Here is a 459,799-nt window from a genome sequence, read left to right as displayed (position 1 = left end):
CGAGACCCGCAGCGAGGAGGCCGGCTCCTGGTCCGGCGGCCCGGTCTACGTCACCGCCGGCTCGACCGAGGTCGACGGGCACGGCCGGCCCACCGCCGTGGTCGACGCGTTGGGCCGCCGCAGCAAGACCGCGTACACGCCGGCACTGGGCGGGCCGACCACCCAGGTCAGCACCACCAACGCCCTGGGCCACACCACCACGAGCACCCTGGACCCGCTGCTGGGTAGCCCGGTCAGCACCGTGGATGCCAACGGGCGACGGACCGACCTGACGTACGACGCCCTGGGCCGGTTGCGCCAGGTGTGGCTGCCCGGCCGGGCCAAGGACACCCAGAGCCCCAACAGTCGCTTCGAGTACGTCGTCCGCGCCGACGGGACCAGCGCCACCCGCGCCGAGACCCTGACCGGGGACGCCGGCGGCGGTTACCGATCCGCGTACACCCTCTACGACGGCTTCCTGCGTCCCCGGCAGACCCAGACGGCCTCCCCCGCCGGCGGCCGGATCATCACCGACACGTTCCACGACGGCCACGGCCGTGTCGACCGCACCTACGACGACTACTGGGAGGCCAGTCGCGACCCGGTCCCGGAACTGTTCCGGCCGACCGGCAGCGTGCCCGGCGAGACCCGGTACGGCTACGACGGAGCGGACCGGGAGACGGTGGAGATCTTCCTGTCCCACGGCGTCGAGCAGTGGCGCACCGGCACCGCGTACGGCGGCAACTGGACGTCGGTGGACCCGCCCGACGGCGGCACCGCCACGACGACGGTCGTCGACGCCGACGACCGGGTCACCGCCCTGCGGCAGTACACCGGCGGGTCACCCACCGGCGCCTACGACGAGACCCGGTACACGTACACCAGGGGCGGTGAGCTGGCCACCGTCACCGACCCGGCCGGCAACGTCTGGCGTTACTCCTACGACCTGCGCGGCCGCCGGATCCACACCGAGGACCCGGATACCGGTACCTCGACCTCCCGCTTCGACGACGAGGACCAGCTGACCAGCGCCACCGACGCCCGCGGGCACACCGTCGCCAGCACCTACGACCCGCTCGGCCGCCCCACCGGCCGGTACGACGGTTCCCCGGACGGCACGAAGCTGGCCGACTGGACCTACGACACGCTGCCCGGCGGTATCGGGCTGCCCACCGCGGCCACCCGGTACGCGGGCGGCGACACGTACCGGTCGGAGACGCTGGGCTACGACCCGGCGGGTCGGCCGACCGGAACCGCCGTCACGGTCCCGGCCGCCACGGCCGGGCAGACCGAGCGGTACGCCAGCACGTTCAGTTACAACGCGGCGGGGGCGGTCACCTCCGCCAGCCTGCCGGCCGTCGGCAGCCTCGGTGGCGAGACGGTCACCTACACCTACAACTCCCTCGGTCTGCCGGCCACGATGACCTCGCGGACCGCGTCCGGCGGCAGCGTCACCTACGTCAACGACACCGCGTACGACCCGCTGGGTGACGTCGAGTCGTACCAGCTCGGCGGCCCGGAGGCGGTGCTGCTGCGGACCTTCGGCTACGAGACCGGCAGCCGCCGGCTGAGCACCGCGCAGGCAATCGGCGTGGGCACCGAGGACGCCACCATGGTCAGCGACGTCAGCTACCGCTACGACGACGCCGGCAACGTCACCTCCATCGCCGATGCCGCGGTCGGCGACACCCAGTGCTTCCGCACCGACTACCTGCGCCGGCTCACCGAGGCGTGGACCGCCACCGACGAGTGCGCCGCCAACCCCAGCCTCTCCGTCCTCGGCGGGCCGGCCGCCTACTGGCAGTCGTACCGGTTCGACAAGGTCGGCAACCGTACCGAGGAGGTCCGGCACGACGCCGCCGGCGACACCCGTCGGACGTACGACTATCCGGCCGCCGGCACCGCCCAGCCGCACACCCTGCGGTCGGTCATCACCACCGGGCCGGCCGGCAACCGGACCGACACCTTCGGCTACGACCCGGACGGCAACACCACCACCCGGGCGGTGGCCGGCAAGGACCAGACCCTGACCTGGGACACCGAGGGCAACCTGACGGCGATCACCGAGGGCGGCCGGACAACCTCCTTCGGGTACGACGCCGACGGCAACCGGGTGCTGCGCCGCGACGCCACCGGCACCACGTACTTCCTGGGCAGCGCCGAGCTGTTCCGCCCGGCGGCCGGTGGCGGCGCCCTCGGCACCCGCTACTACGGCCAGGACGGCGACGTGATCGCCGTACGGACCGCGGACAACCGGCTCAGCTGGTTGGTGGACGACCACAACGGCACCGCCGGGGTGGCGGTGGACGCGGTCACCCTGACCCCGACCCGGCGCTACAGCCTGCCGTACGGCGGGAGCCGTGGCGCCGCGGCGAGCACCTGGCCCGGTCAGCGGGGCTTCGTCGGCGGCACCGTGGACGCCGGGGTCGGCCTGGTGCGGATCGGCGCCCGCGAGTACGACCAGGAGACCGGCCGGTTCCTCTCCGTCGATCCGGTGATCGACGAGTCCGACCCGCAGCAGATGCAGGGCTACGCGTACGCGAACAACAGCCCGGTCACCTACTCCGACCCGGATGGGCTGCGTCCCGACTGCGGCACCGGTAAGGGCTGCACCCAGTTCAACAAGACGCACCGCTACAACGGCAAGAAGTACGTCAAGAAGCCCAAGCCCAAGCCGAAGCCCAAGGCCAAGGCCGTGCGCCGGCCGGCGGCCGGGCCGAAGTCGGCGCGGGACCGACTGCTGGCCAAGGACAAGCAACTCGACGATCGCGACAAGCGCGGCAAGGTCAAGCCGAAGACGGCTAAGAAGAAGGAGAAATCCGACGACGGTCGCCCTTGTGCGTGTCTCACCGGGGGCCAACGTGGAAAACGCGACGGTAAACACTCCTTCCTCCAAGGCAAGAATGCTGCGGAGCTGGATGAGATGTACAAGCAGGCGCGGAAAGACCGGAACTTCGACCTAGCGAAAAAGATCAAGGAACATCAGAAAAACACGGGCTCCCGCAATTACGGAAACTCCAATAATTCGCGAACGGCCAAACCCAAGGCATCGCCGACACCTGCGCCGACGGCAACACCCCAGACCAAGTTCGAGCCGCCACGTGTTCGACCGGACGAGGGCGTGATAAAGACGGTCGTCATCTCATTGCTGGGAATCGGACTGGGAATTCTCGCTGGGATCGGCTGCGCCGGAACCGGTGGGGCCGCCTGCAGCTGATCGGCATCGCGTTCCTATTCGAATGACGACCAGATGTCCCGGGAGGTCCTGGTGCGCGTACGAAATTGTTGGTTGTTGGTTGTGGCGGTGGTTGTCGCGACGGTGGTGGCCTCGGCGCCGCCAGGGCTGGCTGCTCCGGCCGCTGGGTCGGCGGAGGGCAAGGGTTGGTCGGGGAAGCCGGCGCAGCGGGTGCTGGCCCAGCCGCGCGGGGCGGACCCGGAGGCGAAGGTCGCCCTGCGTAAGGCACCCGAGGTGGTCTGGCCTGCAGCCGGCATCGCCGAGGTGCCGGTGCCGCGTGAGGTCGGCGGGCTGGCGCGCGACGACGCGTCGGCGTTGGTGCGGGCCGGCGCGCTGCCGGTGAAGGTGGGCGCGTCGACGGTGGTCGCCGGGGCGGCCACCGACCCGGGCACGGCGCGGGTGGAGGTCTTCGACCGCGCCACCACCGCCCGGGTCGGCGCGCGGGGGATGGTGCTGCGGATCGGCCACACCGACAAGGTGGCCCGGCAGACCACGGTCGAGGTCGACTACTCGGGCTTTCGGCAGGCGTACGGCGGTGACTACGCCAGCCGCCTCGGGCTGGTCCGGCTGCCCGACTGCGCCTTGACGACCCCGGCCGCGAAGGGGTGCCGGACCGGCACGGCGGTGCCGAGCCGCAACGAGGTCGACAGCGGCCTGCTGCGCGCCGAGGTCGGCGACGGACTCTACGCCGTGACCGCCGCCCCCGAAGGCAGCGCCGGCAGTTTCCGCCCCACCTCGCTGGCCCCGTCCGCCACCTGGCAGGTAGGCCTGCAGAGCGGCGACTTCAGCTGGTCCTATCCGGTGAGCACGCCGAACGTGCCCGGCCCGACGCCGGAAATCGCGTTGCGTTACTCGTCGGGTTCGGTCGACGGGCGGGTCGCGTCCACCAACAACCAGCCGTCCTGGCTCGGTGAGGGGTTCGACTACCAGCCCGGCTTCATCGAACGGTCGTACGTCCGGTGCGGCGACGACGGCGGGCCCACGACCAGCGGCGACCTGTGCTGGGCGACGGACAACGCCACGGTGGTGCTGCCGGGCCTCACCAGTGAGCTGGTCTACGACGCGGGCAAAGATCTGTGGCGGGCTGAGCAGGACGACGGCTGGCGGGTCGACCGACTCGGCGGAGCGCCGAACGGCGCCCGCGACGGCGAGTACTGGCGGCTGGCCTCACCCGAGGGCACCCTGTACTACTTCGGTCGGGAGCGGCTTCCAGAGGGCAGCGCGAGCAGCCCGACCACCGGGTCCACCTGGACCGTCCCCGTCTTTGGCAACGGCACCGGCGAGCCCTGTCACGGCGCCACCTTCGAGGCGTCCTGGTGCCAGCAGGCGTACCGGTGGAACCTGGACTTCGTCGTGGACCGCCACAACGACGTGATGTCGTACTGGTACGCCCCGGAGACCAACCACTACGGCCGCGCGGGGCGGACGGACCTGCCCACCCCGTACGTGCGGGGCGGGCAACCGACCCGGATCGACTACGGGCAGCGGATTGGTTCCGTCTACACCGCGCAGCCCGCGGCCCGGGTGGTGTTCACTCCGGCCGACCGGTGCGTTCCGGGCACCAGTTGCGTCCGTTCCCAGCCGCAGAATTGGCCGGACACGCCGTGGGACCAGTGGTGCGACACGACCGGGTGCCTGGTGCTGTCACCGACGTTCTGGTCCACCAGGCGACTCTCGAAGATCACGACTCAGGTGGTCACCGGTGGCGCGGCCCGGGACGTGGACTCCTGGACCTTCGGCCAGTCGTACCCGGTGCCCGCGGACCGGCAGCCGGCGGCGCTGTGGCTCGACTCGATCACCCGGGCGGGCCTGGTCGGCGGGACCGCCACCCTGCCGGCGGTGACCTTCGACGGGCAGCCGGCGGAGAACCGGGTGGACCGGGCCGACACCCGACCGGCCATGTACAAGCGGCGGATCAGTTCCATCTACACCGAGACCGGCGGGCTGATCCAGGTCGCGTACCAGCCGACCGAGTGTCGGGCCGGGACCGTGCCCGCCGTCGACAGCAATGAGAAGCGGTGCTTCCCGGCGATCTGGGGGACCACGCCGACCGAGGACTGGTTCCACAAGTACGTCGTGAGTCAGGTGACCGAGTCCGACCTGGTCGGCGGCAACCCACCGAAGACCACCTCCTACGAGTACGTGTTCGGCGGGTCCGGCTGGCATCACGACGACGCCGAACTGGTGCCGGCCGGACGCAAGAGCTGGGGACAGTGGCGCGGCTACCAGCGGGTGAAGGTCCGCACCGGCGCGGCGGGCGGTCGGCGCACGCTGACCGAGCACCTGTTCATGCGGGGCATGGACGGGGACGTCAACCGCACCGGCCAGCCCGATCAGGTGGGTGTCGATGGTGAGCCGGACCTACCGATGTGGCGGGGCTTCAACCGGTCCGTCACCGTCTTCGATGGCGACGGTGGTGCGCTCGTCAGCCGTACCGTCGCCGAGCCCCGCGACCTCGGGATCACCGCCCAGCGTCCCCGCGTCGGCGGGACCGGCGGAACGCTGGAGGCCCACCTGACCGACCTGGAATGGGAACGCGTCGAGACGGCACTGGCCGGCGGCGGTGTCCGAACCACCGAGCGGGCCTACACGTACGACGCCCGGGGCCGCCTAATCGAGACGCACGACCGGGGTGACGTGGCGGAGCCGGGTGACGACACCTGCTCCCGGGTCGAGTACGCCGAGAACACCACCGACTGGGTCGTCAGCGCGGTCAAGCGGGAGCTGACCCTCGGCGTGGCCTGCGACGCGGCCGGGGCGTACCCGACCGACCTGGTCGCCGAGAAGCGCTACTACCACGACGGCAACACGACGTGGGGCGCCCCACCGACCGCGGGTGACGTCACCCGGGTCGAGGAGGCGCAGACCGGGACCGGGGGTCCCACGTACGTCACCACCAGCCGGCGCACGCTCGACCAGCATGGCCGGCCCAAGCTGGTGTACGACGCGCTCGACGAACCCACCCGCACGACGTACACCCCGTCCGAAGGCGGACCGTTGACCCGTACGGTGGTCACCGACGCCCTCGGCTTCACGACCACGACGGAGTACGAGCCGCTGCGCGGTGTGCAGGCCAGCACGACCGACACCAACGGGGGCACCACCACCCGGGCGTACGACCCCCTGGGCCGGATCACACGGGTGTGGCGGCCGGGACGGCCGCTGAGCGCGCCGGCGAACGTCGAGTTCAGCTACACGGTGCGCAGCGACGGGCCGAGCGCCGTGCTGACCCGTACCCTGCTCGGCGGGTCGAGCTACCAGAACAGCTACGAGATCTTCGACGGGCTCCTGCGGCAACGCCAGACGCAGCGGGACTCGCCCCGGGGCGGGCGGATCGTCACCGACACCCAGTACGACCCGCACGGTCGGGTCGCCGTGGTCGTCGGACCCCGGCACGACCCCGGCCCCGTCAACGGAGCGCTGGCACCCGATCCGCAACTGGTGACGGCGCAGACGGTGTACGGCTACGACGGCGCGGACCGGCCGACCTCCACAGCGCTCCAGGTCCTCGGCGAGGACCCGGACCGGTGGCGCACCACGACGGCGTACGGCGGAGACCGGATCTCCACCACACCGCCGGCCGGTGGTACCGCCACCACCGAGGTCCTCGACGCCCACGGCCGGCGGTCGGCACTGCGGCAGTACGCCGGACCGACCCCGACCGGCGGTTTCGACGAGACCCTCTACCAGTACGCCAAGGGCGGCCAACTGGCGACGGTCACCGACCCGGCCGGCAACGTGTGGCGCTACGGCTACGACCTGAGCGGCCGGCGGGTGCGCGAGGAAGCCCCGGACACCGGTACGACGCTCACCGGTTACGACGCGCGGGGTCAGGTGACCAGCGTCCGCGACGGTCGGGGCCAGACGGTGGCGTACCGCTACGACCCGTTGGGTCGCCGCACCGGCGCGTACACCGGTTCGACCGACGGCCCCCAACTGGCCGAGTGGACGTACGACACCGCGACGCTCGGCAAGGGACTGCCGGCCTCGGCGGTCCGCTACGTGGCCGGTCAGCGGTACGAAACCCGGGTTGTCGAGTACGACCTGCGGGGCCGACGGACCGCGACCGCGGTGGTGATCCCCGCCACGGAGACCGGGCTGGCCGGCACCTACCCCACCACCTACACCTACAACGAGGGCGACCAGGTCACCTCCACCGGGTTGCCGGCCGCCGGGGACCTGCCGGCTGAGACCCTGCGCCAGGGCTACGACAACCTGGGCTTCCCGACGAGTCTGACCTCGCCGCTGGACAGCTACGTGGCCGGCACCAGCTACACCAACCTCGGCGAGCCCGAGGAGTCGACGCTCGGCCCGGCGGGTCAGCAGGTGGTGCGCGGCTTCGGCTACCAGGACGGCACCCGGGCCCTCACCCAGTCCACTGTGGTGCTGGGCGAGGACCTGCTGGCCGCCACGGTGCACGAGTACGACCCGGCGGGCGACCTGACCCGGGCAGCGGATCTGGCCACCGGCGATGACCAGTGCTTCCGCTACGACCGGTTGCGCCGGTTGACCGAGGCGTGGGCGGGTTCCGGCGACTGCACCGCCGACCCGGCGACCGGTGACCTGGCCGGCCCGGCGCCCTACTGGCAGTCCTACGCCTACGACCCGACCGGCAACCGGACCAGGGACGTGCGGCACGCCGCGGGGGGCGACGTCACCCGCACCTACACCTACCCCGCGCCGGGTGGGGCGCAGCCGCACACCCTACGGACCGTCGATACGACCGGCCCGACGGGCAACCGCTCCGACGGGTACGGCTACGACGCCGCCGGCAACGCCACCGGCCGGCCCGGTCAGTCGCTGACCTGGGACGTGGAGGGTCGCGTCGCGTCGGTGACCACGAACGGGCAGACCACCTCGTACATCTACGACGCGGACGGCAACCGGCTGATCCGCCGGGATGCGGGCGGTAGCACCCTCTATCTCGGCGACACCGAGTTGCGCCGCTCCGGCGCGGCGACGACCGGGAACCGGTACTACCGGCACGACGGGGAGACCATCGCGCTGCGGGTCAAGGGCGGCGTCACGCGGCTGATACCGGATCAGCGCGGCACCGCCGTACTCGCGGTCGACGCGGCGACGCAGCAGGTGACCCGCCGTCACACGCTGCCGTTCGGCGACCCGCGCGGTGGCCCGGTGAACTGGCCGGGCGGCCGGGGCTTCCTCGACGGCGGCGTCGACCCGCTCACCGGCCTGACCCACCTCGGCGCACGCGACTACGACCCCGGGACCGGTCGGTTCGACGCCGCCGACCCGGTGGTCGACCACCAGGACTCACAGCAGGTCAACGGGTACGCGTACGCGAACAACAATCCGACCACCTTCACCGACCCGGACGGTCGCCGGGTCCGGATCCCGGAACCGTACGACAGCCTGTTCAAGCGACTGGGCGTCGCTGACCCGGTCCGGGTGGCATCGCAGTCGAGCACCGGCAAGCCCGTACCGAGGCCACAGTGCCATGGCGGCACCTGCTCCGTCACCGGGGTGATCAACGGGCCCGCACCGGTGCGGGAGTCCGACTCGTGGGTGATCGACCTGCCGATCTTCGAGGTCTATCCCCGCAACTACGGCCGGGACATCCGGGAGAGCCGGTGGAGCGCCTGCGACAGCGGTGATCCGGCGCCGGCGATCGCCTGCGCTCAACGGCCGGACCCGGCGCCCCGGGTGGTCTACCAGTGGCAGGAGCGCGACTGCGTGGGCTGGAACGACTGCCTCAGCCCACGGCCCTACGAGAACGTACGGACCGAGATCTACGACGACGAACCGGACGGTGGCCCGCCGCGCAACAGCATCGACATACAGCGTTTCCTGCACGGTGGCACGGGCGGCGGCACGGTCGGAGGCACGGGGCGCTCCGCCGGTGGCTGGCCGTCGAGCGGCGGCGTCTACTACCTCGGCTGACCACCCCGCACGCTCCGACCGGGAACCGCAGAACGGGAGAACACGATGGGACGACTGGCGTACGCCGCGGCTGCGGCCCTGATGGGGGCGGCGCTGCTGGTGGGACCGTCGGGTTCGACCACGACGCGGTCCCGGCCACCGGAGCCGCCCGGTGTCGGGCAGGACCTCTCGGCCATGGCCCGGGCCCGGCAGACCGGGCGGCCGGTCGAGGACACGGCGTCGGGATCGGCGAACCGGGAGGTCTTCGCCCACCCCGACGGCACCTACTCGGCCCGCCTCCACGCCCGCCCGGTGCGCGCCCGCACCGGAGCGGGGTGGGTGCCGATCGACACCACCCTGGGCCGGCGGCCCGACGGACGGGTGGCGCCCCGGGCCACCACCGTCGACCTGGCCCTGTCCGGCGGGGGTACCGGGGACCTCGCCGTGCTGCGCACCGCCACCGGGGCGGAGTTGGCGCTGAGCTGGCCCCAGCCGCTGCCCCCTCCGGTGCTCACCGCCGACACCGCCCGCTACCCGGACGTCATCCCCGGCGTGGACCTGCTGATGCACGCCACCGCCGCCGGCTTCTCCGAGGTACTCGTGGTCCGTACGGCGGAGGCGGCCCGGCGACCGGAGTTGGCGCGGATCCGGTTCGGGCTGCGGACCGCCGGCCTCACCGTCCGCACCGATCCGGCCGGCACGGCCGTGGCGGTGACCGCCGACGGTACGCCCGCGGTCACCTTCGGAACCGCCTGGATGTGGGACTCCTCCGGTGCCCGGCGGCGAGCCGCCACGACCGGGGTGTCCGGGCGGGCCGGGCGGGCCGAACCGGTGGTGTCCCGCGAGCGGGAGCCGGCACTCGGTGACCGGCGGGCCCGGATGGGTCTGCGCGTCGAGCGGGACTCCCTCACCATCGTGCCCGACCGACGCCTGCTGACCGACCCACGGACCACCTTCCCGGTGTATCTCGACCCGCCGCAGTCGGCCGACCGGCAGCACTGGCTCATGGTGGAGCAGGACCTCTCGTACTACGGCTGGTGGGACTCCGCCTACGACGCCCGGGTCGGCCGTGATCCGGAGGACTCGACGACGGACCGGTTCCGGTCGTACTTCCAACTGGACACCGGCTACCTGGCCGACAAGCAGATCAAGAAGGCGATCTTCACGCTCAAGGAGAAGTGGCGCTACTCGTGCAGCCCGGAGCCGGTGTTCCTCTGGACCAGCGCACCAATCGCGGCGACCGGGAGCTGGGACGCCAAGCCGGCGTTGCTGCGCAACCTCGGTTCCGTCAAGACACCCTCCGGGGACTGCGAGACGCTGGAGACGGTCGAGTTCGATCTCCATCCGTTGGTCACCGAGGCGGCTGCCGCACACCTGCCACAGGTCACCCTCGCCATCGCGTCGGACGAGTCGAGCGGTGGGAACGGCGGCAAGGTGTTCGACAACGACCCGTTCGTCGACGTCTGGTACAACAGTCTGCCGGCGGCGCCCACCCAGGTCAGCACCGCCCGCGTCGCCGGCTGCTCGGCCACCACCCCGGTCTACGTGGACACCCCCCGACCGGAGTTCCGGGTCCGGCTCTTCGACGCCGACGCCGGTCAGTCGATCTTCACCCGGTTCGAATGGCGCGAGGCCGGCTCGTCCTCGATCTCCTCTGCCGACTCGGACGCCCACGCCTCCGGACAGGAGGTGGCCGTACCCGTGTCGACCGCGCTCGAACAGGATCGTGTCTACGAGTGGCGGGCGTCGGCCTACAACAACGAGTTCGAAGGGGTGGTGGACGTCGGTCCGGCCAGCCCGTGGTGCCGGTTCGTCGTGGACACCACCGCACCGACCGGCAAGCCGACCGTGACCCGGGTCTGCGTCGGTGCCTGCCCCACGACGTTCAAGGTCGACCAGCCCGCACAGTTCCGCCTCGACGCCCGGGCCATGCCGGACGTCGTCGCCCTCGCCTACGCCCTCAAGGACAGGTCGGCCACCACCGTGCCCGCCGTCGACGGCCAGGCGACGATCACCGTCACCCCGGTCAAGACCCTGGACACCCTGCGGGTCTACGGGGTGGACCGGGCCGGCAACCGGAGTCAGTACACCGACTTCTCGGTGCTCGCGACCGGCCTGCCCGTCGAGGCGGCGGGCTGGCCGGTCGACCGCACCGACACCGGCGTCCTGGCCGACACCCGTACCGCCAACCCCATCACCCTGCGCGGCGGCTACTCCTGGCGGGAGGGCCAGTCCGGCGGCGACGCCATCGCGCTGGACGGTGCCGACGGCACCGGCGGACAGACGCCGGGGCCCGTCGTGCACACCAACACGAGCTTCACCGTCACCGCCTGGGTCCGGCTCGACGCTTCCGCCGACTGGCGGGTCGCGGTCAGCCAGTCCGGGATGAATTTCGCCGGCATGGAACTGCGCTACGACGTGACCAACCGGTGGGCCTTCGTCATGCGTACCAGCGACACCGAGGCCGGCACCGAGGACGTCGCGCTGTCCAACACGCTGGCACAGGTCGCCGTCTGGACCCACCTCGCCGGCGTCTACGACCACGAGGCCGGCGAACTGCGCATCTACGTCGATGGACGGCTCGCCGGGCAGGCGCCCCACCGCAGCACCTGGGACGCCGCCGGTCCGTTCGTCGTCGGCTACCGCAACTGGTACGGATTCACGCCGTCGCGCTGGCAGGGCCTCCTCGACGACCTGCACGTCTATCCGTACGCCGCGTCCAGCCGTCGGGTCGCCGAGATCACTGGCGCCTTCGGCCGGTGGGGTCCGACCGCCTGGTGGCCGCTGGACGGCACCGACAGCGACGCCACCAGCGGCCAGCACACCCTCGCCCGGATCGGCGCCACCGGCTGGACCACCCGGAGGCAGGGCACCGACGCGCTGACCCTCGACGGCGTCGCCGCGCAGGCGTACACGGCGAACCCGGTCGTGCACACCGACGCCAGCTTCAGCGTCGCCGCCTGGGTGCGCCTGGACCGGGACGCCACCGCCGTAGCGGTCAGCCAGGACGGTCAGGTCGACAGCGGATTCGTCCTCGGCTACCGGGCCGGCGTGGGTTGGATCTTCGGCAGGAAACGCGCCGACAGCGCGGCCGACACGGTCCCGTCCGACGTCGCCGCGTACCGGGTGCCCCCGCAACTCGGCGTGTGGCTTCACCTCGCCGGGGTGTACGACCACGACCGGCGCCAACTGTCCCTCTACGTCAACGGCCGACTGGCGGCCACGGCCGGGCACGAAGCCACCTGGGACGCCCGTGGATCCTTCGCCCTGGGTCGGGGTCGGCTCGGCGGCCGGGACGTGTACTGGCCGGGCGCCCTCGACGAGGTGCACGCCGTCGGCGTCGCCACCGGCGCCGACCAGGTTCGGGAGTGGATGGCCAGTGACGTCCCGTACGGTGCGCGGGCAACGTGGGATCTGGACGATATCGCGGCGGGTGCCACCCGCAGGGACGCCACCGGCAACGGGCACACCCTCTTCGTCGCGTCCGGCGTGAGCACCAAGGCCGGCAAACGGGGCAGCGCCCTGGCGTTCCCCGGTACCGCCGGCGCGGCCGCCTGGACCGCCGGACCGGTCGCCCGAACCAACACCGGCTTCACCGTCGCGGCCTGGGTCAAGCTCGACCGCCTGGATCGTCCGGCCACCGCCGTCAGCCAGGACGGCGAGGCAGCAAGCGGGTTCAGCCTGGGCTATGACGCCACCTCGCAACGCTGGGAATTCGCCATGAGCAAGGAGGACGGTCCGACCCGGCCCGGCGGCAGCACCGTCGTCCGGTCGACCCAGTCACCGGTGGCGCAGACCTGGACCCACCTGGCTGCCACCTACGACGGCCTCAAACACGAGATCAAGCTGTACGTCAACGGCGAACTCGTCGGCACCGTCACACACACCAGCACCTGGACCGCCACCGGACCGGCCGTCATCGGCCGCGCCATGGCTGGCGGTGGGCCGGTCAACTGGTTGCCGGGCGCGGTCGACGAGGCCCGCATCATCGACCGGACCTCGGCGCCCGAGGAGATTCGGGACCTGTTGGACGCCACCATCCTGGGGCCCGGCGCCTGGTGGTCGCTGAACGCCGGCACCGGCGTCAACGCCTCCGACGACTCCGGCAACGGTTTCCCACTCGCTCTCGTCGGCGGTGCGAGCTGGACGACCGGGCGGTGCGCCAACGCGCTCCAGTTGGACGGACACACCGGTGGGGCCACCGCGCCCGGTCCGGTCCTGCGCACCGACCAGAGCTTCACCGTGGCAGCCTGGGTCCGCCTCGACGGCGCGGGTGGTGACTTCGCCGCCATGAGTCAGGACGGCCTGCTCGCCAGCAGCTTCTACCTCGGTTACAACGTGAGGCTCAACAAGTGGTGGTTCATCCTGCCCACCGCCGACTCGGCGAACCCCGAGGACGTCGTCGCGTTCTCGACCGGTCCGGCCCGCTCGGGAGTCTGGACCCATCTGGCCGGCGTCTACGACGCGACCGCACACGTGATGCGGCTCTACGTCAACGGCGTGCCGTCGACGGCGACGGCGGTCAGCGCCAGCTGGGACGCCGTCGGCATGACCAGGATCGGCGCGGCCCAGTGGAACGGGAACCTGGTGGACCACTGGCCGGGGCTGATCGACGACGCACGGGCGCTCGCACGGGCGTCCAGCCAGGCAGACGTCCAGGCCATAATGGCCGGCTGCCCGGGTGGCTGATCCCCGCGGGCGGCCGATCCGCAGCGACCTCGGCCACGGGATTGTGCCGTGCCCCATGGTCGCGGGTGCGATACTCGCGGCCGTGAGTTCGCCGCTGGAAGCCTTCGCCGGGCTGCTCGACCGCTCCATCCGCGAGATGACCGCCCTGGCCACGGACGCCCGGGGCTTCGACGCGGCTCGGATCGGCCGCATCGCCGATATCTGGGACAACAACGCCGTACCTCTGGTGGGCGCGGCATGCGCGCCGAGGCCACTTCGATCCAGACGAGCGCGCGCCGGCCTACGGTGGATGGCTGACCTCGGTGCCGACCGACGCAGGCTGATGGTCGACCTGGACCCGAGCCTGGACAGGGTGCTCCCCATCGCGCAGCCGGACCGTTCCGTCCGTCGGGACTACCTGGGGCGCGTCTTCCCGGGCGTCTTCCGGCTGACCGAGGAAATCGTCGACGCGCTCGCCCGCGACTACGACCTCGCCGCCGGCAGCGTGCGCTCACTCACGGCCCGACCTTCGGATGCGGGAATGCAGGTACAGCTCACCCTGGCCACTCCACGACGGTTCACCCCCGCTACCGGACGCGTCTCGCGGGACGGGTCCCAGAAGCCCTGGCCGGCCGCGCCGCTGAGGTTCACCTTCGACGGGGTCACCGATCTGCGGTTCGACGCCGAGGACCGGGTCGGGATTGCCGTGAGCCACACCGACGCCGGGCCGGGGGTGACGATCGGGCGCACCGGTCGCCTGCGGGCGACCGAGGCTTCCGTCTGGCCCGACGACCGACGATGGTACGAGTCAACGGCCGGCCGGGCGGCCGACCTCGTCACCCCGCACACACGGCCGCACCGACGAAAGCCGGTACCGACGACGACCCTCACAGCACCGCAACAGGCCGCCGCCCAAGCGCTCGTCATGTTGCTGAACCACGCTCGGCTCGTCCACCACTATCCGAAGCGGGCCGCCGGCGTGCCGATCCTCGACATCTGCCGCATCGCGGCCGACGCGGGCAGCGCCATTCTCGCCGCGAGCACGCGTCGGGGCGCCGACCGGCAGGCCGCCTTCGCGGAGCTTGCTCGACGGTGGCGTCACGTACCCCCCGGGGTGCCGCCTGAGACGATCCGCTCCGGCCCGGTCGTGCTGCGTCACGCACGGTACGACGAGCCCCACGCCGACCACGACGTCCCTCAGCACGGCGGCGTCGTCCTCCTCGCCGCGGTGCCGGGCGCAGACCCCGAAGGACCGTGGGCTCTCGCCGGTGCGGAGATCGCCGAGCCGTCACGATTCCGGATAGCCAGCACCGCGTTCGACGACGGTCAGCACATCGACCGCGCCGAAGGAGCGTTACGCATGGGCGAAGCGCTCGTCGTCCGGTGAAGCGTCAACGACCACGGGGGCGCGCGGCATCACGTGATCGGCGGCGTACTGACCTGGCTTAGCTGGCGGCAGTCGCGGACGGTGAGTAGCTGTACACGACATAGCCCCGGTAGACCGCGATCTTGTCGTACAGAGCTCGGGCCTCGGCATCGACCTCGGTGTTCCAGTACAGGCGTGGGGATCCGTGCTGGTCGGCATCCTGCGCCACCCATTCGATCATTGCGGTGGCAATGCCTCGCCGTCGTACTTCGGGCGTAACGAACAGTTCGGCCAGATAGCACCTCCCGGCGCCCCAGACGCTTGCGTGGAACAGGTAATGCGCGATGCCGACCATCGTGCCGTCGAGCCGTGCGCAGATGCCCCGGATCTGCCCACCGTCCACCAGGCGTTGCCAGGTCCGTTCGTAGCCATCGTCGTCGACCTCGGTCGCGGGCCGACCCGGCCGGCCAGCCCAGTGCGCGTGGAAACTCCGGGTCAACGCTTCCCACTCGCCGCGGTCGAGGTGTGTCAACGGGCCGATACTCAGCACCTCGCCATCCTCACATCAACCCCAGCACCCGGCGCACTCAGGACGAGGCCGTGTGTGGGAGCCCTCGATCGAGCCGAGAGGGAGTACAGGTCGCGGTCCGGCAAAGGGCTACCGTGGCGAGAATGTCGATCAAGCCCCGTACGGTGCGGTGGCTCATGCCCCTGGCCGCGCTGCTGTTCCTGGGCCTCGCACTGCTGATTCGCGCTGTCGACGACGGGGCGCTGCGGCAGTACTCCGGCACCGCGCTGTACGCGTCGATGGTCTGGGCCGCAGTGCTGTTCCTGTGGCCACGGATGGCGCCGATGCCCGCCGGGACCGTCGCCACGGCCTTCTGCTGGGTGGTGGAGCTCGCACAGCTGACCGGGGTGCCAGCCGAACTGTCGGCGCGGAGCCTCGCCGCGAGGCTCGCGCTGGGTGTGCAGTTCGACCCGGTCGACCTGGCCTGGTATCCGGTGGGCGTGGCTCCCCTGGTGGCGCTCCACCACCTGGTGCGCGCCCGCCACCGCACAACCGACGCGTGACATCGTGTCCCAGCGCCTCCGAAGTGCCCCATGGAGGTGGCTTAATGGTCGCGTGCTCACCTACGTCCGTTGGTACTCGGCGGATGACGACCGTTGGAACTACGAGGAGCTGGACGCTGATGGGTGGGCGCTGCGCCACGTTGAGGTGCGCGTATCGGACGGGGTCGTCGTTGCGGCAGCGTCGCTCGCAGAGGTGCTCATCGCTCGCGACTCAGGGATAGTGGGCGCGGTGGGCGCGTACGAACAGCGGTACGGGGTTGTGCCGGAGGCCCCGTTCCCGCTGCCCGCCGCCACGTTGGATCCCGCCTTGGAAAATGTGTCCCCCGGAAAATTCGAGCACCTGTGGCGAAATGCTCGTCGGCAACTGGAACGGCAGACCGGCATCTGACCCGCTCGTCCCGAGGTCATGTACGGCTGGAGGCCACCGCCGCTGTGGTCTACCGGCCGGCTCGCAGCTCACCCAGGACCTGTACGACCTCGGCGCGGACCTGCGTTGGGCAACCCCAGTAGTCGTAGATGCCACCGCGGTCGCCGTTGTGACCACAGATGACGAACACCCCGGTACCCAGCCGGCGCTTCAACTCGGTGGCCAGCCACCCGACGAACCCGCTGTTGTCCAGTTCCGGCGGGAAGTGGAACGAGAACACCGTGAAGCGTTCACCGTCGGCCGCCCCGCCTGGCGCCAGCCAGGACCACCGATCCTCGTCGCGCACCACGGCCAGCAGGTCAACCGTCAAGGCCGGTGGCTGAGTGAGCGGCGCCTCGAAAAACGACCACTCGCCGTCGAATATGACCAGTTCGGCGGCCGCTATGACGCGTCGCAGCCGCTGCGCGGTTTCGTCACGGGATTCCTGACTGATGCTGACCACGCAACGATCCTGCCCCAGGACGGCAGCCAACGCAGTCGCCCTCGACACACCGCTGCTGGCGAGGCGTGAATCAGGGTCGGGGCTCGCCGTCGATGGTGCCGCTCGTCTGCGGCCGGAGCGCGGTCAACAGGCTGTCGAGTTGACCCCACGCCCGCGCGCTGGCGACGTGGTCGATGTAATCCCGGGACTCGATAATGAGCCCATCGCGGATACGCATCACGAAGACGCACGGCACCGTGAAGGCCTCACCCGTCTCGGCGACCCGCCCCTGATAGGCAAACTCGGCGACAATCACCTCCGGGTCCGCGGTTTCATGAATCCTCACGTCGACCGGCTTACGGTTCAACGTCCGGCCCACCGGAGGCGCCGCGGTGAAATGCTCGTGCAGCTCGCTGCGGCTGCGCAGCGGTGGCGGATTGAGCGGGTGAAACGGATGCGTGACATGGGTCTGTTCGCCGTACAGGTCGGCCAGGTCTTCGTACGGACCGTCGCAGACACCGTTCACCAGTCGGAGGAACGTTTCGCGTGGACCAGTCATGCCGAGCTTCCTTCGAATCAGATAGATGTCACGCGTGTCATGCCGAGGACGAGATGCGGAGACGGCCGAGACCGCCGTCCAGCTACGAGACAGCCCTAGTCACCAGAGGAACCCCAGAAGTAGATTTCGCTGGGATTGCCGTCAGCGTCATGCAAAACCGCACACCGGCCGAACCAGCTTCGGTTAGCGAGAGGTTCGATCGCCTCCACGTGCGACCGAGTCAGCTTGCGGGTACCCAGGTACTCGATCACCGGCTGAATCGTCCCGTAGCCAGGCTCTTCACCGTCGGCCAAGATTCGCGACATATCCAGTATCGAGTGGGTACCGGACTCCTGGACGGATTCGTCCGCCCACAGCTCGGCCTCCGTCATCGGCCGATTCGGAAAATCCGCCGCCGACTTGCCGTACTCATACGGCACAGCCCACCAGTAGTCGCCGGTCTCGAAAACCTGCCGCCGCAGTCCGTCCAGCGCGACTTGGAGATCCGGCTGATATGCGACGTAGTAGCTCCACCCGGACGCACCCACGTTGACCCCCCTTGATCTTGAAGCAAGATAGCCGGAAGGCAGGCTTGCGTCCATCCTCCGCAATGGCACCAAAAATTGGTCAAATCGCCGCGTGGTGCGCGGTGCCCGGATTGCTTCGGCAACGAGAGGCCCGGAGCGAATAGGCGGAAGCGGGTCAGCGGCGATCTTGATCATGCGGCCCATGTTCCGGATCTTGCGCGCCTCTCGTGGCTGAGCGAGGAAGCCCCGCCAGGGCGGCAGCAAGATAGATGTTGCGGCGTGCGATGAGGCGTTGCAGGTAGGGCCGTAGGATGAGGCTGGCAACGAGGGCGCCAACGGGTCCCATCGGCGCGGTGAACTCGATGACGTCGCGCATGAGGGTTGTCGAGGAGTCATCCGGGATCGGCGTGAAGCTGTGCTCGTGGCGCCATCGGCCGAATGGGCCGCTGATCTGCTCGTCCGCGAAGCCGTGCGGCCGCCGGTAGTCAACGATCCGAACCGTCATCCGCCAAGGAAGGCCGAGATGCCGGGCCTCCCACGTGACGGCATCGCCGGCCGTCAACCGGCCGGTCGTCATGCCGCCGACCGCCCGCTCGGCACTACTTCCCATGGATTCGGTGTGCATATCAACATCGAGGCAGGCGTCGAAGACAGCTTCCGGGACGGCCTGAACGTGCGTAGTCAGCTCGATGCGCGGCATACCGCCACCGTAAGGTTCCCGTGGGCTCGGCGACCATGGCGTGGCTGGCGGCGCCTTGTCAGCGGCTTGAGCGTGCAGCCGATCGAGTTGTCAGGCGGCGTTGTCCCCACGGTGCCGGTCGGGTTCGGGTCATTCGTACGTGACGAGTCCGGCGCGCTGGGCGAGCAGGGCCGCCTCGGTCCGGTTGGTGCAGCCGAGCCGGGTCAGGACCCGCGAGACGTAGCCCTTGATGGTGGCCTCGGTGAGGTGCAGGTGGGCCGCCAGTTGAGCGTTGGTCAGGCCGCGGCCCAGGCCGGTCAGGATTTCGCGGTCCCGTGCGGACAGTCCGTTCGGCAGCGTCACCGCCGGGTCGGCGGGCAGCAGGACCTGGGCCGCACCGGGCGGCAGGATCGTGTGGCCGGCGGCGGCGGTGCGGATGAGGTCGGCGAACTCACGCGGCGGCGTGGTCTTGAGTACGTACCCGCTGGCTCCGGCGCGCAGCGCGGCGGCCACATACCGATCGGCGGTGAACGTGGTCAGCGCCACCACGACCGGGGCCGGGTTCAGGGCGGCGATCTGCTCGGTGGCGACCAGTCCGTCGACGCCGGGCATGCGAAGGTCCATCAGGACCAGGTCCGGACGGTGCCGGATGGCGGCCTCGACCGCTGCGGCCCCGTCTGTCGCGGTGTCCACGACCTCGATGTCGCCGGCGCTCGCCAGGATTGTCCGCAGGTGAGCGCCGACAAACGGATCGTCGTCGGCCACCACGACCCGGATCATGACGGCCTGTCGGGTTGCGCACCGGGCAGCAGAGCCCGCAGCGTAAAGCCGCCCCCGGGCTCGGGTCCGGCCGCGAACGTGCCGCCGAGCAGTTCGACCCGACGCCGCAACCCGTGCAGCCCGGTCCCCGCTCCGGAAGCGGCCAGCCGCGCGTCCGCCGCCGACCGAACTACTCCGTTGCGGACAAGGACTCGCACGCCGCCGCCCTCGTACTGCACCCCGACCTCGACACGGGCACCAGGCGCGTGTTTGCGCACATTGGTCAGCGCTTCCTGGATGACCCGGACCACCGCCTGACCGACCGCCGGGGACACCGGCACCGGGGTACCGATCACCGCCAGGGCCGCCGCACCCACCAGTGGTCGCAGATCTGGCAGCGGCTCCGGCGCCGGCTCGCGGGCAGGCGGCTGCTCGGGCAGGACTCGGACCAGGTCGCGAAGGTCGTCGAGCGCGGCGCAGCCGGCCTCTCGGATCCGTTCGGCGGCAACCCGAGTCGCCTCATCGGCTGCGGTGAGCCCGAGCGCACCGGCCTCCAGCACGATGAGGCTGACCTGATGTGTCACCACATCGTGCATCTCGGCGGTAAGCCGGGCACGTTCACCTGCGGCGGCCCGCTCGGCCTCCGCGTACCGGTCGGCCTCGGCCCGCCGGGCCCGCTCGCGCAGCATGTTGATCATGCGGCGCCGCGCCGCCAGGTACAGGCCGGCAAGGACCGGCACACCGAGCAACACCAGGCTGGAACGGAGCCGCACCCACGAGAGCGGCCACGGTGCCGTGGCCGCAACCAAGAGAGCGACCACGGCCGCCCAACCCGACACGCGACGCCTCGCGTACACCGCGACCGCATAGGCCGCGAACGGGGCAGCCGAAGTGAGGAACACAACCGTGTCCTCACCCGGCCGGATCGAGCCGCCCGAGCCGATGGTCTCGACGGCGGCCAGGACGGCACTGCCAGCGAAAACAACCCAGGCCACGGTGACCGGTGCGCTCCGGCGCCACCACAGCGCGCCGGCCGCCGCCGCGAAGACCACCGCGGTGAGGCCACCACCGCCCCGAAGATCGGCGGTCGTCCCGGCCAACAACACCAGACCGGAGAGCAACGCAACCGCTACCACCACAGCGTCGACCAACCGCTGCCTCGGCGGGTCATCCCGCTCGGCGACCGCATCCGACCCACTCAAGCTGGCTACCACCACGCGACAACCGTAGGTCGGAACCGGGAACCCGTCCCTCCCGTACCGACGAAAGTAGGTTCGGAACCCGCCATCGGCCCCATACCGACCGACGGGTGCCGCTACCAAGATCAGGTTCAGGCACGCCCAATAGAGCGATGAAGAAAGACATCACCACCCGGCGGCTCCTCGCATGCGGCGCCGCCGCCGGTCCTCTGTTCGGCATCGTGATCATCGTTGGTGGCGCGCTGCAGCCCGGATACCGCCCGATCCGCCAGTCCGTCAGCGAACTGGCCACCGGATCGACCGGCTGGATCCAGACCACCAACTTCCTCGTGTGCGGTTCGCTGTTCGTGGTATTCGCCCTCGGTGTCCGCCGGGCCCTGCGCCCCCGCTCAGCCGCCCGGAGCGCGGCGGCCCTGACCGGCCTGTCCGGCGTAGCCCTCATCGCCTCCGGGCTGTTCACCACCGATGTCGCCGGGCAGCCTCAGCACACCTGGAACGGCACCGCGCACAACGCCGCCGGCGGCATCGCGTTTCTGTCCCTACCGCTTTTGACCTTCACCTGGGCCATCTGCTCGGCCCGACGTCGCTCCTGGGTCTGGACGGTAACCAGCGCGGCGGCCGGCGTGACCATGCTCCTGCTCATCCAAGGCCTGGCCGTACCCGAACACCGCGGCCTGTATCAGCGCCTCACCATCGGAGTCGGCTGGACCTGGATCACCGCCTTCGCCCTGCACCTACGCCGCAATACGTCCACGCACAAAGGCGAAGCAACTCATCAGAAGCACCCGATCACTCGCCCGTTTCGCCAAGGCTGAGCGCGTCTCGCCAAGATCAGATGCGCGCTCAGTGGCATGGGCGGACTCCCGCCCTACCGACTCCCCGGGGCGCCGACGCTGACGCCTTCGCGGTCGGCGAGGAGAATCCGCCGGTCGCGGCGCTGTCTATGCCGGCTCGCGCACGCCGCCGGCGTTGCCACCATCGTCTGGCGACGGTTCGTGCGGGGCTTCGGGCAGCTCGTCCGGTCCGCCGGGCAGAAGGACGCCCGCGTCGTCGGGCACCGGTTCACGTGGGTCGATGGGAGGATACTGTTCGGGGTCGAGATCCGGTCCAGTCATCAGGCGAGTATCCGTCGTCTTCGGCACTGCCGCTCGTCGGGCCCGCGAGCCGGACGGTCTCCCCCTCCGGCCGGCCCGCCCGGCCCGGAGGCCGCCGCCGGCCGTCAGGCCAGACCGGCGCAGACCGCCCGGACCGCGGTGACCAGGCCGGGGTCGCCGCAGTCGGTGGATGCCGAGGTACGTCCGACGACCCGCCAGCCCTTGGTGTCCTTGCGCAGGAATACCTGGTCGCCACCGGGGATGGAGGCCGACTGCGGGGCGATCGCCATCAGCCGGGCGAAGCCGTTGCGGCAGCCGAGCACCTGCACGTCGGTGACGCTCTGCCCGTTGAGCGCGGCGCCGGTGGCCTCGAGCAGGACCGGCGGCCGGCAGGACGGGTCGGTGTCGGTGCTCGGCAGGGCGGCGAGCCGGGCGGGCCCGGTGGCGGCGGAGGCGGGGTCGACCGTTCGGCCGGATTCCGTACCGGGGCGGGCCGGGTCCGGGGCGGAAGCCGGTGGCGCGGGGACGCCGAGGGTGGTGGGCGTCGCCTGCGGTCCGACGGCGGTGCCCGCCGGGTCCGGCGCGGCGGTCGGCCCGGACAAGGCCGGTGCCGGGCCACCGGCCGCGGCACCGGCGCGGTCGGCGTGCGCGCATCCGGCCGCCGGGAGGGCCAGGGCCACCGCCACCACCAGGTACGCGCTGCTGCGTCGGATCGTCATGAAACGTCTCTCCATCTCGTCGAAGCTGCTGCCCGGGTGGGCGCCCGGTGCTGCTCCGACGCTAGGGAGCCGGCCTGCCGGCGATCTGGACGAAACCTGGAAGCGCAGGCCAGGGTGGGTTCAGGCCGGGTGGGCAACCGACACGGCCACGCCCACCGGCGCGGTCGCCTCGCAACCGCATGCCCACCGCTCGTGCCAGCCGGACGCCTCGTCGGCCTCGCGGGTGCCGAGCCGGCGGAACGTCGCCGCGGCGGTCTCCCATGCCTGGTGGGCGGACGCGACGTCGCCCAGCGCCGCATGAGCCGCACCCAGGTCGCGCAGCGTCCGTGCGGCACCGAGATCGTGGTGCAGCTCGACCCATCCGTCGTACGCGAGCCGAAGGTTCTCCAGGGCGACGTCCGGCCGGCCGGCCGCCAGGTGCAGTTCGCCGACGGTCCGCTGGACCAGCGCCACCCCGAACCGGTCGTGCAGCCGCCGGCACGTCCCGAGGGCGCGCTCCAACGGCTCCTGCGCCCGGCTCAACCTGCCCTGCCGGATCCACACCTTCGCCAGCGCCTGCTCCGTGTAGCAGGCGAGCAACTCGTCGCCGCTCGCCAGGATCAGGTCGTGGCTGCGGAGGCACCAGCGCTCCGCCTCGGCCAGCTCACCCCGGGCCCGATGTACCAGGCCGATCCCCCGGGCGGCGATGGCCTCGCCGCGAGCGTGGCCCAGCGAACGGTAGGTGTCCACGGTACGACCCATCCAGCTCAGTGCCGCCTCGTCGTCGCCGAGCTCCCGCAGGCAGTAGCCGATGCCGTAGGTCGCGTGCGCGGCGGCGGTCTCGCCCCCCAAGCGGCCCAGCACCTCGGCGGCTGTGGTCAGCAGCGGGACCGCCTCGCGATGCCGGCCCACCTCACGCAGTACGGTGCCGAGACCGTTGCGCGCCGCAGCCGACCCGTGCTCGTGGCCGGCGGCTTCGAACAGGTCGATGGCGGTCCGGAAGTTCCGTTCGGCCTCGGCGAACCGGTCCTCCTTGTAGCGCAGCAGCGCGATGCCGCACTCGATCACCGCCTCGCCGACCACGTTGCCGGCCGCCCAGGCGGCGGCCGACGCCGCCGCGTGGGTGCGTCCCCAGCCGACGAAGTCGTTGCGGACCGCGAAAGAGGCATAGACCAACGCGTCCGCCAGCGCGCACGCCGCCACGTCCATGCCGAGTTCCGCGGCCCGTTCCACCGCGACGATCAGCGTCGGCGCCTCGACCTCCAGCCAACCGGGTAGCTGGTGATCCGCCGGAAGCGGGACGGCCGGTACGTCCACCGGCAGCGGCGCCTGCCGGTACAGCGGCGGAATGGCGTACGGCAGCCGCTGGTTGAGCCGCTCACCCAGCTCGGTGGCCGTGACCAGCACTCTGGCCACCGCGGCGCGCAGCGCGTCGTCGCTGTCCTCCTCGACGGCGCGTTCCCTGGCGAACAGCCGGACCAGGTCGTGCATGTGGTACCGGAGCAGTCGGTGCGTCGGGTCCGCAACGGCGGTCACCAGGCGGGCGTCGGCGAGCTGTTCCAGCAGTTCCTCGGCGTCGTCCATCGAGCCGCCGACGAGTGCCGCCACCAGCCACTCCGCGAAGCTCGACACCCCGAGAAAGCCGAGCAACCGGAACGCAAGACGGGCCGGTGGGTCGAGCGCCTGGTAGCCGACCGCGACGCTGACCCGGACGGCCAGCCCGTCCGCCGTCATCTCGTCGAGCCTCGCGCGTTCGTCGCGCATCCGCTCGGCCAGGCGGGCGATCCGGCGGTGCGGTCGGGCCGCGATCCGGGCGCCGACGATCCGCAGGGCGAGCGGCAGGCCGGCGCACATCTCGACAAGCGCGGCGGTCGCCTCCGGCTCGGCGGCCACCCGGCCTGGCCCGACGATGCGCTCCAACAGGACGACCGAGTCGGCCCGGTCGAGCAACGGCACCTCGATCTGCTCGGCGCCCGGGATGGTGGTCAGCAGGGCCCGGCTGGACACGATCAGGGCGCTGCCCGGCCCACCGGGCGCGAGCGGGCGAACCTCCTCGGCGCTGACCGCCGAGTCGAGCACGATGAGGAATCGGCGTCCGCTCAGCATGGCGCGGTACTGTCCGAGCTTGTCCTCCAAAGTGGGCAACTGCTGGATATTCGTGGCGCCCAGGGCCCGCAGCACCCGGTCCAGGGCCTCCCCGGAGTCGCCGCCTCGGCCGGCGAGGGTGACGAAGATCTGCCCGTCGGGGTACGAGTGGCGCAGGAGGTATGCGAGCCGGATGCTGAGCGCCGTCTTACCCACGCCGCCCGGGCCGGAAAGGATCACCACGGGCGCGGCGTTGTCCTTGAGGCGCCCATCGCCGGGTTGCAGCACGCTCAACGCGCAGGAGATCTCCGGTTCACAGCCGACGTGGTCGGGCAGGTCGGCCGGAAGCTGACAGCCGGGTCCCGGCGGAGCATGGTGTGCCGGCTCCGGTTTCGCCTCGACACGCGTGGGCACGGCGGCAGCGGGCTGCGCCACTCCGGGCATCTCGACAGGGGCCGCGGCCACCCTCGGCGCACGCAGCGTGCCCCGCAGGATCTCCCGCTGCAGGTCCTGCAGGTCGGTGCCCGGGTCGATGCCCAACTCGTCGGCGAGCTTGACGCGGGTCCGGGCGTACAGGTCGAGTGCCTCGGCTCGGCGACCGTCGAAGTACAGGGCGCGCATCAATGTCACGGCCAGCGGCTCGACGAGCGGGCTGCGCTCCAGGGCCACCGTGAGTCGGTCGACGACCTGCCCCGGCCGGCCCTGGCCGATCTCGCTGTCGGCCCAGTCGAGCAGGACCCGGACGAGCTGCTGGGACAGGCCCTCCCGAACCCGGGCCGCCCAGGCGCCGGGCAGCCCGTCGAGCGGGTCGCCCCGCCACAGCTCGACCGCCTCCCGCAGCAGCGCCGCCCGGTCGGGGTCGGCCGCCGCGAGGCCCTGGGCCTGCTCGGCGAAGCGGCGCAGGCGGTGCAGGTCGACGCGGTCCGGGTCGATGTCGAGCAGATAGCCGGTCTGACTGCGGCCGACCGTGATCGGGACCGTCTCGGCGGATTGGGCCGCGACCAGGATCCGCCGGATTCGGGTGAGGTACGTGTACAGGACGCCCCGGGCGTCAGCCGGCGGGGCGTCGTCCCAGACCCGGTCGACCAGCGCCTCGATCGGCACGCTGCGGCCCACGTCCACGGCGAGCGCGGCGAACACCAGCCGTTGCTTCGGTGGTCCCAACTCGAGCGGCCGGCCGGCCGCGACCACGCGGAGATCACCCAGTATGCATAGTTCCACGGCTTCGCCCCCGCGTCCGTAGCGCCGCTGGACGGCCCGCGAGCGGGGCGTCCGAAGTTGTCAAGGATCCATCCAGGTTCGCTACCTGATGTGGCTGCGAGGGTTCTGCCAGCCACCGCACCGGCAGCTCGCGGACCACTCACCGGAGTGGACGGCCCTCATCCCACCTCCGACGAAAGGGTCGCGAACACACAACCGCACAGCAGGACCAAGCGGGACCAGCCATCGAGGGCAGGCCCCACGGTGGCTTGTGCGCTGCGACTTTACCTGTCGCATTGGGTCCAGCCAATGGCTGTCGTGCACCTCGATCCACGTTCGCGACCACTCCGTTCATCCCCACCACGAAGGGAAGACCCATGCGTCGCTTCCGAGCCCGCAGACCGGCCGCGATCCTCGGCACCATCACGATGGCCGCCGCTGGCCTGGTCAGCGTGTCGTCCGCGCCGGCCCAGGCCTCCACCATCGAGGGCCCGATCAGCCGCAGCGAGGTCCTGTCCCGTGCACAGAACTGGGTGGACCGGGACCTCACCTACACCCAGACCGGCTCCTGGGCGAGCGACATGGACGGCGACAAGACCTACCGGCGCGACTGCTCCGGTCTCGTGTCGATGGCCTGGCACCTGAACACCAGCTACATCACCGACGACTTCCAGGGGAACAACTCGCGCTGGGACACCCTCGGCAGCATCGACAGCTTCCAGGCCGGCGACGCGATGGTCCGCAGCGGCCACATCGAACTCTTCTCGCACTGGGCCGACCGGAACGACCACAGCAAGGGCGCCTACGTCTACTCCTTCAACGACGACGGCCAGACGGTCCAGAACCCGTACAAGGACAACAACGTCGGCAGTCGTGGGTTCAACAGCGCCAGCGACCTGAGGACGTACAAGCCGATCCGGCGCACCGGCCTGATCGCGGGGGCGACGGCGCGCAAGGGGCCGGCGTTGGGGCACGACGACGGCGACGGCACCCTGACCATCCACCGCTGGAATTCGACCGGTACGGCGTTCGACCACACGACCGATTACAAGGGTGAGAGTTCCTTCGACCTCGCGAACGTCGGCGATCGGATGGCCTCGGGTGACGTCGATGGTGACGGCACCGACGACATCGTCATGGCGTACCAGATCAGCGATGGCACCTTCGGCTTCTACGTCTTCGACGCCGGCCTGACCAGCCGCGGCCGCTTCTACACCTCCAGCCAATACAACCTCGACCCCGTCGCCGGACGCCTCGTCGTGGCCGACTTCACCGGCGACGGCAAAGCCGAACCCGCCCTCATCCACGACGACGGCGACGGCACCACCACCATCCACCGCTGGACCAGCACCGGCACCACCTTCAACCGCACCACCGACTACGTCGGCACCGGCAGCTTCGACCTCGCCAACGTCGGCGACCGCGTCGCCGCCGGCGACGTCACCGGCGACGGCAAAGCCGACATCGTCATGGCCTACCAAATCAGCGACGGCACCTTCGGCTACTACGTCTACAGCCAAGGCCTGACCAGCCTCGGCCGCTTCTACACCTCCAGCCAATACAACCTCGACCCCGTCGCCGGACGCCTCGTCGTCGCCGACTTCACCGGCGACGGCAAAGCCGAACCCGCCCTCATCCACGACGACGGCGACGGCACCACCACCATCCACCGCTGGACCAGCACCGGCACCACCTTCAACCGCACCACCGACTACGTCGGCACCGGCAACTTCGACCTCGCCAACGTCGGCAACCGCGTCGCCGCCGGCGACGTCACCGGCGACGGCAAAGCCGACATCGTCATGGCCTACGACCTCGGCAACAACACCTTCGGCTACTACACCTTCAACCAAGGCCTCACCAGCCTCGGCCGCTGGTACACCTCCGGCCCCTACAACATCACCCCCGTCAACGGACGCCTCGTCCTCGGCAACTGGTGACCTGACCTCGTCTCACACGAACAGGAATCGGGGGTCACCGGCTGCGCCGGTGACCCCCGATTCGCGTCCGGTCAGGTCGCGCAGGTCACCTCGGCCTCGACCTGGCGATTCATCTTATGTAGGTGGGGAGACGCCGCTGGCGGTGTCCGGCATGCTGTGGGCATGACCGAGGAACCGAAGAATCGTTCCGCCTCATCCAGCGATACGGTGCTCGCCGCATCGCCAGTGATCTCGGTGATGTTGATCGTCTCCGATGCAGAGGCCGCAGTCGCCTGGTACAGGACTGCGCTTGGCGCGACGGAGCTGTGGAACCTTGGTGGCGTGGCCGGCCTCGCGATCAGCGGCGCCCCCTTCTTCCTCCACCAGGTCAATCCCGAGAACCCGACAGAGACGAGTCCTGGCCAGGTCGGAATCACGAGCACCCGCATCGAGGTGTTCGTCGATGACCCCGACACCTTCATCGAGCGCGCCGTCGCGGCCGGCGCAGTCGCCGGAGCGGCAATCGAGGATCACCGCGTGCCCTGGGGGACGCACCGTCAAGGTGGCTTCACGGACCCGTTCGGTCACAACTGGTCCGTGGGCGACACGTCGCCCCTGCGCCCGTTCCCACGTTGATCGGGCGAGCCTGCTCATGACGCCGCGTCTGGCCCGGCTCGAACGCGAAGAAGGCCCTGGCCGAAAGTCGGAACCGAGGACCGTGACCACGCCCGCCGTGCCGTCGCCGCGTTCAAGCTCGTCTACGGCGCCACGTTCGCCAACGCCGTCGCGATAACCACCGGCGATCTCGGCGAACGGCTCTCCTCCTACGAGTACCCGAGCCCGCTGGCGGGCGGCCAACGCACCCCACCTCGTCGCGCTCGTGCGTGTGGACGCCCGCTTCGAACACGGCAAACTCGTCGGACGCCCCGCGGCCACCCCGGCCACCAAGGCCCCCGCCGCCACCCAACCAAGATCACCCAATCACACGTTGGCATCGCAGAGGAGGCACACGTGGGCGATCCGGTGAAGGATGCCTCGCTCGAAGGTCCCATTCCAGAGGCTTGGCGGCCGACGCTCAAGGCGGTCGTGGACTCGCTGGTGGGACGAGACGCCGCCATCGGCGCAGGCCTGCCGCCGGTAGACCCAGTTCCTACCGAAATCTCGCAGAAATGCCGCCAGGCGATTGACAACTACGGTGACGTCACGCTGATCACCCCACCAGACCAATCCTGGAACACATCAGTCGCATTGTGGTTCGGCGATCACTGGCGCTGCCTGGTCGACCTCTGGACCGAAGAGGAAGGCAGGAGCGACCTGGTGCTCGATGTCGACGTCTTCGAGAACGGACCTGGATACCGCTACCGCGTGAACCTCGTCTACGTCCCCTGAACCACCGATCCACAGGTGGTGACAATCGCTCACGCGGCGTCTTGACTGTCATCGATGGTGGCCGGTTGACGACGTCTTGCGCCCGCCTGCGTCCCCACCCGCCGGTACGGCGTGATTAGCTGCCGCCCTGGCATCGGATAGCGAACGGATCGACGTGGCGTTGGCCAAGAAGGGCTCTCGGCTCATCCCGGTCGACAGCGTGGTCTACCGGTGGCGGGTGCGCGGAAGGCCAACCTACGCCCAAACGCTCGGTGATCGACCACTCACCCTCGCCGTCGAGCAAGCCGACTGCAAGGGCGGCGTACTGCTGGTCGACCTGCCCCAGGACCACCCGAGGACCGTGCGTCACCACCGGCAATGAACGCCAGCCCACCTGGAGCGGCAGATCCGGTTGTTGCGGTGATCGCTACTGTGGGGGTTCGTGGCTGTTTCGCGGGCAGGTTTCGATGCGCCGAGCGTTGTCGGGATGCACTGTCGGCCGCTTGGCTCCGGCGTTTCTCGCGGTTCGGATGGCGTGAGGTGGGAGGCGTCATGCGGGTAGCGGTGGCCGGCGCCGGTCTTGGCGGATTGTGTCTGGCTCAGGGGCTGGTGCGGGACGGCGTCGATGTGCACGTTTACGAGCGGGACAGTGGCCTTGACGTCCGCCGGCAGGGCTACCGGCTGCACTTGGACGCGCGGGCCGGGCTGGCGCTGCAGAGGTGTCTGCCGCCCGAGTTGTTCCGGCTCTTCCTCGCCACGACGGGCCGGCGCAGCACCGTGGTCACGGTACTGACCGCACAGCTGCGCGTCCTGCGCCGCATGGCAGTTGACCCGAACCTGGACCCGGGCGATCCGGCGACGCTGTCTACCTCGGTCGACCGGGGCACGCTGCGGGAAATCCTCGCCGCGGGGCTCGACGCTCGGATCCACTTCGGCCGTGAGCTCGTCGGGTACGCGCAGGAGGCCGACGGTGTGACCCTGCGCTTCGCGGACGGGTCGACCGAGGCCGCGGACGTGCTTGTCGGCGCGGACGGGGTGAATTCCGTCGTGCGCCGCACACTGTTGCCGGACGCACCGGTCGTGGACACCGGCTCGAGGGTCATCTACGGCAAGGTCCCATTGGACGACGCTGCGCGGCGGCTGATCCCGCCGGCCATGTACGAAGGGTTCACCGCCATCATCGGTGGCGATGTCGGTTTGGCCGCTGGGCTGGTCGAGTTTCAGCGGGCACCCGAGGACGCGGCGGCCGAGATCGCGCCTGGAATACGCGTCACGCCGACCGGGGACTATCTGATGTGGGGTCTGTCCGCCGGACGCGATCGGCTTGGCGCGCCGGACACCGAACTGGCCGTGGCCGACCCTGCGGCCTTACATGCCGTCGCGTGCCGGGCGATCCGTTCGTGGCACCCCGACCTGCGTGCACTGCTGGCCCGGACGGCCGTTGATGAGACCTTCTTCATCCGGGTCCGCAGCAGCGAACGCGTCGCCGCCTGGGCGCCAAGCCGGGTGACACTGCTCGGCGACGGGATCCACGCGATGAGCCCGGCCCGCGGCTCAGGCGCGAACACCGCGCTGATGGACGCGGCGAACCTGTGCGCTGCCCTCACCACCGGCAGCGACATCATCGCGGCGATAGCCCAATACGAGGAAGGCATGCGCGACTACGGCTTCGCCGCGGTGGAGGCCTCCCGGAAAGCGGATGCGGCGTACGCCGGCCGGGGAAACCCTGTGTGGCTCTGGATCGTCAACCACCTGCCCAAACCGCGCGGCGCCCGCCGCTCGGTGCGCTGATCTCGCATATCCGCGAGCTGGCGCAGTGAGCCAGCCTGTGCCGCAGCTGCCCACTGGGCACCCAAAGCGGCAGATCCGGATGCAGTGTAGGAGCTGAACCGGCTTGTACGACGTATCGTGCCTCCCGTGGACGTCGAGGTGGAACTCGTCGAGGCTCTCGACGCGGAGAGCATCGAAGCGTTTTGCCGAGATGTGCCAAAGTTGTCGAGCCGGCCGAGTCGTCTGAGCCCGCAAGCTTTGGCCCGCATGATCGCGTTGCCTGAGTACCAGCTATTCGTCGCCCGGCAGAACGGGAGCATCTGCGGCACACTCACGCTCGCGGTTTACCAGGCGCCCGGCGGAGTGAAGGCCCGTATCGATGATGTCGTCGCCGAACAGACTGAAGGCGGGAAAGCGGTTGCCCTAAGGCTGATCCGAGAGGCCATACGGCGTGCCGTGGCGGCCGGCGCTGCTGGCGTCCAGGTCGTGTCCAAACCGGCATTGTCGGTGGCAAACAGTACCTTCGAACAGATCGGCTTCAGGCAGCAAGGCCCAGGGATCTACGTCCGGGTGTTCCATACCTAACCCCCGACTCCCGCTTCCGCAGGGCACGGCGGCGGTACCTCCAGGACGAGGCGCACTGTCATCGGCCAGTCCCGACGCCGCCTGCCCTTCTTCGCATGACGCCCCGTAGCGCACGGATCGTGGCGAGTCCGTGACCTAGGCGTCTAGCGACGGCTACCGTTCCGGCTGTTCGTGGAGGACGTCGCGAACTTGCATGAGCGCGAACCCGAGCAGGTTGAGGCCCCGCCAGCGAGCCGGTTCGGAGGCGACGGGGTCCTCTCGGGTTAGCCCGATACCCCAGATCCGGTCCACCGGGCTGGCCTCGACGAGAACCCGTCTTCCGGTACCGACCAGGAATTCGCGCAGCGCGGCGTGCTGTCCGAACTTAGCCAGGTTGCCGGTCACCACGATCTCGAAGCGGTGATCGTCCCAGGTCCGTTGATCGAAGCCGACGACCCGGCCGCCGAGCGCCTTGGCCGCGTGTGGGTGCGGCGCGGCGAGAACCCGCTCGGCCATCGCGTCGTCACCGAACACGGTGGCCTTGCGCCACATCATGTAGTGCTCGGCGGTCGCGAAGACGAGCCCGTCGATCATGAACGGCGTTGGCCACCACTGACTCAAGCATCCGGCGCCGACCCGGCCGTCGCGCTCCGGCTGGTGCCCCCAGAAGAACAGAAACTTGATCCGTTCCCCGCGCGCCTGCGCGGCGACCAGATCCGTGACGCTACGACATGAGGCCAGCATGATCGCGAGTGTCCTCGACCCGGACCCCGACGCGCCACAGTATTGTCCGAGGCAGAGCCGAGAGGGCGCTTGCCGGTAAGCGCCTCACCGACACCGCGCTCAGTCGGCGGCAGATCAGTATGCGGAAGCGGGCATGCGGACACGCACTGGGGCCACGCCGGTCGCGGGCGGTTGTCGAGGCCGTAGAACCCGACACGTCGGTTGCTCAGCTGCATCCGCAAGATGGTTCGGGAGTAGCCAGCGGACTCCAACTGCCTGTACGCGCGCTCGACCGTCCGTGCACTCAGCCGCGACGCCCGGGCCTGGCCCACGTATGGGTAGCGAGCGGACCAGGCCCGCGTCTGTCCGGATCGGTAGCTCGTGTCCCACCGTGATTGGGTCGCGGCCGACTCGGGCGCACAAAGCGTGCCCCCGAGTCGGCGCGACAATCGGCAGACCGTTACCGGCGGCCGAACTTGACACTCACCTCTGCTACTGGTCAGGCGGGTACGAACTGCCACTGCTGGTTGGTCCCGCCGTTGGCGGTCCACTGCACGACCTGCGCCCCGTCGCTGGTCGAGGCGGCGGAGACGTCGGCCACGAGCCCGCTGCTGCGGCTGACGATGGTGTAGTAGCCGTCGCCGGTGGGCCGCAGGTACCACGACTGGTTGGTGCCGCCGTTGGCCGACCACTGTTGCAGTTGCAGGCCCTGCGTGGTGCTGCCGGCGTTGACGTCGAGCATCTTTCCGGACGCGGTGTAGCGCAGGGTGTACGCGTCCTGGGTGGTGCTGATCGTCCAGGTGGGGGTGCCGCTCTGCTGGACCGCCTTGGCGCCGTCGGCGGTGGAGTTCCCGGCGATGGCGAGGGGCTTGCCGCTGTTGCGGTTGACGATGCGGTAGGTGCCTGCTGCCGGCCCGGTTCCACCGCTTCCACTGAGGTTGAGGTACTCGACCGCATCGGTGAAGACGGTGCTGCCGGACTTGGCGGTCGACAGCTGGAGGTACACGCGGCTGCCGGTGGCGGGGGCGGTGAAGGACACCGGTTGGGTGACCCGCGAGCCGAGTGGGACGGTCAGGGTGCTGTTGCCGGACGCGACGACCGTACCGGTCGGGCTGTCGAGCCGGGCGGTCCAGGTGAAGCCCACCGAGGTGTTGGTGAGGTCGTCGTTGAACACGGTGATGTTGCGGGTCACCGTGGCGTTGCGGGCGTAGCTGGGTACGGCCTGCGCCAGCGGGAAGTTGCCGTTGGAGTCCGAGTTACCGGAGGCGGACCAGTACGGGAGGTCGATCGCGGCCACCGGGTTGAACGCCGCCTGCACACGCTGGATCTGCGCGTTGCTCCACGGATCGGGCAGGTTGTCCACGCCGTAGATGGGGTGACCGCCCTCCTCCGGGGTGAAGTCGGTGGACCGCACGCCCGGCACGACGCTGGCCCAGGCGGACAGCAGCGTGTACGGGCGCAGGTCGGTGGCGCCCTTGCCGCGCTTGGCAGCAGTCGCGGTGGCGAACCACTCGAAGCCCTGCTTGTTGTTGCATGCCGGCCAGATGAACTCGCCCTCGCCGTCGGGCCGCCCGTTCACGCTGACCAGGCCCTCCCCGTACCTGCCGAAGCCGTCGACGTAGTGCGGGATCACCGCGAAGTTGGCGTACGTCATCCCGGGATACAGGCTGACATTGTTGCCGACGCCCACCTCGACAATGATCGGCCGGGTGCCGTCGGCGCCGTTCATCGCCGCGTACAGGTCCTTCTCGAACTGCTCGGAATCCTGGCCGCTCTGGTTCGGCTCGTTGTTCTGACTCCAGCGGATGATCGCGGGGTGGTTGCGGTCGCGCAGGACCAGCGCACGGGCGTGGTTGATCATGTTGTCGCGCCCGACGGAGTTCTGCCACTCCTGCGAGGACTGAGAGCCGCGAATCGCGACCTCGTCGATGATCATCAGGCCCATCTCGTCGGCGACATCCAGCATGTACGGGCTTCCGGGCTCCTGGTGGATGCGCACCACGTTGTAGTTCAGCCGCTGGTAGTTGTCCACCGCCTGCGGCCAGCCGCCGTTGCCGGACGACGGGGGCAGGAAACCGGGCAGGGTGTGGTACGCGTCGCCCTTGCCGCCGTTGTTGATCCGGTCGTAGTCGCCACCCTGGAGGTTGTCGCCACGGAAGTTCACGCGCACGCCGTTGAGGTAGTAGTAGTCACCGTTCTGGGTGGCCTCCCGGAACCCGAACCGGGACGTGGCGTCGCTCGTCCGGCCGTCGTCGGTGACCGCATGCACCGTCAGCCCGTGCAGCTGCGCCCGGTACCCCGACCGGTACGGCACATTGGGCCACCAGTACGAGGTGCTGTCGAGGTTCCACGCGACCGGCCCCACAGTCACGGTCACGGTTGAGCGGGCCGCCACGGTGACCGTACGGCTGGGCAGTGCCGGGTAGCTGAAAGCCGTTCCGTTGCTGGACGACAGCGACCCGGTCAACGTCACCGACCGGGAACTGTCCGACGTGTTACGCACCGACACGTCGTAGGTCAGCGTCTTGTTCGCCACCGACGTACGCACGAATGTGTCGCTGACGTACACCGCCGGGTACACCCGCAGGAACGCGGACCCGAAGATCCCCTGCGGTATCGCCTCGGACCACGTGGCGGCGTCGGGCACCAGGTACCGGCCGTTGGATGCCTTCAACGCGCCGCGGCCCTTCACGTTCACGTTGATCGTGTGGGTGGTGCCGGGCGCCGCGTATGCGCTGATGTCGAAGTTCGACGGGGTGAACGCCGTCGTCTGGGTCGCCACCACCCGGCCGTCGACCGACAGTGTCGCCTGGTGGTTGACGGCGCCGAACTCGATCCAGGTCGACTGCGGCTGCCCCGAGTCCGGCACGGTGATGCTGCGCGAGTACACCGCCTCGTTCACGGTGGTGAAGCCCTGCTTGTACCAGCCGCCACCGGGCACCGCGATCGTGGTCGCCCCCCGACCCGAGGGCGTGAAGTTCCACGTCCCGCTCAGATCGACCGAGGTGATCGCAGCGCTACCGGCCGCCACACCGTCAACTCCGGCGGCCGCGACACTCTGCGTCGCGACCGGCACGGCCAGGGCCGACCCGGGAGTCGCCAGGGTCAGACCACCCAGCGTCAGGGGCAGGGCGAGCGCCACGGCCGCGGCCAGCCCTCTGGCCAACGCCGACAATCGGCCACCCCAGTGGACGTTCGTACGATGCACGGTAACCCTCCTGTGACTCACCCGACAGCTCCGCAACACCGGTTCAGGGCACAGCCGCAAGGCCGATACTCGAATCGATTCGACAAATCTGCCGGCGTCGCCGACCACCCGGGAAGGGTGGTTACGGCCCAGATACATAGATATGTATTAATGGGTGTCTGGAGCGTGAAGTCAAGGTTTCAAGACGGTTACTTCCTGCTCCTGATGCCTCACAAGCCTCGAGTGGCTGCCGATGAGTACGACCCCTTTGGAGTGCCAGGGCATCGCGCTCAGGCACTCCGTGTCGCCGACCCACCGCCGCAGCGTCGATCGAATAGCGAACCGATTCGCCTCTGCGGCACCCGACCGCGTGACATATGGACAGCACTGTGGTCCTCGGCGAAGTCGGCGGGCGACGCGGCCTGACTTGTTCGGTTCGAAACTGAAGTTAGGCTGCTGGCAAGGAACGTGCTTCGCCAGCGTCACGGGCGGGTTACGGGAACTTAACGGTGAGTGTCTGACTGCGTAGACATGACTACGCAAACATACAGGACTATGGCCGGCGATGGGAGATGCCGTGACGCGATTGGCGGGGCCGGGTGGAAGCCCTCCGACGCCGCGCAGCGTGGACGTCGCGCGGCTGGCCGGCGTCTCCCAGAAGACGGTGTCCAGGGTCCTCAACGACGAGCCGTATGTCTCGGCCGACGTGCGCCGGCGGGTCCTGGACGCCGCCGAGGAGCTCGGCTACCGGCGCAACCAGGCGGCCCGGGCGCTGGCCTCCGGGCGGACCCGGTCGATCGGCGTGGTGACGCTCGGCAGCGCCTTGTACGGGCCGGCGTCGTGGCTCATGGGCATCGAGCGGGCGGTCCGGGAGGTGGGCTACACGCTGCGGGTGGCCACCACGATGGAGGGCGACCCGGGCGGCATCGCGAGCGCCCTGGCGTCGCTGCTGGACCAGGGCGTGGACGGCGTCATCATCTCCGAGCCGATCGACGAGGGCGTCGGCCCCATCAGCGTCGACGTGCCGGTCCTGGTCCTCGGCGCGCCGCCCACCTTCACCGCGCGGCAGGTCGTGACCGCCAGGGTCGGCGCGGGCCGGCTCGCGCGGGCCGCGACCGAGCACCTGCTGGAGCTGGGGCACGCGACCGTCCATCACCTGGCCGGCCCGCAGCGGTGGTATTCGGCACGGGACCGTCTCGCCGGCTGGCGCGAGGCGCTGCGAGCCCACGGCGCGGACGAGCCGCCGGTCGTCGAGGGCGACTGGTCGGCCGCGTCCGGCTACGCGGCGGGCCGGCAACTGGCCGGCGACAGCACCGTGACCGCGGTGTTCGCCGCGAACGACGACATGGCAATCGGTCTCATCCGCGCGCAGCTCGAGGCCGGGCGCCGCGTGCCCGAGGACATCAGCGTCGTCGGGTTCGACGACATCCCGGTCGCCGCCTACGTCACTCCCCCGCTCACCACCCTGCGGCAGCCGTTCGACGAGGTCACGCGGCAGGGCCTCGCGCTGCTGGTTCAGGTCATCGAGAAGCCGGACGTCGAGCTTGCACCGGCGGCCGACCAACCGGTCGAGCTCGTCGTCCGCGCCTCGACGGCACCACCGCCGCCCCGGCCGATCCCGGGACGTGGCCGCCGAGCGATCCCCCAGCCCACGGTGGCCCGCACGGTCAGCCCGCCGGCAGCGAAGTCGCATCCGCCGCGCCCGTGATCAGCGTCGATTTGTCCACCTACGGCGGCACGTCACCCGAGGCCCGCACGGCCGTCGCCGACCAGCGGCGGTAGCACCCGCGCGGACGCACACCTCTCGATACCCCCTGTCCCCAACACGCCGTTGCCCGACGCGCCGGTCCCGCTACCCTTGCGACGGGAGTTGACCATGGCCACATCGTCCCCAACAGTCCCCGGTAAGCCGCCGAACCTTGCTTGCCTCGGCCGCAGCGGTGTCGTCGAGTGCGGCGCTGGCCGCGTGCGGCGGCGGCGGTACCTCCGCCACCGCGGCGGTGAGCCAGGCCGACATCGACAAGGCGATGTCGACCGCGACCGAGCTGACGTTCTGGGCCTGGGTTCCGGACATCACGCAAGAGGTGGCGCTGTTCGAGCAGAAGTACCCGGCTGTCAAGGTGGCCAACGCCGGTCAGGGCGCCCCGGAGTACACCAAGCTGCGCACGGCGTTGCAGGCCGGCACGGGTGCTCGCGACGTGGGGCCTCGCCTCCTGCGCCTCCCGGATCGCAGGGGGCGGACCCACGAACAGCGACACGGTCGTACTCGTGGTGACCGGGTCCATGCTCTCGATCGTCCCGTTCGTCGTGGCCGTCCTGCTCCTGCGGCGGTACTGGCAGAGCGAGCTGGCCACCGGCAGCGTCAAGCAATGACCGACCGCTCCACCTCGGAGGTTCCCCCCATGGCAGTGCTCCCCGCCCGCGTCCTCTTCGGCGCCGCGTACTACGTCGAGTACCAGCCCTATGAACGACTCAAGACCGACCTCGACCTGATGGTCGACGCCCGCTTCACCGTCATCCGGGTCGGCGAGTCGGTCTGGTCGACCTGGGAACCGGAGAACGGGCGGTTCAACCTCGAGTGGCTCCAGCCGGTGCTCGACGGCGCACACGAACGCGGCATCTCCGTCATCCTCGGCACGCCCACCTACGCCGTGCCGCCGTGGCTCGCCCGGCAGTACCCGGAGATCGCCGGCGAGCGGGCCACCGGGCAGCGCATCGGATGGGGCGCGCGGCAGGAGGTCGACTTCACCCACCCGGGCTTCCGATTCCACGCCGAGCGGGTCATCCGGCAGATCGTCGGCCGGTACGCCGGCCACCCCGCAGTCATCGGGTTCCAGGTGGACAACGAACCCGGCAACGAACTGCTGCACAACCACGGCGTCTTCCAGAGATTCGTGGACCACCTGCGCACCACCTACGGCGACGTCGAGACCCTCAACCGCGAATGGGGCCTGGTCTACTGGTCGCACCGCCTCTCCACCTGGGCGGACCTGTGGACCCCGGACGGCAACGCCCAGCCCCAGTACGACGTCGCCTGGCGGGCGTTCCAGGCCCGCCAGACGACCGAGTTCATCGGCTGGCAGGCCGGCATCGTCCGGGAGTACGCGCGCGGCGACCAGTTCGTCACCACGTGCATCGCCTACGGCCGACCCGCGGTGCACGACGACGAGCTGACCGAAGGCCTCGACGTCGCCGCCGGCAACCCGTACTACGTCATGCAGGATGCCCTGGCGCTGCCGGACCGCGACCACGACGACGTCGAACAGCACGGGAAGACCACCGGGGTATGGGCGCTGTACCAGAGCGCAGACCGCATGTTCTCGTCGCGCCAGGCGCCGTTCCTGGTCACCGAGACCAACGCCATGTCCATCGGCATGCCGTGGGACAACCGGCCGGCGTACGACGGCCAGTGGCGGCAGGCGGCCTGGGCGCTCGTCGCGCGCGGGGCGCAGATGATCGAGTACTGGCACTGGCACACGCTGCACTTCGGCGCGGAGACCTACTGGGGCGGGATCCTTCCGCACAGCGGCCGGCCGGGCCGCACGTACGCGGAGCTGTCCCGCCTCGGCGCGGAACTGGACGCCGCCGGCCCCCTCGTCGCCGCCCTCGAACCCGACGCCGACATCCCGATGGTCTACTCGATGCCGAGCAACTGGCTCATGCAGAAGTACCCGCCGCTGTCTGCCGCGGACGGTGGACCGGACGCCGCGGCGTACCACGGCATCTTCGACCCCTTCTATCGCGGCGCATTCGACGCCGGCCGGCAGGTGCGCATCGTCCACGCCGGGCAGTTGCACGACCCGAGCGGTGAGCGGACCGGCCCAACGCCGGAGTCGGCCGCGCGACGGCATCCGGTCCTGGTCGTCGCGGCGCTGTATGTCGCCGACGACGCGACGCTCGACTGGCTCGCCGCCTACGCGGCCGCCGGCGGCCACCTCGTACTCGGCCCGCGGACCGGCTACGCCGACCACGAGGCCCGCGCGCGACACGAGCCGGCGCCCGGACGGCTCGTCGAGGCCACCGGAGTCCGCTACGAGGAGTTCAGCAACCTGGTGCGCGATGTCCCGGTCCGTGCCGCCTCGGGCGGGCCGCTCGACCTGCCGGAGCGGGCGGCGGCGACGCGCTGGGCCGACGGCCTCACCGTCGTGGACGCCGATGTGCTCGTCGAGTACCACCATCCGCACTTCGGCCGCTGGCCGGCGGTCACTACCCGCCGCCACGGCGCGGGCCGGGTCACCTGCGTCGGCACGGTACCCGGACGCGACCTCGCCCAGGCCCTCGCCGCATGGCTCGCGCCGGTGCCGACCGGCGGATGGCGCCGCCTCCCGGCCTCCGTCACGGCCACCACCGCCACCTCCCCGGACGGGCGCCGGGTCCACGTCGTGCACAACTGGAGCTGGGAACCCGTCGCGGTCGAGGCGCCGGTGCCGCTGACCGACGCCCTGAGCGGTGCCGCGGTCGCGCCGGGCACGGCGGTGCACCTCGGCGCGTGGGACGTGCGCGTCTTCGCGGCGGCCGGAACTGAAGCTTCTGGCTGACCCGCCGCGGGTGAATCGCGGATCAACGAAGTCGATCGTCGCGTTGCCGAGGGTCCGCGCTAGATCAGGACCTTTGGCGCGACGTCGGCGAAGAGCCCTGGTGGCGTCGAAGTGTTCGCGTCGGCCGTGGTAGCGGGCCTTCGGGATCACGCGCAGCTTTCCGAGGTCTCTGGATTGTCGCGTGCGGGCGACTACCCTGCTCGTGTGACTCTGCTACTCGAGACGCGTCCGTCCGACTCGCCGTGGGTCGAGTCCGTTTGGACCTCGACGAGCGAGCAGGTCTTCGAGATGACCTCCGTCGCGGCGGTGCGCTGGGGTCTGGTGTTCTGGCAGCGCGAGGGCAGGTCCTACGCGAGCGTCACGGGTCCGGAGAGCAGGTCCAGCATCGCGCCCGTGCCCGACGGCGCGACGTTTCTCGGCATCGACTTCGCCTTGGGCACGTCGCTGCGGACCATGCCTACCCGGGCGCTGCTCGACGGCGGCATCGAGCTGCCCGACACCACACACCGGACCTTCCGGCTGGACGGCGCCCGGTGGGAGATCCCATGCCCCGACGATGCCGAGGCGCTCGTCACGCGTCTGGTCCGCGCGGGAGCCGTAGTCCGTGATCCGGTCGTCACCGAGGTCCGGCGGGGGCACGTTCCCAAGGTCTCGGAACGCACCGTCGAACGCCGGTTCCGCGCGGCAACCGGGCTGACCCAGGGCACTGTGCGGCAGATCGAGCGTGCCAGGAAGGCATCGATCCTGCTGACCGCCGGTATGCCGGTCGCCGATGTCGTCGCCAGACTCGAATACTTCGACGAGCCGCACCTGGCCCGTGCCCTGCGCCAATACATCGGGCACACGGCACGGCAGCTGCGGGAAGGCGTCCGTGGCGCGATCTCGCTGGACCTCAATCAGCGAACGACGTCGTAGATCAGCTTGACCACACCGTTCGGATAGGCCTCAGACTCGCGTAGACGAAGCATCTGCTTGTCGTTGTCTGCCCGGCTGAACAGACTCTTTCCGGCACCGAGTAGCACCGGGAAGAGCAGTAAGTTGTACCTGTCGATCAGTCCCGCGTCCGCGAGGCGGCGAGCAAGCGCAGCGCTCCCGTGTATGAAGATCGCGCCGCCGCCGCTCTTCTTGAGTTCCGCGACGTCATGAGTTGAGCGCAGGATCGTCGTCGGGCCCCAGCCGTCGAGGAGCGCGTCGTCGGCCAGGGTGGTCGACAGAACGTACTTCGGCAGTTCCTTGTAGGCGGCATGGTCCGGCGAGTCGCGCCAGACCGGCGCGAACAGCTCGTAGCTGTGCCGGCCGAACAACAGGGCGGTCGTGTCCTGCAACTCCTCATCTTTGAGCGAGAAGACCTCGGGCAGGACCTCAATGTCCTTGATCACCCAGCCGCCGCTGCGGTGCTCCTCACCCGGGCCGCCACCCGGGGAATCCAGCACGCCGTCGAGCGACATGAAGCCGGTGTAGACAAGATCGCGCATGGCGACACCCCCTGGTAGATCAAACACAAGCTGGTCCGCCCAGGGTAAGAAACGCCACCGCCCATCGTCTTGGACGGAAACGACACCCGCGGAGCCGTCAGCACGAAAGAGCGTCACCAACAGGGCCATGGACCGGCAAGATTAGTTGCCACGCACTCACATCGGCACGTCCGGATGCCTCACCCGGGCGTTATCTGGCTGCGCTCCGTGACGCGCAGGACACGGCAGATCCGTACCCGCACGGACCCCGCTGGCCAGGCGTGTCAGAGCGGATCCAAGAGCAGCACGCCATCCGGTGAGTAGACGAGCACCGCCCTGCAGAAGCCACGTAGCGGCGCACCCGTCGCAGCCCCACCCGCGCGAGGTTGACCAGGAGGATCACGTTGCCGTGCGACCTGGCATGACGAAGATGTTTCATTGACGTGAACCAATGCTGACCCTACTGTTGTCGAATCGATTCGAACACGCGGACCCGCGGCCTGTAGGCAGACCCGACCGGGCTGCAGCAGCGCCGGGGCCATGTCGCACACAACGCTTGAGCCTCGGTGTCGAGAGGAACTTCTGATGACGGACCTGCCCGTGAGCCGTAGGCGCCTGCTCGCCACCGCCGCGCTGAGCGCCGGCTCGGCGGCCGTAATCCCGGCCGTGGGTGCCGGACGGGCCGCCGCCGCTGCGCCTCAGGTCACGCTGCCCGAGCGGGGGATCTACGACGCGACGGCGGCGACAACCTGGACGGACGGGTTTCTCACCGGCAACGGCGAGTACGGCGCCGTCCTGTACGGAACGCCGACCCTCGAGAAGGTGATCTTCAATCACCACCGCTTCGTACTGCCCAACAGCAGCCGGGGTGTGACCCCGCCAGTAATCTCAGGGCGGCTGGCCGGCGTGCGCGACAAGGCGCTGGCCGGGAACTACGGCGGAGCCAACACGGACTTCGCGGCTGGCTGGAACCTGCGCTGGACCCAGACCTACCACCCCGGCTTCGAGTTGCAGATCAGCACGCCAGGCATGACAACGGTCAACGGATACGCCCGCACCACCGACTTCCGGACCGGGGAGGTCAACTCCACCTGGATCGACAGCTACGGCACCTGGACTCGCCGCGCCTTCGCCTCCCGAGCCGACCACGTCGTCGTACACGAACTGACCCCGGCATCCGGACGATCCATCGACGCGACGCTGAGCGCCAACACATCCCTCGCGGGCGTCCCCGGCTCGGTCCGTTTCACCACCCTGGCCAGCGTCATTGACGGCTCCGGCTACCTGAACCTGCGAGGCGCCTACCCGTCCGGACAGGGCGCGTTCGGCTTCGAGGGCGTCACCCGGGTCGTCGCCAGCGGTGGCACGGTAGCCGCGAACGGGTCGACCATCGTCGTGACCGCGGCAACCAGGCTCCTCCTGCTGACCAAACTCGACCGTTACGAGTCCCCCACGGCCTGGGACAGCAAACCGTTGCACGCGGCGCTGGCCGCGGTGCGCGCCGACTATGCCGAGCTACGGACCCGGCACGTCACCCTGCACGCGGCGATGTACGACCGCTCCCGCCTGGACTTGAACGTCTCCGCCGCCGACCGGCAGCTGTCGACCACCGAGCTGATCGCCCGGCAGAACGCCAATCGCAACACCATCGATGTGGCCCTGCTGGAGCGCCTCTACGACAGCGGCCGTTACCTGTTCATCAGCTCCAGCGGCGTCCTGCCGCCGCGGTTGACCGGAATCTGGGCCGGCACCTGGAACGGCGCCTGGGCCGACGATTTCACCACCGATGCCAACATCAACCTGCAGGTCGCCGGCGGCAACATTCTCGACCTCACCGATGCCATGCAGGGCTACTTCAACCTGATCCTCGGCCAGCTCGCGCACTGGCGTACCAACGCTCGCAACCTGTACGGCGCCCGCGGCTTCCTGGCCCCATCGCGAACCGATGGCGAGTACGGACACATGCTGCACTTCGACGCCGGCTTCCCCGGCCAGTGCTGGACCGGTGGCGCGGACTGGCTGCTCTACCCGCTGCTGGAGTATTACCAGGTCACCGGGGACCGGACGTTTCTGGCTGAGAAGCTGGGACCGGCACTGATGGAGCTAGCACTGTTCTACGAGGACTTCCTGACCCGCACCGATTCGGCCGGCCGTGTGGTCTTCGTGCCGTCGTTCTCGATGGAGAATTCGCCGGCCAGCACGAACGTCCTGCTGGCGATCAACGCCACCGGCGACATCCAGGCCGGCAGACACGCCCTGCGGGCGGCTGTCGAGGCCGCCAACGCGCTCGGTGTCGAGCAGGGCGCCGGTCAAGGTGTCGCACGCTGGACGGCCCTGCTGGCGAGGATCCCGCCCTACACGGTCAACGGCAGCGGCGCCCTCGCCGAATGGTCCTGGCCGGGACTCACGGACCGCTACAACCATCGGCACGTCCATCACCTGTACGGCGCGTGGCCCCTGCACGAGATCAATCCCGAGGAGGCGCCCGGTCTGGTCACCGCCGCGCTCAGGGCCCTGGCGCTGCGCGGTGACGAGAACACCTCAGCGCACGGCAGCCTGCATCGAGCCCTTGCCTCCGCTCGGCTGAAGGACGCCGCCGGCGTCTACAACAACCTCCGGAAGATCATCGGCAACAACATGATCTTCCGGTCGCTGATGACAGCACACAACCCGAACCTGGAGACCTACAACGCCGATGCGGCAAACACGCTGCCGGCCGTGCTCAGCGAAGCGCTCGTGTACACCAGGACCGGTGTCATCGAGCTGCTGCCCGCCGTGCCCGGCCAGCTCGCCAAGGGCACCATCACCGGGGTCCGCGGACGCAACCAGGTCCGCATTCACAGCCTCTCCTGGGATCTGCCTGGTCGCTCAGTAACCGTGGCACTCACCTCGACGATCACCCAGGCGATTACCCTCATCAGCCGGCGCGGGATGGCGTCCATCACCACTTCCGCGACGGTCACCCCCTCGCCGCTCGGCCCGCATGCCCGGGTGATCTCGATGACGGCCGGACAACAGATACAGGTCGTCGTAGGTCTACCAGCCGCCGCCGGCGGCGGCGTCGTTCGACTGCTCAACCGGCGCAGCGCAAAGGTGCTGGACGTCAACGGCGGCTCCACCACGGACGGGGCAACTGTCATCCAGTGGCCGTGGACTGGCGCGGCCAACCAGCAGTGGCGACTGCTACCCAACAGCGATGGCTCATTCCGTCTGTCCGGTGTCAAGAGCGGGAAAGTCCTCGACAGCCCAGGCGGCTCCGGCCAGGGCGCGGCACTCGTTCAGTGGGCCGACAACGGCGGACGTAACCAGTGGTGGAACCTCGTCCCGGCAGCGACCAGCGGATACTACCGGCTCGCCAACGTGAGCAACGGCTGGTGTGTCGGGATCGAGGGCGGCTCCACCGCAGACGGCGCCAGGGCGGTCCAGCAACCCGTCAGCGGCGAGATCAGCCAGGAATGGCAGATCCTTGATGCCTGAGGCGGATGGTCAGAGGCACTGGTCGCAGCGGCTCCGGGCGATGGGCCGCCAGCACCTCAACAGCCACCGACGATCGTGCAAGCGGTGAGCGCACACCCCCAATGGCTTCGCCGAGCGCCCGTACAACACCTCACCCAACGGTCGATGACCGTCGATCGCCGCGGTGTCGTGCCGGGAGACATGGTTGTCGCGGAGTGAGCGGCTCAGCCCGCCGCAGGCTGCTTGTGTCTGATCTCTTCGAGCTCCCACAAGCCACGGATGTGGGCTCGGTTACGAGCCGTGCTGGTCGGGACGACAGCATCGCCGCGGTCCGGAGGGCAACACCTTGACCTTCGGTTGTTTCGGTTTTCGCGGCAGATGAGCATGCGTCTCGTCGGGGGGAAGCGGGACAGCGAGCAGGCCATCCCGCCTCGTCTTGAGATTTCGTCTACACCGTAGATAGAATCTACGACGTAGACGAGGCGTACGGTGGTCGCGAACTGACAGGGGCGGCGAGCATGACTTCGGAATATGTGACAGTTCCCGGGGCTCGGCTCTACACAGAGCGGGCAGGCTCCGGCGCTCCGCTGCTGCTCATTTCGGGCGGCGGGGGCGATGCAGGAATGTACGAGGAGGTCGTCCCGCTTCTCGCGCGCCGGTACACGGTGTTCACCTACGACCGGCGGGGCAATTCGCGCAGCCGGTTCACCGACCCGCAGGCACCGATCGGAGTCGCTGCGCAGGCGAGCGACGCCGTCGCGGTCCTGGACCATTACGGGGTGAAGAAGGCGTACGTCTTCGGCGGCAGCGGCGGCGCGATCATCGCACTCGAGGTGCTGGCCAACCACACCGACCGGCTATCCGGTGTGGTGGCGCACGAACCACCGCTAGTCTCGCTCCTCCCGGACGACAGCGCGGAGCGGCGGGCGCTCGCCGAGATCGCCCGGATCGCCCGAGAGAAGAGCCCTTTGCGGGCGTACGCGGCCTTCGGTGCCATGACCATGGACGACCCGCCCTGGCTGTTCCGCTCGACTGTGGGACAGGCCCTGGTCGCAGCCGCCTCCCGGGCCGCTCTACCGGTCGGCGCGGCCGTGCGCCGGGTCACCGGCCGCGAGCCCAGCTCGATGACGCGCCAGTTGGGCAATGCCGACCTGCTGCTGCGGCGGGAACTGCCGCTCATCGGCCTCGACTACCACCCGGACCTGCCCGCGCTGCGCGAGGTCGCCGTGCCCTGGCGGCTGGCCACCGGCCGGGACAGCGTCGGCAAGCCGTACTACCGGCCGGCGCACATGCTCGCCGAGCGGCTCGGCGTGCCGTGCGAGGAGTTTCCGGGTGGACACACCGTCTACCTCGAACAGCCAGACAGGTTCAGCGAAACCCTCGAGAGGATCCTCGAAGGATTCCCCAGGTGAGCACACCCGCCGTGCCGCCGCCCCCGACGCGTCCGACACTCAACCGCGAGTACCTGGCCACAGCCGCGCTCGCGCTGATCGACGCCGAAGGGCTGCGCAAGTTCTCCATGCGTCGCCTCGGTGCGGTCCTTGGCGTTGACCCGATGGCCGCTTACCGCCACTTCGCGGATCAGGAGGCGTTGTTCGACGGCATCGCCGAGGTGCTGTTCGTCGAGATGGACACCGACTCACTGCCATGGCAGGCGCCGTGGCCGGAACTGGCCGCGCAGTACTGCCGCCGCCTGCGCGACGTGCTACTACAGCACCCGAACGCCGTTCCGGTGTTCGCCACCCGACCCGTGCGGTCGTCTGCGTCCATCGATATGGGTGTCCGCGCGGTGGAAAAGCTGCAGAACGCCGGCCTGCCGCCCGCCACCGCCTTGCGGATCCTCCGATGCCTGCGGGAATTCACCATCGGGCACGCGCTCAGCGTGGCCATCCTTCAAGCGGGCGCACAGTCACGAAGCAGGAAACCTGACAAGGGCAGCTCGCAATACAACCTGTTGGCTCAGGCAGCCGACGAGACCACACCGGACGACCATTTCGAACCAGGCCTGCAAGCTATGCTCTGCGGCTTTCAACACTCCTGACCTCACCACCTGGACCGAAGCTCAACCGTGACCGATCAACGCCCTGGGCTCAGCAGATCGTCCACCCGCTCCCGGCAACGGCGTCGCCTATCTCGGTGACACCCCAGGCACATACTTCGAGAACCCGGACGCGGCGCGCGGCACCGATGACGCCGCTGCGGTGATGGCGCGCCCTCGTGACACGGGCCATCGAGCCGTCGCACAATCCGTGGCATGAGTGCCGACGAAGTGCAGCCGCCGGTAATCCTGCGGGTACAGCAGCCCACCGACCCAGTCGGCGCGGTCACCGAGGAGGACGCGGCACGGCGAGCGGCGGCCTACCCAATGACACGCATCGGCGCCCCCCTGTTCGGCCACGCAGTGCAGGTAGATGACGGGCGGTGGCAGGTGTACGCCGTCGTGTCGGATACGCCACAGGCCGCCCGGGACGAGCTTGCGCACCACCTCATGGAGCAGCTCGACGAAACCACTGACCCCCCGCGGGCTGCGGAGTTGACCACCGCGCTCGACGTCCTGGACCGGGAGAAGGTAGACGAGGTGGTGATCAACGGCCGCGTGCACCGCGTCGTGCGGGTGGACACGTTCGCGCGGTTCGGCCCGGACGGGCCCGAACCGCCCCGACCCACCGACCGCGACCCCCGCAACGCCGAGGACCACGACAGCTTCCTCACCCCAGAGATCGTCATCGACCCAGACGCGGCGACCGGGCCGAGTGAGGCGATGCTGCGGGCAGAGCTGACGACCGCGCACTACCCCCGGGCCCAGGTGCCCGCCACCGTATATGCCGAGAGCGTCGCCGCCATCGCCTCTCACCCAGTCGGCGTCATCCTGCCGACCCGCTACGCCGCAGCCGAATCTGTAGCAGGGTCGTGGCGGCCCTACAGTCGCGCGGTCGCCACACCGCAGCTGGCCCGCGACGAGATCACCTTCGGCCTGCGTCACATCGAACCGCGTCTGCTGAGGCTGACCGACGACCAGACAGCCGCCTACCAGCAGACCGCCGACGACCTCGATACCAATCCCGTCGACGACGTCACCGCGCTGGGACGCCATTTCCGGGTCACCCGCATCGAGACGCTGCTGCGCATGAGCGCCAGCGGCCCGGAGATGCCCCGACCATCGGACCCCGATCCAGACCAGCCTCCGGGCGCGGGCCGCCAGCGCTAAGACCAGCAACGGCAACACTTCAGGCCCTGGACATCGTTCAACCGGCCGCCGAGAGCCGCTTCGCCCCCCTCGACGTCGACCGGTCTGGCACCACCAACTCCCGGACAATGAGCTGCGGCTGCTGACACGACCAGCGGTGCGACTGACGACACGGCGCCGAACTGGTGTAGGCATGATCCGAGAGCGCATGGCTGGGGAGGTGGCATGCCGATGGAACCCGAGATCGTCGGGTTGCCCGTCAGGTCTGGGGCCTGGCGGCCGCGGACCGAGACGGGCCGATCTATCTGACCAGTTATGCGGGCCGCAGCCCGAGCACCCGCAACCTGTACACCACCGTCCTCACCGCGGTCGATTTGAGCGGAGCCACGCTCTGGCAACGCACATTCGCAGGCCATCCGTTCCCACCCCGCGTCGACGCGGGTGGGACCGTGTGGGTAACCCACCACGACGGTGCCAGCCCACCCGTGTTCACACTCACCAGCGTCGGCGCCGAGGGCTCGGTGCTGCATGAAGTCACCCCGCAGCAGGAGCCGGGCGAGCACCTGGGAGCTGCCGTTCGGATGCCGGACGGCTTCTGCGTCCTGTGGCTACCGACCGCGCCACGCCAGCGGCTTCCCCAAGGCCGCACTGCGCGCCTGGCTCGCCTCAGCGACACCGGCAGCACCATGTGGTCCACGCCCCTGCCCCTCGAGACGGTCTCCTTCTCCGGCGTCGTCGAAGCCGGCGTAGCGACCGGATGGCACGTCCAGCCCAAGAAAGAGTGGAGACCATCAACCCTGGAGGCGGATCACTGGCAACCGCTGCTCGTGGCCGGCGATCGCATTCTCGCTGGGATCAGTGACGGAGGCAGCGGCATCGGGAGGTGCACCATCCTCGACACCGAGACCGGAAACATCATCTCCACCACAGAGCCCGGCCCCTACCATCACAAGGCCATCGCCGGCCACGGCCGTTTCCTCGTCGGCGCCCAGGGCTACGGGGCGTTCTCCAGCACCCTCTACGGCCCTGACGGCCAGCCAATCCACACGTGGCCCAGCCACGGCCAGATGCTCATCGACCAGCACGGCACGATCCGTGGCCCGGAATCGGAGAACAGGCTGCCGTCCCGGTCGCAGTTCCGGGTTCTCAACCCCGACGGATCAATGGACGACGGCCCGCCTCTGTCCGGCTACTACACCAGCTATCCCGCGCTCGACGCCAACGGCGCCGCAGTGTTCTGGCGCGACGGCAAGCTCCTGGCCGTCGACGCGAACCTGGACCAGCACGAACTGTTCCGGCGCACCGATGACGACCGAACCGTCATGAGCAGAACCCTCCTCCTCCAGGACGCAACCGTCGCTTTCGCACTCGGCAACGAGCTGCTCATCTTCGGCGACACCGGCCTGGCACCGCTCGCCGCCGGCCCATGGCCCTGCGCCGACGGCAACATCCACGGAAACCCCGTCATCCCAACGCTGGCACCTCCCACCATCTGAACACCCACTCGACGAACCGCTCCCGACACCTACTCGTTCGGGCCCGCTGGAGATGTCAGCCTGCCTGTTCCCGGTCGTCGATAAGGCCGCCATGTCGACCTGCGGGTGTTCCTGGTAAATGCGGTAATCAAAGATGTTGGCCATGAGCCACGAGCACCACACCTTTCACAACCCTCCATCGGCAACGCCCGACGATGTGCGGAAGGCTCTCGACCGCAACGACATCGCCGGGGCCACGGATGCCATGGTCGGATCGGCGTTGTACGGCGACGGCGATTGGAGAGCCTCGCAGGAGCTCTACCTAACCCTGCTCGATCACCCCGACCACCAGGTGCAGGCGCTCGCGGCCACCTGCCTCGGGCACCTCGCGAGGGTCTACGGTCAACTCGACCAAGATCGTGTAGTGCCCGCACTCCGCCACGTACGCGCCAGACCTCACGTCAGGGGGACCGCCGGTAACGCGTTGGAGGACATAGAGACCTTCTTGCATCCTCGGCGTGCGCGCTGGCGTGGGCGCCTCTGGCGACTTGTACGACCGGGAACCTGGTTCTGACGCAGTCCGGCGCAGCGGTCTTCAGCAGTCGCGAGCCGGGTGCAGGCAGGACGTGCACGCTCAGTGGTTTGCCGCCGATCGGTCGGCCGCGCGTCGATCTCTATCCGCAGTGAATGGCAGTCGAGGCCGTGCGGGGAATCGAACCCCGGTGCGCGGTTTTGCAGACCGCTCCCTGACCACTCGGGCACACGACCAGGATGCCCACGGAAGGATTCGAACCTCCGCCAACCCGGCTCCGGAAGCCGGTGCTCTATCCGCTGAGCTACGTGGGCATGCGTGGGAGTCGAGAGATTCGAACTGCGCCCGTGTGGGCGCAGGGGACCGGCTGCGCGATGACGGCCGGGCCGGTTTCACGGCTGCGGCGAACGGAGGCCCAGAACAGGCATGTGGCCAAGGATCCGTGTGCATGCGGTGCACCCAAGTCCCATAAGGCCAAGCTGCGTCGATCCGGGACGTACGAGAGCAAGCCGATCGTGAGCGTGCCCGACCTGGCGCGACTGGCCTGGATCGCCGGGCTCATCGAGGGTGAGGGCGCCTTCGTTCGAAGGCGGTCCGGAGGAGGGGTGGTTCGCGTTCAGATGACCGACCTTGACGTGATCGAGACGCTGACCGAGCACCTTCCGTTCGCTCCGCGGGTCTGGTCGTACTCGCCCACGGTGGCTCACCACAAGCCGTCATGGATCCCCAGTGTCCAGCGGCGGCGCAGCAGCGCAATTGGCCGCCTGATCTCTGTGCGCGCCCCTGGACTTGAACCAGGCGTGCCGTAAGGCGCCCGTTTTACAGACGGGGGAGCGACCAGCCGCTCACGACGCGCTTGGGGTGACTGAGCGGAATCGAACCGCCATCACCGGGACCACAACCCGGCGCTCTACCGTTGAGCTACAGCCACAACTGCGGCCCGGAGGCCAGTGCCCGTACCTGGACTCGAACCAGGGCGACCCGGTGTGTGGGACCGGTGCTCTGCCGCTGAGCTACACGGGCGTGGCTCCCCCGCCTGGACTCGAACCAAGATCAGCCGGTTAACAGCCGGCCGCTCTACCTTTGAGCTACAGGGGAATGGCAGCGCGGACGGGACTCGAACCCGCAACGTGTCCCGGGTGAAAGCCGGGCGACTCTTCCATTCGTCCACCGCGCCAGGTGGGTTGCGTGCCGCGAGCTGGAATCGAACCAGCGACCTACGCCTTGTCGAGGCGCTGCTCTCCCGCTGAGCTACCGCGGCGGGAGCGGGGGCGGGATTCGAACCCGCGTTACTCCGGCTTATGAGGCCGGCGAGGACAACCGAACTCCTCCACCCCGCAGTGCCGCCCGAGGGAATCGAACCCCCGCAGTCCGGAGTAAAAGTCCGGAGCCCGGCCATCAGGCGCGAGCGGCTTGTGTACGTGCCCCGGGCAGGATTCGAACCTGCGACGACCCGGCTTAGGAAGCCAGCGCTCTATCCGCTGAGCTACTGGGGCAAATACGTGCGCCGGGAGGGAATCGAACCCCCGTCTTCGGATTAAGAGTCCGTAGCTAAACCAACTCAGCTACCGGCGCATGGCGGTGAGGGGGAGGACCCCACGCCTAAGATATTATGTATGGGTGACAAGTCAGCCCAGATGCGTTACCTGCGGCAAGCCTTACTGGTCAGCCGACCGGCGGCGTGAATGCGAGCCGTGCCGCTACCAGCGTCTGAAGCTGAGGTGGCGGTGCGCGTGTGGCGCACCGATGGACCGCAAGTCAGTGCGGTGCGCGACCTGCACACGCGAGCGGCCAGCCCCGCAGGAGCTACGCGCAGATCAGCGAGCATGGCTAGCCGGGCTCTTGGAAGGCGAAGGGACCTTCTTGGTGAAGGAAGGTGCACCCCGCGTACGGGTCCAAATGACGGACCGAGACGTAATCAGCGACGCCCACCAGATGACCGGGGTCGGCACGGTCAATGCGTACACGCCGAGGAACCGCGCGCATAAGCCTTCGTGGTACTGGACCGTCAACGCGCATCACCACACGGCTTGGCTCGTCGCGGAACTTGCACCGCTACTCGGTCACCGCCGCCGTTCGGCTGCCATCGGCCTCTGGTCGGCCGGAGGGCAGCCGGTTGACACCTTCCCCGCCCGGCGGGAGTTGACGCTCGCCGAAGGCATCCCGTGGGTCGCCGGCATCGTGGAAGGGGAGGGCTGCATCAGCGTCTCCGCCCGAGCTGGCGAGACGGTGATCTACATCGCCAACGACTCCGCCGTGCCGATCGTGGACATCACCTTTCACGCCTTCTACCAGGAAGCTTTCTGGTCGAGCAGGATCTCTGGCGGAATGAGATGGTCCGCGATCGGCTGGCTCGCCAGAGGACCGGCCATAGTGCACCCTTCTCAAACGTTGGCGCTGAAGCTGAAGCACCTGAGGATGCACGGGGTGGAGGAGCCAATCAAAGGGCTACCCGAACTTACGCTCCTACACATGCGCTACGAGGCGCGGGCGGAGGCGCGGAGGGTGGCAAGCTTCCGTCGCGTCAAAAAGGCCCCGACGAAACTCCGCATGATCGGTGTTGGTGGGCTAGAGCGATGCGATGGGCAGTACCTGAAGTCGGGATAGCCGGATTCAAACCGACGGCCCCCTGACCCCCAGTCAGGCGCGCTATCAAACTGCGCCATATCCCGTAAGTGCCCCCGAGACGATTCGAACGTCCGGCCTCCTGATCCGTAAACAGGCGCTCTATCCGCTGAGCTACGGGGGCGAGCCTTACTGCGTGCCGACGCCCGGATTTGAACCGGGGGCCCCCGACTTATCAGGTCGGTGCTCTCACCAGGCTGAGCTACGACGGCTTGGCGAAGGGTGAGAGATTCGAACTCCCGGCGGTGTGACCCGCTCCGCGCTAGCAACGCGGCGCCATCGACCAGACTCGGCCAACCCTTCATGCGCGCCAACGACGGGGATCGAACCCGCGGCCCCCCGATCGACAGTCGGGTGCTCTCACCACTGAGCTACGTCGGCATGGTGGACCCGACAGGACTCGAACCTGCCACCTCCGCTGTGCGAAAGCGGCGCTCTACCAGATGAGCTACGAGCCCATGCGTACCCGGGGCGGGAGTCGAACCCGCAGAATCTCCGCAGTCTGAGTGCGGCGGCTTTGCCAGTTTGCCCACCCGGGCAGGTGGTGTTGCGTGCCGACGCCCGGTGTCGAACCGGGGCCACAATTGGTAGGATCAGGTGTGGCACATTCCAATCCCGAGGACCGAAAGCGATACGCGCAGGCCCACTACGCTGCCAACAAGTCAGCCTACAAGGCCCGCGCTGTTGCGTTCAATAAGAAGAACCGCGAGAAGTTAGCGGCTCTCGTCAGGCGGGCCAAAAGCAAGCCATGCGCCGACTGCAATGTGCAGTACCCCCCTTATGTGATGCAGTTCGATCACGTGCGCGGCGAAAAGAGCTTCAATATCGGCGAGTTCGCCGGTCGCAACATCTCCATCGCTCGGATGCTGGCTGAGATGGACTTGTGCGAGGTGGTGTGCGCGAACTGCCACGCCGAGCGCACTCACCGGCGCGGACGACCTCCCCAGCAGGAGTTGCCGCAGAGGAGTCCGATCAACGAAGCCCTCACGCTGTTCTGAGAGTGCCGACGGCGGGAGTCGAGCCCGCGGCCTTCCGGTTATGAGCCGGATGCTCTGACCACCTGAGCTACGTCGGCGAGAGAGCCACCGCCCGGACTTGAACCGGGTGCCTACGTCTTACGAGGACGTCGCTCTGCCAGGTGAGCTACGGCGGCAAGGTGTGGAGCCGGCGACCGGGATCGAACCGGCGCGCGTCGCCTTACAAGGGCGCTGCTCTGGCCTCTGAGCTACGCCGGCATGGTGCCCTCGACAGGATTCGAACCTGCCCTTTACGGCCCCTCAGACCGTCGCCTCTACCGCTGGGCTACGAGGGCATCGAGCTGGGAGCAGAGGATTCGAACCTCTACGCGCTGGGTCAGAGCCAGCGATGCTGCCGGTTACATCAGCTCCCATCGCGGCCGGCGGGGTGATGGCCCGCCGGCCGGGTCAGCGCTGCGCCAGCGACCCCCACGCGGGCACGAGCGGGCTGATGCGAAGCACCATGCCGGCCTCGGCCGGGGTCCGGTCGCCCTTGGCCTGGTTGCAGGGCGCGCACGCGCTGACGGTGTTCCGCCAGGTGTTCTGCCCACCCCGCGAGCGGGGCAGGATGTGGTCGACCGTGGCGGCCGGACCGGAGCAGTAGCCGCACTGCCGGTTGTCGCGGGCCAGGACACCACCCTTGGACCAGGCGGGGCCCTTCGTATACCGCCACCGGGTGACGACGTACCGCACCAGGCGGACGACCTTCGGCATGGGGAACACGCCGAGGGTCCGGTCGGGTTCGGCTTCGTGGATCTCGGCGACCCGCCGGCACAGCATCCGGATCGCGTGGGCGACCGTGACCCGGTGAAGGGGCCCAAGGTCGGCGTTGATGACGAGTACGGCGTCCACCAGGTCCCTCCTTCGGGTCGTGGGTGGTTGGACGGATTTGACAGATGATCTGTCGATTGAGAGCGGCTGGCCGGATTCGAACCGGCGATCTTCTCCTTGGCAAGGAGACGCGCTACCGACTGCGCTACAACCGCGTGGAGCCACCGGCGCGAATTGAACGCGCGGCCTTCCCCGTACCAGGGGGACGCTCTCCCAATCTGAGCTACGGCGGCATGGGTGCCTCTCCCACAATGGGCGGGAACGTACCTGTCGCCCCGGAGGCGATTGAGCCCGCTGTGCCGGGTCAGCCGGCCGTACGGTTTCACCGTGGTCACAACGAGGCGTTGCGTGCCCTGCGGCGGACTCGAACCGCCACCAACACCGGGTTTGAGCCGGCGACCTTCCACGCTGACTCGGGGAGCTGCCCCGCGTCGGCCGTCAGCCAGGCTGCGCAACCCGGCCTCCGGATTCGCGGCGTCCGCCGCCCCACTCCCTGCCCCGTCGAGCGGTACCGGGGACTCGAACCCCGCCAACCTGCTTGGAAGGCAGGCGCTCTACCAGATGAGCTAGTACCGCGAGATCGTGCGTAGGCCGTGTCGGGCTCGAACCGACGATCTCCTGGCTGAGAACCAGGTGAGCTTTGCCATCAGCTCCAACGGCCCATCCAGCCGGCGGGGGCCGGGAGCCTCGCCCCGGGAGGTCCCCCACCAACGTGCCCACCCCCCGACTTGAATGGGGTCCTCGGGGGCTTCACGCCCGTGCGCTGCCAGTCACGCCAGGTGGGCAAGTTCTTGCGGGTGTGCCCACGTATTCGCGGCACACCGTGTGCGTGGAGTCGGAGGGGTTCGAACCCCCGGCCTTCGGTCTGCCAGACCGATGCTCTACCGGCTGAGCTACAACCCCATGGTCCGGGACCGGGGTGTCGAACCCCGTGTCTCTCGCTCCCAAAGCGAGCGGGTCAGCCGTCTCCCTCGTCCCGGATGTAATGCCCCCGGCCGGCCCGTGCAGGCGCCGGCCGGGGTCTTGCTCATGCCATTCACTGTGGAATTAAGAATCAACAACGCCGCCGACCGAAGCCGGGACGAAAGCAGGGGCGACAGGACTCGAACCTGCGACCTTCGGTTTTGGAGACCGGTGCTCTACCAGTTGAGCTACGCCCCTATGAAGTTGTTCCGGTAACGAAAAAGCCGCCCTGTCCCGGTCGGGGTGGGCGGCTTCGCAGCTTGCGCTGACGCTATTCGCGCCGCCACCCCGGCTTCCAGTTCTGCTCACTCGCGCACAGATCGTGAGCCCGCCCGATCGGGAGCAGCACGACACCGCCGCGCGGCATGAGCCGCGTGGTTTCGGTGTAGGCGTACTGCGACACGGGGAACTCCTCTGGTGGATCGGTTTGACCTTGCTCATTCAAGGTAGGCGCGCTGCCCGTGGTTGGCAACGGATATTCCGAAGCCACATTCACGTACCCCACAGCCGGCAGTGATCAGTCGTTCGGGTGAGCATCCAATGAGGACGACGTGTACGCGACCGGCAACGCCGGCTGACACCGATCGCAGCGGCGGTAGTTCAGGACGCAGGCAGGGGTGGGTGCCACTGGCCGCCGATCGGTGCCGTTGAACCTTGGTCAGCCCTTGACGGAGGGCCGAGGCGCTAACGGATGGTGAAGGTCAGCGGGTTTGAGATGCCGAGGCCGCCGTGGGAATCGTGGACCCGCACGGTGAAGGTGGACGACGTGCCGGCCGCCAGGGCCGTCTGGAACTGGTAGCGCTGTCCGCTGTTGGTCGGCGTCACGGCCAGCCGGGTTGCGCCGAGGTAGAGCTCCACCCGGCTGACGAGGTCCCCGGGATCGGTGTCGGCGACGTCGGCGACCAGCGTGACGGTCGTCGGCTCGAGGAAGTAGGTCTGCCCGCCGGGGGTGCTCATCGCCACCGCCGGCGGGTGGTTGGTGCCGGTGGACGGCGGCGTCACGACCGTGACCAGCAACGGCGGCGCAGCGCCAGACAGCGACTGGTCGGTGCCGGCCGAGACGTACAGCACGAAGGTGGTGCTGGTGCCGGGCTCCCCGATCGGTGGTGTCCACAGCGCCTCGTACCGGTCACCGGTCGTCCTCACCCCCTGGGCCACCGTGACGCCGTCCACCCGGAACGACACCGAGGTGATGCCGTGTCCGCCTCCCACGGTCGCGGTCGCCGCCAGCGGGACGGTTCCCGGTGTGGTGTACACCGCGCCGGCGGTCGGGCTGAGCCAGGTGACGATCGCTGGGTAGTCAGCGACCGGCGGTGGGGTCGTCCGGGTCGGCGTCATGCTGGGCAGGACGCCGCCGGTGCACGTGACGCCGTTGAGCGTGAACGACTCCGGTATGCGGTTGCTGCCCGACCAGGCGCCAACGAAACCGATGTTCGCGGAGCCATTGGTGCCCAGGGTCGCGTTCCAGCTCAGATTGGTCGCGCTGACCTGCTGGCCCGCCTGGGCCCAGGTGGCGCTCCAGGTTTGCGTGAGCCGCTGGTCGACTGCAGGGAACGCGAACCGCAGCGTCCACCCGTTGACTGGGTCACCCAAGTTGGTGACCGCGATGTCGGCGTGAAAGCCTCCGGTCCACTGGCTGGTGACGACGTAGTTCACCCGACACCCGGCCGCCGCGTTCGCCGCACTGGCGTGTGAGATCGCGGCCATCATCGCGACCACGGCAACAGCGATGGCGGCCACAGCAGTCAGCGACTTCCGCATGGCACACCTCGCCGCAGATAGTTGAACGTAAATGAATATGTCGACTGTCCTGCTGCTCCACCTTCCTGTCAAGGCACGCACGGCAGTCCTGCCGCCGGCAGGACAGGTCGTAGTCCGGGGTCCGACGGGATCCACTTGTGCGAGCCGTCGCTGTGGTCGAACTTCCCGTCGCCGGGCCGCAGGCTGCTCACCGCAGCCAGCCGAGGAAGCGTCTGTGCAGCGCACCCGCCGGCACCCAGCTCAGGTCCTGGGAGGCCCGCACCAGCTGGGCACCGAGGTAGATTGCCAGGGAGATCGGAGCGTCGTCGAACTCGGCGCGCAGCTCGCGCTGCCGTGTGCGGCAGGGCCAGGGCGCAGCGCAGCCGCCGCAACTCCAGATCGGCAGCACCGGGCCGTGCGTGGTCATGCGCGGCCTGCGAGCAGCGCCGCCGCCAGGGACCGCGCCCGCCGACTGGTCCCCGAGGCCATCTGCCAGCATGGGTACGTGGTCACGGTCGCTGCCCTGCAACGGCGGCGGCCAGGACGTCGACGCTGACCAACACCTCGAAGCACCACGGGACGGCGCAGTCGGCCGTGGACCAGCTGCAGTCCGGGCCGTGGCCGTACACCCACGCGAACCGCGGGTCGTGGGACTCGTGGACCTTGACGATGACGATGGTGTGGTGCGTCTGGCCCTCGATGCCGGGGCTGGACTGCCACTCGCCGGGCCGCACCGACACCCGCGCGCCGGGCTCGGGCATCTGCCGGCCGCTCACCGGACCGACCCGTCGGGGCGGCTGGCGCGGTGGTGCGCCTGCGTCACGGTCCGGGCGCTGGCCAGGAGTTGCCGCTTGGCCGCTTCCTGCTCGACGGCCTGAATACGCTGGCCGGTGCCGGGCGGAACGGGCGGCGCGGCGGGCGTGAGCAGCCGCCGCAGCCTCTGGACGATGTGCACGGTGTCGCCTCCCCAGGTCAGGGGCGCGACGATCTTCGCGACGACGCTACAGTTGATCCGCGCCCGACTTAGTAATCAGGGACGCTATGTACGACCACGCAACGCGATGGGGACAGACCGTCCCCCTGGCACGGCTACCCCTCGACGCCGATGGCGAGTGCCAGCTCGCGCGCGTCCTCTCCGACAGTCCCGGGACGCGAGGACAGCTCGAATGCCGCGCTCCGCGAATACGGGTTGTGCCGCACCGTGTCGACGCTCTCGCGCAGCGCGCGGCCGAGCAGGTGCACAGCGGCTACTTCCTCGCGGCGCAGCAGGTGCGCGCGAGCCGCGTCGATCAGGTGACCAGCGCGGCGGGTACGCGAGGGAAGCGCGCTGTAGTTCGTCGAGTCGGCTCGCCGAACAGCCTCCCCCGCGTGGCACAGGTCCGTCTCCAACGTCACCGCGTACGCAGCGCAGGCGGCCGAACCGAACATGAGCCACGGGTGGGCGTAGCCGGCTCCAAGGCGTCCAGCGGCAGCGTCAGCGGCATCCCACGCGCGCCACGCCTGCCCGGCGCGGCCGGCCTTCGCGTGACCGAGCGCGCGCCCCAGTTGAAGCTGGGCCCAGCGCGCGTACGGCTCTGCTCCCGCTTCCCTGTCAACGAACCGCTCGGCATCGACGAGCACCAGCTCGGCCGCGTCGACTTGGTTCGCCGACCGGTAGACGTGCGCGTAGTACCACGCCGCCGCCGCGATCGCGTTCGGGTCGTCGGCGTCCTGCGCGGCGCCCATGGCGCGGTCAGCGGCCAGCCACACCAGTTCTGGGTAAGGCTGGTGAGCGACGTACAACTGCGCCAGGTGGTAGACGCGTGCCAGCTCGGCCAGCGCCGCCCGCCGGTCGGTGCCTTCGAGTCGTCTGACCGAGCGGCGGGCGTCGTCGAGCAGGCCGGGCAACACCACGGCCACGGCGGTCCGTTCGGTGCTGGACTGGTGCCACAGCGTCCACGCCTGGTTGACCAGACCGCGCAGGACGCCTACGGGCGTCGGCTCCCCGGCAGGCACCGTGGTGCGCTGCATGGCGGCGGCGACGTTGTCGACCCCCGGGTGCCCGGCCCGGGTCACCGACGCGACCGGCAGGGACTGGTCGCCGGTCAGCTCGGCCAGGTCCGAGACGTCGAGGACCTCGGCCAGGCGCAGCAGCATGGGCAGGCGCGGCGTGAGCAGCCGCCCGGACTCCAACGCCTTGACCCAGTCGGCGCTTCGACCGACCAGGCCACCGAGAACAACGCGCGTTTTGCCCGCTCGTTCGCGGTGGGCGCGTAGGCGGGCACCGAATGACGTTGGCTCGGTCATGGCCGCTCCCAGGTAGAGGACTGGGCGGCGGCACCGCCGGCCTCTACACCAGCGGGGCCGCCATGTCCGACCGTACCGCAGCAGTGGCAGCCTGAGGTTGCCTGCGGTATTCAGGGCACCGGGGTACCCCCCACTGTGGGTGGCCGCTTAACTGCGGCCTCGGGCGGCTCTCCGCGCTCGGCAGCCGGCCGCTGCCCTCGTCCTGGCCGGTTGCTGTCAGCCTTGCTGGCGGCGCTATCGATGCGCAGGGCTTGGGAGCCCCGACATCGCCGGGGCTCCCCGGACTCGGCCCGGCTCGAACGGGCTGCCACCCTCTCCACCTTGCGGGCGTGGTCATCCGGAGCCACCACGCCTTGAGCGAGGACAGCCGGATTCAACCAGGTGACCAGGCGACGTGCTCGGACAGCAACGCTTAACTGGGCGGACGCTTCGTTTTCCCTCCAACGGCGGCCCGCAATTAGTCGTGACCGACTCATGGGTGACTCATGATCTCTGCTACGGGACAGCGAAAAGCCGGCTGGACTGTGTCCAACCGGCTTCTGACCTGCAGAAACTGAGAGTGGGCGATGCTGGTATCGAACCAGCGACCTCTTCGGTGTGAACGAAGCGCTCTCCCACTGAGCTAATCGCCCTCAGCGCCGTTGACTCTACCCGATCGTGGAACCAGACCAAAAATCCGGGGTCAGCGCGCCGCGAGGTACTGCCTCGCCTCGGCCACCACGTCGATGCCGAGGCTGAGCTTGAGGGAGAGCCAGACCACCGCCGCGACGAAGACCAGGCCGACGGCACCGAGGACGAAGCGCAGCGGCAGTGACTGCCGTCTCACCCAGCGTGTCCAGCCGTGAACGTGTCGGCGGGTGAAGCCGAGCAGTCGGCGGGCCCAGTGGAATTCGACGGCCCAGATGCCGAGGCCGGCGATGACCAGCAGCCAGCCGGGGCCGGGCAGCGGGATGAGGGCGATGCCGATGGTGACCACCAGCGCGCCGGCGATCGCGATGAAGATCTTGAGGGCGATCCGGCCGGTGGGGTTGGCCCGGATCAGGTCGAGCGTGGTGGAGATCCGCTGTCGCCAGTGCGGGCGGCGCGGCGGCTCGCCGACGACGAGGACGCCACCGGGGCGGCCCGGCTCGGGCGTCGACCGTCCGGGTCGCTCGGGCTGCTCCATCGGCACGTCGTACCCCCGCTTTTCGGCTGCTCGGACCGCGACGTTCGGCGGGCCCGGCGCGGTCACCGGATCCACTGAGGATCGGTTCGTGACCATTTCACCCCCCAGTGTCGCTCGGGCCCGTCACTGCAACGGCCGACTGGACGTTACCGGAGTAAGTCGACGACTGAGCCACCCGACGCCGGGCGGCATCACGCACTGGGCAGAACCGGAAATCCTACATGAATGTTCACATTCACGAGGCGCTTCCGTCCCCCTTCCCACCACTGGGTGAAGTCAGCGTATGGCGGAGCGTAGCCAGGAGTAGCACCTGAGTATGGGAAAAGCGGGACACGCGCGTTCCGCAGCGGTGCCGGGGGGAGAACGTCCATGAGTGTCATCCGACCGACGACCGTAGAGGTCGAGACGTCGCTAAGGCTCGTCGCGCCTGACGCCACCGCCTTGCCGGTGCGTGCCAGTCTGCGTTACGACCCTGCTGACCCGTATGCGGTCCATGTCCTGTTCCACGCCGAATCGGCCGGTGGGGAGGCGGTGAGCTGGTCGTTCGCTCGCGAACTGCTGGTCACCGGCCTGGACGAGCCGGCCGGCATCGGGGATGTGCGGGTCTGGCCCTGGGCCACACCGCGCGGCGACTTCGTCGCGCTGGCCCTCTCGTCACCGGATGGCAACGCCCTCTTCGAGGTGCCGCGCAGCGTCCTGGTGCGATTCCTTCGACGCACGTACGTGGTCGTCCCGCGCGGTCGTGAGGCCGAGCACCTGGACGTCGACACTGCGGTGAACCGGCTGCTCGCCGGCCGCTGACGCACGAGCAACACCGGGGCCGCGCGGATCTGCCGAGTCCGCGCGGCCCCGGCACACCCACCCCCAGGGGGTACGACCACAGCCCGACCCGGGTCGGCCCGTGCTCAGCCGTGCGTGGTGATGCCGCCGTCGACGGGGATGACCGCGCCGGTCAGGTACGCGCCGGCCCGCGACGACAGGTAGATGGCGGTGCCGGCCATGTCCTCGGGGCGGCCGATGCGGCCTAGCGGCACCTGCTGCTCGATGGCGGACCGGCTGGCCGGGTCGTCGAGGGCGAACGCCATCATCTTGCTCTCGAACGGGCCGGGCGCGATCGCGTTGACGGTGATCTGCTCACCGGCGAGCTGGTGGGCGAGGCTGCGGGTGAGCATGTGCACGGCGGCCTTGGTGGCCGAGTAGGCGTACACCTCCATGAACGGCACCCGGATGCCGTCGATGGACCCGATGTTGATCACGCGGGCCGGGTCGTCGGCGCTGGCGGCGGCGCGCAGCGCCGGCAGCAGCGCAGTGGTGAGCCGGAAGACGGCCTTGACGTTGACCGCCCAGAGCTTGTCGAACGCGGCCTCCGGGTAGCTCTCCAGCGGCGCGCCCCAGGTGGCGCCGGCGTTGTTGACCAGCACGTCGAGGCGGTCGACGTGCTCGCGGACGGCGGCGGCGAGGGCCTGCGCGCCGTCGTCGGCGCTCAGGTCGGCGGGGATGGCCTCGCACCGGCCCTCGGCGGAGAGTTCGTTGGCGACCTGCTCGCAGACGTCCGCCTTGCGGGACGAGATGATCACGCGGGCGCCGGCGCGGACGAAGCCCTGGGCGATCATCAGCCCGATTCCCCGGGACCCGCCGGTGACCAGGACCGTCTTGTCTTCGACCGAGAACAGCTCCGTCATAGGAATCCCATCGCGAGTCGGCGTCTTGCGTCGTCCGGCGAGCGGCCGGTGGGGCGCCGGGCGGACCGGGACCGGACGGCGCTACCGCCGGGTAACGTAGCCCGGCCGTGGGGACCACGACAAGCCACGACGTCGCCGCGTACCCCGGTCGGGATGCGGTGACCTGCGGTTCGGGCTACCGTCGCAGGCGATGGTCTCCACCGATCCCTCCCCCGCGCCATCGATCGGAACGGCATCACCCGTACCCGACGAGATCTCCACGTTCGCGCTGGCCGACCTGGCCGGTGACCCCGGCTGGCGGCGGCCGGTGTTCGTCGAACAGGAGCTGCTGATCCTCACCACCCGCGGCCACGGCGACGCCGAGCTGGATTTCCACCTCCTGCCGTGCCGACCCGGCACGCTGCTGCGGGTCCACGCCGGTCAGGTGCTGCGCTGCGCCGGCCCCCAGTTCGACGCGTCGGTGGTCGGCTGGACCGCCGACGCCCTGCACGGCCTGGCCGTCGACGTGGACGCGGCGTCGACCTGGCGGCAGTTGGCCGGCGAGGACGAGGACGCGGTGATCAACGAGGTGAGCCAGTTGGCGGTGGACTGCCAGCGGCACGGCGACGGCCCGGCCGGCCGCGCGCTGCTGCGGCACCAGCTCGCCGTGCTGCTGCTGCGGTTGGCGCTGCCCGACGCGGACCCGGCCGGGCAGCGTAACGAGGCCGAGACGTTCCAGCGGTTCGCCCGGGAGGTGGAGCACGGCTACCAGGTGTCCCGGCGGGTCGAGGACTACGCCGCCGCGCTCGGCTGCTCGGTGCGTACCCTGACCCGGGCCTGCCTGGCCGTCACCGGCCGCAGCGCCAAGCAGGTCATCGACGAGCGGGTGGCGTTGCAGGCCGCCCGGCTGCTCGCGGCGAGCGACGAACCGATCGCGCAGATCGGCCGGGGGCTCGGCTTCTCCGAGCCGACCAACTTCGGCCGGTTCTTCACCCGGGAGATCGGGGTCAGCCCTGGGGCGTTCCGGGCCGCCCGCGACCAGCCGGCCGGCGGCCGGGTCGTCCGACCCCGACCACCGGTCGAGCCGACCGGCGCCAACAGCGGACGGTTCCGCTCCGGCGCACCCGGTAACTCGGGCCGGCCCGGTGGCCCGGGTATCCCGAGCGGGCGGGCATGATGACGGGGTGCAGATCTCCGCGCGCGGCGACTACGCGGTACGTGCGGCGCTGAGCCTCGCGACCGCGTACCCCTCGCTGCTGTCCACCCAGGCCATCGCGGCGGAGCAGGACATGCCCCGCAAGTTCCTGGAGGCGGTCCTGGCGGATCTGCGCCGGGCCGGGATCGTCCGCGCCCAACGCGGCGCGGAGGGCGGTTACACCCTGGCCCGTCCGCCTCGCGAGGTGACCGTCGGCGCGGTGTTGCGCGCGGTGGAGGGCCCGCTCGCGGGCGTACGCGGCCTGCGCCCGGAGGAGACCCGCTACGAGGGCTCGGCGGAGAACCTGCCCGGCCTGTGGGTGGCGGTGCGCGCCGCGGTGCGGCGGGTGGTCGACGAGGTGAGCCTCGCCGAGATCGTCAGTGGTCGACTGCCCGCGCACGTTCGCAAGCTCACCGCGCTGCCCGACGCGTGGGAGCCACGCTGACGCCTCACAGGGCACGCACCACCTCGTCGGTGTCGAGTCGGGGCAGCCGGTCGCCCCAGGCGTCCGGACCCGGGTGCGGGCCGCCCGGAACAGCAGGTCCTAAGCGGCCCGATCCAACACGAGCGGGTCGGCCGTGACGGGCCTGCTCACCCGCCGGCCGGCGTGGTGTAGCCGCCCCGGTGGTGCACCAGCGGCGGACCGTCGTCGCCGTCGCCCAGGGCGAGCGGTTCGGCGATGACCAGGGTGTGGTCGCCGACCGGGACGCGGTGCACCACCCGGCAGAACAGTCGGGCCAGCACCCCGGTCAGCAGTGGCACCCCGAACGGCCCGGCCGTCCAGTCCGGATAGGCGGCGAACCGGTCGATGCCGCTGGTGGCGAAGACGGCGGCCGCCTCCCGCTGCCCGGCGGCGAGCAGGTGGACCGCGACGTGTTCGGCACGGGCCAGCACCGGCCAGCTCGACGACTCGGTGCCGAGGCAGAACGAGACGAGCGGCGGTTCCAGTGAGACCGAGGTGAACGAGGTGGCGGTGAACCCGGCCCGGATCGGTTGGCCGATCCCGCCCAGGCAGGCCGGGTCGGTGGACCGGGCCACGGCGGTGACCACGGTGACGCTGGTGGCCTGCCGGCGCAGCAGCGCGCGGAACAGGTCCCGGTCCACCGGTCGCAGGTCGGTCGCGTCCGTCGTCGGACGCTCCATGGTGGTCACGTCGGCACCGGGGCCGGCGCGGCGTGGGCGATGAGGGGAAGCTCAGTCCGCGACAACATGAAACCCATGCTGCCGACGGCGCGAACGCCCGGTCAACGGTCTTCCACAAGATGAGACTTGCATCGCTGACGATGTTACGGAGCGCCTTTAGCAGCGTTTACCGCAGCGCAACACCCATCTAGTGGATAGGAATTCCCGTGTCGTGGCGGCGCACGGTCCACCCGGGACGACGAGGGGGTTTCGGAATTCGCCCGTCCGGGAATATTCGATCCCAACACGGCAGGGAACGATTGACGAGGGGAGTGCTCCGATGGGCCTCATGTTTCGCAAGCGCAAGAAGATCGGTCCGCTGATCCTGAACTTCACCGAGAACGGTTTCTCCTCGTGGAGCATCAAGATCGGGCGTTGGTCCTGGAACTCGAAGGCCCGGGCACACCGCGTCGACCTGCCGGGACCACTGTCCTGGAAGCAGGACAAGGCCCGGTCGTAACGACCGGGAGTCGAGCGGGGCGCCGGTGATTCACCGGCGCCCCGCTCGGCGTCTCCGCCCCGACCCCGCGCCCTCCATCTCGTCGATCTTGCACTTTCGGTCGACGTTCTGCGCGGGAACGTCCCTTGTGCCGCCGCAGCAAGTGCAAGATCGCGGGGGTCTCAGGGGGTTGGAGTGATGAGTTCGTCGCCGGCCAGGCGACCGGACTCGCGGTCTCGGGCTACCTTGCCCTCGGCGAGGAGGGTGGTGAGGGCCTGGTTGGCGTCGGTGGCGCGGTAGACCGTCGCGGTGAGGGTGTGCCGGCGCAGCTCGGTGACCGGGCGCGGTCCGTTGCGGCGCAGTTCGGCCAGCAACTCCCGGGCCAACGGTTCCCGGTCCGGGTCTTCGGTCACGTCGACGGGTGTGCCCGTCGGGTCGGCCGGATCGCGGTAGCGCACCCCGAGGCCGGCGCCGACCGTCCAGAGCGCGTCGCGGACCGCCTCCAGGCTCCGGTCCGACCGGCTCCCGAACGCGATCACGCCGGCCGCCTCGTCGTCCCCGTCGGCGGAAGCGTCGCCCACTCCCCCGTCCGCCTCCACCACCGGTGCCACCTCGGCGACCAGCGGAAAGCCGGCGAGGCCGAGGGCCGGGCGGGCGCTGGTGGTGGCGTGCAGCAGCACTTCGCCGTTGCGGCCGTTGGCGCAGGCGCGCAACACCTCGGCGTGCGCCGGGCCGGACAGGTCGACGAAGCAGAACAGCGGCGCCCCGGCCGCAGCGGCCGCCTTCAGCGCCACCGGAAGCCGGGCGGGGCCGCCGGGCAGCAGGTGCACGGTCACCTCGGGAGGCAACTCCGCCTCGACCGGTCCGAGCCGGGCCGGCAGGTCGCTGGCCTCGTCGGCCAGCGCCAAAATGGTCACCTGCCGGCCGCGTACCTGCGTGGCGTGACCGACGACCGCCCGTAGCGCCGCCTCCGCGCCACCGCCGTCGGCGCCGGCCCAGGCCAGCGCGACGGTCACGCGGCGGGAGCGGTGCAGGGCGACGGGCAACCAGGTCGCCAGGTGGCGGACCAGGAGTTCGCGGAGGACGTCGGCGGTCCGGTTGGTTGGCACCGGTCCGTTCTACCCCATGGCCGTTCAAGCCGGGACGGAGATCCCCACGCCGCCGCGCGTCTGCCCGCCGTAGCGCTGCCGCTCGGCGGCCAGGTCGAGCCGGCCGATCCGCTTGCGGGCGGCCAACGTGGCGTCGTCGAGCAGGTCGGCCGGGACCAGCCAGACCACCTCGAACTCCAGCCCGTCCGGGTCCTGCCCGTAGAGGCTCTTGGTGGTGCCGTGGTCGGACGTGCCGGCCAGCGCCCCGGCGGCGGCGAGCCGCTCGGCGGTGGCGGCCAGTTCGTCGAGGGTGTCGACCTCCCACGCCAGGTGGTAGAGCCCGACGGTGGCCCGGCCGGCGGTCGAGCGCCCGGCGCCCGCGCCGATCTCGAACAGGCCGAGGTCGTGGTCGTTGGTGGAGTCGGGAGCCTGGAGGAACGTCGCGCCCCGGAAACCGTCCGGGGTCATCGCGACCGGGGTGAAGCCCAGCACGTCGCGGTAGAAGGCGACGCTGCGGGCGAGGTCACTGACGTAGAGAACCGCGTGGTTGAGCCGGTGGATACCCATGACCCCACTCTAGCGCCGTTTGGTTGAGCGTTCAACCATCGGGAGTATGATGGCCGTCATGACCCGCTGGCTTAACCCCGACGAGCAGCGCACCTGGCGGGCGTTCCTCGCCTCCTCCCGAGCGTTGATGGACACGCTCGACCGTGAGCTGCAACGCGATGCCGGAATGCCGCACGCCTACTACGAGATCCTGGTCCGGCTCTCCGAGGCGCCCGGTCGGCAACTGCGGATGAGCGAGCTGGCCGAGGCGGCCGGGTCGTCGCGCAGCCGCCTCTCGCACGCGGTGGCCCGCCTGGAGGAGGCCGGCTGGGTGCGCCGCGAGGACTGCCCCACCGACCGGCGCGGGCAGATCGCGGTGCTCACCGACGACGGTTTCGCCACCCTCGCCGCCGCCGCGCCCGGCCACGTCGACGGCGTACGCCGGCACCTCTTCGACGCGCTGAGCCCCGCCCAGGTCGACCAGTTACGCCGAATCAGCGAGACGTTGGCCGAGCACCTGAGCAGATCCTGACCGATCGACACCGGCGCGGGTCTTGTACTTACCGTCGTCGGATGAGCACGATGGGGCGTGTCCTCCGGCTTCGACGAGTTGACTGACCAGGCGCACCACCTCGTGTCCGCTGGCGACATCGCCGGTGCCCAACGGCTGCTCTCCGACGCGCTCACCGACGCCGACCCCCGCCCGGCCAACGCCACGCCGGAGCTGGCCGAGGCGGCCAGCCTGCAGGCGCGGGTGCTCGTCGCCCTCGGCGAGCCCCACTCCGCCCGTGGCTGGGCCGCCTTCGCGTACGCGGCCACGACCCGGTTGCACGGCCGCTCCGACCCCCGCACGGTGGCCGCCGCCGCGACCCTGGCCGCCGTGCTGCACCGGGTGGGCAGTCACTCCCGGGCCGCCCGGCTGTACCAGGACGTGATCATCGAGCTGACCGCGCAGGACGGTCCCGAGTCACTGCGGGTGCTGGCCGCACACGCCGACCTGGCCACCGTCGAGTACGCCCGGGGCCAGTGCACGGTCGCCCGCGACCGTCTCCAGGACGCCTGGGAGCTGCACCGCGAGGTGTACGGCGACGGCCACCCCAGCGGCATCAAGATGTTGGCCCGGCTCGGCTCGATGCAGCGCGACTGCGGGCAGTTCGCCGAGGCGCACGACAACCTCGCGCTGGCCCGCGAGCTGTGCCGGCAGCATCTGAGCACCGACGATCCGCTGGCCCTGCAGGTGGCGGCGCTGGCCCGGGCAGCCGCCAACCCCGACCACGTCTGCGCCGACGACACGTCCGCCGTCCGGGACGCACCGGTGGTGCCGGCCGCGCGCACGCCGCCGCCGCAGCCCGATCCGCCGCTCGATGCCGCCTACTACCCGCCGGCCCCGCAGGCCGCTGCTCCCGCCGGCCGTACCGACGAGGGCCTGGCTGGTTCCGGAGTCTCCAGCGGCGGCCCGGTACCGAACCCACGGGTACCGGCCGACGAGCCGGACGGCTCCCCCGACTTCCGCTGGCCGCCGGCCGACGAGCCGGAGGGATCGTCGGAGGTCCGCTGGCCGCCAACCGACGAACCGAACTTCCGCTGGCCGCCGGACCCGGCGGACGATCCCGTCCCGCAGCCCACCGCCGCGCCGGTGCCCCCGTCGGTGGCCGGGTTCACGGGCGGCACCGAAGAGTCGTCCGGCGTGTACCGGCTGTACCGACCCGGCGCGTCGGCCGAACCGGACCGACCGTCGGCGTCGCTGACGCCGTACACGCCGTCGCGGCTGCTGCCGGTGCCCGTGCACCGGGCGCCGGCAGCGGCACGCAACAAACTGGTGCCGGTGCTGGTGGCCGGCGTGGTCGTGGTGCTGCTGGGCACGGCGGCGGTGATCGCCGGCGTGGCCCGCGTCGGCGACGACCCGAAGTCCGGGCCGGCACCGAGCGCCGGCCCGAGCGGCACGGCCGCGCCCCCGACCACCGGCGCCCCGACCACCGGCACGACCGCGCCGGCCGCCGTGCCGGGCACCCCGCCCGGCACGGTGTCGCTGCGCGACAACCGGGACAACATCGCCCTGCGCTGGACGTACCCGGCCGGCGGTGAGGGACCGGTCATCGTCTCCGCCGGCCGGGCCGGGCAGGAGAAGACCGCGATCGCCACGCTGCCCGCCGGCACCGACAGCTACATCGTGTACGCGCTGAACCGCGCCAACGACTACTGCTTCACCGTCGCGGTCGTCTGGTCCACCGACACCGTGGCGAGCGCCAACCAGGTCTGCACCCGCCGCCGCTGACGTCCGCCGTACTCAGGGTCGGGCAACGGTCGGTGCCGGCGTCGCCGGGAGCAGCAGGCGTACCCGTAGGCCGTGCGGGCCGTCGGCGTCGGCCAGGGTGATGGTGCCGCCCGCGCGGCGGACCAGCTCCCACACGATGGCGAGGCCGAGGCCGGCGCCGCCGTGGTCGCGGCCCCGGCCGTCGTCCAACCTCGTGAACCGGTCGAAGACGCGGCCGCGGTCGGCCGCCGCGATCCCCGGGCCGTCGTCGGTCACCGTCACCAGGTGGTACGCGGTCTCGTGCGGCTCGACCGCGAGGACGACGCTGCTCCGCGCGTGCCGGACCGCGTTGTCGACGAGGTTGGCCAGCACCCGCCGTAGCTCGGCCTCGTTCCCGGCCGTCCACAGCGGGCCCGGCGACGGCTCCACCCGCACCGGCGGCGACGGATACCGGGCGGCGACCTCGCCCACCAGCGCCGCCAGATCGACCGGGCCGGTGCCCCGCGACGCCGGCATCTCGTCCAGGCGGGCCAGCAGCAGCAGGTCGTCGACCAGCCGGCTCAACCGCTCGGTGTCGGCGAGCAGGTTGGCGGTCACCGCCGTCCAGTCCGTCCGGTCGGCGAGCCGCTGGGCCACCTCCAACTCGGTCCGGATGTTGGCCAGCGGGCTCCGCAGCTCGTGCGCGGCATCGGAGACGAAGGCCCGCTGCCGGGCTCGGGCCGACTCCAACCGGCCCAGCATCCCGTTCAGGGTCACCGCCAGCCGGTGGATCTCGTCGGCGGAGGCGGGCACCGGAAGTCGACCGGCGCCGGCCCGACCGGTGATCTCCTCGGCGCCGCGTCGCAGGGCCTCCACCGGACGCAACGTCGCGCCGACCACCCGCCACGCCACCCCGGCCAGGACCACCACCAGCAGCGGGAACGCCACCAGCAGGATGGTCCGCACCACGTGCGTGCTCTGCCGCACATCGGCCATCGAGCGGGCGACCAGCACGGTGAGCGGATCGGCCGACGTGCCGGCGGGTACGGCGACCACCCGGACCGGTCCGCGAAGCCCGACCCGCTCGGCGGGAACGTCCAGGCGTTGACGGTGGCCGGCGTCCAACCACTCGGGGCGGGCCATCGGGACCAGCCGGTCCGCGTCGATCGAGGCCGCCCGGACCCGCCCCTGCGCGTCGATCACCTGGACCCGGACCTGCCCGCCAGCCACCGGCAGCGGGTCGGGCAGCGCGTTCTCGGCGGCGAGCAGGGCGACCGCGTCGGCGGTCCGGAACGCCTCGGTGTCCACGTTGCGTTGGAGCACGAAACGGAGCGCGCCGAGCAGCACCACCCCGCCGAGGGCGAGACCGATGGTGAGGCCGAACACGCCGAGCGCCAGGAGGCGGCCCCGCAGCCCCAGGCCGTGCAGGCCCCGACGGGGCGACCAGCCGCGCGGCGGGCCGGCGGAGGTCACGTCGCCAGCCGGTAGCCGGCGCCCCGGATGGTCTCCAGCCGATCCCGGCCGAGCTTGCGACGCAGGTAGCCGACGTACACCTCGACCACGTTGGGCGCCGTCTCCAGGCTGGCGTCCCACACGTGGTCCAGTAGCTCGATCTTGGAAATGACCTGGCCGGGACGGCGCATCAGATAGTCCAGCAGGGCGTACTCGCGCGCCGTCAACGTCACCTCGGCGTCGGCCCGGGTCACCCGCCGACGGGCCGGATCGAGCCGCAGGTCGCCGACCGCCAGCACGGCGGGGCGCTCCGGCGCTCCCCGGCGCAGCAGCGCCCGCAGGCGGGCCAGCAGCACCACGTACGAGAAGGGCTTGGTCAGGTAGTCGTCGGCGCCGCAGTCCAGGCCGTCGGCCTGGTCGTACTCGCCGTCCTTGGCGGACAGCATCAGCACCGGCAACCAGTGCTGCTCGGCGCGCAGCCGGCGCACCACCTCGTAGCCGGAGAGGCCGGGCAGCATGACGTCGAGGATCATCGCGTCGTACCCACCGTGGCGTGCCGCGTCCAGGCCTTCGGGGCCGGTCGCCGCCACGTCGACCGCGAACCCCTCGGCCTGCAGGCCGCGTTGCAGGGCAGCCGCCAGCCGGGCCTCGTCCTCCACCACCAACAACCGCACACCTCAAGGGTGCCACCCGGGTCACAACTCGCGGTTCGGCGTCCTCAGCGCGTTCACAGCGCCGACCGGGCAGGATGTCGGGCAGGAGGTGTGCACCATGTCGATCCTGAGAAGTCGTCCCGTCCTGCGGTGGCTGGTCCCGGTGGCCGCCGGCGTCGCCGTCATCGGTGGCGGCGCCGCCGTCGGCACGTTCGCCGCCGAGGCCGAGCCGAGCCTGCCGCCGCGTACCGCCGCCCAGCTCCTGGTGGACCTCCAGACCTCCTCCCTGGAGGGGTTGTCCGGCACGGTCGTGCAACGCGCCGACCTCGGCCTGCCGCCGCTCGTCGGGCTGGTGCCCGGCAACGACCTGACTGCCCTGCTCAGCGGCACACACACCCTGCGGGTGTGGTACTCCGGCCCGGATCGGCAGCGCGTCGCGCTGGTGGACACGCTCGGCCAGCGGGACATCATCCGCAACGGTCGGGACGTGTGGACCTGGGAGAGCCGCGGCAACACCGCCCGCCACCGCGCCCTGGGCGACTCGAAGGGCGCCGCGAAGCCCGAGGTGACGCCGAGCCTGCCGGCCACTCCCCGGGAGGCCGCCGACCTGGCGTTGAGCGCGATCGATCCGAGCACCGAGGTCAGCGTCGGCCGCTCGGCCACCGTCGCCGGGCGGGACGCCTACGAGCTGGTGCTCGCGCCGCGTGACCGTGACTCGCTGGTGCACCAGCTCCGGATCGCCATCGACGCGAAGCAGCACGTGCCGCTGCGCTTCGAGGTGCTCGCCTCCGGCAGCGACCAGCCGGCCTTCGAGATGGCGTTCACCCAGGTCGACTACCGCCGCCCCGACGCCGACCAGTTCGCCTTCAACCCGCCTCCCGGGGTGAGCGTCACCGAGGAGACCGCCGAGCGGCCGACCGCCGGCCGGCCGGCACACGTCGCGCCGGGTAAGGACCCCCAGGTGCGCACGGTCGGCGACGGCTGGACCACCGTCCTGGTCGCCCGCCTCGACGCCGCCGCGGGCCAGAAGCCGGCCAACGCCGCCCCGGGCCAGAAGCCGGCCGACGCCGCGCCGGACGCCGACCTGTCGAAGCTGCTCGGTGGCCTGCCGGCGGTCAGCGGCGACTGGGGCAGCGGGCGGCTGCTCACCGGCAAGCTGTTCAGCGTGCTGCTCACCGACGACGGGCGGGTGCTCGCCGGAGCGGTCACCCCCCAGCGGCTCTACCAGGTGGCGCGCGGCTGATCTCCGCACACTCCCTACGCCGGGTCGACCACACGGTCGGCCCGGCGTACCTGTGTGACCCGCATCGGCCCCGTCGGCTTGGTGACAGCGGGCCCGCCGCGCTATCTTCGACAATTCGAGGGCACAAAAAAGAACGGCATTAAATGCCGTTCTAGCATTGGATTCTAACGTTTAGGGAGACGGCTTGTCAAGGCACTCCGGCGGTACCGGTGAATTGCCGCTCGACGACGAGATCGGCCGCGAGCAGGAGTACGTCTCGATGCTCTACGACCGTCTGGACGGGTTGCGTGAGCAGGCCGCCCACCGGCTCACCGCCGAGCTGCGCAACACCGGCGGCACCCTGCAGGACCGCTCCCAGCGCGACAGCTCCGTGGCCATGTACGCCGACCAGGTCGAGCAGTTCTCCGCCGTGGAGAATGGCCTCTGCTTCGGGCGGCTCGACGGCGACGACGACTCCCGCCGCTACATCGGCCGGATCGGGATCTTCGACACCAGTGGCGACTACGACCCGCTGTTGATGGACTGGCGGGCCCCGGCCGCGCGGCCGTTCTACCTCGCCACCGCCGCCAACCCCCAGGGCGTACGCCGTCGCCGACACCTGCGTACCCGCCAGCGCAAGGTGACCGGGCTCAACGACGAGGTCCTCGACATCGACAGCGCCTCCCCCGGCGGGCACGAGGAGCTGACCGGCGAGGCGTCCCTGCTGGCCGCGCTCAACGCCGGTCGGACGGGCCGGATGCGCGACATCGTGGAGACCATCCAGGCCGAGCAGGACCGGATCATCCGCGCCGACCTGCCCGGCGTGCTGGTGGTCCAGGGCGGCCCCGGCACCGGCAAGACCGCGGTCGCGCTGCACCGGGCGGCGTACCTGCTCTACACACACCGACGCGAGCTGTCCAGCCGTGGCGTGCTGCTGGTCGGGCCGAACGCGACGTTCCTGCGCTACATCTCCCAGGTGCTTCCCACGCTGGCCGAGACGGGCGTGCTGCTGCGTACCCAGGGCGACCTGTTCCCCGGAGTGAGCGCCCAGCGCGCCGAGCCGGCCCAGGCCGCAGCGCTCAAGGGCCGCGCCGTACTCGCCGAGGTGCTGGCCCTCGCCGTGCGGGACCGGCAGTGGGTGCCGGACGAGCCGCTGGAGATCGAGGTGGAGCGCGAGGTGCTGACCCTCGATCCGGAGACCGTGCGCGTCGCGCGGGATCGGGTACGCCGCACCGACCGTCCGCACAACCTGGCGCGGGCGCTGTTCGACGTGGAGATCGTGCACGCGCTCGCCGACCAGGTGGCCGAGCGGATCGGCGCCGACCCGCTGGGCGGCGACAACCTGCTCGACGAGGCCGACCGCGCCGAGATCCGTCGGGAGCTGCGCGAGGAGACGGAGATCCAGGCCGTACTCGACCGGTTGTGGCCGGTGCTCACCCCGCAGCGACTGCTCGCGGACCTGTACGCGGACCCGGACCGGATCGCCGCCGCCGCGCCGATGCTCACCGACGACGAGCGGGCGCTGCTGCGCCGCGACCCGGGCGGCTGGACGCCCGCCGACGTGCCGCTGCTGGACGAGGCGGCCGAGCTGCTCGGCGAGGACGAGCGGGCCGCCGCCGCCCGGCGCGAGCGCATCCGCCTGATGGAGCGGGAGTACGCCGAGGGTGTGCTGGAGATCGCCCGGGGCTCCCGGTCGATCGACGTGGAGGACGAGGCCGAGGGCGGTGAGATCCTCGGCGTCACCGACCTCATCGACGCGGATCGGCTGCTGGAACGGCAGGAGGAGGCCGACCGGCTGACCACCGCGCAGCGCGCCGCCGCCGACCGCACGTGGGCGTTCGGCCACATCATCGTGGACGAGGCACAGGAGTTGTCGCCGATGGCGTGGCGGCTGCTGATGCGCCGCTGCCCGAGCCGGTCCATGACGATCGTCGGAGACGTGGCGCAGACCGGCGCGCTCGCCGGAACGCCCTCCTGGGCCGACGCCCTCGCCCCGTACGTGGCGCAGCGGTGGCGACTGACCGAACTGACGGTCAGCTACCGCACGCCGGCCGAGATCATGGCGGTCGCCGCCGAGGTGCTCACCGAGATCGACCCGGCGCTGCGGCCACCCCGCTCGGTGCGGGAGAGCGGCGTACCCCCGTGGGACCGGGCGGTGCCCGACGGGCAGCTACCCGCCGAGTTGGTGTCGGCGGTGACCCGCGAGGCCGCCTGGCTGGCCGAGGGCCGGGTCGGCGTCATCGTGCCGGCCAGCCGGGTCGACGCGCTCGGCGCGGCGCTGACCGCCGCGCTGCCTGAGGCCACGGTGGGCGAAAACCCGGAGCTGGAGAGCCGGGTGGTCGTGCTGACCGTCGCCCAGGCGAAGGGGTTGGAGTTCGACTCGGTGCTGGTCGTCGACCCGGACCGGATGGTGGCCGAGTCGCCGCGCGGGCGCAGTGACCTGTATGTGGCGCTCACCCGGGCCACCCAGCGTCTGGGCGTCCTGCGCCCCTGCGGCTGACCCGACACCCGACGTGCCCCCGCTGACCGGCTGGTCGGCGGGGGCACGGGTGGGATCACCGCCGGTCGGTCGAGCGGTCCCGGATGGACTTGCCCGGACCGGTCGCCGAGGTGGACTGGTCGCTGGTGCTGCCGCCGGTCGGCGTGCTCAGGCCGCCGGTGGTGGCGTCGCCGGTGGTCGTCGGCGCCACCTTGCCGGGGTGTCGCTCCGGCTGGCGGGCCACCCGGCGCACGCTCGCCGGCCCGGCGGTGCCACCGGTGGTCGTCACCGCGCCCTGCCCGCCGACCGGGCCGCCGTCGTGCAGCACCCGCGGGTCGACCCGTTCCTGCGCCGGGTCGAGCGGGTCGTCACGTTGGAGTTGGGACTCCACGTCGGTGGGGGGCACCGTCACCTCATCGAGGGCGCCCTCGCCGTACACGCCGCCGGCGATCCGGTTCTCGGCCTGGCGGGCGGCCTCCTGCCGCATGTCGTCCTCACGCACGTCCATCACCTCACAGAAGCTGTGGAACCGACTGCGTGCCCGACCTCCCGTGGACGAAACCCGCAGCACTCGTACGCCTTGGAAACGGACACTTCTCGCGACCGGGCGTGATGCGGGCGCGGCAGCGCGTCGTCGATTCTTTTCCGGGCCAGGGAGTGTTACCTGGTCGGCGGCCTCGGGTAGTCGGTGGGCGTCCCCGCCGTGCAAGCGAACCGTGCCGTGGCCGAAACGCGGTAGCGGGGCGAGGGTAGGCAGGTACGACTCATCGCATCCTGAGGAGGACCAGATGAGCACGCAGGCTGCTTCCACCAGGCCGATGAACCGGCCCATGAACGACCCGCAGAACCCCGCCATGATGCGGGACACGCAGCAGATGCCGGCAATGCGTGACGGGCACCGAGACCCGATGCCGTCGCCGGGTACGGAGACCAAGCAGGCGTTCCTGACGACGGAATTCTGGGTCTACGCCGCCGCCGTCGCGCTCCTCGTGATCGCCGCGTTCTGGAAGGGCAGCACCGCCAACGGGTTGAACATCAACAACCCGAGCCAGACGTGGCTGTTCCTGAGCATCCTGACCGGTGGTTACCTGGTCAGCCGGGGCCTGTCGAAGGCCGGCTCCGAGCGCCGGTCCGGCCGGGAGCGGAGCATGCGCGGGCGCTGACCCGTCGTACGTGAAACGGTGGCCTCCGGGAGAGTTCTCCCGGAGGCCACCGTCGTCCGCGGAACGCGTTACTCGTCGCCGCCGAAGTCGCCGAAGTCGCCCTCGAAGGCGTCCTCGATCATCTCGCCGGCGATCATGCCGCCGGCGACGCCGAGCGCCGCGCCGGCGACCATGCCGCCCACGCCCATGCCGCCCCGGCCGTGACCGTGGCCGTGACCCGGACCGTAGCCGTGGCCGTACTGGGAGCGCAGGCTCCCGTAGCGGGACGTGGTCTCGCGCAGCCAGCCGTCGACGACCTGCGCCCAGTCGACCCGGTCGACGTCGGCGTGGGACACCTGGTAGCGGCCGAACGCGTCGTGCCCGGCGCTGAGGAAGCCGCCGCGCTTGTCGCACTCCAGGATCACCTCGACACCACGCTGACTGGTCACGAAGGTCAGCTCGACCTCGTTGATCGTGCCCGCGTACTGCGGCGAGGCGAAGAACTCGATCTCCTGGTAGAACGGCAGCGTCTGCTGCACGCCCCGGATGTGGCCGCGCTCCAGGTCAGCGGTCTTGAACCGGAAACCCAGCCGCTGGAACGCCTCCAGGATCCGCTCGTGCACCGGCAACGGGTGCACCGCAACGTGATCCAGGTCGGTCTTGTCGACCGCGCGGGCCACCGACAACTCGGTCCGCAGGCCCATCGTCATGCCGTGCAGGCGCTGGCCGTACACGTCGGTGATCGGGGTCTCCCACGGCACCGGGAGCTGGAACGGGATCGACAGCTCCTGCTTGGGCGCGAGCTGGAACGCCCCGCTGACGGCCATCCGGTGGAACTCCATGGTGCCGGCGTACTCCGTGTCGTGGCCCTCGACCTCGACCCGGGTGACCAGGCCGATCACCACCTGCTCGATGGCCGCCGGGTTGTCACCACCGACGATTCTGACCTCCCCGTCGAGGGTCAGGCCGGGCCGGGTGTTGGGGTTGGCCAGCACAGTGTCCACGCTGGGACCACCCACACCGAACGCGCTCAACATCTTCTTGAAGACCATCGGAACTCCTGTGCGACAGCCGACCGCTCCACCATGGAGTCGGACGTTGACTCACCGCGCACCCTATCCAGACCCCCTGTGAGGTGGCTGTGAGCGCATCGACCGCTTGCGCGTGATCGACCCCGACATCGCCGAAGTCGGGCTATCGACCCGACCCGGACACCCCGTTATCGGCGATGTGGAGTTGATCAGCGCTCCGCCGCGGCTCGGGCCGGGGTCAGGTCCGCGATCGCCAGCTCGGCCGCGCGCTCGGGATCGTCGCCGGCCCGCCGGAGCAACCCGTCGACACACCAGTACGCCGAGCGGTCGGCACCATCGGCGATGTCGAGCTGAAGGTCGAGGTCGCACCGCTCGCCCGCGACGGTGACCGCCCAGTCGGGCCGACGCGAGTGCACGGCGAGCAGTAGCCGCCAGGCCAGGTCGTTGCGCCGGTCGCGTCGCTGCGGATCGCACTCACGCAGGGCCTCGGCGACGTGGTCGGCGTCCGGGTCGAAGCCGGCCAGCAGTGGCAACAGTGACGGGTCGCCGAGGTAGGCGGCAGCCTTGATGGTGAAGTTGTGGACCTCGTCCTGGGCGAGCAGCTCGCGTACCAGTGGAAGTGCCCGTGCGTCCCGCCGCCGGGCCAGTCCGCGGGCGCCTTCCGCGCGTACCTCCGGGTCGACGTCGCGCGTGCGGTCCCACAGTGCCCGCCGGACGGCGTTACCGTCCGCGGTGCTCAGCCAGCCGAGCCCGAAGGTGGCCCACTCCCGCACCCTCGCGTCGGGGTCGGCGCAGAGGTCGATCAACACCGCCTCGCCGGCCTCGGCCGGCGGGTCGTCGAGCACCATCGGCACCGCGGCGGCGACCTGGAACCGTACGTCGCTGTCGGGACTTTGCGCGAGGGTGACCAGGGTCGGCAGGGCGCGAGGATCGCAGGTCGCACCCAACGCGCGGGCGATCGACCAGTGCACCTCGGGATCGGTCTCGGTGGCGGCCAGCGTGATCAGGGCCGTCGCGGCGTCCGCGCGCAGGTCGTCCCCGTGCACGGCGCTCGCGAAGCCGAGCAGGTCGCACGCCGCCGCGCGCACCACGCGATCCGGATCGGCGAGCCGGCCAACGGCCAGCCGAACGGCGGCCCCACCTGAGCCGCTCCACCCTGCCCCCGCCCGCCCCGCATCGTCGATCATGGAGTTGTGGTGGGGAGCCAAACGCCGGTTCGTCACCGAATCGGGCACCACAAGTCCATGATCGACGACCAACTGCCGGAGCAGGTCCGACCCGTCGTCGGATTCGCCGTTCTCGACGGTGCGCCGCAGCCTCTGCACCGCCTGGTCGAACAGCTCCGCCACCTCGCGCGCTTCCACGGCCACGATGGTGCCCGCCGGCCACCGGATGCCGCCACCGACTTCCGACCGGGACACCCCGACATCGGCGAAGTCGGGCTATCAACCCGACCGGGACACCCCGACATCGGCGATGTCGGGGTCGATCACCGACCGGTGCGCGGGAAAGTGCCGTCCTTGACCCCGTTGACGAAGGCGGTCCAGCCGCTGACGCCGTAGACGAGGGTCGCCGCCGTGCGGTCCTTGCTGTCGCGCACCGCCACCCGCCCGGAGCCATCGAGAACAGGCCCCGCCTCGACGCAGCTCCCGCCGTTACTGTTGCTCCGCGTGCTGATGTGCCAGGCCACGGCCGGTAGGGCTTCGTTCATGGCAGTTCCTCCGTGATCTTCGCGATCAGCTCGGCCGCCTCGCGCTGATCGAGCGCGACATCCTGAAGGCGATGGTACGCAAGCGCGTAGCGTCTCGACTTCGGAGATTCCATGAATCGGCGCCCACCCAGAGTCTCGGCGTAGGCCACCTCGGGATAGGGCTTGGGCATTCCGAAGAGGACGAATGAGCCGTCGAGCCCGGCGTGCAGGCCGACCCGTGATGGCAGCACGCGGACGTCGATGTTCTGCCGCCGCATCAGCTCGACGAGGTGTTGTAGTTGGCCGCGCATCACGGCAGGGCTACCGACCGGTCGGCGAAGAACGCTTTCGTCGATGACGGCCGCCACCTGGAGGGCGGGATCGCGCCTGAGCACACGCTGACGGTCGACTCTCAATTGCAGCCACTTGCGCACCGAGAAATCCGATGCCTGCTCCCCCTCGGCGTTACGGATCACCGCTTCCGCGTAGGCCGCCGTCTGCATGAGCCCCGGCATGAGAAAGGCGTCCCACGAGCAGATGCGCTCCGCTCTGCTCTCCAACCAGGGAAAGTCGATGAATGAGGCGTCGACCAACTCGTCGTAGTCGTCGTCCCAACGGTTGGTCCGCCAGGCATCCTCGGCTAGTTGGAGGAAGCGGTTGCGCTCGCGCCCGTCGTGCTCGCCGTAGAGATCGAGAAGCGTTTCGACGACTCCCCGTCGAAACGGCCACTCGGCGCGTTCCCAGCGGGCGATGGACGAGAAGTCTCGTTCCAGGAACTCGGCCGCCTGCTTCAGAGTGATGCCGCGTTGCTCCCGCAACTGTCGCATCTGCTGGCCGAGCCACTGGGCACGCAACGTCTGGACGAACGATTCACGCCTGGCGGGCATGGGTCCCCTCTCTTGACGTCCCTCATGACGAAATTCGTTGGTGTCGTTGCACCAAGACCGAGGCCACTGGAAACGTGGCCTGCGGGTGAGGGTGATCGCCGGCCCCCGGGGAAGCCCGGTGCAAACACGGCAACCGCGGCTGTGCCAACAGCCGAGAAGGTGACGAGAGACGGCCTCGCGAGTGGCAGTCGCATACCGGCTCTCGTCGGGTCTCAACTAGAGCGTCGGGATGACGTGATCCCGGCTCCGAACCGACTTGCACGAATACCTACCACGAAGAAGGACGCTCCCGCGACCCCGACGCGTCCATGGACCGACGACAGCAGAGGTGACCGATGACCAGAGGCTCGCTCTACGACGGTGGCCGGCTGCATCCGCGGCACGTGCGCGACCATCAGTTCGCCACCGTGGGCTTCGGCCGGCGAGGGCTCGACCCTCGGGAGGTACGTCGGTTCCTGCACCGCGTCGCGCTCGACCTGACCGCGCTGCACCACGATCTGGCGCTGCTCAGCGAGGAGAACGCGCGGGTCAAGCGGGCGCTGCGGGCCCGGCAGGGCGCCTGGCCCGAGGGGCGGCAGTGGTGATCCCACCGGACCGGATCTTCGTACCGCTCCCTCGGGACGCCGTGCTGGCGTTCACCGAGGCGGCCGAACCGCCGCCCGGCCACGTGATCCACCTGCCGGTGGCGGTCGCCGAACTGGCCGAGGCGCTGGAGTTGGCCCGGAGGCTCGCTCGGTCGCTGGCCTCGATTCCGCAGGTCGACGTCGCCGGGACCACGGTGTCGGCCGAGGACGCTCAAGACGTACGACACTGGGTCTTCTGTGACCGGATCCTGCCGGATCGCCGCCGCTGTGCGCGGCGGGCCGATCACCACAGGGCCTGCCTACCTACCGACGATCCCTAGGGTGTCGGTCGGGCTCGGGACCGCTGCACCTCACGGTCCTGGGCGGCGTTGTCCAGGACCGTGACCACCACGTGGTCGGGCAGATCGATCAGGGGACGCAGGTCACCGTCGAGCACCGTACCGACCACGAGCCGCCGCAGACCGGACGCGGCGGCGAGGGGCGACGCCGACGCGATCGCGCCGAGACGCAGGGTGTGCAGGTTCGGAAGACCAGCCACCGGATCGAGCCGCAGCGGCTCGACCGGCGCCGACCTCGCGTTGGGTCGGACCACAACCTCCTGCAGTTCGACCAGGCGGGCCAACGGCTCCAGGGAATCCACGGCGGCATCGACCACTTCGAGCTGCCGTAGCTGGTGCGCTTCTTCGACACCGTGCAGGGACAGGGCAGCCTTGCGCCCTTCGATCCTCAGGTACACCAGCTCGGACTTGGCCCCCAGCAGGGTCAGGTCCGAGCCGGCGTACCGGTCGATCGTCAGGTGTTGCAGGGCCGACAGCGCGCCGATCGTCTCCAGGCCCGGCCGCTCCGACAGCACGAGCGTGTCCAGCTTCGGCGTCAGATCAAGCCGGGCCGCCTTCTTGGACCGCGTCAGCAACGACAGACCGAGAAGATCCTCCAGTTCGAATACCAGCGTGTCATCACGTAACGGACCCTCGATCGCGACCCGGCGCAGATTGGGCAGGTCGCGCAGGAAACTCAGGTCGAGCGTCCGACCGGTGTCACTGTCGAAGGCGAGGAAGACGGCATCGCAACCACCCTCGACGTACCGGCGGGTGTCACCCTCTCGCCAGGCGCTGTCCGAGAGCAGATATTCGCCGGGATTCACCGTCTGACTGCCGAGCATGGTGCCGGCTCCTCCGCCCGTTGGCCCGATAGTTGACGATCAGGACTGGACGCCCACCCCACCGCACGGCCCCGCGCCAACCTGGTGAACACACTCGCGCTAGCCGGGCTCCACGACGACGAGTTCGCCGACCTGCTCGCCGATGGTGGTGCGCGCCTCCGCGGGCAGGCCAGGATCGGTGATCAGGACGTCGGCGGCCTCCAGCGGGGCGATGGTGGCGATGCCGATCGTCTCCCACTTGGTGTGGTCGGCGAGCACCACCAGCCGGCGGGCGGCCCCGATGAGGCACCGGTTGACGCCGGCCTCCAGCAGGTTCGGGGTGGTGAAGCCGGTGCGCGGGCTGAGGCCGTGCACCCCCAGGAAGAGCAGGTCGACGTTGAGCGCGCTGATCGCCGCCTCGGCGACCGGGCCGGTCAGCGCGTCGGACGGGGTACGGATGCCGCCGGTCAGGACGACGGTCTGGTCGGCGCGCGGATTCTGGTAGAGCGCGTCGGCCACCGGGATCGAGTTGGTCACCACGGTCAGCCCATGCACGTCGGACAGCAGGGTGGCCAGCGCGGCGGTGGTCGTACCGGCGGACAGCGCGATGGCCATCCCCGGCTCCACCATCGTGGCCGCCCGCTCGGCGATGGCCCGCTTCTCCGCCTGCTGGCGGATGGACTTCGCGGCGAAGCCGGGCTCGTCGGCCGAGCCGGGCCCGGCGAGCGTCGCGCCACCGTGGACCTTGTCCACCAGACCGCGCTCGGCCAGCACCTCCAGGTCGCGCCGGATCGTCATGTCGGACACGCCGAAGCGGCTGACCAGGTGGCTCACCCGCACCCCACCGCGCTGGCGGATCAGGTCGAGGATGGCGCTCTGCCGCTGCTGGGCCAGCATCTGGGGAACCTCCTTCGCACCGTGGCCGTCGACCACGCTACGACCGGTCCTCACGGACCACGGCCACCTCGCCGGCCGGCACGGTCAACTCACCCGCACACCGCGTGCCGGTCAACAGCTCGTCACCGGTCGCCGAGATCCGTACGTCCGACGACGTGTGGTTGATCGCGAACAGCCAGGTCCGCTCGCCGTCGCGGCGTCGTACCACCTCCACGCCGGTCGGCGCCTGCGCCGCCGGACGGACGCCGGCCTCGTCGAGCAGCCGGGAGACCAGCCGGTCGGTGGCCGGCTCGTCGAGCCGGGCGCCGACGTACCACGCGACGCCCGCGCCGACCGGCCGCCGCGTGAGCGCCGGCACGCCCGGCAGGGGCCCATCGGTGTACGACGCCAGCACCTCGGCGTCGTCGGCGTGCAGCCACTCGGTCCACACGTCGGCAGCGCCGCCGTCGTCGAGTTCGACGTGCTCGTCCTCGCGCAGGGGGAAGAACTCCTCGGTGTGGACGCCGAGCAGGTCGCGGAACGCGCCGGGGTAACCGCCGAGACGGATGTGGTCGTTCTCGTCGACGATGCCGCTGAAGTAGGTGACCGCAACCGTGCCGCCGGCCTCGGCGAATCGGCGCAGCGCCTCGACGTCGGCGTCCCGGACGAGGTAGAGGGTGGGCGCCAGGACCAGTCGGTAACCGCTGAGGTCGCTCGACGGGTGGACGATGTCGGCGGTCACGCCGGCCCGCCAGAGCGCGCCGTACAACGCGTTGAGGCGGTCGGCGTACGTGACGTCGACGCTCGGGTGGGAGTCCAACTCGACCGCCCACCACGCTTCGAAGTCGAACAGGATCGCCACCTCGGCGTCGACCCGGCTGCCGCGTACCTCGGCGAGGGCCTTGAGGTCCGCGCCGAGCTGGCAGACCTCGCGGAACACCTTGGTGTCCGGGCCGGCGTGCGGCACCAGCGCGGAGTGGAACTTCTCGGCGCCGGCCCGGGACGCACGCCACTGGAAGAACAGCACCCCGTCGGCGCCCCGGGCGACGTGGGCCAGGCTGTTGCGGCGAAGCTGGCCGGGGAGCTTCGCGACGTTGCGCGGCTGCCAGTTGACCGCGCTGGTGGAGTGCTCCATGAGCAGCCAGGGCTCGCCACCGGCGACGCCCCGGGTGTGGTCGGCGGCGAGCGCCAACCCGAGGTGGGCCCGGGGGTCGGCGGCGTTCAGGTAGTGGTCGTTGGAGACGAGGTCCACGTCGCCGGCCCAGGAGTGGTAGTCCATGTGCTTGGCCATGCCGATCATGAAATTGGTGGTGACCGGTTGGCGGACCAGCGTCCTGAGCGTCTCGCGTTCGGCGCGGAGTTGGGCGCGCTGCTCGTCGGAGGAGAAGCGCAGGAAGTCGAGCTGCTGCGTCGGATTGGCGAACGTCGGCGCGGTGCGCGGCGGATTGATCTCGGCCCAGTCGCCGTAGCGCTGGCTCCAGAACGCGGTGCCCCACGCGTCGTTGAGCCGGTCCAGGTCGCCGTAGCGCTCGCGCAGCCACCCCCGGAACGCCTCGGCGCTGACGTCGCAGTAGCAATGCACGTTGTGGCAGCCCAGCTCGTTGGAGACGTGCCACATGACGACGGCGGGGTGCTCGGCGTACCGGCCGGCGACCGCGCGCACCAGCTCCAGGGAGCGCTCGCGGAACACCGGGGAGCTGGGGCAGTACGCCTGTCGTCCGCCCGGCCAGAGGATCGCGCCGTCGGCCCGTCGGGGCAGCGTCTCCGGGTGCGCGCGGGACAGCCAGGGCGGTGGACTGGCGGTGGCGGTGGCCAGGTCGACCTGGATGCCGCCGTCGTGCAGCAGGTCGAGCACCCGGTCCAGCCAGCCGAACTCGAACCGTCCGGGGTGGGGTTCCAGGCGTGCCCAGGAGAAGATGCCGACGGAGACCAGGTTGACCCCGGCCCGTCGCATCAGCTCGACGTCCTCCGACCAGGTCTGCTCGGGCCACTGCTCGGGGTTGTAGTCGCCGCCGAAGTAGATGCCCTCGCCCTGCCATCGCCGCATGACAGGTGAGGGTGCACCCGCCATCCACCGAAGTCAACAGGTTCCAACATCGACTTCTTTTCCAACGTTTACCTCGTAACAGCCGGATCACGACTGGGTTATCAGAGGCGAAAGTACCTCTTGACAGCGGCCTATGGAGAGGTAGCTTGAGGCCCCAACTGGCCGATCGTGTTCACCAATGTGGATTCTCGGTGGATCACGATGCGTCTTTGCCAGGCTGCACCGCTCCTCACCACACCCGACCCGTTGGACGTAGCACCTCTTCATCCGCAGGAGGCACCGATGTCCCGTCCCCGATCGCAAGCCGAATACCTGGCCCGGCTCGTACCGCCCTCCGTGGCCGGCATCAACCGACGGTCACTGCTGGCCGGTGCGGCCGGCACGGGCGCGCTGCTCAGCACCGGTCTGCTCGCCGGCTGCGGCGACGACTCCGGCTCCGGCGGGTCCAGTAAGGACGTCTCACTCGGCTCCAACCAGTCCGACCCGAAGCCCAAGGACGTCCTCGCCAAGATCACCGACGGGTTCAAGACCTCGTCCGGCGTCCAGGTCGCGACCAACACGGTCGACCACAACACGTTCCAGGAGAACATCAACAACTACCTGCAGGGCAAGCCGGACGACGTCTTCACCTGGTTCGCCGGCTACCGGATGCGCTTCTTCGCCGCCAAGGGCCTGGCCAGCGACATCAGCGACGTGTGGGGCAAGATCTCCGGCTACTCCGACGCGTTCAAGAAGGCGTCCACCGGGGACGACGGCAAGCAGTACTTCGTGCCGGGGACGTACTACCCGTGGGCGGTCTTCTACCGCAAGTCGGTCTGGCAGCAGCACGGCTACCAGGTGCCCACCACGCTGGACCAGTTCACCGCGCTCGGCGCGCAGATGAAGAAGGACGGCCTCACCCCGATCGCCTTCGCCGACAAGGACGGCTGGCCGGCGATGGGCACCTTCGACATCCTCAACCTGCGCATCAACGGCTACCAGTTCCACGTCGACCTGATGGCCGGCAAGGAGGCCTGGACCTCCGACAAGGTCAAGAAGGTCTTCGACACCTGGGCCGGTCTGCTCCCCCTGCACCAGCCGGACAGCCTCGGCCGCACCTGGCAGGAGGCCGCGCAGTCGTTGCAGCAGAAGAAGAGCGGCATGTACCTGCTGGGCCTCTTCGTCGGTCAGCAGTTCAGCAACGACGAGCAGGACGACCTCGACTTCTTCACCTTCCCGGAGATCGACCCGGCCATCGGCGCGAAGGCGCTGGACGCCCCGATCGACGGCTACATGATGGCCCGCAAGCCCAAGAACGAGGACAACGCCCGCAAGCTGCTCGAGTACTTCGGTGGCAAGGCCGCTGCGGACATCAACCTCAAGAACGACCCGGCCGTCCTCGTCGCCAACAGCGGCGCGGACGTCGGCGGCTACACGGCGCTGCAGAAGAAGGCCGCGGAGCTGGTCGGGTCGGCCACCGAGATCGCCCAGTTCCTCGACCGGGACACCCGGCCGGACTTCGCCTCCACGGTGATGATCCCGGCGATCCAGCAGTTCATCAAGAACCCGAAGGACATCGACGGGCTGACGTCGTCCATCGAGAACCAGAAGAAGTCGATCTTCACTGACTGACGGCGGAAGGGGAAGGACATCGTGTCCGACCTACCCCTGATCCAAGCGGATCGCGCCGTGCCGCCGCCGCCGGCGACCACCTCCACGGGTGGTCGTCGCCGGCGGCTACGGCTCCTGTCCCCCACCGACCGCGTGGTCATCACGCTGATGGTGCTCGTCCCACTGCTGCTCGTCACCGCGCTCGTCTGGCTGCCGGCCCTGGCGACCGTGGTGCTGTCCGGCACCGACTGGGACGGCATCGGTCCACTCAACGAGATCGAGTTCGTCGGCGGGCGCAACTACAGCGACGTGGTGAACATCTACCCGCCGTTCGTGCCAGCGGTCCAGCACAACCTGCTGTGGCTGGCCGTGCTGTTCGTGGTCGCCACGCCGTTCGGCATGTTCCTGGCGGTGCTGCTCGACAAGGAGCTGCGCGGCAGCCGCTTCTACCAGACGGCGCTGTACCTGCCGGTGGTGCTCTCGCTGGCGCTGATCGGCTTCGTCTGGCAGCTGCTCTACTCCCGTGACCAGGGTCTGATCAACGCGGTCCTCGGCACCGGCACCGACTGGTACGGCGACTCGAACGTCAACATCTGGGCGGTCATGGTCGCCTCCGGTTGGCGACACGTCGGCTACATCATGCTGCTCTACCTGGCCGGGCTGAAGGGCGTCGACCCGTCGCTGCGCGAGGCCGCCGCGGTCGACGGCGCGTCCGAGGTCCGGACGTTCTTCCGGGTCGTCTTCCCGGTCATGCGACCGATCAACATCATCGTGCTGGTGGTGACCGTGATCGAGTCGCTGCGGGCGTTCGACCTGGTCTGGGTCGTCAACAAGGGCCGCAACGGCCTGGAGTTGATCTCCGCGCTGGTCACCCAGAACGTGGTGGGTGAGGCGAGCCGGATCGGCTTCGGCTCGGCGCTGGCGACGATCATGCTGGTCGTCTCGCTGGTCTTCATCACCATCTACCTGGCGACCGTGATGAGGGAGAACCGGAAATGAGCGTCGACACCCCGATCCGCCGACGCCGGCTGACCCCGCTGCGGATGCTGCTGCACGGCTTCCTCATCGCCGTGGCGCTGATCTGGCTCTTCCCGATCGCCTGGGCGGTCCTCACGTCGTTCCGCTCGTACCAGTACACCGCCGCCCACGGTTACGTCTCGTTCGGCGGCTGGACCATCGACAACTACGTCACGGCCTGGGATCAGGCGGAGTTCGGCAAGCACTTCCTCAACTCGGTCTACATCACGGTGCCGGCGGTGCTGCTGACGCTCCTCCTCGCCTCCTGCGTGGCGTTCGTCATCGCCCGGTTCAGCTGGAAGATCAACCTCCTCCTGCTCGGGGTGTTCACCGCCGCCAACCTGCTACCCCAACAGGCGCTGCTCATCCCGCTGTTCCGACTGTTCACCGAGGTGCCGTTGCCGGAGTTCATGAGCGACTCCGAGCTGCTCTACGACAGCTACTGGGGCCTGATCCTGATCAACGTCGCCTTCCAGTGCGGGTTCTGCGTCTTCGTGCTCAGCAACTACATGAAGGCGCTCCCCCACGACCTGTACGAGGCGGCGATGGTCGACGGCGCGAGTGTCTGGCGGCAGTACTGGCAGATCACCATGCCGCTGTGCCGGCCGGCCCTGGCCGCACTGGCCACCCTGGAGGTGACCTGGATCTACAACGAGTTCTTCTGGGCCACCGTCCTCATGCGTACCGGTGACAAGTTCCCGGTGACCAGCTCACTCAACAACCTGCGCGGCCAGTTCTTCACCGACAACAACCTGGTCTCGGCGGGCAGCGTGCTCGTCGCGATCCCCACCCTCGTGATCTTCTTTATGCTCCAGCGGCACTTCGTCCGGGGCCTGACCTTGGGAGCCTCCAAAGGATGACGATCCTGCACCTGCGCCGCGGGCGGACCAGCCTGGTGCTCGACGCGCGCGGCCCGGGGCTGCCCCGCGTGGCGCACTGGGGTGGCGACGTCGGCGACCTGGACGACGACGGCCTGCGCCACCTCGTGGACGCGACCGTGCCACCGGTGGTGCCGAGCAGCTTCGACGAGCCACCCGTGCTGTCGCTGCTGCCGGAGGCGAGCGCCGGGTGGAGCGGCCGACCGGGGTTGGCCGGGCACCGCGACGGGCGGGACTGGTCCACCGCGTTCCGGCTCGACGGTCTCGCCGTCGACGATCCGGCCGACGCCCCGGCCCGGGTCACCGTACGGGCGTCCGACGCGGCCGCCGGGCTGTCCCTGACCATCGAGATCACGCTCGACCCGTACGGCCTGCTGACCATCCGGCACCGGCTCCGCAACGACGGCGACGGCACGTACGAGGTGCGGGAGCTGACCCCGGTGCTCCCGGTGCCGGCGGTCGCCACCGAACTGCTCGACCTGACCGGCCGCTGGTGCCGCGAACGCTCCCCGCAGCGGCACCCGTGGCAGCACGGCGCGTGGGTCCGCGAGGGGCGGCACGGTCGCACCGGACACGACGCCACCCTGCTGCTGGTGGCCGGCACCGCCGGGTTCGACTTCGGCCACGGCGAGATCTGGGCGGTGCACACCGCGTGGAGCGGCGACCACCTCACCGTCGCCGAACGCCGGCCCACCGGCGACTCCACCCTCGGAGGCGGGGAACTGCTGGCCCCCGGCGAGATCCGACTCGCCCCCGGCGAGGCGTACGAGACTCCACTGCTCTACGCCGTCTGGTCCGACGAGGGGCTGGACGGACTCAGCGACGTACTCCACTCGCACGTGCGGGCGCGGCCCGGACACCCGCGATCCCCGCGCCCGGTCACCCTCAACGTCTGGGAGGCGGTCTACTTCGACCACGACCTGGACCGGCTGCGGGCCCTCGCCGACCGCGCCGCGCAGATCGGCGTGGAACGGTTCGTGCTCGACGACGGCTGGTTCCGCGGCCGGCGCGACGACACGGCCGGGCTGGGCGACTGGTACGTCGACGAGGACATCTGGCCCGACGGCCTGCAACCGCTCATCGACCACGTGACCGGCCACGGCCTTCAGTTCGGCCTGTGGGTGGAGCCGGAGATGGTCAACCCCGACTCGGACCTGTTCCGCGCGCACGCCGACTGGCTGCTAACCCTGCCGGGACGACTGCCGCCCGCCTGGCGCCGGCAGCAGGTGCTCGACCTGGGCCGCCCCGAGGCGTACGACTACGTGCTGGAACGCCTCGACGCGCTGCTCACCGAGCATCCCGGGATCAGCTACCTCAAGTGGGACCACAACCGGGACCTCACCGAGGCGGGGCACCACGGCCGGCCCGGGGTGCACGGGCAGACCCTCGCGGTCTACCGCCTCCTCGACGAGCTGCGCCGACGCCACCCCGGCGTGGAGATCGAAAGCTGCTCCTCCGGGGGCGCCCGGGTGGACCTGGCCATCCTGGCCCGCACCGACCGGGTCTGGGCCAGCGACTGCAACGACGCCCTGGAACGGCTCGGCATCCAGCGCTGGACCGGGCTGCTGCTGCCACCGGAGCTCGTCGGCACGCACATCGGGCCGCAGCGTTCGCACACCACCCACCGCGTACACGACCTGGGTTTCCGGGCGGCCACGGCGCTGTTCGGTCACCACGGCATCGAGTGGGACATCGCCTCGATCAGCGCCGCCGAACAGGCCGAGCTGACCGACTGGGTGGCACTGCACAAGCGGCTGCGCCCGCTGCTGCACTCCGGGCGGGTGGTCCGGGTCGACCACCCGGACCCGGCCGTCTGGGCGCACGGCGTGGTCGAGAAGGACAAGACCCGAGCGGTGTACGCGGTGGCCCGGCTCGCCACCTCGGTGGCGCAGACCCCGGGCGCGGTACGGCTGCCCGGTCTCGACCCGGCGCGGCGTTACCGGGTGCGCCCGGTCCCGGACGTGCCACCTCCGGCGACGATCGACCTGTCCGGGCCGCCCTGGCTGGCGTCCGGCGTCACGCTCAGCGGAGCGGCGCTGGCCCGGGTGGGCGTGCAGCTACCCGCGCTGCACCCCGAACAGAGCCTGCTGTTCGAGGTCGACGAGGTCGGCTAGAAATTTCTTTGTCCGGGGTGTCGAGAACGGTGTCGTCGGCTTCTACCTCAGGGTGAGAGCACCGACCACGGTGCGCGGGCGTGAGGAGCGAGACGATGAAGTACATGCTGTTGATGCAGTTCAGCGCCACCGGGACCGACTTCCCCGGCATCGACACCTGGACGCAGGACGAGGTCCGGGCGCACGTCGCGTTCATGGGTGAGGTCAACGAGAAGCTGGCTGCCGATGGCGAGTGGGTCGACGCGCAGGGCCTCGGCGGCCCGCAGCAGGCGCGGATCGTACGTGCCGGCGAGGGCGGCGCGCCGGTCGTGACCGAGGGGCCGTTCGCCGAGACGAAGGAGTTCCTCGCGGGCTTCTGGATCGTCGACGTCGACAGCCCGCAGCGGGCGGTGGGGCTGGCCGCGCACATCTCCACCGCGCCCGGCCCCGGCGGTCGGCCGCTGAACATGCCGATCGAGGTGCACCCGGTGATGTCCGCTCCGTCGCAGGAGCTGTGAGCGCTGACCACCGACCTTCGCATCGAGGACCTGCTGCGCGAACTGGCGCCGCAGGTCCTCGGCGTGCTCACCCGCCGGTTCGGTGACTTCGCCACCGCCGAGGACGCCGTCCAGGAGGCGCTGCTCGCCGCCGCCAGCCAGTGGCCGGCCGACGGGCTGCCGACGAACCCCCGGGGCTGGCTGATCCAGGTCGGCTACCGCCGGATGATCGAGCTGATCCGCGGCGAGCAGGCCCGGCGTCGCCGTGAGGACCTGGTCACCCGTCAGGACCCGGACGACCGGCGGTACGCGCCGGCCCCGGACGAGGAGCTGACCGCCGAGCGGGACGACACCCTGGTCCTGCTCTTCCTCTGCTGCCACCCGGCCCTCGCCGCGGCGTCGGCCGTCGCGTTGACCCTGCGCGCGGTCGGCGGTCTGAGCACCGCCGAGATAGCCCGCGCGTTCCTGGTGCCCGAGGCGACCATGGCGCAGCGGATCAGCCGGGCAAAGCAGCGGATCCGCGCGTCCGGGCTGCCGTTCCGGATGCCCGAGGAGGCGGAGCGGGCCGATCGGCTGGCCGCCGTCCGACAGGTGCTCTACCTGATCTTCACCGAGGGGCACACCAGTACCGCCGGCCCGGACCTGCGCCGGGTCGACCTCGCGGCCGAGGCGATCCGGCTGACCCGGGCGCTGCAGGTACGCCTGCCCGACGACAGTGAGACCGCCGGGCTGCTCGCGTTGCTGCTGCTCACCGAGGCGCGCAGCCCGGCACGAACCGGGCCCTCCGGAGAGCTGATCCCACTGGCCGAGCAGGATCGCAGCCGCTGGGACGCGGCGGCCATCGCCGAAGGCGTCGCACTGGTCACGGCGGCGCTGCCGCGCGGCCCGGTCGGCCCCTACCAGGTGCAGGCCGCCATCGCCGCCCTGCACGACGAGGCTCCCGGCACCGACGCGACCGACTGGCCCCAGATCCTGGCGCTGTACGACGTGCTGGATCGGTTGGCCGGCACCCCGGTGGTGGCGCTCAACCGGGCCGTCGCGACCGCCATGGTGCACGGGCCCGCTGCCGGCCTCCGCGCTCTCGACGCGCTGACCGACGATCCCCGGCTGGCCGGACACCACCGGCTGCCCGCCGCCCGCGCGCACCTGCACGAGATGGCCGGCGACCGGGAACGGGCCATCGCGGACTACCGGGATGCCGCCGCCCGCACGAGCAGCCTCCCCGAACAGCGCTACCTCACTATGCGCGCCGCCCGCCTGGCCGATGCCGGGGTGGAACACTCGATGGCTCGACCGGGAACCGAGGACTGAGGGGCCGTATGGCGTACGTGCTGCTGGGAATCGCGATCCTCGCCGAGGTGGTGGCGACCAGCCTGATCAAGAGCACCGCCGGGTTCACCCGGGTCTGGCCGACACTGGGCTGCCTCGCCGGGTACGCGCTGGCGTTCCTCCTGCTCGCCCAGGCCGTCAAGGAGATACCGGTCGGTGTCGCGTACGCCCTCTGGTCGGGCCTCGGCACCGCGGCCATCGTGGCGATCGGCGCGGTGTTCCTGGGCGAGTCGGTCGGGCCGGTCAAGCTCGTGGGCATCGCGCTGATCATCGCGGGCGTGGTCATCGTGAACCTCACCGGCGAGCAGCACTGACCGCTCTCGGTCACCCGAACGACGCGATGGCCGGGCCCGGTGCGGGCCCGGCCACCTGGCGTCGGTCGCCGCCGGTCGCTCAGCTGGCGGTGCAGCTCACCTGTGGTGTGGGGTTGGCGCCGCTCCAGCCGCCGAGAAAGCCGAAGGTAGCGCTGGCACCGGCGGCCAGTCGGCCGTTGTAGTCCGCGTTCCGCGCGGTCACCGTGGAACCGCTGCTGGTCACCGTTGCGTTCCAGGCCTGCGTGACGCTCTGGCCGTTGGCGTAGGTCCACCGGGTGGTCCAGCCGGTGATCGCGGACGCGCCGGCAGTCACCCGCACCTCACCCTGGAAGCCACCCTGCCACTGGTTGGTGATGGTGTACGTCGCCGAGCAGCCACCGGCGGGCGGCGGCGTGGTCGGCGGGGGCGTGGTCGGCGGGGGCGTGGTCGGCGGGGGCGTGGTGGGTGGCGGGGGGCCGCCGAAGACGGTGGCCTCGCGGGAGGTCTGCCGGATGCCGTTGACGCCGTTGAAGACCCGCTGCCCCCAGGTGGTCAGGCTGGCCGGGTTGAACGCGGTGGCCATGTCGAGATACTCGACGCCACCCCCGTTGCCGCTCCACGACCAGCCGAGCCAGCCGATCCCGTTGGCCTGGCTGTACGCGAGGATGGTGTCCTCGTCCGGGTCGCCGTCGGAGTGGTTGAAGCCGAACTCACCGACCACGATGGGCAGCCCCGCCGCACGGAAGCGGCCCAGATAGTCGGTGATCTCGGCAGCGGTGTCGAAGACGCCGTACATGTGGATGGAGAAGAGCGTGTTGCGGGCCGGGTCGGCGGCGAAGACCGACGCGGCGTTGTCGCGCATCGTGAACGACCAGTCCTGACCCCAGTTCGGGGCGTCCACCATGATGGTGTGGGTCAGGCCCCCGGCCCGCAGCCGCTTGATCGCGTTGGCGCTGTCGGCGGCCCACGAGGCGTAGTTCTGGTTGCCGTACGGCTCGTTGCCGATGTTGACGAGAACGTACCGCTCCTGGCCGACCAGCACGTCCTTCAGGCTGAGCCAGTAGTCGACGGCACGGTCCAGGGTGATCGCGCCGCTCTGCTCGCCGTACCCGGTCGTGTCGTGGACCTCCAGCACGCAGATCAGCCGGTTGGCCCTGCACAGCGAGATGACGTAGGCGACGTCGGCGTTGGTGTTCCGGGTCCAGCGGTCGCCGCTGGCGAGCACCACCCGCACGGTGTTCGCGCCGAGCGCCTTGACGTCGGCGAACGAGTTGGTCTGCTGCGGGTACCAGGTGTGCGCGTGGTTGACGCCGCGCATGACGAATTCGGCGCCGTTGGCGTCGTACAGCTTGCCGCCCGCGACGGAGAAGCCGGCCGCGGCGTGCGCCGGTTGACCGAACGCCAGCACGGCGAGCAGCAGCGCGAGCAGGGCGGCGCCGACGGCGGAGAGTCGAGTCTTCATGGCCTTCCTCAGGGAGGACCCCCGATGCCCGGCGAGGGTGGGGTACGACAGGGGAAGGCGGCTGCAGCCCGACAGCCGCCGTCCGACTCCCGGCGGCGCGCATCAGCCTAGGGCGATGGATCAGCCCTCGCAACCGGTTCAGTAGAACGCTCGAAGGGGCGGACGGCCGTGACGGCCCGCGCGGACGCGGGCCGTCACGGGGCGGTCATCCCCACCACAGGATGTGCGCCACACCGAGGGTCTTAACCGGTTAAGAGGACCGTAGGCGGGTCCACGACATCCGTCAAGCATCGCCCGGCCGAACCGGACGGGAGGGTTGACCGTTGCTGACCTGGGTATCCCGGGACGAACCGTCGGCGAGAAGGAGATAACGGGATGGTGAGCGTCGGCTACACCCTGATGTGCGAGCAGGCCGGACCGAAGCAACTGGTGGACCACGCGGTGCGGGCCGAGGCGGCCGGCTTCGACCAACTGGTGATGTCCGACCACTACTACCCGTGGCTGGACTCGCAGGGCCACTCCCCGTACGCCTGGTCGGTGCTCGGCGCGGTCGCGCACGCCACCTCCCGCGCGGAGCTGATGTCCTTCGTGACCTGCCCGATCCGCCGCTACCACCCGGCCGTGGTCGCCCAGAAGGCCAGCACCATCGGCGCGCTCTCGGACGGGCGGTTCACCCTCGGCCTGGGCGCCGGGGAGAACCTCAACGAGCACGTGGTCGGCGGCTGGCCGCACGTGCAGCAGCGCCACGAGATGTTCGAGGAGGCGTTGCAGATCATCCGTCCGCTGCTCAACGGCGAGACGTTGACCTTCTCCGGTAACCACTTCGACGTACCCGACGCCTACGTCTGGGACCGCCCCGCGCGGCCCGTTCCGATGGCGATCGCCGCCTCCGGCCGGCAGTCCGCCACGCTCGCCGCCGAGTACGGCAACGGCCTCGTCTCCACCGAGCCCGACCGGCACATCATCGAGATGTACGACGACGCGGGCGGCGCGGGCCAGCCCCGCTACGGGCAGGTGGCGATCTGCTACGGCCCGGACGAGGCCGAGTGCCGCAAGATCGTGCACGACCAGTTCCGCTGGTTCGGCATGGGCTGGAAGGTCAACGCCGACCTGCCGGGGCCGGAGTCCTTCGCCGCCGCCACCCAGTTCGTCCGCGAGGAGGACGTCGCCGAGGGCATCTCCTGCGGCCCGGACGTGGAAGCGCACGTCGACGCGTTCCGCAAGTTCGTCGACGCCGGATTCACGCACGTGGCGATCATCCAGGTCGGCGGAGAGACGCAGCCGATGTTCCTGGACTGGGCGCAGGATCAGCTACTGCCCCGGCTCCGGGAGCTGTGAGCCACCCGACGGGCCGCGAGCGGATCCGGCCGGCCGGGCACACGCCCGCCGGCCGGGTCGGGTTGACCGAGCTGCGGCTGACGGTCCTGCTCAAGCTGGTGCGCTGAGGCGTCGTCAGCGGCGCAGACCCAGTGCGCTCAACACCTCGCGGGACGCCACCCGGGCCGGGTCGAGCACCGCACGCCGGGTCCACCGGGCCGCCGGCGTGACGGTGGCCCGCCAAACCGCGCGCAGGCCACGCGCCGCCGGCACGACCGTCACCGACCAGACCCAGCGGATGCCCGACAGCAGCGGACGTACGGTGTGCCGCCACAGCCAGCGCAGCCCCAGCCCGACCGGGCGCAGCAGCAGTCGGTAGACCCACCGCAGCAGCCAGCCGGCGGTCCGCCACGCCCCCACCAGCGCGGCCACGACCAGCCGGCCGAACCCGACGACGAGCCACCAGACTCCCCGCGCCAGGCCGACCACGACCCACCGGACCGCCCGCGCCAGCGCGACGAGCACGGCGCCCACCGCCCCGGCGAGCACGGCGACGCCGCGCCACAGCAGCCGTCCGGCGGGGGCGAGGGCCACGCCCAGCCAGCGCAGCGGCCGCACGACCAGGTGCTCGGCCAGCCAGACCAGCGCCCGGCCCAGGGCCACCAGAGGTGGGCGCAGCCCGTGGCGGGCCAACCACACCAGCGGCGTCCAGAGGATCGTGCGGACCGCCCCGGCGAAGGCGTACGCCAGCCACACCAGCGGCAGCCAGACAAGCGTGCGGGCCACCCACGCCACACCCCGTCCCAGCCACACCAACGGCACCCAGACGAGATTGCGGGCCACCCAGCGCAGGGGACGCCACAGCAGATGGTCGGCGCACCAGAGCAGCGGACGCCACACCAGCCGGTCCAGGGCCCAGACCAACGGGGCCACCAGCCAGTCGCGCAGGAACCGTCCGACCGGGGTGAGCAGGTACCGGCCCAGCAGCCGGCCGGCAGCCGCGATCAGCTCCCAGAGCAGGCGTACCGGCAGCACGAAGACCAGCGCGACACCGCGCGCGACGGCCGCGACGAGCGGCAGCGCGACGGTGTCCGGCTCGGTCGTGGGCACGGCCGGCGGCACCCGGTCCACGACCGTCACCGTCGGCGCGGCCGGCCGGTCGATCGACCGCGCGGCCGGCGGCGGACAAAGGGTGGGGCGGTCGGTCACGGTGGGCACGGTAGCCCGGCAACGCCATCCGCCGGGGCCCCGGCGCGGTCACAGGCCGATGGTGGCCAGCAGCGGATAGTGGTCGGAGGCCGTGTCCGTCGTCGCGTCGCGGATCACCCGGCAGCTCCGCACCCGCTCGGCCACCGCTCGGCTACCCAACAGGTAGTCCAGGCGCATCCCGGCGAACTCCGCGCCGCCGAACCGGGTGGGGACGGTCAGACCCGCGGCCTCCGGCGCGTCGGCGTTGGCGGACGGCCACAGGTCGACCAGGTCGGCGGCGAGCAGCCGGGCGACCGCGCGGGTGTCCACGGCGCCGCCACGCCGACGTAGGTGCCGTCGCTTGTAGAGAGCGGGCAGTCCGTCCAGACGGGCGGTGTGGTCAACCGTCGGATCGAGCGAGTTGAGATCACCCGCGAGCAGGGTCAACGGCCCGGGGGCGCGGCGCAGGGCAGCGACCAGCCAGTCGACCTCCATCCGTCGGCGGCCTCCGGAGTACGGGTACAGGTGGGTGCCGAGCACGGTGAGCGGCCCGGCCGGGGTGGCCACCTCGACGCGGGCGGCGGCGTGGTGGAACGGCCGACGCAGGGACCCCGCAGCGAGCACCCGGTACGGCGGCCGGACCAGCACCGCCACCGGCTGCCCGAAGCAGGACCGGGCCAGGTGGGGCGTCATCCCGACCCGGTCCGCGATGGCGGCCATCAGTCCCGCCCGGTCGAAGCCGCGCAGCTCCTGCAACGCCAGCACGTCCGGCGCCTGCTGGTCGACGACCTGGACCACCCGGTCCAGCCGGTCGGAGCCGCCACCCCGGCCGCCGGTACGGATGTTCCAGGTCATCACCCGCAGCATCGCGGTGCTCAGTCGGGTCGGCCGGCCCGCGCCAGCTCGTCGTCGAGGGTGTCCACGTCCTCCGACTCGATGGCCGGCTGGTTGCCCTCCGCCAGGTCGGCGTTGGGGCGGATCACGAGGTACAGCAGGCCGATCCAGAGCGCCGAGAGCAGGATCGCGCCCATGAAGTCGGTCGGGTGGTGCATCCCCCGGTACATCCGGGAGATCGCGACCCCGGCCGGCATGATCACGGCCAGCGCCACGAAGATCCACCGCCACCAGCGGTCGGTACGCGGGAACACGATCAGCGTGATCGCCAGCCAGACGCAGATCGTGGCCGCGATGTGCCCGGACGGGAACGAGGAGGTGGGCATCTGCCCGTCCAGGTTCTCCACCGGCGGACGCGGCCGGCCGACCACGTGCGCCGAGGCGAGGAAGAGGGTCAGCTCACCGACCATCGCCAGCACCACGAACAGCACGGGCCGCCACCGCCGCCACACCGCGAGCACCAGCGGGCAGAACACCAGCGAGATGAGCAGGATGGCGTGGGTGTCCCCGAACTTGCTCCACCACCAGCTCACATCGGTCAGCACGTCGGTGTGCCGGTCGGCGAACCAGCGCGGGACCTCGGTATCCAGGGTCGCGAAGAAGGTGCCCTTGGCGTGGTAGCTGACGAACATGCCGAAGCCGTACAGCGCGCCGAACACCAGCACCCAGCCGACCAGCAGCTCGGCCACCGCCGAGCGGGGATGCGCCAGCACGCGCTCCTCGGCCGGGGCGATGGCGATGTCGTGCCCCGCCTCCGGCTCCAGGCCCTCGGTCAGCGGCGGCACCGGCTTGCCGCGCTCGCGCCGCCACAGCCGGAAGGCGTACGCGGTGACGCCCAGCCAGGCGGCACCGAGCAGCCAGGCGCCCAGCACGTCGGAGACGAAGTGCACGCCCAGCGCGATCCGGGTCAACCCGATCAGCGCCACCAGCACGCCGACGCCGACGATCGCGGGCTTGCGCCAACGGGGCGCCATCGCCGGCAGGAACACCAGCAGCAGCGCCCCGTACGCGACGATGGAGCCGAGCGCGTGCCCGCTCGGGAAGCTGTTGCCGGGCGCGCTGGCCACCGGGACGTCTACCACCGGGCGGAGTCGACCGACGAGCGCCTTGAGCGACGGGTCGAGGATCAGCCCGCCGACCCCCGTGACGATCAGGTAGACGGCCAGCCGGGGCTGCCGCCGGATCAGCAGACCGATCGCGGGGATCGCGACCAGCCAGATGAGGATCGGCCGGCCACCCAGGTCGGTCACCGCCTGGAGCACGGTCACCAGCGGGTGGTGTGGGGCGACGAGCGAGTTGAACCACTCGGCGAGCTCGTGGTCGGCGTCCTGCAACGGGCTCCACCGGAAGCGGACGAGCAACAGCAACAGTCCGAACGCCGCACCGGCGCCGATGACGGCGACCAGACCGGCGATGCTCCGTTCGGCGAAGTGACCGATCGGACGCCGAGTCACATCTTTGACCGCGGTCACCCCGCACCTCCCTTGTCGTACCTGGCGAGGCGAGGTACCCGATCCGCGTCCGGCGTACACCCGGACGCGCTCAGAGCGCGGTCATGTCACCGGTGTCGAACAACTCGGCGCGGTCGGCCTCCGGCTCCCACAGGTCGGGCTGCGCCGGCTCCTGCACGCCGATCCGTAGCGCCTCCAACTGGGCGGCGAAGGCCAGCCCGCCGAAGAGCGCCATGCCGGTCAGGTTGGCCCACAGCAGCAGCGCCATCATGCCGGTCAACGCGCCGTACGTCTGCCCGAAGCCCTCGCTGAACTTGACGTACGCGGCCAGCAGCAGGCTGGCCAGCCACCACAGGGCGGTGGCTATGCCGGCGCCGAAGAACAGCCACGACAGGCCGGGCTGGTTGCGGCGCGGCGCGTGCCGGAACAGCACCGCCACGGCGAGCACGGTCAGGCCGAGGCTCAACGGAAACCGGATCACGTTCCAGATGATGTTGGCGGTCTCGCCCCACTCGTAGTGCTCGCGCACCGAGTCGCCCATCGCCCCGCCGCCGACGAGGATCAGGAAGCCGGCCAGCGCGGGCAGACCGGCGGTGACCGCCAGGACGGCCGCCCGCAGGTACTTCCACAACGCCGGGCGGTCCCGCTCGACACCGTAGATGCGGTTGGCGCCCCGCTCGATCTGGGCCATCGTGGTGGTCAGCGCGACCAGACCGGTGAGCAGACCCAGGGTGAGCGCCAACTCCCCCGCGTCCTCGACGCGTTCACCCTCGCCGAGCAGTTCGCCGACCACCTCGGCGCTCTGGCCGGGGGTGAGCGCCAGCACGGTGTCGGCGACGACCCGGCCGCCCTCCTCGACGCCCAGCTCGCTGATCAGACCGGTGAGCGCGATGAGGAACGGCACCACGGCCAGGCAGAGCTGCAACGCGAACGCGCGGGAGTGGCTGAACCCGTCGCCGTAGCGGAACCGGATGAACGCGTCCCGCAGCAGGTGCCAGCCGCCCTTGCGGCGCAGTGTGCGCCAGGCGTCGTCGGCCGACAGCTCCTCGTCGGCCATCAGCCGGGTCTCCGGCACGATCCGGGTGCTACTCACGGCGCGCTTCCTCGATCAGCTGCTCGCCCCGCTCCCCGGCGCCCTGTGCGTCGACGGACAGGTCGGGAGCGTCCTCGGGCTGCGGAACGCAGAGCCACAACGCCTGCGGCCGGATCTCGGCGCGGAGCCGCCGTCCGGGGGCGATGAGGTCGCCGTCCAGCTCCCGTGGCTGCGGGCGGTTGCTGCTGACCACCACCGTCCGGCCGCGGAAGACCTCCATCTGCGGCACCTGGCCGCTGCGGCGGACCACGGCCCAGCCGAGCGCGAGCCAGTGCCGCAGGTTACGCGGGGTGAGCACGGCGACGTCGAGCCAACCGTCGTCCGGCTCGGCCTCGGTCAGCAGGGTCACGCCGCCCTGGAGCCGGCCGACGTTGGCGATCAGCACCGAGCGGGCCCGGCGGCGCACCGCCGGCCGGTCGTCGATGCGGATCTGCACCCGCATCGGCCGGTCCCGCAGGTGCTTCACGGCACCCATCACGTACGCCGGCCAGCCGATGCGGGCCTTGGTGGTCTCGTTCGTGGCGTCGAGCATCTGGGCGTCGAAACCCATGCCGGCCATCACGGTGAAGTACTGGTCCTCCACCGCGCCGACGTCGAGCAGCCGCCGACCGCGTTCGACGGCGACCTGGAGGCCCGCCGGGAGGTCGGTGGAGAGGCCGAGGTTGGCGGCGAGCAGGTTGCCGGTGCCCTGCGGCAGAACGGCGAGGGCCACGTCGGTGCCGACAAGCGCGCTGACGCAGGACATCACGGTGCCGTCGCCGCCGCAGGCGAAGACCAGGTCGACGCCGTCCTTGACGGCCTGTTCGGTCTGGCCCCGGCCCGGGTCGTCGACGGTCGTCTCGAACCACCGCGGCTCGGGCCACCCGGCGGCGGCGAGCGCGTCGTTCACGGTGCGGCGCAGCTCGTCGAGATCGGTGACCTTCGCCGGGTTGACCACCACGGCGGAGCGCAGCCCGCCGTCGCCACCTGAGGGGCGCCTGTCCTGTCCAGCATCCACGGCGTCAGTGTGCAGCACCGGGCCGCTGTCAGCGACCCGGCGAACCGCAGGCGTCGGAAGTGCCACAGACAGGTTTCAACGCGCGGGTGCCCGTCACGCCGCCGCGCGCAGCGCCGCCTCCACCCGGCGGCGCAGATCGTCGAGGTCGACCCCGGCCTCGGTGAGCACCAGCGCGCCCAGTCCCTGGCCCTCACGCAGCACCCCGAGCAGGATGTGCTCGGTGCCGATGTGCTTGTGTCGCAGCCGCAGCGCCTCCCGCAACGACAGCTCCAGCGCCTTCTTCGAGCGGGGTGAGAACGGGCCGCCCAGGTAGCGGCGACGCCCCCAGCGGCGACGCGGGGCCGGCACCGCCTCGCGCAGCGCGTCGGGGCCGAAGGACTGTTCGATGCGGGCCACGATCGCGGCGAGGTCGATGCCGATCTCGCGCAGCGCCGCCGCGTCCGCGTCGCCGAGGCCGGCGCCCCCGCCCGTGGTGTGCCGCCGGACCCGCTCGCGCAGGTCGTCGGCGCGGACCCCGGCGTCGGCCAGCACCCGGCCGGCCAGGCCGTCCTCGTCGGCGAGCAGGGCGAGCAGCAGGTGTTCGGTGCCGACCGGCCGCCGGCCCTCGGCCCGGGCCTCCTCGAGCGCCCGCCGCACCACGCCTCGCGCCCGATCGGTGAACCGTTCGAACATCACGCCTCCCAGGATGAGTTGACCGCCGGTCGCCCGGCGTGCTTCTTGTGCACCGCCTGCCGGCTGACCTCGAGCGCGTCGGCGATCTCCTGCCAGGACCAGCCCTGTCGCCGGGCGTTGTCCACCTGGACCACCTCGAGTCGCTCGAGCAGCCGGCGCAGCGCGCGGACGGCGCGGAGCCCGACCCGGGGGTCGGTGCTGCCGGCTGCCGCCGCGAGTTCCGTTGCCTGACTCATGGGTGTCAACATACGTTGACAGACGGCGTTCGTCAACATTCGTTGACACCGCGAGCCCTGGTTCGCGTACCCCATGGGTCGATCCCACCCACACGCCGCAGTCATCCGACTACCCTCGGTACGGGGACAGCGTGGTCGTGCCGGGCGCGACGCCCGGGAGGTGGTATCGGATGGCGGCATCGGCCGACGCGGAGGTGCTGGTCGGCCTCGGCTCGGACGGTGACCTACCGGTCGTGGAGCAGGCCGCCCACGAGGCCGCCGGCCACGGGCGGCCCCTGCACCTGGTGCACACCTTCGACTGGCACGCCGCCTTCGCGGCGGACACCGTGGCCGCGCCCCGCGACGCCGCCGAGAGTCTGATCACCCGGGCCGCCCAGCTCGCCCACCAGGTCGAACCAGGCCTGACCGTGCGCGCCGAGATCGTCGAGAGCGCCATGCTGCCCACCCTCATCCGCCGGTCCGAGACGGCCTTCCTGCTGGCCGTCGGGGACAGCGGAATGGCCGGCAGCGGTCAGTGCGTACCGGCCGACACGCCCGCCGTGCAGTTGGCGGCGCGGGCCAACTGCCCACTGCTGGTGGTCCGCCGCGAACCGCCGCCGCAGGGACCGGTCCTGGCCGGAGTGGACGGCTCGCCCAGCTCGCACCTCGCCCTGCGGTGGGCCGTGGAGTGCGCCGCCCGACGCGGCGCACGCCTCGTGGCCCTGCGGGTGGTGGAGAGCGACGAGGACACCGACGCGGTCACCGAGCAGCTCGGCGAGGCGCTGGCCCGGCACGCCGGCCGGCACACCGCAGTGCCCACCGAGTGCCGGGTCGTCCGCGGCGACCCCGCGCAGGTGCTCATCGACACGTCCCGGTCGGCCCAGATGGCGCTGGTCGCCGCCCGGGGTGACGAACCGGGACGCGCCATGCTGGGCGCGGTCGCCCAGTCCCTGCTCTACCACTCCCCCGCCCCGGTCGTCGTCGTACGCGGCCTCGCCGAGGTGCCGCTGACCGGGCCCGACGCCCACCCGACCCGGGACCAACGACCCTGACCAACCACGTCCGCAGCGGCGAGGCTGGACGGCGAACACCCACCCCCTACCCGCGAGAGGCAGCATCATGGACACCGCTCTCGACGCGCAGCGCGCACTCACCGACGACGAGCTGCGCCGGCTGGACGCCTACTGGCGGGCCGCGAACTACCTCACCGTCGGGCAGATCTACCTGCTGGGCAACCCCCTGCTGCGCGAGCCGCTGACCCCCGACGACATCAAGCCCCGGCTGCTCGGGCACTGGGGCACCAGCCCCGGGCTCAACCTGATCTACGCCCACCTCAACCGGGTGATCGTCGCCCGCGACCTGAACGCCATGCTGGTCACCGGCCCCGGGCACGGCGGCCCGGCGATCGTGGCCAACACGTGGCTGGAGGGCACCTGGTCGGAGCGCTACCACGACGTCGCACGCGACGAGACCGGCATGGCCCGGCTGTTCCGCCAGTTCTCCTTCCCCGGCGGCATCCCCAGCCACGTCGCGGCGGACGTGCCAGGTTCGATCCACGAGGGCGGCGAGCTGGGGTACGCCCTGAGCCACGCCTACGGCGCCGCGTTCGACCACCCGGATCTCGTGGTCGCCTGCGTGGTGGGCGACGGTGAGGCGGAGACCGGCCCACTGGCCGGCAGTTGGCTCTCCAACGTCTTCCTCAACCCGGCGCGCGACGGCGCGGTGCTGCCCATCCTGCACCTCAACGGCTACAAGATCGCCAACCCGACCGTGCTGGCCCGGATACCCGAGGCGGACCTGCTCGACCTCATGCGGGGCTCGGGTTACGAGCCGTACGTGGTGGCCGGCGACGACCCGAGCATGGTGCACCGCACTCTCGCCGCCACCATGGACCGGGCGCTGGACGAGATCGCCACGATCCAACGCCGGGCCCGCTCCGGCGGCGTCGTCGAGCGTCCCCGCTGGCCGATGATCATCTTGCGGACGCCGAAGGGCTGGACGGGACCGCGCGAGGTCGACGGTACGGAGGTGGAGGGCACCTACCGCGCGCACCAGGTGCCGCTGTCCGGCGTACGTGACAACCCGGCGCACCTGGCCGAGCTGGAGCGCTGGCTACGCAGCTACCGACCGGAGGAGCTGTTCGACGCCACCGGAGCGCCGGTCGACGAGCTGCGGACCCTGCCGCCGCGCGGTGACCGGCGGATGAGCGCCAACCCGGTCACCAACGGCGGAGTGGTCCTGCGCGACCTGGCCCTGCCCGACTTCGGCGCGTACGGCGTGGACGTACCCGAGCCGGGTCAGCCGATGGCCGGCGCGACCGGGGTGCTCGGTCCGTGGATCCGCGACGTGATCGCCGCCAACCCGCAGACGTTCCGGCTGTTCGGCCCGGACGAGGTCGCGTCCAACCGGTTGGGCGCCGCCTTCGAGGTGACCGACCGCGCCTGGATGGCCGCCACGGTCCCCGGCGACGACCACCTCTCCCCGGACGGCCGGGTCATGGAGGTGCTGTCCGAGCACCTGTGCCAGGGCTGGCTGGAGGGTTACCTGCTGACCGGCCGGCACGGGGTGTTCACGAGCTACGAGGCGTTCATCCACATCGTCGACTCGATGCTCAACCAGCACGCCAAATGGCTGAAGGTGACCCGGGCCATCCCCTGGCGACAGCCGATCGCCTCGCTGAACTACCTGCTGTCCAGCCACGTCTGGCGGCAGGACCACAACGGCTTCTCCCACCAGGACCCGGGCTTCATCGACCACGTGGTCAACAAGAAGGCCGAGGTGGTCCGCGTCTACCTGCCGCCGGACGCCAACACCCTGCTCGCCACCATGGACCACTGCCTGCGCAGCCGGCACTACATCAACGTGGTCGTGGCCGGCAAGCAGCCGGCGCCCAGCTGGCTCACCGTCGACGAGGCGATCCAGCACACCCGCCGCGGCCTCGGCATCTGGGAGTGGGCCAGCACCGACGACGACAGCGAGCCGGACGTCGTCCTCGCCTGCTGCGGCGACGTGCCCACCCTGGAGACGCTGGCCGCCGCCGACCTGCTGCGCCAGCACCTGCCGGAGCTGAAGGTCCGCCTGGTCAACGTCGTCGACCTGATGCGCCTGCAACCGGACACCGAACACCCGCACGGCCTGCCCGACAAGGAGTTCGACACCATCTTCACCCCGGACCGACCGGTCATCTTCGCCTACCACGGCTACCCCTGGCTCATCCACCGCCTGACCTACCGCCGGTCCAACCACGAGAACCTGCACGTACGCGGCTACAAGGAGGAGGGCACCACCACCACCCCGTTCGACATGGTGATGCTCAACGACCTGGACCGGTTCCACCTGGTCATCGACGTCATCGACCGGGTGCCGGGGCTGGGCGCGCGCGCCGCGCACCTACGCCAGCGGATGGTCGACGCCCGACAGGCGGCCCGCGACTACACCCGCCGGTACGGCGAGGACGACCCACAGGTCGCCGAGTGGCGGTGGGTCCGCGAGACCGACCCGACCAACCCCTGAAGGAGGACGACGTGCGGGACGCGGAGATTCTGGTCGGCTACGACGGCTCGACCGACGCGTCGGTGGCCCTTGACTGGGCGTTGGCCGAGGCCGAGCGCAGCGGTCAGCCGGTGCGGCTGGCGTACATCTTCGAATGGCTGACCGTGGCCAGTTGGGTCGGTCCGGGTGTGGCGCCCGGCATCTGGCCGGACGACACCGCCCGGCGGCAGGTGGACGACCTGGTCCGCAAGGCCGCCGCGGACGCCGCCACCGCGCATCCCGGCCTGACGGTCACCGGCGAGGTGTACGACGGACCGCCCGCCCTCGTGTTGCAGGAACGCTCCACCGACGCGGGGATGCTGGTGCTCGGCAGCCGGGGCCACGGCGGGTTCGGCGGGCTGCTGGCCGGCTCGACGGCGGTGGCGGTCGCCGCGCACGCCCACTGTCCCGTCGTCATCGTCCGCGACGGCGCGGCCCACGGCCCGGCCGACCCCGTGACGGTCGGGGTGGACGCCTCCGAGCCGTCGCTGGTGGCACTCGGCTTCGCGGCCGAGCGGGCAACCCAACGACGGGTACCGCTGCGCGTGCTGCACGCCTGGACACCGGGCCCGGGTGGGGCGGCCGGGACGCCCGACGAGCGGGCGGCCGTCGAGGAGGCGGTCGAACCCTGGCGGCGGACGTTCCCCGAGCTGGAGGTCACGGTCGACCTCGTCGGGGGCAGTCCGGCGGCGACGCTGATCGAGGCGAGCCGGTCGGCCCAGTTGGTGGTCGTCGGCAGCCGGGGACGGGGCGGGCTGGCCGGGATGCTGCTCGGCTCGGTCAGCCAGCAGGTCATCCAGCACGCCGGCTGCCCGGTCGCCGTCGTCCGGGAGCGTTGACGCCCGACCCTCCGGCACACCGCCCAGCAAAGCGCACGATGAAACGGCAACACACCGCGCTAAGGAAGGGCCCCTTTCTAACGCCTGGTGTATAGGAAGGGCACCCTCCTTACAAGTCGAAGGTTGGGCACGATGGTCGAGACGGAAAGGTCGTGACGATGAGTCAGGAAAGTTCGCTGACCACCGCGCTGGCGGAGGCCGCTGCCACCGCCGGCCACGCCCCCTCGGTGCACAACACGCAGCCCTGGCGTTGGCGGGTACTCCCCGACTCGCTGGAACTGCACACGGTCGCCGACCGGCAGCTCGCGGCCGGCGACCCGGAAGGGCGACTGCTGGCGGTCAGCTGCGGCGCCGCCCTGCACCACGCCCGGGTGGCGCTGGCCGCCGAGGGCTGGCGCGCGGTGGTGCGCCGCCTGCCCGACCCGGGCGAGGAGAGCCTGGTGGCCCGTCTGACCGACCTGACCCGGACCGAGGCCGATCCGGACGCCATGCGCCTCGTGCAGTGCATGTCGGTGCGGCACACCGACCGACGGCCGGTCAGCGACGAGCCGGTGCCCACCGACGCGATGGGGGAGATCACCCGGGCGGTCACCGCCGAGGGCAGCCGCCTGCAGATCCTCGACCGCGACCAGGTGCTGGAGCTGGCCGCCACGGCCGGGCACGCCGGCGCGGTCGAGGCCGAGGACCCGGAGCTGCGCGCCGAGATGGCGTACTGGACGAGCCGCGCCGAGACCGGCACCGGCCTGCCCGCCGACGTGCTCCCCGCGGAGCCGCCACAGACCACCGTGCCGGGCCGCGACTTCGGCCGCCCCGGCAGCCTGCCGATCGGTCCCGGCCACGACCGGATGGCGGTGTACGCGCTGCTGCACGGCGACGAGGACGACCGGGACAGCTGGCTCCGTGCCGGTGAAGCCCTCTCCGCCGCCTGGCTGACCGCGACCCGGCTCGGCGTGTCGGTGGTACCCCTCAGCGCGGTCGTCGAGGTCCCGGGCACCCGGCAGACACTGCGTCAGGTGCTCGCCGGCATCGGCTTCCCGTACCTCGTGCTGCGCCTGGGGATCGCGGACCCGGCGCACGCGGGGCCGCCGCACACCCCGCGACTGGCCAGCGAGCAGGTGGTCGACACCTCGGCGGTGCGCGGCGACCAGGCCTGACGGGTCGATCGTCGCCGCCGGTCGACGCTACGATCGCGCGGTGACCAGCAGCGTCCCGCAGCCTCGCCCGGAAACCCCGGTGACGCCGTCGCTCGGGCTGAGCCCGCTGTCCCGGGTTCGCCTCGACGAACTGCTCCAGGAGATGCTGGACCGGGTCGGCGAGGTGATGACCAGCCGGGAGCGGCTGCGGGCGCTGCTCGACGCGGTCGTCGGCATCGGCACCAACCTGGATCTGCGCACCACCCTGCGGCGCATCGTGCAGGCGGCCTGCGAGCTGGTCGGCGCCCGGTACGGCGCGCTGGGCGTGGTCGGCCCGGACCGGTTGCTGCACGACTTCATCGTGCACGGCATCACGCCCGAGCAGCACGCGCAGATCGGCGACCTGCCGCACGGGCGGGGCGTGCTCGGCCTGCTCATCGACGATCCGCGCCCGCTGCGCATGCCGGACATCACCCAGCACCCGCGCTCCTACGGCTTCCCGGCCAACCACCCGCCCATGCACAGCTTCCTGGGCGTGCCGGTACTCATCCGGGAACAGGTGTTCGGCAACCTCTACCTGGCCGAGAAGCAGGGCGGCGCGCAGTTCACCGAGGACGACGAGGAGATCGTCGTCGCGCTCGCCGCCGCCGCCGGCGTGGCCATCGAGAACGCCCGCCTGTACGCCCTGGCCCACCGGCGGGAACGCTGGCTCGCCGCGACCGCCGAGATCACCACTGTGCTGCTCGGCGAGGTACGCCGCACCGACGCGTTGGCGCTGGTCGCCCGACGGGCCCGGGAGGTCGCCGAGGCGGAGCTGGCGCTGGTGCTGCTGCACGACAGCGAGTCCGCGCAGTTCACCGTGGAGGTCGTCGACGGCGTCGACGAGCAGGCCCGCGCGCTGGTCGGCGCGGTCCTGCCGGCCGCCGACACCAGCTTCGGGGCGGCCGTCGCCGAGGGCCGGCACGACCAGGTGGACGACCTGGCCCACGCCGCGCCGTGGCCGGCGCTGCTGCACACCGGGCCCGCGATCGTCTCGCCGCTGGCCACCGCCGACACTCTGCACGGCGTGCTGATCGTGGCGCACCGGCCCGAACGCGGCGGCGGCGCCAGCGAAGAGGACGTGGCGCTGCTGGGCAGCTTCGCCGGTCAGGCGGCGCTGGCCATGGAACGGGCGCGCGGTCAGGAGGAGCGCGAGCTGTTGGTGGTCCTGGAGGACCGCGAGCGGATCGCCCGGGACCTGCACGACGTGGTGATCCAGCGGCTCTTCGCCACCGGCCTGCAGTTGCAGAGCGCCGCGCCGATGATGGCCCGCCCCGAGGTCGCCAAACGGATCAACGCGGCCGTCGACGACCTCGACGACACCATCCGCGACATCCGGCGGACCATCTTCGAGCTGCGGACACCGATGACCGCCGCGCTGCGTACCGAGATCCGCGAGGCGGTCGAGCTGGCCGCCGAATCCCTGGGTTTCAAGCCGCACCTGAAGCTGACCGGCCCGGTGGACAGTGCCGTCCCCGACGCCATCCGCCCGGAGCTGGCCGCCGTGCTGCGCGAGGCGCTGTCCAACACGGTCCGCCACGCGCGGGCCACCCGCGTCGACGTGGCCGTACGCGTCGAGGGCGAGCAGGTAAGCGTGACGGTCACCGACGACGGGGTGGGCTGCGACCCGAGTGCGGCCCGAGGTGGCCTGGTCAACCTACGCGAACGCGCCGACCGCCGCAACGGCGCCTTCACGATCCGCCCCGCCGACCCCCACGGAACCGAGCTGCACTGGTCAGTGCCCCTGCGCGACTGACCGACGCCAGTCCTCCGACCGCGCCGATCTTGCACTTTCGGTGGACGATATGAGGAGCAAGGTCGGGTTTGTCGGCGCAGAAAGTGCAAGATCGCGGGAATGGGGGCGGCTCAGGGGGTCTTGCCGAGCAGGCGGGTGGCCAGGACCGCCGCTTGGGTGCGGCGCTCCAGTCCCAGCTTGGCCAGCACGCTGGACACGTAGTTCTTCACCGTCTTCTCGGCGAGGAACATCCTTCCCGCGATCTCCCGGTTGGTCAGCCCCTCGGCCACGTACTCCAGGATCCGCCGCTCCTGCTCGGTGAGCGACTTCAACTCGCGCGGCTGCTCGACGCCGTTGCGGATGCGGTCCAGCACGCGCGTGGTGATCGCCGGATCGAGCAGGGACTGCCCGGCCGCCACCCGGCGCACCGCGTCGACCAGATCGGTGCCGCGGATCTGCTTGAGCACGTACCCGGCGGCACCCGCCATGATCGCGGCGAACAGCGCCTCGTCGTCCTCGTACGAGGTCAGGATCAGGCCCTTGATGGACGAGTCGACGGCCCGGACGTCGCGGCACACGTCGATGCCGTTGCCGTCGGGCAGCCGGGCGTCGAGGATCGCCACGTCCGGCCGCAGCGCCGGGATGCGACGCGACGCCTCCTGCGCGGAGCCGGACTCACCGACCACCTCGATGTCGCCGCTGCTCTGCAGCAGGTCGGCCAGGCCACGGCGGACGACCTCGTGGTCGTCGAGGAGGAAGACGCGGATCATCCCTCGTTTCTACCCGCGCCGCACGACGGGTGCACGGGCCGAAGGTCCCGAACGGAGGGACCGACCGTCGATGGGGCGGTCGGGCCCGGTGGGTCGGGACGTCCGGCCCTGCTCGCCGCCGCCCGATCGGCGGACCGTGAGGGTGTGCCAGCCGTCGCGGCTCGACGACCGGCCCAGGGAAAGGAGCACCGCCATGGACATCGGCTACACCGCGAACCACCTGCGGACCGCCGCCGACAGCGCGGTCCGGGCGCCGTCGCTGCACAACACGCAGCCGTGGCGGTTCCGGCTGCGTGCCGGCGGGATCGAGGTGCTGGCCGACCCGTCACGTCGGCTGCCGGAGACCGACCCCAGCGGCTGGGGCGTACGGGTCGCCTGCGGCGCGGCCCTGTTCAACCTGCGGATCGCGTTGGCCGTGGCCGGCGTCCCCGCCCGGGTGCGACTGCGTCCGGACCCGGCCGAGCCGGATCTGCTGGCCCGACTGGTGCCGGACCTCCCGCGCCGGCCCAGCCCCACCGAGCAGAGCCTGCACACGGCCATCCCCCGCCGGTTCAGCAACCGGCTGCCGTTCTGGCCGGACCCGGTGCCGTCCGACGCCCGCTGGCGGCTCGGCGACGCGGCCCGCGCCGAGGGGTGCTGGCTGGAGCTACTGGTCGGGGTGAGCGCCGTGAACGCGTTCGGCGAGATCGCCCGTGGCGCGCACCGGGTGCTGGAACGCGACCCAGCGTACCGCGCCGAGCGGGAACAGTGGCTGCGTCACGAGTCCGCGCCGGACGGCGTACCCACCTCGGCCGGCGGCCCGCAGCACGAGCCACAGGATGTGCTGCCGACGCGCGGCTTCGGCGGTCGCGACCGCGCGCCGGGGCGGGACTTCGAACCCGAGCCGCTGGTCGGGGTGCTCGGCTCGGTCGGTAACACCGCCATCGACCAGGTGGTCGCCGGTCAGGCCCTGCAACGGGTGCTGCTCACCGCCGTCGACGCCGGGTTGGGCGTGTCGATGTTGTCCCAGCCGATCGAGGTCCCGACGGCGCGGGAGCAGCTACGCGTGTCGCTGGGGCGGTTCGGCACCCCGCAGATGGTGCTGCGCGTCGGGTACGGCCAGCCGGGCCGACCCACCCCGCGCCGGGAGGTCGACGAGGTGTTGGACCTGCCGGTCGTGCCGGCCTGAGACTCAGTCGGCGAGCAGCCGGTCCAGCGGGCGCGGCACCCGATCCGGGTCGAGCGCCCGCACGAGCGCCTCGGCGTAGCGCGCCTTGCGCCCGCTCATGGTGCCCAGAAAACGACGCAGTTGCCGCTCGATCGACCGGCCACGTTGGGCGGGCTGGTTCTGGAAGACCCGGAACCGGGCCAGATCCCGCTGGTCCGCGATGACCCGCCGCACGCCGTCGCTGCCCAGGGCGCGGATCAGCTCGTCCTCCAGGTCGGTAACGCAGACCCCGAACCCGAGCGCCTCCATCGCCGACCGGTCCAGGGCGGCACCGAAGCCCGCCTGCTCCAGGCCACGGCGGAAGAAGCCCTCCTCGGCCTCGTCGCACAGCCCCCGTACCGCGACGGCGAGGCCCTGCGACCCGAACAGCCGCAGGTACCGGCCGACGCTCATCGCGCCGCCGAGCGGCACCACGCAGACACCCTCACCGGCGAGGTCACGGTGCCGTCGCTCCGCCAGGGCCTCCACCGCGCGCTGGTCGCTGACCCCCTCGACGAGGACGACCGTACGCAGGCCGGCCGCCGACTCCCGGGCGGCTGCGGCGGCCGTCGCGGCATCGGGGCCGCCGGCCGCCCACAGGTGTACGGCGGCTCGGAAGCGGTCCGGCTCAGGCACGGCACCGAGTCTCGCAACGGTTGGTCCACCCCGCCACCGGATTCATGCCGGATTGGCCGGCGTCGAGTGACCCGGGCAGCCCGACCGGGCGGCGTCTGCCGGCTGGTGGCCAGGTCCACGGCCGTACGTTCCGCGACGTCCGGGACGCCGAAGGCCAGGTGACCATCACGTGTCGGCCGAGTCCGGGACCGTGGCGCGGCGCAGGACCGCCACGGCGCGCGGCGCCAGGACGTCGTTCCCGGAACCGAGCCGTTCACCGTCGACGGCGGAGATGTCGAGGGGCTGCCCAGTACGGTTGATCAGGAACCAGTACGGTCCGCGTACGGCCAGTTCGACGCGACCGCGCAGGCCCGGCGGGAGTTCGCTGTCGAGACCGGCCCGCTTCGCCAGGTCGGCCAAGACGACGGTGAGCCCGGCGGGCCGCAGGCGGGTGGAGACGTAGGCGGCGGATCCGGAACCGACGGCCCGACGGGTGATGGCCGGCCGGCCGGTCTGGCCGCCCTGGCCGTACCGGGCCAGGACCTCGGTCGCGGGGTCCGTGAGGTCGATGCGGTCGGTCCACAGGGTGCCCACCGTGCCGTTGTCGAGCTCGACGCTCTGCTCGTCGGGCAGGGGGGCGAACTCCTCGATCCTGATGCCGAGCAGATCGCGCAGGGCTCCCGGGTATCCGCCGAGCCAGACGTGGTCGTGCTCGTCGACGATGCCGGAGAAGTAGGTGGTAACGAGGTGGCCGCCGTCGGCGACGTAGCCGCGTAGCCGGTCGGCGAGCGCTCCGGGCACGACATGCAGCATCGGGGCGACGAGCAGACCGTAGCGATGCAGCGGCGCGTCGACGGGGACCACGTCGGCGCGGATACCGAGTTCGAGAAAGGCCGTGTACCAATCGAGGGCCTCCTGCCGGTAGCGGAGCCGGTCACTGGGGTGCGCGTCGTGCTCGGCCGTCCACCAGGACTCCCAGTCGAAGACGATGGCCGCGTCGGCCGGCCGGCGCGTGGTGCCGGCCACCTCGGCGAGATCGCGCAGCGTGGCACCGAGATCGGTGACGGCGCGGAAGATGGTGCTGTCGACGCCGGCGTGGGGCAGCATCGCCGAGTGGTACTTCTCCGCGCCCGCCGCGGACTGACGCCATTGGAAGAAGCAGACCGCGTCCGCGCCGTGGGCGACGTGCGTGAGCGAGTCGCGGGCCATCTCGCCGGGCCCCTTGGCGACGTTGATCGGCTGCCAGTTGAGCGCGCTGGTGGAGTGCTCCATGAGATACCACGGCCGTCCGCCGGCCAGGTTCGAGGTGAGGTTGGCGGAGAACGACAGTTCGTCGTGCGCCTGCGGGCCCGGCGTCGTGTAGTGGTCGTTGGCGACGAAGTCGACCTCGGCGGCCCAGTCGGCGTAGTTGAGCGCCTTGGACCAGCCCATGACCATGAAGTTGGTGGTGACGGGTACGTCCGGGGTCACTTCGTACAGCACGGACCGTTCGGCGCGCAGGTGGTCCTTGAGCGCGTCGGAGGAGAACCGTTTGAAGTCCAGTTGCTGCGTCGGGTTGAGGTGCGTGGTCGCCCGCCGTGGTGGCAGGATCTGCGCCCAGTCGCCGTACTGCTGCGACCAGAACGTGGTCGCCCAGGCCCGGTTGAGGGCGTCCAGGCTGCCGTACCGGCGGCGCAGCCAGTCCCGGAACGCGGTCGCGGCGTCGTCGGAGTAGTCGTAGGCGTTGTCACCGCCCAGTTCGTTGTTGACATGCCAAGCGGTCAGCGCCGGGTGGTCGCGGTACCGCTCGGCGAGTGCGCGGGTCAGGCGGAGCGCATGCAGTCGGAAGATCGGCGAGGTCGGCCGCCAGTGCTGCCGGGCGCCGGGCCAGATGGTGCGGCCGTCTCCGTCGACGGGCAGGATCTCCGGGTGCGTCGTGGTCAGCCAGGGCGGCGGGGACGCGGTCGCGGTGGCCAGGTCGACGGCGATGCCGTGGGCGTGCAGCAGGTCCATGACGTCGTCGAGCCACCCGAAGTCCCACACGTCCACCTGCGGCTGGATCCGGGCCCAGGAGAAGATCCCCAAGGAGACGATGTTCACGCCGGCCACCTGCATGGCCCGGACGTCCGCGTCCCAGATGTGGCGTGGCCACTGCTCGGGGTTGTAGTCGGCGCCGAACGCGAGGCGGCTCCGGGACGGGTCCGATGGCCAGCGCAACCATCGATGATTGTGCTGCGGCTGCATGCCGGCTCCTCTTCCGCGGTGCTGTTGTTGATGGTGACGTGGGTCCGGTCGCCGCCGGGTCGGCTGTGCCCCGCTCACCCGGTGAGCGGCTTGGCGGCGAACCTCAGCTTTTCGACCTCGTGGAAGGCCTGGCCCCCTTCGTGCCCGTTGAACGGGTAGACGCGGATCTCCTTCGGTCCGGCGTAGTGGTTGTACGAGGCGTACACGGTCGACGGCGGGCAGGCCGCGTCCATCAGCCCGACGGAGTACAGCGCCGAGGCGCTGGCCCGCTTGGCGTGGTTGACCGTGTCGAAGTACGAGAGCGTCCGCATCACCTGGTCGCGTTGGTCCCGGCGGACCTTGAGATAGCCGGTGATCTCGGCGTACGGCGAGGCGTCGGTGATGGTCAGCGCACGGGGGAAGTCGGCCAGGAACGGGACGTCGGGCATGGCGGCCACCAGACCCGGGACGAGGCCGGCCACGGCGGTGGCGATTCCACCGCCCTGGCTGGTCCCGGCGACGGCCACTCTGCTCGGATCCACCTCGGACAGTTCCCGTACGGCGTCGATGGCCCGGACCCCGTCGGTGAAGACCCGGCGGTAGTAGTAGGTCTCCGGACTGGCGATGCCTCGGGTGGTGAAGCCCGCGATCGCGGGGTCACCAACGGGGTCCGGATCGGGTGTGTCCCCCCTGGGGCCCTTGGCGCCCTGACCTCGGGTGTCCATGATGAAGTGCGCATATCCGGCCATGGCCCACAGCGGTCGTTCGTGTGGCAGGCCGCGGCCACCGCCGTATCCGACGTACTCCACCACGACGGGCAGTGCACCGGTGCGGGTGACGGGCAGGTGCAGCCATGCCTTGACCGGGTTGCCGTCGTAGCCGGCGAAGGTGACGTCAAGGGTGTCGATCAGCGCGAGGCCGTTGTCGACCGGCGTAGCGGTGAGATCGAGAGAATGGGCGCGTGCGTCCTGGAGCGTCGCGGTCCAGAAGCCGTCGAAGTCTTCCGGCTCCGCGATCGCGGGCCGGTAGCTGCGTAGACGGTCTTCGGGCATGTCGAACTGTGCCATGGCATCTCCACGGTTGCTGGGTGGTCGGAAGTCGAGTGGGTCGTCACCACTCGGTGAACGCGCCGTCCGGGCCGCGCCAGACGGGGGAACGGAAGCGGTGGCCTCGTGCCGCCGCCGCGCGCACCGCCTTCTCGTCGACGTCGATGCCGAGGCCGGGCGCGCCGAGACGCTCCACGTGCCCGTCCCGCAACCGCAGGACGTCGGCGTCGACGAGATAGTTCAGGCCGTCCTGGCCGTTGTTGTAGTGGATGCCCAGGGCCTGTTCCTGGATGAGGAAGTTGGGGATGGCCAGGTCGATCTGCAGGCAGGCGGCCAGGGCGATGGGGCCGAGCGGACAGTGCGGGGCCAGGACGGCGTCGTACATCTCGGCGACCGCGGCGATGCGCCGGACCTCGGAGATGCCTCCGGCGTGCGAGAGGTCGGGTTGGACGACGGCCACGCCGGCGTCCAGGACGTCCCGGAACTCGCGCCGGGTGTAGAGCCGCTCGCCGGTGGCGATCGGCAGTGCGGTCGCCGTGACGATCCGGGCGATGTCGCTGGAGTACTCGGGCCGCAGCGGTTCCTCGACGAACAGCGGCACGTACGGCTCCAGCAGTGGCAGGAGGCGACGGCTGGCGGCGATCGAGGCCCGGCCGTGCAGGTCGATCGCCACGTCGTGGTCGGAGCCGATCGCGTCGCGGACCTTGGCCAGGAGATCGACGACCGATCTCAGGCCCGCGGGTGTGTCCAGGAACGCCATCGGGCCCGGCGGTGCGATCTTGACGGCGGTGTATCCGGTCGCGATCGCCGCCGCGGCGTTCTCCGCGACCTGTTCGGCGGTCTCGCCGTACGCCCAGCCGTACATCCGGACGCGGTCGCGTACCGGCCCGCCGAGCAGTTCGTGGACCGGTGCCCCGCGAACCTTGCCGGCGATGTCCCACAGCGCCTGGTCGATGCCGGCGACGGCGCTGGACAGTACGGGGCCGCCGCGGTAGAAGCCACCGCGGGTGAGGACCTGCCAGTGGTCTTCGATGCGCATCGGATCGCTGCCGATGAGCAGGTCGGACAGCTCACCGATGGCGGCCTGGACGGTCTCGGCGCGGCCTTCCACGACCGGTTCGCCCCAGCCGACGACACCGTCATCGGTGGTGATCTTCAGAAAGAGCCAGCGGGGCGCGACGAGGAAGGTCTCCAGACGGTCGATTTTCACGGGGCCACGATCCCGCCGTCGAGGTGCCGTACCTGGGCCGACCACCGTTCGTGGAGGTGCTCCACGGGCGGGTACTTGGCCGCCTCCGCCTCGTCGAGGTCGATTCCCCAGCCGGGTGCGTCCGACGGATAGAGGAAACCGTTGCGGGGTGCGAGCGTGCCCGGGAACACCGCGTGGACGTCGGGTGCGTACTCGTGGCCCTCCTGGACGACGAACGCGGCGCTGGTCACGTCGAGCGCGACGTTCGCCGCCGCGCCGATCGGGGACACGTCGGCCGGCGCGTGCCAGGCGGTGCCGACGCCGTGGAGTTCGCACAGGGCGACGAGTTTGCGCGCCGGGCTCAGGCCGCCGATCGAGGAGAGGTGCAGGCGCAGCAGATCGACGCCGCCACCCGTCACGAGCCGGGCCGCGTCGGCCACCGACGCCACCTGTTCCCCGACCGCGATGGGCATGGGCGCGGCCGCGCGGACCTCGCCCAGCCGGTCGTAGAACTCCGGCGCGATCGGATCCTCCAGGAAGAACAACCGGTACTCCTCGAGCTGGCGGGCAAGTCCGACAGCCTGCTTGACGGTCAGCCGGGAGTGGACGTCGTGCATCAGGTGCGGCTCGGGCCCGAGGGCCGCGCGGGCCTGCGCGAACAGGTCCGGTGTGTCGCGCAGGTAGCGGTGCACGTCCCACCCGCCGGGGTGCGGTGTCCCGGGGTACTCGCCGGGCGTGGCCGGGGCGCCGTAGGTGCCGACACCGGGGCTGCCGACCTGGAGCCGGACGTGCCGGTAGCCCCGGTCGAGCAGGGCGCGGGCCTGCTCCAGGGTGGCGTCGACGGTGGCCCCGCCGGCGTGCAGGTACGTGTCGGCCGCCGCGCGGACCCGCCCGCCGAGCAACTCGTAGACGGGCATGCCGGCCCGTTTGCCGGCGATGTCCCACAGCGCCTGGTCGACGCCGGACAGGGCGTTGTTGGTGACCGGGCCGCTGCGCCAGTACGACGAGAAGTGGACCATGCGGAAGATGTCCTCGATGTCGGCCGGATGGCGGCCGACGAGCAGCGGCGCGACATGACGGTCGACGGTGGCGGCGACCGCGTGGAACCGCTGGGTGAACGTCGCGCAGCCGAGCCCGTACAGGCCGGGATCGTTGGTGTCGACCCGGACGACGACGAGCGGCACGCCCTCCGGGGCGGTGACGATCGACCGGACGCCGGTGATGCGTAGCCGGTCTCGGCCGGGCCAGGGTGCCTGCGTCTCCGGCATGGGGTTGAGGGGCACGAACGTGGTCTCCTGTTCGAGGATCGTTGCGTGGATGGACGGCGACGGCGGACCGTCAGGCGTAGGCCCGCACGGCGATCAGCTGGGCCGAACCGGTGCCGTTGGTGGCGGTGACGACAACCCTGATCCGGTCGGTCACGATCGGGGCCGCGAGACTGTGCGTGCGGCGCCGCTGCCGGTTGTCGGCCACCGACACGAGCGGCTGCCAACCGGTCCCGGCGGCGCGGGCCTCGATCCGGTAGTCGCGCACGAGCGTCGGCATGAGCGTGAACGGCATCCGGTGGTGGGGCAGGTTGATCAGGTCCTCGTTGACGTCGTCGTTGGCGATGACCTCGACCCGGCTCACCGTCACCGGCTCCGCCCAGGTCAGTTGCAACCACGGCGCACCGTCCGTGGCGAGGGGCCGCGACATCCACAGGTGCGGTCCCGCGAAGGGGCGCAGGTACCCGTCGACCACCTTGTCGGCGGAGTAGGCCGCCGTCGGACCGGTGCGCAGGCAGAAGGTCCGCCGGCGCAGGGCCGCGCTCTTCCACTCGAGCACCGGCTGCCGCTCGTCCCGGTCCGTCTTCGGCGGTACGTGGGACAGGGACAGGACGCCGGGGACGGTCGTGTCCGCGACGTGCAGGGTCACGGCGGGGTTGGCCCGTACCCGCAGGAAGGCGTTGCGCGCGGTGGGCGGCGTCCACTGCAGCGGGAGGCGGACCCATTGCCGGACGCCCGCGGCGACCGGGACCCGCGCGGTGTCGACAAGCGTTCCCGGTACGTAGTTCTGGCCGGGGCCGGGATCGTAGAGGTCCACCACGAGCGTCGTGGCCTCGGCCGCGTCGACGAGGAGTTCCGGCCCTACCAGGGCGGGATCGACCGGCAGCACGATGCCGGCGTCGGCGGTCAGCGGCCACTGGGCACCCGGTCCGGCCACGTCGATCCGGTCCAGCGTCGAGGACGCCGTCACCAGCGCCGTGCGGGCCTGATCGGTGGGGTCGGCCGCGGCCACGCCGATGAGCGACGCGTCGGAGCGCAACAGGGTCTGCTGGAGGTGACCCGCGTCGAGTTCGCGTGGGACCACCTTTCCGTCGAGACACAGGGCGGCGGCGGTTCCCGCCGCCTGGCCCAGCGTCGCGCAGGTGGCCATCACCCGGGTCGACCCGAACGCGATGTGGCTGGCCGACACGTTGCGTCCGGCGAACAGCAGGTTGGTGGTGTTCACCGAGTACAGGCACCGGTAGGGGATGGGGTAGACGCCGTCCGGGTGCAGGTGTTTGGAGGCGGCCTCCGTCGCGTACATGCCCTGCGGGGGATGCATGTCGATGGACCAACCGCCGAAGGCGATCTGGTCGGGGAACTCCTTCTGGCCCATGATGTCGTGCTGGGTCAGCACGTAGTCGCCGATGAACCTGCGGTACTCCCGCTTGCCGGGGACGGCCCCGACCCATTCCAGGGTCATCGTGTCCGCGTCGAACCGGCCCGAGTTCTTGATGTGGTCCCAGATGCCGTAGATGACCGACCACAGTTCGTCCCGGATGACGTCGTTGTCGTGGACGGTGTCCAGCTCCCCGCCGTACTCGATCCACCAGTACGCGGTGCCGTTGTCACCGGCCCGGATGATGCGTCGCTGCGGGATGCTGGTCTGCGTGATGTCCTTGGCGAACGACGGCGCCACGTAGGTGACCGGCTCACCGGCGTCCTTGGTGTAGAAGAGCAGGGTGCTGCCGAGGGTGATGTCGTCGGCCTCGGCGGGCGCCCAGGGTTCGCCGTACTCGCCGCTGGCCTCGCGGCCGATGCGGTACTCGGCGCCGGCCAGGTGTCCGACCAGTCCGTCGCCGGTGCAGTCGAGGAAGATCGGCGACGAGAAGTGGATGAGCCGTTCCGAGCCCATCATCCATCCGGTGACGGTGTGGATCTGCCGCGCCTCGGGCGGCCCGTCCGCCTCGACGTCGCGGACGTCGGTGTTGAGATACAGCGAGATGTTCGGTTCCGCCCGTACGGCGTCGAGCACGACCGTGTCCCACAGGTACGGGTTGCCCTGCGGGTTGCGGTACTGGTTCTCCACGAACAGCTCACCCATGATCCCGCCTTCGCGGGCGTAGTGGTTGTCGCCGTGGCTCGTGGCCCCGACCACCCAGACCCGCACCTCGCTGCTGGAGTTGCCGCCCAGCACCGGCCGGTTGTTGATCAGCGCGACCGTCCGGCCGAGGCGGGCGGCGGCGATGGCCGCGCACACACCCGCCAGACCACCGCCCACCACGGTGATGTCGTGTCCGGCGTGTTCAACACGCATGGTGATGAGCCTCCGTCGGTGTCACTTGAGCCCCGTGCGGCTCAGTGCGGACAGGAACTGGCGCTGGAACACGAGGAACACGATGATCATCGGTACGACCGAGGAGGTGGCCGCGGCCATCGACAGCCCACCGGCGAGGCCGCCGTCGCCGTCGACGAAACGGGTCAGGCCGACGGGGAGCGTGTAGTTCTCGTCGGTGGAGAGCATGATCAGCGGCGTCTCGTAGCTGTTCCACGACCAGACGAAGCCGAGAATCGCCAGTGCGGCGAGGACGGGCTTCGCCATCGGCAGGTAGATGCGCCAGTAGATCGACCACTCGCCGGCGCCGTCGATGCGTGCGGCCTCGGCCAGTTCCCCGGGTACGGCGGAGAAGTGCTGGCGCATCAGGAAGGTGCCGAAGACGGTGAACATGCTCGGCAGGATCAGCGCCCACAGGGTGTCGTACAGGCCGACGGCCTGGAAGAACATGAACCGGGGCACGAGCAGCAACTGGGTCGGCACGATCGAGGTCGCGATGTAGAGCAGGAAGAGGCGGTCGCGACCTTTGAACCGCATGCGGGCGAAGGCGTACCCGGCCAGGGAGGACGTGAACAGCTCGCCGGCGACGGCGACGGTCGCCACGATCAGGGAGTTGGCGAAGTAACGCAGCAGGGGTGGGTCGCCGGCCCACACGTCCGCGTAGTTGACCCACCGAACCGGGTCGGGAATCCACGTCACCGGAAGCGTGAACACGTCGATGTTGCGTTTGAGCGAAGCCGAGATCATCCACAACAGCGGGAGGGCGAAGAGCACGGCGATCGCCCACATGACGACGCTCAGCAACCAGGTGCGCAGGGTCCGGTCAGTACGGCTGCGGGTCATGTGTAGAGCCCCCGTCCCTTCTGGAACCGCCACAGCACCAGCGTCAGCAGCAGTACCGCGGCGAACGTGACGACGCCGATCGCTGCGGCGTAGCCGAACTTGTAGGCCTGGAATCCGGACTGGTACATGTAGTAGGCGAGCACGGTGGTGGACTCCCCCGGGCCGCCGCCGGTCAGGAAGGCGATCAACCCGAACCCCTGTGACGTGCCGATGAACGACGTGATCGCCAGGAAGACGGTGGTCGGCATGAGGCTCGGCCACGTGATGGTGCGGAACCGACGCCACGCGCCGGCGCCGTCGATCATCGCCGCCTCGTGCAGGTCCTGGGGCAGCTCCTGGAGAGCGGCCAGGTAGATCACCGCTTGGTAGCCCATGCCGGCCCACACCTGGATGAGCACGAGCGCCGGCAGAGCCCAGTCCTCGGACACCAGCCAGGTCGGCGGCTCGGACAGACCCAGGAACCGCAGGGCCTGGTTGAGCAGCCCGGCGCTGGGGTTGAGCACGAGCAGCCAGACCATACCGATGGCGACCGTGTTGACCATGCTGGGTACGAAGAACACGACCCGCAGCGCGGCCCGGCCGACCAGCGGTCGGTTGAGGGCCAGCGCGAGCAGCAGGCCGAACGCGATCGACAGCGGAACGCCGAGGCCGGCGAAGAACACCGTGCGGCCCAGGGCTTTCCAGAACTTGGGGTCGGCGAACAGCTCCGTGAAGTTGTCCAGGCCCACCCACTCGATCCCGCCCAGGCCGGACAGCACGTTCCAACGCGTGAACGCGATGCCCAGCCCGGCCAGCATCGGACCGAGGGTGAAGGCGATCAGTCCGATGAGATTGGGAGCGATGAACAACCACGGCAACCAGGAACGGACCCCGGCGGGCCGGCGCTTCTTCTCCCGTACGACGGGCGGTACCGGTGACCGGGCCGACCCAACCAGAGTCTGCATGTGTCTCTAGGCCGCCTTTTTGATCGCGGCGTCGCACTGTTCCCTGGCGGTCCGGGCCCACTGGTCGATGCTGATGTTCCCGAGCAGGACCCGCTGGTTGAGCCCGTTCATGATCGTGGAGATCTCCGCGTGCGCCGTCTGGATGGCGTCCACGGGAATCCGCGCGTCCGAGGTCAGCAGGTTGGTGACCAGCGACTGCTCGTCGAACAGCTTCGCGGCGTCGGGTCCGCCCAGATCGGCGGCCAGTTTGGCGGTGTCGCCCCCGGGCAGCGACGGGAGCCGGCCGCCGGGCACCATGTGTGCCGCGCCTTCGCCGAGCCAGAACTGCAGGAGCGTGAAGGCGGCGTCCTGGTGCTTGGACTTCTTGGTGATGGCCACGTTGTCGCCGTAGGCACCGGTGTTCCAGAACTGCGCGCCCTTCTGCGGCGCCGGCATCGGCAGCAGAACGGTCTTGAAGTCGTGCGGATACTCCTTGGTGTCCTTGATATAGCGCAGGACGAACGGCTGGGAGATCCACATCGCGACCTTCCCCGTGAGGAACGGGGTCTGGGCGAACGCGTCCCACTTCTGCGCGACGATCTCGGTCATCGGGACGGCGGACTTCTCGGCCATCATGTCCAGCCGGAGCTGGAAGTTCTCCCGGAACGCCGGGTGGTCGAAGTTGGACTCGCGGCCGCCGGGCTTGTAGGTGAAGTCCGGGCCGAGCTGCTGGCGGGCAAGGTCCGGCGGGATGAGACACCCGTACACGCCGTTGCCGGAGAGCTGCTTCGCGATCGCCCGGAAGTCGGCGGTCGTCCAGTCCGCCGGGATGGTGACGCCGGCCCTGTCGAGCAGGCTCTTGTTCGCCAGCACCGTCTCCACGCTGCGGCTGGCCGGAGCGGAGTACGCCTTACCGTCGAAGAAGTAGTTGCTGGCCGGATTCGCGCCGGGGGCGAAGGCCTTCAACACCGGGTCACCGGAGAGCCGGTCGGTGAGGTCGGTGAGCAGACCCGCCTCGACGCGCTTGGCCAGGGCCGAGCGCGCGTACGACACGACCACGTCGATGTCGAGACCGCCCTGCAGCGCGGTGTCGAGCTTGAGGTTGCCCTGATCGTCGTTGACGAAACGGGTGTACTTGACCTTGATGTTCGGGTGCTTCGCGGTGAACGCGGCGAACAGGGCGTCGGGGCCGTTCTCCGCAGGCACTCCGCCCCAGACGTTGAGGGTCACCGTGCCGGCGTCACCGGAGTCGTCCTTGCCGCAGGCCGCGAGGAGGGCGGCGGAACCCAGTCCGGCCGCGCCGGCGAGCAGGCGCCGGCGGCTGATCGTACGTGTCATGGCGTCACTTCCTGAGCTGAGAATGGTGGCTGTCCGGGTGGGGACAGTGGATAGCGGTGCTCGGGGGTGAAGCCGAGCAGCCGCGCGGCTCGGCCGGTGTCGATGGCGACGCTCCGGCCGGTCAGTCGCGTCCGCCGGGGCACCCCCGGTAGGTGTTCGTCCAGCAGCGCCTCCGTATCGGTGGCGCTCAGGGTGTCCGGCGCGGCGACGAACACCGCGTGGAATCCGGTCACGGGGGCGGTGAGGGCCAACAGGCCGGCGCGGGCGGCGTCGCGGGTGTCCAGGTACGCCCACAGTTCGTTGGCCCCCCACGACGGGTGTTCGACGTAGTTGCGGGCGTACTTCTCGAACTGATCGCCGGGACCGCCGAGCAGCGGCAGGCGCAGGGCGACGACGGCCATCCCGTGCCGGCGGGCCATCATGGCGCCGATCGCCTCGTCGGTCTGCTTCGACAGCGCGTACGGGTCGGCCACCTGCAGCGGCAGATCCTCGTCGATGGGCAGGTAGGCCGGTGTCTGCGGGTGCGGCGACCAGGGCAGACCGGTCACCGACAGGCTGCTGGCGATGACGGCCCGGCGGACGCCCCGCTGAGCCGCCTCCTCCAGCACGGTGAACGTCGCCTGGGTGTTGGTGGTGAACACCTCGTGCGGTGTGCCCAGGGTGGGCGCGGGGATGGCCGCGCAGTGGAAGACGGCGTCGACCTCCGCGAGGGCGTCGCGTACCACGATCGGGTCCCCGGCGGATCCGGTCACCATCCGGCCCGCCCGGGTGTCGCCCGGGTCGTGCAGGTCGAGACCGGTGGTGGGGATGAGTCGGTCGGCGAGCAGCGTCAGGGCCGCCCGGCCCAACCGTCCGGCCGCACCGGTGACCAGGACCCGCCGGGGCCCGCTCACGGCGCCATCACCTGCACCGGCCGGAACTCCGCGGTGTTCTTGGCCAGGACGATGCCGCCGCCCCACTGGATCCAGCCGGCCCGGCCGATGCCGTCGTCGTCATCGTTGACCACGAAGGACAGGGCGACCGGTGCGGTGGGCGGACCGCTGAGCCCGAGTGCGGACCAGGGCACCGACACGCGGTAGGAGGTGGTGGTCCCGTTCCGGACGATCGCCGCCGTCGCGCCCGGCGTCGCCCCGGCCACGCCGCCGGCTGGCGGCGTGAAGGTGTACACGGCCGGACCGGTGCCCAGCAGCGCCGCGCCGATCTCGACGCGGGCGGTCGACCGCCCCGGAAGGTCGGGGCTGACCGCCAGTTGGATGGAGTCGCCGTCCCACATGCTGCCGGCCGTCTTCGTCTGGGCGTGGACGTTGTCGGTCACTTCGGCCGTCAACCAGAGGGCGTCCGCGGTGCGGGTGAGCTTGACCGTGCCCGACAGGTCCGACGTGCCGCCGTAGGGAACCCGCCGGTAGTCGACCGCGCCGTCGGCCGCCAGATTCACGGGTACGACCGTGTTCTGTCCGTCGGCCTCGATCGGGTTGAAGCCGACGGTCCCACCGGCACGGAACGCGCCCAACTGTGTCGTGTCGACGCGCACCGACATGTCGTAGGACTTCCACGGGACGATCCCCGCGACCGGTATGTCGACCGAGGTGACCGAGTTCGGCGGTACCGGGGCGACGCCGGTGACCGTGCCGCTCTGCGTCCCCACCGTCCACGCGATCTGTGCGACGTCCAGGGCCGTGGCCGACTTGTTGTTGGTGATCTTCACCCGCAGCGACCCGCCGAGCGGCCCGACCGACGTCACGATCGGATCGACGGTCGCCACGACCGGATCGGTGATCATCGCGTCGTCGCGCAGCACCATCGACGCCGATCCGCCGGACCCGGCCCGCACGTGTACCGTTCGCGGACCCTTCACCGTGCTGCCGGGAACGGTGACGGTCTTCGTCCCCACCTGCCCGGCCGGCGCGTACACCGGGTAGGTGCTGTCCTCGATCTGGAAGTTGGTCCACGTGCCTCCACCACCGTGGGTCCGGTCCACCTTCAGCGTCACCGGGATGTCGTCGCCGACCGCGACCGTGTCCGGAACCGAGACGGAGTAGACCTTCGGGTTGCTCACCGCGAGGGCCGTCGGCTTGCCCCTGGTGAAGACCGGGTGCTCGGTCAGGTCCAGCGTCACCTTGCCCTGTAGGGGTTCCAGGGTGTTCGACCGGCCGTAGGCGTTGGTGACCGTGACGGGGGTGGTGGTGCTCAGCTCCACCTGCGTCGGTGTGGTCGCCCACATCACCCGGACCGGCGTCTTGCCGGCCCCGCCGGCGAACTCGTACGAGTAGACACCCGAGCCCAGGTTGTCGGCGGCACGGAAATCAAGACCGGCGAGCTGGCGGATCAGCACCGACTGCGTGACCAGCGCCGGCTTCGGGGCGTAGGCGTTCATCCCGAGGTACCCGGGACGGCGCATCACGCCGAAGTTGTACTCCTGGTTCGACGCGGTCGTGCCGTCGTTGAGGAAGTCGTACCAGTAGTAGCGGCTGGCCCCGTTCGCCACGGCCAGGCTCGCCGTGCGGACCAGGTAGTCGCCCTGCTGCAGTTCGGTGACGCCACCGTTGGTGTGGGTCGGGTATCCGTTCTCGGTGATGTCGATCGGCATGTCGCGACCGTTGTTGTAACGGCGGATCAGGTCCTTGAACGTCGGGATCAGGGTCACGCCGCGGACCTCCGGCGGGGCCGGGAAGCCGTAGAGGTGCGCGCTGAAGCGGTCCATGTACTGCAGGCCGCCGATCTGGAACAGCTCCTCCCACCACGTGGGTCCGCCGCCGGCCGGCGCGACGACCTCGGCCTGCGGGTGGTCGGCCTTCACCTTGGCGTAGGTCGCCTGCAACAGAGGCAGGTAGCACTGCGGGGTACGACCGCACAGGCCGTTGTTGAAGCCCCCGTCGAACTCGTTGTACACCTCGACCTTGTTGGTACCGGAGAGGGTGAGCATCGCCGAGGCGTAGGCGGCTAAGGCGGCGTGGCCCTCCGGCGTGCTCGGCGTCTTCCCGCCGTCGTAGAGCGGATTGGCGAACGCCGCGACCAGCAGCGGCTCCATGCCGTTGGCGGCCAGCCCGTTGAGGAACGGTGCGCCGTAGGTGGGCATGGTGTAGGTGCCGGCGGTCTTCTCCACGTGCTGCCAGGACAGGGCGTCGCGGACGTGGGTGTAACCGACCTTCGCCATCGTGGGAATGAGACTGGCCGGGTCGCTCTGCGAGAAGTGGGTCCCGACTCCCCATGGCGCCCCGGGCCTGCGGGCGTCGGCGGGAAGCGCGTCCAGCAGCGCCACCGGTGTGTACCGGGTGACCGGGAGTCCGCCCACCTCGGCCGTGACGCCGAGGGTGTAGTAGCCGGGCTTGACCGTGGCGAGGTTGACCGTCGCGGCGCCACCGGACACCGCGGCCGTGCCGCTGGCCGCCGGCACCCCCTGCTCGTCGGCGACCGACCAGCTCACGCTGGCCGCGCTGGAGGTCACCGGGATGGTCCGCGGCTCGGATCCGCTGAAGACCAGGTTCGTCGCGGTGATGCGCACCGCCTCGGCGGTGCTGAAGCTGACCGAGACGTCGGAGACGCACAGGTCGGTGGCCGACCGCCCGAGCCGGCTGTCCCACGAGGCGATGCGGAAGTCGGCGCCGGACGGCAGATCGCCCTTGAACTCGGCGTCGGGCAACTGGAAGACGTAGGAACGCCAGACGTTCCCGCCGGTCAGCGGGACGGCGTCGCCGGCCCGGTTCTGCCCCGTGCCGTCGTACTGGATCGTGAAGTGTCCGGGGCCGGCGTCGAAGTAGCTGACCTTGACGAACGCGTACCCGGTGGTGGCCGGCTGTCGGGCGGCGTCGACCCGGAAGTACAGGAAGTCATTGGTGATCGGCGTCTGCGTGGTGGTCCAGCAGGGGCGACCGCCCCGCTCGGTGGCCGCCGCGGAGATCTGGCCGGAGGCGTCGCCGGGATTGCCGGCCATGCCGTTCCACTGTGGAGGCGCCGAGAGCACCGCGGAGGCCGCGGCGGCGTCGGCGAACGCTGGCGGCGCGACGCCGATCATGGGTAGACCGATGAGAACGGCCAGTCCGGCCGCGACGTGCGTGCGCCACCTGTGGCGGCGCACGTTCGAGGGTCGTGTCAAGTTCGTCACCTCTCGGCTCAGCCACGGTCCGCTCGTTGGCGAATCGTCGTCCCGTGACTTGGGCGCGTGGCGAGCCGACCGGCTCGCCACGGTTCGCAGCATGTGGCGCCTTTCCGTCCATGGCGGCAACCCGCCGGGACCCACCCCGTGATGTGAGAAACCGACCCGGGCAGCACTCATCGCGCCTGCTCTAGCAGGGTCGACTGCGGCGACCAGGCGGGATCGTTGGTCAAGTGCGGCGAGCGTAATGGTGCAGTAATAGCACCGTCAAGACACTCCGTCGAAACTTACGCGACACGATCCCGTAGCGTCGGCGCTCAGAGTGATGCTATAAATGCAACATGCTGCCGTCTCAGCCGAACAAGTCGCTCCAGGATGGGCTCGACTGCCTGCAGTTGCTGGCCAGCTCCGCTGAGGCCCTCGGCTCACGCGAGGTCGCACGACGACTCGGGCTGGAGCCGTCACGGGCGAACCGGCTGCTCAAGACCCTCGCGCACATCCGGCTGATCGAACAGGACGAGCGGCGCCGCTATCGTCCCGGCCCGGGAATCCATGCCCTGGCCGCGCAGAGCCTCTTCGGGTCCGGCCTGATCCGCCGGGCGCTCGGGCCCCTCGGCGAGCTGCACGTCCACGGTCACACCGTGGCCATGGGTGTGCTCTGGCGCGACCAGATGTCGTACCTCTACCACGCCGACCCGGGCATGGACACCAGCACGGCCCTCGGCCGGATCGGCCTGTTCCCGGTCGCCCGGTCCGGGCTCGGGATGGCCCTCCTGGCCGACCAGGACGACGAGAACGTCCGCGCCATGTGGGCGACCAGCGCGAACGAGATACCGGTCGAGCAGGTCCTCGCCGATCTTGCGGAGATCCGCGAAGCCGGTTTCGCCCTGCGCTCCGGCAAGACCGAACGCACCGTCGCCGTCACCGTCGGCTCGGCACCGTACGCCGCGATCGGCATGTCCGGCCGTTTTCCCGACGCGCACCTACCTGAACTCGTCAGCGCGCTGCGCCACGCGGCGGAGAAGATAGACAAGAAGGGCTGAGGCGCAGCAGAAGCAAGACGCCCGTTACCGGAGATCCGATAACGGGCGAGCTGACGTGCTCAAAGAGATGGTGGGCGATACTGGGTTTGAACCAGTGACCTCTTCCGTGTCAGGGAAGCGCGCTCCCACTGCGCCAATCGCCCATGGTGCCCGCTCAACCCGGCGGTCAGGCCCGTCGAGACGGATCGCGAGCGGACGACGGGATTCGAACCCGCGACCCTCACCTTGGCAAGGTGATGCGCTACCAGCTGCGCTACGTCCGCACGTCCCCGGCTACCGCCGGCAACGGAGCGAACTCTACCCGATGCCAAGATCGGCCGGCGCGGGGCCCTCGGGCGACCGCGATTGCGCTGCTCGACGGCGGGGTACTGATGAACCTCGACAGCACACCACACCCCCTAAGGAGGCTGTCGTGGGTATCGGCACCAGCATCTTCCTGATCGCGCTCGGCGCGATTCTCACCTTCGCCCTCGACGCGAGCGTCGGCGGCATCAACCTCGACGTGGTCGGCTGGATCCTGATGGGCGCCGGCGTCCTCGGTCTGATCATGACGGCGTTGATCTTCCAGCGCCGCCGTGGCGCGGTCGTGACCACCACCGAGCAGCCGGTCGAGTACCGCCGGGTCGAGGAGCGGCGGGACATCGCCCCGCCGCTGTGAAGGGCTCGGATGAAACGGGCCGGCGACCTCCTCGCGAGGGTGCCGGCCCGTTTCCGTTTCCGCTGGCCAGGCCCGGCACGCGCCCGCGTTACGATCGCGCTCATGGAGTCCCTCGACACGGTGCTGGCCGCCCACCGGTCGTACCTGCTCGGTTGGAACATCGGCGCGGGCGGTGGCCCGGACCTGCCGACCTACCGCAGTGACGTGCCGCACGCCACCCTCAACGGGGTGCTGCGGGTGGCCGGGCCGACGCCCGGCGAGGCGCTCGTCGAGGCCCGGCGACGCCTGCGGGGCGTACCCCGAATCTGGTGGGTCGGGCCGGACAGCGACGTCGGCACCGCCGACGGTCTGGTCGCCCTCGGCGCGACCGAGGTCGCCCGCATGCCGATCATGACGAGGGCGCTCACCACGGCGGCCGGGGCCCCGACGGCCACCGGCGTGCACATCACCGAGACCGACGACCTCGACGCCTTCGTCACGGCCTACGCCCGGGTGTCCGGCATCCCGGCCGAGGGTGTCCCGGCGACGATCGAACGGGAGAAGGCGTTCAGTGGCGACGGCACGGTGATCCGGCTGGCAGGTCGCCTCCCCGACGGCCGAATCGTCGGCACGGCTGTCGCCTGGCTCAGCCACGGTCTGGTCACCCTCTACTTCGTGGGCACCCAGCCCGAGCAGCGCCGGCAGGGCATCGGCACCGCCATGACCCGGGCCGCGCTCGACCTGGCCCGGGAGCGGGGCGCCCACACGGCGGCCCTCACCTCGTCCCCCGTCGGCGAGGGAATCTACCGCCGCCTCGGCTTCCGGCCGGTGGGCGAGTTCCGGCTGTTGACCTTCTGACCGGTCGACGGCGGCTCCTCGTGCCAAACCCGAAATAACCGCACGAGGGGCATGGTCAACGAGGCCGCCGGTTGCGAGACTGCTGGGAATGTCCACCACACCGCTGTCCCTGCCGCAGCCGTCCGCGCGGGCACCCGAGTTCGGTCGGGACGCGCTCATCGTCTGCGAGAACCTGGTACGGATCTACCAGACCGGTTCGGTCGAGGTGCAGGCACTCCAGGGCCTGGACCTGGCCGTGGAGAGCGGTGAGCTGGTCGCCGTGGTCGGCGCCTCCGGATCGGGCAAGTCGACGCTGCTGTCGATCCTGGCCGGCATCGACGCCCCCACCGCCGGACGGGTCCGGGTCGACACGTGGAACCTGCTGGCGATGTCCCGCGCGGACCGGGTGGAGTACCGGCGGCACACCGTCGGGTTCGTCCGGCAACAGACGGCGAGCAACCTCATCCCGTACCTGACCGCGCGGGAGATGGTGGACCTGCCGATGACGGCGGCCCGCACCGCGAAGAAGGAGCGGCAGGAGCGCGCGGCCGAACTGCTGGACAGCCTCGGCGTCGCCGACTGCGCCGACCGCCGCCCCGGCCAACTCTCCGGTGGGCAGCAGATGCGGGTGGCGATCGCGGTGGCCCTGGCCAACCAGCCACGGGTCCTGCTCGCCGACGAGCCGACCGGCGAGTTGGACGCCGCCACGTCCGCCGAGGTCTTCGGCGTACTACGCGATGTCAACCGGCGCTACGGCGTCACCGTCGTCGTGGTCACCCATGACCCGGAGGTCAGCGGCCAGGTCGAACGGACCGTCGCGATCCGCGACGGTCGCACCAGCAGCGAGGTGCTGCGCCGCACCACCACCAACGCGGAGGGCGACACCCACATGACCGCCGAGGAGTACGCCGTGATGGACCGGGCCGGGCGGGTCCAGGTGCCCCGCGAATTCCGCCAGGCGCTGGCGCTGACCCGACGGGTCCGGCTGGCCCTGGAACCCGACCACATCACGATCCGCTCCGACTCGCGTAGCGGCGAATGAGCGAGCCGCTGCTGCGGGTTCGGGACGTGCACCGAAGCTTCCGCGCCGGACCGACCGTCGTGCACGCCCTGCGCGGCGTGTCGTTCGAGGTCGCCGCCGGTTCCATGGTGGCGCTCGTCGGCCGGTCCGGCTCGGGCAAGACCACCCTGCTCAACGTCATCGGCGGCCTGGACCGCCCGGACGCCGGCACCGTGCACGTCGACGGCACCGACGTCACCACGCTGGACGAGGACGGCCTGTCCCGGCTGCGGCGCGAGAAGGTGTCGTACGTCTTCCAGAACTTCGGGTTGATCCCCGTGCTGTCGGCCGTGGAGAACGTCGCCGCGCCGCTACGGCTGGCCCGCGTCGCCCCGGCCGAGCGCGAGCGGCGGGTCGAGTTGCTGCTGGAACTGGTCGGCCTGGCCGACCACGCCCAGCAACGGCCGGCCGAGATGTCCGGCGGCCAGCAGCAACGGGTGGCGATCGCCCGCGCGCTGGCCGCCTCGCCCCGGCTCCTGCTCGCCGACGAGCCCACCGGCCAACTGGACGCCGAGACGGGCCTGTCGGTGATGGCCCTGCTGCGCGGGGTGGCGGAGTCCGAGGGCGTCACCGTGCTCGTGTCGACCCACGACGCGGTGATGATGGCCCTGGCCGACCGGGTGATCCGGATCCACGACGGGCACCTCGACGAACAGGCGGCCGAGCAGGCGTACGAGCCCGTGTCGGACGGCCGGTGACACGACGATGCTGAGGCTCGTCCGCCGACGCGCCCGCGCGCAGTGGCCGTTACTCGCGGCCCTCCTCGGGGTCGTCACGATCGGCGCGACCCTGCTGGGCACCTGCGCGCTGCTGGTCACCCGCACCGCCGAGCGGGCCCTGGAGGTCGCCCTGGCCCGCGCCGAACCCGCCGCCGTCGACGCGACCGTCTACACCGGTTCCGTCGATGGCCCCGACGCGTCGTCCGTCCTCGCCGACACCCGCGCCGGGGTGACCTCCGCGCTGGCGCCGTTCCCGCTGACCACCACCGCGCGGGCGTCGACGGTGCTGCGGGCACTACCGCCCGCGCTCGCCCCGGGCACCACCGTCGGCCCACAGGCGTACCTGTCGGGGCTCGACGACCTGCCGACCCGGGCCGAGCTGGTCACCGGACACTGGCCACAGCGCCCCGGCGACGCGGTGCTCCTGGAGTCCACCGCCCACCTGCTCGGCCTCGCTCCCGGTAGCCGGGTGCACCTCGGCGCCGAGCTGGCCCACCCGCCCGTCCCGGCCATCGACGTGACCGTCGTCGGTGTCGTACGCCCGCTGTCCGGGCGCGGTTGGGACCGCGACCCGCTGGCCGCGGCCGGGTCCGCCACCGGCTACCGGGACGGTCGCTTCCTGCAACCGGTAAACGCCTACGGCCCGTTCCTCGTCGACCTCGCCGACCTGGTCACCACCGGCGCCACCGTCGACCGCCTGGAGGTCACCGCCCATCCGGACCTGAGCCACGCCAACCGCCGGGACCTGGAGACCTTGGCCGGGGCCGTCGACAGTGCCGACCGACGGCTGGCCGGCGCCCTCGGCGACCGCGTCCAGCTGGCCCGCGTCGCCACCGACCTGTCGCTGACCCTGCGGTCGGCCGACGACCAACGGCACGTGACCGCCGCCGTCGTGCTCGCGATCGCCGTCCTCGGCGGTGTCCTGGCCGCGACGGCGCTCGTGCTCGCCGGCCGCCTGACCGCCGGCATCCGCGCCGACGAGACCGCCCTGCGCTCCGCCCTGGGCGCCAGCCGTCGTCAACTCGCCGCCACCGCGACCCTCGAGGGCGGGCTCGTCGCGGCCGTCGCCATCGCGCTCGCGATACCGGCCTCGTCGGCCCTGCACGCCGGCCTGACCCACCTGCCGCCACTGGACGACGCCGGCCTGACCGTCCGGCCGGCCATCACCGGCGTCCAGGTGCTCGCGGTCGCCGGGGGCACGCTGATGCTCGCCGCCGTCCTCACCGTCCTGGCGATCCGTCCCGTCCCGGCGGCCGGCGAGCGGCGCACCCGCCGCGAGCTGCTGGCCCGCTCCGGCGCCGACCTGCTGCTCGCGGTGTTCGCCGCCGTCGGATGGTGGCAGCTGTACGCGCAGCCCACCGCCGCCAGCCCGCGCGCCGACGCGGTCCGGGTGCTCGCTCCGGCGCTGCTGCTCACCGCTGGCGCCGCCCTGGCGCTCCGGGTGGTGCTGCCCGCCCTGCGCGGCGCCGACCGCCTGGCCTACCGCGCCCGCGGGCTGGCGCTTCCGCTGGCGGTAGCCGAGAGCGCCCGCCGGCCCCAGGCGGTCGCCGCCGGCCTGCTCGTCGGGCTGGCCTGCGCGGCCGGAACCTTCGGCCTGGCCTTCGACGCCACCTGGCACCAGTCGCAGCGCGACCAGGCCGCGCTCTCGGTCGGCACCGACCTGGCGCTCACCCTCAGCACGTCGCCCTCGGCCGGCGATGGCGCGCTCGTCAGCGCGGCCACCGCGGGGGCGGTGAGTCCGGTCCTCGACCGTGGTATCGCCGTCGGTCAGTGGCTCGGGACCTCCGGCGAAGCGCCACGCCTGGTCGCCGTGGACACCACCCGCGCCGACGCGCTGCTGCGCGGGCCGCTGGACAGCGACCGCGAATGGGCGCACGTGGGTGCCGCGCTGGCACCACCAACCCGGGTCACCGGTCTCGCCGTCCCGGCCGGCGCACCGCTCGTACTCAGCGGAACGGCGGCCGGCGACGCCCCGCTCGTCGTGGCACCCCGGCTGCTGCTGCAGGACGTCACCGGTCTGCGCACGTCCTGCACCGGTCCCGCCGTACCGCTCGACGGCCGCGAGGTGCGGCTACCCGCCTGCGCGACGGCCGACGGGCTGCGCCTCGTCGCGGTCGCCCTACCGGTCGCCGTCGACTTCGGCGACGAACCCGTGGCCGCCGGAGGAGTGGCCGTAGCCGTCACGCTGACCGTGCCGGAGGCGGCGTCCACCGACGGATCGGACTGGACCGCCACGTCCGCCCCACCGGTACCGAGCAAGCTGAGCGACCTGAACGTCCGGCTGTCCCCCACCCCGACCGGAACCGCGCTGCGGATGGCCGCGACCGTCGAGCTCGACGGCGCCGACGACGCCGCCCGGACCCTCGTCGCCAGCGCCTTCCCGGACCCCGGCGAGGTGCCGGTCGCCGTCTCCGCCCGCTTCGCCAGCGAGGTCGGCGTCCACCCCGGCAGCAAGCTCAGCGTCACGGTCGGCACCACGCCCGTCCCGGTCGTCGTCTCCGAGGTCGTACCGGCCGTACCGTCCGCCCCCGGGGCCGTCGCCGTCCTGGCCGACCTGGACGCGCTGTCCCGCGCGCGCGTGCTCGCCGGTGACCTCACGTTCCCGGTCGACGCCTGGTGGGTCGGTCACCCGGCCGGCCCCGGCGCCGCCGAGCGGGCCACCGCCCTGCACCTGGGCACCGTCACGACCCGCGAGGTGGAGACCGCCCGACTCCTCGGCGGCCCGCTGCGCGCCGGGCTGCCGGGCGCGCTCCGGCTCGTCGTACCGGCCGCGGCCCTGCTGCTGCTCGCCGGCGTCGTCCTGCACGTGACCTGCGACCTGCAGCTCCGGGCCGTCGAGGTGGCGCGGTTGCGCGGCCTGGGGATGTCCCGGCGCGGCATCCGGGCCGTGCTGCTCGGCCAGCACGCCGGCGTTCTGCTGCCGCTGCTCGCGGCGGGCGCGGCCGTCGGCGCGCTCGCCACCCGCCTCGTCGCTCCCCTGCTCGTACGCTCCGACACCGGCGCCGCGCCCGTCCCGGCCGCCCAGCCACACTGGCCGTGGCCGGCCGAGGCCACGCTGCTCGCGGTACTGCTGGCCGGATGTCTGCTGGCCGTCGCCATCGTGGTCGGCATCCAGGTACGCCGGGCCGACGCCGCGCACCTGCGGGTGGCGCCGTGAAGCGGTTGACCCGCCGGTTCCCGGCGCCGCACTGGCCCAGCGTCCGCGGCCGGAGCCGGGCCGACGCCGGCCCGCTGCTGCTCTCCGCAGCCGTCATCGCGGCTGTCGCGCTGCTCGCCGGGGCCGTGCCGGCGCTGCTCGGCGCGGCCGCCGACGACACCGTCCAGGACAGCGTCCGCCGCGGCAGTGACGACGCGAACGTCCTCGCACACGCCGACTGGGAACGCGACGACGGTCCGACGGGTGGGCGGGTGCGGATGGAAGGCCTCGCCAAGGAGGTCGACGACCTCCGCGTCCGGGCGACGTACGCGCTCGGGCCCGACCTGGACGCCGCGCTGCTCCCGCCCATCGCCGTCGTCGACGGCCCGGTCCTGAGCATCACCGACGGCACCGCGCCACGTACCTTCCAGTTCACCTACCTGGCCGGTGACGCCGGCGGCCCGCAGGTGACCTGGATCGCCGGAAACGCGCCCGCCGGGGCCGTCCCCGACGGGTTCGTCGAAGTCCCCTACCAGGGACCGCCCTGGCCGGTGCAGGTCGGCATCTCCGAGGCGGACGCCGCCGCACTCGATGTCGGCCCCGGCGACCGGATCCCGGCCAAGGACAGCCGGGGGCGCGACAAGGACCTGCGGATCAGCGGGATCTACCGACCCACGGACACCGCCGACCCCGCCTGGCGACTCGCCCCGGCGCTCCTGCGCCCCGTGCCCGGCGCGGACGGCGTGGGGATCACCCGGTTCGCCGGTCTGCTGTCGCGCGACTCGCTGCCGGACGCCCGGCTCGCCGTCGACCAGGACCAACTGCGGCGCGCCGTCCACTTCGCCCCCGACCCCGACGCGCTCACCTGGGCCACCAGCGCGACCCTGGTCAACCAGGTGGTCACGCTCAAGGCGGCTTCCGGCTCGTCAGGCGCCCGCGACGACTCCCTGAAGTGGGAGTCGCAGCTCGACGCCACCCTGCGCGCGACCCGCGCCCGGGTCAGCGCCGTACGGGCGCAGGCGGCCGTGCTGCTCACCGGCGTGCTGACCGCCACGGTCCTGGTCCTGCTGCTCGCCGCCGACCTGCTGGTCCGCCGCCGAACCCTGGCGCTGAGCACCGCCCGGCAGCGTGGGGCGGCGTTACCCGACCTCGGCGCGGAACTGGCCCTCGAGTCCACAGTGGTGTCCCTGTCGGCCGCCGCGGTCGGGCTCGCGCTCGCCCGCGTGGTGGCGCCGGGCGTCTCGTGGAGTTGGGCCATTCCCGTGGTCCTGGCCGGCGCCGTCGCCGGGCCGGCGTTCGGCACCCTCGCCGCCGGCCGCGCCAGCCGGGACCGGCGTCAGCCCGCCAACCCGTCCGCTCGGCGCTGGTTGCGGGCGACCGGGCAGCTGCGCCGCGCCGTCGTGGAGGCCGCTGTCCTGATCGCCGCGGTCGCCGCCCTCGTCACACTGCACCAGCGCGGGCTCCTGCCGGTCACCTCCGACGGCGACACCGGCGAGGTGACCGGGGACGTGATCCTGCCGGTCAGCGCCGTCGCACTGGGCGCGCTCGTCGGCGCGCTCGTCCTGATCCGACTGCTCCCGCTGGGCGCGCGGTTCGCGCTCCGCCAGGCCCTGCGCTCGCGCCGCCCGCTGGCCGTCTTCGGTGCCGCCCGGGCGGTCACGACGGCAGGGCGCACGCTGCCGCTACTGGTGCTGGTGAGCGCCACGGCGCTCGCGTCGTTCGCGCTCATCCTCGGCTCCACCGTCACCCGGGGCCTCGCCGACGGCGCGTGGAGCATTGTCGGCGCCGACGCCCGCCTCGACGTCGCCGCGGACGCCAAGGCCGGCACGCCCGCCATCGCCGAACGGATCGCCGCCGCTCCGGGGGTCGGCCAGGTCGTCGTCGCGCAGGTCACCGACTCGGCGCGCGTCTTCACGGACTCGACACCGTTCGCCCCGCGCCTGGTCATCGTGGACGCCGAAGCGTTCCAGCGCCTGTTGGCCACCACCCCGCTGCCCGACGCGCCCGCGCTGGCCCGGCTCACGACGCCCGGTCCCGGCCCCGGAGAGGTCCCCGCGCTGGTCCGATCGAGCGACGGCGAACTGCCGGCCGGCACGCGGTTGCAGCTACCCCGGGCCGACGCCCCGGCCATCCACCTCACCGTGGTCGGTACCGCGCCCTCGGTCGGCGGCGCCGACGACGTCGTGCTCGTGGACGCCGCGGCTCTCGCCGACGCCGGCCTGCCCGCCGTTCCAAACACGGTCTGGGTGACCGGTCCCGGCGCGGCGCGGGCGGTGTCGAACAGCGGCGTCGCCGGCGATGTCGTGTCGCGCGCCGACGTCCTGCGGACGCAGCGAGCGGCTCCGCTGACCGCGGGGCTCCTACGGCTGGCGTGGGCCGCCGCCGCGGTGCTGCTGGCGCTGGGGCTCCTCGGCCTGGCGCTCGCCGCCGCCGCGGGGGCGTCCGAACGATGGCAGACCCTGACCCGGCTGCGGACCCTCGGGCTGCGGCCACGCGACGCCCGCTGGGTGGCCGCCGGAGAGCTGCTGCCCCCGGTCGCCGTCGTCGCGGTGTGCGGCCCGCTCCTCGGGGCCCTGCTCGCACGCGCGACGCTCGGCCCTCTCGACCTGCGGCTGCTCACCGGCCAGGCCGACGACCCGGCGGCGATCCTGCCGTGGTGGCTGCTCGCCCTGCTGGGCACGGCGCTGCTGGCGGCGGCCGCCACCGTCGTACCCGTCGAGTCGGCGCTGCGACGGCGCGACCGGTTGAGCGAGGTGCTCCGCGCCGGCGAGTAGGTCTGTTTCGTGACGGCGGGCGGCCAGTTCTCTTGGAACAGCGTTGAGGCCCGTCACCGGATCCGGTGACGGGCCTCAACGATCACGTCGTACAACTGGTGGGCGATACTGGGTTTGAACCAGTGACCTCTTCCGTGTCAAGGAAGCGCGCTCCCACTGCGCCAATCGCCCGTGCTCCTTGCCGAGGTGGGGACGGGATTTGAACCCGCGTACACGGCTTTGCAGGCCGTTGCCTCGCCTCTCGGCCACCCCACCGAGGTTGCCCCCGTCATGCGTGGCGGCAGCTCCGAGCGGACGACGGGATTCGAACCCGCGACCCTCACCTTGGCAAGGTGATGCGCTACCAGCTGCGCTACGTCCGCACGCCCCCGGCTTTCCCGGGTGACGGATGAGAACTTTAGCCGAGCCGGCGAACGACTGCCAAATCGGGGTCCGTGTCGGCGCGTCCCATCCCGCCCGGTCCGACGCCGAACGGGGAGATGGCCACCACTGCAGGCGGGCTTCCTAGTCAGCTGACCTGATGTCTCAATTGACCCTCGACCGTCACACTCCGGCATCATCCGACGGCGGGTGCCGGCGCGGCGAACAGCCAGCGGAGCACTCCGACGGCACGCCGCCCACCTCGCCGAACTCGATCAGGAGAACGAGCCACGGCACCCCTCGGCAAGTGTCCAACTTCCGACTCTTACCCCACGAATCGGACGGTAGCGGTAACTGTTCGTGTTCGGGTCGATGGGCTACGGTAACGGTCGTGACGAGACGTGCGGCCGAGATCCGCCTGGATGCCCTGCTGCGCACGGCCTGCGACGTGATCGTGGAGCGGGGTCTGTCCAACACACGAACCGCCGACGTGGCGCAGGCCGCCGGGGTGAGCCAGGCACTGGTGTTCTACCACTTTGCCACCAAGGAGCGGCTGCTCGCGCAGGCCTTCGCGTACGCCGTCGAGCAGGATCTGGCCCGCCTGGACGCGGTCACCCGCTCCTCCGCGCCACCGCTGACGAAGCTCCGCCGGATCCTCAAGCTGTACACCCCCGCCGGCCGGGCGACCTCCTGGTCGATGTGGATCGACGGCTGGTCCGAGTCGCTGCGCACCCCCGAGCTGGAGAAGGTGTCCCGCCGGCTCGACCTACGGTGGCGACAGGATCTCGCCGCCGTGATCTCCACCGGAGTCGCCGACGGCACCTTCCAGTGCGCCGATCCGGACGGGGCGGCCTGGCGGATCAGCGCGGTGATGGACGGCCTCGCCGTGCAGCTCGCGGTGCACGACCGGGTCATCTCCCGGCGACAGTTCGGGGAGTGGGTGCGCCTGGTCACCGCCCGCGAGCTGGGTCTGGACCCGACCGACCTGGACTGAGCGGCCGACCGCGCCATACGCCAGGCCGGGCAAAACGGCTCGGGCCGGCGTGCCGAACGGAACAATCGACGGCATGGATCTGCTGGAGGCGTACCGCCGGAGCCTGGCCGAGTTTGTCGAGCGGGTGGACCAGATCGGGCCCGATCAGTGGTCGGAGGAGACACCCTGCTCCGACTGGGACGTCCGGACCCTGGTCAACCACGTGGTCGGCGAGGACCGGTGGAGCGTCCCCCTGCTCGCCGGTCGCACCATCGACGAGGTCGGCGACCGCTTCGACGGGGACCAGCTCGGCGCCGACCCGCTCCGGACAGCCCGGGAGGCGGCCGCGCAGGCCGAGATCGCCGTCACCCACCCCGGCACGATCGACCGCACCGTGCACCTGTCGGCCGGCCCGACCCCGGCCGCCGAGTACGTCCAACAGCTCCTCGCCGAACACCTGATCCACGGCTGGGACCTGGCGGTGGCGATCGGCGCCGACCCACGGTTCGACCCGGACGCGGTGCACGTGTGCGCCCAGTGGTTCGCCGGCCGGGTCGACGACTACCGACGCGACAAGCTGGTCCGGGACGCGGCGCGGGTGCCCGCCGACGCCGACGAGCAGGATCACCTGCTGGCCGCCTTCGGCCGCGACCCCGACTGGGCGCCCGGCGACTGAGCCGTCACCGCCGGGCGGCTGAGCCGTCACCGCCGGGCGGCTGAGCCGTCACCGCCGGGGTCCGGCGACTGAGCCGTCACCATCGGGGTCCGGTGTTGGCCAGCGCCCGGTTGCGGCGCGCTGCCGGGCCGGCCCGTAGTGCTCCAGGTAGTTGACAACCTCCAGCAGGGAGCAGCCGACCACCGCCTGCAGCGCCAGGAACGGCAGCACCGCCGGGCCGTAGAGCACGGCGTACTGCGCCGAAAGGTAGAGGTAGGTCAGCCAGCGGTAGTAGCCGTCGGCGGCCAGCCGGGGCTCCGCCTCCTCGGGAGGGTTGCGCCGGTCGTCGCCGATGAGCAGGTCGATCACCGGGATCAGACCGAACACGACGACCGGGGTGAGCCGGCACGCCCCGGCGCCGCCGGCGCTCCCCCACAGCGCCAGAGGGGTTTGCGCCGGTCCCGCCAGGCGATCATTCGGCGCGCCGACCATCCCGGGACCCTTGCCGCTTCCTCGGCCGACTGATATCCACAGATGCGCATGCGTCACCGCGCATCGTCGGTCGGCGGCCGCCGGCCATCCCGCTCCCACAAGGAGGTCCCGTGCCACAACCGGAGTGGTCACCCCCGATGAGCCGGCGTCGACGCCGGCTCATCGCCGTCCTGGCGACGACGGCGACCCTCGCCGCGCTGCTACCCACCGGCACGAGCAACGCCGCACCCGCCGCCGCTCCCGCCGAGCGCACGTCCGGGCCGTTCGCCGAGGGGCACCAGCCCGCCGACCTCGACAACCGCACCGGTACGGCGGCACCCGACGCTCGGCAGCGCGGGCTGGCCCGCGCGGCGGACCCCGACGCGCGGTGGAACCGGCTCGGCACCCCCCAGGCGCTCGGCCCCGGTCGTACCCCCCTCGCCACCGGACTGCCCGCGGACCCGGAGGCCGCCGCGCGCGCCTACCTGACCGCCAACCGCGACCTGTACGGCATGGACGCCGCGACGGTCGCCGACCTGGACCGGGTGCTGGTCCGGCCGATCGGCAGCGGTGCGGTGGTGACCCTGCGGCAACGCTTCGGTGACCTGCCGGCCGGTCACGACGGTCTGGTCACGCTCGCGGTCAGCGGCGGCTCGGTGCTCGCCGTCAACTCCTCGCTGGCCCGGGACACCCGCGCGCCCGCGCCCGCGACCCGCACCGCCGAGCAGGCGTACGCCGACGCGCTCGCCGACGCCGGGTTGAGCCCGACGGCCGTGGCCGACCACACCGTTCGGGCCGTGGCCGTGCCCACCCCGCTGGACGGACCCCGGGCCGCCTACGAGGTGACCATGATCGGCGCGGACGCCGACCACCCGGCGGCGTTCACCAGCTACGTGGACGGCAGCACGGGCAAGGTGCTGATCCGCGAGGACCTTGTCGACTTCGACTCGGAGAACCCGAGCTGGGCGGTCTTCCCGGCCACCCCGCCCCGCGACCTCGCCGCCGGCCAGGACCCCCGGGTCCGCTGGTGCGGCGACCCGGCCCCCGACTGCCAGGCGGCGTTCCGCGACCCGGCCACCGGGCAGCCGTGGGACGTCGACGCGGCGACCGGCACACCCACCTTCACCTCGCGCGGCAACTCGGCGAACACCGTGCTCTCCTGGGGCAACAACACCCCGGTCGGGCCGGCCACACCCAGCCCGGACCGCCGCTACGAGTACCCGTTCACGGACCAGTGGCACCAGGCGAGGTGCAACCCGGAGGTGTTCACGTCCACCCAGCGCAACGACGCGGACGCGGCGATCGCGAACCTGTTCGTCATGCACAACCGCATGCACGACTGGGCGTACCAGCTCGGCTTCACCGAGTCGGCGTGGAACCTCCAGGCGGTCAACCTCACCCCGTCCGGACTCGGCGGCGACGCCGAGCAGGGCCGCGCCCAGCAGGGCGCGCTGACCGGCAACCGCAACAACGCCAACCAGGGCACCCCGCGCGACGGTCTGCCGCCGACCACCAACATGTACCTGTGGCAGCCGCAGGCCGGTGGCCCGTACCCGCCGTGCGTGGACGGCGACTACGACATGACGGTGATCGGCCACGAGTACACCCACGCCATCACCAACCGGATGATCGCCGGCCCGGACAGCGGGATCAGCGGCCACCAGGGCGGCGCGATGGGCGAGTCGTGGGGCGACCTGATGGCCGCGGAGTACCTCTACCAGAACGGCCTGCGCGCTCCCGGCGAAACGCCCTTCGTCACCGGCGGCTACGTCACCGGCAACCTGGTCAGCGGCATCCGCAACTACGACCTGAGCCGCAGCCCGCTGAACTACTCCGACATCGGCTACAACACCGCCGGCCCGGCCGTGCACGCCGACGGGGAGATCTGGGGCGCGACCAACTATCGGGTACGTGCCGCGCTGGTCAAGCGGTACGGCCTGGGCACCCCGCAGCGGCAGCGGGAGTGCGCGCAGGGCACCGTTCCGGCCGACCGGTGCCCGGGCAACCGGCGCTGGTCGCAACTGGTCTTCGACTCGTTCCTGCTCCAGGCGGCCAGCCAGGTCAGCATGCTGGACATGCGGGACAACATGCTCACCGCCGACCTGCTGCGCTTCGGTGGCGCGAACCAGGACCTGATCTGGGCCGAGTTCGCCCGCTCCGGGATGGGCCGGGACGCCGCCACCAACGGCGCCGCGGACACCGACCCGACGCCGAGCTTCGCCTCGCCACGGGGCGGCAACGCGACGCTCACCCTGCGCCCCCGTGGGGACAGCGCCGACGCGCCGATCCGGGTGTACGTCGGGGCGTACGAGGCGCGGGCCGTACCGATCGCCGACACCGACCCGGCGACGCCGATCCCGGACACGGTGGAGATGGTCGCCGGCACGTACGACCTGCTGGCCGTCGCGCCCGGCTTCGGGCACCAGCGGCTCAGCGTGGTCGCCGACGCCGGCAAGGCTGGCTACGTGGACCTGCGGATGAGCCGCAACCTCGCGTCCACGGCGTCCGGCGCGACGATCAGCGGTGACGGGGTCAACCTGGACCGGGTCGCCGACGACACCGAGGCGACGAACTGGGCCTCGCTGGACGGGGTGGCCGGCAAGCAGCTCACCGTGGCGCTGGCCGGTGACGCCCCGCAGGTGGTCAAGCGCGTGAACGTCAGCGCGATGCTGCGGCCCGCGATCGTCGGGGACGCGGACACCGGCAGTCAGAACGCGCTCAGCGCGCTGCGCTCGTTCGCCGTGTCCGCCTGCGACGCGACCACCACCGACTGCGCCGACCCGGCGCGCTGGCGGCGCATCTACACCAGCGCGGCCGACGCGTTCCCCGGCGGGGCGTACCGGGCGTACAGCCGCGACATCAACCTGCGCACGTTCGCGGTGCCGACCACCGTCGCCACCCACCTGCGCCTGGAGGTGCTGGCCAGCCAGTGCACCGGCGGACCGCAGTACGCCGGTGAGCAGGACGACGACCCGGCCACGACGACGGACTGCGCCACGGCCAGCCCGTCCCGTGCCCAGGTCAGGATCGCCGAGTTCCAGGCGTTCGCGAAGTGACACCGTCGGGGCCGGCGGTTCCCCGCCGGCCCCGACAACCCCCGATCAGCGGCGTGCCGGGTGCCAGCGCCCGGTCGGCGCGGGCCGCTCCCAGAGCCGGTCCAGCGGCGGGTCCTCGGTCTCCTTGTTCGCGGCGCGGGTCAGGTGGCGCAGTCGCAGCAGCAGGCCCACCCCGAGCGAGAGCAGCAACCCGCCGAGCAGGAACGCCGCCTGCACCACACCGAACCCGCCGGTCTGCGCGACCGGCCGGCCGGCCGACGGTGGCGCCGCGTCGACCGGTTGCTCCGCGACCGGTTCCTCGGCCTGGGTGCTCTCCTCCTGCGCCGGTTCGCTCGGTGGGTCGCTCGGCCGCGCGGGGGTCGGGCTCGGCGTCGGCGTACGGGCGCCGGCGCCGCTCGCTCCCACCACCGATCGGGTGGCGGTCTGGCGGGCCAGCAGGCGCAGGTTGGCGTCGTACGCCTCGGCGGCGAGGGTGACCCGCCCCTGCGTGACGTCCTCGGCGAAGGCCACCCGGTAGCGGGCGGTCACCGTGCGTCCCGGGCAGAGGGTGCCCGGGTCGAGTTGCCGGTCGGTCAACCGGGCCACGTCACCCTCGGTCCGGATCTCCACCGGGAAGTCGCCGTTCTCCTCCACCCGGTCCATCTTCACCTGGTCGAGCCGGATGCCCTGCACCCGGAGCACCATCGACCAGCGCACCTTCGCGCAGCCGCCGCGCCGGTCCGTCTGCGAGACCACCGCGGAGATCGTGCGCACCTGGTCGCCGGCGGTGAACCGGGCCGGCAGGCCGCCCATCTCGGTGGCGAACGCCGCCTGCGCCGGCGCCGCCAGGGTGAGCACCACCCCGGCGCTGCCGGCAACCAACGCCCCGAGCCGCAGCGCGTACCGCCACACGATCACCACCACCTCGTTCCTTCTCGTCCCTGTAGGGAAACGCTAGGAGGAAACGGGCGGATCACACAGAGGGGTGTCTTCGCACCGGACGACAAGGATGAGGGGTCATTTCACCGACAGTGGTGAACCCGTCACCACTGCCCCGCGACACGCCGGGCGTCGGGTCGCTGGAACAATCGGGCGGGTGTCCGAGCTCTCCAGCACGTTCGTCCGGCTGCACGCCCGGCTGACCCCGGTCCCCTTCGTCCCCGAGGTGCGTCTGCATCAGGCGGATGAGCCGATCGGGCTCTGGGAGTTGACCGAGGGCCAGTTCTCCACCGACCGGCCGCCGCCGTTCTGGGCCTTCGCGTGGGCCGGCGGGCAGGCGCTGGCCCGCTACGTCACCGACCATCCGGAGCTGGTCGCCGGCCGGCGGGTGCTCGACCTCGCCTCCGGCTCCGGCCTGGTGGCCATCGCCGCCGCCCAGGCCGGCGCGGCGTCCGTGCGCGCCGTCGAGGTCGACGAACTGGCGGTCGCGGCCGTCGCGCTCAATGCCGAAGCCAACGGGGTACGCGTCGACGCCGAGTTCGCCGACATCCTCGACGGCGACGCGGGCGACGCCGAGGTGGTGCTGGCCGGGGACGTCTTCTACAGCGACGCGATGGCCCGCCGGGTGCTGCGGTTCCTGCTGCGCGCCACCCGGGCCGGGGCGCCGGCCCTGGTCGGTGACCCCGGCCGGGCGTTCCTGCCCCGGGACCGCTTCGACGAGCTGGCCAGCTACGACGTGCCGGTGCCGGAGGCCCTGGAGAGCGTACGGGTGAAGCGCACCACCGTCTGGCGGTTGCGCCCGGGCCTGCCCGGAGCCGCCGGCTAGCGTGTCGGCGTGCTCTTCTCCGGCTCGGCGTCCGCGGTCGAGGCACCCTGGCCGGACGTCGCCGAGGTGACCGACCACGTCGGCGTACGCCACCTCGTCGTCACCCGCCACGCGCTGGTCCGCCAGGTCCTCGCCGACCCGGAGCGCTACCGGCCGGACAACGCCCTGGATGCGGTGACCCCGATGCCGGTGACCGCGCTGCGGGTGCTCGCCGGGCACCGGTTCCGGCTGCCGCCGACCCTGGCGAACAACTCGGGAGCCAGCCATCCGCAGATCCGGGGCATCGTGGCGGACGCGCTGCACCCCGCGAAGGTCGCCGCGCAGCGCGCCTGGCTCACGGCCCTGGTCCGGGAGCGGGTGGCCCGGCTACGGGCCACCCTCGACGCCGGCGCGCCGGTCGACCTGTACGCGGACCTCGCGGCCGACCTGCCCCTGCTGGTGCTGGCCCGGCTGGTCGACCTGCCGGACGCGCCGGTCGGCGCGGTCAAGGAGTTCGCGCGGGCGGCGCTGGAGCTGTTCTGGGCGCCGCTGGACGACGACCGGCAGGTGGCGCTCGCCGCCGAGGTGGGCCGCTTCCACCACGTACTGCGGGAGTTCGCGGCCACCGGCGGCGGCCTGGCCGCCGAGCTGCGCGCCGCCGGGCATCCGCCCGACGTGGTGGTCGGCGCGCTCTTCTTCCTGCTGGTCGCCGGACAGGAGACCACCTCGCAGTTCCTCACCCTGCTGCTGCACCGGCTGGCCGGCGAACCGGCGGTACGCGCCGCGCTGCGCGCCGGTGACGTCGCGGTGGCCGACGTCGTCGAGGAGGGCCTGCGCCTCGAACCGCCCATCATCACCTGGCGGCGCGTGGCTGCGGCGGACGGCGTTCTCGGCGACACGGCCGTGCCGGCGGGCACCAGCATCGTGCTGTGGCTGGCCCGCGCCGGTCGCGACCCGGCGGTCGTCGACGCGCCGGACGATTTCGTTCCCGGGCAGCGCGGATCGCGGCGGCACCTGGCGTTCGGGGCGGGGGCGCACCGGTGCGTCGGCGACGTTCTGGCCCGCATGGAGGCGGCCGTCGTGGTGGCCGAGGCCGCGCCACTGCTGGACGGGGTGACGGTGATCCGTCCGCCGTGGTGCCCGGACAATCTCACCTTCCGGATGCCGGACGCCTTCGTGGTGCGGTCAGTCGAGCGGCCCGCTGACCAGTAGCACGATGCCCCCGATAACCGCGGCGGCGCCGAGGAGCAGGAGGGCGCCGCCGACGAGGAACCGCACGGCGGCGAAGCCGACGCCGTGCCGTAACTCAGCCGGATCACGGTCGGGAATCCCCCACTGGCGATTCCACAGGTTCCTCGACAACCGGCGGGCCTCGGCGTCGACAAACCCGAACAGGTTGCAGGTCATCGTCAGCCCGATGAACCCCAGCAGCGCGCCGAAGCCGACGACGGCGAGCACTTGCAGGATCCACCGCGCCATGGGCCGCCTCCGCAGGTCGAATCGACTCGATCCGAGGCTAGGCCGGCCGGGCAAGACCGTCCGGGAAGATCGCCACGGGACGCGGAACCCGACCGTGACCCGCTATGTTTCCGGGCGTGTCATCAGCCCACCCGCGCCGCATCTCCGCAGTGGTAACGCTTCTGGCCCTGCTGGCGCTGAGTGCCTGCGCAGCCGGACCCGCGTTCCACGCCCGGCAGATCGCGGCCCAGCCGAGCCCGTCGGCCGTACCGATCCTGTCCACCACGCCGTCCCCGTCGGCCTCGCCGTCGCCGACCGCCCCGCCGGCACGCGGGACCCTGGACTGGTACGTGTCGCAGGCGCCGACCTTCCCCGCAGCGCCACCTCCGGAACCGGTGCCGCTGCCGGTGACCGGTGCGATCCCGTTCTGGCACCGTCTGCCGACCGACCAGAAGGTCGCCTTCATCACCATCGACGACGGCGGGTTGGCCCGCCCGCCGGCGGTGCCCGACTTCATCGCCCGCGCGCACATCCCGGTCACCATGTTCCTGAACTCACCGGCGGCCCAGGAGCACGACGTCTACTTCCGCCAGATCCAGGTCGCCGGTGGGGTCGTCGAGAACCACACCATCCGGCACAACTCGCTGGCCGGCCGGTCGTACGACTACCAGAGGCAGGAGATCTGCGGAGCGGCGGACAAACTTGAGACGCTGTTCGGCCAGCGGGCGACCCTGTTCCGCCCACCGTTCGGCGAGTACGACAGCACCACGCTCCGGGCCGCGCGGGACTGCGGCGCGAAGGCGGTCCTGCACTGGTCCGAGACGGTCCACGAGGGCAAGGTGCGCTACCAGACCGCGGAGAAGGTGGTCCAGCCCGGCGACGTGCTGCTGATGCACTTCCGGCCGGCGCTGATGGACGACCTCCTGGCGGCGTTGAAGGCCATCCACCGGGCCGGACTCACCCCGGCGCTGCTGGAGGACTACCTCCGCTGACCCGGGGCGACCTGACGAAAGTCAGTGCTGGTGGGTGCCGTTCGGGCGCGGCGAGCCGGGGCGGCCGACGCCTAGCGTCAACTCATGATCACATTACGTGGGTTGACGAAACGGTTCGGGTCGGCCGTCGCGGTCGACGCCCTGACCGTCGACGTCGCGCCCGGCCGGGTCACCGGCTTTCTCGGCCCCAACGGCGCCGGCAAGTCCACCACCATGCGGATGATCCTCGGCCTGGACCGGCCCACCGCCGGGCAGGCGCTCGTCGCCGGGCGGTCGTACCGGGAACTGCGACGGCCGTTGCACGAGGTGGGGGCCCTGCTCGACGCCCGAGCCATCCACCCGACCCGGTCCGGACGGGCGCACCTGCTGGCCATGGCCCGCAGCAACGGCATCCCCGCCCGCCGCGTCGACGAGGTGCTCGACACCGTGGGGCTGGACGGGCGTGCCGCCGGCAAGCCGGGTCGCGCCCTCTCCCTCGGCATGGGACAGCGGCTCGGCATCGCCGGAGCGCTGCTCGGCGATCCGCCCGTGCTGATGTTCGACGAGCCGGTGAACGGTCTCGACCCGGACGGGGTGCGCTGGGTACGTCAGCTCACGCGCTCGCTCGCCGACGAGGGCCGGACGGTCTTCGTCTCCAGTCACCTGATGAGCGAGATGCAGCTCACCGCCGACCAACTCGTCGTGATCGGCCGGGGACGGCTGCTCGCCGACGCCCCGGTCGGCGACGTGATCGCGAGCAGCGCGGTCGTCGTACGGGTCCGCAGCCCGCACCGCGAAGGGCTCGCCACCCTCGCCGCCCGTCTCGCCGCGACCGGCGGCACCGTCGAGCGGGCCGGACCGGACGAGCTGAGCGTCACCGGCAGCACCGTGGACCGGATCGGCGACCTGGCGTACGAGCTGGGGGTGCGGTTGCACGAGCTGAGCCCGCACGGCGCGTCGCTGGAGCAGGCGTTCATGGAGCTGACCGCCGAGAGTGTCGAGTACGCCGGCGGGCCGACCGGAGGTGACGCCCGATGAGCACGCGGACCGCCACGCCTACCCGTCCCTTCCCCGGCGCGCTGGCCGCCGAGTGGACCAAGCTGTTCTCGGTACGCAGCACCTGGTGGACGATGGTGGCCGGGCTGCTCGTGATGGCCGCGAGCGCCGGACAGCTGGCCATCTACGCGGCCAACTCCAACACCAACGACGACCCCGCCGACGACGCCGGCATCGTCACCGTCGGCACCGTGTTGATCGACGCGATCGAGCTGACCCAGTACGCCGTACTGGCGGTGGGTCTGCTCGCCATCACCACCGAGTTCACCAGCGGCACCATCCGGACGGCCCTCCAGTGCACCCCGGCACGCGGTCGGGTGCTGCTGGCCAAGGCCGTCGTGACGGGCGCCGTCACCTTCGCCCTCGGGCTGCTGCTCGGCGGTGTCGGCGCCCTCGTCGCCCGCCCGGTGCTGGGCGACTGGGGCAGCGCGCCCACCGCCGACACGATCGGCGACATCGTGGCGGTCGCCACCTACCTGGCCCTGGTCGGCGTCCTCGCGCTCGGCCTCGGCGCGGCACTCCGCAGCGCGGTGCTCACGATCATCGTGCTCTTCGCCACCCTGACGATCGTGCCGCTGTCGCTCCAGGAGCCGGACATCACCGTCCTGAACCGGATCGCCGACGTGTTTCCCGGCGTGGCCGGCGGGCACTTCCTCGCCGGGGACACCGATCCGTACCCCGGTGTGATCGGGTTGCTGCTGCTCGCCGGGTGGGCGGGTGCCGCACTGCTGCTCGGTCGGGCCATGCTCCGCCGTCGCGACGCCTGAGGCGGTGAGCGGGGGCTCTCCCGGCCCCCGCTCACCGCTCGACCAGCCCCGCCTCGTACGCGAGGATCGCCGCCTGCACCCGGTTGCGCACCTCCAACCGGGTGAAGATGCTCGTCAGATAGCTCTTCACGGTGCCCTCCACCAGGTGCAGCCGGCGAGCGATCTCCGCGTTGGACAGCCCCGCGCCGACCAGCGCCAGTACCTCGCGTTCCCGTTCGGTCAGCCCGGCCGTCCGGTCCCGCGCGGCGGGCCGGCGCGCCAACCGCCCGGCGCCCAGCTCGATCACCCGACGTGCCACCCGCGGCGACAGGTACGCCCCGCCGTCGGCGACCGCGTGCACCCCGGCGATCAACTCCCGTGGATCGCCGGCCTTGAGCAGGAACCCGCTCGCGCCGTGCCCGAGCGCCCGAGCCACGTGGTCGTCCTCACCGAAGGTGGTCAGCATCACCGTCGCCGTGGCCGGCGCCAACCGGTGGATCTCGGCCGCCGCGGCCAGGCCGTCCAGGCGGGGCATCCGGATGTCCAGCAACGCCACCCGTGGCCGGTGCGCGCGGACCAGCTCCACCGCCGCCCGGCCGTCGGCGGCCTCGGCGACGACCTCGATACCCGGGTCGGCCGCGAGGATGGCCCGGACCCCGGCCCGGATCATCGCCTCGTCGTCGGCCAGGACCACCCGGACGGGCGCGGCCGGTGCCGTGTCGGTGTCCACTACGCGATGCGCTCCTTGCTGACCAGTCGGTCGTCGGTGAAGCAGAGCCGCCACGTCGCCTCGGCGAGGGGGAAGTTGCCGTCGGTGTAGTACTCGCAGCCCGGCGCCGCGACACCGAGTGGCGGGGCGAGCTGCCGGCGGGGCAGCCCGGGTAGGTCGGCCCGTGCCGTGCCGGGCCGCATCTGGTCGTACGTCGACTCGTCGAGCACCGTGCCGGCCGTGGCGAACGGGTAGTAGACCAGCGACAGGGCCAGCCCGAAGCCGACCGGAGCCGCGAGCGCAGTCAGCAGGCTCCGTCGAGCCCGGCGACGAGCCTCGCGCAGCCGGCGTTCGGCGTCGAGCGGCCGTTCCGAAACGCCCCCGGACGCGGGGACGTCCTCGAACGTCCCGCTGGCGGGGGCCACCGCTGACAGCCCCGGTTCGGCGGCGAGCGGCAGCCGGGCCCGCACCGCGAATCCGCCGTCCGGGGCCGGGCCGGCGTCCAGGACGCCGCCGGCCAGGCGTACCCGCTCGGCGAGCGCGACCAGACCACTACCCGAGGAGGCCGGTCGGGGCAGCGGACCGGCCGGCGGCGGGGCGTTGCGCACCCGCACCTCGACCCCGTCCAGGTCGGACGCCAGGCGCACTGTCACCGGGGCGCCCGGGGCGTACCGGGCCGCGTTGGTGAGCGCCTCCCGCACCACCTGGTGGGCGGCGGCCCCGGTCATGCCGGGCAGGCGCAGGGTGTCCGGCGGCGCGTCCAGTCGTACCGCCATCCCGGCCTCACGAGCCCCGGTGACGAGGTCGACGACGGTCTCCCCCACCGGCCGGACAGCGGCCGGGCCGCCCTCCTCCCGCAGCACCCCGATGATGTCGTGCAGGCGTTCGGTCGCCGCCGCCACGCTGGCCCGCAGCTCCCCGACCGCCGCCCGGTGCGCCGGAGCGAGGTCGTCGGCCAGCTCCAACGCGGCGGCCCGCACCGCGATGAGACTGAGATCGTGACCCAGCGAATCGTGCATCTCCTCGGCGATCCGCGCCCGCTCGCGGAGCCGGATCCGCTCCGCGACGCCACGCCGCTCGCGCGCCACCGCCTCGACGTGCCGGCGGCCGGCGTCGGTCAGCGCCTGCTGCTGCCGGCGGTACCGACCCACCAGCCACGGGAACACCCCGCCGAACAGCAGCACCGACGCCAACAGGAACCAGGTCGCCGCCCCGGTGCCGAGCAACCCGAGGTTCAGCACCGTGCCGCCGACGGCGATCACGCCGAAGAGCACGGCCGCCGGCGTCGCCGTCGCGCTGCGCCGGCCGCTCAGATAGCTGAACACCGGGATGGCGAAGACGAAGTTGCCGTCCACCAGCGAACCGAGCACCACCAGGAGCAACCCCACCAGCGGCCACCGTCGCGCCGACGCGACGGCGACCGCGAGCAGCGCCAGCGAGCCGAACAACAGCGCCACCCCGAAACGCGGGTACGGCGGAGTCACCCGCGCGGCCGCGATCGGCGCGGCCACCAGCGCCCAGAGCGACACGTCCCGCAGTGGACGCCGCCACCGGGGCGCCCCGCGCACCGACGGCTCCAGGATCCTCACGGCGGCCACGCTACCCACGCACGACCTGCCCGGACACCGACGAAAGTCAGGTGTTCAGCTGCTCTCCTCGGCCCAGACGCGCCAGTCGTCGAGCACCCCGTGCAGCGCCGGAGTGAGCCACCCCGGCGCCGACCGCCGGAACACCCCCGGATCGATCGCGCCCGCCCCGGCCGGCACCGCGCCCAGCAGGTTCGGCACCAGGTCGGTCAGGTTCGTCCAGTGCACCAGCTCCGGCGACGCCGGCCAGGCCCCGATCACCACTCCGGCCGGTACCGCCCGACGGTCCAGCGCCTCCAGGGTCAACGCCGTGTGGTTGAGCGTGCCCAGCCCGGCGCGGGCGACCACGACCGCGGGCGCGCCGAGGGACACCGCCAGGTCGGCCATCGTCCACGGCTCACCGGACGGGCGCAGCCCCATCGGCACCAGCAGACCGCCGGCCCCCTCGACGAGGACCAGGTCGTGCTTGTCCGCCTCCGCGCGGACGGCGTCCACCGCCGTGTACAGCTCCAACGGGGGCAGGTCCGCGACCCGGGCCGCGGCCAGCGGCGCGAGCGGGTCCGGAAAGCTCGCCAGGGTACGACCGGTCAGCGGGGCCGCCAACCGGTTGACCGCGTCCACGTCACCCGGCTCACCACTGGCCGTGCCGGTCTGGCCCGGTTTGACCACCGCCACCCGCAGGCCGGCGGCCTGCGCCGCCGCCGCGATCGCCGCCGTGACGACCGTCTTGCCCACCTCGGTGTCGGTGCCGGTGACCAGCACCGGCCCCTCCCACGCGCTCACGGCACCAGCTCTGTACGCGACTGCGGGGCTCGCAAAACCGGCTCACTCCTCGCGCTCATGGGGCACCGTCCACGATGACGTCCAGCGCCCGCTCGAAGTCCGCCCGCGGCACCCCCGCGCTGATGGTGAGGCGCAGCCGGGAGCGGGTGTCCGGGGTCGACGGGGGCCGGAAGCACCCCACCGCGACGCCCCGGTCCCGGCAGTCGGCCGCCCAGGCCGTCGCGGCCTCCGGACCGGGCGCCGTCACCGAGATCACCGCCGCGTCCGGCGCGGAGACGGTCAGCCCGGCCGCGCGCAGTCGACCGACCGCCAGCGTCACCCGGTCGGCGATCTCGGCGCGCAGGTCGTCACCGGCTCGGGCCAGCCCCAGCGCGGCGTGCACCCCGGCCGCCACGGCCGGCGGCAGCGCGGTGTCGAAGATGAACGTACGGCCGGTCTCGACCAGGTGCCGGACGAACTCGGCCGGACCGGCGACCACCCCGCCCGCCCCGCCGAGCGCCTTGGACAGGGTGGCGGTGACCACCACGTCCGGCTGACCGGCCAGACCGGCGGCGGCCACCGCGCCCGCTCCGGACGGACCGGTGACGCCGAGCGCGTGCGCGTCGTCGACCAGCAGTAGCGCGCCGTAGCGGCGGGCCACCGCGTGCAACTCGGCCAGCGGTGCGAGGTCGCCGTCGACCGAGAAGACCGACTCGGTGACCACCACCGCCGGGCGTCCCGGCGCCACGGCCAGCGCTGCGGCCACCGCCGTCACGTCGGCGTGCGCGCTGACCACCGTCTCGGCGCCCGAGATCCGGCAGCCGTCGATGAGCGACGCGTGGTTGTGCGCGTCGGAGACGAGCAGGGTCCGGGGCTGCACGAGAGCCCGCAACGCGCCCAGGTTCGCCAGGTAGCCGGAGGAGAAGACGAGAGCCCGGTCGGTGCCCAGCCACCGCGCCAGGTCGTCCTCCAGGGCGTGGTGCGCGTCGGTCGAGCCGCGCACCAGACGCGAACCGGTCGCGCCCAGCCCGTACGCGGACAGTGCCGCCGTGGCCGCGGCCGTGACCTCCGGGTGGGTGGCCAGGCCGAGGTAGTCGTTGCCGGCGAGGTCGGTCATCCGGTCGTCGGCGGGACGCGGGTGCAGCCGCCGGGTCAATCCGGCCTTCGCCCTCAACTGCGCGCGACGATCGAGCGCCGCCAGCCAGTCCGCCACCGTCACCCCTTCACCGCCGTCCGCGCCGGTCACGCCGACGTCCGCCGGGCGAAATTACCACCCGCGACCATCGAGCAGACGAATCCATTCGGTACGCGAGGCACGGCGGCGGCGAACGTAGCCGCAGCGAGACCGGCCACCACGGACCGTCGTAACGTCGTCACGGATGGTTGCCGCAGGCGCGGTGCGTCGCCCGACCCGCACGGCCGGCGATCGGGCCCGGCCCCGCCGGTTCGCGTCGACCCCGGCGGCAGGTCGTACCCGGCCGGACCGGGGCCTTGTAGGGTACGAGCCATGCCAGAGATCCTCGACCAGGCCCGCACCCAGGTCCTGGGTGACGGCGTCGGCCTCGACCAGGCCGGCGTCCTCGCCGTGCTCACCCTGCCCGACGAGCACCTGCCCGCCGCCCTGCAACTCGCCCACGAGGTGCGGATGCGGTGGTGCGGCCCCGAGGTCGAGGTCGAGGGCATCGTCTCGCTGAAGACCGGCGGCTGCCCGGAGGACTGCCACTTCTGCTCCCAGTCGGGCCTGTTCACCTCGCCGGTGCGCTCGGTCTGGCTGGACATCCCGTCGCTGGTCGAGGCCGCGAAGCAGACCGCGAAGACCGGGGCCACGGAGTTCTGCATCGTGGCCGCCGTGCGCGGACCGGACGCGCGGCTGATGAAGCAGATGCGCGAGGGCGTCGCCGCCATCAAGGCCGAGGTCGACATCCAGGTCGCCGCGTCGCTGGGCATGCTCAGCCAGGAGCAGGTCGACGACCTGGTCGACATGGGTGTGCACCGCTACAACCACAACCTGGAGACCTGCCAGTCGTACTTCCCCAACGTGGTCACCACCCACTCCTGGGAGGAGCGCTGGGAGACGCTGCGGATGGTCCGCGACTCGGGCATGGAGGTGTGCTGCGGCGGCATCCTCGGCCTGGGCGAGACCGTCGAGCAGCGGGCGGAGTTCGCCGCGCAGCTCGCCGAGCTCGACCCGCACGAGGTGCCGCTGAACTTCCTCAACCCGCGCCCCGGCACCCCGCTCGGCGACCGTCCGGTGGTCGAGGGCAAGGACGCGCTGCGGGCCATCGCCGCGTTCCGGCTGGCCATGCCGCGCACCATCCTGCGGTACGCGGGCGGCCGCGAGATCACCCTCGGTGACCTGGGCACCCGCGACGGTCTGCTCGGCGGCATCAACGCGGTGATCGTCGGCAACTACCTGACCACGTTGGGCCGGCCGGCGACCGCCGACCTCGACCTGCTGGACGAGCTGAAGATGCCGGTCAAGGCCCTCTCCGCCACGCTGTGACGACCATGACGACGACCTCCGACGCCGAGCCGACCCGCAGCGGCGTCCCGGCGTCGGCGGCCGTGCTCTGGTGCGACAGGTGCGGCGAGGCGGCGGCCGACGACGCCCACCCGGGTTGCGCGGCGGCCCGGCAGTTGGAGCCGCCGCGCTACTGCTCGCGCTGTCGACGCCGGATGAAGGTGCAGGTCCTGCCGGTCGGCTGGTCGGCGGTCTGCGTCGAGCACGGCGAGATCCGGGGCTGAGCCGATGCTGCGCGGGCGGGCGGTGACCCTGCGACCGGCGACGGTCGCGGACGTGCCGGCCCTCGCGGCCATCCGGGCACACCCCGAGGTACGCCGGTGGTGGCGCGGCGGTGACGACCTGGCCGGCGCGGTCCACGCCGACCTCGGTGACGACGACCTGACGCTGTACGCCATCGAGCATGACGGCCGGGTGATCGGCGCGATCCAGTGGTACGCCGAGTCCGACCCGGACTACCGACACGCCAGCCTGGACGTGTTCCTCGATCCGGCGTCCCGTGGCGAGGGCCTCGGCGGCGACGCCATCCGCACCCTGGCCCGGCACCTGATCGACGAGTACGGCCACCACCGGTTCACCATCGACCCGGCGGCGGCGAACACCGCCGCGATCCGGGCGTACGCGAAGGTGGGCTTCCGCCCGGTGGGCATCATGCGGCGGTACGAGCGCGGCGAGGACGGCCGCTGGCACGACGCCCTGCTGATGGACCTGCTCGCCGACGACCTGACGGACTGAACCCAAGGGCGTGCCCGGCACCGCACGGGTGCCGGGCACGCGTTCCTCGAACTGGCTGACGCCTAGCGCTGGAGGGTCAGTACACCCGGCCGCCACGGCAGCCGGTTGTAGTCGCCGCTCGCGTTGGGGTCCTTGCCCTGGTACAGCAACTGCAGGTTGCAGGCGTCGACGGTCTTGGTCTGGTCGGGGTTGGTGCGGACCAGGTCACCGTGGCTGATGTCGTTGGTCCACGTGGCGCCGCTGTTGGCCTTGCCGGCGAACGGGTTGCTCTCGGTGGCGGCCTGCGGGGTCCACGAGCCGCCCAGGCTGGTGGACGTGAACGACCGGAAGTAGCGCTGCCCCTGGCTTCCGATCGCCTCGACGAGCATCAGGTACTGGTTCTGGCCCGCCACCTTGTAGACCTCGACGCCCTCGAACAGGTTGTTGGACGAGTCGGTCATGATCGTCGTGTAGCTCGAGCCGAAGCTGCCCGGGAAGTTCCCCAGCGGCATGCTCGACCGGTAGATCTTGCCGTTGTCCCCGGCGAAGAACAGGTACATGTTCTGGTCGTCACCGATGAGGGTCTGGTCGATCACACCGTACGGCGCGTCCGAGAGGGTGGCCGTGGACAGCGTCTGCGCCGAGGACCAGCCGTTGGCGTTCGTCGGGTCGCTCGACGTCTTGTAGCTGAACGAGGTCGGTCCCCACTGGTACGCCAGCACCCAGATGTTCTTCGGGGCGAAGTACAGCAGGGTGGGCGCCACGGTGCCCTGGCTCATTCCGTTCTGGCTGGCCGAGGCCATGTCGGACCAGTTGGTGAACGTGCCGAAGTTCATCGAGCTGTACTGGCCGCTGCTGTTGACGTATGACCCGTAGACCAGGTGCTGGCCGTTGTAGACCACGTTGGTGAAGTCCTTGAGCGAGAGCCAGCCGTTCTTCGGGCTCGTCAGCGCGCCGGTCGACGACCACCGGTAGGTCGACGGGAGCGCGCAGCCGTTGTTCGGCGGCGGCGTGGTGGTTGGCGGCGGCGTGGTGGGGGCCGGCGTGGTGGGGGCCGGCGTGGTGCCGCCGCCGAAGTCGGTCCGCCACTGCTGGTTGGTCTGCCCGTGGCAGTCGTACAGCTGGACCTGCTGGCCGTTGCCGGTGCCCCAGACGTCCAGGCAGCGACCGGACTGCACGCCGGTGATGGTGCCGTTGGAGTTGATGTTCCACTGCTGGTTGGCCCCGCTGCCGCAGTCCCAGATGATGATTGCGGTGCCGTTGGCGGTGGCCGCGCCGTTCGCGTCCAGGCACTTGTTGCCGTAGACCCGCAACTGCTTGCCACTGGTGTACGTCCACTGCTGGTTCGACTGACTGTGGCAGTCGTAGAGCTGGACCCGGGTGCCGTTGGTCTGCGTGGAGTTGGGCACGTCGATGCACCGACCCGACTGCACTCCGACGATCCGGCCGGCGCCACCGCTCGGCGGCGGGCTCGTGGTCGGACTCACCGTCGGACTCACGGTCGGGCTCACCGTCGGGCTCGCGGTCGGGCTGGAGGTCGGCGGGGCCGCGTTGAGCGCGTTGAGGACGGAGTTGTAGGCGGCCTTCTTGTTGCCGTTGCCGTCGAAGAGCAGCGGGCTCTCGTTGGAGCGCCAGGAGTCGCTGTCGCGTACGCCCCAGACGGTGATGCCGATGCAGCGCGGCACGTTCAGGCACGCCTGGGTCAGCCCGGCGTACTGGGTGGTGGAGGCGTTGGTGACGTCGACCTCGGTCAGCGCCACGTCCACGCCGAGCGCGGCGAAGCTGGACAGCGTCGTCTGGAAGTTGCTCGGCAGCGAGCTGCCACCGGTGAAGTGGGTCTGCAACCCGACGCAGTCGATCGGCACGCCGCGGGACTTGAAGTCCTGGATCATGCGGTAGACGCCCTGCGTCTTGCCGTACGACCAGTTCTCGATGTTGTAGTCGTTGTAGCAGAGCTTGACCGACGGGTCGGCCGCCCGCGCGGTGCGGAACGCCACCTCGATCCAGTCGTTGCCGGTGCCCTGGAGGTTGGAGCTGCGGCGGCTGCCGTCCTCGTTGAACGCCTCGTTGACCACGTCCCACGCGGCGAGCTTGCCCCGGTAGTGGCCCATCACGCCGTTGATGTGGTCGATCATCGCCTGACGCAGGGCGCTGCCGCTCAGGCTCTGCATCCACCCCGGCTGTTGGGCGTGCCAGGCCAGGGTGTGCCCACGCACCTTCAGGCCGCGCTGGGTCGCCCAGTTGTAGATCTGGTCACCGGAGTTGAAGTTGAACTGGCCCCGCTGGGGCTGCGTCGACTCCGGCTTCATCTCGTTCTCGGCCGTGATCATGTTGAACTCTTGTGCCGCGATCGTGCTGTACTGCGAGTTGCTGAGCCGGCCCGCCGCGATGGCGGTGCCGAAGTACCGGCCCGACTGCGCGGCGGCCGCGCCGAGCGTGCTCGCGGCGGCGTTCGCCGAGGGCATCATGACCGCGACGGCGGCCACGGTCACGACGCTGAACGCGCCGGCGAGCAGCGCTCGGAAGACGGGCGATCGCCGTCGCCGAGTGCCGCCGCGATGAACGGATGGGCGCACTGCCATCTCGGCCTCCTTAAAGGGCCAACACCCGGGCCGCCGAGGGCGAGGACGACCGGATGTATCGATTGAGACATCTAACTCAGTCGATGCTAACCACGCACCGGTCCGGGCAATGGAGTTTTCGGAAATGTTTCGGAAATGTTTTGGCCCTGCGTGGCGTGGCCGGTCGCCAGAGTTCGGCGCCGGCCACGCCACGACCCGTCAACGAGTCAGGCGACGGCGCAGGTGGTGTTGTTCACGGTGAAGGCGGTCGGCTTCGGGTTGCTGCCGCTGTGCGTGCCGTTGAAGCCGAAGCTCACCGACGCGCCCGGCGCGATCGTGCCGTTGTAGGACAGGTTCGTCGCGGTGACCGCCGCGCCGGCCTGGCTGACGGTCGCCGACCAGCCCTGGCTGACGGTCTGCCCGCCCGGGAAGCTGAACCGCAGGGTCCAGCCGTTGATCGCGGCGGTGCCGGTGTTGGTGATCGTCACCGTCGCGGTGAAGCCGGTGTTCCAGTCCGTCGTGGCGTACCCGACCGAGCAGGTGCCGCCGACCGGCGGCGCCGCCGTGGTCACCGAGACCGGCGCGGACGCCGCGGAGGTGTTGCCGGCCGCGTCGACGGCCACCACGTAGAACTGGTACGCCGTGGAGGCGGTCAGCCCGGTCACCGCGAGGGTGCTGCCGGTCGGCGACCCGATGAGCGCGTCGGTCGCGCCGGCCTCGCGGTAGACCCGGTAGCCGGTGACGCCCACGTTGTCGGTCGACGGTGTCCAGGCCAGGGTGAGGCCGGTCGCGGTGACCGCCGAGGCGACCGGCGTGCCGGGCGTGCTCGGCACGGTCGTGTCGGTGGAGCCGGTCGGCGGCGTGGTCACGGTGAGCACCGGCGAGGCCGCCGAGGTGTTGCCCGCGCCGTCGCGGGCCACGACGGTGAACTCGTACGACGTCGCCGGCAGCAGCGTCGAGATGGTCAGCGTCGTGCCGGTGACCGGCCGGACGACGACCGTGTCGCTGTTGACCTGGACCTCGCGGACGTCGTAGCCGGCCAGCCCGCTACCGCCGCTGTCGGTGGACGCCGACCAGGTCAGGGTCACCGAGCGGGACGCGAGATTGGACGCCACCGGCTTGCCCGGGACGCTCGGCGCGGTGGTGTCCGGCACGACCGGCCCCGGCTCGTCACCCCAGACGCGGGTGCTGCCGGCGTAGAGCGGAACCTTGCGGTTCGGCCCGGCGGTGGCCTGGTACGACGGGTCGTTGGTCGGATCCCAGGTGCCCCCCTCCGGCACACCGATCTTGAACTGGACCTCCATCCGGTGTGCCGACTGTCCGGCCGGGGCGATGGTGTAGCCGGTGCAGTCCACCTCGACGTACCAGATGTCGCCGCTGTACTGCTTGGCGGTGGTCGGCGACGGGCAGCCCTGGGTGTAGCCGGAGGTGACCTGCACCGGGCCGCTGCCGTCGGGCCGGAAGTAGTACCGGAACTTGCCGTTGGTCAGCGCGCGGGCCGGGAACGCCGACTTGTTGTAGACGATCGCCTTGAGCCCGGTGGCCCGCGGCTCGGCCTGCATGACGGTGGTCTCCACGGTCATCTCGTCCATGTCCGGCGTCTCGGCGACCGGGAAGTTCGCCAGCGGGGTGCCGCCGTACTCGGAGGTCAGCCGGACCAGCGCGGACGTGAAGCCGGCGTTGTAGTCGGTGGCCACCTCGTTCATCACGTAGTCCGACCGACTGTCGGTGTACGCGTCGTTGGCCGAGGACGGGCCGCCGACCAGCGCGCCGTAGAGGGTGTGTCGGGTCTCGACGGGCACGGTCTGGCTGTCCCACCAGGACCCGTGCGCGGTGCGGTGGTGCGGGTTCTTCGGCGCGTTGGCGCCGAACCCGATGACGTAGCTGGAGTTGCGCGGGTTGTCGCCGAGCGCGTAGTTGATCTGCCGGACGGCGAAGTCGTGGTACCGCGCCTTGCGGGTGGTGTCGGTGGTCTTGTCGCTGTAGACCAGCGCGGCGAAGGAGGTGTTGGCCGCGTAGCGCAGTGCGCCCCAGGAGTCGAGCACCGCCATCCCACCGGGCGAGTACGGCACCCGCTGCCCGTTCACCCCGACCGTCCAGTAGTCCAGCCAGCGGTTGGCGTCGTCGACGTACTTCTGCTTGCCGGTCAGGTTCGCCAGCAGCACGTACGCGCCGAACTGCTTGTTGTCCCAGGCGATCGTCCACTTGTAGGAACGGGTCGTGGACTGCGGCTCGGTGCCGAGCTTGTCGTACTCACTCTCGGCCTTGGTCAGGTAGCTGGCGTCGCCGGTGGCCCGGTAGAGCCAGATGGCGGCCCACACCAGCTCGTCCTGGTAGCCGCTCCACGACTTGTAGAACGCGGCCGCGTCGGTGATGCACTCGCTGTAGGCCTTCCGCACGGTGTCGGCGAACGTGTAGAGCTGCCGGGCGTGGGTGAGCAGCTTGTCCGCGTAGGTCGCGTCGGTGGGCCGGAACACCATCGAGGACGCGGCCATCGCCGCCGCCGTCTCCCCCGCCAGGTCCGCGCCGCCACAGCTCGCATCAATCTTGTACGCGGGCCGCGCCATCGGCAGCACCTCGGCCGGGCCCCACCACTTGTGGTCGTCGTCGCCCTTGCCGACCTGTCCGTAGAGGACGTTCGCCGACGGGTGCGCCTTGATGAAGTAGTCGTTGACGAAGCGCAGGTTGTTCAGCAGGTGCGGCAACTGGCCGGAGGCGCTGTAGCCGCTGCGGTACTCCACCGCGCCCCAGGCGAGCATGGTGGCGCTGAACGCCATCGGGAAGCCGAACTTGACGTGGTCGCCGGCGTCGTACCAGCCGCCGGTCAGATCGACTCCCGTACCGGCGCCGTCGGTGAGCGCGCTGTCGCCGCGCCAGGAGACGCGGTTCCAGTCGGGCAGTTGGCCGGACTGCTGCGCCTCGTAGAACAGCAGCGACTTCTGCAACGCCTCGGCGTAGTTGAAGGCGGGCGCGGCGGACGCCGGTCCGGGCGTCGGCGCGGCGACCGCGAGGGCCGCGCCGGTGAGCAGGGCGACGCCGGCGGCCAGCAGCCGCCGGGGCCACGGTTGGTCGACGGGCGACCGGCCGGGGTGGCCGGTGGACGGCCGGGTCAGGTGGCGCATGAAGGGCTCCTGTTAGCCAGGCGCCGCCGGCGGTCGCACCGACGCGGGACGGCGTGGGGGCGGCACGGCCACCGGCGACAGCGGGGGTGGCGGTGTGGCCACGGGCATGGAAGCGCTCCCATGGATATCCGACAATGTAATGTGCGCCACGTCGAATGGGAAGCCCACGCCGCGCCACAGCGCCATCGCGCTCGCCGACGTTACGGCGACACGCGTGCCACCGCGCGGAAAGTCGACCCGGCCGCCAGGTCCGTCCGAGACGTCGTCCCAGCTCAGCCCGATCTACCGAGGCCGTCGGCCGGTCCCGGACATCCCCTGGTGGCCGGTTGTGGTCGTTTCGGACGGCATCGGAACCCCGAGCGGTACGGTCAGCGCGAGCAGACCGCCGTCCCGCTGCACCGAGCTGGGCCGGTCCAGTCGACGCAGCGTCCGCAGCATGGGCGCGTTGTCCGCCCGCACGTGCAACACCAACGCCGCGTAGGCGGCCCGGTCGGCGTGCGACACCAGCCGGCGCAGCAGGGCCGAGCCCAGCCCACGCCGCTGCCAGTCGTCGCGGACCAGAAGCGCCACCTCGGCCTCGTCGCCCTCGCCGAGCAGGTTCGCCATGGCGACCACCGCGCCGTCGGTGTCGGTGGTCGTCGCGACCAGGGTGAGCCCCCGAGCCGGCTCCAACAGTCGACGCAGTCGGGCCGGTCGCGGCAGCGCCGCCCCACTCAGGTAGCGCCGTTCCCGACTGCGCGGGGAGCACGACTCGTGCAGCTCCACCACACCCGCCAGGTCGTCCGCGCACGCCGGTCGCACCGCCACCTCGACGCCGTCCGGCAGCACCAGGGTCACCTGCTCGGCGGCCCGACGAGCCACGGTGGCGGCCAGCTCGACCAGGGCCTGTGCCCGGGCGTACTCCGCCGGAGTGAAGGCGGGCGCCGTCCGGCTCAGCGCGAACGTGCCGCCCGCCGGGTCGGCCAGCACCATGCTCGTGCCGGTGCTGCCCCGGTCCGTACCGGTCGCCGCCGGACGCCAGCTCACCGAGTCGGCGCCGAGCAGCGTACGCAACGCCTCACCCGTCGCGTCCGGGTCGCGCACCAGCCGGTTGGCCAGGCCGAGCACCCGGGTCGGTTGGTCGACCAGGCCGCGCGCCTCACTGCGCGCCACCCAGCAGTCCCGCCCGCGTCCCCGTTCGACGGCAGCGATCAGCTCGGCCTCGTCGAGCGTGTCCGGCGCGTCCACCAGAAAGTCGTCCACCGCGCCATGCTCGGTGGGCTGCACCTGCACCGTGAGGATGTTGACCCCCCGTAGCGCGAGGCTCGCCGTGAGGACCGACAGATAGCCGGGCCGGTCGTCCACTGTCGCTCGGATCCGCCACAACGTCATGGTTGGCTCCCTTCCCCACCCAGAGCCTCGTCCGCGGCTGTTGCCGCCCGGTTGCTCGCCGGTGTCGACCCGGGAACTCCTCGCGCTGGTCAGGGACCGGCGACCACCGGGGGCGCACCGACCAGGTCCAGTCGGTCGCCCAGGATGACCGCGCTGGCCCGGACGAGTTGGGTGAGCCGGTCGACCTCCGTGCTGTGGAAACCCGCGGCGCAGAGGGTCTCGTTGTGCTCGCGGGCCACGACCAGCACCAGACCGGCCCGCCCGAACGGGGCGATCCCGTAGTGGGTGCCGTCGGGCGCGGTCATCGACCGCCCGCGCAGCGGAGTCACCTCCGGCAACCGCGGCGGTACGGGAGCGCGCCAGCTCGCGTGACCGACGGTGGCTCCGCCACCCCCCGTACGTGACGCCCAGTCCGCCGGGACCACGGCCGCCACGGCCCAGTCGGCCGCCAGCAGGCCCGGTACGGCGTCCACCAGGGTCGCCAGTCCGTCAGCCGGGTTCGCCGCGACTTGGGCCAGCAGCTCCGCGTCCTGGCCGGTGGTGGTGGGCGCGCCGATCGCCCGCCACACACCGTCCACCCGTACGCCCGGGATCGCCGCGAGACCGGCCAGCAGACGCTCGACCCGTGCCGCGCCGGGCCACACCACCGTGAAGTCGTCCACCGCGCGCCCGCCGAGACGCTCCAGGACCACGACCTGCACGATGTCCGCGCCGGAGACACCCAGCGTGCGGGCGACCTGACCGAGGGTGCCCGGACGGTCCGGCAGGGTGACCCGAACTCGCAGCAACATGTCTGTCCCTCCGCTCGGCGGGCCGGCGACGGCCGGCGGGCTGCTCACAGCCTGCCGGGTGACCATTTCGTCCCTGTTGCAGAGGCATATCCCGAGCGGAAATTCCGGCGGCCGATTACGGGGCGAAACCGGACGCTGACGCTCAGGGTAGCCCGCCCAGGGGCAGGACCGGCGTGGAGGCGAGCTGTGCGTGGTAGTCGGCGGCGGACGTCTCCCGACCCCACTGGGGCATACCGGTGGGCAGGTCCAGTGGGTCGGTCTCCACCTCGATCAGGGTCAACTGGGCCGGAGGGCCGTCGATGCCGGCCAGGATGGCGGCCAGCTCGGCTTCGGTACGGGCGACGTGCGCGGTGAAGCCCCGGTCCCGTCCGAACACCGCCGGCAGATCCGTGTACCGCCAGTTGTCGATGTCGTTGTACGGCTGGTGCCGCCCGTCGACCGCCCGCTCGACGGTGTAGCCGCCGTTGTTGACCACGATGATGATCGGGCGTTGGTTCGTGGCGAGCATCCGGCTGATCTCCTGCACGGTCAGCTGCAGTGATCCGTCGCCGGTGACCAGCACCGTCCGTCGATCCGGTGCCGCCACCGCGGCTCCGAAGGCGGCCGGGGTGGCGTAGCCGATCGAGCCCCAGATGGGCGGCCACACGACGGTGACGTCGGCGGGCAGGCGCATCGTCGCCGCGCCGAAGGAAGGGGTGCCGGTCTCCGGGACGAAGATGTCCCCCTCGCGCAGCATCCGCTGGATCGCCGGCCAGAGCCGTGCCTGCCGGATCGGCTCGTTGCTCGACGGGTCGAGTGCGGGCGGGTCGGCCGCGAGCAACGGCGCGCGTGACCACTGCGCCGTACGGTTCGGGGCGATCTCGTGCAGGCACCGCAGCGCTGCCGGCAGGGCGACCGGGGCGAAGCGGGTGCCGCCGACGACGGCGGCGTCGCGGTGCAGGCTGATGACCCGGTCGACCTTGATGTCGGCGGTGAACAGGCCGTCCCAGTCGAAGAACGTGGCGCCCACACAGACGAGCGCGTCCGCGTCCTCCACGACCGCGCGGACCTCGTCGACGCTGTCACCGCCGTTGTAGGCGCCCACGTAGTGCGGGTCGGACTCGTCCAGCAGTCCCCGTCCCAGCGACTGCGCGGCGACCGGCCAGTTCCGTTCGGCGGCCAGGGCGGTGACGGCAGCGCCGAGGTGCAGGCGGATCGGCAGGTTTCCCACCAGCAGGGCGGGCCGCTCGGCGCCGGCGAGCAGCCGCCGGGCGGCGGTGGCGAAGGCGTCGAGTTGCCCGGGTGAGACGACCGGCTCGGGGCGGGTGAACGGTCGCCCCGGCTCGGCGACCTCGGCGTGGACCACGTCGCCGGGCATCCGGACGTAGACCGGACGCTGCTGCGACCAGCACTCGGTGAGCACCCGGTCGACCTCGTCCAGCGCGTTCTGCGGCGTCAGCGAGGTCTGGGCGACCGTCACCTCGCGTGCCACCCGTACCCAGTGGTCGAAGTCGCCGTCGGCGAGCGAGTGGTGCATGGAGGTGCGCTGCCGCATGATCTCCGCGGTCGGACCGCCGACGATCGAGACGATCGGCACCGACTCCGCCATGGCCCCGGCGAGGGCGTTGACCGCCGACAGTTCGCCGGGACCGAACGTCGTGAGGATCGCGGCCACACCGGCGAGGCGGGCGTATCCATCGGCGCTGTAGCCGGCGTTGAGCTCGTTGCAACTGCCGACCCACTCGATCCCGTCGAACGCCTCGATCTGATCGAGGAAGTCCATGTTGTAGTCGCCCGGCAGCCCGAAGACATGGCGTACTCCGAGGTCGTAGAGCCGGCTGAGCAACAGCTCGCCCACCGTCGTCGTACCCTCGCTCGCCTTCGCCACGATCGCCCCCCACCGCTCCGGAGACCACTGCCGCGGTCCGCCCGTCAAGACGATATCTGGGCAAATGTCGCAAGAAGGGGAGATCGCCCGTCGAATGGCTCGACCACCGGCGACGCCACCTCACCTGGCCGAAGCGCTGACCACGGCACGTCAGGCGTACCTGACCTTGACAACGTGAACGGGCTGCCATCAACTAGTCGGATGAGTGATCCGGCCGCCAGCGCGCTCCGGCCGGGCGCTGTTCCGGCCGCCCCCGCCGGGATCGACCTCGATCGCCTCGCGAGCTACCTGGCGACGCACCGACCCGAGCTGACCGCCGGGCCGCTGCGCGCCCACCTGATCGCGGGCGGCAAGTCCAACCTCACCTACCTGCTGCGCTTCGGCGAGCGGGAGGTCGTGCTGCGCCGCCCACCGCTGGGGCACGTGCTGGCCACCGCGCACGACATGGCCCGCGAGTTCCGGGTCATCTCGGCGCTGGCGCCCACCGAGGTGCCGGTCCCCGGCGCGCTGCTGCTCTGCACCGACACCGAGGTTCTCGGCGCACCGTTCTACCTGATGGAACGGATGCCCGGCGAGGTGTTCCGCACCCGCGCCCAGACCGACCCGCTGGGCGACGAACGACGCCGGGCCCTCGCCATGGCGATGATGGACACCCTCGCCGCGTTGCACACCGTCGAGCCGGCCGCCGTCGGGCTCGCCGACTTCGGCCGCCCCGAGGGCTACCTGGCCCGGCAGGTCCGCCGCTGGGCCGGGCAGCTCGACCGCTCGCGCAGCCGCGACCTGCCCGGCATCGACGAACTGCGCGACCTGCTCGCCGCGACCGCCCCCGAGGGCGCGAACGCCGGCCGCATCGTGCACGGCGACTACCGGCTGGACAACCTCCTCGCCTCGGCCGACCCGGTGGCCGTACACGCCGTCCTCGACTGGGAGATGGCCACCCTCGGCGATCCCCTCGCCGACCTGGGGCTGCTGCTGACGTACTGGGACGTGCTGGGCGACAGCGACACCGCCGCCGGCAATCCCGTCGCCGACGGCCTCGGCCCGCGCGCCGGCTTCCCCACCGGCGCGGAGCTGATCGACAGGTACGCCGGGCGCAGCGACGTCGACGTCGGGCCGCTGCACTGGCACGTGGCGCTGGGCTGCTTCAAGCTCGCCGTCATCTGCGAGGGCATCCACTACCGTCACACGCTCGGGCAGACGCTCGGCGAGGGCTTCGACCGGATCGGCGAGATGGTGGCACCGCTGGTCGCGCACGGGCTGACCGCCGCCAGGGAGCGGTGATGGAATTCGCGTACGACGCCCGGACCGAGGAGCTGCGCGACGAGCTGACCCGGTTCCTGACCGAGCACGTCTACCCGGCCGAGCCGGTGCACGCCGAGCAGGCGGCCACCGGCGAGGAGTGGTCGCGTACCCCGGTGCTGGCCGAGCTGAAGGCGGAGGCCCGCAAGCGCGGCCTGTGGAACCTGTTCCTGCCCGATCCGCGCTACGGCGCCGGCCTGACCAACCTCCAGTACGCGCCGCTCGCCGAGCTGACCGGGCGCAGCCCGCACCTGGCGCCCGAGGCGGTCAACTGCGCGGCGCCGGACACGGGCAACATGGAGCTGCTGGCCGAGTTCGGCTCGGACGCCCAGCGCGAGCGCTGGCTCGTGCCGCTGCTGGAGGGCGAGATCCGCTCGGCCTTCTGCATGACCGAGCCGGAGGTCGCCTCGTCCGACGCGACCAACATCGCCACCCGGATCACCCGCGACGGCGGCGAGTACGTCGTCAACGGCCGCAAGTGGTGGTCGTCCGGCGCCATGGACCCGCGCTGCGAGATCCTCATCGTGATGGGCAAGACCGACCCGGACGCCGACCGGCACCGCCAGCAGAGCATGGTGCTCGTCCCCCGGGACACGCCGGGCGTGACCGTCCGCCGGGGCATGCACGTCTTCGGCTACTCAGACGGTACGCACGGCGGGCACGCCGAGATCGACTTCACCGACGTACGAGTGCCGGCGGCCAATCTGATCGGCGCGGAGGGCACCGGCTTCGCCATCGCCCAGGCGCGACTCGGCCCGGGGCGCATCCACCACTGCATGCGATTGATCGGAATGGCCGAGCGGGCACTGGAGTTGCTGTGTCGCCGGGCCAACGAGCGGATCGCGTTCGGTCGCCCCCTCGCCGAGCAGGGCGTCGTGCGGGAGTGGATCGCCGAATCGCGGGTCCGCATCGAACAGGCCCGCCTGCTCGTGCTCAAGACGGCCTGGCTGATGGACACCGTCGGCAACAAGGGCGCGCACACCGAGATCCAGGCCATCAAGATCGCCACACCGGCGATGGCGGAGTGGGTGGTCGACAAGGCCATCCAGGGGTACGGCGGCGCGGGCGTCAGCCAGGACACCCCGCTGGCCGCCCTCTGGGCACAGACCCGCACCCTGCGCCTCGCCGACGGTCCCGACGAGGTCCACCGCAACTCCCTGGCCAAACGCGAACTCCGCCGCTGGCTCCCCTAAAACCCCCCACCCCGTCCCTGCCCCGCGCCCCGCGCCCGCCCCCCAGCACGCGATCTTGCACTTTCTGTCGACAGTTCACGCGGAAAATCCCGTATGTCGCCACAGCAAGTGCAAGATCGGCCGGGGAGAGGGGGCGGGGAGCGCGCGGGAGAGGTTACGCGCTGGCTCGGTGGACGAGTTGGGTGTCCAGGAGGATGTGCGGGGCGGGTAGGTCGTCGCCGCGGATGCGGGCGACCAGCAGCCGGGCCATCTGCCGGCCCATCTCCTCCACCGGCTGGAACACGCTCGTCAACGGTGGGTCCGCCTGGCGGGCGACCGGCGCGTCGTCGAAGCCGATCACGGCGACGTCCTCCGGGACACGCCGGCCGGCGTCGCGCAGGGTCCGCAACGCGCCGAACGCCATCAGGTCGGACGCGACGAAGACGGCGTCCAGGTCCGGGCAGGCGTTCAGCAGCCGGCGCATGGCGGTCGCCCCGCTGCTCTCGCTGAAGTCGCCGTACGCGATCAGGTCGGGGTTGACGCCGACGCCGGTGGCCTTGACGGCCTCGGTGTAGCCGGCCAGTCGGGCCAGGCCGGCGCCCATGTCCTGCGGTCCGGCGATGGTGGCGACGCGTCGCCGCCCCTGGCTGGTCAGGTACTCCACCGCCTGCCGTGCGCCGCCAACGTTGTCCACGTCGACGAACCACGCCGGCTGGGCCCCGGGTTGCAGCATCCGGGCCGGTCGGCCACCGAGCACCGCGGGCAGGCCGCGCTCCTCCAGCAGGGTGGGCAGCGGATCGGAGTCGTGCAACGACAGCAGCAGTACGCCGTCGACGTGCTGGTTGGTGAGGTGGTGCTCGACGCGCTCACGCTCGACCGGCGACTGGGCCATCGCCAGCCAGAGCTGCATGGGCGTCTCCAGCAGGCCGGAGCTGATCCCCCGCACGATCGCCGCGAAGAACGGCTCGGTGAAGACCCGCTCCCCGGATTCGGACACCACCAGGGCGACGGAGTCGGTCCGCTGGGTGACCAGCGCGCGGGCGGCGCGGTTCGGCACGTACCCCAACTCGGCGATCGCCTGTTGGACCGCGGCCCGGGCCTCCGGGCTGACCTGGGGCGAGCCGTTGACCACGCGCGAGACCGTGCCCCGACCCACGCCGGCGCGCGCCGCGACCGCATCGAGGGTCGGGCGCCCGAGCGAGCGGGTGCGCTGCGTTGTCATCGTCTGCTCCTCCGACGGCGGGCGGACCCGGCGCCACGCGAGAGTGGACGCCGGGACCGCCCTGATGGCTGGCCCGAGCCTATTGTGCGGCCAGACCGTTGCGTCGGATCACCGAGGCGTACCACCTGGCGCTGGACTTGGGGATGCGAAGCTGGCTGTCGTAGTCGACGTGGATCATGCCGAAGCGCTTGGTGTAACCCCAGGCCCACTCGAAATTATCCATCAATGACCAGGCGAAGTATCCCCGCAGGGGCACGCCGGCGTTGATCGCTTCGTGGCAGGCCCGCAGGTGCGCGTCGAAGTAGGCCAGCCGGTCGACGTCGTCGACCTGCCCGTCGACGACGGTGTCGACGAACGCGGAGCCGTTCTCGGTGACGTACAGCGGCAGGTCCGTGTACTCCTCGTGCACCCGCCGCAGCGTCTCCACCAGGCCCGGGGCGTCGATCTCCCAGTCCATGTCGGTCACCGGAACGCCCCGGGTGACGAACCGGACGTCCTCGCTGCCCGGCCAGCAGGAGGGTGCCCGCCAGTACGGCTCGGGCTCGGCGCCCTCGATCGGCGCGGCGACCACGTGCCGGCTGTAGTAGTTGATCCCGACCAGGTCCAGCGGCGTGGAGATGGTCGCCAGGTCACCCTCGCGGACGTGGTCGAAGTCGGTGACCTCGCGCAGGTCGGCCACCAGATCCTCCGGGTACGACCCGCGCAGCAGCGGGTCGAGGAAGAAGCGGTTGGCCAGCCCGTCGATCCGGCGGGCCGCGTCCACGTCGGCGGGAGCGTCGGTGGCCGCGTCGACCGGGTACAGGTTGACGGTCACGCCCACCTCGGCCGTGGGCCGGACGGCCCGCAGGGCCTGCACGGCCAGGCCGTGCCCGAGCATCAGGTGGTGGCCGGCGCGCACCGAGTCCGCGCCGTTGGACCGGCCCGGGGCGTGTACGCCGGAGCCGTACCCGAGGAACGCCGAGCACCACGGCTCGTTCAGGGTGGTCCAGTAGCGCACCCGGTCGCCGAGCGCGTCGGCGACGAGCGTCGTGTAGTCGGCGAAGCGGGCGGCGGTGTCCCGCGACGGCCAGCCACCGGCGTCCTCCAGCTCCTGGGGAAGGTCCCAGTGGTAGAGGGTGAGCCACGGCTCGATGTCGTGGGCCAGCAGCTCGTCCACGAGCCGCCGGTAGAAGTCCAGGCCCTTCGGGTTGGCCGCGCCCGTGCCACCGGGCTGCACCCGGGGCCAGGAGACCGAGAAACGGTACGACTTGAGGCCCAGCTCGGCCATCAACGCGACGTCGTCGCCGAGCCGGTGGTAGTGGTCGCAGGCCACGTCGCCGGTGTGCCCGTTGACCACCAGGCCCTCGGTGTGGCTGAAGGTGTCCCAGATCGACGGGGTGCGGCCGTCCTCGGCCGCCGCCCCCTCGATCTGGTATGCCGCGGTCGCGGCTCCCCAGAGGAAGCCGGGTGGAAAGGTCAGCCCGGAACGCTCGTCGAGGTCGACGGCGGATGGGCTGGCGGGGTTGCTCACGACTTGACGGCACCTTCCATGATCCCGCCGATGATCTGGCGGCCGAACAGAACGAAGACGATGAACAGCGGAAGGGTAGCGATGAGCGTACCCGCGAAAATCTGAGAATTGTCCGCGAAGTACGCGGTGTTCAGACTGCGCAGGGAGATCTGCACGGTCGGGTTGGCCGGGTCGGCGAGCACCACGAAGGGCCAGAAGAACTGGTTCCACTGCTCCATGAAGGTGAGCAGCCCGAGCACGGCCGCCGCGGGCCGCAGCGCCGGCACCACCACGTGCCAGTAGACACGCCAGGTGGAGCAGCCGTCGACGCGGGCCGCCTCGATCAGCTCGTTGGGCACCGCCTGCTCGGCGTACTGGCGCATCATGAAGATGCCGAAGCCGCCGATCAGGAACGGAACCGTCACCGACGGCATCGTGTTCAGCCATTCCAGCTTGGCCATGAGGATGTACAGCGGGAGCACACCGAGCTGGATGGGAATCATCATCGAGGCCAGGATGATGAGCAGCAGCGCGTTCTTGCCGCGGAAACGCAGTTTGGCGAACGCGAATCCGGCGAGCGAGCCGAAGAACACGGTCGCCACCGTGATCGTGCCCGACACCAGGAACGAGTTCATCAGGCCCTTGACGATGTTCGCGTCGCCGTTGTCGAGCACCCGCTGGATGTTCTCGCCCAGCTTGCCGCCCGGCAGGAACGGCGGGGGCCAGGAGTTCGCGGCGTCACTGGTCCGCGAGGCGATGACGATCATCCAGTAGAACGGGAAGAGCGACAGGATGACGCCGAGGACGAGCCCGAACCAGGTGAGCGGGCTGGCCGTCCAGAGCTTCTCCGCGCTGTGGCGGATGCCGTTGCGTTCGGCCGGTGGCCGGACCGACGGCGGTCGCAGAGTGGTACTGGTCATGGGTGGGCCACCCTCACTTGTCGGAGCTGATGCGGCGGGCCAGCAGGTAGTTGATGAACGAGACGGACGCGATCAGCAGGAACAGCACCAGGGCGACGGCGCCCGCGTACCCCCACCGGAACCGCTGGTTCATGACGTCCAGCAGGTACATCGTGATCGTCTGGAACTGCCCCTCCGTGCCGCCGGAGAGCGCGCCCGAGCCGCTGGTGAACATCAGCGGCTCGGTGAAGAGCTGCAGACCGCCGATGGTCGAGATGATCAGCGTGAAGATGATGGTGGGGCGCAGCTGCGGAATGGTGATCGACCAGAACTGGCGGCGTTGCGAGGCGCCGTCGAGGGCGGCCGCCTCGTACACGTCCTTGCTGATCGACTGCATCGCGGCGAGGTAGATGAGGGCGTTGTAGCCCACCCACCGCCAGTCGACCATGGTGGCGATGGCGACCCAGGAGGCGAAGCGGTTGGCCCGCCAGTCGATGGGGCCGAGACCGACCAGGTCGAGCAGCCAGTTCATCAGGCCGAAGTCCCGGGCGTAGATCATCGAGAAGATGAGCGCCACCACGGCGGTCGAGGTGATGATCGGCATCGCGATGGCCAGCCGGAAGAACATCTGGCCGCGGATGCGGCGGTTCAACGCGTTGGCCAGCATCAGCGCGATGAGCAGCTGCGGGATGGTGGAGAGCGCGAACATCCCGAAGGTGTTCACCACCGCGTTCCAGAACTGCGGGTCGTTCGTGAACAGCTCGACGAAGTTGTCCAGGCCGACGAAGCTGATCGTCGCGTTCATCGGTGACCGGTCGGTCATCGCGATCCAGAACGTGTAGACGATCGGGTAGACGCCGAAGATCGCGAAGAGCACGAAGAACGGCAGGACGAAGACGTACGGGGTGAAGCGCAGGTCCAGCCGGTTCAGCTGCCGGCGGCGCGCCGTTGAGTGCCGTGGCGCCGGGCGCGGCCCGCGGGCCGACGCGTCCGGTGGCGCGGGGGTCTTCAGGGAGCTCATGAGCGGTCCTTCACACTCGGCGGCGCCTCGTGGGGCGCCGCGGCAGGGCGTGTTGACGCGGGTTCACGGGTGGTGCCGGAGCGGCACCACCCGTGAGCGCGTCGCAGCCGTTACTTGCCTGCTGCCTGGCCGTTCTTCACCGCGTCCTGCCAAGCGGCGTCGGCGGCCTTACCCTGCTCGATGCTGCGCAGCGCGTTCTCGACCGCGTCCCGGACCGCCTGGTTCTTCGGGCCGAGGTAGACCGGCTTCAGCTCCTTGGCGCCAGCGGCGAAGATCTTGCCGATCGGCGCGCCGCTGAAGTACTCGTTGGTGGCGGCGAGCACGGCCGGGTCCTCGAGGGCCTGCGGCGACGACGGCAGGTTGCCGACCTTCTTGAACGCCTCGGTCTGGCTCTTGGCGCTGGTCAGGAACTTGGCCAGCTCAGCGGCTTCCTTCTGGTGCTTGCTGGACTTCGGCACGGCCAGCCAGGAACCGCCCCAGTTGCCGCCGTTGCCCGGCGCCTTGGCGACGTCCCACTTGCCGGCCGCCGCGTCACCGGCCTGGCCCTTGATGACACCCGTCATCCAGGCCGGGCAGCCGATGGTGGCGAAGCTGCCGTTCTTGAAGCCGGCGTTCCACTCGTTCGAGAAGCTCCGCAGGTTGTTCGACAGACCCGCGCTGATCATCTTGGTGGTCTGCTGGAACGCGGTCTGCACGTCCGGGTTCTCGCCGACGACGAGCTTGTTGCTCTTGTCGAAGTAGGTGTAGCCGTTGCCGGCGCCCGCCGTCTGCATCAGCACGATGTTGTAGAAGTTGGTGGCCGAGTCGACGAACTTGTGCTTCTTGTCGGCGGCGGTGAACTTCTGGCCCTGCTCGATGAACGCGTCCCACGTCGGCCAGAGGGCGCCGACCTGCTCGCGGTCGGTCGGCAGACCGGCGGCCTTGAAGAGGTCGCTGCGGTAGCAGACGGCCATGCCGCCGACGTCGGTGCCGAGACCGAGCACCTTGCCGTCCGGCGTGAGGCCACCCTCCCACTTCCACGGCAGGAAGTTGCCCTTGAGGTCGTTGGCGCCGTGGTCGGCCAGGTTCACGAACTTGTCGGCCTGCGCGAAGAACTGCACGATCGTGCCCTCTTCGAGGGCGACGACGTCACCGGCACCGGCGCCGGCGGTGATCTGCTGCGTCAGCCGGGTGTTGTAGTCACCGAGGCCGAGGCCCTTGCCGCGCTCCTGGATCGTGACGTTCGGGTGCTCCGTCTGGTACTGCTTGTAGAGATCTTCGTAGCCGAAGCCCTGGTCGCCGAAGACGTCGACGACCAGAGTGACCTTGCCGCCGTCCGAATCGGACGACGAGTCGCCGTCGCCGCAGGCGGTCGCCGCGGCAAGCACGGCGACGGACGCGAGCGCGATCGCCGCAAAGCGGCGACGTGAGGTGACGCTCATCCTGACCCCTCTCAAGTGGTGAGGCTTGGTGTGTCGTACGTGGTGGGGGGTGCTGTAGCGCCCCGCGCCGCTCAGCCGGTGGCCGTGGACGCCTGGGGAGAGCTGTGAAGGAGACTTCCGCCACTCCCCCGGGAGCGCTCCCATGAGATTGCCGGGGCGCTACCAGGGTGTCAATAGACCATTGGGAGCGTTCCCAGATCGTTACCGCCCTGTTTCAGGCCGGCACACGAGGCATCGACGCCAGCCTGACCAGCCCGTTCAGCAGAAGCGACGCAGCAGCGTGGTCGCGACGGCGGGATCGAAGAGCGCCGGGTCGAAGCCGCCGGTGACCCAGCCGGTCAGCAGAGCCCGCTCCGGATGAGCCGGATCGGCCAGGGCCGCCAGCAGCGTCTGGTAGCCCAGTGGACCACCGATTCCCTCCGGCGGGCAGGCGCCCTCCCCGTCCAGGCAGACCGGGTACCGCTCGTCCTGGTCGGCGGTGAGTGCGTCCTCGACGACCAGGTCGTGCTCCCACCAGTCGCCGAAGTCGTACGTGTAGGAGAACCTGCTGCCCTTGCCGAGCACCGCGTCCAGCCGGACGTCCAGCTCGTCGTGCAGCCCCAGGCCCTCGTCCGGGACGGGTTCGCCGTAGGTCACCGTGTCGATCTCGAACGAGTGCAGGTGGCAGTCCCGCCAGCCCATCGCGTGCTGCGCGACCCGGTGCAGTCGGTCCAGCGTGTAGCCGGCCGGGACGAGCACCCGACGCCAGATGATCGGGCGCACGCCGGCGAGGGACATCTTCAGCTGGAAGATCTGACGCGGCATGCTGTCCTGTCCTCCCGCGGCTTAGGCTGCGACCATGATCTGCCGAGCGTGCCGGGCCCGGCGGCACGACGACTGCCCGGGCCGGAACTGGTGCGACTGCCAGCACCGTACCGCTGAACCGACCCCTCCGGTCACCGGTCCGGCCGGCGAATGACGGTCGGAATTCCGATCCGGCGGCTGTGGCCCGAGCCGTCCGTCGAGCCCCTCGACGACGCGGCGTTGACCGCCCTCTACGGCCGCGCCGACCGGCCCCGACTGCGGGTCAACTTCGTCTCCAGCCTGGACGGCGCGGTCACCGTCGACGGCTTCTCCGCCGGGCTGTCGGGCGAGCCGGACAAGCGGGTGTTCGGCCTGCTGCGGATGGTCTGCGACGCCCTCGTGGTGGCCGCCGGCACCCTGCGGCACGAGGGGTACCGGGCCGTCCGCCTGGACGAGGGCCGCCGCGCCTGGCGCAGGGCGAACGGGCTGGCCGCGTACCCGACGTTGGTGGTCGTCTCCGGCGCCCTCGACCTGGACCCGGCGCAGGCCGCGTTCGCCGACGCGCCGGTCCGGCCGATCGTGCTCACCCGCTCCGACGCCGGGCCACCCCCCGGCCTCACCGACGTCGCCGAAGTGCTGCGCTGCGGTACCGGCCGGGTCGACCTCGCCGCCGCCCTGGCCGAGCTGCACGGACGCGGACTGACGCAGCTGCTCTGCGAGGGCGGCCCGCACCTGCTCGGCGCGCTCACCGCGGCCGACCTGGTGGACGAGCTGTGCCTCACGGTCGCGCCGCTGCTCGCCGGGCCGGGGCCGGGGCGGATCACCGCCGGCGACGCCACCGGGCCGACGCACCTGCCGCTGCGGCACGTGCTCGCCGCCGACGACGGCGTCCTGATGCTCCGGCACGCCCGCGACTGACGGCCGCGCCCCGGCGACGGCCCGCCACTCACCGACGCGTGACGGGCCGTCGCCCGGTCACCCACCCAGCGTCGCGGGTGTGACCGACCAGGGTGTCGTCCGCCGCGTCGCGTGGCGACCTGTCGTACTCCTCGGGCAGGATGCACCTCATGCTTCCCGACCGCGCTGCCCGCCCGACCCGAGTCGTCCGATGACCGACGCCGACCTCGACAGCCCGGGCGAGCTGGTCGGCCGGGTGCTGGGCACCGCCGACGCCACGCCGTTGCAGTTCTGGACGGCGGTGGCCCCCGGCAGCTACCTCCAGCTCGACGACGTGGTGGTCACCCGTCGTGAGCTGCCCAACCGCGAGCCGGTGACGATCGCCGGTGTGGTCACGCAGGTCCGGGCCCGGCACGAGGGCGCCCAGTTCGACTCGGACGTCTTCGCCATCGCCGACGGCACCCTGCCCGCCCAGGTCCAGGAGGCGGCCGAGGTCACCACCACGCGGGTCGACCCGGAGCTGTACGTGCCGCCGACCCCGGGGGCCGTGGTGCACCGGGCCGAGGGCGACGCGCGGGCCCGCGCGCTGCACTTCGACCGGATGGAGCGGCGCATCCCGATGGGGATGGGCCGCGACGGCGTGCCGGTCTACCTGAACGCCGACTTCCTCGACGGCAGCCGGGGCGCGCACGTCTCGATCTCCGGCATCTCCGGGGTCGCCACCAAGACGAGCTTCGCCACCTTCCTGCTCTACTCGGTGTTCCGCTCCGGCGTCCTGGGCGGCGACGCGGTCAACGGCAAGGCGCTCATCTTCAACGTCAAGGGCGAGGACCTGCTGTTCCTCGACCACCCCAACACGCGCCTCGACGAGCCGACCCGGGCGGCGTACGCGAAGCTGGGCCTCAGCGCCGGCGCCTTCCCCGACGTGCGGGTGTACGCCCCGCCCCGGGTCGGTGACGCGGCCGGCACGCCGGACGTGAGCAGCCGGCTGACCGGCGTCGACGCCTTCTACTGGACGTTGAGCGAGTTCTGCTCCGACCGCCTGCTGCCGTACGTCTTCGCGGACGCCGACGACGAGCGCCAGCAGTACACGATGGTGGTCCACTCGGTCGCGGCCCACCTGGCCCGGTACGCCCAGCCCGCCGACGGGGGCGTGAGCATCGACGGGGTGCGGCTCGGGTCCTACGGCGATCTGGTCGACCACATCGTCGAGGCGCTCAACAACGACGAGACCCGCTCCGACTGGGCGGGCAGCGCGGTCGGACTGGGCACCGTCAACGCGTTCGCCCGCCGGCTGATCGGCAGCAAGAAGGACCTGGCCCGGCTGATCCGCGGCGACCTGGCCGTCCGTCGCCCGCACTCGATCAACACCAGCGAGTCGGCGCAGGTGACCGTCGTCGACCTGCACAACCTCCCCGACCGGGCGCAGCGGTTCGTGGTGGGTGTGACGCTCAAGAGCGAGTTCGAGCGCAAGGAGAAGGCCGGTACGGCCAAGCCGCTGCTCTTCGTCGTCCTCGACGAGCTCAACAAGTACGCCCCCCGGGAGGGCTCCTCCCCCATCAAGGAGGTGCTGCTCGACATCGCCGAGCGCGGCCGCTCGCTCGGGGTCATCCTGATCGGGGCCCAGCAGACGGCGAGCGAGGTGGAGCGGCGCATCGTCACCAACTCGGCGATCCGGGTGGTCGGCCGGCTCGACCCGGCCGAGGCGTCCCGCCCCGAGTACGGCTTCCTGCCGCCGGCCCAGCGACAGCGGGCGCTGCTCGCCAAGCCGGGCACCATGTTCGTCAACCAGCCGGACATCCCGGTGCCGCTCTGCCTGGAGTTCCCGTTCCCGGCGTGGGCCACCCGGGTCTCCGAGGCGGGTCGGGCCCCCTCGGAGACGCTGCGCTCGATCACCCAGTCCGCCGACCCGTTCGCCGTGGTGGGCTCCGGCGGCGGCAGCGACGACGACATCCCGTTCTAGGGGGCCGGCACACCTATGAAGATCCTGCACACCTCCGACTGGCACGTGGGCAAGGTGCTCAAGGGGCAGTCCCGGGCCGAGGAGCACACGGCCGTGCTGGCCGGGGTGATCGACATCGCCCGCGCCGAACAGCCCGACCTGGTGATCGTCGCCGGTGACCTCTACGACACGGCCGCACCGACCTCGGAGGCGACCCGGCTGGTCACCCGGGCGTTGACCGCGCTGCGTCGTACCGGCGCGGACGTGGTCGCCATCGGCGGCAACCACGACAACGGGCCCGCGCTGGACGCGCTGCGCCCGTGGGCCGAGGCCGCGGGCATCACGCTGCGCGGCGGGGTGCGCGAGAATCCGGCCGAGCACGTCATCGACGGCACCACGGCCGGCGGTGAGCGGTGGCAGCTCGCCGCGCTGCCGTTCCTGTCCCAGCGGTACGCGATCCGCGCGCTGGAAATGTACGAGCTGACCGCCGCCGAGGCCAACCAGACGTACGCCGACCACCTGGGTCGGGTGCTGGGCCGGCTCACCGAGGGTTTCTCGGAGCCGGACCGGGTGCACCTGGTAACCGCCCACCTGACGGTGATCGGCGCGGCGGCCGGCGGCGGCGAGCGGGACGCGCACACGGTGCTCGGCTACGCGGTGCCGGCCACCGTCTTCCCGGCGACGGCGCACTACGTGGCGCTGGGCCACCTGCACCGGGCGCAGCGCGTCGAGGGCCCCTGCCCGGTGCGGTACAGCGGCAGCCCGCTCGCCGTCGACTTCGGCGAGCAGGAGAACGTGCCGTCGGTGACGGTCGTCGAGGTGACCGCCAGCACGGCGGCCCGGGTGCGGGAGGTGCCGGTGACCGCGGCGAGCGCGCTGCGGACGGTCCGCGGCACGCTGGCCCAGCTCGCCGAGATCGAGGCGCCGGACGCCTGGCTGCGGGTGTTCGTGCGGGAGCACCCCCGCGCGGGCCTGCGCGAGGAGGTCCAGGAGCTGCTCCCCCGCGCGTTGGAGATCCGGATCGACCCGGAGTTGCTGGCGACGCCGGGCAGCGGCACCCGGATCGCGCAGCGGTCGGGGCGTTCCCCCCGGGAGCTGTTCGGCGACTACCTGGACAGCCGGGGCCACGACGACGAGGGCGTTCGGGAACTCTTCGACGAGCTCTTCGAGGAGGTCGATCACTGATGCGACCGATGCGGCTCGACATGGCCGGGTTCACGGTCTTCCGGGACTCCACGACGGTCGACTTCACCGACGCCGACTTCTTCGCGTTGATCGGGCCGACCGGTTCGGGCAAGTCGACAGTGCTGGACGCCATCTGCTTCGCCCTCTACGGCACGGTCCCCCGTTGGGGTGGCGCGCGGGGGTTGGCGAACGCCCTCGCGCCGTCGGCGACCGAGGCCCGGGTGCGGCTGGTCTTCGAGTCCGGTGGCGCCCGGTACGTGGCGACCCGGGTGGTGCGCCGGGACGGCCGGGGCAACGTGAAGACCGCGAACGCCGGGTTGCAGGTGATGCCGGCCGGCTTCGACGTGACCAAGCTCGACACCGGGTTGAGCCCGGACGACCTGGGTGAGGTGGTCGCCGGTACGCCCGCCGAGATGGAGCAGGCGGTGCTGGAGGCGGTCGGGCTGCCGTACGAGCAGTTCACCAGCTGCGTGGTGCTGCCGCAGGGGCAGTTCGCCGACTTTCTGCACGCCAAGCCGGCCACCCGGCAGCAGATCCTGGTCAACCTGCTGGGCCTCGGCGTCTACGAGGACGTGCAGAAGAGGGCCACGGCCCGCGCGGCGCAGGCGGAGGCCAAGCTGGACGCGGTCGACCAGGTGCTCGCCGGCCTGACCGGGGTGGACGACGAGGCGGTGGCCGAGGCCGACGCCCTCGTCGAGGAGATGGTTGAGCTGGCCGGCGCGGTGACCGGGGCCATGCCGGAGTTGGCGGCGGCCCGGGACCGCGCGCGGGAGGCGGCGGTGGCCCTGACCGCGCTCGACGACGAGCTGAGCGTGCTGTCCGCCGTCCGCGCCCCGCGCGGGGTGGCCGAGGTGGCGCACGCGGTGGCCGCGGCGCGCGCCGAGGCCGACGCGGCTGTCGCGGCGGTGTCGCTGGCCGAGGAGCGGGAGGAGAAGCTGCGCGGTGAGTTGGCCGGCGCCGGTGACGAGAGCGCGCTGCGGCTGCAACTGCGGGCGTACGACGATCGGGATCGGCTGACCGGCGAGGCCGACACGGTCCGCGCGGCGGTGCGTACGGCGGACGAGGAGCACACGACGGCGGTGGCGGCGCTGGCCGCCGCCCGCGCCGAGGCCGAGCGGGCCGACGCCGAGTTGGAGGCGGCCTTCCGGGCGCACGAGGAGGCGAAGGCCACCGACCTGGCGGTCGGCCTGCGGGCGCACCTGCATCCGGGCAGGCCCTGCCCGGTGTGCGAGCAGCCGGTGACGCGGGTGCCGGCCGTCCCGGCGGATTCGGCGGTGGCCGCCGCGACGGCGGCCGGCAAGGCGGCGCGGGCCGCCACCAAGGCGGCGCAGGCGGCGGTGCAGCAGCGGGACGCCGCGGCGCGTGACCTGGAACGGCTGCTGGTGCAGGCCCGCGCCCGGCAGGAGCAGGTGGACGCCCGGCTGGCCGAACTGGACGGGCAGCTCGCGGGCGCGGCCGAGCCCGCGGTGCTGCGCCGGGAGCTGGCCGAGCACGCCCGGCTGCGACGGGTTCTGGACGAGGCGGCGACCGCCGTCCGGGCGGGCCGGGAAAGCGCCCGCCAGGCCCGCGCCGGGGTGGACGCGGCGCAGGAGCGGCTGCGGGCTACCTGGCGGGGCTTCGACACCGCCCGCGACGGGCTGGCCCGGTTCGGGCCGCCGGCCGCCGACCGGGACGACGTGGCGGCCTCCTGGGCGGCGTTGACCGACTGGGCGACGGCCGAGGCGGAGCGTCGTCGTGCTGACCGGGCCGGCCGGGTTACCGTCGTCGCCGAGGCCGAGGCGGCGGCCGACGAGGTGCAGCGGCGGATCGCCGACATCTTCGCCGCCGCCGACGTGCCGGTCGGCGATGATCCGGTACACGCCGCGACGATCGCAGTGGAGCGGGCCGAGGCCGACCGGCGTCGACTGCACGAGCGCCGCGAACAGGCCGGCACGTTGCGCGAGCAGCGGGCCGGGCACGAGCGCGAGGCGCAGGTCGCGCGGGCCCTCGCGGGCCACCTGCGGGCCAACAACTTCGAGCGGTGGCTGCTGGCGGAGGCGCTGGACCTGCTGGTCGACGGCGCGTCCGGGATCCTGCGGGAACTGTCCTCGGGTCAGTACGAGCTGGTGCACGACAAGGGCGAGTTCTTCGTGGTCGACCACCACGACGCCGGGCTGCGCCGGGGCGTACGGACGCTCTCCGGCGGCGAGACGTTCCAGGCGTCGCTGGCGTTGGCGTTGGCGCTCTCCGAGCAGTTGGCCGGCATGTCGACGACGGCGGCGAGTCTGGAGTCGATCGTCCTGGACGAGGGTTTCGGCACGCTGGACGCGGCCACCCTGGACACGGTGGCCGCCACGCTGGAGAACCTGGCCGCCCGGGGTGACCGGATGGTCGGCGTGGTCACCCACGTCGCGGCGCTGGCCGAGCGGATCCCGGTCCGCTTCGAGGTACGCAAGGACGCCCGCTCGGCGCGCGTCGAACGGACCGGCCGGTGAGCGCGAGGAGTGCAGCGCAGCGGAGCCCCGCTGTCGCGAACGAAAGGTCCGGCCGGTGAGCGCGAGGAGTGCAGCGCAGCGGAGCCCCGCAGTCGCGAACGAAAGGTCGGGTCGGTGAGCGTGGGCGACGCGGCGTTCTTCGTCGACTCGTGGGACCCGTCGTACGGGGCGTCGTTCGAGGCGTCCGCCTCCGGGCCGGCCACCCCGAGCAGCACCCAGGTCGAGGTCGACGTGGAGTTGCCGGCCGTCGACTGGCGGGCGATCGGCGTACGCGCCGACGTGCGGGCGCCGGACGTGGTGCTCCTGGTCGACGGGGTCCGCCGGGTCGACGCGAGCATCTGGACGGCGGAGGAGGACGGCGGGTCGTTTCCGGGGCTCGCGGCGTCGTACGCGGCCGGGGTGGTGCGCTGCGACCTGGGTCGGGGCGCGGCGCAGTTGGCCGGCACGCAGGTGGGCCGGGGTCTGTTCACGGCGAGCCCGTCGGCCCGGGACGTGGTGGCGGGCGCGATCCGCTATCCGGTGCACCGGGTGGGCGGCACCGGCGAGCTGGCGAAGCTGCCGGCGGCCGTGCAGGGCCCGTTGACCGCGTTGGAGGTGGCGGTGTCCGACGCCGCCCGGGTCGACGGCGATCTGTTGGTGGTGGACGGTCCGCTGCGCAGTCGGCACCATCTGCCGCGCACGCTCGGCTACATCAAGACCCAGCACAGCCAGTACCTGGACGCCCGGCTGACGGCGGTGGTGACGGGCCTGGCGCCGGGCGAGCGGTCGCCGGTGTTCCGGCTCCGCACGCCCTGGGGCGGCTGGTCGTGGTATCTGCGGCTGCCGGTGGCCGTGGGCGCGCCGTGGGCCGGCATCGTCCGGGTGGAGTGCTCCACCGAGTTGCCCGTCGAGGCGGCGATCGACCTGGCCGACCTGTCGCTGGTCACGCTGCCCCGGTTCGCGTCGACACCGTACAAGGACCCACGGGCGCCGCAGAACCTCATCCCGATCGCCGGCCTGGAGCGCCGCCTACGCGCGCTGCTCGGCGACTCCCGGCTGCTGCACCGCGCGTTGACCGCCGCGGCACGTGTCGGTCGCTGAGCGGGGGTCGCGGTGGGGCGTAAACGAGCGGGTGACCGGGTGGTCGAGCGGGTGGACACCGGTCTGGCCGAGCTGGTGCCGTCGGCGGACCGGCCCGGTTCGTGGACGCTGCTGTTGGACGGCGCGCCGCAGTCGCACGTCGACCTGAGCGACCCCACCCACCTGGAGTTCGAGTATGTCCGACGGCTGGCCGCCGCGCTGGACCTGATCGCGCCCCCGGGCGAGCCGCTGCGGGTGCTGCACCTGGGCGGTGGCGCGTTGACCCTGCCCCGGTACGTGTCGGCGACCCGGCCCGGCTCGACCCAGCGAGTGTCCGAGGTGGACGGCGCCCTGGTGGAGCTGGTGCGGCGCGTGCTGCCCTGGCCTGCGGACGCGCGGCTGCGGGTCCGCGTGCAGGACGCGCGGGCCGTGCTGACCTCGACGCGCGACGCCAGCTACGACGTGGTGGTCGCCGACGTCTTCGCCGGTGCCCGCACACCGGCGCACCTCACGTCGGTGGAGTACGCCGCCGAGGTCGCGCGGGTGCTCCGCCCGGCGGGTTGGTTGCTGGCGAACCTGGCCGACGGCCCGCCGCTGCGGTACGCCCGCAGTCAGGTCGCCACGGTGCGTTCGGTGCTGCCGCAGGCGTGCCTGGTCGGCGACGCGGGGGTGCTGCGCGGTCGCCGGTACGGCAATCTGGTGCTGGTCGCGGGGCGGACCACTCCCCCGGTGCCCGGCTTGACCCGGCGGGCGGCCGGCGACTGGTTTCCCGGCCGGGTGGTGGCCGATGACGAGTTGGACCGCTTCGCCGGCGGGGCGGCGGTGGTGCGCGACGCCGACGCCACCGGCTCGGATCCGCCACCGCCGGGGCTGTTCTCCGTCCGCCGTTGACCGGTCACCGGTGACGCCGCCGAAGTTTTTTTCGTTGTTCGTTGATCCGCTCGGGGCGTGGCTGCGTACCACCGGGCGGCCCGCCTTGTGGGGGCGGCGTTGGTCACGGACATCCCGGAGGTCTGCATGCATGCGGTGGCGGCCGGTTGGCATGGCGACGCGGTTGGCGCGGACTGGTTGTCCGCGCGGTCGTCGTCACGGTCGACCTCGTCTGCCCGGGGGGTCGACGCCCGAGCCACGTCTCGCCAAAATGGTCCGGTGACGCCCCGACCGGCGCCCGGGCGCCACCAGGCGACGACAACCGAGGCCAGCCACTCCGACCAGTTGATCCGGCTGCTCTACGCCGAGCACGCCGGCCCGTTGCTGATGTTCGTCATGCGGCTCACCGGGGGGGACCGGCAGCGCGCGGAGGACATCGTCCAAGAGACGCTGCTGCGGGCCTGGCGCAACGCGCACCGCCTCGGCGCACAGGGGCAGGGTTCCCTGCGGCCGTGGCTGGTCACCGTGGCGCGGCGGATCGCCATCGACGAGCACCGCAGTCAGGAGGCCCGGCCGCCGGAGACGTACGACCGGGACCTGACGGCGTTCGCCGAGGCGGACAGCACCGACCGGGTGCTGCGCACGATGACGGTGGCGGACGCGCTGCGTACGCTGAGTCAGTCGCACCGGGAGATCCTGATCGCGACGTACTTCCGGGGGCGGACGGTGCCGGAGGCGGCGGAGGAGCTGGGGCTTCCGTTGGGCACCGCCAAGTCGCGGGTCTACTACGCGCTGCGCGCCTTGCGCACGGCTCTGCAGGAGCGGGGGGTGACAGAATGAGCCGGCCGGACCACATGGACGTCGCCGCGTACGCGCTCGGCGTGCTTGACGAGCAGGACACCGAGCGGTTCGAGGAGCATCTCGCCGCTTGCTGGGCGTGCGCGGCCGAGCTGGAGACGATGGTGCCGGTGGTGGGCCTGCTCTCCGGCATCGACGGCGAGACGATGATGGCCCTGGAGCAAACCGCCACGGATCCGGCGCTGCTGGACCGGACACTGGTCGCGGTCCGGGCCGACCGGCGGCGCACCAGGTTTCGTCAGCTGCTCGCGACCGCCGCGGCGGTGGTGGTCTTCGGCGGGTTGACGGGTTACGGCTTCGTCAGCGTGGCCGGGGACGACGCGCCGGGAACTCTCGCGGAGCCGACGGCGAGCGCCGGCGTCAACGACCCGCCGACGAGCGCGCCGACCGCGCCGCCGAGCGGACCGGGCGTCGGCGGCACCGAGGAGGAGGGCGACCAGGTCGACGCCACCGACCCGACGACCGGCGTCCAGACGACCATGTTCCTGCTTGAGCGGGAGTACGGCACCCGCATCAACTTCAGCCTGCGCAAACTGCCCGGCCCGCGGACCTGCCGACTGGTGGTGGTGCGCGACAACGCCACCACGGAGGTGATTTCGACGTGGTCGGTGCCCGAGGGTGGTTACGGCACCAACAGCCGCCCGCAGGGTCTTGAGCTGAGCGCGTCGACGTCGGCGTTGACGAGCGACATCAAACAGCTCCAGGTGCAGTCGGTGGACCGTAACGGTGTGGCGAGCCCGCTGGTCACGGTGCCCATGTAGGGTCGCGTACCATCGTCGACGCCGGCCATTGTCCAATGGCCGGCGTCGATTTTTGTTTCCGTCGAAAGTTCCGCGTGGGGCCGTACGCATCATCGTTCGCTACGGTTCAATCAAAACCCGTGAAATTGACCACTGTTACTTCTTCAACCTTGACAGCCCGCTCGCCGTACCTATGGGTGAACTGCCAAGAATGAGGAGGGCACGTGGCACAGATGAAGCGGACCGTCATCGTCGCGAGCGCGATGGTCGCACTAACGGCCTGCGCTCCCGCGGGTTACGACGGGGCGAACTCGAGCGCGGCCGAGCCGGTCGCCGTCGCCGCGGCCGAGCCCAGCGCGTCGGCGGAGCCCGAGGCGTCGGCATCCGCGGAGGCGCCGGTCGCCGACGCGCCGCCGGCCGCGGACGTCGACCTGACCGAGCAGTTGATCGGCAAGAAGATCGCCCGGATGGGCAACGTCGTGACGGACCAGGACGGCTGGGTCCTGTACCGCTTCGACAAGGACACCGCCGACCCGCCCGCGTCGAACTGCGTGGACAAGTGCGCGCAGGTGTGGCCGCCCGCGCTGACCGACGGGAACCCCCAACTCACCGGCCTCTCCGACGACAAGGTCGGCAGCGTCACCCGCCAGGACGGCACCCGCCAGCTCACCATCGGCGGCTGGCCGGTCTACCGCTACATCGGCGACAAGAAGCCCGGCCAGTGGAAGGGTCAGGCCGTCGGCGGCACCTGGTTCGTGGTCGACCAGAACGGCAAGAAGAACCTGACCTGCCTGCCCACCTCGACGCCGAAGGCCGTCGCGCCGCCGGCGGACAGCGGGTCGAGCGACGCCGGAGGCTCGGGCTACTCGTACTGATCCCGGCACCACCGGGTACGACGGTGGCCGGTCGCAGCCGCAGCGGGCGCGACCGGCCACCGTCGTACCCGGTGGCACGTCGGCGGACGGCGGCGACCGGCACCGCCGCGTGACCTGGCAGAGTGGCAGGGTGACCGAGACCGAACCCGCCGCGACCCGGGTGCTGCACCCGCCGGTCGGATACCGGCTGGCCGCGTCGGTCCGCGCGCTGACCTTCAGCCCGTACGACCCGTGCGCGCGGATCGCCGCCGGCACCTTCTGGTGGGCGACCCGCACCCCGCAGGGACCGGCCACCCTCGCGCTGCGACCGACGGGCGGTGATCTGCTCGCCGAGGGGTACGGGCCGGGCGCCGAGCATGTGGTGGCACACGCCGACGGGATCGCCGGGCTGCGCGACGACCTCACCGGCTTCGCCGAGTTGGCGGCGGCGCACCCGCTCGTCGCCCGGCTGGCCCGGGAGCACCGGGGATTGCGCATGCCCACCACCGGGCAGGTCTTCCCCCGACTGCTGCGGGCGGTCTTCGAGCAGAAGGTCACCGGCAAGGAGGCGTACCGGGCGTACGCGGCGACCGTGCGGCACTTCCGCGAGCCGGCGCCCGGCCCGCTTCAGCCGCTGCTGCTGCCACCCGAGGCCGCCGCGGTGGCCGCCACCCCGTACTGGGTGTTCCACCCGTTCGGCGTGGAGCAGCGCCGGGCCGACACGCTGCGCCGGGCCGCCGCGCTGGCCGACCGTCTGGAGCGCTGCGTCGACGCGGCGGAGGCGACCCGCCGGCTGACCGCCATCGCGGGCATCGGGCCGTGGACCGCTGCCGAGGTGGTCCGGATCGCGTACGGCGACCCCGACGCGGTGAGCGTCGGCGACTACCACATCCCGAACACCGTGTCCTGGGCCCTGGCCGGCGAACCGAGGGGCGACGACGCGCGGATGCTGACCCTGCTGGAGCCGTTCCGGGGGCATCGGGGTCGGGTGTGTGTGCTGCTGGAGGCCGCCGGTATCCAGGCGCCGAAGTACGGCCCGCGCGCGCCGATCCGCTCGTTCGCCCGCTTCTGAGCGTTTCCCGGCTGCCGGGCAGCGGCCGGGCCGCCCGGGTTCGGCAACGCCGGCTGTGTTGTGCTGCCCCGATGAGCGTCGAGGTGAGCATCGTTGCGGCGGTTGTCGCGGACGCCGGCGAGATCCTGACCGTCCAGCGCGCCGCGTACCTGAGCGAGGCGCAACACTACGGCGAGCCCTTCCTGCCGCCGTTGACCGAGACCCTGGACGAGGTCGCGGCCGTGCTGGCCGGCCCGGATATCGTGCTCGTCGCCCGCTCGGGGCACCGGCTGGTCGGCTCGGTGCGCGCCCACCTGGCCGGCGACACCGCACAGGTCGGACGCCTCTCGGTCGCCCCCGACCAGCAGGGGCGGGGTCTCGGGGCGCGACTGCTGGTCGCGATCGAGGAGGCCTGCGCCGGCCGCGCGGCCCGGTTCACCCTCTTCACCGGCGCGGACAGCGCCCGCACCCTCGCGCTCTACCAGCGGTACGGCTACCGGGTCGTGGCGCACCGTCCGGACCCGAACGGCACCCCGCTGGCCGTGCTGGAGAAACCGGCCGTCAGCTCCGCTCACAGCGACGCCTGAGCCCGTCGGCCTCCAGCCCGACGTAGCGGCGCAGCAGGCCGCCGTACAGCCGGCCGATCAGACCGGCCAGCGGTCCGCTCTGGTCGATGGCCACGTCGACCCGGGTACGTCCGTCGGGCAACGGCACCAACCGGTGCTCGCCACGGGTGTGCACACCCGGGACGTCGGAGACCCAGGTGAATTCCCGCCCCTCGGTCAGCTCGACGACCCGCCACACCGCCGGGCGCAGTTTCGGCTGGGTCAGGCGGGCGGTCGCGCCGACCGCGAGGGGCCCCGGCTCACCCCGCTCGGCCCGGGTCACCGAGGCGGTCCACTCCGGCCACCGTTCCACGTCCACCAGCACCGCCCAGACCCGCTCGGCGTCGGCGCCGATCTCGGTGTTCGCTGCGAACCGCATCGCGTCCCCTCCCCCGGTGGCGCCGTCCGGCTCCGCCACCTGCTGCCGACGACGCTGCCCGGCGGACCGTCACCGCGGCATCCACCGGGCGGTCCGATCATCGATCGGGCCGTGGGTCCGCCGGCCGCGCGGGATCAGGCGGCTTCGCGCAGGTCGGCCAGGCTCAACGGGGTACGACGCCGCAGCAGCTCTTCCAGCTCGGACACCGTGGCGACCTCGCCGAGCACGTCCCGGCCGCCACCGAACCGCTGTGGATATCGACGGGTCAGCCGGTAGCGGTAGCGGCCCCGGACCAGCTCGACGCTGACCCGCCACCGCCCGCAGCAGTCACAGACCCACTCGGCCATCCCGCGAAACTAGCTCTGACCTGCGGTTATCTGATTCGCCCGCGGGGGACGAGGGGCGCGCGGGCGGACACGCCACCGCCGCACCAGCGGTGATCTGCCTCACGGCTGTCGGTGCCGTCTGATTGACTGGTCGCCGTGGACCTGCCGATCAACCCTCCGGTCGAGCCGATGCTGGCCAAGAGCGTCGCCAAGCTACCCACCACGCCCGGTGTGACGTACGAGCCCAAGTGGGACGGGTTCCGGTGCATCGTGTTCCGCGACGGCGACGAGGTCGAGCTGGCCAGCCGGGGCGGCAAGTCGATGACCCGCTACTTCCCCGAGGTGGTCGAGCAGGCCCGCCGGCAGCTGCCCGAGCGGTGCGCGGTCGACGGTGAGCTGATCGTGATCCGGCGGGACGGGCCGTCCGGTCAGCCGAGGCTGGACTTCGAGCTGCTGGCCCAGCGCATCCACCCGGCGGCGTCGCGGGTCAAGCTGCTGGCCGAGACCACGCCCGCCGACTTCGTCGCCTTCGACCTGCTGGCCGTCGGTGACGAGGCGTTGCTCGACCAGCCGTACCCGCGCCGCCGGGAGCGGCTGGTCCAGGCCCTGGCCGAGGTGCGCCCGCCGGTGCACGTCACCCAGGTCACCACCGACCCGGAGACCGCCCGCCGCTGGTTCGACGTCTTCGAGGGCGCGGGGCTGGACGGCCTGATCGTCAAGCCGGCCGACCTGACGTACGAGCCGGGCAAGCGGTTGATGTTCAAGGTCAAGCACGCCCGCACCGCCGACGCGGTGGTGGCCGGCTTCCGCTGGCACAAGTCCGGCCCGGTGGTCGGCTCGCTGCTGCTCGGCCTCTACGACGACGAGGGCGTCCTGCACCACGTCGGGGTGAGCGCGTCGTTCAGCATGGCCCGCCGGGCCGAGTTGCTCGACGAGTTGGCCCCCTACCGGGACACCGGCAGCGAGCACCCGTGGGTGCACGGCGACCACGAACGCGGTCAGCGCATCCCGGGCGGGGTGAGCCGGTGGACCGGCACCAAGAACCTGGAGTGGGAGCCGCTGCGCCCGGAACTGGTCGTCGAGGTGGGCTACGACGCGATGGAGGGCGACCGCTTCCGGCACACCGCCCAGTTCGTCCGGTGGCGACCCGACCGCGGTCCCCGCTCCTGCCGCTACGACCAGCTCGACCGTCCGATCCGCTTCGACGTGGACCAGGTGCTGCGCGGCGATCCGGCGGTCACCCTGGATCGGGCCGCCACCGGTCCGGCGTAGCCTGGCCGTCGACCCGACTCCGGAGGATCACGTGAGCCGCACCGCCGACCACCCTCGGATGGCACCCGGTCGCCGGGTCCGTCACCGTTTCGTCGCCTTCGCCGTGGCGGCCCTGCTCACCGCCGGCTGCACGCTACCGGCGTTCGCGCCGCGCACCGAGGTGCAGGGTGAGGCGGCCCCGGCCGGCTCGTCGGCCACCTGGCGGCCGTGCCCGGAGGTGGCCGACGATCTGGTGGGGCGGGGCGCACCGGACATGCGCTACGAGTGCGCGCGGATCGCCGTTCCCCGGGACTGGGGCACCGGCAGCGGGGCCACCGCCGGACCCGGCGCCGGGCAGACCTTCGAGATCGCTCTGCTGCGGGCCCGGTCCACCCGGCAGCGCGACCGCATCGGCTCACTGGTGGTCAACCCCGGCGGACCGGGCGGCTCCGGTGTGGACACCGCCGTCTACCTCTCGTTCGGCACCCAGTTCGGTGGGCTGCCCACCTCGGTCACCGAGCGCTTCGACATCGTCGGCTTCGACCCGCGCGGCGTTTCCCGCTCCAGTCCGGTCAAGTGCATCTCCGACGCCGACCTGGACACGAGCTTCGGCTACGACCCCGACCCGCAGAGCCAGGCGTCGTTCGACGGCTTCGCCGGGTTGAGCCAGCGGATCGGGCGTGGTTGCGGGGACCGTTACGGCGACCAGTTGCCCCTGTACGGCAGTGAGCAGGCCGCCCGGGACATGGATGCCGTCCGCGCCGCCGTCGGTGACGACAAGCTGACCTACCTGGGCTACTCCTACGGCACGCTGCTCGGCGCCATCTACGCCCAGCTCTACCCGCAGCGGGTACGCGCGTTGGTGCTCGACGGCGCCGTCGACCCGCAGCAGCGGTTGGTGGCCGGCTCGGAGAGCCAGGCCCGCGGGTTCGAGCGGGCGTTCGACAACTTCACCCGATGGTGCGCCGCCAACGCCCCGCGCTGCCCGATCGCTCCCGACGCCCGCGCCGCCGTGACCTCGGCCATCGACAAAGCCAAGGTCTCCCCCGTCCGGGGCGACGACGGGCGGGAGGCCACCGCGGGCTGGGTCTTCTACGCGGTCATCTCGTCCCTCTACACGGAGTCCGGCTGGCAGGAGCTGGCACGGGCCATCGACCGGCTGGCCGAGGGCGACCCGAAGGACGTGTTCCGGCTCGCCGACTCGTACGCCGGGCGGGAAAGCGACGGGCACTACTCGAACCTGTTCGACGCCAACCTCGCCATCAACTGCGCAGACGAGACCGAGAAGCCGAGCCGGGAGCAGATCCGCCAGTTGCAGTCGCAGTGGCGCGCGAAGTACCCGCTGTTCGGTCCGGCGCTCGCCGTCGGCATGCTGAGCTGCGTCGAGTGGCCGGGCGGCCGGGACCCGTACCCGACCGGGCGGGCCAACGGCGCGCCACCGATCGTGGTGGTCGGCACGACCGGCGACCCCGCGACGCCGTACGAGCAGACCGGCCGGCTCGCCTCGATGCTGGGCGTGGGCCGGGTGCTCACGTGGGAGGGCGAGGGGCACACCGCGTACCCGCAGACCTCCTGCATCACCCAGGCCGTCGACGCGTACCTGCTCGACCTGACCGTTCCCCGCGAGGGCCTGCGCTGCCCGGCCAAGTGACGTTGTGCCAGGCTGACCGGTATGAGCGACATGATCTTCCGGGAGGCTGTCCGCGCGGACCTGCCCGCCGTCATCGCCCTGCTCGCCGACGACGTCCTGGGCAAGGCTCGTGACTTCACCCAGGTCGACGAGGCGTACGAACGGGCGTTCGCCGACATCAGCGCCGACCCGCGCAACTTCCTGATCGTCGCCGAGCAGGACGGCGACCTGGTCGGATGCCTACAGATCACCTACATCCCGGGGCTGGGCCGGCACGGTGCCGAGCGCTCCCTCATCGAGTCGGTCCGGGTGCGCTCCGACCGGCGCGGGCAAGGGCTCGGCCGGCAGATGATGGCCTGGGTCATCGACCAGGCCCGGCGGCGGGGCTGCGCCCTGGTCCAGCTCACCACCGACAAGTCCCGTACCGACGCGCACCGCTTCTATCTGGGCCTCGGCTTCAGAGCCAGCCACGAAGGCATGAAGCTTCCGCTCTGACCCGCCCGAGACGCCGGGCCGCCCGCCTACGCCGGCCCGCCGGTAGCGCCGGCAGGGCGGGGGCCCCTGACAGGTGGTCGACGGCTCGGGCCCCAGGTTGCCACTGGACACCTGTCGAGCTGCCCCAGATGCGGGGCGCAGCGATCCACGCCGACGGCCTGGCCCGGCACCCACCTAGGCCAACCACATCAACCGCCTGGCACAACACCCGCTGACGCCAACGGCCTGGCACAGCACCGACCAACGCCAACCACATCAACCGCCGACACAGCACCCACCAACGCCAGCCACATCAACGGCCGACCCGGCACCCGCTGACGCCAACGGCCTGGCACAACAACCACCGACGCCAACCACATCAACCGCCGATACAACACCCGCTGACGCACACCGGCTGGCACAGGCACCCGCCGCACGCCAACCGCGCGCCCCATTTCTGGGGCAGCTCGACAGGGAGCGGACAGACCTAGTGGTCCGCCCTGACCGAGTCGACGGCCCAGCGCACCGGCGACCAGGCACCGGCCACCGGCTGCCAGCCACCGGCGGCCGGCGGCCGGCGGCCGGCTCAGACCGCCGCTCAGCAGGCCGTTGCGGGCGGCGGGCGTTGGTCAGCCGTCGACTAGCCGGCCGTCGCGCAGGACGAGGACCCGGTCGGCGAGGTCGATCAGGGCCGGGTCGTGCGTGGCGACCAGGGCTGTCATGCCTCGCGCGTGCACCACCGCGCGAAGCAGGTCCATGACGGACCGTCCCGTCTCCGAGTCGAGCTGACCGGTGGGCTCGTCGGCGATGAGCAGGTCCGGTTCGTTGGCGAGCGCACGGGCGAGGGCGACCCGCTGCTGCTGGCCGCCGGAGAGCTCGTACGGGCGCTGGGCGGCGTGCCCACCCAGGCCCACCAGTTCGAGCAGCACCGCGACGCGCTCTTCGCGCTCGGCGGCCGGCACCTGCGCCAGCCGCAACGGCACGCCGACGTTCTCGGCGGCGGAGAGGATCGGCACCAGCCCGAAGGTCTGGAAGACGAACCCGACCGTGCCCCGGCGCAGCCGCAACAACTCGGCCTCCCCGGCCGAGGTCACCTCGTGCCCGGCCACCACCACCTGGCCGCTGTCCGGCCGGTCCAGCCCGCCGATGAGGTTCAGCAACGTGGTCTTGCCGGCACCCGAGCGACCGCGGATGGCGATCAGCTCGCCGCGGTTGGCGGTGAACGAGACGTCCCGCACCGCGTGCACGGCGTGCTCACCACGGCCGAAGGTGCGGCTCACCCCGCTGACCCGGACCACCTCGGCGGGCGGCACACCCGGCCCGCCAGCAGTCGAGGCCGCTCCCGCGACCGCCATGTCCTGATAGTTCACGCCCGTGCCTCCCGCTCCTGAAAGACCCGGTCACCGGGCCGTACCTGCACATGGTCGGGCTCCAGATCGAGCCGGACCCGCTCCTTCAGCGACAGCGCGTCGACGAACGCGGCCGGCAGTTGCATCCGGCCGTTGCGGTCCAGCACCGCGTACTCCTCGCTGACCAGTTCGGTGTTGCCGTCCGCGTCGACGCGCGCGGTCCGGCGTACCTCGGAAGCGGTTCGACCGTCGCGGATCGCGACGGTCCGGCGGACCTGGGTGGCGACGGCGTGGTCGTGGGTGACGACCACGATGGTCACGCCCAGCTCGGCGTTGATCGTGCGCAGCGCCCCGAAGACCTCCGCGCCGGTGGCCTCGTCCAGCTCACCGGTCGGCTCGTCGGCGAAGAGCACCTCGGGGTCGTTGGCCACGGCCACCGCCACCGCCACCCGCTGCTGCTCGCCGCCGCTGAGCTGACCGGGCCGCCGCTGCGCGCCGTAGCCCACGCCGACCAGGTCGAGCAGTTCCCGGGCCCGTTCCCGGCGGGCCCGCGCCGAACGCTTGCCCGCCAACTGCATCGGCAGTTCGACGTTCTCCTGCGCGGTGAGGTACGGCAGCAGGTTGCGGCCGGTCTGCTGCCAGACGAACCCGACCAACTGCCGTCGGTAGCTCAACCGACGCTTCGCGGAGAGCGAGAGCAGGTCGTAGTCGGCCACCCGGGCGATGCCGGCGGTCGGCGTGTCGAGGCCGGAGAGGATGTTGAGCAGGGTCGACTTGCCCGAGCCGGACGCGCCGACGATCGCCACCAGCTCACCCCGGTCGATGACCAGGTCGAGCCCCTGTAGGGCGACCACCTCCACCCCCTCGGTCTTGAAGATGCGCACCAGACCGTCGCAGACGATGTGGCCACGCAGGCGGTCCTGCCCGCCGGCCCGCTCGGCGGCGCGTTGCGCGGCCCGCTGCTGCAGGGAAGCCAAATCGGGCACCAGGGCACTCTGGGCGGTAACGGTCATCTCAGCTCTCCTCTCCGAGCCGGAGCACCTCGCCGAGGCGCAACCGGCGGTTGTTCAGGGCCTCGACGGCGACCGCGAAGCCAAGGGCGATCGCGCCGAGCGCGACCACCGCGACGACCAGCCCGGGTTCGAACGCCACCCGGACCGGCACTCCGCCGGTGAACGCGGACAGGCCGAGCACCGGATTGAGCACCAGGGGGAGCACCGCGCCGACCAGCGCTCCGGTCAGCACCGACACCCCGACCAGCGGGGTCAGCTCGACCAGCAGCAGCCCCCGCCACTGCCGGCGGGACAGCCCGAGGGTGCGCAGCCGGGACAGCACCTGCCCCCGGGCCCGCGCCCCGGCCAGCACGGTGAACGCGATGGCCAGCAGGCCGAGGACCGTCCCGCCGGCGGCGCCGCCCACGAACCCGAAGGCCAGGACGCCGTTCGCGCCACCGTCCGCGAGCTGGTGTCGTACGCCCGCCCGGGTGTCGACGGTGACTCCCAGTGGCCGTGCCCGACCGGTGACCGCCCCCTGCTGCTGGAAGCGCAACTGACCCTCGTCACCGGCCTGCCGCAGCGCCTCCGCGTCGAGCCGGTCGCCGGCGACGAGCAGGCTGGTCGGCGCCGGTTGGGTGGCCCGCTGCGGCAGCGCCTGCCAGGGCAGGATCACGAACCGGCTGGTGCTCGCCGGCAGCAGGGGGAAACCGTCCTGCGCGCCGGCCACCCGGAACTCGTACCGCTGGCCCTGCACCGAGACGAACGCCGAGTCCCGCAGACCCGTCCGCGCCAGGTCGGCGGCGACGGCCGGTGACACGATCGCGGGCAGCGCCCCCGCTTCGGCGTGGGCGGTGCGCAACGGCTCCGGCACCCGGACGTCCACCCCGGACTCACCGGTCACCGTGGCCAGACCGGGACCGTCGACGAGCAGCACGGTGGTCTGGCCGATCCGCGCGTCGGTGCCGACCTCGTCGGCCGCCAGCCGCTGGTCCGGCTCGATGAGCACCGGTGTGGCGGCCTGGACGCCGGGCAGACCCTTCAGCGCGTCGACCGTGTCCGGGGCGAAGCGTTCCCCCCGGATCAGCGCGTCGGCGGGAACGACCTGTTCGGCGGCCCGGCCCCGGCTCGCGTCGACGCCGCCGGCGACGACCGCGCAGAAGGCCGCCGTGCCGATCGCCAGGACCACGACGACCAGCGGCGCGGCGACCGCCGACCGGCCGGCCCGTGCGGTGCCGAGGAAGGTCACGCTGCCGCGGGTACGCGCGGCGAGCCGACTGACCAGCAACAACGGCCACGGGTACGCACGCAGCGCGAGCACCGCCGCGGCGACCGCGAGCAGCACCGGCACCGACACGAGCAGCGGGTCGACCTCGCCGAGGGTGAGCCCGCGCCGGCGCAGCAGCACGGCGGCGAGCCCGGCCAGCACCAGCAGGAAGACCTCGACGGTCAGCCGGCGAGTCGACGGACGCATCCGGACCAGGTCCCGGCGGGCCGCGCCGACGCCCTGCACCGTCAGCGTCGCCAACGGCAGGGCCAGGGTGACCAGCAGGGTCACCACGGCGGCGTACGGCGCGGTCGGGTCGGGCGTACCGGGGAAGAGGGTGCCCAACCACCAGCCGACCGCCGCGGCGACCGGCACCACCAGCAGTGACTCGGCGAGGCTGCGGCGCGCGCCGGCGGTGGCCGCGCCGCCACGGGCCCGGATGAGGGCGAACTCCGAGCGGCGTCGGCGGGTGGACAGGGTCGCCGCGAGCAGGATCAGCCCGGCCAGGGTGGCCAGGACGCCCGCACCGACCACCGCGAGCAGGGTCCGGGCGGAGTTCACCTGGGCGGCGAACGCGCGCAGCGGGATGTCGACCGCCTGCGTCAACGTGAGACCGGGCGGAACGTGTCGCTGCAACTGTTGCAGGCCCTCGATCATCTGGTCGAGCTGGCGCGCGCTGATCCGATCCACGCCGAGCCGGTAACGCCACTGCGTACGCACCGGCCAGCCGGCCGCGGCCCCCTTGTCGAGGACCACCGGGGCGACCACGCCGACGCCGATGAAGGGCTGGCCGTCGCCCTCCGGTTCGACGACCTGGAGCACCTGCGGCAGACCGCCCCAGGCGCCACTCGCGCGGTCGACCGGTCGGAACAGCCCGGCCACCACCATGGGTGTCGGTTTGCCGCCGTCGTCGGGCTGACCCAGGTCGAGTCGGCTACCGACGCGCAGGTTGAGCTTGCGCGCCACGTCCGCGTCGAGAGCCAGCTCGATGGGTCGGCCGGCGACGTAGGTCTCGTTCGGCCAGGCGCCCTCGACGAGGGTGCTCTCCTGCTGGATGCCGGGCATGGCGCGCAGACCGAGGTGGACCAGCAGGTTGCGGGCCTTCAGGTCGGGACCGACCACCAGGTTCGGCGTGGTGTCCACGCTGAACCAGCGCTCGGTGACGGCGGACCGTAGCTGCGGTGGCATCTCCTCGACCAGGCTGTCGAACTGCTTGCGGGCTCCGGGCATGACCGGTGCCGCAGCGGTGTCGACCTCCCCGGTGGCGTAGTTGAGATCCCGGCGGTCAGCCGACTCGCTGTTGAGCTGCGCCCGCAGGCCCTCTTCGGCGAGCCGGTTGACCAGTCGGGGCACCCCGCTGACCAGCAGCGTGACCACCAGGGTCAGCACCGCCAGAAGCAGGAACTGCCCGCCGTACGCCCGGACCCGGCGGGCGGCCGCGCCGACGCTCATCGTTCTCCCCCGATTCGCAGCTGCACCGCCGCCACCCGCTGTCGGATGCCGGTGGCGATGAACGCGCTGAAGGCGAGCGCCGCCAGCAGCAGGCCGACCGCGGTCAGGCCGATGGGCACCCAGGGCAGCGCGAACGCCGCCGGGGGCACCGGCCGGCCGGCGGCCGGAGTGAGGATGACCAGCGGAGCCATGGTGGCCCCGACCACGGCGCCGAGCAGCAGCCCGACGCCGACGCCGATACCGGCCAGGAAGGTCTGCTCGGCCAGCAGCGCCCGGGCCAGCAGCCGGGGCGTCGCGCCGAGGGTGGTCAGCACGGCGAACTCGCTCAGCCGACGCCGTGCGGTGGCCCACACGTCGACCATGAGGCCCACCAGGGCGAGCAGTACCGCGCCGAGCGCGGCGGCGAGCATCCCGGTGCGTGAGCCCCGCCAGTACGGGTCGTCGGCGGCGGCCGCGATCTCGGCGCGCCGGTCGAGGACGGTGACGCCGGCCAGTTCACCGGCGGCGCGGGTGGCGGCCGCCGGGTCGTCGGCGCCGATCCACCACTCGGGTGTGTTCCGGACGGTTCCACCACCGCGGACCAGCGCCTCGACCGCTGCGGGCAGGTCGAGCAGTACGCCCTCCCCCGAGGTGGTCGGCACGGAGCTCAGCTCACCGATCAGCCGGGCCGGCACGGACGCGCCGGCAAGGGCCAGGGTGAAGGTGTCGCCGGTGTGCAGGCTCATCGCGTCGCGCACAGCGGGCGTCATGAGGACCGGAACGGGCGCGATCTGCCCGGCGGGCACGATGGCGAAACGGGTGGGCGGATGGAACGCGTACTGTCCATCGGGAATCGAGTCCACCGGATAGTCGGCGACGACGCCCCGCGCGCTGGACCGGGCCGGGATGGGCGGGTTACCGCCGGCGGTGGTGTTCCAGGCCCCGGTCAGCTCGGCGGGCCGCTTGGCGCCGTCCGCGCCGACCAACGTCAACCCGTCCACCTGGAGCCGGTACGAGTTTCCGGCGTCCGCTCCGCCGTCGGCCTCGAATCCGGCCAGTCGCAGTCGCGCGTCTCCCACGTCGGGTAGCCGCACGGTGAACGGCGTCTCCCGTCCGTCGCTGGTGGCGTCGACGGCCGGCAGCCGGTAGGCCGACCCGTCGCTGCTGGTGACCAGCAGCGACACGGTGACCTTCAGCGGGCGGGAGAGCCCGTTGACGGGCGTGCGAGCCGTACCGGTGATCGCTCGGGTGCCGGCGGGCAGTTCGGGGCCGCCGGGAGCGCCCCGGGCCGCGATCATCCGCTGGTACTGCGTCGACGCCGGATCGGCGCTCAGCCGGTCGGCGAGCCGGACGACGCCCCCCGCGCCGGCCGCGTCGAAGCCGATCACGGTGACGGGCAGGTCGCCGCGACCGACGCGCATCTCGTCGCGCCACACCGGCAGCGCCCGGCGCACGCCCGGCAGCGCGGCGAGTTCACCGGCCCGGGTCACCGGGGCGGCGCCGCCGCGCTCGGTCACCCGTAGGTCCGCGCCGACCGTGTGGCCGGCCTGCTCGACCTGGGACCGTTCCCCGGTGCTGACCAGGGACCAGGCGAGCGTGCTGCCGCCGACGGCGAGGGCGAGCAGCAGCACCGGCCCGGCGTGGGGACGCCGGCCGGCCTGCCACATGCCCAGCATGGTGGCGGTCCACGGTCGCCGGTCGACGAACCGTTCGGCGAACCGGGTGAGCGGCGGGAGCACCCGCAGTGCCAGCACCGCCCCGGCCAGCACGCCCAGGGTCGGGGCGGCGACCAGCAGCGGGTCCAGTCCGAGCCGGCCGTTCGAGCCGGCGAGCGGCGAGGCGTACCGGCGGAGCTGCACCCAGGCGAGCACGGCGAGTGCCACGAGCACCAGGTCGACGCTCGCGCGCTGGATGCTCGCCGACCGGTTCGGGCGGGATCGGGCGGCCATGTCGGCCACGTACGTGCCGGAGCCCCGCAGCGTCGGCGCGACCATGGCGACCAGGCAGCCGGCGGCCGTCGCGGCGGCCGCGGCCCAGATCAGGGTGGTGTTACCGCCGGCGGTGGAGAGTTCCGCCGCGCCGCCGGGCCGGACGAACCGCAGCGCCTCTCCGGCGATCACCGGCCCGAGCAGGGCGGCCGGGGCCACGACCAGGGTCGCCTCGCGGGCGGCCAGGCCGGCCAGTTGGCGGCGGGCGGCGCCACGGGCGCGCAGCAGCGCGGTCTGCGGACGACGGTCCTCGTGCAGGAGCGCGGCGACCAGCACCAGCGCGTAGCCGCCGAGCACCAGGATGAGCAGCAGCGGGGTAGCCAACGCGGAGCGGCCCACCAGGTCGGCTCGGGCGATCCGGTCCAGCAGTTGGTCGATCTTCGTGGTGACCTGCCCCGAGCTGCCCAGTTCGGCGGCCTCGGGCACCGTGACCGCGGCCGCGCTGACGGCGGCCCGTACGGCGGGCAGGTCGGCGGCGTCGACACCGCCGAGGTCCGGTTCGGCCAGCCAGGACGCCGTCACCGAGCCCGGAAAGAGGGTGGTGAAGTCGGCCGGGTCCAGCGCGAACGGCCCGTACGAGGTACCGGACCCGACGCTGCCCGTACCCACACCGGGAGCCAGCAGCCAGTACGCCTCGGTCGGGTCGCGGGGCCGCCAGGTGCCGGCGAGCACCACCGCGCTGGCCTTCTCGGTGGCGCGGTCCCGCAGCGGAATCCGCGCGCCGACGGTCAGGCCGAGTGTCGTGGCGACCCGCTCCGGCAGGCTCACCTGGGCCGGCTTCGCTCCGGCGCGGGGCCAGGCCCCGTTGGTCAGCTCGGCGTGCGCGGTCAGGCCCTCGAGAGTGGCCAGGTTCGCGAAGATGGGATCGGTGCCCTTGCGCGGCACCGAGCCGAGATCGCCGGTCAGTTCCCGGCCGGTGCCGTACCGCGCGGCGGAGACGGCGACCGGCACTCCGGCGAGCCCGTCGGCGAACTGTGCCCGCGCCGCCCCGTCACGCTTGGCGAACTCGGCGGCGTCGCGACCGCCGGACCCACTGACCAACAGGCCGCGTTCCTCGACCGGCGACGCCGCGACCAACGCGCGTTGTCCGGCGTCCACCGCGCGTCGGTTGTAGTCCGACAGGCCGGTGACCAACGCTACGGCGACCAAGGCGGCGAGCACCGCGGCAAACAGCAGTCCCCGCGCCTCGCGGGCCCGCCTCCACACCAGCTTCATCCGACGCCTCCCCTGGCCCTGGTGGGCCGACGACCTTCAAGACAGGTCACCTACGGGGAAAGGTTCGCGCCCGTTACATGATCGTTATTACGAGAACGGCCGGCGCGGTCACGCGCCGCGTCGGGCCGCCCGTACGGCGAAGGCGATCGCGCCCACGACGAGCAATGCGCCGATGAGCTGGAGGCCCGGCGAGTCGTCGGCCCCTCCGTACACGACGGCGGTGACGCCGAGGGCGACGGCCGCGATGGCGACGACGTACCTCATGCGGTCTCCTCCTCGACCCATTCGAGGAGGTCTCCGGGCTGGCATTCGAGCACCCGGCACATCGCTTCGAGGGTGCTGAAGCGGACGGCCTTGGCGCGGCCGTTCTTGAGCACCGCCACGTTCGCCGGGGTGAGCCCGACGCGCTCGGCGAACTCGCCGACGCTCATCTTGCGCTTGGCCAACTCGACGTCGATCCGGACGACGATGGGCATCAGATCACCGCTTCCATGTCGGTCCGTAGCGTGGTGGCCTGCCGCAGCAGGGCGCGCATGACCACCATGAGGAGGCCCAGCACGGTGACGCCCACCGTCAGCAGGAACAGCAGGAGCGGCAGTCCGGGGTCGTCGGCGTTGAACCCGACGTAGAGGAAGACGCCCACCAGCACCAGCCACGCGGCGGCGATGGCCCAGACGATGGCGTCCACCCACTTCAGCGACGCCTCGGTGAAGATGCGGTCGTTCTTGACCAGGCTGAGCAGCTGCCACGTCGCGACGATCACCACCTGGACGCAGAGCGCCCAGAAGACCGTCACGATCGTCGCCGGCCACCGGAGGTACGCGTCCTGCGGCGACTCCTGCGCCATGTGCGCGAACTGCCCCGGCAGCGAGAGGGTCTGGAAGAGGACCAGGACCCCGAACAGCACCAGGAGGAACACTCGGAGAGCGGACACCGCTCGACGTTCAACAAGCATGCATCGAGTTTCGCTCGCAACCTATCGAAAGTCAATCGGTGCGGCGATTGACGTACGGCGGTGCCACGCGGATCACATCGGGGTGAGGAGACAGAACTCGTTGCCCTCCGGATCGGCGAAGACCTTCCACGGGATGGTGCTGTCGCCCAGGTCGATCGGGGTCGCGCCGAGAGCCAGCAGTCGCGCCGCCTCGGCCTCCATCTCGTCGTTCGGGTACGGGCGCACGTCGAGGTGGACACGGTTCCACCCCGTTTTCACGTCGGGCGTCCGCAGAAACTGCAGGTACGGACCCACGCCCCGGGACGAGCGCAGGACCGCGCTGTCGTCGGTCACCTTGTGCACGGTCCAGTCCGTCGCCTCGCCCCAGAAACGGGCCATGGCTCTCGGGTCCGCGCAGTCGACCACCACGGAGGCGATCGGGCCGGTGTCCTGGTCCGGGTCGTGCCAGTCCAGCACGCAGAACTCGTTGCCCTCCGGGTCGGCCAGGACGATCCACGACACGTCCCCCTGACCCACGTCGACGGGCGTCGCGCCGAGATCCTTCAGGCGCGCGACGACCTCGGCCTGGTGCGCCGTCGAGGTCGTCGCCAGGTCCACGTGTACGCGGTTCTTTCCCGTCTTGGGCTCGTCGGAGACGACGATGTCGATAAAGACGGCGACGGGATCGGGATAGCCGATGCCCTTCGGTTCGAGGTTGGTCACACCGGGCCCCTCGCTGGACATCTCCCAGCCGAGCACCTCGGCCCAGAACTCGCCGAGCGCCACCTCGTCCCGAGCCTTCATGTTGATCTGCACAAGCCGCGTCGCCATGGCGGCGATGCTATCGATGCTCGCGCGCCCTATGCAGCCCTATTCAGGTCGACCGCCGGTCACGCGCCGGAGGCCCGACCCGGGTCGTTCATCTGGCGACGGAACGCGAGGTACGCGGTCAGGTTCGCCAGCAGCATCACCACTCCGATCGCCGAGGCCAGGAGCCCGACGTCGAGGCTCGGCAGCGCGACGAAAGTCAGGGCGGCGAGCACGATGGCGAAGATGTTCAGGAAGGTGAAGGCCAGCACCAGTTCGTTGAGGAGGCGGGACCGGCGGTCCTGGAGGCGGCCGACCAGTTGCTGGTGCAGCGTCCGGACGAAGTCGAGCCGCTCGTCCAGCGTGGTGAGGACGAGCCGGAACTTCCACTGCTGCTCCAGCGCGTTCCACACCGTGCCGCCGGCCGCGTCGAGGTGCGCCTCCACCGACGAATAGCCGAGCCGGAACAGGCGGATGCGGTGGTAGCCGCCGAGAATGCGCTTGGCCTGGTCTTCCAGAGCGCTCATGGACAGGCCGCCACGCCCGGGGTCAATCTGGGACAGCTCCGCCGAGAGCACCGCGTCGTAGCGCAGGGCCGCAGCCCAGCAGACGTGATGCACCCCGGTCAGCCGGGCCAACAGCAGGGCCGGGCGCGACCCGAAGTCACTGACCACGGCCGTGGTGTGCGAGCCGACCCGCAACACGCCATCGGAGATGCTGTCGGGCGTGCAGTCCACGCCGTCCGGGCTGAACCGCTCGGCGATGGCCCGTCGGCGTGCCGGATCGCAGTCCGGATCGACCCGGACGGCGAAGGTGGTGTTGGCCCAGAGGACGAACACCTCGTCGGTACCGGCCGGCGCCGGCAGGACGGCACGCAGGAGCCGCGTCACCGCGGGCAGCATCCGCTGCACCGGCGGGGCGACCTCGGCAACCACGTCGCCGACGCCGCTGACGATGCCGTCCGGCAGTTGGTAGGTGACGCAGACCAGGCCACAGTCGACGTTCCAGAGGCTGATCCGGGCCGAGACCACCTGCCACGCGCCGGATTCCGTGGTGGGCGACAGCGCGGGATCGATCTCCTGCCCGGCGGTCCGCAGGACCTCCGCGCCACCGCTGATCTCCATCGTGGGCCGGGGCATGCTGCCGAGCAGGTCGTCGAGGAGCCGTTGACCGTAGGGCTGCAACGCCAGGTCGTCGAGGCCGTCGGTGACGCTCCACCCCGTGGGCACGTCACCCTCGGCCGGGGCCGGCGCGGAGAGCTGACACGGGAAGTAGGCGAGCACCCGTACCGACGTGACGTCCTTGAACATCAGCCACCTCTCCCCCGACCAGCGCCTTGCAGGGTATCGACAATGTCAACTGGCTCGGCCGGTGCGGATGCCACCCTGCGGACTATGTGCGGCGGTGGAATTCGTTGCGGCGTGGGAGCTGGTCGGGGTCGAGCCAGGCCGGCGGCACGAACTCCGGGTGGCCGTCGTCGCCGAGTCGCACCACCCAGTCGGTCTGGTGGACGTGCCGGTGGTGGTGGCCGCAGAGCAGGACGGCGTTGTCGAGGCTGGTCGGCCCGCCGTCGGCCCAGTGGCGGATGTGGTGGGCGGCGCACCAGCGCGGCGGCCGGTCGCAGCCCGGGAACGCGCAGCCCCCGTCGCGCAGCACCAGTGCCCGGCGCAGCGGCCCGGTGACGAGTCGTCGTTGCCGGCCGACATCGAGGACCTGACCGCCGCGGCCGAGCACGGCCGGCAGGATGGCGGCGTCGCAGGCGAGCCGGCGCACCGTGTCGGGGGTGAGCCGCAGGCCAACGTCGAGCGTGCCCGCGCCCAACTGCCGGGTCAGCCCGTCGAAGCTGGTGGTGACGACGAGCTGCGCGGGGTCACCACCGGTCTCGGGCAGCTCACCGGTACGCAGCGCCAGCCGGCACACGTCCGCGAGGGCATCGTGGCGACGCTGACCAGCGCAGCGGTTGTCGTCCGGCCCGGCGGGCGCGCTCAGCGGGTCGATGGCGGCGCGGAGCAGCGCGGCGGCCTCGGCGTCGAGGATGCCGCTGAGCCGGAGCCGTCCGCCGGTCTGCTCGGAGACGGTGACGTGCCGGTCGAGGGCCGCCCGGGCGTCCTCGGCGGCCAGGGCTGCCGCGTCGGCGGCGTCGGCAAGACCGGGAGCGACGTGATCGAGGATCCGGGTGCCCATCCGCCGCAGCAGCGTCGGATCGAACTGCCCTGCCCACTCGACGAGCACCCCGACCGCCTTGTCGGCCACCTCCGCGCCCGCCACGGCTGACACCGTGGCGGCCGTGTCGGCGATGACCCGGGCCTGCTCCACGCTGACCGTGCCGTCCGCCAGTGCCTGGCGCACACCTGGCGGCGCGACGTCGACCGAGGCCGCGAGGGCGACCAGCCGGCGCGCGGCGCCGACGTCGAGTCGCAGCCGCTCACGCAGCCACACCGCCGTCGAGGACGCCCCTGCGCGACAGCCGTGCCCCGACCGTCCAACTCACGGATCGCCGCCAACTGCACCGCCGCCAGACGCTGCGTCAGCCGGTGGCTGGCGTCGAGCGCCGCGATCAGATCGTGGTCAGCGAGGGCCCAGACGGCGGTGTCGGCGCACGCCGCCACCGCCCGGTCCGCCTGTGCCAGCTCATCGAGCCCAGGCAAATTCTAGAACAGGTGTACGACAAGAATCGGCCACGCCGAGCACTGCGAACCAACCGTTCGGGCGCGGTCAGCCCTCGGCCAACTCCGGACGGTGCTCTCGAATCCAGGCCACCACGTCCGACTTGCGCCAGACCTTGCCCTGCACCAGATCAGCCACCGGCTCCGGGAAGTTCCGGTGGCTGGTGATCACGTAAACGCGCTGCTTGCTGATGCCGCCAAGCATCGCGCGAATCTCCGCAGCGCCCACCAGATCCATATGGCGGACGGTAATCAGTTGACCCGACTCCTTGACCCTGGTCAACTTACCGGTCACCGTAGGAGGTATGCCTTCGCCGAACGAGCCGCCGGTCCCGTACGCCCAGCGGAGAGCGATCCGCCCGCACACGCCGATGCGCCCGCTGTGGTTGTGCCGCGTCTGCGCGGCCGCCTGGCCGGCCCGCCGGCCCGACTGCTGCTGACGATGCAGTACCGGCGGGATCGGGTGGGGTTGTCGGTCTACCTGGCGAGCCAGTTGTTCGAGGCGACGGCCGACCTGCTCAAGCTGAACCCGGACGCGGTACCCGACCCTCGGGAGCTGTTCGACAGGTTTGTGGCGTGGACGGCTCGGCCGCCCGAGTGAGACGGCGCTATGGCGTGCGCTTGGCGCGGCTGGGCTGCACCCGCTTGGGTTCGCCGGGCATCTTCGGGTGGTCCGGCGGGTACGGCAGGTCGCCCTGGCCGGCGGCGGCGTCGCGGTCGGCCCACTCCAGCAGGGGCGTGATGTCCCACGGGGCGTCGTCGATGCCGGCGTGCGGGTCGCCGCGCTCGGCGAGCCGGGCCGGCACGGTCCGCAGGTCGAAGTCGTCCGGGTCGACGTCGGGCAGCTCGTCCCAGGTGACCGGAGTGGAGACGGTGGCCCGGGCGTTGGCGCGCAGCGAGTACGCGCAGGCGATCGTCCGGTCCCGGGCCATCTGGTTGTAGTCGACGAAGACCCGACTGCCGCGCTCCTCCTTCCACCAGGCGGTGGTCACCAGGTCGGGGTTGCGGCGTTCGACCTCACGGGCCAGGGCGATGGTGGCGCGACGGACCTCGGTGAACGTCCAGCGGGGTTGGATGCGCAGGTAGACGTGAACGCCGCGCCCGCCGGAGGTCTTCGGCCAGCCGATCGCGCCCAGCTCGTCGAGGACAGCGCGCACCTCGGCGGCGGCCCGGCCGGCGTCGGCGAAGTCGGTGCCGGGCTGCGGGTCGAGGTCGATGCGCAGTTCGTCGGGGCGGTCGGTGTCGGCGGCGCGCACCGGCCACGGGTGGAACACGATCGTGCCCATCTGCGCCGCCCAGGCCACGTGGGCCAGGTCGGCCGGGCACAGCTCGGCCGCGCCGCGACCGCTCGGAAAGGTGATGTCGGCGGTGGTGATCCAGGGCGGCACGCCCCGGGTGGGCACCCGCTTCTGGAAGAACGCCTCACCCTCGACGCCCTCGGGGAAGCGTTGCAGCGTGGTGGGCCGGTCCCGCAGGGCGCGCATGATCCCGTCGCCGACGGCGAGGTAGTAGTGGAAGACGTCCGCCTTGGTGAAGCCCCGCTGGGGGAAGATCACCCGGTCGGGGCTGCTGAGTCGTACGGTGTGCCCGGCCACCTCGACCTCGGCGACTGCCTTGGTGCCACCCATCCCGCGACCTTATGCCACGCCCCCGACGTTCGACGTACCGTTGACGGGTGAGTCTTGACGACAACAACCTGCCCAAGACCGAGGACGAGTGGCGCGTCCGCCTGACCCCGGAGGAGTTCCACGTCCTGCGGGAGCACGGAACGGAACGTCCGTGGACCGGCGAGTACGTGGACACCAAGACGTCGGGCGTCTACCACTGCCGGGCCTGCGGTCTGGAACTCTTCTCCAGTGACACGAAGTTCGACTCGCACTGCGGGTGGCCGAGCTTCGACGACGCCATCCCGGGCCGGGTCAAGGAGATCGAGGATCGCAGCCTCGGCATGGCCCGTACGGAGATCCGCTGCGCCCGCTGCGACAGTCACCTCGGGCACGTGTTCCACGGCGAGGGTTTCACGCCGAAGGACACCCGGCACTGCGTCAACTCGATCTCGGTGCGCCTGGAACCCCGCTGACCTGATCGTCGTACCCGCTGAGCAGCTGGACCTCGGCGGACCGGGACTGTTCGATCCGCCGGGCCAGGTCGCGGACCCGCTCGTCGCGGCCGACGCCGACCTGGGCCCGGGCCAGGTCGGCGGCGGCTCGCTGGTGGTCGGCGAGGACCTCGCGCAGCACCCGGTCGACGTCGGAGTCCGACGCGGCCCGCAGCCGGTCGAGCGCCGCGTCGTCGCCGTGCCCGGCGTGGTCGTGCCCGGCGGCGGCGCTGACGCCCGGTCCGGTTGTCGGCAGCCAGCCGCGCATGGTCGACAGCTCGTCGGCCTCGGTCACCTCGATGGCGGCGGCCAGTGTCTTCAGCGCGTCGTCGCGTAGCCGGTCCCGGGCGAGCCGGACGATCTGGAGGGTGCGCTCGCTGTGCCCGGCCATGGTGCTCAGGAACACCACGTCGATGCCGCTCAGCTCGGCGGCGGCCGGCGCGGAGTCGGCCACCACCGGGGACGCGGGAGCCGGCGGGCGCGGGGACGGCCCGGCGCAGCCGGCGAGCAGCGACGCGGCGACCAACCACGCCAGGTGGGTTGCGCGGGGCATGCCGGGGCTCCGATCGGGTGGGGGTGGCGACGCGGGTGCGGCCGGGACCGCACCCGCGCGGTCAGACCTGTTGCCAGAGCGCCGGTACGTTCGGCGGCTCCCAGCCGGCGATCGCGGTGTGCGCCTGCCGGCAGCGGTACGTCCGGCCGCCGTAGGTGACCTGGTCGCCGACCTGGTAAGCCCGGCCGGCCGTCCAACTGCCGCCCGCCGGGGGCGGGGTCGTCGGCGCGGCGGTGGGGCTGGTCGTCGGTCGCGGCGTGGGTGAGGTGGTCGGCGTCGGGGTGGGGGTCGACCCGCCGCCACCGATCTGCACGTCGATGCAGGAGTAGAAGGCGTTCGCGGTGTCGGAGATGTTCCACACGGCGAGGATCTTCTGCCGCCCGGAGAAACCGCCCAGGTTGACGGTGTGCGAGACCGTCGCGCCGGGCTGCTGCCCGTTGCCGTTGACCACGCCGACGCGGGTGTTGCCGATCCAGTACTCCCAGTTGCTGGTGGCGTGCCGGGCCGTGTTGAACCAGGTGAAGGTCAGCGAGCTACCGACCGACGTGGCCGGCCAGCCCCGGCTGTCGTCGTTGAGGACGGCGAACTGGGTGATGCCGGCGTTGCAGCTCTTGAGGCCCTTGGGCCCTTCGACGCTCTGCGGCTCGTACTTGATCTGCCCGCAGTCGGGCACCTTGCCCTGCGCGCAGAGCGCCTGCCGGCTGGGCGGGGCGGAGACGTAGCCGTGCGCCTGGGCTGGCGCGGCGACGGTGAGGGTGGCGGCGACAGCGCCCGCCGCCACCAGCGGGACGGTGATTCTTCGGCGCATGGGGGCAGCTCCTTCGGCAGGTGCGGTGAGGTGCCCCCAAGGTAATTTAAACTTTATTAACAGTAAAGAGCGTCATCGATAAATACATCGATGGTGACGAGTTGACCTCTCACAGTCGCAGCAGGCTGCCGTTGTCGTCGACGCCGTCGGCGCTCTCGTCGTCGAGCCAGACGCCGCCGGTGGCGAGGTAGCGGAAGCGGTACTCCCCCGGACCGAGCTTCACGGTCACCGTGCGGGTGCCGTCGCGCCGCGCCACCAGCTCGTGCCGACCGGGCTCCCAGCCGTTGAACGAGCCCACGACGCTCACCGGACCGGGTGGCGCGTCTCGCGGGAGGCAGAAGGTCACCCGGGTCTGGCTGCCGAAGAGCTTGTTGCGCTTGATCATGGTGATCCTCCGGGGGTCACGGCGGTTCACCTGGCCTAACGCAGGACACGCCGACGCCGACACGCCATCCGGCGAGGCCGGCTGGCGGTAATTCGCCCGTCGCCGCCCCACCCTGAGGCAGTGTGGTAACACATGTCCTGATACGGGGGGTTCCTGTGGCAACGTGCGAGGTCTGCGGCAACGACTACTGGATGGCGTTCGAGGTGCACACCGTCAGCGGTGACGTGCACACCTTCGACTCCTTCGAGTGCGCGATCCACCGCATGGCGCCCATCTGCGAACACTGCCAGGTCAAGATCGTCGGACACGGCGTCGAGGTCAACGGGCGATTCTTCTGCTGCGGGCACTGCGCCCGAGCGGTCGAGGGCGCCGAGGGCGCCGAGATCCGCGACGCCGTCGGCGCGCGCCCGGCCTGACCCGGGTCGGCCTGATCGGGTCGGCCCGGCCGTGGGCCAACCGGACCGCCAAGCTGGGGTACGGTCGTCGCCATGCGGCCATTCCTGGGCGTCCTGCCCCCGCCGCGCTCCTGAGCGGAGCGCCGCGCCTCTCGCCGACCGGGTGACCTGACCCCGCTCGGCCACTCTGTCGTACGCGCTCCGTCGACGTCGTCCCGTCAACGGCTCACCCTTCGGAGCGCTCCCGTGTCCACCACCCGCACCCTGTTGCCGGCCGCCTCGGCCGCCCGCAGCGGCCTGCTCCAGATCACCGTCACCGGCGTGCTGTGGGGCACCACCGGCGTGGCGGTGCAACTCCTGCGCGAGGGCACCGGGCTCAGCCCGGTGAGCATCGGCTTTCACCGCCTCGCCATCGCCGCGCTCGTGCTGCTGGCGTGCGCCGCCGGCCGGCTCCGCACGATCGCGGCCACCCTGCGCGTCGCACCCGTACCGCTGCTGCTCACCGGCGTCGGCCTCGGCGTCTACCAGGCGCTCTACTTCGCCGCCGTGGCGCTGGCCGGAGTCAGCGTGGCCACCATCGTCAGTCTGGGCCTGGCCCCGGTGCTCGCCGCGGCCTGGGAGTCGGCGCGCGCCCGTCGGCTCCCCGGGCCGCTGCGACTCGGCACGCTCGTCGCGGCGGTGGCCGGCCTCGTCCTGATCACCGCCGCCACCGAGCAGCCCGGCACGGCGGCGCCCGCCCCGCTGCTCGGCCTGCTCGCGGCGGCCGGCTCCGGCCTCGGGTACGCGGTGACCACCCTGATCAGCCGCCAGGTGTCGCAGCGCGCCGCGCCGATGACACTCACCACCATCTCCACCGTGGTCGGTGCGCTGACCCTGGCGCCGTTCGCCCTGGTCGCCGGGGTCAGCGTGCCGGTACGCCTCGACACCGTGGCACTGCTGCTGCACCTCGGCGTGGTCACCACCGCGGTTGCGTACGCGTTGTTCTACGCCGGGCTGCGCACCACGCCGGGCAGCGTCGCGGCCGTGCTGACCCTGCTCGAACCGCTCACCGCCGCCGCCCTGTCGGTGGCGCTGCTGCACGAACCGCTCCCCCGGCCGGTGATCGTCGGCGGTGTTCTGCTGCTCACCGCCGTGGCCGCCACCTACCTCGCACCCGAGCGCGCGAACATCGGGTGAACCAGCCCGACCTACCATCGGTGGATGCCCCAGCAGACCACCGAGATCCGAACCGCGCTCTTCGCCGACCTGGACGCCCGCACCCTTCACGACCTGCTCAAGCTGCGCATCGATGTGTTCGTGGTGGAGCAGAACTGCCCGTACCCGGAACTCGACGGGCGTGACGTCGAGCCGGGTACCCGACACGTCTGGCTGACCGACGGCGACGCTCTGATGGCGTACCTGCGGATCCTGGCCGACCCGGACGGCGTCGCCCGGATCGGCCGGGTGGTGGTGGCCCCGGCGGCCCGTGGTGGCGGGCACGCCGGCCGGCTGATGGCGGCGGCGCTCGACCTGGTCGGCGACCAGCCATGCGTGCTGGAGGCCCAGTCGCACCTGGTCGCGTTCTACGCCCGACACGGCTTCACGGTCAGCGGCCCGGAGTACGTCGAGGACGGCATCCCGCACACCCCGATGCGCCGAGACGCGCGACCGGCAGCCATTGACGTCTGACGATCAAACTGGCATCGTGCCGGATAGAGCCATCGCGGGAGCCAGCGAGTAGGCACGGGAGCGGGCAACTCCCGGCAGTCCGGGTGTCGTCGTCCGACCTCATCCCCCCGGGGGCTCCATGTCCACAATCGCCCGAACACCACGCGTGCTCCGGCCGCTCGCCATCGCGGCAGCCGCCACGCTCCTGCTGACCACGGCGCTGAGCGTCTCGCTGGTCCCATCCGCCTCCGCGCACGGCTCGGTCGTCGACCCACCCTCGCGTAACTACAGCTGCTGGCAGCGCTGGGGTGGTGACTTCCAGAACCCGCGCATGGCCACCGAGGACCCGATGTGCTGGCAGGCCTGGCAGGCCGACCCGCAGGCCATGTGGAACTGGAACGGCCTGTTCCGGGAGGGTGTGGCCGGCAACCACCAGGGCGCGATCCCGAACGGCCAACTGTGCAGCGGCGGACGGACCCAGAACGGCCGCTACAACGCCATGGACACGGTCGGCGCCTGGAAGACCACCTCGGTGGCGAACAACTTCCGGCTGCGCTTCTTCGATCAGGCCAGCCACGGCGCCGACTACATCCGGGTGTACGTGACGAAGCAGGGCTTCAACTCGGCCACCCAGCCGCTGGGCTGGAACGACCTGGAGTTGGCCGGTCAGATCGGCAACACCCCGGCGTCGCAGTGGGACAAGGACACCGGCGGCGTCTCCATCCAGATCCCGGTGAGCGCACCGGGACGGACCGGGCGGCACATCGTCTACACCATCTGGCAGGCGAGCCACCTGGACCAGTCGTACTACCTGTGCAGTGACGTGGACTTCGGTGGCGGCACCAGCACCCCGCCGCCCACCACACCGCCGCCGACGACTCCGCCGCCCACCACGCCCCCGCCGACGACTCCGCCGCCCACCACGCCCCCGCCGACGACTCCCCCGCCGAGCACCCCGCCGCCGGCCGGGGCCTGCACGGCGACGTACCAGATCACCGGGCAGTGGTCCGGCGGCTTCCAGGCCGAGGTGAAGGTCACCGCCGGTGGCTCACCCACCAAGGGCTGGTCGGTGAGCTGGAACTACAACAACGGCCAGCAGGTCGCCTCGTCGTGGAGCGCCACCGTCACCACGAACGGCACGCTGGTCACCGCGCGCAACGTCAACTACAACGGCACGCTGGCTGCCGGAGCGAGTACGACATTCGGTCTGCTCGGCTCGTGGAACGGCAGCAACCCGGTTCCGCTGGTCTCCTGCACGGCGACCAGTTGATCCCCGTCCGGTGCCGCACCCGGGCGGGGGCGCGGCGCCGGACGGCGGGAATGCGGTGGTGCCCGGCGATCCGTCCGGGCACCATCTCCGCATGATCGACATCTTGGTGCTCACCCCCGACGACTGGCCCACCTGGCGGGAGCTACGGCTGGCCGCCCTCGCCGAGGCGCCGGACGCGTTCGGCTCACGGCTCGCCGACTGGCAGGGTGACGGCGATCGCGAGCAGCGCTGGCGCGACCGGTTGAGCATCCCCGGCTCACTCAACCTGGTGGCCGCCCTGGCCGGGCGTCCGGTCGGGATGTCGAGCGGCGTACCCACGTCGGACCCGCTGACGCGGGACCTGATCTCGATGTGGGTGCATCCCGACGCTCGCGGCAGCGGTGTCGGCGACCGCCTGGTGAACGAGGTGGCGCACTGGGCCCAGAAGCGCGGCGCGGAGCGGCTACGGCTCTCCGTCCGGGTGGACAACGCGCGCGCCAAGTCCCTCTACCACCGCGCCGGCTTCCGCTTGACCGACGAGCCAGGTGACCTCATGCCCGACGGCGTACGCCGAGAACAGATCATGCTCCGCCCCCTCCGCCCCACCCCCTCGCACTAACCAACAACCCCCGTCACCCCGCGCCGCCCCGTCACCCCCCGTCCCGCCGCGTCGATCATGGAGTTGTGGTGGTCGACAAAGCACCCACTGACGGGCAAACCAGGCACCACGACTCCATGATCGACGAGACCCGGGCAGCCGGTGCGGCGATCTTGCACTTTCGGTTGCCAGATCGCGGCCTATGCCCCTTTCGTCGCGACAGAAAGTGCAAGATCGCGGGGCAGGGCGTGGGCGGGGCAGGGAAGGCCGGGCGGGGCAGGGCAGAAGGGGCAAGATCGCGAGGGCGGAGGGCGGGGGCTGGGCTGGGCGCGCGCCCGGGCGGGGGTGAGAGCTGCGGGCGGCGAGGGTCAGACCAGGCAGTTGACGATCTCGGCGACCGAGCGGCGGCGGCCCGTGTAGAACGGGACCTCCTCGCGGACGTGCCGGCGGGCCCCGGAGGCGCGCAGGTCCCGCATCAGGTCGACGATCCGGTGCAGCTCGTCGGCCTCGAACGCGAGCATCCACTCGTAGTCGCCAAGCGCGAACGAGGCGACCGTGTTGGCGCGTACGTCCGGGTAGCCGCGTGCCATCTTCCCGTGCTCGGCCAGCAGCTCACGCCGCTCGGCGTCGGGCAGCAGGTACCACTCGTACGAGCGCACGAACGGGTAGACGCACAGGTAGGGGCGGGCCTCCTCGCCGGCCAGGAACGCCGGGATGTGGCTCTTGTTGAACTCGGCCGGCCGGTGCAGCGCCATCTGCGACCACACCGGGGTCAGCGCCCGGCCCAGCGTCGTGCGCCGGAACCGCAGGTACGCGTCCTGGAGGGCGTCGCTCGACGCCGAGTGCCACCAGATCATCACGTCCGCGTCGGCGCGCAGGCCGGCCACGTCGTACACGCCCCGGATCACCACGTCCTTGCCGGCCAGCTCGTCGAAGAGGGACTCGACCTCACCGGTGACGTTGTCCCGCAGCGACGGCAGCGTTCCGCTGGCCCGGAACACCGACCACATCGTGTAGCGGATGCTGTCGTTCAGCTCGCGTAGCCGGGCCGCGTTGGTCTGCTCGCTCATCTCGCCGATCCTCCCAGTGCTGTGATGATCTCGTCGGCCGCCGTCTCGCCGGAGCGGACGCAGACCGGTATGCCGACACCGTCGTAGCCGGCGCCGGCGAGGACCAGGGTGGGGTGCGCGGCCCGCAGCGCCGTCCGCGCGGCGGCAACCCGGTCGGCGTGCCCCGGGGTGTACTGCGGCAGCGCGCCGCCCCACCGCTGCACGTGCCCGTCGACCGGGGCGGGCAGCGGGGTGTCGAGCACGGCCGACAGCTCCCGGTGCACCGTCGCGGCCAGGTCGGCGTCCGGGCGCTGGAGCTGCGCCTCCTCGCCGTAGCGGCCCACCGAGGCGCGCACCAGCGCCAGCCCGTCCGGCCGCCGCAGGTGCCCCCACTTCGTGGTGAAGAACGTCGCCGCCTTGATCAGCAGCCCCTCGGTGCTCGGCACCAGGAAGCCGGACAGCTCGGGCAGCGGCGGCTGCGGCAGCGCCAGGGTGACCAGCGCGACGCTCGCGTAGTCCAGCTCGCCGACGACCGACGCGGCCTGCGGGGCCGGGCCGGCGAGCAGGCGGGCCGCCGGCCGGGCCGGCACCGCCAGCACCACGGCGTCCACGTCGACGCTCTGCGGATCGCGGGTCGGGCCGACGGTGAGCCGCCAGCCACTGTCGGTCCGGGTCACCTCGCGCACGGCGGCGTCCCGTCGGATCGTCGCGCCGCTGGCCGTCACCGCCGCCTCGATGAGGGTGCCCAGCCCGCCGGCCAGGGTGCCGAAGACCGGGGCGCCGGGTGCGCGCGGGGCGGCGGCCTGCGCGGCCCGGACCGCGCCGACCAGGGTGTGCTCCACCCGCGCCGCGCGGGCCAGCGCCGGCATCGTGGTGACCAGGGACAGGTCGTCGGCGCGGCCCGCGTACACGCCGCCGAGCATCGGGTCGACCAGCCGGTCGACCACCTCGTCACCGAAGCGGGAGCGGACCAGCGCGCCCACCGAGACGTCCGCGTCGGGCCCGACCAGCGGCCGACCGCCGTCGAGGTCGGCGTCCGCCGCCGGCCGGGCGACCGCCGCCACCCGATCCAGATCCCCGGGTACGCCCACCAGCGTCCCGCCCGGGATGGGGCGCAGCCCCCCGTCGACCACCAACGCGGCCTGCCCGACGGTGGGGTGCACGATCTTCTCGGCCAGCCCGAGCCGGCGGGCCAGCGCCACCGCCGCGCTCTCGGCCCCGGTGGGGTCGCGCATCAGGAACGACTCGGCGCCGAACTCCACCGGTCCACCGGCCAGCGTGCCGGTGCGCAGCTTGCCACCGAGCGCGCCGGACTGCTCGTACACGGTGATCTCGGCGCCCTCCGGCGCGCGGTCGCGCAAGCGGACCGCGGCGGCCAACCCGGCGATCCCGCCGCCGACCACCGCCACCCGCCAGGGCTGCCGCATCGCCTTCTCAGCCCTGGTCGGCCCGGCGGCTGGACACCTCGTGCACCAGCGCGACCACCCGGGTCAACACGTCCGGGTCAACCTCCGGCAGCACACCGTGGCCGAGGTTGAACACGTGCCCGGGGGCGGCCCGGCCCTGCTCGACGATGCGGCGTACCTCGGCCTCGACCACCGGCCACGGCGCGAGCAGCACGGCCGGGTCCAGGTTGCCCTGCACCGCCCGGTCCGGCCCGATCCGGCCGGTGGCCACATCCAGTGGTGTACGCCAGTCGACGCCGACCACGTCCGCGCCGGCCTCACCCATCGCGCCCAGCAGCTCGGCGGTGCCCACCCCGAAGTGGATGCGCGGCACACCGGCGTCCGCCAACCCGCTGAGCACCTCCGTCGAGTGCGGCAGCACGTAACGGCGGTAGTCGGCCTCGGAGAGCGCGCCGGCCCACGAGTCGAAGAGCTGTACGGCGGACACCCCGGCCTCGATCTGCACCCGCAGGAAGGCCAGGGTCACCTCGGCCAGCCGGGCGCAGAGCGCGTGCCACAGCTCGGGGTCGCCGTACATCAGGGCCTTGGTCTTGGCGTGGGTCCGCGACGGGCCACCCTCGACGAGGTAGCTGGCCAGCGTGAACGGCGCCCCGGCGAAGCCGATCAGCGGGGTGTCGCCCAGCTCGACCACGAGCTGCCGGACGGCCTCGTCCACGTACGGGACGTCGTCGCGGCTGATCGGACGGATCCGCTCGACGTCGCCGGCGGTACGGATCGGCTCGGCGACCACCGGGCCGGTGCCCGGCACGATGTCCAGGTCGATCCCGGCCGCGGCGACGGGCACCACGATGTCGCTGAACAGGATGGCCGCGTCCACCCCGTGCCGGCGAACCGGCTGGAGGGTGATCTCGGTGACCAGCTCCGGGCGGCGGCACGACTCCAGCATCGGCACGTTGGCCCGGATCTCCCGGTACTCCGGAAGGGAGCGTCCCGCCTGGCGCATGAACCAGACCGGGGTGTGCGGGCCGGGCCGACGCCGGCACGCCCGGACGAAGGGCGAGTCGGCCGGGCCGCCGGGGCGCGGGTGTCCGTCTCGGGCGGCAGTGCCCGTGGTATCCGTGGTCATCGCCGCAATCGTGCCACGCCGCCCACCTCGGACCGGGTGGGGGTGAGAGGAAGGGCACGTTCCACACCCGGACGCCTCTCGCGAGTGTCGGCGCGCCGTCGAAGCGGGCGACCACACGGCGGCATAGGCTGCCGACATGGCCCCCCCGATCGCGCTCCCGGAGACCTTCGCCCGCGCGGTCGCCGGGCTCCGGTCGCCGGCGCCCCGGCCGGAGATCACCCTGGAGGAGGTCGGCGCGCCCCAACGACTCGCGCCGTACACGTTCGCGCTCTCCGCGACGGTGCTGCGCGACGGCGACGAGGTGGCCACCGGGCGGCTGATCCTGCTGCACGATCCCGCCGGGCACGAGGCGTGGCAGGGCACCCTGCGGTTAGTCACCTATGTGACGGCCGAGTTGGAGGTCGACCTCGCCGCCGACCCGCTGCTACCCGGGGTCGGCTGGACGTGGCTGACCGACGCCCTCGACACGCAGGACGCCCGTCACCGCGCGATCGGCGGAACGGTCACCCAGACCATGTCGACCCGGTTCGGTGACCTGGCCGGCCCACCGACGGCCGGCGACATCGAGATCCGCGCCTCCTGGACACCCGTCGACGACAACCTGGCCCCCCACCTGCTCGGGTGGTGCACCCTGCTCGCCTCGACGGCCGGTCTGCCCCCGCCCGGGGTCACCGCGCTCGCCGACCGCCGCCCGGCCGCCACCGCCTGAGGGCGGGGGTGGCGGCGGGCGGCGCGGCGGATCAGAGGTAGTTCTCCGCCTCGTCGCAGACCTTGTCGAGGCCCTTCATCGCCGCGTCGTACTTGCTCTTGTTGCCGGCGGCCGCCGCGCCCAGCGCCGTGGTCAGCTTGTCCAGGCAACTGGCGATGACCTTCTTCTGCCGGGTCTGCTCGTCACGGTCGTTCCGGGTACCGGTCAGATCCTGCTCGGTGTTGTCGAGCTTGTCCTGCATGACCTGCAGTTCGGTCTTGAGCCGACCGATCTCGGTGGTGTTGGCCGCGATGGTGCCGTCGCGCTGGCTGACCTGGACGTTGAGGCGCTTCTCGGTCCGGTTCAGCTCGTTGTTCTTGGTCACGAACAGCCCGGTCATCACCCCGCTTACGAGGAAGAGCAGCGTGGCCACCAGAGCCAGCACCAGCACGGCGCGGCTGCGCCGCGGGGCCGGCGCAGCGCCGTACGGCGCCATACCGGGCGGGCCCGACATGGGCTGCCCGTACGCGGGACCGGAGACCGGCGGGCCCGACATGGGCTGCCCGTACGCCGGGCCGGAGACCGGCGGGGCCGACATGGGCTGCCCGGCGTACGGCGGGGCGCTGGCCGGGTAGGCGGTCGTCTGGCCGGCGCCGTACTGCGGGGCGGCCTGGCCCGGCGCGTACTGCTGCGGCGGCATCGCCTGGCCCGGGGCGTACTGCTGCGGGGCGGGCTGACCGGTCGGGTACTGCGCGGTCGGTTCGGTGCCGGTCGGCTGGGGCACCGCCGCGTGCGGCACCGTCGCGTCGGCGTCGGGCGCACCGGCCGGCGGGGTGGCGGCCGGCGGCGTCGGCGCGGCGGGCGGGGTGCCCTCCGGGCCGGTCGGTGGCTGGGACATGTTTCTTCCTCCAGGTGAGCGGGTCCTCCGCTGGTGGGCGCGACGGACCGGATGCAGCGTCGGGATCGTCCGGGGCCGAGGACCCGGACGGGGTTGGGGACGGCCCGGAGGGCCGTGGGGTGGCGCGAGCGGCCGAGGCCGCGGGTCAGCAGATCTTGAAACCGTCGCAGGCGACCTTGATCGGTACGGCCAGCCCGATGCCCTCGGCGTCGCGAGCCTTGGCGGTGGCGATGCCGACCACCTGCTTGCTGCCGTTGATCACCGGGCCGCCGGAGTTGCCGGGGTTGATCGGCGCGTCGAACTGGATGGCCGGGCCGGAGCCACCCTGGGCGGCGCGCAACGCGCTCACCACACCGGTGGTGACACTGTCTTCCAGGCCGAGCGGAGCGCCGACGACGACGATCTGCTGGCCGGACTTCACGGCGGTGGGCGCGGTGACCAGGCCGGTGAACTTGCCGGTGGTACGCAGGTGCGCCACATCGTTGGTCTTGTCGACCTTGACGATGGTCGCCGGGAAGCGCTGGTCCGTGCGCTCCAGGAAGACCTCGCGTCCGCCGCCCTCCCACACCGACTCGACCACGTGGAAGTTGGTGAACAGGTTGGTGCCGCCGCCGGCCGCCGGCTTGCCCACCGCGAACGCGCTGCCGGTGAACTGGCCGGCGCGTACCCGGAACACGCTGGGCAGTACGGCGCTGGCCACCGCCTCCGGGTTGAACGCGGCGCCGGCCTGCTTCTCCAGGGCGTCGGCGCGCTTCTCAAGGCCGTCGAGGCGGGCGCCGTCGCCGTCCTGGGCCTGCGCCAGCCGGCCGTCGGTGGCGGCGAGCCGGTCACCGAGGCGGTCGAGCTGGTACGCCTGCACACCGACCACGGCGGCCAACGCGACGACGAGCACCGTGGCCAGCACGACCGGCCAGCGGCGTCGGGTGGGTCGCACCGGCGGCGGGGTGACACCCGGCCAACCGGGCTGGCCGGCGGGGTACGGCGGCGCGCTGGCCAGGTCTCCGGCCGGCGGGTAACCACCGCCGTACGACGCGGGAACGACCGGGGCGTACGGCGCGGGCCCCGCCGGGTAGGGCGCTTGTCCCGGCGGCGCGGCGGGCGGGCCGGCCGGAACCGGACCCTGACCCCACTGCCCGCTGTTGGGCGGCGCCGACCAACCGGTGCGGGGCGTCGGGACGGCCATGGGTTGCTCGGTGCCGCCTGGCGTGCCGGACCAGGTGGCGCCGACCGGTGGATGCGGTTCGATGCGCGGGGGCAGCGGACCGGGCCGTTCGGCGGCTGAACCGCTCATGCCGTCCGGGTCGGCGCCCATCGGTCGCCCGTCGCCCGCACCGAAACCAGCCGTCATGATCGTCTTGCCCTTCCCCGTGATCTCCCCGTGCGGCCGTCATCCCGGATGTCCACCCGATCGGGGCCGACGGCTCGATGGACCGTACCTGCGCGAACGGGCTTTGTCTCCCCCGATGTCCGGCATCCGAAAGGACGCCTTGCGGACACCTGGTCGACACACGCCGGACCGGCTGCGCACGCGGGATCGGTGCGCGCACTAGGGTTGGCAGGTGACCGACGAACCACCCCTGCGCCGTCGGCCCACCGCAGAACCTCCGGGACACGCACCCCAGCACCCGCCGTCGGCCCAGCCGCAGCCGGCGGGCGAGGGGCCCGACCCGACCGACGGTGGGCCCGTTCCGCTGACCGCACCGCGTGACGGCACCCCCGAACCGGTGGCCACCCCGGCCGAACTCGCCGAGGTCGTGGCCCGTTTCGCGGCGGGCACCGGCCCGGTTGCCCTCGATGCCGAACGCGCCTCGGGCTACCGCTACAGCCAACGCGCGTACCTCGTGCAGCTACGCCGCGCGGGCGCCGGCACGGCGCTGATCGACCCGCTGCCGCTGCCCGACCTCAGCACGCTGGACGCGGCGATCGGCGACGCCGAGTGGGTGCTCCACGCGGCCAGCCAGGATCTGCCGTGTCTGGCCGAGGTGGGGCTGCGCCCACGCCGGCTGTTCGACACGGAACTGGCCGCACGGCTGGCCGGGTTCGAGCGGGTCGGCCTGGCCGCGCTGACCGAGCAGCTACTCGGCTACACCCTGGAGAAGCACCACTCGGCGGCCGACTGGTCAAATCGCCCGCTGCCCGAGTCGTGGCTGACCTACGCCGCGCTCGACGTGGAGATGCTCACCGATCTGCGCGACGCGCTCGACGCCGAACTGGCACGGCAGGGCAAGTCGGCCTGGGCCGCCGAGGAGTTCGCCGCCCTGGTCCGTACCGGCGCACGCCCGCCCCGGGTGCGTGCCGAGCCCTGGCGGCGCACGTCCGGCATCCACCGCGTGCGAGGGGCGCGGGCTCAGGCCCGGGTCCGCTCCCTGTGGTACGCCCGGGACCAGATCGCCGCCCGACGGGACGCCGCGCCCGGTCGGGTGCTGCCCGACTCGGCCATCGTCGCGGCGGCCGAGCTGGACCCGAAGGACGAGAAGACGCTGCTGACACTGCCCGGTTTCGGCGGCCGATCAGTCCGCCGGCTGGCCCGTACCTGGCTGGCCGCGCTCGACGACGCCCGGGAGCTGCCGGACGACGCCCTGCCGGTCACCCCGACGGTGGAGGGGCCACCCCCACCGCACCGGTGGGCCGAGCGGGACCCGGTGGCGGCCGGTCGCCTGGCCCGCTGCCGGGAGGTGGTGGTCCGTCTCGCGGGCGAGCACAACCTGCCCCCGGAAAATCTGATCACCCCGGATTCGGTACGTCGGCTGGCCTGGACTCCTCCGGAGGAGATCACCGAGGCAACGGTGGCAGAGGCGCTCCGCGGCTTCAACGCCCGCGAGTGGCAGATCGGCCTGCTCAACGCACACCTGACCGAGGCCCTGGCCCCCAACCCCATCCCCTGACCCACCCCCTCCCCCCGCCGTTGATCATGAAGTTATCGCCATCGCCATCGGCGTGTCGTGACAACAACTTCATGAGCAGCGAGGTGGGACGGGGGTGTGGGGTGGGCCACAGTGGGGCGTGGGGACGGGGTTGGTTACTGGCGAGTAGCATTCCGGGTGACGTGCCCCGCCCGGCCGACGCTCGTTCGGTCCGGAGCGCCGCCCAGCGGTGCGGAGGCCGAATTGTGGTCGATTAGGAGGCTCAAGTGCCCCGTGAAGTTCGGGATGTCGTCTTCGTCGACGGCGTCCGTACCCCATTCGGCAAGGCGGGTGGCATGTACGCCAACACCCGCGCCGACGACCTGGTGATCCGCTGCATCCGGGAACTGCTGCGCCGCAACCCGCAGCTCCCGCCGGAGCGGGTCGAGGAGGTCGCCATCGCTGCCACCACCCAGATCGGCGACCAGGGCCTCACCATCGGCCGTACGGCCGCGCTGCTGGCCGGCCTGCCCAAGACCGTTCCCGGCTTCGCCATTGACCGGATGTGCGCCGGCGCGATGACCGCCGTGACCACCGTGGCCAGCGGCATCGCCATGGGCGCGTACGACGTCGCCATCGCCGGCGGCGTCGAGCACATGGGCCGCCACCCGATGGGTGAGGGCGTCGATCCCAACCCGCGCATCATCGCCGAGAAGCTGGTGGACCCGTCGGCGCTGGTCATGGGCGCCACCGCGGAGAACCTGCACGACCTGGTGCCGCACATCACCAAGGAGCGCACCGACGCGTTCGCGCTCGCCTCGCAGCAGAAGACCGCCAAGGCGTACGCCAACGGCAAGCTCCAGGACGACCTGGTGTCGATGTCCATCCGCGACGCCGAGGGCGGCTGGGGTCTGGCCGGAGTGGACGAGGCTCCCCGGGACACCTCGATGGAGAAGCTCGCCACCCTGAAGACCCCGTTCCGCCCGCACGGCAAGGTCACCGCCGGTAACGCGGCCGGCCTGAACGACGGCGCCACCGCGAGCCTGCTCGCCGACGAGGCGACCGCCCGCGAGCTGGGCCTGCCGGTCGCCATGCGGCTGGTGTCGTTCGGCTTCGTCGGGGTGGAGCCGGAGGTGATGGGCGTCGGCCCGATCCCGTCGACCGAGAAGGCCCTGCGCCTGGCCGGGCTCACCATCGACGACATCGGCCTGTTCGAGCTGAACGAGGCGTTCGCCGTACAGGTGCTCGCCTTCCTCGACCACTTCGGCATCGCCGACGACGACCCGCGGGTCAACCCGTGGGGCGGCGCGATCGCCATCGGCCACCCGCTCGCCTCGTCCGGCGTACGGCTGATGACGCAGCTGGCCCGCCAGTTCGCCGAGCACCCCGAGGTCCGCTACGGCGTGACCGCGATGTGCATCGGCATCGGCATGGGCGGCACGGTCATCTGGGAGAACCCGAACTGGGAAGGTGGCGACAAGTGAAGGCACCGAACGAGGTCGTCACCAGGGCGCTGCTGCGTCAGGTGAACGTGCCGGGGCTGGACCGTCCGGCCGCCCTGATCACCCTGGACAACGGCTTCGACCACACCAAGCCGAACACGTTCGGCCCTGGTGGGCTGGCGAGCCTGGACGAGGCGATCAGCGCCGCGCTCGCCGCCGACCCGGCGTTCATCGCGGTCACCGGCAAGCCGTACATCTTCTGCGTGGGCGCGGACATCGTCGGCCTGCCGCAGCTCGCCGACCGCGCGCAGGCGCTGGAGATCGGTCGGCTCGGTCACCGGGTCTTCGCCCGGCTCAAGGACAGCAGCGTGCCCACGTTCGCGTTCGTCAACGGCGCGGCCATGGGTGGCGGCCTGGAGTTGGCGCTGCACTGCCACTACCGGACGCTCTCCGGCGGCGCTGCCGCGCTGGCCCTGCCCGAGGTCTCCCTCGGTCTGGTGCCCGGCTGGGGCGGCACGCAACTGCTGCCGAACCTGATCGGCATCCCCGCCGCCACGCAGGTGATCATCCAGAACCCGCTCATGCAGAACAAGATGCTCAAGCCGAAGCAGGCCGCCGAGCTGGGCATCGCGGACGTGCTGCTGGAACCGGCCGACTTCCTGGAGCGCTCGCTCGAGTGGGCCGCCGGTGTGGTGCGCGGCCAGGTCACGGTGACCCGGCCCGAGGTCGACAAGGACATGTGGGCGGGCGTGCTCTACTTCGCCCGGGAGACGCTGAACCAGCGGCTGCACGGCGCGGTACCGGCCGCGTACAAGGCGTTGGACCTGCTGGAGATCGCGAAGGACGGCGACTTCGCCGCCGGCACCGCCGCCGAGGACGAGGCCCTCGCGGACCTGGTCTTCTCCGAGGAGCTGCGCAGCGGCCTGTACGCCTTCGACCTGGTGCAGCGGCGGGCCAAGCGCCCGGCCGGCGCACCGGACAAGGGCCTTGCTCGCACGATCACCAAGGTCGGCATCGTCGGGGCCGGCCTGATGGCCAGCCAGTTGGCGCTGCTGTTCGCCCGCCGCCTCCAGGTGCCGGTCGTCATGACCGACCTCGACCAGGCCCGGGTGGACAAGGGCGTCGGCTACGTGCACACCCAGATCGAGAAGGCCGTCACCAAGGGCCGGATGGACAAGGGCACGGCCGCCAAGCTGTACGGCCTGGTCAGCGGCACGGTCGACAAGAGCGCCTTCAGCGATGCTGACTTCGTCATCGAGGCGGTCTTCGAGGACCTGGGCGTCAAGAAGCAGGTGTGGGCCGAGCTGGAGAAGATCGTCTCCCCGGAGGCGGTGCTCGCCACCAACACCAGCTCGCTGTCGATCACCGAGATGGCGGCGGAGTTGGAGCACCCGGAGCGGGTGGTCGGCTTCCACTTCTTCAACCCGGTGGCGGTGCTGCCGCTGCTGGAGATCGTCCGGGGCGAGCGCACCGACGACGCCACCCTGGCCACCGCGTTCGCGGTCGGCAAGCAGCTCAAGAAGTCGAGCGTGCTCGTCAAGGACGCCCCGGCGTTCGTGGTGAACCGGCTGCTCACCCGCTTCCTGGGTACCGTCTTCGCCGCCGTGGACGCCGGCACCCCGCTGGACGTCGCGGACAGCGCCCTGGACCCGCTGGGCCTGCCGATGCGACCGCTCGCCCTGCTCCAGCTCGTCGGGCCGGCCGTGGCGTACCACGTGGGCGGCACCCTGCACGCCGCGTACCCGGACCGGTACGACGTCAGCGAGAACCTGAAGCGGATCGCCGACTCGGGTCAGCCGCTCGTCGTCGACGACCAGATCAACGCTGAGGTCGCGAAGCTGCTGGTGGTGGGCGATGAGCCGCTGACCGCCGAGCAGGTACGGCAGAACGCGCTCGACGCGCTCGCACAGGAGATCCGGCTCATGCTGGACGAGGGTGTGGTCGCCGAGGCACAGGACATCGACCTGTGCATGATCCTGGGCGCCGGCTGGCCGTTCCACCTGGGCGGTGTCACGCCGTACCTGGACCGCACCGGCACCTCCGAGCGGGTCACCGGCCGGCGGTTCCTGCCGCGCGGGGCGGCGAGCCTGCCCGCCTGACCGATCAGCTCCTCCGTCGCGGTGGCCGGACCGTCCCTCGTGGACCGGGCCGGTCACCGCGACCGTTTGCGGGCGGTCGTGGTGGCCCGCGGGACCCGGTCGGTACCGCACGGGTGCCCTGACCGGGTTACGATCACGCGTTTCGCACCCCATCCTGGAGCTGACTGATGTCCTAGCCACCGGCCAACCCCTTCGGGCCGCCGCCGCACGACTCCCCCCTCCCGCCGCAGCAGCCGGGCCAGCCGGCAGCGCCGTACCAACCGGGCCAGCCGGCAGCGCCGTACCAGCCGGGCCAGCCGGCAGCGCCGCAGCAGCCCGGCCCGCCGCAGCCCGGTTGGCCGCAGCAGCAGGGCTTCCCGCCCCCGCAGCAGCCCGGTGGCTGGCCGCAGCAGCAGGGCTTCCCGCCCCCGCAGCCGGGGCAGCCCTACGGGGGCCCGCACCTGGCCGGCCCGCCGCCGAAGAAGTCGAACGTCGGCAAGATCCTCCTGATCGTGCTGGCCGTCGTGCTCGTGCTCTGCCTCGGCGGCGCGGCGATCACCTGGTTCGCGGTCAAGGACGAGGTGGGCGACGTCGTCGACGCCACCAAGACCCGGGTCGTCGCACCGGCCGCCCTCGCCGGCCGGGCCAAGAACACCGACCCGCAGTTGCAGACGGTCGCCGACCAGATGGTCACCCAGATGAAGACCGAGGTGCAGAACGAGACCAGCACGGTCGGCGCGTTCTACGGCGATCCGACCAAGCAGGACCTCGTCCTGATCGCCGCGGTGTCCGGCGTGATGGCCGACCCGAAGAAGGAGCTGGACGAGGCGGTGACCGGGCTCGCCAGCCAGCTGTCGGTGACCAACATGGCGGCGGTCGAGGCGGGGCCGCTGGGTGGCGACGCGCGCTGCGGCGACGGCAAGGCCGAGAGCGTCCCCCTCGGCGTCTGCGTCTGGGCCGACCGGGGCAGCGTGGGCCTGGTGGTCATGTACTTCAAGACCGCCGCAGAGGCCAAGGCGGAGTTCGTCGGCGTCCGGGGTCAGATCGAGCAGCGATCCTGAACGAACGCACGACCGGGCCCCGGCCACCCGAGGGTGACCGGGGCCCCGCCGTACCGCCGTCAGGCGACCGGGAAGTACGCGTCGAGCTTGCCGCGTAGGTGAGCCGCGTAGATGAAGCCGAGCGTGGGGCTCCCTCGGAAGGCGGCGGCGACGCCGGTACGGGCGTCCACGGCCACCGGACGGGCCAGCGCGGCGAACTTCAGCCGCTGCTTCTCCTGGGCCCACGCCGCGGCTGCCGGCTCGACCTCAAGGCCGACCAGGGCGGGGAGCACCGCCACCCCGTTCTGGAAGCCCCGCAGTTGCCCCTTGCGCGCCAGCACGTAATCCATCGCCGAGGTGCTGAACGCCTCCAGGACGTCGGCCGTCACCCGCATCGTCGGCGCGGCGATCGTGAACAGGTGCAGCTTGGTGGCCATCCACCGCATCCTGAAGTCGCCCCGGTAGCCGATCAGCACCGGCGTGCCACCCCAGTCCTCGATCCGCACCTCGCAACCGTCGGCCCGCAGCCGGTCACCGGTCGCGGTGAGGTACGCCTGCACCGGCTCCATCGCCGTCGTGTCCATCCGCCACACACCCCTCACCCTGCTGTGGCCGCTCATCTAACAGCACCGGGCGCGCACCCCGCCACTGCCATGATCGCCGATCAAGTGGATGTCCATTACGGACCTTTAGCGTCTGTCGCGTCATTGATGCCTGCATAAGTATTGGAGTACGAGAGTGGGCTCAACCATCATCCGACGCGGTGTCGCCGCGGCGGCGGGCGTCCTGCTCGCGTCCGCGCTGCTGCCGATCAACGCGCAGGCCGCTCCCCCCGGCGGCAGGGTCGCCGAGGCGGCGAACTCGCTGCGGGCGAGTCTCGGCGCGGAGGGCATCGTCGAGATCGACCGCGACACCGCGACGCTGCGGCGGCTGGCCCGGCTCGACGGTTACCTGACCGGGCCGAGCGCTGCCGCTCCCGAGCGGATCGCCCGCGAGTATCTGGCGGCCCATCGCTCGGCCGTCGGCCTGACCGCCGCCGAGATCGCCGCCCTGCGGCTGCGCAAGGACTACGTCGACATCGAAGGCACCCACCATCTGAGCTTCGTACAGCGCGTGAACGGGGTCGACGTCGTCGGCAACGGCCTCAAGGCGCACGTCACCAGGGACGGCCGCCTGATCGCGGTCGACGGCGTGCCGCTGGCCGGGCTGCCCGCCACGCTCGGCGCGGCGCGCGTGGACGCCGTCGCCGCCCACCGAGCCGCGGTACGCACCGTGTCGGGCGTGCCGGCCGCGGCCGTGCGCTCCCGGACCACGTCGTCCGCGACCTTCTCCGACGGCGGTCGCGCCCGCCAGGTCGTCTTCAACACGAAGGCCGGCCCGAGACTGGCCTGGGAGGTGATCGACATGGCCGGGGGCTACCTCAGCGTGCTGGACGCGGCCGACGGCAGCGTCCTCTTCCAGCGGAGCATGGTCGCCAACCACCACGCGACGACGTGGCAGAACTACCCGGGCGCCCCGGTCGGCGGAAGCCAGCGCACGGTCGACCTGAACAGGTGGTTGCCGCCGAACGCGACCCGGCTGGAGGGCAACGTCGGGCACGTCTACTCCGACGTGAACGCCGACAACGTCGCCCAGGCGTCGGAAGAGGTCGCGCCGAACGCCGGGAGCAGCTTCGATTTCCCGTTCACGAACTTCTCCGACCAGGTCGGCGCCCCGTGTTCGGCGCAACGGCAGTGCTCGTGGAATCCGGCGGTGCCGTACTCCTGGCAGACCAACCGCGAGCAGAACGCCGCGCAGCTCTTCTCCTTCCTCGGCACCTGGCACGACCACCTCGCGGCCGCACCGATCGGCTTCACCCGGGCGGCCGGCAACTTCGAGGCGGTCGACGGCGATGCGGTCGTCGCCGAGGCGATGGACGGCGCGGACACCGCCAACGGCCTGCCGGACAGCAAGCACGCCAACAACGCCAACATGACGACCCCGCCGGACGGCATGGCGCCGCGCATGCAGATGTACCTGTTCGTCAAGTCGGCAAGCGTTCTCGCCGGCAACTCGGGAGACACCGCGGACATCCTCTACCACGAGTACACCCACGGACTGTCCGACCGGCTGGTGGTCGACGCCAACGGCAACTCGACCCTCATCAGCGCCCAGGCGCAGGCGATGTACGAGGCGTGGAGCGACTGGTACGGCCTGGACTACCTGGTCGACAGCGGTCTCGAGCGGGACGACGCCGTCGACGGTGACGTCCGCGAGGGCGACTACATCCTGGGCGGTCGTTCGGTGCGTAGCGAGGCGATGGACTGCCCGGTGCACAGCACCGAGCCGGTGTGTGCCGGCAACCCCGCCGCGGGCACGGGCGGCTACACGTACGGCGACTACGGCAAGATCCGCAACTCGTCGACCGTGCCGGGGACCACCGAGCCGGAGATCCACGCCGACGGTGAGATCTGGGCACAGACGCTCTGGGACCTGCGTGCCGCGATCGGCAGCCGCCTGGCCCGCTCGCTGATCACCCGGGCGATGGAGCTGTCGCCGTCGGACCCGTCCTACCTGGACATGCGCGACGCGATCCTGCTGGCGGACCGGGTGGTGAACCACGGTCGCGGGCAGCGGGAGATCTGGCGGGTCTTCGCCGCGCGTGGCATGGGCCTGCACGCGAGTACGGACGGCGCCAGCGACACCACTCCGACCGAGGACTTCTCGGTGCCCCGGCGCTGACGCGCCGGCATGGGTACGGCGGGGCGTCGCGACTGCGGCGTCCCGCCGTACGGCACCAGGCCGACGGCGTCTAGCCCGCCGGCCCCGCCGGGGTCGCCGCCCGCTCGGCGGCGCTGCGCAGCACGCAGAACTCGTTGCCCTCCGGGTCGGCGAGCACCACCCAGCCGGCGCCGTCCGGCCTGGTTTGATCGTCGACGAGGGTCGCGCCGATGCCGAGCAGCCGCTCAACCTCCTCGGCCCGGGTCCGGTCGGCGGGTTGCAGGTCCAGGTGCAGCCGGTTCTTCACCGCCTTGCCCTCGGGCACGGCGATGAACAGCACCTCCGGGCCGCCCGGCGGCAGCAGCATCGCCTCCGGGTCGCCGGGAAGGTCGTCCGGCTGCATCGGGCAGTCGAAGACCTTCGACCAGAAGCCGGCCAGGGCGTACGTGTCGGCACAGTCGATGCTGATGTTGTGGATCGTCGAACTCACAGTGGTCCTCCACGAGGGTGATGTCGCGCAATCGTCGCTCAGCCGCTGATGGCCACCGGGCCCGGTACCGCCGGGGCGTCCACCGCCGGCAGGGTGACGGTCACATCCAGGCCGCCACCGGGCTGGGCGACCACCCGGACCGTTCCACCGTGCGCCTGACAGACCGCGCGGACGATGGACAGCCCCAGGCCGGAGCCGCGCGCGCCGGTACGTTCCCGGCCGCCGCGCCGGAACGGCTCGAAGAGCCCCGGCACGTCGGCCTGGTCCACCTCGAAACCGGTGTTGCCCACCACCAGCCACGAGCGGTCGCCGTCGGTGCCCGTCCGTACCCACAGCCGGCCGTGCAGGTGGTTGTAGCGGACGGCGTTCTCGATCAGGTTGCCGGCCAACCGGTCCAGCAGCCCCGGGTCGCCGACCACCGGGGCGGACTCCAGTGACGTCTGCACCCGCAGGCCGATCCGGTCGACCTCGCGGCGCATCGCGGACAACGCGTTGGCGGTGCCCGTGGCCAGGTCGCACTCGCTGCGCCGGCCCAGCCGACCCCCGGCCTGGGCCTCGCTGCGGGCCAGCACCAGCAGCGCGTCCACCAGGCTGTTCGCGCGCTCCGAGGCGTCCCGCACCACGGTCGCCATCCGGCGGTACTCGGCGGCGTCCGCGTCGTCGTCGCTGAGCGTCACGTCGATCTCGGTCCGCATGACGGCGAGCGGGGTACGCAGCTCGTGCGAGGCGTTCGCCACGAATCGCTTCTGCGCCTCGAACGCGGACGCGATCCGGTCCAGCATCGCGTCGAACGTCTTCGCCAGCTCGGCCACCTCGTCGTCCGCGCCCGAGTAGCCGATGCGCTGGTCCAGGGTCGCCTCACCGAGCCGCTGGGCGGTCGCGGTGACCTGGTGCAGGGGTCGCAGCGCCCGGCCGGCCACCGCGTACGCGCCAGCGACCCCCACCACGCTGATCGCCAACAGCGCGACCAGGCCCTTGGCCAGCAACTCCCCGGAGGCGGAGTCGACGAGTTGACGCTGCCACTGGGCGGCGTCCAACTCGCCGCCGTCGGCAAGCAGCACGGTCGTGCCGGGCAGCAGTTCATCGGTGGGCCGCAGCGCGTCGCGCACCAGCAGCCAGGCCAGCAGCACCAGGATCGCGCCCGCGCCGACCAGCAGTACGCCGTTGAGCAGCGTCAACCGCAGCCGCAGGGTGGGCCGCAGCCGTGCCGGCCGGCTCACGGCAGCACCTCGGCGGTGCGGTAGCCCGCCCCCACCACCGTCTCGATCAACGGCGGATCGCCGAGCTTCTTGCGCAAGGTCATGACGGTCACCCGGACGATGGTGGTGAACGGGTCGGTGTTGGCGTCCCAGACCCGCTCCAGCAGCTCCTCGCTGGACACCACCGCGCCGCGGGCCTTGAGCAGCTCGCTGAGCACGCCGAACTCCTTGTTCGTCAGGTCCACCGGCACACCGGCGCGGGTGGCGACCCGGCGGGCCGGGTCGAGCACCAGGTCGGCCAGTTCGAGCACCGGCGGCGCGGCCGGGGTGGCCCGCCGACCCAGCGCCTGCACCCGGGCGACCAGCTCGTCGAACGCGAACGGCTTGGGCAGGTAGTCGTCCGCGCCGAGTTGCAGCCCCTCCACCCGGTCGGCCACGGTGCCGCTCGCCGTCAGCATGAGCACCCGGGTCAGCGCCCCGGAGGCGGCGAGGTCGGCGCAGATCTGGTCGCCGTGCACGCCGGGCAGGTCGCGGTCGAGGACCACCACGTCGTACCGGGTGACGAACGCCGCCTCGTGGCCGGCGTCACCGTCGTACGCCACGTCGACCGCCATGCCCCGCTTGCGTAACCCGCGCGCGATCGCGTCGGCGAGGTTGCGTTCGTCCTCGACCACCAGTACCCGCATCCCGGCCTCCTCGCTGCTGACCACCGACAACCTAGTGCCGGCGGGCAAGCAATCCTCCCTCGTGGGGCCGCCGGTGGTCAGCTTGGCAGCCGCCACAACCCGAAGTCGCCGTCCCGCCGCCGGCAGAGCAGTTGACCGGTGAGGGTCTGACACTCCCCGCCCGCCCCCGGCAGCACGTCCAACGTGCGCACGGTCCCGGCACGGACGTCCAGCCGGGCGACGAGCAGCCCGCCGCCCGGGTGTCGGCGTACACCGATCAGAGGACCGTCGGAGGCGTACTGCGCCACCTCCCACCGTCCCAGCTCCGCGAGCACCCGGCCGGTCGGCGCGTCGAGCACGACGAGATTCTCGACGCCCGGCGGGGAGCTGCCCACCGAACTGGCGAGCAGCCGACCGGCGGACGGCCAGACCCATCCCCAGCGGTCGTCGCTCCAGCGCGGCACACCGGTCGCGGCGTCGATCGTCCGTACGCCGCCGGAGCGGGTCTGCACGCAGATGACGACACCGCAGTCGCTGGCGAACATCGCCTCGCCGGACGGGACGCTCCAGCGCTGCCGCAGGTCGTCAAGGCCGTACGCGGTGATCATGGCGGTACGGCCACCGATGGTGACGAGCAGGTCGCCCAGCGGCTGCACGGACACGGCGCCCGAACCGCCGGGCGGGCGGACGTCGGCACGGGCCAGGACGACGCCGGTGGCCGCCTCGCGGATCTCGGTCGGCCCGTCGGGGTGGCGCAGCACCAGACGGTCCACCCCGTACCCACCCTCGTGGAACGACAGGTCGACGCCGGGATCGACGGACATCTGCCAGCGCACCGTGCCGCAGCACGGATCGACGGCGCGCAGCGCGCCACCGTTCTCGCCCGCCGACCACAGCAGCAGAGCGCCGTCGGAGAGCCCGGTGGCGTTGCCGGGCTGCTGCCACCGGTACGCCCCGGTCTGGCGGTCCAACGCGATGGTGAGCGTCCCCTGCCCGTCCGCGCCGACCTCGTGGCCGGTGACCAGCAGCGTCTCGCCCTGCTGCGCGACCCCCCAGTACCGGCCCTCGGTCGGTAGGGACGCCCGCCAGGCCAGCTCGCCGCCGGGCAGGCGGGTGGCCCGGACCTGCCGCTGTCCCGGCTCGGACAGCGGTTCCACGAGGACGAGCAGATCGTCAGTGACCAGCGCGTCGGCGCCCGGCCCGGCCGGCAGCGTCACCACCTCACGCGGGGCGGTCGGCGTCGACGCGGCGAGGCCGACGAGCACCAGCAGCGCGACGAGCGCGGTGCGGGTCCGACGCCCCCTCCTCCACGGTGGGCGGGGCAGCGGATCGGGGTCCGACCCGTCCCGCAGCTCCCCGAGGTCGATCACCGCATCGCTCACCGGGACAACCTCCAGAGTGCCGTCGAGCCGTCGAGCCGTCGGCAGAGCAGGACGGGCCGCGCCGACTGACACCCGCCCGCCACCTCCGGCAGGACGTCCAGAATCCGCGTCCGGCCGGCGGTGAGGTCCAGCTCGGCCACGACGAGCCGACCGTCGGACGTCGGGTGTACGCCGAGCAGCGCGTCCTCCCTGCGTACCTGGTTCACGAGCTGCCACCGGCCCAACTCGGCGCGTTCCCGTCCGGTCCGCGCGTCGCGCACCGCGTACTGCTGCTCGGACGTGGCCACCAGCAGCCTGTCCCGCCGGACGTCCACCAGCATGTCCGGCCCCGGGTCCGACCAGCGGACCGCGCCGGTGGCGGGCTCGATGGTCTGGATGCCGCCGGTCTGCTGGACCGCGCACAGCAGATCCGCGCACGGTACCGCCCAGGCCACCAGCGGCACCGGCGATGTCCAGGCCCGCTCCATCGCGGGCAGCCGGAAGGCGACCAGCTCGGTGCTGCCGGGTGGTACGAGCAGCACCAGGTCGTCCACGACCTGCACCCGCTGGAACGCCGAGCGATCACCGGGCAACGTGTCGACGCTGTGTCGCAGGTCCCCGGTGTCGGCGTCGTACACCTGCACCTCACCGGTCGGCTGGACGAACACGATCTGGTCGACCTGCCCGCCCTGCCGGTGGAATTCGGTGCCACCGAACGGAACCGGCACCGACCACAGGAGCCGGCCGGTGTCGGGCGTCACCCGACTCACCGTGCCCAGCGCGTCGCCCGTGTCGTTGGCGAGGAGCATGCCCCCGTCGGTCGCCCGCTGGGCGATCCCCGGGTGACGCCAGCGCCGCTGGCCGGTCTGCGCGTCGTAGGCGGTGGTCTCCAACACACCGCTGGCGACGCTGACACCCACCGCCAGCAGCATTTCGCGTTGGATCCACACGGTCACGTAGTCACCGCTGCGCTCCAGCGCCGCGCGCCACCGACGCCGTACGCCGTCTCCGCCCGCCGGCCCGGCCTGGTCGTAGACGCTTAGGTACCGGTCCCCGGTGGGCGTGGACGCGTCGACCACCACGACGCCATCCTCGGTGAGGTACGCCGAGGCGCCCGGCGCGGTCGGCACCGACGTGACGGCACGGTGCCGGACCGGTGTCGCGCCAGCGAGGGTGACCAGGGCAAGCAGCAGCACGGCCACGGTACGCAGGGGGCGGCCGGCGGCGCGCGGCGGGCGGACCGGCGGCAGCGACGGAGGCTCGTCCCGGATCTCGCCCAGCTCGATGATCGACAAGGACCGTCCCTCCATCGCCGGCGCAACCGACCGGGTGCGGCCCGGCAAACCGGCCGTGGGCGTACCGGCCCGGCAAAAGCGACGCATCCTCGCCTGTACGATGGCGCGTCGTGGCTGTGCCGGTGGTAGACCCCTCGCTGAATTCCGTGACCGACCCCACGTCGGCCGAGGTCGAGCCGACACGGCGGCCTCGACGTCGCCCGGCCCGAGCCGACCTGTTGGCCCTCGGAGCCTATGTGGTGCTGGGCGTCTTCGTCTGCCTCAACTACTGGGGGGACGTGACCGGTCGGGTCTCGTCGCACCTGCCCACCGACCACAGTTGGTTCGAGTGGCTGTTCGCGCACGGCGCGTACTCGCTGCGGCACCTGGAGAACCCGCTGTTCACGGCCCGGCAGAACGCCCCGGACGGGGTGAACATGATGGCCAACACCTCGCTGCTCGGGGTGACGCTGCCGCTGGCCCCGCTCACCATGCTGCTCGGCCCGCAGGTGATGTACGCCCTCTACCTGGGCGGGGCCCTGGCCGCCACCGCCGGCACCGCGTACTGGATGCTCTCGCGGCACCTGGTGCGCTCGCGGGCGGCGGCCTTCGTGGGCGGGGCCTTCCTCGGTTTCGCGCCGGGCATCATCCACCACGCCAACGGCCAACCCAACTTCGTCTCCAACTTCCTGCTCCCGCTGATCGTGGTGCGGGTGCTGCGCCTCGGCGAGCCGGGCCGGTGGCGGCGCAACGGGCTGGCGCTCGGCGCGCTGGTGGCGTACCAGATCTTCATCAACGAGGAGATGCTGCTCCTCACCGCGCTGGCCTGCCTCGTCGTCGTGCTGGCGTACGCGGTACAGCGGCCCCGGGCCACCCGCGCCATGGCCGGGACGTTCCTGGCCGGGATGGGGGTGGCCGGTGGGCTGGCCCTGACGCTCACGGCGTACCCGATCTGGTTCCAGTTCGACGGCCCCCAGTCCTACCGGGGCCTGCAGGGTGGCGTCTTCCACAACTGGGGCGAGGATCTGGTCGCCTTCGTCTCCTTCGCCAGGGACACCTGGGCGGGTGACCCGGCGATCGAGAAGACGATTGGGCTGACCGAGCAGAACACCTGGTTCGGCTGGCCGCTGGTACTGCTCTCGCTGGTGGCCCTGGCGCTGCTGGTACGCCGCTCGCTCGCCGCCCGGGTCGTCGCGGTGCTCGTCGTGGTGTTCACCGTGGCCTCGATCGGGCCGTGGGTGCGCTTCGACGGGGTGGAGACCGACATCCCCGGCCCGTGGTCGTACGTGTCGGACGATCTGCCGCTGGTCGAGATGATGATGCCGACCCGGCTGGCGCTGGTGGTCGCCGCCTCGGTGGGCGTACTGCTGGCGCTGTTCTGCGACGCGGCGGCCCGGCAGGCCCGCGCGGGCCTCGCGCCGGCCCCGCGCGCCGGGGAGCCGGCCGCCGCGCCGGTCGCGCCGCGCCGACGGTGGCTGCGACCCCTGGGGTACGCGGCGGTCGCCGTCGCCCTGCTGCCGCTGTTCCCCCGGCCGCTGCCCGCGCAGCAGATCGACCCGCCGCCGCACTTCATCACCGCGGGCGGCTGGCGACCGTACGTGCCGGCGGGCCGGACCCTCGTGCCGGTGCCGATCCCGAGCAACGTGCACGGTCTGCCGACGCTGCGCTGGAGTGCCCTGACCGAGCAGGAGTTCCCCATTCCGGGCGGCTACTTCATCGGCCCGAACGAGTTGGGCGAAGGTGTCTTCGGCGCGCCGAACCGACCGACCAGCAGCCTCATCTACTCCACCATGGACGCGGGGGTCCTGCCCCCGCTCACCGACGAGAACCGGCGGCAGGCCGTCGAGGACCTGCGGTTCTGGCGGGCGTCGGTGGTGGTGCTCGGCGCCCACCCACGCGAGGCGGTGCTGCGCGAGCTGGTCACCGCGCTGCTCGGGCCGCCGCAGCGGGTCGACGACGTCTGGGTCTGGGACGTCCGCGCCCTGGTGGGCTGATCAACCGACGAGGGGCCGCACGTCCCACATCCACCCGCCGTCGACCGGGCGGCCCGCGCCGAGCAGGTCATCGACCGTCCGCCGGACGGCGTCGCCGTTGGGCAGCCGGCCGAGTACCACGACCGCCGCTCGCCAGTGCCGCAGATCCTTGACGGCCTGGCGGCGGTCGGCCGCGCTCAGCACCGGTGTCAGGCCGGTCTCGGCGACCCGGCGCAGCAGCAGGGCGGTGGGCCGGTCCGGGGCGCCCCAGCGGGCCGCCGGGTCGTCCGGCCCGCTCGGCCCGATGAAGTACCCGCCGGGGGCGTCGAACGACAGCCCGGCGCGCGCCGACCAGAGCATGACCGGGCTCAGCGCGGCGCCGGTGACCGGAGGCAGGCCCACCACGGTCCGTCCGGGCGGCACCAGCGTTCGCCATCCGCCCTCGGCGACGAAGGCCGGCACCGGCGGGACCGGAACAACCCGGATCGGAGTCGGCGTCAGCGGCAGCAACGCGGCGGCCACCGCCGACGCCCACACCAGCCGTACCGGCAGGCCCGGCACGGCCGTCCGGCGGGCCCCGGCGACGCGGTCCACGAAGAGCGCCACCAGGACGCCGAGCACCGGCACGCAGACCAGCGCGAACCGGGCCGGCACCGCCAGGTCGAGCAGCGGCAGCCCGGCGACGAGCCGGTACGGGCCCGGGATGCCGGTGGCGCTGCCGTCCACCCGCAGGTCGGTGCCGAGCGACAGCAGGGCGAAGACCACACCGCAGCCGGCCAGGGCGCGGACCAGCGGTCGTCGCCACAGCCAGACCACAACCACGACGGCGAGGACCAGCAGCCCGGGTCCGAAGAACGAGTTCTCCTCCGTCGGGTTCGGTGAGAGCAGACCCGGCAGCCAGTCGTCCCCGAGCACCGTCTGCCGGGCCGAGGCGGTGAACGACGCCGCGTCGAGCTGGAAGCCGTGCGCGGCGAAGGCCATCCCGGTGTAGTGCTGCGGGCCGTGGAACTGGAACCACAGCGGGTACGCCAGCAGCACCGCGCCGACCACCGCCGCCACCGCGAGCCGGCCGAGGAGGGCCGGCACGAGACGACGGGCCGCGGCCCGATCGGCCAGGGCGTAGCCCAGCGCGAACACCCCGGCGGCGAGCGCCAGGAAGACCAGCACCTCCTCGCCGATGAAGACCTGCCAGACGAGCAGCAGCCCGAGGCCGACACCGGGCCGCCACACCGCCGACCGGCCGGTGCCCGCCCGGAACACCAGGGCGAGGATCGCCGGCAGCAGGAACTGGGCGGCCACGTGCAGGTGCGCGCCGGCCTGGGCGACCATGCCGGGGGCGAATCCACAGACCAGCCCGCCGAGCGCCGCCGCGGAACGGGCGGAGACGAGCCGACGGCGCAGCAGCGCGTACCAGGCCGTGGCGGTGCCGGCGAGGCAGCCGACCACCGCCACACAGAACGCCACCTGCGAGCCGAACAGCAGCGTGACCGGGGCCAGCGGCACGCCCAGGCCGAGCACCGACGTGTTCGCCATCAGGTTGACGCCGTACGGCGCGTTCAGGGCGGCGCTGAAGAGCGGGTTCTCCCCCGCGACCACGGCGTGCGCCGCGTGGGCCAGCATCCACTCGAAGAGCACCTGGTCACCGGCCTGGTGGAAGAGCCGCTGAGGATGGCCCCACTGCCGGCTGGTCAGCACCGCGGCCAGCGTCAGGTAGCCCGCGACCACCAGCGCGTCCGGCAGCCACGCCGCTCGTGGCGGGCGCGCGGTCGGGGAATCGGCCGGCGTCGTCGACGGCGCCGTTCCCGTGGTCATCAGACCGAGCGGTCGGTCAGCGTCCGGACATCCCACACCCAGACGTCCAACTCCTGGCGGCCGGGGCCGACCAGCTCTTCGACGGTACGCCGCAACGGCTCGGCGTTCTGCTGACGGACCGGGAGTACGAGGATCGCCGCCCGCCAGTGCCGCAGCTCGTCCGTGAAGCGCCGGCGCTGCCGGTCGTCCAGTTTGGAGGTACGACCGGTGGTCGCCACCTCCTCCAGCAGTTGGCCCACTCCGCTGGGTCGTCCGCCGAACCGGCCAGGGTCACCGGTGTTGCCGTTGCGGGGGGCGAGGAAGTAGCCACCCGGGATCTTGAAGTCGAGGTTGGTGGCCGCCGCCCAGCGCATGCCGTGCGTGTTGCCCATGCTGGGCACCGGGATCGGCACGAGCGTCTGGTCCGGACCGACGTACGCCCGCCACCGGTCGGCGGTGATGAACTCCGGCACCGGGGGCCGGGAGACCATCCGCAGCGGCATCGGAGCGATCGGCAGCAGCGCGAACGCCAGGCCGGCGGCGGTGAGCGTCCGGACGGTACGTCGGTCGGCCGGCCGCAGCGCCCAGGCCCGCTCGACGGCGATCGCGAGCAGCAGACCGATGACCACCGTGGTGATCAGACCGAACCGGGTGGGCACCACCGCGTCCAGCAGGGGCAGGTGCACCAGCAGCTCCCACGGCCCGGTGACCAGGTCCCGGTCCCACCAGGAGATCTGCTCACCGAGCGAGAGCAGGGCGAAGAACGCGCCGGTCACGGCGAGCGCCCGGACGAGCATCTCCCGACGCAGCCAGACCACGACGCCGACGGCGAGCATCGACAGGCTCCAGCCGAAGAAGGCGTTCTCCTCCGAGTAGTTGGGCGCCAGATTGACGTTGGCCCGCTGGTTGCCGCCGAGAGTGGCCGAGCCGGGCGCGAAGAAGGCGGCGATGTCGTTGCCGTAGTCCTGCACCGCGTCGCTGAGCCCGTGGTACGCCATCGGCCCGACGAACTGCACGTACAGGGGGTACGCCAGCAGGGCCCCGGCCAGCAGCGCGCAGGCGGCGAGACCGGCGGCCAGCGGTCGCCACGCCGCCCGCCAACGGTCCGGCTCCTGGACCACCACAGCGATCAGGAAGATCCCGCAGGCCAGCGCCGTGAAGAGCAGGATCTCCTCGTTGATGAACGCCTGCGCGGTGACGAGCAGAGCCAGCAGGGCGCCGTCGCGGACCGGCCGGCGCGAACGGGTCAACACCAGGACCCGCCAGACGATGAACGGCAGCAGGAACTGGCTGATGATGTTCGGGTGCCAACTCGCGTGCGAGAGCATCGCCGGGGAGAAGCCGCAGAACCAGCCACCGACGGCCGCCGCGAGCGGCGTACGCACGAGGTGGCGGCGGAGCACGAGATACCAGGCCATGGCGGTGCCGGCGAGGCCGAGCGTCACCAGCACCACGAAGGACACCGCCGGACCGAACAGCAGGGTCACCGGCACCATCGGGATGCCCAGCGCCAGCACCGCCGTGTTGGCCATCAGGTTGACGCCGTCGGGGTAGTTGAACTGCTCGGTGTAGAACGGGTACTCACCGTGCAGCACCACCCGTACCGAGTGGGCGAGGAAGAACTGCACCTGAGCCGGGTCACCGGTGTAGAGCGACGCCACCCGGCCGGCCGGGTCCAGCCAGAGCCGGCTGGTCACCCAGAGGGCGGCGAGCAGGAACAGCGCCCCGACCGCCAGGTGTTGCCGCCGTCGGGTCCAGCGGGCCCAACGGCTCCGCCTCGGCCCGGACGCCGGGACCGTCCCGTCCGGCGCGGTGGTCGCCGCCCCGGTCTCGTCCCGGTCGACCTCGTGCGGCACGACCTGGTCCAGCGCGACCTGGGCCGGCGCGGCCTGGGCCAGCGCGGCCTGGTCCACCGCGACCTCGTGCGGCACGGCCTGGGCCGGCGCGGTTGTTTCGGGCGCGGTCGAGGTCACCGGGGCCGGGGCGGTGTCGACCCGGTCGGTCAGGGCGGCGGAGTCGCCGGGCGCCCCGACGGACCTGGCCCGGGAAGCGAGGGCGCGGGACTCGGCAGGCGTCACAGTCGGCGGAGTCTACCCGAGTGGCGAAAAGGGCACTAAAGCCCCGGTGATGTCCATTGTGGCGGACGAGGAACCGGCCAGCGGCGGCGTCGCATCGGACATCTCGTACTATGGCGCTTTCCGACAGCGACGGCGAGGCGATCGGGGGCGGATCAGGTGACTCCGGGCCGCCGGCACGGCAGGATGCTCGCCGCCCTGCTGACGGCGTTGTTGGTCAGCACCGCGTGCGGTCCCGTCGCGGACCGCGCGCCTCGCGACCTGCGGGTGGGGTACGACAGCCTCGACGGCACGCTGGCCGTGTGGCCGCCCCGGGGCGATCTGTCCGGCGACGCCGCAGCGACGACGGCGGTCACCGAGGCGGTACGCGACTGGCGGTCACCGGACGACGACCGGGCGCACCTGCCATCGTCCGGCATCCTCTTCTCCGGACGCGTCGACGGGACCCCGGTTGCCCTGGTCGCGGCCGACGTGCCGGGCGAGAGCGCGTCCTGGCTGCTGCAACTCACCGGTGACGGCGGCCGGTACGCGATCAGCCGCGCCACCGAGTACACCGACCCCGGCTACCTGGTCTACTCCGACGTGCTGCCGGTCCAGACGGCCGGCGGTCGGCGCTACCTGGTCTCGGCCCGGGTGCAGCAGTTGCTCGGGCCGCAGGGTCGGGCGTTGGCCGTCACCGACGGCCTCAGCGCCCCGGTCGACGTGCCAGCCTGCACCGCTGTCGGCGTGACGGCGACCCTGCGCGCCACCGAGTCACTGCCCCGGGGGCGGGCCGCCGACCGGCTGCTCGACCTGGGCACCGGCACGACCGACCCGCGTTATCCGCTGGTACGGGACGAGTCCGGCGCCGGCCGCCGCGCGCTCACCGGCCTGGACACCTGTGTGCTGGCCGGCGAGCGGGGCCCCTTCGGCAGCATTCCGCGCCGGATCGGCGACCGGGACGCGCCGAAGTCGGTACCGACGTCCTGGCCGATGGCGAAGCTCTCGGTCCGGTCGCTCGGCGAGGTGGCGCTCGGCGGCGGCGAGCCGGCCGAGTTGCAGCAGCTCAGCTGGGACACCGACGCCGGCACGATGACCGCCGTCGTCTACCGGCCGGCGGACGGGAGCGCCCCGGTGGTGTCGCCGGCCGACCGGGCCACCCCGTTGCAGACGTACCAGCTTCCGATCCCCAACCAGCCGCTGCTGGTGCTCAGCTGGCGGGCCACCCGGGACAGCTCGCTCTCCGTGCCGCCGGGCACCCCGCTGCTGGTGGAACGCCCCGGCCTGGTGGTCGTGCCGGAGCCGTCCCACACCCAGACCTACAGCCTCGCCAACACCGACAAAACCCACTACCGCTCAGTAAGCCCCCACCGCTAACCCCCACCCCACCCCACCCCGCCCCACCCCGCCCGGCCCGCCCCGGCCCGCCCCGGCCCGCCCCGGCCCGCCCCGGCCTGCCCCGGCGATCTTGCACTTTCTGCTGCGACACAAGGCGCAAAAGGGTGCGCTTCGACAACCGAAAGTGCAAGATCGGCGCGCGGCGAGAGGGTGGGAGGGTGGCGGGAGGGCGGGAGGGTGGGAGGTCGCGCGGGGACGCGGCCGGGGTGGCGCGGACGCACGACGGCGGGCAGCCCCTGGGGGCGCCCGCCGTCGGTGGAGCCGGGGCTAGTTCTGGGCGGCCGTGTTGCTGGTGGGGGTCAGGTGGTCCGGGGTGGCGTCCAGGCGGGAGATCCAGCCGGTGACGTCACGGGCCACGTCCTGCGCGGTCAGGCCGAGGTCGGCGAGGATCTGCGCGCGGGTGCCGTGCGGGTGCCAGTCGGCCGGTACGCCCAGGTCCTTGAGCGGCACCCGGACGTCGGCGTCGCGCATCGCCTGGCCGATAGCGTCGCCGACACCGCCGACGCGGACGCCGTCCTCGACGGTGACCACCAGGCGGTGGCGGGCGGCCATGTCGACCAGCTCGGCCGGGACCGGACGCACCCAGCGGGGGTCGACCACGGTGACGCCGTAGCCGTGCTCGGCGACCCGGGCGGCGACCTCCATGCCCATCTGGCCGAAGGAACCGACGGCGACGAGAAGCACGTCGGTACGCGCCGACTCGGCCAGCACGTCGACGGTGCCGACCCGGCGCAGCGCCGGAAGGTCCGCGGCGACCGCGCCGGTCGGGAAGCGCAGGACCGTCGGGCCGTCGTCGGTGGCGACCGCCTCGCGCAGCTCCTCGCGGAGGGTGACGGCGTCACGGGGAGCGGCGATCCGCAGACCGGGCACCACCCCGAAGACCGACATGTCCCAGATGCCGTAGTGGCTGGGGCCGTCCGGGCCGGTGATGCCCGCCCGGTCCAGCACGAAGGTCACCGGCAGCTTGTGCATCGCCACGTCCAGCAGGACCTGGTCGAAGGCACGGTTGAGGAACGTGGCGTAGACGGCGACCACCGGGTGCAGGCCACCGAGCGCCAGGCCGGCCGCCGAGGTGGCGGCGTGCTGCTCGGCGATGCCCACGTCGTACACCCGCTCGGGGTACTTGCGGGCCAGCTTGGCGATGCCGGTCGGCTCGGCCATGGCGGCGGTGATGCCCACCACGTCGGGCCGATCGTCGGCGATGGCCAGCAGCTCGTCGGCGAAGACGTGGGTCCACTTCACCGAGGGTGCGGCCAGCAGCGTGCCGGTCTCCACGTCGAAGGCGCTGCTCGGGCCGTGCAGGCAGTCCGCCTCGTCCTCCTCGGCCGGACGGTAGCCGTACCCCTTGCGGGTCACGGCGTGCACGATCACCGGGCCGCCGAAGTTCTTCGCCGCGCGCAGGGCCGACTCGACGGCCGCCACGTCGTGCCCGTCCACCGGGCCGACGTACTTGATGCCCAGGTCCTCGAACATGGCCTGCGGGGCGACCGCGTCCTTGATGCCCTTCTTGACCGCGTGCAGCACCTCGTACATCGGCTTGCCGACCAACGGGGTGGAGCCGAGGGCGTCCTTGACCGTGTCGAGGACCTTCTCGTAGCCCGGGTTGAGTCGCAGCGAGGAGAGGTGGTCGGCCAGCCCGCCGATGGTGGGCGAGTAGGACCGGCCGTTGTCGTTGACCACGATGACCAGCGAGTTGCCGGCGGTGGCGATGTTGTTCAGCGCCTCCCAGCACATGCCGCCGGTGAGCGCGCCGTCGCCGACCACGGCCACGACGCTGCGCTGCTCACCGCGCAGGGCGTACGCCTTGGCCAGCCCGTCGGCGTAGGAGAGCGCGGTGGAGGCGTGCGAGTTCTCGATGAGGTCGTGCTCGCTCTCGGCCTGGCTGGGGTAGCCGGAGAGGCCACCGCGCTGGCGGAGCTTGTCGAAGCCGGCCTGCCGCCCGGTGAGGATCTTGTGCACGTACGCCTGGTGGCCCGTGTCGAACAGGAGCCGGTCCCGGGGGGAGTCGAAGACGCGGTGCATGGCCAGCGTCAGCTCGACCACGCCGAGGTTGGGCCCGACGTGCCCGCCGGTGCGGGAGACCTTGGCGATCAGGAAGTCCCGGATCTCGGCGGCGAGCACATCCAGCTCCTCGCCGGACATCCGCTTGACGTCCTGCGGACCTCGGACCGTCTCCAGCAGCCGACCGTGGTTGGCCGTGTCCTCTTCAACGCTCATGACCGGAGAGTCTATCGGCCGCCCGGTACTCCGCAGCCTGGCCCGAGCCGCTTGCCGCGGAGCAGCCCGCTGAGCACCTGGTCAGGCTGGCGGCAGCAGTAGTCCGACGCACTCGACGTGCTGGGTCATCGGGAACAGGTCGAAGCCGCGCAGCGCCGTCAGCCGCCAGCCCAGCTCGGCGAAGGTGCGGACGTCCCGGGCGAAGGCCGCCGGATCACACGCCACGTACGCGACCGCCCGTGGACCGGCGGCGGCCAGGGCGCGCACCACCGGGGCGCCGGCGCCGGAGCGCGGCGGGTCGAGCACCACCACGTCGACCGGGCCGGTGATCCGTCGGCGGGCCAGCGCGGTCTCCACCCGCGCCGACACGACCTCGACGCGGGGCAGGTCGGCCAGGTTCTCCCGGGCGGCGGCGACACCCTGCGCGGAGGCCTCCACCAACGTCACCCGACCGGACGCGCCGACGCGGGCGGCCAGCCCGGCGGCGAACAGCCCGGCGCCCCCGTAGAGGTCCCAGGCGACCTCGCCCGGTCGGGGGTCCAGAAGCTCCAGCACGGCCGTGTTCAGCGTGTCGGCCGCCGCCGGGTGCACCTGCCAGAACGCGGACGCGGGCAGCGCCCAGTCCCGCCCGGCGGCCACCTCACGGACCTCGGTGGGCCCGCTCACCGGGGTGACGGCCCCGTCGCGGACCTCGGCGACGCTCACGTCCCCGCCGCCGCTGACGACGGTCTCCACCGCCTCCGCTGCCGGCCAGCGCGCACCGGCCGGACTGAGCACCGCAAGCTGCTGGATGGCCGGGTGGGCGATGCGGCAACGGTCGATCGGCACGACCTCGTGCGAGCGGTGTTTGAGCAGGCCCGCCCGGTCGGCGGCGTCGACCGCGTAGCGGACCCGGGTACGCCAGCCGAGCGGTCCGCCCGGGAGCGCCTCCACCTGCACGCCGAGCCGATCCAGCTCGACGTCGGTGAGCCCGCCGAGACGGGCCAACTGCTCCCGCACCACGGCGGTCTTCCAGGCCAACTGCGCGGCCGGGGCGACGTGTTGCAGGTCGCACCCGCCGCAGGCGCCCGGCTTCGCGTACGGGCAGGGCGGCTGCACCCGGTCCGGCGAGGGGTCCAGCACGGTCACGGCGTCGGCCCGGACGAACCCCCGGTGCACCTCGGTGACCTCGGCGATCACCCGTTCTCCGGGCAGCGCGTGGCGGACGAACACCACCTGCCCGTCCACCCGGGCGACACAGTGCCCGCCGGGGGCCACCGCGTCGACGGTCAGTTCGACCCGCTCCGCCTCGCCGAGGCCCCGCTCGGCCGTCGAAACCGAGGCCGATGCCGATGCCGAGGCCGGGGCCGTGGCCGCAGCCGTACCCGCGGTCGTGCGCTCAGTCACGGCTCTCTCCCAGCGTCTCGCCGCCCGCCGGGGTGGCCTCGCCGGGCGGCGGCGCGGCCACCGCCGCCGGCACGGTGCCCCGGGGTCCACGCGCCGGAGTGTTGGAGAGCGTGGCGTCGAGCCGGTCCAGGTTCTTGCTGGCGGTCGAGGCGAGCTGCCACGGCACGCTGACCACCATGACCCCCGGTTCGAAGAGCAGCCGGCCCTTGAGGCGCAGCGCGCTCTGGTTGTGCAGCAGGTTCTCCCACCAGCGCCCCACCACGTACTCGGGGATGAAGACGGTGACCACGTCGCGCGGCGACGTACGGCGGGTGGAGGCGACGAAGTCCAGGATCGGTCGGGTGATCTCCCGGTACGGCGAGTCGACGACGGTGAGCGGGATCGCCATCTCCCGCCGTTCCCAGTCGGCCTGCAGGTCGCGGGTGTCCTTCTCGTCCACGTTGACGGTCACCGCGGTCAACGTGTCCGGGCGGGTGGCCCGGGCGTACGCGATGGCCCGCAACGTCGGCTGGTGCAGCTTGCTGACCAGCACGATCGCGTGGTTGCGGGCGGGCAGCACGCCCCGGCTCTCGTCCGGCGGGGTCAGTTCGGCGGCGACCCGGTCGTAGTGCCGGCGGATGGCCAGCATCAGCGCGTAGATCACCGCCATCGCGGCGATCGCGATCCACGCGCCGAGCAGGAACTTGGTGATCAGGACGATCACCAGCACCGTGCCGGTCAGGCCCATGCCGAACGTGTTGATGGCCCGGGAGCGGTGCATCCGCTTGCGGGCCTCCGGGTCCCGCTCGGTGCGCAGCCGCCGGTTCCAGTGCCGGATCATGCCGGCCTGGGAGACGGTGAACGAGACGAACACCCCGACGATGTAGAGCTGGATGAGCCGGGTCACCTCGGCCTGGAAGCCGACGATCAGGACGATCGCGAAGAGGGCGAGGAACGTGATGCCGTTGGAGAAGGCCAGCCGGTCGCCCCGGGTGTGGAACTGGCGGGGCAGGTAGCGGTCCTGGGCGAGGATCGAGCCGAGCACCGGAAAGCCGTTGAACGCGGTGTTCGCGGCCAGGAAGAGGATGAGCGCGGTCATCCCGGCCACCACGTAGAGCAGGATCGAGCCGGCGCCGAAGACCGTCTCGCCGAGCTGGGTGGTGACCGTCTTCTGCACGTACCCCTCGGGGCCCGAGACGATCTGCAGGGCGGGGTCCTCGACGAACTGCAGGTGGGTCAGCCGGGCCAGCCAGATGATCCCGACGAGCAGGCTCACCGCGATCGCGCCCAGCAGCAGCAGTGTGGTGGCGGCGTTGCGGCTCTTCGGCGCCTTGAACGCGGGGACGCCGTTGGAGATCGCCTCGACGCCGGTGAGCGCGGCCGCGCCCGAGCTGAACGTCCGCAGCAGCAGGAAGATCAGCGCGAAGCCGGTCACGCTGTGCTCGGCCTGGATGACCAGGTCGGCGCTGGGCGCGCGGAGGTCGTCGCCCAGGACGAAGACGCGGAACAGCCCGGTGAGCAGCATTCCGCCCATCACGATCACGAAGCCGTAGGTGGGGATGGCGAAGGCGGTACCCGACTCGCGCAGCCCGCGCAGGTTGACGGCGGTCAGCAGGATCACCGCGAGGACCGCGATCATGACCTTGTGGGTGGCCACGAACGGGACCACCGAGCCGAGGTTGGCCACCCCCGAGGAGACGGACACGGCCACCGTGAGCACGTAGTCGACCAGCAGGGCGCTGGCCACGCCGATGCCGAACTTGGGGCCGAGGTTGACCGTGGCCACCTCGTAGTCGCCGCCGCCGGAGGGGTAGGCGTGCACGTTCTGCCGGTAGCTGGCCACCACCGTGAGCATCACCACGACGACCGCGAAGGCGATCCACGGGGAGAACACGAACGCCGACGCCCCGGCGATCGACAGGGTCAGCAGGATCTCGTCAGGCGCGTACGCGACGCTGGACAGCGCGTCGGAGGCGAACACGGGCAGCGCGATGCGCTTCGGCAGGAGGGTGTGCTGCAGGCGGTCGGACCGGAACGGTCGACCGAGGAGCAGCCGCTTCAGCAGCGAGGTGGGACTGGCCACGAACGCCAAGAGTACGACCACCACGGTGCGAACGCGGGGGTGGGCGATCATCGCCGTGCACGGCGGCGGGGTACGGTCGGTCCCCGCTCTCGACCGGGACGTGGCAGGCTCGCACTCGAAGGCCACCGGTAGCGGGAACGGTACGCACCTTGGGAGGGACAGCGTGCACGTCGTGATCATGGGATGTGGGCGGGTCGGGTCGACCCTCGCCCACAGCCTGGAGTCCCGGGGACACTCGGTGGCGGTGATCGATCAGGACGCCGACGCCTTCCGCCGGCTCGGCCCCGACTTCGCCGGCATCACGGTGACCGGGGCGGGCTTCGACGGCGAGGTGCTGCGCCAGGCCGGCATCGAGCGGGCGGACGCCTTCGCGGCGGTCTCCAGCGGCGACAACTCCAACATCATCTCGGCCCGCCTGGCCCGCGAGACCTTCGGCGTGTCCCGGGTCGCGGCCCGGATCTACGACCAGCGCCGGGCGCAGGTGTACGAGCGCCTCGGCATCCCCACCGTGGCGACGGTGCGCTGGACGGCCGACCGGATGCTGCGGCACCTGGTGCCCGAGGGCAACGTGGAGATCTTCCGCGACCCGACCAGCACCGTGTCGATCGTCGAGGTCCCGGTGCACCGGGAGTGGATCGGTCACCCGGTGCACGTGCTGGAGCAGTCCTCGGGTGCGCGGGTCGCCTACCTGATCCGCTTCGGCATCGGAACGCTGCCCACCGCGTCCACCCTCGTGCAGGAGGGTGACCAGGTGTTCATGCTGGTCAGCGACGACATCGTGGCCGCGGTCACGGCGGTGGCGGCGACGCCGCCGGAAGGAGGGCACTGAGCCATGCGGATCGCCATCGCCGGCGCCGGCAACGTGGGCCGTTCGATCGCCCAGGAGCTGATCGAGAACGGCCACCAGGTGATGCTGATCGAGCGTCAACCGAAGATGCTCCGACCGGACCGGGTGCCCGCCGCCGAGTGGGTGCTCGCCGACGCGTGCGAGGTGGCCAGCCTGGAGGAGGCGAACGTCGCCGGCTGTGACGTGGTGGTCGCCGCCACCGGCGACGACAAGACCAACCTGGTGCTGTCGCTGCTGGCCAAGACCGAGTTCGCGGTGCCCCGCGTGGTCGCCCGGGTCAACCGGGCGGAGAACGAGTGGCTCTTCACCGAGCAGTGGGGCGTCGACGTCGCGGTGAGCAAGCCCCGGGTGATGGCCGCCCTGGTCGAGGAGGCGGTCACCGTCGGCGACCTGGTCCGGCTCATGACGTTCCGGCAGGGCGAGGCCAACCTGGTCGAGATCACCCTGCCGCCGACCGCCCCGTACGTCGGTCAGCCCCTGCACGCGGTGCCGCTGCCCCGCGACTCCGCCCTGGTGGCGATCCTGCGCGGCAAGCGTGTCCTGGTGCCCAGCCCGGACGACCCCATCGAGGCCGGCGACGAGTTGATCTTCGTTTGTACGGCCGAGGTGGAGGACGACGTGCGCGCGGTCATCCTCGGCCCGGACAGCGTCGAGCGGACCCGCGGGTCACGCTGAGCCGGCCCCGGCCCCGGCGCCGGCCCTGCTCAGGCGCCGGGCAGCGGGGTGGGCTGCGGCTCCCGGGTGACCCGGCGCACCGTCCAGACGGTGATGAGCAGCAACAGCGCGTACGGCGGATAGCCCAGCGCCAACCGGGCCACGCCCAGCGCGGTGTCCTGGTGGGCCAGGTAGAGCCCGGCCTGCACGCCCACCTTGGCGAGCCACACCACGCCCCAGAGCACGGTCAGCCGGGTGAAGATGCGCACCAACTTCGGGTCGGTCCGCCACTCGGAACGGCCCTTGGCGACCAGCACCGACCAGATCCAACCGACGAGGGGCTGTCGGACGGCCGCCGAGATCAGCAGGGCGATGCCGTAGCCGATGCCGTACAGGATGCCGGGCAGGTAGAAGTCGCGCTCATCGCCGGTACGCCACGCGATGGCGGCGCCGATGCCGACGCCGAACAGACCGTTGACCGCATGTCGGATCGGCCGGCGCTGAGCCAGCCGCAACCCGGCGATCAGCAGCGCGACGGCCACCGAGGCGATCACGGCGGGCCGCAGGTCACCGATGATGTTGGCGACCACGAAGACGACCACCGGGATGCTCGACTCGACCAGCCCACGCCAGCCGCCGAGCTGGTCGGCCATCTGCTCGGCGATCGTCGGCAGCGCCTCGTCGTCCTCGGCAGGAGTCTCCGGCTGTGCCGCCCGGTCCTGTCCCGTCGTCATGACCGGCCTTCCGTCCCCGGCGCCGTCACTTCGGCGAGTCCAGCTCGTAGTACGGGTTGTAGATGACCTTGCGGTCGTCGCGCATCGCCACCCGGCCACGAGCGGTCAGGTGCCGCCCCGGCTCGATCCCGGAGATGTGCCGCCGGCCCAGCCAGACCAGGGTGACGACGTCGCTGCCGTCGTACAGGTCGGCCTCCAGGGTGGGCAGGTTGGTGCGCGGCGTGTAGACCACGGTGCGCAGCCGACCGGCGACCGAGACCAGTTGGCCCCGGGAGCACTGCTGGGCCAGGACGCCACCGCACTCGGCGCTCTCCTGCCGCAGCTCCTGCGCGTCGATCTCGGCCTCGCTGGCGGTGAACCGTTGCAGGATGCGCCGCAGCGACACCTTGCTCTCGTCGGTCGTCATGACCTCCGCGTCACCCTCTCCACGCTCGCCGGGACCAGCCCGGCTCCGGCGACGCCGGAACCGTCCCGCCATCGTACGCCGACGGGGTCGGTTCCGGCGGGCCGGGACGCGGTCGTTCAGACCTGGCGGGGCTCGCTGGACGCGTCCTCGGCCTGGTCGGCCATCTCGCGGGGCAGTCGCAGCGGCAACGGCTCACGGACCGGCTTCGCCTCCTGGCCACGGTCGACCACCAGGCCTTCCAGGCACTCGGCGAGCGGGCCCGAGCTGGCCGAATCGGTGGCCGCCGGCCCCTGGAAGACGCCACGGACCATCCAGCGCGGCCCGTCGACGCCGACGAACCGCAGGTTGGTCGGGCCGTCCGGGGTCCGTACCTGGGCGTGCAACTCCGTGCCGTACTCGCCGTCGACCTCCTGCGCGGAGGCGCCGTCCCGCAGCAGCGACTGCCGGATCTCCTCGCGCACCTCGTCCCAGATCCCCTCGGACCGGGGGGCCGCGAAGACGCCGAGCTGCAACGCGTTGTCCCCGTGCACCAGCACGACCTGCTGGATCACGCCCTGCGGGTCGGCCTGCACCCGCACCTCCACCTCGGCGACCGCCGGAATGTGCAGGCTGCCCAGGTCGAGCCGCTGCACCTCGTCGTCAACCTCGGAGATGTCGTACGGCCCGCGCACCAGCGCCGCCGCCGCGCCGCCCTCGTCGAGGACCTCGGTGCCCCGCTCGTCGCGGGTGTGCCGCCCGGCGTCGGCCCGCTTTCGGGAGAAGATCACTGCGCCCACCCTCCGCTGTTCACGATCACCCTGCCACTTCTTCCGTCTGCCCGCCGGCCGGCGACGGCACCAGCTGAGCGTGCCCACCGGTCGAACCGTGCCCGCCGGTACCACGCGTGGACCCGGGCAGCTCGGCCACCGGCTCGAACCGCGCCCGTGCCACGCGCTGGATCACGAGCTGGGCGATCCGGTCCCCGCGAGAGATCTTCGCGGGCGTGTCCCGATCATGGTTGATCAGGTTGACCATGATCTCACCCCGATAGCCGGCGTCGACCGTACCGGGCGCGTTGAGCACCGTCACGCCGAGCCTGGCCGCCAGGCCGGACCGGGGATGGACCAGGCCCACGTAGCCGTCCGGCAGGGCGACGGCCACGCCGGTGGGCACCAGGGCGCGGCCGCCGGGCGGCAGCTCCACGTCCGCGGCGGCCACCAGGTCGGCCCCGGCATCGCCGGGATGGGCGTACGTGGGCATCGGCAGCTCGGCATCGAGCAGCCGTACGGGCACGGGTACGACGTCGGTCACGGGTCCCCTCTTCGGTCCGGTTGTCTCCGGTGACCCTGCCATCCTGCCGGTTGGCCGGCCCGCCGTGCGCCGTACCCTCGCAGGAGTGAGCATGTCGCCCTCCCCGTCCGCCGATCGGCCAGGGGTTCCGGCCCGCCCGGCGTACGCCGAACGGCTGGACCTGCCCTGGTGGCTGTGGCTGATCAGCCTGGTGGCCGCCGGACTGCTGGCGGTCGAGATCTGGATGGGTGGCTCCGGCGCCCGCGCCTGGGTGCCCTTCGCCGTGCTGCTGCCGGTCACCGCCGTCGGGCTGTGGTGGCTGGGCCGGATCGGGGTGGCGGTCGTCGACGGTGAGCTGCGGGTGGATGACGCCCGGCTGCCGGCGCGCTTCGTGGGCGACGTGGTCCCGTTGGACGCCTCCGGGCGTCGTGAGGTGCTGGGCGTGGGCGCGGACCCGCTCGCCTTCGTGGTGCAGCGGCCGTGGATCAGCGGCGCGGTGCAGGTGGTGCTCGACGACCCGGCCGACCCGACCCCGTTCTGGGTGGTGAGCAGCCGGCGTCCGGTCGAGTTGGCCGAGGCGCTGCTGGCCGCGCGGGACGCCGCCAGGCCCGCCGACACCAGGCCCGCCGACACCACGGCCGGCGAGCCGGGCTGAACGCCGCCCAGGGCCCGCTCAGGTGCCCGTGGGCGGGCCGGGCAGGGCCGGCGGTGACGCCGGCCGGGCGATGCCGCGACGACGCAGGTCCGCCTGGAGCTGGTCGGCCATCTGGCGGGTGGCCCGGCGGTTCAGGAAGCTGGCCACCGCCGCGCCCGTGAGGAACGGCCCGAGGGTGGTGAGGTTGCGGCCGAAGCGCCGCAGCAGCATGTCCCGCATCTCCTTGCGGGCGGCGGTGCCGAGCACCGCGCCGACCCCCACGCCGGGCACCATCGGGTTGACCCCGCGCTGAGTGGCCCAGGAGTGCACCAGGGCCACCGCCCGCTGACTGCCGGCGTCGGGCAACGACACGCCGTGGATCTCGTGCAGCTCACCGATCAGTTTCAGCTCCACCGCCACAACGGCGACGGTCTCGGCGGCGAGCAGCACAGGCGCGGAGAGCAGCGTGGGCGCCACCGTCCACTCGACGGCGGCGACTCCCCCGCCGGCCGCGCCGATCCCGGCCGTGGTGCGGGAGGCGTTACGGATCAGTCGCTCGGCCAAGGCGGCGTCGTCCAGGCCGGGGAAGTGTCGACGCAGGGTGGCCAGGTCCCGGACCGGCACGTGCGGGGCTATCTCGGCCACCGTGTCGACCATCCAGCGCACCGCGGCACGGGGCTTGAACAGGTCGGAGATGCCCCGGCTGCGGGCCTGGGACACCATCCGGGTGAGTAGTTGGCGTCGCCGGGCCGGCGCGATGTCGTCCTCGGTCAACGCCGCGACGGTGGCGCCGAGGTCGTCCGCGCCGCCGTCGGTGGTGTCGCCTCGATCGCTCATGGGTGGAACCTCCCGGTGCTGTGGCTACCCGCTACGAGTCAAGCAGGTACCCACCGGCGTCGCACGCCTACACCGGTAGCGGCGGCCCCGATCAGGAGGCCGCCGCCGGTGTCGTGCGTGTCAGACGCACTCTCGGCAGATCAGCTCGCCGTTGCGCTCGACCGCCAGCTGGCTGCGATGGTGGACCAGGAAGCAGCGGGCACAACGGAACTCGTCCTGCTGCATCGGTAGCACCTTGACAGTGAGCTCCTCGTCGGCCAGGTCGGCACCGGGCAGCTCGAAGCTCTCGGCGACCTCGGCCTCGTCGACGTCCACCGCGCCCGACTGTGAGTCGACGCGCCGGGCCTTGAGCTCTTCCAGGCTGTCCTCGCCGAGGTCGACCTCGTCGCGACGCGGGGCGTCGTAGTCGGTGGCCATCGGATGTCACTCTCCCATATCGATGTTGTCGCTTCCGGTTGTAACGCCGGACGACGCTGTTTCGGTTCCGCTGGCCGGCAACCACTTGTGTCGGGCACCCGACCCGCGGACCGTACGGGTCGGGACCGCTGGGGCCACTCCCCTGCGAGCGCGGAACCTTACCCCCCCTTGGGCGAGGCATGTATACCGCCCTTGCGGCTGAGATGTACGCCCCCGCACGCGAAGTTGTTCCCAATGTGATTCAGGCGACACGAAGATAGGGGTAGTAGTACCCGGTTCGCGGTCGGCGCGCCGGCATGTCGGACTGTTTCCACGCGACGGCCGGACAACCGTTAACCTCAGCGGCGTATTCGACGGCCGGCGGTCAGCGCGATCGTTGGCGGCCGCCACCACCCACCTCAGCTCCGGGGAGCGCCCAGATGAGTTTTGCGCGAGTGCGAGCACTCGTCGTCGTCGGCCTGCTGGGGGTCCTGGCGCTGGCGTTCGTGATCACCGCGATCGTCCGGGACAGCCAGGGCAAGGCCGGCGCGGCGGGCAGCTGCCCGGACGGCTGGCCGCTGGCCGACGTCACCCTGCACGAGACCAAGGACGTCAAGATCAACGTCCTGAACGCGACCGACGAGCCGGGCCGGGCGAGCGCCGTCGCCGACGACTTCCGGAACCGCAAGTTCCAGGTCAAGAAGGTCGGCAACGCGCCCAAGGGCATCGACGACGTGGCCGTGCTGAAGTTCGGCCCCAAGGGTGTCAGCTCCGCCCACCTGCTGAAGGCGTACTTCCTGGACAACGCCGATCCGGTCTACGACCCCAAGCGCACCGACGACACCGTGGACGTGGTGTTGGGCAACGGCTTCCAGCAGCTCGCCACCACCACCGAGGTCAACCAGTCCCTCGGCGACCTGGGCCCGCCGGTCGCGCCGCCGGGTTCCTGCCCGTCCCCCGGCCCCAAGAAGTGACGGCCTGACCGGCAGTCCCACCTTAGGGGCCGCCGGAGGCGTCCAGGGCGGCCAGCCGGTCGTGCAGCCCGGCGAAGAGGGCCGGCGGGGCCGCGATCACCAGGTCCGGGCCCGCCGGGCGACCGGCCAGGCCGGCCACCCGGGCGCCCGCCTCGGCGGCGACCAGGCCTCCGGCGGCCTGGTCCCAGGCCGACAACCCCTTCTCGAAGTACGCGTCCAGCCGCCCCTCCGCGACCATGCAGAGGTCCAGCGCGGCGGCGCCGAGGCGACGGATGTCACGTACCGAGGCGATCAGTCCGGCCACCACCGACGCCTGGTGCGCCCGACGGCCGGCGTCGTAGCCGAAACCGGTGCCGACCAGCGCCTGCCCCAGGTCGGTCTCACCCGAGCAGCGCAGCCGGACACCGTCGCGCCACGCCCCGCCGCCGGCCGTGGCGGTCCACTCCTCACCGGTGTGCACGTTGCGCACCACGCCGGCGACCACCGTCCCGTCCACCTCGGCGGCCAGCGACACCGCGCTGTACGGCAACCCGTAGAGGTAGTTCACGGTGCCGTCGATCGGGTCGACGATCCACCGCACCCCGCCCGGTGCCACCGGACCGGTGTCCGTCGTGCCGTACTCCTCGCCGAGGACCGCGTCCCCCGGTCGCAGCCGGCGCAGGGCGTCGAGGACCTGGCGCTCGACGGCCCGGTCGGCGGCCGTGACCACGTCGGTGACCGTGCTCTTGGTCGCCGCCACGGAAACTCCCTCGACCCGCATCCGGTACGCGGTCGACGCGGCGTCCCGCGCCACCTCGATCGCGATCGCCAACAATTCCCGCGTTAACGGTGCCGAACGGTCCATTCCAGGGTCCCCTTCCGGCACGACCGGGGCGTTGCGGGCCGTGCGCGAGTATCATCCTTACAAAGTCCACATCTGCGCCGAATCGGCGGTCCCGCCGCCGTTACGCCGTGCGGCGCAGGATGATCGCCGCAGACGGCGTTACAATTCACCCCTACCCACGCGCCGCGGGCCGCCGAGACCACCGGCCGGCCCGGGACACGGGGGTTCCTCAACCACATCGCCCGGCCCGGTTGACCCGCCGTGCCGGACGACCCGGCCGTGCCCGCTCTTCGCCTCCGGAAGGTCATTCGTGACAGAACCCCGCCAGCCCGGCGCCGACGTTCGCTCGCTCACCGACACCCTGATCGCCCATGCGCAGAGCGCTGGCGGTCAGCTCACGTCGGCTCAGCTCGCGCGCACCGTCGAGACCGCCGAGGTGACTCCGGCCCAGGCCAAGAAGATCCTGCGGGCGCTCTCCGAGGCGGGAGTGACCGTGGTGGTGGACGGCTCGGCCAGCACCCGCCGCCGGGTCGCCGCAGCTCGCTCGACGACCCCGGCGTCCCGAGCCACCACCGCCAAGACGACCAAGAAGGCCGCCGCGCCCGCCCCGAAGCAGGCGCCCGCCTCCGACGAGGCGGCGGCGACGCCCGCCCCGCGCAAGGTGGCCGCTCGCAAGACCGCCGGGGTCGCCGCCGCGGCAGCCACCCCGGCCAAGGCGACCAAGTCCACCCGCGCGACCAAGGCCACCGTGGCCGCGGCGGCCGGCGCCAAGCCGGTCAAGGCAGCCGGCAAGGGCGAGGGCGCCGAGGGTGAAATCGACCCGGAGGAGCTCGCCGCCACCATCGAGGACGTGGTGGTCGAGGAGCCGGCCGAGCTGGCCCAGGCCGCCGAGACCGACGCCGCCGCGTCGGCCACCGACAACGACTTCGAGTGGGACGACGAGGAGTCCGAGGCGCTCAAGCAGGCTCGGCGCGACGCCGAGCTGACCGCCTCCGCCGACTCCGTGCGGGCGTACCTGAAGCAGATCGGCAAGGTCCCGCTGCTCAACGCCGAGCAGGAGGTGGAGCTGGCCAAGCGGATCGAGGCCGGGCTCTACGCCGCCGAGCAGCTGCGCGCGGCCGACGAGGGCGAGGAGAAGCTCGCCCGGGAGATGGTCCGCGACCTGGGCTGGATCTCCCGCGACGGCGAGCGCGCCAAGAACCACCTGCTCGAGGCGAACCTCCGTCTGGTCGTGTCCCTGGCCAAGCGGTACACGGGACGCGGCATGGCCTTCCTCGACCTCATCCAGGAGGGCAACCTCGGTCTCATCCGGGCGGTCGAGAAGTTCGACTACACCAAGGGCTACAAGTTCTCCACGTACGCCACCTGGTGGATCCGGCAGGCCATCACCCGCGCCATGGCCGACCAGGCCCGCACCATCCGTATCCCGGTGCACATGGTCGAGGTCATCAACAAGCTCGGCCGCATACAGCGTGAGCTGCTCCAGGACCTGGGCCGCGAGCCCACTCCGGAGGAACTGGCCAAGGAGATGGACATCACACCCGAGAAGGTGCTGGAGATCCAGCAGTACGCTCGGGAGCCCATCTCGCTGGACCAGACCATCGGCGACGAGGGCGACAGTCAGCTCGGTGACTTCATCGAGGACTCCGAGGCCGTGGTCGCCGTCGACGCCGTCTCGTTCTCGCTCCTGCAGGACCAGCTCCAGCAGGTGCTGCAGACGCTCTCCGAGCGTGAGGCGGGCGTCGTACGGCTGCGCTTCGGCCTGACCGACGGTCAGCCGCGGACGCTGGACGAGATCGGGCAGGTCTACGGGGTGACCCGGGAGCGGATCCGCCAAATCGAGTCCAAGACGATGTCCAAGCTGCGACACCCGTCCCGGTCACAGGTTCTCCGGGATTACCTGGACTGAGCCTGTTTCGTCAACCGAACGTGTCGTTTTGACCACCTGGCGTGCAACGCCAGGTGGTGATCGTCCGGATACACGAATGTGATCGTTGACGTGGCACCCTGGGTTCACGGCACACTGTCCCTGCCATGTGTGACCTCGGTCCCCCGCGGGCACACAGGGAAGGCAAGGCCCAGCACGGGTGTTGCACGATAGGTGAGCAACGACCGAAGAGATTGTTCATCGGTGACGACCAGAGGAGGAAGGCGATGACCCCGACCCTCACGCCGCCGCCCGAGACGGTGGCTCCCCCAGCCGCCGATGAACGGTGCGACCGCTGCAATGCTGCCGGCAAGCTCCGTATCTCTCTCTCGGGTGGGAGCGAGTTGGTGTTCTGTGGGCACCACGCGAACAAGTACGCGGAGGATCTCGTGAAGATCACCGTTCGGTTCGCGACGGACCCCGAGTTCACCTGGCGTGGCGCCGATCTGATGGCGAATTAAGTCCGCGACCGACATAGCCGACCGGAGGTACCCCACACGGGGTGCCTCCGGTCGGCTTTTCCCTGCCCTGCCCTGCTAAGGCCAGGCCAGCGCGCCCTGCCCAGGCCAGGCCAGCGCCCGCCAAGATCCACGCAACTTCGGGGATATTGCTGGTTCCGACGCGCGAGAGGCAGCAACATCCCCGAAGTTGCACAGATCTTGGGCACCGGGCCCCTCCGCGCCCCGCCCCGCCCCCGCCCCCGCCGCGCCGCGCCGCGCCGGCCAAGATCGTGCTCGAACCAGGATGGAGTGGCCTTACAGACCCGTGACACCACTACATCAATGATCGAGCACGATCTTGGTGGGCACGCGACACGTGGGGGCCTGGGGTGCGGAGCACCTCGGGCGCGCCGGCACCTCGGACCCGCGGCACCTCGGACACGCGGCACCTCGGGTGCGCGGGGGCGCTTGGGGTGCGGGGGATGCCCGGGTTGCGGAGGGGCTGGATGCCCGCCGCGCGTTCGTGCTGGGGTCGTGGGGTGCGTGGGGTCAGAGGGTCTGCACGGTGGCGATGCGTTCCTCGAGCTGTTCGATGGTGGCCTGGGCGCTCGGCGGCCCACCGCAGAGCCGGCGCAGCTCGGCGTGGATCTTGCCGTGCGGCTGGCCGGTGCGGTGGTGCCGGGCGGCCACCAGAGCGTTGAGTTGGCGCCGGAGCGCCACACGACGCTGGGCGGCACTCAGGGGTACCGGAGGCGCCGCCGAGGGCGCAGCGGCCGGCTGAGCGGCCCGCTCGGCGGTACGGCGACGCTGGGCGGCCAGTTGGTCCGCCTGCCGCTTGGTCAGCAACAGGGAGACCTGGTCGGCGGTGAGCAGACCGGGCAGGCCCAGGTACTCCTCCTCCTCGGGCGTGCCGGCCTGCGCGGCGGTCCCGAACGACGCGCCGTCGAAGATCACCTGGTCCAGTTCGGCGGTGGCCGAGAGCGCGGCGAACCGCTTCTCCAGCTCCCCGCTGGCCTGGTCGTCGCGCTGCGCGCGTTCCAGCAGGTCGTCGTCGAGGCCGTCGGAATCCTTGGGCTTGCCCAGGACGTGGTCCCGCTCGTTCTCCATCTCGCTGGCCAGCCCGAGCAGGTGCGGCACGCTGGGCAGGAACACCGAGGCGGTCTCACCGGGGCGGCGGGCCCGCACGAACCGGCCGATCGCCTGGGCGAAGTACAGCGGGGTGCTGGCGCTGGTGGCGTAGACGCCGACGGCGAGCCGGGGGATGTCGACGCCCTCGGACACCATCCGTACCGCGACCAGCCACCGCTGGTCGGACGCCGCGAACGTCGCGATCCGCGCGGACGCGCCCTGGTCGTCGGAGAGGACCACGGCGGCCTTCTCACCGGTCACCTGCTCGATCAGCTTGGCGTACGAGCGCGCGGTCTGCTGGTCGGTGGCGATGATCAGGCCACCGGCGTCGGGCATCCCCGCGTTACGCAGCACGGTGAGCCGGGCGTCGGCGGCACGCAGCACCTGCGGCATCCAGTCCCCCGCCGGGTCCAGGGCGGTACGCCACGCCTGCGCCACCAGATCCTGGGTCATCGGCTCGCCGAGGCGGGCCGCCAGCTCGTCCCCGGCGTTGGTACGCCAGCGGGTCTCCCCCGAGTACGCGAGGAAGAGCACCGGCCGGACGACCCCGTCGCGCAGCGCGTCGGCGTAGCCGTACACCGAGTCGGCGCGGGAGCGCAGCAGCCCGTCACCGCCCCGCTCGTACTCGACGAACGGGATCGGGTTGTCGTCGGAGCGGAACGGCGTGCCGGTGAGCATGAGCCGGCGTACGGCCGGCTCGAAGGCGGCCTTGACACCGTCGCCCCAGGTGCGGGAGTCACCGGCGTGGTGGATCTCGTCGAGGATGACCAGGGTGCGACGGGTCATCGTGCGTCGCCGGTGCACCTGCGGGGCCATGCCGACCTGGGCGTAGGTGATCACCGCGCCGTGGAAGTCGGCGGCGGAGTGCACGTCGGCGTTACGGAACGCGGCGTCGAGCTGGATGCCCACCCGGGCCGCGGCCTCGGCCCACTGGGTCTTCAGGTGCTCGGTCGGGGCCACCACGGTGACCGCCTCGACGGTGCCGTCGGCGAGCAGTTCGGCGGCGATGCGCAGGGCGAAGGTGGTCTTGCCGGCGCCCGGGGTGGCGACCGCGGTGAAGTCGTCGGTACGCCGGCGCAGGTACTCCACCAGGGCCTTGCGCTGCCAGGCTCGCAGTGCCGGGAACGTCTCGAGCACCGGCGTCCGGGCTGCCACGCGAAGCTCCTCTCCGACCGCACCAGGGCGGACACCGGGCGAGGGCCACGAGTACCGCCGCCCATGAAAACGCCTCCGCGCAGTAGCTGCCGCGAAGGCCGACTCAGCATAACCAGCGCGCGCCCGCAGGCCCAGGCGACGCCACGCTGGTCACATTGGCAACGGCGGTGCGACGGGCCTCACCAGGGGTCGCCGGTGTGCGGTGGACGCAGGGTCGCCACCGGCGCGGACCAGCGTCGACGCAGCGCGACCAGGCGCAACCCGAACACGCCGACGGCGGCGGCGGTGAGCGGCACCGGGCCGGTCTGGCCGGTCAGGTGGAGCAGAGCGACCGCGACCGATCCGACCAGCGCGGCCACCGCGTAGATCTCCCGGCGCAGCACCACGGGGATCTCCGCGGTGAGCAGGTCGCGGCCGAGCCCGCCGCCGATGGCGGTCAGCATGCCGATCAGGCAGGCGCCGACGGCCGGCACCCGGGCGTCGAGCGCCTTGAGTGTGCCGGTCACGGTGAACAACGCGAGGCCCGCCGCGTCGAGCACCAGCACGGTGGTGCGCAGCCGGGCAAGTTGCGGGTGCAGCCAGAACACGGCGACCGCGGTGATCGCGGCGGTCGCGGCGTACCGCCAGTCGGCGAAGGCCAGCGGTGGCACCTCGTCGATGACGAGGTCGCGGAAGATGCCGCCGCCGAGCGCGGCCACGAAGCCGACGAACGCGACGCCGAAGAGGTCGAGCCGTTTGGCCACCGCGGCCGAGGCCCCGGAGGCGGCGAACACCGCGACCCCGGTCAGGTCGGCGAGGAGCAGGGCGGTGGAGGTGGTCACCGCCGCAGGCTACGTCGCCGGCCGAAGGACCGGCCGGGGTTCACTCGCGGTACGAGTCGTAGATCTCCTTGCACTTGGGGCAGACCGGGGAGCCCGGCTTGGCCGCCTTGGTGACCGGGAAGGTCTCTCCGCAGAGCGCGACGACGAAGGTGCCCATGACGGCACTCTCGGCGATCTTCTCCTTGCGGACGTAGTGGAACATTTCCGGACCGGTGTCGGCGTCCTTCAGCTCCGGACGCTCGAGAACCTCTGTGCTCACGTCTGCACCTCCAACCGACAAGTTTGGCAGGTCATCACGGCCGGGTCCACTTGAGGCCGGCCGACGTCCGACCCCGTACGGTGCCCGGGTGACTGACTTTCGCATCAGCTACGGCACCGAGGTCGCCGCAGCCCTGCGCGACGGCCGACCCGTCGTCGCCCTGGAGAGCACCATCGTCTCGCACGGCCTGCCCCGCCCGCAGAACCTGCGGGTGGCGCGGGAGATCGAGCAGGCGGTCCGGGACGCCGGGGCGGTGCCGGCGACGATCGGCATGATCCGTGGCGATCTGGTGGTCGGCCTGGACGACGCGCAGCTGACCCGACTGGCCACCGTCGATGGTGTGACGAAGCTCTCGGTGCGGGACCTGGCCGTGGCGGCGGCCGCCGGCGCGGACGGCGCCACCACCGTGGCCGCGACCAGCGCGGTGGCCGCGGCGGCCGGGATCGGGGTGTTCGCGACCGGTGGGTTGGGCGGGGTGCACCGGGAGGCGGAGCACACCTTCGACGAGTCGGCGGACCTCGTCACCCTGGCCCAGACGCCGATCACGGTGGTCTGCGCCGGAGTCAAGTCGATCCTCGACGTGGGCGCGACGTTGGAGCGCCTGGAGACCCTCGGGGTCGCCGTGCTCGGCTACCGCACCCGACGGTTCCCCGGCTTCTACCTCACCGACGCCGGCTTCGACCTGGACTGGTCGGTGGACTCGCCGGAGCAGGTCGCCGCCGTACTGGCCGCCAGGGACGAGCACGCCGTGCACACCGGCGCGCTGCTCGTCGCCAACCCGCTGCCGGTCGACGAGCAGCTCGACCCCGAGCTGCACGACCGGACTCTCGCCGACGGCCTGGCCCTGCTGGAGCGGGACGGGGTGACCGGCAAGGCCGTCACGCCGTACCTGCTGGCGCACTTCCACTCGGCCACCGAGGGCGCGAGCCTCGCGGTCAACATCCGGATCATCCTGCGCAACGCCGACCTGGCCGCGCGCATCGCGGTCGCCACGGTCGCCCGCGCCTCCGCCGTCCCGGCATGACCCCTGGGACCCGGGTGGTCGTCGTCGGAGACGTGATCACCGACGTGGTCGCGGTGCTCACCGGGCCGCTCGCGGCGGGCACGGACACCGAGGCCGGGATCAGCCTCGGCGGCGGCGGCCAGGCGGCCAACACCGCCGCCTGGGTGGCCGCCCAGGGGTTGGCCGTCACGCTGGTCGGCGCGGTCGGCGACGACGACGCGGGGCGCGACCGGGCGGCCGAGTTGGCCCGCGCGGGCGTGGACTGCGTCCTCGATCGGGTGCCGGGCGTACCCACCGGCACGGTGGTCGTGCTGACCGGCGACGGCGAGCGGACCATGATCACGTCGCGGGGCGCGAACCTGCGGTTGAGCGCCGAGCACGTCGACAAGGCCCTCGCGGCGGCGCCCGACGCGGGGCATCTGCACCTGTCCGCGTACACCCTGTTGGACGCCGCGTCGCGCGCAGCGGGGCTGCGGGCGTTGGCCGCCGCCCGCGAGCGCGGGCTCACCACCAGCGTCGACGCGGCCTCCGCGGGGCCGCTGCGGCGCGTCGGCGCGCGGGCCTTCCTGGGTTGGGTACGCGATGTCGACCTGCTCCTGGTCAACGCGGACGAGGCCACGGTGCTGGCCGGCGGTCTGGACCCGGCGGCGCAGGGGCGGGCGTTGTCGGCGACGGCCCGGCGGGTGGTGGTCAAACGTGGCGCGGCGGGGGCGGTGTGGGTCGAGGGCCGCCCGGCAGCGGTCAGCGTGGCAGCGGCCCGGCGGGTGGCGGTGGTGGACGTCACCGGGGCCGGCGACGCCTTCGCGGCCGGGCTGCTGACCGCCTGGCTCGGCGGGGCCACCGCGACCGCGGCCCTGGACCGCGCGACCGAACTGGGGGCGCTGGCCGTCTCCAGCGTCGGCGCCCGACCACCGGCCTGAGACGTCGGAGCCCTGGCCCGCGGGGCGGGTCAGGGCTCGACGTCGATGATCTTGTGAGGGCGCTCCTCGGCGGTGAGGCTCATGGGTGGGGTCTCGACCCGCCGCCGCGGGTGGAACCGGTTGGACAGCCGGTGCTCCTCCTTGGGCGGTCGGTCGTTCGCCAGGAGCACGGCTAGCCACGGGATGAGCACCATGCCGAGGGCGCACAGCGGCAGCCAGAGCCAGAGCAGGGGAGCGTTCGCGCCGACCAGGATCGCTCCGGCGACGATGCAGGCCACCCGGATGCCCATCATGAGGACATAGCGGCGCTGACGGCTCGTGAGCTGATCGTGCTGGCTGCGCGAGGCATCGGTGATCAGAATCGGCTCGTACGCCTGACGCTTCACCAGGGACCTCCTCGAGGGGATTACGCCCCATCCTGTCACCACGAAGCCGTGATCAGCGAATATCGAGTCATCCCGGTACGTGTTACGCGCGTGGTACGCTGCGCGACGTGGGCAGCAGGTTCAGCTTCACCGACGAGGCGTTGGCCAACCTGAGGGTCTACGACGTCACGCCCGGGGAAGTCTGGGAGGCGCTGCACAGCGCGCGACGGGTCATCCGCCACCTGGGCGACGACGTGATGGTGGTCTACGCCGCCGCCCGCCGGGGCCGTCGCCTGGCGGTGCTGCTCGCCGAGGCCGATGGCACCGACAACGACTGGGACATCCTCTCCGCCCGCGAGCTGAGCGACGCCGAGTCCAAGCGCTACGACGAGGCCGTGCGGAGAGATCGCCGATGAGGGGGGCCGTGACGATGCACCGCAACGACGCGACGAAGCAGTTCCACAGCGGCGACGACCGGCTCGCCGAGCTGATCGACGAGAGCCCCGCGGTGGACCTGCCCACACCCGACACCGACGTGCCGATGGTCAGCCGGTCGGTCCGGCTGCCGCTGGAGACCTACGAGCGGGTCCGCGCCGCCGCCGACGCCCGGGGCATCGGGGTCACCACGCTGATGCGGCAGTGGATCGAGGCCGGCCTCGCCGACCTCGACGACTCGGCCACCGTCTCGCTGGCCGACGTCCGGCGCGCGCTGGCCTCCCTGGCGCACCCCACCGCCGCCTGAACGTCAGCCCTGATCGGCCTTCGCCGCCGCCTTCATCTGCTGCTTGTACTCCCGCACCCGGCGCAGCGAGTCGGCGTCGGTGACGTCCGCCACCGACCGGTACGCGCCGGGGTCGCCGTACCCGCCGGCCGCCGTCCGCCAGTCCTGCGGGGTCACCCCGAACCGCTTGCCCAGCAGCGCCACGAAGATCTGCGCCTTCTGCCTGCCGAAGCCGGGCAGGTCGGCGACGCGCCGCAGCAGCTCCGGCCCGTCGGCGACGCCCGACCACAGCAGCGCCGCGTCGCCGTCGTAGCGCTCCACGAGCACCCGGCAGACCTCCTGCACCCGCGTCGCCATCGCCTTGGGGAACCGGTGCAGGGCGGGCGGAGTGGCGAAGAGCGCGATCAGCGCGTCCGTGTCGTAGCCGGCCAGCTCCGCCGCGTCCAGGTCGTGACCGAGCCGCTGCGCCAGCACGTACGGCGAGGAGAAGGCCTTCTCCATCGGCACCTGCTGGTCCAGGGTCATGCCGATGAGCAGGGCCAGCGGGCTGCGCTCCAGCAGTCGGTTGGCCTCGGGGCCGATGGGAAGCACGAGCGTCATGGCCACCATCGTGCCCCGCCCACCGACCCGGTCGGACACCGACGCTCCGACGTCCGTCGGCGGGTGCCGCCGACCCGGGACGCGACGCGGGGCAGGATGGCGACGTGGACGAACACGACATGCTGCTCTCCCCCGCCGGCGTCGACGCCCTGCGGACCGCGCTGACCCGGGCCGGGTTCACCAGCAACGGCATCGCCGAACGGCTCGGCCCGCAGGCCACCGCCTCGGTCGCGCGCAACGACTACCGGGCCGCGCTGCGCGCAACCGAGGACCGCGATCCGCTCGCCACGCTGATCCGGCTGTTCATCTGCGACCAGACCGAACCGGAGACTGCCGTCGCCGCCGCGCTGGCACCGTTGGGGCTCGCCGAGGCGCTGGCCGGCGGGATCGTCGAGCGGTACGACGAGGGCCTGCGCGCGGGCGTCGACCTGGAACCGTACGGCGACGACTGGTGGGTGCTCGCCGACGTGCCGGCCTCGGCCCGGCCCGGTCGACCCCTGCACGCCGAACACGTGCTCGGTATCGGCGGGGCCACCCACACCCTGATCGGGGCGACCGTACGCCGGCCGGTCGGCGCCGCGTTGGACCTGGGCACCGGCTCCGGCGTGCAGGCCCTGCACCTCGCGACCCACGCCGACACGGTGACTGCCACGGACCTCTCCGAGCGGGCCCTGCGCTTCGCGGCGACCAACGCCGCCCTCAACGGCCAGGACTGGGAGCTGCTGCGCGGCGACATGGTCGCGCCGGTGGCCGGCCGTCGATTCGACCTGGTGGTGAGCAACCCACCGTTCGTGGTGGGCCCGGGCACCACCACACACGTCTACCGCGACTCGGGTCGGGTGGGTGACGCCATCGCCGCCGAGCTCGCCGCCGCCGCCCCCGGCCTGCTCACCGAGGGCGGCACCATGCAGTACCTCGCGAACTGGGTGCACGTCGCCGGTGAGGAGTGGGACGAGCGGGTGGCCGGCTGGTTCGCGGGAACCGGCCTGGACGCCTGGGTGATCCAGCGCGAGGTCGCCGATCCGATGGCGTACGTCGACCTGTGGCTCACCGACGTCGGTGAGGGCGCCGACCCGCAACGGGCGGCCGTCTGGCTGGACTGGTTCGACCAGCACAAGATCGAGGCGATCGGCTTCGGGATCGTGTCCCTGCGCCGCGGCGGCCACGCCGATCCGGTGGTCCGCGTGGAGGACCTGCGCCAGCGGGTCCAGCCGCCGCTGGGCGACCAGATCGGCGCGTGGTTCGACCGCCAGGACTTCCTGCGGGTACGGGACACGGAGGCGTTGCTCGCCGAACGCTACCGGGCCGCCGACGGTCTCCAGCTCCGCCAGGAGGCCACCATGGGTGACGAGGGCTGGGCGGTCGACCGGCAGGTGCTCGCGATGCCGCACGGCCTGCGCTGGACCGAGGAGATCGACCCGTTGGTGCTGGCGCTGGTCGGCGGGGCGGACGGCCGCCTACCGCTCCGCGACCAGCTCGCCCTGCTCGCGGCCGCCCACGACGTCGAACCCGCCGAGATGGCCGAGGCCGCCGGCCCGATCGTCGCGCACCTGGTCGAGCGCGGCTTCATCCAGCCGGTGACCGAGTGATGCCGCGGACCGGCGCGGCGACGCTGCCGCCGATTCCTGCGGCGGCAGCGGTGCCCACGGTGGCGGCGCTGGTGCCGACACCCGCGGCGCTGGTGCCTCCGACGGCGGCGGCGCTGGTGCCGATGGCGGCGGCGCTGGTGCCGACGGCGGCGGCGCTGGTGCCGACAGCGGCGGCGCTGGTGCCGACAGCGGCGGTGGTGCGCTGATGCGGGCCGTGGTGCAGACGGTCGGGCGGGCCAGCGTGACGGTGGACGACGAGGTCGTCGGTGCGATCGAGGACGGCCTGCTGGTGCTGCTCGGCGTGACGCACACCGACACCGCCGAGACCGCCGCGACGATGGCCCGCAAGGTGCACGAGCTGCGCATCCTGGACGACGAGCGGTCCGCCGCCGACGTCGGGGCGCCGATCCTGGTGGTCAGCCAGTTCACCCTCTACGGCGACGCCCGCAAGGGCCGCCGTCCGAGTTGGACAGCAGCGGCCCCCGCCGAGATGGCCGAACCCCTGGTGATGGCGGTGGTGGAAGCCCTGCGCCAACGCGGGGCGAAGGTCGAAACCGGCCGCTTCCGCACCCACATGCTCGTGGAAAGCACCAACACAGGCCCCAAAACAATCCTCCTAGACCTCTAACCCCTCCCCTCCCCTTCCCCCCTCCCCTCCTCCCTCTCCCCTTCCCCCCTCCCCGCGTCGATCAAGAGGTTCGCGTCAAATTCCGCACGATTCTTGACGCAAACCTCTTGATCACCGGGAGCGTCGGGGGCGCCGGGAGCGCCGGGAGCGCCGACAGCGCCGACAGCGCCGACAGCGCCGACAGCGCCGACAGCGCCGACAGCGCCGACAGCGCCGACAGCGTCGACAGCGCCGACAGCGTCGACAGCGCCGGGAGCGTCGACAGCGCCGGGAGCGCCGGGAGCGTCGACAGCGCCGGGAGCGTCGGGGGGCCCGGGGGGGGGCGGCAAGCGGGCTGGTGACAGTTTTTTGTGGCGATCCTGCGGGATTGCTGTCGGGTCCGCGATCAGCTCACTCCCGTTTCACGTCCCGCCCGCCAAGCTGTGTCTCACACCGGCACCACTGGGCCGGAGACACGGCACAGACGTGGGATACGGGGAGACGAAGATGACGGAACACCGGACGCGCCCGGCCACCAGCACCGAGACCGAGGCCCTCACCGACCTGGACGCCACCGACGAGCGCGGCATCTCCACCGACCTGGTCCGGGCGTACCTCAACGGCATCGGCCGGACGAAGCTGCTGACGGCCGCGCAGGAGGTCGAGCTGGCCCGGCGGGTCGAGGCCGGACTGTTCGCCGAGGAGAAGCTCGCCACCTGCACTCCGGTCTCGGACGAACTGCGGGCCGACCTGGAGCTGATCGTCGTCGAGGGCCGCGCGGCCAAGGACCACCTGCTGGAGGCGAACCTGCGGCTGGTGGTCAGCATCGCCAAGCGCTACACCGGACGCGGGATGGCCTTCCTCGACCTCATCCAGGAGGGCAACCTCGGTCTGATCCGGGCGGTGGAGAAGTTCGACTACGCCAAGGGCTACAAGTTCTCCACGTACGCCACCTGGTGGATCCGGCAGGCCATCACCCGCGCCATGGCCGACCAGGCCCGCACCATCCGTATCCCGGTGCACATGGTCGAGCAGGTCAACCGGATGGTCCGGGCCCGCCGCGAGCTGGCGGTGACGCTGGGCCGCGAGCCAGGCGTCGCGGAGATCGCACGGGCGCTGGAGATCCCCGAGTTCCAGGTCATCGAACTCATCTCGTACGACCGGGAGCCGGTCAGCCTGGACCAGGCCGTCGGCGACGACGGGGAGAGCGCGCTCGGTGACTTCGTGGCCGCGGTGGACCCGCGTACCGACCCGGGCGAGGGGGCCGCGCAGGGCGAGCTGCGTAACGAGGTGAGTGTCGTGCTGGCCACGCTGTCGCAGCGGGAGCAGGCGGTCATCCGGCTCCGGTTCGGGCTGGACGACGGCCGGCAGCGCACCCTGGACGAGGTCGGCCGGGAGTTCGGCCTGTCCCGCGAGCGTATCCGGCAGATCGAGAAGGGGACGCTGCTGAAGCTGCGCGCGCCGGAGCGGGCCCAGCGCCTGGAGGCGTACGCCTGCTGACGCGCCCGAAGTTGTGGAAGGCCCTGGCGGTTCGCCGGGGCCTTCCCCCTTGCCGCGATGGTTGACTGGAGACCCGACGAGAGGCCACCCGTGAACTGGACGCTGGAAGTCGTGATCGTGCCCGTGTCGGATGTGGACCGGGCGAAGAGCTTCTACGCCGACCAGCTTGGTTTCGCCGTCGACCACGACACCGTGATCGGTGACGACGCGCGCATCGTGCAGCTGACCCCGCCCGGTTCCGGCTGTTCGATCGTGGTCGGCAAGGGCGTCGTCCCGGAGATGCCGCCCGGCTCGCTCAGGGGCCTGCAACTGGTCGTGCCCGACCTGAAGCGGGCCCACGCCGAGCTGGTCGAGCGGGGCGTGCGGGTCAGCGAGATCCAGGTGGTGGGCGTCAACCCCCGACCGGTGCCCGACCCGCTGGACAATGTCGGCTTCGTCTTCTTCGCCGACCCGGACGGAAACACCTGGGGCGTACAGCAGATCTCCAGCCGCGCCTGACCGACGCGCGCCCTCACAGGCGGCGGGGGCCGGTGTCCGGCCGGGCGGCCACGCCGCCGACGCGTACCTGGGCGTGCAGGACCGAGATGCCGTCCGGGCGGGCGAGCACCGGATTGAGGGTGACCGAACGTACCCGGGGCTGGTCGTCGGCGAGCTGACCGACCCGCAGCAGCAGGTCGGCCAGGGCCGCGCGGTCCACCGGCGCGGCGCCCCGGTGTCCCCGCAACAGCGGCGCCGCGCGGGGCTCGTCCACCAGTTCGGCGGCGTCGGTGTCGGTGAGCGGCACCGCCCGCCAGGCCCGGTCCCCGAGCAGGTCGGTGGCGACTCCCCCGAGGCCGAAGCCGACCACCGGGCCGAACGCCGGATCTTCCACCAGTTCCACCACGCAGGCCACCCCGGGCGGGACCATCGGCTGCACCAGCACGTCCGCGCCGAAGCCGGCGGCCATCTCGGTGTACGCGCGGCGGACGCCGGCCTCGTCGCGCAGGTCGAGACGGACCGCTCCCAGGTCGAGCCGGTGCCGCAGCCCCGGATCGGCAGCCTTGAGCGCCACCGGGAGACCCACCCTCGCCGCCGCTTCGGCCGCCGCGTCGACCGTGTCCACGAGCGTCGACGGCACGGTCCCGATGCCGTACGCGGCCAGCAGCGCCCCCGCGTCGACGGGGTCGGCGCGCAGCGCGGCCTGCGCGGCGTCCCGGTCGATGCGGGGCAGCTCGGGTGCCACGCCGGACGGGCGGCCCAGCCACCGCGCGTACCGGTGCACCCGGGCGAGGGCGCGGACGGCCTCCTCCACGCCGCCGTACGCGGGCACCCCGGCGGGCAGCCGGCCGACCAGGAAGGTCGCCACGGTCGGTTTGCCCAGGGCGAGGGCCGCCGGAACGGCGGCGGTGACGTCGGCGTCCACGTCGGCGCGTTGACCGGGCAGCGGTGGGGCGAAGACCACCACGAGGGCGTCCACCCGGTCGTCGCCGGCCGTCTCAGCGAGGGCGGTGGCGAACTCGGCGGCCCCGGCGCTGGGCCCGACGTCACGGGGGTAGCCGTCGGCCACGGTCAGACCCTGCGCGACGCACGCCGTCGCCGCCAACCCGGTCAGCGCCGACGAGTTGCCGACCACGCCGACCCGGTCGCCGGTGGGCAGGGGCTGGTTGGCCAGCAGCACCCCCACGTCGAGCAGTTCCGCCACCGTGTCCACCCGGATCACCCCGGACTGGGCGAAGAGCGCGGCCACCGCCACCTCGTCCGGGCCGGCGGCGTCACCGACCCCGGGCGGGCGGGCCGGTGAGGCGAGCGCCACCACCGGTTTGGCGCGACCGATCCGCCGGGCCAGCCGGGCGAACTTGCGCGGGTTACCGAACGTCTCCAGGTACAGCATGATCACGTCGGTGCCGGGGTCGTCCTGCCAGTACTGCAACAGGTCGTTGCCGGACACGTCGGCCCGGTTGCCGGCGGAGACGAAGCTGGACAGGCCGAGGCCACGCCGGTCCGCCTCGGCGAGCAGCGCCACCCCGAACGCGCCGGACTGGCTGAAGATCCCCACCCGACCGGCCGGCGGCAGCGCGGGCGCGAGCGTGGCGTTGAGGCGTACCGTCGGATCGGTGTTGGCCACGCCCAGACAGTTCGGGCCGACCACGCGCATGCCGGCGGCGTGGGCCGCGCGGACCAGCGACCGCTGGGTGGCCGCGCCCTCGCCGCCGGCTTCGGCGAAGCCGGCCGAGATCACGACGAGGCCGTGCACGCCGGCGGCGGCCGCGTCGGCGACCACCGCGGTCGCCGCCTCCGGCGGGACCGCCACCACCGCCAGGTCCACCGCCACCTGGGCGTCGACAGCGCTCGGGTACGCGGGCAGCCCGGCCACCGTCGACGCGCTCGGATGCACCGGCACGACCGCGCCGGTGAACCCGCCGTCGCGCAGGTGCCCGAGCACCGCCGCGCCGACGCCCTGCCCGGTGGCGCTCGCGCCGTAGACGGCGATGCCCCGCGGCGCGAGCAGGCGGGCGATCGAACGCGCCTCGGTGCGGTGCTCCCGGCCGCGCTGCACCTCCAGGGTGGCCTCGGTCGGGGCGATCGGGAAGCTCAGGTGCACCACGCCGTCGGCGTACGCGCGCTGGACCTGGTAGCCGAAGTCGGCGAAGACCCGCAGCATCGTCCCGTTGGCCGGCAGCACCTCGGCGACGAAGCTCATGATGCCGTTGCGCCGGGCGGCGTCGGCCAGGTGCTCCATCAGCACCGAGCCGATGCCCCGGCCCTGGAAGGCGTCCTCCACCACGAAGGCCACCTCCGCCTCGGGCGCCTGCGGGCCCAGGCGCTCGTACCGGCCGACCGCGACGATCTGGTCGGCGGCCAGCACCACGAACGCCTCCCGGTCGTGGTGGTCGACCGTGACGAAGCGGATCAGGTCGCGTTCCGGGATGCGCGGGTACGGCGAGAAGTACCGCAGGTAGCGGGTGCGCTCGGAGAACCGGCTGTGCATCGCCACCACGCCCGGCGCGTCCGTCGGGTCGATCTGTCGCAACTGGACCGTGCTGCCATCGCTGAGCAGCACGTCGGCGGGTTGGTCCACGTTCGTCACCGGAAACGGCCCGGCTCAGTCCCGCGGATCGTACGGATCGAGCCCGAGCAGCGGGAAGACGGTCTTGCGGGTCGCCGCGATGGCCCGGTCCACCGCGTTCGGCTCGCCCGTCGGCTGCCACGGCTCGTACGACGGGTCGGCGTCGTCGGTCATCCGCAGCGGGATCTCCCGGCCCGGTCGACGGGCCGCCGCCAACTCCCGCCAGGCGAGCGGGGTGAGCGTCGCCGGGTCGATCGGGTCGCCGGTCGCCACGGCCAGCAGGTGCGTCCACGCCCGGGGCACCGCCTCGACCAGCGCGTACCCGCCGCCGCCGGTGGCGACCCAGCGGCCCTCGCACAGCTCGTCGGCGAGCGACCGCAGCGCAAGGTAGGTCGCGCGCTGCCCGTCCACCGTCAGGTTCAGATCGGCCAGCGGGTCCAGCCGGTGCCCGTCCGCGCCGCACTGGGTGACGAGCACCTGCGGGCGGAACGCGCGCAGCACCGACGGCACGATCGCGTGGAACGCCCGCTGCCAGCCGGCGTCGTCGACGCCCGGAGGCAGCGGCATGTTCACCGCGCTGCCCTGCGCGCCCGGCCCGCCGGTCTCGTCGGGAAAGCCGGTACCGGGAAAGAGCGCCAGCGGCGTCTCGTGCAGGCTGACCGTGAGCACCCGCGGGTCGTCCCAGAAGATGTCCTGCACACCGTCGCCGTGGTGCACGTCCACGTCGACGTACGCGATCCGCTCCGCGCCCAGGTCGAGCAGCCGGGCGATGGCCACCGCCGGGTCGTTGTAGACGCAGAAACCGGACGCCCGGGCGGGCATCGCGTGGTGCAGGCCACCGGCCACGTTGACGGCCCGACGGGCGTCCCCCCGCCAGACCGCCTCCGCGGCGGCAACCGTCGCGCCGGCGATCAACGCGCTCGACTCGTGCATCCCCTCGAAGATCGGGTTGTCGGAGGTGCCCAGCCCGTACCCGGCGAACAGCGGGTCGCGCGGCGCGGCCCGTACGGCGGCCAGGTAGGCCGGGTCGTGCACGCGGGTCAGCAGGGCGTCGTCGGCGGGCTCCGGCTTGACCACGCGCACACCGGGTCGGGTCAGGACGCCCAACTCCTGGGCGAGCGCGACGGTCAGCTCCACCCGGACCGGGTCGAGCGGATGGTCACCCAGGTTGTAGGCGAGCAGCGCGGGGTCCCACACCACCACCGTGTCGTCGGACATGAGCCCATCGTCGCACGAGGACCGTCGTCGGCCCGTCGCACGCGCTGGTCAGCGCTCTGGTGTCGGCCCGGTGGCGACCGGCCGGGACGCGTCGGCGACCCAGTTGCTCCACGACCCGACGTACAGCGCGGCGTCCGGCCGGCCGGCCAGGTGCAGCGCGAGAACCGCCTGCGCGGCGGTGACACCGGAACCGCAGTACGCCCCGACCTCCCGCGCCCCCTGGACGCCGACGGCGGCGAACCGGTCCCGCAGCACCTCGGCGGCCGGGAAGCGCCCGTCGGCGCCCACGTACTCGCCGGCGGGCAGGTTCGCCGCGCCGGGCACGTGACCGGCGACCGGATCGATCGGTTCGACCTCGCCCCGGAAGCGCGGCGCCGCCCGCACGTCGAGCAGCACGGCGTCGTCGGCGCAGGCCAGGGCGGCGGCCTGCCCGGCGTCGAGCACCGGGAGCGCACCGGGGCGCACCTCGACGTCGCCGGGGCGCGGGGTGGGCGCTTCGGTGGAGACCGGTCGGCCGGCGGCGACCCAGGCCGGGAAGCCCCCGTGCAGCAGGCGCACCGGCCGGTGCCCGACCCACCGCAACGTCCACCAGGCGCGGGCGGCGGCCAGGCCGTCGCCGCCGTCGTACACCACCACGGGGTGACCGGAACGGACGCCGGCGGCCCGCAGCGCCCCCCGCAGCGCGCCCGGGTCGGGCAGCGGGTGCCGGCCGCCGACGCCGGGCGGCCCGCACAGCGCGGTGTCCAGGTCGACGAAGACCGCGCCGGGCAGGTGGCCGGCCAGGTAGTCGTCGTGGCCGGGCGGGCCGGTGAGCCGCCAGCGGACGTCGAGCAGGGTGGGCGGGTCGGCGTGGTCGAGTTCGGCGGCGAGCCGGTCCACCTCGACGAGCAGCTCCTCGGTACCGGACATGGCGACCATCCAACACCATCCGGGTCAGCACGGTGCGATTCGGCAGCGGTCGCTCGGCGCGCGGCAGGGTAGCATCGTGCATCGGAGGGCCGCTTACCTTATGAAGTCTCACGATCTGGTCGACACGACCGAGATGTACCTGCGCACCATCCTCGAGCTGGAGGAGGAGGGAGTGCCGCCGCTGCGCGCCCGGATCGCCGAGCGCCTCAAGCAGAGCGGCCCCACCGTCAGCCAGACCGTGGCCCGGATGGAGCGCGACGGCCTGCTCACCGTCGAGGGCGACCGGCACCTGACGCTCACCGCGCTCGGCCGGGGCACCGCCGTGGCCGTGATGCGCAAGCACCGCCTCGCCGAGCTGCTGCTCGTCAACGTCATCGGGATGCCCTACGAGGAGGCCCACGAGGAGGCCTGCCGCTGGGAGCACGTGATGAGCGACGCCGTCGAGAAGCGGGTGTACGACCTGCTCAACCGGCCGACCCGCTCGCCGTACGGCAACCCGATCCCGGGTCTGGAGGAGCTGGGCTCCCCCGGGGCCCCGGCCAGCGAGGCCGGCGAGGGCGAGCGCAACCTGGCGTTCCCCGGGCTGTCCGGGCCGGTCGTGGTCCGCCGGATCTGCGAGAGCGTGCAGACCGACTCCGACGTGCTGCGCCAACTGCACGCCGCGGGCGTCGACCCGGGCGCCACGGTGACCGTGGCCCAGGAGCGCGACGGGGTGTCGATCGACCGCTCCGGTGACCGGGTACGGCTGCCCCGCGAGGTCGCCTCCCGGGTCTTCGTCGCCGCCAGCTGACCGGGACTCGGGCGGTCACAGCGCCCGAGTGTCGACCTTCTTGGCCACGGCGATCAGCTCAGCGGCCAGCTTGTCCGCAGCAGTGCGCTCGCCCCGGGCGCCGGTCCAGGTCAGGGTGGCGAGTCGGCCGTCGGTGGCCAGCCAACCGACCTCGGCGACCGGCCCGTGCCCGCCGCTCGCGGCGGCCGTCCGCCGGTACGCCTGCTGACCCAGGCCGGTGACCTTCGTCGCCTTGTCGGGCACCACGTCCGCGCCGAAGGTGGTCTTGTCGATGCTGGTCTCGGACACGCTGAGCGTCAGCTCCGGCAGCGCCGCGCGCTCGGCCCGGACCACGCAGGTGTGGGTGTCGTTCCGCTCGCTGGCCGCCGCCACGTCGAAGCGCACCTTGACGATCTCTTCGATCACCGCGAAGTCCAGCAGCCGGCACGCCCCGCCCGACGAGGCCGCCGCCACGTCCAGGGCCACCGGCGCCGGTGGTGGCACCGCCACCGGCCCGGCCTCGGCGGCACAGCCGCTCACCAGCAGGCCCGCCAGCCCGGCGACCACGATCCGCCCGCGCACGTTCCACCCTCTCGCCGACCGACGGCGGAAGGGGCCCGCCGGATGTCCGTCGGAAACCGTACGGGGTGTCCGGGTCCGGCGGAAGTCCTCATTCCGAGGGTGGATCGTCCACGTACGGGCAGTGCCGGCAACCCCGTCCGCAGCACGTGCCACGACGTGCCAGGAAGCCGGCGCTGAGCACGAACAGACCCGTCGCCGGATCGGGGTAACCGGCCTCTCCGGCGGCCAGCGCGGCGTCGTGCGCGGCGAGGATCCGGGCCCGGTCGGGGTGCTCGGGCGGCAGGCGGGACGGGTGCGGCTCGGTGAGCGGCCGGCCGGCCAGGGGTCGTCGCTCTCCGCTCACCGGGCCAGTCTGCTTGAGTCTCCACCGGGGGGAGACGCGAGGGTGGTGGCATGAGCGGTGACGAGCGGTACACGATCGGCGACCTGGCCCGGCGCACCGGCCTGAGCGTCAAGACCATCCGCTACTACGCCGACAGCGGGATCGTCCCGCCGACCGACCGGAGCTCCGCCGGCTATCGCCTGTTCGACGCCGAGGCGGTCGCCCGGTTGGAACTCGTCCGGACGTTGCGTGACCTGGGCGTCGACCTGGCCGCCATCCGTCGGGTGGTGGACCGTGAGGCGCCCCTGCGCGAGGTGGCGGCCACCCACGCGCAGGCCTTGGCGGCGCAGATCCGCGTGTTACGACTGCGCCAGGCGGTGCTGACCGTCGCCGCACGGCGCGGGGCCGGCCCGGCGGAGGTCGACGACCTGCGCCGGTTGGCCCAGCTCACCGCCCACGAACGGGCGCACCTGGTGGACGACTTCCTGGACAGCGTCTTCACCGGCGATCCGCCGATGTACCCGGGTGTGCTCGTCTCGATGACGCCGGAGCTGCCCGACGACCCCACGGCCGAGCAGGTGCAGGCGTGGCTGGAGCTGGCCGAGCTGTGCCGCGACCCGACCTTCCGGACGAGCATGCGGCGGCTCGCCCGCCAGCACGCCGCCGACAACGAGGTGCCCGGCCTCCCCCGCCCGGACGCCGTCGCCCTGGTCCGGGACGGGGTGGCGGCTGCCCTGGCCGCCCGTCTCGATCCGGCTGGGCCCGAGGCCGATCCGGTGGTCGCGGCGGTCACCGGCCGGTACGCCCGCCTGCACGGCCTCGCCGACGACGCCGACCTGCGCCGACGGATGCTGGACCGGCTGGTCCTGGCCAACGACCCCCGCCGGGACCGCTACCTCGACCTGCTGTCGGTGATCAACGGCTGGTCGGGTGGGGGTGCGGTCGCGCCGGCCGTGGGCTGGTTCGTCCGAGCGTTGCGCGTCCGGATGCCGGTGGAGGCTCAGCCTCAGCCGAACCAGGTCATCGCCTGACCATGGCCCCGGGTCCAGGCCAACGGCTTGCCGTCCAGCGCGAGGACGTTGTGCAACGCCGCGTTCGGCGAGTCGGGTAGCCCCTCGTGGGGCAGCACCTCCGGGGCCTCGTTCGCGATCCAGTGCCCTGGCAGCTCACCGACCAGCCGCACGAACGCGTCCCGGCGCGCGGCGGGTACCTGGTAGAGCACGGACGTGTGGAAGACCACGAGCGTCGCGTCGGCCGGCGCGCGGGCCGCCAGTGCCGGCAGGTCGTCCACCAGGTCGCCCCGGACCAGCAGCGGCGGGTCGGCGGCGGCGACCGCCGCCGCCGCGCGCAGCCGGGCCCGCCGGTGCGCGTGCTCCGGCCAGATCAGGGCGTCCAACCAGGACACGTCGTCGGGGTCGCGCACGTCGAGCGGGTTCAGGTCGAGGCCGGCCCGCCACACCACCTGGGGTACGCGCCCAGGCGGCACCAACCCGCTGGCCGCGCACTCCAGGACGGGCCCGCCGTCGCCGACCTCGTGCTCGCCGTACCGGTAGGCGTACCGGTCGGGGTAGAGGCACAGCCCGGCCGACGCGCCGACCTCCAGCAGGGCGAGGGGCTGCGGCAGCGCGGCGAGCACCGGCAGCAGCACCGCGCACCGGCCCGCCTCGTTCGTCTGGGTGGCCCTGCGCTTCAGCTCGGTGTCGATTGCCGGCCAGTGGGCCAGCACGTAGTCGTGGAACGCGGTCGGGTCGTCGACCGGGCCGCCCAGCCAGCGGACCACGCCGTACAGCAGGTTCGGCTGGCGCTTGGCGGGCGGGAGCCCGTCGAGCAGGGCGAGCAGGGCGTGGTCGTCGGCGACGGCGTACGACAGCCGCTCGTACGTGGGTGAGACCCCGTACGCCTCGCGGCGGGCGAACTCGACGTACGCCTCGGCGGTTGTCATGCCCTGATCGTCGCAGCCCATTGGCCGGAAATTCAGCCCCCGGACCCGTGCGCTGGCTCACCCACCTTCTAGAGTGCTGCCGCGGCCAAACCGCTGAGCAGCAGCTCAGCCGGCCGGCGCAGCGGAAGGGAACACGTCGTGCGGGGTGACAATGTCCGGGTACTCATCGTCGGCGGGGGCATCGCCGGGCTGGCGACGGTCGCCGCGTTGCGTCCGTGGGGCGCGACGGTCGACGTGGTCGAGCGGGCACCCGGGCCGACCGACTCCGGCACCGGCATCTACCTCACCGGCAACGCGACCCGCATGCTCGACGTCCTCGGGCTGCGCGAGCCGGTCGCCGACGTCGACGTGGAGATCACCCGGCAGCGCAGCGCCAACCAGCAGGGACGTCGCCTCTTCGACATCGACGTGACCGCGCTGTGGCAGGGCGTCGGCCCGTGCGTGTCGCTGCCGAGGGCGCGACTGCACCGGGCCCTGGCGGCCGGCGTCGGAGACGCCCCGATCCGCTGGGGTCGCCACCCGGTCGCGCTCGACCCGGAGGGCGACCGGGTCGCCGTCGAGTTCGACGACGGCAGCACCGGACGGTACGACCTGGTGATCGGCGCGGACGGGGTGCACTCGACGGTGCGCCGGCTCGCCTTCGCCGGTCAGGCGGCCCGCGACCTGGGCCAGTACGCGTACCGCTGGGTCGCTCCCCGGATCGACGACGAGCCGTTCTGGTCGGTGCAGCTGGGGCGGGGCCGGCAGTTCCTGACCATCCCGATCAGCGCCGAGCACACGTACTGCTACTACAACGACGGCCCGGTGGCCGACCGGCCGGGCTGGCGCGACGACGTGGCCGCGTCGTTCACCGAGCCGGCGGCGACCATGCTCAAGGCCCTCGACCACGACGACAGCACCCTGCACGCCGGCCCGAACCAGGAGGTCGTCCTCGACTCCTGGACCCGCGGGCCGGTGCTGCTGATCGGCGACGCCGCCCACGCCACCTCGCCGAACATGGCCCAGGGCGCGGCGATGGCGCTGGAGGACGCGGTCGTGCTCGCCTCGTCGCTGGCCGCCGCCGACTCCCTCCCCGAGGCGCTACGGGGGTACGAGGCGCGGCGACGCCCCCGCACCAACTGGGTGCTCAGCCAGACCCACCGCCGGGACAAGGCCACCGGCCTCCCGCCCGCGCTGCGCGACCTGGTGATGCGCCGCCTCGGTGAGCAGATGTTCCGCTCGAACTACGGTCCGCTGTTCGCCCAGCCCTGACCCCCGTCGGGTCGGTCGGGACACATTCCACGATCATGCGCCCGGATTCCACGACCCGTTCAGCCGCCACCGCGCCCGGCTCACCAGGCCGGGTGGACGGTCGCCAGGCACGGCCGGCAGCAGCGGATCCGGGGAGTGGAGCCAGTGCGCAGACAGTGGACGAGCTGGGCGTTCGCCGCGGTGGCGACCGGTGTGGTGGTCGGCGTCGTGCCGTCTGCCGTGGCGGGCGCGATGGACGGCGCGCGGGCAGCGCCCCTCGGCATGATCCCTTGATGCTGACCAGTCGTGGCCGAGCTGCTGCGACTGGTCAGCATCAGATGATCGTGCCGGTGTTCTGAGCAGGAACTGGCTCACGCAGCCGCCTTGTCAGGCCACTCAGCCCGGCAGGGCGAGTTCCAGATCGCGACGGGTCAGGGCGGCGCGCAACCGCAGCCCTTCGGCGGCCAGATTCTCCAGCCCGCCCTGCTCGCGGTCGATCGCACAGATCACCGAGTCGACTGTCGCGCCGTTGGCCCGTAACTGCCGGCTCGCATCTCCCCGGCTGGCAACCAACCTCCGTGCCCACCGCCTTGACCTCAAGTTCGCTCAAGGTCCGAGCATGGGTGCATGACGGTGCTGAACGAGACGCGACAGGCGCTGGAGCAGCAGCGCACTGTGGACATCACGACGACCGGGCGGCGGAGAGGTCAGCCGAGAAGGACGGAGATATGGCGCTATCAAGCCGGCGGCCGCTACTGGCTCACGGGGAGCCCGGGGGCGCGTGACTGGTACGCCAACGTACTCGCGCATCCCGAGTTCACGCTGCATCTGGCCGGCCTGGAGGTGCAGGTGCGAGGGCGTCCCGTGACCGACCCGGACGAGCGGGCACTCGTGCTCGGCGAGATCGTCCCGACCCTGGACTGGGCCGGAAGCTTGGAAGGCTGGATCGCCGGAAGCCCTCTGGTGGAGATCGAATTCGGCTGACAACGCCCAACTTCGCGGACATCTCCCGAACCGGAACTGAGCCTCGCAAACAGCGCTGCCCCGACCTCCACCAAGGAGGCCGGGGCAGCGCTGGGGCGTACGTCAGCTGCAGCCGCTGGTGGAGCCGCAGCCCTCGCAGACGTAGCAGCTACCGGCCGGGCGCATCTTCGTACCGCAGGTGAAGCAGAGCGGCGCGTCGGCGGCCTTGCCGATCACGGCCTCCAGCAGCTCGGTGCTGGAACCCACGCTCGTCACCGGCTTGGCGGCGGCCACGTCGGCCATCTCCTGGGCCGGCTGGGCGACGGCCTCGGTCTTGGCCGGAGCCTCCACCGGCGCGGAGGACGCCATGGCGGTGAGGTCCGCACCGGTGACGGCGGCGGCCTCCGCGTCGGCCTCGGCCCGCAACTGGGCGGCCCGCTCACCGGCGGTGAAGATGCCCAGCTCGGCGCGGCGCTCGTAGGGCAGGAAGTCCAGTGCCAGGCGACGGAAGATGTAGTCCATCACCGAGGCCGCCATCCGCACGTCCGGGTCGTCGGTCATGCCGGCCGGCTCGAAGCGCATGTTGGTGAACTTGCTGACGAACGTCTCCAGCGGCACGCCGTACTGCAGACCGATGCTGATGGCCACCGAGAAGGCGTCCATCACCCCGGCCAGGGTCGAGCCCTGCTTGGACATCTTGAGGAAGACCTCGCCGAGGCCGTCGTCCGGGTAGGACGACGCGGTCAGGTAACCCTCGGCACCACCGACGGAGAAGCTGACCGTCTCGGACGGGCGCTTCTTCGGCAGGCGCTTGCGCACCGGCCGGTACTCGATGACCTTCTCCACCGCGGCCGGCGCGGCGGTCGTGGTCTCGACGGCGGCCGGCTCGGTGGCCTTGTTCTTCTTGGCCACCGACAGCGGCTGGCCGACCTTGCAGTTGTCCCGGTAGATCGCCAGGGCCTTGAGGCCGAGCTTCCAGCCCTCGAAGTAAATCTTCTCAACGTCCTCGACGGTGGCCGCCTCCGGCATGTTGACCGTCTTGGAGATGGCGCCGGAGACGAACGGCTGGATGGCCGCCATCATCCGCACGTGGCCCATCGGGGCGATGGTCCGCTCACCCATCGCGCAGTCGAAGACCGGGTAGTGCTCCGGCTTCAGGCCCGGGGCGTCCACCACGTGGCCGTGATCGGCGATGTGCTCGACGATCGCCTCGACCTGCTCCTCGGGGTAGCCGAGGCTGCGCAGGGCGCGCGGCACGGTCTGGTTGACGATCTGCATCGAGCCGCCGCCGACCAACTTCTTGAACTTGACCAGCGCCAGGTCCGGCTCTACGCCGGTCGTGTCGCAGTCCATCATGAAGCCGATCGTGCCGGTCGGGGCGAGGACGCTGGCCTGCGCGTTACGCCAACCGTTCTTGTCACCGATCTTGTTGCCCTGGGTCCACTGCTTGGTCGCCTCGCGGACGATCGCGGTCGCCACCGGGCTGGTCGGCTTGATCTCGTCATTGGCGGCGGCGTGCTTGCGCATGACCCGCTTGTGCGGCTCGGCGTTACGGGCGTAGCCGTCGTACGCGCCGACGACCCCGGCCAGCTCGGCCGAGCGCCGGTACGCGGTACCGGTCATCAGGGACGTGATCGCGGCGGCGACCGAGCGGCCCTGCTCCGAGTCGTACGGCAGACCGGTGGCCATCAGCAGGGCGCCGAGGTTGGCGTAGCCGATGCCGAGCTGCCGGTAGGCCCGCGACGTCTCGCCGATCTTCTCGGTCGGGAAGTCGGCGAAGCAGATCGAGATGTCCATCGCGGTGATGACGAACTCGACGGACTTGACGAACTTCTCCACCTCGAAGCCACCGTCGGCGCGGAGGAACTTCATCAGGTTGAGCGAGGCCAGGTTGCACGAGGAGTTGTCCAGGTGCAGGTACTCCGAGCACGGGTTCGACGCGGTGATCCGCCCGGTCTCCGGGCAGGTGTGCCAGTCGTTGATCGTGTCGTCGTACTGCAGGCCCGGGTCGGCGCACTCCCAGGCGGCCTGGGAGATGGCACGGAAGAGGTTCTTGGCATCGACGGTCTCGATCGTCGCGCCGTCCAGCCGACCGCGCAGGTCGAAACCCTTGCCGTTCTCGACCGCCGACATGAACTCGTCGGAGACCCGGACCGAGTTGTTGGCGTTCTGGTACTGCACGCTGACGATGTCGGAGCCGCCGAGGTCCATGTCGAACCCGGCGTCGCGCAGCGCGCGGATCTTGTCCTCCTCGCGCGCCTTGGTGACCACGAACTCCTGGATGTCCGGGTGGTCCACGTCGAGGATGACCATCTTGGCCGCGCGCCGGGTGGCACCGCCGGACTTGATGGTGCCGGCCGAGGCGTCCGCGCCACGCATGAAGCTGACCGGGCCGGAGGCGTTGCCGCCGGAGGAGAGCAGCTCACGGGACGAGCGGATGCGCGACAGGTTGACGCCGGAGCCGGAGCCGCCCTTGAAGATCAGCCCCTCCTCCTTGTACCAGTCGAGGATGGAGTCCATCGAGTCGTCGACGGCCAGGATGAAGCAGGCGCTGACCTGCTGCGGCGACGGCGTACCGACGTTGAACCAGACCGGCGAGTTGAAGCTGAACACCTGGTGCAGCAGCATCCAGGTCAGCTCGTGCGCGAAGATCTCGGCGTCGGCCGGGCTGGCGAAGTAGCCGTACTCCTCGCCGGCGGTGCGGTACGTGCTCACCACCCGGTCGATGAGCTGCTTGAGCGACCACTCCCGCTCCGGGGTCCCCACCGCGCCCCGGAAGTACTTCGTGGTGACGATGTTCGCCGCGTTGACGCTCCACGACTCCGGGAACTCCACGCCCCGCTGCTCGAAGTTGATCGAGCCGTCCCGCCAGTTCGTCATCACGACGTCCCGGCGCTCCCACGAGACCTCGTCGTACGGGTGGACCCCCTCCGTCGTCCACACGCGCTCGATCTTCAGCCCCGCGCCTGCCTTGTTCCGTGAACGGCTCGTTGTCACGCCGTCGCCCCCCTCGTCTGCGCGGTCACCCACCGCGCGTCCTGATCTCTCGGAAAAACAGTGAAGTCTCAGTTGGCACGGCCGGCGGCCTCGACCGCGTCGGCCCGACCCTGCTCCCGGGCTCGCGCCGCAGCCCGCAGCGTCTCGATCTCGCGCTCGAAGTCGGCGAGCGAGTCGAAGGAGCGGTAGACGCTGGCGAACCGCAGGTAGGCGATCTCGTCCAGGTCGCGCAGCGGGCCCAGGATCGCCAGGCCCACGTCGTGGCTGGGGATCTCGGCGGCCCCCTTGGCCCGGACCGTCTCCTCCACCCGCTGCGCGAGCAGCGCGAGTGAGTCGTCGTCCACCGGCCGGCCCTGGCACGCCTTGCGCACCCCGCCGATGATCTTCGTGCGGCTGAACGGCTCGGTCACCCCGCTGCGCTTGACGACCGCGAGGACCGCCTCCTCGACCGTGGTGAACCGCTTGCCGCACTCCGGGCAGGAACGCCGCCGTCGGATGAGCTGACCGTCGTCGGCCTCCCGCGAGTCGACCACCCGGGAATCGGCGTGCCGGCAGTACGGACACCGCATCGCGGACCCCCTAATCATGATCAATCGCGTCGTACCGGACACACCCGGGCACAGGCCGCCGCAACGGTGCCATGCGCTCATGGCGCCCGCTGTGATCGACCCTACGGGAGTGCGGTCGGTAGTCAGACCCAACCTGTGGGCAACTTACGCCCGTGTCACTACTACATCTAGGGGTCGACGGTATGTCGCCGACGAACCCGGGTCAAGTTGACCGGCGTGTCCGGCGCGTCACGGACCATCGGCGTCGTCCACCCCCCGCGAGACCAACGCCGACACCCCGCCCGGGTTACCGGCCACCCACCCAGAGCGCGACCGGAATCGGCCAACAATCGAACACGCGTGCTACTCGACGTACCATTTATCAGAACATCCGTACGAGGAGAGTGGTTTTTCACCCCGACACGCCGGTGAGAGGTCGTACAGATGTTTGAAAATGACCGATCTCACCTATACGGTCAGGAACAACCGCACGCACCACGAGCCGACGAGGCACCCAGCGCCGACCAGGGAGGACGGACGTGACCGAGGACCGGGCCAGCCGGCCGAAGAGCCCGCAGCAGATTACCGAGGCGGGCCCGCCGGCCACCCGACGCCGCACCGCCGCGCGCAGCCGGACGGGTCAGCCCGCCGTGCGCCCGGTCACACCGGTGGTCAGCGCCTTCCCCGACCCGGCGACGGTCGACCTGACCGCCCGCCAGCGCCGCATCCTGGAATTCATCCGCACCTGGGTGGAGCGGCACGGCTACCCGCCGAGCGTCCGGGAGATCGGCGAGGCGGTCGGCCTGGTGTCCCCGTCGAGCGTCGCCTACCAGCTCAAGGAGCTGGAAAAGAAGGGCTTCCTGCGACGCGACCCCAACCGACCGCGCGCCGTGGACGTCCGGGCGCCCAGCGAAGCCATCGACGACGAGCTGTCCCGCGCCCAACGGCCCACCCCGGCGTACGTGCCGATGCTCGGCCGGATCGCCGCCGGTGGACCGATCCTCGCCGAACAGGCCGTGGAGGACATCTTCCCTCTCCCCCGCGAGCTGGTGGGCGAGGGCGAGGTCTTCATGCTCCAGGTCAAGGGCGACTCGATGCTCGACGCGGCGATCTGCGACGGCGACTGGGTCGTCGTGCGGCAGCAGCCGACCGCCGACTCGGGTGAGATCGTGGCCGCCATGCTCGACGGCGAGGCGACCGTCAAGACCTACCGTCGCCGGGACGGGCACGTCTGGTTGATGCCGCAGAACCCGGCCTTCGACCCGATTGCCGGTGACGACGCCACCATCATGGGCCGGGTCGTCGCGGTACTCCGCCGGATCTGACCGACACGCGGGTGGGTGCCGTCGGCGCTCACCCGCGTCGCTCGACCGTTCGCCCCCTGCTGACCGGGCAATCCGGCAGAACCGTCGCAGTGCGGCCAGGTGACGCCGATCGCGTCAGTAGCGGTCGCCCCGAGGGCCACGACCGCCGCCGGGATACTGCCCGTACGGGTCGACGGGCGCGTCATCCTCACGTCGGCGACCGGGCCGCTGAGCCCGGTAGTCCGGCTCCTGCCCACCGCGGCGCGGCGGCTCGGCCCGACCACCGCCGGCTCGACCACCGCCGGGCTGACCGCCGCCGGGCTGACCGCCGCCGGGCTGGCCACCGCCGCCGTACACACCGCCGCCCGGCCGGCCACCACCGCCACCGGGCCGGCCCCCTCCGGGACCGCCGGCACGGCCGCCGCCGTACACACCGCCGCCGGCCGGAGCGCCGGCCGGAGCGCCGCCAGCCCCACCGGGCCGGGCAGCGCCGTAACCGCCTCCTGCCGGGCCGGCTGGACGCCCACCCCCAGCACCGGCCGGACGTCCACCCCCGCCGCTGGGGCGTTCGCCTCCGCCGCCGTAGACAGCACCGCCAGCGGGAGCGGCACCGCCCCGGCCGGAGCCGCCGTAGACCCCGCCGCTGGCTGCTGCGCCGCCGTACACGCCGGCGTTGGGACGGCCGCCGCCCGGCGGAACACGGTCGGCCCCGGGCGTGCCAGCGCGGTCGTCGGCGTCGTCCGCCGAATCGTCGGCGGCGGGCGGTCGACGGCGGGCGCGCACGATGCCGAAGATGCCGGCGCCGACGAGCAGCAGACCGAGTACGCCGACCGCGCCCACCAGATAGGTGATATCGGTGAAGCTGAGCCCGTCCATCCACGACTTCTTGGCCGCCGGCTTGTCGCCCGCGGTCGCCGCCAACGGCTCGGCCGCGCTGGTGGACGGCGTGTAGCTCAGGATGTCGACCGGCTCGTCGGCGGCGAACTGACCGGCGTCGGAGACCGTCACGAAGGACTTGCCGTCCGGGGTGTAGGAGATCGCCTCGCCGAACGGGTCGGCCAGCGCCGTCACCCGTGGCTTACCGGTGGTGAGCGCTCCCACGATGTCGTTGTCGGTGACGTCGTACTCGAAGGCGTCCGCGTAGGTACGGACGACGACGCGGGTGCCATCCGGCGATCGGGCTGCGCCGGTGATCGCGAGCCGCCCGTAGACGCTCAGCGGATTCTCGGTGGTGGTCTTCGGCAGCTTGATCTCGCCGACCTTCTTCATCGGCACCGGCGGGGTGTCGCCGTTGTTCAGCTTCGCCGACGGGGTGAAGATCTCCGAGTTGCCCTTCGCCACCTTCGTGATGATCAGTGGCAGGCCGTCGGCCCCCACCAGCAGCGCCTCCGCGTCACGGGGCTTGTTCTCCGGGTAGGAGAGCCGGTGCAGCACCGGCTGCTTGTTACCGGCGATCGGCATCGTCCAGACCGCGATCCGCGTCCGCCGCTCCTTGCTGGTGGCGTTGTCGCCGATGTCACCGATCCACAGGGTGTCGCCCTTCGGCGAGACGGCGAGATCCTCGGTGTCGAACGGCCCCGAACCCGAGTAGCGGACCGCATCCTTGGCGACCTTGCACTTGCTGTCGAGGAAGAAGATCCGCTTCCGCGAGTCGACCTCGGTGCCGTCGTTGATGACGATGTAACCGCTCTTGGTCGCGACCAGGCCGGACAGCTCCCGCAGGCGCTCGTCGGTGACCGTACAGCGCTTCTTGCCGGCGACCGCGGCGAGCGGCTGGGATGACACGGGAGCGGGAGCGGCTACGGCGACTCCGGCCAGCGCCACGGTTGCCCCGAACAGGCCGAGGGCAACCGTGACCGAGGAAACAACGCGGCGCATTCGGCCAGTGTCGCATGCCGCGCGTTTCGGATGGATGACGCCGGGGCCGCTCAAGGCCGGCTGCCGACCGCCTCGCCCTTGGGCGCCACGTCGTACGGCGCCAGCTCGGCGGCGAGCGCCGCGCTGACCCGGACGTGCAGCAGAGTGCCTTCCGCCAGGTGCGACGTGCTGAGCACCTCGCCCGAACGGTGCACCCGGGACACGAGGTCCCCCCGGTCGTACGGCAGGACGGCCCGCACCTCCACGGCGGGCTGCGGAAGCCGCTCCTCGATCGCCGCGCGCAACCCGTCGACGCCCCGACCGGAGTGCGCCGAGACGAAGATCGCGTCCGGCCAGAGGCGCTTGAGCCGCAGCAGCGTGTCCTCGTCGGCGGCGTCGGTCTTGTTGACCACCAGCAGCTCGGGGAGCCGGTCCGCGCCCACCTCGGCGAGCACCTCGTGCACCGCCCGCACCTGCTCCTCCGGATCCGGATGGGTGCCGTCGACGACGTGCACCACCAGATCGGCCTCCGCGACCTCCTCCAGCGTCGAGCGGAACGCCTCGACGATCTGGTGCGGCAGGTGCCGTACGAAGCCGACCGTGTCGGAGAGCGTGTAGAGCCGCCCGTCCGAGGCGGTGGCCTTGCGGGTCGTCGGGTCCAGCGTGGCGAACAGCGCGTTCTCCACCAGGACGCCCGCGCCGGTCAGCCGGTTGAGCAGGCTGGACTTGCCGGCGTTGGTGTAGCCGGCGATGGCCACGGCGGGCACCGAGTTGCGGGTACGACGGGCACGCTTGGTGACGCGTACCGTCTTCATGCTCTTGATCTCGCGACGCAGCCGGGAGATGCGGTGCCGGATGCGCCGCCGGTCGGTCTCCAGCTTGGTCTCACCGGGACCACGGACACCCACACCGCCGCCGGCGCCGCCGCCGCGACCGGAACCACCGGTCTGGCGGGACAGCGTCTCACCCCAACCGCGCAGTCGGGGCAGCAGGTATTCGAGCTGGGCCAGCTCGACCTGCGCCTTACCTTCCTTGCTCTTGGCGTGCTGGGCGAAGATGTCGAGGATCAGCGCCGTGCGGTCGACGACCTTGACCTTGGTGCGCTGCTCCAGGTTGCGCAGCTGCGACGGGGACAACTCGCCGTCACAGATGACCGTGTCGGCGCCGGTGGAGAGCACCACCGCGCCGAGGTCGTCGACCTTGCCGCGACCGATGTAGGTGGCCGGGTCGGGTCGCGTACGACGCTGGATCAGCCCTTCGAGCACCTGCGAGCCCGCCGTCTCGGCGAGCGCGGCCAGCTCGGTCAGGGAATTCTCCGCGTCGGTCACCGTGCCCTCGGTCCAGACGCCCACCAGGACCACCCGCTCCAGCCGAAGCTGGCGGTATTCCACCTCGGTGACGTCGCTGAGCTCGGTGGAGAGGCCTGGGACGCGCCGGAGAGACTGCCGCTCCGACAGGTCCAGCTCGCCGGTGGTGACATCGTCGAACTCGTCCTCGACGGGGACGAAGTTCTCCTGGTCTCGCAAGCGGTTCTCCTGTCCGTTTTGATAAGTAGAACGTAATCCTGACACGTCACAACGCCCAGCGCACCTGCTATATGCCCGTGCTGGAGGTCGCCAAAAGCGGGGGCGAATACCAGTCGACCTCCACAACCCGGTAGAAATGCTCAGGCGGCGGCCGACCGGCCGCACAGCCGTGACGGAGGGATCCCGTGGCCATCACCCGACTGCCGAGCGCCGGATTTTCGATCACCATCCGGATCGCCGTGACCGCGGACGCATCCTCGATCGGTCGGCTCACCACCTCCGTCGGCGAAGCCGGAGCGATCGTCACGGCGCTGGACGTGGTGGACTCGGACCCGACCCACGTGATCGTCGACCTGACCTGCGACACCGCCGACGCCAAGCACGCCGACCAGGTGGTCGACGCGCTCCGGACGCTGGACGGCGTGGACGTGCGCAAGGTGTCCGACCGGACGTTCCTCCTGCACCTCGGCGGCAAGATCGAGGTGACCTCGAAGGTCGCCCTACGCAACCGTGACGAGCTGTCCCGCGCGTACACCCCGGGGGTGGCCCGGGTCTGCATGGCGATCGCCGAGAACCCGGCGGACGCCCGGCGACTGACCATCAAGCGCAACACCGTCGCGGTGGTCAGCGACGGCTCGGCGGTGCTCGGCCTGGGCAACCTGGGCCCCGCCGCCTCGCTGCCGGTGATGGAGGGCAAGGCCGCGCTGTTCAAGCGCTTCGGCGGGGTCGACGCCTGGCCGGTGGTGCTGGACACCCAGGACACCGACGAGATCGTGCAGATCGTCAAGGCGATCGCGCCCGCGTACGGCGGAATCAACCTGGAGGACATCGCCGCGCCGCGCTGCTTCGAGATCGAGGCCCGGCTGCGCGAGGCGCTGGACATCCCGGTCTTCCACGACGACCAGCACGGCACCGCGATCTGCGTGCTGGCCGCGCTGACCAACGCGCTGCGCGTCGTGGGCAAGCAGCTCTCGGACGTCCGGGTGGTCGTCTCCGGCGCGGGCGCGGCCGGCACCGCGATCATGAAGCTGCTGCTGCGTCAGGGCGTCGGCGACATCATCGCGTACGACCGCCAGGGCGCCCTGCACCGCGGCCTGACCGACCTCAACCCGGCCTGGCAGTGGCTGGCGGAGAACACCAACAAGGAGAACTACTCGGGCGACCTGCCCGGGGCGATCCGGGGCGCCGACGTGTTCATCGGGGTCAGCGCCCCGAACCTGCTCACCGGCGACGACATCGCCGGCATGGCGAAGGACGCGATCGTCTTCGCGCTGGCCAACCCCGACCCGGAGGTCGACCCGCGGGAGGCGCGCAAGCACGCCGCGGTGGTCGCCACCGGCCGCTCGGACCAGCCGAACCAGATCAACAACGTGCTCGCCTTCCCCGGGGTGTTCCGCGGCATGTTGGACGCGCACGCCGAGGAGTTCACCGAGGAGATGGCGATCGCCGCGGCGCGGGCCATCGCCGACGTCGTCGGTGAAGACAAGATCAACCCGACGGTGATCGTGCCGAGCGTCTTCGACTCCCGGGTGGCCCCGGCGGTCGCCGCCGCCGTCCGCGCCGCCGCGCACAACCCGAGCCCGCTCCCGGCCGCCGACCCCGGCCCGGCGGACCTCCCCGAAATCGCCGCCACCGCCAGCGCCACCCCCTAAACCCCCACCTAGCCCCCTCCCCCGCCCGGCCCCGCTTCGACTTCCCCGGTGATCAAGAGGTTCGCGTCAGAATCGGTGCGATTCTTGACGCGAACCTCTTGATCAACACGTGCGAAGGGCCCGGAGGCAGGTGGGGTGGGGTTGGGGGGGTTAGGGGGTTGGGGTGGGGAGGGTTACCTGGCCGGTTGCTACCAGGATTGCGGGGCCGGAGAGCCAGCAGGAGTCCTTGGTGACCGTTACGGTCAGGCGGCCGCCGGGGACGTCCACCGCCACCACACCGGTGTCCCGGCCGGCGTCACGCAGGACCACGGCCGCCACCGCGCAGGCGCCGGTGCCGCAGGACAGGGTCTCGGCGCTGCCGCGCTCGTACACCCGCATGAGGCTGTGCCCGTCGGTGTCGCCGACCGGGTCGCCCGCCACGATCAACTCGACGTTCACGCCGGCCGGGAAGACCGCCGGGTCGAACTCGGGCGCGACGGTCAGGTCCAGCGCGGACAACTCCACGCCACCGGGCAGGACGCACACCAGATGCGGGTTGCCGACGTCCACGACCGTGCCGGACAGGGTCAGACCACCCAGGGTGGCGGCCGACTCGTCGTACATCCGGGGTCTGCGCATCTCGACGGAGACCGCGCCGCCCTCGACCAGCGCGCGCACGACGCCGGCGCGGGTGGCCACCGGCAACGCCGCGCCGACGGGCGTGGCGAGCCCGGTGTCGAGCAGGTAGCGCACGAAGACCCGGGCGCCGTTGCCGCACATCTCGGCGAACGAGCCGTCCGCGTTCCAGTAGTCCATGAACCACTCGGCCTCGCCGGCCTGGCCGGCGCCGTCAGGATGCTTGGCCGCGCGGACCACCCGCAGTACGCCGTCCGCGCCGATGCCGCGACGCCGGTCGCAGAGCGCCGCGACCAGCTCCGGGGTCAGGTCGAGCTGACCGTCCGGGTCGGGCAGGAGGACGAAGTCGTTGCCGGTGCCGTGCCCCTTGGTGAACTCCACGATCCCATCATCGCGCAGCAGCCGGCACCAGGTGCAGGGCGGCCTCGATCAGGTCCGGCGCGGCCGAGTCGAGCCACTGGATGCGGGGATCACGCCGGAACCAGGACCGCTGCCGGCGGACGAACCGCCGGGTGGCCCGGACCGTCTCGTCGTGCGCCTCTTCCTCGGTCAGCTCGCCGTCGAGCAGGCGCAACACCTGCTGGTAGCCGAGCGCCCGGCTCGCCGTCCGCCCCTCGGCCAGGCCCCGGCCGACCAGCTCGCGGGTCTCGTCGACCAGCCCGTCGGCCCACATCCGGTCCACCCGCAGCGCGATCCGCTCGTCCAGCAGGCCGGTGTCGAGGTCGACGCCGAGCTGCACCGACGGGTAGTACGGGGTGGGCTGCGGCAGCGACGCGGCGAACGGCGCGCCGGTCAGCTCGATCACCTCCAACGCCCGGACGATCCGCCGGCCGTTGCCCGGCAGGATGCCCTCGGCGGCCACCGGGTCGACGGCACGCAGCCGGGCGTACAGCGGCGCCGGCCCGACCTCGGCCAACTCGCGTTCCAGCCGTTCCCGCAGCGCCGCGTCGGTGCCCGGGAACTCGAAGCGTTCCAGCACCGCCCGCACGTACAGCCCCGAGCCACCCACCAGCAGCGGCACCCGCCCCCGGGACAGGATGTCGTCCACCGCCGCACGGGCCAGCCGCTGGTACTCCGCGACGCTGGCCGGCTCGGTCACCTCCCAGATGTCGAGCAGGTGGTGCGGCACGCCGTCCCGCTCGTCGACGGTCAGCTTCGCGGTGCCGATTTCCATGCCCCGGTAGAGCTGCATCGAGTCGGCGTTGACCACCTCACCGTCGAGGGCGTGCGCGAGCGCGATGCTCAGCGCCGACTTGCCCGCCGCCGTCGGCCCCACCACCGCGACGACTGTCACATCCGCTCCCAGGACGCCACGAAGTAGGCCACCCCGTAGGGCGCCGACTCGTGCAGCAACTCGCCGCGCCACCCGCCGCCGCCGACGCGGGCCGCGTCGGCGAGCACCTGCCACGCCGCCCGGCCGGCGACCTTCAACTGCGCCGACAGACCGGGGTCCAGGTCGCGCAGGGCGTCCAGGTCCGCCTCGGCCAGGGCCGTGGCGACCCCTTTGTCGTACGGGAGAGCGCGCTGGTCGTCGTACCCGGGAGCCTGCTGGCCCCGGCAGGCCGACCCGTCACCGAGCACCAGCAGCGCCACCCGGTCGCCGGCGGCGGCGACCTGGGCGCCGAGCGCGGCCACCTCGACCGGCCCGGCGTCGGCGGCCACCTGAACGGCGGTCACCTGCGCTGCGGTCTCGGGCCCGGCCGCCACCCGCGTCGCGGTCGCCTGCCCGGCCGTCGTCGGCCCATGCCGGGACAGCAGCCACGCGCCGATGGTCAGGCTCAACGGCAGCACGGCGCCGCGGTCCGGCTGGCCGGGGACCAGGGGCACGTCCAGGTCGACGCCCCACGGCTGGAGCGAGCCGGTGGCCGGGGGCTGGACCGGGCCGGTCACCGGGCCGACGCCGAGCAGCACCACCACCTCCGGGCCGGTCGCCAGCAGCCGGCCGACGGCGAGATCGCAGGCCGACCGCAGGTCGTCCAGTTCGCTGGCGGCGGCACCGGCCACTTCGGGCACGAGCAGGGGCGGATGTGGGCAGACGGCGGCGGCGACCAGTGGCACCCGTTCACCGTAGCGGGAATCCCCGGTGCGTCTCCGCCGCGATCCGGTCAATCAGGCCCTAGGACACCGTATGGTCACGGTCGGCGATAGGCGCTCGACGCGGACCGGGTCGGACCTGTGACAATGCCGGAAGCAACTTGGCTGCGCCGTGGCGGCGACGGGGGACTGCTCCCTCGACGCCGGGAGAACGAGGATGGGCACATGAGCGACTGGACTGCCTTCGGACGGGTGGACGCGGACGGCACCGTTTACGTCAAGACCGCCGAGGGCGAGCGGGTGGTCGGATCCTGGCAGGCAGGAGCGCCGGAGGAAGGGCTCGCGCACTTCGCGCGCCGCTTCGCCGACCTGGTCACCGAGGTGGATCTGACCGAAGCGCGGCTCAACTCGGGCGCGGCGGACGCCGGGCACTCGTTGAGCACGATCCGGCGGATCCGCGCCACGCTGCCGGAGGCCCACGTGGTCGGCGACATCGACGCCCTGACCGCCCGACTGGACAAGCTGGCGACCCTCGCCGAGGAGAAGGCCACCGAGGCGCGCGCCGCCCGGGACGCCGCCCGCGGTGAGGCCCTGGCCCGCAAGACCGCCCTGGTCGAGGAGGCCGAGAAGCTCGCCGCGGAGTCGACCGGTTGGAAGACGGCCGGTGACCGCCTCAAGGAGATCCTCGACGAGTGGAAGACCATTCGCGGGGTCGACAAGAAGGCCGACGGCGAGCTGTGGAAGCGCTTCGCCGCCGCGCGGGACGGCTTCACCCGACGCCGCGGCGCCCACTTCGCCTCCCTGGACGCGCAGCGCAAGCAGGCGCAGACCGTCAAGGAAGAGCTGGTCGCCGAGGCCGAAAAGATCAAGGAATCCACCGAGTGGGCCGCCACGGCCAACCAGCTCAAGGAGCTGATGACCCAGTGGAAGGCCGCGCCCCGCGCCTCCAAGGAGGCCGAGCAGAAGCTCTGGGAACGGTTCCGGGCCGCCCAGGACGCCTTCTTCAGCCGGCGCAGCGAGGTCTTCTCGGCACGGGACAACGAACAGCGCGGCAACCTGGAGCGTAAGCAGGCCCTGCTGGCCGAGGCCGAGGCCCTGGACATCGACGCCGACCCCAAGGGCGCCCAGGCCAAGCTGCGCGAGATCCAGGCACAGTGGCACGAGGCCGGCCGGGTGCCCCGCGAGGCCGCCGCCGGGCTGGAGCGCCGGTTGCGCGTCATCGACGACAAGGTCCGCGAGGTGATGGACTCCGCGTGGCGGCGTACCACCAAGGAGGACAACCCGCTGCTCGCCCAGATGCGGGCCCAGGTGGCGGAGGCCGAGGAGCGGCTGTCCCGGGCGCAGAGCGCCGGGGACGCCCGGCGCATCAAGGAGGCCGAGCAGGCCCTCGCCTCCAAGCGACAGTTCCTCCAGCTCGCCGAGCAGGCCGGCTGACCCGACGCAATTCGCGAGCCCCCGGTCCCCGCGCGGGACCGGGGGCTCGCGCGCGTCCCGGGGTCGTCCACTCCGCACCACCTAGCCGCGCATCCCCACCTCATCCGACACGCACGCCCGCACGCCCGCACGCCCGCACGCCCGCACGCCCGCACGCCCGCACGCACGCCCGCACGCCCGCATGCCCGCATGCCCGCATGCCCGCCAAGATCCTCACAACATCCCCGAAGTTGCTGCCTCGGACGCGCGGGAAGCAGCAACTTCTCAGAAGTTGTGAGGATCTTGGAGCGGGCTAGCGCGGGGGCGCGGGAGTCAGGCCTCAGGCGTCTGCCCATCGACATGATCGCGCTCGATCCTGGATCCAGTGGCTATCCAACGCGGTGACACCACTACTTCCAGGATCGAGCACGATCTTGCCGCCACCGGGCGGCGCGGGGGCGGCGCGGGGGCGGCGCGGGGGCGGCGCGGGGGCGGCGCGGGGGCGGCGCGGGGGCGGCGCGGGGGCGGGACCGGGGCGGACCGGGACCGGGGCGGGACCGGGCGGGACCGGGGCGGGACGGGACCGGGGCGGGACCGGGGCGGGACCGGGGCGGGACCGGGGCGGGACCGGGGCGGGACCGGGGCGGGACCGGGCGGGACCGGGGCGGGACCGGGCGGGACCGGGGCGGGACCGGGTGTGCAGTTGACGCATTGAGGTGGGCTGATGAGAATGGGCGACGGAGTCAGGTAGGGCCACCGGGCCGAGGGCGCCGACGGCGAGCATCGCCGTCGAGGATCGGCCGGTGAGCTGCCGCGAGTTTCCCGTCCGCGTGACATGGGCCGTCGCGCACTGTCCGCGTACCCCCGAAGGGGCCGTGATGTGCGCACGGCCGCCTGCCGACGTCGTCGATGGACGGCGTCGTGCGTCCGAAGTGGAGCTCGAATGACCCGTACGAAAGCTCTCGGCAGCGCGCTGACCGCGCTCGCCACCGCCGCGGCCGGCGTGTTCCTCGCCGCCACCGTCAGCACCACCCCGGCTTCCGCCGCCGGTACCGGAACCGGTTATCTGCACACGAACGGTAGCCAGATCGTGGACAGCACCGGGGCCACGGTCCGGTTGACCGGCATCAACTGGTTCGGCATGGAGACCGACAACAAGACCTTCCACGGGCTCTGGTCGAGCAATCCGTGGCGGGGTCAGCTCGACACGATGGCCCGGCTGGGCTACAACACGCTGCGGGTGCCGTACTCGAACGACGCGCTGAAGGCGGGCGCGACCGCCACCGGGATCAACGACTTCGTCAACCCGGACCTGGTGGGGCTGTCGCCGTTGCAGATCCTGGACAAGGTGATCGCCTACGCCGGCAGCAAGGGGATGCGGATCATCCTGGACCGGCACCGGCCGACGTCGGCGGGGCAGTCGCCGCTGTGGTACACGTCGACGGTCTCCGAGGCGACCTGGATCAACGACTGGAAGATGCTCGCCCAGCGGTACGCGGGCAATCCGACGGTGATCGGCGCGGACCTGCACAACGAGCCGCACGCCGAGGGTACGAACCCGGCGGCCACCGGCGCGTGCTGGGGTTGCGGCGACACGGCGCGGGACTGGCGGCTCGCCGCGGAGCGGGCCGGTAACGCCATTCTCGGTGTGCAGCCCAACTGGTTGATCTTCGTGGAGGGGGTGAGCTGCCCGAGCGGTGGTCTCTCCAACGTGTGGGACAACGACCCGAGCAACGACGAGGACTGCGGCTGGTGGGGCGGCAACCTGTCGAAGGCCGGTCAGTACCCGGTCCGGCTGAACGTGGCGAACCGGCTGGTCTACTCGCCGCACGAGTACGCGACGTCGGTGTACCGGCAGACCTGGTTCGACGCCCCGGACTACCCGGCGAACATGCCGGCGATCTGGGACAAGTACTTCGGTTACCTCTACAAGCAGAACATCGCCCCGATCATGATGGGTGAGTTCGGCAGCACCCTGGCCGACCCGAAGGACCGGGTGTGGCTGGAGAAGTTGATGGCGTACACCGGCACCGGCGTGACCGGGATGTCGTTCACCTACTGGTCGTGGAACCCGAACTCGGGTGACACCGGCGGCATCGCGCTGGACGACTGGACCAACATCAACACCACCAAGCAGGCGATCCTGCAGCCGTACCTGATCGCGCCGAGCGGCGGCGGACCCACCGGCGGGCCGACCGGCGGCCCCACGGGCGGGCCGACCGGCGGGCCGACGAGCGCGCCCCCCGGCGCCTGCACGGCCACCTACCGGCAGGTCAACGCCTGGCAGGGCGGCTTCCAGGGTGAGTTGACCGTGAAGAACACCGGCACTGCCGCAGTGAATCCGTGGTCGGCCACCTGGACCTGGCCGTCCGGCGTGACGCTGGGCAGCGGGTGGAACGCCACCGTCACCCAGTCCGGTACGACGGTCACGGCCGCCGCGCCCAGCCACGCGCCGTCTCTGGCGGCGGGCGCCTCGGTCACCGTGGGCTTCACCGCCAACGGTACGGCCAGCGCCCCGGCGACCGTGAAGCTCAACGGCGCGAGCTGTTGAGCAACCGAGGTGGTCGACGCCCACGCCGAGGGCGTCGGCCACCTCGGGCCGGGCGCACGTCGTGCCGGGCCGAGAGCCGGGCGCACGCCGGGCCAGGCCAGGGCAGGCGCACACCGAGCCCTCCGTAGGGCGGCGGACCAGGGCCGCACGGAGCATTTACATCAAGGTTCTTCTATGCTTCCATCGGGAAAGCGCTTGCCTTCGCTGCGGCCGGCGCGAACGCGGGAGCCGCTTCTTCGCACCGAAACGCACCGGCGGACCCGGGACCTGAGATCCCGGATCACCTAGCCGCCCACGGGCATGGGCGTCGCGACAGTGTGTCCGCCTCATCGAAAGGAAGCAGCATGCGCACAACACAGCGTCGGATGACGCTGCTCGCCACCACCGCCGCCGCGACCGCCGCGCTGGTCACCAGCGGTCTCCTGACGGCCGTGTCGGCCCAGGCGGCAGCCGGCTGTCAGGTCGCCTACTCGGTCGCCAGCCAGTGGCCGGGTGGGTTCACCGGCAACGTCACGGTCACCAACCTCGGCGACCCGGTCTCCGGGTGGACGCTGCGCTGGTCGTACGGGGCCGGCCAGCAGGTCAGCCAGGCGTGGGGGGCCACCGTCACGCAGAGCGGCAGCCAGGTCTCCGCCGCCAACGTCGACTACAACGGCAACCTGGCCACCAACGGCAGCGCCTCGTTCGGCTTCAACGCGAGTTGGAACTCCAGCAACCCGGCGCCGACCAGCTTCACCCTGAACAACGTGGCCTGCACCGGCGGCACCACCACCCCGACCATCGCCCCACCGACCACCCCGGGCACGCCCACCAACCCGCCCACCACGCCGCCGATTCCCAGCGATCCGCCGCCGAGCGTTCCGCCGCAGACCGGCCTGGTCGGCTGGGCCACCCAGAACGGCGGCACCACCGGCGGTGGCGGCGCACCGGCGACCACCGTCACGAACGCCTCGGCGCTGACCAGCGCGCTGAACGCGACCGGGTCGGCGGTGATCCGGGTGTCCGGCACCATCTCCTGCTCGGGCATGCTGCGGGTGCGGTCCAACAAGACCATCCTCGGCAACTCCGGCGCGACGATCGTCGGCTGCGGGCTCAACGTCAGCGGTGACCGCAACGTCATCATCCGGAACCTGACCTTCCGGGACTGGAACGACGACGCGATCAACGTGCAGGAGTCGGCCACCAACATCTGGATCGACCACAACACCTTCAGCAACGGGTACGACGGCGCGGTCGACATCAAGCGCGGCTCGGACTTCGTCACGGTGTCGTGGAACCGGGTCTTCAACCACGACAAGACGATGCTGCTCGGGCACAGCGACGACAACGGCGCCCAGGACACCGGGCACCTGCGGGTCACGTACCACCACAACTGGTTCGACGGCAGCAAGCAGCGCAACCCCCGGGTGCGCTTCGGCAACCCGGTGCACGTCTACAACAACTACTACCGGGCCAACACCGGCTACGGCGTGGCCTCCACCGAGAACGCGGGCGTGCTCGTCGAGGGCAACTACTTCGAGAACGTCCCCGACACGTACCACCTCGGCGAGGCCGACTCCGGGCCGGGCCGGCTGGTGGCCCGCAACAACCACTTCGTCAACTCGCCCGCCGGCCAGACCGGTGGCAGCGTCGCCAGCATCCCGTACTCGTACCAACTGGACACCGCGAGCAACGTCAAGTCCATCGTGACGGGCGGCGCCGGCGCCGGTCGCATCACGGTCTGACCGTGGGTCGGTCGGGGTCCGCCGTGCCGGCGGGCCCCGACCTGCGTCAGTGCGCGGCGCAGCCGCCGGCGGGCGCGGGCGCGACCGCCGGGGCACCGACCGTGGGCAGTCCGAGCAACACCCCGGGGGTACGCGGGGAGCGCCCGGCCTCGGCGGCGTCACCGGCCCGGGTCCGGCGGTGCGACAGGGGCGCGCCGTCGGCGTTGAGGTGGTGCGGCGCGGCGTAGGTGATCTCGGTGTGCACGATGTCGCCGGGCCGGATCGACCCGGCGAAGCTGCCGGCGTCGAAGTGCACGAGACGACCGTCGCGGGCCCGCCCGGACAGCCGCCCGGTCCGCTCGTCCTTGCGCCCCTCGCCGACCGCGACCAGCACCTCGACGGTCTCCCCCACCAGGCGCTTGTTCTCCGCCCAGGTGATCTCCTCGACGCAGGCGATCAGCCGCTCGTAACGCTCCTGCACGACCTGCTTGGGCAGCTGGCCGTCCATGGTGGCGGCGGGGGTGCCGGGGCGCTTGGAGTACTGGAAGGTGAAGGCCGACGAGAAGCGGGCCTCGCGCACCACGTCCAGCGTGCGCTGGAAGTCGGCCTCGGTCTCGCCGGGGAAGCCGACGATGATGTCGGTGGTGATCGCCGCGTCCGGCATCGCCGCCCGGACCTTCTCGATGATCCCCAGGTACCGCTCGGAGCGGTACGACCGGCGCATCGCCTTCAGCACGTCGTCGGAGCCGGACTGCAACGGCATGTGCAGCGAGTGGCACACGTTCGGGGTCTCGGCCATCGCGGCGATCACGTCGTCGGTGAAGTCCTTCGGGTGCGGGCTGGTGAACCGGACCCGCTCCAGGCCGTCGATCTCACCGGTCGCGCGCAGCAGCTTGCCGAACGCGTACCGGTCGCCGAACTCGACGCCGTACGAGTTGACGTTCTGCCCGAGCAGGGTCACCTCCAGCACGCCCTCGTCGACGAGGGCGCGCACCTCGGAGAGGATGTCGCCGGGGCGCCGGTCCTTCTCCTTGCCGCGCAGAGAGGGCACGATGCAGAACGTGCAGGTGTTGTTGCAGCCCACCGAGATCGAGACCCAGCCGGCGTACGTCGACTCGCGGCGGGTCGGCAGCGTGGACGGAAAGACGTCCAGCGACTCCAGGATCTCCACCTCGGCGGCGGCGTTGTGCCGGGCCCGTTCCAGCAGGACCGGAAGCGCGCCGATGTTGTGCGTGCCGAAGACCACGTCCACCCAGGGCGCCTTGCGGACGATCTCGCCACGGTCCTTCTGCGCCAGGCAACCACCGACGGCGATCTGCATCCCCGGGTGCTTGTCCTTCACGGGGCGCAGATGACCGAGGTTGCCGTAGAGCCGGTTGTCGGCGTTCTCCCGCACCGCGCAGGTGTTGAAGACGACGATGTCCGGGGTGTCGTCGGCTTGGGGCGCGCGCACGTAGCCGGCCTGTTCGAGCAGGCCGGAGATGCGCTCGGAGTCGTGCACGTTCATCTGGCAGCCGTAGGTGCGCACCTGGTAGGTGCGCGGGCTGCCCGCCGCTGCGGTAGTCATGACCTGGACAGCGTATCCGGGTCGGCCGGATCACCCGAACCGAGGAGCACCCGACATGTGCCGAAGCATCAAGACGTTGCGGGAGCCGTTCACCCCGCAGGTGACCGACGCGGACATCGAGGCGGCGGCGTTGCAGTACGTCCGCAAGATCTCCGGCTTCCGGGCGCCCGCCGCGCACAACGCCGCCGCCTTCGAGGCCGCCGTGGCCGCCGTGACCGAAGCCACCCGCACCCTGCTCGACCAGTTGGTCGTGCGGGGATCGGGCACTGCCGATCGACCGGCCACCGCCGCCACCGGACCCGCCTGACGTCCCGACGCACCCGGCCGGCCGGATTGCTCGCCACCATCCAGCCGGCTCGGCTCGAGCGACCCCGGCCGGCTCGGCGTGACCGGCCGGCCGGTCGGGCTTGAGCGACCCCGGCCGGCTCGGCGTGCGCGGCCGGCCCGTCGGTAGCGGGTCAGGCTGCGGCGAGGACCGGCGCGACGGTGTCGGGCGCCCAGCGGGAGCGGTGACACTGCGACCAACCCCGGCAGCCCGGGTCACCCAACGAGCAGAGCCGTCGCCGGCTGAGCACCTCGCCGTCGTCGGTGTCCCGGACGTCGAAGTGCACCGGGCGGACCGTGCCGTCCGGTGCGACGAGCAGGTGCCGGCTGGCGTCCAACGTGTCGTCCCGCAGCAGGCAGTCCCGGCCCAGCAGCCGGGCCAGCGCGGCGATGCTGGCGTGCTCGGAGAGCCGCTCGGGCACTCCGTAACAGTCGATCACCGTCGGGAACTCGCCCGGCGCCTGCCAGACGTCACACACCACCGCGTACGCGGGCAGTCGCGCCGGGTCCGCCGCGGCCAGCGGCATCACCACCCGACCGAGCGCCTCGGCCAGCGCCGGGTAGACCTCCACGGGTCGTACCCGGTCGATTCTCCAGTTCCACAGCTCGGTCATTCCGCCTCCTCGCTGCGTTCGTCCCACCGGCCTCCGGATCGGGCCTTACTGACGATGGTGGGGGGCATATGACCTCAGCCGGGGGCAAGTTACCGGTCTGTGACCATTCCGGGCAAAATTTCCCTGAGCGGCATTGCTCGGAGTAGCGGGAAGGTGACAGTTTATCGGGTATCGTGCGCCAGCCGAACCACCGGGCCAGCGTGTCCCGGCACCATCGGTAGCGGTTCGGTGGGCCGTGGGTCAGCGCAGGACGACCAGGTGCTCCCCGCGGGGCAGCAGCTCTCCCACCACCGGTGCGCCCGGCAGCTCACCCGCGACCAGCAGACCGCCGGACGTCTGCGCGTCGGCCAGCAGCAGCCGCTCTCCCTCGTCGGCCGCGCCGAAGTCCGTCCACGGGGTGACCCACTCCAGGTTGCGTCGGCTCCCGCCACTGACGTACCCGTCGCGCAGCGCCTCCCTTGCGCCCGCCAGGTACGGCACCCGGGCCGTGTCGATGGCCACCGTCAGCCGGCTGGCGCGGGCCAGCTTCGAGGCGTGCCCCAGCAGACCGAACCCGGTCACATCGGTGCCGCACCGGATGCCGGCGGCGACCGCGGCGCGCGCCGCGTCCCGGTTCAGCGCGCTCATCGAGGCGACCGCCTCCGGGAAGCTCTCGCCGGTGGACTTGTGTCGGGTATTGAGCACGCCCACACCGAGCGGCTTGGTCAGGGACAGCGGTATCCCGGCCCGGCCCGCGTCCAGAGTGATCAGCTCTTCGGGGCGTACGGTGCCGGTGACCGCGAGGCCGTACTTCGGACCGTCGTCGTCCACACTGTGCCCGCCGGCCAGGTGACAGCCCGCCTCCCGGGCCACGTCCTGGCCGCCGCGCAGCACCTCCCGCGCCAGTTCCAGCGGCAGCACGTCCCGCGGCCAGCAGAGCAGGTTCAACGCCACCAGCGGGATGCCGCCCATCGCGTACACGTCGGACAACGCGTTGGCCGCGGCGATGCGCCCCCAGTCGTACGCGTCGTCGACGACCGGGGTGAAGAAGTCCGCGGTGCTGACCAGGCCCGTACGCTCGTCCAGGCGGACCACCGCGGCGTCGTCGCCGTGGTCGAGGCCGACCAGCAGCTCGGCGGTGCCGGTGGCCGGGCCGAGACCGGCCACCATGGCCTCCAACTCGCCCGGCGGGATCTTGCAGGCGCAGCCGCCGCCGCGCGCGTATCGGGTCAGCCGTACGGGTTCGGTCATCCCCCCATGATCTCGGCAACGCCGTGCCACCGCCACCGTCGCGGCCCACCGGTGACCGAAACCGGACCCCCGTAGCCGATCGTGACCGGTGTTACCGCTCCGTGACCAACTGGGTTGCGTTCCGCCACATCATGCCGCCTACAGTTGCCCAACCGGGGGTCGACCGACCCCGATCCGGGGAGACGACAGGGACGGTGGACGACGTGACGACGGGCGAACCGCTCATCGTGCTGGACGCGGTCAACAAGTGGTTCGGACCGCTGCACGTGCTGGACGACGTCTCGCTGTCGGTGGGTCGGGGCGAGGTGGTCGTGGTCATCGGCCCGTCCGGCTCCGGCAAGTCGACGCTGTGCCGCGCCATCAACAGACTGGAACCGATCAACTCCGGCACCATCACCTTCGACGGTCAGCCGCTGCCGGCCGAGGGCAAGCCCCTCGCTCGCCTGCGCAGCGAGGTGGGCATGGTGTTCCAGTCCTTCAACCTCTTCGCCCACAAGACCATCCTGGAGAACGTCACCCTCGGGCCGGTCAAGGTCCGCAAGGAGAAGCCCGCCGTGGCCCGCGAGCGCGGTCTGGCCCTGCTCGACCGGGTCGGTATCGCCAACCAGGCGGACAAGTTCCCCGCCCAGCTCTCCGGCGGCCAGCAGCAGCGGGCGGCCATCGCCCGAGCGCTGGCCATGCAGCCCAAGGCGATGCTGTTCGACGAGCCCACCAGCGCCCTCGACCCGGAGATGGTCGGCGAGGTGCTGGACGTGATGACCTCGCTGGCGCGCGACGGCATGACCATGGTCGTGGTCACCCACGAGATGGGCTTCGCGCGGCACGCCGCCAACCGGGTCATCTTCATGGCCGACGGCCGGCTCGTCGAGGACGCCTCCCCGGCGGAGTTCTTCGAGAACCCGCGCAGCGAGCGGGCCAAGGACTTCCTCTCCAAGATCCTCACGCACTAGGCGTCCGTAGTGGAGCGCGCCGCACAAGGGCGGGCTCCGTCGAAGAAGGAGAAGAGTATGCGTATGACGCGCGTGGCGGCGGTCGCCATGATGGCCTCCCTCGCCCTTTCCGTCGCGGCCTGCGGCAAGGAGGGTGAGCCGACGCCGAGCGCCGGTGGCAACGCCTCCGGCGCCGCCCAGGGAGACACCTGCAAGAGCTCCGGCGCGACCTTCACCCCGAAGTCGGACGCTGCCGTCGCCGGCAGCCCGACCTTCGAAAAGATCAAGACGGCCGGCACGGTCTCCGTCGGGGTCAAGTTCGACCAGCCGAACCTCGGCTACAAGGACGCCCAGGGCAAGCGGTGCGGCTTCGACATCGAGATCGCCCAGTACGTCGCGAGCACGCTCGGCATCGACCCCGCGAAGATCCAGTACAAGGAGATCGCGTCGGCCAACCGGGAGACCGCGATCAAGGGTGGTGAGGTCGACTACTACGTCGGCACCTACTCGATCACCGACAAGCGCAAGAACGACATCTCCTTCGCCGGCCCGTACTTCGTCGCCGGTCAGGACCTGCTGGTCCGCAAGGACGAGTCGTCGATCACCGGCAAGGACACCCTCAAGGGCAAGAAGGTCTGCTCGGCCACCGGCTCGACGCCGATCCAGAGGGTCCGCGACGAGGGTCTGACCGAGGCGAACAACATCGTCGAGTTCAAGACCTACTCGGAGTGCGTCTCGCAGCTGCTGGACAAGAAGGTCGACGCCGTCACCACCGACGACGCGATCCTCAAGGGCTACGCGGCGCAGGACCCGGACGGACTCAAGGTGGTCGGCCAGCCGTTCAGCACCGAGAAGTACGGCATCGGCCTCCCGAAGGACGACAAGGCGCTGCGCGACTACGTCAACGACCAGATCGAGGCCGCCTTCACCAACGGCACCTGGCAGAAGATCTACGACGGCACGCTCGGACTCTCCGGCTCGGCCGGCACCCCGCCGAAGGTCGAGCGGTACTGATCGACCCGGCTCGACACGAGTAGCGGCGCCGGGCGGGGTTCGTCCCCGTCCGGCGCCCGTGGAGAGGGACTGAGAGCGAGGCATGGGCGAGTTCTTCCGCGTACTGACGGACAACGGGCAACTGTTCGTCGACGGGTTCACCAACACCGTCAAACTTTTCCTGATCGCCGCGGTCGGCAGCCTCGTCCTCGGCACGCTGCTCGGCGCGATGCGGGTCTCGCCCGTGCCGGCGCTGCGCGCGTTCGGCGCCACGTACGTCAACCTGGTGCGCAACACCCCGCTGACGCTGGTCTTCGCGTTCCTCGTGTTCGCGGTGCCGAAGCTCGACGTCAACTTCGACTACGACACCAGCGCCGCCATCGCGCTGACCGTCTACACCTCCGCGTTCGTCTGCGAGGTGATCCGCTCCGGCGTCAACACGGTCGCCGCCGGGCAGGCCGAGGCGGCCCGCGCCCTGGGCATGACCTTCGGTCAGGTACTCACGCTCATCGTGCTGCCGCAGGCGCTGCGCGCGATGGTCCCGCCGATGGTGAGCGTGTTCATCGCGATGTTGAAGAACACCACGATCGCCGCCGGCTTCTCGGTGCTGGAGGCCGGCGCGATCCCCGCGTACATGGCCGAGCGGGGCGAGCCGCAGTTCGCCGTCCTGCTCTGGATCACCATCGGCTTCCTGATCCTGATCCTGCCGCTGGTGGCGTTGCAGCGGTTCCTCGAACGCAAGTGGCGGGTGGCACGGTGAGCCCGGCTACGGCGAACGAAAGGTGCGCGGTGAGCGCGAGGAGTGAGCTTGCGAGCCCCGCAGTCGCGAACGGAGGGTGGTTGAGTTGAGCCAGGCGTCGATTCTCTACGACCTGCCCGGTCCCCGCGCCAAGCGGCGCAACGCGATCCTGGGCGTCGTCTCCACGGCCGGCATCATCGCCCTGCTCGCCTACATCGGCTACAAGTTCGCCGACACCGGGCAGTTCGAGGCTCGCAAGTGGGAGCAGTTCCAGTACGCCTCGGTGCAACGCGAGCTGCTCGGCGGCCTGTGGGCGACGCTGAAGGCCGCCGGCATCGCCGCGGTCCTGGCGCTGCTGTTCGGCGCGATCTTCGCCAGCGGCCGCCTCAGCGACAAGTGGATCCTGCGGGCCCCGTCGACGTTCGTGGTGGAGCTGTTCCGCGCGATCCCCCTGCTGATCCTGATCTTCTTCGGCTACTACGTGCCGCTGCAGTACGGCTGGTCGATCGACAAGCTGTGGGCGCTGGTCATCGGGCTGATGCTCTACAACGGCTCGGTGCTCGCGGAGATCTTCCGCGCCGGCATCAACGCGGTGCCGTACGGGCAGACCGAGGGCGCGTACGCGATCGGCTTGCGCAAGAACCAGGTACTGCGGCTCATCCTGCTGCCGCAGGCCGTCCGGTCGATGCTCCCGGCGATCGTCAGCCAGCTCGTCGTGCTGCTCAAGGACACCGCGCTGGGCTTCATCATCACGTACCCCGAGCTGCTGTTCGCCGGGAAGCAGATCGGCGGCCGGTTGCCGTTCGGGCTGCCGTACGTGCCGACGTACCTGATCGTGGCGGCCGTCTACATCACGATCTGCGGGCTGCTGTCGATCTTCGCGTGGTGGTTGCAGCGGCGGCTGGGCCGCATGCCGCGAACTGCGGCCAAGATAGTGCCGTCCCAGGACTTCGGTCGAGACTCAACGGCGATGATCTGACCGGACGACCGCCTGGAGTGTGATCGACCCAGTTTCGCCAATATCGGGGTGTCCCCATTGAGGGGACACCCCGATATTGCTGAATTCGTGGTGATCGGGTCGATCAGCGGGCGATCTCGGTGACCCGGGACTCGCGGACCACGGTGACCCGGATCTGACCCGGGTAGGTCAGCTCCTCCTCGATCTGCTTGGCCACGTCACGGGCCAGCACGGCCGCCCCGATGTCGTCGACGTCGTCCGGCTTGACCATCACCCGGATCTCCCGGCCGGCCTGCATGGCGAAGACCTTGTCCACGCCGAGCTTGCCGGCCGCGATCTCCTCGATCCGCTCCAGCCGCTTGACGTACGCCTCGAGGCTCTCCCGGCGCGCGCCCGGCCGACCACCGGAGCAGGCGTCGGACGCCTGGGTGAGGACGGCCTCGATGGTCTGCGGGGGCACCTCGTTGTGGTGCGCCTCGATGGCGTGCACCACGTCCTCGTGCTCGCCGTACTTGCGGGCCAGGTCGGCGCCGATGATGGCGTGGCTGCCCTCGACCTCGTGGGTGAGCGCCTTGCCGATGTCGTGCAGGAACGCCGACCGCTTGATGGTGGGCACGTCCAGCCGCAGCTCGGCGGCCATGATGCCGGCGATGTGCGCGGTCTCCACGAGGTGCTTGAGCACGTTCTGGCCGTACGACGTGCGGTAGCGCAGCCGGCCCAGCAGGGTCACCAGCTCCGGGTGGATCTCGGTGATACCCACCTCGACCAGGGCGTCCTCGGCGGCGCGCAGGCAGAGCTGCTCCACCTCCTGGCGGGCCAGGTCGTAGACCTCCTCGATCCGGTGCGGGTGGATCCGCCCGTCCAGCACGAGCTTCTCGAGGGTGAGCCGGCCGACCTCGCGGCGCACCGGGTCGAAGCAGGAGAGCAGCACGGCCTCGGGGGTGTCGTCGATGATCAGGTTGACGCCGGTGACCGACTCGAAGGCCCGGATGTTGCGGCCCTCGCGGCCGATGATGCGGCCCTTCATCTCGTCCCCGGGCAGGTGCAGGACGCTCACCACGCTCTCGGCGGTCTGTTCGCTGGCGACCCGCTGAATCGCGTCCACCACGATGTGCCGGGCCCGCTGCTCGGCGGTGTTGCGCGCGTCGGACTCGATGTCGCGCACCAGGAGCGCCGCCTCCCGCTTGGCGGACGTCTCGATCGCCTCGATCAGCTCCAGCCGGGCGGACTCGGCGGTGAGGCCGGCCACCCGCTCCAGCTCCCGGCGGCGCAGCTCCTCGGCCTCGGCCAGCTCGGTCTCGCGCTGGGCGAGCGCGGACTCCCGGGCGGCGAGGGCGGCGCCCGCCGCCGTGAGCTGCCGCTCCCGCTCGGCGAACCGCTCCACCTCCTCGGTGTGCAGCCGCTCCCGCTCGTCCATCCGGGCCGCCCGCCGCTCCACCTCGGCGGCCTGTTCGCGGGTCGTGGCGGCGAGCACCGCGACCTCCCGCTCGCCGCTGCGGCGCGCGGCCGTGCGGAGCTGCTCGGCGTCCGCCTCGGCCTGCTTGTGCGCCCGTTCCAGCACGGTGTCCGCCTCGGCGCGGGCGTCGTCGAGCACTCGCCGGGCCTCGGCCCGGGCCGCCTTCGCCTCGGCTTTGGCCGCCGCCGCTTCGGCGCGGGCCGCGGAGGCGGCGGACTTCGCCACGTCGATCGTGCTGTTCGCCTGGTCGGCCGCGTCGCGCAGGGCGGCCAGGGACTGCTCCTGACGGTCCTTCTCGGCGATGAAGGCGGGATCCTCCGGGGCGGACGTCGAGCCGATCCGGCGCAGCGTCCGGATGCCGACCAGCACCGCCGCGACCACGACCACGGCGAGGATCAGGACGGCCGCGAGGAGCACCACGTCGAGGGCGTTCATGCCGGAACCCCGCGAGGTCCATCCGTGCGCCTGTGCCGCCGCCCCGCCATGGCCGCCTCCCCTGAACGTCATGACCGCAGCGACTGTGCCCAGGGCACACTCCTGCGGCTGTGGACGCCCGACCGGAGCGGCTGGCCGTAGATAGCTCTCTCCGCCGGCGGTGCCCTCGGGCATCGTCGGCGACCGGGTGCAGTTGTCGCGACGTCCCGGACCGGCCAGTCCGGAACTGCCGCCAAAGGCCGTGGAGCCGGCCAAAGTGATGCTGTTCTGTTACGAGATCTATGTTGTGCGCTTAGCCTGCAATGGTCGGGCAATGTGAGCCTGTATGGCGAGGCTAGGTCTCCGAGGGCGGTCTGGTCAAGGACTCATGATCAAACCCCCCGAACGGAGAGAAGTTGCAGCGTCACGCAAAGCTGATGTCGTGTCGGACACGGCAGGACAAAGGCGGCGAGCCGACGCCTCGATTCGACCGTCGTGCCTGTTCAGCGACCGCACAGGTCCGCCGACGGGCCGTCAATGTGACACCCGCGACCCGACGTCGGCCCGTCGCACCCGTCCCTGGGTCAGCGCGGGATCGTGCCGCTCAGTCGATCGGGCGGTTGTCCCGCTCCAGCTCGCCCTCGGCGTCGGCCAGGGCGTCGGCGTCGATCTGCTCGGCGAACTCGGCCGCCTCGGCGCTCTGCGCGGCGAGCGCGTCCTTCACCGCCCGGATGGCCACGCCGGGCGGGTAACCCTTGCGGGCCAGCATGCCCACCAGCCGGCGGAAGACCGCGTCCGGCTCACCCCGGGCGGTACGCAGTTTGCGCTCCACGAGGGCACGGGCGGTCTCCGCCTCGGTCTCCTCGTCCAACTCGCCCAACGCCTCGGTGGCCACCTCGCCGTCCACGCCCTTGCGGCGCAGCTCGTTGGCGAGCGCCCGGCGGGCAAGACCGCGCCCGGAGTGTCGACTCGACACCCAGGCTCGAGCGAACGCGGCGTCGTCGATGATGCCGACCTCGTCGTACCGGTCGAGCACGTCGGCCGACACCTCTTCGGAGATGCCCCGCTTGGCCAGCGCCCCGGCCAGCTCGGCGCGGGTACGCGGTCGCACGGCGAGTTGGCGCAGGCAGATCTCGCGCGCCAGCTCGGACTCGTCGCGCGGTGTGGACGCCTGCTCGTCGGCCGGCGACTCGGCCCGCCGGCCGCCCCGGCGAGGGCGCGGCGGAGCGGCGTCATCGCCCGTACGAGGCGGACTGGCATCCCAGCCCCGCCCCGTACGGGCGCGTCGTCCTGCCATCGGTCAGCGACCGGTCAGAAGTCGACCGGCGGCAGCTCCGGGCCACCGGCGGCGTCGCCCGCGCCGACCCCGACGCCGAGCTTCTCCAGGATCTTCTTCTCGATCTCGGCGGCCACGTCCGGGTTCTCCTTCAGGAACTCCCGGGCCTTCTCCTTGCCCTGGCCGAGCTGGTCACCGTCGTACGTGTACCACGCGCCGGACTTGCGGATGATCGCCTGCTCCACGCCGACGTCGATCAGCGAGCCCTCGCGCGAGATGCCCTTGCCGTACATGATGTCGAACTCGGCCTGCTTGAACGGCGCGGCCACCTTGTTCTTCACGACCTTGACCCGGGTGCGGTTACCGACCACGTCGGTGCCGTCCTTGAGGCTCTCGATGCGGCGCACGTCGAGCCGGACCGAGGCGTAGAACTTCAGCGCCCGACCACCGGTCGTGGTCTCCGGGCTGCCGAACATCACGCCGATCTTTTCCCGGAGCTGGTTGATGAAGATCGCCGTGGTGCCGGTGTTGCTGAGCACACCGGTGATCTTGCGCAGCGCCTGGCTCATCAGCCGGGCCTGCAGACCCACGTGGCTGTCGCCCATCTCGCCCTCGATCTCGGCGCGCGGCACCAGGGCCGCCACCGAGTCGATCACGATGATGTCGATCGCGCCCGAGCGGATCAGCATGTCGGCGATCTCCAGCGCCTGCTCGCCCGTGTCCGGCTGGGAGACCAGCATCGCGTCGGTGTCGACGCCGAGGGCCTTCGCGTACTCCGGGTCGAGCGCGTGCTCGGCGTCGATGAAGGCGGCGATGCCGCCGGCCCGCTGGGCGCTGGCCACCGAGTGCAGGGCCACCGTGGTCTTACCGCTGGACTCGGGGCCGTAGATCTCGACCACCCGGCCGCGCGGCAGGCCGCCCACGCCGAGCGCCACATCGAGCGCGATGGAACCGGTCGGGATCACGGCGGTCTGGACGACCGGCCGCTCTCCCAGCCGCATCACCGAGCCCTTGCCGAACTGCTTGTCAATCTGAGCGAGAGCAAGGTCGAGTGCCTTCTCCCGGTCAGGCCCTGCTGCCATGGTTGCCACCCCTGCCTTCGCCGGCGTCTTTGCTGAGCTTCGCGTCACGCGGACACGCTAGGCGCTAGGTCCGACAGAAAACCAGCCGACGGGCCGCGAGCTGTGGACGAGCACCCCGCTGTGGACAATAGCCGAACAGGTGTACGACTCGACAAGCGACACGCGGACCCGACGAAAAGGCTGCTCAGCGTAGTCGCGCGGGCACGCGGTCGGGATACGCGGCGCAGACCGCCCGCCACACCACGTTCGTCCGCTCCCCCGCCGCCAACGCCTGCTCGACGGTCCGGCCGTCAAGCTGGGACAGCACCTGATCCCGGGCGATGCTGGCCGCGTAACCCGGCCCGAACGCCTCCTCCAACCGCGCCCAGAAGTCGGTCAGCCGCACGTGATCAATCCTCCTCACCCGGCGCCCCGGTCGGCACCGGGCGCAACGCTAGCGCCACCAGGGGCACGGTCGCGACCGCCGCGAGCAGGGTGAGCACGGGATAACCGGCCACCTGCATGACAAACCCGCTGAGCACCGCGGCACCCGCGCCCGCCAACCCCATGATCAGGTCCGAGAATCCCTGGACGCTCGGCCGCACATCGGCCGACACCGACTCGGAGAGCAGCGTCGAGCCGGCCACCATCGTCCCCGACCAGCCCAGCCCGAGCAGGACGAGACCGACCGAGAGCCGAGGCGTGTGGTGCCCGGCGGTGCCGGCCACCGCGCAGGCGGCCAGCAGCAGTCCGACCCCGCCCAGGATCACCGCCCGCCGGCCGAGCCGGTCGGTGAGCCAGCCGACGAGCGGGGAGAACGCGTACATGCCGGCGATGTGCAGACTCAGCACGATCCCGACCAGCCGCAGCACGTCGGCGTCGGCGTGCGACTCACCGAGCCGCACCGGGGTCATCGCCATCACCGCCACCATCACCAGGTGACCCACCGCCACCGCGGCGATGCCGAGCCGGGCGGCGGGCTGAGCGCGTACCACCGACCAGGCCGCCCGCATCCCGGCGCCGCGCGGCGCGCGGGCACCGACCGGCGCGGCGGCCGGCCCGACGCCACCGCCCGCCGGCGACCCGGCGGTCCCGGCGGTGGGGGCGGTCGCCGCCGCCGCACCGCCCGGCGGCACGGCGGCGACCGGCCCGGGACCGTCGGGCACGGATGCGGCGTCGGCCGCCGCGAGTCGCCGCGCGGTGAGCAGCGGGTCGGGCCGCAACAGGCCGAGGAGTACGACGGCAGCCAGCACGAACGCCGCCGCGCTGAACGCGAACGGACCGGCCAGCGCGGGCAGCCCCCAGCCGGTGGTCACCCGGTCGGCCAGGGCGGCGAAGTTCGGCGCGGCCACCGCGCCGATGGTGGTGGCCCAGACGATCAATGAGAGCTGGCGACCTCGACGGGCCGGCTCGGCGAGGTCCACGGCGGTGTAGCGGGCCTGGAGGTTGGCGGCGGTGCCGCCACCGAACAGCAGCATGCCGAGAAGGAGCAGCGGCACCGAGCGGGTGGCCGCCGCCAACACCACGAGGACGCCACCGACGGCGCCCACCGTGTACGCCAGCACCAGGCCGGGCCGGCGACCGTGCCGGGCCATGATCCGGGTGACCGGGACGGCGAGCAGCGCCGCGCCGACCACCCCGGCACTCTGCGCGATGCCGGCCAGCGCGGTGCCGGCCACCCGGGCGGCGAGCAGCGCGCCGACGGAGATGCCGATGGTCACGCCGATGCCACCGATGATCTGGGTGGTGACGAGCAGCCGCATGGTGCGCCGCTGAATCGGCGCGACGTCGAGTCGGGCGGCGGTACGCGGCTCGGTCAGGTCGGTGGCCATCGGCGCTCCTCGAGGACGGGGTTCCCATCCTCGCGCACCCACCCCGAACCCCGACGCCCCGCAGGCGGCGCTACCCGCCCCGCCCTGCCGCACGCCCGGACGCCCGGACGCACGCCCGCACGCCCGCACGCCCGCAAGATCCGCGCAACTTCAGGGAAGTTGCTGGCTCGGCGCGCCGGGAAGCAGCAGGTTCCCCGAAGGTGCGCGGATCTTGGTCAGTACCGGCGGGGACGCGTGGACGTCAGCCGGTCATCACCCGCTGGTGCAGGGAGGACACCGCCGCGCGGGCCGCCACGAACGCGCCGTGCTGCCAGGCCACCTCGTGACTGAGCCAGTCCCCGGCGAAGTAGACCCGTCCGGCCGGCTGGAGCAGCCGGTCGTATCCGGCGGTGCCGTACCGGGGTGAGGTCCAGGCGCCCTCGATGTAGCGGGTCCGGTCCCAGGCGTGCGAGTACGAGCTGACCAGCTCGCTGCGGTACTTGTCGCCGTGGATCTTCACGCCCTGGCTGACCGCCCGCTCCTGGCGCAGCTCGGGGGTGAGCCCGCTGTAGGACCGAGCGTTCGCCCCGGTGTTGTAGTAGCCGACGACCAGACCCCGCTTGCCGTGGAAGCCGTAGGACGGGTACCAGATGTGCGACAGGTCCAGGTCGGTCTCGGTGATGCCGCCGTAGATCCGCTGGTCGGTCTCCCACCAGCGGCTGCGGTACTCCAGACCGATCTTGCCGGCGGCGGTGACGGGGAAGTCGGCCAGGGCGGCGGTCACGTCGACGCCGAGGTTGTGCGGCACCCGGGCCATCAGGTGCGGTGGCAGCGCGGCCACGCAGTAGTCGGCGGTGATCTGCGACAGCCGGCCGCCCTGGCGATAGGTCACCTCGACCCGGCTGCCCCGGTCCGTCACTCCGGTCACCTCGGCGTTGAGGCGGATCCGGTGCCCGCCGACGGCCTTGGCGAGGGCGCGGGGGATCTGGTCCATCCCGCCGACCGGTTGGAACATCAGCATGGCCTGGTCGTAGCCGAACTCGAAGGAGAAGTACCGGCCCACGTTGCTGGCGAAGACGTCGGAGAGCGCCGGCGGCGCGCCGAGCAGGCTGCCGACGTCGTTACCCGCGCCGGGGTACGTGGAGAAGCCGCGTCGGCTGGTCCCGGTGTACGCCCAGTCGCTGGCACGCCCGCCGATCGCGCCGAAGCTCTGCAGGAACGACAGCAGCCGCTCCCGGTCCTCGGTGGTGAGTCGCGCGTCCAGCGCGCCCTGGTCGGTGGCCTTCGCGAGCATCTCCGAGACGTACCCGTAGACGTCGGCCTTGGCGGTGCGGTAGCGGACCGGCTCGGTCATCCCGGCGGACTCGTTGTAGATCCAGGCGTCGGCGTTCTGGTTGGTGAAGACCTCGACGGGTACGCCCAGCTCCCGGCAGTAGTCCATGGTGACCATCCACTGTGCGATCCGGCCCGGCCCGGCGTTGAAGTAGACGCCGTCGGAGAAGCCGGCCCGCTGGGTGTGGCCGTCGAGGTCGGTCTCGACGTCGCCGCCACGGATGGTCAGGTTCCGCCCGCCGACGCGGTGCCGCGCCTCCAGGACCGTGCAGTGGTAACCCGCCTTGCCCAGCTCGTACGCGGCGGTGAGCCCCGCGATGCCGCCGCCCAGCACCACGACGCTGGCGCCCGGCCGCCCGGACAGCGTGAAGTCGGACGGCTCCGGCGCCCGGAAGGCCGGCGTCGGCGACGCGGCGGCGCTGGGCGCGAGACCCATGGCGCCCATCGTGGCGAGCATCGCGCCGGCCCCGCCGCTGACCCCGACCGCGCGCAGGAATCCACGCCGGCTCACCGTCGACTGCGTCTGATCACTCATGAACGCCTCCCCTACAAGATCGACTCACGTGAGTCTGTGGAGGGCGTGTTACACCGTTCACGCAACGCGGTTTCCAGTAGGTATCCGGTCTTCTGAATACCGTGGCGACCCTCAGGACGGTGGGTGCCGCGCCACCGAGCGGAGAACGCCGTCCAGGCCCTCCTCGAACAGCAGGTCGTCGCCCCACCGGGAGTCGTCGAGGTGGCCGGAGGCGTTGAGAGTCGGGTAGGCCTCGGCGTGGGCGGTGACATGGTCGCGGGCGGTGGCCCGCGTGTCCGGGTCGGCGCTCCTGCGCCAGGTGGCCTCGGTGAGCGAGGCGCCGATGACGTAGTTGGCCAGTGTTCGCGTGGCCACCGCGAGGTGGCGGCCACGGCAGCCGCCGCGCACCAGCGCCGCCTGGAGGAACTCGGTGCGGGCCAACACGTTGGGGCCGAGCATCGGACGCCCGACCAGGCCCGGCGCCCAGGGATGCCGGAGCATGGCGGAGCGCCAGCCGCGGACGAGGACGCGGACGTCCTCCGGCCAGTCGTCGGTCGCGTCGGGGATCGGCACGTCGCCGAAGATCTGGTCCATCGCCAGGTCCAGCACGTCGTCCTTGGTCCGCACGTGCCAGTACAGGGCGGTCGCCGTCACGGTGAGGCGCTGGGCGAGGCTGCGCATCGTGAGGCCGTCGATGCCGTGCTCGTCGAGCAGGTCGACCGCCGCGCCCACGATCCGGTCGATCGTCAGTGGTGGCCGGCGCTGCGTCCGGGAGGGCTCCGGGCGTAGCCACACCGACGAGGGAGAACGGCGCTCTGTCATGCCGTCACCCTAATACGGTGGACAGGAAACTTAACGTCGGTAAGCTAGCTGAACATCCGTACACCGACCACCGCACGGAGGTCCCCTCATGCCTCTTCTGCGAGTCCACGTCGACACCGACCGGAGCACCGCTCGGCGCGTCCTGCACCTGCACCAGGAGGGCAGGAGCCATCACGAGTCGCGGGAGGCGGCCCGGGAACAGGCGTGGCGGCAGGGCCGGACCCTGGCGGGGGAGCCGGTCTTCGTCGGCGTCACGAACGGCCGCCGCAACGTCCAGTTGCTCTACGACGTCGAGGTCTACTCCGACACCGCCGGCTGACGCCCGGCCCGACGCGAGCGGGCGCGACGGCGCCGCGCGGCTATCCGGCGAGGGCGCGGGCGGCGACGGTGAGGTCGGCGACCAGCCCCTCGTACGCGGCGTCCTGGTCGTCGGCGCGCAGCACCGCGGACGGGTGGATGGTCGCCAGCAGCCGGGTCGGCGGAGCGTCGGCCAGCGCGCCGGCGCTGTCCACCGGGACCCGCTGGAAGTCCTCGGGGCGCTGGGCCGCCGCGGGCCAGGGCAGCAGTTCGCCGCGCTGCCTCGTGACCCGGAAGGACGGGCCGAGCAGCGCCTTGCCGGCGGTGGCACCGAGCACCACCACGATCGCCGGGTCGAGCCGGGCGAACTCGGCGACCAGCCAGGGACGGCAGGCGGCGATGTGGATCCGGTCCGGCGTCTGGTGGATGCGCCGCTTGCCGCGCACCTCAAAACGGAAATGCTTCACAGCGTTCGTGAGGTACAGCACGGCCGGGTCGAGGCCGGCGTCGTCGACGGCCCTGCGCAGCAGCCGACCGGCGGGACCGACGAAGGGCAGGCCCTTCTGGTCCTCCATGTCGCCGGGCTGCTCGCCCACGAGCACCACGCGGGCGCTCTCGTCACCCCGCCCGAAGACGGTCTGCGTGGCGTCCCGGTACAGCTCGCAGCCACGACAGTCGCCCGAGGCCGCCCGCAACCCCTCGATGGTGTCGGCCTCGGGAGGGATGAACCGCTGGGCGCCGGGGGCGGCGTCGGTCTGCTCGGCCATGCCGACTGTTATATACCTGTTCGGCCGGCCCTGCCGGATCTGCCTTAGGTGAGATCCGACGGTCCCCCGTCAGTACCCGCCGCCACCGCCACCGCCACCACACGACGCGAGCGCGATCAGCACGATGATGATCACGATGACCGCGACCGCGACCCCGATCCAGAGCCCTCGATTGCCGCCTGAAGCCATGTCAGCCACCTCCACCGGCGCGCATACCCGCCACGGACCCGGCAAACCTCCCGCGGAGGTCGCCACGGGTCAGGTGGCGAAACCGGACGGTGGATCGGGACGGGTGGCGCGGGCCAGCGCGGCGGCCAGGGGCGTCAGGTCCGCCACGGCCAGGGAACTGACGGTGACGCGCACGGCGGGCGGGGCGGCGATCCGGTAGAGGGCGCCGGGCGCCACCACCCAGCCCGCGTCACGTAGCGCGGTGACCACGCTGGTCTCGTCCGGCACCGGCAGCCAGACGTTGATGCCGCTGCGGCCGTGGGCGGTCAGGCCGTGCTCGGCGAGCGCGGCCACCAGACCCGCGCGCCGCAGCTCGTAGCTCTGCGCCGCACGGCCCACCAGGTCGTCGACCGCCGGGTCCCGCCACAGGGCCAGCACCAGCCGTTGCAGCACGGTGGACACCCAGCCCGCGCCGACCCGCGTCCGGCCGGTCACCCGGGCCACGGTGGTCTCGTCGCCGGCCAGCACCGCCAGTCGCAGGTCCGGGCCGAAGGGTTTGCTCACCGACCGCACGAAGGCCCAGCTCGCGGTCGCGCCGGCAAGCGGGTGCAGGGGTACGCGGGCCAGCTCGGCGGCGTGGTCGTCCTCGATGAGCAGCAGGTCCCGTCGCCCGGCGAGCAGCGCGCGCAGTTCCTCGGCGCGGGCGGCGGAGACGGCCGCGCCGGTCGGGTTCTGGGCGCGGCTGGTGACCACCAGCGCCCGCGCGCCAGCGGTCAGCGCGGCCGCCACCCCGGCCGTGAGCGGCCCCTCGTCGTCCACCGGCACGCCGATCGGGCGCAGCCCGAGGGCGGCGACCAGGTCGAGCAGGTTGGCCCAGCCGGGGTCCTCCACCGCGACCGCGTCGCCGGGGCGCAGGTGGGCGCCGAGGAGGCGTTCGATGCCGTCCAGCGCGCCACCGGTGAGGGTGAGGTCGTCGGCGGGTACGCCGTCGGCGCGCAGCCGGGCGCGGGCGAACTTGGCCAGCTCCGGGAGCACTCCGGCCTGCGAGTAGCCGATCGGTGGGCCGGCGTCGGCGGCGAGCGCGGCGAGGTGCGGACCGATCGGGGGCAGCAGCCGGGGGTCGGGCTCGCCCCGGGACAGGTCACGCGCGCCGGGCAGGGGCGCGGGGCGCAACGCGGAGCGACGGGCGGCCACCGGTGGCCGTGGGCGGACGCGGGTGCCGTGCCGGCCGGCGGTGGTGAGCACGCCGCGCTGGCGCAGCTCCTGGTAGGCGCGGGCGACGGTCGCCGGGCTGACGGCGAGGTCGGCGGCGAGGGCCCGCACCGGCGGCAGGGCCGCGCCGGGTGGCAGAGCGCCGGTACGGATGCCCGATTCGATGCTGGCCAAAATCGTGGCGGCCGTCGTCCCGGTGAACTGATAGCGTGCTGACACAAACAGGAGATTGTACTAGAACAAAGGGGCGCGCATGTACCCACCCACCGCCCGGACCACCGCCACCCGTTCCCGCGAGCGGATGAGCTACGACCGCGAGGCGGCACACGCCGTCCTCGACGAGGCGTACCACTGCGCGCTCGGCTTCACCGTGGACGGCGAGCCCCGCGTACTGCCCACCCTGCACGTCCGCGTCGGCGACACCCTCTACCTGCACGGCTCCACCGGCAGTCGCCCGCTGCTCGCCGCCCGGGGCGACGGTCTGGCCGTCTGCGTCGCGGTCACGCTGCTCGACGGGCTGGTGTACGCCCGCTCCCAGTTCCACCACAGCGCCAACTACCGCTCGGTGGTCGCACACGGCACCGCCCGACTGGTCACCGACGCCACGGAGAAGAGCGCCATGCTCACCGCGCTCGTCGAGAAGGTGGGCGCGGGCCGCAGCACGGACAGTCGCCCGCCGAACCGGCGCGAACTGGCCGAGACCGCCGTGCTGGCGCTGCCGCTGCGCGAGGTGTCCGTCCGGTCGCGCACCGGCGGCGTCCGCGAGGACGAGGCCGACCTGCACCTGCCGCACTGGGCCGGCGTCCTGCCGCTACGGCTGACCGCCGGGCTGCCGCAGCCCGCCGCCGGGGTCGCCGCGCCGCTGCCGGCGTACCTGCGGACGATCCGTACGCCCTGGCACGACCCGGCGCCGCTGAGCGGCGAGCACGTCCGGCTGGAACCGCTGGACCTGGCGCACGCCGACGACCTGCACGCCGCCACCGCCGACGACGACGTCTGGCGGCACCTGACCGTTCCACGGCCCACCGAGCCGGCCGGGACCGCCGAGGTGATCGCCGCCGCGCTGGCCGCCCAGCAGCGCGGCGAGCGGGTGCCCTGGGTGCAGCGCTGCGCGGCGACCGGGACGGTGGTCGGCAGCACCTCGTACTACGAGATCGACCCGGAGCGGCGGTCGGTGGCGATCGGGCACACCTTCGTCGGCCGTCCGTGGTGGCGTACCGGGATCAACACCGAGGCCAAGCTGCTGCTGCTCGGCCGGGCCTTCGACGAGCTGGGCGCGGTACGGGTCGCCTGGCACACCGACATCCGCAACGTTCGGTCCCAGGCGGCCATCGAACGGCTCGGCGCGACCCGGGAGGGGGTGCTGCGGATGCACCGCCAGCGCCCGGACGGCTCATGGCGGGACACGGTGCAGTACGCGATGACCGTCGACGAGTGGCCGAACGCACAGGCCACGCTGCGGAAAAGACTTCGCCGTACGGCGTCGGTGGCGTGATGATGGCGGGCGTGCTGGGGATCACCGACATCTGGACGTACGTGCTGGGCACCGTGGCCATCATCCTGCTGCCCGGACCGAACTCGCTCTTCGTGCTCTCCACCGCCGCCAAGCGGGGCGTGGGGGCCGGCTACCGGGCCGCGGGCGGGGTGTTCGTCGGCGACGGGGTGCTGATGATCCTCTCCGCCGCCGGGGTGGCGTCGCTGCTCAAGGCGTACCCACCGTTGTTCCTGGTGATCAAGTACGCTGGCGCGGCGTACCTCGGTTATGTCGGGCTGACCATGCTGCGGGGCGCCTGGCGGCGCTGGCGCGACCGCAACGACCCGACCACGCCGCGGCTGATCGACGCCGCGGAGCCGGCGCAGCTGCGCAGCCCGTTCCGCAAGGCGCTGGTGATCAGCCTGCTGAACCCGAAGGCGATCCTCTTCTTCATCTCGTTCTTCATCCAGTTCGTCGACCCCGGGTACGCGTGGCCGGCGCTGTCGTTCCTGCTGCTCGGCCTGATCGCCCAGGTCAGCAGCGCGCTCTACCTGACCGCGCTGATCTTCGCGGGGACGTTCCTGGCGGCCCAGTTCCGCCGCCGCCGTCGTCTCGCGGTGGGCGGCACCACGGCGGTGGCAACGCTCTTCCTAGCCTTCAGCCTCAAACTAGCCACCGCCAGCGCCGGCTGACCCCGACCCCACCGCTCGTCGCCCCACCCAACCCCACCGCTCTCCGCGATCTTGCACTTTGTGCTGTCTTTTTGCGTCTTTCGCACCGCTCTACGGCGACAGTAAGTGCAAGATCGGCGCGGGGGGTCAGGTGCCGTCGCCTCCTCCGCCGCCGCCGACCCCGGCTCCTCCGGCTGTGCCGCCCAGGCCGTAGCCGGGTTTGATCGGGGCGTCGGGGTGGCGGCTGACGTGGGCGGAATGGCCGATCTGCGCGGACCAGTCGGCGTGGGCGGCGGCCGCCGCGTGGCGGTTGATGGCGTGGCGCAGCCAGCCGTCCACGGTGGCGACCCAGTCCCGCTGCCCGGCGTCGGCGTGCCAGATCCGGAACCGGCTGATGCTCTGGTGGGTAATCCCGGCCAGGGCCAGCTTGCGGTCCACCCAGGTGATCACCTCGAGGCCCGCCGAGTTCGTCACGAAGATCAGTTCCAGCTCGGTGATCGGGCCGGCGTAGAGCGGCCCCACCCAGTAGCCCCAGCGCTGGTGCAGCGGTAGAGCATGCTCCACCCCGGGCAGGCCGCCCTCCACCAGCCCGGCCTGGCGGATCGAGAAGCCCAGCGTGTCCAGCGCCGCCAGCACGTGCTGCTGGGTGGGGACCGGGTGCACGAAGACCGGCACCATGGCGCCCTGGTCCAGGTCCGGGTCGACGGACACCTCGGTCCGCAGACCCATCCGCAGACTGAGCAGCGGCACCCCACCGAAGGTGGTCACCGGGGTCTCCCACGGCAGCGGCAACGCGAAGTCGACGGCCCGGCGGCGGCCCGCCGGGACCACGAACCGCCCGGCGATCGGGAGCTGGAAGAACTGCATGAGGCGTCGCGGGGCCGCCGGGTCGTCCGGCTCGACCGTCGTGACCAGGCCGAGCCGGATATGGCGTACGAGCACGTCGTCCGGCCCGGCGGCGAGAGTCACCCGCCCGGGCAGGCGCAGGCCCGGACGGGTGCTCGGGTTTCCAAGCGTGGTCTGTACGGACAGCCCGGTCCAGCCGGACTCCCGAGACACCCCCGTCAACCGCATCGCGCCCCCCCGCCAGGTCACCTCAACTGTCGCGGACCCGGCGGGGGGTCACCCGGAACTTGCGGGAATTCTCCTAGCGGAGTCGCCGACCGCGCGGCACCGTGTCGGTCTCGTCGTCGAACTCGCCGATGACCTCCTCCAACAGGTCCTCCAGGGCGACGAAACCGATCGGGCGGGCCGGGCCACCGCCGTTGCGGACCAGCGCGAGCTGCGACTGCCGGGCGCGCATCGCGGCCACCGCCTCGGTGACCGAGGACGTCGCCGGCAGGGTGAACGCCGGTGTCATCAGCTCCCCGGCCACGGCGGCCCGGCCGGTGGTGACCGCCCGTACCGCCTCCCGGACGTGCACCAGACCGCAGACGTCGCCGCCCGCGTCCAGCACGGCCAGCCGTGACCGGCCGCTATCCCGGCTGACCTGCTCGATCCGCTCGGCCGGGTCGTCGCGCCGGACCGTGACCATGGTGGCGAACGGCTCCATCACCTGCGCCACCGACGTGCCCTGCAGCTCGAGCATGCTGGTGAGCAGTTGGTGCTGCTCGGCGCCGAGCAGCCCGTGCTCGCGGGACTGTTCCAGCAGGATCCGCAGCTCGTCCGGACCGTGCACCTGGGCCAGCTGGTCCTGCTGGTTGACCCCGACCAGCCGCAGGATCGCGTTGGCCAGCGCGTTCAACGCGGACAGCACCGGCCGGGACACCCGGGCGAACGCCCGGAACGGCAGCGCGAGTAGCGTCGCCGACCGTTCGGCGTCGGTGATCGCCCACGACTTCGGTGCCATCTCCCCCACCACCAGGTGCAGGAAGGTCACCAACCCGAGGGCGAAGACCAGGGCGATGACGTGACTGGCCGCGTCGGGCAGCCCCACCACGTGCAGCAGCGGGCTGACCAGGTGCTCGATCGCCGGCTCGGCCAGCGCGCCGAGCCCCAGGGTGCACAGGGTGATGCCGAGCTGCGCACCGGCCAGCATCAGCGACAGCTCGCGGACGCCGTCGAGCGCGGCCCGCGCCGCCCGGCCACCGGTGGCCGCCGCCTGCTCCAGCCGGTACCGCTTGCTGGCCACCAGGGCGAACTCGGCGGCCACGAAGAACCCGTTCAGCCCCAGCAGGACGCCGGAGCTGATCAACGCGATGCCGGGGCTCATGCGGACACCTCGCGCCGCTCGCCACGGTCGGTGAGTTGCAGCCGGACCGAGTCGGCGACGTGCCGGTCCACGGCCAGCACCTCGACCAGCGCCCGGGGCTCCGCCTCGCCCTCGTCGGCCTCGACGCCCTCGGGCAGCAGACTGATCTCCAACCGGTCGCCGACCTCCGGCACCCGGCCCAGCTCCCGCATGACCAGCCCGGAGAGCGTGTCGTACTCCGGGGCCTCGGGCAGCGCGATGCCGGTGCTGTCGGCGACCTCGTCGATCCGCCAGCGGGCCGGCACCACCCAGGAGCCGTCGTCCTGGCGGGCGGGCGCCCGCTCCGGCGGGTCGTCCTCGTCCCGGATCGGACCAACCAGCTCCTCGGCGATGTCCTCCAGGGTGATCACGCCAGCGAAACCGCCGTACTCGTCGACCACGCAGGCCATCTGCCGGTGCCCGGAGCGCAGGCGGTCCAGCACCGTGGGCAGGGGCAGGGTCTCCGGTACGAGCAGCGGCGGGCCCGCCACCGCGCTGACCGGGGTGGTGGCCCGTTCGGCGGGGGGTACGCCGAGCACGTCGGCGATGCCGACGATGCCGAGCAGGTCGTCGACACCCTCCGCGCCACGGACCGGGAAGCGGGAGTGGCCGGTGTCCAGCAGCTCGACCACCCGGCTCACCGGCTCGTGCCCCCGGACGATGTGCACGTCGACCCGGGGAACCATGGCCTCGCCGGCGGTCAGCTCACGAAAGTCGAGCCCCCGGTCGAGCAGCGTGGACATCTCAGCGTCCAGGCTGCCCTCCTCACGTGACTCGGCGATGATCTGTTCCAGGTCGGCGGGGGTCGCCCCGCTGGGCAGCTCCTCGATCGGCTCGATACCGACCCGGCGCAGCAGCCGGACCGACGCCCGGTCGAAGAGCCGGATCACCGGACCGGCGATGGCCAGGTAGAAGAGCGTGGACCGGCTCAGCGCCCGGGCCAGCGGTACGGCCCGGGCGATGGCGAGGTTCTTGGGCGCCAGCTCGCCGAGGACCATCTGCACGACGGTGGCGATGACCAGGGCCAGCGCCACCGACAGCGGCAGGCTCACGGACTCGCTGACGCCGGCGACGCCGAGCAGGTCGGCGAGGCCACCACCGAGGTACGGCTCGGCGACGTAACCGACCAGCAGCGCGGTGACGGTGATGCCGAGTTGCGCGCCGGAGAGCATGAAGGAGAGCCGGCTGGTGACGGCGAGGGCCCGGGCGGCGGCCTGGTCGCCGTCGTCGGCGAGCTGGCGCAGCTTGCCCCGGTCAACGGCGACGTAGCCGAACTCCTGCGCCACGAAGTAACCGGTGGCGGCGGTGAGCACGATGATGAGAAGAAGACCGACGACGATCAACACGGGACGCTCAGGGCTCCCGGGGCCGTCGGGACGGGGATACGCCGGGCACGACCCGGCTGGCTACTGCTGCCCTCCTGGGCAGAGGAGTCGATCATGCCGTCATTTTATCGGCGTTGCCTGGGACTCCGCTGGGGGTGGGCCGAAGGAGTCGATCGTCCTGTTCAGCCCGGCCGGGACCGGCTTTCGCCGCGCCCACCGGTCGACTCGGTCCCGGCCAACTCGTCGGCGTCGAGCAGGCCCCGGTCGAGTCGGCCGGACCGGTAGGCGGCCCGGCCGATCATCTGCGCGGCGACCGGGGCGGTGGCCAACTGGAAGACCCCGACCAGCAGGATCATGCCGAGGTCGGCCCGGGACCGCAGCCGCAGCGCGATCCCGAGCAGCAGCAGGAGCACGCCGAGCACCTGGGGCTTGGTGGCCGCGTGCATCCGGGACAGGGCGTCCGGGAAGCGCAGCACACCGATGCCGGCGCACAGCGCGAGCAGCGCGCCGGCGACCAGGCAGACGGCCCCGAGCCAGTCGGCGATCGTCGCGAGCACGCCCGGCATCAGGAACGCTCCCGGACGGCGAAGCGGACCAGCGAGACCGAGCCCACGAAGCCGAGCAGGGACAGCACCACCAGCACCGGCAGCGTGGTGGCGTGCCGGTTGACCGCCGCCTCCGCGCCCACCGCGCCGACCATGGTGGCGAGCAGCATGTCCGCCGCGATCACCCGGTCCAACAGCGAGGGCCCCCGGTAGAGCCGGATCAGCACGAGCAGCGCGGTCACCGACAGCAGGACGGTGAGGACGACGGCCAGGAACGTGATCATTAGGCGAATCCCTTCTCGGCTGGACCGGGCTCCACGCGGCGCAGTTCGTCCGCGCTGCCCACCGCCCGGACGATGCGTCGTTCGACGTCGAGGGTGCGGTCCCGGGCGAGCGCCAGGTCGGCCGGGCCGTGGGTGTCCAGCACGTGCAGGTAGAGCACCCCCGGCTCACGGTCCACCTTGAGGACCAGCGTGCCGGGCACCAGCGAGACCGCCTCGGCGGTGAGCGCCAGGATCAGATCCGTACGCACCCGCAACCGGACGGCGATGATCGCGCCACGGGGCCGGTAACCGGGTTGCACGGCGATCCGGGCGATGTGCAGGCTCGCGCTGACCAGTTCGACGACGAACCGACCGGCGAACGCCAGCAGCGCCCCCGGGTGCAGCCGCCCGCCGAAGGTGACCGCCGGCAGCGGGAAGAACAGCAGGACCGCGCCTCCCACCAGCAGGCCACCGATGATGTTTGCCAGGTTGATCTCGCCCCAGAGCAGGTTCCAGACGAGCACCAGCCAGCTCAGCGCCAGCGTCTGGTCCCGCCAACGCCCGAGCCGACCTTCCCTGGCGGCGTCCGTCGGGGGTGCGCCGCGTCGGCCCGTCACGGCACGCCGCCGGGCAGAACAGCGCGCACGTACGGCGTACGCGAGAGCAGGTCGGTGGCCGCGTCGGCGGTGACGTCGAACAGGGGGCCGGCCAGCACGGTCAGCGACACCCCCAGGGCGACCAGGGCGACGGTCGCGCCGACCGTCAGGGCGGGCAGCCGGACGACGGGTTCGTCGGTGGCGATCCGGGGCGCCCGCCAGAACGCGATGTTCCACACCCGGGAGGCGACGTACAGGGTGAGCAGACTGGTGAGCGTCCCGGCCGCCACCAACGTCGCGGGCAGCGCGCCGCCGGCCGCCACCCCGGCCTGGAGCAGCCCGAGCTTGCCGAGGAACCCGGAGAACGGGGGCACCCCGGCGAGATTCATCGCCGGGACGAAGAAGAGGACGCCCAGCAGGGGCGCCACCCGGGCCAGTCCGCCGAGACGACGCAGGTCGGTGCTGCCGGCGCGCTCCTCGACCAACCCGGCGACCAGGAACAGGGTCGTCTGGATGGTGATGTGGTGCACCACGTAGAAGATCGCCCCGGCGAGCCCGGCCGCGGTGCTCAACGCCACCCCGAAGATCATGTAGCCGATGTGGCTGACCAGGGTGAACGAGAAGAGCCGCTTCATGTCCGACTGCGCCACGGCGCCGAGGATGCCGACCACCATGGTCAACCCGGCGACGACCATGAGCAGGTCGTCGACCTGGCCACCCGGGAAGAGCAACGTCTCGGTACGGATGATCGCGTACACGCCCACCTTGGTGAGCAGCCCCGCGAACACGGCGGTCACCGGGGCCGGAGCGGTGGGATAACTGTCCGGCAGCCAGGCCGACAGCGGAAAGACCGCGGCCTTGATCGCGAACGCGAGCAGCAGCACCAGTTGCAGGGTCACCCGGACGTTGTCCGGCAGGTCGTCGAGACGCTGGGCGAGCTGCGCCAGGTTGAGCGTGCCGGTGGCCGCGTACACCAGTCCCACCCCGGTCAGGAAGATCATCGAGGAGAGGACGCTGACCACCACGTACGTCGATCCGGTGCGGATGCGCGTCTCGGTGCCGCCCAGCGTGATCAGCACGAAGCTGGCCGCCAACAGGATCTCGAAGCCGACGAACAGGTTGAACAGGTCACCCGCCAGGAACGCGTTGGTGACGCCCGCGGTGAGCACCAGGTACGTCGGGTGGAAGATCACCACCGGCGCGCTCTCGCTGGTCTCGCTGCGGCCCTGCCCGATCGAGTACACCAGCACGCACAGGGTCACCGCCGAGGACACCACCAGCATCAGCGCGGCCAACTGGTCGGCCACCAGCACGATGCCGACCGGCGGCGGCCACCCACCGACCGCGAGCACCACCGGCCCGTGCCGGTACGCCTGCACCAGAAGCACCAGCGCAACGGTGAACGTCACCGCCAGGCAGAGCACGCTGACCGTACGCTGCACCCGGGGCCGGTCGGCCAGCAACAGGGTCAGCGCCGCGCCGAGCAGCGGCACCACCACCGGCAGGGGCAGGAGCCGACTCACGACGCGTCGTCCGGCTGGCCACGTCGGAGTCGGCGGCGGGCCGGCTCCGGGTCGACCTGCTCCGGATCGCCGTTCGGACCCTCCCCGCCACGGTCGACCGCGCCCACCCCGTGGTCCTCCGCGCGACGGATGATCTGGCGGTCCTCCAGGTCGTCGGGCACCTCGTCGTCGCCGGTGAGATACCAGCTCCGGTACGCCACGGCGAGCAGGAACGCGGTGAACCCGAACGTGATCACGATGGCGGTCAGCACCATCGCCTGCGCCAGCGGGTCACTCATCCGGTCCACCGGGCCGGTGCCCACGACGGGAGCGCCACCCGACCGGCCACCCAGCAGGATCAGCAGGTTGACGCCGTTGCCGAGCAGGATGACGCCGAGCAGGATCCGGGTGAGGCTGCGCTCCAGCAGCAGGACCACCCCGCACCCGACAAGCGCCGCGACGGCGAGCACCAGCACCAGCGTCGGCCCGGCGCCACCCGCCGTCACGGCCGCGCCCCTGTTCGCGACTGCGGGGCTCGCAAACCCGGCTCACTCCTCGCGCTCACGGCCGTCCGCCCTTGTCGATGGCCAGGCCGCCGCTCTCCGTACCGGTGGCCTCGATGTGCCGGTCCACCTCCGCGCCGAGACTGCGCAGGATGTCCAGCAGCAACCCGATCACGATCAGGTACACGCCGATGTCGAAGAAGAGCGACGTGACCAGGTGGACGTCGCCGACCAGCGGTAGGGACACGTCGAGCTTCGCGCTCTGCAGCACCGATCCGCCGGCCAGCAGCGCCACCGCGCCCGTACCCACCGCCAGGGCCAGCCCCGCGCCGAGGATCAGGCCAGCGCCCACCGGGGCGGCGTCGGTCAGCTCGTACCTGCCGCCGGCCAGGTAGCGGACGACCAGCGCGAGCCCGGCCACCAGGCCGCCCGAGAATCCGCCGCCCGGCGCGTTGTGCCCGGAGAAGAGCAGGAACAGCGAGAACAGCACCACCGTGTGGAAGATCAGTCGGGTGACCACCTCAAGGACGAGCGAGCGCTGCTCGTCGTAGAGGGTCGGGCCACCCCGTAACCAGACGGGCCGGTGCGGCGGGGCGGCCCCTTCGGCGGACTCCGGCCGGCGCGGCCTCGGCCCGGTACGGGACCGCTCGAAGATCAGGCTGGCCACCCCGGTCGCGGCCACCACCAGCACCGACACCTCGCCCATGGTGTCCCAGGCCCGGATGTCGACGAGGGTCACGTTGACCACGTTGCGGCCGTACCCCTCGCCCACCGCGAGGGCCGGGAAGACGGTGGAGATGTCCGGCGCGCGGCGGGCGCCGGCCGCGACGAGCGCGAGCCCGCCCGCCACCACGCCCATCGCCACGCCGATCGCCCGACGCGTCCATCTGCTGCGGCGCAGCGGTCGGGCCGAGAACCGCTGCGGCAGGCGGCGCAGCACCAGCACGAAGACCGCGATGGTCGCGGTCTCCACCAGGAACTGGGTGAGCGCCAGATCAGGTGCGCCGTGCAGGATGAACAGCATGGCCGTGCCGTAGCCGGTGACGCCGACCAGCAGCATCGCGGTCAACCGCCGACGAGCGCCGACCGCGAGCAGCGCGGCCACCGCGATGACCACCACGACCACCGGTTGCAGCGGGTTGTCCCAGAGCGGGAGCCGGGCCCGCCAGGGGGCGGCGGCGAGCATCGCCCCACCGGGCAGCAGCACGAGGGTGACGAGAATGATGCCGAGGTACTGCGGTAGCGAGCCGCGCTGGGTCGCGCCGGTGACCCCGATGGCGAACCGGTCGAACCGGCCCACGACCCACTCGTACCCCTGATTGCCGCCGACCGGCGACCGGAGCCGGGCCAGCGCGGGGGCGAGCGGCCCGCGCAGCGCGAAGAGCAGGATGCCGCCGGCAAGCGCCAACACGGACAGACCGAGCGCCGCGGTGGGTCCGGGCCAGAGCGTCAGGTGCGCGTCGAGGGTCCCCAGCAGCTCGGCGTACGGACTGAGCAGACCGTCCAGCACGCCGGCGGCGGGACCGGCGAGCAGCCCGACGACGGCGAGCACCGCCGGTGGGAGCAGCATCGACGCGGCGACCGGCCCGGGTGGTACCGGTTCGACGCCCGGCCGGTCGGCGAACGCGCCCCAGAGGAAGCGGGCGCTGTACGCGACGGTGAGCACCGTTCCGGCGACCAGCCCGGCGAGGACCACCGGATCGCTGGTGAACGCCGCGAACACCGCCTCCTTGGCGACGAACCCGACGAGCGGCGGTACGCCCGCCATCGACGCCGCCGCCAGCACCGCGACCCCGAACAACGGGCGGGACCAGCGGCGCAGTCCGGACAACTCGCGCAGGTCACGGGTCCCGGCGCCGTGGTCGATGACGCCGACGACCAGGAACAGCGCCGCCTTGAACAGGGCGTGCGCCAGCAGCATCGCCGTGCCGGCCAGCGCGGCGTCCGGTGTGCCCGAGCCGGTCACCGCGACCAGCAGGCCCAACTGGCTGACCGTTCCGTACGCGAGCAGCAGCTTGAGGTCGTTCTGTCGCAGCGCCGCCCAACCGGCGACGAGCATGGTCGCCACCCCGGCGATGAGGACCAGCGGTCGCCACGGACCCACCGTGGCGAGCACCGGCGCGAGCAGCCCGACCAGGTAGACGCCGGCCTTGACCATGGCCGCCGCGTGCAGGTACGCGCTGACCGGGGTGGGCGCCGCCATCGCGACCGGCAGCCAGGAGCTGAACGGGAGCACCGCCGACTTGGACAGCGCCCCGGCCAGGATCAGCAGCACCGCCGTGACGAGGTAGCCACCTCCGGGCAGCGGGTGGGCGGCGATCTCGGACCAGCGGTAACTCCCGGCGTGCTCGCCCAGCAGGATGAACCCGACCAGCATGGCGAGCCCGCCCAGCGTGGTGACGGTCAGCGCCTGCGCCGCCGCCCAGCGGCTGGCCCGGCGTTCGGTGCTGTGCCCGATCAGCAGGTACGAGAAGATCGTGGTCAACTCCCAGCCGACGTAGAGCAGCAGCAGATCGTCGGCGAACACCAGGACGAGCATCGCGCCGGCGAAGGCCACCAGGACGGCGGCGACCTGGGCCATCCCGGGGGAGCCGGCGTCGAAGTACCGGGCGCTGTAGACCAGCACGAGCGCGCCGACGCCGCCGACCAGCAGGGTCATGAGCCACGACAGCGTGGTGACGCGCAGCGCGATGTCGAGGCCCAACTGCCCGATCCACGGGTACGTCTCGACGACCGCGCCGCCGTGCGCGACGGCCGGGGTACGGGCCAGCGCCCAGCCGAACGCGGCGGCCGGCGCGAGCGCCAGCGGATAGCACGCGCGCGGACCCCACCACCGGACGAGAAGCGGCGCGACGAGGGCCGCCACGAGGTGGAGGATGAGCAGTACCAGCACTCGCGCTCCCGATCGAGGTGGCCGACACCCGTACAGCGGTGGTGTCTTCAGCGATCAGACGCCAGATCCCCGAGCCTCGGGCGGTTTTACCGGAATTGCCCCGCCATAGGGCTCAATGTGCGATCAACGGCGAGCGCCAGCGGCGGCGGTCAGCGCAGCAGAGCGTCGCCGACCGGCAGCGCGTCGTCGAGATCCTGGTGACCTCGGCGCAGGTCGGCCAGCAGGTCGACGCGACCGAGTTGGCGGGCGACCTTGGCGACGACCCGCTCCGCGACGGCGAGGGACCGCATCGAGAGCAGGCGGCCCCGGCTCTCCCGGCGCAGCACGAAGTAGTGCACCGCGACGCGGACCTGCCCCCGGTCGGCGGCGCTGGCCTGGGCGGTGGAGACGACCAGCTCCCGCAGGCAGCCGGCGAGACGCTCGGCGAGCTCCAGCTCGGGCCCGTGCAGACCGCCGCGGAGCGTGGCGAGGTGACTGTCGACCTTGCGGATCAGCACATCGGTGCCGGGCTCGACGTGTCGCGGCTCGCCGGTCATCCGATCCCTCCCACCCGATTCGCGTTGCGGGTGAAGTTACTTTATGTTGCTCCTTACAAGCAAGCAGTTAAGTGAGACTTAACGTATTAAAGGTGCATCACGCGCAATTTCCACACAGCGCGGCACGATCCGCCGTGGGTCGTTCGTTGTTGTCGTACCGACGGGGCACGATGGACCGGTGAGCGGGGCAGACACGGGCAAGGGCGAGGTGTTGGACGGGTTCGGTCCCGCCACTCGCGCCTGGTTCGACGCCGCCTTCGCCGCGCCCACCGCCGCCCAGACCGGCGCCTGGAAGTCGGTCTCGGCCGGCCGTAACGCCCTGGTCGTGGCGCCCACCGGCTCCGGCAAGACGCTCGCGGCCTTCCTCTGGTCGCTGGACCGGCTGGCCCGCGAGCCCGCGCCGACCGAGGCTCGCCAGCGGTGCCGCGTGCTCTACGTCAGCCCGCTCAAGGCCCTCGCCGTCGACGTCGAACGCAACCTACGCGCGCCGCTGGCCGGCATCCGGCAGGCGGCCACCCGGCTCGGCGTCCCACCACCCGACATCACCGTCGGGATGCGCACCGGTGACACGCCGGCCGACGAGCGACGGGCCTTCGCCCGCACCCCACCCGACATCCTCATCACCACACCCGAGTCACTGTTCCTGCTGCTCACCTCGGCCGCTCGGGATTCGCTGCGCGGCGTCCAGACGGTGATCGTCGACGAGGTCCACGCGGTGGCCGGCAGCAAGCGCGGGGCCCACCTCGCCCTCTCCCTGGAACGCCTCGACGAGCTGCTGCCCACGCCGGCACAACGGATCGGCCTCTCCGCCACCGTCCGGCCGATCGACGCCTGCGCCCGGTTCCTCGGCGGCGCCCGGCCGGTCGACGTCGTGCAGCCGCGCACGGCGAAGACGATCGAGGTCAGCGTGCAGGTGCCGGTGGAGGACATGACCCGCCTCGACGAGCAGGAGCAGCCTCCCGAGGACTCCCTCGGCGGGCCTGGGCCACGCCGCGCCTCGATCTGGCCGGCCGTCGAGGAGCGGGTCTTCTCGCTGATCGGGCAGCACCGCTCCACCATCGTCTTCACCAACTCCCGCCGCAGCGCCGAGCGCCTGTGCGCACGGCTCAACGAGCTGGCCGCCGAGGAGGTGGCCACCGCCGCGATCGCCTCCGCGTCGGGCGAGGGCGCGATCGTCGTACCCCCGGGGTCGTCGTCGGGCGACGAGCCGGCGGCCGACGACGGCCCGGCGAGCGGCGCGCAGCGGTGGGGTGGCCCCGCCGGCCCGGGCAGCAGTCGCGCGCCGGCCGAGGTGATGGCCCAGTCCGGCGCGGCGGCCGGGGCAGCGCCGGTGATCGCCCGCGCGCACCACGGCAGCGTCTCGCGGGAGGAGCGCAAGCACATCGAGGAGGCGCTCAAGTCCGGCCAGCTCCCGGCGGTAGTGGCGACCTCCAGCCTGGAGCTGGGCATCGACATGGGCGCGGTCGACCTCGTGGTGCAGATCGAGGCCCCGCCGAGCGTCGCCGCCGGCCTGCAACGCGTCGGGCGGGCCGGGCACCAGGTGGGCGCGGTCTCCCGGGGCGTGGTCTTCCCCAAGCACCGGGGCGACCTGCTGTCCTGCGCGGTTGTCGCCGAGCGGATGACCGACGGCGCGATCGAGGAGCTGCACTACCCGCGTAACCCGCTGGACGTCCTGGCCCAGCAGATCGTCGCGATGGTGGCCCTGGAGCCGTGGCAGGTCGGCGACCTGGCGGTGCTGGTCCGGCGGGCGGCGCCCTTCGCGGAGCTTCCCGATTCGGCCCTGCACGCCGTGCTGGACATGCTCTCCGGCCGCTACCCGTCCACGGCGTTCGCCGAGTTGCGTCCCCGACTGGTCTGGGATCGGGCCAGCGACCAGCTCACCGGCCGTCCCGGCGCGCAACGATTGGCGGTGACCAGCGGCGGCACGATCCCGGACCGAGGGCTGTTCGGGGTCTTCCTGGCCGGTGCGGAGCGGGCCGCCCGGGTCGGCGAGCTGGACGAGGAGATGGTCTACGAGTCGCGCGTCGGCGACGTCTTCCTGCTCGGCTCGTCCTCGTGGCGCATCGAGGAGATCACCCCCGACCGGGTGTTGGTCTCCCCCGCGCCGGGTCAGGCCGCGCGGATGCCGTTCTGGAAGGGCGACCAGCTCGGCCGCCCGGTGGAGCTGGGCCGGGCCATCGGCGCGCGGGTCCGCGCCCTGCTGCGCCAGAGCGACGAGGCGGCGCTGGCCACGCTGCGCGAGGGCGGCCTGGACGACTGGGCCGCCACCAACCTGATGGCCTACCTGCGCGACCAGCGGGCGGCCACCCGCTCCCTGCCCGACGACCGGACCGTCGTCGTCGAGCGCTTCCGTGACGAGCTGGGCGACTGGCGACTCGCCGTGCACAGCGTCCTCGGCGCGCGGGTCAACGGGCCCTGGGCTCTCGCCGTGGGTCGCCGGCTGGCCGAGCGGTACGGGGTGGACGCCCAGGTCATGCCCTCCGACGACGGGATCGTGGTACGCCTCCCGGACACCGCCGACGAGCCACCCGGCGCCGACGTGGTCGTCTTCGAACCCGACGAGATCGCCCAGCTCGTGCAGGAGTCGGTCGGCACCTCGGCGCTCTTCGCCGCCCGCTTCCGGGAGTGCGCCGCCCGGTCGCTGCTGCTGCCCCGCCGCGACCCGCGCCGCCGCCAGCCGCTCTGGCAGCAGCGGCAACGCGCCGCGCAACTGCTCGACGTCGCCCGCGAGTACGCCGACTTCCCGGTCACCCTGGAGGCGGCCCGGGAGTGCCTGCAGGACGTCTTCGACCAACCGGCGCTGGCCGAGCTGATGCGCGACCTCGCGGCCCGCAAGGTCCGCCTGGTCGAGGTCGAGACCAGCGCGCCGTCGCCGTTCGCCCGGTCGCTGCTCTTCGGCTACGTGGGCGCGTTCCTCTACGAGGGCGACGCCCCGCTCGCCGAGCGCCGGGCCGCCGCCCTGGCCCTGGACTCCACGCTCCTCGGTGAGCTGCTCGGCCGGGTCGACCTGCGCGAGCTGCTGGATCCGGAGGTGCTCGCCGAGACCGACCGGCAACTGCGCTGGCTGACCGAGCAGCGCCGCCCGCGCGACGCGGAGGACGTGGTCGAGCTGCTGCGGGTGCTGGGCGACCTCAGCGACGTCGAGCTGACCGAGCGGGGCGTGCCGGAGGGCTGGCTGAGCGAGCTGGAGGCCGCCCGCCGGGTGCTGCGGGTACGGATCGCCGGCGAGCAGCGCTGGGTCGGCATCGAGGACGCCGCCCGACTGCGCGACGCGCTCGGCGTGGCGCTGCCCGTCGGGGTGGCCGAGGCGTACCTCGCGCCGGTGGCCGACCCGCTGGGCGACCTGGTGGCCCGGTACGCCCGCACCCACGGCCCGTTCGCCGCCGCGACCTGCGCGGCTCGCTTCGGGCTCGGCGTCTTCGTGGTCGAGCAGACGCTGCGCAGCCTGGCCGCCACCGGCCGCGTCGTCTCCGGCGAGTTCACGCCCGACACGGCCGGCGCGCAGTGGTGCGACGCCGAGGTGTTGCGGATGCTGCGCCGCCGCTCGCTCGCGGCGCTGCGCCGGGAGATCGAGCCGGTGCCACCGCGGGCCCTCGCCACGTTCCTGCCCCGCTGGCAGCAGGTCGGCTCGTCCGCCCGGGGTGTGGAGGCGCTCGCCGCCACGGTGGAGCAGTTGCAGGGCGCTGCCGTGCCCGCGTCCGCGCTGGAACGGCTGGTGTTGCCCGGCCGGGTCGCCGACTACTCCCCCGCCCAGCTCGACGAGCTGTGTGCCAGCGGGGAGGTGCTCTGGGCCGGTTCCGGGGCGATCTCCGGAGGCGACGGCTGGGTCACCCTGGCGTACGCGGACGCCGCGCCGCTGCTGCTTCCGCCGCCTGATGAGGCGTTGACGCGTACCCCGCTGCACGACGCGGTGCTCGACGCCCTCGGCGACGGGCAGGCGCTGTTCTTCCGCGCGCTCGCCGACCGGGTCGGCGCCACCGACGATGCCGCGCTGACCGGTGTCATCTGGGATCTGGTCTGGGCCGGGCACCTCACCAACGACACCCTCGCCCCGCTGCGGGCGGTGCTCGGCGCGGGTGGAGCGCACCGGTCGCGCCCGTCCGCGCCGCGCACCCGCTACCGGCGGCCCGGCCGGGTGGCGCTGCCCACCCGCAGCGGCCCACCGACCGTCGCCGGCCGCTGGTCGCGGCTTCCGGATCGGGATCTCGACCCGACCAGGCGGGCCGCCGCCCTCGCCGACGTCCTGCTGGAACGGCACGGGGTCGTCACCCGGGGCGCGGTCATGGCCGAGCAGGTCGTCGGTGGGTTCTCGGCGGTCTACCCGGTGCTGTCGGCGCTGGAGGAGCGTGGCGCGGCTCGCCGGGGTTACTTCGTCGAAGGTCTCGGCGCGGCACAGTTCGCGGTTCCCGGCGCGGTGGACCGGCTACGCGCCCTGGCGGAGCCCGCCGACGGCGCCCGGGGTCGGGGCGGGCCGGCCACCGTCCTGGCGGCCACCGATCCGGCCAACCCGTACGGTGCGGCACTCCCCTGGCCGGACCGCGTCGTCGACTCCGGCGACGGGGCCACCGCCGCGACCGGGCACCGGGCGGGCCGTAAGGCCGGTGCCCTGGTGGTGCAGGTCGGCGGCGACCTCGTGCTGTACGTGGAACGCGGTGGCCGAACCCTGCTCTCCTTCACCGACGACACCGAGACGCTCGCGGCGGCCGGTAAGGCGCTGGCCGACGCCGTCCACTCCGGAGCGTTGGGCGCGATGTCGGTCGAACGGGCCGACGGCGAGGCGGTGCACTCGTCGCCACTGCGTGACGCGCTGACCGCCGCCGGCTTCCGGGCCACCCCGCGCGGCCTACGCCTACGCGGTTGACCCGACCCGCGCGGCCTACGTCTGCCGGTCGCTCAACCCGTGGATGCGTCCGCCGCGCGCCTGGCGACCGCGCGTCCGGCCTCCGAAGGTGTCGCGGGCTGTCCTCCGTGACGACCACTGGTGGGGCCGATCCGCTCTCGCGCGGTATCCACACGCGATCTGGTAGCTCTGCCGTGCCAGGCACCGTCGACCACCTCTGCGACGTTGATGCCTGTGAGTCATCTTGATGACTCACAGGCATCACAGCCAAAGGTTGTGCCCCGGCCGCCACCTGATGGACAACGCGGCCGCGAGGCAGCGGGAGCAGCGGGAGCAGCCTCAGCGGAGGCCGTTGAGAACCTTCTCGTAGCGCACGCGGTCGGCTGCCGGGGTCTTCGCGTCGAGGTAGTTGAGCACCACTGCCCCACGCCGGTACGACTGGCCGCCCCACGTCTCGGCGATGTCGCCGGCGCTGGTCTCGTCGGGAAACACGAAGACGGTGACGCCGTCCGTGGTGACGATCTCGGAGCAGCCCAGCCCGAGACCGTCCGGACCACAGTCAACCGAGCGGTCCTTCGGGTGCGTGACCCGCAGACCGGCGGCCTGGAACGCGTCGATGACCTGCCGGGCGCTGGGAGCGCCCGCCGGGCGCTGGGGCAGTACCACCGGCGGCGGACTGGCCGGCCGGCGTTCGACCGGTCCCTGCGGTGGCGCCGACGGCACGGTGGACGGCGCGACGGACCGTGGTGGCGGCGGTGCAGCGCCGTCGGTGCGGGACGGGCCCGCCGAGGTGCTCGGCACGCTCGGCAGATCCGTGGCCTGGACGGTCGAGGACGTAACACCGGGGACGGCACTCGACGGCGCGGGATCGTCACCACGGCCGCAGCCGGCGACGACGGCAGCGGCGACCAGCAGGACCCCGACGGCGGGCAGGCTCCGAAGTGTCACAGGCGAAGTCTGCCCAACCACGCTGGGTGGCGGGAGGGGCCGGTCGGCCAGCACGCTGTCCGCTATCTGCCAGCAGGGTCAGCCGGGTTGCCAGTCGCCCGCACCGATACGGCCCGATCCGACCACCACCCGCGGGACGCGCGGGGGGCGTTGGGCGCGGGACGCGCGGGGGGCGGGGGCGCTAGCCTGCGGGGGTGTCCGGCACACCGTGGATCTCGTTGACCACCGACTACGGCCTCGACGACGGCTTCGTGGCCGCCTGCCACGGGGTGATCGCCCGGATCGCTCCCGCCGCCCGGGTCATCGACGTGACGCACCTGGTGCCGCCGGCGGACGTCCGGCGCGGTGCCGCCGTGCTGGCGCAGACCGTGCCGTACCTGCCGGTGGGCGTGCACGTGGCCGTGGTCGATCCGGGGGTCGGCACCGCCCGACGGGGCATCGCGCTGGCCACCCCGGGAGGGCTGCTGGTCGGCCCGGACAACGGGTTGCTGCTCGACGCGGCCACCGCGCTCGGCGGGGTCAGCGCCGCCGTGGAGCTGACCGCGCCACGATGGCTGGCGGCCCAGGTGTCCGGCACGTTCCACGGCCGGGACGTCTTCGCCCCGGTGGCGGCACGCCTGGCGCTCGGGGCGTCACTCGCCGAAGCCGGTCCAGCCGTAGACCCGGGCGAACTGGTCCGGCTGCCAGCACCGGTCATGATCCGTGACGCCGACGGCTTCACCGCCGAGGTGCTGACCGTCGACCACTTCGGCAACGTGCAGCTCGCCGCGCCCGGCGAGGTGCTCGGCGCGCTCGCGGCCACCGTCCGGGTCGGCCCGCCCGGGCCGACGCCGTCCCACGCGGCGGTACACGGACGGACGTTCGGCGACGCGCCGCAGCAGGCCCTGGTGGTGTACGTGGACTCGGCCGACCTGGTGGCGGTTGCGGCCAACGGCGGTCGGGCCGTGGACGTCCTCGGCGTACGCCCGGGTGACCTCCTGCGGGTGGCCGGGTGACATTCGACTGTGGAATGCTGCCCCGGTGGGTGAACCGGTGGGTGAACACGTAGTTCCCGTGGGCTGTCCCTGTTGTGCCTCCCGGACCGGCGGCGGGACCTGCCCGGTCTGCTTCTGGACGGACGACGGCCAGAGCGACGCCGACGCGGACGCGGTGCGGGGCGGCGCCAACGGCGACCTGAGCCTGTCGCACGCCCGGCTCAACTACGCCGTCTACGGGGCCAGCCACCCGCGTTACCAGGACATGGTGCGTCCCGCCCGCCCCGACGAGCGCCCCTGACGCGGCGCCCGCCGAAGCGAGGTCGTCTCAGCAGACCGGTACGGTACCGCCGTAGACGGTGGCGACGTACGCGTGGCTGACGTACTGCCCGGTGGCCAGGCGGTTCCACCTGGTGGTGGTGCGGTACGGGCCGGCGACCGACTGGCCGGTGACGTAGCACTGGACCGGCACGTTGGCGAACCGCGCGGCGAGGCCACGGATCGCGTACGACGTGCCGGGCCCGCTGCGGATGTTGAGCGGGCCGTCGCCCACCACGGCGCGCGGACCGCCGCCGGTCCACAGGTACGCGACGTCCACCCAGGCGTTGGTGGTGAGCTGCAGACCGTCCCAGAAGGTGCCGTCGGCCAGGTCGATGCCGGCCGGGTTGAGCACGGTACGCCCAAACTGGTCCCGCCCACCGTTGTAGCCGGACTGGTAGGCGGCCTGCGCCTCGGGCCGACCCTGCGGCAGGTTCTTCCAGTTCTCGCGTACGGCGGACGGGTTCCAGTAGTCGTCCCGGGTGTTCCAGGGCCCGACGTCCCAGACCGGGGCGTACTCGCAGCGCGCGCCCGTCGTGGTGCAGACCCGCACGGTGTAGTCGCCGCTGTTGAGTGGCGAGAGGCCCCGGCGCGACGGTAGGGCCACGAAGTGGTCGCGCGGCTGTACGGTGCGGCCGTTGGCGGTCAGTTCGCCGACCAGTCCGATCCGGGTGGCGTACACCCGGTAGGTGAGGCCGGGTGTGGCGGCGGAGACGGCGGCGGTCGCGTCGGCGGTGAGCTGGACGGCGCGTACCGTCGCGGTGGCCCCGCCGGCCCGCGCGGTCAGCACCACCCGGGTCTGTACGCGGCTGACCGGGCGGTCGAAGGTCGCGCCGGCGGTCGCGGCCCGCCACTCGGTCCAGCCGTTGAGCCGCCATCCGCGGACCTGCGCCTCCGCGCTCGCGCCGGCGGGGACGTCCGCGTCGATCTCGGCGCGGACCCGGGTAGCCGGGCGGGCGAGGGTGCGTGGGGCGCTGAGGAGCATGCCTTCGGCGAGCGCGCTGTGCGGGCTGCGAGGGCTGCGTCCGCCCGCGCGGGCCTCGCGCAGCCGCAGTCCGGCGGCGGTACGGCGGACGTTGACATCGTCCCGGTCGACGACCGACAGGTCGGCGCTCCACCGTTCCCCGGCCGGTGCGGCGGCGGTCAGGGTGAGCGATCCGGCGGTCGCGGGGACGGTGGTCCGGGCGGCGCTGGTGACGGGCACCAGGGCTGCGATGAGCGCGAGAGCGAGGATGGCGGCGAGCGTGGAGGGTCGGATAAGACAATGAGGTCGTCTCATGGGCATTCTCCTCAGAACCCCCTGACCATCGCATGTCCGGAGATCATGAGGAACCTGGCTACAAATAGCGACACATGCGAATCATGCTCGAAAGAGGGAGGATGGCAGCGTGCCCGAAGGTGACACCGTCTGGAACACCGCCCGCGTGCTGCACCGCGCGCTGGCCGGCGCGCGGCTGTCCGGCTCCGACTTCCGGGTGCCCCGGCTGGCCACCACCGACCTCACCGGCTGGACCGTCCGCGAGTCGGCCAGCCGGGGCAAGCACCTGCTGCTCCGCCTCTCCGCCCCGGACGACGCGCCGTGGACGCTGCACTCCCACCTGCGGATGGACGGCGCCTGGCGGGCGTACGCGCCGGGCGAACGGTGGAGCGGCCGGCCCGCGCACCTGATCCGGGTGGTGCTGCGCAGCCCCGGCGCGGTGGCGGTGGGCTACCACCTGCACGAGCTGACCCTGGTGCCCACCGTCGAGGAGGACGCCCTGGTGGGCCACCTCGGGCCGGACCTGCTCGGCGTGGACTGGGACCCGGCCGAGGCGACCCAGCGCCTCGCCGCACATCCCGAGCAGACCATCGGCGAGGCCCTGCTCGACCAGCGCAACCTGGCCGGGGTGGGCAACCTCTACAAGTGTGAGGTGCTGTTCCTGCGAGGCGTGTCACCGTGGACGTCCGTGCGGGCGGTACCCGATCTGCCGGGTATGGTCGCCCTCGCGCAGCGGCTGCTGGCCGCCAACCGTGGACGCTGGACGCAGAGCACCACCGGCTCGCTGCACCGGGGGCAGACCAGCTACGTGTACGGCCGCCGCGCCCAGCCGTGCCGCCGCTGCGGCACCGCCATCAGCAAGGAGGAGCTGGGCGAGCGCGTCACCTACTGGTGCCCGGTGTGCCAGCCCGAGCGGCCGGGAAGCCCGCCACCGGGCTGACCGGGCGTTGTGGATCGAGGTCATCCCAGATACGGACGATTGGGTAATTCCTAACCGACCCCTCGACGTCGCATGCTGCGGTTGGGTGCTCACCGCCTGTCAGCAGAGTGCCGAGGGCCGCCACGCCGGGGTGGTGTTCTTCCTCGTGCCCCGACCCCGGGGAGAGTCATGGCGATCTTCCGCAGACTCCGCTCCACCTTCTTCTACCGGACCGCCCCTGACGGCCTCGGTCGGACGGCGTCCGTTCCCACGGCGCGTACCGCCGAGGAGGCCGCGCCCACGGCGAGTCTGGATCCGTCCGCCGAGCCACGCTGCTTCGGAACGGTGCCGAACGTCGCGTACAGTCCCCGCCCGACGCGTGACCCCGATGGCCGGCCGGTGCCGGGCACGGGCCTGCGCAAGTTCGTCGACGCGCTGCCCGTACCCGGCGAGCAGGCGCTGCCGGTGGCGGTGCCCGACACGATCAGCTACCCGGGCTGCGACTACTACGAGATCGGGCTCCAGGAGTACGCGCAACGCCTGCACCGGGATCTGCCGGTCACCCGGCTGCGCGGCTACCGACAGCTCAACCTGGGCACCGACCCGTCGGGCCACAACACGGTGGCGCCACCGGAGCGGCCCTGGCACCTCGGCCCGATGATCCGCGCTCGGCGCGGCCGACCGGTCCGGGTGAAGTTCATCAACCAGCTTCCCACCGGCCGGGCCGGCGAGTTGTTCCTGCCGGTCGACGAGACGGTCGAGGGTGCCGGTCTCGGGCCGCTGGACGGCCCGGCGCCGTACCCGCAGAACCGGGCGGTGCTGCACCTGGCCGGGGCGCAGACCGGGTGGACCAGCGCGGGCAACCCGGGACACTGGATCACCCCGGCCGGGGAGATCACCCCGTACCCGACGGGGACCGGCCTCACGCCCGTGCCGGACATGCCGGCGCCCGGCTCCGGCGCCACCACGCTCTACTTCCCCAACGAGCAGAGCGGCCGGCTGCTGTCGTTCCACGACAACACCCTCGGGCTGGCCCGGCTCACCGTCTACGGTGGGCAACTCGCGCCGTACCTGCTCACCGACCCGGTCGAGGACGAACTCGTCGCCGAGGGGGTGCTGCCGGCCGAGCAGGTGCTCCTGGTGATCGAGGACAAGACGTTCGTGCCGGACGACACCCAGCTGGCCGCCGAGGATCCGACCTGGGACCGGGAACGCTGGGGGGCTCGCGGCAGCCTGTGGTACCCCCACGTCTACCAGCCCCGGCAGAACCCGTACCGGTCCGGCGGACGCAACCCCACCGGTCGGTGGGACTACGGCCCCTGGTCGCGCCGTCCGGCGCCGGACGGCGGTCGGGACGACAGCGGACCCACCGTGGACGGTTGGCCGATGGCCGAACGGATCGCGGGCGAGCCGCCGCTGACCGGTCCGGGGCCGGTGCCGAACCCGCACCACGACCCCGTCGGCGGTGACGCCGAACCACCGCTGCGCCCCGGGGTGCCGCACCCGTCGGCGGTGCCCGCGGCGTACGGGGACACCCCGCTGGTCAACGGTGTCGCGTACCCGTACCTGCGGGTACGCCCCACGGTGTACCGCCTGCGCATCCTCAACGCCTGCCTGGACCGCAGCCTCAACCTCCAGCTCTACCGGGCCTGCTCGGACGCGTCGATGTGGGCCGACGACGGCAGCCTGGCCGACGCGGACGCCGGCGAGGTGCCGATGGTGCCCGCCGTGCGGTCGGCGGACCGGCCGGCCGGTTGGCCGAGCGACGGGCGTGACGGCGGTGTGCCCGACCCGCGCGCCGCCGGCCCGGAGTTCGTCCAGATCGGCAACGAGGCCGGTCTGCTGCCCGCCCCGGTGGTGCTGCCGAACCGGCCGATCGGCTACCGCTACGACCGGCTCGACCCGACCGTGCTGAACGTCGACGGGCACACGCTCCTGCTCGCCCCGGGTGAGGCAGCCGACGTGCTCGTCGACTTCTCCAGCGTGGAACCGGGCAGCACGCTGATCCTCTACAACGACGCCCCGGCGCCGCTGCCCGGCTTCGATGAGCGCTACGACCAGCACACCGACGCGCCGGACCGCACGGCCGGGGGCGGTCCGCCGCCCACCGAACCGGGGTACGGCCCGAACACCCGTACCCTGCTGCAGTTCCGGGTGGCCGGCACGCCCGACGGGCCGTACGACGTGGACCGGCTGCGGGAGCGGCTGCCGGCGGCGTACGCGGCCAGCCAGCGCCCGCCGATCGTGCCGCAGCCGGCGTACGACCCGGCGTTCGGCAGCCGGACCACGGCCGAGACGGTCGTCTCCGCGCACGCCGACACGGTGACGTTCACGCCGCTCGCGGGCACCGGTCCGGTGACCCTGCCGATCGAGGTCAAGGCCGCGCAGCAGGTCTTCGAGCCCGGTCACGGCCGGCTGGCCGGGCGTCTCGGGGTCGGTCATCCGCACATCGGGCCGCTCGCCCCGGCGACCCTGCCGCTCGGGTCGACCGATCCGGTGACCGAGGTGCTGTTCGCGGCCGACCCGGCCATACCGGTGGGCGCCCCGACCGACGGCACGCAGCTCTGGCGGATCAGCGGCAACGTACGGCAGACCGAGCCGCTGCGCTTCGGCGGCTGCGACGTGCAGATCGTCAACCGGGTGGGCTGGGACGGCACGCAGCGCCCCCCGCACCCGGCGGAGCTGGGCTGGAAGCAGATCGTCCGGGTCAACCCCCGCGAGGACGTGGTGGTGGCGCTGCGTCCGGTGGCCCCGGCCCTGCCGTTCAAGCTGGGCGACAGCGTGCGGCTGCTCGACCCCGGACGTCCGGCCGGCGCGCGGACCGGGTCGACGCCGGTCAGCCCGACCGACGGGCGACCGGCCGTGGTCGTCAACCAGATGGTCAACCTGGGTTGGGAGTACCGCTGGCACAGCCAGCTCGCCGGCCATCGCGACCTGGGGATGAGCCGACCGTTGGTGCTGCGGGTGACGCCGCGGGCGCCCACCGGACTCACCGCCACACCCGTGCCCGGCTCGGCCACCGCCCTACCGGCGATCGCCCTGACCTGGACCGGCAACGGCGGTCGCCCGCCCGCGACGAGTCACCTGCTGCAACGGGCCACCGACGGGTCCTTCGGCGGCGACGTCACCACGATCACCGTCGCGGCCACCGCGACCCGCTACATCGACGCGACGGTCACCCCCGGCGTCACGTACCACTACCGGATCCGGGCGGAGAACGAGGTGAGCTACTCGTCCTGGTCGAACAGCGTGCCCGCCTCGGTGCACCTCGCCGCGCCGGGCGGCCTGATCGCGGCGATCCCACCCGCCGCGCCGCTGCGGGTGGCGCTGCGCTGGACGAACCGCTCCTTCGCCACCGGCATCGACGTACAGCGGGCCACCAACCCGACCTTCACCAGCGGGCCGGGCACCACCGCGATCGGGGTCGGCGACAACCACCTGGACACCACGGCCGCGCCGGACACCACGTACTACTACCGGGTCCGCACCACGTACCTGGGCGCCGCCTCGGCGTGGTCGACGGTGGCCGCGGCGAGCACTCCGCCCGCTCCGAGCACCCCCGGCGAGGTGAACCCCACCGCGAGCGCGCCGGGCCCGGACACCGCCACGGTGGTGCTGGTCTGGACGGCGAGCACCCCGGTCGGCCCGGGCTCCGGGTTCATCGTGCAGCGGGCGCTGGACCCGACGTTCGCGCACGAGGTGGCGACCTTCACGGTGACCGGTCGCGGCTTCACCAACACGGGTCTGGCCCGGGGCGTGACCTACCACTACCGGATCCGGTCGTTCAACGTGGTGGGCAGCTCGCCGTACACCGGTCCGATCCCGGTCACGACGCCACCGTGACGGGCGGGCGCGGCGCGTGGGGTGCGGCTCAGCGGGTGGGCGCGCGCAGGCCGGCGCCGCCGGCGCGCAGCTCGGCCAGGGCCGAGGCCACGCCGTGCAGGAGGTCGGTGGCCTCGGTGAGCCGGTCGGCGGCCGGGTGGGTGGGCTCCGGGCGGGCGTCCTCGGCGAGGTAGCCGGCGGCGGCGACCACCAACCGCTCGTATGCCGCCACCCCGCTCTCCAACTGGGCGGTCAACGCGGCGTGCGCGTCGGCCAGCGGCGTCCGGGCGTCGGTCGGCGCGAGCCGCAGGGCCCGTTCGACGCTGGCCACCCGGTTGGCGAGTTCCCGCAGCGACCGGTCGGCGGCAGCGGCCTCCAGCACGGCCGGCTCGGCCAGCCCGGTGAGCCGGGGCGCCATCCCCGCCAGGGTGAGCGAGGCACGGTCCAGTCGCGCCCACTGCTGGCCGGCGGTGGTGCCACGCAGCGCGACCCGGCCGCGCACCCGGCGTACCTCGGCCAGCACGCCCGAGCCGACCGGCAGTCGCTCCACGGCGGCCACCAGCCGGGCCCGGGACCGGGCGGCGGCCTCGGCCGGGTCCAGCGCCGGGGGCGCGGGCCGGGCGGCCAGCGCCCGCAGGTCGATCCAGCGCCAGGCGGCCAACGCCAGCGCGCTGCCCGCGGCGCCGGCCCAGACCGCGTCCGGCAGACCGAGCCCGGCGTACGGCGTCAGCACCGCCGTGGCCCCGCCGAGCCCACCGGCCAGTACGCTCCACCGCCGGGCGGACCGGCGCAGCCGACCCAGTTGACGGAAGTAGCGTGTCCGCTCGTCTGCCACCGAAAGACCCCCTCGGACCGGTCGTTCAGCCGGCGGCGGTCGGGTCGCCGGTGCCCCGCTCGCGGGCCATGCTCGCGCGCAGCTCGTCCAGCCGGGCGGCGGCGGCCGGGTCGCTGCCCGAGCCCGCCTGCTCGCCCTGTGGGACCGCCGGGCGCTGCGCCGTGCCGCCGAGCTGCTCCCCCGCCATGCTGGAACGGATCTGCTCCAGCCGGGCCGAGCCCGCCGAGTCGATGGTCGCCTTCTGGATCTCCAGCATCCGACCCTCGACGGAGTTGCCGGCCAGTTCGGCGCGGCCCATCGCGTTGGCGTACCGCCGCTCGATCCGGTCCCGCACCTCGTCCAGGGACGGGGTGTTGGTGGGTGCGGTCAGCGACGACATCGACTCCAACGAGCGGGCCACGGTCTCCTGCATCTTGGCCTGCTCCAGCTGGCTGAGCAGCTTGGTGCGCTCGGCGAGCTTCTGCTGGAGGATCATCGAGTTGTTCTCGACGGCGCGGCGGGCCTGCGCGGCCGCGCCGAGCGCCTGGTCGTGCAGGGTCTTCAGGTCCTCGGTGGCCTGCTCGGCGGAGACCAGCTGGGTGGCCAGGGCCTGCGCGGACTGCTCGAACCGCACCGCTTCGGCCTCGTCGCCCTTGGCGCGGGCCTGGTCGGACAGCACCAGGGCCTGCCGGGCGTTGCCCTGGAGCCGCTCGACCTCGGACATCTGCCGGGACAGCTTCATCTCCAGCTGACGCTGGTTGCCGATGACGGCGGCCGCCTGCTGGACCAGCGCCTGGTGCTGCCGCTGGGCATCCTCGATGGCCTGCTGGATCTGCACCTTCGGGTCGGCGTGCTCGTCGATCTTCGCGCCGAAGAGCGCCATCAGGTAGTTCCAGCCCTTGACGAACGGGTTCGCCATCTCCGCGGTATCCCCTCAGTAGCGTCGCTGCACCGCGGTCGGGCCGGATTGCGCCGACCGACCGCGACCCGGCCGGTCTCCATCGTCCCAGCCGAACGCCAGCGCGGCATCCGTACCGGGCGCACGACGGGCACCGTCGGCTCCTGCGGGCAACCCTACGCGGCCGGGGCCACCTCGCCCATGGGCAACGGACGCACGGTGCTCAGGCGGCGCAGACCACGTCCCGGTCGCGCTCGGTGGGCCGGACCCGGGTGCTGCGCAGCGTCGCCCGCAGCGGGGAATCCTGCCGGACCGACACCGCGACCTTGCCGTCGGAGGTGACCTGGCGGACGCCCCGGTTGGCGGCCTTGCGCACGGCGGCCGGCGCGACGGGCGCGGCCTCGGCCGGCTCGTCCTGCATGCCGACGAGCACCCCGGCGGGCATCTGCTCGGCGAGCGCCACGGTGTCGCTCACCTCGCGGAGAAGTTCGGAAAGGCGGGCGCCGAGCGCGTCACAGATCGCGGCCAGCAGCTCGCTGGACGGCTCCTTGTGCCCCCGCTCGATCTCGGAGAGGTAACCGAGGCTGACGTTGGCGGCGGTGGACACCTCACGCAGTGTGCGCTGCTGTCCCTGCCGGCGCGCCCGCAGTGCGTCACCGATCACCCGGCGTAGCAGGACCATCGCACCTCCCCCTGAGGGATACCTCACGCCCGGCGTCGGGCAGCCGGCCGCGGCGGACCGCGCCGGCTCCGAGCGTCGGAGCCTTCCCGCAACCGTACCCGCTGCGCGCCCCGGCGACATCCCACCCCGCCCGTCGGATCCTGGCGGGACGGCTCACGGACGCCCCGCGCCGGCCGCGCCCAGACCGTCCCGGACGCTTTCGGCGGCCGCTCCCGAGCCGTTCCCAGCGACCCCGGCGGCCGTCTTCTCGCCAGCGGGGGCGGCCACGTCCGTTGTCTCCAGGCCCTCGATGGCGGCCTCGTCGGCGGCGTGGATGTGTTCGGCGAGCAGCCGCAACGCCTCGATCACGGCGGCCGAGCGTACGTGGTCCCGCCCCCCGTCGAGGTCGAGTTCGCGGACCTCGACGCCGGTCGGGCCGGCGACCGCGACGTAGACCAGGCCGACGGGCTTGCCGTCCTGCGGCTCCGGGCCGGCGACCCCGGTGGTGGCGAGCCCCCAGTCCGCCTCGCAGCGCCGCCGACCGCCCTCGGCGAGCGCCGCCGCCACGTCGGGGTCGACGGGTCCGCGCTCGGCCAGCAGGTCGGACGGCACGTCGGCGAGCGTGGCCTTCAGTTCGGTGGCGTAGACGACCAGCCCGCCCCGGTAGATCCGGCTGACCCCGGCGATCTCCACGATCGACGCGGCCAGCAGCCCGCCGGTGAGCGATTCGACGGTGGCGAGGGTCTCGTGCCGCTGCGAAAGGCTGTGCACGACAGCCGCCGCCGCGCTCCCCGTCGCGTTCTCGTCCCGCTGCATGATCCCGTCCTTCCCCACCCGCCAACCCCCAACCCTCCCGGCCGGACCCCGTGGATCATGAAGTTATCGCCTCGACACACCGGCCCGAACCGCAACAACGTCATGATCACGCGCCGGGGCGACGGGCGCGAGGCGGGCTAGGGGTGGGGGCGGCGGAGGCGGAGGGCCTGGAGGATGTAGTCGAAACCGGTTGCCACCGTGACCAGGACGGCGGCACCCATGATCCAGGGGCCGACGGCGGCGAGGGCGGCCGGCATCGGCCAGAGGTACCAGGCGATGGCCAGGATCTGCAGCGCGGTCTTGATCTTGCCGCCACGGCTGGCCGCGATCACCCCGTGCCGGATCACCCAGAACCGCAGCCCGGTGATGCCCAGCTCGCGGACCAGAATCAGCGCCGTCACCCACCAGGGCAGCCGGTCGTACCAGGAGAGCAGCACCAGAGCCGCGCCGGTGAGCGCCTTGTCGGCGATCGGGTCGGCCACCTTGCCGACCGAGGTGACCAGCCCGAACCGGCGGGCGATCCAACCGTCCACCAGGTCGGTCGCCGAGGCCACCGCGAAGATCAGGCAGGCGGCCATCCGCCAGCCGGCGTGGGTCATCCCCGACACGATCACCGAGGCGGCGAAGACCGGCACCAGCACCAGCCGCAGGGCGGTCAGCGCGTTGGCGGCGTTGAGCACGGGCACCCGCGCGACCACCCGGGCCGGCGTCGACTCCGTCGCCCCGGTCACCGTCTCGCTCCGCTGGGGCCGCCGTGGCGTTCCCGACACCGCACCACCTGGCTCCCCCGCTCCGTCCGGGCCCGCCGTCACCGTGCCGCGCCGGGCGCCGCCGAGATCATCTCATCCGGCACCGCGAGCAGATCCACCCCTTCGGTGCCGGTCACCGTGGCCCGCACCAGGTCACCCGGGCGCAGTGCGCTCAGGTCGACCCCGCCGTCGACCGGCGCGACCAGGGTGGTCGATCCGTCCACCTCCGGCGCCTGGTGCGCGGCCCGGCCCTCCACCACGCCGTCCACGATCGCGTCGACCAGCACCTCGACGGTCGAGCCGAGCCGGTCCTCGGCCCGCTGGGAGCAGAGCTCGTCGGCGAGCGCGCTCAGCCGGTCGTACCGCCGCTTGATGGTCGCGGCGGACACCTTGCCGGGCAGTCCGGCGGCCTCGGTGCCGTCCTCGTCGCTGTAGTCGAACATGCCGATCGCGTCGAGCCGGGCCTCGGTCAGGAACCGGGTCAGCTCGTCGATGTCGGCGCGGGTCTCGCCGGGGAAGCCGACGATGAAGTTGCTCCGCGCGCCCGCCTCCGGAGCCAGCGCCCGGGCGCTGGCCAGCAGCTCCAGGAACCGGTCGGTGGAGCCGAAACGCCGCATCCGGCGCAGCACGGGCTCGCTGGAGTGCTGGAACGACAGGTCGAAGTACGGGGCCACCCCGGGGGTACCGGCGATCGCCTCGACCAGCCCGGGCCGCGTCTCGGCCGGCTGGAGATAGCTCACCCGCACCCGGACGATGCCGGACACCGCGGCGAGCTGCGGCAGCAGCTTCTCCAACGCGCGCGGGTCGCCCAGGTCCTTGCCGTACGAGGTCGAGTTCTCGCTGACCAGCACCAGCTCCCGTACGCCGGTCTTGGCCAGCCACTCCGCCTCGGCGAGCAGCTCGTCCGGGGTTCGCGAGACGAACGCCCCACGGAACGCCGGGATGGCACAGAACGCGCAGCGCCGGTCACAGCCACTGGCGAGCTTCAGCGACGCGACCGGGCCGGTGTCGAGTCGACGGCGCAGCACCTGACGCAGGTGCGCCGGGGTGTGCTCGTCGGTCTCGACGGCGGCACGCGCCACGGTGCCGTGCCCCGGCAGGGACACCCCGCTGTCGCGGCGCTTCACCGGCGTCAGGGGCAGCAGCTCCCGGCGGTCCCGCGGGGTGTGCGCGGTGACCTGTTCACCGGCGACCACGGCGTTGAGCCGGGCGGCGATGTCCGGGTAGTCGTCGAAGCTCAGCACCGCCTGCGCCTCGGGCAGACTGTCGGCCAGCTCCTTGCCGTACCGCTCGGCCATGCAGCCGGCGGCCACCACCTTCGCGCCCGTCCCGGCGGCGGCGAGCAGCGTCTGGATGGAATCCTGCTTGGCCTTCTCCACGAAGCCGCAGGTGTTCACGACCACCACGTCGGCACCCTCGCCGTCGGTGCTCACCTGCCAGCCGTCGGCGTGCAGCCGGGCGGCCAACTCCTCCGAGTCGACCTCGTTACGGGCGCAGCCCAGGGTGAGCAGGGCGACGCGACGGCCCTCGGCGTTGTCGGAAGCGGAAGGAGAGGTGGCAGACACCATCCGAGGGTACCGGGCCGCTCGCGGTAGCCCACGCACGCGGGCACGGCGGCCGGCGGGATCACACCACGTGCGGGCGTCGGTCACCGGGTCACGGCGGTCGCCCGGGTCAGGGCGTCGAGCAGGAAGACCTCGGTACCGGCCAGGCCCGTGCAGCAGAAGACGGAGACCTGGTCCGCCGTGGTCCGGCCGGGAACCGCGCCCGCCAGGATGCCGCCCAGGTCCCGCAGCCGTCCGGCGTACGCGGGCAGGGCCGCGAGCATCGGCGGTTGGTAGTCCGCCGCCTGGGCCGGCGAGTCGGTGACCAGCAGGTCGGCGGCGTCCAGCAGGTCGGTGCCGAACTCGCTGCGGTCGTGCTGCTTGAAGCCGACCGTGTTGACGTGCGTGCCGGGGCTCACGTCGGCGGCGCGCAGCACCGGCGTGGGGCTCGTGGTGGCGAGCACCACGATGTCCCGGCCGGTGACGGCCGCTCCGGGGTCGGCGACCGCGCGGGCCGGCACGCCCAGTTCGGCACGTACCCGGCTGGCGAAGGCGTCCCGGCGCGCGGTCGAACGGCTGTGCACCACCACCTCGCGCAGCGGGCGCACGGCCGCGGCGGCCCACACCTGGGTCCAGGCCTGCCGCCCGGAGCCGATCACGCCGAGGGTGGTCGCGTCCGGCCGGGCCAGCGCGTCCACCGCGACGCCGCCCAGTCCACCGGTGCGACGGGAGCCCAGCTCCTCGCCGACGGCGACCGCCCGCACCGCCCCGGTGGCGGCGTCGTGCAACACGACCAGTTGCTCGCCCTGGGGGTGGCCGAACGTGTCGTACGAGCGGTAGCCGTACCACTGGCCGACCAGGTGCCCGGCGGTGAGCACCATCCGCCCGCCACCGAGCGGGGCGGCGGCCCGGGGCGGGGCGACCAGGCGCCCCTCGTACGCGGCCACCAGGGCGGCCCGCATGGCGTCGACGGTGGTGGCGGCGTCCAGGGCGGCGGCGACCTCGGGGTCGGCATAGAGCAGGGCCATGCCCGCCATAGTGCAAGTTGAAGCGAAGTAGAGGTCAATGCGTGGTGGCGTGGGTCACCGTCCGGGGCCGCCAGCCGGTGCTAGCGTCGGCCGTGGTGGCCCCGGACGCGGTGGTCACTCCGGACGAGCGGTGGGCGTACCCGGTCAGGCCAAGACGCCCCAGCAGACTGACCCGACTCGTCCTCGTGAGGTGAACGATGGCCTGGCTCGTACTCGTGATCTCCGGGCTGCTGGAGACGGCCTGGGCCGTCGCCCTGGACCGCAGCGCCGGCTTCAGCCGGCTGCTCCCCTCGGTGGTGTTCGTGGTGGCCCTGGCGCTGAGCATGGGCGGCCTGGCGTACGCGCTGCGCGACATCCCGGTCGGCACCGGCTACGCCGTCTGGGTCGGTATCGGCGCGGTGGGCACGGCGCTGGTCGGAATGGTGGCGCTCGGCGAGTCGGTGAGCCTGCCCCGGGTCTTCTGCCTGCTGCTGGTGGTCGCCGGCGTGGTCGGCCTGAAGATCTTCCATTGACGATCACGCGTGGCGAGCGCCCACAGTGGGTAGTGATCGGTTCGTCACGACAGGCTCTCATCCGGAGGACGACATGGCCGACATCCCCACCACCGCCCGCCCGCGCAGCAACGCCGCCCGCATCCTCACCATCGTGGGTTTCGTGTTCGCGGTGCTCGCCCTGCTGCTCAACCCGATCATCTTCGGCGTGCTCGGCATCATCGCCGGCATCGTCGGCGCGGTCCTGGGTGACAAGCCGCTGGGCTGGTACGCCGCCGCGGCCAGCGGCGTGGCCGCGATCATCGGCCTGGTGGTCGTCGCGGCTCTGATCAACAACTGACCCACCCCGACGTCACGGGCCCGCCGGTATCCGGCGGGCCCGTCGGGTGTCCGGGGTCGCGAGTGGTCAGTCGACGTCGCCGCGCAGACCGACCAGGACCTCCTCCAGCTCGTCCGGCTTGACCAGCACGTCGCGCGCCTTCGACCCCTCGGACGGCCCGACGACCCCACGGGTCTCCATGAGATCCATGAGCCGGCCCGCCTTGGCGAAACCGACCCGCAGCTTGCGCTGGAGCATCGAGGTGGAGCCGAACTGCGAGGTGACCACCAGCTCCACCGCCTGCACCAGCAGGTCGAGGTCGTCGCCGATGTCCTCGTCGATCTTCTTCTGATTGTCCTTGGCGGGGGCCAGCACGTCCGGCCGGAACTCCGGCTCACGCTGGTCCTTGCAGAACTTCACCACGTCGGCGATCTCGCGCTCGGTGACCCAGGCGCCCTGGATGCGGACCGGCTTCGACGCGCCCATCGGCAGGAAGAGCCCGTCACCCCGGCCGAGCAGCTTCTCCGCGCCCGGCTGGTCGAGAATGACCCGCGAGTCCGCGAGGGACGAGGTGGCGAACGCCAGCCGGGACGGCACGTTCGCCTTGATCAGACCGGTCACCACGTCGACCGAGGGCCGCTGGGTGGCCAGCACCAGGTGGATACCGGCGGCCCGCGCCAGCTGGGTGATCCGGACGACCGAGTCCTCCACGTCACGCGGCGCGACCATCATCAGGTCGGCCAGCTCGTCCACGATCACCAGCAGGTACGGGTACGGGCGCATCTCCCGCTCGCTGCCCGGCGGCGCCTTGATCTCGCCGTTGCGCACCTTGCGGTTGAAGTCGTCGATGTGCCGGACGCCGTTGGCCGCGAGGTCGTCGTAGCGCATGTCCATCTCGCGGACGACCCAGTCCAGCGAGTCGGCCGCCTTCTTGGCGTTCGTGACGATCGGCGTGACCAGGTGCGGGATGCCCTCGTAGCCGGTCATCTCGACCCGCTTCGGGTCGATCAGCAGCAGCCGCACCTCGTCCGGGGTGGCCCGGGTGAGCACGGAGACCAGCAGGGTGTTGAGGCAGGACGACTTGCCCGCGCCGGTGGCCCCGGCGATCAGGATGTGCGGCATCTTCGCGAGGTTGGCCACCACGTAGCCGCCCTCGATGTCCTTGCCGAGCGCCACCACCATCGGATGGTGGTCGCTCGTCGCCGCCCGCGAACGCAGCACGTCGCCGAGGGCCACGTTCTCCGGGTCGGTGTTCGGGATCTCCACGCCGACCGCGCTCTTGCCCGGGATCGGGCTGAGGATCCGGACGTCCGGCGACTTCACCGCGTAGGCGATGTTGCGGGAGAGCTGGGTGATCCGCTCGACCTTGACGCCGTGCCCCAACTCCACCTCGTAGCGGGTGACCGTCGGACCCCGGGTGAAGCCGGTGACGGCGGCGTCCACGTCGAACTGGTCGAAGACGCCGGTCAGCGCGGCGATCACCTCGTCGTTGGCCTTGCTGCGGGTCTTGGGCGCGGCTCCGCCGCTGAGCATGTTCGCCGGCGGCAGGGTGTAGTCGCCGGCCAGCCCGGTCAACGCGAGCTGCTCGGCGCGGGTGGGCGCGGGCGAGTGCTCGGGCGGCTCGGCCGGCTTGCGGCTGGCCGGCACCTTCGCCGGGGCCTTGCGCGGCAACACCATGGTCTCCTGGAGGTCCGCGCCCTCGGTGTCCTCGAAGTCGTCCGGGTCGATCGGTGGCGGCATCCGCTTCGACGGACGCCTGCGCGCGGGCCGCGCGACCGGCTCGTCGTCCTCCTCGGTGCTCTCCGGAGACGCGACCAGCCCTCCGGCGAGCAGGCCCAGCCGCTCCGGGATCTTGTTGATCGGCGTCGCCGTGACCACGAGCAGGCCGAAGAGCAGGAGCAGGACCAGCAGGGGTACGGCCACCCAGGCGGTGACCGCCCGTTCCAGCAGCCCGCCCACGCCGGCGCCGACGAGGCCACCGGCGAAGTCACGCTCCACGGTGTCCACCGGGTCCTGGCCGATCTGGAGCAGCGCCGCGGTCGACACCAGCAGCGAACCCCACCCGATCAGCCCTCGACCCCGGTGCTCCGGATCGATCGGCTGACGCATGAGCCGCCACGCCCCGATCATCAGCAGCACCGGCACCACGACGGAGATCGCGCCGAGGAACAGCCGGACCGTGTCGGCCAGGCGGGCGCCCACCGGGCCCGCGCCGGAGAACCACAGCGCCACGGCGCTGAGCAGGGCCAGCCCGAACAGCAGCAGTCCGGCCCCGTCACGGCGGTGCTCCGGGTCCAGGTCGCGGGCGGAGGCGGCCTGCCGGCCGGCGGCCCGCACCGCCCACCCCATCCCGTGCGCCAGCCCCATCCACAGTGCACCGACAGCGCGGCCCACGTAGACGGCGGGGCCCGGACGGGCGGGTGTGGTGCGTCGCCGTACCGGTGCCCGGGTCTTCTTCGCCGGTTGACGGGCACGGCTGTTGGTGCCACCGCGCGGCGACGCGCCGCGTCGCCGGCTCGCCTGAGAGGTACGGCCCGCCATAGAGTCACGGTAACGGTGGGGCCGGGCAGATCGCCGCTTTTCCGGGTCGTGTCCGCGCGTCGCAGCACGGACCCCGCCGCCGGTCGTGATATCCGCCTCAGAAGGGATGCCCGATGGCGTCGCCGGGAATCGAGGACGATCCGCTGGCCGGGCACCCCGGTGCGGTACGCCCGCTGACCGGCGAGCTGATCGCCGCGGTGCTCGCCGCGCGCGGCCGCCCGGTTGGCCGTGCCCCCGACGGTGACCTCGTGGGACGCTTCGACGACAACCTGATCTGGTTCCTGCGCCTCGGCGCCGATGGCGAGCTGCTCCAGGTCCGCACGATGGTCGCGCCGACCTTCGGGATCGAACGGGTGCCCGACCTGTACGCCTTCTGCAACGCGTGGAACCACGACCGGCTCTGGCCGAAGGCGTTCGTGCACGTCGACGACGCCGGCCGGGCCCGGATCCACGGTGAGGTGATCACCGACCTGGAACGTGGCGTCACGCCCCACCAGCTCGACCGACTGCTCGACTGTGGCATCACGACCGGCTGCCAACTCGCCGTGGCGGTCGGTCGCCTGCCCGGCGCGGTGTCGACGTGACCGGCCGGGAGGAGACCACGGGCAGCCGTACCGACCGGGCGCACGCGCCCGCCAGCGGAGACGACGGCCGGGGTGTCGGGCAGCGCGTCCCGGCATTGGTGTCCGCGCTCGCCGACGCCCGGGACCTGCCCGACGGGTCCGGCCGGCTGGCCGCGCTGGAACGGGTCGCCGAGCGCGCCGACGCCGCCGCGGACGCCCGGTCCGCGCTGGACGCGAGGTTCGCGCTCATCGAGGCGTACCTGCTGCACGGCGAGCGGTGGCGGATCGTCGAGCCGGTACGGCGCTGCCGGGCCGCCGCCGACCGGTGGCCCACGCTGCTCGGCGACCCCGAGACCGTGCTGCTGACGCGCTACCAGCGGTACGCGGTGGAGGCGTTGCTCGGCACCCCCCGGGTGGGGCTGGACCAGACCCGACTACTCCTGACCGATTTGGCCGAGCGGGTGGGGACGGGCGGGCTCGACGGGCCGACCGTCGCCGAACTGCGCTGCCGGATCGCCGACCACCTGGGCGACGAACCCACCGCCCGGCACTTCTACCGGCAGTGGGCGGGTACGCGTGGCGGTCCGGCCGGCGGGTGCCCCGGCTGCGCCCCGGCCCGCCGCGCGGAACTGCTGGCCGGCTGGGGCGAGTGGCGGGAGGCCCGCGCCGAGCTGGAGGCGTACGACACCGACGCCCCGGCCTGCACCGACCAGCCCGAGCGGGCGCTGGTCGCCGGACTGCTGCCACGGTTACGGCTCGGCGCGGCCGAGGAGGCCGCGGCGGCGCACGTGCGGGCGTACCGGCGGCACCGGCGCGAGCGCGCCGCGTTCGGGCATCTCGCGACCCACCTGCGGTTCTGCGCGCTCGGCGGGCATCTGGAGCGCGGGCTGGCCATCCTGACCGAGCAGCTGCCCCGGCTGGACCGGCCCACCGACGACCTCGCCGCCATGGAGTTCGCCGCGGCGGGGGCGCTGGTCTGCGGGCTGGCCGACGAGACGGGGCTGGGCGAGCGACGGGTGCGCCGCCCGGCGTACGGCGAGCGTCCGGCCACCGAACTGGACGTGTCGACGCTCGGCGCGCTGCTGCTCGGCCTCGCCACCGACCTGGCCGGCAGCTTCGACGCCCGCAACGGCACCGGTCACCAGTCCGGCAGGATCGCGGCCTGGCTGGCCGAACGTCCCGCCGCGGCGGCGGTGCCGCTGCCGGATGGCGGCGACGTCGCCGACGAGGAGGACGACGCCGGTCCCGGGCCGGACGGGGAGTCCGAGCGGGAGCTGATGGCGCTCACCGCCGACCTCATCACCGCGACCCTGGACCGGCGCGGCGACCGGTACCTGATCGACGACGACGGCACGGTGGTCGGCCGGTGGGGCGCCGCGGTGATCCAGTTCCGACGGGCTGGCGAGCGGGGCGAGGTGCTGCACACCCGGGCGATGGCCGACCGGCGGCTGCCGGCCACGCGGCGGTCCGAGGCGTACGCCTTCTGCAACGCGTGGAACCACGACCGGCTGCTGCCCAAGGCGTACGCGCACGACCTCGACAGCGAGATCGTGCTCGCCGGGGACGCGGCCACCGACCTGGCGCACGGGGTCGCGCCGGCGCAGTTGCGGGTGCTGGTGGACGCCGCCATCGCCACCGGCGTCGCGTACGCGGAGGCCGTCGCCGCCCTGCCCTGACCCGCGAGCGGGCCCGAAGGTTGCGGCCCGACGGGTGACTGTGCGACATCCGACAGCGCGCAACCGGACGTGCGCAACGGCTGTGGTACCGCCGTGGTCCGCAACAGAATCCGGGCCGGCCACCGACATCCACGGGGGACGTCGGCGACCGGCCCGGTCACGCGTGCGTCAGACCTCGACGACGGTGGGCACGATCATGGGCCGCCGTCGGTACGCGTCGTTGACCCACCGCCCCACGGTCCGCCGGACGATCTGCTGAAGCTGGTGCGGGTCGGTGATGCCGTCCGAGGCGGCACGGTTGAGCGCCTCGGTGACCAGCGGGATCACCGGGTTGAACGCCTCCGGGTCCTCGGAGAAGCCCTTCGCGGACAACGTCGGACCGGCGACCACCTTGCCGGTGACCGAGTCGACGACGACGGTCGTGGCGATGAACCCGCCGTCACCGAGGATCCGCCGTTCGGTGAGCAGCGACTCGCTGACGTCACCGACGGCGAGGCCGTCGACGTAGACGTACCGGCTCTTCACGTGCCCGACCAGGCTGGCGCGGCCCTCGACCAGGTCGACGACGTCGCCGTCCTCGCAGATCACCACCCGGTCGGGGGCGACCCCGGACTCGATGCCCAGCCGGGCGTGCGCCCGCAGGTGACGCCACTCGCCGTGCACGGGCATCAGGTTGCTGGGCCGGACGACGTTGAGCAGGTAGAGCAGTTCGCCGGCCGGCGCGTGCCCGGAGACGTGCACCTTCGCGACGTCCTTGTGCACGACCACCGCCCCGGCGCGGGCGAGCCGGTTGATGACCCGGTAGACCGAGGTCTCGTTGCCCGGCACCAGCGAGGAGGCCAGCACCACGGTGTCCCCCGGGGCGATGGTGATGTGCCGGTGGTCGCCGCTGGCCATCCGACCGAGCGCGCTCATCGGCTCGCCCTGCGACCCGGTGGACATCAGCACGATCTGGTCCGGAGGCAGCGTCGTCGCCTCCTCGATCCCGATGACCAGGCCGGCCGGGATGTTGAGCAGGCCGAGGTCGCGGGCGATACCCATGTTGCGGACCATGGACCGGCCGATCAGGGCGACCTTGCGACCGTGCTCCAGCGCGGAGTCGAAGACCTGCTGCACCCGGTGGACGTGCGAGGCGAACGAGGCCACGATGATCCGACCCTTCGCCTTCGCGAAGATCGAGTCGAGCACCGGCCCGATCTCCCGCTCCGGGGTGACGAAGCCGGGGATCTCCGCGTTGGTGGAGTCGGAGAGCAGCAGGTCGACGCCCTCGGCGCCGAGCCGCGCGAAACCGGCCAGGTCGGTGATCCGGCCGTCCAGCGGGAGCTGGTCCATCTTGAAGTCGCCGGTGTGCAGCACCAGGCCGGCCGGGGTACGGATGGCCACCGCGAGCGCGTCCGGGATGGAGTGGTTGACCGCGAAGAACTCGCACTCGAACGGCCCGAGCCGCTCGCGGCCGCCCTCGCGCACGGTCAGCGTGTAGGGCTGGATCCGCCGCTCGGCCAGCTTCGCCTCGACCAGGGCGAGGGTGAACTGCGAGCCGACCAGCGGGATGTCGGGTTTGTGGGCCAGCAGGTACGGCACCGCGCCGATGTGGTCCTCGTGGCCATGGGTCAGCACGATCGCCTGCACGTCGGCCAGCCGGTCCAGGATCGGGCCGAAATCGGGCAGGATCAGGTCCACGCCCGGTTGCTCGACGTCGGGGAAGAGCACCCCGCAGTCGACGATCAGCAACTTGCCGTCGTACTCGAAGACGGTCATGTTCCGACCGATGGCGCCGAGCCCGCCGAGCGGGATGATCCGCAGGCCACCTTCCGGCAGCGGCGGGGGTAGTTCCGCCTCGATGTGCGCCTCGGTCACGCGTCCACCTCATTCTGCGACGCCGTCACTCGGCGTCCGTCGTGTCGTTCGATCATTCGGGTAGCTCCAGGCCCGCTGCCGCGAAGTCCGCGCGCAGCTGGGCGATCTCGTCGTTGGTGGCGTGCACGAGCGGGGGTCGCACCGGACCGGCCGGCAGGCCCAGCGATGCCAGACCTGCCTTCACCAGGATGGTGCCCTGGGTGCGGAAGATGCCGGTGAACAGCGGCAGCAGCCGCCGGTGCAGGGCCAGCGCGGTGGGCATGTCCCCCGCGTCGTACGCCTGGATCATCTGTGCGGTCAGCGCCCCGGTGAAGTGCGTGGAGGTGCCGACCACGCCCACGCATCCGACGGCCAGCGCCGGCAGGGTGAGCGCGTCCTCGCCACTGTAGTAGGCGAGGCCGGTCCGGCTGGTCACCCAGCTGGTGGCGATCAGGTCGCCCTTGGCGTCCTTGACCGCGACGATGCGGCCGTGGTCGGCGAGTCGGACCAGTGTCTCGGTGTCGATCGGCACACCGGAGCGGTGCGGGATGTCGTACAGCATCACCGGCAGTCCGCTGGCGTCGGCCACGGCGGTGAAGTGCCGCAGCAACCCGCTCTGCGGCGGCTTGTTGTAGTACGGCGTGACCACCAGCAGACCGTGCGCGCCGGCCTTCTCGGCGGCGGCAGCCAGCTCGATGGTGTGCCGGGTGTCGTTGGTGCCGACACCGGCCACGACCCGGGCACGGTCACCGACGGCCTCGACCACGGCCCGGATCAGGCGTTCCTTCTCCGCGTCGGTGGTGGTCGGCGACTCGCCGGTGGTGCCGTTGACCACCAGCGCGTCGTTGCCCTGTTCGTCGACCAGGTGGCTCGCCAGCCGGGCGGCGCCGTCGAGGTCGAGTGAGCCGTCGGCGGTGAAGGGGCTCACCATGGCCGTGAGCACCCGCCCGAAGGGGCGGGACACCGGTCGGGCGGCGGCGTCGGGGTGGTCCTGCGTCATACCCTCCAACCTAGCGGACGACCAGCCGGAGCCCGCCGGGGAAGGGCTCAGGACGCCTCGTGCGGGCTGGCCGCCACCTCGGTGCCGTCCGGCAGCGTGGTGATCACGAAGTCGGCGAAGACGTTCGGGGCGACCCCCTGGAGCTGACGCAGACACTCCACGGCCAGCTCGCGGATCTCCACGTCGGCGTGCTCGGTGGCCCGCATCGCGACGAAGTGCCGCCAGGCCCGGTAGTTGCCGGAGACCACGATCCGGGTCTCGGTGGCGTTCGGCAGCACCGCGCGGGCGGCCTGCCGGGCCTGCTTGCGGCGCAGCGTCGGGTTCGGCTCGTCGGAGAAGCGCTGCTCCAGACCCTCCAACAGCTCCGTGTACGCCCGCACGCTCGCCTCGGCGGCCTCGACGAACTTCTTGTGCAGCTCCGGGTCGTCGGCGATGACCGCCGGCTCGACCATGGCCGCGTCCCGCTCGGGGACGTACCGCTGCGAGAGCTGGGAGTACGAGAAGTGCCGGTGCCGGATCAGCTCGTGCGTGAAGGAGCGGGACACCCCGGTGAAGTAGAAGGTGACCGAGCCGTGCTCCAGCACGCTCAGGTGGCCCACCTCGAGAATGTGCGCCAGGTAGCCGGCGTTGGTGGCCGTGGCCGGGTTCGGCTTCTTCCAGGACTGGTAGCAGGCCCGCCCGGCGAACTCAGCCAGCGCCTGGCCGCCCTCGGCGTCGGTCGACCACGGCACGTCGTCCGGGGCCGCGAACTGGGTCCACGCGATCAACTTGACCTGGGGCTGCACCATCTCCGGCATGCCTGGGACTGTAGTGGCCGGCGGCCCCTTCCCGAATCACCGGGGGCCGTTGGTGTCCAAGATCTCGACAGCCGTGCCAGGGCTCCGCGGAACCGTGGGTCTCCCTCGTAGCCTGTCGAGCTGCCCCAAATCTGGGGCAGGAGCCGCACGGCCAAGGGCTCTCTCCCGCCGACGGAACCGGCACCCACAGCGCACCGGCCCCACCCCACCGACCCCGGAGCAGCCCCGCCCCCGAAGCAGCGCCACCCCACAGCGCTCGCCCGCAGCGCACAGGCCGCAGCCCCACCCCCGCAGCGCTCGCCCGCAACGCACACCCCGCAGCCCACCCGTTGCACGCCCGCCCGCACACCCCGCAGCCCCACCCCCGCAGCACGCACGCCCGCAGCGCTCGCCCGCAACGCACACCCCGCAGCGCCACCCCTCGCTTGGGGTGCCGCCGCTACCGTCCTCTGGCGCCCCACATCTGGGGCAGCTCGACAGGGGCACACCACCACGTCCTGCCTCCCGCTGGGGAACGGGTAGGGGCAGGGCCGCGTCGGGCAGCAGCGGCGCCAGACGTGAGAGCAGCCCGGTCAGACGAAGAGCCCTGCGGTCAGACGCAAGAGCCCTGCGGTCAGACGCAAGAGCCCTGCGGTCAGACGCAAGAGCCCTGCGGTCAGACGTAGAGCGAGGTGAACGGCGCCCAGGGCAGGTTGCGCACCACCGTGAACGCCAGCCACGCGGCCATGAAGCCGCCGATGACCTTGGGGCTGATCCGCAGCTCGGGCAGCCGCCAGCCGAACGCCTGGTTGCCCGCCCAGGCCACGAAGAGGTACGCCAGGAAGGGCAGCGAGAAGACGAACAGGAAGTGGTGTCGGGCGGCGGCCGGCAGGTCGGCGTGCAGCACGTACCAGAGCGCGCGGGTGCCGCCGCAGCCCGGGCAGTCGAACCCGGTGGTCAGCTTGAGAATGCAGGTGGGCGCGGCGTCCGGGTCGGCGTGGGTCGGGTTGCTCACCAGCGCGTAGGCCATGCCGAGCCCGACGCAGCCGACCGCGGCCAGTGGCACGGCCCAGCGCGGCGAACGTTGGTGGATCCGCAGGACGAGCCGGGTGAGCCGGTCGGGTTCGGGCGTCGGGTAGTGGTAACCGACGGGCGGCTCCGCCGACCATCCGTTCTGCGCAGCATCGGGGGCGGGCACCGTGTGGACGGCGCCGACGGTGGGCGGTGACTGGTCGACCGGTCCGGGAACGCTCGTCACGCGTTCACGGTACACCCGACACGCTCGCCAGGGCGGCCGTGAGCGGACCGGCCAGGTCACCGGCGGCGGGTGGGGCGACCGCGTCCAGCCCGAGCCAGCCGGCCAGCCGGTACAGCTCGGCGGCGAGCGCCACGGCGGTGTCCCCCGCGTCGGCGCCGGGCTCGAGCCAGGCGGCCGGCACCAGCAGCACCCCGGCCCTGCGGTCGGCCTTCAGGTCGACCCGGGCGGTGAACCGGTCGCCCTGCAGGAACGGCAGCACGTAGTAGCCGTAGACCCGCTGCGGCGCCGGCACGTAGATCTCGATCCGGTAGCTGAAGCCGAACAGCCGCTCGGTGCGGGCACGTTCCCAGATCAGCGGGTCGAACGGGCTGACCAGCGTGTTGCCCCGGACCCAGCGGGGCAGCCGTGCCGACGCGTGCAGCCAGGCCGGCTGCCTCCAGCCCGCCACGGTGACCGGCACCAGCTCGCCGGCCTCAGCCAGCTCGGCGACCGCCTGGCGGGCGCCGGCGACCGGCAGCCGGAAGTAGTCGCGCAGCTCCGGCTCGGCGGCCACCCCGAGCGACCGCGCGGCCAGGGCCACCAGACCGCGGTACGCCTCGGCGGCGGTCGGTGTGGGCGCGGCCAGCGCGGACGCCGGCAGCACCCGCTCGGGCAGGTCGTAGCGGCGGGCGAAGGACGTGCTGCGCTCGGCGGCGGTCACCTCACCCGCCCAGAACAGGAACTCCAGCGCCTGCTTGACGGCCGACCAGTTCCACCCCCAGTTGCCGGTCTGCCGGGGCGCGTCGTGCTCGATCTCGGCGGCGGTCAGCGGACCCCGGGCGGCCACCTCGTCGCGCACCCAGGCGACCAGGTCCGGCTGTTCCTGGGCGATGCGCCGCATGCCACCCCAGGCCTCGCTGCGGGCCCGGGCCATCCGCCAGCGCAGCAACGGGTGCAGCCCGACCGGCACGAGGGACGCCTCGTGGCCCCAGTACTCGAACAGGTCGCGCGGGCGGCGGTAGGCGGCCTGGTCGAGCAGGGTCGTCGGGTAGGGACCGAGTCGGCTGTAGAGCGGCAGGTAGTGCGCCCGTTGCAGCACGTTGACCGAGTCCATCTGGATCAGGGCGACCCGGTCGAGGACCCGGCGCAGGTGCCGGCGGGTGGGCACGCCGGTCGGCGGCGGGTCGGCGAAGCCCTGGGCGGCGAGCGCCACCCGCCGGGCCTGCGCGAGCGAGAGTGAATCCGGTGCGGCCATCGTCGGCGACGATAAATCATCGGTACGACGTCGGTGCGGGAAGCTGGACTCCGACCGTCACGGGGGCATAGAACGGTGCAATGCTGACCATCCGCCGGGAGGAGCCGGACGACGCCGAGGCGATCGCCCGGGTGCACGTGCACGGCTGGCAGTCGGGTTACGCCGGTGTCATGCCGGACGAGGTGCTCGGCCGGCTCAACGTGGCGGCCTGGGCGCAGCGCCGCCGTGAGGTGGGCACCGCCGATCCGGAGCACCCGTTCACCACGCTCCTCGGCGAGGTGGACGGGCTGGCCATCGGCTTCACCACCTTCGGGCCGTACCGCCGCAACCAGGACCGGGACGACCTGGACCCGAGCGTCGGCGAGGTGCTGGCGCTCTACGTCGAGCCGGCGTTCTGGGGTGACGGGACAGCCACCGCGCTGCTCGCGGCCGCCCGCGCCGGTCTCGTCGAGCGCGGCTGGACCGGCTACCGGCTGTGGGTGCTGGCCGACAACGGGCGGGCCCGCCGGTTCTACGAACGGGCCGGGCTGTCACCGGACGGTGAGCGGTCGACCTACCAGGTGCCGCTCGCCGGCGGGCGCGGGCCGGTCGGGCTCGTCGAGCTGCGGTACGCCGGACGCCTCGACGACTGACCCGCCCGGCGTCAGCCACCGGCGGATCGGCAGGAAGGCCAGCAGAGCCAGGCTGATCCAGACGTACGCGTTGCTGCCGAGGAAGCCGTCCGCGCCGGTGAAGTCCTTCTCCCAGAACCAGACGGTCCGGCTGATCAGCAGGACGTACCCGATGGTCGCGGCGATCAGCAGGACGCGCCGGCGGCGGCCGGCCGGCGCGGCCATCGCGTTGTCGACCAGCAGGATCAGCGCGGGCAGCAGCCAGACCAGGTGGTGTACCCAGGTGACCGGGCTGACCAGGCACATCACCGCGCCGGTCAGGGCCAGGCCGGTCGCCTCGTCGCCGGCCGCGACGGCCGCGCGGGAACGCCAGGCCCACAGCGCCAGGGTGCCGAGCACCAGCAGCAGCCAGAGCAGGGTGCTCGGGTGCCGCGGGTCGAGGCGGGCGACCACGCCGCGCAGCGACTGGTTGGAGACGAAGGCCAACTCACCGACCCGAGCGGTGTTCCACAGCGCCTCGGTCCAGAACTCCCGGGACGCGTCCGGGAAGAGCGCGCCGGCCAGCACGGTCACCGCGGCGGCGGCGCCGCTGGCGGTGAGCGCCGCCCGCCACCGCCCGGTGACCAGCAGGTAGACGATGAAGATGCCCGGGGTCAGCTTGATCGCGGTGGCGAGCCCGATGCCCACGCCCGCCCACCGGTTGCCGGCGGGCAGCAGCCGGAGCAGGTCCACCGCGACCAGGAAGAGCAGCAGCGTGTTGACCTGCCCGAAGTTGATCGTCTCGCGCATCGGTTCGAAGGCGGCGGCCAGGCAGAGCGCCACGGCGAGGGCGAACCAGCGGGTCCACCCGGCCCGCCGGGCGATCGGGTCGACGAACCACCAGATCAGCACGGTGGTGGTGGCCACGCTGGCGAGCACGCTCACCACGATCGCGGCCGTCCACGGCAGGTACGCCATCGGCAGCATGACCAGCGCGGCGAACGGCGGGTAGGTGAAGCCGTACTGGGTGCTGGGCTTGAGGTAGTCGTAGATCTCGCCACCGTCGTGCACCCACCACGTCAACGCGCCGTAGTAGACCTTCAGGTCGAAGAAGCCGTGCCGTACGGCCGCGACGGAGAGGAACGCGGTGACCGCCACGGCGAGCACCACCACCCCGACGACCTGCACGGCCGTCCTGTTGGCACCCTGCGCCACCGCCGCCTCCCCCGCCCTGCGTAGGCTTCCGTCCCATGGCTCTCGGGTACGTCCGCCCGGCGCGTCCCGAGGACGCCGGCGAAATCGCACGCATCCAGCTCGCGACCTGGCGGGTCGCGTACCGCCGGATCCTGCCTCGGCATGTGCTCGACAACCTGGACGAGGCGTTCCTCGCCCGGCGGTGGAGCGCCGCGGTGCTGGAGCCGCCCTCGGGCGCGCACCGGGTGCTGGTCGCCGTCGAACAGGCCGAGCAATCGTATCTGGTGGGGTTCGCCGCCTCCGGCCCGGCCGACGGCGAGGCGTTGGCCCCGGGTGAGCCGGCCGACGCCCTGGGCCCGGACGTGGCAGCGGTGACCGACCTGCTGGTCGAACCGCGCTGGGGTCGGCGTGGGCACGGCAGCCGGCTGCTCGCCGCCACCGTCGACCTGTGGCGCGAAGACGGGATGGCTCGGGCGGTGGCCTGGGCGTTCGACGGCGACGAGGCGACCCGCAAGTTCCTCACCAGCACCGGCTGGGAACCCGACGGCGCCGCGCGGGCGCTGGACGTCGACGACATGCTGGTGCCTCAGGTGCGCCTGCACGTGGCCGTACCGGCCGAGCCACTTGCCGAGGACAGCCCCGGCGAGTGACCCGGCCGGGTCAGCCCTTGTCCGAACCGTCGTTGGCGTCGCGGACGAAGTAGCGCTGGAACACCACGAAGATGATCGCCACGGGAATGGTGGCGAGCAGCGCCGCGCCCAGCTTCAGCGGGTACTGGTTGCCGCTGCCCAGCGAGCCGCTGACCAGGTCGGCGAGGCCACGCGGCAGGGTGAACAGGTCCGGGTCCTGCACCGACACGAGGCTGTGCGGGAACTCGTTCCAGGAGCCCTGGAACGACAGGATGGTCAGGGTGATCAGCGCCGGTTTCGCCATCGGCAGCACCACCGACCAGAAGGTGCGGAAGATGCTCGCCCCGTCGATGCGGGCGGCCTCCTCCACACTCACCGGGATCGACTCGAAGAACTGCTTCATGATGAACACGCCCGCCGCGTCGGCCAGCAGCGGCACCACGAGCCCGGCGTAGCTGTTGTAGATGCCGAGCTGGTTGAGCACCAGGAACTTCGGGATCAGCAGGACCACACCGGGGACCGCCATCACCGCGATGACGGCCGCGAACAACCCGCCGCGCCCGGCGAACCGCAGCCGGGCCAGGGCGTACCCGGCGAGCGAGTCGAAGAACACCCGCCCGACGGTGACCAGCACGGTCACCAGCAGCGAGTTGCCCAGCCAGAGCGGGAAGTTGGTGCCCGCGAAGATCCGCTCGAAGCCGGCCAGGGTGAGCGGGTCCGGGAACGGCGAGAGCGGGTTGGCCGCCGCGTCCGGCTCGGTCTTGAGCGAGCTGGCGATCTGGATGACGAACGGGTAGAGGAACACCAACCCGAAGAAGACCAGCGTCGCGTACCCCAGGAAGCGGGTGGCCAGCGTGCGGGCCCCGCGCTGGTCACCGCGCGCGGGCCCCGCCGGGCGGTCGGTGAGCACGGCCATCTCAGGACCTCTCCGGTACGCGCCGACGCCACCGGCCGCGACGCGGCCGGTCGGTGTCCCGCTCGGCCAGCACGCGGCGCTGGACCAGCGTGAGCACGATGATGATCAGGAACAACACGAACGAGATCGCCGCGCCGGAGCCGTAGTCGAAGTCCCGGAAGGCGGTCCGGTACGACAGGTACGCCGGGGTGAGGGTGGTCTTGGCCGGGTCGCCCTGGCTCATGACGTACACCTGGTCGAAGACCTGCCAGGAGCCGATCAGGCCGAGGGTGAGCACCAGGAAGGTGGTCGGCCTGATCATCGGCAGCGTCACGTGACGGAAGCGCTGCCAGCGGGACGCGCCGTCGAGGGTGCTCGCCTCGTCGAGGGTCACCGGGACGTTCTGCAGTCCGGCCAGGAACATCAACATGAACGTGCCGGAGGTGGACCAGACGACCAGCGTGATGATCGAGGTCATCGCGACGCTCGGGCCGGCCAGCCAGTCCCACCAGCTCAGCCCGAACGGGCCGCCGCCGGTCAGCGCCGTCGGGGGCGTGTCGACGCCGACCGCGCCGAACAGCAGGTGCAGGACGCCCCGGGAGTCGGCGAACCACTCCGGTCCGTCGATCCCGACGAAGCCGAGCAGCGCGTTAACCGCGCCCGAGTTGGCGAACAGGAACAGGAACACCACGCTGATCGCGACCGAGCTGGTGACCGAGGGAAAGTAGAAGGCGCTGCGGAAGAAGCTCTTGCCCCGGAGCATCCGGTTGTTGACGATCAGCGCCAACCCGAGCGCGAGCACGGTCTGCGCCGGCACCACGATCGCCACGTAGTAGATGGTGTTGCGGATGCTGGTCATGAAGTCGCGGCGAGCCAGCCCGTCCTCGGTGAACAACCGGGTGTAGTTGTGCCCCCCGACGAACGGGACGTCGCCGGTGAACGGGCTGCCCTGGCCGTTCCAGTCGGTCAGGCTGACCCAGAACGCCATCAGGATCGGCAGCAGCAGGAACAGCCCCAGGATGACGATCACCGGCGCGACGAACAGCCAGCCGGCGAGGTTCTCGTTGCCGCGAACGCCACGACGGCGTCGGCGGCGGCCCGCGCCGGGCGCGGTGACCGCGGCGGTCAGTGTCTCGGTTGCCATCGTCCTCACCCCCTTTACTGAAGGAAGGGCCCCTTGTTATCGCCTAGTGCATAGGAAGGGGCCCTTCCTAACGAGTCAGCTGCCGCCGAGCGCGGCCTTGGCGTTCTTGTCGAAGTTCTGCAGCACGGTCTTCGGGTCACCGTTGGCGAGGCCCTGCAGGCCGGTGTCGAGGTCCTTGAGGACGCTGTCCATCTTCGGCGCGTTCACCGGGCCCTGGGCGTACGCGGCGCCGTCGATGAAGACCTTGTCGGCCGGGAAGGCAGCCGTGTACTGGTCGCGCACCGACTGCCGGGACGGCATGACGCCGACCGCCTTGGCGAACGTCAGCTGCTGCTCGCCGCTGGTCATCGCCTCGACGAACTTGATCGCCTGGTCCTTGTACTTGCTCTTCGCGGCAATGCCCCAGCACTGGGTGAAGGAGAGGGTGCCCTGACCACCCGGCCCGGCCGGCAGCGCCACCACCTTGTACTTCACGTTCGGGAAGTCGTTCTGCATGGCGCCCTTGATCCAGTTGCCCTCGATCGTCATCACGGCCTTGCCCTTGCCGAACGCCTCGCCGGACCAGCCGGAGTCGAGCTGCTTCGGGTACTTGGCCAGACCCGAGGTGAGCAGGGTCTTGACGTACTCCAGGGCGGCCAGGTTCTTCGCGCTGTCGGCGGTGGGCTGCTTGCCGTCCTCGCTCATCAGCCAGCCACCGTTCTGCACCAGGAAGGCACCGATCCGGTCCCGGGTGTCGCCGAGCGCCAGGGCCACCTGCCCCTTCGCCTTGATCTTCTGGGCGGTCGCGGTGAGCTGGTCCCAGGTGGTCGGCACGTCGGCGTCGGTCAGCCCGGCCTTGGCCCACAGGTCGGTGTTGATCTGCAGGGCGAGGGTGGAGAAGTCCTTCGGAGCGCAGTAGAGCTTGCCGTCGTACGTGAAGGTGGTGCGCAGGCTCTCGTAGAAGTCGCCCTTGTCCGCGAGCTTGTCGCCGTACGGCTCGAGCGCGCCCACGCTCGCGTAGTCGGCGAAGCGGGCCGCGTCGACGTAGAAGACGTCCGGCGGGGTGCCGCCGGCGAGGGACTGGCCGAGCTGTTGGGTGAGGTCCTGCGCCGGGGTGACCGTCGCGCTGTTGCCGGAGCTGCTGGCCCACTTCGCGGCGGCGTCCTGCACGGCCTTGGTCTCGGCGTCGCCGGAGGAGCCGATGAGGATCTGCAGGTTGGCCGGGCCGCTGGACTGGGCGGCGTCGCCGGAGTCGTCGAAGCCGCTGCCGCAGGCTGCGGAGCCGAGCAGCGCGACGGCGGCGAGGCCGGCGACCGCTGCCCGGGTGAGGGTTCTGGGTGCCATGGGTTTCTCCTGGTGGGGGGGTGGGTTACGCGGTGTGCCGCAGGGCCAGCGAGGGCGCGAGCAGCACAGGGGTGGGTGTCTGGTTGCCGTCGAGGACGCCGGTGAGCAGGTCCACGCAGCGGGCGGCGGCTTCGCCGAGTGGTTGGCTGACGCTGGACAGGCCGATGGCGGCGGCCACCGGCGTGTCGTCGAAGCCGATCACCGACACCGGCGGGTCGAGGTCGCGGATCGCCTGCAGGGCACCGAGCGCGAGCGAGTCGCTGGCACAGACCACGGCGGTCGGCGTCTCGGCGGCGAGCAGGTCGCGCATGAGGCGTTCCCCCTCGGCGACACCGTCCTCGGTCTCCCGGTGCAGTCCGGTGTGGTCGACGCCGTCGGCGTGCAGCGTGTCGCGCCAGCCGGCACGCCGGTCGTCGCCGACGCCGGAACCGGTCGGCCAGCCGATGAAGGCGATCCGCCGGTGCCCGGCGTCCAGCAGGTGCCGGGTGGCCGCGGCGGTGCCGGCCGCGCCGTCCACGTCGACCCAGGGATGCACGTCGAGCGCGTCCCATGGCCGACCGAACGTCACGAAGGGCACCTCCCGCTCGGCGAGCCAGGCGGTACGCGGGTCGCCGTACTTGGTGCCGACCAGCACGAACGCGTCCAGCTCGTACGTGCCGAGCAGGTCGTCGTAGGTGGCGATCTCCCGCTCGTCGTCGGTGGCGGTGTAGAGCAGCACCCGGTAGCCGGCGGCGTCGGCGGTCTCGGTGAGGCCGTGCAGGAAGCGGTCGAGCACGGAGCCGTTGATGCCGTCGCGGGTGGGTTCGATGCGGGCGGCGATGAGTCGGGACCGGCCGGTGCGCATCTGCCGGGCGGCCTGGTTGGCCCGGTAGCCGAGCGCGGCGATCGCGTCCTCGACCCGTTGCCGGGTCTCCTGGCGCACGATGTGCGGGGTGTTGAGCACGTTGGAGACCGTCTGGCGGCTCACTCGGGCGTGCCGGGCCACCGTCGCGATGGTTACCTTTTCAGGCACTTAATCCCTCTCGCCGTCTTGAACGATCCAATTCGGATAGTGCAGGATTAGATCGTTCAAGTTTCTGGAATGTTTCGCACTTTGCACCGCCCGGGGCGCGTTGTCAAGACATCCGCCCCGCACCCCGATGATCTGGAGCCGCACCGTGACCGACCGCCAGCTGCAACCCCTTCTGCACGAGTTGGTGGGGGTGGTGCTCGCCCCCACCAGCGCGCTGGGGGACGCGACCGGACAGATCCGCCCGACCGGCGTCCAGGGGGTCTTCCACGCCGACGCCCGCGTGCTCTCCCGGGCCGAGCTGCGCGTGGACGACCAGGAGTTGGAGGGGCTCACCCACGGCGAGGACGGCCCACACGGCGCCCGCTTCGTGGCTCTGGCCCGCTGGCTCGGCGATCCCACTCCCGACCCCACCGTCCGCGTCGACCGCTCCCGCCGGGCCACCCACAACGGCCTCACCGAGGAGCTGCGGATCGTCTCGACCGCCACGGTCGGCGTACGGGCCACCGTCAGCGTCGACCTCGCCTGCGACCTGGCGCCCATCGAGGTGGTCAAGTCCGGTGGCGCCGCCGCGCCACTGGAGGCCAAGACCGGCCAGCCGGGCCTGCTCACCTGGGCCGCCGACGGGATCACCGTCACCGTCACCGCGCCGGACGCCGACGTGCTCGCCACCGACGAGCGGGCCACCGCGCCCCGGCTGACCTGGCCGATCGACCTGCCTCCGCGCGGCGAGACGGTGCTGCGCTGGCGGCTGGCCGTCGCGGACCCCCGCGCCGTGGTGGTCGGCCCGACCGGCGAGCCGGAGTGGGCCCGACCGGAGGTGACCGCCGACGACCGACGGCTGGTCCGTCTCCTCGACCGCGGCCTCGACGACCTGCGCGGGCTACGGCTGGCCGAGACCGGCGCTCCCGGGGACGTCTTCCTCGGCGCTGGCGTCCCCTGGTTCCTCACCCTGTTCGGCCGGGACAGCCTCTGGGCCGCCCGGATGATGCTGCCGCTCGGCACCGACCTGGCCGCCGGCACCCTGCGCGTCCTGGCCCGCCGCCAGGGCACCCGCGTCGACCCGAGCACCGGGGAGGCGCCCGGCAAGATCCTGCACGAGCTGCGCCGCCACGAGTTCACGCTGCCCGACGACGGGCTCCGGCTGCCGCCGGCCTACTACGGCACCGTCGACGCCACCATGCTCTGGATCAACCTGCTGCACGACGCGTGGCGCTGGGGCCTGCCCGCCGAGCAGGTCGCACCGCTGCTGCCGCACCTTGAGGCGGCCCTGCGCTGGCTCGGCGACCACGCCGACCCGGACGGCGACGGCCTGGTCGAGTACATCGACACCACCGGGCACGGACTGTCCAACCAGGGCTGGAAGGACTCGGGCGACGCCGTACGCTTCCACGACGGCAGCCTGGCCACCGCGCCGATCGTGCTCGCCGAGGTGCAGGCGTACGCGCACGAGGCGGCGGTGAACGGCGCGGCACTGTTGGACGCCTTCGGCCGCCCCGGCGCGGACCGCTGGCGCGAACACGCCGCCGCCCTGGCCCGCCGGTTCCGGGAGAGCTTCTGGGTCGACGGCCGGTACGGCCCGCAGCCCGCCCTGGCCCTCGACCGGGACAAGCGCCCTGTCGACTCGCTGACCAGCAACATCGGTCACCTGCTCGGCACCGGTCTGCTCGACGCCGACGAGGAGGCGCAGATCGCCCGCCTGCTCACCACGGACACGCTGGCCGGCGGTTTCGGGCTACGGACGATGTCCACCGACGACGCCGGCTTCAGCCCGCTGTCGTACCACTGCGGTTCGATCTGGACCCACGACACCGCGATCGTGCTCGCCGGGCTGGCTCGCGGCGGGCATCGGGACGCCGCGCTCGGCCTGGCCGAAGGGCTGCTCTCGGCGGCCGAGGCGTTCGACTACCGGATGCCCGAACTGTACGGCGGCGACGACCGGACGCTGCTGCGCCGCCCGGTGCCGTACCCGGCGGCCTGCCGTCCACAGGCGTGGTCCGCGGCCGGCGCGGTCCTGCTCCTTCAGGCCGCGACGGGCCTCTACCCGGACGTGCCGGGCGGCACGGTCCGCGTAGCCCCCCTGGCCGGCCCCGACTTCGGCGCGGTGCGCGCCACCAACCTCCGGGTAGCCGGCACCCCGGTGACTGTCACCGTCAACCACGCCGGCGAAGCCGAGGTAACCGGCCTCCCCACCCCCCTAACCGCCCCAATCCTCCCCACCCAACGCACCCCCCGATCCCCCCTCCCGAGATAACCTCGCCCCTCCCAGCCCGTCGATCATGGAGTCGTGGCGAGCGAAAGCTCCACACCTGCCCCAAATACGGGGCACCACAACTCCATGATCGACGCTGACGGGGCGGCGAGGCCCGCCCCCAGTCCTGCGCGATCTTGCGGTTTGTGTTGCCGAGATGGGCGAGGATGCCGCCTTTGTCGCGACAGGAACTGCAAGATCGCGGAGGAGCGTCGGCGCTGGGGGGTTAGGCGAGGAGGGGGTCCAGGCCGATGGTCAGGCCGGGGCGGGTGCGGACGGCGCGGACGGCCAGGAGCACGCCGGGCATGAAGGACACCCGGTCGTACGAGTCGTGCCGGATCGTCAGCGTCTCGCCGGTGCCGCCGAACAGCACCTCCTGGTGGGCGACCAGACCGGTGGCGCGTACCGCGTGCACGCGTACCCCGTCGATGTCGGCACCCCGCGCGCCCGGCACCTCGTCCTTCGTCGCGTCCGGAACCGGGCCGAGGCCAGCCTCGGCGCGGGCCTGAGCGATCTGCCGGGCGGTGTGCGTGGCGGTGCCGCTCGGGGCGTCCAGCTTGCCGGGGTGGTGCAGCTCGATGATCTCAACGGACTCGAAGTGCCGGGCGGCCCGCGCGGCGAACTGCATCATCAGCACCGCGCCGATACCGAAGTTCGGGGCGATGACCACGCCCACCTCGGGTTTGTCGGCCAGCCAGCCACGCACCTGCGCCAGCCGCTGCTCGGTGAAGCCGGTGGTGCCCACGACCGCGTGGATGCCCTGCGCGATGCACCACCGGAGGTTGTCCATGACGACGTCCGGCGTGGTGAAGTCGACGACCACCCGAGCGGCGGACGCGGCGTCGAGACCGTCGCCCTGGTCGACCGCGGCGGTCAGTTCGAGATCGTCAGCGGCGTCCACGGCCTTGCAGACCTCGACGCCCATCCGACCACGGGCACCGAACACGCCGACCCGGGTCTTCTCCTGCTCGTCAGTCACGGGGCACAACCTATCCCAATCGGGACGTGTCCTTCCGGCCGGGACAGATCCCGACCGGCCTCAGCCGGAGAAGTCGCCCTCGCCGAACGGACCGACGACGGCCAGCGACATCGGCCGGCTCAGCAACTCGGCGGCGAGGGTGTTCACGTCCTCGACGGTGACCTCGTCGACCCGGCGGAGCAGCTCGTCCACCGGCATCAGGTCGCCGTAGAGCAGCTCCCCCTTGGCCAGTCGACTCATCCGCGAGCCGGTGTCCTCCAGGCCGAGCACGAACGACCCCTTGCTCATCCCCTTGCCCCGGGCCACCTCGGCCTCGGTCAACCCGTCGGCGGCCACCCGGGCCAGCTCGGCGCGGGTCAGGGCCAGCACCTCGTCCACCTTGCCCGGGGCGCACCCGGCGTAGACGGCGAACAGGCCACTGTCGGCGTACTGGCTGGCGTAGGAGTAGACGGAGTACGCGAGGCCACGCTGCTCGCGGATCTCCTGGAAGAGGCGGCTGGACATGCCGCCGCCGAGCACGTTGTTGAGCACCCCGAGGGCGAAACGTCGATCGTCGAGCCGGTCGATGCCGGGGCAGCCGAGGATGACGTGCGCCTGCTCGGTCTCCTTCGGCTCGACCACGGTGGTGGCCGACTTGGTGCGTACCGCCGGGGTCGCCGCGCGGTGTGCGGCCGGCGCGGCCGGGTCGCTGTCCAGTGGGGTGCCCCGCACTGCCTGCCGGACCAGCTTGACCACGGCGGCGTGGTCGAGGTTGCCGGCGGCGGCGATGACGATCTGCGGCGCCGTGTAGCGACCCCGGTAGAAGGTCTGGATCTGCCGGCGGGTCATCGGCGTGACGGTCTCCTCGGTACCGGAGATCAGCCGACCCAGCGGGTGGTCACCGTAGACGGCCTGGGCGAAGAGGTCGTGCACCTCGTCACCGGGCTCGTCGTCGTGCATGGCGATCTCCTCGAGGATCACGCCACGCTCGGTCTCCACGTCGGCCGGCTCCAGCAGGGAGTCGGCGACCAGGTCGCACATCACGTCGATCGCCAGCGGCAGGTCCTCGTCCAGCACGCGGGCGTAGTAGCAGGTGTATTCCTTCGTGGTGAAGGCGTTCGTCTCACCACCGACCGCCTCGATCTGCGAGGAGATCTCCAGCGCGGTCCGCTTGTGGGTGCCCTTGAAGAGCAGGTGCTCCAGGAAGTGCGCGGCGCCGGCCTGCGGACGGGTCTCGTCCCGCGAGCCCACCGCCACCCAGATGCCGAACGAGACGCTGCGCATCGCCGGGATCGCCTCGGTGAGCACACGCAGGCCGCTGGGCAGCACGGTACGTCGTATCGTGCCGCCCAGCGGGTCGTCGCTGAGCGTCCGCGTGACCGCGCGGGCGGTGCCGCCGGAGCGGCCCGCCGCGGTGTCCCGAGACGGTGCCACCCCCCGTCGATCCGGTGGAAACGGCGCACTGAAGGCCCGACTCACGTGGTGCTCCCGGTTCGACGAGGGGTGGGTGTTACAGGTGCTGGTGGTCAGCTGTGCCGGGTCCGGCGACGCGGACGCTCGCCGCCGTCGCCACCACCCTCGCCGCCGCCGTTGCCGCCCTCGCCGCCACGCTCCGGGCCACGCCCGCCCCGGTCGCCGCCACGCTCGCGGTCACCCCGGTCACGCGGACCCCGGTCGCCCCGGTCCCGGCCGGACGGGCGGTCGCCACCCGCGGCCTCACCAGCGGCCGGCGCCTCGGCGCCCTCCGGGCGGACCTTGTCCAGGTAGATCTTGCCGCGGGCGTCGATGTCCGCGATCTCGACCTCGACCCGGTCGCCGACGTTGAGGAAGTCCTCAACCCGCTCGACCCGCTTGCCGTCGCCCACCTTGGAGATGTGCAGCAGGCCGTCGCGGCCCGGCAGCAGCGAGATGAACGCGCCGAACGCGGCGGTCTTGACCACCGTGCCGAGGAAGCGCTCGCCCTGCTTCGGCAGCGTCGGGTTGGCGATCCCGTTGATCCGGTCGACAGCCGCCTGGGCCGACGGGCCGTTGGTGGCGCCGACGTAGATCGTGCCGTCGTCCTCGATGGAGATCTCGGCGCCGGTCTCGTCCTGGATCGCGTTGATGGTCTGACCCTTCGGGCCGATCACCATGCCGATCTTGTCGACCGGGATCTTGACGGTGGTGACCCGCGGCGCGTAGTCGGACATCTCGGCCGGAGCCTCGATCGCCGCCTTCATGACACCGAGGATGACCTGCCGGGCCTCGTTGGCCTGCTGCAACGCGGCGGCCAACACGTCCGACGGAATGCCGTTGAGCTTGGTGTCGAGCTGCAGCGCGGTGACGAACTCCGGGGTGCCGGCGACCTTGAAGTCCATGTCACCGAACGCGTCCTCGGCACCGAGGATGTCGGTCAGCGTCACGTACTGGGTCTTGCCGTCCACCTCGTCGGAGATGAGCCCCATCGCGATGCCGGCGACCGGCGCCTTCAGCGGGACACCCGCGGAGAGCAGGCCCAGCGTCGACGCGCAGACCGAGCCCATCGAGGTGGAGCCGTTGGAGCCGAGCGCCTCGGAGACCTGCCGGATGGCGTACGGGAACTCCTCGCGCGACGGCAGCACCGGGATCAGCGCCCGCTCGGCGAGCGCCCCGTGGCCGATCTCGCGCCGCTTCGGCGAGCCGACCCGGCCGGTCTCACCGGTCGAGTACGGCGGGAAGTTGTAGTTGTGCATGTAGCGCTTGCGGTTCTCCGGGGACAGCGTGTCCACCATCTGCTCCATGCGGAGCATGTTCAGCGTGGTGACGCCCAGGATCTGGGTCTCGCCGCGCTCGAACAGCGCCGAACCGTGCACCCGGGGCAGCACGCCGACCTCGGCGGTCAGCGCCCGGATGTCGCGCGGGCCACGCCCGTCCATGCGGACCTGCTCGCGCAGCACGCGGTTGCGCACCTCGGACTTGGTGAGCGACCGGAAGGCAGCGGACAGCTCCTTCTCCCGACCCTCGAACCGAGCGCCCAGCTCCTCGGCGACCCGAGCCTTGACCCGGTCCAGGGCCTCCTCGCGGTCGGCCTTGCCGGCGATGGTGATCGCCTCGGCGACCTCGGCGCGGGCCACGTCGGCGACCGCGTCGAACACGTCGTCCTGGTAGTCCAGGAAGACCGGGAACTCGGCGACCGGCTTGGCGGCGACCTCGGCCAGCTCGGCCTGCGCCCGGCACAGCTCGCGGATGGCCGGCTTGGCGGCCTCCAGGCCGCTGGCGACGACCTCCTCGGTCGGCGCGGTGGCGCCGCCCGCGATCAGGGTCACGGCGTTCGGGGTGGCCTCGGCCTCGACCATCATGATCGCGACGTCGCCGTCCTCCAGGGTGCGGCCGGCCACGACCATGTCGAAGGTGGCGCGAGCCAGCTCCTCCAGGGTCGGGAAGGCGACCCACTGGCCGTCGATGTGCGCGACGCGGGTCGCGCCGATCGGGCCCGAGAACGGCAGACCGGAGAGCTTGGTCGACATCGAGGCGGCGTTGATCGCCACGACGTCGTACGGGTGCGCCGGGTCGAGCGCGAGGATGGTCTCGACGACCTGGACCTCGTTGCGCAGGCCCTTGACGAACGACGGGCGCAGCGGCCGGTCGATCAGGCGGCAGGTGAGGATGGCGTCCTCGCTGGGCCGGCCCTCGCGGCGGAAGAACGAGCCGGGAATGCGGCCCGCGGCGTACATCCGCTCCTCGACGTCGACGGTCAGCGGGAAGAAGTCGAACTGCTCCTTCGGCTGCTTGCCGGCGGTGGTGGCGGAGAGGACGACCGTCTCGCCCAGTTGGGCGATGACGGAACCGGCGGCCTGGCGAGCCAGTCGACCGGTGGAGAAGGTGATCTCGCGGGTGCCGAAGGCCCCGTTGTCGATCACGGCGGTGCGGGATTCGGTGCCGAGTTTGGTCTCGGTCATGTGCTGTCGTGCTCCTTCGCGTCGTGGGCCCACGACGTCGGGGAGCTGCTCAGCCGGCCGGTCTTCGATCGAAGCGCCCGGGTGGCCGGCGTGCTGCCGGGTTCCCGGGGGCCACTACCGGAGACCGGTACGCTGACCGGCTCCCTCTCGGGTGGTCGCGCGGCCCGTTTTCTTTCAGGTGGGACGCGGGTCGGGGGAGCCGCCGTACGGCCGCTCCCCCGTCACGTCACCGGCGCAGACCGAGCCGCTCGATGAGCGTCCGGTAGCGGGCGATGTCCTTCTTCTGGACGTAGTTGAGCAGCCGACGGCGACGGCCGACCAGCAGCAGCAGCCCTCGGCGGCTGTGGTGGTCGTGCTTGTGCACCTTCAGGTGCTCGGTCAGCTCGGCGATCCGCTTGGTGAGGACCGCGACCTGGACCTCCGGCGAACCGGTGTCGCCCTCGGCGGTCGCGTACTCCGCGCGGATGCTGGCCTTGGCTTCCTGGTCGAGCGCCATGTTCTCCCTGTTTCGGTGGGTTGATCAAGTAGGTGTCCGTCGTCCCGATGAGACCGGGAACGGACCGGTTCCTCGCACCCGCGGCGTCGAGCAGGCACGCGAGGCCCCACGCCGGTCACCCGACGTCTCCGCAAGACTACCAGCACCCGCCGGTAACACCCGGCCAAGGCCCCGCGTGGCCCCCCGGATGGTCAGCCCAGCGCGCGTCGGGTGCGCTCGACGTCCTCTTCGATCTGGGCGATCAGCGGCTCGATCGAGTCGTACCGGACCTGACCGCGCAGGTGCGTCACGAAGTCCAGCGCCAGTCGCTCGCCGTAGAGATCACCGGAGAAGTCCAGCGCGTACGCCTCGACCCGCCGCTCCCGGCCGGAGAAGGTCGGGTTGGTGCCCACCGACACCGCGGCCATCAGCGGCTCGGGCTGGCCCCGGCGGATCATGCGGGCCGCGTACACCCCGTCGGCGGGCACCGCCGCGTACCGGTGGCAGAGCAGGTTCGCGGTGGGGAAGCCCAGCACCCGGCCGCGCTGGTCACCACGGACCACCACGCCCTCCACCCGGTGCGCGCGCCCCAACGCGTCCGCCGCGGTGCCCACGTCGCCCGCATCGACGCAGGAGCGGATGTACGTGGAGGAGAAGACCGTGCCGGCCGCGGCGATCAGCGGACTGCCCTCCACACCGAAGCCGAAGGTCTGGCCCAGCCGCTCCAGCAGTGCCACGTCGCCGGCCGCGCGGTGCCCGAAGCGGAAGTTGTCGCCGACCACCACCAGCGCCGCGTGCAGGTGTTCGACCAGGATGTCGTGCACGAACTGCTCGGGCGGCAGCCGCGAGAACTCGGGAGTGAACGGCACCACACACAGCACGTCCACGCCGAGGGCCTCGATCAACTCGGCCTTGCGGCCCGGCTCGGTGAGGATCGCGGGGTGTGAGCCGGGGCGGACCACCTCGGCCGGGTGCGGATCGAACGTGACCACCACGGACTGCACGCCCAGCTCCCGGGCACGGGCCACGGCGTGTCCGATGGTCGCCTGGTGCCCCTTGTGCACGCCGTCGAAGACGCCGATGGTGACGACCGAGCGCCCCCATCCTCCGGGCGCCGCGTCGTACCCCCGCCACCGCTGCATGCCGTTCCTCTCCGTAAGGAAGGGCCCCCTCCTAACGCCTGGTGCATAGGAAGGGCACCTTGTTAACGCTGATCGACGCGCGCCGTGCGCAGAGCGATGCGCCAGCGCCGGCTGTCAGGCCGGGGCGAGCACGATTTCCGCGCGGGCTCGGCCGTCCCGCTCGCTGACGATAGCGATCAGACCTCCGGTGGGGCCGAACACGGCGTACGGCCCGGCGATGCCGGCCGGGTCCAGCGGCCCGCCGTGGCCGAGCACCTTCGCCTCGTCGGGGGTCGCGTCACGGCGGGGAAAGAACCGGTCGGCCGCCGCGTCGAGCGGCAGGTTCACCACCTCCGGGGCGCGCTCCTCGAGCTGTTCGAGGGTGGCCGCCTCGGCGAGGGCGAAGCCACCCACCGCGGTCCGGCGCAGCGCGGTGAGGTGCCCGCCGACACCGAGGGCCAGGCCCGCGTCCCGGGCGATGGCCCGGATGTACGTGCCCGAGGAGCAGGTCACGTCGATGTCCACGTCCACCACGTCCGGCTCGCCGCGGCGGATCGCCAGCACCTCCAGCCGGGAGATGGTCACCCGACGCGCGGGCAGGTCGACGCTCTCACCGTCGCGTACCCGCTTGTACGCCCGCTGCCCGTCGATCTTGATGGCGCTGACGGCGCTCGGCACCTGGTCGACCTCGCCGCTCAGCGCGGTCAGCGCGGCGTGGACGGCCTCGTCGGTGACGTGACCGGCCGGGGTCGTGGCGATCACGTCGCCCTCGGCGTCGTCGGTGACGGTGGCCTGCCCCAGCCGGATGGTGCCGGTATAGCTCTTGCCCGCACCGATCACGTAGGTCAGCAGCCGGGTGGCACGGCCGACGCCGATCACCAGTACGCCGGTGGCCATCGGGTCGAGGGTGCCGCCGTGTCCCACCCGCCGGGTCTTCGCCAGTCGGCGGATCCGCGCCACCACGTCGTGCGACGTCATGCCGCCGGGCTTGTCGACGACGATCAGACCATCGGTGCTCACGTCGGCCAAGCCTGCCAGACGACCCGGACCGCGCGCTGCGTGGGCACGCCCGCCGTGACCGGAGCCTCCGCTTGCGCAGGTCCGGCCGATTCGCTGGTTCGGTCGGTTTGTCCCACGGGTCGGCCAACGTCCTCTCGAAGATGCGAAGATCATCCGCCCGCACCCGTAGACGAGGACCAGGACTCCGATGACCCCCGACCGCCGTCCGGCCCACGAGCACCGCGCTCGGGTCGATCTGCCGCAGTGGATGCGGCAGCCGACACCGAAGCGGCGAACCCCGGCACGCTACGTCGACGATCTGATCGAACGGTCGCCGCCGCTGCGCACGGCCCGCCGCGCGATGTGGCACCGGCGCGACCGGGCTCGGTGGAGCGAGACGCATCCACACCTCGTCGCCGTGCTGTCCTTCATCGCGGCTGGTGTCCTCGGCACCGCTCTGGTGACGGGCGCCTACTATCTGCTCGCGCTGGCCGCCAGCGGCGATTACTGACGGGAAGAGCCATGACGCAGACTGCGCCGAACGAGCCCACACCCCCGGGCCCGACCGATCCGCCCTCGCCGCCGGCCGCCGTCGCGGAGGTCAACCCGGTGGCGCTCCCGGAGTGGATGAACTCGGCGCGGACCGAGCACCAGCCCGCCGGCTGGGATCGGGTCCGCTTCTTCTCCGCCCGGCACAACGGCGCGCTGATGCTGGGACTTGGACTCCTGCTGGCTGTGGCGATGGTCGGCGGAGGCCTGGTGATCGTCGACCGGCTGGCCGACAACGTCCGCACGTCCACCTCGGCGACTCCCACCCCGAGCGGCACCGCAGCGGTGAGCAGAGTGGGCGAACCGCGGGACCTGTTCGCCGGCTCACCGGCAGCCTCCTTCGCCCCCGGTGAACAGGCCGTGCGGATGCCGACGGCGAAGGCCACCGGGCCCTTCACCGAGGCCCAGGTAGGGGCGGCGTTGGAGACGGTGCGTAAAGGGTTGATCGAGAGCCGACTGGACACGTCCATGCTCTCGGGCGACCCGGAACCGTTCCTCCGGCTGCTCGCCCCGGACATTCGTGAGCACCTCAGGTCGGACTTCACCGGCAACGCCTTCCTGCGGTACGCGACCCGGATGGCGTCGCCCTCGGACTGGGAGCTCGGTATCCGGGCCGACGGACGGGTCAGTTACCGGGCCACCACGGAGAACGGCACCCGGATGCTGGAGGTCTCCACGGAGTTCGTGTGGGCGTACCCCTTCGACGTGGACCTGCGAGCGCCGGCCGGCGCCAGTGTGGTGGCGCTGCGTGACCGTGTGGTGTGGCAGGTGCCGCACCCGGAGGACGTGCCGGCTTCCACTCGAGGCCTGCGGATCGTCTCAGCGAAGCTGGTGACCTGGAACGCGGACTGCGGCAAGCTCCGTGAGGGCTGGGTGCAGGAGCAGTTCTGGGTGGCCGACACGCACGGGGATCGGATACCCGCGGGCGACCCGGGCACGATCTTCGACCTCGACGCGCCCCCGCCGACCACCGTCCGTTGCTGACCGGCGAGCGGGTCAGCGAACCGCCCCGACGACCGCCCAGCCGCCGGAGCGGACCCGCAGCAACAGGGCGACGAGTCGGATCACCACGAACAGGGTGAGTCCCGCCCAGATGCCACCGAGTCCCAGGTTGAGCACGTACGCCAGCCAGATGGCCGGCAGGAAGCCGCCGAGCGCCGCCACGATGGTGAGATTGCGCAGGTAACGGACGTCACCGGCGCCGATCAACACGCCGTCGAGCGCGAACACGACACCGGCCAGCGGCAGCATGGCGACGAACCAGGGCCAGGCGACCATTGCCTGCTCCCGTACCTGCCCGTCGGAGCTGAACCAGGACGGCACGACGCCCGCGCCGGCGGCGATGACCACGGCGAAGGCGACGCCGCAGACGCCGCCGAGCAGTCCGATCCGGCGGGCCAGCGCCCGCGCGCCCGCCGCGTCGCCCGACCCGAGCGCGGCGCCGATGAGGGACTGCGCGGCGATGGCGAGCGCGTCGAGCACCAGCGCGGTGAAGAACCACAGTTGCAGGGCGATCTGGTGGGCGCCGACGGCGGCGGCGCCGAAGCGGGCGGCGACCGCCGTCGCGGAGAGGAAGCTCGCCTGGAACGCCAGACCCCGGATCAGCAGGTCCCGGCTGAGCACCAACTGGTCGCGGATCAGGCGCGGCCGGGGCCGCAGCGACACCCGCTCGGCGACCAGCGCCCCGGCGAAGAGCACGCCGGAGAGGGTCTGCGCGACCGCGTTGGCGACCGCCGAGCCGGTCAGCCCCAGGCCGGCGGGGTAGACCAGCAGCGGGCAGAGCAGGCCGGAGACCAGATTGGGGCCGAGCACGAAGTACAGCGGGCGACGGGTGTCCTGCACGCCGCGCAGCCAGCCGTTGCCGGCCGCGGCGAGCAGCAGGCCAGGGGCGCCGAGCGCCGCGACGCGCAGCCACGCGGCGGCGGCGCCGGCCACGTCGCCACCACCTCCGGCGAGGGTACGCGCCAACGCGCCCCCGCCGATCTGCATGCCGATCGCGACCAGCAGTCCGACGCCGAGCGCCAGCCAGGACGACTGGACTCCCTCGGCCACCGCCGCCGCTCGGTCGCCGGCGCCGAAGCGACGGGCCGAACGCCCCGTGGTGCCGTACGCGACGACCGTTCCGAGCCAGGCGGTGAGCGTCATCACCGTGCCGCCGACGGCGAGCGCGGCGAGCGGTACGCGACCGAGGTGCCCGACGACGGCCGTGTCGACGAGCACGTAGAGCGGCTCGGCGGCGAGCACCACGAGCGCCGGCAGGGCGAGGCTCGCGATCCGACGTGGCGAGGCGGATCGGTCGACGGTGGCGGTCTGGCTCATCGCCGACGATCCTGACACGAGCGCGGTAAGGATCACAAGCGCGTCAGAGGCTTACCCCCCGCACCGAGCCAGCAGCGGTGCCCAACCTCGTCGATCTTGCACTTTGTGCTGGCGAAATGCGCCTTTCGACCAGCTTTGTCGCCACCGCAAGTGCAAGATCGGCAGACCGGGTGGGTGTTTGAGTGCGCTGGTCTACCAGGGGGTCACTGACGGGTGTCCATCGACGTCTGCAGCGCGCGGCGGGCCTGCTCGCGGGCGTCGTCGGTGGTCTCGGGCTTGGGCTTGTTCGGCATGGTGGCGCTCCTTCCAGGGTGCGAGCCACCGGCACGCGGCGGCCCTCACGGGCGGTCGTGCTGAGCGCCCCACGGCGGTCCGGGGTTACCGGAGCAGCCGACTGGGCAGCGAGCCCGGGTCGGTCCGACCCTGGAGGGAGGCGGCGCGAGGTGTGGCACCACCACCCACGACCTGCACCACACCGTGATGCCGGCCACTTCCCAAGTTATCGTTCAGGTCCATATGCTGCCCACGGTTCCCGCCATTTGGACTCGCGGCAGCCCGCCTCACCGGGCCAGGAAGTGCCAGCCCAGCCACCACCAGAAGCCGAACAGACCGATCCTGCCCACCGGCACCGGGCCGACCTCGTAGCGCATCACGTACGCGCACACGTCGCTCATCGTGGGGATCCGGGAGCCCTCCCGGCGGGCCAGCACCTCGATGACGGCGAAGAGCACGAGCGCGGCCAGGAAACCGCCGATCGCGAGGGCCCGCATCATCGCCGCACCAATCCCCAGAACGCGGCCAACCAGGCGAACCACGCCACCGACCGAGTCAGATGATCTTCCAGCAGGGGGTCGGCGAGCCGGGAGAAGGTGGGAAAGTCGTCGCCCACGGCGAGCACGAAGGTGGCGCCCTCGAAGACACCGAAGATCACGACGGGCAGGGCCCACCAGGCCGCCCCCGCGCGCAGCCGGGGCGGCGCCGGACGCCGGGGCACCCGGTTGCTCAGACCGAGCCAGATCAACACCCCGCCGGTGCCGAGCGTGTAGAGATTCGCCTCCGTGGAGAACGACGCGAACCGCCCCCCGACGAGGGACAGGCAGAGGAGAACCGGAACGGAGACGGCGGGCCGGTCCCAGGCTCGGGGGGCCTCCACGGTGAGATCGTGCGGCTGCTCCATCCCGCAATTCTTCCCGGTCTCACCCAGCGCGGGAAGGCCAACACTCCCCGGAGCTGACCCTGAACTTGCCGTGCCGACCACCAGCGCCACCGCAGCGGGCGGGCCGCCGGGGATCAGCCGACGCCGGAGACCAGCGCCGCGCCCAACTCGCCGCGGATCGCCTCGACGACCTGCTCGGCGCTCCCCCGGCCGGTGAACCCGGCCGCGAACCGGTGGCCGCCCCCGCCCATCGCGACCGCCACGCGGCTGACGTCCACCGCGCCCTTGCTGCGCATCGACACGGCCCACTCGTCGGGTGCGGTCTGCTTCAGCACGCAGCTCACGTCCGCCTCGGCGGTGCACCGCACCGAGTCGATGAGCGCCTCCAGCACGTACGGCGGCTGGTCGTGGCGGGCCAAGTCATCGAGGGTGGCGGTAGTCCACACCAGGCCCCGACCGTCGGCGGCGGCCGGCTCCAGACGGGCACGGCCGAGCACCTCGCCGAAGAGCCGAACCGCTCCGAAGGGTCGGGTGTCGAAGACGCGCCGGGAGATGTCACCGGGCGAGATGCCGGTGGCGAGCAACCGGGCGGCCATCTGGTGTACGGCCGGAGTGGTCGCTTCGAAGCGGAACGAGCCGGTGTCCGTGGTCAGCGCCACGTACAGGCACTCGGCGATGGCCCGGTCCGTCGTCACGCCCAGCCGCGCCAGGAGCCGATCGGCGACCACCGACGTGGCGGCGGCACCCGGGTCGATCAGATTGACCGTACCGAAGCCCGGATTCGAGGCGTGGTGGTCGAGCACCAGCGCCGCACCGGCCGTCGACAGCCGGTCGGCCAGCGCGCCGAGGCGCGACTCGCTGGCCGCGTCGAAGCAGATCACCAGGTCCGGCGCGGGGTCGGCGTCGCCCGCCGGGACCAGGAGCTCCATCCCGGGCAGACCCCGCAACGGCTCGGGCACCTCCGGCGGCCCGGGAAAGGTCGCCTGCACCCGGTGCACGCCGAACTGACGCAGGCCCAGACCGAAGCCGAGCATGCTGCCCAGCGCGTCACCGTCCGGGTTGACGTGGCAGATCAGCAACACCCGGCCGGTCGACGGGAGAGCACGGATCAGCGCCTCGGCCGCCGCCCAGTCCGCCTCGGACGGGCCGCCGTCGACCGTCGCGGCGAGTTGGGCACCGGCGGCGCCCGTCACCGCGCCGCCCCACCCCGGGGGGTCTCCGTGGCGTCGGCGGCCGCGTCGGCCTCCTCGTCCGTCTCGTCCTCGTCCTCGTCCTCGACGCGGTACGGCTGCGCGTCGCCCGCGTACTCGGCGCGCGCGGCGAGCCGCTGCACCTCCGCGTCGGCGTTGCGCGCGGCGGCGAGCAGGTCGTCGATGTGCTTGACCTGGTCCTGCACGTCGTCGAGAACGAACGTCAGCGTGGGCGAGTGCCGCAGCCCGAGCGCCTTACCGACCGTGCTGCGCAGCAACCCCTTGGCGCTCTCCAGAGCCGCCGCGGTGTCCGCCTGGGCCACCGCGTCACCCAGCACCGTGTAGAAGACCGTCGCGTCGCGCAGGTCGGCGGTGATCCGGGCATCGGTGATGGTGATCATGCCCAGGCGCGGATCCTTGATCTGGCTCCGCACCACCGAAGCGACCAGCTCACGCACTCGTTCCGCGTGCCGGCGTACCTTGGCCGGATCAGACATCTCGCCACCTCCACGGCGTCCCGCTCCCGGCCGGCCCGGCGGCCCTGGAGGCCGCCGGCCGACCGGCCAACATCTCGAACACTACCTTCGCGGCGGCGCCGGTCGCCGGGCACCGCCGGCCCCGTGGGTCAGTCGTCGTCCACGCCGTACAGCCGGCGTCGAACCGCCAGCAGTTCGACCTCGGGACGGGCGGCCATCAGGCGCTCGCAGGAGTCGAGCACCTCGCGGACGTGCGCCGCCTCGGCGGCGACCACGGCCACCGCAATCTGGGCTCGACCGTGTAGGTCGAGCGCTCCCACCTCGGCGGCCGACACCTCGAAGCGGCGCAGGGCCGCCACGATCGGCCGTACATATGATCTCTTGGCTTTGAGCGACCGGGAGTCGCCCGGCAGCAGCAGGTCGAAGACCGCGGTTCCGGTGAACATCGCCCCGGACGATACCGCCACCCCACCCCGCATGATCAAGGGGTTTACGCCGGCCGGCGTAAACCCCTTGATCAGCGTGTCACTGCCGGATCAGGCGCGAACCTTCTCCCGCATCTCGAAGGTCTCGATGACGTCGCCGACCTGGACGTTGTTGTAACCACCCAGAGTCAGACCACACTCGAAGCCCTCGCGGACCTCGGTGGCGTCGTCCTTGAACCGCTTGAGCGAGGTGATCGTGAGGTTGTCCGCCACGACCGTCCCGTCCCGAAGCAGCCGAGCCTTCGCGTTGCGCCGGATGATGCCCGACCGGACGATGCAACCGGAGATGTTGCCGATCTTGGACGAGCGGAACACGTCGCGGATCTCCGCGGTGCCCAGCTCGGCCTCCTCGTACTCCGGCTTGAGCAGGCCCTTGAGCGCCGCCTCGATCTCCTCGATGGCCTGGTAGATGACGGTGTAGTACCGGATCTCCACGCCCTCGCGGTCGGCCATCTCGCGGACCTTGTTCGAGGCCCGCACGTTGAAGCCGATGATCGTGACCGGCTCGGACGACGCGCTGGCGAGCATGACGTTGCTCTCCGTGATCGCGCCGACGCCCCGGTCGAGGACCTTGAGCTGGACCTCCTCGGGGATGTCGAGGTTGAACAGCGCGTCCTCGAGGGCCTCCACCGAACCGGAGACATCGCCCTTGAGGATGAGGTTGAGCGAGGTCTTCTCGCCCTCCTTGAGCTGCTCCATGAGCGTCTCAAGAGTGGCCCGGCCACGGGAGTTGGCGAAGGACGCCGCCCGCCGCCGTGCCTGGCGCTGCTCGGCGATCTGCCGCACCGTACGGTCGTCCGCCGCGGCGAGGAACGTGTCACCCGCGCCGGGCGGCGCGGTCAGACCCAGCACCATGACCGGACGCGCCGGACCAGCCTCGGAGAGCTGGTTGCCGTTCTCGTCGAGCATGGCCCGGACCCGGCCGTGCGCCCCACCGGCGACGATCGAGTCGCCCGCCCGCAGGGTGCCCTTCTGCACCAGCACCGTCGCCACCGCACCGCGGCCCTTGTCCAGGTGCGCCTCGATGGCCACACCCTGTGCCGGCCCGTCGATCGGAGCGGTCAGCTCCAGCGACGCGTCGGCGGTGAGCAGGACGGCCTCGAGGAGTTCCTCGATGCCGATGCCCGGCTTCGCGGCCACGTTGACGAACATGGTGTCGCCGCCGTACTCCTCGGCGACCAGGCCGTACTCGGTCAGCTGCTGGCGGACCTTGTCCGGGTTGGCGTCCGGCTTGTCGACCTTGTTGACCGCGACCACGATCGGCACGTCGGCCGCCTTGGCGTGGTTCAACGCCTCGATGGTCTGCGGCATCACGCCGTCGTCGGCCGCGACGACCAGGATCACGATGTCCGTGACCTGGGCGCCACGGGCACGCATGGCGGTGAACGCCTCGTGACCCGGGGTGTCGATGAACGTGACCGCCCGGTCCTCGCCCTCGTGCGGGACGTGGACCTGGTACGCACCGATGTGCTGGGTGATGCCACCCGCCTCACCGGCCACCACGTTCGCCTTACGGATGGCGTCGAGCAGCTTGGTCTTACCGTGGTCGACGTGACCCATGACGGTCACCACCGGCGCACGGCTGACCAGACGCTCCTCGGCCACCTCCGCGTCGAGGTCGATGTTGAACTGCGCGAGCAGCTCGCGGTCCTCGTCCTCCGGGCTGACGATCTGGATGTCGAAGCCCAGGTGCTCACCCAGCAGGTGCAGGGTGTCGTCAGAACAGGACTGGGTCGCGGTGACCATCTCGCCCAGGTTGAACATCTCCTGGACCAGCGAACCCGGGTTGGCGTTGATCTTGTCGGCGAAGTCCGACAGCGAGGCGCCACGGGAGAGCCGGACGACCTGACCCTGACCCCGGGGAGCACCCGAGCTCATGGTCGGAGCCGACAGGTTGTCGAACTCCTGTCTGCGCTGCTTCTTGGACTTGCGACCGCGCGTCGGCCGACCACCCGGACGCCCGAAGGCACCCGCGGCGCCGCCGCCACGGCCACGACCGCCCGCACCCGGACGACCGCCGCCACCGGCCGGACCACCCGGACGGAAACCGCCACCGGGAGCACCGCCACCGCCGCCGGGACCGCCACGGTAGCCACCGCCACCGCCGGCACCCGCACCGCCACCGGGGCCGCCGCGGTAACCACCGCCGCCGCCACCGCCACCGCCGGGACCGCCACGGAACCCGCCGCCACCGCCACCGGGACGGCCCGCGCCGCCACCGGGGCGACCCGCGCCACCGGGGCCGGGACGACCGGCGGCCGGACGCTGACTCGGCATGGACGCCGGGCTGGGCCGCGGCGGCATGGAGTTCGGGCTCGGCCGCGGCGGCATACCCGCCGGGCTGTTCGGCCGGGGGCCACCCGCGCCGGCGGCCGGGGGCCGCTGCTGCTGCTGGCCACCCTGGATGCCGAACGGGTTGTTACCGGCGCCACGCGCCGGCGGACGACCGCCGGGGCGGGCACCCGGACCCGGCGCCGGCGTGTTCGGACGAGCTGCCGGTGAACCGGGACGGGGCGGCATCGCCGCAGGACCCGGCCGAGGACCGGGCCGGTTGCCGTCGGCCGGGGGCTCCCGGCGGACGGGGTTGTCACGCTGCTGCTGGCGGGCGGCCTGCGCGGCCTTGACCGCGGCCTCCTGCTCAGCCTTCAGCGCGGCGGCGCGCGCCTCCGCGGCCGCCACCTCGATGTCGTGGGCACTCGCCGGCTTGGCGACCGGGGCCGCCGACTGCGGCGCACCGGGCACCGGACCCTTGGGCTTCGGACCGGGTACCGGCGCAGCCGGCCGCCGCGGCGGCATCGGCTTGGCCGAGACCCGGGGCGCGCCCGGGGTCGGTGACGGCGTCGGGGTCGGGTTGGAAGCCGGCGTCGACACGGGCGCCGACGGGGCGGCCGGAGCCGGGGACCCGGCGGACGCGACGAACGCGTTACGCAGTCGCCGGGCGACGGGCGCCTCGACGGTGCTGGACGCGGACTTCACGAACTCGCCCATTTCCTTCAACTTGGCGAGAACGGTCTTACTCTCGACCCCGAGCTCTTTTGCAAGCTCGTGTACGCGGGCCTTGCCTGCCACTGCACTCCTCACTCCGAGGTCGTGCGGGCAGCACCCGCAGCGACCTCACTCGTGCACTTGAAGCCTGGTCATTTCAGGGACTTCATCGTGTGCTCATGTCGGTCGTCCTACCCTGCTAGCGACCCTCGCCCGGTCGGGCTGACCGGACGTAGTGGTTGGCGCATCGACGTGCTCTGCCAGCACACCGTGGTCGAGGACCTCGGTGATGCGCAGCGCTCGCCCGAAGGCGCGGCGCCGCACCGCCAGCGCGAAGCAGGCCGGATCCGGGTGCATGTTCGCTCCCCGACCCGGCAGCCTGCGGCGCGGATCAGGCCGGAGGCTGTGACCAGCCTCGTCTCTGATCGCGACGACCCGCAGCAATTCGCTGGCCGGCGCACGTTGTCGGCAGCCCACACAGGTGCGCTCCGGCTGAGTGCGTCGTACCACTGGAAGAAGTCTACCCCTAGCTGCCCGAGATCGCGCCGCCCGGCTCCCGCACCTGATCCACGGCCCCGCGCGCGGCCGGAGCCGGCTGCTCCGCATCGGACCGAATATCGATCCGCCAACCGGTCAAGCGGGCAGCAAGGCGGGCATTCTGCCCCTCGCGACCGATGGCGAGCGAAAGCTGGAAGTCAGGAACGGTCACCCGGGCGGCCCGGCCAGCCAGGTCCACGACCTCAACCCGTAGCGCCTTGGCCGGCGACAACGCGTTTCCGACGAAGGTGGCCGGGTCATCCGACCAGTCGATGATGTCGATCTTTTCGCCGTGCAGCTCGCTCATCACGGCGCGCACCCGCTGACCCATCGGACCGATGCAGGCGCCCTTGGCGTTCACGCCGGGGGTGGTGGAGCGGACAGCGATCTTCGTACGGTGACCTGCCTCACGCGCGATCGCGCCGATCTCGACGGTGCCGTCGGCGATCTCCGGCACCTCCAGCGCGAACAGCTTCTTGACCAACGCCGGGTGGGAGCGGGACAGGGTGATCTGCGGCCCGCGCATGCCCTTGGCCACGTGCACCACCACGCACCGGACGCGCTCACCGTGCGCGTACCGCTCGCCGGGCACCTGCTCGGACTGCGGCAGGACGCCCTCCAGCTTGCCCAGGTCGACGCTGACGATGCCCTTCTCGGTACGCGTCTCGTGCGCCTGCACCACGCCGGTGACCAGGTCACCCTCGCGACCCACGTACTCGCCGAAGTGCACCTCGTCGGTGGCCTCCCGCAGGCGCTGAAGGATCACCTGCTTGGCGGTCATGGCGGCGATCCGGCCGAAGTCGTGCGGGGTGTCGTCCCACTCCCGCACCAGCGAGCCGTCCTCGTCCATCTCCTGCGCGTACACCAGGGCCGCGCCGGACTTACGGTCGATCTCCACCCGGGCGTGCGGCTCAGCGCCGTCAGTGTGCCGGTAGGCGGTCAGCAACGCGGTCTCGATCGCCGCGAGAATCGTGTCGAACGGGATCTCCCGCTCGCGCTCGAGTGCGCGCAGCGCCGCGAGGTCGATGTTCACCTCTCCTCGTCCTCCACATCATCATCGTCGTCGTCGATGTCTTCTGCATCGTCGTACTCGTCGGTCTCGTCCGCGTCGTCGAACTCGTCCGGCTCACCCAGCTCGGCGAGGCGGGTGAACTCGACCTGCACCCGGCCCGGGCCCAGCTGGGCGTATGCCCACCGGACCTCGCCGCCGTCGGTCTCCAGCCGTACGCCCTCGTCGTCGGCCCCGAGCACCCGGCCGGTCACCTGACGGTCCCCCGAGGGCTGCTCGCCGCGTTGGCCGGGCAGCGCCGCGGCGCCCCGGACGGTGACCTTGACCAGTCGGCTTACGTTGCGTCGCCAGTGCCGGGGCAGGGTGAGCGGCCGGTCGACGCCGGGCGAGCTGACCTCGAGCTGGTACTCCCCGGCGACGATGTCGCCGTCGGCCTCCTCGGCCGCGTCCAGCGCCTTCGAGACCGCGCGGGAGACGTCCGCGACGGCGTCCAGGTCGATCCCGCCGTCCGCGTCCACGATCACCCGCACCACGTGCCGGCGTCCGGCTCGGGAGACCGACAGGTCCTCCAGGTCGTAGCCCACGCCGTTGACCACCGGCTCGATCACGGTCCGCAACCGGGTACGGCGGGCCGCGAGATCACCGCCGCCGCGTGGAGCGCGGGGGCCCGCGCCGTCGCGGGGTCGACCCGTCGACCTGGTGGTACGGCCACGCTGCGTCATGTACGCACCCTTTCCCTGGTCGATCGGGACGTCGTCCCGCCATGCCGGCACGCCACCGGAGCGGACGCGCCGGTGGCTGCGCAGAGCGTAACGCGCCTGCCGGGCGACGGGCCGGGCGGCGCACCGACGCCGGTGACGCCCGGACCCGACCCGATGGTGTTGACTTGCCCGGTGGGGATCGGCAGAACGACTCAGCGCGACGAAGTATTCGGGCAATCTCGGCGAAAGCTCCTCCGGGCCGGCGCTCTCCTGGCACTCGGCGGCGCGGTGGCGCCGCTGACAGGCTGTGATCTTTTCGACCGTGACGACGAGCCGACGCCACCGCCGGACCCGCTGCGGTCGATGGTGGACGAGTCACTGAGCCTCGCCACGGCGTACCGGGCGAGCGCCGCCGCCCACCCGGACCTGGCCGACCGCCTCAATCCCATCGCCGAGACGCACACCGCGCACGCCACCGAACTCGCCCGGGTCGTCGGCATCACCCTGCCGTCCGCGCCCGCCGTCGACCCGAGCGCCACCGCGGCCACCGAGCCGGCGGGCGCGCTCGCCGACCTTCGCGCGCGGGAGAAGGCCGCCCAGCAGTCCGCCACCGCCGCCTGCGCCGCCGCGCCCGCCGCACGGGCCGCGCTGCTCGGATCGATCGCCGCGGCGCGGGCCACCCACCAGGAGGCACTGAAGTGAAGCAGCCCACCGCCGAGGAGGCCCTCGCCGCCGCGCTCACCGCCGAGTACGCGGCCATCTACGCGTACGGGCGGATCGGGGTCCGACTCACCGGCGCGGTCCGCGACGCCGCCCACCAGGCGGAGGCCGCGCACCGACGCCGACGCGACGCGGTGGTGGTGCAGTTGAGCGCCGCCGGGGGCACCGTTCCACCAGGCCGGGTCGGCTACGCGCTGCCGTTCCCGGTCACCAACCGGGCGAGCGCCCTCCGGCTGGCCATCGAGGTGGAGGAGCGCACCGCGGCGCACTGGCGTGCCGCGTTGGCGTCCACCACCGGCGCCGACCGGGACCAGGCGCTGGCCGCCCTCGTCGAGTACGCCGTGCGGGCCACCAAGTGGCGCAAGGCCGCCGGGGTGGCCCCACCGACTGTCGCATTTCCCGGCCGCCCGAGCTGAACCGATCCGCCCCGGTTGCGGAGCCCATACCAGGTATGCATACTCCGTTGCCATGTCCATCCGTCACGGGCTGCTCGCCCTCCTCGAACGCGGCCAGATGTACGGCTACCAGCTGCGCGCCGCTTTCGAGGAGTCGACCGGCTCGACCTGGCCGCTGAACATCGGGCAGGTCTACACCACGCTGGCCCGGCTGGAACGGGACGGCCTGGTGCGCCCGCTGCCGGAGAGCGAGGCCGGCCAGCGCCCGTACGAGATCACCGACGCCGGCCGGGCCGACCTCACCCTGTGGTTCGCCACGCCGATCAGCCGTACCGACCGGCCGCGCGACGAGCTGGCGATCAAACTGGCCCTGGCACTCACCACGCCCGGCGTGGACGTCCGCTCGGTGGTGCAGGCCCAGCGCAGCGCGACGATGCGCGCGTTGCAGGAGTTGACCCGGTTGAAGTACGGCAGCGACCGGCCGGAGGACCTGCCGTGGCGGCTGGTCCTGGACTCGATGGTGTTCCAGGCCGAAGCCGAGGTGCGCTGGCTGGACCACTGCGAGAGCAGTCTGGTGCGGCACCGGCCGGGTGGACCGCCGCCGCACCCGCCCCGACCGGGCGCTGGTGACGCGTCCGACGCCGCACGGTGGGCCGATGAGGAGGCGCGACGGTGAGCGGATCGGGCGACGCGGTGCTTGACCTGCGCGCCGTCCACCGCACCCACGGGGTCGGCCCGGCGGCGGTGCACGCGCTGCGCGGTGTCAGCCTCGTCGTTCGGCCGGGCGAGCTGGTCGCCGTGATGGGTCCGTCCGGTTCCGGGAAGTCGACGCTGCTGGCCCTCGCCGGCGGCCTCGACCGCCCGACCCGTGGCGACGTCCGGGTGGAGGGGCAGCCGCTCGGCGCGCTGGACCGCCGCGGGCTGGCGCAGCTACGCCGACGCCGCATCGGCTACATCTTCCAGCACCTCAACCTGCTCGGCAGCCTGAGCGCGCTGGAGAACGTCGCGCTCCCGCTGGAACTCGACGGCGTCGGCGGCCGGCGGGCCAGGGCGGCCGCCCTGGCCGCGCTGACCGAGGTGGGCCTGCCCGCGCTGGGTGACCGCTTCCCCGATCAACTCTCCGGCGGCCAGCAGCAGCGGGTGGCCATCGCCCGCGCGCTGGTCGGCGAGCGCCGGCTGGTGCTCGCCGACGAACCCACCGGGGCGCTCGACTCGCAGACCGGTGAGGCGGTGCTGCACCTGTTGCGCCGCCGGGTCGACGCGGGCGCGGCCGGCATCCTGGTCACCCACGAGGCGCGGCACGCCGGCTGGGCCGACCGGGTGGTGTTCCTGCGCGACGGCGTGCTGGTCGACACGACCGCGCCGCTGGGCAGCGTCGAGCAACTCCTCTCCGGTAGCGACCGTTGACCCTGCGCCGGACGCCGGTGACACGCGGCAGCGCCGACCCTCCGGTCGGGCCGCCGACACCGCTCGAACCCGGGCGGCGGCGACGGTTCGCCGAACTGACCGGCTCGTGGCGGGCGGCGCTGCGGATCGCTCGCCGGGAGTCGCGACGGGCGCGACGGCGTACCGCCCTGGTGCTGGCGATGATCGCGCTTCCGGTGCTGGTGCTGGCCTTTCTGGCGGCGAGCTACGACATGGCCGAGCTGACACCGCAGGAGCAGCTCGACCGCCGGCTCGGCGTCGCCGACGCGGAGCTGCGGTGGTTCGCCGACACCCCGGTCGTTCAGGACGAGTGGGGCGACACCTGGTATCCCCGTGACGACGGCCAATCGGCGATGAGTCGTCCGACCACGGCCGACGAGGTGACCGCGTTGCTCGGCCCCGGCAGCCGGGTCACCGAGATACGTGCCGGCAGCCCGGTGACGGTGCGGGGCCCGCGCGGCGACGAGACCCTCCAGGCCTGGATTCTCGACCTCACCGACCCGCTGGCCCGCGGTCTGGTGCGGTTCCGCTCGGGGCGGGCGCCGCAGCAACCCGGAGAGGTCGCGCTGAGTCCGACGGCGCTGCGCCGGCTGGACGGACGCCTCGGCGAGGCGGTGCCCACCGCCGACCGGACCCGGACGTACACGGTGGTCGGTGTGGTCGAGTTCCCCGACGACCTCGGCCCGGTGATCGCGCTGCACCCGGCGGCCGTCGGCCGGGCCGATGCGCAGCCGGACAGCAGGTGGCTGATCGACGTGCCCGGCACCGTCGACGCGGCGATGGTCGGCCGGCTCAACGAACGCGGAGTGGTGGTGGCGCGTCGCCACGTGCCGGATTCGATGACGTCTTCCCGGAGCTTCATCGGGTACGTCGGGCCCGCCAACACCAGCGACCTGAGCACGATGGTGCTGATCGCCGGGCTGGGATTGCTGGAGGTGGTGCTGCTGGTCGGGCCGGCGTTCGCCGTCGGGGTCCGCCGTCGACGCCGTGACCTGGCCCTGGTCGCGGTGGCCGGCGGTGACGCGGCCCACCTGCGCCGGGTCGTGCTCGCCGACGGGGTGGTGCTCGGGGTGCTGGGCGCCGTGGCCGGGCTGCTGCTCGGCGTCGGCGCGGCGTTCGCCGGACGTCCCGTCATGGAGCAGTACGTGTTCGGCACCCGCTTCGGCGCGTACCGCTGCTGGCCGCTGGCCCTGGTCGTGCTCGGCGGGGTCGCGGTGCTGGCCGGAGTGCTGGCGGCGTTGGCGCCGGCCTGGACGGCGGCCCGGCAGGACGTGATGGCCGGGCTCGCCGGTCGACGGACCCCTCCCCCGCCCCGGGCCCGGGCGCTCGTCAGCGGATTGGCGCTGGTCGTCGGCGGGGCGGCGCTCGCGGCGTTCGGGGCCAGTCGGACGTCCCCCGCGGTGATCCTGGCCGGTCTGATCCTCGGGGAGCTGGGCCTGGTCTGTTGCACACCCACCCTGATCGGCGGGCTCGCCCGGCTCGGTCGGGTGCTGCCGCCGGCGCCCCGGATCGCGCTGCGCGACGCGAGCCGTAACCGGGCCGCCGCAGCGCCGGCCATCTGCGCCGTGATGGCGGCGGTGGCCGGCAGCGTCGCGCTCGGCGGCTACCTGGCCAGCGACGCGGTCCGCGACGCCCGCACCTATCAGCCGCTGCTGCCCACCGGTCACGTCCTGGTCAACCGCAATGATCCGGCGCTGCGGCCGGAACCGTCGTTGGAGCAGGTCAGCACCGCCGCCCGGCACCACCTCGGCGCCAGCGCCGTCGCCCTGGTGCAGGGCACGGCCTGCCCGTCGGTGGGCGGCCCGGCCAGCTACTGCTCCGTCGTACCGGAACTCCCGGCGGATCATGCCTGCCCCTTTGAGCCCGGGGACAACCTGTCCGCGACCCAACGTCGGCAGGCGCTGGCCGACCCGCGCTGCCGGGACCGCGCGGCGGACTACTTCGGGAGCTACGTGCAGACGCTCGTGGACGACGGCAGCGCGCTGCCGCTCCTCACCGGCGCCGACCCGGCGGCGACCACCGCCGCGACCGCCGTGCTGCACGCCGGGGGCGTGGTGGTGACCGATCCGCGCTACCTGCACGACGGCCTGGTGACCGTGCAGGTGAACGAGGTACGGGCCGGCCGGGACGAGGTGACCACCACGCGATGGGACCTGCCCGGGTACGCCCTGACGCCGACACGCGGCCAGCCTCGCCTCCTGCTGTCCGCGACGGCAGCCCGGCAGCTCGCCCTGAAGCCGGTCTCGAACGGTTGGGTGATCAATACGTCGACGCCGCCCAGCCAACATCGCCAGGACCGGTTCACCGCCGACCTGCGGGGCTTCGGAACGTTCTCCCTCCAGGTGGAGCAGGGTGCCGCCCCCCGTGACGACTCGCCGCTGCTGCTGCTGCTCGCCGCCGCGGCCGGAGTGATCACGATGGGCGCGGCCGGGATCGCCACGGCGCTCGCCGCCGCCGAGGGCCGCGCCGAGCTGTCCACGCTCGCGGCGGTCGGCGCGGCCCCCGCCGTACGCCGGCTGCTGGCGATCTGTCAGGCCGGGGTGATCGCGGGACTCGGTTCGGCGCTCGGCATCGTGGCCGGTCTCGGCACCGCGGCGATCGTGCTGTTCTCGGCCAACCGGGAGTACGCGACGGCCTGGCCGGCGATGGAGCCGTACCCGTACCTGGTGCCGTGGCCGGCGCTGGGCGTCCTGGTGCTGGTGCCGGTGGTGGCGATGTTCGGCGCGGGCCTGTTCACCCGGGCCCGGCTGCCGATCGAACGTCGCCTCGACTGAGGCCTTGACCGCACCATCGGAAGCGGACCGTCCGGGGGTGCCGCCGGTGCCGGGCAACCGGCAGACTGATCCGCGTGTCAGCCCTCACCACCCTCACCCGCCGACTCGGCCACCACCGCTGGTTCGGGACCGCCGCCCGCCTGCTCGTACCCGCCGACCGGATCGTCGGCCGGCTCACCCGCGGACGGGTGGTCGCGCTCGGCTTACTGCCGTCCCTGGTGATCACCACGACCGGCCGCCGGTCCGGCAAACCGCGCAGCAACCCCCTGCTCTACGTGCCCGACGGCGACGCGTACGTGGTGATCGGTTCCAACTGGGGGCAGACCCACCAGCCCGGTTGGGCGATGAACCTGCTCGCCGACCCGGCCGCCGAGGTGGACGTGAAGGGCCGCCGGCTCCCGGTGCGGGCCGAGCCGGCGTCCGGGGCCGAGCGGGACCGTCTGTGGGACCTGCTCGTCGCCCAGTGGCCGGCGTACCGCACGTACGTCGAGCGGGCCGGGGGCCGTGAGATCCGCATCTTCCGGCTGGTGCCGACCGGGCGCGGCGGGCCGGCCAGCCCGCCGTCGGCTGGCTAGGCTGACGCCAGTCGCCCCAGGGGAGGTTGTGGACCCGTGAGCGCGCTCGGTGATGACCGACGGTGGTCGGTGGCGGAGCGGGTGGCCGAGGCGATCCAGCGACGTTTCCCGGCCGATGTGCTGGCGATCGCCGTCCACGGGCCCCTCGCGCACGGCGACGACGACGGTGGCGGGAACGGCGAGGTGGGGATGCTGGTGGTCACCTACCGGCCGGGTGGCGGGCCGCCGCCGGCGACCCGGCGGGTGGACGGCGTGCTGGTCGACCTGACCGTGGCCGCCGCCGACGACTACCTCGGACAGGCCCGGATGCTCTCTCCGTTGTGGCCGCTGACGGCCGACCGGTACGTCACCACCCGGTCGCTGTTCGACCCGACGGGCTGGCTGCGGACGTTGCGCGACGAGCACCTCGGCCGACTCGCCCGGGCCCGGCCGGCGGAGTTCAGCACGGCGGCGCGGCAGGCCTGGTACCGGGGCAGCGCCGCGCACGCGCGGGCGGCCCGACTGGCCGAGTGGTACGAGACCGACCAGGCGCTGCTGATGCTCGGTGAGGCGCGGTTGGCCGCGGCGACCGTGACCGGCCTGCTGGGCCGCACCTACTTCCGCGATCCGGGCGACGCGGTGCGGCGTACGGGTCTGGCCGGCGCGGACATGACCGAGGTCGGTGCGGTACTGACCCGGCAGGCCGAGGAGCTGGCGGCGCGCGGCCGCCCGGTCGACGGCACGATCGACGATCTGCTCGGCGGTTGACCGGGCGTCACAGCCCGCCCTGCACCCCGATCAGCGAACCGACCAGGTAGGTGGCCCCGGCCGCCGCGGCGCCCAGTACGAGTTGACGCAGGCCGCTGGTCCACCAGGGTCGGTTGGTGAACCGGGCCACCACCGCGCCGGCGGCGAACAGCCCGAGCCCGCCGACGGCGAGCGCCAGCCAGAGGTCGGTGGCGCCCAACAGGTACGGCAGCAGGGGGACCAGCGCCCCCAGCGAGAAGAACACGAAGGAGGAGATCGCCGCCGCCCACGGGCTGGGCTGATCGTCGGGGTCGACGCCCAACTCCTCGCGGACGTGTACCCGCAGCGCCTCCTCCGGGTCGCGCCGTACCGCCTCGGCGACCTGCATGGCGAGGTCGCGGGGCAGGCCCCGGGCCACCCAGGCGTCGGCCAGCTCGCGCGCCTCCGCCTCGGGGTGCCGTTCCAGCTCGCGCCGCTCCTTGGCGACCTCGGCGGCGACCTGTTCGTTGGCCGAGCGCACGCTGGTGTACTCGCCGAGCCCCATTGAGATCGCGCCGGCCACCAGGCCGGCGGTGCCGGTCAGCACGATGCTGTGCGGCGAGACGCCACCGCCGCCGACGCCGGCGATGAGGGCGATGTTGGTCACCAGGCCGTCCATCGCGCCGAAGACCGCCGGGCGCAGCCAGCCACCGGAGACGTCCGCGTGGTGCGCCTCGCGCAGGGCGGCGGGGGTCTCGGTCACGGCGTCTGCCCTTCGTTCGCGACTGCGGGACTCCGCTTCGCCGCGTTCCTCGCGCTCACGGCAGGGTCAGGATCTCGTGGCCGTCGTCGGTGACGACGATGGTGTGCTCGAACTGCGCGGTCCACCTGCGGTCCTTGGTGACCACGGTCCACCCGTCGTCCCACATGTCGTACTGGTAGGTGCCGAGGGTGATCATCGGCTCGATGGTGAAGGTCATTCCCGGCTCCATGACGTCCGTCGGCCGGGGGCTGTCGTAGTGCGGCACGTAGAGGCCGCTGTGGAAGGTCTCGCCGATCCCGTGGCCGGTGAAGTCGCGGACCACGCCGTAGCCGAACCGCTTGGCGTACGACTCGATGACGCGGCCCACCACGTTGATCTGGCGACCCGGCGCGACCGCGCGGATGCCGCGCATCATCGCCTCGTGGGTGCGCTCGACGAGGAGCCGCGCCTCCTCGTCGACCTCGCCGACGCAGAAGGTGGCATCCGTGTCGCCGTGCACACCGCCGATGAACGCGGTCACGTCGACGTTGATGATGTCGCCGTCGGCCAGGACCGTGGAGTCCGGGATGCCGTGGCAGATGACCTCGTTGAGGCTGGTGCAGCAGGACTTGGGGTAGCCCCGGTAGCCGAGCGTCGACGGGTACGCGTCGTGGTCGCAGAGGAACTCGTGCACCACGCGGTCGATCTCGTCGGTGGTGACGCCGGGCTTGCAGTGCTCGCCGGCGAGCTGCGTCGCCTGGGCGGCGAGGCGGCTGGCGATCCGCATCTTCTCGATGGTCTCCGGCGTCTGCACGTGCGAGCCGCGCCACTGCTGCGGCGCCTTCTTACCCACGTACTCCGGGCGGGGAATGTGGGCGGGCACCGGTCGCGTCGGGGACAGCGTGCCGGGGGTCAGCGGCGCACGGACGGTCATGCCCCCCAGCCTATCGTCGCTGACGCCGTGACCCGTGCCACGGCCGGTCGGTACCGGTTGTTGCCCTGCCTGGTCGGCTGTGCCATCGTGTCTGCGTGGATCAAGGGGGAGCACCACCCGTCTTCTCCGCCCGCGCGGAGATCGACGGAGAGCACCTCCACGTGGTGGTGACCGGCGAGGTCGACATGGCGACGGCCGACACGATGGCGCAGACCGCCCTACGCGAGCCCGCCAGCCGGCTCACCCTCGACCTGCGGGCGGTGACCTTCTTCGACTCGGCGGCCATCCACGCGGTGGTCCGGCTCGCCCAGCGGTTCTCCGGCACGCTCACCGTGTTGCCGTCCCGGCAGGTACGCCGCGTGCTGGAGATCTCCGGGCTGGGCGATCAGCCCTGGCTCGATCCGGTCTGAGACCTGGCCGCGCCCCGTCAGCCCTGCAACTGCCGGCGCAGCGTCACCTCGGTCCCCCCGTCGGTACGCCGCACCATCAGGTCACCCAACGCCTTGATCAGCGACAGTCCGCGCCCCCGGAAGCCGGAGTCGGTGGACTCCCGCCACTGGCCGGTGTCACGCACGGTGGCGATCACCGTCCGGTCCTCGATGGCCACCTCCACGGTGATCACCGCCTCGGCGGGCTGGACGGGGTGTTCGATGGCGTTCGCGGCGGCCTCCGAGACCGCCACGGTCAGGTCGAACAGGTCCGTCTCGCCGACGTTGTGCGCGACGAGGAAGTCCTCCAGGCGCTTGCGGAGCACGCTCAGTCGGGTCGGGTCGGCCGGCAGTCGCAACGCGAACCGGTTCAGCTCCGCCGCCTCCACGGCGAGCACCGCCACGTCGTCGCGACGTGGTCGCCCGGTCACCCGCTCGACGACCGTGTCGACCAGATCCGCCACGTGGTGGCCCGGCGCGGCGGCGTCGACCCGCAACTGTGCCAGCGCGGCGTCGATGCCGAGGTGACGGTCCTCGATCAGCCCGTCGGTGTAGAGCAGCAGTCGGCTGCCCGCGGGCAGCTCACCCTCGACGGTCCGGTAGGTGGTGCCGGGGATGGCGCCGACCGGCGGGCCGAGCGCACGGTCGTGCAGGAACGCCACGTCGTCTCCTCGGATCAGCAGGGGGGACGGGTGACCGGCGCTGGCGTAGCGCAGGCGACCGGTGCGGGGGCTGAACAGCAGGCAGACCACCGTCGCGAACGACGACTCCTCGGTGGACACGACCAGCCGGTTGAGCCGGGTCAGCGACTCGCCCGGGTCGAAGCCCTCCAGCAGGTACGCCCGCAGCGCGTTGCGCAGCTGGCCCATGGCCGCGGCGGCCTGGACGCCCTTGCCGACCACGTCGCCGATGACCAGCACGAGGTTGTCCGCGTCGAGCGCGAGCGCGTCGTACCAGTCCCCACCGACCTCGACGTCGGCACTGCCCGGCAGGTAGCGGCTCGCGACGACCGCGCCCGGCAGCTGGGGCAGCGTCCTCGGCAGCAGGCTGTGCTGCAACGTGGTGGCGATGTGGTGTTCAGCCTCGTAGAGCTGGGCGTTCTCGAGTCGGACGCCGACCAGCCGGGCCAGTTGGGTGAGCGCGGCCTCGTCGGCCTGCGCGTCGTCGTCGGCGGCCCGCCAGACCCGCAGCTCGCCGAGCTGTTCGCGGCTGGTCCCGGTGAGCGGGGCCACGAAGGTCGGATCGGCGGCCGTTTCACCGCCAGCGTCGGCCTCGAACCGGGAGCCGGCCGCGCTGACCACGACCCGGGCCGCCTCGGCGAGGCTGAGCGCGTGCCGGGCGGCGACCTGGAGCACGTCGGCGGTGGACCGGGCCGTGTTGACCGCCACCGCCGCGTCGGCCAGCGCCCGCAGACGACGGATGATCTGGCGGCGTAGCTGACCCAGCTCGACGTTGGCCCGGACCCGGGCGATCAGCTCCTGCCCGGAGAACGGCTTGGTCAGGTAGTCGTCGGCGCCGGCGGCGAGGCCGGCGACCGCCTCCGCGGAGCCGGCGCGGGCGGAGAGCAGCACGATCGGCACATCACGGGTACGGGGGTCCGCGCGCAGCGCGCCGACCAGACCGAACCCGTCCAACCGGGGCATCATCACGTCGCTGAGCACCAGGTCGAACCCGCCCTCGCGGGCCAGCGTCAAGGCCGCCCGACCGTCGCTGGCGGTGACCACCTCCCAGGTCGGCGAGAGCAACCGGGTGACGTGCTCACGCAGGTCGGCGTTGTCGTCGACGACCAGGATCCGGCCGCTCGGGGCGAGTGCGGTCGGCTGCTGGCCGGCCTCACCGGTGCCGTCCTCGGCGGCCCACAGGGCGGTCTCCGCCACGAAGAGCCGGGCCTGCTCGGGCTCGCCCGTCGGCAGGGGGGCGAACGCGACCACCCGGTCGGCGGGCAGGTGATCGGACCCGAACGGGACGGTCACCGTGAAGGTGCTGCCCTCGTCGACCTGGCTGGTCAGGCCGACCGTACCGCCGTGCATCTCGACCAGCTCGCGGACCAGCGCCAGCCCGATACCGGTGCCCTCATGGGTACGGGCGCGCGCGCCGGGCACCCGGTGGAAACGCTCGAAGACGTGCGGCAGTTCGTCCGGGACGATCCCGACGCCGGTGTCGACGACATCCAGCCGGGCGAGATCGCCGTCGGCCCGGACCCGCACGCGGATCTCGCCGTCCAAGGTGAACTTCACGGCGTTCGACACCAGGTTGAGGACGATCTTCTCCCACATGTCCCGGTCGACGAAGACCGGCGCGGGCAGCGGCGGGCAGTCCACGACCAGCCGCAGGCCGGCGCGTTCGGTGGCCGAGCGGAAGGTGCTGGCCAGTCGGGCGGTGTAGTCGGCCAGGTCGGTGGGTTGGTAGTGGGCCGCGAGCCGGCCGGATTCCAACCGGGAGAAGTCGAGCACGGTGTTGACCAACTTGAGCAGCCGCATCGCGTTGCGGTGCATCACGACGAGTCGGTCGGTGTAGGCGGCGGGCAGTTCCGGGTCGGCCAGCATGTCCTCCAGCGGGCCGAGCACCAGCGTCAACGGGGTGCGGAACTCGTGACTGACGTTGGCGAAGAAGTTGGTCTTCGCCCGGTCCAGCGCGGCCAGCTCGGCGGCTCGGGCGCGCTCCTGCTCGTACGCCCGCTGGGTGCCGACCGCCCGGGAGACCTGCGCGGCCACCAGGTCGAGGAAGTCGCGGTACTCGTCGCCGAGCGGCAGCAGGCGGGCCACGCCGACGACCAGCGCGCCGACGGTCTCGTTGGTCGCCTTCACGGGCAGCACGAGCGCCACGTCGGAGGCGTCGGCCGGTCGCCGCGCGACCAGGTCGCGCACCCGCACGGTGGCGGAGGCGCCCTCGGCGACCAGTTCGGCGAACGTCGCCGGTGGAGCGTCGACCGCCGCCGGATCGACGCCGCTGGCCCCGGTGAGCCGGAACTCACCGGTGTCGTCGGCGAGGTAGATGAGCGCGAAGGGTACGTCGGCGGAGTGCCGGCCGAGCACGTCGGCGGCGGTCCGGCCCAGCTCGCCGGCGCTGTTCACGTCGGCCAGCTCGGCGCCCAGTTCGGACAACGCCCGCAGTCGGCGTTCACCGACCACCCGGCCGGTGGTCTCGTTGACGATGCAGTACACGCCGCTGACCGAGCCGTCGGCGCCGCGGATCGGGTCGTACGAGACGTCGAAGTAGGTCTGCTCGACGAAGCCGGAGCGGTCCAGCAGGAAGGGGTGGTCGGCGCCCCGGTAGGAGAGCCCGGTGCTGCGGACGCCTTCGAGCAGCGGGCCGAGGACGTCCCACGTCTCGGCCCAGTGGTGTCGGGCCGGCTGACCGAGCACGTGCGGATGCTTGCTGCCGATGGTCGGCCGGTACGCGTCGTTGTAGAAGGCGAGCTGGTCGTCGCCCCAGAACATGACGATCTGCGCGCTGGAGGAGAGCATCATGCCGACGGCGCTGGCCAGGGCCACCGGCCAGCGGGACGGCCCGCCCAGCGGCGCGGTGGACCAGTCGAGGGCGCGGAGCCGTTCGCCCAGCTCACCGCCGTTCGCGAAGGCGGCGGCCAACAGCGGGGGGATCTCGTGGCCGTCCGCGAAGGAACGCCCCGCGTCCGCGCCCCCCTGGGCCGAGCTCATGCAGCCTCCCCCGCTTCGGCCGTACCCCTCAGCCGTTGATCTCCACGCGCCGTGCTCCGACTTGTACCCCGGCGGACCAGCAACGTAACGCATGACGACCCGTGGACGCTGGTTACGTGCACTCCGGTGGTCGCCGACCCGACGGCACGGGGGCGGACGCGGCGCACCGACGGGGGCGCACACGTGTCCTGAGCACTCAGAAGACCGGCAATCCGTCGATGCTCGCGGCGTTCTTGGTGGCGCGATAGGTCACCAGATCATCGGCCGTGCGACGGGAGTGTGAGGTGAGTAACAGGTCGCGTTCCGCGCGGTAGTCCATCAGCGGCACGGCGTAACCGCAGGAGTCGCTGACCCGCTGCACGTCGACGGTGATGACGGCCCGTACGGCGTGCACGTCCGGTGGAGCGGGAAACTCGGCGAGACGGTCGGCGAAGCCCGCCTCGGTCACCGCCACGGTGTGGCCCCTGCCATGCAGGCGCACGATCTTCGGCGGCCCGTCGAAGGCGCAGAACATCAGCGTGATGCGGCCGTTGTCCCGCAGGTGGGCGATGGTCTCCGCCCCGCTGCCGTGATAGTCGAGGTAGGCCACCCGGTGCGGGCCGAGGACCACGAAGGTGCCCGTCATGCCCTTCGGTGAGACATTGACATGCCCCTCGGGACCGGACGGCGCGGTAGCCACGAAGAAGACCTGCTGGGCCGCGATGAACTCCCGCAGACGACCGTCGATCTCCGGATAGACCTTGCCCATACGCTGATCCTCCCACCGCCCGACCCATGCGACGGGGGCGACCTGCGTCACAGCACCGGTGATCCGGCCACGCGTACCCCCTCGTCGTGGTCACTCACCGGCGAGCCGGACCCCCGGGCGGCCCGGACCAGCGCGGTGATCGGGCGCGGGTCCGGCTCGTTCTCCGGATGCCACTGCACGCCCAGCACGAACGCACGGGCCGGATCCTCCACCGCCTCGATCACGCCGTCGGCCGCCCAGCCGGTCACCGTGAGCCGGCCCGCGGTGGCGACCGCCTGATGGTGGTACGAGTTGACCTGCTGAACCCCGGCCAGGGTCCGCGCCGCGAGGCTGCCCGGCGCGAAGCGCACCGGATGGGCGCCGTAGACGCCCGGCGCCGGCCGGTGCTCCTCGGAGCCGAGCACGTCCGGCAGGTGCTGGTGCAGGGTGCCGCCGTAGGCGACGGCGAGCAGCTGCATCCCCCGGCAGACGCCGAGCACGGGCAGGTCGGCGGCGAGGGCAGCCGCCAGCAGGGTCAGCTCACCGGCGTCCCGGTCCGGCCGGTCCTCGGTCCGCGGGTGCGGCTGCTGGCCGTACCGCCCCGGGCCCACGTCGGCGCCCCCGGCCAGCAGCAGCCCGTCGAGGACCGCCAGCACGTCGGCGTCGACGTCGTCCGGGGGCAGCACCACCGCCCGGCCACCGGCGGCGGTCACCGCCCGCACGTACGCCTCGGGCACCAGGACCGCCCGCACACCACGCCAGACGGCCCAGTCGACGGGCTCGACGTACGCGCTGATCCCGATCAGGGGCCGCCTCATAGCGGAGTGACGTACGCGCCGGTGATCCCGCCGTCGACCACGAACTGCGCGGCGGTCATGAACGAGGCGTCGTCGCTGGCCAGGAAGGCCACCGCGGCGGCGATCTCCGCCGGCTCACCGAACCGACCCATCGGCACGTGCACCAGCCGGCGGGCGGCCCGCTCCGGGTCGGCGGCGAACAGCTCCAGCAGCAGCGGGGTGGCCACCGGGCCGGGGCAGAGCGCGTTGACCCGGATGCCCTCGCGGGCGAACTGCACGCCCAACTCGCGGGTCATCGCCAGCACGCCGCCCTTGCTCGCGGTGTACGCGATCTGCGACGTCGCCGCTCCCATCAACGCGACGAACGAGGCCGTGTTGATGATCGACCCCTTGCCCTGCCGCCGCATGTGCGGAATCGCGTACTTGCAACACAGGTAGACGCTCGTGGTGTTGACCCGCAGCACCCGCTCCCACGCGTCCAGGCCGGTGTCCAGGATGGAGTCGTCGTCCGGCGGGGAGATGCCGGCGTTGTTGAACGCGATGTCCACCCGACCGTGCCGGTCGGCCACCCCGTCGAACAGGTCACGTACCGCCGCCTCGTCGGCGACGTCGGCGCGGACGAACTCGCCGCCGCACTCCTGCGCGGCCTTCTCGCCCGCCGCCGCGTCGATGTCGACGCAGACCACCCGCGCCCCCTCGGCGGCGAACCGCCGGACGGTGGCCAACCCGATGCCGCTGCCCGCTCCGGTGACCACGGCCACCCGGTCCTGCAACCGACCCTGCACTGGCCTCACTCCTTCGTCGCGATGAACACGTTCTTGACGTCGGTGAAGGAGTGCAGCGCGTCCGGGCCCAGCTCACGGCCGAGTCCGGAGCGCTTCATCCCGCCGAACGGGGTCCAGTAGCGCACCGAGGAGTGCGAGTTGACGCTGAGGTTGCCCGAGTCGACCGCCCGCGCCATCCGCAGCGCGCGCCCGATGTCCCGGGTCCAGATCGAGCCGGAGAGGCCGTACTCGGTGTCGTTGGCGAGCCGCACCGCGTCGGCCTCGTCGTCGAACGGCAGCACCGAGACCACCGGCCCGAAGATCTCCTCCCGCCAGTGCCGGTCGGCGGGCGAATCGGCCAGCAGCACGGTCGGCGCGTGCCAGAAGCCGGCGCCGTCGGGGCAGGAGCCGGTGAAGGCGACCTTCGCGCCGGTCACGTAACCGGCGACGCGGTCCCGCTGGGCCGCCGAGATCAGCGGGCCCATCTCGGCGGTGTCGCGGGACGGGTCCTCGACCCGGACGGCGCGTACCGCTGGTTCGAGCAGTTCCAGGAACCTGTCGTACACCGGTCGTTGGACCAGGATCCGCGACCGTGCGCAGCAGTCCTGGCCGGCGTTGTCGAAGACCGCGCCGGGCGCGGTCGCGGCGGCGGTCTCCAGGTCGGCGTCGGCGAAGACGATGTTGGAGCTCTTGCCGCCCAACTCCAGCGTGAGCCGCTTCACCTGGGCGGCGCAGCCGGCCATGATGCGCGTGCCGACCTCGGTGGAGCCGGTGAAGCAGATCTTGCGAACGGCCGGGTGGCTGACGAACCGCTCCCCCACCACCGCGCCCTCGCCGGGCAGCACGGTGAACACGTCCTCGGGCAGGCCGGCCTCGCGGGCCAGCTCGGCCAGGCGCAGCGCGGTGAGCGGGGTCAGCTCGGCGGGTTTGAGCACCACCGTGTTGCCGGCGGCGAGGGCCGGGGCGAACCCCCAGGCGGCGATGGGCATCGGGAAGTTCCACGGCACGATCACGCCAACCACGCCGAGCGGTTCGTGGAAGGTGACGTCGAGGCCACCGGGTACGGGGATCTGCCGGCCGGTCAACCGCTCCGGCGCACCGGCGTAGTAGTCCAGCACGTCGCGGACGTTGCCGGCCTCCCAGCGGGCGTTGCCGATGGTGTGCCCGGAGTTGCGCACCTCCAACCGGGCCAGCTCGTCCAGGTGCGCGTCGACGACGGCGGCGAACCGCCGCAACAGCCGCCCCCGATCCCCCGGCGCCACCTCCCGCCACGTCTCGAACGCCGTCGCGGCCCGCGAGATGGCAGCATCCACCTCCCCCACCGAGGCCCCGGTAACCTCCCGAAACCCCACCCCGGAAGCCGGATCAACAAGCATGCTCACGCGTCCCACCCCTCACCAATCCGCGCAATCTTGCACTTTCTGTGCCGACATAAGCCGCGAGTCGCCCCAAACCAACGACAGAAAGTGCAAGATCGCGGCGGAGGCAGGCCCTAGGGCCTGTTTCATAAGGGCGGTCGAGCCGAGGCGGAGTCCGGGCGGCGATCCGGCAAGGCGCGGTGTCGTCCGGATACCGGTGTTGTATCCGGACGACACCGCGACGCCGCCGGTCGTCGTCCGGGCCCGCCGCAGGCCGGCCAGTTCTTATGAAACAGGCCCTAGAGGCGTTCGAAGCCACGGGTCAGCTCCCAGTCCGTTACCGCCGCGTCGAAGGCCTTCAGCTCCACCTTTGCCTGGTTGGCGTAGTGGGCCACCACCTCGTCGCCGAACGCCTCGCGGGCCACCTCGGACGCCTCCCACAGGGTCAGGGCGTCGCGCAACGTGCTGGGGACGCGCTCGGCGTCCGGGTCGTCGTACGCGTTGCCGGCGCACTCCGCGCCCAGCTCCAGCCCCTGCTCGATGCCGTGCAACGCGCCCGCGACCAGCCCGGCGATCGCCAGGTACGGGTTGACGTCGGCGCCGGGCACCCGGTTCTCCACCCGCATGCCCTGCCCGTGCCCGACCACCCGCAGCGCGCAGGTGCGGTTGTCGACACCCCAGCGAAGCGCCGTCGGGGCGAACGAGCCCGGCTGGTAGCGCTTGTACGAGTTGATGTTCGGCGCGAAGAGCAGGCTGAACTCCCGCATGGTGGCGAGCAACCCGGCAAGCACCCGCTGCCCGGTCTCGCTCAGGTGCGCCGGCCCGTCACCGAGCATGGCCGACGAGCCGGACGAGTCCCGGAGCGAGAAGTGGATGTGGCAGGAGTTGCCCTCCCGCTCGTTCGGCTTGGCCATGAAGGTGATCGACATGCCCTCCTGGGCGGCGATCTCCTTCGCGCCGTTCTTGTAGATGACGTGGTGGTCGGCGCAGGCCACCGCCTCGTCGTACCGGAAGGCGATCTCGTGCTGGCCGAGGTTGCACTCGCCCTTGGCGCTCTCCGGGGTGAGCCCGGCGGCGGCCATCTCGGTACGGATCCGACGCAGCAGCGGCTCCACCCGGGCGGTCCCGAGCAGCGAATAGTCCACGTTGTACTGGTTTGCCGGGGTGAGGTCGCGGTAGCCGCGCCGCCAGGCGTCCTCGTACGAGTCGCGGAACAGCACGAACTCCAGCTCGGTGCCGGCGTACGCGGTCAGCCCGTGCTCAGCCAGTCGGTCCAGTTGCTTGCGCAGAATCTGCCGGGGCGAGGCGACCACGTCACCGGAGCCGTCCAGCCAGGCGAGGTCGGCCAGCAGCATCGCCGAGCCCGGCTGCCAGGGCACCCGGCGCAGGGTGGCGAAGTCCGGCACCATGGCGAAGTCGCCGTAGCCGCGCTCCCAGCTCGACATCGCGTACCCGTCGACGGTGTTCATGTCGACGTCCACCGCCAGCAGGTAGTTGCAGCCCTCGCTGCCGCCCTCGACGACCTGGTCGAGGAAGAAGGGCGCGTGGAACCGCTTGCCCTGCAACCGGCCCTGCATGTCGACCAGGGCCAGCACCACGGTGTCGATCTCGCCATCGTCGACGGCGACCCGCAGTTGTTCCAGCGTGAGCGGCGCATTCCTCATGAGCGGGCCTCCATCACCAAGGTCTACTGGCAAACCGGATCACCGTCAATGCCCCCGCGCACCGCCCCGGATGCAAGGAAGGGCCCCTTGTTATCGGATTTTGTTGAACAAGGGGCCCTTCCTTACACCGCAGGGGGGTCAGGAGCCTTCGGCGGGCGTACGCGCGGACCGCTCCTCGACGGTACGGACCGGGCCGGTGAACCACTTCCGGGCCGAGGCGTACCACCAGACGGCCACCACCAGCAGCACCCCGCCGACGGCCAGCGGCGCGTAGTTCACCGCGGACCAGGTGAACTCGTCGTCGCCGGGCACCCCGGCGGGCACGATCGGCAGCACGAAGTACACGGCGATGACCGCGATCTCGATGACCGCGATCCAGCCGAACAGCTTGTACTTGCGTCCCAGCGTCCACGGACCGGGCACGAATCGGTCGCCCATGCGCAGCCGCAGCGCGATCGGGATGAGGAAGGACAGGTAGAGGCCGAGCACCGCGACGGAGACCACCGCGTAGAAGGCGATCGGGATACCGGCCGAGCTCTCGTAGAGCGCCGGCAGGGTGAGCACCAGGCCGGCGACCGTGGCGCCGATGATCGCGTTGACCGGGGTGCCGTTGCGGTCGACCTTCGACCAGAGCCGCCAGCCCGGCACGGCCCGGTCACGGCTGAACGCGTACGCCATGCGACTCATCGACGTCACGCAGCTCATGCCGCAGAAGAACTGCCCGATGGTGGAGATGATGATGACGACCTTGAAGAAGACCGGGGTCAGCGCGGACTCGAAGATGGCGCCGGAGAAGCCGCCGGCGGCGTTGACCGCCTCGACGTCGGTGGCCGCGAACAGGAAGGCCAGCAGCAGGATCCAGCCGCCGACCGCCGAGTAGAAGATCGACTGCCAGAGCCCCTTGGCGGCGGCCTGGGACGCACCCCGGGTCTCCTCGGACACGTGCGCGCAGGCGTCGAAGCCCGTGATCGTGTACTGGGTGAGCAGGAAGCCCAGCGGCAGCACGTAGAACCAGAAGGTCAGGCCGCCGGTGTCACCGTCACCGAAGCCCGAGTTGTTGAACCGCTCGGTGAACACGAACTGGAAGCTCTGGTGGTTGTCGGGGACGAACACCAGGATGGCCACCACGACGGCGGCGCCGGCCACGTGCCACCAGACCGAGACGTTCTGGAGTACGTCGATGATCCGGTGCCCGTAGATGTTGATCAGGCCGTGCAGCGCCAGGATGATCACGAACAGGATGAACGCCTGCCGCAGCGTCCCGGCCCAGCCGTCGAAGAGCGCCGACAGGGTGAGGTTGAGGAAGGTCGCGCAGCCGTAGTCGACCGACGCGGTGACGGCGACCAGGCCGATCAGGTTCAACCAGCCGGTGAACCAGCCGTGCGCCGGGCGACCCATGGTCGCCGCCCACCAGTAGATGCCGCCCGCCGTCGGGTACGCCGACACCAGCTCGGCCATGCAGAAACCGATGATCAGGATGAACAGTGAGATCAGCGGCCAGCCCCAGGAGATGGCGACCGGTCCGCCGTTGTTCCACGCCTGGCCGAACGTGGTGAAGCAGCCGGCCAGGATCGAGATGATCGAGAACGAGATGGCGAAGTTGGAGAAGCCGCTCCACTTGCGGCGCAGTTCCTGCTTGTAGCCGAGTTCGGCGAGTCGCCGGGCGTCGTCGTCCATCGGTTGCTCTGCGGTCGGAACGGGCGTCGTGGCCACTGCGCACCTCCCTGAGGTGGTTCCGTCAACGAGTGCGCAAAGTGTCGTCCCGTTGATCACGGCCGGTCAATACGTCACGGGTACCGTCCCGCTAATCCCGTTGCCACCGCACACTTGACGACCGCATGCTGTTACCCGTGACCAGGCCCGATCGCGACGGGCTCCGCCGGGCGCTCGGCAACGTCCGGCACACGGTGGCGCGGGGCGCCGCCTCTCTCTCGCGTACGGCCTCCCGCCGTATCCGACGAAGGTGCCCCGCGCCGCCGCGCCCGGCCCCGGCAGGGCTGTTCGGATCCGTCCCGAACGCCGTCCACCGTTGCCCCGGTTGATCCGGCCTCCCCATCGTGGAGTCATCCGGCCGACCTGATTCCGGCCGGCACACGACCGGGAGGACGAACAGTGCTGCGAAGGATCTCAACCATGGCTCTGGCCACGCTCATGCTGTTGCCCGTCGGCGCGACGGCGGCCCAGGCGGGCACCGCTGCCGCGCGGACCGCCGCCCTCTACGAGATCGCCGTGGAGACCACGAACGACTCCGCGACGGCGTACCTGGAGGTCTACAACGCCTGGGAGCTGTCGGTCTGCGACGACAAGAAGGACGGCTACCGTGCGCGGGCGGAGATGCGGAACCTCACCACGGGCAAGGTCATCGCGACCGCCGAGGACGCCGACGGCTTCAACGACACCTGCGACGAGGGCAACCACGCCTACCCCACTCCGAAGCTGAGCGATACCGTCCGGGTGACCGTGTGGGTGCAGGACGGCACGACGGGCAGCCGCCGGTATACCGCCTACCAGGACTACTAGGGCCTACGCCCCTGAGGGGTGCCCGGTCGGCTGACCGGGCACCCCCTGTCCCGCCGGGCCCGGACGTCAGCCGGGCAGATCGAGCACCACGCCCGGTCGGGCCACGGCGACCGGCCCCGCGTACGCCTGCCGCGTCGCGGCGATCGCCGCCTCCGGGTCCGTGCCGGGCCACAGGTGGGTCAACAGGACCGCTCTGGCGCGTGCCGTACTGGCGTGACGGCCCACCTCGGCTGCGCTCGACAGGAATCCGACCTGCCGGTCCGGGATCTCGTCGACGTACGTCGCGTCGGCGATCAGCAGGTCGGCGTCGCGGGCCAGCTCGGCCAGCATCGGGCTCGGGCCGGTATCCCCGGTGTACGCCAGCGCCGTCCCGCCGGCGGTGATGCGGGCTCCCGCGTTGGGCACCCAGTGCGGCAACGACCAGGTCCGCAGGGTGAACGGACCGACGTCGAAGGTGTCGCCGGGGGTGAACTCGTGCAGCTCGTACGCCGTGTCGACGAGCCCCGCATCGTCGATCGCGAGCAGCGCATCGAGGCTGCCGGTGGGCGCGTACACCGGCAGCGCCGGGGCGGGTCGGTCGGCCAACGCCCTGGCCCGCAGCAGTGGCTGCAGGTCGGCGCAGTGGTCGGGGTGGCCGTGGCTGACGTACACGGCGTCGACCGCCGAGGCGGGCAGCCGGGTCAGCAGCGGTTGCAGGGTCGCGTAGCCGGGATCGATCAGCAGCCGGAAACCCTGGCGCTCGACCAGGAAGCCGGCACAGCCCTGGTCGGCCGAGGGCCAGGCGCCGAGACCGCCGAGCACCACGATGCGCACGCGATCACAGGGTCGCGCTGTCGCCGACGGGGATCCGCCGGTATTCGGTTGCGCCCTTGTACTCCATCCAGCCGTCGAAGTTCTCATAGCCGACGTCCGCCGACAGTGCCCGATCGTGGATGGGAAACGCCCGCTCCGGGGCGATCGCCCGCGTCATGTCGATGGCCTCGCGGTGCCTGCCCCAAGGGCCTGCGGCTGGCACGAGAAGCGTCGTCACCCGCTGGTGAGGTACGAAGTACGAGTCGCCGGGGTGGTAGACGCCCTCGACCACATAGCCGAGGTTCACGCAGCCCGGCAGTCCGTCGTAGATCTCCGCGTGCTCACCGCCGACCGCCGCCACCCGGAAGCCGCCGGCACGAAACTCCGCACCCGCCGTGACCACGGTGACCGCCTCCGCCAATCCGCCCCGCACGGCGAGTTCTCGAACCGGCTCCGGCGCGAAGAGCCGCACCGGACGAGAGGCTGACACCTCGGCGACCCGCTCAAGATCGAAGTGGTCGTCGTGCTCGTGAGTCACCAGGATGTCGGTGACCCCGTCGAAGGCCTCCGGCTCGGTCCAGACGCCGGGATCGATCAGCAGTCGGCGCTCGTCGTCCTCAAGGCGGACACAGGCATGCGTGAACTTGACCAGTCGCACGCCCTCACCCTACGGCTCAACGGAACGCGTCGAAGCCCGGTGGATCAGGTCAGCAGGAGGCCGCCGACCCAGAGGGCGCCGATGGTCAGGCCGGCCAGGAACTCCACCAGCATGGACAGGCCGACCGCCTTGAGGGCCTGCACGGTGGACGGCCAGGCGAGCCGGTTGCTGCCCAGCCGCAGCCGCTCCGCCGCCCACACCCCGACGACGAAACCCAGCAGCAGGCCGACCACGGGGATCACGAAGAACCCCACCAGCCCGAGCGCGCCCCCGGCCAGCAGGGACGACGTCGGCACACCGGTCCGCTTGAGGTTCCGCCCCGGCCAGAGATACTTCACGACCATGCCGCCGACCGCGACGAGCGTGGCGGCGGCGAACACCGCCCAACCCGCGGGGCCGGCCCCGCCGAAGATCGCCCAGACCAGCACCCCGCCCCAGCACAGCGGGAGCGCCGGCAGGCCGGGCACCACCACACCCGCCAGCCCGGCCACGATGGCCAGCGCGGCCACCACGGTCACCACCGTCTGCGAGTCGTTCAGGCTCACGCCGTCGCCTTCCGTCGGCACCACGCGGACCGGACCGGCCCGCCGCTCACGCCGTCGCCGTCCGTCGCCGGCCAGCCCGCGTGCCTCACGCCGTAGCCTGCCGGAGCCGGGCCGTGATGTCCTGCGCGGGCACCGGAGCGCCGAAGTACCGCCCCTGCCCGGTGTCGCAGCGCAGGGCCCGTAGCCGCTCCGCCTGCACGCCGGTCTCCACCGCCTCGGCCGTGACCCACAGCTCCAACGCGTGCGCCAACCTGACCAACGCGTCGACGATCCGCTCGTCGCGGTGGTCCGCCGCCTCGTCCGTACCGTCGGCGCGGATGCCCTCGACGAACGGGCCGGCCAGCTTCAGACAGTGGATCGGCAGCCGCCGCAGGTACGCGAGGTTGGAGTAGCCGGTGCCGAAGTCGTCGACCGCGAGTCGGACGCCCAGCGCCGCGAGCCGGTGCAGGCTGCGCAGCGGCTCGCCCGCGCTGCCCATGACGGCGCTCTCGGTCAGTTCCAGTTGCAGCAGCTCCGCCGGGAGACCGCTGGTGGCGAGCGCGTCGGCCACCGTCGCGACGATCGCCGGGTCGTCGGCCTGCCGGGCGGCCAGGTTGACGCTGACCACGACCCGCGCCTCGGGGAACTCCCGCCACCACCGTTCGGCGTCGCGGCAGGCCCGCCGCAGCACCCACTCCCCGAGCCGGACGATCAGACCGGTCTCCTCGGCGAGGCCGATGAAGTGATCCGGGCCGATGAGACCAAGCTCCGGGTGTTCCCAGCGGACCAGCGCCTCCACGGCGAGCATGGTGCCCTCCAGCAGCGACACGATCGGCTGGTAGTGCAGGACGAACTCACCCCGGTCCAGCGCGGCGGGCAGTCCGGCGACCAGCGCCGACCGGGCGTGGTCACGGGCACTGCGCTCCGGGTCGTACACCGCCCACCGACCCCGCCCGGCCGCCTTTGCCCAGTAGAGCGTCGTGTCGGCGGCTTTCATCAGCTCCGAGGCGGTGGTCTCCGCGGCCGGGCAGTCCACGATCCCGACGCTGGCGGAGACCGCCAACTGCTGGTCGCCGACGTGTACGGGCGCGGCGACGGCGGCCAGCGCGGCCTCCGCCACGGCCACCGCGTCCTCGACGTCACCGCCGCCGTCGACCAGGATGACGAACTCGTCGCCGCCCATCCGGGCGACCAGGTGACCCCGGTCGGCCACACACTCGGCGAGCCGCCGGCCGATCGTCACCAACAGCCGGTCGCCGAGGTCGTGGCCGAGGCTGTCGTTGATGGTCTTGAAGCCGTCCAGGTCGAGGAAGCACACCCCGACCCGTTGGCCGGGGGCGGCGGTGTCGAAGACCCGGCCCAACGTCTCGAAGAACAACGTCCGGTTGGGGAGCCCGGTGAGCGGATCGTGCAGCGCCTGGAAGCGCAGCCGCTGTTGGAGCTCGTACCGCTCGGTGATGTCCTCGATCATCGCGACGGTGAACCGTGGCCGGCCGTCGTCGTACCGGATCAGCGAGACGGCCAGATCCGTCCAGACGACGCTGCCGTCCTTGCGGTAGTAGCGCTTCTGGACCCGGGCCGAGTCCTGCTTGCCCTCGATCAGCTCCTGGTACAGCTCCCACATGCCGGCGGCGTCGTCGGCGTGGAACAGCGTCGCCACGTTGATCCGGCGCAGCTCCTCGATCGAGTAGCCGAGCATCTCGGCGAAGGCCGTGTTGACGTCGATGATCTGCCCGTCCACCCCGGCGATGCCGATACCGATGGCGGCGCCCGTGAAGACCGCCCGGAACCGCGCCTCGCTGTCGCGCAACGCCTGCTCGACCTCATCCCGCGCCTGCCACGCCGAACGGGCGATGCGCTCCTGCTGGGCGAAGGTGCGGTCGCGCAGGGCGCGGGCGAACCCGGCCGCCAGCGCGCCCTGCGTCGCCGCGATCCGGTCGCCCAGATCGGCGGGTCGACCGTCGGCCGCCAGCACCCGGGCGGGGAAGTCGTCACCGAGCGCGCGCAGCGACCACTCCAACGCCCGGGGCTCGGTCAGGTGCGCCTCCACCAGGGCCCGCCCCACCTCCTCGGCGGGACGGGCGCTGAACGGCTCGGCTCGCACGATCTCCGCCAGCCGGACGGTGTGCAGCAGCAGCAGCCGCTCGGTCTCGGCCGCGCTGTGCGGCACGAAACCGATGCGGCGTACGACACGGGCCCAGTCAGCGGCGTACGCCTCGACACCGGTCCGGCCGACGTCGACCCCGGTGGGGTCCGGGACGGCGGCCATGGGGTCAGCCGGCGGGCTGGTCGTACCGGGCGACGCCGCCGAAGGCGCCGAACCGCTCGGGGTGCTCGTCGACGTCCTCGGGCGAGTCGGGGCGCCACAGTGGCATGTGCACGACGCCCGGTTCGAGCACCGTCCAGTCGCCGAAGAAGCCGGTGACCTGCGCGCGGGAGCGCAGGGTGATCTCGGTGTCGGTCCGGGAGGAGAGGCGCTGGGCGTCCAGCATCTCCTGCGGCTGGTCCTCGAAGGTGGAGTGCGAGACGACCAGGAAGCTGCCCGGCGCGGCGGCGGCCCGCAGGGTCGCCAGGATCTCGTCGGGACGGTCGGCGTCCGGAACGAAGTGCACCACCCCGGCCAGCAGGATGCCCATGGGACGCTCGAAGTCGATCAACCCGAGCCGTCGGGTCTCGGCGAGAATCCGCTCCGGCTCGCGCAGATCGGCGTGGATCACTGCGGTCAGGTCGTTGCCCGCGAGCAGTTCCCGGCTGTGCGCGACCGCCACCGGGTCGATGTCGACATAGACCACCCGGGCCTTCGGGTTGGCCGCCTGAGCCACCTCGTGCACGTTGCCCACGGTCGGGATGCCGGAGCCGATGTCGAGGAACTGGTCGATACCGGCGTCGAGCAGCGCCCGGACGGCGCGGCGCAGGAAATCGCGGCCGGAGCGCATGGTGGCCGCGAGGTTCGGGGTCATGCTGGCGATCTGCTCGGCCAACTGCCGGTCGATCTCGAAGTTGTGCGCCCCGCCCAGGAAGTAGTCGTACACCCGGGCCGCGCTCGGCCTGGTCAGGTCAATCTCGGTCGGCAGTGCGTCCGGCATCGGTGTGCCCCCCAGTTCGTCGCCGCAGCGCGAGGCACCGGCGTCGACGGGCGTACGCGGCCGCCGGCCGACCCCGCGGGTCGTGTGGTGTGGACCACTCTAGGCCGCCGGCCACCGCGTACGGGAGATCCCCTCACGTAACTTTCCGCACTCAGGCGGCGGATTCCAGCAGCAGCGAGATGCCCTGACCGACACCGATGCACATGGTGGCGAGCGCCCGACGGCCGCCCCGGCGGCGCAGCTCCAGTGCGGCGGTGAGCGCCAGCCGCGCACCGCTCGCGCCCAGCGGGTGCCCGAGCGCGATCGCGCCCCCGTTGGGGTTCACGTGCTCGGCGTCCACGGGCAGTCCCAGTTCGCGCAGCACCGCCACGGACTGCGCGGCGAACGCCTCGTTCAGCTCGACGACGTCCACCGCCGCCAGGTCGACGCCGGTCCGGTCGAGCAGTTTGCGGGTGGCCGGCACCGGGCCGATCCCCATGATCCGGGGCGGCACGCCCGCCGTCGCCGCGCCGACGACGCGGGCCAGCGGGGTGAGGCCGTACCGCCGCACCGCGGCCTCGCCGGCCACCAGCAGGGCCACCGCGCCGTCGTTGACGCCCGACGAGTTGCCGGCGGTCACCGTGCCGCCGTCGCGGAACGGGGTGGGCAGCGCGGCCAGCTTCTCCAGCGACGTCTCGCGCGGGTGCTCGTCGACCTCGACCAGTCGGGTCTCCCGACGACCGGCGGGAACGGACACCGGGACGATCTCCTCGGCGAACCGGCCGTCGGCCTGCGCCTTGGCGGCGCGCTGCTGCGAGCGGTACGCGAAGGCGTCCTGCTCGGCGCGGTCGACGCCGTACTCGGCGGCCACGTTCTCGGCCGTCTCGGGCATCGAGTCGATCCCCCAGCCGTCGCGCATCAGCGGGTTGACCAGCCGCCAGCCCAGGGTGGTGTCGTACATCTCGGCGGAGCGGGAGTACGCCGAGGTCGCCTTCGGCACGACGAAGGGCGCGCGGCTCATGCTCTCCACCCCGCCCGCGATCACCAGCTCGGCCTCCCCCGCCACGATGGAGCGGGCGGCGGTGGCGAGGGCGTCCAGACCGGAGCCGCAGAGCCGGTTGACCGTGCTGCCCGGCACCTCCTCGGGCAGCCCGGCGAGCAGCGCCGCCATCCGGGCCACGTTGCGGTTGTCCTCGCCGGCCTGGTTGGCGCAACCGAGTACGACGTCGTCGACGCGGGCCCAGTCCACCGACGGGTGCCGGGCGACCAACTCGCGGATCACGTGGGCGGCCAGGTCGTCGGGGCGGACGCCGGCCAGCGCGCCCGCGTACCGGCCGATCGGGGTACGGACACCGGCCACCAGGTATGCCACGGTCATCGCGAGTCCTTCAGGGGTGCAGACGGCGGGGGTGGGGCAGGCCCACCGGATCGCGGGGGGCTGCCGGCCGCCAGGATATCCACGCCGGCAACGGATAGGTTGACGGCATGGCCCGGGCCCAGTTCAGCGCAGAGACCAGCCGTGGCGGCGCGTTCGTCCGTCAGCCCAACCGGTTCACCGGTCGGGTCACCGCCGACTCGACCTCGCCCCCGGGCGGCGGTCCGGACGAGCAGGACCGCTGGCCGTTGGAGGCCGGCCGGTACCGGCTCGTCTGGTGCCGCGCGTGCCCGTGGGCGCACCGGGCGAGGATCGTGCGTGGCCTGCTCGGGCTGGACGACGCGATCTCGCTGGGCACCGTCGACCCGATCCGGGACGAGCGGGGTTGGGCGTTCGCGCTCGACCCGGACGGCTTCGATCCGGTCCTCGGCGTCCGCTTCCTCTCCGAGGCGTACCTGGCCACCGACGAGGACTACACCGGCCGGGTGACCGTGCCGGCGCTCGTCGACACCCTGACCGGCCGGGTGGTCACCAATGACTACCCGCAGCTCACCCTCGACTTCTCCACCGAGTGGCGGTCACTGCACGCCCCCGACGCCCCGGATCTGTACCCGGTCGCGCTGCGCCCCGAGATGGACGCGCTGATGGCCGGGATCCACACCGACGTCAACAACGGCGTCTACCGGTGCGGCTTCGCGACCTCCCAGGAGGCGTACGACGAGGCGTTCCGGGCGCTGTTCGCCCGGCTGGACGCGCTCTCCGAGCGGCTGGCCGGGCAGCGCTACCTGATGGGGGACGCGATCACCGAGGCGGACGTACGGCTGTTCACCACGCTGGTCCGCTTCGACGCGGCGTACCACGGGCACTTCAAGTGCAACCGGAACAAGCTGACCGAGATGCCGGTGCTCTGGGCGTACGCCCGGGACCTGTTCCAGACGCCGGGTTTCGGCGAGACGGTGGACTTCGACCACATCAAGCGGCACTACTACGGCACCCACCGGGAGATCAACCCGACCGGCATCGTGCCGTTGGGGCCCGACGAGTCCGGCTGGACGACGCCGCACGGACGTGGCTGAGCCGGGTCGGGCCGGCACCGCCACGACGCCTCGCGGCCACGGGGGCCGGGCCCGCCGGGTCGCCGGGTCGGCCGCCGCCGGCTGCGCGGTGGCCGGGGCGGTCGCGGTGACCGTCGCGGTGGTCGCCGGTCCCGGTCCGGGCTTCACCGGGTACGTGAGCGAGGCCGGTATCGCCGGCAGCGCGCACGCCGTGACGTACCGGATCGGGGTTCTGGCTCTTGCCGGCGCGTTGCTGCTGATCGCCGCGGCGCTGCCGCCCGGGGTCCGGGTCGCGCCGCCGCTGCTCGCCAGCGGCGCGGTGCTCACGGCGGTCTCCGGGGCGGTGACCTGCTCCGCCGGGTGCCCGCTACCGCCGTTCGAGCGGACCACGGTGGCCGATCTGGTGCACGGCGGCGCGAGCATCGCGGCGACGGCGGCGGTGGTCCTCGCCATGGTGGCGTTGGCGGTGTCCGGGCCGGCCGGACCGGTGGTACGCCGGCTGGCGGCGGTGACGGCGGCGCTCGCCCTGCCGCTGTGCGCCACGATCGGCCTGGCCATGCTCGTGGTCGGCCGGGGCTCGCTGGTCGGCGTGGTGGAACGGGTGGTTCTGGCGTTGGCCGTGCTGTGGGGCGTGGCCACCGGCACGGCCCTGGCCCTGACTTGCCGACACCGAAGCCTGTAAGGAGCGTCACGCGCATCACACCTTGCAGATCGAACTTATCGGCGTATCGTCGACCAACGATGACCAATGTCTGGGGCCTTACCGTCCGCCTGTATGTCGATCTCCGACTGCAGGCCAGCGGCATCTGTCCGGCGTAGCCGTCCTTCACTCGCCTACCCCGACCAGACCACCTCACTTGGACATCCCATGCCCTTCGGCCTGCGCAAAATCCCCTTCTCCGTACAGATCCTGCTCGGCCTCGTCCTCGGCGTGGCGCTCGGCTTCCTGGCCCGCGCCAACGACGTGAGCTGGCTGACCAGCACCCTGCACACCATCGGCTCCCTCTTCGTCCAGCTCCTCAAGCTGGCCGTACCGCCGCTGGTCTTCACCGCCATCGTGGTCAGCGTGGTCAGCCTGCGCGGCGTGGCCAACGCCGCCCGGCTCGCCCTCAAGACCCTCATGTGGTTCGGCATCACCGCGCTGATCTCGGTGAGCATCGGCATCGGCCTCGGCCTGCTCGTCGACCCGGGCCGGGGCGTGACCCTCGACCTGGGCGGCGCGGCCGCACCGAAGAAGACCGGCTCGTGGACGGACTTCCTCACCGGCATCGTGCCCACCAACCCGGTCGGCGCGTTCGTCGAGGGCAACGTCCTGCAGATCGTCTTCCTCGCCGTCGTCATCGGCGCTGCTGCCCTGCTCGTCGGTGAGGCCGCCGAGCCGTTCGTGGCGCTGAACCGCTCGCTGCTGGAGATCGTGCAGAAGGCCCTCTGGTGGGTCATTCGGCTCGCCCCGATCGGCACGCTCGGCCTGATCGGCAACGCCGTCGCCTCGTACGGCTGGGACCTGCTGGCTCCGCTGGCGAAGTTCACCACCGCCGTCTACGTCGGCTGCGCCATCGTGCTGTTCGTGGTCTACCCGCTGGTGCTGATCCTCGCCGGCCGACTCAACCCGCTGCGTTTCTTCGCCGGGGCCTGGCCCGCGATCGAGCTGGCCTTCGTGTCCCGCTCCTCGGTGGGCACCATGCCGGTGACCCAGCGCTCCGTCGAGCGCCTCGGCGTCCCCCGCGAGTACGCCTCGTTCGCGGTGCCGTTCGGCGCCACCACGAAGATGGACGGCTGCGCCGCGATCTACCCGGCACTCGCCGCGATCTTCGTGGCCCAGGTGTTCGGCGTGCAGCTCGGCCTCACCGACTACCTGCTCATCGCCTTCGTCTCGGTGGTCGGCTCGGCTGCCACCGCCGGCCTGACCGGCGCGATCGTGATGCTCACCCTCACCCTGAGCACGCTGGGCCTGCCGCTGGCCGGGGCCGGCCTGCTGCTCGCCATCGACCCGATCCTGGACATGATGCGCACCGCCACCAACGTGGCCGGGCAGGCGCTGGTGCCGACCGTCGTCGCCGCCCGGGAGGGCACCCTCGACCGGGCCGCGTACGAGTCGGCCGGCCGCCGTGACCTCACCGAGCCGGAGACCGTGGCCGCCGACACCCGGCCGGAGCTGAACCCCGTACCCGCCTGACCCGTTCTTCCACGGCGACGGACCCCTCGACAGCGGGGTCCGTCGCCGTACCGAGAGGATGAGCACATGAGTTCCCTGTTCACACCGCTGGCCCTGCGCGGGATCACCCTGCCCAACCGCATCGCCATGGCCCCCATGTGCCAGTACTCGGCCGGCCCGGACGGCCTGCCCACCGACTGGCACCTCGTCCACCTCGGCACCCGCGCGATCGGCGGGGCCGGACTGGTGCTGACCGAGGCGACCGCCGTACTCCCCGAGGGTCGGATCTCCCCGCAGGACACCGGGCTGTGGTCCGGCGCGCACGTGGACGCCTGGCGGCCGGTGACCGCCTTCGTCGCCGCACACGGCGCGGTGCCGGCCGTTCAGCTCGCGCACGCCGGGTTCAAGGCCTCCACCTACCGGCCGTGGGCGTCGGGCAACGGCGGGGTGCCGGACGCCGAGGGCGGCTGGACGCCGGTCGCCCCGAGCGCCGAGCCGTTCAGCCCCAGCTACCGGACGCCGACCGCACTCGACGCGGCGGGCATCGCGGGCGTCATCGACGCGTTCGCCGCCGCCGCCGAGCGGGCCCTCGCCGCCGGCTTCGCGGCCGTGGAGGTGCACGCCGCGCACGGTTACCTGCTCAACGAGTTCCTGTCGCCGCTGACCAACCACCGCACCGACGCCTACGGCGGTGACCGGGCCGGCCGGATGCGGCTCACCCTGGAGGTCGCCCGCGCGGTACGCGCCGCCGTCGGCGAGAGCGTGCCGGTGCTCACCCGGATCTCCGCGACCGACTGGGTCGAGGGCGGCTGGACCGTCGAGGACAGCGTCGTGCTCGCCGGGGAGCTGGCCGCCGTCGGCGTCGACCTGGTCGACACCTCCTCCGGGGGCGTCAGCACCGAGCAGCGCATCCCGCAGCTCGGCCCCGGCTACCAGGTGCCGCTGGCCGCCCAGATCCGCCGCGAGGCCGGCGTACCCACCGGCGCGGTCGGCCTGATCGTCGAGCCGGAGCACGCCGAGCAGATCATCGCCAGCGGCGAGGCCGACCTGGTGCTCCTCGGCCGGGAGCTGCTGCGCGACCCGTACTGGCCGCGCCGCGCCGCCGGCAAGCTCGGCGTCGCGTACAGCGGTCCCGCCCAGTACGCCCGCGCCTGATCAGCCTCGTCGGGCGGCTGCCGTTCCCGGCAGCCGCCCGACCCCGGCTCTCAGCCGGCGAGGTGCGACCAGTCGCCCTCCAGCTCGCGCCAGGTCCCCTGGGCCGCCACCGTGCCCTCCCCCAACACCACGACGTGGTCGGCCCGGACCAACGCGGCACGCTTGGCGGTGGACCCCACCACGGTCACGCCGTGCGCCCGCAGCGCCTGCCACAGCGCCAGCTCCGTCGTGACGTCCAGCGCCGACGACACGTCGTCCGCGACCAGCAGTTCGGTACGCGGCGCCAGCGCCCGAGCCAGGGCCAGCCGCTGGAGCTGCCCGCCGGAGAGCCGGGTGCCCTTGTGCCCGATGAGCAGGCCCAGCCCACCCCCGGCGGCGGCCAGGTCGTGGTCGAGCTGCGCCGTGCTGACCGCGTCCGCCGCGTCCACCTGGTGGCCGAGCGCGATGTTCTCGACCACCGTGCCGGAGAGCACCCGGGGTAGCTGACCGACGTAACCGACCTGGTTGGGGCGTAGGAACAGCTCGGGCTCGGTGACCGTGTCACCGTTCCACCGCAGCTCGCCGGTGTGGTGCACGATGCCCGCGAGGGCCCGCAGCAGCGAGGACTTGCCCGCTCCGACCGGCCCGACGACCAGCACCAACTGCCCGCGCTGGACCGTCAGGTCCACGTCGCGCACGGCGACCGTGCCGTCGGAGTGCACCACCGAGAAGCCGCGCAGCTCCAGTCGGCGCAGCGGGCGGCGCGGCGGCGGCGTCGGCGCGGGCGCGGTGCCGCCGGCCAGGTCGACCGCCGGCACCCCCACCGAGTACGCCCCCACGCCCGTCATCGCCACCGTCCGCCGGGTCCACACCCGCGCCGACGGCAGTTGGGAGATCAACGACGCGGTGGTCCAGGCGAACCACCGGGCCGCGCCCAGCGTGGAGACGGCCACCAGCACCGTGCCGGCCGACAGTTCGCCGCCCAGGTAGAGGGCCCACGCGCCGATCGGCAGCAGCCCGCTGACCACCGCCGGCGTCGACCGGGACCACACCTGCACGGCGATCTCCCGGCGCTGCCGGTCACTGCGCAGCACGTCCAGGTCGGACAGGTGACGCAGCACCGCTGACGTCGCGCCGGCGAGCTTGACCGTCCGCGCCGCGGAGAGCGCGGAGACCAACGCGGTGGCGAAGGCGGCCCGCGCCGCGACGGTCGCCCGCGCCGCGCGCTCCAGCTTCGGCCCGAACAACGTCGCGGCCAGGCCGGAGACCACCATCGTGCCGAGGAAGAACAGCCCCGGTACGACGCTGCCGGTGACCGCCGTCATGGCCACCACCAGCACCACCGCCACGGTCTGGTCCAACACGTTGTCGGCGAGCTGCACCACCCGCTCGGTGTCGCCGCCCTGGGCCACCACCTCCGCCGGGCTGTGCGAGCTGACCCGGCGAGGGCCGGTCTGGCCGTGCACCAGCCGCAGGCCGATCCGCAGCATCTGCCGCACCCACCAGTGCGGAAACCACACGTGCGTGTAGAACGGCAGCGGCAGGGTGACCAGCAGCCCGGCCACGATGCCCAACGCGGGCAGGTACGGACTGCCGGAGCCGTCGACCAGGTCGGCCCACAGCCACGGCAGCAGCGGACCGTCCAGCCCCAGCAGGCTGAGTCCGAGGAACAGGGCGATCGCGGCGGCTCCGTACCGGGGATCGTTGGTGCAGAGCCGGATGATCTCCCGGAAGGTCCGCGCCGGCGGCGTCGGCGGCAACGGCGGCGGGTCGGTACGCGACGCCGACGCCGACCCGGCCCCCGCCACCGCCGCCTCAACCGAGCCAGCGGTGTCCCGACCGGCGGTGTTCGGGCCGGCCGTGTCCCGACCGGCCAGCAGGTCGGTGCCCGCCGTGTTCGGGTCGGCCAGCAGGTCGGTGCCGGCGGTGCTCGGGCCGGTCAGGAGGTCGGTGCCGCCGCCGGTGCGGGACGTCGCCGCCCCGCCGGCGTAGACGGCGGCGTGACTGGTCGCCAGCAACTCGGCGAACCGCGTGGACGTCTCCAACGGACCGGCCTCGACCACCGCGCCGTCGGCGAGCACCACCACCTCGTCGCAGCGGCGCACCGAGGAGAGTCGGTGCGCGATCACGATGCCGATCCGGTCGCGCAGCAGTCGCTCGGTGGCCCGCTGCACCCGCGCCTCGGTCACCGGGTCCAACCGCGCGGTGGCCTCGTCGAGGATCACCACGTGCGGGTCCCGGACCAGGATCCGGGCGAACGCCACCAACTGTTCCTGCCCGGCGGAGAGCACGTGCCCGCCCTCCCCCAGCCGGGTCGCCAATCCGTCGGGCAGCTCGGCGATCCAGCCGGCCAGGCCCAGTTCGTCGAGCGCTCGGGCGGCGGCGTCCAGCAGGTCCGGGTCGTAGAGCGCGACGTTCTCGGCGAGCGTGCCGGCCACGATCTCGGTGCGCTGCGGCACCAGCGCCACCCAGCGGCGCAACTCCTCCACGTCGAGGTCGCACAGGTCGGTGCCGCCGAGGAAGACGGTGCCCGGCGGCACGTCCACGGCCCGGGTGAGCACCTTCGCCAGGGTCGACTTGCCCGACCCGGTACGCCCGATCAGGGCGTACGAGCGTCCCCGCGCGAAGGTGAGGCTGAGCCCGCGCAGGGCCGGACCTCGTCCACTCTCCGGGCCGCTCACCTCGTACCCGAACGTCAGGTCCCGGATGCGCAGGTCGCCCTCGACCGGGGTGGCCCCGCCGACCGGTTCCTGCCGAACCTTCTGGAGCAGCTGCACGCGGGCCCACGCGCCGAGGGCCTCCTGTAGTTCGGGCACCATCCGGCCGACGTGTTCCGCCGTGGCCCCGAAGGCCAGGGCGAGCAGCCAGATGGCGGTGAGCCGGGCGGCGTCGACCCGGCCGGTGGCCAGGGCCCAGGCCCCGCCGAGCACCACCGCGCCGACGCCGACCCGGATCGTGGCGGTGGCGACCGTCGCCACCTTGGCCGAGAGCACCCAGACCCGATGGCCGCGGGACAGCACGGTGGCGGCCCGCCGGGCATAGAGCCGCAGCACGTACGGCTGGGCCAGGCTGGTCCGCACGTCGTCCTGGCCGTGCACCGCCTCCTCCATCACGGCGGCGAGGTCGGACCAGGCCTCTTCCTCGACCATCCGGGCCGGGCCGATCCGTGCCGTGGGTCGGCGCAGCCCCACCCCGAGCACCACGGTCAGCAGCAGCATCGCGATGCCGGCCGGCCACCACACGGCGAGCGCGACGACCATCGACAGCAGACCGACGCAGAGCCCCTGGGCGAGCCGCGAACCCTGGTTACGAACCGCCGACGCCACCTGGTAGACATCCCCGTCGATGCGGTCCAGCAGCTCGCCGACCGGGGTGGTCTCGAGGCTCGGCAGATCCTGCCCGAGCGCGACCCGGCAGAGCCGCCGACGGACGTCGGCGGACCAGTCGGCGGTCAGCCCGGCCATCACCAGGCTCACCACCAGGTCGCTGAGCACCACGGCGGCCAACGCGGCGGCGAGGACCGTGAAGGAAACGGCCGACCGGTGTACGAGCACCGCGCCGGCCAGCGCGGACGCGCCCGCCTGACCGGCGGCGCCCAGCACGATCAGGATGGCCACGAGCGTCATACGGCGTGGCGAGGTGGCCCACAGATCACGGAGCAGGCGCATGGGAGGTTCCTCCGGACGTGGGTGGCGGAACACCCAGCGTGCCGGCAGCGCCCCGGTCCCCTCAACCGATTTACCCGCCCTGAGCAGGTCATCCCCGATCGCCCGGCGCGCCGACAACGGGAGCGCGAGACCTGCCCGCCCCCCGGACAGCCATGATCAACTCGACATCACCGACCCAGGGGCATCAACCGGCCCCGAACGGCCATGATCAACTCGACATCACCGATATCGCGGTGTCATCCGGCCTCGGATACCCCAACTTCGGCGATGTCGAGTCGATCACCACCCGGATGCTTTGGCACCCGCCACGCCGTTCGCGCCCGCTGGGCGATATGTCCGTTCACCGGGTCTTCGCGGGGGTGACCGGACGCACGGCTGGGCTGGAATCGCGGCGGGCCGCAGGTCGTTACACAGCCTGACGATCGCAGGGCCACGGCCGCGCCCCCCGCCCCCGGGGGAGCCAAGCCCCCGGGAGTGACCCCGGGCCGCAGGTCGTTACACCCGGTCCCGGCGCGACGAGCCCCGATCCCTCGGATCGTCAGCCCCCGGGAATGACCCCGGACCGCAGGTCGTTACACACCCTCCCGGCACGACGAGCCCCGATCCCTCGGATCGTCAGCCCCCGGGAATGACCCCGGACCGCAGGTCGTTACACCCGGTCCCGGCACGACGAGCCCCGCTCCCCGCGGATCGTCAGCCCCCGGGAATGGCCCCGCCCCCCGGGTCGTTACACACGGACCGGCCGCCACGAGCCCCCCCCCCCCCGCTCGCAGGCCGCCCCCCAGACTTTGAGCGCCCGGACGAGGTGCTGACACCCCCGTCACCGATCCCCCGCACTGGTGACAGGTGGGTGTTTCCTACCCCCGAAGGAGCAACCCCTCATGAACACGATCTTCCGCAAGAGCATGCTGTCCATCGCCGGTCTCGCGTTCGCCGGTGGCGTCTTCGCCGGCCCCATCGCCGCCCACGCCGCCACCCCGGCCGTGGACGCCAAGCCCGCCGCGGTGCAGACCACCGCACCCAAGCCGCAGGGCGACCAGTCGCACATCGACCTCAACGGCGAGCAGACCGCCAACGCCAAGGCCATCATCGCCGCCACCAAGAAGGCCGGCCTGCCCGAACGAGCCGCGGTCATCTCCATCGCGACGAGCCTGCAGGAGTCGAAGCTGGAGAACCTGGGTCACCTCGGCGACGCCAACGACCACGACTCCCTCGGCCTGTTCCAGCAGCGCCCGACCAGCGGTTGGGGCACGCCGGAGCAGATCACCAACCCCGAGTACTCCACCACCGCGTTCCTCAAGGGCCTGCGCCAGGTCGACGGCTGGCAGGACATGCCCCTGACCGACGCCGCCCAGACCGTACAGGTCTCCGCCTACCCCGACGCCTACGCCCAGTGGGAGCAGCAGGCCACCGACCTGGTCGCCCACAACTGGAACAGCTAACACACACAGATGGCCGGCACCCCGACAACGGGTGCCGGCCATCGCCGTACCTTCAGCAAGATGCTTCAGAAGAGGACCGTGGCGAGCGTGCCGACCGGTTGGAAGCCGCAGCGTTCGTAGACTCGGCGGGCCGGGAGGTTGAAGTCGTTGACGTACAGGCTGACCGTGGGAGCGACCCGGGCCAGCGCGTCGCGCACCACGGCGGCCATGGCGGCGGCGGCGATGCCGCGGCCCCGCCATTCCGGGGCGACCCAGACGCCCTGGACCTGGGCGGTCCGCTTGGTCACGACGGCCAACTCGGCCTTGAACACGACCTTGCCGTCGACGAACCGGGCGTACGCGCGGCCGGCGCGGACCAGGTCGTTGACCCGGCGTCGGTAGCTGCGGCCGGCGTCCTCGGCGAGCGGGGAGACGCCCACCTCCTCGGTGTACATGGCGACCGCCGCCGGAAAGAGTCGGTCGACCTCGCCGGAGCGGACGCGGCGTACCTCTGGATCGGCCGGTACGGCCGGCGTCGTGTCGGTGGCCAGCAGCGGCTGGTTGGGGCGGACGTCGCGGGCCGGACCCCAGGTGTGGGAGAGCCGGTCCCAAAGGGCGAGGACGGCGTCCGCGCGGCCGACGATCGAGGAGCAGAGCCGGTCCTCCCCGGCGAGCAGGTCGGCGAAGGCGGAGACGGCGGCGTCGTTGGCGAGCACCGGCGTCAGGTTGCCGCCGAGCCAGCACAGTGATTCGAGGTTGCGGCGGGCGCCGTACCCCAGGATCCGCCCTTCGGCCCGCCACCAGGACAGTCCGCGCGCGGCGATGCGCTCGGCGACCTGCGCGCCCGCGAACGGGTCACGGTCGAGCAGGCGCTCGACCGCGCGGCGCTCCGATTCCCCCAGTTGCCGTACCGGCACCGTAAGCACGACTACCAGCCTGCCAGATCGACCCCTCGCCCCGCCGGCCGAGTGGCGAGGCGGACCGCAAAGGGCCGAATTGCTCGCCGCTACTTGTCGGCGATGCATTGCCGATATATCGTTGATGCATCAGCGACAGTACGTAGAGAAGGAGAACCCGATGCGGTTCCATCGACAGCACCACCCGATGCACGAGGCCCGGATGCGGGGCTTCGGCTTCCCGCCGGTCCCGCCCGGCCCTCACGAGCACGGCCACGAGCACGGCGGGCGCGGCCGTGGTCGCGGGCACGGCCGCGGCAGAGGGCGACGCCCCAACGTCCGCGGCGCGGTGTTGGCCCTGCTCACCGAGCGGCCGATGCACGGCTACGAGATGATCCAGGAGATCGACTCCCGTACCGGCGGGGCCTGGCGGCCCAGCCCGGGTTCGATCTACCCCACGCTCCAGCTCCTGGAGGACGAGGGTGTGATCGCCGCCAGCGCCGAGGAGCCCAGCGGCGGACGGAAGCGGTTCACCGTCACCGAGGCCGGTCAGGCCGAGGCCACCGCCGCCGCGCAGACGCCGCCCTGGGCGGACGTCGCCCAGGACACCGTGAGCAGTTGGCACGACATCCGCGACTCCGGCGCGCAGGCGATGAACGCCCTGCGGCAGGTGATGATGCACGGCACCGACGACCAGCGTGAGCGGGCCGCCCAGGTTCTCGACGAGACCCGACGCAAGCTGTACGCGATCCTCGCCGAATCCGAGTGAGACCCGCCAGAACGAATGCGGGCCGCTCCCCAGGGGAACGGCGCGCCGCAACGAAAGCGGGCCGCTCCCCGAGGGGGAACGGCCCGCTTTCGTGGAACTGGCTCAGTGCACGGTGACCGTCGGGCCGGTGACCAGCCCGCGCAGCTCCTCGGGCAGCTCGGCGCCCATCTCGTCGGCGATGCGCAGCGCCTCTTCGATAAGCGTCTCCACGATCTGGCCCTCGGGCACGGTCTTGACGACCTGCCCCTTGACGAAGATCTGGCCCTTGCCGTTGCCGGAGGCGACGCCGAGGTCGGCCTCGCGGGCCTCACCCGGACCGTTGACGACGCAGCCCATGACGGCGACCCGCAGCGGCACCGGCAGCCCTTCGAGGCCGGCGGTGACCTCCTCGGCGAGCTTGTAGACGTCCACCTGGGCACGGCCGCAGGACGGGCAGGAGACGATCTCCAGGCCGCGCTCGCGCAGGCCGAGGGACTCCAGGATCTGGTTGCCGACCTTGATCTCCTCGACCGGCGGGGCGGAGAGCGACACCCGGATGGTGTCGCCGATGCCCTCGGCGAGCAGCGCGCCGAAGGCGACCGCCGACTTGATGGTGCCCTGGAAGGCCGGCCCGGCCTCGGTGACGCCGAGGTGCAGCGGGTAGTCGCACTGCTCGGCGAGCTGCCGGTACGCCCGGATCATCACGACCGGGTCGTTGTGCTTCACCGAGATCTTGATGTCGCGGAAGCCGTGCTCCTCGAAGAGCGAGCACTCCCACAGCGCCGACTCGACGAGCGCCTCGGCGGTGGCCTTGCCGTACTTGGTGAGCAGCCGCTTGTCCAGCGAGCCCGCGTTGACGCCGATCCGGATCGGCACGCCGGCGTCCCCCGCCGCGCGCGCGATCTCCTTGACCTTGTCGTCGAACTGCCGGATGTTGCCCGGGTTGACCCGGACGGCCGCGCAGCCGGCGTCGATGGCGGCGAAGACGTACTTGGGCTGGAAGTGGATGTCGGCGATCACCGGGATCTGCGACTTCTTGGCGATCGCGGGCAGCGCCTCGACGTCGTCCTGGGACGGCACCGCCACCCGGACGATCTGGCAGCCGGACGCGGTCAGCTCGGCGATCTGCTGCAGGGTCGCGTTGACGTCGGAGGTGAGGGTCGTGGTCATTGACTGCACCGACACCGGCGCGCCGCCACCGACCGGCACCGAGCCGACCATGATCTGGCGGCTGGCCCGGCGGGGTGCGAGCGGCGGGGGCGGCACAGCGGGCATGCCGAGACTGATAGCGGTCACTTCAGCACTCACCTTGGGAAGAGCGTGATCGGGTTGACGACGTCCGCGGTGATGGTCAGCAGCGTGAACACGCCACCGATCAGGATCACCGCGTACGTGAAGGGCATCAGCTTGAGATAGTCCACCCGACCCGGGTCGGCCCGGCCGATCCGCGCGTAGAGCCAGGAGCGGGCCCGCTCGAACCAGGCGATGGCGATGTGGCCGCCGTCCAGGGGGAGCAGCGGGAGCAGGTTGAACACGCCGATGAAGAAGTTCAGCGAGATGAAGAGCAAGACGAACATCAGCCAGGCCCCGTGGGCGACCGCCTCGCCGCCGAGCCGGCTGGCCCCGACCACGCTGATCGGGGTGTCCACGTCACGTTCGCCGCCGGTGATGGCGGTCCACAGCGCGGGGACCTTCTGCGGCAGCCGCTGCAACGCGTCGACGGTGCCGACGGCCAGCCCGCGGGTGAAGTCGCCGGTGGCGCCGAACGCGGCGACCGGACCGTACGTGACGAGGTTCGGGGTGGTGATGGTGAGCCCGACGCCGAGCGCGGCGACCGGACCGACGGTGCCCTTCGGGTTGTCGAGCGGCGGACGCTCCGTCTGGGCCAGCACGGTGCTGGTCTCGCCGGGCTGGCCGTCGCGGACGTACCCGATCTTCACGGTCTCGCCCGGCTTCAGCGCGCGCAGGCCGGTGAGCATCTCACCGTAGTTGTTCACCGGCTTGCCGTTGAGTGCGGTGATCCGGTCGCCGTCGCGAAGCTGGGCCTGGGCTGCCGGGCTGGCCGGGTCACCCGGCGCGCAGGCGCGCTGGTCGATCTTCGGCATCACGCAGTCGGAGAGCGCGATCACCGCCGGCTCCTGCCGGACCTGCGCGTCGTTCGTGGGGAACTTGGGATTGGGCAGGCCGAGGGTGACGGCCGCCAGCCAGATGGTGACAAGCGCCAGCGCGAAGTGGGTGATCGAGCCCGCGGACATGACGATCGTGCGTTTCCACACCGGGAACCGCCACATCGCGCGCGGCTCGTCGGCCGGGTCGACGTCGTCGTCGTTCGGCGTCATCCCGACGATCTTGCAGAAGCCGCCGAGGGGGATGCCCTTGAGTCCGTACTCGGTCTCGCCCCGCTGGAACGACCAGATGGTGGGGCCGAAACCGACGAAGTACTTCGTGACCTTCATCCCGAACGCCTTGGCGGTCAGCATGTGACCCGCCTCGTGCAGGCTGACCGAGATGAGAATGGCCAGGGCGAAGAGGACCACCCCGAGCAGGTTAGACATCAAGCTCCTTCCACCGAACCCGCGATGATCTCCTGCGCGTGCGCGCGCGCCCACGACTCGGCCGCGAGCACGTCCTCGACGGTACCTGGTTCGCCGAAGTCCGGAGCGTCCTCCAACACGCGCTCGAGGGTGTCGACGATGCCGAGGAACGGCAGCCGTCCGGCCACGAACGCCGCCACGCACTCCTCGTTCGCCGCGTTGTAGATCGCCGGGCGGCAGCGTCCGGCCTCCCCGGCGGCCTTGGCGAGCGCCACGGCCGGGAACGCCTCATCGTCCAGCGGCGCGAACTCCCAGCTGTGCGCTGCCGTCCAGTCGACGGCGGCGGCGGCCTCGGGCACCCGGTCCGGCCAGCCGATGCCGAGCGCGATCGGCAGCCGCATGTCCGGTGGGCTGGCCTGGGCGATCGTCGACCCGTCCACGAACTCGACCATCGAGTGGATCACCGACTGCGGGTGCACCATGACGGTGATGTCGGCGTAGGGCACGTCGAACAGTTCGTGCGCCTCGATCACCTCAAGCGCCTTGTTGACCATGGTCGCCGAGTTGATCGTGACGACCGGCCCCATGTTCCACGTCGGGTGCGCGAGCGCCTGCTCGGGTGTGACCTGCGTCAACTCGTCGCGCCGCCGTCCCCGGAACGGGCCGCCGCTGGCCGTGACGACCAGCCGCCGCACCTCACCGCGCGACCCGGACCGCAGACACTGCGCGAGCGCCGAATGCTCCGAGTCGACCGGAACGATCTGCCCCGGCCGCGTCACCGCGGCCTTGACCAGCGGGCCGCCGGCCACGAGCGACTCCTTGTTGGCCAACGCGAGAGTACGACCACCGCGCAGCGCGGCCAGCGTAGGAGCGAGGCCCAGCGAGCCGACCACCCCGTTCAGCACGACGTCGCACGGCCACTGCGCCAGCTCGGTCATGGCGTCCGGGCCGGCCACGATCTTGGGAAGCTTGAAGTCCCCGGTGGCCCAGCCGCGCCGGCTCGCCTCGGCGTAGAACGCGAGTTGCAGGTCCTGCGCGGCGGACGCCTTGGCCACCCCGACCGCCTCGACGCCCAGCTCGAGGGCCTGCGCGGCGAGCAGTTCGACGTTGCCGCCACCCGCCCCGATCGCCACCACCCGGAACCGGTCCGGGTTGCGCCGGACGATGTCGATGGCCTGTGTGCCGATCGAACCGGTGGACCCGAGCAGAACAAGATCGCGGGGGGAAGTCACCGGGCCATTCTCCCCCACCGCCGCTGTGTGCCCGCTGGGAGCCTCAGCCCACCCCGCCCGCCGCCGCCGGCCTTGATCCACACGAGTTCGCCGATCTCGGGGTATCCGCAGCTCCCGGACACCCCGACGTCACCGAACCCGTGTCGATCAAGCGGTGCCGGACTCGTCTGGGACCGATTCCTCGTCCAGCAGTTCGGCCGGATCGATGGAGAACTCGAAGGGCTCGCGCATCGCGAAGGTGCTGCCCGCTGCTGCGGCGGCCATCGGCCGGTACTCCCCGTTGACCAGCTCGAACAGAGCCAGCGTCGGTACCCGATTGCGCAGGTCCACTCGGAGAAAGAACGGAACTCCAGCAGCCGCGTACTCCCGGGGCCGGTCGATCACGTCCTTGCGTCGGTTGCCCGGCGAAACGATCTCCCCGAGTAGTACCGCCTCGGCGATGGGTACCGTCGTGCGGCCACCCCCGGAGCTGCGCAGCGCAACGATGTCTGGAATGAAGAGATCATCCCCGGAGAGGACGTTGATCTCCGGATAGACCCAGAAGCCAGCCTTTCGCGCTGCACGGTGGAGCACGTAGGGCAGTTCCCGCTCGACCGACTGATGGTCGATCCCCGCATGTGGTGTCACGATCACGCTTCCGCTCAGGACCTCAACCTTCGGGCCGTTGGTCTCCGGCAACAGGTCGAGGGCGAGCTGCGCGGTCCACGGCTCGTCGTGCCACCGCAGCACGTCGAACGACGGCTCGGTGTGCTGCGGCGCCGGCTCCGGCGCGAACGCTGCCTGGGCCATTCGGGCTCACCCCCTCAGCGGACCATCCTGCTCAGGTCAGCCTAGCCACCGCCGCCCACGATGTGCGTCGCCGCACACATGGTCCGTCTATCCGAAATGACCGCACCGCAGCCTCCGCGCGTGGCGGTGCAGATCTTGGACACTTTCCGTCATGGCCGAACGGAAACTTTCCAAGATCTGCGGGCCGACCCCGGGCTCGTCGTGGTCCGGTGCCGTACGACGGCCAGCCAGAACGCTGCGCCGATGCAGGAGACGGCCAGCAGGGACAGCAGCACCAGGGCCGGGTTGACCCAGACGGGCACCAGGTCGTAGGTGGCATTGCATCGATCGTGCAGGGGGAACCATCGCGACGACTCACGCCAGTGCACGGCGCGGTAGGCGCTGTCGTAGCTGACGCCGGCCTGTCGGCAGGACTCCTCCGAGCTCATGGAGGAACCCGCGAACGCCCCGACGAACCAGGTGACGACGGCGGCAGCGATCGAAAGCCCGGCCGTCGCGACGAACCAGCCCGGGGTCTTCCACCTGCCGGTGAGCAGAGGTCCGCCCCACAGCCAGAGCACGAACAGAGCGGGGACGGCGAGGCAGAGCCCGGTCGCGACGACACCCATCGTGATTCTCAGCCTCCCGCGAGCGAGCCGGCCGTGATCATTGCACGGGCTGGTGCACCGCCGTGAACTGGACGAACGCGGCCCAAGCCGAGGGTGTGAAGGTCAGCGTCGGTCCCTGCCGGTCCTTGCTGTCGCGTACGCCGACCACCTCGGCGAAGCCGGCCACCTCGACGCAGTCGCCCTCGCTGCCGGATCGGGTCGACGTGCGCCAGACTCCGTCACGCTCCATCGGTCATCTCCTTCGCTATGGCCGCGATCAGCTCGCGGGACTCGTCGGCGCTGAGCGCCCGCTCACCGAGGGAGCGCCAGGCGTCCTCATAAATCTCGATCTCGTGGGTCTTGTCAAGGTAGACCGCGCCGCACGGGCCGTCCATGTAGATCGTGGTCGGCTCCGGCTCGCGCACGTCGGACGGGAAGTCGAGCATGGTGAAGGTGCCGGCCTGCGCCCAGCGCACCAGGCCGGCGTCGAGCGGCAGCACCCGGACGGCGATGTTGTGTTGCCGTGACGACACCACCAGCGAATCCAGTTGCCGGGCCATCGCCGCGCGATCCCGCAGCGGCCGGCGCAGCACCGCCTCGCTCAGGATGACGTCGAGGCGCGGGGCGCGCGGTATCGCACGGGCCAGCAACCGTTGCCGGCGCAGCCGCACGTCCACCTTCGCCTGGCGGTCCACCTCGCTCAACTGCGGCTGGTCGATGGCGATCAGCTCGGTCATGTACTCGACCGTCTGCAACAACCCGGGGATGAGGTCCGCCTCGTACTTGCGGATGCGGGTGGCGGCGGCTTCCAGGCCGACGTAGAGCTTGAACCAGTCCTTGATCGCCTCGCCGTAGCTGTGCCACCAACCGTGCGCCTTGGTCTCCCGAGCAAGCGCCCGCATCGTCTCGATCGTCTCCGGGGACGCGCCGTAGACGCGACACATGGCCGCCACGTCGTTCGGGTGCATAGAGACCTGGCCGGTCTCGTACCGCCAGATCCGGGGTGCCGACCATTCCAATTCCTTGGCCGCGGCGGTAACCGTCACGTACGCGTTTTCGCGAAGCTCTCTCAGATATCTGCCGAGCTGCCTGCGTGGAACCGTGCTGCCGGAGTCGTCCACGTCATCTCCCTGGCTGTCGTCGCGTAAGCCGCCTCGTCCCTTGGTCCGGATTCTGCTCCGAAAGATTGTGCTGGGCCATCAGTGGAATGACCCTCATTGATGACGGCAACCGCGAAAATCCCACCGGAGGACGGCCATGGAAGCGACCGACGATCTGCCATTGCCGCCCTACGTGACGAAAGAGGACGTCGTGTTCGCGCTGCGGGCGGTCAGCGTGCACGCCCCCGTGCGGCGACCGGACGGCGAGCGCTGCCGCAGGGACGACGCCCGGCACCCGTGCCGACTGCACCGTTGGGGCCGTCGCGTCCTGCACCAGCGCGGGCTGACCGACGGCCAGATCCAGACGCTGGTGGACGGCGGAACGGTGGTCCTGCCATGAGCGTCGCAACCGAGCCCCGCTGGATCATCCACCTGCCGACCACGCTGACCAGCCTCGACGAGGTGACCGCCCTGGCCGTGGCACTGCGCGACTCGCTCGGTCACCTCGCCGTCGTCGACTTCGGCGAGACCACGCTCAGCGAGGAGGACGCGCAGTTCCTGCGTACCCGAGTGTTCTGTGACGCCCGGCTGGGCGAGGCCGGCCGGTGCCGGCGACCCGATGCCCACGACGGCCCCTGCGCGGCGACGATCGACTCGGGTTCATGAAAATCGGGGTGTCCGCTGCATGCGGACACCCCGATTTCACGGAAACGGCGGGTTAGCCTCAGCCGCCGTTGATGACGAACTGCGAGCCCGGCTGGGTGACGATGTTGCCGTCGGCCGAGTTGGTGATGGTCACGTTCGTCAGGTTGGCGTTACCACGCGCGCCGCTCATCGCGAGGATGCCGGCACCGTTGTTCGACTTGTCGATCCGTACGTTGGTGATGGCGACGTTCGGCATGTTGCCGCCACCGTTCTTGAACTGGATCCCGTCGTACGTCGAGTCGACGATGTCGGTGTCCCGGATGGTGACGCCGGTGATGTCCCGGGTGGAGGGGAAGAGCGTGATGGCGCCGAACTCCTGGTCCTCGTTCCAGAACGCGCCGCCGGTGCGGTAGAGCCCGTTGTTGGCGATCAGCGTCGTGCCGGAGAACGGCAGCGGGTCGTGGTCGGTCGCCAGCATGATGCCCGGGTAGTTGGCGGTGTCGTAGACCAGGTTGTTCTCGATCGAGTTGTCGTAGCCGCCGTAGATGGCGATGCCGTTCGCCCGCCAGGGCAGCTGGACGGTGTTGTTGACGAAGTGGTTGTCGTGGGCGATGTCGACGCTGCGGTCCTTGACGTACGGGTTGGCCCAGACGGCGAGCGCGTCGTCGCCGGTGGTCCGGAAGGACGAGTTGAACACCCGCGAGTTGCGCGTGCCGTTGCTGAAGTTGATGCCGTCGGCGTACGTGTCGCGGATCCGCATGCCGCTGAACTCCAGCCCGTCGGCCGGCCCCCACAGGTCGGGGATGTTGTCGTAGTCGCGGCCCACCCAGACGCCGACGTTCGCGTGCTCGATCCAGACGTTGCTGATCTTGGTGCCGGTGCCGAACCGGCCGTTCAGACCGACGCCGCCCTCGGCGTTGCCGTCACCGCCCCGGATCCGGCCGGAGCCGAAGATGGCGATGTCGGAGATCTGGGTGTTCTTGTCGATGTCGAAGCCGAAGTTGCCCTCGTGCGGGTGGTTGATGCCGCCCACCACGTTCTGCGGCTCGGTCAGCGTGTAGAGCTGCGAGTGCCACATGCCGGCGCCCCGGATGGTGACGTTGCTGATGCCGACCTGGTTGTACATGCCCCGGTTCAGCGGGTCGTCGGTCAGGATCTTCTGCTCCTGCCGCCACTGCCCGGCCGGGATCCAGACGCAGCTGATGACGCCGTTCTGGTCGTCGGTCACCGCCCGCTGGATGGCGGCGGTGTCGTCGAGCCCGTCGTTCGGGACCGCGCCGTACTGGGTGATCGACGTGCAGCCGGCCGGCTGGCTCAGCGGCGGGGCCACCTGCTCCAGGTCAATCATGTCGATGACGTAGAACGAGGCGGTGTCACCCGAATCGCGCTGCAACTTGAACCGGGTGCCCGCCGGGTACGACTGCGACAGCAGCGCGTTCGACTCGTCGAAGAGCCGTCGGGCGTCGGCCTGCGGGGTGTTGGTCAGCGCCTCCGGCCCGTCGGTGTCGCCGTAGAGCCAGCTGTGCTTCGACGACAGGGTCAACTTGCGGGAGAAGACGTCGTTGACGTAGAGGCTGATGGTCGCCTCGATGCCGCCACCACCGGGCGCGTCCGGGATGGAGTTGCGCACCACGATGGCGTTGGCCTGGTTGGCCGAGGTGAACTCGACGAACTGGCCGGTGCCGGTGAGGCGTACCGACTTGCGGCCCGAGGACTCGCTGGCGAAGTTGGTGTGCCCGAAGGTGCGCAGCGGGTCGGCCTCCAGCAGCGTGCCCGAGTAACGGCCGGCCTCCGCCTCGTACGAGACGTACGGCACCGCCGCGCCGCGTCCGACCACGATGGACTGGCTGACGGTGTTGTTGCTCTCGTTGGTCTCGGCGACCACGTTTGTGGCGTCGGCGGTGGCGGTGATGGTCGCGCCGCCGCTGGTGGCGGTCCAGCTACCGCTGACAGCCACGGTGGTCGTCGCGCCGGCGGCGATCGAGGCGGTGTTGGTGTTGAGCGTGGTGCCGCCCACCACAAGTCGGGTGACGGTGGTCGCGCCGGTCGCGGTGGTGCCCCGGTTGCGGACCGCCACGGTGAAGGTGACGGACGCCCCGACGGCCGGGTTGGGCGGGTTCGAGGCGATGCTCAGCACCTGCAGGTCCGGCCCCGGGGCCTGCGCCACCACCAGCGGCGACGCCGCCGTGAGGCTGTTGTTGCCGTTGTTCTGCTCGACGACCGTGTTGGTCGGGTCGACCACCGCCGACACGGCGTAGCTGCCCATCGGTCGCGTACCGGCGTTGAACGACACGGTCGTCGAGGCACCGGCGGCGAGCGCGCCCACCGTGGCGCTGCCGACGAGCGTCCCAGCCAGGCTGAAGTTCACCGTGGTGGCCGCCGCGGCGGCGGTGCCGATGTTCTGCACGACGGCCGAGAGCGTGATCGCGGAGACCTCGCTGGGCGACGTGGGCGACCAGGACAGCGAGCTGACGACCAGGTCCGGGTTGGGGGCCGGGGTGCCGCAGACCTCCAGCTCGGCCACCTGGCCGGACGGAGCGCCGGTGTTGCCGGTGAACCGCAACTGCACGTCCGCCGTGGTCGCGCTGACCGGAATGGTCACCGTGTTGCTGCCCTGGACGAACTGGTAGGCCGCCGCCGGCACCAGGCTGGTGTACGACGACGACGCCTGGTCGCGGCCGAGGACCTGGATCGTCTGGGTACGGGTGCCCCAGGACGAGTCGGGGTTGAGCTTGACGGTGACGCCGGAGATCGAGTGGTTCGCGCCGAGCGCCACGGTGAGGTTCTGCGGGTAGCTGGCCGCACCCTCCCAGTAGGTGCCGAGCTGCCCGTCGTTCGCCTTGTCGGGGGTGAAGGTGAAGGTGGAGCCGCTCGCCGTCATGCTCTTGCCCTGCGCCACGTTCGTGCAGGCCGGGGGGTTGCTCCCGGTCCGGGTGACGGTGTTGCTGTTGCCGGACAGGTTGCCCGCGCCGTCGCGGGCGCGGACGTAGTAGGAGACGGTCGCGGTCACCGGCTGGGTGTCCTGGTAGGTGAGGACCGCGCCCAGCGTCGCGATCAGGTTGCCGCCCCGGTAGACGTTGTAGCCGGCCAGGCCACTGCCACCGGTGTCGGTCGAGGCACCCCAGGTGAGCGTGATCGTGCTGCCCGACGTGCTCTGCGACAGCGTCCCCGGCACGCTCGGCGCGGTGGTGTCACCGCTGCCGGTGCGGGTCACCGTGTTGCTGGTGCCGGAGACGTTGCCGGCGGCGTCGCGCGCCCGGACGTAGTACGACACGGTCGCCGTGGTGGGCTGGGTGTCGTTGAACGTGGTCACGGTCCCGACGGACTGGAGGAACGCGCCGTTGCGGTAGACGTCGTAGCCGGCGACACCGCTACCGCCGGAGTTGTCGGTGGACGCGACCCAGGCGAGGCTGATGGTGGTGCCCGACTGGGTGTACGAGAGGTTGCCGGGCGCGCTCGGCGCGGTGGTGTCGGGGGTGGTGCCGCCGCTGCCGTACACCTCCAGCTCGGAGAGCTGCCCGGCCGGCCAGCCGCTGTTGGCGGTGATGGTGATCCGGACGTAGCGGGTGGCGGTGGCGCTGAAGTTGATCGTGGCGGTGCTGCCGCTCGCCGGGTTGAAGGTGTACGTCTGCGACCCGGCCAGGTCGGTGAACGACGAGCCGTCGGCGCTGCCCCGCACGCTCAACGTCTGGGTGCGGGTGCCCCAGCCCGAGGTCGGCAGCTTCAGCACGACCTGGTTGACCGACTGTGACGAGCCGAGATCGACCTGTACCCACTGGGGGAACGCGTTGTTGACGCTCTCCCAGTAGCTGCCCGCGTTGCCGTCGACGACCTTCGACGAGTCGTAGACGTCGGCGTGCCCGCTCTCCTGGGTGGGACGACCCTGGGCGAGGTTGGTGGCCGCCGCGGCGACGGCGCTGCTGGCGGCGGCCGGTTGGTCGGCGGGGCGGGGGGCGGAGGTCGGAGTGGCGAGGGCCGGGTTCGCGAGGGCGGTCGCGATCAGCGTGGTCGCGACTGTCGCCGCCACCATCCTGAACAGTGTCGCTCGTCGTCTCATGACTGTCCTGTCGTCGGGGGACGGTTGCCGCGGGCGGGGGTGACCACGGTGGGGTGGGTGGCGGTGCGTCGCCGACCGGTGAGGCGGGCCGGCGTTCGAGGGGTACGACCATCAACGGGCCTCCCCAGGAGGCCCGTTGAATCTTCCGCGAGCATGCACAGAATCGTGCACGCGTTTGTCTAGTTCTTGCGTAACTTTGACCAAAGGTTACTGACGTGCTACGAGAGCGTCAATACTTCGACCACCGTGACTATTGACGGAGTTGCCCACTGTTGGCGCACCTCGATCCACGCACAAATCAGGGAAGGCGCCACCCCCGACGAATGGAGGCGAAACCTTCCCCGAAGCTGTACGGATCTTGCGTCAGGTGATTCCGGAACGATCAGGCCGCTGGGGCCGCCAGGACGAAGGTCTCCAGCACCTCACCGCCGTACCAGTCGGTGCGTTGGCCCACGTGCTCCATGCCGAGTCGCCGGCAGACCGCCATCGACGGCTCGTTGCCCGGCGACACGACCGCGTAGATCTCGGAGGTGCCGGTGGCGAACTCCCGGACGATGAGCGCACGCGCCGCCTCGGTGGCGTAGCCGTGGCCCCACGAGTCGGGGTGCAGGTGCCAGCCCACCTCGATGTCGTCGGTGAGCTGACTCTCGTCGCGCCCCGGCAGCGGCTTGAGCAGCGCCGTACCCGCCACGACGCCGGTCTCGCGTACCTCGATCGCCCAGGTGCCGTAGCGACCGCCGTCGGCGGCGTGCCGGTCCCGCCACATCTGCAGCCGTTCCGCGGCCTGACCCGACTCCACCATCGGCAGACCCGGTGACACGCCCAACCAGCGCGTGATCTCCGGGCGCCGGTAGATGTCGTAGATCCGGGCCAGGTCCGCCGCTTCGTCGGTCCAATCGCGCAGGATGAGGCGTTCGGTGGTGATAACAGTCATGACCGGCGATCTTAAGGAGTGACCGTCCCGACGACAGGGAAGGAGAAGCCGATGGGCAGCGGTTGGCAGCGCGCGAAACGGATCACCAGTGCCGCGTTCCGTCCGGTGCGCGGACGCGACCTGTCGCTGCACGCCGCGGCGATCACCTTCTACGGGGCGATCGCCGTGGTCCCGGTGGCGCTGCTGGCCCTCTGGCTCACCTCGCTGGTCGCGGGCGCCGATCGGGTACGCCGGCTCACGTCGTACGCCGTGGAGGCCCTGCCGACAGCGATCGGCGCGCCCCGGGCGGTGGCCGCGCTGGTCGACGCCGGGGTGCAGTTGACCCCGCTGCTGGCCCTCGCCTCCCTGCTGCCCGCGTCGCTGTACGGCGAGGGGCTGCGCCGGGCGTTCGTGTCGGTGGCGGCGCCACGCACCGACGAGCACCTGGTGGGGTGGCGGGGTCGGCTGCTGTTGCTGCCGCTGCTCGCGCCGGCGCCCGCGCTGCTGCTGTCGATCCTGCTGGCGTTACCGCTCACCACCCGCCTGGTCCGCCAGGGCGGCTGGGTCGGCGCGCTGGGCATCGTGCTGTCCTTCCTGGCGGTCTGGCTGGTGCTCACACCGGTGCTGGTGTGGGTGTTCCGGGTGGTCGGGCCGGCGTCGCCGGACTGGCTCTCCACCCTGGCGATCGGTTCGTTCACGGCGGCCAACCTCTCCGGGTTCCTGCACGGCTTCGTGCTGTTCGCGTCCCTGCCGCTGGACCTCGGCGTGCCGTTCGGCGGCTTCGACCCGATCGGCGCGGGCGTCGCCGTGCTGCTGTGGCTGTACGTGTTCCACGTGATCGTCCTGGCCGGCTACTCCGCGACCCTGGCACTCTCGCGGTGGCGTGCCCAGCGGCCGAGCTGATCATGCGCTGGCGAGCGCTTCGGTGGGGGTGAGGCGGGCGGCGCGGATCGACGGGTAGACGCCCGCCGCCATCCCGACCAGCATCGCGCCGCCGATGCCACCGGCCACCGAGGTCACCGGGATCGTCGGCGGCCAGCCCTGGTAGCTGGCGTACCCGACCGTCGCGAGCACGCCGAGCACCGCTCCGGCGGCTCCGCCGAGCACGGACAGCAGCACCGATTCGGTGAGGAACTGCACCCGGATCTGCCCCCGGTTCGCGCCGAGCGCCCGGCGTAGACCGATCTCCCGGCGGCGCTCCAGCACCGAGATGACCATGGTGTTGGCGACCCCGATCCCGCCGACCAGCAGCGCCACGGCGGCCAGCCCGAGGAAGAGCGCGGAGAACGTGTTCTCGGTGGCCCGCTTGGCGGCGAGCGCGTCCGAGGGGCGGCTGACCTGGATCAACCCGGGCAACTGCGGGTCGAGGGTGGCCGGCAGCACGGCACGCACGTCCTCCAGCGCGGCCTCGCGGGCCCGCACGTACACGACCGTGGGATGCCCGTCGAAGCCGAGCAGGTTTCGGGCCGCGTCCCAGCCGACCAGCACCGACCGGTCCAGGTCGGGGGCGATGGGCAGCGGATCGAGTACGCCGATCACGGTGAACCACCGTTCACCGACGAGCACCTGGGGCGGCCGGGCCGGGTCGACGGTGGCGAACCCGAGCCGGCTCGCGGCCACGTAGCCGAGGACGGCGGTCGGCAGCCGGGCCGTGCCGTCGTCCAGGAACCGGCCGACGCGGACCCGTCCGTTGACGGTGTCCAGCAGATCCGGGCGCGCGGCGAGGGTCGTGAGTCCCGACGTGTCGTAGCGGTCCACCAGGTCGTTGCGGCGGACCGCGACGTGGGTGTTCGCGACCGCGCTCACCGTCTCGACGGGCCCGATCCGGTCCACCATCGCCACCGACTCCGCCGGCAGCAGCACGGGCGGGTCCTGGTCCGGCACGGGTTCGGCGCGCAGCAGGTTGGTGCCGAGAGCGGAGAGCTGGTCCATCAGGTCGCGTTGGCTGGACGCCGGGATGCCGACCACGACGATCATCGTGGCGATGCCGATGGAGATGCCCAGGGCGGACAGCGCCGCCCGCATCCGCCGGCTGGTCAGCCCGAGCAGGCCGAGCCGGAGTACGTCGCTCGGGGCGAGCCGGGGCGGCCGGCCGCCGGGTGCCGCTGTCGGTGTGCTCATCGGTGGGTCCTGTCGAGGGTGTCGGAGACGATCCGCCCGTCGCGGATGTCCACCTGCCGAGGGGTACGGGCGGCGAGGTCCCGATCGTGGGTGATCATGGCGATGGTGGTGCCCTCGGCGTGCAGGCTCAGCAGCAGCGCCAGGACCGCCTCGCCGTTGGCGGTGTCCAGGGCGCCGGTCGGCTCGTCGGCCAGGACCAGCGCCGGGTCGTTGACCAGCGCCCGCGCGATGGCGACCCGCTGGCGTTCCCCGCCGGAGAGCTGGTGCGGCAGGTGGTCGACCCGGTGCGCCAGGCCGACCCGGGCCAGCGCGTCGATGGCCGTGCGGCGACGGCGACGACGGGGTACACCGGCATAGAGCAGCCCGGTGGCGACGTTCTCGGCGGCGTCGAGCCCTCCGACGAGGTGGAACTGCTGGAACACGAAGCCGAGCCACCGGCCCCGCAGCGCGGAGAGCCGCCGGTCGGACAGGTCCGTCACCTCCTGCCCGGCGACGCGTACCCGGCCGCTGGTGGGCAGGTCGAGCGTGCCCATGATGTTCAGCAGGGTCGACTTGCCGGACCCGGACGGTCCGACGATGGCGAGGAGTTCTCCCGCGCGTACGGTCAGCGAGACGTCGTCCAGGGCGGTGACGTCGCCCGGGTACGTCCGGCTCACCCCGTCGAGCTGCAGGACCGGTTCGGTGTACGCCGGGATCACCTCGGTCGGCGCGTCCCGGACCGGGAAGGGGATGACCGTGCTCACGCGGCGGTCACCACCGTGAGCCCCTCGGTGACACCGTCCCCACTGACCTCGACGAGCCCCCGGGAGAACATCCCGGTCTGCACGGCCAGCAGCCCACCGTCGGGCAGTTGGAGGGCGTGCCCGCCCTCGCGGAGCGCCACCAGCGCGCCGACCGGTACGGCCAGCACGTTCCTGCGGGCGCTCGTGGTGAACGTGACCTGGACCGACGCCGCGTCCAGCTTCCCCACGTCCGCCGCCTTGGCCGGCGTGACGAGGACGTCCACCTTGGGCGGGCCGGCCTGACCGGTCCCCGCGTCCGCGCCTGCGCCCTGCACGGTGTGGGAGATCGAGGCGACCCGACCGGGGACCTCGGTCGTGTCGGGCAGGGTGATCGCGACAGTGGCGCCCACCCGGATGCTGCCGACCTCGGTCGCCTCGACCGCGACGGTCACCAGCTTGACCTTCTCGGTGACGGCCACCAACTCACCGCCGACCGGGTCACCGGGCAGGGCCTTCACCGCGCTCACCCGGACCGGCCCCGGCAGTACGACCGCCTGCCCGACCTCGATCCGGCCGGTGGGCTCCAGGTCGAGCGCCTGCTGCCACTTCTTGATCGCGGCCACCAGCGTGTCGGTGAGCAGGGCCCGACCCGAGCCGATCTTCGTGCCGTCCTTCGCGCGGGTCGGCTGCGTGCCGACGGCGTACCCGAGGGCCTTCAGGTTGTCCCGCACGATCAGCACGTCGCTGCCCACCAGGCCGGGTTTGTCGAGGGTACGAAACAGCGGGGTGCCGCCGAACAGCACCGGCACCGGCCGGTCGTCGACCCAGTACAGGGGCTTGCCACGGGCCACCGTGTCACCGACCTTCGGCAGGCGGGTGACGACGCCCTCGCCGGCGCCCTTGACCACCCGCTCCGGGCCGAAGCCGAGCGTTCCGTCGAGAGAGCGGCTGTCCGACAGGTCGGTGCGGGTCACCGTGGCCGTCGTCACCGGCGGCGGGGCGCTCGCCGTACCGTCGTCGTGTCGTCGCAGGGTCAGCGCCGTGACGCCCGCGCCGACGGCGACCACCACGGTCACCAGGGCCACGACGATCGCGGTTCGCCGCTTCGGCCTACCGTCCACCGAAGGCCTCCATCGTGCACTCGCGCTCCACCTTCGAGAGCGCCGGACCGTCGAAGCCGCCCGACGGGTCGGCGACCCCGTCGTCGTACGTCCAGCCGGAGCCGTCCGGCAGCGAGTGGATCTTCATACCGCGACCACGTAGGCACTGCACGTAGTCGTTCCACTGGCTCTCGTAGTTCGGGTTCCTCTTCTCGTCCAGCTCCGGCGGCTGAAGCGGCAGCTTGTTGGCGCACGCCACGTACGCCGCCTTCGGCTCGCCACTCTGGTCGAGGGAGATGCCCGGTCCGCTCCCGGTAGCACCGGCCGAGCGGCCCTTGTTCTCCTTCACGCCGTTATCCCGCAGGCAGAGGTGGTACGCGTACCAGAGCCGGTTCTCCTCCTCGTCGGTCGTGTCCAGCCGCAACTGCGGCCGACCGATCGTGGCCGCGCCGGACGTGGCGGCGCTCGGCGTGGCGGACGTCGTGGCGAGGGAGGCGACGTCGGCGGCGCCCTCGGCTGCGGGCTTCGCACCGTCGCAGCCGGCGAGGACCGTGGCGAACAGGGTGAGCGCGGCGAACCCGACTCGTCGTGGTGCGTTCGTCATGGCGGCAGCCTCACGAACAGTTGTCAGAGACCTGTCAGGAAGCGGTCCTCATCCGGTAGCCCCAGCTCACGGGCGTCGCCGAGGGCGGTTCAGGACGGCCCGCGACACGTACAGTCGCTGCCGTGACCGCGCGGGTGCTGATAGCCGAGGACGACGAGAAGCAGGCCGAGTTGGTCCGCCGCTACCTGGAGCGGGAGGGGCACACGGTCGTCGTCGTCGGCGACGGGCGGGCCGCCCTGGAGCACCTGCGCCAACGCCCGCCGGACCTGCTGATCCTCGACGTGATGATGCCGAAGGTCGACGGGCTGGACGTCTGCCGCATCCTGCGCCGGGAATCCGACCTGCCCGTGCTCATGCTGACCGCCCGCGCCACCGAGGACGACCTGCTGCTCGGCCTCGACCTGGGCGCCGACGACTACCTGACGAAGCCGTACAGCCCCCGCGAGCTGGTGGCCCGGGTACGGACGTTGCTGCGCCGGGGCCAGCGGACGACGCACCCGACCGACCCCGTGCTGCGGGTCGGCGACCTGCACGTCGACCCGATCCGCCACGAGGTACGCGTCGACGGACGACGCGTCGACTGCACGCCGGGCGAGTTCCACCTGCTCCAGGCGATGGCCGCCCAGCCGGGACGGGCCTTCACCCGGGACCAGCTCCTCGGCCACCTGCACGGCTTCGACAAATACATCACCGGCCGGACCGTCGACGTCCACGTCATGAACCTGCGCCGGAAGATCGAGCCGAACCCGCGCAGACCGGTCCGCCTGCTGACCGTCTACGGCGTCGGCTACAAGCTGGCGGAGGCGAGCCACCATGCGGCGTGAGGTGCCGCTGCACCGCAGCCTGCTGCTCCGGTTGCTCGCGCTGGCCGTCCTCATCGCCGTGGGCTCGATCGCCGCCACGGCCTGGCTGGCCGTCCGCACCACGACCGGGGCGATCCGGCAGGAACAGGGCCAGGCGCTCGCCGACGACGCCCGCATCTACGACACCCTGATCGGTTACGCGGCGACCCACCCGAGCTGGGCCGGTGTCGACACCGCCCTGCGACCGCTCGCCGAGCAGGTGGGCCGGCGGATCACCCTGACCACCGAGTCGGGTACGCCGCTCGCCGACTCGGCGCCGCAGGCCGGTCCGCTGCCCACCAAGCCCTCCGCGACCATCGACGCGCTCGCCGTCGACACCACGCTGACCCTGGGCTCCCCCGGGGTCGTCGACGCCGCGCGGATCGACCCCCGCGCCGCCGGCCCGTACCTGCTCCCGCCCGACGAGCGCCGCACGCTGCTCGACCGGGCCGACCAGGCCGTGCTGTGCCTGCGGGTACGGCCCAGGATCGCGGCCGTCGTGCGGGAGGAGCCCACCGGCCGCCCCCGGATCGAGACCCCCGGCGCCGACCTGAGCGACAACCCCGTCTGCGCCGAGCCACGGGCGGACCTGGCGACTCCGACGGCCACCGAACGCAAGGGCCTGGCCCAGCTCAACGCGTTGGTGAACACCTGCCTGGCCCGTCGCAAACTGGCGCCCGTGAGCGTCGACCTGGACTGGACGTGGAAGACGCAGCCCGCCCCCACGCGGAGCAGCCGCGCGGACGTCACCGAGGCCGACCAGGACCACAGCCAGGCGGTCAACGCCTGTCTGGGCACCAGCCGCAGGGAACAGCTTCTCCCGTACGTCGCCCCGGCGGCGACCCTGTTCGTCTCCGACCCGGGTGGTCGGCCCACCACGACCTTCGACCTGTCCCGCGTCAACCAGGCCCGGATCGTGGCGGTCGCCGGTCTCGTGCTGCTGGTGACCGTCGGTGTCACGGTGCTGGCCGGTGTCCGGCTGACCCGTCCGCTGCACGCGCTGACCGGCGCCGCCCAGCGGATGCGCGACGGCGACGGCGCGGCCCGGGTCCGCGTCACCGGCCGGGACGAGATCGCCCGGCTGGCCGAGGCGTTCAACGACATGTCCGAGCGGCGCGAACGCCTCGAACAGCTCCGTCGCGCCATGGTCAGCGACATCGCCCACGAGCTACGCACCCCGGTCACCACGATCCGGGGCTGGTTGGAGGCCGCCGAGGACGGCATCGCGCCGCTGGACCGGAGGTTGGTGTCGTCGCTGCTGGAGGAGGCGACGTTGCTGCAACACGTGATCGCCGACCTGCAGGATCTCGCCGAGGCGGAGGCGGGCGCGCTGCGGCTGCACCCCGAGACGGTCTACCTCGCCGACCTGCTGGGCCAGGTGGCCGAGGCGTACCGCGTGCAGGCCGACCTGGCCGGCGTGACACTGTCGGTGCTCCTCGACGCCGACCCGCAGGTGTACGCCGACCCGGTGCGACTGCGTCAGGTCGTCGGCAACCTGGTCGCCAACGCGGTACGCCACACTCCGGCCGGCGGCCGCGTCACGATCAGCGCCGGGGCGGCCGGCGGAAAGGTGACCATCGCCGTCGCCGACACGGGCAGCGGCATCAGCGCCGAGCATCTGCCCCGGGTGTTCGACCGCTTCTGGCGGGCGGAGAAGTCCCGCAGCCGGCAGACCGGCGGCAGCGGCCTGGGCCTGTCCATAGTCCGCAAGTTGGTGGAAGCCCACCAAGGCACGGTCCAAGCCCAAAGCACCCCCGAAAAAGGCTCAACCTTCACGGTCCACCTCCCCACCCACCCCCGGTGATCAAGAGGTTCGCGTCATCCGGACGGCGTTTCCTGACGCGAACCTCTTGATCACCGGGTTGCAGCGGGCGGTGGCGGGCGGTGGTGGGCGGTGGTGGGGTGGTGGGACTAGGCTGCGGCGGCATGAGTGGTGAGATTCCGGCTCGGGCGGACGTCGTCGTCGTTGGGAGCGGGCACAACGGTCTGGTTTCTGCGGTTCTGCTGGCGCGCGCGGGTCTGGACGTCCTCGTGGTCGAGGCCGCCGACGTGATCGGCGGCGCGACCCGCACCGAGAACCCGTTCCCGAAGGTGCCGGGGCTGCGCCACTCCACCGGCTCGTACCTGCTCGGGCTGATGCCGCCGGAACTGCTCGCCACCCTCGACGTACGCATCCCGGTGCTGCGCCGCGACCCGCACTACTTCCTGCCCACACCGGGTGGCCTCGGCTCGCCGTACCTGCTCTTCGGCAGTGACACCGCCGCCACCCGGGCGCAGCTCACCGAGTTCTTCTCCCCCGCCGACGTGGCCGCCGACGACGCCATGCAGGCCGAGCTGGCCGCGCTACGCGAGGACCTCGCCCCCGCCTGGCTGGCCGAGCCGCTGAGCGTCGAGGAGACCGCCGAGCGGCACGTCCGCCCGGCACTGCGGCAGGTCTTCGTCGACCTGGTCCGCGGGTCGGTCGCCGACTACCTGGCCCGCTTCGAGTTCCGCTCCGAACTGCTGGTCAGCATGTACGCCGTCACCGACGGCCTCTCCGGCCTCAACGCCGGCCCCGACGACCCCGGGACGGGCCACAACTTCCTCGTGCACAACATGTGCCGGCTACCCGGCTCGGGCGGCACCTGGATGATCGCCGAGGGCGGGATGGGCACCGTCTCGCGGACGTTCGCCGACGCCGCCCGCGCCGCCGGGGCGAGGATCCTGACCGGTACGCCGGTGAGCGCGGTGACCCTGGACGGCGGCGCGGCCAGCGGAGTGGTGTTGGCCGACGGTCGGCAGGTCAGCGCCCGCGTGGTGCTCGGCGCGTGTGATCCGTACCGGCTGATGGAGCTGTTGCCCGACGGCGCGCTCCCGGCGCGACTCGGCGAACGGATGGCGGCGGTCCGCCGGCCCGGCACCACCCTCAAGCTCAACCTGGCGCTGCGCGGCCTGCCGCGCTTCTCCTGCCTGCCGGCCGACGCGCCGAGCCCGTTCGGGTCGACCATCCACCTGCTGCCCGGCTCCGCGTCGCTGGTCGGCGGCGACGCCCCATCGCCGATGACCGCGCTGCGCGACATGTGGACGGACGTGCAGGCCGGGCGGCTGCCGGCCGAGCCGACCATCGAGTGGTACCTGCACACCACCGTCGACCCGTCGCTCTCCGACGCCGCCGGGCACCACTCGTCGGCGCTGTTCGTCCAGTCGGTGCCCTACGAGCTGACCGGCACCACCTGGGACGCCGAACTGCCCGGCTACGTCGACCGACTCGTCGAGATCGTCGAACGGTACGCCCCCGGCACCGCCGACCTGATCGCCGACGCGGTGCCGCTGCCCCCGCCGGGCATCGAGGCGCACTTCGGCATCACCGGCGGGCACATCCACCACGTCGACAACACCGTCTCGTTCACCGACCGGATGCCCTACGCCACCGGCATCGACGGCGTGTACGCGGGCAGCGCCGGCTGCCACCCCGCCGGCAGCGTGATCGGCGCCGCCGGCCACAACGCCGCCCGCAAGATCCTCAAAGACCTCGGGCACTAACCAGCCCTACCCGCCCGCCCCCGCCGCCCGCGCCCGGCCGCCCCGCCCCCGGCCGGCCGGCCGGCCGGCCGCGTCGATCATGTAGTTGTGGTGGTGAACAGAGACGACTTAATGGGGAGAAACGGGCACCACAAGTTCATGATCGACGCGGGGGGCGGGGGCGGGGGCGGGGGCGGGGTTAGCTCAGGGCTTCGCCGGCCGGGGCGGGGGTTTCCGCGTCTACGCGGTGGGCTCTCACCTTGTGGCCGACGCTCGTCAGGCAGCGGCCGCTGGGCAGGTCGAAGCGCCAACCGTGCAGCTGGCAGGTGAGCTGGTCACCCTCGACGATGCCGAAGCGGGTCAGATCCGCCTTCAGGTGCGGGCAGCGGCGCTGCACCACCCAGTCGCCCAACGTGATGTCCTCGGCGTCGGTGCTGCGCTCGTGCTCGTCGTACCAGCCCTCGGCGTACTGGAGACGCTCCTCGGAGAGGCACTTGAAGAACGCGTAGACGAACTCGTTGTACTGGCCGATCCGCGCCGCCGAGAACCGGCAGGACAGGAAGAGCGAGTTGACCCAGTCCACCTCGTCGATGAAGAGCAGGTGCTCGATCAGCGACCGCTCGGTCCGGAACCGGTACCGGACCTTCTCGTCCGCGTACGGCCGGACCTCCTTGCCCGGGAAGTCCACCACGATCGACTCGACGCTCTCGCCGTCGTACCCCACCAGGTCGAAACGGACCGGACCGCCGACCCCCTTGGCCAGGTAGATCGACTCGTCGAGCAGCGGCTCGATCCGGCGCTTCATCTCGCCGAGCACGTCCACCTCGGGGTGCCGCCAGGATGCCTTCTCCGCCTCGATGATCGGGCGCTTACGCTCCCGCATCTCCTCCAGGTGGGCGACCTTGTTGGCGAAGAACTCCTCGACCGGCACCGGGTGGGTGGTGCTGGCGCCCTCGGTGGTGACCTCGGCGACGCTGCCCGGCAGCAGCACGATCCCGTTGGTGCCGCCGACCTTGGCGTACTCCGACAGGAACACCGACTGGTCGGGGAAGATGTTGCCCTCGTCGCCGAAGATGTCGTTGAACTGCCACAGCTCGTCGTCGAGGAAGCACGGCGGGCCGGCGATCGGGAAGACATGATCGGCCTTCAGGTCGTCGATGTAGCGCCAGGTCCGGTCGAACTGCCGGTCGCGCTTCTGCTTGCCGAATGCGGTCTTCGCCGCCTGCGGCAGTTCGTAGACCATCGGGTACCAGATGGCCCCGGAGAACTGCAGCAGGTGCGCGTGCACGTGCCCCAGCTCGGCGAAGACGCTCAGGTCGGTGGGGCGGGCGTCGTTCTGGTTCAGCAGCCGCACCCCGTCGTACTCGACCCAGAGCGACGAGTCGCCGATCGGGCCGTCGGTGGGGCTGGTCAACGCCTGAATCATGATCTTCAGGCCGCCGGGCAGCTCCACGACCTGCTCGTTCGGCGCCTTCAGAAACTTGGTGAAGCCCAACGCCCGGAACTCGTCCTCCATCTCGGAGGTGGGGAACTCGGGAAGCAGGACCGTGGCGTCCTTCGAGATGTGGTCCCGCAGGTGCTTCGCGTCGAAGTGGTCCCGGTGCAGGTGGGAGACGTACAGGTAGTCGACCTGGCCCAGCGTCTCCCAGTCGAGCAGCGAATTGTCCGGGAAGGGGAACCACGAGGCGAAGTAGGCCGGATTGACCCACGGGTCGCACAGGATGCTGCCCGCGGCCGTGTCGATCCGCATGCTGGCGTGCCCGGTTCCGGTCACTCGCACCGCACAGTCCCCCTCAAACAGACAATCAGGTGTACGCCAAACGCTACCGGAGTGAGTCTGACCGCCACCCCTCGACGCCCGTAGAGCCGTCCGGCCTGGGCGGGCAGGGCTGTACGGCCGGGAAACCCCCACCGCACCGCCTCGGGCGGGAGGCGTGCCAGACTAACCAAAGATCCGATCGCGAGGGAAGGACCGACAGTGGCAGGAAGCGAGCCGGTAACGTCGCCGGACCAGCACAAGCCCGGGCACCGCAAGTCGGGGCGCATCGGCGCCGTGCTGTCCGCGCTGGCGCTGGTCGTCATGGCGTTCTGCGGCAACCACGAAGGCAGGGTCGAGGACATCTGGCTGGTCGGCCTCGCCGCGCTGCTGCTGGTCATCGTGATCGGCGATGCCGTGCTGCGCCGCAATGGTCTGCGCTCCTGACCCAGTCGTCCGCCGGTCGACCGGCCGAAAGACGTCGAGGGCCCGCCCCCACCCGGGGACGGGCCCTCGTTCGTGTACGCGTCCGGCTCAGCGCCCGAACAGGATGTCCTGCACGTCCTTGAGCGCCGCATCGACCTCGGCCTCGAAGTAGCCGCCGGGCACCAGACCGAACCGGAGCGTGTCCAGGTCCTTCGGGTCGACCGGCATCGGGTTGCGACGCTGCATGCCGCCGAGCAGGGAATCGAAGAACTGGTCCACCTGGTCCGGGTCGTACCCGCTGCCGAATCGACGGACCTGGAACCGGCGGCGGATCTGGTCGACCCGGTACAGGTCGCTACCGGGCGGGCCAGCCATCGGCGGACCACCCATCGGCGGACCGGCGACGGCGGGCGGGCCGGCCATCGGCGGACCGCCGATGCCCTGCTGCGGCATCGGGGGCGGACCGCCCGGGCCGCGCCGCAGGTCACGCAGGTCACGCTCGGGCATCCGGATCTCGGCCGTCATGTCGGCGCGGGCCCGCCGGCCGGCCTCGAAGCCGTCGAAGCGCGGCTCGTCCGGCTGCGGGTAGCCACCGGGCGCTCGCGGACCGTCGGGCGGACCGTACCCACCGGGCATGCGCTGGTCGTCCGGCGGACCGTACCCACCCGGCATGCGCTGATCGTCCGGCGGACCGTACCCACCGGGCATCCGCTGATCGTCCGGCGGACCGTACCCACCGGGCATCCGCTGATCGTCCGGCGGACCGTACCCACCCGGCATGCGCTGGTCGTCCGGCGGACCGTACCCACCCGGACCGGCCGGCAGGCCACGCGGCGGCAGGCCGTGCCCACCCATCGGGCCGCCGGGCCCCATCTGGCCGGGACCACCCGGGCCGGGACCGGGGCCACCAGGGCCAGGGCCGCGCTGCGCGTCGTAGCCACCCCGGGGGGCGTCGTACCCGCCGGCGAAGGCGCCGGTGGGCTCGTCGTACCGGCCGTAGCGGTCGGCCGGCGGACCGGCCTGGGCGGGCATCGGGCGGGGAGGCATCGGCTGCGGGACCATGCCGCCACGGTCGTCGCGCATCGGCGGACCCATCCGGTCCGGGGGACCCATCCGGTCACCCATCCGAGGATCGCCGCCGCGTCCGGCGCTGTTGCGCTCCTCCAACTCGGCCAGCTGTCGCTCGACGCGGTCCAGGTGCAGGTCAACCTGCCACTCGTCATAGCCGTTGAAGCGGACCCGGAAGACGACGTCGTGGACCTCCTGCGAGGCGACGGGCGCACCGACCTGTCGGCCGTCGAGCGTCGCCTCGACCCGGTCGAGGAAGGCGTCCACCTCGTCGACCTTGTATCCCCGGCGAACCGCCTTGCGCCGGAAACGCTGACCCTGACTCGCCACTATGTCTCCTGGTGTCGTTCGCCACGCCCGGTCACGCCGGTGCCTCGTCGGCGCGGTCGGTGAAGGTGTCGGTGTCCTCGGCGGCGGCGAGCTGGCCACACGCGCCGTCGATCTCGCGACCCCGGGTGTCCCGTACGGTGGTGGAGACTCCCGCGTCGCGCAAGCGCCGGACGAACTCCCGCTCGACCGGCTTCGGGCTCGCGTCCCAGCGGCTGCCCGGGGTCGGATTGAGCGGGATGAGGTTCACATGCGTCAACTTGCCGGCCAACAGCCGCCCGAGCAGGTCAGCTCGCCACGGCTGGTCGTTCACGTCCTTGATCATTGCGTACTCGATGGACACGCGACGGCCCGTCCGGGCGGCATAGTCCCACGCTGCGTCCAGCACCTCGGCTACCTTCCAGCGCTGGTTTACCGGCACGAGTTCGTCGCGCAGATCATCATCGGGCGCGTGCAACGACAGCGCAAGGGTCACAGAGAGGTCTTCGCTGGCCAGTCGGCGGATGGCCGGAACCAGGCCGACCGTGGAAACGGTGATGTGCCGCTGGGACAGGCCGAGCCCCTCGGGCGCGGGGCTGACCAGCCGACGGATCGCCGCGATGACCCGGTTGTAGTTGGCCAGCGGTTCGCCCATACCCATGAACACGACGTGCGACAGCCGCGGCGGTGAGCCGGCGACCGCGCCGGAGGCCGCCACCCCGGCCAGGTAGACCGCCTGGTCGACGATCTCGGCGGTGGACAGGTTGCGGGTCAGCCCGGCCTGGCCGGTGGCGCAGAACGGACAGGCCATGCCGCAGCCCGCCTGGCTGGAGATGCAGACCGTGACCCGGTCCGGGTAGCCCATCAGCACGCTCTCCACCAACGCGCCGTCGTGCAGCTTCCAGAGCGCCTTGCGGGTCGCGCCGTCGTCGCAGGCCAACTCACGCACCGGCGTGAGCAGCGTGGGCAGCAACTCGTCGGCCAGGCGCGCACGGGTCGCGGCCGGCAGATCGGTCATCGCCTGCGGGTCGCGTACCAGCCGCCCGAAGTAGTGGTTGGAGATCTGCTTGGCACGGAACGCGGGCTCGCCCAGCCCGGCGACCAGCGACTGGCGGCCGGCCAGGTCCAGGTCAGCAAGGTGCTGCGGTGGCATGGAGGCCCGGCGTGCGGTGGGGGCGTCCGAGATGGCGGGGATCAGCGGCAGACTCGTCATGGCCGGTCCAGTGTGTCACGCCTGCAGCGTTCGGCACCCGTCCGGAGGCGTCGAACCGGCCCCCAGCGTCGGTCGGCAGCGCTCCGGCCATGGTGACGCATGCCTCACCCCGCCACCGGCACGAAGATCACCAGCAACAGGTAGGCGGTCGGCACCGCGAACAGGATCGAGTCCAGCCGGTCCATCAGGCCACCGTGCCCCGGCAGCAGGTTGCTCATGTCCTTGATACCGAGATCCCGCTTGATCATCGACTCGGCGAGGTCGCCGAGGACCGCCGCGCAGGAGACGGCCACCCCGAACACCGCGCCCCACCACGGGGCCAGGTCGAACATCAGCCACAGCAGCAGGGCGCTGCCCAGCGCCGCCGCGGTGACCGAGCCGGCGAACCCCTCCCAGGACTTCTTCGGGCTGATGGACGGGGCCATCGGATGCCGGCCGAACGAGACGCCGGCCGCGTACCCACCGGTGTCGGAGAGGACCACCGCGATCAGCGTGGCCAGGATGCGCAGCCGACCGTCGTCGGGGGCCGCCGCCAGCAACGCCGCGAAACCGGCGAGGAACGGCACGTAGACGGCGATCAGGGTGGCGGCGGTCAGATCCCGCTGGAAGCCGGCCGGGCCGTCACCCAACCGCCAGATCATCGTGCCGAGCACCGTCACCAACAGCCCGAGGCTGAGCGCGTCCGGGCCGGCGAACCAGGCCAGACCCACCGTCAGGACACCACCGGCGAGCAGCGGCACCAGCGGCGGGTGAGCGCCGCTGCGCCGAACCGCCCGAGCCATCTCCCAGATACCGATGGCGACGGCGGCGGCGATCACCGGCAGGAACGCCGGCGGATAGACGGCCAACGGCACCACGATCAGCGCGCCCAAGGCGAGGCCGACACCGATCGCCGCCGGCAGGTTGCGGCCGGCTCGTCCGGTACCCACCTGCTGCGTCGCCGGTCGGTCGACGCTGGCCCGTCGGCGTCCCTTCGGTCGCCGCCCCACCGGCGGCTCCGGGTCGGTGATCGGGTCGTCGTCCGGCAGGATCTCGGCGCCGATGGGCGCGAGCTGCGCCGTCGGGAAACCGGCAGCGTCGTCGAAGCGGGGCGGAACCTCACGGTCGTCGAAACGCGGTGGCTCGTCACCGTCGTCGTAACGCTGACCGGCGCCGGGGTCGGCATAACGTGGCACCGCGTCACCCGTTGGCGGGCCGTCGCCGTAGCGGCCGGGGTGACCCCGGTCGTCGTACGGGTCGGGCTGGTTCCGATCGTCGTCGTAGCGATCCCGGTCGTCGAAGCGGTCGCGCCGGTCCCGGTCGTCGAAGCGGTCGCGCCGATCCCGGTCGTCGAAGCGGTCGCGGTCGTCCGGGAGGACCGGCCGGCCGCGCTCGTCGTACGGGTCCGCCGGGTGCGGATCGGCGTACGGCCGGGTGCGGGGCTCGGCGTACAACTCGGGCCCGGCGGCCGGCCGGCGGCTCCACTGGCCCGCCTCAAGCTCCTGCTCGGGCCAGGGCAGGGCAGCCGGGCGCTCGGGCCGGTCCCAGCCGCGCGGCTCGTTGGTGTAGGGGTCGGGGTGGGACATCACGCACCGCGACGCGGCACGAGTACCACCACATGACGCAAGGCCACAAGCATCCCCTACACGCGCGACTGTGTTCCGCTGGCTCGACCGCCCCGATGGTCGGTCGATTCCCGGTGCGCACCGGCTGGTGGCCGGGAATCCTGACGAGCCTACTGCACCCGCCGCCGGGGCGAGGCGGACGATGGCACCCGTGACCGCCGGGCCCCTCCGGGTCACGGTGCGCAAGGGCCCGCGAGTCGCGTCGCCGTGCTGCCACGACGGCGGCGGACGCACGGCGGCCTGAGCAACCCCGCCCGCCGCAGACGCATCGACGCCTATCCGACCGAGCATCCGGGCGAACAGGGGATGACCCGCAACACCCGTCGGTGGTCGGCTGTCGGGGTGCCGGCGTCCGCCGGCGGTCTCTACCACAGCAGCGGGGAAGGAACGTTCGTGCGCAGAATCAGCCTGGCGGTGCTGACGATGGCCGCCCTCGTCCTGACGGCGGCCTCACCGGCCACCGCGGCGACACCGAACGCCAGCATCAGGATCGACCACCGCACCAGCGAGATTTACCTGTACGACGGAAGTCCCGACGGCACCGGGCCGGCGTTCCCGGCCGCCACCGCCCGGGGAGAGGTGCGCAACTGCCCGACCGGCGTGTACTTCCTGTCGGCGTCGCTGACCCAGGACGGCCTGCCGACCTTCTGGGCCACCGGCGGCCTCGGCGCCGGCGAGATCGTCTGCGACGGCGGCACCGCCAGCATCTCGATGGGCTTCTACCGGGCCGACCCGGTACTGCATCCGGGTCGGGCCACCGTGCGCTTCGAACTGCACGACGCGTACGTCGGAACGACCCTGACCGAGACGACCCGGACCGTCCGGATCCCCCGCTGACGCTCGGACGGCGCGAGGCCCGTCCCCGGATCGGGGGCGGGCCTCGCATCGGCTGCTCATCCGGCGGACGCCGGGTCGGGCCTCAGACCTCCAGCAGCTCGGTCTCCTTGTGCTTGACCAGGTCGTCGATGTTGGCGACGTAGCGCTGCGTCAGGTCGTCCAGTTCCTTCTCGGCGCGGCGACCGTCGTCCTCGCCGGCCTCGCCGTCCTTGACGATCCGGTCCAGCTCCTCCTTGCCACGGCGGCGAACGTTGCGGATCGCCACCTTGGCCTCCTCGCCCTTGTGCCGGGCCACCTTGATCATGTCGCGGCGGCGCTCCTCGGTCATCTGCGGGAGCAGGATGCGCAGCTGGTTGCCCTCGTTGTTCGGGTTCACCCCGAGGTCCGAGTCGCGGATCGCCTTCTCCATCGCGTTGATCTGCGAGTTGTCGTACGGCTTGATGATGGCCATCCGCGGCTCGGGAACCGCGATGGACGCCATCTGGGTCAGCGGCGTGGGCGTGCCGTAGTAGTCGATGATGACCTTGGAGAACATGGCGGCGTTGGCGCGACCGGTGCGGATGGCGCCGAACTCCTCCTTGGCGTGCTCGACAGCACGCTCCATCTTTTCCTCGGCCTCGAGGAGGGTGTCGTCGATCACCGGTCTCCTCGCCTCCTTCTGTGCTCGTCGTGGGCTCTGCTGAAAGTCGTCAGGCTCAAGCGGTGATCAGGGTGCCGATCTTGTCGCCACCCACCGCGCGGATGATGGTGTCGTCACCCTGCGCGCCGAAGACCAGCATCGGCAGGCCGTTCTCCATGCAGAGGCTGAACGCGGCCGCGTCGGCCACCCGCAGGTTGCGGCGCAGCACCTCGGAGAAGGTGATCGAATCGAGCTTGCTGGCGGTCGGGTCGATCCGCGGGTCGGCCGTGTAGACGCCGTCCACGCCGTTCTTGCTCATGAGCACCACGTCGGCGCGGATCTCCAGCGCCCGCTGGGCGGCCACGGTGTCGGTCGAGAAGTACGGCATGCCGGCGCCCGCGCCGAAGATGACCACGCGGCCCTTCTCCAGGTGCCGGATCGCCCGCAACGGGATGTACGGCTCGGCGACCTGGGCCATCGTGATGGCGCTCTGCACCCGCGTCTCGATGCCCTCCTTCTCCAGGAAGTCCTGCAACGCGAGGCAGTTCATCACGGTGCCGAGCATGCCCATGTAGTCGGCGCGAGCGCGGTCCATCCCGCGCTTCTGCAGCTCCGCGCCGCGGAAGAAGTTGCCCCCTCCGACCACCACCGATACCTGCACGCCGCGGCGGACCACGGTGGCGATCTGGCGGGCGATGGCCTGCACGACGTCCGGGTCGACGCCGATCGCGCCCCCGCCGAACACCTCACCGGAGAGCTTCAGCACCACCCGGCGGGCCCGTCCGGGCGGCGGTGCCGTCGGATCGTCCATCGCCAGCGTCCGGTCACTCACAACCTGCGTCATCCGCCCCGCCTTCCCCACGCGCACGCCCCGGGCGACGCGTTACCGCGAACCTGCCGCTGCCGACCCTATGTGACGAGGAGGCCGCGGTGCCTGTCACGTACACCGGCGGCCTCCTCGTTCGACGTCTCCTGCCCACGGGCGCGCGTGGCGCCCGGTGGCGGCTCAGGCCTGGCCGACCTCGAACCGCACGAAGCGGGTCACCTCGATGCCGGCCTCGGCCAGCACCTGCTTCACCGACTTCTTGTTGTCGGCCACCGACGCCTGCTCGACGAGGACGTAGTCCTTGAAGAAGGCGTTCACCCGGCCCTCGACGATCTTCGGCAGGGCCGCCTCGGGCTTGTTCTCCTCGCGGGCGGTCTGCTCGGCGATGCGCCGCTCGGACTCGACGACGTCGGCCGGAACCTCGTCACGGCTGAGGTACTTCGGCCGCATGGCCGCGATCTGCATCGCGACGCCGCGGGCGTCAGCGTCGCCCGCCTCATCGCTCTTGCCGGTGTACGACACCAGCACGCCGACGGCCGGCGGCAGGTCCTGGGCCTTGCGGTGCAGGTAGACCGCGGTGGTGCCCTCGACCGTGGCGAACCGGTTGAGCACCAGCTTCTCGCCGATCTTGGCGGACTGCTCCTGGATCAGGTCCGCGACGACCTTGCCGTCCAGCTCGGAGGCGAGCAGCTCCTCGGCGTTGGTCACGCCGGAACGCTCGCCGTGCTCGACCAGCTGCTGGGCCAGCGCGATGAACGACTCGGTCTTGGCGACGAAGTCGGTCTCGCAGTTGAGCTCGAGCAGGGCCTTGCCGGAGTGGGCGACCAGACCGTTGGCGGCCGTACGGCCAGCCCGCTTGCCGACGTCCTTCGCGCCCTTGACGCGCAGGATCTCGACGGCCTTGTCGAAGTCGCCCTCGGCCTCGGTCAGCGCCTTCTTGCTGTCCATCATGCCGGCGCCGGTGAGGTCGCGGAGCTTCTTGACGTCCGCGGCGGTGATTTGGGACATGGCTCTCTCTTCGGTGTTGAGTCGGCGTGTGGATGGTCAGAGGTGCCGGTTACCCGGAATCGGGCCGAACGTGCCCGTCGTACCGTCGCCGCCCGCCGTCCGCGAAAACGGACGGCAGGGCGGCGACGATGCGATCACTCCGCGGCGGCGGCCGCCGGCTGCTCGGTGGCGGCCTGCGCCGGCTGCTCGGCGGCGGCCGGCTGCTCGGTGGCGGCGGGCTGCTCGGCGGCGGCAGCGGCCGGCTGCTCGGCCGGGGCGGCCGACTCGTCAGCCTTCTTCGGCTCGAGCAGCTCGCGCTCCCACTCGGTCAGCGGCTCGTCGCTCGCGACACCCTCGGGCTTCTCGTCGTTGCCCCGGCGACGGCCGGAACGCGCGATCAGACCGTCCGCGACGGCGGCGGCGACGACCTTGGTCAGCAGCTCGGCCGAGCGAATGGCGTCGTCGTTGCCCGGGATCGGGAAGTCGACCTCGTCCGGGTCGCAGTTGGTGTCGAGGACGGCGATCACCGGGATGCCCAGCTTGCGGGCCTCGTCGACGGCGATGTGCTCCTTCTTGGTGTCGACGATCCAGACCGCGGCCGGCAGCTTCTGCATGTCCCGCAGACCACCCAGCGTGCGGGTGAGCTTGATCTTCTCGCGGGAGAGCTGCAGGGTCTCCTTCTTGGTGTAACCGGCGGCGGTGCCGCTCAGGTCACCAAGGGCCTCCAGCTCCTTCATCCGCTGGAGCCGCTTGTACACCGTCTGGAAGTTGGTCAGCATGCCACCGAGCCAGCGGTGGTTGACGTACGGCTGACCGACCCGGGTCGCCTGCTCGGCGATGGCCTCCTGGGCCTGCTTCTTGGTACCGACGAAGAGGATGCTGCCACCCTCCGCGACGGTCCCACGCACGAACTCGTACGCCTTCTCGATGTAGTCGAGAGTCTGGCGCAGGTCGATGATGTAGATGCCGTTGCGCTCGGTCATGATGAAGCGCTTCATCTTCGGGTTCCAGCGCCGGGTCTGGTGCCCGAAGTGGACACCGCTCTCCAGCAGCTGACGCATGGTCACGACGGCCATGGTGTGGGTACTCCTCAAGATCCCTGGTTGTCACGCCCGGCCGGTGGCCGGGCGTCCTGGCGCCTGGTCGCCGGCCCATGGTGGACCCGACCAAGATCGGGACCAGGGAGGCCGTCGCTACACGACGATTCGTGAAGAGGGCGCGCGAGGTCGACCGCGCGAGGCGGTCGCCAGTTGGCCAGTGTACGCCCCTCCCCGGTTTCGGCGTGCCGGGGTGCCGCGCCGCCGGACAAGATCGCGCTAGTTCCGGGAAATAGTGGCCTCCGCGTCACCAGAGGCCACTATTTCCTGGTTGTTGCGTGGATCATCGGCCGCGCCGGGCGGACGGCGGCGGCGGGTCAGCCGGCGGCGAGCGCCGCGGCGACGAAGAGCACCAGGCCGACGGTCAGGTACGCCGTGGGAGGGCGCAGCCAACCCCGGCCGCTGTCGGAGAGCGCGAGTCCGCCCGTCCTGAGCCCGTACAGCCCGGTTGCGAAGATCGGCAGCCCGGCGACCAGGCAGATACCCACCACGACGTTGCCCGCGTCCACCGGGTCGCCCGTCACACCGGCCAGCAACACCCGCAGCGCGGGGATCTCGAAGATCAACGTCAGCAGGGCGAAGAGGGCCGCCAACGCCGGCCGGCGGGTCCGGTAGACCCCGTCCGGGGCTGGGGGGTACGCCGGCGCGTCTCCCCCGCCCAGGTCGGGGCGGGGGCCGATCCCCGGCATCGGGCCGGTCGGCATATCCAACGGATGCGGGTGCTCCCCGCTGCCGCCCCGGGTCGGCTCGACGATCGGGTAGCCGGCGAGCGGGGCGGGCCGGCTCTGCTCGGCCAGCGGGACGGGCTGGCTGTGCTCCCCGGGCAGGCCGGGGCCACCGAGCAGCGCGACCGCCGGCCCGACGTCCGCGGTGGGGGCCGGGCCGACGTTGCTGCCGGTCACCAGCCCGGCGTCCCGGGCGGTGGCCGTTCCGGCGTCCCGGGCGGTGTCCGGCGTCGTCATGGTCAGTGGCTCTCGGGCGGCCCGGCGGCCGGGCAGCTCACCGGAGATCTCGGAGGGGTCCCGATCCGCCCTGCGTGAGCGGGTCGGCCGGTAACCGTCCGCGTCCGTGCGGACGTCACCCAGCGGATCGGGGACACGCCCGAAATCTGCCCCGCCGACCCCCAACCGCCCCGGCTGCGCGTCGACGACACCGAACCGCCCGGAGTCCGGTTCCGGGGCACCCCCGAAGCGGACCGCGTCCACCGCGCCGAAACGACCCGAGTCCGGTTCCGACGCGCCGCCCAGGCGGGTCGGGTCGGGCTCGCGGCGTCGGCCGACTCCGGTGTCCTCGACGGAGCGGGCGTCCTCGACGCCGCGCTGCTCGGGGATCTCGCCGTCGCGGTATCGCGGTTCACCCGCGCCGCGCCACTCGGGCTCGCCGTACCCGCGCCCCCGCTCGTCGGGGTACCAGCGCGACTCCTGATCTTCCGGAAAGCTCCGTCGTCCGTCCACGTCAGGCACCGTATGCGACGGGCCAGGCCCGCGCCATTTGGCCCCGGCCGGGTTGATCGACACCACTTGGCGCCGTAGCACAGCAGGGGCTTGATCGTCCGGTCGTCCACAGAGCGGCCGTCATCCACAGGCGGGCGCTCTCGGGGTCGCGCCCCTCGTGCCCCGAGGGGCACCGTCGCGGCCATGACGAAGCGGAACCAGGCGGTCGGCGCGTACGGCGAGCGGTGCGCCGCCCGGCACCTGAGCGAGGCGGGACTACGCCCGATCGTCCGGAACTGGCGCTGCCCGGAAGGCGAGATCGACATCATCGCCTGGGACGGGCCGGTGCTCGCGTTCTGCGAGGTGAAGACGCGTCGGGGCGACGCGTTCGGCCCACCGGCCGAGGCGGTCGTACCCGCCAAGGCCCGCCGCCTGCGCGGTCTCGCCGCACGCTGGCTCGCCGAGACCGGCACGAGCGCCGACGAGGTGCGGTTCGACGTGGTGTCGGTACGTCTGCCCGACACCGGTCCCGCGCGGGTCGACCACCTCAAGGGCGCGTTCTGAGATGCGCCGACGAACGGGGGACGCGTCATGAGCTACGCGAAGGTGCTCTGCGTGGGGTTGGTCGGCGTCACCGGCCACCTGGTCGAGGTCGAGGCGGACCTCGCCGCCGGCCTGCCGGCGGTGGTGATCTCCGGCCTGCCGGACACGGCCCTGCACGAGGCCCGCGACCGGGTCCGGGCCGCCGTCGTCAACTCCGGTCAACGGTGGCCCAACCGGCGCATCACGCTGAACCTGCTGCCCGCGACGCTGCCGAAGTTCGGCTCGGCGTTCGACCTGGCCATCGCCGCCGCGCTGCTGGGCGGCTCCGGCGAGCTGCCACTGCTGCCACTGGAGAACGTGGTGATCCTCGGCGAGCTGGGCCTGGACGGGACGGTCCGGCCCGTGCGCGGCGTGCTGCCGATGGTCGTCGCGGCAGCACGGGCGGGTATCCAGCGCGTGATCGTGCCGACCGACAACGCCGCCGAGGCCGCCGTCATCCCCGGCGTCCGGGTACGGGCGGTGGACACGCTGCACCGGCTGGTCACCTTCGTCCGTGACGGCAGCCCGTTGATCGAGCCACCGACGGACACCCCGGCGCCGATCACCGGCGGCCCCGACCTCGCCGAGGTCGCCGGACAGCAGATGGGTCGGCGCGCGTTGGAGATCGCCGCGGCGGGCGGGCACCACCTCGCGTTGCTGGGCCCGCCCGGGGCCGGCAAGACCATGCTGGCCGAGCGGTTGCCGTCGCTCCTGCCGGAGCTGGACGACGACGCGGCGCTGGAGGTGACCGCCCTGCACTCGGTCGCCGGGCTGCTGCCACCGGGTGGTCGGCTCCTGCGTCGTCCGCCGTTCCAGGCGCCGCACCACACGGCGACCGTCCCTTCGCTCGTCGGCGGCGGTTCCGGGCTGGCCCGCCCCGGCGCGGTGTCGCTCGCCCACCGCGGGGTGCTCTTCCTCGACGAGGCCCCCGAGTTCAGCAAGGGCGCGTTGGAGGCGCTGCGCCAGCCGCTGGAGCACGGCCGCATCCAGCTCAGCCGCAGCGGTGGCGGCACCGAGTACCCGGCCCGGACGCAGCTGGTGCTGGCCGCCAACCCGTGCCCGTGCGCGAAAGTGCATGCTGACATGAGGGGTTCCCGCGAATAGGCTGTCGTGCATGCTGCTGCCCGCATCGGCCGTGGATGTAGCCGACCTGTACGCCCGCAAAAGCTCATCCGACCAAGGCCGCAGTGTCGCCCGCCAAAAGCGACGATGGCTGGCCGACTGCCTCGACCTCGGCGTCCAACCTGGCCGCGTGTTCGTGGACCCAAACTTCTCCGCCAGCCGGTACGGGCGCAAAGAACGGCCCGACTACGCAGAACTGCTAGACCACATCCGCTCACGGCACTGCAAAATGATCTCCCTGTGGGAGGTGACACGGGCCGACCGGCAGATGGGCCCGTGGGTGGCTTTCCTGGATCTCTGCCGAGACCTCGGAGTGTTCATCCGCATCTTCGGCGACGAAGATCCGGCCACCTACGACCCCCGCCGATGGCGCGACCGCGAGTTCCTGCTCAAAGAAGGCGTGGCAGCCGAAGGTGAAATTGAGAAGCTGCGGGCCCGCGTGAGGGAAGGCATCGACGACGCCGCCCACCAAGGGCGACCCCCGGGCCCCCTGCTCTACGGGTACGCGCGGGTCTATGGCGCACCCACCAGTGACAGCGTCACGGCATCCGGGCATAAGCGCCGAACCGTGAAGCAGGTCATTAACGAGGACGAAGCCCGGATCGTCCGACGGCTCGCCGCAGACACCCTCGCAGGCATTCCCTTGCAGCGGCAGGCGATCCTGTTGAACGACGCCGGGGTACCCACCCCATCCGGTGAGGGCAGGTGGACCGGAGGGCACATCAACAGGATGCTCCGCAACCCCGGCTACGAGGGGCATCGCATCCACCGAGACAAGCTGGCAACCACGGGCGCATGGCCCGCCATCCTCGATTCGGAGACGGCAAGCCAACTGCGGGCAATGTTGGAACAGCCAGGCCGCCTCAACCACGCTGACGCGTCACTTGCCTACCAGTTGAGCGGGGCAGCCCTGTGCGGGGTGTGTCGGCGGCCGTTGCGGCCCAAGAAGGCGAACGGCCGGCACCGCTACCAATGTTTGCACCGCGGTTGCATGGCTGTGTCGGCGGGGGTGCGGGAGATGGATGAGGTTGTCGACGAGTTCATCAGGGCCCGCCTGCGAATGCCGGATGCCGCCGCCGCGTTTACGCCGATAACGGGCGGCCCCGGGTTGGATCAGGCGCGGGCCGAGCTGGCGGCGCTGAAAAAGCGGCTGGCCGAGTTGGAGGACGCAGCGTCGCAGCCCGACGGTGAGGGTCTGGATTTCCTGATGGCCGCAGCGCGCAAGTTGCGCCCGCAGATCGAGGCCGCTGATGCGAGGGTGCGCCAGTTGCAGACCCCGGCGACCTTGCGTGGCTATGACCCGCACGATCTGGCGGACAGGTGGCCGGATTATCCGGTGGGCGAACGCCGGCTTGTGATCATGACGTTGGCGGAGGTTGTTTTGTCGCAGGTCGGCAAGGCTGGCCGGTGGTCGTATCAGCGCCTGGCCGAGTCGCAGTGGCGCGGCGACTCGCAGACGTGGGGTGACATCTGGCGGCGTGAGGGTGTGGTGCTCTAGCCGATGTCGCGCGCCTCGCGGCGTCCGCTGTCGCCACTCCCCCGCTGCCGTCGACCCCGCAGGCGTGCGCGAAGCATCTCGGCGTAAGCCTCGCGTTCCTCATCTGGCAGGTCCGGGTCTTCGATCAGGTCGAGTAGTTCTTGTGTGCGGGCGCTGATGATGCGCGCGGGCTCGGGGGGCAGGGCGAGTTCGTCGCGGCTGAGGATGCCGAGGATCGCGGCGAGTTCCCGGCGGTCCAGGTTGAGCACTTGAAAGATCGCGATGAGGTGTTCGCGGTCTGGCCGGGGCTGTTGCGCGCCTTCGTAGCGTTTGATGGTGCGCACGCCGATGCCGGTGGCGTCGGCGAGGTCTTCTTGCTTCCAGGCGCGCGCGGCTCGCCCAGCACGGATGAGGCTGGCGAGGCGTTCGAGTTCGGCGTGACTGATCGGCACGGCGTCACGATAAGTGCCCGCGAGGTCCCTCCGGGGTGCCGTGGGTGGCATGTGCCTTAGGTGGCCCCTCGCGTTCGTCGCCATTACGCCCTCCCCAGTGCGTAGCAACTTCACGTAAGCACTCACCATACATCGATAAAGACGATTCAACTTCCTGCGCGTCTTTGCTTGCGTGCCACATGTGGCACCTGATTGAATAAGTGCCATGCGAGGCCCATCTACACTCAGTGAACGGGCCAGCCACGACCCTTCCGCCACGTACCAGCTTCGCCGAGACGCCGTCGAAGCGGCCAAGGATCGCAACGGCTGGGCAACCGACGAAGCGGCATGGACGGCCCTCGGGCTCGGACGCCGCACCTTCTACCGCATGCTCGGCGAAGCCACCGGCATCTGCGCCTGCCGAGCGCAGAGCATCGCCGACCGACTCGGCTGCCCGACTGACGAAGCCTTCGTTCAGGTGACTCGTCATGGCTGAGATCCCCGCCTGGATCGTCCAGGCCACCGCCGAAGCCGCCCCCGAACTTGTCGCCGAGCAAATCGACCGCCTGCGACTGGTCCTCGCGAAGGACCGCCAGCACGCGGCGCCCGAGTCCGCGCCGACAGCGCCCGAACGGCGGGCCGCATGAGCGCCACCACGATCAGCCACCCCGCCGGCACCGCCCGCCCGGCCCTGTCCGGCGGCTGGGTCGTCGACATGGGTGACCAGTTCCCGACGTGGACGCCCACCCGCGAACGCGCCTACGACGTGCTCGACGCGCGGGCCGCCGCGAAGACCACCCGCACCCTCCCGTCGGGTGAGGCCGACGCCCGGCTTGCCGCCGCCGATGGTCTAGGCGTGCGCGAAGCCCTGACCGTTTGCGGGGTCAGGGCAGGCGACAGCTTCCACTCCCCCTGAAAGAGCTGAACGCCCACCGGGGCCCACCGGTAGGCGTTCGTCGCTCCGCCACCTGACCTGATTCCTGGATGAGAGGACATCGGCCACGATGACCGTTCAAGTACACCACATCACCCGAACGGCCGATACCGGCCCCCGCCCCCTGCCCGGCCCGTCGGACTCGCAGGCGTGGACCGTTGACTTTGTTGCCGGTCTAGCGGGTACAACGCCGGACCTGGCCGCGCACGCTCTCGCCCACCCGGTGCCGCAGCACGGCTGCCCGTACGGGGGGTGCGCGGGCGTGCAGGTCGCCTACCGGAATCCGGGTAGTGAGCTGACCTGGCGCGAGGACGCCCGGGTGTCGCCTGTCCCGCACGAGGTGGGCGTCTGATGCTCACTCTCGGGTCGCTGTGCTCCGGCGCGGGAATGCTGGACCGCGCGGTAGAGCAACTGTTTGGGGCCACCACTGTGTGGCACGCAGAGAAGGACGCCGCCGCTGCGCAGGTGCTCGCTCACCGCTGGCCGGGCGTGCCGAACCACGGGGACATCACCAACCCGGACGGTGGCCGGTACGGGGTACCCCGGCGCCGTTTGTCGGCCCCGCGTCGGCAGCGTCAGGCCGCCAAGCGGCACGCCCGCCGCGTTCAGGGCTGGAAGGCGCTCGCTCGGCGGGTCGACGTGTTCGGCATGGGGATTCCTTGCCAGCCGTTCTCCTCTTCCGGCAAGCGGGGGGGGTCCGCCGATGAGCGGCATCTGTGGCCGATCGGCGCGCTGCCTGCGGTGGAGGCACTGATGCCTCCGGTGATCGTGTTCGAGAACGTGCCGAACCTGCTGCGTATCGAGCGAGGCGAGGTGTTCGGTCGGATCCTCGCCGACTTGGACCGCCTGGGCTACACGACGGCGTGGACGGTGGTGGGGGCGTGCAAGGTTGGTGCCTGCCATCACCGGCACCGCCTGTTCGTGTTGGCGGTGCGTGACGGGTCGTCGGTGGTGGTTCCGTCGGCCGAGCCGTTCGGGGAGCGGCACGACGACGAGTGGTTACCCCCGCAGCTCACGCTGTTCGGCGAGGTCGCTTCGGTGCGGTTCCCTGCTTCGGGGCTAGCCCGCGCTGGTGTGGGGTGGTCGCTGCCTGTGCAGACGTGTGGCGCGGACGAGGTTGTGTTGCCGACCCCGCGGGCGTCGGACACCGGCACGGCTGGTCGACGCGCGTCGGAAGGCTGGCGTCCCCCGCTCTCGCAGGTGCTGTTGCCCTTAGTGGCGTCCGACGCGCGCGGCGTGTCCATGATGCCTGGCAGCCTTCGTCATCCCGTCGGTGATCATGCTGGCCGCCACGTTCGTGCTGCTGGCCAAGGTGCGCGACAGCCAG

At 72.0% G+C, this 459,799-nt stretch carries 399 protein-coding genes, 36 tRNA genes, 6 pseudogenes and 1 riboswitch (1 of these 442 cut by a window edge); of the genes and pseudogenes, 177 read left to right on the top strand and 264 right to left on the bottom strand.

The genetic code is table 11. The annotated features are described in order from the left end of the window. From AB0I89_RS10435 to AB0I89_RS10420, 4 genes are all read left to right on the top strand, one after another. A protein-coding gene (locus AB0I89_RS10435) for an RHS repeat-associated core domain-containing protein (protein WP_357123264.1) crosses the window boundary here: on the top strand, window positions 1-3,196 show its 3' portion. The gene continues 2,870 nt to the left of window position 1, outside the view; the window shows 3,196 of its 6,066 coding nt (coding positions 2,871-6,066); the start codon falls outside the window, past its left edge; it ends in the stop codon at window positions 3,194-3,196. Window positions 3,197-3,229: 33 nt separating this feature from the next. Further along, window positions 3,230-9,115 carry an RHS repeat-associated core domain-containing protein gene (locus tag AB0I89_RS10430; RefSeq protein ID WP_357123261.1) on the top strand — a complete coding sequence of 1,962 codons (5,886 nt, stop codon included), beginning with the start codon at window positions 3,230-3,232 and terminating at the stop codon, window positions 9,113-9,115. A 45-nt stretch (window positions 9,116-9,160) separates the two neighbouring features. Beyond that, the gene (locus AB0I89_RS10425) at window positions 9,161-13,783 is read left to right on the top strand and encodes a LamG domain-containing protein (RefSeq protein WP_357123258.1); all 4,623 of its coding nucleotides are present in this window, start codon (window positions 9,161-9,163) and stop codon (window positions 13,781-13,783) included. A gap of 82 nt (window positions 13,784-13,865) precedes the next feature. After that, window positions 13,866-15,149, top strand: a complete 1,284-nt coding sequence (locus AB0I89_RS10420) for a hypothetical protein (protein ID WP_357123254.1) — start codon at window positions 13,866-13,868, stop codon at window positions 15,147-15,149. 58 nt (window positions 15,150-15,207) lie between these two features. Here the strand turns inward: AB0I89_RS10420 and AB0I89_RS10415 are convergent, their stop codons facing one another. After that, entirely contained in the window at window positions 15,208-15,678 is a 471-nt protein-coding gene (locus tag AB0I89_RS10415) for a GNAT family N-acetyltransferase (RefSeq protein WP_357123250.1), read from the bottom strand. A gap of 122 nt (window positions 15,679-15,800) precedes the next feature. Here AB0I89_RS10415 and AB0I89_RS10410 point away from each other — a divergent pair, with 122 nt between their 5' ends. Both AB0I89_RS10410 and AB0I89_RS10405 read left to right on the top strand, forming a co-directional pair. Next, complete coding sequence (locus tag AB0I89_RS10410; RefSeq protein WP_357123246.1) at window positions 15,801-16,199, top strand: DUF2809 domain-containing protein; 399 nt, start codon at window positions 15,801-15,803, stop codon at window positions 16,197-16,199. Window positions 16,200-16,251: 52 nt separating this feature from the next. Further along, window positions 16,252-16,587 carry a hypothetical protein gene (locus tag AB0I89_RS10405; RefSeq protein WP_357123243.1) on the top strand — a complete coding sequence of 112 codons (336 nt, stop codon included), beginning with the start codon at window positions 16,252-16,254 and terminating at the stop codon, window positions 16,585-16,587. A gap of 49 nt (window positions 16,588-16,636) precedes the next feature. Here the strand turns inward: AB0I89_RS10405 and AB0I89_RS10400 are convergent, their stop codons facing one another. From AB0I89_RS10400 to AB0I89_RS10375, 6 genes are all read right to left on the bottom strand, one after another. After that, entirely contained in the window at window positions 16,637-17,068 is a 432-nt protein-coding gene (locus tag AB0I89_RS10400; protein WP_357123240.1) for a DUF6196 family protein, read from the bottom strand. 70 nt (window positions 17,069-17,138) lie between these two features. After that, entirely contained in the window at window positions 17,139-17,606 is a 468-nt protein-coding gene (locus tag AB0I89_RS10395) for a nuclear transport factor 2 family protein (RefSeq protein WP_357123237.1), read from the bottom strand. 95 nt (window positions 17,607-17,701) lie between these two features. Then, complete coding sequence (locus AB0I89_RS10390; RefSeq protein ID WP_357123234.1) at window positions 17,702-18,307, bottom strand: hypothetical protein; 606 nt, start codon at window positions 18,305-18,307, stop codon at window positions 17,702-17,704. Beyond that, window positions 18,288-18,812, bottom strand: coding sequence for an SRPBCC family protein (locus AB0I89_RS10385; RefSeq protein ID WP_357123230.1), 525 nt, complete (start codon window positions 18,810-18,812; stop codon window positions 18,288-18,290). Before AB0I89_RS10385 ends, AB0I89_RS10390 begins: the two co-directional genes overlap by 20 nt. A 129-nt stretch (window positions 18,813-18,941) precedes the next feature. Next, the gene (locus AB0I89_RS10380) at window positions 18,942-19,559 is read right to left on the bottom strand and encodes a response regulator transcription factor (RefSeq protein WP_357123227.1); all 618 of its coding nucleotides are present in this window, start codon (window positions 19,557-19,559) and stop codon (window positions 18,942-18,944) included. Window positions 19,560-19,567: 8 nt separating this feature from the next. After that, on the bottom strand, window positions 19,568-20,767 hold the full coding sequence (locus tag AB0I89_RS10375) for a histidine kinase (protein WP_357123224.1): 1,200 nt from the start codon (window positions 20,765-20,767) through the stop codon (window positions 19,568-19,570). A gap of 92 nt (window positions 20,768-20,859) precedes the next feature. Here AB0I89_RS10375 and AB0I89_RS10370 point away from each other — a divergent pair, with 92 nt between their 5' ends. Next, window positions 20,860-21,564, top strand: a complete 705-nt coding sequence (locus AB0I89_RS10370) for a DUF998 domain-containing protein (protein ID WP_357123221.1) — start codon at window positions 20,860-20,862, stop codon at window positions 21,562-21,564. Between the two features lie 404 nt (window positions 21,565-21,968). Here AB0I89_RS10370 and AB0I89_RS10365 read toward each other — a convergent pair whose 3' ends face one another. Together AB0I89_RS10365 and AB0I89_RS10360 are read right to left on the bottom strand one after the other, a co-directional pair. Further along, on the bottom strand, window positions 21,969-22,562 hold the full coding sequence (locus AB0I89_RS10365; RefSeq protein WP_357123218.1) for a hypothetical protein: 594 nt from the start codon (window positions 22,560-22,562) through the stop codon (window positions 21,969-21,971). 120 nt (window positions 22,563-22,682) lie between these two features. Then, on the bottom strand, window positions 22,683-25,847 hold the full coding sequence (locus AB0I89_RS10360; RefSeq protein ID WP_357123215.1) for a BTAD domain-containing putative transcriptional regulator: 3,165 nt from the start codon (window positions 25,845-25,847) through the stop codon (window positions 22,683-22,685). Between the two features lie 356 nt (window positions 25,848-26,203). Here AB0I89_RS10360 and AB0I89_RS10355 point away from each other — a divergent pair, with 356 nt between their 5' ends. The 7 genes and pseudogenes from AB0I89_RS10355 to AB0I89_RS10325 all read left to right on the top strand — a co-directional run bounded on the left by AB0I89_RS10355 (window position 26,204) and on the right by AB0I89_RS10325 (window position 31,468). Continuing rightward, window positions 26,204-27,766: a VCBS repeat-containing protein gene (locus AB0I89_RS10355; RefSeq protein WP_357123212.1), complete on the top strand. Its 1,563-nt coding sequence runs from the start codon at window positions 26,204-26,206 to the stop codon at window positions 27,764-27,766. Window positions 27,767-27,928: 162 nt separating this feature from the next. Further along, window positions 27,929-28,381, top strand: coding sequence for a VOC family protein (locus AB0I89_RS10350; RefSeq protein WP_357123209.1), 453 nt, complete (start codon window positions 27,929-27,931; stop codon window positions 28,379-28,381). 193 nt (window positions 28,382-28,574) lie between these two features. Continuing rightward, window positions 28,575-28,772 (top strand): annotated as a pseudogene (locus AB0I89_RS10345) (hypothetical protein); the annotation flags it as partial. After that, window positions 28,757-29,134, top strand: a complete 378-nt coding sequence (locus AB0I89_RS10340) for a hypothetical protein (RefSeq protein ID WP_357123206.1) — start codon at window positions 28,757-28,759, stop codon at window positions 29,132-29,134. The pseudogene AB0I89_RS10345 and the gene AB0I89_RS10340, both read left to right, overlap by 16 nt. A gap of 154 nt (window positions 29,135-29,288) precedes the next feature. Beyond that, window positions 29,289-29,495, top strand: coding sequence for a hypothetical protein (locus AB0I89_RS10335; protein WP_357123203.1), 207 nt, complete (start codon window positions 29,289-29,291; stop codon window positions 29,493-29,495). A 170-nt stretch (window positions 29,496-29,665) separates the two neighbouring features. Beyond that, entirely contained in the window at window positions 29,666-30,904 is a 1,239-nt protein-coding gene (locus tag AB0I89_RS10330; RefSeq protein ID WP_357123200.1) for an NAD(P)/FAD-dependent oxidoreductase, read from the top strand. A gap of 126 nt (window positions 30,905-31,030) precedes the next feature. Continuing rightward, complete coding sequence (locus tag AB0I89_RS10325) at window positions 31,031-31,468, top strand: GNAT family N-acetyltransferase (protein WP_357123197.1); 438 nt, start codon at window positions 31,031-31,033, stop codon at window positions 31,466-31,468. A gap of 153 nt (window positions 31,469-31,621) precedes the next feature. Here the strand turns inward: AB0I89_RS10325 and AB0I89_RS10320 are convergent, their stop codons facing one another. Both AB0I89_RS10320 and AB0I89_RS10315 read right to left on the bottom strand, forming a co-directional pair. Next, complete coding sequence (locus tag AB0I89_RS10320) at window positions 31,622-32,191, bottom strand: NADAR family protein (protein WP_357123194.1); 570 nt, start codon at window positions 32,189-32,191, stop codon at window positions 31,622-31,624. Window positions 32,192-32,669: 478 nt separating this feature from the next. After that, a complete protein-coding gene (locus AB0I89_RS10315) occupies window positions 32,670-35,378 on the bottom strand; it encodes an RICIN domain-containing protein (RefSeq protein ID WP_357123191.1) in 2,709 nt (902 codons plus the stop codon). A 556-nt stretch (window positions 35,379-35,934) separates the two neighbouring features. Here AB0I89_RS10315 and AB0I89_RS10310 point away from each other — a divergent pair. From AB0I89_RS10310 to AB0I89_RS10295, 4 genes are all read left to right on the top strand, one after another. Then, a complete protein-coding gene (locus tag AB0I89_RS10310; protein ID WP_357123188.1) occupies window positions 35,935-37,065 on the top strand; it encodes a LacI family DNA-binding transcriptional regulator in 1,131 nt (376 codons plus the stop codon). A gap of 479 nt (window positions 37,066-37,544) precedes the next feature. Beyond that, window positions 37,545-37,730, top strand: a complete 186-nt coding sequence (locus AB0I89_RS10305; RefSeq protein ID WP_357123185.1) for a hypothetical protein — start codon at window positions 37,545-37,547, stop codon at window positions 37,728-37,730. Window positions 37,731-37,759: 29 nt separating this feature from the next. Beyond that, complete coding sequence (locus AB0I89_RS10300; RefSeq protein ID WP_357123182.1) at window positions 37,760-39,895, top strand: beta-galactosidase; 2,136 nt, start codon at window positions 37,760-37,762, stop codon at window positions 39,893-39,895. A 204-nt stretch (window positions 39,896-40,099) separates the two neighbouring features. Further along, window positions 40,100-40,810 (top strand): helix-turn-helix domain-containing protein, encoded by a 711-nt coding sequence (locus AB0I89_RS10295; RefSeq protein ID WP_357123419.1) that lies wholly within the window; start codon window positions 40,100-40,102, stop codon window positions 40,808-40,810. On the opposite strand, the gene AB0I89_RS10290 is transcribed toward AB0I89_RS10295, so the two are convergent. Further along, complete coding sequence (locus AB0I89_RS10290) at window positions 40,792-41,370, bottom strand: dihydrofolate reductase family protein (RefSeq protein ID WP_357123179.1); 579 nt, start codon at window positions 41,368-41,370, stop codon at window positions 40,792-40,794. The two genes, AB0I89_RS10295 and AB0I89_RS10290, sit on opposite strands and share 19 nt — an antisense overlap. A 564-nt stretch (window positions 41,371-41,934) precedes the next feature. Between AB0I89_RS10290 and AB0I89_RS10285 the strand changes: the two genes are divergently transcribed. The 6 genes from AB0I89_RS10285 (at window position 41,935) to AB0I89_RS10260 (ending at window position 50,041) form a co-directional block, all read left to right on the top strand. Next, window positions 41,935-44,826, top strand: a complete 2,892-nt coding sequence (locus AB0I89_RS10285; protein ID WP_357123176.1) for a glycoside hydrolase N-terminal domain-containing protein — start codon at window positions 41,935-41,937, stop codon at window positions 44,824-44,826. A gap of 497 nt (window positions 44,827-45,323) precedes the next feature. After that, a complete protein-coding gene (locus tag AB0I89_RS10280; RefSeq protein ID WP_357123173.1) occupies window positions 45,324-46,217 on the top strand; it encodes an alpha/beta hydrolase in 894 nt (297 codons plus the stop codon). After that, window positions 46,214-46,846 (top strand): TetR/AcrR family transcriptional regulator C-terminal domain-containing protein, encoded by a 633-nt coding sequence (locus AB0I89_RS10275; RefSeq protein WP_357123170.1) that lies wholly within the window; start codon window positions 46,214-46,216, stop codon window positions 46,844-46,846. Before AB0I89_RS10280 ends, AB0I89_RS10275 begins: the two co-directional genes overlap by 4 nt. Window positions 46,847-47,059: 213 nt before the next feature. Further along, window positions 47,060-48,013 (top strand): DUF5954 family protein, encoded by a 954-nt coding sequence (locus AB0I89_RS10270; RefSeq protein ID WP_357123167.1) that lies wholly within the window; start codon window positions 47,060-47,062, stop codon window positions 48,011-48,013. A 464-nt stretch (window positions 48,014-48,477) separates the two neighbouring features. Next, window positions 48,478-49,488 carry a hypothetical protein gene (locus AB0I89_RS10265; protein ID WP_357123163.1) on the top strand — a complete coding sequence of 337 codons (1,011 nt, stop codon included), beginning with the start codon at window positions 48,478-48,480 and terminating at the stop codon, window positions 49,486-49,488. Between the two features lie 142 nt (window positions 49,489-49,630). Beyond that, on the top strand, window positions 49,631-50,041 hold the full coding sequence (locus AB0I89_RS10260; RefSeq protein WP_357123160.1) for a hypothetical protein: 411 nt from the start codon (window positions 49,631-49,633) through the stop codon (window positions 50,039-50,041). 123 nt (window positions 50,042-50,164) lie between these two features. Here the strand turns inward: AB0I89_RS10260 and AB0I89_RS10255 are convergent. The 11 genes from AB0I89_RS10255 to AB0I89_RS10205 all read right to left on the bottom strand — a co-directional run bounded on the left by AB0I89_RS10255 (window position 50,165) and on the right by AB0I89_RS10205 (window position 51,574). Beyond that, window positions 50,165-50,235 (bottom strand) — tRNA-Cys (locus tag AB0I89_RS10255). Between the two features lie 4 nt (window positions 50,236-50,239). After that, window positions 50,240-50,313, bottom strand: a tRNA-Arg gene (locus tag AB0I89_RS10250). Window positions 50,314-50,856: 543 nt separating this feature from the next. Then, a tRNA-His gene (locus AB0I89_RS10245) sits at window positions 50,857-50,930 on the bottom strand. Window positions 50,931-50,950: 20 nt separating this feature from the next. After that, window positions 50,951-51,022, bottom strand: a tRNA-Val gene (locus AB0I89_RS10240). Between the two features lies 1 nt (window position 51,023). Further along, window positions 51,024-51,097 (bottom strand) — tRNA-Asn (locus tag AB0I89_RS10235). Between the two features lies 1 nt (window position 51,098). Beyond that, a tRNA-Glu gene (locus AB0I89_RS10230) sits at window positions 51,099-51,176 on the bottom strand. 12 nt (window positions 51,177-51,188) lie between these two features. Then, a tRNA-Val gene (locus AB0I89_RS10225) sits at window positions 51,189-51,260 on the bottom strand. Between the two features lie 2 nt (window positions 51,261-51,262). Then, a tRNA-Met gene (locus AB0I89_RS10220) sits at window positions 51,263-51,339 on the bottom strand. Between the two features lies 1 nt (window position 51,340). Further along, window positions 51,341-51,412 (bottom strand) — tRNA-Lys (locus AB0I89_RS10215). A gap of 9 nt (window positions 51,413-51,421) precedes the next feature. Continuing rightward, window positions 51,422-51,495 (bottom strand) — tRNA-Arg (locus AB0I89_RS10210). Between the two features lie 7 nt (window positions 51,496-51,502). Further along, window positions 51,503-51,574: transfer RNA gene (locus tag AB0I89_RS10205), tRNA-Lys, on the bottom strand. Window positions 51,575-51,898: 324 nt separating this feature from the next. On the opposite strand from AB0I89_RS10205, the gene AB0I89_RS10200 reads away from it, so the two are divergent. Next, the gene (locus AB0I89_RS10200) at window positions 51,899-52,606 is read left to right on the top strand and encodes a hypothetical protein (protein ID WP_357123157.1); all 708 of its coding nucleotides are present in this window, start codon (window positions 51,899-51,901) and stop codon (window positions 52,604-52,606) included. Here AB0I89_RS10200 and AB0I89_RS10195 read toward each other — a convergent pair. The 7 genes from AB0I89_RS10195 to AB0I89_RS10165 all read right to left on the bottom strand — a co-directional run bounded on the left by AB0I89_RS10195 (window position 52,598) and on the right by AB0I89_RS10165 (window position 53,163). Beyond that, a tRNA-Pro gene (locus AB0I89_RS10195) sits at window positions 52,598-52,671 on the bottom strand. The two genes, AB0I89_RS10200 and AB0I89_RS10195, sit on opposite strands and share 9 nt — an antisense overlap. A gap of 4 nt (window positions 52,672-52,675) precedes the next feature. Next, window positions 52,676-52,748 (bottom strand) — tRNA-Arg (locus tag AB0I89_RS10190). A 13-nt stretch (window positions 52,749-52,761) separates the two neighbouring features. Beyond that, a tRNA-Ile gene (locus AB0I89_RS10185) sits at window positions 52,762-52,836 on the bottom strand. Between the two features lies 1 nt (window position 52,837). Beyond that, a tRNA-Ser gene (locus tag AB0I89_RS10180) sits at window positions 52,838-52,927 on the bottom strand. Window positions 52,928-52,932: 5 nt separating this feature from the next. After that, window positions 52,933-53,005: transfer RNA gene (locus AB0I89_RS10175), tRNA-Asp, on the bottom strand. Between the two features lies 1 nt (window position 53,006). After that, a tRNA-Ala gene (locus tag AB0I89_RS10170) sits at window positions 53,007-53,082 on the bottom strand. Between the two features lie 5 nt (window positions 53,083-53,087). Further along, a tRNA-Leu gene (locus tag AB0I89_RS10165) sits at window positions 53,088-53,163 on the bottom strand. Between the two features lie 60 nt (window positions 53,164-53,223). Here AB0I89_RS10165 and AB0I89_RS10160 point away from each other — a divergent pair. Further along, window positions 53,224-53,622 carry a hypothetical protein gene (locus AB0I89_RS10160; RefSeq protein ID WP_357123154.1) on the top strand — a complete coding sequence of 133 codons (399 nt, stop codon included), beginning with the start codon at window positions 53,224-53,226 and terminating at the stop codon, window positions 53,620-53,622. A gap of 3 nt (window positions 53,623-53,625) precedes the next feature. Here AB0I89_RS10160 and AB0I89_RS10155 read toward each other — a convergent pair. From AB0I89_RS10155 to AB0I89_RS10055, 21 genes are all read right to left on the bottom strand, one after another. Then, a tRNA-Ile gene (locus AB0I89_RS10155) sits at window positions 53,626-53,699 on the bottom strand. Between the two features lie 5 nt (window positions 53,700-53,704). Next, window positions 53,705-53,777: transfer RNA gene (locus AB0I89_RS10150), tRNA-Thr, on the bottom strand. A gap of 6 nt (window positions 53,778-53,783) precedes the next feature. Then, window positions 53,784-53,859 (bottom strand) — tRNA-Thr (locus tag AB0I89_RS10145). 1 nt (window position 53,860) lies between these two features. After that, window positions 53,861-53,936 (bottom strand) — tRNA-Leu (locus AB0I89_RS10140). Window positions 53,937-53,942: 6 nt separating this feature from the next. Continuing rightward, window positions 53,943-54,014: transfer RNA gene (locus AB0I89_RS10135), tRNA-Gln, on the bottom strand. Between the two features lie 34 nt (window positions 54,015-54,048). Continuing rightward, window positions 54,049-54,492, bottom strand: coding sequence for an HNH endonuclease (locus AB0I89_RS10130; protein WP_357123151.1), 444 nt, complete (start codon window positions 54,490-54,492; stop codon window positions 54,049-54,051). 61 nt (window positions 54,493-54,553) lie between these two features. Beyond that, window positions 54,554-54,626: transfer RNA gene (locus AB0I89_RS10125), tRNA-Gly, on the bottom strand. A gap of 1 nt (window position 54,627) precedes the next feature. Further along, window positions 54,628-54,704, bottom strand: a tRNA-Thr gene (locus AB0I89_RS10120). 271 nt (window positions 54,705-54,975) lie between these two features. Further along, window positions 54,976-55,047, bottom strand: a tRNA-Gly gene (locus AB0I89_RS10115). 11 nt (window positions 55,048-55,058) lie between these two features. After that, window positions 55,059-55,133 (bottom strand) — tRNA-Glu (locus AB0I89_RS10110). A gap of 168 nt (window positions 55,134-55,301) precedes the next feature. Continuing rightward, window positions 55,302-55,374 (bottom strand) — tRNA-Ala (locus AB0I89_RS10105). Between the two features lies 1 nt (window position 55,375). Continuing rightward, window positions 55,376-55,451 (bottom strand) — tRNA-Pro (locus AB0I89_RS10100). 108 nt (window positions 55,452-55,559) lie between these two features. Continuing rightward, a tRNA-Trp gene (locus AB0I89_RS10095) sits at window positions 55,560-55,632 on the bottom strand. Between the two features lie 73 nt (window positions 55,633-55,705). Further along, complete coding sequence (locus AB0I89_RS10090; protein ID WP_357123148.1) at window positions 55,706-55,837, bottom strand: hypothetical protein; 132 nt, start codon at window positions 55,835-55,837, stop codon at window positions 55,706-55,708. 281 nt (window positions 55,838-56,118) lie between these two features. Continuing rightward, on the bottom strand, window positions 56,119-57,195 hold the full coding sequence (locus AB0I89_RS10085) for a cellulose binding domain-containing protein (protein WP_357123145.1): 1,077 nt from the start codon (window positions 57,193-57,195) through the stop codon (window positions 56,119-56,121). Window positions 57,196-57,382: 187 nt separating this feature from the next. Continuing rightward, a complete protein-coding gene (locus AB0I89_RS10080) occupies window positions 57,383-57,601 on the bottom strand; it encodes a hypothetical protein (RefSeq protein ID WP_357123142.1) in 219 nt (72 codons plus the stop codon). 82 nt (window positions 57,602-57,683) lie between these two features. Then, window positions 57,684-57,950: a hypothetical protein gene (locus tag AB0I89_RS10075; protein WP_357123139.1), complete on the bottom strand. Its 267-nt coding sequence runs from the start codon at window positions 57,948-57,950 to the stop codon at window positions 57,684-57,686. Beyond that, window positions 57,947-58,129 (bottom strand): hypothetical protein, encoded by a 183-nt coding sequence (locus tag AB0I89_RS10070; protein ID WP_357123135.1) that lies wholly within the window; start codon window positions 58,127-58,129, stop codon window positions 57,947-57,949. Before AB0I89_RS10070 ends, AB0I89_RS10075 begins: the two co-directional genes overlap by 4 nt. 134 nt (window positions 58,130-58,263) lie before the next feature. Beyond that, window positions 58,264-59,460 carry a helix-turn-helix transcriptional regulator gene (locus AB0I89_RS10065; protein WP_357123132.1) on the bottom strand — a complete coding sequence of 399 codons (1,197 nt, stop codon included), beginning with the start codon at window positions 59,458-59,460 and terminating at the stop codon, window positions 58,264-58,266. A gap of 560 nt (window positions 59,461-60,020) precedes the next feature. Beyond that, window positions 60,021-60,092, bottom strand: a tRNA-Val gene (locus AB0I89_RS10060). 50 nt (window positions 60,093-60,142) lie between these two features. After that, complete coding sequence (locus AB0I89_RS10055; protein WP_357123129.1) at window positions 60,143-60,721, bottom strand: TIGR02611 family protein; 579 nt, start codon at window positions 60,719-60,721, stop codon at window positions 60,143-60,145. Window positions 60,722-60,994: 273 nt separating this feature from the next. Between AB0I89_RS10055 and AB0I89_RS10050 the strand changes: the two genes are divergently transcribed. Next, window positions 60,995-61,426, top strand: coding sequence for an SsgA family sporulation/cell division regulator (locus AB0I89_RS10050; RefSeq protein WP_007457244.1), 432 nt, complete (start codon window positions 60,995-60,997; stop codon window positions 61,424-61,426). Window positions 61,427-61,530: 104 nt separating this feature from the next. Here AB0I89_RS10050 and AB0I89_RS10045 read toward each other — a convergent pair whose 3' ends face one another. After that, window positions 61,531-62,307: a glucose 1-dehydrogenase gene (locus AB0I89_RS10045; RefSeq protein ID WP_357123126.1), complete on the bottom strand. Its 777-nt coding sequence runs from the start codon at window positions 62,305-62,307 to the stop codon at window positions 61,531-61,533. A gap of 190 nt (window positions 62,308-62,497) precedes the next feature. Here AB0I89_RS10045 and AB0I89_RS10040 point away from each other — a divergent pair, with 190 nt between their 5' ends. Then, on the top strand, window positions 62,498-63,463 hold the full coding sequence (locus AB0I89_RS10040) for a helix-turn-helix domain-containing protein (protein WP_357123123.1): 966 nt from the start codon (window positions 62,498-62,500) through the stop codon (window positions 63,461-63,463). Window positions 63,464-63,470: 7 nt separating this feature from the next. Next, window positions 63,471-63,926 (top strand): Rrf2 family transcriptional regulator, encoded by a 456-nt coding sequence (locus tag AB0I89_RS10035; RefSeq protein ID WP_030333674.1) that lies wholly within the window; start codon window positions 63,471-63,473, stop codon window positions 63,924-63,926. A 146-nt stretch (window positions 63,927-64,072) separates the two neighbouring features. Here AB0I89_RS10035 and AB0I89_RS10030 read toward each other — a convergent pair whose 3' ends face one another. Beyond that, window positions 64,073-64,624, bottom strand: coding sequence for a flavin reductase family protein (locus AB0I89_RS10030; RefSeq protein WP_357123416.1), 552 nt, complete (start codon window positions 64,622-64,624; stop codon window positions 64,073-64,075). A 319-nt stretch (window positions 64,625-64,943) separates the two neighbouring features. Here AB0I89_RS10030 and AB0I89_RS10025 point away from each other — a divergent pair, with 319 nt between their 5' ends. Beyond that, complete coding sequence (locus tag AB0I89_RS10025; protein WP_355051826.1) at window positions 64,944-65,123, top strand: DUF4236 domain-containing protein; 180 nt, start codon at window positions 64,944-64,946, stop codon at window positions 65,121-65,123. A 161-nt stretch (window positions 65,124-65,284) separates the two neighbouring features. Here AB0I89_RS10025 and AB0I89_RS10020 read toward each other — a convergent pair whose 3' ends face one another. Then, window positions 65,285-66,211, bottom strand: a complete 927-nt coding sequence (locus AB0I89_RS10020) for a hypothetical protein (protein ID WP_357123118.1) — start codon at window positions 66,209-66,211, stop codon at window positions 65,285-65,287. A 24-nt stretch (window positions 66,212-66,235) separates the two neighbouring features. Beyond that, window positions 66,236-66,757, bottom strand: a complete 522-nt coding sequence (locus tag AB0I89_RS10015; protein WP_357123116.1) for a VOC family protein — start codon at window positions 66,755-66,757, stop codon at window positions 66,236-66,238. A gap of 49 nt (window positions 66,758-66,806) precedes the next feature. Between AB0I89_RS10015 and AB0I89_RS10010 the strand changes: the two genes are divergently transcribed. Continuing rightward, window positions 66,807-67,268 (top strand): MarR family transcriptional regulator, encoded by a 462-nt coding sequence (locus AB0I89_RS10010; protein WP_357123413.1) that lies wholly within the window; start codon window positions 66,807-66,809, stop codon window positions 67,266-67,268. A 57-nt stretch (window positions 67,269-67,325) separates the two neighbouring features. After that, the gene (locus AB0I89_RS10005; protein ID WP_357123112.1) at window positions 67,326-69,011 is read left to right on the top strand and encodes a tetratricopeptide repeat protein; all 1,686 of its coding nucleotides are present in this window, start codon (window positions 67,326-67,328) and stop codon (window positions 69,009-69,011) included. A 12-nt stretch (window positions 69,012-69,023) separates the two neighbouring features. Here the strand turns inward: AB0I89_RS10005 and AB0I89_RS10000 are convergent, their stop codons facing one another. Then, window positions 69,024-70,367, bottom strand: coding sequence for an ATP-binding protein (locus tag AB0I89_RS10000; protein WP_357123410.1), 1,344 nt, complete (start codon window positions 70,365-70,367; stop codon window positions 69,024-69,026). Between the two features lie 71 nt (window positions 70,368-70,438). Then, window positions 70,439-71,095 carry a response regulator transcription factor gene (locus tag AB0I89_RS09995; protein ID WP_355051822.1) on the bottom strand — a complete coding sequence of 219 codons (657 nt, stop codon included), beginning with the start codon at window positions 71,093-71,095 and terminating at the stop codon, window positions 70,439-70,441. Window positions 71,096-71,192: 97 nt separating this feature from the next. Between AB0I89_RS09995 and AB0I89_RS09990 the strand changes: the two genes are divergently transcribed. Together AB0I89_RS09990 and AB0I89_RS09985 are read left to right on the top strand one after the other, a co-directional pair. Then, window positions 71,193-72,317 (top strand): sigma-E factor regulatory protein RseB domain-containing protein, encoded by a 1,125-nt coding sequence (locus tag AB0I89_RS09990; protein WP_357123108.1) that lies wholly within the window; start codon window positions 71,193-71,195, stop codon window positions 72,315-72,317. A gap of 259 nt (window positions 72,318-72,576) precedes the next feature. After that, on the top strand, window positions 72,577-74,796 hold the full coding sequence (locus tag AB0I89_RS09985) for an ATP-binding domain-containing protein (protein WP_357123407.1): 2,220 nt from the start codon (window positions 72,577-72,579) through the stop codon (window positions 74,794-74,796). 55 nt (window positions 74,797-74,851) lie between these two features. Here AB0I89_RS09985 and AB0I89_RS09980 read toward each other — a convergent pair whose 3' ends face one another. Next, a complete protein-coding gene (locus tag AB0I89_RS09980) occupies window positions 74,852-75,277 on the bottom strand; it encodes a hypothetical protein (protein ID WP_355051819.1) in 426 nt (141 codons plus the stop codon). A 286-nt stretch (window positions 75,278-75,563) separates the two neighbouring features. Here AB0I89_RS09980 and AB0I89_RS09975 point away from each other — a divergent pair, with 286 nt between their 5' ends. Further along, complete coding sequence (locus AB0I89_RS09975) at window positions 75,564-75,938, top strand: hypothetical protein (RefSeq protein ID WP_357123104.1); 375 nt, start codon at window positions 75,564-75,566, stop codon at window positions 75,936-75,938. A 68-nt stretch (window positions 75,939-76,006) separates the two neighbouring features. Here the strand turns inward: AB0I89_RS09975 and AB0I89_RS09970 are convergent, their stop codons facing one another. The 4 genes from AB0I89_RS09970 to AB0I89_RS09955 all read right to left on the bottom strand — a co-directional run bounded on the left by AB0I89_RS09970 (window position 76,007) and on the right by AB0I89_RS09955 (window position 79,525). Beyond that, the gene (locus AB0I89_RS09970; RefSeq protein ID WP_357123101.1) at window positions 76,007-76,969 is read right to left on the bottom strand and encodes a sporulation protein; all 963 of its coding nucleotides are present in this window, start codon (window positions 76,967-76,969) and stop codon (window positions 76,007-76,009) included. Between the two features lie 188 nt (window positions 76,970-77,157). Then, complete coding sequence (locus AB0I89_RS09965; RefSeq protein WP_357123098.1) at window positions 77,158-78,312, bottom strand: HEAT repeat domain-containing protein; 1,155 nt, start codon at window positions 78,310-78,312, stop codon at window positions 77,158-77,160. A gap of 125 nt (window positions 78,313-78,437) precedes the next feature. Further along, window positions 78,438-78,659 carry a DUF397 domain-containing protein gene (locus tag AB0I89_RS09960; protein ID WP_357123095.1) on the bottom strand — a complete coding sequence of 74 codons (222 nt, stop codon included), beginning with the start codon at window positions 78,657-78,659 and terminating at the stop codon, window positions 78,438-78,440. Continuing rightward, window positions 78,656-79,525 (bottom strand): helix-turn-helix transcriptional regulator, encoded by an 870-nt coding sequence (locus tag AB0I89_RS09955; protein WP_357123092.1) that lies wholly within the window; start codon window positions 79,523-79,525, stop codon window positions 78,656-78,658. The genes AB0I89_RS09960 and AB0I89_RS09955 overlap by 4 nt, the downstream gene beginning before the upstream one ends. A gap of 335 nt (window positions 79,526-79,860) precedes the next feature. Here AB0I89_RS09955 and AB0I89_RS09950 point away from each other — a divergent pair, with 335 nt between their 5' ends. Beyond that, the gene (locus AB0I89_RS09950) at window positions 79,861-80,109 is read left to right on the top strand and encodes a DivIVA domain-containing protein (RefSeq protein WP_357123089.1); all 249 of its coding nucleotides are present in this window, start codon (window positions 79,861-79,863) and stop codon (window positions 80,107-80,109) included. 83 nt (window positions 80,110-80,192) lie between these two features. After that, the gene (locus AB0I89_RS09945; RefSeq protein ID WP_357123404.1) at window positions 80,193-80,429 is read left to right on the top strand and encodes a hypothetical protein; all 237 of its coding nucleotides are present in this window, start codon (window positions 80,193-80,195) and stop codon (window positions 80,427-80,429) included. Here AB0I89_RS09945 and AB0I89_RS09940 read toward each other — a convergent pair. The 3 genes from AB0I89_RS09940 to AB0I89_RS09930 form a co-directional block, all read right to left on the bottom strand. Then, on the bottom strand, window positions 80,426-81,271 hold the full coding sequence (locus AB0I89_RS09940; RefSeq protein ID WP_357123086.1) for a hypothetical protein: 846 nt from the start codon (window positions 81,269-81,271) through the stop codon (window positions 80,426-80,428). The two genes, AB0I89_RS09945 and AB0I89_RS09940, sit on opposite strands and share 4 nt — an antisense overlap. Before the next feature lie 99 nt (window positions 81,272-81,370). Next, window positions 81,371-82,147 carry a DeoR/GlpR family DNA-binding transcription regulator gene (locus AB0I89_RS09935; RefSeq protein ID WP_357123401.1) on the bottom strand — a complete coding sequence of 259 codons (777 nt, stop codon included), beginning with the start codon at window positions 82,145-82,147 and terminating at the stop codon, window positions 81,371-81,373. A 37-nt stretch (window positions 82,148-82,184) separates the two neighbouring features. Next, window positions 82,185-84,173 (bottom strand): beta-galactosidase, encoded by a 1,989-nt coding sequence (locus AB0I89_RS09930; RefSeq protein ID WP_357123083.1) that lies wholly within the window; start codon window positions 84,171-84,173, stop codon window positions 82,185-82,187. 282 nt (window positions 84,174-84,455) lie between these two features. On the opposite strand from AB0I89_RS09930, the gene AB0I89_RS09925 reads away from it, so the two are divergent. The 7 genes from AB0I89_RS09925 to AB0I89_RS09895 all read left to right on the top strand — a co-directional run bounded on the left by AB0I89_RS09925 (window position 84,456) and on the right by AB0I89_RS09895 (window position 91,891). Continuing rightward, window positions 84,456-85,784, top strand: coding sequence for an ABC transporter substrate-binding protein (locus AB0I89_RS09925; RefSeq protein ID WP_357123080.1), 1,329 nt, complete (start codon window positions 84,456-84,458; stop codon window positions 85,782-85,784). Between the two features lie 21 nt (window positions 85,785-85,805). Further along, window positions 85,806-86,762, top strand: a complete 957-nt coding sequence (locus AB0I89_RS09920) for a sugar ABC transporter permease (protein ID WP_357123077.1) — start codon at window positions 85,806-85,808, stop codon at window positions 86,760-86,762. Further along, complete coding sequence (locus AB0I89_RS09915; protein WP_357123074.1) at window positions 86,759-87,640, top strand: carbohydrate ABC transporter permease; 882 nt, start codon at window positions 86,759-86,761, stop codon at window positions 87,638-87,640. Before AB0I89_RS09920 ends, AB0I89_RS09915 begins: the two co-directional genes overlap by 4 nt. Then, a complete protein-coding gene (locus tag AB0I89_RS09910) occupies window positions 87,637-89,772 on the top strand; it encodes an alpha-galactosidase (protein WP_357123071.1) in 2,136 nt (711 codons plus the stop codon). Before AB0I89_RS09915 ends, AB0I89_RS09910 begins: the two co-directional genes overlap by 4 nt. Window positions 89,773-89,867: 95 nt before the next feature. Then, window positions 89,868-90,269: a YciI family protein gene (locus AB0I89_RS09905; RefSeq protein WP_357123068.1), complete on the top strand. Its 402-nt coding sequence runs from the start codon at window positions 89,868-89,870 to the stop codon at window positions 90,267-90,269. A 3-nt stretch (window positions 90,270-90,272) separates the two neighbouring features. Beyond that, entirely contained in the window at window positions 90,273-91,559 is a 1,287-nt protein-coding gene (locus AB0I89_RS09900; RefSeq protein ID WP_357123398.1) for a sigma-70 family RNA polymerase sigma factor, read from the top strand. An 8-nt stretch (window positions 91,560-91,567) separates the two neighbouring features. Then, the gene (locus AB0I89_RS09895) at window positions 91,568-91,891 is read left to right on the top strand and encodes a multidrug efflux SMR transporter (protein ID WP_357123065.1); all 324 of its coding nucleotides are present in this window, start codon (window positions 91,568-91,570) and stop codon (window positions 91,889-91,891) included. 79 nt (window positions 91,892-91,970) lie between these two features. Here AB0I89_RS09895 and AB0I89_RS09890 read toward each other — a convergent pair whose 3' ends face one another. After that, window positions 91,971-93,332 carry a cellulase family glycosylhydrolase gene (locus tag AB0I89_RS09890; RefSeq protein WP_357123062.1) on the bottom strand — a complete coding sequence of 454 codons (1,362 nt, stop codon included), beginning with the start codon at window positions 93,330-93,332 and terminating at the stop codon, window positions 91,971-91,973. Window positions 93,333-93,707: 375 nt separating this feature from the next. On the opposite strand from AB0I89_RS09890, the gene AB0I89_RS09885 reads away from it, so the two are divergent. After that, window positions 93,708-94,670, top strand: a complete 963-nt coding sequence (locus AB0I89_RS09885; protein WP_357123058.1) for a TIGR03557 family F420-dependent LLM class oxidoreductase — start codon at window positions 93,708-93,710, stop codon at window positions 94,668-94,670. Between the two features lie 114 nt (window positions 94,671-94,784). On the opposite strand, the gene AB0I89_RS09880 is transcribed toward AB0I89_RS09885, so the two are convergent. The 7 genes from AB0I89_RS09880 to AB0I89_RS09850 form a co-directional block, all read right to left on the bottom strand. Then, window positions 94,785-95,858: a hypothetical protein gene (locus AB0I89_RS09880; protein WP_357123055.1), complete on the bottom strand. Its 1,074-nt coding sequence runs from the start codon at window positions 95,856-95,858 to the stop codon at window positions 94,785-94,787. A 48-nt stretch (window positions 95,859-95,906) separates the two neighbouring features. Then, complete coding sequence (locus tag AB0I89_RS09875) at window positions 95,907-96,704, bottom strand: endonuclease/exonuclease/phosphatase family protein (protein WP_357123051.1); 798 nt, start codon at window positions 96,702-96,704, stop codon at window positions 95,907-95,909. An 8-nt stretch (window positions 96,705-96,712) separates the two neighbouring features. Next, entirely contained in the window at window positions 96,713-98,203 is a 1,491-nt protein-coding gene (locus tag AB0I89_RS09870) for a phosphatase PAP2 family protein (protein WP_357123048.1), read from the bottom strand. A gap of 70 nt (window positions 98,204-98,273) precedes the next feature. After that, the gene (locus tag AB0I89_RS09865) at window positions 98,274-99,275 is read right to left on the bottom strand and encodes a YihY/virulence factor BrkB family protein (protein ID WP_355051797.1); all 1,002 of its coding nucleotides are present in this window, start codon (window positions 99,273-99,275) and stop codon (window positions 98,274-98,276) included. After that, entirely contained in the window at window positions 99,268-100,272 is a 1,005-nt protein-coding gene (locus AB0I89_RS09860; protein WP_357123043.1) for a diacylglycerol kinase family protein, read from the bottom strand. The genes AB0I89_RS09865 and AB0I89_RS09860 overlap by 8 nt, the downstream gene beginning before the upstream one ends. A 93-nt stretch (window positions 100,273-100,365) precedes the next feature. Continuing rightward, a complete protein-coding gene (locus tag AB0I89_RS09855) occupies window positions 100,366-100,944 on the bottom strand; it encodes a Clp protease N-terminal domain-containing protein (RefSeq protein ID WP_355051888.1) in 579 nt (192 codons plus the stop codon). Continuing rightward, window positions 100,944-101,180: an HTH domain-containing protein gene (locus AB0I89_RS09850; protein WP_007457155.1), complete on the bottom strand. Its 237-nt coding sequence runs from the start codon at window positions 101,178-101,180 to the stop codon at window positions 100,944-100,946. The genes AB0I89_RS09855 and AB0I89_RS09850 overlap by 1 nt, the downstream gene beginning before the upstream one ends. A 170-nt stretch (window positions 101,181-101,350) precedes the next feature. Here AB0I89_RS09850 and AB0I89_RS09845 point away from each other — a divergent pair, with 170 nt between their 5' ends. From AB0I89_RS09845 to AB0I89_RS09825, 5 genes are all read left to right on the top strand, one after another. After that, window positions 101,351-102,211, top strand: a complete 861-nt coding sequence (locus AB0I89_RS09845) for a universal stress protein (RefSeq protein ID WP_357123040.1) — start codon at window positions 101,351-101,353, stop codon at window positions 102,209-102,211. A 67-nt stretch (window positions 102,212-102,278) separates the two neighbouring features. After that, window positions 102,279-104,672 (top strand): phosphoketolase family protein, encoded by a 2,394-nt coding sequence (locus tag AB0I89_RS09840; protein WP_357123037.1) that lies wholly within the window; start codon window positions 102,279-102,281, stop codon window positions 104,670-104,672. 11 nt (window positions 104,673-104,683) lie between these two features. Then, a complete protein-coding gene (locus tag AB0I89_RS09835) occupies window positions 104,684-105,529 on the top strand; it encodes a universal stress protein (RefSeq protein WP_357123034.1) in 846 nt (281 codons plus the stop codon). A gap of 158 nt (window positions 105,530-105,687) precedes the next feature. After that, window positions 105,688-106,683: a nitroreductase gene (locus AB0I89_RS09830; protein WP_357123031.1), complete on the top strand. Its 996-nt coding sequence runs from the start codon at window positions 105,688-105,690 to the stop codon at window positions 106,681-106,683. Between the two features lie 142 nt (window positions 106,684-106,825). Then, complete coding sequence (locus AB0I89_RS09825) at window positions 106,826-108,457, top strand: GAF domain-containing sensor histidine kinase (RefSeq protein ID WP_357123395.1); 1,632 nt, start codon at window positions 106,826-106,828, stop codon at window positions 108,455-108,457. Between the two features lie 110 nt (window positions 108,458-108,567). Here AB0I89_RS09825 and AB0I89_RS09820 read toward each other — a convergent pair whose 3' ends face one another. After that, window positions 108,568-109,206, bottom strand: coding sequence for a response regulator transcription factor (locus AB0I89_RS09820; protein ID WP_357123027.1), 639 nt, complete (start codon window positions 109,204-109,206; stop codon window positions 108,568-108,570). Between the two features lie 193 nt (window positions 109,207-109,399). On the opposite strand from AB0I89_RS09820, the gene AB0I89_RS09815 reads away from it, so the two are divergent. Further along, window positions 109,400-110,374: a nitroreductase gene (locus AB0I89_RS09815; protein ID WP_357123024.1), complete on the top strand. Its 975-nt coding sequence runs from the start codon at window positions 109,400-109,402 to the stop codon at window positions 110,372-110,374. Window positions 110,375-110,377: 3 nt separating this feature from the next. Here the strand turns inward: AB0I89_RS09815 and AB0I89_RS09810 are convergent, their stop codons facing one another. The 11 genes from AB0I89_RS09810 to AB0I89_RS09760 all read right to left on the bottom strand — a co-directional run bounded on the left by AB0I89_RS09810 (window position 110,378) and on the right by AB0I89_RS09760 (window position 126,220). Further along, window positions 110,378-111,028 carry a TOPRIM nucleotidyl transferase/hydrolase domain-containing protein gene (locus tag AB0I89_RS09810; RefSeq protein ID WP_357123021.1) on the bottom strand — a complete coding sequence of 217 codons (651 nt, stop codon included), beginning with the start codon at window positions 111,026-111,028 and terminating at the stop codon, window positions 110,378-110,380. A gap of 165 nt (window positions 111,029-111,193) precedes the next feature. Next, complete coding sequence (locus AB0I89_RS09805) at window positions 111,194-113,230, bottom strand: beta-galactosidase (protein WP_357123018.1); 2,037 nt, start codon at window positions 113,228-113,230, stop codon at window positions 111,194-111,196. 74 nt (window positions 113,231-113,304) lie between these two features. Further along, window positions 113,305-114,276: an acetylxylan esterase gene (locus AB0I89_RS09800; protein ID WP_357123015.1), complete on the bottom strand. Its 972-nt coding sequence runs from the start codon at window positions 114,274-114,276 to the stop codon at window positions 113,305-113,307. A gap of 43 nt (window positions 114,277-114,319) precedes the next feature. Continuing rightward, window positions 114,320-115,465, bottom strand: coding sequence for a galactonate dehydratase (gene dgoD / locus AB0I89_RS09795; protein ID WP_357123012.1), 1,146 nt, complete (start codon window positions 115,463-115,465; stop codon window positions 114,320-114,322). Then, a complete protein-coding gene (locus tag AB0I89_RS09790; RefSeq protein ID WP_357123009.1) occupies window positions 115,462-116,727 on the bottom strand; it encodes an enolase C-terminal domain-like protein in 1,266 nt (421 codons plus the stop codon). The genes dgoD and AB0I89_RS09790 overlap by 4 nt, the downstream gene beginning before the upstream one ends. Window positions 116,728-116,782: 55 nt before the next feature. Beyond that, entirely contained in the window at window positions 116,783-119,005 is a 2,223-nt protein-coding gene (locus AB0I89_RS09785; protein ID WP_357123006.1) for an FAD-dependent oxidoreductase, read from the bottom strand. 21 nt (window positions 119,006-119,026) lie between these two features. Beyond that, window positions 119,027-119,866: a carbohydrate ABC transporter permease gene (locus AB0I89_RS09780; RefSeq protein WP_357123003.1), complete on the bottom strand. Its 840-nt coding sequence runs from the start codon at window positions 119,864-119,866 to the stop codon at window positions 119,027-119,029. Then, window positions 119,863-120,810 carry a sugar ABC transporter permease gene (locus AB0I89_RS09775; RefSeq protein WP_357123000.1) on the bottom strand — a complete coding sequence of 316 codons (948 nt, stop codon included), beginning with the start codon at window positions 120,808-120,810 and terminating at the stop codon, window positions 119,863-119,865. Before AB0I89_RS09775 ends, AB0I89_RS09780 begins: the two co-directional genes overlap by 4 nt. A 6-nt stretch (window positions 120,811-120,816) precedes the next feature. Beyond that, window positions 120,817-122,127, bottom strand: coding sequence for an extracellular solute-binding protein (locus tag AB0I89_RS09770; protein ID WP_357122996.1), 1,311 nt, complete (start codon window positions 122,125-122,127; stop codon window positions 120,817-120,819). After that, window positions 122,124-123,020 (bottom strand): NAD(P)-dependent oxidoreductase, encoded by an 897-nt coding sequence (locus AB0I89_RS09765; RefSeq protein ID WP_357122993.1) that lies wholly within the window; start codon window positions 123,018-123,020, stop codon window positions 122,124-122,126. The genes AB0I89_RS09770 and AB0I89_RS09765 overlap by 4 nt, the downstream gene beginning before the upstream one ends. Continuing rightward, window positions 123,017-126,220 (bottom strand): sugar-binding protein, encoded by a 3,204-nt coding sequence (locus AB0I89_RS09760; protein ID WP_357122990.1) that lies wholly within the window; start codon window positions 126,218-126,220, stop codon window positions 123,017-123,019. The genes AB0I89_RS09765 and AB0I89_RS09760 overlap by 4 nt, the downstream gene beginning before the upstream one ends. 341 nt (window positions 126,221-126,561) lie before the next feature. On the opposite strand from AB0I89_RS09760, the gene AB0I89_RS09755 reads away from it, so the two are divergent. After that, window positions 126,562-127,263 (top strand): helix-turn-helix domain-containing protein, encoded by a 702-nt coding sequence (locus tag AB0I89_RS09755; protein ID WP_357122987.1) that lies wholly within the window; start codon window positions 126,562-126,564, stop codon window positions 127,261-127,263. 68 nt (window positions 127,264-127,331) lie between these two features. Here AB0I89_RS09755 and AB0I89_RS09750 read toward each other — a convergent pair. Beyond that, window positions 127,332-127,406: transfer RNA gene (locus AB0I89_RS09750), tRNA-Val, on the bottom strand. A gap of 47 nt (window positions 127,407-127,453) precedes the next feature. Continuing rightward, window positions 127,454-127,526: transfer RNA gene (locus tag AB0I89_RS09745), tRNA-Gly, on the bottom strand. Between the two features lie 149 nt (window positions 127,527-127,675). On the opposite strand from AB0I89_RS09745, the gene AB0I89_RS09740 reads away from it, so the two are divergent. The 6 genes from AB0I89_RS09740 (at window position 127,676) to AB0I89_RS09715 (ending at window position 136,426) form a co-directional block, all read left to right on the top strand. Continuing rightward, a complete protein-coding gene (locus AB0I89_RS09740) occupies window positions 127,676-127,921 on the top strand; it encodes a DUF6458 family protein (RefSeq protein ID WP_357122984.1) in 246 nt (81 codons plus the stop codon). 102 nt (window positions 127,922-128,023) lie between these two features. Continuing rightward, window positions 128,024-128,758 (top strand): GNAT family N-acetyltransferase, encoded by a 735-nt coding sequence (locus tag AB0I89_RS09735; RefSeq protein ID WP_357122981.1) that lies wholly within the window; start codon window positions 128,024-128,026, stop codon window positions 128,756-128,758. A gap of 88 nt (window positions 128,759-128,846) precedes the next feature. Then, window positions 128,847-129,779 (top strand): ABC transporter ATP-binding protein, encoded by a 933-nt coding sequence (locus tag AB0I89_RS09730; protein ID WP_357122978.1) that lies wholly within the window; start codon window positions 128,847-128,849, stop codon window positions 129,777-129,779. Continuing rightward, window positions 129,776-130,495 (top strand): ABC transporter ATP-binding protein, encoded by a 720-nt coding sequence (locus AB0I89_RS09725; protein ID WP_357122975.1) that lies wholly within the window; start codon window positions 129,776-129,778, stop codon window positions 130,493-130,495. Before AB0I89_RS09730 ends, AB0I89_RS09725 begins: the two co-directional genes overlap by 4 nt. A gap of 7 nt (window positions 130,496-130,502) precedes the next feature. Then, window positions 130,503-133,673, top strand: a complete 3,171-nt coding sequence (locus tag AB0I89_RS09720) for an FtsX-like permease family protein (RefSeq protein ID WP_357122972.1) — start codon at window positions 130,503-130,505, stop codon at window positions 133,671-133,673. Continuing rightward, window positions 133,670-136,426, top strand: coding sequence for an FtsX-like permease family protein (locus AB0I89_RS09715; protein WP_357122969.1), 2,757 nt, complete (start codon window positions 133,670-133,672; stop codon window positions 136,424-136,426). Before AB0I89_RS09720 ends, AB0I89_RS09715 begins: the two co-directional genes overlap by 4 nt. A gap of 96 nt (window positions 136,427-136,522) precedes the next feature. Here AB0I89_RS09715 and AB0I89_RS09710 read toward each other — a convergent pair. From AB0I89_RS09710 to AB0I89_RS09700, 3 genes are all read right to left on the bottom strand, one after another. Continuing rightward, window positions 136,523-136,597 (bottom strand) — tRNA-Val (locus AB0I89_RS09710). A 13-nt stretch (window positions 136,598-136,610) separates the two neighbouring features. Then, a tRNA-Cys gene (locus AB0I89_RS09705) sits at window positions 136,611-136,681 on the bottom strand. A 34-nt stretch (window positions 136,682-136,715) separates the two neighbouring features. After that, window positions 136,716-136,788: transfer RNA gene (locus tag AB0I89_RS09700), tRNA-Gly, on the bottom strand. Window positions 136,789-137,177: 389 nt separating this feature from the next. On the opposite strand from AB0I89_RS09700, the gene AB0I89_RS09695 reads away from it, so the two are divergent. Then, the gene (locus AB0I89_RS09695; protein ID WP_357122966.1) at window positions 137,178-137,780 is read left to right on the top strand and encodes a TetR/AcrR family transcriptional regulator; all 603 of its coding nucleotides are present in this window, start codon (window positions 137,178-137,180) and stop codon (window positions 137,778-137,780) included. Window positions 137,781-137,853: 73 nt separating this feature from the next. After that, window positions 137,854-138,435 (top strand): TIGR03086 family metal-binding protein, encoded by a 582-nt coding sequence (locus tag AB0I89_RS09690; RefSeq protein WP_357122963.1) that lies wholly within the window; start codon window positions 137,854-137,856, stop codon window positions 138,433-138,435. Between the two features lie 48 nt (window positions 138,436-138,483). On the opposite strand, the gene AB0I89_RS09685 is transcribed toward AB0I89_RS09690, so the two are convergent. Further along, entirely contained in the window at window positions 138,484-138,801 is a 318-nt protein-coding gene (locus AB0I89_RS09685) for a hypothetical protein (protein WP_357122960.1), read from the bottom strand. A gap of 215 nt (window positions 138,802-139,016) precedes the next feature. On the opposite strand from AB0I89_RS09685, the gene AB0I89_RS09680 reads away from it, so the two are divergent. Next, entirely contained in the window at window positions 139,017-141,941 is a 2,925-nt protein-coding gene (locus AB0I89_RS09680) for a M36 family metallopeptidase (RefSeq protein WP_357122957.1), read from the top strand. 45 nt (window positions 141,942-141,986) lie between these two features. Here the strand turns inward: AB0I89_RS09680 and AB0I89_RS09675 are convergent, their stop codons facing one another. Continuing rightward, window positions 141,987-142,844, bottom strand: a complete 858-nt coding sequence (locus tag AB0I89_RS09675) for a hypothetical protein (RefSeq protein WP_357122955.1) — start codon at window positions 142,842-142,844, stop codon at window positions 141,987-141,989. Between the two features lie 172 nt (window positions 142,845-143,016). Here AB0I89_RS09675 and AB0I89_RS09670 point away from each other — a divergent pair, with 172 nt between their 5' ends. Next, on the top strand, window positions 143,017-143,685 hold the full coding sequence (locus AB0I89_RS09670; RefSeq protein ID WP_357122952.1) for a 50S ribosomal protein L11 methyltransferase: 669 nt from the start codon (window positions 143,017-143,019) through the stop codon (window positions 143,683-143,685). A 66-nt stretch (window positions 143,686-143,751) separates the two neighbouring features. Then, the gene (locus AB0I89_RS09665) at window positions 143,752-144,876 is read left to right on the top strand and encodes a cytochrome P450 (RefSeq protein ID WP_357123392.1); all 1,125 of its coding nucleotides are present in this window, start codon (window positions 143,752-143,754) and stop codon (window positions 144,874-144,876) included. Here AB0I89_RS09665 and AB0I89_RS09660 read toward each other — a convergent pair. After that, window positions 144,850-145,143, bottom strand: a complete 294-nt coding sequence (locus AB0I89_RS09660; RefSeq protein WP_357122949.1) for a hypothetical protein — start codon at window positions 145,141-145,143, stop codon at window positions 144,850-144,852. The genes AB0I89_RS09665 and AB0I89_RS09660 overlap by 27 nt on opposite strands. 116 nt (window positions 145,144-145,259) lie before the next feature. On the opposite strand from AB0I89_RS09660, the gene AB0I89_RS09655 reads away from it, so the two are divergent. From AB0I89_RS09655 to AB0I89_RS09645, 3 genes are all read left to right on the top strand, one after another. Further along, complete coding sequence (locus AB0I89_RS09655; RefSeq protein ID WP_357122946.1) at window positions 145,260-146,114, top strand: polysaccharide deacetylase family protein; 855 nt, start codon at window positions 145,260-145,262, stop codon at window positions 146,112-146,114. 84 nt (window positions 146,115-146,198) lie between these two features. After that, the gene (locus AB0I89_RS09650) at window positions 146,199-147,131 is read left to right on the top strand and encodes an ATP-binding cassette domain-containing protein (protein ID WP_357122942.1); all 933 of its coding nucleotides are present in this window, start codon (window positions 146,199-146,201) and stop codon (window positions 147,129-147,131) included. Beyond that, complete coding sequence (locus AB0I89_RS09645) at window positions 147,128-147,916, top strand: ABC transporter permease (RefSeq protein ID WP_357122939.1); 789 nt, start codon at window positions 147,128-147,130, stop codon at window positions 147,914-147,916. The genes AB0I89_RS09650 and AB0I89_RS09645 overlap by 4 nt, the downstream gene beginning before the upstream one ends. Before the next feature lie 31 nt (window positions 147,917-147,947). Here AB0I89_RS09645 and AB0I89_RS09640 read toward each other — a convergent pair whose 3' ends face one another. The 4 genes from AB0I89_RS09640 to AB0I89_RS09625 all read right to left on the bottom strand — a co-directional run bounded on the left by AB0I89_RS09640 (window position 147,948) and on the right by AB0I89_RS09625 (window position 152,165). Continuing rightward, the gene (locus tag AB0I89_RS09640) at window positions 147,948-148,625 is read right to left on the bottom strand and encodes a response regulator transcription factor (protein ID WP_357122935.1); all 678 of its coding nucleotides are present in this window, start codon (window positions 148,623-148,625) and stop codon (window positions 147,948-147,950) included. Beyond that, window positions 148,625-150,193 (bottom strand): histidine kinase, encoded by a 1,569-nt coding sequence (locus tag AB0I89_RS09635; RefSeq protein WP_357122932.1) that lies wholly within the window; start codon window positions 150,191-150,193, stop codon window positions 148,625-148,627. Before AB0I89_RS09635 ends, AB0I89_RS09640 begins: the two co-directional genes overlap by 1 nt. A 54-nt stretch (window positions 150,194-150,247) precedes the next feature. Continuing rightward, window positions 150,248-150,952, bottom strand: a complete 705-nt coding sequence (gene bioD, locus AB0I89_RS09630; protein WP_357123389.1) for a dethiobiotin synthase — start codon at window positions 150,950-150,952, stop codon at window positions 150,248-150,250. Between the two features lie 76 nt (window positions 150,953-151,028). After that, a complete protein-coding gene (locus AB0I89_RS09625; RefSeq protein ID WP_357123386.1) occupies window positions 151,029-152,165 on the bottom strand; it encodes an 8-amino-7-oxononanoate synthase in 1,137 nt (378 codons plus the stop codon). 294 nt (window positions 152,166-152,459) lie between these two features. Here AB0I89_RS09625 and bioB point away from each other — a divergent pair, with 294 nt between their 5' ends. The 3 genes from bioB to AB0I89_RS09610 are packed head-to-tail and all read left to right on the top strand — an operon-like array spanning window position 152,460 to window position 154,208. Then, window positions 152,460-153,455: a biotin synthase BioB gene (bioB, locus tag AB0I89_RS09620; RefSeq protein WP_357122929.1), complete on the top strand. Its 996-nt coding sequence runs from the start codon at window positions 152,460-152,462 to the stop codon at window positions 153,453-153,455. A gap of 5 nt (window positions 153,456-153,460) precedes the next feature. Further along, window positions 153,461-153,697: a hypothetical protein gene (locus AB0I89_RS09615; protein WP_357122926.1), complete on the top strand. Its 237-nt coding sequence runs from the start codon at window positions 153,461-153,463 to the stop codon at window positions 153,695-153,697. Window positions 153,698-153,701: 4 nt separating this feature from the next. Beyond that, window positions 153,702-154,208 (top strand): GNAT family protein, encoded by a 507-nt coding sequence (locus AB0I89_RS09610; protein ID WP_357122923.1) that lies wholly within the window; start codon window positions 153,702-153,704, stop codon window positions 154,206-154,208. A gap of 62 nt (window positions 154,209-154,270) precedes the next feature. Here AB0I89_RS09610 and AB0I89_RS09605 read toward each other — a convergent pair whose 3' ends face one another. The 5 genes from AB0I89_RS09605 to AB0I89_RS09585 all read right to left on the bottom strand — a co-directional run bounded on the left by AB0I89_RS09605 (window position 154,271) and on the right by AB0I89_RS09585 (window position 163,899). Beyond that, window positions 154,271-156,769: a non-reducing end alpha-L-arabinofuranosidase family hydrolase gene (locus tag AB0I89_RS09605; RefSeq protein WP_357122920.1), complete on the bottom strand. Its 2,499-nt coding sequence runs from the start codon at window positions 156,767-156,769 to the stop codon at window positions 154,271-154,273. A gap of 206 nt (window positions 156,770-156,975) precedes the next feature. Continuing rightward, complete coding sequence (locus AB0I89_RS09600) at window positions 156,976-159,870, bottom strand: glycoside hydrolase family 9 protein (RefSeq protein ID WP_357122917.1); 2,895 nt, start codon at window positions 159,868-159,870, stop codon at window positions 156,976-156,978. Between the two features lie 282 nt (window positions 159,871-160,152). After that, window positions 160,153-161,241, bottom strand: coding sequence for a GNAT family N-acetyltransferase (locus tag AB0I89_RS09595; protein ID WP_357122914.1), 1,089 nt, complete (start codon window positions 161,239-161,241; stop codon window positions 160,153-160,155). 89 nt (window positions 161,242-161,330) lie between these two features. After that, entirely contained in the window at window positions 161,331-162,032 is a 702-nt protein-coding gene (locus tag AB0I89_RS09590; protein ID WP_357122911.1) for an amino acid-binding protein, read from the bottom strand. A 142-nt stretch (window positions 162,033-162,174) separates the two neighbouring features. Continuing rightward, window positions 162,175-163,899 carry a thiamine pyrophosphate-binding protein gene (locus AB0I89_RS09585; RefSeq protein WP_357122909.1) on the bottom strand — a complete coding sequence of 575 codons (1,725 nt, stop codon included), beginning with the start codon at window positions 163,897-163,899 and terminating at the stop codon, window positions 162,175-162,177. Window positions 163,900-164,100: 201 nt separating this feature from the next. Here AB0I89_RS09585 and AB0I89_RS09580 point away from each other — a divergent pair, with 201 nt between their 5' ends. Together AB0I89_RS09580 and AB0I89_RS09575 are read left to right on the top strand one after the other, a co-directional pair. Then, a complete protein-coding gene (locus tag AB0I89_RS09580; RefSeq protein ID WP_357122906.1) occupies window positions 164,101-165,180 on the top strand; it encodes a phosphotransferase family protein in 1,080 nt (359 codons plus the stop codon). Then, a complete protein-coding gene (locus tag AB0I89_RS09575) occupies window positions 165,180-166,391 on the top strand; it encodes an acyl-CoA dehydrogenase family protein (RefSeq protein ID WP_357122903.1) in 1,212 nt (403 codons plus the stop codon). Before AB0I89_RS09580 ends, AB0I89_RS09575 begins: the two co-directional genes overlap by 1 nt. A 154-nt stretch (window positions 166,392-166,545) precedes the next feature. Here AB0I89_RS09575 and AB0I89_RS09570 read toward each other — a convergent pair whose 3' ends face one another. The 6 genes from AB0I89_RS09570 to AB0I89_RS09545 form a co-directional block, all read right to left on the bottom strand. Beyond that, on the bottom strand, window positions 166,546-167,592 hold the full coding sequence (locus AB0I89_RS09570; RefSeq protein WP_357122900.1) for a LacI family DNA-binding transcriptional regulator: 1,047 nt from the start codon (window positions 167,590-167,592) through the stop codon (window positions 166,546-166,548). Between the two features lie 79 nt (window positions 167,593-167,671). Next, on the bottom strand, window positions 167,672-169,102 hold the full coding sequence (locus AB0I89_RS09565) for a GH1 family beta-glucosidase (protein WP_357122897.1): 1,431 nt from the start codon (window positions 169,100-169,102) through the stop codon (window positions 167,672-167,674). Further along, window positions 169,099-169,944 carry a carbohydrate ABC transporter permease gene (locus AB0I89_RS09560; RefSeq protein ID WP_355051884.1) on the bottom strand — a complete coding sequence of 282 codons (846 nt, stop codon included), beginning with the start codon at window positions 169,942-169,944 and terminating at the stop codon, window positions 169,099-169,101. Before AB0I89_RS09560 ends, AB0I89_RS09565 begins: the two co-directional genes overlap by 4 nt. A 70-nt stretch (window positions 169,945-170,014) precedes the next feature. Continuing rightward, window positions 170,015-171,001: a sugar ABC transporter permease gene (locus AB0I89_RS09555; RefSeq protein ID WP_357122894.1), complete on the bottom strand. Its 987-nt coding sequence runs from the start codon at window positions 170,999-171,001 to the stop codon at window positions 170,015-170,017. Window positions 171,002-171,111: 110 nt separating this feature from the next. Further along, window positions 171,112-172,422 carry an extracellular solute-binding protein gene (locus AB0I89_RS09550; RefSeq protein WP_357122891.1) on the bottom strand — a complete coding sequence of 437 codons (1,311 nt, stop codon included), beginning with the start codon at window positions 172,420-172,422 and terminating at the stop codon, window positions 171,112-171,114. 258 nt (window positions 172,423-172,680) lie between these two features. Continuing rightward, window positions 172,681-173,226, bottom strand: coding sequence for a plasmid pRiA4b ORF-3 family protein (locus AB0I89_RS09545; protein ID WP_357122888.1), 546 nt, complete (start codon window positions 173,224-173,226; stop codon window positions 172,681-172,683). Between the two features lie 150 nt (window positions 173,227-173,376). On the opposite strand from AB0I89_RS09545, the gene AB0I89_RS09540 reads away from it, so the two are divergent. From AB0I89_RS09540 to AB0I89_RS09490, 11 genes are all read left to right on the top strand, one after another. Beyond that, complete coding sequence (locus AB0I89_RS09540) at window positions 173,377-174,123, top strand: pyrimidine reductase family protein (RefSeq protein WP_357122885.1); 747 nt, start codon at window positions 173,377-173,379, stop codon at window positions 174,121-174,123. 190 nt (window positions 174,124-174,313) lie between these two features. After that, a complete protein-coding gene (locus AB0I89_RS09535; protein WP_357122882.1) occupies window positions 174,314-176,065 on the top strand; it encodes an ATP-binding protein in 1,752 nt (583 codons plus the stop codon). A gap of 15 nt (window positions 176,066-176,080) precedes the next feature. Then, window positions 176,081-177,229 carry an exonuclease SbcCD subunit D gene (locus AB0I89_RS09530; protein ID WP_357122879.1) on the top strand — a complete coding sequence of 383 codons (1,149 nt, stop codon included), beginning with the start codon at window positions 176,081-176,083 and terminating at the stop codon, window positions 177,227-177,229. Continuing rightward, window positions 177,229-179,703, top strand: a complete 2,475-nt coding sequence (locus AB0I89_RS09525; RefSeq protein ID WP_357122876.1) for an SMC family ATPase — start codon at window positions 177,229-177,231, stop codon at window positions 179,701-179,703. The genes AB0I89_RS09530 and AB0I89_RS09525 overlap by 1 nt, the downstream gene beginning before the upstream one ends. Window positions 179,704-179,817: 114 nt before the next feature. Beyond that, window positions 179,818-180,783, top strand: a complete 966-nt coding sequence (locus AB0I89_RS09520; RefSeq protein WP_357122872.1) for a hypothetical protein — start codon at window positions 179,818-179,820, stop codon at window positions 180,781-180,783. A gap of 12 nt (window positions 180,784-180,795) precedes the next feature. Continuing rightward, entirely contained in the window at window positions 180,796-181,653 is an 858-nt protein-coding gene (locus AB0I89_RS09515) for a fused MFS/spermidine synthase (protein WP_357122869.1), read from the top strand. 126 nt (window positions 181,654-181,779) lie between these two features. Then, window positions 181,780-182,472: a sigma-70 family RNA polymerase sigma factor gene (locus AB0I89_RS09510; RefSeq protein ID WP_355051883.1), complete on the top strand. Its 693-nt coding sequence runs from the start codon at window positions 181,780-181,782 to the stop codon at window positions 182,470-182,472. Next, entirely contained in the window at window positions 182,469-183,251 is a 783-nt protein-coding gene (locus AB0I89_RS09505) for a zf-HC2 domain-containing protein (RefSeq protein WP_357122866.1), read from the top strand. The genes AB0I89_RS09510 and AB0I89_RS09505 overlap by 4 nt, the downstream gene beginning before the upstream one ends. 203 nt (window positions 183,252-183,454) lie before the next feature. Then, window positions 183,455-184,105, top strand: coding sequence for a hypothetical protein (locus tag AB0I89_RS09500; protein WP_355051743.1), 651 nt, complete (start codon window positions 183,455-183,457; stop codon window positions 184,103-184,105). Between the two features lie 130 nt (window positions 184,106-184,235). Continuing rightward, window positions 184,236-185,156: a DNA-3-methyladenine glycosylase 2 family protein gene (locus tag AB0I89_RS09495; protein WP_357122862.1), complete on the top strand. Its 921-nt coding sequence runs from the start codon at window positions 184,236-184,238 to the stop codon at window positions 185,154-185,156. Window positions 185,157-185,227: 71 nt separating this feature from the next. After that, on the top strand, window positions 185,228-185,722 hold the full coding sequence (locus AB0I89_RS09490) for a GNAT family N-acetyltransferase (RefSeq protein WP_357122859.1): 495 nt from the start codon (window positions 185,228-185,230) through the stop codon (window positions 185,720-185,722). Here AB0I89_RS09490 and AB0I89_RS09485 read toward each other — a convergent pair. Then, on the bottom strand, window positions 185,697-186,119 hold the full coding sequence (locus AB0I89_RS09485) for an SRPBCC family protein (protein ID WP_357122856.1): 423 nt from the start codon (window positions 186,117-186,119) through the stop codon (window positions 185,697-185,699). The genes AB0I89_RS09490 and AB0I89_RS09485 overlap by 26 nt on opposite strands. A gap of 134 nt (window positions 186,120-186,253) precedes the next feature. Continuing rightward, window positions 186,254-186,466, bottom strand: coding sequence for a hypothetical protein (locus AB0I89_RS09480; RefSeq protein WP_357122853.1), 213 nt, complete (start codon window positions 186,464-186,466; stop codon window positions 186,254-186,256). A gap of 135 nt (window positions 186,467-186,601) precedes the next feature. Here AB0I89_RS09480 and AB0I89_RS09475 point away from each other — a divergent pair, with 135 nt between their 5' ends. From AB0I89_RS09475 to AB0I89_RS09465, 3 genes are read left to right on the top strand one after another with little or no spacing between them, the layout of a single operon-like run. Then, the gene (locus AB0I89_RS09475) at window positions 186,602-187,717 is read left to right on the top strand and encodes an ATP-dependent DNA ligase (RefSeq protein ID WP_357122850.1); all 1,116 of its coding nucleotides are present in this window, start codon (window positions 186,602-186,604) and stop codon (window positions 187,715-187,717) included. Between the two features lie 58 nt (window positions 187,718-187,775). Continuing rightward, window positions 187,776-189,347 (top strand): alpha/beta hydrolase, encoded by a 1,572-nt coding sequence (locus tag AB0I89_RS09470; protein ID WP_357123381.1) that lies wholly within the window; start codon window positions 187,776-187,778, stop codon window positions 189,345-189,347. Window positions 189,348-189,368: 21 nt separating this feature from the next. Beyond that, the gene (locus AB0I89_RS09465) at window positions 189,369-189,821 is read left to right on the top strand and encodes a GNAT family N-acetyltransferase (RefSeq protein ID WP_357122847.1); all 453 of its coding nucleotides are present in this window, start codon (window positions 189,369-189,371) and stop codon (window positions 189,819-189,821) included. Between the two features lie 608 nt (window positions 189,822-190,429). Here the strand turns inward: AB0I89_RS09465 and AB0I89_RS09460 are convergent. From AB0I89_RS09460 to AB0I89_RS09410, 11 genes and pseudogenes are all read right to left on the bottom strand, one after another. After that, window positions 190,430-191,155: an ABC transporter ATP-binding protein gene (locus tag AB0I89_RS09460; RefSeq protein WP_357123378.1), complete on the bottom strand. Its 726-nt coding sequence runs from the start codon at window positions 191,153-191,155 to the stop codon at window positions 190,430-190,432. An 11-nt stretch (window positions 191,156-191,166) separates the two neighbouring features. Further along, the gene (locus tag AB0I89_RS09455) at window positions 191,167-192,162 is read right to left on the bottom strand and encodes an ABC transporter ATP-binding protein (protein WP_357122843.1); all 996 of its coding nucleotides are present in this window, start codon (window positions 192,160-192,162) and stop codon (window positions 191,167-191,169) included. A gap of 1 nt (window position 192,163) precedes the next feature. Next, window positions 192,164-194,860 carry an FtsX-like permease family protein gene (locus AB0I89_RS09450; protein ID WP_357122840.1) on the bottom strand — a complete coding sequence of 899 codons (2,697 nt, stop codon included), beginning with the start codon at window positions 194,858-194,860 and terminating at the stop codon, window positions 192,164-192,166. Continuing rightward, window positions 194,857-198,042: an ABC transporter permease gene (locus AB0I89_RS09445; RefSeq protein ID WP_357122837.1), complete on the bottom strand. Its 3,186-nt coding sequence runs from the start codon at window positions 198,040-198,042 to the stop codon at window positions 194,857-194,859. Before AB0I89_RS09445 ends, AB0I89_RS09450 begins: the two co-directional genes overlap by 4 nt. Window positions 198,043-198,150: 108 nt before the next feature. Beyond that, window positions 198,151-198,306, bottom strand: coding sequence for a hypothetical protein (locus tag AB0I89_RS09440; RefSeq protein WP_357122834.1), 156 nt, complete (start codon window positions 198,304-198,306; stop codon window positions 198,151-198,153). Beyond that, window positions 198,303-198,518, bottom strand: coding sequence for a helix-turn-helix transcriptional regulator (locus AB0I89_RS09435; protein ID WP_355051732.1), 216 nt, complete (start codon window positions 198,516-198,518; stop codon window positions 198,303-198,305). The genes AB0I89_RS09440 and AB0I89_RS09435 overlap by 4 nt, the downstream gene beginning before the upstream one ends. Continuing rightward, window positions 198,518-198,976: a DUF2975 domain-containing protein gene (locus AB0I89_RS09430; protein WP_357122831.1), complete on the bottom strand. Its 459-nt coding sequence runs from the start codon at window positions 198,974-198,976 to the stop codon at window positions 198,518-198,520. The genes AB0I89_RS09435 and AB0I89_RS09430 overlap by 1 nt, the downstream gene beginning before the upstream one ends. A 93-nt stretch (window positions 198,977-199,069) precedes the next feature. Next, window positions 199,070-199,807, bottom strand: a complete 738-nt coding sequence (locus AB0I89_RS09425) for a VOC family protein (RefSeq protein WP_357122828.1) — start codon at window positions 199,805-199,807, stop codon at window positions 199,070-199,072. A 59-nt stretch (window positions 199,808-199,866) separates the two neighbouring features. Further along, entirely contained in the window at window positions 199,867-201,093 is a 1,227-nt protein-coding gene (locus AB0I89_RS09420; RefSeq protein WP_357122825.1) for a hypothetical protein, read from the bottom strand. 82 nt (window positions 201,094-201,175) lie between these two features. Then, a pseudogene (locus AB0I89_RS09415) lies at window positions 201,176-202,431 on the bottom strand (DUF222 domain-containing protein). A 67-nt stretch (window positions 202,432-202,498) separates the two neighbouring features. Beyond that, the gene (locus tag AB0I89_RS09410; RefSeq protein ID WP_357122822.1) at window positions 202,499-202,687 is read right to left on the bottom strand and encodes a hypothetical protein; all 189 of its coding nucleotides are present in this window, start codon (window positions 202,685-202,687) and stop codon (window positions 202,499-202,501) included. Window positions 202,688-202,754: 67 nt separating this feature from the next. Between AB0I89_RS09410 and AB0I89_RS09405 the strand changes: the two are divergent. Then, window positions 202,755-203,050 (top strand): annotated as a pseudogene (locus AB0I89_RS09405) (hypothetical protein). A gap of 7 nt (window positions 203,051-203,057) precedes the next feature. Here AB0I89_RS09405 and ligD read toward each other — a convergent pair. Beyond that, a complete protein-coding gene (gene ligD, locus AB0I89_RS09400; protein WP_357122819.1) occupies window positions 203,058-204,077 on the bottom strand; it encodes a non-homologous end-joining DNA ligase in 1,020 nt (339 codons plus the stop codon). 47 nt (window positions 204,078-204,124) lie between these two features. Between ligD and msrB the strand changes: the two genes are divergently transcribed. Further along, window positions 204,125-204,529 carry a peptide-methionine (R)-S-oxide reductase MsrB gene (gene msrB / locus AB0I89_RS09395; protein WP_355051724.1) on the top strand — a complete coding sequence of 135 codons (405 nt, stop codon included), beginning with the start codon at window positions 204,125-204,127 and terminating at the stop codon, window positions 204,527-204,529. Here the strand turns inward: msrB and AB0I89_RS09390 are convergent. The 3 genes from AB0I89_RS09390 to AB0I89_RS09380 all read right to left on the bottom strand — a co-directional run bounded on the left by AB0I89_RS09390 (window position 204,495) and on the right by AB0I89_RS09380 (window position 206,293). Then, on the bottom strand, window positions 204,495-205,100 hold the full coding sequence (locus AB0I89_RS09390) for a DUF305 domain-containing protein (RefSeq protein WP_357122816.1): 606 nt from the start codon (window positions 205,098-205,100) through the stop codon (window positions 204,495-204,497). The two genes, msrB and AB0I89_RS09390, sit on opposite strands and share 35 nt — an antisense overlap. Window positions 205,101-205,161: 61 nt before the next feature. After that, entirely contained in the window at window positions 205,162-205,908 is a 747-nt protein-coding gene (locus AB0I89_RS09385; protein ID WP_357122813.1) for a lytic polysaccharide monooxygenase, read from the bottom strand. Window positions 205,909-206,017: 109 nt separating this feature from the next. Further along, on the bottom strand, window positions 206,018-206,293 hold the full coding sequence (locus tag AB0I89_RS09380) for an isoamylase early set domain-containing protein (RefSeq protein WP_357122810.1): 276 nt from the start codon (window positions 206,291-206,293) through the stop codon (window positions 206,018-206,020). A gap of 155 nt (window positions 206,294-206,448) precedes the next feature. Here AB0I89_RS09380 and AB0I89_RS09375 point away from each other — a divergent pair, with 155 nt between their 5' ends. The 5 genes from AB0I89_RS09375 (at window position 206,449) to AB0I89_RS09355 (ending at window position 210,203) form a co-directional block, all read left to right on the top strand. Next, window positions 206,449-206,709 (top strand): Prokaryotic metallothionein, encoded by a 261-nt coding sequence (locus AB0I89_RS09375; RefSeq protein WP_355051720.1) that lies wholly within the window; start codon window positions 206,449-206,451, stop codon window positions 206,707-206,709. A gap of 225 nt (window positions 206,710-206,934) precedes the next feature. Next, window positions 206,935-207,864, top strand: a complete 930-nt coding sequence (locus AB0I89_RS09370) for a DMT family transporter (protein ID WP_357122807.1) — start codon at window positions 206,935-206,937, stop codon at window positions 207,862-207,864. A 24-nt stretch (window positions 207,865-207,888) separates the two neighbouring features. Next, complete coding sequence (locus AB0I89_RS09365; protein ID WP_357122804.1) at window positions 207,889-208,356, top strand: GNAT family N-acetyltransferase; 468 nt, start codon at window positions 207,889-207,891, stop codon at window positions 208,354-208,356. Window positions 208,357-208,474: 118 nt separating this feature from the next. Then, a complete protein-coding gene (locus AB0I89_RS09360; protein WP_357122801.1) occupies window positions 208,475-209,605 on the top strand; it encodes a lytic polysaccharide monooxygenase in 1,131 nt (376 codons plus the stop codon). Window positions 209,606-209,696: 91 nt separating this feature from the next. Further along, window positions 209,697-210,203 carry a GNAT family N-acetyltransferase gene (locus AB0I89_RS09355; protein ID WP_357122798.1) on the top strand — a complete coding sequence of 169 codons (507 nt, stop codon included), beginning with the start codon at window positions 209,697-209,699 and terminating at the stop codon, window positions 210,201-210,203. Between the two features lie 347 nt (window positions 210,204-210,550). Here the strand turns inward: AB0I89_RS09355 and hemQ are convergent, their stop codons facing one another. Genes hemQ through hemE form a run of 3 tightly spaced genes read right to left on the bottom strand, consistent with a single transcriptional unit; the run spans window position 210,551 to window position 213,763 of the window. Further along, on the bottom strand, window positions 210,551-211,252 hold the full coding sequence (gene hemQ / locus AB0I89_RS09350; RefSeq protein ID WP_357122795.1) for a hydrogen peroxide-dependent heme synthase: 702 nt from the start codon (window positions 211,250-211,252) through the stop codon (window positions 210,551-210,553). Continuing rightward, a complete protein-coding gene (hemG, locus tag AB0I89_RS09345) occupies window positions 211,249-212,658 on the bottom strand; it encodes a protoporphyrinogen oxidase (RefSeq protein WP_357122792.1) in 1,410 nt (469 codons plus the stop codon). Before hemG ends, hemQ begins: the two co-directional genes overlap by 4 nt. 7 nt (window positions 212,659-212,665) lie before the next feature. Beyond that, window positions 212,666-213,763 (bottom strand): uroporphyrinogen decarboxylase, encoded by a 1,098-nt coding sequence (gene hemE, locus AB0I89_RS09340; protein WP_357122789.1) that lies wholly within the window; start codon window positions 213,761-213,763, stop codon window positions 212,666-212,668. Between the two features lie 136 nt (window positions 213,764-213,899). On the opposite strand from hemE, the gene AB0I89_RS09335 reads away from it, so the two are divergent. Then, window positions 213,900-214,472, top strand: coding sequence for a DUF3000 domain-containing protein (locus AB0I89_RS09335; protein WP_357122786.1), 573 nt, complete (start codon window positions 213,900-213,902; stop codon window positions 214,470-214,472). A 31-nt stretch (window positions 214,473-214,503) separates the two neighbouring features. On the opposite strand, the gene AB0I89_RS09330 is transcribed toward AB0I89_RS09335, so the two are convergent. Beyond that, window positions 214,504-215,349 carry a hypothetical protein gene (locus AB0I89_RS09330; RefSeq protein ID WP_357122783.1) on the bottom strand — a complete coding sequence of 282 codons (846 nt, stop codon included), beginning with the start codon at window positions 215,347-215,349 and terminating at the stop codon, window positions 214,504-214,506. A 145-nt stretch (window positions 215,350-215,494) separates the two neighbouring features. Beyond that, a complete protein-coding gene (locus AB0I89_RS09325) occupies window positions 215,495-216,697 on the bottom strand; it encodes a trypsin-like peptidase domain-containing protein (protein WP_357122780.1) in 1,203 nt (400 codons plus the stop codon). Between the two features lie 211 nt (window positions 216,698-216,908). Between AB0I89_RS09325 and AB0I89_RS09320 the strand changes: the two genes are divergently transcribed. The 4 genes from AB0I89_RS09320 to AB0I89_RS09305 all read left to right on the top strand — a co-directional run bounded on the left by AB0I89_RS09320 (window position 216,909) and on the right by AB0I89_RS09305 (window position 222,773). Then, window positions 216,909-218,234 carry a ribonuclease D gene (locus AB0I89_RS09320; RefSeq protein WP_357122776.1) on the top strand — a complete coding sequence of 442 codons (1,326 nt, stop codon included), beginning with the start codon at window positions 216,909-216,911 and terminating at the stop codon, window positions 218,232-218,234. A 245-nt stretch (window positions 218,235-218,479) separates the two neighbouring features. Further along, window positions 218,480-219,676, top strand: coding sequence for a thiolase family protein (locus tag AB0I89_RS09315; RefSeq protein ID WP_357122774.1), 1,197 nt, complete (start codon window positions 218,480-218,482; stop codon window positions 219,674-219,676). Beyond that, complete coding sequence (locus tag AB0I89_RS09310; protein WP_357122770.1) at window positions 219,673-221,733, top strand: 3-hydroxyacyl-CoA dehydrogenase NAD-binding domain-containing protein; 2,061 nt, start codon at window positions 219,673-219,675, stop codon at window positions 221,731-221,733. The genes AB0I89_RS09315 and AB0I89_RS09310 overlap by 4 nt, the downstream gene beginning before the upstream one ends. A gap of 491 nt (window positions 221,734-222,224) precedes the next feature. Then, the gene (locus AB0I89_RS09305; protein ID WP_357122767.1) at window positions 222,225-222,773 is read left to right on the top strand and encodes a hypothetical protein; all 549 of its coding nucleotides are present in this window, start codon (window positions 222,225-222,227) and stop codon (window positions 222,771-222,773) included. Between the two features lie 59 nt (window positions 222,774-222,832). On the opposite strand, the gene AB0I89_RS09300 is transcribed toward AB0I89_RS09305, so the two are convergent. Further along, on the bottom strand, window positions 222,833-223,336 hold the full coding sequence (locus AB0I89_RS09300) for a levansucrase (RefSeq protein WP_357122764.1): 504 nt from the start codon (window positions 223,334-223,336) through the stop codon (window positions 222,833-222,835). 154 nt (window positions 223,337-223,490) lie between these two features. On the opposite strand from AB0I89_RS09300, the gene AB0I89_RS09295 reads away from it, so the two are divergent. Next, window positions 223,491-225,473 (top strand): M36 family metallopeptidase, encoded by a 1,983-nt coding sequence (locus tag AB0I89_RS09295; protein ID WP_357122761.1) that lies wholly within the window; start codon window positions 223,491-223,493, stop codon window positions 225,471-225,473. 70 nt (window positions 225,474-225,543) lie between these two features. On the opposite strand, the gene AB0I89_RS09290 is transcribed toward AB0I89_RS09295, so the two are convergent. From AB0I89_RS09290 to AB0I89_RS09270, 5 genes are all read right to left on the bottom strand, one after another. Next, window positions 225,544-225,942 carry a VOC family protein gene (locus AB0I89_RS09290; protein WP_357122758.1) on the bottom strand — a complete coding sequence of 133 codons (399 nt, stop codon included), beginning with the start codon at window positions 225,940-225,942 and terminating at the stop codon, window positions 225,544-225,546. 38 nt (window positions 225,943-225,980) lie between these two features. After that, a complete protein-coding gene (locus AB0I89_RS09285) occupies window positions 225,981-227,162 on the bottom strand; it encodes a HAMP domain-containing sensor histidine kinase (protein WP_357122755.1) in 1,182 nt (393 codons plus the stop codon). After that, window positions 227,159-227,827: a response regulator transcription factor gene (locus tag AB0I89_RS09280; protein ID WP_355053305.1), complete on the bottom strand. Its 669-nt coding sequence runs from the start codon at window positions 227,825-227,827 to the stop codon at window positions 227,159-227,161. The genes AB0I89_RS09285 and AB0I89_RS09280 overlap by 4 nt, the downstream gene beginning before the upstream one ends. A gap of 77 nt (window positions 227,828-227,904) precedes the next feature. Further along, window positions 227,905-229,188: a PQQ-binding-like beta-propeller repeat protein gene (locus AB0I89_RS09275; RefSeq protein ID WP_357122752.1), complete on the bottom strand. Its 1,284-nt coding sequence runs from the start codon at window positions 229,186-229,188 to the stop codon at window positions 227,905-227,907. Further along, window positions 229,185-230,462, bottom strand: coding sequence for a PQQ-binding-like beta-propeller repeat protein (locus tag AB0I89_RS09270; protein WP_357122749.1), 1,278 nt, complete (start codon window positions 230,460-230,462; stop codon window positions 229,185-229,187). Before AB0I89_RS09270 ends, AB0I89_RS09275 begins: the two co-directional genes overlap by 4 nt. A gap of 122 nt (window positions 230,463-230,584) precedes the next feature. Here AB0I89_RS09270 and AB0I89_RS09265 point away from each other — a divergent pair, with 122 nt between their 5' ends. Continuing rightward, window positions 230,585-232,435: a hypothetical protein gene (locus AB0I89_RS09265; protein ID WP_357123375.1), complete on the top strand. Its 1,851-nt coding sequence runs from the start codon at window positions 230,585-230,587 to the stop codon at window positions 232,433-232,435. Here the strand turns inward: AB0I89_RS09265 and AB0I89_RS09260 are convergent, their stop codons facing one another. Both AB0I89_RS09260 and AB0I89_RS09255 read right to left on the bottom strand, forming a co-directional pair. Beyond that, window positions 232,436-234,226, bottom strand: coding sequence for a hypothetical protein (locus tag AB0I89_RS09260; RefSeq protein ID WP_357122746.1), 1,791 nt, complete (start codon window positions 234,224-234,226; stop codon window positions 232,436-232,438). Beyond that, window positions 234,226-236,136, bottom strand: a complete 1,911-nt coding sequence (locus AB0I89_RS09255; protein WP_357123372.1) for a hypothetical protein — start codon at window positions 236,134-236,136, stop codon at window positions 234,226-234,228. The genes AB0I89_RS09260 and AB0I89_RS09255 overlap by 1 nt, the downstream gene beginning before the upstream one ends. Before the next feature lie 330 nt (window positions 236,137-236,466). Between AB0I89_RS09255 and AB0I89_RS09250 the strand changes: the two genes are divergently transcribed. Then, the gene (locus AB0I89_RS09250) at window positions 236,467-237,636 is read left to right on the top strand and encodes a hypothetical protein (protein ID WP_357123369.1); all 1,170 of its coding nucleotides are present in this window, start codon (window positions 236,467-236,469) and stop codon (window positions 237,634-237,636) included. A gap of 288 nt (window positions 237,637-237,924) precedes the next feature. Here AB0I89_RS09250 and dxs read toward each other — a convergent pair whose 3' ends face one another. The 3 genes from dxs to AB0I89_RS09235 all read right to left on the bottom strand — a co-directional run bounded on the left by dxs (window position 237,925) and on the right by AB0I89_RS09235 (window position 243,322). After that, a complete protein-coding gene (gene dxs / locus AB0I89_RS09245) occupies window positions 237,925-239,874 on the bottom strand; it encodes a 1-deoxy-D-xylulose-5-phosphate synthase (protein WP_357122743.1) in 1,950 nt (649 codons plus the stop codon). 81 nt (window positions 239,875-239,955) lie between these two features. After that, the gene (locus AB0I89_RS09240) at window positions 239,956-241,146 is read right to left on the bottom strand and encodes a TRAM domain-containing protein (protein ID WP_357123366.1); all 1,191 of its coding nucleotides are present in this window, start codon (window positions 241,144-241,146) and stop codon (window positions 239,956-239,958) included. Window positions 241,147-241,252: 106 nt separating this feature from the next. After that, window positions 241,253-243,322 (bottom strand): APC family permease, encoded by a 2,070-nt coding sequence (locus AB0I89_RS09235; protein WP_357122739.1) that lies wholly within the window; start codon window positions 243,320-243,322, stop codon window positions 241,253-241,255. 163 nt (window positions 243,323-243,485) lie between these two features. Between AB0I89_RS09235 and AB0I89_RS09230 the strand changes: the two genes are divergently transcribed. Further along, a complete protein-coding gene (locus tag AB0I89_RS09230) occupies window positions 243,486-244,151 on the top strand; it encodes a TrkA family potassium uptake protein (RefSeq protein WP_357122736.1) in 666 nt (221 codons plus the stop codon). A gap of 3 nt (window positions 244,152-244,154) precedes the next feature. After that, on the top strand, window positions 244,155-244,844 hold the full coding sequence (locus AB0I89_RS09225) for a TrkA family potassium uptake protein (RefSeq protein WP_355053285.1): 690 nt from the start codon (window positions 244,155-244,157) through the stop codon (window positions 244,842-244,844). Between the two features lie 29 nt (window positions 244,845-244,873). Here the strand turns inward: AB0I89_RS09225 and AB0I89_RS09220 are convergent, their stop codons facing one another. The 4 genes from AB0I89_RS09220 to dut form a co-directional block, all read right to left on the bottom strand. Then, window positions 244,874-245,557, bottom strand: a complete 684-nt coding sequence (locus AB0I89_RS09220; protein ID WP_357122733.1) for a DUF3159 domain-containing protein — start codon at window positions 245,555-245,557, stop codon at window positions 244,874-244,876. Between the two features lie 25 nt (window positions 245,558-245,582). After that, window positions 245,583-245,963, bottom strand: coding sequence for an OB-fold nucleic acid binding domain-containing protein (locus AB0I89_RS09215; protein ID WP_357122730.1), 381 nt, complete (start codon window positions 245,961-245,963; stop codon window positions 245,583-245,585). A 116-nt stretch (window positions 245,964-246,079) separates the two neighbouring features. Next, window positions 246,080-246,730: a DUF3710 domain-containing protein gene (locus AB0I89_RS09210; protein ID WP_357122727.1), complete on the bottom strand. Its 651-nt coding sequence runs from the start codon at window positions 246,728-246,730 to the stop codon at window positions 246,080-246,082. Between the two features lie 25 nt (window positions 246,731-246,755). Further along, a complete protein-coding gene (gene dut / locus AB0I89_RS09205; protein ID WP_357122724.1) occupies window positions 246,756-247,253 on the bottom strand; it encodes a dUTP diphosphatase in 498 nt (165 codons plus the stop codon). Between the two features lie 91 nt (window positions 247,254-247,344). Here dut and AB0I89_RS09200 point away from each other — a divergent pair, with 91 nt between their 5' ends. After that, window positions 247,345-247,887 (top strand): DUF3093 domain-containing protein, encoded by a 543-nt coding sequence (locus tag AB0I89_RS09200; RefSeq protein ID WP_357122720.1) that lies wholly within the window; start codon window positions 247,345-247,347, stop codon window positions 247,885-247,887. An 18-nt stretch (window positions 247,888-247,905) separates the two neighbouring features. Here AB0I89_RS09200 and AB0I89_RS09195 read toward each other — a convergent pair whose 3' ends face one another. Then, window positions 247,906-248,703: a hypothetical protein gene (locus tag AB0I89_RS09195; protein WP_357122717.1), complete on the bottom strand. Its 798-nt coding sequence runs from the start codon at window positions 248,701-248,703 to the stop codon at window positions 247,906-247,908. Between the two features lie 120 nt (window positions 248,704-248,823). Continuing rightward, entirely contained in the window at window positions 248,824-249,120 is a 297-nt protein-coding gene (locus tag AB0I89_RS09190; RefSeq protein WP_007075406.1) for a DUF4193 domain-containing protein, read from the bottom strand. A 434-nt stretch (window positions 249,121-249,554) separates the two neighbouring features. On the opposite strand from AB0I89_RS09190, the gene AB0I89_RS09185 reads away from it, so the two are divergent. Further along, on the top strand, window positions 249,555-250,073 hold the full coding sequence (locus tag AB0I89_RS09185) for a LytR C-terminal domain-containing protein (RefSeq protein ID WP_357123363.1): 519 nt from the start codon (window positions 249,555-249,557) through the stop codon (window positions 250,071-250,073). Between the two features lie 22 nt (window positions 250,074-250,095). Here the strand turns inward: AB0I89_RS09185 and AB0I89_RS09180 are convergent, their stop codons facing one another. Then, window positions 250,096-250,917, bottom strand: coding sequence for an inositol monophosphatase family protein (locus tag AB0I89_RS09180; protein ID WP_357122714.1), 822 nt, complete (start codon window positions 250,915-250,917; stop codon window positions 250,096-250,098). Window positions 250,918-251,206: 289 nt separating this feature from the next. On the opposite strand from AB0I89_RS09180, the gene AB0I89_RS09175 reads away from it, so the two are divergent. Together AB0I89_RS09175 and AB0I89_RS09170 are read left to right on the top strand one after the other, a co-directional pair. Beyond that, window positions 251,207-252,805 carry an RNA polymerase sigma factor gene (locus AB0I89_RS09175; protein ID WP_357122711.1) on the top strand — a complete coding sequence of 533 codons (1,599 nt, stop codon included), beginning with the start codon at window positions 251,207-251,209 and terminating at the stop codon, window positions 252,803-252,805. 245 nt (window positions 252,806-253,050) lie between these two features. Beyond that, window positions 253,051-253,284: a hypothetical protein gene (locus AB0I89_RS09170; RefSeq protein WP_355053276.1), complete on the top strand. Its 234-nt coding sequence runs from the start codon at window positions 253,051-253,053 to the stop codon at window positions 253,282-253,284. Window positions 253,285-253,812: 528 nt separating this feature from the next. On the opposite strand, the gene AB0I89_RS09165 is transcribed toward AB0I89_RS09170, so the two are convergent. From AB0I89_RS09165 to AB0I89_RS09155, 3 genes are all read right to left on the bottom strand, one after another. Further along, window positions 253,813-255,546, bottom strand: coding sequence for a DEAD/DEAH box helicase (locus AB0I89_RS09165; RefSeq protein ID WP_357122707.1), 1,734 nt, complete (start codon window positions 255,544-255,546; stop codon window positions 253,813-253,815). A gap of 179 nt (window positions 255,547-255,725) precedes the next feature. Beyond that, a complete protein-coding gene (locus tag AB0I89_RS09160) occupies window positions 255,726-256,367 on the bottom strand; it encodes a trimeric intracellular cation channel family protein (protein WP_357122704.1) in 642 nt (213 codons plus the stop codon). Between the two features lie 40 nt (window positions 256,368-256,407). Next, window positions 256,408-256,626: a DUF3039 domain-containing protein gene (locus AB0I89_RS09155; protein ID WP_007456912.1), complete on the bottom strand. Its 219-nt coding sequence runs from the start codon at window positions 256,624-256,626 to the stop codon at window positions 256,408-256,410. Window positions 256,627-256,714: 88 nt separating this feature from the next. Here AB0I89_RS09155 and AB0I89_RS09150 point away from each other — a divergent pair, with 88 nt between their 5' ends. Beyond that, complete coding sequence (locus AB0I89_RS09150; protein WP_357122700.1) at window positions 256,715-257,650, top strand: pseudouridine-5'-phosphate glycosidase; 936 nt, start codon at window positions 256,715-256,717, stop codon at window positions 257,648-257,650. Next, window positions 257,647-258,549: a PfkB family carbohydrate kinase gene (locus AB0I89_RS09145; RefSeq protein WP_357122697.1), complete on the top strand. Its 903-nt coding sequence runs from the start codon at window positions 257,647-257,649 to the stop codon at window positions 258,547-258,549. The genes AB0I89_RS09150 and AB0I89_RS09145 overlap by 4 nt, the downstream gene beginning before the upstream one ends. Before the next feature lie 29 nt (window positions 258,550-258,578). Here the strand turns inward: AB0I89_RS09145 and AB0I89_RS09140 are convergent, their stop codons facing one another. Next, window positions 258,579-258,938, bottom strand: coding sequence for a DUF3099 domain-containing protein (locus AB0I89_RS09140; RefSeq protein ID WP_357123360.1), 360 nt, complete (start codon window positions 258,936-258,938; stop codon window positions 258,579-258,581). A 104-nt stretch (window positions 258,939-259,042) separates the two neighbouring features. Between AB0I89_RS09140 and AB0I89_RS09135 the strand changes: the two genes are divergently transcribed. Together AB0I89_RS09135 and AB0I89_RS09130 are read left to right on the top strand one after the other, a co-directional pair. After that, window positions 259,043-259,330 (top strand): hypothetical protein, encoded by a 288-nt coding sequence (locus AB0I89_RS09135; RefSeq protein ID WP_282261710.1) that lies wholly within the window; start codon window positions 259,043-259,045, stop codon window positions 259,328-259,330. Further along, the gene (locus tag AB0I89_RS09130; RefSeq protein WP_355053271.1) at window positions 259,327-259,656 is read left to right on the top strand and encodes a hypothetical protein; all 330 of its coding nucleotides are present in this window, start codon (window positions 259,327-259,329) and stop codon (window positions 259,654-259,656) included. The genes AB0I89_RS09135 and AB0I89_RS09130 overlap by 4 nt, the downstream gene beginning before the upstream one ends. A gap of 3 nt (window positions 259,657-259,659) precedes the next feature. Here the strand turns inward: AB0I89_RS09130 and AB0I89_RS09125 are convergent, their stop codons facing one another. After that, window positions 259,660-260,244 carry an HhH-GPD-type base excision DNA repair protein gene (locus AB0I89_RS09125; RefSeq protein ID WP_357123357.1) on the bottom strand — a complete coding sequence of 195 codons (585 nt, stop codon included), beginning with the start codon at window positions 260,242-260,244 and terminating at the stop codon, window positions 259,660-259,662. Window positions 260,245-260,339: 95 nt separating this feature from the next. On the opposite strand from AB0I89_RS09125, the gene AB0I89_RS09120 reads away from it, so the two are divergent. The 5 genes from AB0I89_RS09120 (at window position 260,340) to AB0I89_RS09100 (ending at window position 264,429) form a co-directional block, all read left to right on the top strand. Further along, the gene (locus AB0I89_RS09120; protein WP_357122693.1) at window positions 260,340-261,824 is read left to right on the top strand and encodes a methyltransferase; all 1,485 of its coding nucleotides are present in this window, start codon (window positions 260,340-260,342) and stop codon (window positions 261,822-261,824) included. Beyond that, window positions 261,821-262,030: a hypothetical protein gene (locus AB0I89_RS09115; RefSeq protein ID WP_357122690.1), complete on the top strand. Its 210-nt coding sequence runs from the start codon at window positions 261,821-261,823 to the stop codon at window positions 262,028-262,030. Before AB0I89_RS09120 ends, AB0I89_RS09115 begins: the two co-directional genes overlap by 4 nt. Then, entirely contained in the window at window positions 262,030-262,452 is a 423-nt protein-coding gene (gene dtd / locus AB0I89_RS09110) for a D-aminoacyl-tRNA deacylase (RefSeq protein ID WP_357122687.1), read from the top strand. Before AB0I89_RS09115 ends, dtd begins: the two co-directional genes overlap by 1 nt. 486 nt (window positions 262,453-262,938) lie before the next feature. Next, window positions 262,939-263,931, top strand: coding sequence for an RNA polymerase sigma factor SigB (gene sigB, locus AB0I89_RS09105; protein WP_357122684.1), 993 nt, complete (start codon window positions 262,939-262,941; stop codon window positions 263,929-263,931). Window positions 263,932-264,021: 90 nt separating this feature from the next. Further along, entirely contained in the window at window positions 264,022-264,429 is a 408-nt protein-coding gene (locus AB0I89_RS09100; RefSeq protein WP_357123354.1) for a VOC family protein, read from the top strand. A gap of 13 nt (window positions 264,430-264,442) precedes the next feature. Here the strand turns inward: AB0I89_RS09100 and AB0I89_RS09095 are convergent, their stop codons facing one another. Genes AB0I89_RS09095 through AB0I89_RS09085 form a run of 3 tightly spaced genes read right to left on the bottom strand, consistent with a single transcriptional unit; the run spans window position 264,443 to window position 269,104 of the window. Then, a complete protein-coding gene (locus tag AB0I89_RS09095) occupies window positions 264,443-266,998 on the bottom strand; it encodes a GNAT family N-acetyltransferase (RefSeq protein WP_357122681.1) in 2,556 nt (851 codons plus the stop codon). Window positions 266,999-267,013: 15 nt separating this feature from the next. Beyond that, window positions 267,014-268,195 (bottom strand): acetoin utilization protein AcuC, encoded by a 1,182-nt coding sequence (locus AB0I89_RS09090; RefSeq protein WP_357122678.1) that lies wholly within the window; start codon window positions 268,193-268,195, stop codon window positions 267,014-267,016. A gap of 48 nt (window positions 268,196-268,243) precedes the next feature. Next, window positions 268,244-269,104 carry a sulfurtransferase gene (locus AB0I89_RS09085; RefSeq protein WP_357122675.1) on the bottom strand — a complete coding sequence of 287 codons (861 nt, stop codon included), beginning with the start codon at window positions 269,102-269,104 and terminating at the stop codon, window positions 268,244-268,246. Between the two features lie 100 nt (window positions 269,105-269,204). Between AB0I89_RS09085 and AB0I89_RS09080 the strand changes: the two genes are divergently transcribed. Beyond that, window positions 269,205-269,894: a metal-dependent transcriptional regulator gene (locus AB0I89_RS09080; protein ID WP_355053263.1), complete on the top strand. Its 690-nt coding sequence runs from the start codon at window positions 269,205-269,207 to the stop codon at window positions 269,892-269,894. A gap of 15 nt (window positions 269,895-269,909) precedes the next feature. On the opposite strand, the gene AB0I89_RS09075 is transcribed toward AB0I89_RS09080, so the two are convergent. After that, window positions 269,910-270,455: a hypothetical protein gene (locus tag AB0I89_RS09075; protein ID WP_357122672.1), complete on the bottom strand. Its 546-nt coding sequence runs from the start codon at window positions 270,453-270,455 to the stop codon at window positions 269,910-269,912. Window positions 270,456-270,543: 88 nt separating this feature from the next. Continuing rightward, complete coding sequence (locus tag AB0I89_RS09070) at window positions 270,544-270,798, bottom strand: DUF5522 domain-containing protein (protein WP_357122670.1); 255 nt, start codon at window positions 270,796-270,798, stop codon at window positions 270,544-270,546. A gap of 50 nt (window positions 270,799-270,848) precedes the next feature. Here AB0I89_RS09070 and AB0I89_RS09065 point away from each other — a divergent pair, with 50 nt between their 5' ends. Then, window positions 270,849-271,808 carry a MerR family transcriptional regulator gene (locus AB0I89_RS09065; protein ID WP_357122667.1) on the top strand — a complete coding sequence of 320 codons (960 nt, stop codon included), beginning with the start codon at window positions 270,849-270,851 and terminating at the stop codon, window positions 271,806-271,808. On the opposite strand, the gene AB0I89_RS09060 is transcribed toward AB0I89_RS09065, so the two are convergent. Next, window positions 271,784-272,719 carry a DUF2332 domain-containing protein gene (locus AB0I89_RS09060; RefSeq protein ID WP_357122664.1) on the bottom strand — a complete coding sequence of 312 codons (936 nt, stop codon included), beginning with the start codon at window positions 272,717-272,719 and terminating at the stop codon, window positions 271,784-271,786. The two genes, AB0I89_RS09065 and AB0I89_RS09060, sit on opposite strands and share 25 nt — an antisense overlap. 138 nt (window positions 272,720-272,857) lie before the next feature. Here AB0I89_RS09060 and AB0I89_RS09055 point away from each other — a divergent pair, with 138 nt between their 5' ends. From AB0I89_RS09055 to AB0I89_RS09045, 3 genes are all read left to right on the top strand, one after another. Continuing rightward, window positions 272,858-273,970 carry an FAD-dependent monooxygenase gene (locus AB0I89_RS09055; protein WP_357122661.1) on the top strand — a complete coding sequence of 371 codons (1,113 nt, stop codon included), beginning with the start codon at window positions 272,858-272,860 and terminating at the stop codon, window positions 273,968-273,970. Between the two features lie 144 nt (window positions 273,971-274,114). Further along, window positions 274,115-274,243: a hypothetical protein gene (locus tag AB0I89_RS09050; protein WP_357122658.1), complete on the top strand. Its 129-nt coding sequence runs from the start codon at window positions 274,115-274,117 to the stop codon at window positions 274,241-274,243. A gap of 333 nt (window positions 274,244-274,576) precedes the next feature. Further along, entirely contained in the window at window positions 274,577-274,933 is a 357-nt protein-coding gene (locus tag AB0I89_RS09045) for a nitroreductase family deazaflavin-dependent oxidoreductase (protein WP_357122655.1), read from the top strand. A gap of 102 nt (window positions 274,934-275,035) precedes the next feature. Here AB0I89_RS09045 and AB0I89_RS09040 read toward each other — a convergent pair whose 3' ends face one another. Together AB0I89_RS09040 and nrdR are read right to left on the bottom strand one after the other, a co-directional pair. Continuing rightward, complete coding sequence (locus tag AB0I89_RS09040) at window positions 275,036-277,942, bottom strand: vitamin B12-dependent ribonucleotide reductase (protein WP_357122652.1); 2,907 nt, start codon at window positions 277,940-277,942, stop codon at window positions 275,036-275,038. 35 nt (window positions 277,943-277,977) lie between these two features. Continuing rightward, the gene (nrdR, locus tag AB0I89_RS09035) at window positions 277,978-278,478 is read right to left on the bottom strand and encodes a transcriptional regulator NrdR (protein ID WP_357122649.1); all 501 of its coding nucleotides are present in this window, start codon (window positions 278,476-278,478) and stop codon (window positions 277,978-277,980) included. 518 nt (window positions 278,479-278,996) lie between these two features. On the opposite strand from nrdR, the gene lexA reads away from it, so the two are divergent. After that, window positions 278,997-279,782, top strand: coding sequence for a transcriptional repressor LexA (gene lexA, locus AB0I89_RS09030; protein WP_355053253.1), 786 nt, complete (start codon window positions 278,997-278,999; stop codon window positions 279,780-279,782). Window positions 279,783-279,896: 114 nt separating this feature from the next. Here lexA and AB0I89_RS09025 read toward each other — a convergent pair whose 3' ends face one another. After that, the gene (locus tag AB0I89_RS09025; RefSeq protein WP_357122645.1) at window positions 279,897-281,639 is read right to left on the bottom strand and encodes a hypothetical protein; all 1,743 of its coding nucleotides are present in this window, start codon (window positions 281,637-281,639) and stop codon (window positions 279,897-279,899) included. A gap of 50 nt (window positions 281,640-281,689) precedes the next feature. Then, the gene (gene hflX, locus AB0I89_RS09020; protein ID WP_357122642.1) at window positions 281,690-283,144 is read right to left on the bottom strand and encodes a GTPase HflX; all 1,455 of its coding nucleotides are present in this window, start codon (window positions 283,142-283,144) and stop codon (window positions 281,690-281,692) included. A 185-nt stretch (window positions 283,145-283,329) separates the two neighbouring features. On the opposite strand from hflX, the gene AB0I89_RS09015 reads away from it, so the two are divergent. Next, window positions 283,330-284,796, top strand: coding sequence for an NAD-dependent malic enzyme (locus tag AB0I89_RS09015; RefSeq protein WP_355053250.1), 1,467 nt, complete (start codon window positions 283,330-283,332; stop codon window positions 284,794-284,796). 150 nt (window positions 284,797-284,946) lie between these two features. Here AB0I89_RS09015 and dapF read toward each other — a convergent pair whose 3' ends face one another. The 3 genes and pseudogenes from dapF to AB0I89_RS09000 form a co-directional block, all read right to left on the bottom strand. Beyond that, on the bottom strand, window positions 284,947-285,792 hold the full coding sequence (gene dapF / locus AB0I89_RS09010; RefSeq protein WP_357122638.1) for a diaminopimelate epimerase: 846 nt from the start codon (window positions 285,790-285,792) through the stop codon (window positions 284,947-284,949). 7 nt (window positions 285,793-285,799) lie between these two features. Then, a pseudogene (gene miaA, locus AB0I89_RS09005) lies at window positions 285,800-286,702 on the bottom strand (tRNA (adenosine(37)-N6)-dimethylallyltransferase MiaA); the annotation flags it as partial. Next, on the bottom strand, window positions 286,702-287,469 hold the full coding sequence (locus tag AB0I89_RS09000; protein WP_357122635.1) for a hypothetical protein: 768 nt from the start codon (window positions 287,467-287,469) through the stop codon (window positions 286,702-286,704). The gene AB0I89_RS09000 and the pseudogene miaA, both read right to left, overlap by 1 nt. A gap of 201 nt (window positions 287,470-287,670) precedes the next feature. Here AB0I89_RS09000 and AB0I89_RS08995 point away from each other — a divergent pair, with 201 nt between their 5' ends. The 3 genes from AB0I89_RS08995 to AB0I89_RS08985 all read left to right on the top strand — a co-directional run bounded on the left by AB0I89_RS08995 (window position 287,671) and on the right by AB0I89_RS08985 (window position 293,133). After that, window positions 287,671-288,879 carry a DUF349 domain-containing protein gene (locus AB0I89_RS08995; RefSeq protein WP_357122632.1) on the top strand — a complete coding sequence of 403 codons (1,209 nt, stop codon included), beginning with the start codon at window positions 287,671-287,673 and terminating at the stop codon, window positions 288,877-288,879. A gap of 922 nt (window positions 288,880-289,801) precedes the next feature. Then, complete coding sequence (locus tag AB0I89_RS08990; RefSeq protein WP_355053246.1) at window positions 289,802-291,409, top strand: cellulase family glycosylhydrolase; 1,608 nt, start codon at window positions 289,802-289,804, stop codon at window positions 291,407-291,409. Window positions 291,410-291,753: 344 nt separating this feature from the next. Beyond that, entirely contained in the window at window positions 291,754-293,133 is a 1,380-nt protein-coding gene (locus tag AB0I89_RS08985) for a cellulose binding domain-containing protein (protein ID WP_357122629.1), read from the top strand. A gap of 46 nt (window positions 293,134-293,179) precedes the next feature. Here the strand turns inward: AB0I89_RS08985 and miaB are convergent, their stop codons facing one another. Then, on the bottom strand, window positions 293,180-294,679 hold the full coding sequence (gene miaB, locus AB0I89_RS08980; protein ID WP_357122626.1) for a tRNA (N6-isopentenyl adenosine(37)-C2)-methylthiotransferase MiaB: 1,500 nt from the start codon (window positions 294,677-294,679) through the stop codon (window positions 293,180-293,182). A 55-nt stretch (window positions 294,680-294,734) separates the two neighbouring features. Between miaB and AB0I89_RS08975 the strand changes: the two genes are divergently transcribed. Further along, the gene (locus AB0I89_RS08975) at window positions 294,735-294,986 is read left to right on the top strand and encodes a DUF2277 family protein (RefSeq protein WP_357122623.1); all 252 of its coding nucleotides are present in this window, start codon (window positions 294,735-294,737) and stop codon (window positions 294,984-294,986) included. A 151-nt stretch (window positions 294,987-295,137) separates the two neighbouring features. Here the strand turns inward: AB0I89_RS08975 and AB0I89_RS08970 are convergent, their stop codons facing one another. Both AB0I89_RS08970 and selD read right to left on the bottom strand, forming a co-directional pair. Beyond that, entirely contained in the window at window positions 295,138-295,617 is a 480-nt protein-coding gene (locus AB0I89_RS08970) for a hypothetical protein (RefSeq protein WP_357122620.1), read from the bottom strand. Window positions 295,618-295,857: 240 nt separating this feature from the next. Next, entirely contained in the window at window positions 295,858-296,847 is a 990-nt protein-coding gene (gene selD / locus AB0I89_RS08965) for a selenide, water dikinase SelD (RefSeq protein ID WP_357122617.1), read from the bottom strand. A gap of 194 nt (window positions 296,848-297,041) precedes the next feature. Here selD and AB0I89_RS08960 point away from each other — a divergent pair, with 194 nt between their 5' ends. The 4 genes from AB0I89_RS08960 to AB0I89_RS08945 all read left to right on the top strand — a co-directional run bounded on the left by AB0I89_RS08960 (window position 297,042) and on the right by AB0I89_RS08945 (window position 300,487). Beyond that, window positions 297,042-297,797, top strand: coding sequence for an amino acid ABC transporter ATP-binding protein (locus AB0I89_RS08960; RefSeq protein ID WP_357122614.1), 756 nt, complete (start codon window positions 297,042-297,044; stop codon window positions 297,795-297,797). A gap of 57 nt (window positions 297,798-297,854) precedes the next feature. Beyond that, on the top strand, window positions 297,855-298,790 hold the full coding sequence (locus AB0I89_RS08955) for a glutamate ABC transporter substrate-binding protein (RefSeq protein ID WP_357122611.1): 936 nt from the start codon (window positions 297,855-297,857) through the stop codon (window positions 298,788-298,790). An 82-nt stretch (window positions 298,791-298,872) separates the two neighbouring features. Beyond that, window positions 298,873-299,529, top strand: coding sequence for an amino acid ABC transporter permease (locus tag AB0I89_RS08950; RefSeq protein WP_357122608.1), 657 nt, complete (start codon window positions 298,873-298,875; stop codon window positions 299,527-299,529). An 85-nt stretch (window positions 299,530-299,614) separates the two neighbouring features. After that, window positions 299,615-300,487, top strand: coding sequence for an amino acid ABC transporter permease (locus tag AB0I89_RS08945; protein ID WP_357122605.1), 873 nt, complete (start codon window positions 299,615-299,617; stop codon window positions 300,485-300,487). 103 nt (window positions 300,488-300,590) lie between these two features. On the opposite strand, the gene rny is transcribed toward AB0I89_RS08945, so the two are convergent. The 7 genes from rny to AB0I89_RS08910 form a co-directional block, all read right to left on the bottom strand. Next, a complete protein-coding gene (rny, locus tag AB0I89_RS08940; RefSeq protein WP_357122602.1) occupies window positions 300,591-302,357 on the bottom strand; it encodes a ribonuclease Y in 1,767 nt (588 codons plus the stop codon). A gap of 583 nt (window positions 302,358-302,940) precedes the next feature. Next, window positions 302,941-303,633 carry a regulatory protein RecX gene (locus tag AB0I89_RS08935; protein ID WP_357122599.1) on the bottom strand — a complete coding sequence of 231 codons (693 nt, stop codon included), beginning with the start codon at window positions 303,631-303,633 and terminating at the stop codon, window positions 302,941-302,943. Window positions 303,634-303,647: 14 nt separating this feature from the next. Further along, window positions 303,648-304,694 (bottom strand): recombinase RecA, encoded by a 1,047-nt coding sequence (gene recA / locus AB0I89_RS08930; RefSeq protein WP_354884861.1) that lies wholly within the window; start codon window positions 304,692-304,694, stop codon window positions 303,648-303,650. A 184-nt stretch (window positions 304,695-304,878) separates the two neighbouring features. Then, on the bottom strand, window positions 304,879-305,079 hold the full coding sequence (locus AB0I89_RS08925) for a DUF3046 domain-containing protein (protein ID WP_357122594.1): 201 nt from the start codon (window positions 305,077-305,079) through the stop codon (window positions 304,879-304,881). Window positions 305,080-305,083: 4 nt separating this feature from the next. Next, window positions 305,084-306,505, bottom strand: a complete 1,422-nt coding sequence (locus AB0I89_RS08920; RefSeq protein WP_357122591.1) for an MFS transporter — start codon at window positions 306,503-306,505, stop codon at window positions 305,084-305,086. Between the two features lie 241 nt (window positions 306,506-306,746). After that, window positions 306,747-308,351, bottom strand: coding sequence for an FAD-dependent oxidoreductase (locus AB0I89_RS08915; RefSeq protein WP_357122588.1), 1,605 nt, complete (start codon window positions 308,349-308,351; stop codon window positions 306,747-306,749). Between the two features lie 111 nt (window positions 308,352-308,462). Beyond that, the gene (locus AB0I89_RS08910) at window positions 308,463-309,152 is read right to left on the bottom strand and encodes a TetR/AcrR family transcriptional regulator C-terminal domain-containing protein (protein WP_357122585.1); all 690 of its coding nucleotides are present in this window, start codon (window positions 309,150-309,152) and stop codon (window positions 308,463-308,465) included. 88 nt (window positions 309,153-309,240) lie between these two features. On the opposite strand from AB0I89_RS08910, the gene AB0I89_RS08905 reads away from it, so the two are divergent. Continuing rightward, entirely contained in the window at window positions 309,241-309,471 is a 231-nt protein-coding gene (locus AB0I89_RS08905) for a hypothetical protein (RefSeq protein WP_357122582.1), read from the top strand. A 40-nt stretch (window positions 309,472-309,511) separates the two neighbouring features. Here the strand turns inward: AB0I89_RS08905 and AB0I89_RS08900 are convergent, their stop codons facing one another. Together AB0I89_RS08900 and AB0I89_RS08895 are read right to left on the bottom strand one after the other, a co-directional pair. After that, on the bottom strand, window positions 309,512-310,216 hold the full coding sequence (locus AB0I89_RS08900; protein WP_357122579.1) for a UdgX family uracil-DNA binding protein: 705 nt from the start codon (window positions 310,214-310,216) through the stop codon (window positions 309,512-309,514). 258 nt (window positions 310,217-310,474) lie between these two features. After that, window positions 310,475-311,815: an aminotransferase class I/II-fold pyridoxal phosphate-dependent enzyme gene (locus AB0I89_RS08895; RefSeq protein ID WP_357122576.1), complete on the bottom strand. Its 1,341-nt coding sequence runs from the start codon at window positions 311,813-311,815 to the stop codon at window positions 310,475-310,477. A gap of 34 nt (window positions 311,816-311,849) precedes the next feature. Here AB0I89_RS08895 and AB0I89_RS08890 point away from each other — a divergent pair, with 34 nt between their 5' ends. Together AB0I89_RS08890 and leuE are read left to right on the top strand one after the other, a co-directional pair. Then, a complete protein-coding gene (locus tag AB0I89_RS08890; protein WP_357122573.1) occupies window positions 311,850-313,091 on the top strand; it encodes a bifunctional pyridoxamine 5'-phosphate oxidase family protein/GNAT family N-acetyltransferase in 1,242 nt (413 codons plus the stop codon). Continuing rightward, on the top strand, window positions 313,091-313,762 hold the full coding sequence (leuE, locus tag AB0I89_RS08885) for a leucine efflux protein LeuE (protein ID WP_357122570.1): 672 nt from the start codon (window positions 313,091-313,093) through the stop codon (window positions 313,760-313,762). Before AB0I89_RS08890 ends, leuE begins: the two co-directional genes overlap by 1 nt. Window positions 313,763-313,888: 126 nt before the next feature. Here leuE and AB0I89_RS08880 read toward each other — a convergent pair whose 3' ends face one another. The 10 genes from AB0I89_RS08880 to AB0I89_RS08835 all read right to left on the bottom strand — a co-directional run bounded on the left by AB0I89_RS08880 (window position 313,889) and on the right by AB0I89_RS08835 (window position 324,134). Continuing rightward, on the bottom strand, window positions 313,889-314,815 hold the full coding sequence (locus tag AB0I89_RS08880) for a sporulation protein (protein WP_357122567.1): 927 nt from the start codon (window positions 314,813-314,815) through the stop codon (window positions 313,889-313,891). Between the two features lie 73 nt (window positions 314,816-314,888). Further along, on the bottom strand, window positions 314,889-315,953 hold the full coding sequence (locus AB0I89_RS08875; RefSeq protein WP_357122564.1) for a hemolysin family protein: 1,065 nt from the start codon (window positions 315,951-315,953) through the stop codon (window positions 314,889-314,891). Then, on the bottom strand, window positions 315,950-317,317 hold the full coding sequence (locus AB0I89_RS08870) for a hemolysin family protein (protein WP_357122561.1): 1,368 nt from the start codon (window positions 317,315-317,317) through the stop codon (window positions 315,950-315,952). The genes AB0I89_RS08875 and AB0I89_RS08870 overlap by 4 nt, the downstream gene beginning before the upstream one ends. A gap of 161 nt (window positions 317,318-317,478) precedes the next feature. Further along, a complete protein-coding gene (mnhG, locus tag AB0I89_RS08865) occupies window positions 317,479-317,862 on the bottom strand; it encodes a monovalent cation/H(+) antiporter subunit G (protein ID WP_357122558.1) in 384 nt (127 codons plus the stop codon). Then, on the bottom strand, window positions 317,862-318,125 hold the full coding sequence (locus AB0I89_RS08860) for a monovalent cation/H+ antiporter complex subunit F (RefSeq protein ID WP_357122555.1): 264 nt from the start codon (window positions 318,123-318,125) through the stop codon (window positions 317,862-317,864). The genes mnhG and AB0I89_RS08860 overlap by 1 nt, the downstream gene beginning before the upstream one ends. Further along, complete coding sequence (locus tag AB0I89_RS08855; RefSeq protein ID WP_357122552.1) at window positions 318,125-318,721, bottom strand: Na+/H+ antiporter subunit E; 597 nt, start codon at window positions 318,719-318,721, stop codon at window positions 318,125-318,127. The genes AB0I89_RS08860 and AB0I89_RS08855 overlap by 1 nt, the downstream gene beginning before the upstream one ends. Then, window positions 318,718-320,223: a Na+/H+ antiporter subunit D gene (locus AB0I89_RS08850; protein WP_357122549.1), complete on the bottom strand. Its 1,506-nt coding sequence runs from the start codon at window positions 320,221-320,223 to the stop codon at window positions 318,718-318,720. Before AB0I89_RS08850 ends, AB0I89_RS08855 begins: the two co-directional genes overlap by 4 nt. After that, entirely contained in the window at window positions 320,220-320,708 is a 489-nt protein-coding gene (locus AB0I89_RS08845) for a Na(+)/H(+) antiporter subunit C (protein WP_357122546.1), read from the bottom strand. Before AB0I89_RS08845 ends, AB0I89_RS08850 begins: the two co-directional genes overlap by 4 nt. Window positions 320,709-320,763: 55 nt before the next feature. Further along, the gene (locus AB0I89_RS08840; RefSeq protein WP_357122543.1) at window positions 320,764-323,598 is read right to left on the bottom strand and encodes a Na+/H+ antiporter subunit A; all 2,835 of its coding nucleotides are present in this window, start codon (window positions 323,596-323,598) and stop codon (window positions 320,764-320,766) included. A 149-nt stretch (window positions 323,599-323,747) separates the two neighbouring features. Continuing rightward, the gene (locus tag AB0I89_RS08835; protein ID WP_357122540.1) at window positions 323,748-324,134 is read right to left on the bottom strand and encodes a hypothetical protein; all 387 of its coding nucleotides are present in this window, start codon (window positions 324,132-324,134) and stop codon (window positions 323,748-323,750) included. A 178-nt stretch (window positions 324,135-324,312) separates the two neighbouring features. Here AB0I89_RS08835 and AB0I89_RS08830 point away from each other — a divergent pair, with 178 nt between their 5' ends. Next, the gene (locus AB0I89_RS08830) at window positions 324,313-328,995 is read left to right on the top strand and encodes a DEAD/DEAH box helicase (RefSeq protein ID WP_357122538.1); all 4,683 of its coding nucleotides are present in this window, start codon (window positions 324,313-324,315) and stop codon (window positions 328,993-328,995) included. A gap of 318 nt (window positions 328,996-329,313) precedes the next feature. Here the strand turns inward: AB0I89_RS08830 and AB0I89_RS08825 are convergent, their stop codons facing one another. Further along, entirely contained in the window at window positions 329,314-329,922 is a 609-nt protein-coding gene (locus AB0I89_RS08825) for a hypothetical protein (RefSeq protein WP_357122535.1), read from the bottom strand. A gap of 194 nt (window positions 329,923-330,116) precedes the next feature. Here AB0I89_RS08825 and AB0I89_RS08820 point away from each other — a divergent pair, with 194 nt between their 5' ends. Then, window positions 330,117-330,917 (top strand): SAM-dependent chlorinase/fluorinase, encoded by an 801-nt coding sequence (locus AB0I89_RS08820; RefSeq protein WP_357122532.1) that lies wholly within the window; start codon window positions 330,117-330,119, stop codon window positions 330,915-330,917. A 37-nt stretch (window positions 330,918-330,954) separates the two neighbouring features. Next, complete coding sequence (locus tag AB0I89_RS08815) at window positions 330,955-331,197, top strand: CPCC family cysteine-rich protein (RefSeq protein ID WP_039905669.1); 243 nt, start codon at window positions 330,955-330,957, stop codon at window positions 331,195-331,197. A 27-nt stretch (window positions 331,198-331,224) separates the two neighbouring features. On the opposite strand, the gene AB0I89_RS08810 is transcribed toward AB0I89_RS08815, so the two are convergent. Beyond that, window positions 331,225-332,493 carry a hypothetical protein gene (locus AB0I89_RS08810; protein WP_357122527.1) on the bottom strand — a complete coding sequence of 423 codons (1,269 nt, stop codon included), beginning with the start codon at window positions 332,491-332,493 and terminating at the stop codon, window positions 331,225-331,227. 109 nt (window positions 332,494-332,602) lie between these two features. On the opposite strand from AB0I89_RS08810, the gene AB0I89_RS08805 reads away from it, so the two are divergent. Then, the gene (locus AB0I89_RS08805) at window positions 332,603-333,412 is read left to right on the top strand and encodes a DNA-formamidopyrimidine glycosylase family protein (RefSeq protein WP_357122523.1); all 810 of its coding nucleotides are present in this window, start codon (window positions 332,603-332,605) and stop codon (window positions 333,410-333,412) included. Window positions 333,413-333,580: 168 nt separating this feature from the next. Beyond that, complete coding sequence (locus AB0I89_RS08800; protein WP_357122520.1) at window positions 333,581-337,234, top strand: hypothetical protein; 3,654 nt, start codon at window positions 333,581-333,583, stop codon at window positions 337,232-337,234. Between the two features lie 28 nt (window positions 337,235-337,262). Here the strand turns inward: AB0I89_RS08800 and AB0I89_RS08795 are convergent, their stop codons facing one another. The 7 genes from AB0I89_RS08795 to AB0I89_RS08765 form a co-directional block, all read right to left on the bottom strand. Then, window positions 337,263-338,048, bottom strand: coding sequence for a hypothetical protein (locus AB0I89_RS08795; RefSeq protein WP_357122517.1), 786 nt, complete (start codon window positions 338,046-338,048; stop codon window positions 337,263-337,265). Between the two features lie 25 nt (window positions 338,049-338,073). Beyond that, complete coding sequence (locus tag AB0I89_RS08790; protein WP_357122514.1) at window positions 338,074-338,946, bottom strand: PspA/IM30 family protein; 873 nt, start codon at window positions 338,944-338,946, stop codon at window positions 338,074-338,076. Window positions 338,947-339,148: 202 nt separating this feature from the next. Beyond that, window positions 339,149-339,607, bottom strand: coding sequence for a helix-turn-helix transcriptional regulator (locus AB0I89_RS08785; protein WP_357122511.1), 459 nt, complete (start codon window positions 339,605-339,607; stop codon window positions 339,149-339,151). Window positions 339,608-339,760: 153 nt separating this feature from the next. After that, on the bottom strand, window positions 339,761-340,402 hold the full coding sequence (locus AB0I89_RS08780) for a CinA family protein (protein ID WP_357122508.1): 642 nt from the start codon (window positions 340,400-340,402) through the stop codon (window positions 339,761-339,763). Between the two features lie 137 nt (window positions 340,403-340,539). Beyond that, complete coding sequence (gene pgsA, locus AB0I89_RS08775; RefSeq protein ID WP_357122505.1) at window positions 340,540-341,133, bottom strand: CDP-diacylglycerol--glycerol-3-phosphate 3-phosphatidyltransferase; 594 nt, start codon at window positions 341,131-341,133, stop codon at window positions 340,540-340,542. A 77-nt stretch (window positions 341,134-341,210) separates the two neighbouring features. After that, window positions 341,211-342,719 (bottom strand): 30S ribosomal protein S12 methylthiotransferase RimO, encoded by a 1,509-nt coding sequence (gene rimO, locus AB0I89_RS08770; RefSeq protein ID WP_357122502.1) that lies wholly within the window; start codon window positions 342,717-342,719, stop codon window positions 341,211-341,213. An 80-nt stretch (window positions 342,720-342,799) separates the two neighbouring features. Beyond that, a complete protein-coding gene (locus AB0I89_RS08765; RefSeq protein ID WP_357122499.1) occupies window positions 342,800-343,723 on the bottom strand; it encodes an ornithine cyclodeaminase family protein in 924 nt (307 codons plus the stop codon). A gap of 92 nt (window positions 343,724-343,815) precedes the next feature. Further along, window positions 343,816-343,887: riboswitch (guanidine-III (ykkC-III) riboswitch) on the top strand. A gap of 33 nt (window positions 343,888-343,920) precedes the next feature. On the opposite strand from AB0I89_RS08765, the gene AB0I89_RS08760 reads away from it, so the two are divergent. Together AB0I89_RS08760 and AB0I89_RS08755 are read left to right on the top strand one after the other, a co-directional pair. Further along, complete coding sequence (locus tag AB0I89_RS08760; protein ID WP_357122496.1) at window positions 343,921-344,235, top strand: SMR family transporter; 315 nt, start codon at window positions 343,921-343,923, stop codon at window positions 344,233-344,235. A 73-nt stretch (window positions 344,236-344,308) separates the two neighbouring features. Continuing rightward, window positions 344,309-344,554 (top strand): hypothetical protein, encoded by a 246-nt coding sequence (locus AB0I89_RS08755; protein ID WP_357122493.1) that lies wholly within the window; start codon window positions 344,309-344,311, stop codon window positions 344,552-344,554. Window positions 344,555-344,620: 66 nt separating this feature from the next. On the opposite strand, the gene AB0I89_RS08750 is transcribed toward AB0I89_RS08755, so the two are convergent. Then, the gene (locus AB0I89_RS08750; protein WP_357122490.1) at window positions 344,621-347,074 is read right to left on the bottom strand and encodes a DNA translocase FtsK 4TM domain-containing protein; all 2,454 of its coding nucleotides are present in this window, start codon (window positions 347,072-347,074) and stop codon (window positions 344,621-344,623) included. Between the two features lie 113 nt (window positions 347,075-347,187). Between AB0I89_RS08750 and AB0I89_RS08745 the strand changes: the two genes are divergently transcribed. Both AB0I89_RS08745 and AB0I89_RS08740 read left to right on the top strand, forming a co-directional pair. Further along, window positions 347,188-347,658, top strand: coding sequence for a YbjN domain-containing protein (locus tag AB0I89_RS08745; RefSeq protein ID WP_355051666.1), 471 nt, complete (start codon window positions 347,188-347,190; stop codon window positions 347,656-347,658). A 98-nt stretch (window positions 347,659-347,756) separates the two neighbouring features. Then, window positions 347,757-349,313 (top strand): YbjN domain-containing protein, encoded by a 1,557-nt coding sequence (locus AB0I89_RS08740; protein WP_357123351.1) that lies wholly within the window; start codon window positions 347,757-347,759, stop codon window positions 349,311-349,313. Between the two features lie 168 nt (window positions 349,314-349,481). Here AB0I89_RS08740 and AB0I89_RS08735 read toward each other — a convergent pair whose 3' ends face one another. The 5 genes from AB0I89_RS08735 to AB0I89_RS08715 all read right to left on the bottom strand — a co-directional run bounded on the left by AB0I89_RS08735 (window position 349,482) and on the right by AB0I89_RS08715 (window position 355,417). After that, window positions 349,482-351,170: a ribonuclease J gene (locus AB0I89_RS08735; protein WP_357122486.1), complete on the bottom strand. Its 1,689-nt coding sequence runs from the start codon at window positions 351,168-351,170 to the stop codon at window positions 349,482-349,484. Between the two features lie 52 nt (window positions 351,171-351,222). Beyond that, complete coding sequence (gene dapA, locus AB0I89_RS08730) at window positions 351,223-352,149, bottom strand: 4-hydroxy-tetrahydrodipicolinate synthase (protein WP_357122483.1); 927 nt, start codon at window positions 352,147-352,149, stop codon at window positions 351,223-351,225. A 47-nt stretch (window positions 352,150-352,196) separates the two neighbouring features. Beyond that, window positions 352,197-352,937: an FAD-dependent thymidylate synthase gene (thyX, locus tag AB0I89_RS08725; protein WP_210786506.1), complete on the bottom strand. Its 741-nt coding sequence runs from the start codon at window positions 352,935-352,937 to the stop codon at window positions 352,197-352,199. A gap of 664 nt (window positions 352,938-353,601) precedes the next feature. Next, entirely contained in the window at window positions 353,602-354,123 is a 522-nt protein-coding gene (locus tag AB0I89_RS08720; protein ID WP_357123347.1) for a DUF2752 domain-containing protein, read from the bottom strand. A gap of 64 nt (window positions 354,124-354,187) precedes the next feature. Further along, window positions 354,188-355,417, bottom strand: coding sequence for a crosslink repair DNA glycosylase YcaQ family protein (locus tag AB0I89_RS08715; protein WP_357122480.1), 1,230 nt, complete (start codon window positions 355,415-355,417; stop codon window positions 354,188-354,190). A gap of 80 nt (window positions 355,418-355,497) precedes the next feature. Here AB0I89_RS08715 and AB0I89_RS08710 point away from each other — a divergent pair, with 80 nt between their 5' ends. Further along, complete coding sequence (locus tag AB0I89_RS08710) at window positions 355,498-356,049, top strand: GNAT family N-acetyltransferase (RefSeq protein WP_357122477.1); 552 nt, start codon at window positions 355,498-355,500, stop codon at window positions 356,047-356,049. On the opposite strand, the gene AB0I89_RS08705 is transcribed toward AB0I89_RS08710, so the two are convergent. Further along, a complete protein-coding gene (locus AB0I89_RS08705) occupies window positions 355,948-357,222 on the bottom strand; it encodes a glycosyltransferase 87 family protein (protein WP_357122474.1) in 1,275 nt (424 codons plus the stop codon). The genes AB0I89_RS08710 and AB0I89_RS08705 overlap by 102 nt on opposite strands. 35 nt (window positions 357,223-357,257) lie before the next feature. Here AB0I89_RS08705 and AB0I89_RS08700 point away from each other — a divergent pair, with 35 nt between their 5' ends. Next, complete coding sequence (locus tag AB0I89_RS08700; protein WP_357122471.1) at window positions 357,258-357,851, top strand: GNAT family N-acetyltransferase; 594 nt, start codon at window positions 357,258-357,260, stop codon at window positions 357,849-357,851. Window positions 357,852-357,861: 10 nt separating this feature from the next. Here the strand turns inward: AB0I89_RS08700 and AB0I89_RS08695 are convergent, their stop codons facing one another. From AB0I89_RS08695 to AB0I89_RS08680, 4 genes are all read right to left on the bottom strand, one after another. Next, a complete protein-coding gene (locus tag AB0I89_RS08695; protein WP_357122468.1) occupies window positions 357,862-358,746 on the bottom strand; it encodes a carbohydrate ABC transporter permease in 885 nt (294 codons plus the stop codon). Between the two features lies 1 nt (window position 358,747). After that, window positions 358,748-359,869 carry a sugar ABC transporter permease gene (locus tag AB0I89_RS08690; RefSeq protein WP_357122465.1) on the bottom strand — a complete coding sequence of 374 codons (1,122 nt, stop codon included), beginning with the start codon at window positions 359,867-359,869 and terminating at the stop codon, window positions 358,748-358,750. Between the two features lie 75 nt (window positions 359,870-359,944). After that, window positions 359,945-361,192 (bottom strand): extracellular solute-binding protein, encoded by a 1,248-nt coding sequence (locus AB0I89_RS08685; protein WP_357122462.1) that lies wholly within the window; start codon window positions 361,190-361,192, stop codon window positions 359,945-359,947. 25 nt (window positions 361,193-361,217) lie between these two features. Further along, window positions 361,218-362,204 carry a substrate-binding domain-containing protein gene (locus AB0I89_RS08680; RefSeq protein ID WP_357122459.1) on the bottom strand — a complete coding sequence of 329 codons (987 nt, stop codon included), beginning with the start codon at window positions 362,202-362,204 and terminating at the stop codon, window positions 361,218-361,220. A gap of 145 nt (window positions 362,205-362,349) precedes the next feature. Here AB0I89_RS08680 and AB0I89_RS08675 point away from each other — a divergent pair, with 145 nt between their 5' ends. Beyond that, window positions 362,350-364,455 carry a glycogen debranching N-terminal domain-containing protein gene (locus AB0I89_RS08675; RefSeq protein ID WP_357122456.1) on the top strand — a complete coding sequence of 702 codons (2,106 nt, stop codon included), beginning with the start codon at window positions 362,350-362,352 and terminating at the stop codon, window positions 364,453-364,455. A 223-nt stretch (window positions 364,456-364,678) separates the two neighbouring features. Here the strand turns inward: AB0I89_RS08675 and dapB are convergent, their stop codons facing one another. The 6 genes from dapB to truB all read right to left on the bottom strand — a co-directional run bounded on the left by dapB (window position 364,679) and on the right by truB (window position 371,943). Next, window positions 364,679-365,431: a 4-hydroxy-tetrahydrodipicolinate reductase gene (dapB, locus tag AB0I89_RS08670; protein WP_357122453.1), complete on the bottom strand. Its 753-nt coding sequence runs from the start codon at window positions 365,429-365,431 to the stop codon at window positions 364,679-364,681. A 60-nt stretch (window positions 365,432-365,491) separates the two neighbouring features. Further along, window positions 365,492-366,889 (bottom strand): pitrilysin family protein, encoded by a 1,398-nt coding sequence (locus tag AB0I89_RS08665; RefSeq protein WP_357122450.1) that lies wholly within the window; start codon window positions 366,887-366,889, stop codon window positions 365,492-365,494. Window positions 366,890-366,936: 47 nt separating this feature from the next. Then, a complete protein-coding gene (locus AB0I89_RS08660) occupies window positions 366,937-369,327 on the bottom strand; it encodes a polyribonucleotide nucleotidyltransferase (RefSeq protein WP_357122447.1) in 2,391 nt (796 codons plus the stop codon). Between the two features lie 226 nt (window positions 369,328-369,553). Next, window positions 369,554-369,823: a 30S ribosomal protein S15 gene (gene rpsO / locus AB0I89_RS08655; protein ID WP_007456699.1), complete on the bottom strand. Its 270-nt coding sequence runs from the start codon at window positions 369,821-369,823 to the stop codon at window positions 369,554-369,556. A gap of 191 nt (window positions 369,824-370,014) precedes the next feature. Beyond that, window positions 370,015-370,944: a bifunctional riboflavin kinase/FAD synthetase gene (locus tag AB0I89_RS08650; RefSeq protein WP_357122443.1), complete on the bottom strand. Its 930-nt coding sequence runs from the start codon at window positions 370,942-370,944 to the stop codon at window positions 370,015-370,017. A 114-nt stretch (window positions 370,945-371,058) separates the two neighbouring features. Continuing rightward, the gene (gene truB / locus AB0I89_RS08645; RefSeq protein WP_357122440.1) at window positions 371,059-371,943 is read right to left on the bottom strand and encodes a tRNA pseudouridine(55) synthase TruB; all 885 of its coding nucleotides are present in this window, start codon (window positions 371,941-371,943) and stop codon (window positions 371,059-371,061) included. Between the two features lie 187 nt (window positions 371,944-372,130). On the opposite strand from truB, the gene AB0I89_RS08640 reads away from it, so the two are divergent. Together AB0I89_RS08640 and AB0I89_RS08635 are read left to right on the top strand one after the other, a co-directional pair. Continuing rightward, window positions 372,131-372,433 (top strand): hypothetical protein, encoded by a 303-nt coding sequence (locus tag AB0I89_RS08640; RefSeq protein WP_357122437.1) that lies wholly within the window; start codon window positions 372,131-372,133, stop codon window positions 372,431-372,433. An 11-nt stretch (window positions 372,434-372,444) separates the two neighbouring features. Next, window positions 372,445-373,455 carry a hypothetical protein gene (locus AB0I89_RS08635; protein ID WP_357122434.1) on the top strand — a complete coding sequence of 337 codons (1,011 nt, stop codon included), beginning with the start codon at window positions 372,445-372,447 and terminating at the stop codon, window positions 373,453-373,455. 12 nt (window positions 373,456-373,467) lie between these two features. Here AB0I89_RS08635 and AB0I89_RS08630 read toward each other — a convergent pair whose 3' ends face one another. The 10 genes from AB0I89_RS08630 to rimP all read right to left on the bottom strand — a co-directional run bounded on the left by AB0I89_RS08630 (window position 373,468) and on the right by rimP (window position 383,350). Beyond that, window positions 373,468-374,790 carry an MATE family efflux transporter gene (locus AB0I89_RS08630; protein WP_357122431.1) on the bottom strand — a complete coding sequence of 441 codons (1,323 nt, stop codon included), beginning with the start codon at window positions 374,788-374,790 and terminating at the stop codon, window positions 373,468-373,470. A 560-nt stretch (window positions 374,791-375,350) separates the two neighbouring features. After that, window positions 375,351-375,560 (bottom strand): DUF6186 family protein, encoded by a 210-nt coding sequence (locus tag AB0I89_RS08625; RefSeq protein WP_357123344.1) that lies wholly within the window; start codon window positions 375,558-375,560, stop codon window positions 375,351-375,353. Further along, on the bottom strand, window positions 375,560-375,967 hold the full coding sequence (locus AB0I89_RS08620) for a hypothetical protein (RefSeq protein ID WP_357122428.1): 408 nt from the start codon (window positions 375,965-375,967) through the stop codon (window positions 375,560-375,562). The genes AB0I89_RS08625 and AB0I89_RS08620 overlap by 1 nt, the downstream gene beginning before the upstream one ends. Before the next feature lie 113 nt (window positions 375,968-376,080). Next, a complete protein-coding gene (locus AB0I89_RS08615; RefSeq protein WP_357122425.1) occupies window positions 376,081-377,139 on the bottom strand; it encodes a bifunctional oligoribonuclease/PAP phosphatase NrnA in 1,059 nt (352 codons plus the stop codon). Continuing rightward, on the bottom strand, window positions 377,136-377,633 hold the full coding sequence (gene rbfA, locus AB0I89_RS08610) for a 30S ribosome-binding factor RbfA (RefSeq protein ID WP_357122422.1): 498 nt from the start codon (window positions 377,631-377,633) through the stop codon (window positions 377,136-377,138). The genes AB0I89_RS08615 and rbfA overlap by 4 nt, the downstream gene beginning before the upstream one ends. Window positions 377,634-377,761: 128 nt before the next feature. Further along, a complete protein-coding gene (locus tag AB0I89_RS08605) occupies window positions 377,762-378,058 on the bottom strand; it encodes a DUF503 domain-containing protein (RefSeq protein WP_357122419.1) in 297 nt (98 codons plus the stop codon). Window positions 378,059-378,148: 90 nt separating this feature from the next. Beyond that, a complete protein-coding gene (gene infB / locus AB0I89_RS08600; RefSeq protein ID WP_357122416.1) occupies window positions 378,149-381,166 on the bottom strand; it encodes a translation initiation factor IF-2 in 3,018 nt (1,005 codons plus the stop codon). Window positions 381,167-381,259: 93 nt separating this feature from the next. After that, window positions 381,260-381,592 carry a YlxR family protein gene (locus AB0I89_RS08595; protein WP_357122413.1) on the bottom strand — a complete coding sequence of 111 codons (333 nt, stop codon included), beginning with the start codon at window positions 381,590-381,592 and terminating at the stop codon, window positions 381,260-381,262. A gap of 16 nt (window positions 381,593-381,608) precedes the next feature. Continuing rightward, on the bottom strand, window positions 381,609-382,652 hold the full coding sequence (nusA, locus tag AB0I89_RS08590) for a transcription termination factor NusA (protein WP_357122410.1): 1,044 nt from the start codon (window positions 382,650-382,652) through the stop codon (window positions 381,609-381,611). Beyond that, complete coding sequence (gene rimP, locus AB0I89_RS08585) at window positions 382,649-383,350, bottom strand: ribosome maturation factor RimP (RefSeq protein WP_357122407.1); 702 nt, start codon at window positions 383,348-383,350, stop codon at window positions 382,649-382,651. The genes nusA and rimP overlap by 4 nt, the downstream gene beginning before the upstream one ends. A gap of 153 nt (window positions 383,351-383,503) precedes the next feature. Between rimP and AB0I89_RS08580 the strand changes: the two genes are divergently transcribed. The 7 genes from AB0I89_RS08580 (at window position 383,504) to AB0I89_RS08550 (ending at window position 389,965) form a co-directional block, all read left to right on the top strand. Further along, complete coding sequence (locus AB0I89_RS08580) at window positions 383,504-384,031, top strand: hypothetical protein (RefSeq protein ID WP_357123341.1); 528 nt, start codon at window positions 383,504-383,506, stop codon at window positions 384,029-384,031. Further along, a complete protein-coding gene (locus AB0I89_RS08575; RefSeq protein WP_357122404.1) occupies window positions 384,028-384,465 on the top strand; it encodes a ferritin-like domain-containing protein in 438 nt (145 codons plus the stop codon). The genes AB0I89_RS08580 and AB0I89_RS08575 overlap by 4 nt, the downstream gene beginning before the upstream one ends. Before the next feature lie 52 nt (window positions 384,466-384,517). Beyond that, window positions 384,518-385,120, top strand: a complete 603-nt coding sequence (locus AB0I89_RS08570; protein ID WP_357122401.1) for a PadR family transcriptional regulator — start codon at window positions 384,518-384,520, stop codon at window positions 385,118-385,120. Between the two features lie 17 nt (window positions 385,121-385,137). Continuing rightward, complete coding sequence (locus AB0I89_RS08565) at window positions 385,138-385,851, top strand: ABC transporter ATP-binding protein (protein ID WP_357123338.1); 714 nt, start codon at window positions 385,138-385,140, stop codon at window positions 385,849-385,851. A 17-nt stretch (window positions 385,852-385,868) separates the two neighbouring features. Continuing rightward, entirely contained in the window at window positions 385,869-388,643 is a 2,775-nt protein-coding gene (locus AB0I89_RS08560) for an FtsX-like permease family protein (RefSeq protein WP_357122398.1), read from the top strand. Between the two features lie 74 nt (window positions 388,644-388,717). Beyond that, window positions 388,718-389,218, top strand: coding sequence for a nitroreductase/quinone reductase family protein (locus tag AB0I89_RS08555; protein WP_357122395.1), 501 nt, complete (start codon window positions 388,718-388,720; stop codon window positions 389,216-389,218). Window positions 389,219-389,254: 36 nt separating this feature from the next. Then, window positions 389,255-389,965: a nucleotidyltransferase domain-containing protein gene (locus AB0I89_RS08550; RefSeq protein WP_357122392.1), complete on the top strand. Its 711-nt coding sequence runs from the start codon at window positions 389,255-389,257 to the stop codon at window positions 389,963-389,965. A gap of 7 nt (window positions 389,966-389,972) precedes the next feature. Here AB0I89_RS08550 and AB0I89_RS08545 read toward each other — a convergent pair whose 3' ends face one another. Together AB0I89_RS08545 and map are read right to left on the bottom strand one after the other, a co-directional pair. Beyond that, window positions 389,973-390,686 carry a VIT1/CCC1 transporter family protein gene (locus AB0I89_RS08545; protein ID WP_357122389.1) on the bottom strand — a complete coding sequence of 238 codons (714 nt, stop codon included), beginning with the start codon at window positions 390,684-390,686 and terminating at the stop codon, window positions 389,973-389,975. A 55-nt stretch (window positions 390,687-390,741) separates the two neighbouring features. Beyond that, window positions 390,742-391,599 carry a type I methionyl aminopeptidase gene (map, locus tag AB0I89_RS08540; RefSeq protein ID WP_357122386.1) on the bottom strand — a complete coding sequence of 286 codons (858 nt, stop codon included), beginning with the start codon at window positions 391,597-391,599 and terminating at the stop codon, window positions 390,742-390,744. A 95-nt stretch (window positions 391,600-391,694) separates the two neighbouring features. Here map and AB0I89_RS08535 point away from each other — a divergent pair, with 95 nt between their 5' ends. Next, window positions 391,695-392,009 (top strand): STAS domain-containing protein, encoded by a 315-nt coding sequence (locus AB0I89_RS08535; protein WP_357122383.1) that lies wholly within the window; start codon window positions 391,695-391,697, stop codon window positions 392,007-392,009. A 17-nt stretch (window positions 392,010-392,026) separates the two neighbouring features. Here the strand turns inward: AB0I89_RS08535 and AB0I89_RS08530 are convergent, their stop codons facing one another. The 7 genes from AB0I89_RS08530 to AB0I89_RS08500 all read right to left on the bottom strand — a co-directional run bounded on the left by AB0I89_RS08530 (window position 392,027) and on the right by AB0I89_RS08500 (window position 402,673). Beyond that, window positions 392,027-395,686 (bottom strand): SpoIIE family protein phosphatase, encoded by a 3,660-nt coding sequence (locus AB0I89_RS08530; RefSeq protein WP_357122379.1) that lies wholly within the window; start codon window positions 395,684-395,686, stop codon window positions 392,027-392,029. 196 nt (window positions 395,687-395,882) lie between these two features. Next, window positions 395,883-396,434 (bottom strand): pyridoxamine 5'-phosphate oxidase family protein, encoded by a 552-nt coding sequence (locus tag AB0I89_RS08525; RefSeq protein ID WP_357122375.1) that lies wholly within the window; start codon window positions 396,432-396,434, stop codon window positions 395,883-395,885. Between the two features lie 47 nt (window positions 396,435-396,481). Beyond that, a complete protein-coding gene (locus AB0I89_RS08520; protein WP_357122372.1) occupies window positions 396,482-397,231 on the bottom strand; it encodes a gamma-glutamyl-gamma-aminobutyrate hydrolase family protein in 750 nt (249 codons plus the stop codon). Next, window positions 397,228-397,995, bottom strand: coding sequence for a 3-oxoacyl-ACP reductase (locus AB0I89_RS08515; protein ID WP_357122369.1), 768 nt, complete (start codon window positions 397,993-397,995; stop codon window positions 397,228-397,230). The genes AB0I89_RS08520 and AB0I89_RS08515 overlap by 4 nt, the downstream gene beginning before the upstream one ends. A gap of 5 nt (window positions 397,996-398,000) precedes the next feature. Continuing rightward, the gene (locus AB0I89_RS08510; protein WP_357123335.1) at window positions 398,001-399,350 is read right to left on the bottom strand and encodes an aldehyde dehydrogenase family protein; all 1,350 of its coding nucleotides are present in this window, start codon (window positions 399,348-399,350) and stop codon (window positions 398,001-398,003) included. Between the two features lie 281 nt (window positions 399,351-399,631). Beyond that, window positions 399,632-400,996 (bottom strand): glutamine synthetase family protein, encoded by a 1,365-nt coding sequence (locus AB0I89_RS08505; protein ID WP_357122366.1) that lies wholly within the window; start codon window positions 400,994-400,996, stop codon window positions 399,632-399,634. Between the two features lie 138 nt (window positions 400,997-401,134). Next, window positions 401,135-402,673, bottom strand: a complete 1,539-nt coding sequence (locus AB0I89_RS08500; RefSeq protein ID WP_357122363.1) for an amino acid permease — start codon at window positions 402,671-402,673, stop codon at window positions 401,135-401,137. 456 nt (window positions 402,674-403,129) lie between these two features. On the opposite strand from AB0I89_RS08500, the gene AB0I89_RS08495 reads away from it, so the two are divergent. Continuing rightward, window positions 403,130-403,516 (top strand): hypothetical protein, encoded by a 387-nt coding sequence (locus tag AB0I89_RS08495; RefSeq protein ID WP_357122360.1) that lies wholly within the window; start codon window positions 403,130-403,132, stop codon window positions 403,514-403,516. Window positions 403,517-403,582: 66 nt separating this feature from the next. Here AB0I89_RS08495 and AB0I89_RS08490 read toward each other — a convergent pair whose 3' ends face one another. The 6 genes from AB0I89_RS08490 to pcaF all read right to left on the bottom strand — a co-directional run bounded on the left by AB0I89_RS08490 (window position 403,583) and on the right by pcaF (window position 409,933). Continuing rightward, complete coding sequence (locus AB0I89_RS08490) at window positions 403,583-404,329, bottom strand: MBL fold metallo-hydrolase (protein WP_357122357.1); 747 nt, start codon at window positions 404,327-404,329, stop codon at window positions 403,583-403,585. A 4-nt stretch (window positions 404,330-404,333) separates the two neighbouring features. Beyond that, a complete protein-coding gene (locus AB0I89_RS08485; protein ID WP_357122354.1) occupies window positions 404,334-404,966 on the bottom strand; it encodes an MBL fold metallo-hydrolase in 633 nt (210 codons plus the stop codon). Between the two features lie 44 nt (window positions 404,967-405,010). Further along, the gene (locus tag AB0I89_RS08480; protein ID WP_357122351.1) at window positions 405,011-405,511 is read right to left on the bottom strand and encodes a DUF456 domain-containing protein; all 501 of its coding nucleotides are present in this window, start codon (window positions 405,509-405,511) and stop codon (window positions 405,011-405,013) included. 85 nt (window positions 405,512-405,596) lie between these two features. Continuing rightward, window positions 405,597-407,759, bottom strand: coding sequence for an EAL domain-containing protein (locus tag AB0I89_RS08475; RefSeq protein WP_357122348.1), 2,163 nt, complete (start codon window positions 407,757-407,759; stop codon window positions 405,597-405,599). A gap of 4 nt (window positions 407,760-407,763) precedes the next feature. Beyond that, window positions 407,764-408,576, bottom strand: a complete 813-nt coding sequence (locus tag AB0I89_RS08470; protein WP_357122344.1) for an SAM-dependent methyltransferase — start codon at window positions 408,574-408,576, stop codon at window positions 407,764-407,766. A 151-nt stretch (window positions 408,577-408,727) separates the two neighbouring features. Next, window positions 408,728-409,933 (bottom strand): 3-oxoadipyl-CoA thiolase, encoded by a 1,206-nt coding sequence (gene pcaF, locus AB0I89_RS08465; protein WP_357122341.1) that lies wholly within the window; start codon window positions 409,931-409,933, stop codon window positions 408,728-408,730. Between the two features lie 107 nt (window positions 409,934-410,040). On the opposite strand from pcaF, the gene AB0I89_RS08460 reads away from it, so the two are divergent. The 4 genes from AB0I89_RS08460 to AB0I89_RS08445 all read left to right on the top strand — a co-directional run bounded on the left by AB0I89_RS08460 (window position 410,041) and on the right by AB0I89_RS08445 (window position 414,295). Then, on the top strand, window positions 410,041-411,006 hold the full coding sequence (locus AB0I89_RS08460) for a glutathione S-transferase C-terminal domain-containing protein (RefSeq protein WP_357122338.1): 966 nt from the start codon (window positions 410,041-410,043) through the stop codon (window positions 411,004-411,006). Further along, window positions 410,999-411,667: a DUF998 domain-containing protein gene (locus AB0I89_RS08455; RefSeq protein ID WP_357122335.1), complete on the top strand. Its 669-nt coding sequence runs from the start codon at window positions 410,999-411,001 to the stop codon at window positions 411,665-411,667. The genes AB0I89_RS08460 and AB0I89_RS08455 overlap by 8 nt, the downstream gene beginning before the upstream one ends. Before the next feature lie 198 nt (window positions 411,668-411,865). Then, window positions 411,866-413,161, top strand: coding sequence for a dicarboxylate/amino acid:cation symporter (locus AB0I89_RS08450; RefSeq protein ID WP_357123332.1), 1,296 nt, complete (start codon window positions 411,866-411,868; stop codon window positions 413,159-413,161). A gap of 66 nt (window positions 413,162-413,227) precedes the next feature. Further along, window positions 413,228-414,295 (top strand): NADH:flavin oxidoreductase/NADH oxidase, encoded by a 1,068-nt coding sequence (locus AB0I89_RS08445; RefSeq protein ID WP_357122332.1) that lies wholly within the window; start codon window positions 413,228-413,230, stop codon window positions 414,293-414,295. Window positions 414,296-414,345: 50 nt separating this feature from the next. Here AB0I89_RS08445 and AB0I89_RS08440 read toward each other — a convergent pair whose 3' ends face one another. Continuing rightward, a complete protein-coding gene (locus tag AB0I89_RS08440; RefSeq protein WP_357122329.1) occupies window positions 414,346-417,942 on the bottom strand; it encodes an ABC transporter ATP-binding protein/permease in 3,597 nt (1,198 codons plus the stop codon). An 881-nt stretch (window positions 417,943-418,823) separates the two neighbouring features. Here AB0I89_RS08440 and AB0I89_RS08435 point away from each other — a divergent pair. Further along, window positions 418,824-419,384 (top strand): hypothetical protein, encoded by a 561-nt coding sequence (locus tag AB0I89_RS08435; protein WP_357122326.1) that lies wholly within the window; start codon window positions 418,824-418,826, stop codon window positions 419,382-419,384. Between the two features lie 65 nt (window positions 419,385-419,449). Here the strand turns inward: AB0I89_RS08435 and AB0I89_RS08430 are convergent, their stop codons facing one another. Then, entirely contained in the window at window positions 419,450-420,289 is an 840-nt protein-coding gene (locus tag AB0I89_RS08430; protein WP_357122323.1) for a GNAT family N-acetyltransferase, read from the bottom strand. A 151-nt stretch (window positions 420,290-420,440) separates the two neighbouring features. On the opposite strand from AB0I89_RS08430, the gene AB0I89_RS08425 reads away from it, so the two are divergent. Beyond that, window positions 420,441-421,028 (top strand): PadR family transcriptional regulator, encoded by a 588-nt coding sequence (locus tag AB0I89_RS08425; RefSeq protein WP_357122320.1) that lies wholly within the window; start codon window positions 420,441-420,443, stop codon window positions 421,026-421,028. Between the two features lie 102 nt (window positions 421,029-421,130). Here AB0I89_RS08425 and ispG read toward each other — a convergent pair whose 3' ends face one another. The 7 genes from ispG to AB0I89_RS08390 form a co-directional block, all read right to left on the bottom strand. Beyond that, window positions 421,131-422,303, bottom strand: coding sequence for a flavodoxin-dependent (E)-4-hydroxy-3-methylbut-2-enyl-diphosphate synthase (gene ispG, locus AB0I89_RS08420; protein ID WP_357122317.1), 1,173 nt, complete (start codon window positions 422,301-422,303; stop codon window positions 421,131-421,133). 8 nt (window positions 422,304-422,311) lie between these two features. Then, complete coding sequence (locus AB0I89_RS08415; RefSeq protein ID WP_357122314.1) at window positions 422,312-423,562, bottom strand: site-2 protease family protein; 1,251 nt, start codon at window positions 423,560-423,562, stop codon at window positions 422,312-422,314. After that, window positions 423,562-424,773: a 1-deoxy-D-xylulose-5-phosphate reductoisomerase gene (dxr, locus tag AB0I89_RS08410; protein ID WP_357122311.1), complete on the bottom strand. Its 1,212-nt coding sequence runs from the start codon at window positions 424,771-424,773 to the stop codon at window positions 423,562-423,564. The genes AB0I89_RS08415 and dxr overlap by 1 nt, the downstream gene beginning before the upstream one ends. 147 nt (window positions 424,774-424,920) lie before the next feature. Continuing rightward, window positions 424,921-425,562 (bottom strand): Uma2 family endonuclease, encoded by a 642-nt coding sequence (locus AB0I89_RS08405; protein ID WP_357122308.1) that lies wholly within the window; start codon window positions 425,560-425,562, stop codon window positions 424,921-424,923. A gap of 149 nt (window positions 425,563-425,711) precedes the next feature. Further along, window positions 425,712-426,170 carry a hypothetical protein gene (locus tag AB0I89_RS08400; protein WP_357122305.1) on the bottom strand — a complete coding sequence of 153 codons (459 nt, stop codon included), beginning with the start codon at window positions 426,168-426,170 and terminating at the stop codon, window positions 425,712-425,714. Between the two features lie 37 nt (window positions 426,171-426,207). Continuing rightward, the gene (locus AB0I89_RS08395; protein ID WP_357122302.1) at window positions 426,208-426,399 is read right to left on the bottom strand and encodes a DUF397 domain-containing protein; all 192 of its coding nucleotides are present in this window, start codon (window positions 426,397-426,399) and stop codon (window positions 426,208-426,210) included. Continuing rightward, window positions 426,389-427,270 (bottom strand): helix-turn-helix transcriptional regulator, encoded by an 882-nt coding sequence (locus AB0I89_RS08390; RefSeq protein ID WP_357122299.1) that lies wholly within the window; start codon window positions 427,268-427,270, stop codon window positions 426,389-426,391. The genes AB0I89_RS08395 and AB0I89_RS08390 overlap by 11 nt, the downstream gene beginning before the upstream one ends. A 136-nt stretch (window positions 427,271-427,406) precedes the next feature. Between AB0I89_RS08390 and AB0I89_RS08385 the strand changes: the two genes are divergently transcribed. Next, window positions 427,407-427,649 carry a hypothetical protein gene (locus AB0I89_RS08385; protein WP_357122296.1) on the top strand — a complete coding sequence of 81 codons (243 nt, stop codon included), beginning with the start codon at window positions 427,407-427,409 and terminating at the stop codon, window positions 427,647-427,649. Further along, the gene (locus AB0I89_RS08380) at window positions 427,646-427,915 is read left to right on the top strand and encodes a hypothetical protein (protein WP_357122292.1); all 270 of its coding nucleotides are present in this window, start codon (window positions 427,646-427,648) and stop codon (window positions 427,913-427,915) included. Before AB0I89_RS08385 ends, AB0I89_RS08380 begins: the two co-directional genes overlap by 4 nt. Before the next feature lie 58 nt (window positions 427,916-427,973). On the opposite strand, the gene AB0I89_RS08375 is transcribed toward AB0I89_RS08380, so the two are convergent. Together AB0I89_RS08375 and AB0I89_RS08370 are read right to left on the bottom strand one after the other, a co-directional pair. Beyond that, window positions 427,974-431,924, bottom strand: coding sequence for a CARDB domain-containing protein (locus tag AB0I89_RS08375; protein WP_357122289.1), 3,951 nt, complete (start codon window positions 431,922-431,924; stop codon window positions 427,974-427,976). A gap of 409 nt (window positions 431,925-432,333) precedes the next feature. Then, complete coding sequence (locus tag AB0I89_RS08370; RefSeq protein ID WP_357122284.1) at window positions 432,334-432,885, bottom strand: GNAT family N-acetyltransferase; 552 nt, start codon at window positions 432,883-432,885, stop codon at window positions 432,334-432,336. 51 nt (window positions 432,886-432,936) lie between these two features. On the opposite strand from AB0I89_RS08370, the gene AB0I89_RS08365 reads away from it, so the two are divergent. Further along, entirely contained in the window at window positions 432,937-433,767 is an 831-nt protein-coding gene (locus tag AB0I89_RS08365; RefSeq protein WP_357122281.1) for a YhjD/YihY/BrkB family envelope integrity protein, read from the top strand. On the opposite strand, the gene AB0I89_RS08360 is transcribed toward AB0I89_RS08365, so the two are convergent. The 4 genes from AB0I89_RS08360 to AB0I89_RS08345 are packed head-to-tail and all read right to left on the bottom strand — an operon-like array spanning window position 433,768 to window position 437,411. Beyond that, entirely contained in the window at window positions 433,768-434,985 is a 1,218-nt protein-coding gene (locus AB0I89_RS08360) for an ABC transporter permease (RefSeq protein ID WP_357122277.1), read from the bottom strand. It abuts the gene before it with no gap. Then, entirely contained in the window at window positions 434,982-435,680 is a 699-nt protein-coding gene (locus tag AB0I89_RS08355) for an ABC transporter ATP-binding protein (RefSeq protein WP_357123329.1), read from the bottom strand. The genes AB0I89_RS08360 and AB0I89_RS08355 overlap by 4 nt, the downstream gene beginning before the upstream one ends. Window positions 435,681-435,724: 44 nt before the next feature. Further along, a complete protein-coding gene (locus tag AB0I89_RS08350; protein WP_357122274.1) occupies window positions 435,725-436,828 on the bottom strand; it encodes an efflux RND transporter periplasmic adaptor subunit in 1,104 nt (367 codons plus the stop codon). Then, entirely contained in the window at window positions 436,818-437,411 is a 594-nt protein-coding gene (locus AB0I89_RS08345; RefSeq protein WP_357122271.1) for a hypothetical protein, read from the bottom strand. The genes AB0I89_RS08350 and AB0I89_RS08345 overlap by 11 nt, the downstream gene beginning before the upstream one ends. 122 nt (window positions 437,412-437,533) lie before the next feature. Between AB0I89_RS08345 and AB0I89_RS08340 the strand changes: the two genes are divergently transcribed. From AB0I89_RS08340 to AB0I89_RS08330, 3 genes are all read left to right on the top strand, one after another. After that, entirely contained in the window at window positions 437,534-438,235 is a 702-nt protein-coding gene (locus AB0I89_RS08340; protein WP_357122268.1) for a response regulator transcription factor, read from the top strand. Beyond that, complete coding sequence (locus tag AB0I89_RS08335; protein ID WP_357122265.1) at window positions 438,225-440,057, top strand: HAMP domain-containing sensor histidine kinase; 1,833 nt, start codon at window positions 438,225-438,227, stop codon at window positions 440,055-440,057. The genes AB0I89_RS08340 and AB0I89_RS08335 overlap by 11 nt, the downstream gene beginning before the upstream one ends. Window positions 440,058-440,179: 122 nt before the next feature. Continuing rightward, on the top strand, window positions 440,180-441,775 hold the full coding sequence (locus tag AB0I89_RS08330) for an NAD(P)/FAD-dependent oxidoreductase (protein WP_357122262.1): 1,596 nt from the start codon (window positions 440,180-440,182) through the stop codon (window positions 441,773-441,775). Window positions 441,776-441,953: 178 nt separating this feature from the next. Here the strand turns inward: AB0I89_RS08330 and AB0I89_RS08325 are convergent, their stop codons facing one another. Then, window positions 441,954-443,534 carry a Rieske 2Fe-2S domain-containing protein gene (locus AB0I89_RS08325; protein WP_357122259.1) on the bottom strand — a complete coding sequence of 527 codons (1,581 nt, stop codon included), beginning with the start codon at window positions 443,532-443,534 and terminating at the stop codon, window positions 441,954-441,956. Between the two features lie 198 nt (window positions 443,535-443,732). On the opposite strand from AB0I89_RS08325, the gene AB0I89_RS08320 reads away from it, so the two are divergent. Further along, entirely contained in the window at window positions 443,733-443,957 is a 225-nt protein-coding gene (locus tag AB0I89_RS08320) for a DUF2631 domain-containing protein (RefSeq protein WP_007456591.1), read from the top strand. An 87-nt stretch (window positions 443,958-444,044) separates the two neighbouring features. On the opposite strand, the gene AB0I89_RS08315 is transcribed toward AB0I89_RS08320, so the two are convergent. The 3 genes from AB0I89_RS08315 to AB0I89_RS08305 all read right to left on the bottom strand — a co-directional run bounded on the left by AB0I89_RS08315 (window position 444,045) and on the right by AB0I89_RS08305 (window position 448,088). Next, entirely contained in the window at window positions 444,045-445,334 is a 1,290-nt protein-coding gene (locus tag AB0I89_RS08315; RefSeq protein ID WP_357122255.1) for a DivIVA domain-containing protein, read from the bottom strand. A 31-nt stretch (window positions 445,335-445,365) separates the two neighbouring features. Continuing rightward, window positions 445,366-446,523: a 23S rRNA (adenine(2503)-C(2))-methyltransferase RlmN gene (gene rlmN / locus AB0I89_RS08310; protein WP_357122252.1), complete on the bottom strand. Its 1,158-nt coding sequence runs from the start codon at window positions 446,521-446,523 to the stop codon at window positions 445,366-445,368. Window positions 446,524-446,627: 104 nt separating this feature from the next. Continuing rightward, entirely contained in the window at window positions 446,628-448,088 is a 1,461-nt protein-coding gene (locus AB0I89_RS08305) for a phosphatidate cytidylyltransferase (protein WP_357122249.1), read from the bottom strand. 432 nt (window positions 448,089-448,520) lie between these two features. On the opposite strand from AB0I89_RS08305, the gene AB0I89_RS08300 reads away from it, so the two are divergent. Beyond that, window positions 448,521-448,964: a hypothetical protein gene (locus tag AB0I89_RS08300; RefSeq protein WP_357122247.1), complete on the top strand. Its 444-nt coding sequence runs from the start codon at window positions 448,521-448,523 to the stop codon at window positions 448,962-448,964. Window positions 448,965-449,046: 82 nt separating this feature from the next. On the opposite strand, the gene frr is transcribed toward AB0I89_RS08300, so the two are convergent. The 5 genes and pseudogenes from frr to AB0I89_RS08275 form a co-directional block, all read right to left on the bottom strand. Continuing rightward, entirely contained in the window at window positions 449,047-449,604 is a 558-nt protein-coding gene (gene frr / locus AB0I89_RS08295) for a ribosome recycling factor (RefSeq protein ID WP_204943784.1), read from the bottom strand. Window positions 449,605-449,659: 55 nt separating this feature from the next. After that, window positions 449,660-450,427, bottom strand: coding sequence for a UMP kinase (gene pyrH / locus AB0I89_RS08290; protein WP_110562390.1), 768 nt, complete (start codon window positions 450,425-450,427; stop codon window positions 449,660-449,662). A 162-nt stretch (window positions 450,428-450,589) separates the two neighbouring features. Further along, entirely contained in the window at window positions 450,590-451,417 is an 828-nt protein-coding gene (tsf, locus tag AB0I89_RS08285) for a translation elongation factor Ts (protein WP_357122243.1), read from the bottom strand. Between the two features lie 134 nt (window positions 451,418-451,551). Continuing rightward, complete coding sequence (rpsB, locus tag AB0I89_RS08280) at window positions 451,552-452,472, bottom strand: 30S ribosomal protein S2 (protein WP_357122240.1); 921 nt, start codon at window positions 452,470-452,472, stop codon at window positions 451,552-451,554. 338 nt (window positions 452,473-452,810) lie between these two features. Continuing rightward, window positions 452,811-453,984, bottom strand: a pseudogene (locus AB0I89_RS08275) (hypothetical protein). Between the two features lie 146 nt (window positions 453,985-454,130). Here AB0I89_RS08275 and AB0I89_RS08270 point away from each other — a divergent pair. The 3 genes and pseudogenes from AB0I89_RS08270 to AB0I89_RS08260 all read left to right on the top strand — a co-directional run bounded on the left by AB0I89_RS08270 (window position 454,131) and on the right by AB0I89_RS08260 (window position 457,128). Then, complete coding sequence (locus AB0I89_RS08270; protein ID WP_357122237.1) at window positions 454,131-454,490, top strand: YraN family protein; 360 nt, start codon at window positions 454,131-454,133, stop codon at window positions 454,488-454,490. Between the two features lie 27 nt (window positions 454,491-454,517). Then, window positions 454,518-455,579: pseudogene (locus AB0I89_RS08265) on the top strand (YifB family Mg chelatase-like AAA ATPase); the annotation flags it as partial. 43 nt (window positions 455,580-455,622) lie between these two features. Further along, window positions 455,623-457,128: a recombinase family protein gene (locus AB0I89_RS08260; RefSeq protein WP_357122233.1), complete on the top strand. Its 1,506-nt coding sequence runs from the start codon at window positions 455,623-455,625 to the stop codon at window positions 457,126-457,128. On the opposite strand, the gene AB0I89_RS08255 is transcribed toward AB0I89_RS08260, so the two are convergent. After that, window positions 457,125-457,559 carry a helix-turn-helix transcriptional regulator gene (locus tag AB0I89_RS08255; RefSeq protein ID WP_357122230.1) on the bottom strand — a complete coding sequence of 145 codons (435 nt, stop codon included), beginning with the start codon at window positions 457,557-457,559 and terminating at the stop codon, window positions 457,125-457,127. The two genes, AB0I89_RS08260 and AB0I89_RS08255, sit on opposite strands and share 4 nt — an antisense overlap. A 205-nt stretch (window positions 457,560-457,764) precedes the next feature. Between AB0I89_RS08255 and AB0I89_RS08250 the strand changes: the two genes are divergently transcribed. From AB0I89_RS08250 to AB0I89_RS08235, 4 genes are all read left to right on the top strand, one after another. Then, complete coding sequence (locus AB0I89_RS08250; protein WP_357122227.1) at window positions 457,765-458,034, top strand: hypothetical protein; 270 nt, start codon at window positions 457,765-457,767, stop codon at window positions 458,032-458,034. Further along, a complete protein-coding gene (locus tag AB0I89_RS08245) occupies window positions 458,027-458,185 on the top strand; it encodes a hypothetical protein (protein WP_357122224.1) in 159 nt (52 codons plus the stop codon). The genes AB0I89_RS08250 and AB0I89_RS08245 overlap by 8 nt, the downstream gene beginning before the upstream one ends. After that, the gene (locus tag AB0I89_RS08240) at window positions 458,182-458,454 is read left to right on the top strand and encodes a hypothetical protein (protein WP_357122221.1); all 273 of its coding nucleotides are present in this window, start codon (window positions 458,182-458,184) and stop codon (window positions 458,452-458,454) included. The genes AB0I89_RS08245 and AB0I89_RS08240 overlap by 4 nt, the downstream gene beginning before the upstream one ends. A 369-nt stretch (window positions 458,455-458,823) precedes the next feature. Continuing rightward, on the top strand, window positions 458,824-459,799 hold a 976-nt coding region (locus tag AB0I89_RS08235), incomplete at its 3' end, for a DNA cytosine methyltransferase (RefSeq protein ID WP_357122218.1).

It is taken from the genome of Micromonospora sp. NPDC049801 (assembly GCF_040656575.1).
Classification (GTDB): Bacteria; Actinomycetota; Actinomycetes; order Mycobacteriales; family Micromonosporaceae; genus Micromonospora.
This window is presented reverse-complemented; position numbering and strand designations above follow the sequence as displayed.

What these genes read in the sequence shown, in the direction of transcription:
- AB0I89_RS10430 (WP_357123261.1), top strand. Translation starts at nt 3,230, where the DNA reads ATGTCCCGGGAGGTCCTGGTGCGCGTACGAAATTGTTGGTTGTTGGTT.
- AB0I89_RS10425 (WP_357123258.1), top strand. Translation starts at nt 9,161, where the DNA reads ATGGGACGACTGGCGTACGCCGCGGCTGCGGCCCTGATGGGGGCGGCG.
- AB0I89_RS10410 (WP_357123246.1), top strand. Translation starts at nt 15,801, where the DNA reads ATGTCGATCAAGCCCCGTACGGTGCGGTGGCTCATGCCCCTGGCCGCG.
- AB0I89_RS10395 (WP_357123237.1), bottom strand. Translation starts at nt 17,606, where the DNA reads ATGACTGGTCCACGCGAAACGTTCCTCCGACTGGTGAACGGTGTCTGC.
- AB0I89_RS10390 (WP_357123234.1), bottom strand. Translation starts at nt 18,307, where the DNA reads ATGATCAAGATCGCCGCTGACCCGCTTCCGCCTATTCGCTCCGGGCCT.
- AB0I89_RS10385 (WP_357123230.1), bottom strand. Translation starts at nt 18,812, where the DNA reads ATGCCGCGCATCGAGCTGACTACGCACGTTCAGGCCGTCCCGGAAGCT.
- AB0I89_RS10365 (WP_357123218.1), bottom strand. Translation starts at nt 22,562, where the DNA reads ATGACGATCCGACGCAGCAGCGCGTACCTGGTGGTGGCGGTGGCCCTG.
- AB0I89_RS10355 (WP_357123212.1), top strand. Translation starts at nt 26,204, where the DNA reads ATGCGTCGCTTCCGAGCCCGCAGACCGGCCGCGATCCTCGGCACCATC.
- AB0I89_RS10350 (WP_357123209.1), top strand. Translation starts at nt 27,929, where the DNA reads ATGACCGAGGAACCGAAGAATCGTTCCGCCTCATCCAGCGATACGGTG.
- AB0I89_RS10330 (WP_357123200.1), top strand. Translation starts at nt 29,666, where the DNA reads ATGCGGGTAGCGGTGGCCGGCGCCGGTCTTGGCGGATTGTGTCTGGCT.
- AB0I89_RS10320 (WP_357123194.1), bottom strand. Translation starts at nt 32,191, where the DNA reads ATGCTGGCCTCATGTCGTAGCGTCACGGATCTGGTCGCCGCGCAGGCG.
- AB0I89_RS10300 (WP_357123182.1), top strand. Translation starts at nt 37,760, where the DNA reads ATGGCAGTGCTCCCCGCCCGCGTCCTCTTCGGCGCCGCGTACTACGTC.
- AB0I89_RS10290 (WP_357123179.1), bottom strand. Translation starts at nt 41,370, where the DNA reads ATGCGCGATCTTGTCTACACCGGCTTCATGTCGCTCGACGGCGTGCTG.
- AB0I89_RS10285 (WP_357123176.1), top strand. Translation starts at nt 41,935, where the DNA reads ATGACGGACCTGCCCGTGAGCCGTAGGCGCCTGCTCGCCACCGCCGCG.
- AB0I89_RS10280 (WP_357123173.1), top strand. Translation starts at nt 45,324, where the DNA reads ATGACTTCGGAATATGTGACAGTTCCCGGGGCTCGGCTCTACACAGAG.
- AB0I89_RS10270 (WP_357123167.1), top strand. Translation starts at nt 47,060, where the DNA reads ATGAGTGCCGACGAAGTGCAGCCGCCGGTAATCCTGCGGGTACAGCAG.
- AB0I89_RS10260 (WP_357123160.1), top strand. Translation starts at nt 49,631, where the DNA reads ATGAGCCACGAGCACCACACCTTTCACAACCCTCCATCGGCAACGCCC.
- AB0I89_RS10200 (WP_357123157.1), top strand. Translation starts at nt 51,899, where the DNA reads ATGACGGACCGAGACGTAATCAGCGACGCCCACCAGATGACCGGGGTC.
- AB0I89_RS10085 (WP_357123145.1), bottom strand. Translation starts at nt 57,195, where the DNA reads ATGCGGAAGTCGCTGACTGCTGTGGCCGCCATCGCTGTTGCCGTGGTC.
- AB0I89_RS10080 (WP_357123142.1), bottom strand. Translation starts at nt 57,601, where the DNA reads ATGACCACGCACGGCCCGGTGCTGCCGATCTGGAGTTGCGGCGGCTGC.
- AB0I89_RS10065 (WP_357123132.1), bottom strand. Translation starts at nt 59,460, where the DNA reads ATGACCGAGCCAACGTCATTCGGTGCCCGCCTACGCGCCCACCGCGAA.
- AB0I89_RS10055 (WP_357123129.1), bottom strand. Translation starts at nt 60,721, where the DNA reads ATGGTCACGAACCGATCCTCAGTGGATCCGGTGACCGCGCCGGGCCCG.
- AB0I89_RS10050 (WP_007457244.1), top strand. Translation starts at nt 60,995, where the DNA reads ATGAGTGTCATCCGACCGACGACCGTAGAGGTCGAGACGTCGCTAAGG.
- AB0I89_RS10045 (WP_357123126.1), bottom strand. Translation starts at nt 62,307, where the DNA reads ATGACGGAGCTGTTCTCGGTCGAAGACAAGACGGTCCTGGTCACCGGC.
- AB0I89_RS10040 (WP_357123123.1), top strand. Translation starts at nt 62,498, where the DNA reads ATGGTCTCCACCGATCCCTCCCCCGCGCCATCGATCGGAACGGCATCA.
- AB0I89_RS10030 (WP_357123416.1), bottom strand. Translation starts at nt 64,624, where the DNA reads ATGGAGCGTCCGACGACGGACGCGACCGACCTGCGACCGGTGGACCGG.
- AB0I89_RS10025 (WP_355051826.1), top strand. Translation starts at nt 64,944, where the DNA reads ATGGGCCTCATGTTTCGCAAGCGCAAGAAGATCGGTCCGCTGATCCTG.
- AB0I89_RS10015 (WP_357123116.1), bottom strand. Translation starts at nt 66,757, where the DNA reads ATGGGTATCCACCGGCTCAACCACGCGGTTCTCTACGTCAGTGACCTC.
- AB0I89_RS10010 (WP_357123413.1), top strand. Translation starts at nt 66,807, where the DNA reads ATGGCCGTCATGACCCGCTGGCTTAACCCCGACGAGCAGCGCACCTGG.
- AB0I89_RS09990 (WP_357123108.1), top strand. Translation starts at nt 71,193, where the DNA reads ATGTCGATCCTGAGAAGTCGTCCCGTCCTGCGGTGGCTGGTCCCGGTG.
- AB0I89_RS09985 (WP_357123407.1), top strand. Translation starts at nt 72,577, where the DNA reads ATGCTCTACGACCGTCTGGACGGGTTGCGTGAGCAGGCCGCCCACCGG.
- AB0I89_RS09975 (WP_357123104.1), top strand. Translation starts at nt 75,564, where the DNA reads ATGAGCACGCAGGCTGCTTCCACCAGGCCGATGAACCGGCCCATGAAC.
- AB0I89_RS09970 (WP_357123101.1), bottom strand. Translation starts at nt 76,969, where the DNA reads ATGGTCTTCAAGAAGATGTTGAGCGCGTTCGGTGTGGGTGGTCCCAGC.
- AB0I89_RS09960 (WP_357123095.1), bottom strand. Translation starts at nt 78,659, where the DNA reads ATGAACGAAGCCCTACCGGCCGTGGCCTGGCACATCAGCACGCGGAGC.
- AB0I89_RS09955 (WP_357123092.1), bottom strand. Translation starts at nt 79,525, where the DNA reads ATGCCCGCCAGGCGTGAATCGTTCGTCCAGACGTTGCGTGCCCAGTGG.
- AB0I89_RS09950 (WP_357123089.1), top strand. Translation starts at nt 79,861, where the DNA reads ATGACCAGAGGCTCGCTCTACGACGGTGGCCGGCTGCATCCGCGGCAC.
- AB0I89_RS09940 (WP_357123086.1), bottom strand. Translation starts at nt 81,271, where the DNA reads ATGCTCGGCAGTCAGACGGTGAATCCCGGCGAATATCTGCTCTCGGAC.
- AB0I89_RS09935 (WP_357123401.1), bottom strand. Translation starts at nt 82,147, where the DNA reads ATGCTGGCCCAGCAGCGGCAGAGCGCCATCCTCGACCTGATCCGCCAG.
- AB0I89_RS09930 (WP_357123083.1), bottom strand. Translation starts at nt 84,173, where the DNA reads ATGCGGCGATGGCAGGGCGAGGGCATCTACTTCGGCGGCGACTACAAC.
- AB0I89_RS09925 (WP_357123080.1), top strand. Translation starts at nt 84,456, where the DNA reads ATGTCCCGTCCCCGATCGCAAGCCGAATACCTGGCCCGGCTCGTACCG.
- AB0I89_RS09915 (WP_357123074.1), top strand. Translation starts at nt 86,759, where the DNA reads ATGAGCGTCGACACCCCGATCCGCCGACGCCGGCTGACCCCGCTGCGG.
- AB0I89_RS09910 (WP_357123071.1), top strand. Translation starts at nt 87,637, where the DNA reads ATGACGATCCTGCACCTGCGCCGCGGGCGGACCAGCCTGGTGCTCGAC.
- AB0I89_RS09905 (WP_357123068.1), top strand. Translation starts at nt 89,868, where the DNA reads ATGAAGTACATGCTGTTGATGCAGTTCAGCGCCACCGGGACCGACTTC.
- AB0I89_RS09895 (WP_357123065.1), top strand. Translation starts at nt 91,568, where the DNA reads ATGGCGTACGTGCTGCTGGGAATCGCGATCCTCGCCGAGGTGGTGGCG.
- AB0I89_RS09890 (WP_357123062.1), bottom strand. Translation starts at nt 93,332, where the DNA reads ATGAAGACTCGACTCTCCGCCGTCGGCGCCGCCCTGCTCGCGCTGCTG.
- AB0I89_RS09885 (WP_357123058.1), top strand. Translation starts at nt 93,708, where the DNA reads ATGGTGAGCGTCGGCTACACCCTGATGTGCGAGCAGGCCGGACCGAAG.
- AB0I89_RS09875 (WP_357123051.1), bottom strand. Translation starts at nt 96,704, where the DNA reads ATGCTGCGGGTGATGACCTGGAACATCCGTACCGGCGGCCGGGGTGGC.
- AB0I89_RS09855 (WP_355051888.1), bottom strand. Translation starts at nt 100,944, where the DNA reads ATGTTCGAACGGTTCACCGATCGGGCGCGAGGCGTGGTGCGGCGGGCG.
- AB0I89_RS09850 (WP_007457155.1), bottom strand. Translation starts at nt 101,180, where the DNA reads ATGAGTCAGGCAACGGAACTCGCGGCGGCAGCCGGCAGCACCGACCCC.
- AB0I89_RS09845 (WP_357123040.1), top strand. Translation starts at nt 101,351, where the DNA reads ATGGCGGCATCGGCCGACGCGGAGGTGCTGGTCGGCCTCGGCTCGGAC.
- AB0I89_RS09840 (WP_357123037.1), top strand. Translation starts at nt 102,279, where the DNA reads ATGGACACCGCTCTCGACGCGCAGCGCGCACTCACCGACGACGAGCTG.
- AB0I89_RS09830 (WP_357123031.1), top strand. Translation starts at nt 105,688, where the DNA reads ATGAGTCAGGAAAGTTCGCTGACCACCGCGCTGGCGGAGGCCGCTGCC.
- AB0I89_RS09825 (WP_357123395.1), top strand. Translation starts at nt 106,826, where the DNA reads ATGCTGGACCGGGTCGGCGAGGTGATGACCAGCCGGGAGCGGCTGCGG.
- AB0I89_RS09820 (WP_357123027.1), bottom strand. Translation starts at nt 109,206, where the DNA reads ATGATCCGCGTCTTCCTCCTCGACGACCACGAGGTCGTCCGCCGTGGC.
- AB0I89_RS09815 (WP_357123024.1), top strand. Translation starts at nt 109,400, where the DNA reads ATGGACATCGGCTACACCGCGAACCACCTGCGGACCGCCGCCGACAGC.
- AB0I89_RS09805 (WP_357123018.1), bottom strand. Translation starts at nt 113,230, where the DNA reads ATGCAGCCGCAGCACAATCATCGATGGTTGCGCTGGCCATCGGACCCG.
- AB0I89_RS09800 (WP_357123015.1), bottom strand. Translation starts at nt 114,276, where the DNA reads ATGGCACAGTTCGACATGCCCGAAGACCGTCTACGCAGCTACCGGCCC.
- AB0I89_RS09785 (WP_357123006.1), bottom strand. Translation starts at nt 119,005, where the DNA reads ATGCGTGTTGAACACGCCGGACACGACATCACCGTGGTGGGCGGTGGT.
- AB0I89_RS09780 (WP_357123003.1), bottom strand. Translation starts at nt 119,866, where the DNA reads ATGACCCGCAGCCGTACTGACCGGACCCTGCGCACCTGGTTGCTGAGC.
- AB0I89_RS09775 (WP_357123000.1), bottom strand. Translation starts at nt 120,810, where the DNA reads ATGCAGACTCTGGTTGGGTCGGCCCGGTCACCGGTACCGCCCGTCGTA.
- AB0I89_RS09770 (WP_357122996.1), bottom strand. Translation starts at nt 122,127, where the DNA reads ATGACACGTACGATCAGCCGCCGGCGCCTGCTCGCCGGCGCGGCCGGA.
- AB0I89_RS09755 (WP_357122987.1), top strand. Translation starts at nt 126,562, where the DNA reads ATGCTGCCGTCTCAGCCGAACAAGTCGCTCCAGGATGGGCTCGACTGC.
- AB0I89_RS09735 (WP_357122981.1), top strand. Translation starts at nt 128,024, where the DNA reads ATGGAGTCCCTCGACACGGTGCTGGCCGCCCACCGGTCGTACCTGCTC.
- AB0I89_RS09730 (WP_357122978.1), top strand. Translation starts at nt 128,847, where the DNA reads ATGTCCACCACACCGCTGTCCCTGCCGCAGCCGTCCGCGCGGGCACCC.
- AB0I89_RS09725 (WP_357122975.1), top strand. Translation starts at nt 129,776, where the DNA reads ATGAGCGAGCCGCTGCTGCGGGTTCGGGACGTGCACCGAAGCTTCCGC.
- AB0I89_RS09720 (WP_357122972.1), top strand. Translation starts at nt 130,503, where the DNA reads ATGCTGAGGCTCGTCCGCCGACGCGCCCGCGCGCAGTGGCCGTTACTC.
- AB0I89_RS09690 (WP_357122963.1), top strand. Translation starts at nt 137,854, where the DNA reads ATGGATCTGCTGGAGGCGTACCGCCGGAGCCTGGCCGAGTTTGTCGAG.
- AB0I89_RS09660 (WP_357122949.1), bottom strand. Translation starts at nt 145,143, where the DNA reads ATGGCGCGGTGGATCCTGCAAGTGCTCGCCGTCGTCGGCTTCGGCGCG.
- AB0I89_RS09650 (WP_357122942.1), top strand. Translation starts at nt 146,199, where the DNA reads ATGATCACATTACGTGGGTTGACGAAACGGTTCGGGTCGGCCGTCGCG.
- AB0I89_RS09645 (WP_357122939.1), top strand. Translation starts at nt 147,128, where the DNA reads ATGAGCACGCGGACCGCCACGCCTACCCGTCCCTTCCCCGGCGCGCTG.
- bioB (WP_357122929.1), top strand. Translation starts at nt 152,460, where the DNA reads ATGCCAGAGATCCTCGACCAGGCCCGCACCCAGGTCCTGGGTGACGGC.
- AB0I89_RS09615 (WP_357122926.1), top strand. Translation starts at nt 153,461, where the DNA reads ATGACGACGACCTCCGACGCCGAGCCGACCCGCAGCGGCGTCCCGGCG.
- AB0I89_RS09610 (WP_357122923.1), top strand. Translation starts at nt 153,702, where the DNA reads ATGCTGCGCGGGCGGGCGGTGACCCTGCGACCGGCGACGGTCGCGGAC.
- AB0I89_RS09605 (WP_357122920.1), bottom strand. Translation starts at nt 156,769, where the DNA reads ATGGCAGTGCGCCCATCCGTTCATCGCGGCGGCACTCGGCGACGGCGA.
- AB0I89_RS09600 (WP_357122917.1), bottom strand. Translation starts at nt 159,870, where the DNA reads ATGCGCCACCTGACCCGGCCGTCCACCGGCCACCCCGGCCGGTCGCCC.
- AB0I89_RS09595 (WP_357122914.1), bottom strand. Translation starts at nt 161,241, where the DNA reads ATGACGTTGTGGCGGATCCGAGCGACAGTGGACGACCGGCCCGGCTAT.
- AB0I89_RS09590 (WP_357122911.1), bottom strand. Translation starts at nt 162,032, where the DNA reads ATGTTGCTGCGAGTTCGGGTCACCCTGCCGGACCGTCCGGGCACCCTC.
- AB0I89_RS09580 (WP_357122906.1), top strand. Translation starts at nt 164,101, where the DNA reads ATGAGTGATCCGGCCGCCAGCGCGCTCCGGCCGGGCGCTGTTCCGGCC.
- AB0I89_RS09575 (WP_357122903.1), top strand. Translation starts at nt 165,180, where the DNA reads ATGGAATTCGCGTACGACGCCCGGACCGAGGAGCTGCGCGACGAGCTG.
- AB0I89_RS09570 (WP_357122900.1), bottom strand. Translation starts at nt 167,592, where the DNA reads ATGACAACGCAGCGCACCCGCTCGCTCGGGCGCCCGACCCTCGATGCG.
- AB0I89_RS09555 (WP_357122894.1), bottom strand. Translation starts at nt 171,001, where the DNA reads ATGAGCTCCCTGAAGACCCCCGCGCCACCGGACGCGTCGGCCCGCGGG.
- AB0I89_RS09550 (WP_357122891.1), bottom strand. Translation starts at nt 172,422, where the DNA reads ATGAGCGTCACCTCACGTCGCCGCTTTGCGGCGATCGCGCTCGCGTCC.
- AB0I89_RS09545 (WP_357122888.1), bottom strand. Translation starts at nt 173,226, where the DNA reads ATGCCGCGTCAGATCTTCCAGCTGAAGATGTCCCTCGCCGGCGTGCGC.
- AB0I89_RS09540 (WP_357122885.1), top strand. Translation starts at nt 173,377, where the DNA reads ATGACGGTCGGAATTCCGATCCGGCGGCTGTGGCCCGAGCCGTCCGTC.
- AB0I89_RS09535 (WP_357122882.1), top strand. Translation starts at nt 174,314, where the DNA reads ATGACCGACGCCGACCTCGACAGCCCGGGCGAGCTGGTCGGCCGGGTG.
- AB0I89_RS09530 (WP_357122879.1), top strand. Translation starts at nt 176,081, where the DNA reads ATGAAGATCCTGCACACCTCCGACTGGCACGTGGGCAAGGTGCTCAAG.
- AB0I89_RS09525 (WP_357122876.1), top strand. Translation starts at nt 177,229, where the DNA reads ATGCGACCGATGCGGCTCGACATGGCCGGGTTCACGGTCTTCCGGGAC.
- AB0I89_RS09510 (WP_355051883.1), top strand. Translation starts at nt 181,780, where the DNA reads ATGCATGCGGTGGCGGCCGGTTGGCATGGCGACGCGGTTGGCGCGGAC.
- AB0I89_RS09505 (WP_357122866.1), top strand. Translation starts at nt 182,469, where the DNA reads ATGAGCCGGCCGGACCACATGGACGTCGCCGCGTACGCGCTCGGCGTG.
- AB0I89_RS09490 (WP_357122859.1), top strand. Translation starts at nt 185,228, where the DNA reads ATGAGCGTCGAGGTGAGCATCGTTGCGGCGGTTGTCGCGGACGCCGGC.
- AB0I89_RS09485 (WP_357122856.1), bottom strand. Translation starts at nt 186,119, where the DNA reads ATGCGGTTCGCAGCGAACACCGAGATCGGCGCCGACGCCGAGCGGGTC.
- AB0I89_RS09480 (WP_357122853.1), bottom strand. Translation starts at nt 186,466, where the DNA reads ATGGCCGAGTGGGTCTGTGACTGCTGCGGGCGGTGGCGGGTCAGCGTC.
- AB0I89_RS09470 (WP_357123381.1), top strand. Translation starts at nt 187,776, where the DNA reads ATGGCACCCGGTCGCCGGGTCCGTCACCGTTTCGTCGCCTTCGCCGTG.
- AB0I89_RS09465 (WP_357122847.1), top strand. Translation starts at nt 189,369, where the DNA reads ATGAGCGACATGATCTTCCGGGAGGCTGTCCGCGCGGACCTGCCCGCC.
- AB0I89_RS09460 (WP_357123378.1), bottom strand. Translation starts at nt 191,155, where the DNA reads ATGGCGGTCGCGGGAGCGGCCTCGACTGCTGGCGGGCCGGGTGTGCCG.
- AB0I89_RS09455 (WP_357122843.1), bottom strand. Translation starts at nt 192,162, where the DNA reads ATGACCGTTACCGCCCAGAGTGCCCTGGTGCCCGATTTGGCTTCCCTG.
- AB0I89_RS09450 (WP_357122840.1), bottom strand. Translation starts at nt 194,860, where the DNA reads ATGAGCGTCGGCGCGGCCGCCCGCCGGGTCCGGGCGTACGGCGGGCAG.
- AB0I89_RS09445 (WP_357122837.1), bottom strand. Translation starts at nt 198,042, where the DNA reads ATGAAGCTGGTGTGGAGGCGGGCCCGCGAGGCGCGGGGACTGCTGTTT.
- AB0I89_RS09440 (WP_357122834.1), bottom strand. Translation starts at nt 198,306, where the DNA reads ATGAGGTACGTCGTCGCCATCGCGGCCGTCGCCCTCGGCGTCACCGCC.
- AB0I89_RS09435 (WP_355051732.1), bottom strand. Translation starts at nt 198,518, where the DNA reads ATGCCCATCGTCGTCCGGATCGACGTCGAGTTGGCCAAGCGCAAGATG.
- AB0I89_RS09425 (WP_357122828.1), bottom strand. Translation starts at nt 199,807, where the DNA reads ATGGCGACGCGGCTTGTGCAGATCAACATGAAGGCTCGGGACGAGGTG.
- AB0I89_RS09420 (WP_357122825.1), bottom strand. Translation starts at nt 201,093, where the DNA reads ATGTTCAAGGACGTCACGTCGGTACGGGTGCTCGCCTACTTCCCGTGT.
- AB0I89_RS09410 (WP_357122822.1), bottom strand. Translation starts at nt 202,687, where the DNA reads ATGGATCTGGTGGGCGCTGCGGAGATTCGCGCGATGCTTGGCGGCATC.
- ligD (WP_357122819.1), bottom strand. Translation starts at nt 204,077, where the DNA reads ATGGGTGGCACCAAGGCAGTCGCCGAGGTCGAGGTGGCCGGGCACACC.
- AB0I89_RS09390 (WP_357122816.1), bottom strand. Translation starts at nt 205,100, where the DNA reads ATGCCCCGCGCAACCCACCTGGCGTGGTTGGTCGCCGCGTCGCTGCTC.
- AB0I89_RS09385 (WP_357122813.1), bottom strand. Translation starts at nt 205,908, where the DNA reads ATGCGCCGAAGAATCACCGTCCCGCTGGTGGCGGCGGGCGCTGTCGCC.
- AB0I89_RS09380 (WP_357122810.1), bottom strand. Translation starts at nt 206,293, where the DNA reads ATGATCAAGCGCAACAAGCTCTTCGGCAGCCAGACCCGGGTGACCTTC.
- AB0I89_RS09365 (WP_357122804.1), top strand. Translation starts at nt 207,889, where the DNA reads ATGCCCCAGCAGACCACCGAGATCCGAACCGCGCTCTTCGCCGACCTG.
- AB0I89_RS09360 (WP_357122801.1), top strand. Translation starts at nt 208,475, where the DNA reads ATGTCCACAATCGCCCGAACACCACGCGTGCTCCGGCCGCTCGCCATC.
- AB0I89_RS09355 (WP_357122798.1), top strand. Translation starts at nt 209,697, where the DNA reads ATGATCGACATCTTGGTGCTCACCCCCGACGACTGGCCCACCTGGCGG.
- hemQ (WP_357122795.1), bottom strand. Translation starts at nt 211,252, where the DNA reads ATGAGCGAGCAGACCAACGCGGCCCGGCTACGCGAGCTGAACGACAGC.
- hemG (WP_357122792.1), bottom strand. Translation starts at nt 212,658, where the DNA reads ATGCGGCAGCCCTGGCGGGTGGCGGTGGTCGGCGGCGGGATCGCCGGG.
- hemE (WP_357122789.1), bottom strand. Translation starts at nt 213,763, where the DNA reads ATGACCACGGATACCACGGGCACTGCCGCCCGAGACGGACACCCGCGC.
- AB0I89_RS09335 (WP_357122786.1), top strand. Translation starts at nt 213,900, where the DNA reads ATGGCCCCCCCGATCGCGCTCCCGGAGACCTTCGCCCGCGCGGTCGCC.
- AB0I89_RS09330 (WP_357122783.1), bottom strand. Translation starts at nt 215,349, where the DNA reads ATGTCCCAGCCACCGACCGGCCCGGAGGGCACCCCGCCCGCCGCGCCG.
- AB0I89_RS09325 (WP_357122780.1), bottom strand. Translation starts at nt 216,697, where the DNA reads ATGACGGCTGGTTTCGGTGCGGGCGACGGGCGACCGATGGGCGCCGAC.
- AB0I89_RS09300 (WP_357122764.1), bottom strand. Translation starts at nt 223,336, where the DNA reads ATGGACACGACGGCGATGGAGCCGGTGCAGGCGTACCTCACCGCGACC.
- AB0I89_RS09280 (WP_355053305.1), bottom strand. Translation starts at nt 227,827, where the DNA reads ATGCGGGTACTGGTGGTCGAGGACGAACGCAACCTCGCCGACGCGATC.
- AB0I89_RS09260 (WP_357122746.1), bottom strand. Translation starts at nt 234,226, where the DNA reads ATGACCACGGGAACGGCGCCGTCGACGACGCCGGCCGATTCCCCGACC.
- AB0I89_RS09250 (WP_357123369.1), top strand. Translation starts at nt 236,467, where the DNA reads ATGCTCGCCGCCCTGCTGACGGCGTTGTTGGTCAGCACCGCGTGCGGT.
- dxs (WP_357122743.1), bottom strand. Translation starts at nt 239,874, where the DNA reads ATGAGCGTTGAAGAGGACACGGCCAACCACGGTCGGCTGCTGGAGACG.
- AB0I89_RS09225 (WP_355053285.1), top strand. Translation starts at nt 244,155, where the DNA reads ATGCGGATCGCCATCGCCGGCGCCGGCAACGTGGGCCGTTCGATCGCC.
- AB0I89_RS09220 (WP_357122733.1), bottom strand. Translation starts at nt 245,557, where the DNA reads ATGACGACGGGACAGGACCGGGCGGCACAGCCGGAGACTCCTGCCGAG.
- AB0I89_RS09215 (WP_357122730.1), bottom strand. Translation starts at nt 245,963, where the DNA reads ATGACGACCGACGAGAGCAAGGTGTCGCTGCGGCGCATCCTGCAACGG.
- AB0I89_RS09200 (WP_357122720.1), top strand. Translation starts at nt 247,345, where the DNA reads ATGTCGCCCTCCCCGTCCGCCGATCGGCCAGGGGTTCCGGCCCGCCCG.
- AB0I89_RS09195 (WP_357122717.1), bottom strand. Translation starts at nt 248,703, where the DNA reads ATGAGCGATCGAGGCGACACCACCGACGGCGGCGCGGACGACCTCGGC.
- AB0I89_RS09190 (WP_007075406.1), bottom strand. Translation starts at nt 249,120, where the DNA reads ATGGCCACCGACTACGACGCCCCGCGTCGCGACGAGGTCGACCTCGGC.
- AB0I89_RS09180 (WP_357122714.1), bottom strand. Translation starts at nt 250,917, where the DNA reads ATGGACCGTTCGGCACCGTTAACGCGGGAATTGTTGGCGATCGCGATC.
- AB0I89_RS09170 (WP_355053276.1), top strand. Translation starts at nt 253,051, where the DNA reads ATGACCCCGACCCTCACGCCGCCGCCCGAGACGGTGGCTCCCCCAGCC.
- AB0I89_RS09145 (WP_357122697.1), top strand. Translation starts at nt 257,647, where the DNA reads ATGACCCCTGGGACCCGGGTGGTCGTCGTCGGAGACGTGATCACCGAC.
- AB0I89_RS09130 (WP_355053271.1), top strand. Translation starts at nt 259,327, where the DNA reads ATGAGGGGGGCCGTGACGATGCACCGCAACGACGCGACGAAGCAGTTC.
- AB0I89_RS09125 (WP_357123357.1), bottom strand. Translation starts at nt 260,244, where the DNA reads ATGGTGGCCATGACGCTCGTGCTTCCCATCGGCCCCGAGGCCAACCGA.
- dtd (WP_357122687.1), top strand. Translation starts at nt 262,030, where the DNA reads ATGCGGGCCGTGGTGCAGACGGTCGGGCGGGCCAGCGTGACGGTGGAC.
- sigB (WP_357122684.1), top strand. Translation starts at nt 262,939, where the DNA reads ATGACGGAACACCGGACGCGCCCGGCCACCAGCACCGAGACCGAGGCC.
- AB0I89_RS09090 (WP_357122678.1), bottom strand. Translation starts at nt 268,195, where the DNA reads ATGTCCGACGACACGGTGGTGGTGTGGGACCCCGCGCTGCTCGCCTAC.
- AB0I89_RS09085 (WP_357122675.1), bottom strand. Translation starts at nt 269,104, where the DNA reads ATGTCCGGTACCGAGGAGCTGCTCGTCGAGGTGGACCGGCTCGCCGCC.
- AB0I89_RS09080 (WP_355053263.1), top strand. Translation starts at nt 269,205, where the DNA reads ATGAAGTCTCACGATCTGGTCGACACGACCGAGATGTACCTGCGCACC.
- AB0I89_RS09065 (WP_357122667.1), top strand. Translation starts at nt 270,849, where the DNA reads ATGAGCGGTGACGAGCGGTACACGATCGGCGACCTGGCCCGGCGCACC.
- AB0I89_RS09060 (WP_357122664.1), bottom strand. Translation starts at nt 272,719, where the DNA reads ATGACAACCGCCGAGGCGTACGTCGAGTTCGCCCGCCGCGAGGCGTAC.
- AB0I89_RS09045 (WP_357122655.1), top strand. Translation starts at nt 274,577, where the DNA reads ATGACGGTGCTGAACGAGACGCGACAGGCGCTGGAGCAGCAGCGCACT.
- nrdR (WP_357122649.1), bottom strand. Translation starts at nt 278,478, where the DNA reads ATGCGGTGTCCGTACTGCCGGCACGCCGATTCCCGGGTGGTCGACTCG.
- AB0I89_RS09025 (WP_357122645.1), bottom strand. Translation starts at nt 281,639, where the DNA reads ATGCGCCGCGTTGTTTCCTCGGTCACGGTTGCCCTCGGCCTGTTCGGG.
- AB0I89_RS08995 (WP_357122632.1), top strand. Translation starts at nt 287,671, where the DNA reads ATGAGCGACTGGACTGCCTTCGGACGGGTGGACGCGGACGGCACCGTT.
- AB0I89_RS08990 (WP_355053246.1), top strand. Translation starts at nt 289,802, where the DNA reads ATGACCCGTACGAAAGCTCTCGGCAGCGCGCTGACCGCGCTCGCCACC.
- AB0I89_RS08985 (WP_357122629.1), top strand. Translation starts at nt 291,754, where the DNA reads ATGCGCACAACACAGCGTCGGATGACGCTGCTCGCCACCACCGCCGCC.
- miaB (WP_357122626.1), bottom strand. Translation starts at nt 294,679, where the DNA reads ATGACTACCGCAGCGGCGGGCAGCCCGCGCACCTACCAGGTGCGCACC.
- AB0I89_RS08975 (WP_357122623.1), top strand. Translation starts at nt 294,735, where the DNA reads ATGTGCCGAAGCATCAAGACGTTGCGGGAGCCGTTCACCCCGCAGGTG.
- AB0I89_RS08970 (WP_357122620.1), bottom strand. Translation starts at nt 295,617, where the DNA reads ATGACCGAGCTGTGGAACTGGAGAATCGACCGGGTACGACCCGTGGAG.
- selD (WP_357122617.1), bottom strand. Translation starts at nt 296,847, where the DNA reads ATGACCGAACCCGTACGGCTGACCCGATACGCGCGCGGCGGCGGCTGC.
- AB0I89_RS08955 (WP_357122611.1), top strand. Translation starts at nt 297,855, where the DNA reads ATGCGTATGACGCGCGTGGCGGCGGTCGCCATGATGGCCTCCCTCGCC.
- AB0I89_RS08950 (WP_357122608.1), top strand. Translation starts at nt 298,873, where the DNA reads ATGGGCGAGTTCTTCCGCGTACTGACGGACAACGGGCAACTGTTCGTC.
- rny (WP_357122602.1), bottom strand. Translation starts at nt 302,357, where the DNA reads ATGAACGCCCTCGACGTGGTGCTCCTCGCGGCCGTCCTGATCCTCGCC.
- AB0I89_RS08935 (WP_357122599.1), bottom strand. Translation starts at nt 303,633, where the DNA reads ATGGCAGGACGACGCGCCCGTACGGGGCGGGGCTGGGATGCCAGTCCG.
- recA (WP_354884861.1), bottom strand. Translation starts at nt 304,694, where the DNA reads ATGGCAGCAGGGCCTGACCGGGAGAAGGCACTCGACCTTGCTCTCGCT.
- AB0I89_RS08920 (WP_357122591.1), bottom strand. Translation starts at nt 306,505, where the DNA reads ATGGCCACCGACCTGACCGAGCCGCGTACCGCCGCCCGACTCGACGTC.
- AB0I89_RS08915 (WP_357122588.1), bottom strand. Translation starts at nt 308,351, where the DNA reads ATGAGTGATCAGACGCAGTCGACGGTGAGCCGGCGTGGATTCCTGCGC.
- AB0I89_RS08910 (WP_357122585.1), bottom strand. Translation starts at nt 309,152, where the DNA reads ATGACAGAGCGCCGTTCTCCCTCGTCGGTGTGGCTACGCCCGGAGCCC.
- AB0I89_RS08905 (WP_357122582.1), top strand. Translation starts at nt 309,241, where the DNA reads ATGCCTCTTCTGCGAGTCCACGTCGACACCGACCGGAGCACCGCTCGG.
- AB0I89_RS08900 (WP_357122579.1), bottom strand. Translation starts at nt 310,216, where the DNA reads ATGGCCGAGCAGACCGACGCCGCCCCCGGCGCCCAGCGGTTCATCCCT.
- AB0I89_RS08890 (WP_357122573.1), top strand. Translation starts at nt 311,850, where the DNA reads ATGTACCCACCCACCGCCCGGACCACCGCCACCCGTTCCCGCGAGCGG.
- leuE (WP_357122570.1), top strand. Translation starts at nt 313,091, where the DNA reads ATGATGGCGGGCGTGCTGGGGATCACCGACATCTGGACGTACGTGCTG.
- AB0I89_RS08880 (WP_357122567.1), bottom strand. Translation starts at nt 314,815, where the DNA reads ATGCGGTTGACGGGGGTGTCTCGGGAGTCCGGCTGGACCGGGCTGTCC.
- AB0I89_RS08875 (WP_357122564.1), bottom strand. Translation starts at nt 315,953, where the DNA reads ATGAGCCCCGGCATCGCGTTGATCAGCTCCGGCGTCCTGCTGGGGCTG.
- mnhG (WP_357122558.1), bottom strand. Translation starts at nt 317,862, where the DNA reads ATGCCGGGCGTGCTCGCGACGATCGCCGACTGGCTCGGGGCCGTCTGC.
- AB0I89_RS08860 (WP_357122555.1), bottom strand. Translation starts at nt 318,125, where the DNA reads ATGATCACGTTCCTGGCCGTCGTCCTCACCGTCCTGCTGTCGGTGACC.
- AB0I89_RS08835 (WP_357122540.1), bottom strand. Translation starts at nt 324,134, where the DNA reads ATGACCGGCGAGCCGCGACACGTCGAGCCCGGCACCGATGTGCTGATC.
- AB0I89_RS08810 (WP_357122527.1), bottom strand. Translation starts at nt 332,493, where the DNA reads ATGAGACGACCTCATTGTCTTATCCGACCCTCCACGCTCGCCGCCATC.
- AB0I89_RS08800 (WP_357122520.1), top strand. Translation starts at nt 333,581, where the DNA reads ATGGCGATCTTCCGCAGACTCCGCTCCACCTTCTTCTACCGGACCGCC.
- AB0I89_RS08790 (WP_357122514.1), bottom strand. Translation starts at nt 338,946, where the DNA reads ATGGCGAACCCGTTCGTCAAGGGCTGGAACTACCTGATGGCGCTCTTC.
- AB0I89_RS08785 (WP_357122511.1), bottom strand. Translation starts at nt 339,607, where the DNA reads ATGGTCCTGCTACGCCGGGTGATCGGTGACGCACTGCGGGCGCGCCGG.
- AB0I89_RS08780 (WP_357122508.1), bottom strand. Translation starts at nt 340,402, where the DNA reads ATGCAGCGGGACGAGAACGCGACGGGGAGCGCGGCGGCGGCTGTCGTG.
- rimO (WP_357122502.1), bottom strand. Translation starts at nt 342,719, where the DNA reads ATGGTGTCTGCCACCTCTCCTTCCGCTTCCGACAACGCCGAGGGCCGT.
- AB0I89_RS08765 (WP_357122499.1), bottom strand. Translation starts at nt 343,723, where the DNA reads ATGGCCCTGCTCTATGCCGACCCCGAGGTCGCCGCCGCCCTGGACGCC.
- AB0I89_RS08760 (WP_357122496.1), top strand. Translation starts at nt 343,921, where the DNA reads ATGGCCTGGCTCGTACTCGTGATCTCCGGGCTGCTGGAGACGGCCTGG.
- AB0I89_RS08755 (WP_357122493.1), top strand. Translation starts at nt 344,309, where the DNA reads ATGGCCGACATCCCCACCACCGCCCGCCCGCGCAGCAACGCCGCCCGC.
- AB0I89_RS08750 (WP_357122490.1), bottom strand. Translation starts at nt 347,074, where the DNA reads ATGGCGGGCCGTACCTCTCAGGCGAGCCGGCGACGCGGCGCGTCGCCG.
- AB0I89_RS08745 (WP_355051666.1), top strand. Translation starts at nt 347,188, where the DNA reads ATGGCGTCGCCGGGAATCGAGGACGATCCGCTGGCCGGGCACCCCGGT.
- dapA (WP_357122483.1), bottom strand. Translation starts at nt 352,149, where the DNA reads ATGACGCAGGACCACCCCGACGCCGCCGCCCGACCGGTGTCCCGCCCC.
- thyX (WP_210786506.1), bottom strand. Translation starts at nt 352,937, where the DNA reads ATGGTGCAGCCCCAGGTCAAGTTGATCGCGTGGACCCAGTTCGCGGCC.
- AB0I89_RS08715 (WP_357122480.1), bottom strand. Translation starts at nt 355,417, where the DNA reads ATGGCCGCACCGGATTCACTCTCGCTCGCGCAGGCCCGGCGGGTGGCG.
- AB0I89_RS08710 (WP_357122477.1), top strand. Translation starts at nt 355,498, where the DNA reads ATGCTGACCATCCGCCGGGAGGAGCCGGACGACGCCGAGGCGATCGCC.
- AB0I89_RS08700 (WP_357122471.1), top strand. Translation starts at nt 357,258, where the DNA reads ATGGCTCTCGGGTACGTCCGCCCGGCGCGTCCCGAGGACGCCGGCGAA.
- AB0I89_RS08695 (WP_357122468.1), bottom strand. Translation starts at nt 358,746, where the DNA reads ATGGCCGTGCTCACCGACCGCCCGGCGGGGCCCGCGCGCGGTGACCAG.
- AB0I89_RS08690 (WP_357122465.1), bottom strand. Translation starts at nt 359,869, where the DNA reads ATGGCAACCGAGACACTGACCGCCGCGGTCACCGCGCCCGGCGCGGGC.
- AB0I89_RS08685 (WP_357122462.1), bottom strand. Translation starts at nt 361,192, where the DNA reads ATGGCACCCAGAACCCTCACCCGGGCAGCGGTCGCCGGCCTCGCCGCC.
- AB0I89_RS08660 (WP_357122447.1), bottom strand. Translation starts at nt 369,327, where the DNA reads ATGACCGAGACCAAACTCGGCACCGAATCCCGCACCGCCGTGATCGAC.
- rpsO (WP_007456699.1), bottom strand. Translation starts at nt 369,823, where the DNA reads ATGGCGCTCGACCAGGAAGCCAAGGCCAGCATCCGCGCGGAGTACGCG.
- AB0I89_RS08650 (WP_357122443.1), bottom strand. Translation starts at nt 370,944, where the DNA reads ATGCAGCGGTGGCGGGGGTACGACGCGGCGCCCGGAGGATGGGGGCGC.
- AB0I89_RS08640 (WP_357122437.1), top strand. Translation starts at nt 372,131, where the DNA reads ATGACCCCCGACCGCCGTCCGGCCCACGAGCACCGCGCTCGGGTCGAT.
- AB0I89_RS08635 (WP_357122434.1), top strand. Translation starts at nt 372,445, where the DNA reads ATGACGCAGACTGCGCCGAACGAGCCCACACCCCCGGGCCCGACCGAT.
- AB0I89_RS08630 (WP_357122431.1), bottom strand. Translation starts at nt 374,790, where the DNA reads ATGAGCCAGACCGCCACCGTCGACCGATCCGCCTCGCCACGTCGGATC.
- AB0I89_RS08625 (WP_357123344.1), bottom strand. Translation starts at nt 375,560, where the DNA reads ATGCGGGCCCTCGCGATCGGCGGTTTCCTGGCCGCGCTCGTGCTCTTC.
- AB0I89_RS08620 (WP_357122428.1), bottom strand. Translation starts at nt 375,967, where the DNA reads ATGGAGCAGCCGCACGATCTCACCGTGGAGGCCCCCCGAGCCTGGGAC.
- rbfA (WP_357122422.1), bottom strand. Translation starts at nt 377,633, where the DNA reads ATGTCTGATCCGGCCAAGGTACGCCGGCACGCGGAACGAGTGCGTGAG.
- AB0I89_RS08605 (WP_357122419.1), bottom strand. Translation starts at nt 378,058, where the DNA reads ATGTTCACCGGAACCGCGGTCTTCGACCTGCTGCTGCCGGGCGACTCC.
- rimP (WP_357122407.1), bottom strand. Translation starts at nt 383,350, where the DNA reads ATGACGCAGCGTGGCCGTACCACCAGGTCGACGGGTCGACCCCGCGAC.
- AB0I89_RS08580 (WP_357123341.1), top strand. Translation starts at nt 383,504, where the DNA reads ATGGTGTTGACTTGCCCGGTGGGGATCGGCAGAACGACTCAGCGCGAC.
- AB0I89_RS08570 (WP_357122401.1), top strand. Translation starts at nt 384,518, where the DNA reads ATGTCCATCCGTCACGGGCTGCTCGCCCTCCTCGAACGCGGCCAGATG.
- map (WP_357122386.1), bottom strand. Translation starts at nt 391,599, where the DNA reads ATGACCGTCCGTGCGCCGCTGACCCCCGGCACGCTGTCCCCGACGCGA.
- AB0I89_RS08530 (WP_357122379.1), bottom strand. Translation starts at nt 395,686, where the DNA reads ATGAGCTCGGCCCAGGGGGGCGCGGACGCGGGGCGTTCCTTCGCGGAC.
- AB0I89_RS08525 (WP_357122375.1), bottom strand. Translation starts at nt 396,434, where the DNA reads ATGGGCAAGGTCTATCCGGAGATCGACGGTCGTCTGCGGGAGTTCATC.
- AB0I89_RS08520 (WP_357122372.1), bottom strand. Translation starts at nt 397,231, where the DNA reads ATGAGGCGGCCCCTGATCGGGATCAGCGCGTACGTCGAGCCCGTCGAC.
- AB0I89_RS08510 (WP_357123335.1), bottom strand. Translation starts at nt 399,350, where the DNA reads ATGCTTGTTGATCCGGCTTCCGGGGTGGGGTTTCGGGAGGTTACCGGG.
- AB0I89_RS08505 (WP_357122366.1), bottom strand. Translation starts at nt 400,996, where the DNA reads ATGAGGAATGCGCCGCTCACGCTGGAACAACTGCGGGTCGCCGTCGAC.
- AB0I89_RS08500 (WP_357122363.1), bottom strand. Translation starts at nt 402,673, where the DNA reads ATGGACGACGACGCCCGGCGACTCGCCGAACTCGGCTACAAGCAGGAA.
- AB0I89_RS08495 (WP_357122360.1), top strand. Translation starts at nt 403,130, where the DNA reads ATGGCTCTGGCCACGCTCATGCTGTTGCCCGTCGGCGCGACGGCGGCC.
- AB0I89_RS08475 (WP_357122348.1), bottom strand. Translation starts at nt 407,759, where the DNA reads ATGGCCGCCGTCCCGGACCCCACCGGGGTCGACGTCGGCCGGACCGGT.
- AB0I89_RS08470 (WP_357122344.1), bottom strand. Translation starts at nt 408,576, where the DNA reads ATGCCGGACGCACTGCCGACCGAGATTGACCTGACCAGGCCGAGCGCG.
- pcaF (WP_357122341.1), bottom strand. Translation starts at nt 409,933, where the DNA reads ATGACCGTGGCATACCTGGTGGCCGGTGTCCGTACCCCGATCGGCCGG.
- AB0I89_RS08460 (WP_357122338.1), top strand. Translation starts at nt 410,041, where the DNA reads ATGGCCCGGGCCCAGTTCAGCGCAGAGACCAGCCGTGGCGGCGCGTTC.
- AB0I89_RS08445 (WP_357122332.1), top strand. Translation starts at nt 413,228, where the DNA reads ATGAGTTCCCTGTTCACACCGCTGGCCCTGCGCGGGATCACCCTGCCC.
- AB0I89_RS08440 (WP_357122329.1), bottom strand. Translation starts at nt 417,942, where the DNA reads ATGCGCCTGCTCCGTGATCTGTGGGCCACCTCGCCACGCCGTATGACG.
- AB0I89_RS08435 (WP_357122326.1), top strand. Translation starts at nt 418,824, where the DNA reads ATGAACACGATCTTCCGCAAGAGCATGCTGTCCATCGCCGGTCTCGCG.
- AB0I89_RS08425 (WP_357122320.1), top strand. Translation starts at nt 420,441, where the DNA reads ATGCGGTTCCATCGACAGCACCACCCGATGCACGAGGCCCGGATGCGG.
- AB0I89_RS08415 (WP_357122314.1), bottom strand. Translation starts at nt 423,562, where the DNA reads ATGTCTAACCTGCTCGGGGTGGTCCTCTTCGCCCTGGCCATTCTCATC.
- AB0I89_RS08405 (WP_357122308.1), bottom strand. Translation starts at nt 425,562, where the DNA reads ATGGCCCAGGCAGCGTTCGCGCCGGAGCCGGCGCCGCAGCACACCGAG.
- AB0I89_RS08400 (WP_357122305.1), bottom strand. Translation starts at nt 426,170, where the DNA reads ATGGGTGTCGTCGCGACCGGGCTCTGCCTCGCCGTCCCCGCTCTGTTC.
- AB0I89_RS08395 (WP_357122302.1), bottom strand. Translation starts at nt 426,399, where the DNA reads ATGGAGCGTGACGGAGTCTGGCGCACGTCGACCCGATCCGGCAGCGAG.
- AB0I89_RS08385 (WP_357122296.1), top strand. Translation starts at nt 427,407, where the DNA reads ATGGAAGCGACCGACGATCTGCCATTGCCGCCCTACGTGACGAAAGAG.
- AB0I89_RS08380 (WP_357122292.1), top strand. Translation starts at nt 427,646, where the DNA reads ATGAGCGTCGCAACCGAGCCCCGCTGGATCATCCACCTGCCGACCACG.
- AB0I89_RS08375 (WP_357122289.1), bottom strand. Translation starts at nt 431,924, where the DNA reads ATGGTGGCGGCGACAGTCGCGACCACGCTGATCGCGACCGCCCTCGCG.
- AB0I89_RS08370 (WP_357122284.1), bottom strand. Translation starts at nt 432,885, where the DNA reads ATGACTGTTATCACCACCGAACGCCTCATCCTGCGCGATTGGACCGAC.
- AB0I89_RS08365 (WP_357122281.1), top strand. Translation starts at nt 432,937, where the DNA reads ATGGGCAGCGGTTGGCAGCGCGCGAAACGGATCACCAGTGCCGCGTTC.
- AB0I89_RS08360 (WP_357122277.1), bottom strand. Translation starts at nt 434,985, where the DNA reads ATGAGCACACCGACAGCGGCACCCGGCGGCCGGCCGCCCCGGCTCGCC.
- AB0I89_RS08345 (WP_357122271.1), bottom strand. Translation starts at nt 437,411, where the DNA reads ATGACGAACGCACCACGACGAGTCGGGTTCGCCGCGCTCACCCTGTTC.
- AB0I89_RS08335 (WP_357122265.1), top strand. Translation starts at nt 438,225, where the DNA reads ATGCGGCGTGAGGTGCCGCTGCACCGCAGCCTGCTGCTCCGGTTGCTC.
- AB0I89_RS08330 (WP_357122262.1), top strand. Translation starts at nt 440,180, where the DNA reads ATGAGTGGTGAGATTCCGGCTCGGGCGGACGTCGTCGTCGTTGGGAGC.
- rlmN (WP_357122252.1), bottom strand. Translation starts at nt 446,523, where the DNA reads ATGACGAGTCTGCCGCTGATCCCCGCCATCTCGGACGCCCCCACCGCA.
- AB0I89_RS08305 (WP_357122249.1), bottom strand. Translation starts at nt 448,088, where the DNA reads ATGTCCCACCCCGACCCCTACACCAACGAGCCGCGCGGCTGGGACCGG.
- pyrH (WP_110562390.1), bottom strand. Translation starts at nt 450,427, where the DNA reads ATGACGCAGGTTGTGAGTGACCGGACGCTGGCGATGGACGATCCGACG.
- tsf (WP_357122243.1), bottom strand. Translation starts at nt 451,417, where the DNA reads ATGTCCCAAATCACCGCCGCGGACGTCAAGAAGCTCCGCGACCTCACC.
- rpsB (WP_357122240.1), bottom strand. Translation starts at nt 452,472, where the DNA reads ATGGCCGTCGTGACCATGCGTCAGCTGCTGGAGAGCGGTGTCCACTTC.
- AB0I89_RS08270 (WP_357122237.1), top strand. Translation starts at nt 454,131, where the DNA reads ATGACGAAGCGGAACCAGGCGGTCGGCGCGTACGGCGAGCGGTGCGCC.
- AB0I89_RS08260 (WP_357122233.1), top strand. Translation starts at nt 455,623, where the DNA reads ATGCTGCTGCCCGCATCGGCCGTGGATGTAGCCGACCTGTACGCCCGC.
- AB0I89_RS08250 (WP_357122227.1), top strand. Translation starts at nt 457,765, where the DNA reads ATGCGAGGCCCATCTACACTCAGTGAACGGGCCAGCCACGACCCTTCC.
- AB0I89_RS08245 (WP_357122224.1), top strand. Translation starts at nt 458,027, where the DNA reads ATGGCTGAGATCCCCGCCTGGATCGTCCAGGCCACCGCCGAAGCCGCC.
- AB0I89_RS08240 (WP_357122221.1), top strand. Translation starts at nt 458,182, where the DNA reads ATGAGCGCCACCACGATCAGCCACCCCGCCGGCACCGCCCGCCCGGCC.